Annotated in this window: 422 protein-coding genes, 2 tRNA genes, 1 other RNA gene and 12 pseudogenes (2 of these 437 cut by a window edge); 252 read left to right on the top strand and 185 right to left on the bottom strand. The window is 47.4% G+C overall.

The window, feature by feature from the left end; genetic code table 11:
* From P3339_RS19210 to P3339_RS19195, 4 genes are all read left to right on the top strand, one after another.
* Positions 1-643 carry the 3' portion of an NlpB/DapX family lipoprotein gene (locus P3339_RS19210; protein WP_282951601.1) on the top strand. It extends 545 nt beyond the left edge of the window, so 643 of the gene's 1188 nt are visible here — the last part of the coding sequence; the start codon falls outside the window, past its left edge; it ends in the stop codon at positions 641-643.
* The gene (locus P3339_RS19205; RefSeq protein ID WP_282951600.1) at positions 643-1416 is read left to right on the top strand and encodes an MBL fold metallo-hydrolase; all 774 of its coding nucleotides are present in this window, start codon (positions 643-645) and stop codon (positions 1414-1416) included. Before P3339_RS19210 ends, P3339_RS19205 begins: the two co-directional genes overlap by 1 nt.
* A gap of 99 nt (positions 1417-1515) precedes the next feature.
* Positions 1516-2340 carry a sulfite exporter TauE/SafE family protein gene (locus P3339_RS19200; RefSeq protein ID WP_282951599.1) on the top strand — a complete coding sequence of 275 codons (825 nt, stop codon included), beginning with the start codon at positions 1516-1518 and terminating at the stop codon, positions 2338-2340.
* Positions 2341-2533: 193 nt separating this feature from the next.
* Complete coding sequence (locus tag P3339_RS19195) at positions 2534-3370, top strand: sulfite exporter TauE/SafE family protein (RefSeq protein ID WP_020412009.1); 837 nt, start codon at positions 2534-2536, stop codon at positions 3368-3370.
* Positions 3371-3467: 97 nt separating this feature from the next.
* Here the strand turns inward: P3339_RS19195 and P3339_RS19190 are convergent, their stop codons facing one another.
* Positions 3468-4148 (bottom strand): peptide MFS transporter, encoded by a 681-nt coding sequence (locus P3339_RS19190; protein ID WP_282951598.1) that lies wholly within the window; start codon positions 4146-4148, stop codon positions 3468-3470.
* Complete coding sequence (locus P3339_RS19185; protein ID WP_282951597.1) at positions 4073-4999, bottom strand: peptide MFS transporter; 927 nt, start codon at positions 4997-4999, stop codon at positions 4073-4075. The genes P3339_RS19190 and P3339_RS19185 overlap by 76 nt, the downstream gene beginning before the upstream one ends.
* A gap of 378 nt (positions 5000-5377) precedes the next feature.
* On the opposite strand from P3339_RS19185, the gene P3339_RS19180 reads away from it, so the two are divergent.
* The 4 genes from P3339_RS19180 to P3339_RS19165 all read left to right on the top strand — a co-directional run bounded on the left by P3339_RS19180 (position 5378) and on the right by P3339_RS19165 (position 12945).
* A complete protein-coding gene (locus P3339_RS19180; protein ID WP_282951596.1) occupies positions 5378-6040 on the top strand; it encodes a transglutaminase-like domain-containing protein in 663 nt (220 codons plus the stop codon).
* Positions 6037-6507 carry a tetratricopeptide repeat protein gene (locus P3339_RS19175; RefSeq protein ID WP_282951595.1) on the top strand — a complete coding sequence of 157 codons (471 nt, stop codon included), beginning with the start codon at positions 6037-6039 and terminating at the stop codon, positions 6505-6507. Before P3339_RS19180 ends, P3339_RS19175 begins: the two co-directional genes overlap by 4 nt.
* A 225-nt stretch (positions 6508-6732) precedes the next feature.
* Complete coding sequence (locus P3339_RS19170) at positions 6733-9567, top strand: TonB-dependent receptor plug domain-containing protein (RefSeq protein WP_282951594.1); 2835 nt, start codon at positions 6733-6735, stop codon at positions 9565-9567.
* 372 nt (positions 9568-9939) lie between these two features.
* Positions 9940-12945: a TonB-dependent receptor plug domain-containing protein gene (locus P3339_RS19165; protein ID WP_282951593.1), complete on the top strand. Its 3006-nt coding sequence runs from the start codon at positions 9940-9942 to the stop codon at positions 12943-12945.
* 77 nt (positions 12946-13022) lie between these two features.
* Here the strand turns inward: P3339_RS19165 and P3339_RS19160 are convergent.
* Both P3339_RS19160 and P3339_RS19155 read right to left on the bottom strand, forming a co-directional pair.
* Positions 13023-14683: pseudogene (locus P3339_RS19160) on the bottom strand (tetratricopeptide repeat-containing sulfotransferase family protein).
* Positions 14684-14790: 107 nt separating this feature from the next.
* Entirely contained in the window at positions 14791-15081 is a 291-nt protein-coding gene (locus P3339_RS19155) for a hypothetical protein (protein WP_020412015.1), read from the bottom strand.
* Positions 15082-16042: 961 nt separating this feature from the next.
* On the opposite strand from P3339_RS19155, the gene P3339_RS19150 reads away from it, so the two are divergent.
* Together P3339_RS19150 and P3339_RS19145 are read left to right on the top strand one after the other, a co-directional pair.
* Complete coding sequence (locus tag P3339_RS19150) at positions 16043-18748, top strand: TonB-dependent receptor plug domain-containing protein (protein ID WP_282951591.1); 2706 nt, start codon at positions 16043-16045, stop codon at positions 18746-18748.
* A gap of 272 nt (positions 18749-19020) precedes the next feature.
* Positions 19021-20171, top strand: a pseudogene (locus P3339_RS19145) (IS30 family transposase).
* Positions 20172-20606: 435 nt separating this feature from the next.
* Here the strand turns inward: P3339_RS19145 and P3339_RS19140 are convergent.
* The 3 genes from P3339_RS19140 to P3339_RS19130 form a co-directional block, all read right to left on the bottom strand.
* Positions 20607-23504: a TonB-dependent receptor gene (locus P3339_RS19140; RefSeq protein WP_282951590.1), complete on the bottom strand. Its 2898-nt coding sequence runs from the start codon at positions 23502-23504 to the stop codon at positions 20607-20609.
* A gap of 126 nt (positions 23505-23630) precedes the next feature.
* Positions 23631-24692: a FecR family protein gene (locus P3339_RS19135; protein ID WP_282951589.1), complete on the bottom strand. Its 1062-nt coding sequence runs from the start codon at positions 24690-24692 to the stop codon at positions 23631-23633.
* Between the two features lie 281 nt (positions 24693-24973).
* A complete protein-coding gene (locus P3339_RS19130; protein ID WP_020412022.1) occupies positions 24974-25492 on the bottom strand; it encodes an RNA polymerase sigma factor in 519 nt (172 codons plus the stop codon).
* 235 nt (positions 25493-25727) lie between these two features.
* On the opposite strand from P3339_RS19130, the pseudogene dnaX reads away from it, so the two are divergent.
* From dnaX to P3339_RS19080, 10 genes and pseudogenes are all read left to right on the top strand, one after another.
* Positions 25728-27673, top strand: a pseudogene (gene dnaX / locus P3339_RS19125) (DNA polymerase III subunit gamma/tau).
* Positions 27674-27735: 62 nt separating this feature from the next.
* Complete coding sequence (locus P3339_RS19120) at positions 27736-28080, top strand: YbaB/EbfC family nucleoid-associated protein (RefSeq protein ID WP_020412024.1); 345 nt, start codon at positions 27736-27738, stop codon at positions 28078-28080.
* A gap of 30 nt (positions 28081-28110) precedes the next feature.
* Positions 28111-28731 carry a recombination mediator RecR gene (gene recR, locus P3339_RS19115; RefSeq protein ID WP_282951588.1) on the top strand — a complete coding sequence of 207 codons (621 nt, stop codon included), beginning with the start codon at positions 28111-28113 and terminating at the stop codon, positions 28729-28731.
* Complete coding sequence (rnd, locus tag P3339_RS19110) at positions 28724-29851, top strand: ribonuclease D (RefSeq protein WP_282951587.1); 1128 nt, start codon at positions 28724-28726, stop codon at positions 29849-29851. The genes recR and rnd overlap by 8 nt, the downstream gene beginning before the upstream one ends.
* Positions 29852-30139: a YcgL domain-containing protein gene (locus tag P3339_RS19105; protein ID WP_020412027.1), complete on the top strand. Its 288-nt coding sequence runs from the start codon at positions 29852-29854 to the stop codon at positions 30137-30139.
* Positions 30140-30146: 7 nt separating this feature from the next.
* Positions 30147-30596, top strand: a complete 450-nt coding sequence (locus P3339_RS19100; RefSeq protein WP_282951586.1) for a YcgN family cysteine cluster protein — start codon at positions 30147-30149, stop codon at positions 30594-30596.
* A 58-nt stretch (positions 30597-30654) separates the two neighbouring features.
* The gene (locus P3339_RS19095; RefSeq protein ID WP_282951585.1) at positions 30655-31062 is read left to right on the top strand and encodes a hypothetical protein; all 408 of its coding nucleotides are present in this window, start codon (positions 30655-30657) and stop codon (positions 31060-31062) included.
* A 406-nt stretch (positions 31063-31468) separates the two neighbouring features.
* Positions 31469-32149, top strand: coding sequence for a YEATS-associated helix-containing protein (locus P3339_RS19090; RefSeq protein ID WP_020412030.1), 681 nt, complete (start codon positions 31469-31471; stop codon positions 32147-32149).
* Between the two features lie 139 nt (positions 32150-32288).
* Entirely contained in the window at positions 32289-33134 is an 846-nt protein-coding gene (locus tag P3339_RS19085) for an AAA family ATPase (protein ID WP_020412031.1), read from the top strand.
* A 101-nt stretch (positions 33135-33235) separates the two neighbouring features.
* Positions 33236-34417, top strand: a complete 1182-nt coding sequence (locus P3339_RS19080; RefSeq protein WP_020412032.1) for a vWA domain-containing protein — start codon at positions 33236-33238, stop codon at positions 34415-34417.
* 56 nt (positions 34418-34473) lie between these two features.
* Here P3339_RS19080 and P3339_RS19075 read toward each other — a convergent pair whose 3' ends face one another.
* On the bottom strand, positions 34474-35967 hold the full coding sequence (locus P3339_RS19075) for a peptide MFS transporter (protein ID WP_020412033.1): 1494 nt from the start codon (positions 35965-35967) through the stop codon (positions 34474-34476).
* A gap of 151 nt (positions 35968-36118) precedes the next feature.
* On the opposite strand from P3339_RS19075, the gene hrpA reads away from it, so the two are divergent.
* From hrpA to P3339_RS19040, 7 genes are all read left to right on the top strand, one after another.
* Positions 36119-40033 carry an ATP-dependent RNA helicase HrpA gene (gene hrpA, locus P3339_RS19070; protein WP_282951584.1) on the top strand — a complete coding sequence of 1305 codons (3915 nt, stop codon included), beginning with the start codon at positions 36119-36121 and terminating at the stop codon, positions 40031-40033.
* A gap of 237 nt (positions 40034-40270) precedes the next feature.
* Positions 40271-40594 carry an HvfA family oxazolone/thioamide-modified RiPP metallophore gene (locus P3339_RS19065; RefSeq protein WP_020412035.1) on the top strand — a complete coding sequence of 108 codons (324 nt, stop codon included), beginning with the start codon at positions 40271-40273 and terminating at the stop codon, positions 40592-40594.
* Positions 40595-40687: 93 nt separating this feature from the next.
* Positions 40688-41533, top strand: a complete 846-nt coding sequence (locus P3339_RS19060; protein ID WP_020412036.1) for an HvfB family MNIO-type RiPP peptide maturase — start codon at positions 40688-40690, stop codon at positions 41531-41533.
* Entirely contained in the window at positions 41514-42299 is a 786-nt protein-coding gene (locus tag P3339_RS19055) for an HvfC family RiPP maturation protein (RefSeq protein WP_020412037.1), read from the top strand. Before P3339_RS19060 ends, P3339_RS19055 begins: the two co-directional genes overlap by 20 nt.
* Before the next feature lie 171 nt (positions 42300-42470).
* Entirely contained in the window at positions 42471-43373 is a 903-nt protein-coding gene (locus P3339_RS19050; protein ID WP_245556659.1) for an MlaA family lipoprotein, read from the top strand.
* Between the two features lie 38 nt (positions 43374-43411).
* Complete coding sequence (locus tag P3339_RS19045) at positions 43412-44590, top strand: PP2C family protein-serine/threonine phosphatase (RefSeq protein WP_020412039.1); 1179 nt, start codon at positions 43412-43414, stop codon at positions 44588-44590.
* 210 nt (positions 44591-44800) lie between these two features.
* The gene (locus P3339_RS19040) at positions 44801-45319 is read left to right on the top strand and encodes an STAS domain-containing protein (protein ID WP_282951583.1); all 519 of its coding nucleotides are present in this window, start codon (positions 44801-44803) and stop codon (positions 45317-45319) included.
* 69 nt (positions 45320-45388) lie between these two features.
* On the opposite strand, the gene P3339_RS19035 is transcribed toward P3339_RS19040, so the two are convergent.
* The 3 genes and pseudogenes from P3339_RS19035 to dusA all read right to left on the bottom strand — a co-directional run bounded on the left by P3339_RS19035 (position 45389) and on the right by dusA (position 47854).
* Positions 45389-45847, bottom strand: coding sequence for a tellurite resistance TerB family protein (locus P3339_RS19035; RefSeq protein WP_020412041.1), 459 nt, complete (start codon positions 45845-45847; stop codon positions 45389-45391).
* Positions 45828-46822, bottom strand: a pseudogene (tal, locus tag P3339_RS19030) (transaldolase). Before tal ends, P3339_RS19035 begins: the two are co-directional and overlap by 20 nt.
* Before the next feature lie 54 nt (positions 46823-46876).
* Positions 46877-47854 (bottom strand): tRNA dihydrouridine(20/20a) synthase DusA, encoded by a 978-nt coding sequence (dusA, locus tag P3339_RS19025; RefSeq protein WP_040628208.1) that lies wholly within the window; start codon positions 47852-47854, stop codon positions 46877-46879.
* Positions 47855-47901: 47 nt separating this feature from the next.
* Between dusA and P3339_RS19020 the strand changes: the two genes are divergently transcribed.
* Entirely contained in the window at positions 47902-48093 is a 192-nt protein-coding gene (locus tag P3339_RS19020; protein ID WP_282951582.1) for a hypothetical protein, read from the top strand.
* 296 nt (positions 48094-48389) lie between these two features.
* On the opposite strand, the gene P3339_RS19015 is transcribed toward P3339_RS19020, so the two are convergent.
* Together P3339_RS19015 and P3339_RS19010 are read right to left on the bottom strand one after the other, a co-directional pair.
* Positions 48390-49271 carry an SMI1/KNR4 family protein gene (locus P3339_RS19015; RefSeq protein WP_282951581.1) on the bottom strand — a complete coding sequence of 294 codons (882 nt, stop codon included), beginning with the start codon at positions 49269-49271 and terminating at the stop codon, positions 48390-48392.
* Between the two features lie 274 nt (positions 49272-49545).
* Positions 49546-50448 carry a LysR family transcriptional regulator gene (locus P3339_RS19010; protein ID WP_282951580.1) on the bottom strand — a complete coding sequence of 301 codons (903 nt, stop codon included), beginning with the start codon at positions 50446-50448 and terminating at the stop codon, positions 49546-49548.
* 111 nt (positions 50449-50559) lie between these two features.
* Between P3339_RS19010 and P3339_RS19005 the strand changes: the two genes are divergently transcribed.
* Together P3339_RS19005 and P3339_RS19000 are read left to right on the top strand one after the other, a co-directional pair.
* A complete protein-coding gene (locus tag P3339_RS19005; RefSeq protein WP_282951579.1) occupies positions 50560-51252 on the top strand; it encodes a pirin family protein in 693 nt (230 codons plus the stop codon).
* 16 nt (positions 51253-51268) lie between these two features.
* Entirely contained in the window at positions 51269-51892 is a 624-nt protein-coding gene (locus P3339_RS19000) for an isochorismatase family protein (RefSeq protein ID WP_282951578.1), read from the top strand.
* Positions 51893-53060: 1168 nt separating this feature from the next.
* On the opposite strand, the gene P3339_RS18995 is transcribed toward P3339_RS19000, so the two are convergent.
* Complete coding sequence (locus tag P3339_RS18995) at positions 53061-54269, bottom strand: glycerol-3-phosphate dehydrogenase/oxidase (RefSeq protein WP_020412048.1); 1209 nt, start codon at positions 54267-54269, stop codon at positions 53061-53063.
* Positions 54253-54945, bottom strand: coding sequence for a glycerophosphodiester phosphodiesterase family protein (locus P3339_RS18990; protein WP_020412049.1), 693 nt, complete (start codon positions 54943-54945; stop codon positions 54253-54255). Before P3339_RS18990 ends, P3339_RS18995 begins: the two co-directional genes overlap by 17 nt.
* 312 nt (positions 54946-55257) lie before the next feature.
* Here P3339_RS18990 and P3339_RS18985 point away from each other — a divergent pair, with 312 nt between their 5' ends.
* The gene (locus tag P3339_RS18985; RefSeq protein ID WP_282951577.1) at positions 55258-55524 is read left to right on the top strand and encodes a hypothetical protein; all 267 of its coding nucleotides are present in this window, start codon (positions 55258-55260) and stop codon (positions 55522-55524) included.
* 103 nt (positions 55525-55627) lie between these two features.
* Positions 55628-56311 (top strand): fimbrial biogenesis chaperone, encoded by a 684-nt coding sequence (locus tag P3339_RS18980; RefSeq protein WP_282951576.1) that lies wholly within the window; start codon positions 55628-55630, stop codon positions 56309-56311.
* Between the two features lie 97 nt (positions 56312-56408).
* Here P3339_RS18980 and P3339_RS18975 read toward each other — a convergent pair whose 3' ends face one another.
* The 3 genes from P3339_RS18975 to P3339_RS18965 all read right to left on the bottom strand — a co-directional run bounded on the left by P3339_RS18975 (position 56409) and on the right by P3339_RS18965 (position 60404).
* The gene (locus P3339_RS18975) at positions 56409-57284 is read right to left on the bottom strand and encodes a hypothetical protein (protein ID WP_282951575.1); all 876 of its coding nucleotides are present in this window, start codon (positions 57282-57284) and stop codon (positions 56409-56411) included.
* A gap of 70 nt (positions 57285-57354) precedes the next feature.
* Positions 57355-59832, bottom strand: coding sequence for a TcfC E-set like domain-containing protein (locus tag P3339_RS18970; protein WP_282951574.1), 2478 nt, complete (start codon positions 59830-59832; stop codon positions 57355-57357).
* Between the two features lie 86 nt (positions 59833-59918).
* Positions 59919-60404 carry a hypothetical protein gene (locus P3339_RS18965; RefSeq protein WP_282951573.1) on the bottom strand — a complete coding sequence of 162 codons (486 nt, stop codon included), beginning with the start codon at positions 60402-60404 and terminating at the stop codon, positions 59919-59921.
* A gap of 315 nt (positions 60405-60719) precedes the next feature.
* Here P3339_RS18965 and gltX point away from each other — a divergent pair, with 315 nt between their 5' ends.
* The 25 genes from gltX to P3339_RS18845 all read left to right on the top strand — a co-directional run bounded on the left by gltX (position 60720) and on the right by P3339_RS18845 (position 77691).
* Complete coding sequence (gltX, locus tag P3339_RS18960; protein WP_282951572.1) at positions 60720-62195, top strand: glutamate--tRNA ligase; 1476 nt, start codon at positions 60720-60722, stop codon at positions 62193-62195.
* A 160-nt stretch (positions 62196-62355) separates the two neighbouring features.
* A tRNA-Ala gene (locus tag P3339_RS18955) sits at positions 62356-62431 on the top strand.
* An 816-nt stretch (positions 62432-63247) separates the two neighbouring features.
* Positions 63248-63694, top strand: a complete 447-nt coding sequence (locus P3339_RS18950) for a DUF262 domain-containing protein (protein WP_282951571.1) — start codon at positions 63248-63250, stop codon at positions 63692-63694.
* A gap of 881 nt (positions 63695-64575) precedes the next feature.
* The gene (locus P3339_RS18945) at positions 64576-64800 is read left to right on the top strand and encodes a hypothetical protein (RefSeq protein WP_282951570.1); all 225 of its coding nucleotides are present in this window, start codon (positions 64576-64578) and stop codon (positions 64798-64800) included.
* 173 nt (positions 64801-64973) lie between these two features.
* Positions 64974-65666, top strand: a complete 693-nt coding sequence (locus P3339_RS18940; protein WP_282951569.1) for an endonuclease NucS domain-containing protein — start codon at positions 64974-64976, stop codon at positions 65664-65666.
* Between the two features lie 201 nt (positions 65667-65867).
* Positions 65868-66626: an ion transporter gene (locus P3339_RS18935; RefSeq protein ID WP_282951568.1), complete on the top strand. Its 759-nt coding sequence runs from the start codon at positions 65868-65870 to the stop codon at positions 66624-66626.
* 581 nt (positions 66627-67207) lie between these two features.
* Positions 67208-67483: a hypothetical protein gene (locus P3339_RS18930; RefSeq protein ID WP_282951567.1), complete on the top strand. Its 276-nt coding sequence runs from the start codon at positions 67208-67210 to the stop codon at positions 67481-67483.
* Between the two features lie 15 nt (positions 67484-67498).
* Entirely contained in the window at positions 67499-67882 is a 384-nt protein-coding gene (locus P3339_RS18925; RefSeq protein ID WP_282951566.1) for a hypothetical protein, read from the top strand.
* Positions 67883-68203: 321 nt separating this feature from the next.
* Entirely contained in the window at positions 68204-68503 is a 300-nt protein-coding gene (locus tag P3339_RS18920; protein ID WP_282951565.1) for a hypothetical protein, read from the top strand.
* 101 nt (positions 68504-68604) lie between these two features.
* Entirely contained in the window at positions 68605-69009 is a 405-nt protein-coding gene (locus tag P3339_RS18915) for an SMI1/KNR4 family protein (RefSeq protein ID WP_282951564.1), read from the top strand.
* Positions 69010-69123: 114 nt separating this feature from the next.
* Positions 69124-69513, top strand: a complete 390-nt coding sequence (locus P3339_RS18910; protein WP_282951563.1) for a DUF6678 family protein — start codon at positions 69124-69126, stop codon at positions 69511-69513.
* 60 nt (positions 69514-69573) lie between these two features.
* The gene (locus P3339_RS18905; protein WP_282951562.1) at positions 69574-70146 is read left to right on the top strand and encodes a hypothetical protein; all 573 of its coding nucleotides are present in this window, start codon (positions 69574-69576) and stop codon (positions 70144-70146) included.
* A gap of 39 nt (positions 70147-70185) precedes the next feature.
* Positions 70186-70590, top strand: a complete 405-nt coding sequence (locus P3339_RS18900; protein WP_282951561.1) for an SMI1/KNR4 family protein — start codon at positions 70186-70188, stop codon at positions 70588-70590.
* A gap of 87 nt (positions 70591-70677) precedes the next feature.
* Entirely contained in the window at positions 70678-71193 is a 516-nt protein-coding gene (locus P3339_RS18895) for a hypothetical protein (RefSeq protein WP_282951560.1), read from the top strand.
* Between the two features lie 109 nt (positions 71194-71302).
* Positions 71303-71914 carry an immunity protein Imm33 domain-containing protein gene (locus P3339_RS18890; protein ID WP_282951559.1) on the top strand — a complete coding sequence of 204 codons (612 nt, stop codon included), beginning with the start codon at positions 71303-71305 and terminating at the stop codon, positions 71912-71914.
* A 575-nt stretch (positions 71915-72489) separates the two neighbouring features.
* Positions 72490-72783 (top strand): hypothetical protein, encoded by a 294-nt coding sequence (locus P3339_RS18885; RefSeq protein ID WP_282951558.1) that lies wholly within the window; start codon positions 72490-72492, stop codon positions 72781-72783.
* 132 nt (positions 72784-72915) lie between these two features.
* Positions 72916-73191: a DUF7710 domain-containing protein gene (locus P3339_RS18880; protein ID WP_020412082.1), complete on the top strand. Its 276-nt coding sequence runs from the start codon at positions 72916-72918 to the stop codon at positions 73189-73191.
* 89 nt (positions 73192-73280) lie between these two features.
* Positions 73281-73511 (top strand): hypothetical protein, encoded by a 231-nt coding sequence (locus P3339_RS18875; RefSeq protein ID WP_282951557.1) that lies wholly within the window; start codon positions 73281-73283, stop codon positions 73509-73511.
* A 549-nt stretch (positions 73512-74060) separates the two neighbouring features.
* A complete protein-coding gene (locus P3339_RS18870) occupies positions 74061-74528 on the top strand; it encodes a DUF4275 family protein (protein ID WP_282951556.1) in 468 nt (155 codons plus the stop codon).
* Positions 74529-74600: 72 nt separating this feature from the next.
* Complete coding sequence (locus P3339_RS18865) at positions 74601-74912, top strand: transthyretin-like family protein (protein ID WP_282951555.1); 312 nt, start codon at positions 74601-74603, stop codon at positions 74910-74912.
* A gap of 97 nt (positions 74913-75009) precedes the next feature.
* The gene (locus tag P3339_RS18860) at positions 75010-75420 is read left to right on the top strand and encodes a hypothetical protein (protein ID WP_020411059.1); all 411 of its coding nucleotides are present in this window, start codon (positions 75010-75012) and stop codon (positions 75418-75420) included.
* Positions 75421-75515: 95 nt separating this feature from the next.
* A complete protein-coding gene (locus P3339_RS18855; protein WP_282951554.1) occupies positions 75516-76010 on the top strand; it encodes a hypothetical protein in 495 nt (164 codons plus the stop codon).
* Positions 76011-76158: 148 nt separating this feature from the next.
* Positions 76159-76434 carry a CPCC family cysteine-rich protein gene (locus P3339_RS23620; protein ID WP_353056849.1) on the top strand — a complete coding sequence of 92 codons (276 nt, stop codon included), beginning with the start codon at positions 76159-76161 and terminating at the stop codon, positions 76432-76434.
* Between the two features lie 318 nt (positions 76435-76752).
* Positions 76753-77226 (top strand): hypothetical protein, encoded by a 474-nt coding sequence (locus P3339_RS18850; protein WP_282951553.1) that lies wholly within the window; start codon positions 76753-76755, stop codon positions 77224-77226.
* Positions 77227-77385: 159 nt separating this feature from the next.
* Positions 77386-77691, top strand: a complete 306-nt coding sequence (locus P3339_RS18845) for a hypothetical protein (RefSeq protein WP_282951552.1) — start codon at positions 77386-77388, stop codon at positions 77689-77691.
* Positions 77692-78578: 887 nt separating this feature from the next.
* Here P3339_RS18845 and P3339_RS18840 read toward each other — a convergent pair.
* The 3 genes from P3339_RS18840 to P3339_RS18830 are packed head-to-tail and all read right to left on the bottom strand — an operon-like array spanning position 78579 to position 79278.
* Positions 78579-78881, bottom strand: a complete 303-nt coding sequence (locus P3339_RS18840; RefSeq protein WP_282951551.1) for a DUF7673 family protein — start codon at positions 78879-78881, stop codon at positions 78579-78581.
* Positions 78878-79069 carry a hypothetical protein gene (locus P3339_RS18835; protein WP_282951550.1) on the bottom strand — a complete coding sequence of 64 codons (192 nt, stop codon included), beginning with the start codon at positions 79067-79069 and terminating at the stop codon, positions 78878-78880. Before P3339_RS18835 ends, P3339_RS18840 begins: the two co-directional genes overlap by 4 nt.
* Positions 79066-79278, bottom strand: coding sequence for a hypothetical protein (locus P3339_RS18830; protein ID WP_282951549.1), 213 nt, complete (start codon positions 79276-79278; stop codon positions 79066-79068). Before P3339_RS18830 ends, P3339_RS18835 begins: the two co-directional genes overlap by 4 nt.
* Positions 79279-79506: 228 nt before the next feature.
* Here P3339_RS18830 and P3339_RS18825 point away from each other — a divergent pair, with 228 nt between their 5' ends.
* Positions 79507-79971 carry a hypothetical protein gene (locus P3339_RS18825; protein ID WP_282951548.1) on the top strand — a complete coding sequence of 155 codons (465 nt, stop codon included), beginning with the start codon at positions 79507-79509 and terminating at the stop codon, positions 79969-79971.
* Positions 79972-79994: 23 nt separating this feature from the next.
* Here P3339_RS18825 and P3339_RS18820 read toward each other — a convergent pair whose 3' ends face one another.
* Positions 79995-80348 (bottom strand): LexA family protein, encoded by a 354-nt coding sequence (locus tag P3339_RS18820; RefSeq protein WP_282953624.1) that lies wholly within the window; start codon positions 80346-80348, stop codon positions 79995-79997.
* Positions 80349-80840: 492 nt separating this feature from the next.
* Here P3339_RS18820 and P3339_RS18815 point away from each other — a divergent pair.
* The 10 genes and pseudogenes from P3339_RS18815 to P3339_RS18770 all read left to right on the top strand — a co-directional run.
* A pseudogene (locus tag P3339_RS18815) lies at positions 80841-81095 on the top strand (helix-turn-helix domain-containing protein); the annotation flags it as partial.
* Complete coding sequence (locus P3339_RS18810; protein ID WP_282951547.1) at positions 81064-81462, top strand: hypothetical protein; 399 nt, start codon at positions 81064-81066, stop codon at positions 81460-81462. The pseudogene P3339_RS18815 and the gene P3339_RS18810, both read left to right, overlap by 32 nt.
* 348 nt (positions 81463-81810) lie before the next feature.
* A complete protein-coding gene (locus P3339_RS18805; RefSeq protein WP_282951546.1) occupies positions 81811-82026 on the top strand; it encodes a hypothetical protein in 216 nt (71 codons plus the stop codon).
* Positions 81986-82294, top strand: coding sequence for a hypothetical protein (locus P3339_RS18800; RefSeq protein WP_282951545.1), 309 nt, complete (start codon positions 81986-81988; stop codon positions 82292-82294). Before P3339_RS18805 ends, P3339_RS18800 begins: the two co-directional genes overlap by 41 nt.
* A gap of 387 nt (positions 82295-82681) precedes the next feature.
* A complete protein-coding gene (locus P3339_RS18795) occupies positions 82682-83020 on the top strand; it encodes a hypothetical protein (RefSeq protein WP_282951544.1) in 339 nt (112 codons plus the stop codon).
* Positions 83021-83548: 528 nt separating this feature from the next.
* Positions 83549-85132, top strand: a complete 1584-nt coding sequence (locus tag P3339_RS18790; RefSeq protein ID WP_282951543.1) for a hypothetical protein — start codon at positions 83549-83551, stop codon at positions 85130-85132.
* Positions 85133-85388: 256 nt separating this feature from the next.
* Positions 85389-85766, top strand: coding sequence for a D-Ala-D-Ala carboxypeptidase family metallohydrolase (locus P3339_RS18785; RefSeq protein WP_282951542.1), 378 nt, complete (start codon positions 85389-85391; stop codon positions 85764-85766).
* Positions 85766-85927 (top strand): hypothetical protein, encoded by a 162-nt coding sequence (locus P3339_RS18780; RefSeq protein ID WP_282951541.1) that lies wholly within the window; start codon positions 85766-85768, stop codon positions 85925-85927. The genes P3339_RS18785 and P3339_RS18780 overlap by 1 nt, the downstream gene beginning before the upstream one ends.
* Positions 85928-86538: 611 nt before the next feature.
* The gene (locus P3339_RS18775) at positions 86539-88401 is read left to right on the top strand and encodes an FG-GAP repeat domain-containing protein (RefSeq protein WP_282951540.1); all 1863 of its coding nucleotides are present in this window, start codon (positions 86539-86541) and stop codon (positions 88399-88401) included.
* Between the two features lie 214 nt (positions 88402-88615).
* A pseudogene (locus tag P3339_RS18770) lies at positions 88616-88804 on the top strand (D-Ala-D-Ala carboxypeptidase family metallohydrolase); the annotation flags it as partial.
* A 320-nt stretch (positions 88805-89124) separates the two neighbouring features.
* Here the strand turns inward: P3339_RS18770 and P3339_RS18765 are convergent.
* Both P3339_RS18765 and P3339_RS18760 read right to left on the bottom strand, forming a co-directional pair.
* Positions 89125-89463 carry a hypothetical protein gene (locus tag P3339_RS18765; protein ID WP_282951539.1) on the bottom strand — a complete coding sequence of 113 codons (339 nt, stop codon included), beginning with the start codon at positions 89461-89463 and terminating at the stop codon, positions 89125-89127.
* 167 nt (positions 89464-89630) lie between these two features.
* Positions 89631-89951 carry a hypothetical protein gene (locus P3339_RS18760; protein WP_282951538.1) on the bottom strand — a complete coding sequence of 107 codons (321 nt, stop codon included), beginning with the start codon at positions 89949-89951 and terminating at the stop codon, positions 89631-89633.
* 90 nt (positions 89952-90041) lie between these two features.
* Between P3339_RS18760 and P3339_RS18755 the strand changes: the two genes are divergently transcribed.
* The 53 genes and pseudogenes from P3339_RS18755 (at position 90042) to P3339_RS18500 (ending at position 140870) form a co-directional block, all read left to right on the top strand.
* Complete coding sequence (locus P3339_RS18755; RefSeq protein WP_282951537.1) at positions 90042-90431, top strand: DUF5675 family protein; 390 nt, start codon at positions 90042-90044, stop codon at positions 90429-90431.
* Between the two features lie 23 nt (positions 90432-90454).
* Positions 90455-90802, top strand: a complete 348-nt coding sequence (locus P3339_RS18750) for a 3TM-type holin (protein WP_282951536.1) — start codon at positions 90455-90457, stop codon at positions 90800-90802.
* Positions 90799-90948: a hypothetical protein gene (locus P3339_RS18745; RefSeq protein ID WP_282951535.1), complete on the top strand. Its 150-nt coding sequence runs from the start codon at positions 90799-90801 to the stop codon at positions 90946-90948. Before P3339_RS18750 ends, P3339_RS18745 begins: the two co-directional genes overlap by 4 nt.
* Positions 90949-91001: 53 nt before the next feature.
* Positions 91002-91379 carry a hypothetical protein gene (locus P3339_RS18740; RefSeq protein ID WP_282951534.1) on the top strand — a complete coding sequence of 126 codons (378 nt, stop codon included), beginning with the start codon at positions 91002-91004 and terminating at the stop codon, positions 91377-91379.
* A gap of 301 nt (positions 91380-91680) precedes the next feature.
* Positions 91681-91956: a DUF2190 family protein gene (locus tag P3339_RS18735; RefSeq protein WP_282951533.1), complete on the top strand. Its 276-nt coding sequence runs from the start codon at positions 91681-91683 to the stop codon at positions 91954-91956.
* A gap of 7 nt (positions 91957-91963) precedes the next feature.
* Entirely contained in the window at positions 91964-92257 is a 294-nt protein-coding gene (locus tag P3339_RS18730; RefSeq protein ID WP_282951532.1) for a head-tail joining protein, read from the top strand.
* A 164-nt stretch (positions 92258-92421) separates the two neighbouring features.
* Positions 92422-92748 carry a DUF5992 family protein gene (locus P3339_RS18725; RefSeq protein ID WP_282951531.1) on the top strand — a complete coding sequence of 109 codons (327 nt, stop codon included), beginning with the start codon at positions 92422-92424 and terminating at the stop codon, positions 92746-92748.
* A gap of 227 nt (positions 92749-92975) precedes the next feature.
* On the top strand, positions 92976-93560 hold the full coding sequence (locus tag P3339_RS18720; protein WP_282951530.1) for a hypothetical protein: 585 nt from the start codon (positions 92976-92978) through the stop codon (positions 93558-93560).
* A complete protein-coding gene (locus P3339_RS18715; RefSeq protein ID WP_282951529.1) occupies positions 93553-94443 on the top strand; it encodes a hypothetical protein in 891 nt (296 codons plus the stop codon). The genes P3339_RS18720 and P3339_RS18715 overlap by 8 nt, the downstream gene beginning before the upstream one ends.
* A 619-nt stretch (positions 94444-95062) precedes the next feature.
* A complete protein-coding gene (locus tag P3339_RS18710) occupies positions 95063-96211 on the top strand; it encodes a glycosyl hydrolase family 28-related protein (RefSeq protein WP_282951528.1) in 1149 nt (382 codons plus the stop codon).
* Between the two features lie 380 nt (positions 96212-96591).
* Positions 96592-96777, top strand: a complete 186-nt coding sequence (locus tag P3339_RS18705) for a hypothetical protein (protein WP_282951527.1) — start codon at positions 96592-96594, stop codon at positions 96775-96777.
* 80 nt (positions 96778-96857) lie between these two features.
* Positions 96858-97010 (top strand): phage tail protein, encoded by a 153-nt coding sequence (locus P3339_RS18700; RefSeq protein WP_282951526.1) that lies wholly within the window; start codon positions 96858-96860, stop codon positions 97008-97010.
* A gap of 241 nt (positions 97011-97251) precedes the next feature.
* A complete protein-coding gene (locus tag P3339_RS18695; RefSeq protein ID WP_282951525.1) occupies positions 97252-97635 on the top strand; it encodes a hypothetical protein in 384 nt (127 codons plus the stop codon).
* A gap of 61 nt (positions 97636-97696) precedes the next feature.
* Positions 97697-98023 carry a hypothetical protein gene (locus tag P3339_RS18690; protein WP_282951524.1) on the top strand — a complete coding sequence of 109 codons (327 nt, stop codon included), beginning with the start codon at positions 97697-97699 and terminating at the stop codon, positions 98021-98023.
* 243 nt (positions 98024-98266) lie between these two features.
* Entirely contained in the window at positions 98267-99028 is a 762-nt protein-coding gene (locus P3339_RS18685; RefSeq protein ID WP_282951523.1) for a hypothetical protein, read from the top strand.
* A gap of 111 nt (positions 99029-99139) precedes the next feature.
* A complete protein-coding gene (locus P3339_RS18680) occupies positions 99140-99346 on the top strand; it encodes a hypothetical protein (protein WP_282951522.1) in 207 nt (68 codons plus the stop codon).
* 6 nt (positions 99347-99352) lie between these two features.
* Positions 99353-99667: a hypothetical protein gene (locus tag P3339_RS18675; RefSeq protein WP_282951521.1), complete on the top strand. Its 315-nt coding sequence runs from the start codon at positions 99353-99355 to the stop codon at positions 99665-99667.
* A gap of 39 nt (positions 99668-99706) precedes the next feature.
* The gene (locus P3339_RS18670; protein ID WP_282951520.1) at positions 99707-99940 is read left to right on the top strand and encodes a hypothetical protein; all 234 of its coding nucleotides are present in this window, start codon (positions 99707-99709) and stop codon (positions 99938-99940) included.
* Between the two features lie 760 nt (positions 99941-100700).
* Positions 100701-101207, top strand: a complete 507-nt coding sequence (locus tag P3339_RS18665; protein WP_282951519.1) for an energy transducer TonB — start codon at positions 100701-100703, stop codon at positions 101205-101207.
* 40 nt (positions 101208-101247) lie between these two features.
* Positions 101248-101589: a hypothetical protein gene (locus tag P3339_RS18660; protein ID WP_282951518.1), complete on the top strand. Its 342-nt coding sequence runs from the start codon at positions 101248-101250 to the stop codon at positions 101587-101589.
* 184 nt (positions 101590-101773) lie between these two features.
* Positions 101774-102142, top strand: a complete 369-nt coding sequence (locus tag P3339_RS18655) for a hypothetical protein (RefSeq protein ID WP_282951517.1) — start codon at positions 101774-101776, stop codon at positions 102140-102142.
* Between the two features lie 253 nt (positions 102143-102395).
* Positions 102396-102632 carry a hypothetical protein gene (locus P3339_RS18650; protein ID WP_282951516.1) on the top strand — a complete coding sequence of 79 codons (237 nt, stop codon included), beginning with the start codon at positions 102396-102398 and terminating at the stop codon, positions 102630-102632.
* A gap of 131 nt (positions 102633-102763) precedes the next feature.
* On the top strand, positions 102764-103099 hold the full coding sequence (locus tag P3339_RS18645) for a hypothetical protein (protein ID WP_282951515.1): 336 nt from the start codon (positions 102764-102766) through the stop codon (positions 103097-103099).
* A gap of 77 nt (positions 103100-103176) precedes the next feature.
* Positions 103177-103683: a hypothetical protein gene (locus P3339_RS18640; protein WP_282951514.1), complete on the top strand. Its 507-nt coding sequence runs from the start codon at positions 103177-103179 to the stop codon at positions 103681-103683.
* A gap of 168 nt (positions 103684-103851) precedes the next feature.
* Positions 103852-104160, top strand: coding sequence for a transposase (locus P3339_RS18635; RefSeq protein ID WP_282951339.1), 309 nt, complete (start codon positions 103852-103854; stop codon positions 104158-104160).
* Positions 104161-104379: 219 nt separating this feature from the next.
* Positions 104380-105012 (top strand): IS3 family transposase, encoded by a 633-nt coding sequence (locus P3339_RS18630; RefSeq protein ID WP_282951513.1) that lies wholly within the window; start codon positions 104380-104382, stop codon positions 105010-105012.
* A gap of 497 nt (positions 105013-105509) precedes the next feature.
* Positions 105510-106340 carry a glycerophosphodiester phosphodiesterase family protein gene (locus tag P3339_RS18625; protein ID WP_282951512.1) on the top strand — a complete coding sequence of 277 codons (831 nt, stop codon included), beginning with the start codon at positions 105510-105512 and terminating at the stop codon, positions 106338-106340.
* A 1143-nt stretch (positions 106341-107483) separates the two neighbouring features.
* On the top strand, positions 107484-108248 hold the full coding sequence (locus P3339_RS18620) for a substrate-binding periplasmic protein (RefSeq protein WP_282951511.1): 765 nt from the start codon (positions 107484-107486) through the stop codon (positions 108246-108248).
* Between the two features lie 2297 nt (positions 108249-110545).
* Positions 110546-111337, top strand: coding sequence for an ABC transporter permease (locus P3339_RS18615; RefSeq protein ID WP_020412098.1), 792 nt, complete (start codon positions 110546-110548; stop codon positions 111335-111337).
* Entirely contained in the window at positions 111334-112041 is a 708-nt protein-coding gene (locus P3339_RS18610; protein WP_282951510.1) for an ABC transporter ATP-binding protein, read from the top strand. Before P3339_RS18615 ends, P3339_RS18610 begins: the two co-directional genes overlap by 4 nt.
* 129 nt (positions 112042-112170) lie before the next feature.
* Positions 112171-113289, top strand: coding sequence for a KpsE/RkpR family capsule polysaccharide export protein (locus tag P3339_RS18605; protein ID WP_282951509.1), 1119 nt, complete (start codon positions 112171-112173; stop codon positions 113287-113289).
* A gap of 93 nt (positions 113290-113382) precedes the next feature.
* Entirely contained in the window at positions 113383-115017 is a 1635-nt protein-coding gene (locus tag P3339_RS18600) for a polysaccharide biosynthesis/export family protein (RefSeq protein WP_020412101.1), read from the top strand.
* Between the two features lie 300 nt (positions 115018-115317).
* Positions 115318-116256, top strand: coding sequence for a glucose-1-phosphate thymidylyltransferase RfbA (rfbA, locus tag P3339_RS18595; RefSeq protein ID WP_020412102.1), 939 nt, complete (start codon positions 115318-115320; stop codon positions 116254-116256).
* 126 nt (positions 116257-116382) lie between these two features.
* The gene (rfbC, locus tag P3339_RS18590; protein ID WP_282951508.1) at positions 116383-116931 is read left to right on the top strand and encodes a dTDP-4-dehydrorhamnose 3,5-epimerase; all 549 of its coding nucleotides are present in this window, start codon (positions 116383-116385) and stop codon (positions 116929-116931) included.
* 137 nt (positions 116932-117068) lie between these two features.
* Positions 117069-117956: a dTDP-4-dehydrorhamnose reductase gene (gene rfbD / locus P3339_RS18585; protein WP_282951507.1), complete on the top strand. Its 888-nt coding sequence runs from the start codon at positions 117069-117071 to the stop codon at positions 117954-117956.
* A gap of 44 nt (positions 117957-118000) precedes the next feature.
* Positions 118001-119110, top strand: a complete 1110-nt coding sequence (gene rfbB, locus P3339_RS18580) for a dTDP-glucose 4,6-dehydratase (protein ID WP_282951506.1) — start codon at positions 118001-118003, stop codon at positions 119108-119110.
* A gap of 14 nt (positions 119111-119124) precedes the next feature.
* On the top strand, positions 119125-120993 hold the full coding sequence (locus tag P3339_RS18575) for a glycosyltransferase family 2 protein (protein ID WP_282951505.1): 1869 nt from the start codon (positions 119125-119127) through the stop codon (positions 120991-120993).
* A gap of 10 nt (positions 120994-121003) precedes the next feature.
* The gene (locus tag P3339_RS18570; protein ID WP_282951504.1) at positions 121004-122236 is read left to right on the top strand and encodes a glycosyltransferase family 4 protein; all 1233 of its coding nucleotides are present in this window, start codon (positions 121004-121006) and stop codon (positions 122234-122236) included.
* Between the two features lie 27 nt (positions 122237-122263).
* Positions 122264-123112: a sulfotransferase family protein gene (locus P3339_RS18565; protein WP_282951503.1), complete on the top strand. Its 849-nt coding sequence runs from the start codon at positions 122264-122266 to the stop codon at positions 123110-123112.
* Positions 123113-123127: 15 nt separating this feature from the next.
* Positions 123128-123331 carry a WcbI family polysaccharide biosynthesis putative acetyltransferase gene (locus tag P3339_RS23615; protein ID WP_353056848.1) on the top strand — a complete coding sequence of 68 codons (204 nt, stop codon included), beginning with the start codon at positions 123128-123130 and terminating at the stop codon, positions 123329-123331.
* A 17-nt stretch (positions 123332-123348) separates the two neighbouring features.
* A pseudogene (locus P3339_RS18560) lies at positions 123349-124002 on the top strand (WcbI family polysaccharide biosynthesis putative acetyltransferase); the annotation flags it as partial.
* A gap of 15 nt (positions 124003-124017) precedes the next feature.
* Entirely contained in the window at positions 124018-125157 is a 1140-nt protein-coding gene (locus P3339_RS18555; RefSeq protein WP_282951502.1) for a polysaccharide pyruvyl transferase family protein, read from the top strand.
* A gap of 130 nt (positions 125158-125287) precedes the next feature.
* A complete protein-coding gene (galU, locus tag P3339_RS18550) occupies positions 125288-126223 on the top strand; it encodes a UTP--glucose-1-phosphate uridylyltransferase GalU (protein ID WP_282951501.1) in 936 nt (311 codons plus the stop codon).
* Positions 126220-127278: a UDP-glucose 4-epimerase GalE gene (gene galE, locus P3339_RS18545; protein ID WP_282951500.1), complete on the top strand. Its 1059-nt coding sequence runs from the start codon at positions 126220-126222 to the stop codon at positions 127276-127278. Before galU ends, galE begins: the two co-directional genes overlap by 4 nt.
* Before the next feature lie 136 nt (positions 127279-127414).
* Entirely contained in the window at positions 127415-127975 is a 561-nt protein-coding gene (locus P3339_RS18540) for a sulfotransferase (RefSeq protein ID WP_020412113.1), read from the top strand.
* A gap of 141 nt (positions 127976-128116) precedes the next feature.
* Positions 128117-128428, top strand: coding sequence for a glycosyltransferase family protein (locus P3339_RS18535; protein WP_282951499.1), 312 nt, complete (start codon positions 128117-128119; stop codon positions 128426-128428).
* On the top strand, positions 128374-128868 hold the full coding sequence (locus P3339_RS18530) for a glycosyltransferase family 92 protein (RefSeq protein WP_282951498.1): 495 nt from the start codon (positions 128374-128376) through the stop codon (positions 128866-128868). The genes P3339_RS18535 and P3339_RS18530 overlap by 55 nt, the downstream gene beginning before the upstream one ends.
* Before the next feature lie 513 nt (positions 128869-129381).
* On the top strand, positions 129382-131583 hold the full coding sequence (locus P3339_RS18525; protein WP_282951497.1) for a glycosyltransferase family 2 protein: 2202 nt from the start codon (positions 129382-129384) through the stop codon (positions 131581-131583).
* 330 nt (positions 131584-131913) lie between these two features.
* Positions 131914-133647 (top strand): SLC13 family permease, encoded by a 1734-nt coding sequence (locus P3339_RS18520; protein WP_282951496.1) that lies wholly within the window; start codon positions 131914-131916, stop codon positions 133645-133647.
* 17 nt (positions 133648-133664) lie between these two features.
* Positions 133665-134585, top strand: a complete 921-nt coding sequence (locus P3339_RS18515) for a glycosyltransferase family protein (protein ID WP_282951495.1) — start codon at positions 133665-133667, stop codon at positions 134583-134585.
* Positions 134586-134656: 71 nt separating this feature from the next.
* Positions 134657-136627, top strand: a complete 1971-nt coding sequence (locus P3339_RS18510; RefSeq protein WP_282951494.1) for a capsule polysaccharide biogenesis protein — start codon at positions 134657-134659, stop codon at positions 136625-136627.
* Between the two features lie 1028 nt (positions 136628-137655).
* Positions 137656-138900 carry a capsule polysaccharide biogenesis protein gene (locus tag P3339_RS18505; protein WP_282951493.1) on the top strand — a complete coding sequence of 415 codons (1245 nt, stop codon included), beginning with the start codon at positions 137656-137658 and terminating at the stop codon, positions 138898-138900.
* Between the two features lie 191 nt (positions 138901-139091).
* Positions 139092-140870: a DEAD/DEAH box helicase gene (locus P3339_RS18500; protein WP_282951492.1), complete on the top strand. Its 1779-nt coding sequence runs from the start codon at positions 139092-139094 to the stop codon at positions 140868-140870.
* An 86-nt stretch (positions 140871-140956) separates the two neighbouring features.
* On the opposite strand, the gene P3339_RS18495 is transcribed toward P3339_RS18500, so the two are convergent.
* The gene (locus tag P3339_RS18495) at positions 140957-141496 is read right to left on the bottom strand and encodes a cytochrome b (protein ID WP_282951491.1); all 540 of its coding nucleotides are present in this window, start codon (positions 141494-141496) and stop codon (positions 140957-140959) included.
* Positions 141497-141569: 73 nt separating this feature from the next.
* Positions 141570-142538 (bottom strand): LysR family transcriptional regulator, encoded by a 969-nt coding sequence (locus P3339_RS18490; protein ID WP_020412122.1) that lies wholly within the window; start codon positions 142536-142538, stop codon positions 141570-141572.
* 180 nt (positions 142539-142718) lie between these two features.
* Between P3339_RS18490 and metE the strand changes: the two genes are divergently transcribed.
* On the top strand, positions 142719-144953 hold the full coding sequence (gene metE / locus P3339_RS18485; RefSeq protein WP_282951490.1) for a 5-methyltetrahydropteroyltriglutamate--homocysteine S-methyltransferase: 2235 nt from the start codon (positions 142719-142721) through the stop codon (positions 144951-144953).
* A 97-nt stretch (positions 144954-145050) separates the two neighbouring features.
* Here the strand turns inward: metE and P3339_RS18480 are convergent, their stop codons facing one another.
* The 3 genes from P3339_RS18480 to pepQ all read right to left on the bottom strand — a co-directional run bounded on the left by P3339_RS18480 (position 145051) and on the right by pepQ (position 148606).
* Complete coding sequence (locus P3339_RS18480) at positions 145051-146502, bottom strand: amidohydrolase family protein (RefSeq protein WP_282953623.1); 1452 nt, start codon at positions 146500-146502, stop codon at positions 145051-145053.
* Complete coding sequence (locus P3339_RS18475) at positions 146462-146878, bottom strand: hypothetical protein (RefSeq protein WP_282951489.1); 417 nt, start codon at positions 146876-146878, stop codon at positions 146462-146464. Before P3339_RS18475 ends, P3339_RS18480 begins: the two co-directional genes overlap by 41 nt.
* A 426-nt stretch (positions 146879-147304) precedes the next feature.
* Positions 147305-148606 carry a Xaa-Pro dipeptidase gene (gene pepQ / locus P3339_RS18470; protein ID WP_282951488.1) on the bottom strand — a complete coding sequence of 434 codons (1302 nt, stop codon included), beginning with the start codon at positions 148604-148606 and terminating at the stop codon, positions 147305-147307.
* 83 nt (positions 148607-148689) lie between these two features.
* Here pepQ and purU point away from each other — a divergent pair, with 83 nt between their 5' ends.
* The 4 genes from purU (at position 148690) to P3339_RS18450 (ending at position 155485) form a co-directional block, all read left to right on the top strand.
* A complete protein-coding gene (gene purU / locus P3339_RS18465) occupies positions 148690-149529 on the top strand; it encodes a formyltetrahydrofolate deformylase (protein WP_282951487.1) in 840 nt (279 codons plus the stop codon).
* Positions 149530-150120: 591 nt separating this feature from the next.
* A complete protein-coding gene (locus tag P3339_RS18460) occupies positions 150121-150852 on the top strand; it encodes an AraC family transcriptional regulator (RefSeq protein WP_020412128.1) in 732 nt (243 codons plus the stop codon).
* 392 nt (positions 150853-151244) lie between these two features.
* Positions 151245-154052 carry a TonB-dependent receptor gene (locus P3339_RS18455; protein WP_282951486.1) on the top strand — a complete coding sequence of 936 codons (2808 nt, stop codon included), beginning with the start codon at positions 151245-151247 and terminating at the stop codon, positions 154050-154052.
* 101 nt (positions 154053-154153) lie between these two features.
* Positions 154154-155485: a glycosyl hydrolase family 18 protein gene (locus P3339_RS18450; protein ID WP_282951485.1), complete on the top strand. Its 1332-nt coding sequence runs from the start codon at positions 154154-154156 to the stop codon at positions 155483-155485.
* A 253-nt stretch (positions 155486-155738) separates the two neighbouring features.
* Here P3339_RS18450 and P3339_RS18445 read toward each other — a convergent pair whose 3' ends face one another.
* The 11 genes and pseudogenes from P3339_RS18445 to argS form a co-directional block, all read right to left on the bottom strand.
* Positions 155739-156083: a hypothetical protein gene (locus P3339_RS18445; protein WP_157533367.1), complete on the bottom strand. Its 345-nt coding sequence runs from the start codon at positions 156081-156083 to the stop codon at positions 155739-155741.
* Positions 156084-156195: 112 nt separating this feature from the next.
* Entirely contained in the window at positions 156196-159087 is a 2892-nt protein-coding gene (gene gcvP, locus P3339_RS18440) for an aminomethyl-transferring glycine dehydrogenase (protein WP_282951484.1), read from the bottom strand.
* A 743-nt stretch (positions 159088-159830) separates the two neighbouring features.
* Positions 159831-160826, bottom strand: a complete 996-nt coding sequence (locus tag P3339_RS18435) for a hypothetical protein (RefSeq protein WP_282951483.1) — start codon at positions 160824-160826, stop codon at positions 159831-159833.
* A complete protein-coding gene (locus tag P3339_RS18430; RefSeq protein ID WP_282951482.1) occupies positions 160751-161092 on the bottom strand; it encodes an MFS transporter in 342 nt (113 codons plus the stop codon). Before P3339_RS18430 ends, P3339_RS18435 begins: the two co-directional genes overlap by 76 nt.
* Positions 161093-161330: 238 nt before the next feature.
* Positions 161331-165590: pseudogene (locus tag P3339_RS23610) on the bottom strand (condensation domain-containing protein); the annotation flags it as partial.
* 18 nt (positions 165591-165608) lie between these two features.
* Entirely contained in the window at positions 165609-168785 is a 3177-nt protein-coding gene (locus P3339_RS18415; protein WP_282953621.1) for a non-ribosomal peptide synthetase, read from the bottom strand.
* Between the two features lie 32 nt (positions 168786-168817).
* Complete coding sequence (locus tag P3339_RS18410) at positions 168818-175345, bottom strand: non-ribosomal peptide synthetase (RefSeq protein WP_282951481.1); 6528 nt, start codon at positions 175343-175345, stop codon at positions 168818-168820.
* A 3-nt stretch (positions 175346-175348) separates the two neighbouring features.
* The gene (locus P3339_RS18405; protein WP_282951480.1) at positions 175349-180430 is read right to left on the bottom strand and encodes a non-ribosomal peptide synthetase; all 5082 of its coding nucleotides are present in this window, start codon (positions 180428-180430) and stop codon (positions 175349-175351) included.
* 1484 nt (positions 180431-181914) lie between these two features.
* Positions 181915-183393: a nucleoside hydrolase gene (locus P3339_RS18400; RefSeq protein ID WP_282951479.1), complete on the bottom strand. Its 1479-nt coding sequence runs from the start codon at positions 183391-183393 to the stop codon at positions 181915-181917.
* Between the two features lie 176 nt (positions 183394-183569).
* Entirely contained in the window at positions 183570-184457 is an 888-nt protein-coding gene (locus P3339_RS18395) for a dTDP-4-dehydrorhamnose reductase family protein (RefSeq protein WP_020412140.1), read from the bottom strand.
* 161 nt (positions 184458-184618) lie between these two features.
* On the bottom strand, positions 184619-186355 hold the full coding sequence (gene argS / locus P3339_RS18390; RefSeq protein ID WP_282951478.1) for an arginine--tRNA ligase: 1737 nt from the start codon (positions 186353-186355) through the stop codon (positions 184619-184621).
* Between the two features lie 117 nt (positions 186356-186472).
* Here argS and sbcB point away from each other — a divergent pair, with 117 nt between their 5' ends.
* The 5 genes from sbcB to P3339_RS18365 all read left to right on the top strand — a co-directional run bounded on the left by sbcB (position 186473) and on the right by P3339_RS18365 (position 191461).
* The gene (gene sbcB, locus P3339_RS18385; protein ID WP_282953620.1) at positions 186473-187942 is read left to right on the top strand and encodes an exodeoxyribonuclease I; all 1470 of its coding nucleotides are present in this window, start codon (positions 186473-186475) and stop codon (positions 187940-187942) included.
* 111 nt (positions 187943-188053) lie between these two features.
* On the top strand, positions 188054-189070 hold the full coding sequence (locus tag P3339_RS18380) for an aspartate carbamoyltransferase (RefSeq protein ID WP_026304938.1): 1017 nt from the start codon (positions 188054-188056) through the stop codon (positions 189068-189070).
* 119 nt (positions 189071-189189) lie between these two features.
* Positions 189190-189849: a Clp protease/crotonase-like domain-containing protein gene (locus P3339_RS18375; RefSeq protein ID WP_282951477.1), complete on the top strand. Its 660-nt coding sequence runs from the start codon at positions 189190-189192 to the stop codon at positions 189847-189849.
* Positions 189750-190616: an NfeD family protein gene (locus tag P3339_RS18370; RefSeq protein WP_282951476.1), complete on the top strand. Its 867-nt coding sequence runs from the start codon at positions 189750-189752 to the stop codon at positions 190614-190616. The genes P3339_RS18375 and P3339_RS18370 overlap by 100 nt, the downstream gene beginning before the upstream one ends.
* 77 nt (positions 190617-190693) lie before the next feature.
* Complete coding sequence (locus P3339_RS18365) at positions 190694-191461, top strand: slipin family protein (RefSeq protein ID WP_020412145.1); 768 nt, start codon at positions 190694-190696, stop codon at positions 191459-191461.
* 158 nt (positions 191462-191619) lie between these two features.
* Here P3339_RS18365 and pgi read toward each other — a convergent pair whose 3' ends face one another.
* Positions 191620-193242, bottom strand: a complete 1623-nt coding sequence (pgi, locus tag P3339_RS18360; protein WP_020412146.1) for a glucose-6-phosphate isomerase — start codon at positions 193240-193242, stop codon at positions 191620-191622.
* Between the two features lie 70 nt (positions 193243-193312).
* Here pgi and P3339_RS18355 point away from each other — a divergent pair, with 70 nt between their 5' ends.
* Positions 193313-193465, top strand: a complete 153-nt coding sequence (locus P3339_RS18355; protein WP_157533368.1) for a hypothetical protein — start codon at positions 193313-193315, stop codon at positions 193463-193465.
* Between the two features lie 93 nt (positions 193466-193558).
* On the opposite strand, the gene P3339_RS18350 is transcribed toward P3339_RS18355, so the two are convergent.
* Positions 193559-193753 (bottom strand): hypothetical protein, encoded by a 195-nt coding sequence (locus P3339_RS18350; RefSeq protein WP_157533369.1) that lies wholly within the window; start codon positions 193751-193753, stop codon positions 193559-193561.
* A 346-nt stretch (positions 193754-194099) separates the two neighbouring features.
* Between P3339_RS18350 and P3339_RS18345 the strand changes: the two genes are divergently transcribed.
* Positions 194100-194249 carry a hypothetical protein gene (locus P3339_RS18345; protein ID WP_020412147.1) on the top strand — a complete coding sequence of 50 codons (150 nt, stop codon included), beginning with the start codon at positions 194100-194102 and terminating at the stop codon, positions 194247-194249.
* A 24-nt stretch (positions 194250-194273) separates the two neighbouring features.
* Here P3339_RS18345 and P3339_RS18340 read toward each other — a convergent pair whose 3' ends face one another.
* Positions 194274-195317 (bottom strand): DUF3549 family protein, encoded by a 1044-nt coding sequence (locus P3339_RS18340; protein WP_282951475.1) that lies wholly within the window; start codon positions 195315-195317, stop codon positions 194274-194276.
* A gap of 19 nt (positions 195318-195336) precedes the next feature.
* Entirely contained in the window at positions 195337-196803 is a 1467-nt protein-coding gene (nhaC, locus tag P3339_RS18335; RefSeq protein ID WP_282951474.1) for a Na+/H+ antiporter NhaC, read from the bottom strand.
* A 326-nt stretch (positions 196804-197129) separates the two neighbouring features.
* Between nhaC and P3339_RS18330 the strand changes: the two genes are divergently transcribed.
* The 7 genes and pseudogenes from P3339_RS18330 (at position 197130) to P3339_RS18300 (ending at position 204532) form a co-directional block, all read left to right on the top strand.
* Positions 197130-198299 (top strand): 1-acyl-sn-glycerol-3-phosphate acyltransferase, encoded by a 1170-nt coding sequence (locus P3339_RS18330; RefSeq protein ID WP_282951473.1) that lies wholly within the window; start codon positions 197130-197132, stop codon positions 198297-198299.
* A gap of 89 nt (positions 198300-198388) precedes the next feature.
* A pseudogene (gene dinG / locus P3339_RS18325) lies at positions 198389-200525 on the top strand (ATP-dependent DNA helicase DinG).
* A gap of 93 nt (positions 200526-200618) precedes the next feature.
* Positions 200619-200942, top strand: a complete 324-nt coding sequence (locus tag P3339_RS18320; RefSeq protein ID WP_282951472.1) for a YqcC family protein — start codon at positions 200619-200621, stop codon at positions 200940-200942.
* A 297-nt stretch (positions 200943-201239) separates the two neighbouring features.
* Positions 201240-201932 carry an ATP-dependent zinc protease family protein gene (locus P3339_RS18315; protein WP_020412153.1) on the top strand — a complete coding sequence of 231 codons (693 nt, stop codon included), beginning with the start codon at positions 201240-201242 and terminating at the stop codon, positions 201930-201932.
* A gap of 54 nt (positions 201933-201986) precedes the next feature.
* A complete protein-coding gene (locus P3339_RS18310; protein WP_282951471.1) occupies positions 201987-202811 on the top strand; it encodes a UUP1 family membrane protein in 825 nt (274 codons plus the stop codon).
* Positions 202808-203518, top strand: coding sequence for a 7TM domain-containing protein (locus P3339_RS18305; RefSeq protein WP_282951470.1), 711 nt, complete (start codon positions 202808-202810; stop codon positions 203516-203518). The genes P3339_RS18310 and P3339_RS18305 overlap by 4 nt, the downstream gene beginning before the upstream one ends.
* Positions 203519-203527: 9 nt before the next feature.
* Positions 203528-204532, top strand: a complete 1005-nt coding sequence (locus P3339_RS18300) for an alpha-L-glutamate ligase-like protein (protein WP_020412155.1) — start codon at positions 203528-203530, stop codon at positions 204530-204532.
* Between the two features lie 79 nt (positions 204533-204611).
* Here the strand turns inward: P3339_RS18300 and P3339_RS18295 are convergent, their stop codons facing one another.
* Positions 204612-205772, bottom strand: a complete 1161-nt coding sequence (locus P3339_RS18295; protein ID WP_020412156.1) for an acyl-CoA desaturase — start codon at positions 205770-205772, stop codon at positions 204612-204614.
* 677 nt (positions 205773-206449) lie between these two features.
* Between P3339_RS18295 and P3339_RS18290 the strand changes: the two genes are divergently transcribed.
* Entirely contained in the window at positions 206450-208453 is a 2004-nt protein-coding gene (locus P3339_RS18290) for a hybrid sensor histidine kinase/response regulator (protein WP_020412157.1), read from the top strand.
* A gap of 72 nt (positions 208454-208525) precedes the next feature.
* Here P3339_RS18290 and P3339_RS18285 read toward each other — a convergent pair whose 3' ends face one another.
* The gene (locus P3339_RS18285; protein WP_020412158.1) at positions 208526-209329 is read right to left on the bottom strand and encodes an inositol monophosphatase family protein; all 804 of its coding nucleotides are present in this window, start codon (positions 209327-209329) and stop codon (positions 208526-208528) included.
* A gap of 134 nt (positions 209330-209463) precedes the next feature.
* Between P3339_RS18285 and trmJ the strand changes: the two genes are divergently transcribed.
* From trmJ to P3339_RS18160, 25 genes and pseudogenes are all read left to right on the top strand, one after another.
* Positions 209464-210255, top strand: coding sequence for a tRNA (cytosine(32)/uridine(32)-2'-O)-methyltransferase TrmJ (trmJ, locus tag P3339_RS18280; RefSeq protein ID WP_282953619.1), 792 nt, complete (start codon positions 209464-209466; stop codon positions 210253-210255).
* Positions 210256-210360: 105 nt separating this feature from the next.
* Positions 210361-210837 carry a Fe-S cluster assembly transcriptional regulator IscR gene (iscR, locus tag P3339_RS18275; protein WP_026304944.1) on the top strand — a complete coding sequence of 159 codons (477 nt, stop codon included), beginning with the start codon at positions 210361-210363 and terminating at the stop codon, positions 210835-210837.
* A 63-nt stretch (positions 210838-210900) separates the two neighbouring features.
* Positions 210901-212115 carry an IscS subfamily cysteine desulfurase gene (locus P3339_RS18270; RefSeq protein WP_026304945.1) on the top strand — a complete coding sequence of 405 codons (1215 nt, stop codon included), beginning with the start codon at positions 210901-210903 and terminating at the stop codon, positions 212113-212115.
* A 27-nt stretch (positions 212116-212142) separates the two neighbouring features.
* Positions 212143-212565: a Fe-S cluster assembly scaffold IscU gene (gene iscU, locus P3339_RS18265; RefSeq protein ID WP_020412162.1), complete on the top strand. Its 423-nt coding sequence runs from the start codon at positions 212143-212145 to the stop codon at positions 212563-212565.
* A gap of 14 nt (positions 212566-212579) precedes the next feature.
* The gene (gene iscA, locus P3339_RS18260; protein ID WP_020412163.1) at positions 212580-212930 is read left to right on the top strand and encodes an iron-sulfur cluster assembly protein IscA; all 351 of its coding nucleotides are present in this window, start codon (positions 212580-212582) and stop codon (positions 212928-212930) included.
* Positions 212931-213056: 126 nt separating this feature from the next.
* Complete coding sequence (hscB, locus tag P3339_RS18255) at positions 213057-213587, top strand: Fe-S protein assembly co-chaperone HscB (RefSeq protein WP_020412164.1); 531 nt, start codon at positions 213057-213059, stop codon at positions 213585-213587.
* Positions 213588-213665: 78 nt separating this feature from the next.
* The gene (gene hscA, locus P3339_RS18250; protein ID WP_282951469.1) at positions 213666-215537 is read left to right on the top strand and encodes a Fe-S protein assembly chaperone HscA; all 1872 of its coding nucleotides are present in this window, start codon (positions 213666-213668) and stop codon (positions 215535-215537) included.
* 50 nt (positions 215538-215587) lie between these two features.
* On the top strand, positions 215588-215926 hold the full coding sequence (gene fdx / locus P3339_RS18245) for an ISC system 2Fe-2S type ferredoxin (RefSeq protein WP_020412166.1): 339 nt from the start codon (positions 215588-215590) through the stop codon (positions 215924-215926).
* A 28-nt stretch (positions 215927-215954) separates the two neighbouring features.
* Positions 215955-216149 carry a Fe-S cluster assembly protein IscX gene (iscX, locus tag P3339_RS18240; protein WP_020412167.1) on the top strand — a complete coding sequence of 65 codons (195 nt, stop codon included), beginning with the start codon at positions 215955-215957 and terminating at the stop codon, positions 216147-216149.
* Positions 216150-216352: 203 nt separating this feature from the next.
* Positions 216353-216781, top strand: coding sequence for a nucleoside-diphosphate kinase (ndk, locus tag P3339_RS18235; RefSeq protein ID WP_282951468.1), 429 nt, complete (start codon positions 216353-216355; stop codon positions 216779-216781).
* A 62-nt stretch (positions 216782-216843) separates the two neighbouring features.
* Positions 216844-217962: a dual-specificity RNA methyltransferase RlmN gene (gene rlmN, locus P3339_RS18230; protein ID WP_282951467.1), complete on the top strand. Its 1119-nt coding sequence runs from the start codon at positions 216844-216846 to the stop codon at positions 217960-217962.
* Between the two features lie 250 nt (positions 217963-218212).
* Positions 218213-218530, top strand: coding sequence for a hypothetical protein (locus P3339_RS18225; RefSeq protein WP_282951466.1), 318 nt, complete (start codon positions 218213-218215; stop codon positions 218528-218530).
* A 230-nt stretch (positions 218531-218760) separates the two neighbouring features.
* On the top strand, positions 218761-219729 hold the full coding sequence (locus P3339_RS18220) for a cytochrome-c peroxidase (RefSeq protein WP_282951465.1): 969 nt from the start codon (positions 218761-218763) through the stop codon (positions 219727-219729).
* Entirely contained in the window at positions 219693-220130 is a 438-nt protein-coding gene (locus P3339_RS18215; protein ID WP_282951464.1) for a hypothetical protein, read from the top strand. Before P3339_RS18220 ends, P3339_RS18215 begins: the two co-directional genes overlap by 37 nt.
* A gap of 602 nt (positions 220131-220732) precedes the next feature.
* The gene (locus P3339_RS18210; RefSeq protein WP_282951463.1) at positions 220733-222679 is read left to right on the top strand and encodes a cytochrome-c peroxidase; all 1947 of its coding nucleotides are present in this window, start codon (positions 220733-220735) and stop codon (positions 222677-222679) included.
* 368 nt (positions 222680-223047) lie between these two features.
* A complete protein-coding gene (gene pilW, locus P3339_RS18205; protein ID WP_040628362.1) occupies positions 223048-223827 on the top strand; it encodes a type IV pilus biogenesis/stability protein PilW in 780 nt (259 codons plus the stop codon).
* Positions 223817-224776, top strand: coding sequence for a RodZ domain-containing protein (locus P3339_RS18200; protein ID WP_282951462.1), 960 nt, complete (start codon positions 223817-223819; stop codon positions 224774-224776). Before pilW ends, P3339_RS18200 begins: the two co-directional genes overlap by 11 nt.
* A gap of 100 nt (positions 224777-224876) precedes the next feature.
* Positions 224877-225989: a flavodoxin-dependent (E)-4-hydroxy-3-methylbut-2-enyl-diphosphate synthase gene (gene ispG / locus P3339_RS18195; RefSeq protein ID WP_282951461.1), complete on the top strand. Its 1113-nt coding sequence runs from the start codon at positions 224877-224879 to the stop codon at positions 225987-225989.
* Positions 225990-226046: 57 nt separating this feature from the next.
* Positions 226047-227307: pseudogene (gene hisS / locus P3339_RS18190) on the top strand (histidine--tRNA ligase).
* A gap of 69 nt (positions 227308-227376) precedes the next feature.
* The gene (locus P3339_RS18185; RefSeq protein WP_282951460.1) at positions 227377-228090 is read left to right on the top strand and encodes a YfgM family protein; all 714 of its coding nucleotides are present in this window, start codon (positions 227377-227379) and stop codon (positions 228088-228090) included.
* Complete coding sequence (gene bamB / locus P3339_RS18180) at positions 228090-229253, top strand: outer membrane protein assembly factor BamB (protein WP_282951459.1); 1164 nt, start codon at positions 228090-228092, stop codon at positions 229251-229253. Before P3339_RS18185 ends, bamB begins: the two co-directional genes overlap by 1 nt.
* Before the next feature lie 141 nt (positions 229254-229394).
* On the top strand, positions 229395-230789 hold the full coding sequence (der, locus tag P3339_RS18175; protein ID WP_282951458.1) for a ribosome biogenesis GTPase Der: 1395 nt from the start codon (positions 229395-229397) through the stop codon (positions 230787-230789).
* Between the two features lie 139 nt (positions 230790-230928).
* A complete protein-coding gene (locus tag P3339_RS18170; protein ID WP_282951457.1) occupies positions 230929-232392 on the top strand; it encodes an NAD-dependent succinate-semialdehyde dehydrogenase in 1464 nt (487 codons plus the stop codon).
* A gap of 55 nt (positions 232393-232447) precedes the next feature.
* On the top strand, positions 232448-233137 hold the full coding sequence (gene tsaA / locus P3339_RS18165; RefSeq protein ID WP_020412180.1) for a tRNA (N6-threonylcarbamoyladenosine(37)-N6)-methyltransferase TrmO: 690 nt from the start codon (positions 232448-232450) through the stop codon (positions 233135-233137).
* Positions 233138-233834: 697 nt separating this feature from the next.
* Entirely contained in the window at positions 233835-234656 is an 822-nt protein-coding gene (locus P3339_RS18160; RefSeq protein WP_282951456.1) for an MBL fold metallo-hydrolase, read from the top strand.
* 376 nt (positions 234657-235032) lie between these two features.
* Here P3339_RS18160 and P3339_RS18155 read toward each other — a convergent pair whose 3' ends face one another.
* Complete coding sequence (locus tag P3339_RS18155) at positions 235033-235821, bottom strand: class I SAM-dependent methyltransferase (RefSeq protein ID WP_282951455.1); 789 nt, start codon at positions 235819-235821, stop codon at positions 235033-235035.
* A 152-nt stretch (positions 235822-235973) separates the two neighbouring features.
* On the opposite strand from P3339_RS18155, the gene P3339_RS18150 reads away from it, so the two are divergent.
* Positions 235974-236462 carry a GFA family protein gene (locus tag P3339_RS18150; RefSeq protein WP_353056847.1) on the top strand — a complete coding sequence of 163 codons (489 nt, stop codon included), beginning with the start codon at positions 235974-235976 and terminating at the stop codon, positions 236460-236462.
* Between the two features lie 83 nt (positions 236463-236545).
* Here the strand turns inward: P3339_RS18150 and P3339_RS18145 are convergent, their stop codons facing one another.
* On the bottom strand, positions 236546-238174 hold the full coding sequence (locus P3339_RS18145; protein ID WP_282951454.1) for a di-heme oxidoredictase family protein: 1629 nt from the start codon (positions 238172-238174) through the stop codon (positions 236546-236548).
* Positions 238175-239409: 1235 nt separating this feature from the next.
* Here P3339_RS18145 and P3339_RS18140 point away from each other — a divergent pair.
* The 8 genes from P3339_RS18140 to P3339_RS18105 all read left to right on the top strand — a co-directional run bounded on the left by P3339_RS18140 (position 239410) and on the right by P3339_RS18105 (position 248942).
* On the top strand, positions 239410-240438 hold the full coding sequence (locus P3339_RS18140) for a glycosyltransferase family 4 protein (RefSeq protein WP_020412185.1): 1029 nt from the start codon (positions 239410-239412) through the stop codon (positions 240436-240438).
* 513 nt (positions 240439-240951) lie between these two features.
* The gene (locus P3339_RS18135) at positions 240952-242184 is read left to right on the top strand and encodes a protein-disulfide reductase DsbD domain-containing protein (RefSeq protein ID WP_282951453.1); all 1233 of its coding nucleotides are present in this window, start codon (positions 240952-240954) and stop codon (positions 242182-242184) included.
* A complete protein-coding gene (locus P3339_RS18130; protein WP_502867309.1) occupies positions 242166-242969 on the top strand; it encodes a protein-disulfide reductase DsbD family protein in 804 nt (267 codons plus the stop codon). The genes P3339_RS18135 and P3339_RS18130 overlap by 19 nt, the downstream gene beginning before the upstream one ends.
* 63 nt (positions 242970-243032) lie before the next feature.
* Positions 243033-243611, top strand: coding sequence for a thioredoxin family protein (locus tag P3339_RS18125; protein ID WP_282951451.1), 579 nt, complete (start codon positions 243033-243035; stop codon positions 243609-243611).
* A 16-nt stretch (positions 243612-243627) separates the two neighbouring features.
* Positions 243628-244131 (top strand): protein disulfide oxidoreductase, encoded by a 504-nt coding sequence (locus P3339_RS18120; RefSeq protein WP_282951450.1) that lies wholly within the window; start codon positions 243628-243630, stop codon positions 244129-244131.
* A 177-nt stretch (positions 244132-244308) separates the two neighbouring features.
* Positions 244309-245127 carry an MBL fold metallo-hydrolase gene (locus P3339_RS18115; protein ID WP_282951449.1) on the top strand — a complete coding sequence of 273 codons (819 nt, stop codon included), beginning with the start codon at positions 244309-244311 and terminating at the stop codon, positions 245125-245127.
* 50 nt (positions 245128-245177) lie between these two features.
* Positions 245178-245912, top strand: a complete 735-nt coding sequence (locus P3339_RS18110) for an aspartate/glutamate racemase family protein (RefSeq protein WP_282951448.1) — start codon at positions 245178-245180, stop codon at positions 245910-245912.
* A gap of 549 nt (positions 245913-246461) precedes the next feature.
* Positions 246462-248942 carry a TonB-dependent receptor plug domain-containing protein gene (locus P3339_RS18105; protein ID WP_282951447.1) on the top strand — a complete coding sequence of 827 codons (2481 nt, stop codon included), beginning with the start codon at positions 246462-246464 and terminating at the stop codon, positions 248940-248942.
* Between the two features lie 112 nt (positions 248943-249054).
* Here P3339_RS18105 and P3339_RS18100 read toward each other — a convergent pair whose 3' ends face one another.
* From P3339_RS18100 to P3339_RS17950, 31 genes and pseudogenes are all read right to left on the bottom strand, one after another.
* Positions 249055-249513: a hypothetical protein gene (locus P3339_RS18100; protein WP_020412192.1), complete on the bottom strand. Its 459-nt coding sequence runs from the start codon at positions 249511-249513 to the stop codon at positions 249055-249057.
* An 84-nt stretch (positions 249514-249597) separates the two neighbouring features.
* On the bottom strand, positions 249598-249945 hold the full coding sequence (locus P3339_RS18095; RefSeq protein ID WP_282951446.1) for a proton-conducting transporter transmembrane domain-containing protein: 348 nt from the start codon (positions 249943-249945) through the stop codon (positions 249598-249600).
* Positions 249879-251138, bottom strand: a complete 1260-nt coding sequence (locus P3339_RS18090; RefSeq protein WP_282951445.1) for an NADH-quinone oxidoreductase subunit N — start codon at positions 251136-251138, stop codon at positions 249879-249881. The genes P3339_RS18095 and P3339_RS18090 overlap by 67 nt, the downstream gene beginning before the upstream one ends.
* Complete coding sequence (gene nuoM / locus P3339_RS18085) at positions 251135-252712, bottom strand: NADH-quinone oxidoreductase subunit M (protein WP_282951444.1); 1578 nt, start codon at positions 252710-252712, stop codon at positions 251135-251137. The genes P3339_RS18090 and nuoM overlap by 4 nt, the downstream gene beginning before the upstream one ends.
* Positions 252709-254547 carry an NADH-quinone oxidoreductase subunit L gene (nuoL, locus tag P3339_RS18080; RefSeq protein WP_282951443.1) on the bottom strand — a complete coding sequence of 613 codons (1839 nt, stop codon included), beginning with the start codon at positions 254545-254547 and terminating at the stop codon, positions 252709-252711. The genes nuoM and nuoL overlap by 4 nt, the downstream gene beginning before the upstream one ends.
* Position 254548: 1 nt before the next feature.
* The gene (nuoK, locus tag P3339_RS18075; RefSeq protein WP_020412196.1) at positions 254549-254866 is read right to left on the bottom strand and encodes an NADH-quinone oxidoreductase subunit NuoK; all 318 of its coding nucleotides are present in this window, start codon (positions 254864-254866) and stop codon (positions 254549-254551) included.
* The gene (gene nuoJ, locus P3339_RS18070; RefSeq protein WP_020412197.1) at positions 254856-255380 is read right to left on the bottom strand and encodes an NADH-quinone oxidoreductase subunit J; all 525 of its coding nucleotides are present in this window, start codon (positions 255378-255380) and stop codon (positions 254856-254858) included. Before nuoJ ends, nuoK begins: the two co-directional genes overlap by 11 nt.
* Before the next feature lie 85 nt (positions 255381-255465).
* Entirely contained in the window at positions 255466-255708 is a 243-nt protein-coding gene (locus P3339_RS23840; RefSeq protein WP_502867308.1) for a 4Fe-4S binding protein, read from the bottom strand.
* Positions 255709-256023: 315 nt separating this feature from the next.
* Positions 256024-256979: pseudogene (gene nuoH / locus P3339_RS18060) on the bottom strand (NADH-quinone oxidoreductase subunit NuoH).
* A 7-nt stretch (positions 256980-256986) separates the two neighbouring features.
* On the bottom strand, positions 256987-258045 hold the full coding sequence (locus P3339_RS18055) for a molybdopterin dinucleotide binding domain-containing protein (RefSeq protein WP_282951442.1): 1059 nt from the start codon (positions 258043-258045) through the stop codon (positions 256987-256989).
* Positions 258045-259823, bottom strand: a complete 1779-nt coding sequence (nuoG, locus tag P3339_RS18050; protein WP_282951441.1) for an NADH-quinone oxidoreductase subunit NuoG — start codon at positions 259821-259823, stop codon at positions 258045-258047. The genes P3339_RS18055 and nuoG overlap by 1 nt, the downstream gene beginning before the upstream one ends.
* A 79-nt stretch (positions 259824-259902) precedes the next feature.
* Positions 259903-261177 (bottom strand): NADH-quinone oxidoreductase subunit NuoF, encoded by a 1275-nt coding sequence (nuoF, locus tag P3339_RS18045; RefSeq protein ID WP_020412201.1) that lies wholly within the window; start codon positions 261175-261177, stop codon positions 259903-259905.
* The gene (gene nuoE / locus P3339_RS18040) at positions 261155-261721 is read right to left on the bottom strand and encodes an NADH-quinone oxidoreductase subunit NuoE (protein ID WP_282951440.1); all 567 of its coding nucleotides are present in this window, start codon (positions 261719-261721) and stop codon (positions 261155-261157) included. Before nuoE ends, nuoF begins: the two co-directional genes overlap by 23 nt.
* A 140-nt stretch (positions 261722-261861) precedes the next feature.
* On the bottom strand, positions 261862-263667 hold the full coding sequence (gene nuoC / locus P3339_RS18035; RefSeq protein WP_282951439.1) for an NADH-quinone oxidoreductase subunit C/D: 1806 nt from the start codon (positions 263665-263667) through the stop codon (positions 261862-261864).
* A gap of 47 nt (positions 263668-263714) precedes the next feature.
* The gene (locus tag P3339_RS18030) at positions 263715-264362 is read right to left on the bottom strand and encodes a NuoB/complex I 20 kDa subunit family protein (RefSeq protein WP_282951438.1); all 648 of its coding nucleotides are present in this window, start codon (positions 264360-264362) and stop codon (positions 263715-263717) included.
* A 19-nt stretch (positions 264363-264381) separates the two neighbouring features.
* A complete protein-coding gene (ndhC, locus tag P3339_RS18025; RefSeq protein ID WP_020412205.1) occupies positions 264382-264795 on the bottom strand; it encodes an NADH-quinone oxidoreductase subunit A in 414 nt (137 codons plus the stop codon).
* 454 nt (positions 264796-265249) lie between these two features.
* On the bottom strand, positions 265250-265435 hold the full coding sequence (locus tag P3339_RS18020) for a hypothetical protein (RefSeq protein ID WP_282951437.1): 186 nt from the start codon (positions 265433-265435) through the stop codon (positions 265250-265252).
* 579 nt (positions 265436-266014) lie between these two features.
* Positions 266015-266635 carry a class I SAM-dependent methyltransferase gene (locus tag P3339_RS18015; protein ID WP_282951436.1) on the bottom strand — a complete coding sequence of 207 codons (621 nt, stop codon included), beginning with the start codon at positions 266633-266635 and terminating at the stop codon, positions 266015-266017.
* Between the two features lie 796 nt (positions 266636-267431).
* Entirely contained in the window at positions 267432-268157 is a 726-nt protein-coding gene (locus P3339_RS18010; RefSeq protein WP_282951435.1) for an SMI1/KNR4 family protein, read from the bottom strand.
* Between the two features lie 505 nt (positions 268158-268662).
* Positions 268663-269493, bottom strand: a complete 831-nt coding sequence (locus P3339_RS18005) for a CPBP family intramembrane glutamic endopeptidase (RefSeq protein WP_282951434.1) — start codon at positions 269491-269493, stop codon at positions 268663-268665.
* A gap of 719 nt (positions 269494-270212) precedes the next feature.
* Positions 270213-270809: a hypothetical protein gene (locus P3339_RS18000; RefSeq protein WP_282951433.1), complete on the bottom strand. Its 597-nt coding sequence runs from the start codon at positions 270807-270809 to the stop codon at positions 270213-270215.
* An 815-nt stretch (positions 270810-271624) separates the two neighbouring features.
* Positions 271625-272107, bottom strand: a complete 483-nt coding sequence (locus tag P3339_RS17995; protein WP_282951432.1) for a YcxB family protein — start codon at positions 272105-272107, stop codon at positions 271625-271627.
* A 1172-nt stretch (positions 272108-273279) separates the two neighbouring features.
* A complete protein-coding gene (locus P3339_RS17990) occupies positions 273280-273702 on the bottom strand; it encodes a hypothetical protein (RefSeq protein ID WP_282951431.1) in 423 nt (140 codons plus the stop codon).
* Positions 273703-274825: 1123 nt separating this feature from the next.
* On the bottom strand, positions 274826-275470 hold the full coding sequence (locus P3339_RS17985) for a hypothetical protein (RefSeq protein ID WP_282951430.1): 645 nt from the start codon (positions 275468-275470) through the stop codon (positions 274826-274828).
* Between the two features lie 653 nt (positions 275471-276123).
* A complete protein-coding gene (locus P3339_RS17980) occupies positions 276124-276732 on the bottom strand; it encodes a hypothetical protein (RefSeq protein WP_020412221.1) in 609 nt (202 codons plus the stop codon).
* Between the two features lie 31 nt (positions 276733-276763).
* Positions 276764-277177, bottom strand: coding sequence for a hypothetical protein (locus tag P3339_RS17975; RefSeq protein ID WP_282951429.1), 414 nt, complete (start codon positions 277175-277177; stop codon positions 276764-276766).
* A gap of 81 nt (positions 277178-277258) precedes the next feature.
* A pseudogene (locus P3339_RS17970) lies at positions 277259-277501 on the bottom strand (DUF7674 family protein); the annotation flags it as partial.
* A gap of 240 nt (positions 277502-277741) precedes the next feature.
* Positions 277742-278041, bottom strand: coding sequence for a hypothetical protein (locus P3339_RS17965; RefSeq protein ID WP_282951428.1), 300 nt, complete (start codon positions 278039-278041; stop codon positions 277742-277744).
* Positions 278042-278118: 77 nt separating this feature from the next.
* Positions 278119-278532 carry an SRPBCC family protein gene (locus tag P3339_RS17960; RefSeq protein ID WP_020412226.1) on the bottom strand — a complete coding sequence of 138 codons (414 nt, stop codon included), beginning with the start codon at positions 278530-278532 and terminating at the stop codon, positions 278119-278121.
* Between the two features lie 126 nt (positions 278533-278658).
* The gene (locus P3339_RS17955) at positions 278659-278907 is read right to left on the bottom strand and encodes a DUF7336 domain-containing protein (protein WP_026304956.1); all 249 of its coding nucleotides are present in this window, start codon (positions 278905-278907) and stop codon (positions 278659-278661) included.
* 94 nt (positions 278908-279001) lie between these two features.
* Positions 279002-279352 carry a hypothetical protein gene (locus P3339_RS17950; protein ID WP_020412228.1) on the bottom strand — a complete coding sequence of 117 codons (351 nt, stop codon included), beginning with the start codon at positions 279350-279352 and terminating at the stop codon, positions 279002-279004.
* A 923-nt stretch (positions 279353-280275) separates the two neighbouring features.
* Between P3339_RS17950 and csrA (P3339_RS17945) the strand changes: the two genes are divergently transcribed.
* Positions 280276-280464 (top strand): carbon storage regulator CsrA, encoded by a 189-nt coding sequence (gene csrA / locus P3339_RS17945; protein ID WP_282951427.1) that lies wholly within the window; start codon positions 280276-280278, stop codon positions 280462-280464.
* A 424-nt stretch (positions 280465-280888) separates the two neighbouring features.
* Here the strand turns inward: csrA (P3339_RS17945) and P3339_RS17940 are convergent, their stop codons facing one another.
* The 5 genes from P3339_RS17940 to P3339_RS17920 form a co-directional block, all read right to left on the bottom strand.
* Positions 280889-281446 carry a hypothetical protein gene (locus P3339_RS17940; protein WP_282951426.1) on the bottom strand — a complete coding sequence of 186 codons (558 nt, stop codon included), beginning with the start codon at positions 281444-281446 and terminating at the stop codon, positions 280889-280891.
* 544 nt (positions 281447-281990) lie between these two features.
* A complete protein-coding gene (locus P3339_RS17935; RefSeq protein WP_282951425.1) occupies positions 281991-284765 on the bottom strand; it encodes a valine--tRNA ligase in 2775 nt (924 codons plus the stop codon).
* Between the two features lie 147 nt (positions 284766-284912).
* Positions 284913-285737, bottom strand: a complete 825-nt coding sequence (locus P3339_RS17930) for a hypothetical protein (RefSeq protein ID WP_282951424.1) — start codon at positions 285735-285737, stop codon at positions 284913-284915.
* Positions 285738-285761: 24 nt separating this feature from the next.
* On the bottom strand, positions 285762-286184 hold the full coding sequence (locus P3339_RS17925; RefSeq protein ID WP_282951423.1) for a DNA polymerase III subunit chi: 423 nt from the start codon (positions 286182-286184) through the stop codon (positions 285762-285764).
* 110 nt (positions 286185-286294) lie between these two features.
* Positions 286295-287761, bottom strand: a complete 1467-nt coding sequence (locus tag P3339_RS17920; RefSeq protein ID WP_282951422.1) for a leucyl aminopeptidase — start codon at positions 287759-287761, stop codon at positions 286295-286297.
* Between the two features lie 189 nt (positions 287762-287950).
* Here P3339_RS17920 and lptF point away from each other — a divergent pair, with 189 nt between their 5' ends.
* Positions 287951-289087: an LPS export ABC transporter permease LptF gene (lptF, locus tag P3339_RS17915; protein ID WP_020412235.1), complete on the top strand. Its 1137-nt coding sequence runs from the start codon at positions 287951-287953 to the stop codon at positions 289085-289087.
* On the top strand, positions 289074-290135 hold the full coding sequence (gene lptG, locus P3339_RS17910; protein WP_026304958.1) for an LPS export ABC transporter permease LptG: 1062 nt from the start codon (positions 289074-289076) through the stop codon (positions 290133-290135). Before lptF ends, lptG begins: the two co-directional genes overlap by 14 nt.
* Before the next feature lie 6 nt (positions 290136-290141).
* On the opposite strand, the gene P3339_RS17905 is transcribed toward lptG, so the two are convergent.
* From P3339_RS17905 to P3339_RS17890, 4 genes are all read right to left on the bottom strand, one after another.
* Entirely contained in the window at positions 290142-290348 is a 207-nt protein-coding gene (locus tag P3339_RS17905) for an RDD family protein (protein ID WP_282951421.1), read from the bottom strand.
* Complete coding sequence (locus P3339_RS17900; protein ID WP_282951420.1) at positions 290324-290632, bottom strand: RDD family protein; 309 nt, start codon at positions 290630-290632, stop codon at positions 290324-290326. Before P3339_RS17900 ends, P3339_RS17905 begins: the two co-directional genes overlap by 25 nt.
* A gap of 76 nt (positions 290633-290708) precedes the next feature.
* Positions 290709-291146: a hypothetical protein gene (locus P3339_RS17895; protein ID WP_282951419.1), complete on the bottom strand. Its 438-nt coding sequence runs from the start codon at positions 291144-291146 to the stop codon at positions 290709-290711.
* A gap of 470 nt (positions 291147-291616) precedes the next feature.
* Positions 291617-292312: a class I SAM-dependent methyltransferase gene (locus tag P3339_RS17890; RefSeq protein WP_282951418.1), complete on the bottom strand. Its 696-nt coding sequence runs from the start codon at positions 292310-292312 to the stop codon at positions 291617-291619.
* An 83-nt stretch (positions 292313-292395) separates the two neighbouring features.
* Here P3339_RS17890 and P3339_RS17885 point away from each other — a divergent pair, with 83 nt between their 5' ends.
* The 4 genes from P3339_RS17885 to P3339_RS17870 all read left to right on the top strand — a co-directional run bounded on the left by P3339_RS17885 (position 292396) and on the right by P3339_RS17870 (position 295784).
* Positions 292396-294030, top strand: a complete 1635-nt coding sequence (locus tag P3339_RS17885; RefSeq protein WP_282951417.1) for a GMC family oxidoreductase — start codon at positions 292396-292398, stop codon at positions 294028-294030.
* Positions 294027-294830 carry a putative RNA methyltransferase gene (locus P3339_RS17880; RefSeq protein ID WP_020412241.1) on the top strand — a complete coding sequence of 268 codons (804 nt, stop codon included), beginning with the start codon at positions 294027-294029 and terminating at the stop codon, positions 294828-294830. Before P3339_RS17885 ends, P3339_RS17880 begins: the two co-directional genes overlap by 4 nt.
* A gap of 74 nt (positions 294831-294904) precedes the next feature.
* A complete protein-coding gene (tadA, locus tag P3339_RS17875) occupies positions 294905-295360 on the top strand; it encodes a tRNA adenosine(34) deaminase TadA (protein ID WP_282951416.1) in 456 nt (151 codons plus the stop codon).
* Entirely contained in the window at positions 295347-295784 is a 438-nt protein-coding gene (locus P3339_RS17870; RefSeq protein WP_020412243.1) for an ion channel, read from the top strand. Before tadA ends, P3339_RS17870 begins: the two co-directional genes overlap by 14 nt.
* A gap of 5 nt (positions 295785-295789) precedes the next feature.
* Here P3339_RS17870 and P3339_RS17865 read toward each other — a convergent pair whose 3' ends face one another.
* Positions 295790-296746: a glycosyltransferase family 25 protein gene (locus P3339_RS17865; RefSeq protein ID WP_282951415.1), complete on the bottom strand. Its 957-nt coding sequence runs from the start codon at positions 296744-296746 to the stop codon at positions 295790-295792.
* Positions 296747-297149: 403 nt separating this feature from the next.
* Between P3339_RS17865 and P3339_RS17860 the strand changes: the two genes are divergently transcribed.
* From P3339_RS17860 to P3339_RS17850, 3 genes are read left to right on the top strand one after another with little or no spacing between them, the layout of a single operon-like run.
* Complete coding sequence (locus tag P3339_RS17860) at positions 297150-297443, top strand: hypothetical protein (protein ID WP_282951414.1); 294 nt, start codon at positions 297150-297152, stop codon at positions 297441-297443.
* On the top strand, positions 297419-298351 hold the full coding sequence (locus tag P3339_RS17855; RefSeq protein ID WP_282951413.1) for an MFS transporter: 933 nt from the start codon (positions 297419-297421) through the stop codon (positions 298349-298351). Before P3339_RS17860 ends, P3339_RS17855 begins: the two co-directional genes overlap by 25 nt.
* A 52-nt stretch (positions 298352-298403) precedes the next feature.
* Entirely contained in the window at positions 298404-299054 is a 651-nt protein-coding gene (locus P3339_RS17850) for an SGNH/GDSL hydrolase family protein (RefSeq protein ID WP_282951412.1), read from the top strand.
* An 80-nt stretch (positions 299055-299134) separates the two neighbouring features.
* Here P3339_RS17850 and P3339_RS17845 read toward each other — a convergent pair whose 3' ends face one another.
* Positions 299135-299638, bottom strand: a complete 504-nt coding sequence (locus P3339_RS17845) for a lactoylglutathione lyase family protein (protein WP_282951411.1) — start codon at positions 299636-299638, stop codon at positions 299135-299137.
* Positions 299639-299733: 95 nt separating this feature from the next.
* Here P3339_RS17845 and P3339_RS17840 point away from each other — a divergent pair, with 95 nt between their 5' ends.
* Together P3339_RS17840 and P3339_RS17835 are read left to right on the top strand one after the other, a co-directional pair.
* Positions 299734-300603: a LysR family transcriptional regulator gene (locus tag P3339_RS17840; RefSeq protein ID WP_282951410.1), complete on the top strand. Its 870-nt coding sequence runs from the start codon at positions 299734-299736 to the stop codon at positions 300601-300603.
* Positions 300604-300670: 67 nt separating this feature from the next.
* Positions 300671-301462, top strand: a complete 792-nt coding sequence (locus P3339_RS17835) for a nucleoside deaminase (RefSeq protein WP_282951409.1) — start codon at positions 300671-300673, stop codon at positions 301460-301462.
* A gap of 134 nt (positions 301463-301596) precedes the next feature.
* Here the strand turns inward: P3339_RS17835 and P3339_RS17830 are convergent, their stop codons facing one another.
* Positions 301597-302598, bottom strand: coding sequence for an AraC family transcriptional regulator ligand-binding domain-containing protein (locus P3339_RS17830; protein WP_282951408.1), 1002 nt, complete (start codon positions 302596-302598; stop codon positions 301597-301599).
* A gap of 1088 nt (positions 302599-303686) precedes the next feature.
* Here P3339_RS17830 and P3339_RS17825 point away from each other — a divergent pair.
* From P3339_RS17825 to P3339_RS17805, 5 genes are all read left to right on the top strand, one after another.
* The gene (locus P3339_RS17825; RefSeq protein WP_282951407.1) at positions 303687-306992 is read left to right on the top strand and encodes a DUF5060 domain-containing protein; all 3306 of its coding nucleotides are present in this window, start codon (positions 303687-303689) and stop codon (positions 306990-306992) included.
* A 156-nt stretch (positions 306993-307148) separates the two neighbouring features.
* A complete protein-coding gene (locus tag P3339_RS17820; RefSeq protein WP_282951406.1) occupies positions 307149-308153 on the top strand; it encodes an alpha/beta hydrolase family protein in 1005 nt (334 codons plus the stop codon).
* Between the two features lie 588 nt (positions 308154-308741).
* A complete protein-coding gene (locus tag P3339_RS17815) occupies positions 308742-309548 on the top strand; it encodes a hypothetical protein (protein WP_282951405.1) in 807 nt (268 codons plus the stop codon).
* A 19-nt stretch (positions 309549-309567) separates the two neighbouring features.
* Complete coding sequence (locus P3339_RS17810) at positions 309568-310005, top strand: fatty acid desaturase (RefSeq protein WP_282951404.1); 438 nt, start codon at positions 309568-309570, stop codon at positions 310003-310005.
* Entirely contained in the window at positions 309987-310463 is a 477-nt protein-coding gene (locus P3339_RS17805; RefSeq protein WP_282951403.1) for a fatty acid desaturase, read from the top strand. Before P3339_RS17810 ends, P3339_RS17805 begins: the two co-directional genes overlap by 19 nt.
* Before the next feature lie 121 nt (positions 310464-310584).
* Here the strand turns inward: P3339_RS17805 and P3339_RS17800 are convergent, their stop codons facing one another.
* Both P3339_RS17800 and P3339_RS17795 read right to left on the bottom strand, forming a co-directional pair.
* Positions 310585-311295, bottom strand: coding sequence for an ArgP/LysG family DNA-binding transcriptional regulator (locus tag P3339_RS17800; protein ID WP_282951402.1), 711 nt, complete (start codon positions 311293-311295; stop codon positions 310585-310587).
* Between the two features lie 5 nt (positions 311296-311300).
* Positions 311301-311486, bottom strand: a complete 186-nt coding sequence (locus tag P3339_RS17795) for a LysR family transcriptional regulator (RefSeq protein ID WP_282951401.1) — start codon at positions 311484-311486, stop codon at positions 311301-311303.
* 121 nt (positions 311487-311607) lie between these two features.
* Between P3339_RS17795 and P3339_RS17790 the strand changes: the two genes are divergently transcribed.
* Complete coding sequence (locus P3339_RS17790; RefSeq protein WP_020412257.1) at positions 311608-312228, top strand: LysE/ArgO family amino acid transporter; 621 nt, start codon at positions 311608-311610, stop codon at positions 312226-312228.
* 166 nt (positions 312229-312394) lie between these two features.
* Here the strand turns inward: P3339_RS17790 and P3339_RS17785 are convergent, their stop codons facing one another.
* The gene (locus P3339_RS17785) at positions 312395-313516 is read right to left on the bottom strand and encodes an acyltransferase family protein (protein ID WP_282951400.1); all 1122 of its coding nucleotides are present in this window, start codon (positions 313514-313516) and stop codon (positions 312395-312397) included.
* Positions 313517-313911: 395 nt separating this feature from the next.
* Entirely contained in the window at positions 313912-314754 is an 843-nt protein-coding gene (locus P3339_RS17780) for a DUF4396 domain-containing protein (RefSeq protein ID WP_282951399.1), read from the bottom strand.
* 509 nt (positions 314755-315263) lie between these two features.
* Here P3339_RS17780 and P3339_RS17775 point away from each other — a divergent pair.
* Complete coding sequence (locus P3339_RS17775; protein ID WP_282951398.1) at positions 315264-315914, top strand: class I SAM-dependent methyltransferase; 651 nt, start codon at positions 315264-315266, stop codon at positions 315912-315914.
* A 216-nt stretch (positions 315915-316130) separates the two neighbouring features.
* Here P3339_RS17775 and P3339_RS17770 read toward each other — a convergent pair whose 3' ends face one another.
* On the bottom strand, positions 316131-317156 hold the full coding sequence (locus tag P3339_RS17770; RefSeq protein ID WP_282951397.1) for a patatin-like phospholipase family protein: 1026 nt from the start codon (positions 317154-317156) through the stop codon (positions 316131-316133).
* Positions 317157-317736: 580 nt separating this feature from the next.
* On the opposite strand from P3339_RS17770, the gene P3339_RS17765 reads away from it, so the two are divergent.
* Entirely contained in the window at positions 317737-319686 is a 1950-nt protein-coding gene (locus P3339_RS17765; protein WP_282951396.1) for an aconitate hydratase, read from the top strand.
* Positions 319687-320110: 424 nt separating this feature from the next.
* Here P3339_RS17765 and P3339_RS17760 read toward each other — a convergent pair whose 3' ends face one another.
* Together P3339_RS17760 and P3339_RS17755 are read right to left on the bottom strand one after the other, a co-directional pair.
* The gene (locus P3339_RS17760) at positions 320111-320692 is read right to left on the bottom strand and encodes a hypothetical protein (RefSeq protein WP_282951395.1); all 582 of its coding nucleotides are present in this window, start codon (positions 320690-320692) and stop codon (positions 320111-320113) included.
* 346 nt (positions 320693-321038) lie between these two features.
* Positions 321039-321959 (bottom strand): hypothetical protein, encoded by a 921-nt coding sequence (locus P3339_RS17755; RefSeq protein WP_282951394.1) that lies wholly within the window; start codon positions 321957-321959, stop codon positions 321039-321041.
* A gap of 615 nt (positions 321960-322574) precedes the next feature.
* Here P3339_RS17755 and P3339_RS17750 point away from each other — a divergent pair.
* Positions 322575-322853, top strand: a complete 279-nt coding sequence (locus P3339_RS17750) for a hypothetical protein (protein WP_282951393.1) — start codon at positions 322575-322577, stop codon at positions 322851-322853.
* Positions 322854-322924: 71 nt separating this feature from the next.
* Here the strand turns inward: P3339_RS17750 and P3339_RS17745 are convergent, their stop codons facing one another.
* Positions 322925-323869, bottom strand: coding sequence for an alpha/beta fold hydrolase (locus tag P3339_RS17745; protein WP_282951392.1), 945 nt, complete (start codon positions 323867-323869; stop codon positions 322925-322927).
* Positions 323870-324047: 178 nt separating this feature from the next.
* Between P3339_RS17745 and P3339_RS17740 the strand changes: the two genes are divergently transcribed.
* The gene (locus tag P3339_RS17740; RefSeq protein ID WP_282951391.1) at positions 324048-324767 is read left to right on the top strand and encodes a helix-turn-helix transcriptional regulator; all 720 of its coding nucleotides are present in this window, start codon (positions 324048-324050) and stop codon (positions 324765-324767) included.
* 409 nt (positions 324768-325176) lie between these two features.
* On the opposite strand, the gene P3339_RS17735 is transcribed toward P3339_RS17740, so the two are convergent.
* The 5 genes from P3339_RS17735 to csrA (P3339_RS17715) form a co-directional block, all read right to left on the bottom strand.
* A complete protein-coding gene (locus P3339_RS17735; protein WP_282951390.1) occupies positions 325177-325701 on the bottom strand; it encodes a hypothetical protein in 525 nt (174 codons plus the stop codon).
* 137 nt (positions 325702-325838) lie between these two features.
* Positions 325839-326312, bottom strand: coding sequence for a LabA-like NYN domain-containing protein (locus tag P3339_RS17730; RefSeq protein WP_282951389.1), 474 nt, complete (start codon positions 326310-326312; stop codon positions 325839-325841).
* Between the two features lie 608 nt (positions 326313-326920).
* Complete coding sequence (locus P3339_RS17725; protein WP_282951388.1) at positions 326921-327577, bottom strand: hypothetical protein; 657 nt, start codon at positions 327575-327577, stop codon at positions 326921-326923.
* A 2-nt stretch (positions 327578-327579) separates the two neighbouring features.
* Positions 327580-327900 (bottom strand): hypothetical protein, encoded by a 321-nt coding sequence (locus tag P3339_RS17720; protein WP_282951387.1) that lies wholly within the window; start codon positions 327898-327900, stop codon positions 327580-327582.
* Positions 327901-328481: 581 nt separating this feature from the next.
* Positions 328482-328670 carry a carbon storage regulator CsrA gene (gene csrA, locus P3339_RS17715; RefSeq protein ID WP_020412270.1) on the bottom strand — a complete coding sequence of 63 codons (189 nt, stop codon included), beginning with the start codon at positions 328668-328670 and terminating at the stop codon, positions 328482-328484.
* A gap of 1311 nt (positions 328671-329981) precedes the next feature.
* Here csrA (P3339_RS17715) and P3339_RS17710 point away from each other — a divergent pair.
* The 4 genes from P3339_RS17710 to P3339_RS17695 all read left to right on the top strand — a co-directional run bounded on the left by P3339_RS17710 (position 329982) and on the right by P3339_RS17695 (position 332157).
* Positions 329982-330134, top strand: a complete 153-nt coding sequence (locus P3339_RS17710) for a hypothetical protein (RefSeq protein WP_282951386.1) — start codon at positions 329982-329984, stop codon at positions 330132-330134.
* Positions 330135-330383: 249 nt separating this feature from the next.
* Positions 330384-330626, top strand: a complete 243-nt coding sequence (locus P3339_RS17705; protein WP_143728917.1) for a hypothetical protein — start codon at positions 330384-330386, stop codon at positions 330624-330626.
* Positions 330627-330693: 67 nt separating this feature from the next.
* Positions 330694-330942: a hypothetical protein gene (locus tag P3339_RS17700; RefSeq protein ID WP_282951385.1), complete on the top strand. Its 249-nt coding sequence runs from the start codon at positions 330694-330696 to the stop codon at positions 330940-330942.
* 540 nt (positions 330943-331482) lie between these two features.
* Positions 331483-332157: a DUF7822 domain-containing protein gene (locus P3339_RS17695; protein ID WP_282951384.1), complete on the top strand. Its 675-nt coding sequence runs from the start codon at positions 331483-331485 to the stop codon at positions 332155-332157.
* 956 nt (positions 332158-333113) lie between these two features.
* Here the strand turns inward: P3339_RS17695 and P3339_RS17690 are convergent.
* The 5 genes from P3339_RS17690 to P3339_RS17670 form a co-directional block, all read right to left on the bottom strand.
* Positions 333114-333362, bottom strand: a complete 249-nt coding sequence (locus P3339_RS17690) for a hypothetical protein (protein WP_282951383.1) — start codon at positions 333360-333362, stop codon at positions 333114-333116.
* Complete coding sequence (locus tag P3339_RS17685) at positions 333359-333982, bottom strand: AHH domain-containing protein (RefSeq protein ID WP_282951382.1); 624 nt, start codon at positions 333980-333982, stop codon at positions 333359-333361. Before P3339_RS17685 ends, P3339_RS17690 begins: the two co-directional genes overlap by 4 nt.
* 567 nt (positions 333983-334549) lie before the next feature.
* Complete coding sequence (locus tag P3339_RS17680) at positions 334550-334891, bottom strand: hypothetical protein (protein ID WP_282951381.1); 342 nt, start codon at positions 334889-334891, stop codon at positions 334550-334552.
* Positions 334892-335297: 406 nt separating this feature from the next.
* Positions 335298-335624 (bottom strand): hypothetical protein, encoded by a 327-nt coding sequence (locus P3339_RS17675; RefSeq protein ID WP_282951380.1) that lies wholly within the window; start codon positions 335622-335624, stop codon positions 335298-335300.
* Between the two features lie 198 nt (positions 335625-335822).
* Positions 335823-335909, bottom strand: a tRNA-Leu gene (locus P3339_RS17670).
* A 178-nt stretch (positions 335910-336087) separates the two neighbouring features.
* On the opposite strand from P3339_RS17670, the gene queA reads away from it, so the two are divergent.
* The 4 genes from queA to secF all read left to right on the top strand — a co-directional run bounded on the left by queA (position 336088) and on the right by secF (position 341382).
* The gene (gene queA, locus P3339_RS17665) at positions 336088-337161 is read left to right on the top strand and encodes a tRNA preQ1(34) S-adenosylmethionine ribosyltransferase-isomerase QueA (RefSeq protein WP_282951379.1); all 1074 of its coding nucleotides are present in this window, start codon (positions 336088-336090) and stop codon (positions 337159-337161) included.
* Positions 337162-337175: 14 nt separating this feature from the next.
* Positions 337176-338294 (top strand): tRNA guanosine(34) transglycosylase Tgt, encoded by a 1119-nt coding sequence (tgt, locus tag P3339_RS17660; protein WP_040628384.1) that lies wholly within the window; start codon positions 337176-337178, stop codon positions 338292-338294.
* A 206-nt stretch (positions 338295-338500) separates the two neighbouring features.
* A complete protein-coding gene (secD, locus tag P3339_RS17655) occupies positions 338501-340369 on the top strand; it encodes a protein translocase subunit SecD (RefSeq protein WP_020412283.1) in 1869 nt (622 codons plus the stop codon).
* Positions 340370-340380: 11 nt separating this feature from the next.
* Positions 340381-341382 (top strand): protein translocase subunit SecF, encoded by a 1002-nt coding sequence (gene secF / locus P3339_RS17650; RefSeq protein WP_020412284.1) that lies wholly within the window; start codon positions 340381-340383, stop codon positions 341380-341382.
* Positions 341383-341538: 156 nt separating this feature from the next.
* On the opposite strand, the gene P3339_RS17645 is transcribed toward secF, so the two are convergent.
* The 3 genes from P3339_RS17645 to pyrC all read right to left on the bottom strand — a co-directional run bounded on the left by P3339_RS17645 (position 341539) and on the right by pyrC (position 343674).
* Entirely contained in the window at positions 341539-341784 is a 246-nt protein-coding gene (locus P3339_RS17645; RefSeq protein ID WP_502867307.1) for a PFL_1563 family small protein, read from the bottom strand.
* Positions 341785-341876: 92 nt separating this feature from the next.
* Positions 341877-342551: a ribonuclease T gene (gene rnt / locus P3339_RS17640; RefSeq protein ID WP_020412286.1), complete on the bottom strand. Its 675-nt coding sequence runs from the start codon at positions 342549-342551 to the stop codon at positions 341877-341879.
* Between the two features lie 91 nt (positions 342552-342642).
* Positions 342643-343674, bottom strand: a complete 1032-nt coding sequence (pyrC, locus tag P3339_RS17635; RefSeq protein ID WP_020412287.1) for a dihydroorotase — start codon at positions 343672-343674, stop codon at positions 342643-342645.
* Positions 343675-343990: 316 nt separating this feature from the next.
* Here pyrC and P3339_RS17630 point away from each other — a divergent pair, with 316 nt between their 5' ends.
* The 10 genes from P3339_RS17630 to P3339_RS17585 all read left to right on the top strand — a co-directional run bounded on the left by P3339_RS17630 (position 343991) and on the right by P3339_RS17585 (position 354159).
* Positions 343991-345211, top strand: coding sequence for an argininosuccinate synthase (locus P3339_RS17630; RefSeq protein ID WP_020412288.1), 1221 nt, complete (start codon positions 343991-343993; stop codon positions 345209-345211).
* A gap of 155 nt (positions 345212-345366) precedes the next feature.
* The gene (gene ccoN, locus P3339_RS17625; protein ID WP_020412289.1) at positions 345367-346821 is read left to right on the top strand and encodes a cytochrome-c oxidase, cbb3-type subunit I; all 1455 of its coding nucleotides are present in this window, start codon (positions 345367-345369) and stop codon (positions 346819-346821) included.
* Between the two features lie 11 nt (positions 346822-346832).
* A complete protein-coding gene (gene ccoO, locus P3339_RS17620; RefSeq protein ID WP_282951378.1) occupies positions 346833-347450 on the top strand; it encodes a cytochrome-c oxidase, cbb3-type subunit II in 618 nt (205 codons plus the stop codon).
* An 18-nt stretch (positions 347451-347468) separates the two neighbouring features.
* Positions 347469-347702: a CcoQ/FixQ family Cbb3-type cytochrome c oxidase assembly chaperone gene (locus P3339_RS17615; RefSeq protein ID WP_020412291.1), complete on the top strand. Its 234-nt coding sequence runs from the start codon at positions 347469-347471 to the stop codon at positions 347700-347702.
* Positions 347702-348610, top strand: a complete 909-nt coding sequence (gene ccoP / locus P3339_RS17610) for a cytochrome-c oxidase, cbb3-type subunit III (RefSeq protein WP_020412292.1) — start codon at positions 347702-347704, stop codon at positions 348608-348610. Before P3339_RS17615 ends, ccoP begins: the two co-directional genes overlap by 1 nt.
* Before the next feature lie 138 nt (positions 348611-348748).
* Positions 348749-350167, top strand: coding sequence for a cytochrome c oxidase accessory protein CcoG (ccoG, locus tag P3339_RS17605; protein ID WP_282951377.1), 1419 nt, complete (start codon positions 348749-348751; stop codon positions 350165-350167).
* Positions 350168-350252: 85 nt separating this feature from the next.
* A complete protein-coding gene (locus tag P3339_RS17600; protein ID WP_020412294.1) occupies positions 350253-350777 on the top strand; it encodes a FixH family protein in 525 nt (174 codons plus the stop codon).
* A complete protein-coding gene (locus P3339_RS17595) occupies positions 350774-353218 on the top strand; it encodes a heavy metal translocating P-type ATPase (protein ID WP_282951376.1) in 2445 nt (814 codons plus the stop codon). Before P3339_RS17600 ends, P3339_RS17595 begins: the two co-directional genes overlap by 4 nt.
* Before the next feature lie 15 nt (positions 353219-353233).
* Positions 353234-353413: a cbb3-type cytochrome oxidase assembly protein CcoS gene (gene ccoS / locus P3339_RS17590; protein WP_020412296.1), complete on the top strand. Its 180-nt coding sequence runs from the start codon at positions 353234-353236 to the stop codon at positions 353411-353413.
* A 20-nt stretch (positions 353414-353433) separates the two neighbouring features.
* On the top strand, positions 353434-354159 hold the full coding sequence (locus tag P3339_RS17585; RefSeq protein ID WP_282951375.1) for a sulfite exporter TauE/SafE family protein: 726 nt from the start codon (positions 353434-353436) through the stop codon (positions 354157-354159).
* A gap of 54 nt (positions 354160-354213) precedes the next feature.
* Here the strand turns inward: P3339_RS17585 and nadC are convergent, their stop codons facing one another.
* Positions 354214-355068 (bottom strand): carboxylating nicotinate-nucleotide diphosphorylase, encoded by an 855-nt coding sequence (gene nadC, locus P3339_RS17580; protein WP_282951374.1) that lies wholly within the window; start codon positions 355066-355068, stop codon positions 354214-354216.
* Positions 355069-355552: 484 nt separating this feature from the next.
* Between nadC and P3339_RS17575 the strand changes: the two genes are divergently transcribed.
* The 8 genes from P3339_RS17575 to P3339_RS17540 all read left to right on the top strand — a co-directional run bounded on the left by P3339_RS17575 (position 355553) and on the right by P3339_RS17540 (position 365998).
* Entirely contained in the window at positions 355553-357937 is a 2385-nt protein-coding gene (locus tag P3339_RS17575) for a DUF1631 domain-containing protein (protein ID WP_282951373.1), read from the top strand.
* Between the two features lie 167 nt (positions 357938-358104).
* Positions 358105-358665 carry a 1,6-anhydro-N-acetylmuramyl-L-alanine amidase AmpD gene (gene ampD, locus P3339_RS17570; protein WP_026304965.1) on the top strand — a complete coding sequence of 187 codons (561 nt, stop codon included), beginning with the start codon at positions 358105-358107 and terminating at the stop codon, positions 358663-358665.
* A gap of 138 nt (positions 358666-358803) precedes the next feature.
* Positions 358804-359679 carry a regulatory signaling modulator protein AmpE gene (gene ampE, locus P3339_RS17565; protein WP_282951372.1) on the top strand — a complete coding sequence of 292 codons (876 nt, stop codon included), beginning with the start codon at positions 358804-358806 and terminating at the stop codon, positions 359677-359679.
* 178 nt (positions 359680-359857) lie between these two features.
* Entirely contained in the window at positions 359858-361285 is a 1428-nt protein-coding gene (locus P3339_RS17560; protein ID WP_282951371.1) for an aldehyde dehydrogenase family protein, read from the top strand.
* Positions 361286-361392: 107 nt separating this feature from the next.
* On the top strand, positions 361393-362379 hold the full coding sequence (locus P3339_RS17555) for a threonine ammonia-lyase (protein WP_282951370.1): 987 nt from the start codon (positions 361393-361395) through the stop codon (positions 362377-362379).
* Between the two features lie 2 nt (positions 362380-362381).
* Complete coding sequence (locus P3339_RS17550) at positions 362382-362972, top strand: YbhB/YbcL family Raf kinase inhibitor-like protein (RefSeq protein WP_020412305.1); 591 nt, start codon at positions 362382-362384, stop codon at positions 362970-362972.
* Positions 362973-363052: 80 nt separating this feature from the next.
* Positions 363053-364420, top strand: a complete 1368-nt coding sequence (locus P3339_RS17545) for an AmpG family muropeptide MFS transporter (RefSeq protein WP_282951369.1) — start codon at positions 363053-363055, stop codon at positions 364418-364420.
* A gap of 300 nt (positions 364421-364720) precedes the next feature.
* Entirely contained in the window at positions 364721-365998 is a 1278-nt protein-coding gene (locus P3339_RS17540) for an AmpG family muropeptide MFS transporter (protein WP_020412307.1), read from the top strand.
* A 36-nt stretch (positions 365999-366034) separates the two neighbouring features.
* Here P3339_RS17540 and P3339_RS17535 read toward each other — a convergent pair whose 3' ends face one another.
* Positions 366035-366370, bottom strand: a complete 336-nt coding sequence (locus P3339_RS17535; RefSeq protein ID WP_282951368.1) for an MGMT family protein — start codon at positions 366368-366370, stop codon at positions 366035-366037.
* Between the two features lie 309 nt (positions 366371-366679).
* On the opposite strand from P3339_RS17535, the gene P3339_RS17530 reads away from it, so the two are divergent.
* Complete coding sequence (locus tag P3339_RS17530; protein ID WP_245556663.1) at positions 366680-367633, top strand: DUF481 domain-containing protein; 954 nt, start codon at positions 366680-366682, stop codon at positions 367631-367633.
* Between the two features lie 84 nt (positions 367634-367717).
* A complete protein-coding gene (locus tag P3339_RS17525) occupies positions 367718-368479 on the top strand; it encodes an SDR family oxidoreductase (RefSeq protein WP_282951367.1) in 762 nt (253 codons plus the stop codon).
* Between the two features lie 295 nt (positions 368480-368774).
* Here P3339_RS17525 and P3339_RS17520 read toward each other — a convergent pair whose 3' ends face one another.
* Positions 368775-369338 carry a hypothetical protein gene (locus P3339_RS17520; protein WP_282951366.1) on the bottom strand — a complete coding sequence of 188 codons (564 nt, stop codon included), beginning with the start codon at positions 369336-369338 and terminating at the stop codon, positions 368775-368777.
* A 201-nt stretch (positions 369339-369539) separates the two neighbouring features.
* Positions 369540-370685 (bottom strand): cyclopropane fatty acyl phospholipid synthase, encoded by a 1146-nt coding sequence (cfa, locus tag P3339_RS17515; protein ID WP_282951365.1) that lies wholly within the window; start codon positions 370683-370685, stop codon positions 369540-369542.
* Between the two features lie 143 nt (positions 370686-370828).
* On the opposite strand from cfa, the gene P3339_RS17510 reads away from it, so the two are divergent.
* The 3 genes from P3339_RS17510 (at position 370829) to groL (ending at position 373496) form a co-directional block, all read left to right on the top strand.
* Positions 370829-371299, top strand: coding sequence for an FxsA family protein (locus tag P3339_RS17510; RefSeq protein WP_282951364.1), 471 nt, complete (start codon positions 370829-370831; stop codon positions 371297-371299).
* Between the two features lie 214 nt (positions 371300-371513).
* Complete coding sequence (locus tag P3339_RS17505) at positions 371514-371807, top strand: co-chaperone GroES (protein WP_020412315.1); 294 nt, start codon at positions 371514-371516, stop codon at positions 371805-371807.
* Between the two features lie 48 nt (positions 371808-371855).
* Positions 371856-373496, top strand: a complete 1641-nt coding sequence (groL, locus tag P3339_RS17500) for a chaperonin GroEL (protein ID WP_020412316.1) — start codon at positions 371856-371858, stop codon at positions 373494-373496.
* 146 nt (positions 373497-373642) lie between these two features.
* On the opposite strand, the gene P3339_RS17495 is transcribed toward groL, so the two are convergent.
* Positions 373643-374422 carry an SGNH/GDSL hydrolase family protein gene (locus tag P3339_RS17495; RefSeq protein ID WP_282951363.1) on the bottom strand — a complete coding sequence of 260 codons (780 nt, stop codon included), beginning with the start codon at positions 374420-374422 and terminating at the stop codon, positions 373643-373645.
* Positions 374423-374752: 330 nt separating this feature from the next.
* Here P3339_RS17495 and P3339_RS17490 point away from each other — a divergent pair, with 330 nt between their 5' ends.
* From P3339_RS17490 to P3339_RS17480, 3 genes are all read left to right on the top strand, one after another.
* Positions 374753-375661, top strand: coding sequence for a hypothetical protein (locus tag P3339_RS17490; RefSeq protein ID WP_282951362.1), 909 nt, complete (start codon positions 374753-374755; stop codon positions 375659-375661).
* Entirely contained in the window at positions 375595-376917 is a 1323-nt protein-coding gene (locus P3339_RS17485) for a LamG domain-containing protein (protein ID WP_282951361.1), read from the top strand. The genes P3339_RS17490 and P3339_RS17485 overlap by 67 nt, the downstream gene beginning before the upstream one ends.
* Positions 376918-377069: 152 nt before the next feature.
* Entirely contained in the window at positions 377070-377477 is a 408-nt protein-coding gene (locus P3339_RS17480; RefSeq protein ID WP_282951360.1) for a hypothetical protein, read from the top strand.
* Positions 377478-377599: 122 nt separating this feature from the next.
* Here the strand turns inward: P3339_RS17480 and P3339_RS17475 are convergent, their stop codons facing one another.
* Entirely contained in the window at positions 377600-379390 is a 1791-nt protein-coding gene (locus tag P3339_RS17475) for a sensor histidine kinase (protein WP_282951359.1), read from the bottom strand.
* Positions 379368-380045 (bottom strand): winged helix-turn-helix domain-containing protein, encoded by a 678-nt coding sequence (locus tag P3339_RS17470; protein WP_282951358.1) that lies wholly within the window; start codon positions 380043-380045, stop codon positions 379368-379370. The genes P3339_RS17475 and P3339_RS17470 overlap by 23 nt, the downstream gene beginning before the upstream one ends.
* Positions 380046-380924: 879 nt before the next feature.
* Here P3339_RS17470 and P3339_RS17465 point away from each other — a divergent pair.
* From P3339_RS17465 to P3339_RS23605, 3 genes are read left to right on the top strand one after another with little or no spacing between them, the layout of a single operon-like run.
* Positions 380925-381698: an SDR family NAD(P)-dependent oxidoreductase gene (locus tag P3339_RS17465; protein WP_282951357.1), complete on the top strand. Its 774-nt coding sequence runs from the start codon at positions 380925-380927 to the stop codon at positions 381696-381698.
* 18 nt (positions 381699-381716) lie between these two features.
* Entirely contained in the window at positions 381717-382367 is a 651-nt protein-coding gene (locus tag P3339_RS17460) for an AraC family transcriptional regulator ligand-binding domain-containing protein (RefSeq protein ID WP_282951356.1), read from the top strand.
* Positions 382368-382402: 35 nt separating this feature from the next.
* Positions 382403-382714 carry a helix-turn-helix transcriptional regulator gene (locus P3339_RS23605; protein WP_353056937.1) on the top strand — a complete coding sequence of 104 codons (312 nt, stop codon included), beginning with the start codon at positions 382403-382405 and terminating at the stop codon, positions 382712-382714.
* A gap of 590 nt (positions 382715-383304) precedes the next feature.
* Here the strand turns inward: P3339_RS23605 and P3339_RS17455 are convergent.
* The 3 genes from P3339_RS17455 to P3339_RS17445 form a co-directional block, all read right to left on the bottom strand.
* A complete protein-coding gene (locus tag P3339_RS17455; protein ID WP_020412324.1) occupies positions 383305-384750 on the bottom strand; it encodes a coniferyl aldehyde dehydrogenase in 1446 nt (481 codons plus the stop codon).
* Between the two features lie 222 nt (positions 384751-384972).
* Entirely contained in the window at positions 384973-385239 is a 267-nt protein-coding gene (locus P3339_RS17450) for a PepSY domain-containing protein (RefSeq protein WP_020412325.1), read from the bottom strand.
* A 103-nt stretch (positions 385240-385342) separates the two neighbouring features.
* The gene (locus P3339_RS17445; protein WP_282951355.1) at positions 385343-385774 is read right to left on the bottom strand and encodes a hypothetical protein; all 432 of its coding nucleotides are present in this window, start codon (positions 385772-385774) and stop codon (positions 385343-385345) included.
* Between the two features lie 142 nt (positions 385775-385916).
* Here P3339_RS17445 and P3339_RS17440 point away from each other — a divergent pair, with 142 nt between their 5' ends.
* Together P3339_RS17440 and P3339_RS17435 are read left to right on the top strand one after the other, a co-directional pair.
* Positions 385917-386948 carry a Fe(3+) ABC transporter substrate-binding protein gene (locus tag P3339_RS17440; RefSeq protein WP_282951354.1) on the top strand — a complete coding sequence of 344 codons (1032 nt, stop codon included), beginning with the start codon at positions 385917-385919 and terminating at the stop codon, positions 386946-386948.
* A 121-nt stretch (positions 386949-387069) separates the two neighbouring features.
* Positions 387070-388755 (top strand): ABC transporter permease, encoded by a 1686-nt coding sequence (locus P3339_RS17435; RefSeq protein ID WP_282951353.1) that lies wholly within the window; start codon positions 387070-387072, stop codon positions 388753-388755.
* Positions 388756-388761: 6 nt separating this feature from the next.
* On the opposite strand, the gene P3339_RS17430 is transcribed toward P3339_RS17435, so the two are convergent.
* The 18 genes from P3339_RS17430 to P3339_RS17350 form a co-directional block, all read right to left on the bottom strand.
* Positions 388762-389868 carry an ABC transporter ATP-binding protein gene (locus P3339_RS17430; protein ID WP_282951352.1) on the bottom strand — a complete coding sequence of 369 codons (1107 nt, stop codon included), beginning with the start codon at positions 389866-389868 and terminating at the stop codon, positions 388762-388764.
* A gap of 583 nt (positions 389869-390451) precedes the next feature.
* Positions 390452-390817, bottom strand: coding sequence for a DUF6629 family protein (locus tag P3339_RS23600; protein WP_353056936.1), 366 nt, complete (start codon positions 390815-390817; stop codon positions 390452-390454).
* A gap of 2 nt (positions 390818-390819) precedes the next feature.
* Complete coding sequence (locus P3339_RS17425) at positions 390820-391131, bottom strand: hypothetical protein (RefSeq protein WP_282951351.1); 312 nt, start codon at positions 391129-391131, stop codon at positions 390820-390822.
* 1043 nt (positions 391132-392174) lie between these two features.
* Positions 392175-392642 carry a GNAT family N-acetyltransferase gene (locus P3339_RS17420; RefSeq protein WP_282951350.1) on the bottom strand — a complete coding sequence of 156 codons (468 nt, stop codon included), beginning with the start codon at positions 392640-392642 and terminating at the stop codon, positions 392175-392177.
* A gap of 95 nt (positions 392643-392737) precedes the next feature.
* Complete coding sequence (locus tag P3339_RS17415) at positions 392738-393337, bottom strand: hypothetical protein (protein ID WP_020412332.1); 600 nt, start codon at positions 393335-393337, stop codon at positions 392738-392740.
* Between the two features lie 708 nt (positions 393338-394045).
* Positions 394046-394378, bottom strand: a complete 333-nt coding sequence (locus tag P3339_RS17410) for a hypothetical protein (RefSeq protein WP_282951349.1) — start codon at positions 394376-394378, stop codon at positions 394046-394048.
* Positions 394379-394633: 255 nt separating this feature from the next.
* Positions 394634-394987 (bottom strand): hypothetical protein, encoded by a 354-nt coding sequence (locus tag P3339_RS17405; protein ID WP_282951348.1) that lies wholly within the window; start codon positions 394985-394987, stop codon positions 394634-394636.
* A 74-nt stretch (positions 394988-395061) separates the two neighbouring features.
* Positions 395062-395574, bottom strand: coding sequence for an HAD family hydrolase (locus tag P3339_RS17400; RefSeq protein WP_282951347.1), 513 nt, complete (start codon positions 395572-395574; stop codon positions 395062-395064).
* Between the two features lie 112 nt (positions 395575-395686).
* Complete coding sequence (locus P3339_RS17395) at positions 395687-396082, bottom strand: hypothetical protein (protein ID WP_282951346.1); 396 nt, start codon at positions 396080-396082, stop codon at positions 395687-395689.
* A 38-nt stretch (positions 396083-396120) separates the two neighbouring features.
* On the bottom strand, positions 396121-396459 hold the full coding sequence (locus tag P3339_RS17390; protein WP_282951345.1) for a hypothetical protein: 339 nt from the start codon (positions 396457-396459) through the stop codon (positions 396121-396123).
* A 98-nt stretch (positions 396460-396557) separates the two neighbouring features.
* Positions 396558-396809: a hypothetical protein gene (locus P3339_RS17385; protein ID WP_282951344.1), complete on the bottom strand. Its 252-nt coding sequence runs from the start codon at positions 396807-396809 to the stop codon at positions 396558-396560.
* 61 nt (positions 396810-396870) lie between these two features.
* Entirely contained in the window at positions 396871-397197 is a 327-nt protein-coding gene (locus tag P3339_RS17380) for a hypothetical protein (RefSeq protein WP_282951343.1), read from the bottom strand.
* A gap of 453 nt (positions 397198-397650) precedes the next feature.
* Positions 397651-397992, bottom strand: a complete 342-nt coding sequence (locus tag P3339_RS17375) for a hypothetical protein (RefSeq protein WP_282951342.1) — start codon at positions 397990-397992, stop codon at positions 397651-397653.
* Between the two features lie 100 nt (positions 397993-398092).
* The gene (locus P3339_RS17370) at positions 398093-398467 is read right to left on the bottom strand and encodes a hypothetical protein (RefSeq protein WP_282951341.1); all 375 of its coding nucleotides are present in this window, start codon (positions 398465-398467) and stop codon (positions 398093-398095) included.
* A 123-nt stretch (positions 398468-398590) separates the two neighbouring features.
* Entirely contained in the window at positions 398591-398998 is a 408-nt protein-coding gene (locus P3339_RS17365; RefSeq protein WP_282951340.1) for a DUF4279 domain-containing protein, read from the bottom strand.
* A 50-nt stretch (positions 398999-399048) separates the two neighbouring features.
* Positions 399049-399891, bottom strand: coding sequence for an IS3 family transposase (locus P3339_RS17360; RefSeq protein WP_282953616.1), 843 nt, complete (start codon positions 399889-399891; stop codon positions 399049-399051).
* Between the two features lie 11 nt (positions 399892-399902).
* Entirely contained in the window at positions 399903-400211 is a 309-nt protein-coding gene (locus tag P3339_RS17355; protein ID WP_282951339.1) for a transposase, read from the bottom strand.
* Positions 400212-400756: 545 nt separating this feature from the next.
* Entirely contained in the window at positions 400757-401323 is a 567-nt protein-coding gene (locus P3339_RS17350) for a hypothetical protein (protein ID WP_282951338.1), read from the bottom strand.
* Between the two features lie 1163 nt (positions 401324-402486).
* Here P3339_RS17350 and nagK point away from each other — a divergent pair.
* Genes nagK through P3339_RS17330 form a run of 4 tightly spaced genes read left to right on the top strand, consistent with a single transcriptional unit; the run spans position 402487 to position 407023 of the window.
* Entirely contained in the window at positions 402487-403431 is a 945-nt protein-coding gene (nagK, locus tag P3339_RS17345) for an N-acetylglucosamine kinase (protein WP_282951337.1), read from the top strand.
* 58 nt (positions 403432-403489) lie between these two features.
* Positions 403490-404488 carry a glucosamine-6-phosphate deaminase NagB-II gene (nagB-II, locus tag P3339_RS17340; protein WP_282951336.1) on the top strand — a complete coding sequence of 333 codons (999 nt, stop codon included), beginning with the start codon at positions 403490-403492 and terminating at the stop codon, positions 404486-404488.
* Positions 404489-404516: 28 nt separating this feature from the next.
* Positions 404517-405647, top strand: coding sequence for an N-acetylglucosamine-6-phosphate deacetylase (nagA, locus tag P3339_RS17335; protein WP_282951335.1), 1131 nt, complete (start codon positions 404517-404519; stop codon positions 405645-405647).
* A 50-nt stretch (positions 405648-405697) separates the two neighbouring features.
* A complete protein-coding gene (locus tag P3339_RS17330) occupies positions 405698-407023 on the top strand; it encodes a sugar MFS transporter (protein WP_282951334.1) in 1326 nt (441 codons plus the stop codon).
* 116 nt (positions 407024-407139) lie between these two features.
* Here P3339_RS17330 and P3339_RS17325 read toward each other — a convergent pair whose 3' ends face one another.
* On the bottom strand, positions 407140-408189 hold the full coding sequence (locus P3339_RS17325; RefSeq protein WP_020412350.1) for a LacI family DNA-binding transcriptional regulator: 1050 nt from the start codon (positions 408187-408189) through the stop codon (positions 407140-407142).
* 418 nt (positions 408190-408607) lie between these two features.
* Between P3339_RS17325 and P3339_RS17320 the strand changes: the two genes are divergently transcribed.
* Positions 408608-411229, top strand: a complete 2622-nt coding sequence (locus P3339_RS17320; protein ID WP_020412351.1) for a TonB-dependent receptor — start codon at positions 408608-408610, stop codon at positions 411227-411229.
* 168 nt (positions 411230-411397) lie between these two features.
* Here the strand turns inward: P3339_RS17320 and nagX are convergent, their stop codons facing one another.
* Both nagX and P3339_RS17310 read right to left on the bottom strand, forming a co-directional pair.
* On the bottom strand, positions 411398-412519 hold the full coding sequence (nagX, locus tag P3339_RS17315; RefSeq protein WP_282951333.1) for a transmembrane glucosamine N-acetyltransferase NagX: 1122 nt from the start codon (positions 412517-412519) through the stop codon (positions 411398-411400).
* Positions 412520-412742: 223 nt separating this feature from the next.
* Positions 412743-416144: a chitinase C-terminal domain-containing protein gene (locus P3339_RS17310; RefSeq protein WP_282951332.1), complete on the bottom strand. Its 3402-nt coding sequence runs from the start codon at positions 416142-416144 to the stop codon at positions 412743-412745.
* A 740-nt stretch (positions 416145-416884) separates the two neighbouring features.
* On the opposite strand from P3339_RS17310, the gene P3339_RS17305 reads away from it, so the two are divergent.
* Both P3339_RS17305 and P3339_RS17300 read left to right on the top strand, forming a co-directional pair.
* Entirely contained in the window at positions 416885-417553 is a 669-nt protein-coding gene (locus P3339_RS17305) for a carbohydate-binding domain-containing protein (RefSeq protein WP_282951331.1), read from the top strand.
* Positions 417550-419463, top strand: coding sequence for a family 20 glycosylhydrolase (locus tag P3339_RS17300; RefSeq protein ID WP_502867338.1), 1914 nt, complete (start codon positions 417550-417552; stop codon positions 419461-419463). Before P3339_RS17305 ends, P3339_RS17300 begins: the two co-directional genes overlap by 4 nt.
* A 440-nt stretch (positions 419464-419903) precedes the next feature.
* Here P3339_RS17300 and P3339_RS17295 read toward each other — a convergent pair whose 3' ends face one another.
* The 31 genes from P3339_RS17295 to P3339_RS17150 all read right to left on the bottom strand — a co-directional run bounded on the left by P3339_RS17295 (position 419904) and on the right by P3339_RS17150 (position 438941).
* Positions 419904-420278, bottom strand: coding sequence for a nuclear transport factor 2 family protein (locus P3339_RS17295; protein WP_020412355.1), 375 nt, complete (start codon positions 420276-420278; stop codon positions 419904-419906).
* Between the two features lie 459 nt (positions 420279-420737).
* On the bottom strand, positions 420738-421217 hold the full coding sequence (locus P3339_RS17290) for a hypothetical protein (protein ID WP_282951329.1): 480 nt from the start codon (positions 421215-421217) through the stop codon (positions 420738-420740).
* Between the two features lie 79 nt (positions 421218-421296).
* Entirely contained in the window at positions 421297-421752 is a 456-nt protein-coding gene (locus tag P3339_RS17285) for a hypothetical protein (protein WP_282951328.1), read from the bottom strand.
* 66 nt (positions 421753-421818) lie between these two features.
* Positions 421819-422082, bottom strand: coding sequence for a zinc-ribbon domain containing protein (locus P3339_RS17280; protein ID WP_282951327.1), 264 nt, complete (start codon positions 422080-422082; stop codon positions 421819-421821).
* Positions 422083-423681: 1599 nt separating this feature from the next.
* Positions 423682-424185: a hypothetical protein gene (locus tag P3339_RS17275; protein WP_282951326.1), complete on the bottom strand. Its 504-nt coding sequence runs from the start codon at positions 424183-424185 to the stop codon at positions 423682-423684.
* Positions 424186-424262: 77 nt separating this feature from the next.
* Positions 424263-424700, bottom strand: a complete 438-nt coding sequence (locus P3339_RS17270) for a hypothetical protein (protein WP_282951325.1) — start codon at positions 424698-424700, stop codon at positions 424263-424265.
* Between the two features lie 188 nt (positions 424701-424888).
* A complete protein-coding gene (locus P3339_RS23595; RefSeq protein ID WP_353056846.1) occupies positions 424889-425062 on the bottom strand; it encodes a DUF6881 domain-containing protein in 174 nt (57 codons plus the stop codon).
* A 76-nt stretch (positions 425063-425138) separates the two neighbouring features.
* The gene (locus tag P3339_RS17265; RefSeq protein ID WP_020412368.1) at positions 425139-425474 is read right to left on the bottom strand and encodes a low molecular weight protein tyrosine phosphatase family protein; all 336 of its coding nucleotides are present in this window, start codon (positions 425472-425474) and stop codon (positions 425139-425141) included.
* Between the two features lie 156 nt (positions 425475-425630).
* Complete coding sequence (locus P3339_RS17260; protein WP_282951324.1) at positions 425631-426041, bottom strand: hypothetical protein; 411 nt, start codon at positions 426039-426041, stop codon at positions 425631-425633.
* 117 nt (positions 426042-426158) lie between these two features.
* Positions 426159-426494, bottom strand: a complete 336-nt coding sequence (locus P3339_RS17255) for a hypothetical protein (RefSeq protein WP_157533389.1) — start codon at positions 426492-426494, stop codon at positions 426159-426161.
* Between the two features lie 90 nt (positions 426495-426584).
* Complete coding sequence (locus tag P3339_RS17250) at positions 426585-426881, bottom strand: hypothetical protein (RefSeq protein WP_157533390.1); 297 nt, start codon at positions 426879-426881, stop codon at positions 426585-426587.
* A 106-nt stretch (positions 426882-426987) separates the two neighbouring features.
* Positions 426988-427419, bottom strand: a complete 432-nt coding sequence (locus tag P3339_RS17245; RefSeq protein ID WP_020412371.1) for a hypothetical protein — start codon at positions 427417-427419, stop codon at positions 426988-426990.
* Positions 427420-427520: 101 nt separating this feature from the next.
* Positions 427521-427847, bottom strand: coding sequence for a hypothetical protein (locus P3339_RS17240; protein WP_282951323.1), 327 nt, complete (start codon positions 427845-427847; stop codon positions 427521-427523).
* Positions 427848-427933: 86 nt separating this feature from the next.
* Positions 427934-428164 (bottom strand): hypothetical protein, encoded by a 231-nt coding sequence (locus P3339_RS17235; protein ID WP_282951322.1) that lies wholly within the window; start codon positions 428162-428164, stop codon positions 427934-427936.
* A 123-nt stretch (positions 428165-428287) separates the two neighbouring features.
* Positions 428288-428725, bottom strand: a complete 438-nt coding sequence (locus tag P3339_RS17230) for a hypothetical protein (protein ID WP_282951321.1) — start codon at positions 428723-428725, stop codon at positions 428288-428290.
* A gap of 37 nt (positions 428726-428762) precedes the next feature.
* The gene (locus tag P3339_RS17225; RefSeq protein WP_282951320.1) at positions 428763-429152 is read right to left on the bottom strand and encodes a hypothetical protein; all 390 of its coding nucleotides are present in this window, start codon (positions 429150-429152) and stop codon (positions 428763-428765) included.
* A 193-nt stretch (positions 429153-429345) separates the two neighbouring features.
* A complete protein-coding gene (locus P3339_RS17220) occupies positions 429346-429576 on the bottom strand; it encodes a hypothetical protein (protein ID WP_282951319.1) in 231 nt (76 codons plus the stop codon).
* Positions 429577-429704: 128 nt separating this feature from the next.
* Positions 429705-430046, bottom strand: a complete 342-nt coding sequence (locus tag P3339_RS17215) for a hypothetical protein (protein ID WP_282951318.1) — start codon at positions 430044-430046, stop codon at positions 429705-429707.
* A gap of 516 nt (positions 430047-430562) precedes the next feature.
* The gene (locus P3339_RS17210) at positions 430563-430973 is read right to left on the bottom strand and encodes a hypothetical protein (RefSeq protein ID WP_282951317.1); all 411 of its coding nucleotides are present in this window, start codon (positions 430971-430973) and stop codon (positions 430563-430565) included.
* Positions 430948-431556 carry a DUF3239 domain-containing protein gene (locus tag P3339_RS17205; RefSeq protein WP_282951316.1) on the bottom strand — a complete coding sequence of 203 codons (609 nt, stop codon included), beginning with the start codon at positions 431554-431556 and terminating at the stop codon, positions 430948-430950. The genes P3339_RS17210 and P3339_RS17205 overlap by 26 nt, the downstream gene beginning before the upstream one ends.
* Before the next feature lie 105 nt (positions 431557-431661).
* The gene (locus tag P3339_RS17200) at positions 431662-431991 is read right to left on the bottom strand and encodes a hypothetical protein (protein ID WP_282951315.1); all 330 of its coding nucleotides are present in this window, start codon (positions 431989-431991) and stop codon (positions 431662-431664) included.
* Positions 431988-432479 (bottom strand): hypothetical protein, encoded by a 492-nt coding sequence (locus P3339_RS17195; RefSeq protein ID WP_282951314.1) that lies wholly within the window; start codon positions 432477-432479, stop codon positions 431988-431990. Before P3339_RS17195 ends, P3339_RS17200 begins: the two co-directional genes overlap by 4 nt.
* A complete protein-coding gene (locus P3339_RS17190) occupies positions 432464-432865 on the bottom strand; it encodes a hypothetical protein (protein WP_282951313.1) in 402 nt (133 codons plus the stop codon). The genes P3339_RS17195 and P3339_RS17190 overlap by 16 nt, the downstream gene beginning before the upstream one ends.
* A gap of 578 nt (positions 432866-433443) precedes the next feature.
* Positions 433444-433719 carry a hypothetical protein gene (locus P3339_RS17185; protein WP_020411641.1) on the bottom strand — a complete coding sequence of 92 codons (276 nt, stop codon included), beginning with the start codon at positions 433717-433719 and terminating at the stop codon, positions 433444-433446.
* An 81-nt stretch (positions 433720-433800) separates the two neighbouring features.
* Positions 433801-434244: a hypothetical protein gene (locus P3339_RS17180; protein WP_282951312.1), complete on the bottom strand. Its 444-nt coding sequence runs from the start codon at positions 434242-434244 to the stop codon at positions 433801-433803.
* Between the two features lie 890 nt (positions 434245-435134).
* On the bottom strand, positions 435135-435536 hold the full coding sequence (locus P3339_RS17175; RefSeq protein WP_282951311.1) for a DUF6869 domain-containing protein: 402 nt from the start codon (positions 435534-435536) through the stop codon (positions 435135-435137).
* 65 nt (positions 435537-435601) lie between these two features.
* The gene (locus P3339_RS17170) at positions 435602-436105 is read right to left on the bottom strand and encodes a hypothetical protein (RefSeq protein ID WP_282951310.1); all 504 of its coding nucleotides are present in this window, start codon (positions 436103-436105) and stop codon (positions 435602-435604) included.
* 67 nt (positions 436106-436172) lie between these two features.
* The gene (locus P3339_RS17165) at positions 436173-436628 is read right to left on the bottom strand and encodes a hypothetical protein (RefSeq protein ID WP_282951309.1); all 456 of its coding nucleotides are present in this window, start codon (positions 436626-436628) and stop codon (positions 436173-436175) included.
* Between the two features lie 144 nt (positions 436629-436772).
* Entirely contained in the window at positions 436773-437195 is a 423-nt protein-coding gene (locus P3339_RS17160; RefSeq protein WP_282951308.1) for an FxsA family protein, read from the bottom strand.
* Positions 437196-437725: 530 nt separating this feature from the next.
* Positions 437726-438295, bottom strand: a complete 570-nt coding sequence (locus tag P3339_RS17155; RefSeq protein ID WP_282951307.1) for a hypothetical protein — start codon at positions 438293-438295, stop codon at positions 437726-437728.
* 355 nt (positions 438296-438650) lie between these two features.
* Positions 438651-438941 carry a hypothetical protein gene (locus P3339_RS17150; protein WP_020411644.1) on the bottom strand — a complete coding sequence of 97 codons (291 nt, stop codon included), beginning with the start codon at positions 438939-438941 and terminating at the stop codon, positions 438651-438653.
* A 1248-nt stretch (positions 438942-440189) separates the two neighbouring features.
* On the opposite strand from P3339_RS17150, the gene csrA (P3339_RS17145) reads away from it, so the two are divergent.
* Entirely contained in the window at positions 440190-440405 is a 216-nt protein-coding gene (csrA, locus tag P3339_RS17145) for a carbon storage regulator CsrA (RefSeq protein WP_282951306.1), read from the top strand.
* A gap of 125 nt (positions 440406-440530) precedes the next feature.
* Here the strand turns inward: csrA (P3339_RS17145) and P3339_RS17140 are convergent, their stop codons facing one another.
* The 4 genes from P3339_RS17140 to P3339_RS17125 form a co-directional block, all read right to left on the bottom strand.
* The gene (locus tag P3339_RS17140; protein WP_282951305.1) at positions 440531-440941 is read right to left on the bottom strand and encodes a DUF6746 family protein; all 411 of its coding nucleotides are present in this window, start codon (positions 440939-440941) and stop codon (positions 440531-440533) included.
* A gap of 398 nt (positions 440942-441339) precedes the next feature.
* Complete coding sequence (bioA, locus tag P3339_RS17135; protein ID WP_282951304.1) at positions 441340-442611, bottom strand: adenosylmethionine--8-amino-7-oxononanoate transaminase; 1272 nt, start codon at positions 442609-442611, stop codon at positions 441340-441342.
* A 55-nt stretch (positions 442612-442666) separates the two neighbouring features.
* A complete protein-coding gene (locus P3339_RS17130; protein ID WP_282951303.1) occupies positions 442667-445117 on the bottom strand; it encodes an ABC transporter permease in 2451 nt (816 codons plus the stop codon).
* Entirely contained in the window at positions 445117-445839 is a 723-nt protein-coding gene (locus P3339_RS17125; RefSeq protein WP_282951302.1) for an ABC transporter ATP-binding protein, read from the bottom strand. Before P3339_RS17125 ends, P3339_RS17130 begins: the two co-directional genes overlap by 1 nt.
* A gap of 45 nt (positions 445840-445884) precedes the next feature.
* On the opposite strand from P3339_RS17125, the gene P3339_RS17120 reads away from it, so the two are divergent.
* Both P3339_RS17120 and ttcA read left to right on the top strand, forming a co-directional pair.
* Complete coding sequence (locus P3339_RS17120) at positions 445885-446553, top strand: arylesterase (RefSeq protein WP_282951301.1); 669 nt, start codon at positions 445885-445887, stop codon at positions 446551-446553.
* A gap of 132 nt (positions 446554-446685) precedes the next feature.
* A complete protein-coding gene (gene ttcA / locus P3339_RS17115; protein ID WP_020411652.1) occupies positions 446686-447603 on the top strand; it encodes a tRNA 2-thiocytidine(32) synthetase TtcA in 918 nt (305 codons plus the stop codon).
* Here ttcA and P3339_RS17110 read toward each other — a convergent pair.
* Positions 447488-448093 carry a hypothetical protein gene (locus tag P3339_RS17110; RefSeq protein WP_211214878.1) on the bottom strand — a complete coding sequence of 202 codons (606 nt, stop codon included), beginning with the start codon at positions 448091-448093 and terminating at the stop codon, positions 447488-447490. The two genes, ttcA and P3339_RS17110, sit on opposite strands and share 116 nt — an antisense overlap.
* A gap of 206 nt (positions 448094-448299) precedes the next feature.
* On the opposite strand from P3339_RS17110, the gene putP reads away from it, so the two are divergent.
* The 3 genes from putP (at position 448300) to P3339_RS17095 (ending at position 450995) form a co-directional block, all read left to right on the top strand.
* Positions 448300-449766, top strand: coding sequence for a sodium/proline symporter PutP (gene putP, locus P3339_RS17105; RefSeq protein WP_282951300.1), 1467 nt, complete (start codon positions 448300-448302; stop codon positions 449764-449766).
* A gap of 154 nt (positions 449767-449920) precedes the next feature.
* A complete protein-coding gene (locus tag P3339_RS17100; RefSeq protein WP_282951299.1) occupies positions 449921-450592 on the top strand; it encodes a macro domain-containing protein in 672 nt (223 codons plus the stop codon).
* On the top strand, positions 450531-450995 hold the full coding sequence (locus tag P3339_RS17095; RefSeq protein ID WP_282951298.1) for an Mpo1 family 2-hydroxy fatty acid dioxygenase: 465 nt from the start codon (positions 450531-450533) through the stop codon (positions 450993-450995). Before P3339_RS17100 ends, P3339_RS17095 begins: the two co-directional genes overlap by 62 nt.
* Positions 450996-451048: 53 nt before the next feature.
* Here the strand turns inward: P3339_RS17095 and P3339_RS17090 are convergent, their stop codons facing one another.
* The gene (locus P3339_RS17090) at positions 451049-451534 is read right to left on the bottom strand and encodes an Lrp/AsnC ligand binding domain-containing protein (RefSeq protein ID WP_020411656.1); all 486 of its coding nucleotides are present in this window, start codon (positions 451532-451534) and stop codon (positions 451049-451051) included.
* 198 nt (positions 451535-451732) lie between these two features.
* On the opposite strand from P3339_RS17090, the gene ald reads away from it, so the two are divergent.
* Positions 451733-452878, top strand: a complete 1146-nt coding sequence (gene ald / locus P3339_RS17085) for an alanine dehydrogenase (protein ID WP_020411657.1) — start codon at positions 451733-451735, stop codon at positions 452876-452878.
* Positions 452879-453201: 323 nt separating this feature from the next.
* Here the strand turns inward: ald and P3339_RS17080 are convergent, their stop codons facing one another.
* The 3 genes from P3339_RS17080 to P3339_RS17070 form a co-directional block, all read right to left on the bottom strand.
* Positions 453202-454554, bottom strand: a complete 1353-nt coding sequence (locus P3339_RS17080; protein ID WP_282951297.1) for a substrate-binding domain-containing protein — start codon at positions 454552-454554, stop codon at positions 453202-453204.
* A 249-nt stretch (positions 454555-454803) separates the two neighbouring features.
* The gene (locus P3339_RS17075; protein ID WP_282951296.1) at positions 454804-455520 is read right to left on the bottom strand and encodes a 16S rRNA (uracil(1498)-N(3))-methyltransferase; all 717 of its coding nucleotides are present in this window, start codon (positions 455518-455520) and stop codon (positions 454804-454806) included.
* 57 nt (positions 455521-455577) lie between these two features.
* The gene (locus tag P3339_RS17070) at positions 455578-456420 is read right to left on the bottom strand and encodes a 6-carboxytetrahydropterin synthase (protein WP_282951295.1); all 843 of its coding nucleotides are present in this window, start codon (positions 456418-456420) and stop codon (positions 455578-455580) included.
* 128 nt (positions 456421-456548) lie between these two features.
* On the opposite strand from P3339_RS17070, the gene ffs reads away from it, so the two are divergent.
* Positions 456549-456646, top strand: an RNA gene (gene ffs, locus P3339_RS17065) — signal recognition particle sRNA small type.
* Between the two features lie 251 nt (positions 456647-456897).
* On the top strand, positions 456898-458760 hold the full coding sequence (locus P3339_RS17060) for a M2 family metallopeptidase (protein ID WP_282951294.1): 1863 nt from the start codon (positions 456898-456900) through the stop codon (positions 458758-458760).
* Positions 458761-458882: 122 nt separating this feature from the next.
* Here P3339_RS17060 and P3339_RS17055 read toward each other — a convergent pair whose 3' ends face one another.
* The gene (locus P3339_RS17055; protein ID WP_282951293.1) at positions 458883-459662 is read right to left on the bottom strand and encodes a type IV pili methyl-accepting chemotaxis transducer N-terminal domain-containing protein; all 780 of its coding nucleotides are present in this window, start codon (positions 459660-459662) and stop codon (positions 458883-458885) included.
* 505 nt (positions 459663-460167) lie between these two features.
* On the bottom strand, positions 460168-461373 hold the 3' portion of the coding sequence (locus P3339_RS17050) for an outer membrane protein transport protein (RefSeq protein WP_282951292.1). It continues 189 nt past the right edge of the window; the window shows 1206 of its 1395 coding nt (coding positions 190-1395); the start codon falls outside the window, past its right edge — the gene reads right to left on this strand; the stop codon is at positions 460168-460170.

The raw sequence follows: 461373 nt of genomic DNA, 5'->3' as shown, positions 1-461373 counted from the left end.
GGGTGGCTCCGTCAACTGGCCACAGCGTTCCAGTAGCCCTGAACGCGAAGGTTGGATGATCGATGAAATGTCCACATCCCTGGCAACCGAATCCACTGGTGCTTCTGCTTCATTGGTGGCCCAAGCTATCGGTGGCAGTACTGTGAAAGTTCAGTTGCGCGAGCCGGTTGGCCATGAGCCCTATATCTCTATGGGGCTGGAGATGGAGCGCGCTTGGGCGACAGTCGCTCATGCGGTGAATGCGGGAGGTTATCGTCTGCATCGTGAAGATTCTGATATCGGCCTTTTCTACGTCACTTACGATGAGGAGCGCGAGTTGGCCGATAGTGAGGATGATGGTGGCTGGTTCTCTTGGGGTAAGAAGGACAAACAAGATGAGCTGGCCGATAGTGCTAACCAGGTTACCCTGCAGCAGATTCTTGCCGGTATCGATACCACTGAAGGCACTGAGCCTCCCTTGTTCAAAGAGATCAAAGGGCTTGGTGTAAGCGCTAGTCCCGAAGGAGAATATCCTGGCTACTTGATTGTGATTCGCGGAAATGATGATGAGATTGAAGTGCGTATCCGCGATACCCGTGGCCAGCCGCTGTCTCGGACCAAAGCCTCTGAGTTACTACTCTCGATTCAGCAGAACTTGATTTAATGGGCCTGCGCTTCGCCTCACTGGGAAGCGGCAGCAAAGGCAACGGCACTCTGGTCGCCAGTGGCGACCACTGCCTGCTTGTTGATTGTGGCTTTACCATCAAGGAGACCGAGCGGCGTATGGCGCGGCTCGGTATGTCCCCTGCCGATCTCACTGCCATTCTGGTAACCCATGAACACAGCGACCACCTGTCTGGGGTTGCTCCTCTTGCGCGTAAGTATGGCTTGGCTGTTTACCTGACCCCGGGCACTCTCCGAGCTCGCGATATTGGCAAGTTGCCTGAAGTTCATCTGATTGAAGGTCATCAACCGCTTACTGTTGCGGGTATACAAGTCACACCTGTGGCTGTGCCTCACGATGCGCGGGAAGCCGCGCAGTATGTTTTTCGCAGTCGTGGCAGTAGTCTCGGCCTCCTTACTGATCTGGGTACGGTGACACCTCATGTAGAGGCCCACTTTAGCGGCTGCGACGCACTGGTTTTGGAGGCTAATCACGATCCCCAGATGCTGGCACAGGGGCCATACCCTCCCTCATTAAAAAGGCGAGTTGGCGGAGCTTATGGTCATTTGAGTAATCAACAGGCTGCCGGATTTTTGCAGCGGGTGGGCTATGAACAGCTGCAGCACTTAGTGGTGGCCCATATTAGTGAGAAGAATAATACGCTGGAACTTGCCCGCTCAGCGATGGCTGAGATGGCGGAAAGTGTGGAGAATTGTATTTTTGCCTGCCAGCAAGAGGGATTCGACTGGCTCACTGTGGAAGCACGGGGATAGGCCCCATTCGCTTCGTATCACTCGGCTCTAAATCTCTCAATACAAATCTGCTTTGCCTTAGTTAGGACGACCTCTGGCTATTCGAGGGACGGGGGATATATGGAAACAATACTGATTTATCTATTGGTTGGGGCGGTGGCTGGCACTATCGCTGGCCTATTTGGTGTTGGTGGCGGCCTGATTATTGTTCCAGCGCTGATACTGGTTTTTACCGCTATGGGAGTCTCGCCAGAAATTCTGACCCATATGGCTGTTGGGACCTCACTTGCCACGATTGTTATTACTTCTATTAGTTCTGTACGAGCCCATCACAAGAGAGAAGCTGTGGATTGGCAGCTGTTCAGGAAGATGACGCCGGGAATACTGCTGGGCTCTTGGCTGGGAGGGATGACGGCGGAACTGTTACCTGGGGCCTGGTTACAGTTATTGATAGGAGTCTTCGCCATTGTGATTGCCGTCCGTATGTGGCTGAGTGGCCTCCGCCATGGCCAGGTTGAGGAGGGAGTTGGTAATCCTCCAGTTGCTCCTTTGCTGGCTGCTGCCGGCGGCGTGATAGGTTGGGCCTCTGCAATTTTTGGTATTGGCGGAGGGTCCCTCACCGTACCTTTTCTTTCCCGGTGTCGTGTACAAATTCAGCGCGCGGTTGCTACCTCTGCAGCTTGCGGGTTACCAATCGCTTTAGCTGGGGCGCTGAGTTTTACGGTGCAGGGGTGGGATAATAGCCAGCTGCCGAGCTGGAGCAGTGGATATATCTATTGGCCCGCTTTCCTGGGAATCGTCGCAACCAGTACCTTGTTTGCCCGTTTTGGGGCCAATCTGGCTCACCGTCTTCCGGCAAAGTGGTTAAAACATGGCTTTGCTGTTTTACTTTGTATGATAGGCGGGCGCTTTATTTGGCTCAATAGCAGCTTGCTAACCTCTTAGATACTGGCAGATTTTAATGGTAGTTTCCTCTTGAAGCGATTTGGTTGATTGGGGGGATCTTAAGATTCTTTTCCTTTGGCAGAATCAGGTGATCCCGTCTTATTATATCTGCCTACTTATCTGTTTATGGGCTCTAAAATATTCACTAACATCTGTCTCGGTGCGCTATTAGTAGTGACTAAAATGAAGCATCATGGAGATGTTTTTTATTTATTTATTGCTCGGTGCGGTTGCTGGGACTGCAGCAGGCCTCTTGGGAATTGGAGGAGGCCTGATTATTGTGCCGGCACTGGTACTGATTTTTTCTGCAATAGATATTTCTCCTAAGGTCCTAACCCACATGGCCGTGGGGACTTCTCTGGCGACAATAGTCGTAACTTCAATCAGCTCAGTGCGAGCGCACAACGCAAAGGGCGCAGTAGACTGGCACTTATTTTGGCTGATGACCCCGGGAATACTTCTGGGGTCCTGGCTGGGTGGTGTGACTGCAGACTTATTGCCTGGTGCTTGGCTACAGCTCTTGATAGGTATTTTTGCCATCTTAATGGCAATACGCATGGGATTGAGTGGCTTGAGAGCTATGCCTTTAAAGAACGGTAATAGCCGGTTACCATCTCGATTTCCCTTAATTTGTTCTGGTGGGGTAATTGGCTGGTTAGCGGCCATTTTCGGAATCGGAGGTGGGGCTCTGGTAGTACCTTATTTATCTCACTACCGGGTCAAGATGCAGCATGCTGTGGGAACCTCTGCGGCATTTGGGTTGCCTATCGCAATTTCGGGGACTCTCAGTTTTGTTGTGCAAGGATGGAGTAATAAGTTGCTGCCTAGCTGGAGTAGTGGCTATATCTATTGGCCCGCATTTTTGGGTATTGTTTTAACCAGTGTGTTCTTTGCCAAAGTAGGAGCGAGCTTGGCGCATAGGTTTTCAGCTGAGCGATTGAAATTGTGTTTTGCTTTACTGCTCTGTGTTATCGGGGGACGGTTTATTTGGCAAAATTTCAGTTTGCTAACAAATGTTTTAGCTAATTGAATTCAATTACTGGCAATCAACTATCTCGGTTAGCCTTTAAATGAAAGCCGCTGTTTCCAGCGGCTTTCATCAAACTGGACTCAGTTTAAGGCGTCTCTCATGCAGTTTTTGTTCCCACTTGGGATTCTGTCGCCTGCTGACCTTCATTGGCGTCACTTTCCCAATACTTGGATTTCAGGCTGATCAACGCGAGGATAATACCTACGCCGATGGTAAACAGGCTGATTTGCAGGTAAAGGTCGGGCATTTCTGCAACATTACTAGGATCGAAGTGTCCAGCCAGAAGACCCGAGAAAATATTGCCGATGGAATAAGTTAGGACAAAGACTCCCATCATCTGCCCAGCGAAGCGGCGCGGAGACAGTTTGCTAACAGCACTCAATGCTACGGGGCTCAGGCAGAGTTCGCCAACAGTATGCAGGAAGTAAGTTGTAACCAGCCAGTATGGAGCGACTTTAAGGCCATCAGCGGCATATTGAGCCGCAAAGAACATCACCAGGAAGCCGCTTGCCATAATGATGAGGCCAATTGCACACTTTAGCCCATAGGATGGCGTGATCATCCGCTTACCAAGATTAATCCATAGGGCGGCGAAGAAAGGTGAAAGGGTAATAATAAAGATGGAGTTGAAGCTCTGCAGCCAAGATGCCGGCATTTCAAAAGAGCCGATAAGGCGGTCAGTATAATCACGACCAAACAAGTTTAGAGATGAGCCGGCTTGCTCGAAGCCTGACCAGAAAAAAGTAGAGGCCACACAAACCAGGAACAGGGCCCACATTTTCTTTTTTCGGAACCGCTCAACTTTCCGCCGAAGTAAATGAAGCCGAAGTAGGCCAGGAAAGTTAAAGTAAAGGCCACCGCGACATATTGAGCCATGACCGTCGGATTAATAACGATAGTGCCATTCATGGCAAGACCGGTGATCAAGGCCACACCGACAGCGATTACTCCGATGATTCGCCATGCAAGCTTGGCCTTTTCTGGAGCTAGAGGGTTTTCCGGTGCCAGGCTCGCATCACCCAGATTCCCGATTGTCCTACGGTATTGGATAAGACCGATCGCCATACCGACCGCTGCTGCACCAAAGCCCCAATGCCAGCCAACATTCTCACCAAAATATCCACAAATTGCATAACCGAGAATGGAACCAATATTGATACCCATATAATAAAGTGCGTAGCCACTATCACGGCGAACATCATCGGGCTGATAGAGGTGACCGACCAGGGCACTGATATTGGGTTTGAGTAGACCAGTACCGCAAGCAACCAGAATCAGGCCAATAAAGAAACTGCTATCTGTAGGGATTGCCAGAACGATATGGCCACACATGATAATAATGCCGCCATACCATATGGTCCGCTGTCCGCCAAGGAGGCGATCCGCAATCCAGCCACCAGGCAGGCCAAGGAAGTAGACAGCGCCAGTGTAAAGACCATAGATCGCCGTAGCAGCAGCGACAGTGAAGGCTAAACCTTCTTCTTGCAAGCTGGCGGTCATAAACAGTACGAGCAGAGCGCGCATACCGTAGTAACTCATCCGCTCCCACATTTCAGTGAAGAACAGTGTGGAAAGCCCTTTGGGGTGGCCAAAAAAGCCCCCTCCATTCTGATGTGTATTCGACGACATAAGCTGAATTTCCAATTGTTATAGCTCTAGTAGGGTATGCAGGGCATACCGGGTACATCTCTATTGATCCCGAGCAGTTGCTCGCTTTGACCATGCGGTCATCTCGTCTATTCAGGAGAAACTATACCCCCTCAAGTATTGATTCGAGATTCTTTAGCTAACTAGTTCTTTTCCTTGCCATAAGAAAGCCCTTCTCATGGAATTAGAAGATAGAAGCTTGCGAGCTAGCCCCCAAAGCAATTCCTGAAGTTTACCAGTTGTCTAATTTACAGGCGAACCGTTGTCGGATTATTTGGTGAAATGGAAATTGGGCACTTCCTTTACTCTCAAAATAGTGGTAAATCCTGTTTGAAAACCTATTTCAAGGGGAAAATAACAATGAAAGCCCCATTGCTGCTTAGCCTGATCCTGTTCTTGGCTGCTTGTTCAAGCTTGCCCTTTAAAAAAGATAAAGCGGAGATAGACCTGACCTCGGCCTTGAGCGGGGAGGCAATACTTGGGTATCCGGTCAGCCTGAATGAGTTGCCCTCAGAGGATCTTCTTTGGCTATCTCCCGAGGTGCGAGATTTTTTGGCGACTCTGGCTCCTGACTCTGATTCTCGCCACCGTCTTGCCGCTCTGATAAGGGCCTTCGAGGAGCGAGAGTTTCTGGTCCAGTACGATGAAAACAGTACGCTTTCGGCTATGGAAACCTATCGCCAGGAAAGAGGTAATTGCCTTGCTTTTACGTTGATGATGGTGGCTATGGCTCGGGAGTTGGGAGCGGAAGCTTACTTCAATCAGGTAGAGGTTCCACCAGTTTGGAGTCATGATGAGGCGGAGACCTTTGTACTTTATCGCCATATAAATATGGTTTCTGAAAGCCTCCGTGGCCGCCGGGTAGTCGACTTTAATCTGGCTGCCTATGACCCAGTCTATAAACAGTTCGAGCTGGATGACACCACAGCCTTTTCGCTTTATTACAGTAATCGGGGAATTGAGCTGATGCGTGCAGGAGAGCGGAAGCAAGCTTTTTGCACTTGCGAAAGGCGGTGGAGATGAGCCCGGAGAGAAGCGACTTGTGGGCTAACCTAGGGGCAATGTACAGCCACTTTGGATTCCTCCAAGAAGCGGAGCAAAGTTATCGTAAGTCCTTGTTCTTGAAGAATAATAATCTCACCGCGATTAGTAACTTAGAGCGACTTTATCGCTTCAAGGGTGAAGAGGGTCTTGCTGATATCTATGCCAAGCGTGCCCGCTTTCATCGCGAGAGAAATCCTTATTATCTCTACTATCAGGCTCGGGAAGCCTACGAAGTTGGCGAGTATAGGCAAGCCGAGAAGCATTTGCGCCGTGCTGTTTGGCGGTATGAGGGTGATCACCGCTTTCACTTTCTTTTAGGGTTGGCAAGGTACCAGCTTGGGAACATGGCGGCATCACGAGCAAGCTTTGAAGAGGCCTTTTCTTTGGTAACTGGGCCATCTACTGCGAAAGCTTATGAGCGCAAGTTGAATTTACTTTTGAAGTAGGGGGTGTACAGATTGTGACTTGTCACAATTGAGGGAAGTGTTCAGAGATGCAGGTTAGCAAGGTAAGCACTTTTTTTGAGTTTTGGGTAAATTTTTATTGAGGGGGAGTATCTGGTTCGTCTCTATCTACGTTGGGAGCTGAAGTGGCCATGGGGGTGGTTGCTTCATGAGTAAACTCAAACGTATCTAGTAGGGCCCAGCCCTACTCTAGAGAGAGATAAAACAATGAAAAGGAATATCCTTTCGTCTGCAATCAAGACAGCACTTGGAGTATCTGTAGTCCTTGGAGCAACTGGCCAAGCTTTTGCCCAGGAATCCGCGGATGCAAATGACGCGACACTGGTTGAGGAAGTAATCGTAACCGGTTCACGCATCACCAGATCTAACCTGGAAGCTGCTACACCAATCACAACCGTAAACTCTGAGAGCATCGAATTCTCCGGCATGGTGAACAGTGCTGATGTTCTGCGGAGTCTGCCGGCAACTGGTGTGTCAGGTATTTCTAGTAGCAACTCTAACTTCTTTACTTCTGGGGCTGGTATCAACACCGTTGAGCTTCGCAACCTGGGAGAGGATCGTACCCTTGTACTGGTTAACGGGCGTCGTTACGTTTCTGGTGTTGCAGGTACATCAGCTGTTGACTGGAACACTATCCCTACTGAGCTAATCGAGCGTGTAGAAGTTATTACTGGTGGTGCATCGGCCATCTATGGTTCTGATGCACTTGCTGGTGTAATCAACGTTATCCTCAAGGATGACTTCGAAGGGGTGAGCATCACCTCCTCGCATGGTGAAACTGTAGAGTTTGGCGATGACCAAACGGATCGTTTTAACATCACTGCTGGCGGCAATTTTGATGACGGTAAAGGTAATGCCGTTATCTCTATGACCTACACCGATCAAAAAGGTGTTTTGGCACGTGACCGCAAGAATACTGAAGTTGACGATATTGCTACTTGCCGTTTGACACAAAATATCGACGATTGTCAGGATAGCACCGCTCCATTTTACTCCTCCTACTCTGAGCACGGCCGCTTCTTTGTCCCATCCACAGGGGACTCTTATGTAGTTGATGGTGGCCAAGTTGTTCCTTGGGATCAGGAGAAGTATGGGTTTAACCGCCAAAACTTCCGTCGCTACACTGTGCCAACAGAACGCTACCTGATTAGTTCTAACCTGAACTATCAGATTAATGACTCTTTGGAAGCGTTTATCGAGACCACCTTTGCCCGCACCGAAACGCAGAGTGAAATCGAGCCATACCCACACAGTAACGATGACTTATTCATTACTGGGATCTCTGTTGATAACCCCTTCGTACCAGATGACCTGCGCGCCGCTGTAGTAGCTGAGGGTGACGACGTAATTGAATATTTCCGTCGTACCACAGAGCTGGAGCAACGAGGCTCTTTTGCGGAGCGTCAAACTTTCCGTGGCTTGGTAGGTCTGCGCGGTGAGTTCAACGACTGGAATTGGGATGCTTACTTTGGTCAAGGCCAAATGCAGGATAGCCAGCGTGGCACAGGTCAGCTTAATATTTCCAACTTCCGAAATGCGTTGGATGCGACCGTTGATGGCGATGGCAATATCGTATGTGCTGATGCCGCGGCAGTGGCAGAAGGGTGCGTACCAATTAACCTGTTTGGTTATGGTGCCATTTCTGCGGATGCAGCAAAGTATGTAACTGCTCCGTCAATTCGCGACCAGCGCACCAAGCAAACCTTTGGTGGTATCAACATAAGTGGCGAACTGTTTGAGTTACCTTCTGGCCCCTTAAGCTTGGCTGCTGGCCTCGAGTACCGTGATGAGTACGCGGCAGATTTCCCTGACGCCTTAACTCGCACCGGTCAGAATGCCGGAAACAAAGAAGAGCCTACTGAAGGCAGCTTCGATGCTACTGAGTTGTATGTTGAGGTAGAGGCACCAATACTCTCGGGTCTTCCTGGTGTCCAAGAGTTGAGTGTCGGCGCTGCATATCGTTATGCAGATTACAGCACTGTTGGCAATACCGATGCTTATACTGCTCGTGTTTCGTGGGTTATCAATGATGATTTACGAGTTCGTGGTCAGTATGCACGCGCTGTACGTGCCCCAAATATCAGTGAACTTTTCGCGCCTGGTGGAGAATCCTTTGGTGCAGTAAGCGACCCTTGTAATGGGGTAACTGCAACCACTACTGGTACTATCGCTGAAAACTGCCGTGCTATTCCTGCTGTAGCTGCTCGAATTGCGGATCAGGGTGTGTTCGACTTGACACAGACTGAAATCCAAGGAACTGGCGGTTTCGTTAATCAGGGCAACGGTAACTTGGATCCAGAGACTTCTGACAGTTACACCTTAGGTGTGGTGTTTGATCGTGACTTGGGTATTGGTAGTCTGTCTGTCTCTGTTGACTGGTACAATATCGAAATTGAAAATCTAATCGATACTGTTGGTCGTCAGACATCCGTGGATTACTGTTTCAACTCTACCAGCTATCCAAATAACTTCTGTGACTTTATCGTTCGTGATACTTCAGGCGCTGACTTCCAGTTGGGTGAAATTACTGAAGTGAATTCTGGCTATATCAATGAAGGTTCCCTCGAGACCGAAGGTGTGGATGTCCAGGTTCAGTGGGGTATGGAATTAGGTAGCGGTCAGTTGGATCTGTCTTTAGTCTATGGTCATATAATTGATTACACTGAGACTAAGTTTGGAGAGGGTGATGAACTCGTAGGAGAAGTTGGTATTTCTGAGAACGAGTGGGTTGCGACAGTTAATTACTCCTTGGATCGACTGATGGTACAGTGGGAGACCTCTTTCATTGGCGATGCAGTGCCTGACTTGAGTAATGACCTGTACAATTTTGAGGTGGGCACTTATGTCACCCATGACCTGTACGCTTCCTACCAATTCACTGATAGCATCAGCGCAAATCTCGGTATTAATAATGTTCTGGATGAAGAGGCTCCGGTTATTCTGACTGGCATTCCGGGCAATACAACCGGGCACGATACTGCTGCTGCTGTCTACAATGATATTGGTCGCAGTGCATTCGTGGGCGTTCGTATGGAGTTCTAATCCTCTTTACTGAAATCGCTAACAGCGGGCCATAAGGCCCGCTTTTTTATTTTCCTCTCCTCTAGAGTCCTCGCTAGTACTTGTTTTGGTTCCGCTTCATCTAGGGCTTGATTTTTAGCCATCTCTTTCCTTTCCATAAATATACTGCTTGCTAATGCGAAGTGCGTGATTCTCTGCTTAGGTGAATTATTTTCCCTAGGACAAAAGTGACTTTTACGAATATAAGGGCAAGCCCGAATTTATTGAGGTTTTCCTGGTTTAGACCGTCCAAGAACTGTTGGGAAGAAAGCAGCCACTTGGGGGTAGTTGTTTTCATGACACGTCAAAAATGACAAAAAACAAATAAGTCCAACGATCAAGAGAGGATTGACCATGAAGAAGAATCTCCTATCTGTGGCTGTAAAGGGAGCCCTTGGCTTCACTGCAGCGGCAATTATGGTTCCAGCTATGCCAGCTTTTGCCCAAGAAGATGCGCAAATGGTGGAAGAGGTTGTTGTAACAGGCTCCCGTATTGAGCGTGCGAATGATGTGAGTGTTAGCCCTGTAACTTCCGTTACTGCTGAAGACTTAAAAGCAACGGGGGTTGTACGTGTAGAAGATTTGATTAACGATCTTCCGCAGGTTGCTGCTACTCAAACAGCTGGGCAGGCCAATGGTTCAACTGGTACGGCAACGGTTTCTTTGCGTGGGCTCGGCTCCCAGCGCACACTGGTGCTGATTGATGGTCGCAGAATGCCGGCAGGTTCTCCACTGCAGGGTGGTTCTGGTGCTGACTTAAACCAAATACCTGGCGCTTTAGTGGAGCGGGTTGAGGTACTTACAGGTGGCTCTTCCGCAACTTATGGATCTGATGCAATTGCTGGTGTTGTCAACTTCATCATGATGGATGATTTTGAGGGCGTTCGTTTCGAAACCCAAACAAGTGTGTATCAACACAATAATGACAACAGCAAAATGCAAAGCTTGGTCGAATCTAATGGATTTGATGTGGCTGATGGCAGTGTGACCGACGGGGAAACCAATGATTTCTCCCTGATTATGGGGGCCAATCTCGATAACGGTCGCGGTAATGTAACAGCTTATGCGAACTATCGAAAAATTGATGCAGTACTACAATCTGACCGGGATTACAGTGGCTGTAGCCTGGATGGAGGCCCTGACAGCTTCGAGTGTGGTGGCTCCTCAACAGTTCCTTGGGGGCGTTTTACTGATTTTGGGGGCAATGACGGAGATAATACAGAGGGCTTTGACTACAGTCTTGATGGGACTGGCTTCACTAACTTTAGCCGCCTGTATAATTATGGCCCACTGAACTACTTCCAGCGCCCTGATGAGCGCTGGACAATGGGTGCTTTCGGTCATTATGAAATCAATGAGAAAGCTGAAGCTTATGCTCAGCTGATGTTTACGGATGACCGTACCGTTGCACAGATTGCCCCCTCAGGTGCTTTCTTCGTTACCGATGATTTGTATTGCGGCAACCCTCTTCTTTCTGAAGAGCAGTTCCAAGCAATCTGTGGCGTTTACGGCTTAACAAAAGATAATTATGTTAGTGATCTAACAGTTGTTAATACTGATCCAGACACAGGCCTTCAAACTTTTAATCCAGGTAAGGTATACATTGGTCGTCGAAATGTGGAAGGCGGACCTCGTCAGGATGATATGCGTCACACCACCTTCCGTGGCGTGTTTGGGCTGCGTGGCGACATAAACGATAGCTGGAACTATGATGTTTACTATCAGTATTCTGAAGTTAGTTTAGAACAGACTTATCTGAACGATATGTCTGTAACTAATATTCGCCGCGCGCTGGACGTTCGTACTGATGATCGTTTGGATGCAAATGGAAACCCTCTTGCAGAAACATACGGTCAACCTGTTTGTCAATCTGTTATTGATGGTTCTGACCCCAACTGTGTGCCCTGGAATGTATTTCAAGAGGGCGGTGTAACTCAGGAAGCGATTGATTACTTGGTCTTGCCACTTTATGCCCGTGGTACGACTGATCAGGAAATTATCTCAGGATATGTGACCGGTGATCTGACTGATTACGGCTGGAAACTCCCCAGCGCAGATAATGGTATCGCTGTAGTAATGGGCCTGGAAAGTCGCCGTGAGAGCCTGGTTTATTCTCCCGATGCTGGTTATCAGAATGGTGAGGGTGCTGGACAGGGTGGACCAACATTGCCTGTTGACGGCTCTTTGAGTGTTAAAGAAATTTTTAGTGAGATGAATGTCCCACTCATCAATGGAATGCCAGGTATTGAATACTTGGGATTAGAGCTAGCTTACCGCTACTCCGACTATTCTACAGATGAGCAGACTAATACCTATAAAATTGCAGCGGACTGGCAGCCTACTGAAGACTTAAAACTGCGTGGTAGCTTCCAATCAGCTGTTCGTCATGCAAATATTCGTGAACTTTTTCGCCCCCAGTCAATACAACTTTTTGATATGACTGAGGACCCTTGTGGATCTCGCACTAAAGATGGCCAGCCAGTTGCGCCTTCAGCAACTCTTGAGGCCTGTATGAATAGCGGCATTACTGCAGCCACCTATGGTAATTCAATAGATTCACCCGCTGGTCAATATAATTTTATTGGTGGAGGCAACCAGGAGTTGACACCAGAGGAGTCTGAGACTCTTTCATTTGGTTTTGTGTACTCTCCTTCATTTGTTGAGGGGCTGACTGTCAGTGCCGACTACTTCAATATTACTGTTGAGGATGCAATTGCCAATATTCAGCCAGAAACCATCTTGAACAAGTGTCTGGAAACTGGTGAGGCTCGATTCTGTGACTCTATTAGCCGCGGTGGTAATGGTAACTTGTGGATTGGTGAAGCGGCTATTACAGCGGTAGATGTCAATATCGGTTACTTTGAGACTGAAGGGGTTGATATTAATGCAAACTATGGCTTTGATATTGGAAGCTATGGCGCAATTGATATGAACTTGATTGCAACATACCTCACAAAGTGGGATCAGCAGGAGTTTAAAGGCGAGCCAGTTGAAGAATGCGCCGGTAATTGGGGCAGTTCTTGTGGTACACCCACTCCAGATTTCGTAAGCACCTTACGAACAACGTGGTCTACCCCTTGGAATTTGGATGTGGTTGGTAGTTGGCGCCATATTGGTGGTGTTACTGATCTCGGTGCAAATGAAGCAGACTTTGATGCAGTTGACTACTTTGATTTAGCAGCTTCTTGGGCTGCTTCTGAAAATTGGACCATTCGTGGTGGTATTAATAATGTTTTTGACAAGGAGCCACCTCTAACCGCTGATGCAGGTTCAAGTATTTTTGGTAATGGTAATACCTTCCCAGGAATCTATGATGCACTTGGACGTTATGCATTCTTAGGTCTGACAGTGGATTTCTAAATTTAGAAGCTAGATTTAGAAGTTAAAAGGCGCGGCATGATATGCCGCGCCTTTTTTGTTGGTGTTTTAGAATAGATTTAGCTCTTATATTTATTTAAGATTTTTAAATGCTTGCTGTAATAATTATTTCTTCCCATAGAGGTGCTATACAGAGGGGCGCGGACCTGCCAAATACTGGCTGTTTTCACATAATTTTTCCTTTGGGAGAAGTCTAGGCAGCTGGACTCCCATGGTAACTCTAGAAATCTCAGAAGTTCTTTAGTTGTGATTTCAGAATTAGTTACAAGGTTCTCGTAGTTGATTTCATAAATATCATTTGGGAAAAGATTCTTCCAGTGATCCATTAAGTCAATATGTTCGCTGTAGTAGTGTGCAATATGTTCCAGGTTTACTGAATAATTAAAATCTGGCCCCATTTGTTGGAAGAAAATTGATAGGCAGTTGTCTAAAAAGTTTCTTGTTGTCCATACTATTTTCGCTTTAGGAAAAATTTTTTTATTAATCCAATGTGGAGGAAGTTGTCAGGCCTTTTGTCTGTGATATATTTTTCGATTGGAACAGGTCTTTTTAATTCTTTTATATAGAGTTTTGATAAGCTATTGAAAAAGTCTTGTTTTTTTGTCTTCAGGATTGGAGGGTATTGGCTTCCCATCTTTTTAACCTGTTCAGGTATAAATTCTATTTCTCCACCTGGGGAGACTTGAGAGTGGCCACTTAATATTTGTTCAAGTAGGGTGGAGCCTGAACGGAACATACCACAAATGAAGATTGGAGTGATACTGCTATTCCCTGATCCCTCTGGGATGGAATTATCTTTAAAAAACACATCTTTCAGTGTGTTTGTTTGCCACTCCTGTAGTTTAGGGTCGTAAGGTGGGATTCGTTGAGCACCTAAGGCATTGGCTTCGCAATAAGTTTTAAATGCTGCATCATACTGGTGGCAATCATCAAGCAATTTTCCTAATGCAAAATTTAGTTCCTCCATGTTAAGGTTAGAGAGCCTACCAGAATCTAAGGCTTTTCTTATATTGTTTATACGAGGGTCTTGGATGCTGTCGGCATGGTACATATATGATAGTCGAGCCAGAGCCAAACTGCATTTTGGATCGACTTTCAGGGCTTCGTGATATATTTTAGTTGCTTTCTGTTTGTCGCCTTGTTCTTCAAACAGAGCGGCAAGGTTTAAAAGGGCGGGTGTATATTCTCTGTTTTTATTTAGTGCAAGCTGATAACTGTCTTTGGCTTTATCCTCTTGTCTTAGTTCAGAATAAATGACCCCGATATTTGTGTAGACCTCTTCCGGATTTGAGATCCCCTTGCTCAGAGCTTTTTTGTAAAAGGATAAGGATTCTGAAAGTCTGTTTTCTATTTTTAAATGGTATGCGAGGTTGTAGATAATGTTTGGGGAACACCCTGGCGTCTGTTGGATGTAATAGTTTAGAGCCTGTATAGCCTTATCGTTATATCCTTGTGACTGAGCTAGCTTATATGCTTCGGCCCAATAGCTTGTGTCATTTTTTTTTATTGAAGCAAGAGAAAATAAATGATCTAGGGCCTTGTCCTTTCTGCCAAGCCTCAACGTAAGTTTGTATAGCTCCTCAAGAGCCAAAGTTTTCAAGTTGTTATCAGAGTCTTCTAGAACCCTCAGTAATTTAGCCTCAGCTGCTGTGTATTGGTGCTTATTAATGAGCTTTTTGGATTGTTGCAATTCACTAAATGAAGCCTGAGGTTTAGTCATTTGAGTTGTCCACAGCAGATGATTGAAAAAAAGGCGCTTACACAAGCGCCTTGGTGGATGATCAATTTTTTTGAAGCTTCTGCCCCAAAAACTTTAGTTGGTACAAATTATCCACCTTCAGGATTGCCTAAAACCCCTTTACGATTTTGGTTATTTACCATGTTGGATGACTCGCGAGACATCCTTTTCCATTCTTCCGCTGTCATGCATGTTTTTTGCTTAAACCTGGAGCCGGTAATTGCTCTTGATTTACAAATCAGTTGATTGCTGGTGTTACTCTCGACTTCATTTGTATTCTGGCTGGATGGCGCAATGTTTTGGCCTTGTTGTTGCTCACTTGCGCAGCCTATAAGTAGCCCCAATCCGAAAAAAACAGAGATGAGTGATTTTTTTCTCATTAGATATTTCCAATTATATTAAACAAGTCCATGCTAATGCTTAAATAAAGGCGGATCTATTATAAGGCCACCAATCGTTGAGGTCACCCTAAGGCGGAGAAAGGAACGATTCAGGGGCAGGCTAATTAAGAACTATATTGCTCATGTTAATAAAGATGGTAAAACCGGCTGGTTCTAATAACTGATTCTTTCTTAATGGTCTTGAAGTAAAAACTTTCGATATTTATTGCGTAAAGTGAAGTTCCTCTTAATTTCGATCATTCTCATGGTGAGCGGCACTCTTTTTTAATTTTGGCTTTTATCTTTTTGGTTGATGTGTGTTTCCACTAGTGGTTTTTGGGGGTAGAGGTCGGAATGTGATAATAAGCAGGGGGTTTCAGGTTGGTCTGGTGAGTTCTGGGCCTAGGGGGCAGCGTGAGCTGACTGTAATGAGGTTTGTCAGTCATGTGTGGTAAGTGATATAGGTTCATAATGATATAGATCGCTGCCTCCTTGAGAATAATCTCATCAAGAGGACTCTTTAAGTCCTGGCTATACAGTTTCATGTTTTCATTCTAGAGAGATCGATAAGTCCTGAATTGGTAGAGGACCCTTTGCTCTCTCACCCCATTTCCCCACAAGCTCCCCCTAATATGAGTAAACCCGGGGCTAAATCTTGCCAAAATAGCCTTCAATCAGCTTATCTTGGATAGCATTGGGCTTAAGTGTTTTTATACTAATAAAGCCCTATATTTCGCAATATAAAGCTAATTTTAGACTGCTAGATAAGTATGTATATCTGATATCGAACGGTATATGTACTAAATATCTTTTTGTTTTTAATCACAAGCAAGCCAACCTTGAACAAAAAAAGTCACAATAGTTCCATAAATCTCTTCAATGCTTTAAAGTCAGGTACGTTCTTTAAGAATGCTAATAGATAAAAGCAGTTTAAGTACCTTAAGTATAAGAAGGTTCCACTATGATCAAGACCAAACTGAGCGTTGCCATTGCAGCACTGGGCACGATCGCCAGCACTGGCGTATTCGCCCAGGAATCCGTCCCCGGACCAGAGGTTGAAGAAGTAGTTGTTACTGGTTCTCGCATTGCGCGTGACCCACTGTCCACTACTGGCCCAATTACCCTCGTTGACTCAGAAGCCATCCAGCGTTCTGGAGTGGGCACCATCGACGAACTGTTGAACCAACTACCGTCCATGGGTACCACCGGTATCAACGCCAACGATAATAATGGCGGTGCTGGTCTTTCATTCGTGGACCTACGTAACCTGGGTTCAGCGCGTACCCTGGTACTGGTTAATGGTCGCCGCTTTGTGTCTTCAAGCTCAGGCGTGAGTTCTGCTGTAGATATGAACAATATCCCTGTAGACATGATTGACCGGATTGAAGTGCTGACTGATGGTGCCTCTGCGGTATACGGCTCTGACGCTGTGGCTGGAGTTATCAACGTAGTATTGAAAGACTCTTTCGATGGTGTGCGTATAAATGCCCGTGCTGGTGCTACTGAAGCTGGTGGCGGAGAGAATGGCGAGCTGTCTATCACTTTCGGTAAAGAGTTTGATCGCGGACAATTCATCGGCAACGTTACTCATAGTAAGCGCGATGAGATCGCTTACACCGACCGTGACTGGGCTGGCCTACAAAGCTCTATGTCCCCGACTGGCAATATTTTCACCAACTACGGTGCTTTTAGTGTTGGTGAGGATGGTGAAACGCTTGGTGATTACTCCTCCTACGACATTGGCCAGTACATGTGGCTGTCCGGGTCTATGGAACGTACCAGCTTTACAGGAAGCGGCACCTTCTCAATTACTGACTCCATCGAATTCTATGGAGAAGGTTCTTACACCACTAAAACTACCAATCAGCAGCTTGCTGCTCAGCCGATGTACGCAGGCAATGGCCTGAACATCACTGCTGACCATCTTTCAGCAGAAGTCCAGTCTCAGTTGTCCGACGCTTGGCAAGCGGCTGAAGATGCCTACCAAATTGAGCTCGCGGCATATAACGCAGCTGTTGCAGAGTGGGAAGCCCAGGGCAGCCCTGATGACCTGAAGCCTACTGAACCAGAAGCCACTCACGGTGAAAACTGGCAAGACGGCCTCAGTGATGTGCGCTTACGCCCGGTTGCTGGTGGTACTCGCGACTCTGAGCAACAAACTGAAACTTACCGAATTCTCGGCGGCTTGCGTGGTGATTTCTCCAATGGCTGGGGCTGGGATGCGTTCGTGAGCTACGGCAGAAACGAAGGTGATAACACCGTTGGCAACTCCATCAGCAAGACGAAAGTTCAGGAAATTCTTGATGGTGTAAGCGGTATTGCAGAGGAAGATATCCAGTTCCTCGGCGGCATGAGCGGTGAAGTTATCGACTACATCAGCTACACCGATCGTGAAGACAACGAATACGATATGCTTAATGTCGGCGCCAGCTTGACCGGAGACATCGAACCTATTCAGTTCCAAGGTGGAGCTTTAGGTTTTGCTGCGGGCGTTGAGTATCGTAAAGAGTCTGGTGAGTTTAATCCGAGTGAAGAAACTCAACTTGGTGAGACCTTTAGCAACCAACAAGATGCCACTTCTGGCGACTTTGCGGTAACTGAGGTATTTGCAGAATTCAACCTGCCAATCCTGGCTGGTGCCAAGTTTGCTGATGAACTCTCCGTTGACGCTGCTGTACGTTACTCTGACTATGACACCTTTGGCGGTCAGGCAACTTATAAGCTTGGCGCTGTATACGCACCAACAGAAAACCTGCGTTTCCGCACCAGCTTATCCACTGCATTCCGTGCTCCAGGTATCTATGAACTCTATAGTGGTTCTGCTCAGAGCTACGAGTACCTCATCGATCCCTGTGATACCAGCAGCAACAATGAGGATGGGCAGGGTGCAAACTGTGGCATGGTAGGCGCAGGCTTCACCCAAGCAGGCAATCAGGTACCAACCAACATCGGTGGTAACGAAGATCTGCAGCCTGAAGAATCTACAAGCTTCACGGCTGGTATCGTATGGACCCCGGCTTTTGCTGAAGATCTGTCTATCACCCTTGATTACTTCAAAATTGAAGTCGAGGATGCAATCACTTCAGCTGATACACAGCAAATCCTGGATGACTGCTACCGCGATGGCAACGCTACAGCTTGTACGCTGGTACGCCGCAGCGACAGTGGCCAGATCGAGTATCTGGAAGGCTCCCTGATGAACATCGGTGAGATCAACACCAGCGGTATTGATATCGATGTAGTTCAGAACTTCCATTACGATGCGGGTAAATTGGCTCTGCGTGCCCAGGCAACTCACCTGCTTGAGTACGAAGAGTACAACTCTCAGACAGACCAGACCACTGACCGGGTAGACTACATTGGCACTACCAGTGAGGCTTACACCAAGTGGCGCGGCCTTGCCAGTGCAACCTGGTACGCTGACAACTGGGACTTTGGAGCTGACATTCAGTACATTGGTGATGGCCACAGCCCATACATGGACATGCCTTCCCACACTTATCTGAATTTGAAAGCAGGCTGGGATGTAAATGAGTCCATGCGCCTAACCGCTGGTATCGATAATGTGACCGATCGTGAACCGTCTACTACTTCAGGTAGCGATTGGAACGGCACTTACGACTTCCAGGGCCGCTACGCCTGGGCTGGTGTTACCTATCAGTTCTAAGAGCTGTTAAAGCATCATATTAAGGGGGCTATTTTAGCCCCCTTTTTATTGCTTTGATTTTTGTTAATTTCTTAGAAAGATTATCGGTCAAATACTGCGAAGTTCTACATGGTTGTTTAAAGTAACCTAAACCAATATCAATTTATTGGCCTCAGTGACGCTTTTTATTGAGGTTGAGTTTCTTTACTTTATTCTCCTAATCTAAGTACCTGTAGATTCAATTGATCAGTGCAACACCCCTGTAGGAATATGGCCTATCGGGGGATCATTGAATGAAGCGTATATTTACAGCAGAAGAAAAGGAGTGGATTTTCGACGCTTGGAAAAAGGGCATTGGCTTTTGTGAAATTGCCAATGCCATAGATTCTAAGCCAGGAACCATTTTTACTGTTTTGAGAGATACTGGCGGAATTAAACCAATACCCAGAAAGCCATCTCCTCAACACCTCACATTAGCCGAACGCGAGGAAATACGTGCAGATCTTTCTGCAAAACAAAGTATTCGAGCAATCGCTCGCTCCTTGAATCGGAATCCATCCACAATCTCGCGTGAGATTCAGAGAAATCGGGGGCGACGATACTGTAAAGCAGTAGACGCAAACAACCGTGCAAAACGGATGGCAAGGCGTCCCAAGCCGTATTTGCTGGAGCAAAACTCGAGGCTAAAGAAGCTTGTTTTGGAAAAATTAGAGTTGAACTGGTCTCCAGAGCAGATATCGGGTTGGTTACGGAAGACATATCAGGCTGATGAATCAATGCAGATATCAGCAGAGACTATCTATAAAACACTGTACTTCCATGTGCGTTCAGCACTTCATCATAAGCTAGTAAAGCATTTGCGTCGATCTCACAGTCTTCGTCACAGCAAACAACATTCACGTAAAGGCGAGCGCGGTACTATCAACATCGTCAACGGTATATCGATAAGGGAGCGTCCTCAGGAGATACAAGAACGATGTGTTTTAGGTCATTGGGAGGGTGACTTAGTGTCAGGTTCAAACAACACTCATCTCGCCACGCTTGTGGATCGAAAATCGCGCTATACGATCATTCTTAAATTGAAAGGGAAAGATGCGACTTCTGTGAACCAGGTGCTTGTTGCTAGGTCTAAAAACTGCCAAAAGAGCTTTGCCAATCACTGACGTGGGACCGAGGAATGGAGTTGGCGAAGCACGCTGAATTTAAGGAAAATACAGGTGTTCCTGTCTTCTTCTGCGATCCTCAGAGCCCTTGGCAAAGGGGAACTAATGAGAATACCAACAGCTTAATCCGTCAGTACTTTCCAAAAAATACATGCTTGGCGCAGCATACTCAGAGGAAACTCAATCAAGTTGCTAACGAGCTTAATAGCATGCCAAGAAAAACACTGAACTTTGCGACACCAAAGCAGGTTATTAAACAGGGTGTTGCCTTGACAGGTTGAACCTACACCTGCTTTTTTCTTGTCGGTGGTGTGATTGATAGAATATTAGTGCCCAGCCAATTGTTAGAATTGCCTTTAATGATCGACACCTAGGTTTTCCTCGCTTTTTCTTTAAGTTCTATATAAAAGAGGAAGTGCTTATTGTTTTATCTGGTGTAGATTTCACACTTTTTTGGATAAGGGAAAGGTTGTAAGTGTGGGATGTGTACTAGCCTTGAATTGAGTTTAATATACTTGGTCAGGGCTTAAATTTTCGATCCTAATCAGGGCTGTTGAAGTTATTTTAATAGCGTTATAGCAATGGGTTAGGGGGATTCGTATTGTACTGCTATCTAATTCTTCTATTAGGTTGTCGGTTGATGCTTCAGGGGAAAGTGTTCTTCTGGAGGCGTAGTGAATTACATCTTGGTACGTAACTGGGAGGCTGGCTATAAGTCAGAATTTGAATGAAATATTTCCAAATAAAAACCGGCCAGTTAAATCATATGTGCGATAGTCAAAATTATTATCTGTAGCGGTAATAGTAAGAGGAGGAGCGGTGTCGAACAGGTTTCTTATTCCAAATGAAAGTTTATAATTTGATGCGACAGAGAAGGCAAATTGTAAATCGTGTGTAGACCAGCTATTAATTTTTCGATCTACAAATGCATTATCCTCAACATAGGACTCCCTCATTTCTCCTACGAAGTGTACAGTGTATCCGGCTTCCCATTGATTTCCAGTCCAATAAATCCCTGCATTAGCTTTCCAGTCGGGAAGAGATCCCGCTCCACCCTTTGCAGTATTTACAAATAATCCTGCTAAGTCTTCCTCAGGCAAGCTCGGGGCACTTTGGTTTAGGTAGTGCAGCATGTGGCTCAGGTTCAGAGCAAAGCTAACTTGGCCGATACCCTCTGGATTTACCACTTGGCGGAGGGCAATGTCGTAGCCTCTTATATGGCGGCTTCCTTTATTGATACGCGTGGCTAAGATTTTTGTAATTTCACCATTTTCATCCCTAATAACTTTTTGATCAAAGGTTCCCATATAAGCATTTTGCTCGACTAAAAACTGCGGACTAGCACCAATCACTTCTTCTTGTCGTATGTCGTAGAACTCAATAGTTGCGTTAAGACCTTCAAGTTGACTTGGGGTCCAGCTGAGACTGGCGAAGAGGCTTTTTGATGTCTCTGGCTTCAGGTTGGGGTTACCACCAAACTCAGTTAGGTATTGGATTCGAGCGCTGTCTGATTGTTTTAAGCATCCAATTAGTCTGTCTGCATTCTGACCCGTACATGGATCTAAGATAAACTCCTGACTCTGATAACCCTGCTGGTACATATCGGTAAGAGTTGGGGCCCTAAACCCTGTAGTAAAACTGGCTCTCAGTTGCAGGCTCTCTGTAGGGTGCCAGCGAATAGCTAACTTAGGGTTATGAGTACTGCCAAAGTCACTGTAGTCGGAAAGTCTTACTGCGCCATCTAGCCATAGTTTACTTTCTTGTATGGGTATCGAAACTTCTGCGAAAGCTTCTCTGATGGTACGGGACCCTTTAGCTGAGCCAGGTGTATAGCCTCCAATGAATGAAAGCTCCATGCTGTCATTGGAGTTTGAGGTTAAGCCCTCGTGTCGAATTTCAATACCCCCTGCTGCTAGTATTTCCCCTGATTTTATTTGCCCTAGTGCACCATCAGAGACAAAGGTTAGTGACTCCATGCGTGAATGGTTCCGGGTGGAGCTTTGGTCACGGATGAAGTCCAGTTGCTCCTCGTTGATGCTGCCACTTGGACCTAGAAGATTTACAGGGGTACAGCCGTTATTTGTGCTGCAAACATCAGGCCCCTTTAGCCCCAGGGAGAGAGCAAAAGGATCGATTAAGTTACTGATTTTCTCGGTTCTGTCGGTATGGTGAAAGGCTGCGCCAAGTTCCCATTGCCACTCATTGTGTACACCTTTCAGGCCTCCGTTAAAACGCCAGGTTGTTGCATGGTTCTCTTGAATGCGGGGCCCTAGCTCAATGATTCGTTTTCGGACGTCAATGACATCTTGATTGAAAGGGTTGTAGATGTTGTCTGCTGTTATAGTCAATTCACCATTATCAAAGCGGGTGAATACCGGGGTGGGAGCGTTGGTGGCTTCTGCTGAGGTGTGCAGTCCCATTATTTCTGCAAAAAGCTGAGTGTTCTCACTTAAATCGAAGCTGGTGGATATATAGCCGGAGTTATTTTCGACAGGGGTTATTGCAGAAGTGTAGTCATTGTAGTTGTACCTCTCCTCAAGAGACCAATCCTGGTAGCTCCCACTTGGGGCGTTGGTAAGTACCTGATTTCTGCCTAAAGCAATAAAGCCTTCAGGAATTGCAGATGAACGTTTATCTGTACCGCCATCCCCGCGGCTATCCGCTGACTCTGACAGGCTGCGATCGCGGCTCATCACCGATCCCTGTCGATAGTGTGCCAAGCCTATCATCAGGTGACTGCGCTCCCCTTGCCGTCCCCAGGTTAGATGGTGGGATTCAGTCTGGCGGTCATTTTCGTATGCTTGGCCGTAGTAGCTATCGATAGAGAGTCCCTCGAAGTCCTTGCGCAGAATGATATTGATAACCCCGGCAATTGCATCTGATCCATAGATAGCTGATGCGCCGTCTTTTAGGATTTCAACGCGCTCAACCAGAGACAGGGGAATGGTGTTGAGGTCTGTAGCCTCACCGTTAAATCCATCTCCTATGATGCGGCGGCCATTGATTAGGACTAAGGTATTGCTCGCAGGTAGGCCGCGTAATGATACCGTTGCCGTGCCGTTGTCTTCTTGGCTGACTGATGTGCTGGTGGAGTTGCCGGATACTGCCGGTAAGAATTTTAATAAGCCCGCAATTGTTTGCGCCCCTGTAAGCTCAAGTTGCTCTCGGGAAAGTCGGTCGATAGGGGCGTAACTATCAAGCTGGTAATGACGCAGGTGGCTGCCCGTCAGGCTTTGTCCTGTAACAGTGACTTCCTCTGTTGGGAGAATGGTTGTGCCTAAGGGGTCTGGTGACTGCTCTTTGTTAGGTGTTATCGCAAAAGAGCTTGGGCCAATGCGTTGATAGGTGAATGGAAGGTCCCGCAATAACTGCTGTAGTATGGGTTCGAATTGGCCATCATCACTTGTCAAGGTCTGCTCGGGTACCGCATAGCGGGATGCAGATGAGGTTTGCACCAGAACGGAGATCTTACACTGTTGGCCTAATGATATTAGGGCCTGGGGAAGCGACCCTGCTGGTAGTTGGATTTTGGGTTCTGGGCAGGCGGCATCAGCTGTACCAGTATTTGGTAGCAGCAAAGCCAGAGAGAAAAAAGCCCAGTGCTTTAGCTTCAAAGAGGGTGCCCGTGTTTATTGTATTCAGTGCCATAGCTGGCACTGAAGTACTTGTTACTATTTTATTAGTGGGCGGCAAATTGTAATTTGCACAATAAACAACCGCCAAATTAAGACGGTTATAACCTAGTTGTGCTTTGGGGACAAGATAGTCAGGTTAGAGTTACTGCGGTCTTGCTGAAGTTGTAAGGCTGTTGCAATGGCCTCTAGGGTATTATCAGGGTCAGAAACGGCGAAAGTACCAGAAACCAGGCGCCCCTCTACTTGTGGAGTGGCAGCTACAGGTACCGAAAGATAACGATTTAACTCCTCTAGGGCCTCTTTTAGTGGAGTTTTCTCAAAAACGAGAAGGCCACGGGTCCAGTCAGTTACTTCCTCGGGAGAGGTCCTACGGACTTCGCCAAGGCCTCGATCAGTAATGCTGACTTTCTGGTTTTTGGTTAATTTTACCGACTCTGGGGCCAGTCCGGGGCTGGATTCTGCCTCGCTTACTGATACTGTACCTTCAGTGACAGATACCCTGGTGCTCTCCGGGTTGAGCTCTACATTAAACTCCGTCCCAAGTACGCGAATATTGGCGCCGCCGGCTGAGACAGTGAATGGTCGGGAAGTTTGTCGGGCAACTTCAAAGAAGGCTTCGCCGCGAATTAGTTGGGTCTGCCTTTCGTTTCGGCTGTAGTTAATAAGCAGCTTACTGTTGGAGTTTAGTTTTATTTCTGACCCATCAGCTAGGTTTATCGTTCGAATCTCACCAAGTTCGGTGGTATAGACTTCCTGCTTGGGTTTTCCTGTATTAAGCCACTCTAAACCGACCAGGGCAGCGAGAAATACGCCACAGGTAGCTAGCCCACCACTGAGGATCCACTGCGGCATACCCCAACTGCTACGCATTGACTTCTTCGAGGTCCCAAAATTTTGCTTTCTTTCGTGAGTAGAATCAGCTATTTGTGGCGCTGGAGTGCTTTCTGGGAAGAGCTGGTCAACCGGCATATGTGCAAGTGCACCTAGGTCACCCCATAGCTCTGCAATTTCCTCAAAGGCCTGGTGGTTCTCACTCGACCCGGACAGCCAAACTGCAAAATCACGCTTATCAGCTTTACTGACGACATCAGAGCGTAAGCGCGCAACCCAAGCGCAGGCCTGATCCAGGCTTTCTTCGCTTAAGTTTTGTTGTGCGTTGATATTCATGCTTGCTCTGATATTTCGTGTTTCTGGCTACTCAGTGAGACTGTCGTGCCTAAATTTGTGGTGCATCTTACTCAAATTCCGCTGATTTGTGTGATGCATGCGGCTCAAACTTTCCATTTGCGAAATAATCACAATGTACTCGATCACTTTGTCAGCAAAATATTCTGAAAGTGCCCTGATTGGCAGGGTTGTTCAAGCTTTAAGTATCTTCCTTGCATTCTGAGACGGCTGAGCAGATTCCCCCTCAACAAAATTTTGAATTCTTGGGGGATCGCAGAGATTTAGTCGACCTTCTTTCTACAGGCTTTTAGAGCCTGTAGAATATATTTCTCCACACTACTGACCGAAATATTCATTTCTCGTGCAATTTCACTGTAGGAAAGCCCGCGGGCTCTATGTAGCAGGAAGGCCTGGCGACATTTGAGTGGCAGTTTATCCATGGTTTCGTAGATGGACTGAAGCTGTTGACGTGCTGCGAGAACCCTTTCCGGGGATTGATGGTCAGCGTGATCATCGCTGTGGGGCTCCCCATCAAAGGGAACTTGCTGATTGATATATTCCACATGCAGCTTGCCCCGGCGCAGTTGATCGACAGCCAGGTTGTTGGCAATTTGATAGAGGTAAGCGCGGGGGTTGTCCAGTTCCTTTTCGTCGCTGAGTTTTTGCAGGCGCAGGTAGGCGTGTTGTGCGATATCTTCGGCATCATCTGGACTTTTAACAATGCGTGCAACAAACCGTACCAGGGCTTGGCCGTGCTCGGCAAACAGCTTTTCCAGAAGCGTCTTCCTGGCCTTATTCATTACTTATCGTGATCCCCGTACCAAACTCGCTGTAGTTATGGACTGATTGTTCTAAGTGCGAGTTGGCGCACAGTTATAACACAAGCATTGCTTTGGCTACGAGTGGCACGATCGATCTCTTTAGGTTGCTGTTGGTGACCGGCTATGCGTAGGCGCCTATGCCGGTATAATGGCGCCCGCGCAAGTGGCGCACGATGATCGATTTTGCAGAGGTGTGCCGAGCACCGGAGACTGGATGAGCTATCAAGTACTGGCACGTAAGTGGCGCCCACGGCTATTTCGGGAGATGGTAGGGCAGGAGCATGTACTCCAGGCCCTGATCAACGCCCTGGACAACGGCCGCCTGCATCACGCTTACCTATTTGCCGGTACCCGGGGGTGGGTAAGACCACCATAGCTCGAATTCTAGCCAAGTGTTTGAACTGTGAAGAGGGTGTCAGCTCTGAGCCCTGCGGCAAGTGTGATACTTGCATGGAGATTGCTGATGGTCGCTTTGTTGACCTAATTGAAGTGGACGCGGCATCTCGCACCAAGGTAGAGGATACCCGTGAACTGCTGGAGAATGTTCAATATGCTCCGACAAGAGGGCGCTATAAAGTTTACCTGATTGATGAAGTCCATATGCTCTCCAATAGCTCCTTCAACGCCCTGTTGAAAACCTTGGAAGAGCCCCCTCCTCATGTGAAGTTTCTTCTCGCCACAACAGATCCGCAAAAGCTGCCGGTCACTGTGCTATCCCGCTGCCTGCAATTCAAACTAAAGAATATGAGTCCTGAACGGGTGGTTGAGCATTTGCGCTTTGTTTTGGAGCAGGAGCAGGTACCTTTTGAAGAGGGGGCCCTCTGGCACCTTGGGCGCGCTGCGGACGGCAGTATGCGAGATGGCATGAGTCTTACCGATCAGGCGATCGCTTTCGGAGCCGGAAAAATTAGTGAGGCTGAGGTTCGAGGTATGCTCGGTAGTATTGATACCGGGCTGGTGTGGAAGTTACTCCAAGCTCTGGCTGATGAGGATGCCGTAGCGCTGTTTGCGGTGGTTGCAGAGCTGTCCCAACAGGCACCCGACTACGGCGCTGCGTTAGCGGAGATTGCAGATAACCTACATCGCTTGGCAGTCGCCCAGGTTTTACCTCAATCGATGGATAATTCTCTTGGGGATGGGGAGCGGCTGAAGACTCTTGCGGCTCAAATAGCCCCGGAAAATATACAGCTTTATTACCAGATGGCTCTGCATGCCCGCCGCGACTTGCCTCTGGCCCCAGACCCGCGAAGTGGTTTCGAAATGGCGTTGCTGCGTATGTTGGCATTCCGCCCCCAAGGGGTAGCGGATATCCCCAGGAAGGCACTTCCTGTGAATGAGCGGGAAGGGCAGGGCATTCCTGAAAAGGTAGAATTACAATCTAGCTCCCCAATAGTACGGGAGGATGCCGAGGCAAAAAAGTCTGAACTGACCTCGCTACAGCCAGAGGTTGCGGCGGATAAAGTGATACCTGTTTCCGGGGAACAGTTGAAGCCAGTTCAAGCAGACGAACAACCGGTGCTGAAGGTTGCAGGAGAGCCTGCGGAGCCGGACATGCCTGAGTCCGAGATCACTCCGGGCCGTGTGGATGAGGAGCTACCCTCTCCCGAGATTGAAGCAGGAGTGTCATCGCCGAGCCCCCGTGAAAATGTCTTGGCTGAGCTTCGACAGCGTGTAGCGGAAGTGGAGTCGACCCCGGTAGTTCCCGCACAGCCGCAGCAGAGGCCAGCAGTGGTAGCCACCGAGGTGCCAAAAGCGCGCCTTGATGCGCTCACTCCAGGCAGTTGGCCGGCGATGTACCAGCAACTGGGAATCAGCGGGATACTGCATTCTATCGCCCAGCACCTTGAGCTTGTGGGGCGCCGGGACAATATACTGTCCTTTACCTTGGATGAATCCTATAGCAGCCTCTATGACGATGTGCATCAGAGGCGTCTCGGAGATCTGCTTGGAGACTTCTTTCAGCAGCCGGTGGTGGCGCAGATCCAGGTTGGCTCGGTGCAAGGCGGCACACCTGCGCGTTTGGCAGCCGCGACCCGTGAGGCTCGCCTTGTCGCTGCCCGTGAAGCGCTGACTACTGATCCTTTGGTTCAGGAGCTACAGGCCGAGTTAAATGCGCAGTTACTACCAGACTCCGTCGAATCGCTAGTCGAAGCAGATTAATACAATATTGTATGCCCGGTTTTTATTTGGGTGGTTACATGAAACAGGAATAGAGGTTACTTATGAAAGGTTTGGGCGATTTGATGCAGCAGGCCCAGAAAATGCAAGCCGACATGCAAGAAAAGATGCAGAAGCTCCAGCAGGAGTTAAGTGACCTGCGTGTCTGTGGTGAGGCTGGTGCGGGTCTGATTAAAGTCACTATGAATGGCCGTCACGATGTGACATCAGTAGAAATTGATCCTTCGTTGCTTACTGAAGATAAAGAAATGCTTGAAGACTTACTTGCGGCGGCAGTCAATGATGCGGTGCGCAGGGCTGAAGAAAAGGCTCAGGAGCTGCAAAAGCAGCAGGTTGGCGATCTTGCTTCGGGTATTAATCTGCCCGAGGGTTTTAAATTCCCGTTCTGATAGCCGGGCATCCCATCTAATTAGAGTTTTATGTTTAGTCCCCTGATCGAAGAACTGATTCGCGCATTGCGCTGCCTGCCTAGTGTTGGGCCCAAGTCTGCGCAGCGCATGGCGATGTACCTGCTGGAAAAGGATCGCGATGCTGCAGTGCTTTTGGCGCAGAGCCTGTCGCAGGCAGTGGAAAAGGTTGGCCGTTGCAACCAGTGCCGGACACTCACAGAGGAAACTATTTGCGCGCTGTGTAATAACAGTCGTCGCGAGCAAACGTCCCTATGTGTAGTGGAAACCCCCGCAGATGTTTTGGCGATAGAGCAGGCTGGCAATTATCATGGCCGTTACTTTGTACTGCATGGCCATCTCTCCCCAATTGATGGTGTAGGGCCAGCGGACCTGGGAGTAGATTTGCTGGAGCAACGCCTCGCCAGTGAGTCCCTGCAGGAATTAATTGTAGCGACCAACCCGACGGTCGAAGGTGAGGCAACGGCGCAATATATAGCTGAGCGTGCAAGGGCGCATGGTGTAGCGGTAAGCCGCATCGCTCACGGGGTTCCCATTGGAGGAGAACTGGAATATATCGACGGCGGAACTCTGGCTCATGCCTTTAACAGCCGCACATCTTTTTCCCCTCTGTTGAGTGATACCGATGGTTGAGATAGATACCACTCCGCGCTGGGTGGATAGCAGCGAGCAGCTGGCTGCCCTGTGTACCGAGTGGCGCCGGCAGCGCGCGGTAGCACTGGATACTGAGTTCATGCGCAGTCGTACCTTTTACCCTCAGCCAGCCCTGGTGCAGGTAGGGGATGGGAAGTACTGTTACTTGATCGATAATCTAGCTATTGAAGACCTTCAGCCTCTGAGGGATTTACTCCTGGATGCGGCTGTGACCAAGATCATGCATAGCTGCAGCGAGGACCTGGAAACCCTGGAATGCCTGTTGGGAGTCGTTCCTGAGCCGATTTTCGATACCCAGATTGCAGCTGCTATGAGTGGCATGGGGGCGGGCCTGGGATATGCGGCTACTGTTCGCGAGTTATTGAATATTGAATTACCGAAAAGTGAGACCCGCTCTGACTGGCTGCAGCGTCCACTGAGTGAGGCACAACAGAGTTATGCGGCTCTTGATGTCGCTTGGTTGCCAGTGCTTTATGGTGTTTTACTGAAGCGACTAGAGGGATATGGCCGGGAAGGATGGCTTCAAGAGGATTGCGCTGCACTGGTAATTGCTGCGCGTAGTCCACAGGCGCCGGAACTCTATTATAAGAAAGTAAAGGGGGCATGGCGCCTGCGTGGCAAGCAGCTGGCGGCCCTTCAAGACCTCTGTGCCTGGCGTGAGCGCGAGGCACGGGTACTAAACATGCCGCGTAATCATCTGCTCAAAGAAAATATCTGTATGGCCCTGGCCCAGCAGTTACCGCGGCATAAAGGTGCTCTGAGTCAGGCTGGGTTTGAAGGTCGCGCCCTCAGGGAGCATGGGGACAGTCTGTTGCAGGTGATTTCCCAGGCTGTACAGCGGAGCGATATGCCAGCACGCCTACCGCAGCCCCTCAATCGCCAGCAGGGAGAGGTTCTCAAACAATTGCGCCAACATCTCAGCATAATTGCTGAACGCGAGGGCCTGCCAGCTGAAATCCTTATCCGCAAGAAGGAGCTAGAGACTCTGGTGCAGGCCCGCAAGCCGGAGCTACAAGGGCGCATGTGTGGTTGGCGGGCAAAGGTTGTGGGCGAGCCTCTGCTTAATGTATTGCGCCAGCTGCGCAAAGAGGAACTATAAGTGAAAGTTTTATGTGATATATACCGCAGTCCCAAAAAAGAGGAAATGTACCTGTACGTGGATAAACGTGAGGGAACTGCGCGGGTACCTGAAAATCTATTGGAGCTATTTGGCAGCCCTCAGCACCTGACTACCATGTTGTTAACCCCGGAGCGTAAACTGGCGCGCGCAAATGCTGACAAGGTCCTGCAGGATGTGCGTGCGCGAGGTTACTATTTACAAATGCCGCCGGTAGCTGATTCTGAAATGAGTGAAATCGCATTGAAGAACAGTAAGCTGCAACGCTGAGACTGAAATGGCTCAAGTGCCTTTTTGGCGGCGTAAGACCCTTGAACAAATGAATGCTTCCGAGTGGGAGGCGCTTTGTGATGGCTGTGGACGCTGCTGTATACATAGTCTCGAAGATGAGGAGACGGGAGAGGTATATAGTACCAACGTCGCCTGTCGACTGCTCGATACATATTCCTGTCGCTGTAGCCAGTACAGCCGGCGTAAAGTATTGGTGCCTGGCTGTATACAGCTTCAATTAGAGGACGTTCCAGAGTTCGGCTGGTTGCCGAGTACTTGTGCTTACCGCTGCCTGTCAGAAGGGCGCTCTCTACCGGATTGGCATCCACTGATTAGTGGGGACACAGAGTCGGTGCATAAGGCCGGTATTTCAGTTCGTGGCAGAGTCGTAAGTGAGGAGCTGGTGCACCCGGATGATATGGAAGAGCATATCGTTACCTGGGTTGATGTTGATTGAGAGGATGCCTCCAGATGTTCTTGCGGGAGGCGATGAGGATTTAGAGAAGAAAGTAAAAATGTCAGAAGATTTTCAACTTGCCTGGATTGTTTACACGGCGTCGACTCTGGTGCTGTTATTGGCGGGCTGGTGGTTTATGCGCAATTGGCGCTGGAGCTGGTTGCGCCGTACTCTTTTATTAATCTTTGCAGCGGTATTGTTAGTGCCGGTAAAGGTACCTGTTGCTGAATCAGTGGCGATGCCAGTGTTACCTCTCTTTGTTTATCAGATGCTTTTTGAAGAAAATGGCGCAGCGCCGGAGGTCACCGCAAATCTGGTTTTTTCCGCTGGCGGAGCTTTGGCTGTGATGGTTTTTGGGGGATTGTCACCCTGCTGCTGCGCTTTCGGCGCGATCGACGCAGTCGCTTTGATGATGACCCATACTTTAATGAGCAGTAACCGCCAGAGACCAGACTTTTTTAGTTAGCGATCACTTTTAAGGGCTGGTGGACAAATAATTGCCTATTAGCCTTTCTTGCATCTAGCCAGTTAATAGTCGACCCAAATATTTCTTCTGCGAACTACCTTTCCCCATTGGATCAAAGGCGCCGTATCCTCTGCTCCGGAGTTCTCTATCCGGTGACAGCTGCTATATCTATTAGGCTGCCTGCAGGCTTGGCGTGAGGCCATGCTAGTCGGTTCAATTCTCGACGTTGAATAAGGGCGTAGCCATATAGAAAATGCGGCTTGGAATGTCCGTAAGCAATTCGAAAATTCACTATGCTGGCAGCTTGATGGCCGGACTTAAAGAAAAATACTGAAGAAGTGCAATTGGCACATTATTCCGTCCTTGTAAGTTGGCGGAGGCTGCTATTGACGTCTGAGGAATCCTGATGCTCGACCACCTGCTGATTCTTACCGCGGTAATGCTGGTTTCGGGCATTCTTGGCGGGTTGGTGAATTACTATCAGATGCTGTTTACAGAGGAGGATCCGGCCGGTCTTGCACGTTGCCTGATTATGGGCTTGTGCGGTGCCTTGATAGTGCCAATTTTCCTCAAATTCACTCAAAGTGACCTCTTGATTGAGATCCAGGGGGATCCATCGCGCCTGCTGATTTTCACCGGCTATTGTTTACTGGCTGCCATTGCCTCGCGTATGTTCGTTTTTAATGCTGCACGTCGTCAGTTACGGGACGCCAGTATTGCCCGGGCCAGGGTTGAGAACCTTGAGCAGGAGCTGCGTACAATGCAGCTCGAGATGATGCCGTTATTGGAGCATGAAATTGAAGGGGATCTGGAGCAGGGGCCAGTGCTGGATTTTAACCAGATCCGTAAGCTGGATGAGAATGCCCTGCAAGTGCTCAACCTCCTTAATAGTGGTGAGTGTGTATTTCGCTCCCTGTCAGGAATGGTGCAAGACAGCGGTATGGAGACCAATTCTGTCGCCCGCGCCTTAAATAGCCTGTTAGTGTTGGAGATGGTCGGTAAGATTCATAGTCACTTGGGAATCCGCTGGTACATCACCAGTAAGGGAAGACAGGTGGTACATCGCCGTAGTACCCAGATGGCTTGACCCCGGTTGCATAAGCAGTCGCTCAGCCTACTCAAGCTGGTCATCCAATTTGGTCGTTCCCGCCTCGCCTCCTGCCCTGTTGTTCAATTATCATTCGCTAAATCAGATAGATAGCGGCGAATACAGGATTGGAGTAGTCATGAAATTTACCGGTACCGACAGCTATGTAGCTACTGAAGACCTGCAGATGGCGGTAAACGCAGCGGTCACCCTGCAGCGTCCCCTTCTGATCAAAGGCGAGCCGGGCACCGGCAAAACTTTGCTTGCGGAGCAGGTTGCGCAGAGCCTCGGCATGAAGTTGATCCAGTGGCATATTAAGTCCACTACCAAGGCACAGCAGGGTTTGTATGAATATGATGCCGTGTCACGCCTGAGGGATTCCCAATTGGGAGTGGATAAAGTCCATGATATTGGCAATTACATCAAGCGCGGTAAGCTGTGGGAGGCTTTCGCGGCTGAGGAACGTGTAGTACTGCTGATTGATGAAATTGACAAGGCAGATATTGAGTTTCCCAATGACTTGCTGGTAGAGCTGGATCGCATGGAGTTTTTCGTCTATGAAACCGGCGAAACCATCAAAGCCAAGCAGCGTCCCGTCGTAATTATTACCTCCAATAATGAGAAAGAGTTGCCTGATGCTTTCTTGCGCCGGTGTTTTTTCCATTACATCAGCTTCCCCGACCGTGACACCATGCGCAAAATTGTTGACGTGCATTACCCGGATATAAAGGGGCAGATGGTGGCAGAGGCGATGGACATCTTCTTCCAGCTGAGGGAAGTGCCAGGCCTAAAGAAAAAGCCCTCTACTTCGGAGTTGATTGACTGGCTGAAATTGTTGATGGCAGATGATATTCCCGAAGAAGTCTTGAAAAACCGTGATAACAGCAGTGCGATCCCTCCTCTCTACGGAGCCCTGCTGAAAAATGAACAAGATGTTCATATGCTGGAGCGTCTTGCGTTTATGGCGCGTCGAGATAATCGTTAATTGGTGAATCGCTGTGTTTCAGGGAGAGGATATGCTCTTCCTGAAGTTTCATCGGTTGGTTCGATTGCAACCCTATTTTCCTATGCTGACTGCGAATTACTATGCTGATTGGCTTTTTTCTAAATTTACGCCGCTATAAATTACCGGTATCCATTACCGAGCTGCTTTCCTTGCTCGAAGCTTTGCAGCAACGTTTGGTGTTTGCAGACTTGGAGGAATTTTACTTCCTGGCCCGAGTTTGCCTGGTGAAGGATGAGAAGCATTTCGATAAATTCGATCGCGCGTTTGAGTCTTATTTTAAAGACCTGGAAACACTGGATGATATTGTCGAGCAGATGATCCCGGATGACTGGCTCCGTGCAGAGTTCCTGAAACAGCTCACGGAAGAGGAAAAGGCTAAGGTCCAAAGCCTCGGTGGTCTGGAAAAACTGTTGGAGGAATTCAAAAAGCGCCTTGAAGAGCAGAAGAAGCGCCACAGTGGCGGCAACCGCTGGATCGGTACCGGTGGCACCAGTCCTTTTGGTAACAGCGGCTATCACCCGGGAGGAATTCGGGTTGGGGGTAAGGGCCGCAACCGCTCGGCATCCAAAGTGTGGGAGAAGCGTCAGTTTAAGAACCTGGATGACAGTGTCAGCCTGGGTACTCGTAATATCCAGGTCGCCCTGCGCAAGCTGCGAAAATTTGCCCGCACCGGCGCTGCTGAAGAGCTGGACCTGGATAACACAATTTCCTCCACAGCACGCAATGCGGGCCTTTTGGATATCCAGATGGTTCCGGAGCGGCACAACGCGATAAAAGTATTGATCTTTTTTGATGTAGGGGGCTCCATGGACCCCTACGTACGGGTTTGTGAAGAACTGTTTTCAGCCTGCCGCTCCGAATTTAAGCACCTGGAGTATTTTTATTTCCACAACTTTGTCTATGAGCATGTTTGGAGAGACAACCAGCGTCGTTTCAGTGAAAACACTTCATTGCTGGAAGTACTGCGTACTTATGCCAAAGACTATAAAGTTATTTTTGTGGGCGATGCCTCTATGGCGCCCTACGAAATTACCAGCCGCTATGGCAGTGTCGAGCATATGAATGAGGAACCCGGTGCTGCCTGGATGGAGCGAATTACGAATACCTACAGTAACCTGGTCTGGTTAAATCCTGTCGGTGAGGAGTACTGGCAATACACCCCCAGTATTGGAATGACACAGCGTTTGGTCGATGGGCACATGTACCCGATGACTTTGGCGGGGTTGGATAGGGCGATCGCCTATCTGGTAAAAGGGCGCTGATGCTGCAGTAATATCTTTCAAGTCAGGCGGCACTGTCCGAACCGCCTGATCACTTGTTACTTATCATTGCCGCTAAAGTGTTTTGGGGGCACACCGTCGTGATCGGCGGTGATACTTAATTCCTCTTTAGTGGTTTCTCCTACTGTGGCGTGCACCTCCTCCGCGCCATGCATCCAATCCACCAGTTTCTCGCGAATGAGATACAGGATAATTCCTGCAACAATGGCAACCAGGGCTACGCCCCCAAAAGTAGCGAGAGGGCCGGACACTCCCACCAACTTGCCAATTTCCGCCGCTCCTTTGTTAGCAATACCAATAAAGGCAAACCAAAGCCCCATCATTAAGGATAAATAGCGTAGAGGGGATAATTTGGTGACTACTGAAAGCCCGATAGGTGATAGGCACAGTTCACCGATAGTGTGAAAAATATAGGCAAACACCAGCCACCATATACTTGCTTTTATGGTTGTAGAGTCTCCGATTTGTAATGCTGCTCCACACATTGAAATAAAGCCGATACCAAGAAATACCAGCCCTAGGCTGAACTTGGCTGGCGAGCTGGGTTCCTTATCTCCCATTCCTATCCAGATGCTGGCCATAATCGGCGCGAGGATAATGATAAATATGGGATTCACCATCTGTAGCCAACTGGCTGGAATCTCCCATCCCAAGATATTTAGGTCGGTGCGATATTTGGCAAACAAGTTCATTGAGCCGGCAGCCTGCTCAAAACCGGCCCAGAAAATCACTATAAAAACACCAAGTACCAATATGACCTTTATACGGTCTCGCTCTTCGTGAGTCAGGGGACGATGCTTTTCGGCCTCTTCATGTTTCCGGTTTTTGAGTTCCAGGTGTGCAGAGGGCTCTACGCCGATTTCTCCCAGATAGCGCTTGGCCTGGGTCATTTGCAGCAGCAGGCCCAACAACATGCCGACTCCTGCAACGACGAAGGCCAACTGGTAGTCCACCTTCTCTCCAACCCAGCCCACAACTAAATAACCGAGGATTGAGCCCAGGTTTATGCCCATATAGAAAATGGTAAATGCCGTATCGCGACGGTGATCTCCCTCTTCGTAGAGGTCTCCGACCATGGTGGAAATATTTGGTTTGAAGAAACCATTGCCGATAATCAGCAGGGCCAGTCCCAGCCACAGCATATAGATCTCACTGCCATTGGGCAGCCAGGCGTGGGGGAAGCCAAGGGAGAATTGTCCCAGCATCATCAGGGTGCCGCCGAACATAATGCAGCGGCGTTGTCCCCAGCGGTTGTCCGCCATCCAGCCGCCGATAATTGGAGTCAGGTAGACCAGCATTGCGTACCATCCCAGGTAGCTGAGGGCTTTGGATTGTAATTCGGTCTCGGTGAGCTGCTCCCAGCCGAATACTGCAGCGGTGGCTGTGGAGGTCAGGTAGAAAACAAAAATACCGCGCATACCGTAGTAGCTGAGGCGTTCCCACATTTCTGTACCAAACAGCAGAAACAGGCCTTTGGGATGGCCAAACAGCTGCCCGGCGCTGGAGGGAGGCTTGGGCTTGATCTCTTGCATAGTACCGCTCGCAAGGTGTGACCCTGAGGCGCAATGGTGCTTCTAAAATTGACCTCTATCTGCTCCAGTATAGATGAGCGCCACAGTAAGGTTTGATAGCCCTATCGTATCCAGGGGTTATAATCCCGCGTTTGCCATTGCTGTACGAATTATGAGTCACACCGAAGCAGAAAAAGTTGTGGGAGCGCTGCAAACCCGTATCCCGGCCTGTATGGGTAGGGATCGTTTTGACTTGCGCAGAACCCTGAAGAACGTGCGCCGGCGCCAGAAAGAGGGCAAACCGGTCGATCGAATGCTGGCCCAGCTGGAACAACAGTTACAAGCGTCTGAAGCCCTGGTGGAAGAGCGTCGGCGAAAGCTACCGGACGTGCAGTGGCCGGAAGCACTGCCCGTGGTAGCGCGGCGTGATGAAATCGCCGGGTTGATCGAAAAGCACCAGGTTGTAGTTATTGCCGGTGAAACCGGTTCTGGTAAAACCACCCAGTTACCGAAAATCTGCCTGTCTCTGGGGCGGGGGATTTACGGCCAGATTGGCCACACCCAGCCGCGCAGGATTGCCGCTCGCACTGTGGCCAATCGAATCGCCGAGGAATTGCAGCAGCCCTTGGGGGAATCAGTCGGTTACCAGGTGCGTTTTACCGATCACAGTACTGAACATACCCATGTCAAACTAATGACAGACGGCATTCTGCTGGCAGAAATTCAGCGTGACCCACTGTTAAATAAATATGACACGCTGATTATCGATGAAGCCCATGAGCGCAGTCTCAATATTGATTTTCTGCTGGGCTATTTGAAAACTATCCTGCCCAGGCGTCCAGACCTGAAACTGATCATTACCTCGGCCACTATCGACCTGGAGAAATTCTCCCGACATTTTGATGATGCGCCCATTATCGAGGTATCTGGCCGGACCTATCCGGTGGACATTCATTACCGCCCGGCTGTGGACAGTGATGCGGATCTCAATGAACAGGTCGTAACTGCGGTAGGGGAGTTACTGCACGAGGAAAAATCCAGCAGCCGGCGCGGCGGGGATATACTGGTATTTATGAGTGGCGAGCGGGAAATCCGTGAATGTGCCAAGGCCCTGCGGGATGCGCAGATTGCCCAGCTGGAAGTATTGCCCCTTTATGCGCGTTTGAGTCTGGCGGAGCAGGCCAAAGTCTTTCACGGCCATAAAGGCCGCCGTATTGTACTCGCCACCAATGTGGCGGAGACCTCTATTACGGTGCCGGGAATTCGCTATGTGATCGACCCGGGTACTGCACGCGTCAGTCGCTACAGCTATCGCAGTAAAATTCAGCGACTGCCTATAGAGCCGGTTTCCCAGGCCAGTGCCAACCAGCGTGCCGGCCGCTGTGGCCGCGTCAGTGCCGGTGTCTGTGTACGCTTATATGAAGAGCGGGATTTTGCGCAGCGTCCGGAATTTACCGATGCGGAAATTCTGCGTACCAACCTGGCTGCAGTAATCCTGCAAATGTTGCAGTTGCGTATTGGTGATATCCGCGAGTTTCCTTTTGTTGATCCGCCCGATCCGCGCCTGATTAATGATGGTTACAAGCTATTACAGGAACTGCAGGCCGTCGATGGTCAGGGCAGGGTCACTAAACTGGGGCGAGCCCTTTCACGATTGCCGCTGGACCCACGACTGAGCCGAATGTTGCTGGCCGGGGCAGATAATGGTAGTGCGCGTGAATTATTAGTTATTGTCGCCGCTCTGGCCGTACAGGATCCGCGCGAACGCCCGGTGGAAAAGCGTCAGGCAGCGGATGAAAAACATCGCCAGTGGCAGCATGAGCAGTCAGATTTCCTGTCCTTTGTACAGCTTTGGGATACTTTCGAAATCCAGCGTCAGGAGCTGAGTCAAAATCAGTTGCGAAAATGGTGCCAGAAAAATTTCCTGTCCTGGTTGCGTATGCGTGAGTGGAGAGATATCCACCACCAACTGCGGGTGGCTTGCCGCGATCTTGAAGTAAAAGAAAACAAAGAGCCAGCGGAGTATGAAGCGGTACACCGGGCTATAGTCGCAGGTCTTCTCGGTAATATTGGCGCTCGCGATGAGAACAAGGAATTTATTGGCTGTCGCAATCGCCGCTTCCATATTTTCCCTGGATCTGGCCAGTTCAAGAAGCCTCCCCGCTGGGTTGTTGCCGCCCAGTTATTGGAAACCAGCCGTTTATTCGCCCATACGGTTGCAAAAATAGAGCCCGATTGGGTATTGGCTGCATCCCAGCACCTGGTTAAGCGAAATTATTTCGAGCCTCATTTTGATGCCCGTTCGGGTCAGGTGATGGCCTTTGAGAAGGTTTCCCTGTACGGCCTGGTGCTGGTGGAGAAACGCCGGATTCCCTACGGTAAGCTTGATCCGAAAACCGCGCGGGAAGTCTTTATTCGCCAGGCTTTAGTGGAGCAGCGTTATCGAGGTAAAGGCCGTTTTTATACACACTACACCGACCTGCTGAAATCTCTGGAAGAGCTGGAGGCTAAATCCCGCAGGCGGGATATTCTGGTAGATGATGAAGTGATTTATCGCTTTTTCGATGAGCGTATACCTGCCGATATCGTTAACCTGGCTGGGTTTGAGCACTGGCGCAAGAAAGTGGAATCCACTGATCCGCAGTTGCTCTTTATTCCCCGTGAATTGTTGATGCAGCAGAGTGCGGATCACGTCGGCGAAGCCCAATTCCCCGATGAATTGCAATCGGGCGGTATTGTTTATCCGCTCAGCTATCATTTCGAGCCGGGCAGTGTGGATGACGGTGTCAGCATTCAGGTACCGGTTGCGGCTTTGCACCAGGTGCCCGCTGCTCGACTTTCCTGGCTGGTGCCTGGAATCCTACGGGATAAATGTATTGCCCTGGTCAAAGCCTTACCTAAACAGTGGCGTAAATATTTTGTCCCCGTACCAGCAGCAGTGGATAAAGCCCTGCCGCGATTGCGCCCGGATAATGTCCCCTTATGGCAGTCACTAGCACTGGAGTTACAGCGCCAGACGGCGCAGCAGTTGCCTGATAGCGCCTGGGAATCCGCTGAGCAATCCCTGGAAGATTATTATCGCTTCAATATCCAAGTGGTGGATGAGGCAGGTAAATTGCTCGACCAGGACCGAGATCTCTCGCTGCTACAGGCGCGCTACCGCGATCGGGTGCAGCAGGGGCTTGCGAGTGCAGGAGACAGCTTTGAGCGGGAGGGGATTACCAGCTGGGACTTTGGAGAGCTTCCAGAAACCCACACCCTTAACCAGGGCGGCCTCAAGGTGCGGGCATACCCGGCTCTGATAGAGGAAAAAGACAGTGTTTCTCTGAAACTCCTGGATAACCCGGATGACGCGCGCCGGCTGAGTCGTGCAGGTATTTCCCGCCTGGCACTGTTGCACTTGCCGGAGAAGGTTAAATACCTGCGCAAGGAGCTGCTTCGTGGCAAGGAGCTGGGGTTATCTGCCGCGGACTTGGGGCGGCGTGAAGAGGTTGCAGACGATATCCTGTTGGCTGCCGTGCGAGAGGTATTTTGGCCTAAGGGCAATTGGCCGCGTACCGAAGCTGAATTTCTGTCCGCGCTGGAAAATGATAGTGACCTGGTGGGGGTGGCCCAGGAAATTGGGAACCTGCTGGTCAAAGCTTTAGCCCTACTTGTGCCCCTGCGCAAACAGATCAAACAGCAGAAAAACCTGGCAGTTGCAATGGCGGTGGGAGATATTCAGCAGCAATTGTCTGGGCTCTTTTATCGCGGTTTTCTGTTCGATACCCCTCTGGAATGGTTGCGTCAGTATGGCCGTTATCTTAAGGCGATCGCTATGCGACTGGAAAAAGCCGTCCTCGACCCGAATCGTGATCGCAAATTACAGGTTGAGTACCACAAGGCCGCGGAGCCTTATGCCGATCTGGCTGAAAAATATTCAAGCAGGGAGTTGGCTGCGGAAGCCTTGCTAGTGGATTACCGCTGGATGCTTGAAGAGTTCCGCGTTTCTTTATTTGCCCAGACCCTGAAAACCCTGATGCCAGTATCTTCCAAGCGCTTGCATAAGGCGTGGGTGGAGGCTGATGGGAAGGGGCTGGTAGGTTGATTGCCACTATTGGTATGAGATCACAAAAAAACTGATTTCTTTATGTAATATTCTGGCGACCGGTTCGACAAACCTTATGTGAGTAGGCTATAGGTTCAAAGTGGCGTGAGATTCTCACCCTAAGCTGGCTAGCCTCAACAAATGACGGTTTTCCATCCCGCGTCATTATACTGGCGCGGGAGAAAAGAAAGTCTTTGGTACTTTTTATTACTCAGGGTATTAATTAGGAGATCCCTTATGAACAAGAAGCATCTTTCCCCCGTAGCGGCCGCAGTTGGTGCAGCGTTTATTGCCTCTGCTGCGATGAATGTGTCTGCAACCACTGGCGAAGCTAATCCGTTTGCTGCGGCAGAGCTGACTTCTGGCTACAACCTGGCACTGGCTGACCATGGCGATAAGGAAAAAGAAGGCAAGTGTGGCCACGACAAGAAAAAAGAAGGTAAGTGCGGCGAAGGTAAGTGCGGCGAAGGCAAGAAGAAAGAAGGCAAGTGCGGCGAAGGTAAATGCGGCGAAGGCAAGAAGAAAGAGGGTAAGTGCGGCGAAGGTAAGTGTGGCGGATAATTTAAAGCCATACTCGATCGGGGCGGTATTGCGTTAACTGACGCGCCGCCCCTTGTTCTTTTCTTCACATAGAACCGTTTGAGGCAGACAGAAGTGCGAAATTATCCAGTGGAGGGGGCCGGTCTTGGACTGCGTCGCTCTATGATGGGAGAGGAAGTGCCATCTGCTGCGGTGGATTTCTTTGAGGTAGCGCCGGAAAACTGGATCGGCGTCGGTGGGCGCTATGGCCGCTGGTTTCGGGAATTTACTGAGCGCTACCCATTTATTTTGCACGGCTTGTCCCTTTCAATTGGGGCGCCGGAGCCTTTGGATATGGACCTTGTTGGGTCTATCAAGAAATTTATTCGTGAGCATGATATTCGCTATTACAGCGAGCACCTGAGCTACTGCTCCGACCACGGACATCTCTACGATTTACTGCCGATTCCCTTTACTGAAGAAGCGGTGATGTATGTCGCCGAGCGAATTCGTATTGTGCAGGATGCATTGGGGCAGCGTATTGCCATGGAAAATGTTTCCTACTATGCCGCACCAGGCCAGGAAATGAGCGAGCTGGCCTTTCTAAATGCCGTACTGGAGGAAGCAGACTGTGACCTTCTCCTTGATGTAAATAATATTTACGTCAACTCCATTAATCATCGTTACGATCCATTTGAGTTTCTGCGCGGACTTCCTTCGGAAAGAATGCGCTATGTACATGTGGCGGGACATTACGACGAGGCGGAAGATCTAAAAGTAGATACCCACGGTGCACCGGTAATTGATCCTGTGTGGGAGTTGTTGAATAAGGCTTATGAAATTCACGGTGTAATGCCAACCCTGCTTGAGCGGGATTTCAATATTCCACCCATACCGCAATTGCTCGAAGAAGTAGGGCATATCAAAACCATTCAGGCCAGTCACCAAGTAGAAGAAAACTATGTCCTCAGTCGCCGATAAAACTGACAATTTTCAGGGGTTGCAGAGAGACTTGGCTGCTCATCTGCGTGCTCCGGAGCAATGCACACCGCCTCCCCAAATTGAAGATCGGCGCTTGGCGATTTATCGGGATCTAATTTACAACAATATTGAGTCTTTTATCTCGAGCGGGTTTCCGGTGCTGCGCAGTCTCTATAGTGACGAATTCTGGCACGCTATGGTGCGTGATTTTGTGCATCACCATACTTCTAGCAGTCCCTACTTCCTGCAAATCAGTGAGGAGTTCCTCACTTACCTGCAAAATGAGCGGGGCCAGCGGGAGGGAGATCCCCCTTTTTTACTGGAGCTAGCTCACTACGAATGGGTAGAGTTGGCACTGGATGTCAGTACCGCTGAGATACCTGCCAACCTCAGCCGCGAGGGGGATATATTGGGATCCGTACCAGTAGTATCGCCCCTGGTATGGAGCCTTAGTTATCGATATCCCGTGCATCGTATTGGCCCGGTGTTCCAGCCTCAGGAACCCGATGAAACCCCCACCTTTTTGCTGGTGTATCGCGATCGCAGTGATGAGGTGAATTTCATGGAAATTAATGCGGTGACAGCGCGTTTGTTGCAACTGGCTTCAGAAGAGTCGGCCACTGGAGAGCAACTGTTGGCACAAATTGCTGCAGAGTTACCCCAGGTAGATACCAGCACCCTGAGGAGTTTTGGTGTGGAGCTATTACAGAAACTTCTGGGGAATGGTGTAATTGCAGGCCTTAAACCTCTACCTGCTGAAAAATAGGTGTCGACAGCTTATCTTTTGGCGTCATTATTATTCTAAAGCCCCGCTGCACTTGCCTGAAACTGCTTCATCTTTGACGAATCCCAGCTGCTATGCTGCCGAGGGTAGCTTACGATATGCGAGGGCGTTAGAATCCTTGGTCTTAGTATTTGTTAGTAGAGGAGCAGGGTTTTGCTAGGACGCAGAGTTTTATCGCCCTGGTTGATGGCCGCGCTGATCGCGGTTTCTCCAGTGAGTGTATTAGCGCAAGATGACCCGTTTGGAGGCGCGGCAGGGGATACCGCCGTTCAAACTGGTACTGATGGTCAGGTTACCACAAGTGGCGATGAAAATGGTTCGCTACTGGATGAATATGGCTTTGATCCCGCGGATGAATTTGGTGGTGCGGAAGGGGAGGATTTTTCCCTTCGTGACCCATGGGAAGGTTTTAACCGCGCTGTATTTAGTTTTAATGATGGCGCTGATCGCTATGTGTTGAAGCCAGCTGCCGTCAGCTATCGGCAGATCACCCCAATATTCGTGCAACACGGTGTTAGCAACTTCTTCAGTAATCTGGGTGAAGTGACCAATACCTTTAATGGCGTATTGCAAGGTAAATGGGGCCAGGCAGGCAATGATGCAGGTCGCTTGCTGATTAATACCACTATTGGTATTGCCGGTCTTTTTGATGTTGCCAAGCATATGGGGCTTGAAAAAGGCGATGGCGAGGACTTTGGTCAAACCCTGGCTGTTTGGGGGGTGCCTTCCGGTCCATACCTGGTTTTGCCGCTTCTGGGTCCTTCCACAGTTCGGGATACGCCAGCACGGGTAGTTGATTACTACACCAACCCGCTGACCTATGTGGAACATGACCCTACACGCTATACGTTGAGGGCAACCGATATTATTCAGAGCCGCGCCAGCTTGCTGCAGGCCGAATCACTGTTACAGGGGGATCGGTATGTGCTGTTACGTGATGCTTACCTGCAGCGCCGCGACTTCCTGATCGTGGATGGCGAAGTAGATGTGCAGAGTGAAACTGAAGCCGCTGAAGCGATTGACCAGGGTGAAGTTGAAGAGTCCAGTGACTACTGATCACCGGATAGAACTTACTCTTTTTCCAAGGGCCACTCATGCCCGGTCCCGGTAGCCTGTTACTGACTGATGACGAGCGCTCCCGCAGTTTCCTGCGTGGAGCGCTTTCACGCCAAGGGTTCTCTGTTGCGGAGGCAAGTAGTGGGCAACAGGGTATCCAGCAATTTTCCCCCGGTCTTTTTCAATTGGTCGCGGTGGACTTCCAGTTACCCGATATGAGCGGGCTGGAGGTGCTACAAAAAATCAAACGTCAGTCTCCAGATACCTCTGTCATCGTAATTTCATCCAGTGCAGTACTGAATGATGCCCTGCAAGCAATACGCCTGGGCGCCTGCGATTATCTCCTCAAACCTCTCAAGGAAGCCGCGCAAATTGACCGAGTTATTTGTCGTATCAGCGGTGAGGAGAATCTGGCCCAGCAGAACCGGGAATATCGGGAAGCTCTGGAGCGGCGTAACATAGAGCTGCGTGATCACGTAGAGCTTTTGCGGCGGGACCAGGAGGCTGGCCGCCAGCTGCAACAGCACTTGCTGCCGCGTACGCCTTATAGTTATCCAGGTGGTATTGAGGCGAACTATCGCCTGATTCCCTCACTGTATCTCAGTGGTGACTTTGTCGATTACGGCCTGTTTGGAGAGCGTTTTGTCGCCTTCTACCTAGTGGATATTTCCGGTCATGGTGTCTCGTCTGCGCTGGTTACCGCACTCGTCAAGCACAGCATCATGCATCGCCTGCGTGAGGGTCCACTTTTTACCCAGCTGGAGTCCCTTGGCAGTGACCTGTTAGAAGTTCTCGAGCTGATCAATCGGGAGTTGTTATCCACACATATGGGCAAACATGCCAGCATGTTCGTCGGTGTTGTGGATACGGCCGCGCGCCAGCTGCACTATGCTGTTGCCGGGCAGATTCCCATGCCGGCTCTCGCCAGTGATGGTGGCGCTGATTGGTTGCCGGGCAAAGGGCGTCCGTTAGGTATCTTTGAGCGGGGTGACTGGCAGGTAATGTGCGCCGAGCTACCGCCCAGCTGGCGTTTGGTGGCGTGCTCCGATGGCGTTCTGGAGCTGCTTCAGGGAGATCTTCTGGAAAAAGAGGAGCGCCTCTTACAGATGATCGCCGAGTGCGGAGGAAATTTGGAAAGTTTGTGCCAGAGCCTGAAAGTAGATACTTTTGGGGCGTTACCGGACGATATTACGATCCTCACCCTGGGGCACAATTAGGACGAGCGTTTGCATCGACTAAATAGTCGAATTTCATGCCCTAGTATACTTGTCAGTCCGGGCAGTCAGGAGTAAGCTCCGCCCACTTTATGCACAAAATTGCACAAGGCGGCAAAACCACCGAGTGCGGCTTGTGTTCTCTACCAGTGAACTTTTGCCACCTGTTAGCACTTTCACCTAAAAGTGTATCCGGGTGAGCCAGGGGTTGTTATGCAGTCCGGGCAAATTATGGTTGGGGCCCACGAGGGCGTTTACATTATCAAGTTGATTGGTGATGTTCGGCTCAACCTTTGTACTTCCTTTGATAGCTTCATCGACAACATGTTTGCGCGAGATGACTTCGCTGGGGTGGCTTTCGACCTGGACCGTGCCGAAGGTGTTGACAGCACGACCCTTGGCCTGATGGCAAAAATTGCGATTCGCGCCCAAGAGCGCGGCTGTCAAAAGCCATTGGTTTTCTCTGCCGATAAAGGAATTCAACACCTGCTTGATGCAATGGGATTTGACTCCCTGGTGGAGATCAGTAGTGAGCAATATGATATCTCCGTTGAGACTAAACCCCTGGTCTGCAACACTCCTGATGAATGTGCTGCGCGGGAGAAGGTACTGGAAGCACACCGTGTTTTGATGAGTATGAACGAGCAAAATGCAGAAACTTTCCGCGATCTGGTGCATACCCTCGAGCGGGAATGCGAGCCCTACAGCAAACGCTCCGCCCGTCTGCATTGAGCTTCTTAAGGGCTCCTGCTACCGATTTGGCGCTTTAGACCTATTCCCCCAACTTATTCAGCTAGCGACTCAATTATCTTTCAAATCCCTCGCTTCCGCCCTGGCTCTGGTGAACAGTCCGTGGGGTAGGTAGATAAGTTCGGATACCCGGCGAATAAGGTGTTCCTCAAATGCCTCGATAACATCATCGGAAAAAGCGACCTGCCACATTTGCCGAACCAGCAGGTACTTGTCCTGCTCAGTGAACTGATCATTAACTGCTTGGGTAAACTCGAATAATGAGGTGGCATGCTCCCGTTGATCAATGGCCTCATCAATAATCTCGGCGGCGCTGTGTACATCTAGTGCATAGTGTTGGCAAAGTAGATGCGTGAGGGTGTCGCGCTCGCGCTGGTCCAGCTTCTGGTCCACAGTCGCCACTTCAACTAGAAGGGCGGCGCTGATCATGCGCACGTCTTTTTCATTACGTGTTTCTACATCGGCACTGTTGCCAATCTGCTCAAACAGCTTACGGATTTGTTGCAGCATCAGTTTCCTGGTGTCCCATCACTTGGCTTTGTAGCAGCATTTCAAGTCGCTGCTGGTCTTTAACAAAGTTGCGAATGCCTTCTGCTAGCTTTTCTGTAGCCATGGCATCGCTATTGAGCTGGTAGCGGAATGTCGCTTCCTCAATCTCTGGGTTGGCCGAGCCAAAGGTTCTGTAATCGCCGGTAGGCCTCCTACCAGCATCCCCTCACTTTCCTCCAGGGACTGCAACAACTGCGGGCTGATAGTCAGGCGATCGCAGCCAGCCAAGGCTTCTATCTCACTTGTATTACGGAAACTGGCACCCATCACGATGGTGTCGTAGTCGCGGGATTTATAGTAGTGATAAATATTGCGTACCGACAATACACCGGGATCCTCTTCGCCACTGAATCCCTTGCGCTCACCATTTGCCAGGTGCCAGTCGAGGATACGGCCGACAAAAGGAGAGATTAAAGTGGCTCCGGCCTCGGCACAGGCGATGGCCTGGCACAGGCTGAATAGCAAGGTCAGGTTACAGTGGATGCCTTCTTGTTCCAGGATTTCTGCCGCTGCAATACCCTCCCAGGTGGAAGCAATTTTGATGAGCACACGGTCCCTTTCTACATTCGTTTGTTCGTAGAGAGTGATCAGGTGCCTGGCGTAATCAATTGTGGCGCGGGTATCGAACGAGAGTCGCGCATCCACCTCGGTGGAAACCACGCCGGGGACCAGCTGTAATATCTCTGTACCGATACCCACTGCTAGCTTAATTGCCGCTAATCGCGCTGTCTCCGCTGTCCCACGTTGCTTCTGGTGGCGAGCTGCCCACCCCAATGACTCTTTGATAAGCGATTTGTATTGAGGGAGCTGGGCGGCCTTGTACAGTAGTGAGGGGTTGGTGGTGGCATCTTGAGGGCGGTAGCGGCGGATAGCCTCAATATCACCCGTATCGGCCACTACTAAGCTGCGCTGTTTAAGTTGTTCCAATTTGTTCATTGCACTCCCTCTGTCATTGATTGGCCTCCATTTCCAGCCATCTTGGTTTACCCTCTATGCGGCCTGGGTAACGAGCGTTAAAGCGTGTTCAACAATTTCTGGTCCGGCCCCTTTCTTGTGGGCATTCTCACTTAGGTGGCGGCGGAATCGCCGCGCGCCCGGCAGCCCCTGGAAAAGCCCGAGCATATGTCGGGTAATATGATTCAGGCGCTGGCCGCGCTGCATTTCATTTTCTATATAGGGCAGCATTTGCTCGACCACTTGCGCTGCATCCGGCCCTTCACTTTCACCAAATAGCAGGCTATCCACTTGGGCAAGGATTGCCGGAGTTTGATAGGCTGCACGCCCCAGCATAACACCGTCCATATGCCGCAAATGTTGCAGGCTCTCCTCTAGCGAGTTAATACCCCCGTTAATAATGATTTGTAGCTGTGGATAGTCCTGTTTCAGACGGTAAACCATATCGTAATTAAGTGGGGGGATTTCGCGGTTTTCCTTTGGGCTGAGGCCTTTTAGCCAGGCTTTGCGCGCATGTACGATAAATGTGTCAGTGCCAATAGCTGCCTGGGCCTCCACAAAACGGGTCAGGCCAGGATAGTCCTCCATATCATCAATACCGATTCGGTGCTTTACCGTAACTGGGATAGATACTGCTTCGCGCATCGCGGACAGACCCTCAGCCACCACATCCGGTTCTGCCATCAGGCAGGCACCAAAACGGCCCGATTGCACCCGGTCACTGGGGCAGCCGCAGTTGAGGTTAATTTCAGCGTAGCCCCACTCCTCGGCGATACGGGCGCATTCGGCCAGCTCCCTGGGATCGCTTCCGCCCAGTTGCAGGGCTACGGGTTGCTCTGCTGCATCAAACTGCAGGTGGCGCTCCCTGTCTCCATGCAATATTGCCCCAGTAGTCACCATCTCCGAATACAAGCGTGCCCGCTTACTCAACAGGCGCCACATATAGCGGCAATGGCGATCACTCCAATCGAGTAGTGGTGCGGTGCAAAAGCGGTGGGGGCTGTATTCAGACATAAACTGCGGCGTAAAAGACTATTAAAAACAGAGTAGCCCGCCATTATATGGGATGTAAAACCCATACCCTATGGCGGGATGGCCTGTTGTTGTTGAATCTGGGTGTCAGCACGGCTCGAAATGTTACCCTTAGCTTCTCCGGATCACGTGCTGACTTGATGGCGAGCCGTATTGTCAAAGTAGTTAACTGCCGGGTTGTCCATTGTTCTATTGCGGCAATGGTGACTATGAACGGGTGATTACTTGTTCGGTGCAAAAGCGACTACTGTTTGGTCAACACCGGAGCCGGCGACTGGGCTGCCTGTTCGCCCGCTATGTGGAGAAGCTGGCTGACAACTTTCCCCCGCCAAAGTGGCCCTGAATAAAGCGGATTGTCTGCATTATATGAATAGAGCAGTGGTTGGCAGGTTGGCAACCGCTGCTTCGTTACGAGATAACGGTGATGCCGATACAAATCTGGCTGGGATGGTAGAGCAAACGCTTAGCGTATTAAACTGGGTTCATCAGGATAACCGAGCTACCAGACAGATAGGCTTTATTGGAAGCTACTTAACGTTTTAAACTCCCCTCGAAACCTCTCTTCCTTCCAGCTGGCTGTATCTAAGGCCTGAATAAACTTTGAAATAAAATCAGTGAAGTTCTCGGCAATCAAGAGCTTTGTATCCTCATCTCGGCCAAAAGCTATTATCTGGCCAGGAATTCCTTTTTTACCAGGGTCGAAATCGATACCAATATGGTTGCCTGCCCAATCAAAAGTTAATGGAATCCAAAACTTATTAATATATAGAGGTTTTATAAAGCCCTCCGGATTGGACCGCATGTAATCAGCACAGTCCTTATTCATTTCTTCTTCATCCAGCTCTCGCCAACTATCCCAGCGCTGTGCAATTTCAGAGGTTGATAGAAATTGTGATTCAAAGAAAAGGCCTAACCCCCGAAAAAACTGACCATTATGTACTGACAAAAATTCTTTTAAGTCAGCCGGTAGCTCAACACCTAAGTGCTGCTCTAGTACCTCAATTTCGCTCTGTGAACAGCCTGAATTTAAATTCAACTTATCTAAACAGCCAAGTTGAGAAAGCTTCTCTTTTATAACTTCCCAAGAATCCTTCATATCTAGTATCTCATTGTTCCTTGCTATGAAATCAGCATACCATGGCAAACCAGAGTCACCAATTGAGTAATTAATTAGCCAAGGTAGCATTCTTCCATTGTGATTGGTATCGATGTATCCCTCGATGAGTATGCTGATTAGCTTTTCTGGGGGAGTGAGGGTTTTGTAGTTTCTATAGGTAGTTTCTATAGAAGGTGGAGCATGCCAAGGTATATTCAAGTTGACAACTTTACCACGTTGGTAATCTATATATAGGGTTTGAATCGGGTACGGTTTGCCCCCATCAGTTGGCTCGCATCGCATTACTGAAGTTCATTGGTGAGGCGTTGGGGAGACTGCCAGGGTTGATGTTTTTGCTGACGAGGAGGGGTGCTGTGGAAAACTGCAAAAATAGTGCGCGGCCGGGCCGTTTATTGGATACCAATCCTACGGTAACCATTATGGCGCCCCTGTATGGACAGGGCTTGCTATGCAAGTCATCGATAGAAAAATCTAATGGCCGAGGATTTTTGTTCATGAAGGCCAAAGATAATCGGAAGAGGTACCAAGTTGATGATAGGAAACCAGTATAAAAAAGTCAGAATCGTAAACCTTTTCGCTCAAATACATCTGATAGAAATTCTATAAAAGCACCTACTTTTGCAATCTTGGCGCGATTTTGGGGATACAGTGCATATATACCTATTCTTTCCATGCTCCATTTTGGTAGTAGGTTAATAAGAGTGCCCTCTTTAACTTCTTGAAAGCACATGTAATCTGGTAAGACTGCGATACCACAAGAATCAATTGTTGCTTGTTTAATAGTTGAGAGGTCATCTGAGTAAAACCTCGGTTTTATTTTTTGTTGAAAAACCCTATTTCCATTTTGCAAAATAATTTTTGACTCATTACCCAAGGCGTTCATAAATAGCCACTGGTGATGTACAAGTTCTTTGATATTTAAAGGTGTACCATTTTTATTGAGATAATCAGGGCTGGCATAAATTTTTCTGCAGGCGTGACCGAGGGGCCTCGCAATCAGCCTTGAGTCACCCATTTCCCCAACCCGTACAACAACGTCAAAACCCTCCTCGATCAGGTCTACCCGATGGTTCACCAGGCTCAAATTCATTTGTATTTCTGGATAGTGATTCAAAAAAATTGCCAGGGCTGGTTTTAGGATTTTCTGGCCGATAGTGATTGATGCGCCAACCTTAATAGGACCGCGGTGAACATGTAGTACCTCAGAAACTTCGGCCTCTGCCAGCATCATTTCTTCTTCAATACGTTTACAGTGACTTAAATACTTTCTTCCTGCTTCTGTTAAAGCCTGGGAGCGGGTAGAACGTTCTAATAGCTTGACGGATAGTCGATCTTCTAGCCGAGCGACCTTTCTGCTTACGTTGGCTTTTGGAATTCCCAGACGGTCTGCAGCTTGAGTAAAACTGCCTGTCTCTACCACCGCCAAAAAAACCATCATATCGTTTAAGTTGTGAATCATGGAAATCTATTGTTGTTAAAAATGAAATAATTTTGTTCATTTTTTAGTATATATCAAACAATAGATTGCACCTAAGATGCTCCCGTATTGCAAATGTCTGGGAGGCACATTTTGAAGATTCTCACTCGTGACTCGTTACCGTTAGGTGGTTTTGCTGGGCTAAAAGAGCACAGGCTGGTAACCGACAGTCGTGTATTTGGCCCTCATAAACGCCCAAATACCTTTGAAGGCCTGGATAACTTTGTGTATTTGGCCGATGCGCGCTTTAAACCCCGTGGTGAAACGGGCATGCATCCACATCATGAGATAGATGTTATTTCGGTGATGATAGATGGGCGTATACAGCATGAAGGCTCATTAGAAGATGGCAGGGGGTTGGAAAAAGGTGGCGTACAAGTCCAGCGGGCGGGAGGTCAGGGTTTTACTCACAATGAAGTAAATCCAGATACCAGGAAAAACCGAATGATCCAGCTATGGGTTCTACCTACAGCGCCTGGCCAGGCCGCTGGTTACAAGTATTACATACCTGCCGAGAGTGGAGTTACAAGAATTTATGGGGGAAATAAGAACCAAACAATTACTTTCGATAGTAGTACGATTATTGAAATTGCCAATTTATCGGCGGATCAGCAACTATCAATTAACAGCGAATCTCTGGTGTATCTAACCAAAGGTAGCGGCCGATTTATTGAAGAGGAGCAAAAAGAGACTGTAACAGATGGAGATTTGATCAGAAGTTACTGCGGTAAATTAATAGCGGATACCGATATTAATGCCATTGTAGTTAGGAAATCCAATCAGTAAATGAGAAGGTAAATGCATGAATAAGTACGTTGAGACATTGACAGTAGATAATTCTGTATTGGCGTTAGTTGACCATCAAACAGGGTTGCTGGTGAGTTGTCGGGATATGGATCCCCATCTAATGACCCAGAATATTAAGGGGCTGACAAGTCTTGCTAAAACAGTAAACATGCCCACTGTTGTTACTGCAAGTATGCCTGACGGGCCGAATGGACCAGTTATGCCAGAAATAACAGATATCTTGGGCGATGAAATAATTGAGCGCGCGGGTGAGATAAATGCTTGGAAAAGCCCAGAATTTAAACGAGCTATAGCAGCGACGGGCCGTAAAAAAATTATTATGGCAGGTATCGTTACAGATGTTTGCCTGATGTTTCCCGCGATTTCCGCCGTGGCAGAAGGATATGATGTATATGCTGTGGTAGATGCCTCTGGTACTTGGAATAACACCGTTATGCAAGCGGCTATGTATCGTATGAGCCAAGCGGGGGTTAAGGTTGCCACCTGGTCATCTGTGTTGGCAGAGATAATGGACGATTGGCGAAGTGAACATGGAATGGAACTCGGCGAAATATTAGCCCAGCACACTACATACCGCTGGGTATACAACAGTTACCTTAGTGCAACTAACCAAAAGTAGTTCAGAGCCCCTCTTGTGTTAATAAGAGGGGTGGGAGAATGTCCATGCGTCACCATAACAGGCATCTCGTTGTATTTATCACTTTTTTATCGTTGGTGCCCCTCGTATATTTTATTCCCGATGGAGTGGCCCAAATTTTACCAGATCAAAAATTCCTCCAAGTAGTTGTTGCAGTGGGTATAATTGTGCCTGTTACTAGCTATTTGATTTTACCCTTAGCTTTGTATGCTGTTAAATATATCAATAACAAGCATATTGGGTCTGCTGTTCATAGGTATTTCTGCAGGTAATGCTTTTTTCGGTACTATTGCCCCTATCTGGTTAGGTGAGGGGAAGGCACTCTCCTTTAGGAGAGTGGATAACCTGGGTTCAAAACAATGGCGGCATCCACTCTAGCTATATATTTGATAACTTATTGAGTGCTCAGATAAAAACTTCAGAAGTATCATTATATTGATGCAGCTTACGTTAGAGCGTATTATTTTTCATCTTCCTAGAAGTATGGCTAGCCAGAAAAAATTGATAGCTTGCTGTTTTTAAGAGTATATCTGATAAAAGGAATTAAGTATGAGAAGTAAACTAATCTGTCTGAGTATTGCAGCAATGGCTTTGGGAGGTTGCACTACTCTGATGAAAGAAACCGTCTCTAAGAGGGCGCCTTTTGACTTAAATTGTGATGCTTCATCTATAACTATCCACCAATTGGGTACCAGAACATATGGTGTTGCCGGATGTGATAAGCGAGCCACCTATGTATTACAAGGGCCTTGCTCAGGCCCTGGAAGCATGTGTGTAGCTGTAATGAATTCTAGTGTAGAGGAAGGTTAGAAGTAGGGGGCAATAAGCCAGCGGGTGCAAAGGGTTTCTCTCTGCTGGCTGAAACTTGTTACTCACATGAGTACTGCTCTTCAATAGATTTTCGGTAAAACTAATCCACTCCTGTAGTGCCAAATACCTAAACTCTTTGTTCCTTTAGAGGTTCGGTTAGAGTAGAGGTTTGATTAGAAGGTACTGTAGTTTTGTATGGTTTTTCCATAACTGGCTGCCGATCTCTCCACTGATATTTTCACTGAAAATTACCACGTCCCTATTTTGCTATCGTAGAATTAAGCTCTGCGCGGGACTTTATTACGGTTAATCGAGAGAAGCATTGAATTCTTTTGATCGATTAGAGGTTCCGTTCCCGCTCAGAGGTGCTGGAATGGCTAGAGGTTTCAGTGCTTTCGTGAGTTGATGTTGCCTTATCCTGCAGAGTGGCTTCGAGTTTCCGTGCCAGTTTTCGCGCAGTGGCGCGGTAGCTGGTGAGTTTCCCACCGGCTACGGCGAGAATCCGAGGTTTGCGCTCATCATCGCAGCAGATCATAGATTCCCTTGAGCGTGCAAATGGGCTTTTCTCCGCTTCAGGTAGTACCCGCAGACCGGCAAAGCTTTCACAGATATCTTCAGCTTGCAGCCCGCGAGTCTGGGTGAAGTATTGCTGCACAGTGCGCAGCAGGTAGGACTCCTCCTCAATTGTGGGGGACACATCCCGCGGATCACCGCAATAAGGACGTTCTGTGGTGCCCACCAGGGTTTTATCCTGCCAGGGCATCACAAAAACTGCGCGCCCATCATCAGCTTCCACATAAAAGATTTTGTTGCCAAGAGATAGCGGGAGCAATATGTGGGTGCCTGCGACCAGATCTATTGGTGGAAGGGCGACTGGCGGTGAGCAGCGGGCATTTGTAGTGGCGACCCAGGGGCCGCTGCAGTTGACCAGGGCACGGGTGCGCAGTGTGTTGAGTTTACCGTCGGCCACATAGTCAATCCGTACACAATCTTCAGTGACCTCCGCTCCTACCAAACTGCCGGGACAGATAATCTGTGCACCATGGGCAATTGCGGATGCAACCACATCACGGGTGAGGGCGGCATCATCTGTCTGTGCATCGTAGTAGCGGAATACGGCAAGTAAATCTTCACGCTTTAGACCGGGCAGGGTATCCCATTCAGACCTAGGCAGGGATCGGAATCTAGAGTCGCCATTTCGAATACCGGAGAGCAGGGCATAAAGGCTGAGCCCCAGTCTGACCATCCAGGGAGATCTTTTGCTGTTGCGATACACAGGGATATAAAAAGGCACCATGCGCACCAGCTGAGGTTTGTTATCCAGTAACCAGCTGCGTTCGCGCAGGCACTCATAAACCAAGCGGAATTGTCCGCTTTCCAGATATCGCAAGCCACCGTGAATCAGTTTTGAAGAGCGTGAGGAGGTCGCAGCGGCAATCCCCAGCTGCTCCAAAATGACGACAGAGTGATGGGCTTGGGCCAGGGCCTCTGCGGTACCGGCGCCGAGAATTCCGGCGCCGACGACTAGAACGTCAAAATCCGTAGACATCACTCGCTTCCCGGGAGCGCATTAATAATGGCAGGTTACCGGTCAGGATATGGTGTGCGCCGCGTTTACGCCAGAGAACGGCCTCCTCTGTGGAGTTGATTTCATAAACAACCCACTGCCAAGGCCCCGGTGGTAGTTCATTGCACTCAACAAAACTGTCCCGAATCAGCAGATACTCAGGAGCAAGAGTAACAATATCTGCCGATAGACAGCGGGAGACGCAGCTGATCTGCAGTGCCACCCTGTGCCAACCCATATTGCGTGCAGCGCGTAAGCTGCGACAGTCCTGGGAGAGCAGGGCGAAGGATTCGCGTTCATTACGCATGAGGTCCAGCAGCTTTTCCACTGCTGCGGTGAAACCGATACCGGTAATATTGGATGCGGAAATCCCTACAAACCAGTCCAGGTGGCGATGACAGCTTGCCCAGTCCACCAATTGGATAAATGAGTTGATGGGCTGGTGGTGTAGTTGTGAGTCCCTCAGTTCGTGAAAGAAGTGCACGCGCTTATCGCTGGGCAATTGCAGTGTATCGCTGTGGAAACACCAGGGTGTTCCGTCCAGGCTGAAGCGGACATCGCACTGGATTGCGCAGGCCCCCAAGTTATGGGCTGCTTCGAAGGCGGCGATTGTATTCTCCGGTTGGCGGGTCTTGTCGCCTCGGTGCGCGATTAGCATGTGAGTAAAGTCCGGAAAGCGGGTGTTATTGTCGGCTGGATTTGGGGCGAGCGGCCCCTGTCACCAATGGGTATTTCCGACCTGGGTAGGCCCCGGGTCTTACAGGAAAAATAGACTGTGCTCCAGTTGTTGCAAGCATGGTGGGGCTGAAATATTGGCGCCTGGTACCATGAGCCGGCAGTAGGGATTGAATTAGGCTGGATCGCCAACTGCAGTTTACGCAAATGTGATGGTGCTGGGGCTCTGAGAGGTATGGTGGGAAGTTTAACGCTGGCTTTGGTGCAGCTCATCTTTAGGGTGGCGCCATCTTCAATGCAAAGTATTGTCGCAGCAGGCAATGCAGTATCCGCTAGCGCCCGGATTATATTGATATTGCCCACCCGAGCTGAGTGGCGCCAGTTTGAGAAGGGAGCTAAGCGCGAGCTGTGTTTGAGACAGATTCCCACACAGCATTTCTCCTTGGTCGCAACTGGGTTGGATGAAGGTGAACAGCAGAAGCCGCTTTCACTGGGGGCTGGAGATTGCCTCTCTGAAGTGCGACTGAAAGATTACTCTCAATTGGTTATTACAGAGAAATAATTATCTTTCCCAAGGCTTGATTGGTAAATAAAGCCAACTGCCGCCCACTCCTAGTGTAAAATACCGCCACCAGAATAATGAATGCCGAGTTATTCACTTTCCTATGAAAAAGATATTCCTTGCATTGCTTTTGGCAATTTCACAGCCAGCCCTGGCTGCGATGTCTCTAGACAAAGTAATCCTTTACCTCGATGACGCTCCCAGTGCTCGGGATGACGTTGTAATCACCAACCCGGATAATGAGACTCTGTACTTACAAACAGAGATTTTCCGGGTGGATAACCCCGGGCAGGAGAATGAGCAGCGTGTAAGGGTGGTGAACCCCGATGAATTCAAGCTTCTTGTTAGCCCGGCCAAGGCTGTCCTGGCACCAGGAGAAAGAAGACGTTTCCGCCTGATGGCCTTGGATCGTGACCTGGAAGAAGAGAAAGTTTATCGGGTGACGTTTAAGCCAGTTGTCGGAAAAATCAAAACTGAGCAAACGGCCTTAAAAATACTCGTAGCCTACCAGGCCTTGGTATTTGTGCAGCCAAGCAGCGGCCAGTATAAAGTTGAGCTTGTTGGGGAAGGAGATAGCTACAAGCTGGTTAATGATGGCAATATCAATATTGAAGTTGTTGAAGTACGTCATTGCCTCGACGATGGAAACTGTAGGAAATTGAATGTATCGGGCCGTTTGTATGCCAGAACTAATCTCTCACTTGAGGACATCCCAAAAGATGGGGAGTTGGAAGTACTGTTACGTGGGCGCAAAAGCGAAAGGGTTCGTTTCCCTCTTAACAGTTAGCCTAAATTTTTTTCGATATAGCGACTAATAAAGTTAGTGGCTTTTTATATTTTTCTGCCTTGAGAGGTTTTATTTGACGCTGGCTCCTGTGGTAAATCTACTGGCTACTAACCGTCACCGTCAAAACATCGGTATAAAACGGTTCGTTGGCATTTTCCCAGTCTGACGGGGAGACGCTGATATAGATTCTCGCGTTGTCAGAAATACAGGACTCATCAGTCCTGCGGGAGAAACTACCAGGCACGTCCCCGAGTCCTCCGGGCGCTATGCCGCTAGTGCCCGTTAAGTCATCTGAGAAAGTTACTGTATAGGGTATATTTTCGCTTGATCCACCTAACTCATAACCGCTGCTTCCACCACCGCCGGTACTGCCATTACTACTGCTAAGGTTAACGGTATAGTTGGAGAATCCGATACCGCCTACACAGAAATCTTCTGATCCCTTAATAACCTGGCCCAAAGTGATGCCTGAATTACTCAGGTCGATATCTCCCAGGTTGCGAATAGTAATATTTGGTTCTACTTCCAAGACTATGTCGAACTCTATGGTTTCTGTATCAATGGGGAAAATTAAAAAATACTGGCTTAGTTCCATTTGAAAGCTGCCGGAGTATCGACTGGAAGATGGAGTGAGAGAACTATCTACCTCGACAGAAAGAAAAGCACCTGTATCGGTTGTGGTACCACCAAAGGAGCCGGCCAGAACTCCTGGATTTAATACCTCTGTAATGCCTCCGTTGGAAGTGAATGTTATAGAAATATCAATCTGCTCTCCGTTATCTGAGACCAGTGAAAAAGTATTGCCGTTTAACGGTGATATTTCTAGATAGTACGACCAGGCATTACCGCGTCGATGACTGCGTAAGGTGAAAGGGATATCCTTGGGGTCTGTTTCGTAATTTAAAGTGTGGGATCCCCCAAGATTACAAGTGCGTAAACTACCATTACTGGAACAACTGGTCTGCGAATTCACTGGTAAGCCCAATCCCATAGCTAGGATAAGCATAAAATAAACAGGCCAAATAGCTTTTTTTAGAAGTGTTTTATTGGCGTACACCTTTTGCCTCCGAGGTGTATTCGATTTGGCAAAGAGCGCGAGATTGCTCAATGGTGCCTAGATTTAGCCAGTTTTCCCCACCGGATTGGATTTTTATAGGGATGCGGCAGTTACTCCAGGTAATTTCCTGGGCGGTTAGAGTTTGCTGGTCGCCACTCACTTCCAGTTGGAAAACGCCATATTGATCGGTAACAGTATTGTGGTCGCCGATGAAAACCTGAATGTTGCCTATTCCTATGCCTTCATCGCTTAGTCGGCCTAAAACCAGTGTTTGGGGCAAGATCTGGTAGCTCGCTGAACTTACGTTGCCGGGATAAAGGGTGACAGTTTCACTTCTCTCGCGAAAATCAAAGAAGCCTTGTTCAAGCGGGCGCAGTGACAAATCGTAACTTTTAAAAGCCGGTAGATTAATAACAGATTTGTTACCACCCTTGGCATAGCCGCGCCGAACACCATTCACCAGTACTTCAAAATTCTGTTGATCACTTCCTTCAATATCGACAATAACTGCGCTTTCCAATGCCCTTTCGCCTCCCCAGGCCAGCTCTCGACCTGTGGAAATCAAGTTGGTGCTAAAGCCTCCCAGATAATTAATGGCATCACCCTGATCATCATGAGTAAAACCGACAGTAGCATTTGCATAGCCCATATGTCCCGCCAGGTGGGTACGGCTTTCCAGGTAATTTGCCCCCGATGCTTTTTCAATAAAGAGTTTCTGCTCAAACTCTGGCGCCCATAAGTCACGGTCACGCCAGCGGGTATGAAAAGCCAACCGTTCCCCGTCTGTTCCGCTATCACTATTTTCACTGTGCAAATTAGCGGTGTGCTGCCAGTGTTTTGATCGCAGGCGGAACTCGATACCAAGGTTGGAATATTGCAGCCCATCTGCTTTGCCGTAGGAGAAGCTGGCATTGCCTAGCCAATTTGCGCTTTGAAAGAAAGTGCGGCGAAACTCCAGGGTTGTTAGTTTACGTGCTCCATCGGCAGTGTTATCCAGAGTGAAATCACTGGGTAATAGATTTTGAGCTTTGTCCCGCTCGCTATGGCGCAGGGAAAGATGCCCACCCAGAATACCGCTTTGTAAGCTAAAGCTGCGCTGGGAATACCCTCCGGGTAAAAGCTGATAGTTGTTATCGAAAGGCCGCTGGTCTTTTGCTGGAAGCCTGGCCTCCATCGCATTTATGGTGGCAAAAGGCGTTTTTATTAGAGCTTGAAAACGGTGGCCATTACGGCCTTCACTGGAAGTAACCAGGCTTGGGGAAAATTCCAGATATTGCCCCACCCAGCGCAGGCCAACCTCTGCCAGTTGTTGCTTCTCTGTGGTAGCTACTGACGCGAATAGTCCTGTGCCGGTTGAAAGGCGGCGCGCAATCGAGCCTTGAACCAGTCCTTCATCATAATACTCGGGCAAAGTGCCCGTATTGTAGGGTAGAGTGGGTAACCCTGCTTGGAAGCTCCACAACCACTCTCCCGGAGCCGGCAGCAACGAGTCCTTGGCAAAAAATTCTGTGTGCTGGCTGAGTGCTCGCCCAGTCTCATCATATGTACGAATCTCCACTTCATAGGCACCATGCGGCATAGTGGAGGTATTTAATAAACGGTTACCTGCCTCCAATAGTTCTGTGTGAACCAGGCGCTTATCCCGATAGACTTCAACCCGCCCGCGTACTGGCATATTAATTTCCAGTGGGGCTCCTTGCTGGTACTTAATATCGGTACGGCTTCGCTGGGACTTTCGCAACTCCAAGCCGTATATAGTCTCTTGAGCCTTAAAAAAATTAAGCCCACCTTGTGGCTGCAATAACCCTATTGAATAGGCCTGCCCACGAAAATCCCTGCTCCAGTGCAAGTTATGAAGCCGGCCACCCTGTTCTGTTGCGTTGGACCAGAGGCTGTGCAGCGCGCTCTCACCAAAACTGATAATGGTATTGCCGCTCAATGTTGCTTGGTAACTATTTGGGCCCCAATCACTTTCGACACCACTCCAGGTGCCACTTAGATTCTGAATTACAGAGAAGTCACTACTGGCAGCCGGTAAGTAAGGGTCTTTAATCGCTGCCTGCAGAGGCAACAGCTCGGGTGCAAAAAACAAATCAAGCCGAAAACGCTCTTCGTCATAGATAACTGCGAACTCCTCAGGCAGCAGGTATCCACAGTTCACTTGTCTAGCTGAGTGACAGATATATTGTGTATTTTTGGACTGGCTTGTTCCCAGTAAAGTGAGTACCCGTTCGGGGTCTTTCACTTCTGGCAGAAGGGCGAGTACAGATTCGGGGGAATCAAAGCGGATATGGTTAGACTCTACTGAAACCTGCGCGGCCCCAATTTCCTTACCACCGTAATAGAGATCAACCACAAGATGTTCGGAGACTAGCAGCGCATCAAACCCTTCCGGCGCTGATGTTTCCAGCAAGAAGGTAGCCGCTGTTGCCGCTAGGGCATCAGATTGAAGGGCTTGCGCCAAGCAAAAAGCCAGCGCCAGCCCTCTCGGGTGACATCCTGCCATAAGGAGCTGTCGGAGCAGTTGCTAGAGTCCAACTGCCCACTAAATTACTCGGAAGCTACAGTGATCAGGAGGGTGTCAGTATAGCTAGTGCCGTCTAGCACATTGGGAGTCTGCCAGTCATCATTGGCGACTGTGATTTGAAACCTAGCGTTGTCTGTACCAGTACAGGAGGCGTTTTTTCGGGTTTGATTCCCAAGGGCAGCCCCCTCAGTGACGTTTGTAAAACTGCCCGAGGTACTGTTGTCAAAGCCGACGCTGTAAGTAACTTTTTGGCTTTCATCACTATTAATTAGGCTGAATTCATCATCATTTTTGCCATCGTTGCTTTCAAAGGTAATGCTAAAGGTAGAGAAGCCGAAGCCACCTACACAAAAACCGTCTCCACCAGTTGCATCGGTATCCAGTGCCGGGTCTTCAATCGAAATATTCTCAACACCGTCAATATCAATTGTCGCATTGAACTTAAGCTCGATATCACTACTTTGACTGTCTGATGCTGCTAAAGTGGTTGAAGAGATACTAACAAGCAAGCCTGCTGCGACCAGAGAACGAACTACATTTTTTTCATGGCCTATCTTCCTGAGCCGTTGATTTATCATTCTGAGGAAAAGTTGCTCGCGGAAATCCCTGCACAATAAGGGCTATTGCGTTAGTCAAGCTATTCCATGTTTATGGCGGCAATCATACTTTTTTCGTGAATCAAGTCACGTCAATTGTGTACTTTATTTGAGCTATGGCACGAAAAGCATCTTTTTGTTGAAAAAATACCGCCTGGGCCCAGGGGCAAGCCAGCGCTATAATCCCGCGCCTTAACAGTCCTTTATCCATCTTCTATCAGGTTTGTCATGACCGTAAGAACCCGAATTGCACCTTCACCAACCGGTGATCCCCATGTTGGTACTGCCTATATCGCTCTCTTCAACCAGTGTTTTGCCCGAGCACAGGGTGGCCAGTTTGTACTTCGTATTGAAGATACCGATCAGCAGCGCAGCACCCCGGAATCCGAGAAAGCGATTCTCGACAGCTTGCGCTGGTTGGGTTTGGATTGGCAGGAAGGGCCCGATGTAGGAGGTCCCCACGGCCCCTACCGCCAGAGCGAACGCGGTGATATCTACAAAACTTACTGTGACGAGCTGGTACAGAAAGGACATGCCTTCCACTGTTACCGTACTGCGGAAGAACTGGAGCAGCTGCGTGAAGGATTACGCGAAGCAGGGCGCACTTCACTGAAGCCCAGCGACCTCGCCCTGCCGGAAGAAGAGGTAGAGAAGCGCCGCGCCGCCGGAGCGCCTTATGTTGTGCGCATGAATGTGCCTGAGAGCGGCACTTGTGTAGTGGAAGACCTGCTGCGCGGTACTATCGAGATTGACTGGGCCCAGGTAGATGCCCAGATTTTGCTCAAGTCCGATGGAATGCCCACTTACCACCTGGCGAATGTGGTAGATGATCACCTGATGGAGATCACCCATGTACTTCGTGGTGAAGAGTGGATTAACTCTGCGCCCAAGCACAAGCTGCTGTATGAATACTTTGGGTGGGAAATGCCGGTGCTCTGCCACTTACCGCTGTTGCGCAACCCGGACAAGACCAAGCTGTCCAAGCGTAAGAACCCCACCTCTATCCTCTATTACCAGCGCGCCGGCTTTATGCCCGAAGCCCTGCTGAACTACCTGGGCCGCATGGGCTGGTCCATGCCGGATGAGCGTGAGAAGTTCTCCCTCGAAGAGATGCTGGAGCACTTCGACATCCAGCGTGTCTCCCTGGGCGGCCCGGTATTCGATGTGGAGAAGCTGTCCTGGCTGAATGGCCTGTGGATTCGCGAGCTGGAAAACGAGCAGCTCGCCGATCGCCTCACCGAGTGGATGTTTAACCGTGACAATCTGCTCAAGGTGCTGTCACAGGCCAAAGAGCGTATGGAGACCTTCGGAGATTTTGCTCCTCTGGTTAGCTTCCTCGCCTCCGGCAAATTGCCCCTGACCGAAGAGAGCTTCAGCGGTAACAAGCTACCCCTGGATGACCAGAAGAAACTGCTGCAATTTGCCCTGTGGCGCCTCGAAGCCCTGCGTGCTTGGGATAAGGACAGTATCTTCCAGGCAGTGAAAGCCCTGTCCACAGCCATGGAAATCAAGCTGAAAGACTTCAACGCCCCACTGTTTGTTGCCATCAGCGGCACCACCGCCTCCTTCTCTGTGATGGAAGCCATGGTACTCCTGGGCCCCGACCTCAGTCGCGCCCGCCTGCGTCAGGCAATCGACGTACTGGGCGGCGCCGGGAAGAAGGTGCTGAAGCGCTGGGAAAAGGAGTACGCTGGGCTCAATTAAGGCTTTGCTGCCTTCATAGCCCTTGGAATTGACAGCTTCTGAGGGCGTCCATTGTTGGCAGCTAACTAATTGATTAAAAAGTTATTTTTTCTGTTGACAGGCGCCTAAACCTTGCTAAAATGCGCCCCGCTTTCGACGGAAACGTCAGGCAGCAGAATTTGGGGCTATAGCTCAGCTGGGAGAGCGCAACACTGGCAGTGTTGAGGTCAGCGGTTCGATCCCGCTTAGCTCCACCAAATTTCCCTTGTGCTTCAAGGGGTTGTAGAAGAAAAGAAATTGACTTCTGCAAGGTGCACACAAACTGCACACAAACTGCACACAAACTGCACACAAACTGCACACAAACTGCACACAAACTGCACATAAACCCGTACACAAACTTACGGGTGGAAAAAAGGGCCTTTATAGGCCCTTTTTTTGTTTGAATCTTCACATCTCGAAGCTCTTGTATAATCTTTTTAAGGTGGCGTTAATTTTAGTGCCATTTCTGCCTATCCAGGCCCGATAAAACTACTTGATATGGTTATTGAAACCTACGATGGGGTAGTACGTTCTTTAACGCCATGTCGTATCCATTTGTTAAGCTGAAGTCAAAGCGCTTTTATGCTAGGAAGCCGAGCCAAGAATTTTCATGTTGCTCAAAATTTATTGGCCATATGAGTTGTCTTAGTGAATATGTCGTATTGAAGGTTAAGGCTTCCTTGCCAGTTATTAAGTTATATTGAGATTCCACCGAATTTATCTTGCTCCCGAAGTGATTGAACTTTAGGCGTATTAAGAAGCTTTTCTTGAATTAACTTTTAGATTTTCTCATGCCTCCATATAATCGCATGGTATAGGGGCAAATAAATTATCGATGGAGCTGAAATGTTAGATGAAATTGAGATTGAAAAAGAAAGTGAAATTGATTTTGAATTCTAAGAAGAGGATGAAAGTTATCCTCTTAATGAATATCAGTTAACAACAGCTCCCAATGACTTTAACATTTTGACAATTGTTAGTTTCATTGAATCAAATGTATTCAAAATACCTACTTTTTAAAGGCATTATGTTTGGGATATAAAGCGTGCTTCAAAACTAATAGAATCATTGCTAATAGGATTGCCTATCCCGCAGATTTTTTATATGAAAGTGGAAGGAATGAGTTCTTAGTGATAGACGGTCAGCAAAGACTTATGACCATTTACTATTTCGTAAAAGGAAGATTTTCACGAAAAAATAAGCGTGGAGAGCTTCGTGAAATTTTTGATAAGTATGGAAAAATTCCTGATGACGTAATGGAAGATGATAAGTTTTTCCAGAAATTCAGCCTGAATCTTGATGGGCTTGTAGAGGGAGAGGAAAATAAATTTAGTGGAAAAAATTATAAGACCCTTGAGAATTTTAAAACTTCATTAGACTTATCAACCATAAGAAATATGGTGGTGAAACCCGTTTCTGGAGATGAAGAAGACGGGGCAATGTTTGAAATATTTAACTGTCTGAATAGTGGTGCGTAAACCTTGGTGTCCAAGAAATTAGAATGAGCTTATATCATTCTGATTTTTTAAGGTCATTATTGGATATGAACAAAGATTCATGTTGGATAAGTATTCTGGGAAAGGAAGACCTCGAAATACGTTTAAATGATGTGGAAGCCATATTGCGTGTATTTGCAATGGTAACTTATGTCAATAATTATAAAAGAACAATTACTGGTTTAATTAATAAATATGCCAATCATGCTAAAGAGTATGATACAAAAAAATTGAGCACTTTAAAAATATTTGGGATTCATTTTTATCTAATTGTAGTGGTCTTGATGTTTCTAATTTCATCAATCAATACAGGCGTTCCAGTATTATGCTGTTTGAATCAGTGTCCTATGTCTCTACAAAGGATGCGATAGAATCTGGTAGCCTGGTTACGAAACCTATTACTGAAGAGTATATTAACTCGCTTAAATCAGATGAAAAATTTCAAGTATTCACTACGGGTAAAACCACTCTACAAAAGAGTGTCGTGGGGCGTTTGAATAAAGCTAAATAAATTCTTCAGAGCTAAAATTATGCATGTACGAGATGATGCACTGATAGCGGTTGAGGCGCTCTTTGTAAATTATGAATAAAATTACAATTTGTTACTGAGACTCGGGGAAGTAAGCTTTACAAGTGATTATAAAGATCAATTTGCAAAGGTTGCATTACTGGCTTGTGCTAGTTATTTTGAAACAAAGGTGACAAAAGTTGTTCTTGAGGTGTTGGCGACTCAAGAGTGTTTATTAACGTATAATTTTGTAAATAAAAAGGCCTTAACTCGACAATACCATACATTATTTGACTGAGAGGAAAATAATTCTAATAAAATTTTTGCTTTATTTGGTGATGAATTCAAGAAGTTTATGAAAGATAAAGTGAAAGAAGATGATACGCTTAATGATTCTATTAAGGATTTTCTTCAATTAGACTTATTGAGAAATAAATTAGCTCATAATAATTATGCAATATTTTATTTTAGCTTAACTGTTGAGGATGTTAGAGAGAGGTTTTATAAGACTTTAGATTTTGTAAAAAGTCTTCAGGAGTGTCCGAAAGATTTTAGTAAGTTGAGGCAGCTAGAAATATAGGGAATAATTTAAGTTTTGGTAAAGAATGTTTAGCTGTGTTTTTAATAATAATCAGCAGTAATCTCTCATATTTATAGATGAAGATCAGTAACTCATTAATATTTAGATGGGACCAAAAGTGATATAAAGAAGTTTCTTTTGAATTAACTGTTAGCCCCCCATAGGAGAATTTCATGCGGCGCTTCAATGTTGTAATTCCAAAAGATGATGGTGGGATCGAGATTCATGCAATGAAATCATGGCTGCGTTCACATCCCGAGCATCTTCCGGAGGGATTGAATCCATCATCAGATAATTCGCATCAATTCAGAAACGCACTTCGAAGTAACGGCTGGCATGTTGAGGAACTCCCAGATGAAGTTCGATTATTCATACTTGGCGCTAATGTACCAGAGCAAGCTATCGATGCAGTGCTCGGTGAGGTCGAAGATGATGATGTATTTGAAGAGGCGGCATTTGCTCTAGAGCATCAATTGCGGGACTTTATAGCGCATAATATGGCGTCGCTATCAGTAGGAGGCCGAAGATTCCATCTTTATCAGGACGGCACCGGTTGTGGCGGCATTGAGTTCTCTACGGAGGTCGGACCAATCGATATCCTCGCTGTGGATACAAATGGAAACTTCGTGGTATTTGAACTAAAGCGGGCCCGTGCGCCAGACAAGGCACTCGGACAGCTGCTCAGATACATGGGGTGGATCAAGGCCATGATTGGTAAAGACAAGGAGGTGGCCGGAGTAATAGTCGCAAAGCCTATTAGCAAAAACCTTCGATATGCTGTGTCGGTAATATCGAATGTTTCGCTGTATGAGTACCAAGTCAGGTTCGACTTAACAGCAGTTGAGGTCAGCGAGGATGGTGCCTAACTAGTGCTTCCAGTGCGACGTATTCACCTTTGACTCACACAAGCCTGAAATGGGGCCAAGGCTTTAGAAAATTAAATTTCATTTGCAGGCTATTATGGCTGATCAAATATTAAGCGAAGAAGTCGCTCTAAGAGATATTTGGCTGGATTTTCAATCCTGAACACTATATTTATCACATAGGATAACAATAGGAAGAGTGAAGTGGAGTTTTTCTACAACCTCGTTATGTCAATTAAAGAAATTCTCTTGAGTTTCAGGGAAAAATTAAAAAAAGTAGTTAATGATGTTGAAACATCTCAAGGAAGAAAGTTCGCACTATTTATACAGCTCATGATTGTATCTTCATTGATTGCATTTTCGCTTGGCACTCTTCCAGGTGTAAATGAATTTCAGAAGCAAGCACTTTATTATTTTGAGGTTATGTCGGTAGTTATATTCACGTTTGAATATCTATTAAGAGTCTATTGTGCAGAAAAGCCATTAAAGTTCATTTTTAGCTTTTTTGGAGCTGTCGATCTTATAGCTATACTTCCATTTTATCTTTCTTCTGGTCTTGATCTTAGGGCCATCAGATCCTTGCGACTATTGAGAATATTTAGGATATTTAAGTTGTTGAGGTACAACAAAGCTATTAGTCGTTTTCATAGGGCCGTGCTAATAGCTAAAGAGGAAATTATTCTATTTGGATTTGTTTCAATTATTCTTCTGTACCTTTCTTCAGTGGGAATCTATTATTTTGAGAACGAGGCTCAGCCAGATAATTTCAAGTCAGTGTTTCACTGCTTGTGGTGGTCCGTGACAACTCTTACAACAGTAGGATATGGGGACATGTATCCGATAACCACTGGTGGAAAACTTTTTACTTTTTTTGTTCTGATGATAGGGCTTGGGATAGTAGCAATCCCAGCAGGATTGATAGCTTCAGCGCTGTCAAAAGCCAGAGAAGATGAATCGATATAAATATGTTGCTGCAAGTAAGAGCCGCAGTTTTGTTGATTCTGCATTAGATCAACTGCCAAAGGTTTTAAACTTAAGAATCTGTAAATTTATTCATAGAAGCTTTTGAAACTCAGGTGCCATAAAAAATACTGAGTACGAACAGACTCTGCCGAACAGTAACTTTACAAGCCCGCATCAGCGGGTTTTTTAATGTCCAAAATTCTTGGAGCGATCCCCAATGAGCCAGCGCATCATCATCCGCGATACCGTTTTAAACAAACTGAAAAGTCTGTTCAGCTACACATTCCCACCCCTGGCACCACAGAAGAAATAGATTCAGTAAAGCTACCAACATTTCCCAGCTGGTCGCCAATACCTGGCGCCGAGGTATAGGCACCATTACAACCCCGAGCAATGGAGGTGGAACCACAGTCCCTAGAGATCCCTGGTGCGTTGCTGCAGGCACTTGGCTGCGCGAAGGTTTACTTGCAGACAACTGCGAAAGCGGGAACCTGATCGACTGCTGGGATACTGGCGACGAGGAAACCCATCTAAGCCTCATTACTGGCGTGGTAGATGCAGAGCCAGAAATACCCTGCGTATTGCTCACCACAACAAGCGGTGCCCAGGTAATTTGCAGCCGTGAAACCCCCGTTACCGACCGTGCAGGGCGGGTCTACGAGGCGCAGTACTGCGAGGGCGTTGAGCTGGGTGTACTGCATGAAGAAGAACCGCTCACCTGGGAAGCTGTCGAGCGGGTCGAATGTGCCGGCCTGCATACCGTGTACAAGGTTTCTGTAGGTGGTAAGAGTTATGCCGCCGGCGTTGATCCATTACACCGCATCATTACCCATAACGGACAACACAAATCTGACTAAGCAAAGGAATAGATAATGCCCAGCTTTTCCCCGATTACCGTGCCAGGCCTGGAGGCTTGGCAGTTCGCCTACACCATCGACGACGGCCACAGTGCCGGCACCATTGTGCGTGCAACGGTAACCCAGACCACCGAGCCCACTAATAGCGATGCTCAGGCTGCTGCAGTACTTAAATGTACGATTGCCGTAATCGACAACCAAAACACAGTACAAACTGATGGTGCCGGCGATCTAATGTCCAGCGTTTATGTAACAACCAAGACTCTGCAGACTGATGCAGGCCAGCCGGTAAACGTCGCCAACCATGCCGCTGATTTGGTAGCGAGCTGCATTGTCGAAGTGGCTAACCGACTGGCTGTGCATAACTTGATTGCGGCTATGGCGATTCCGAGCGGGTGATACTAGCTGTGGTTTTCAGTAGTGGAGATGGCGTGCCGCCGGTGCGAAAGCCCGAATTATAGAGCCATGGCTGACATCTACAGAAATTCCCCCTAACTTATTGATTTAATTATGGGTAAAATGTGATCAAGAGCGGGAGGTCGAACCAGACGACTTGAGCCAATGGCTCACTATCTCTGGTTGTTATTTAGACAATAGTTTGTAACCTGCCGCAAATAAAGGCTTTTCTGTGGAGCTTGGAAGCTCCCTCCCAGAAATAGTGGCCAAATGGATAGTGAGCCACTGGCTCATTAATAAACTGTTAACTGCTAAGGAGAGTTGATGGACTTCGGCAAGATCGTCAAAGATACTGAAGGAATCGATCTTGATCTGTGGAGCGAGGTTATTTCTAAACATGAACTTCTTGAGCAAGCCCCAGATAGAAAGGGAGTCAATCCATTTACTCATGAAGAAGTAATATTTTCTGGTGTAGGGGTGGCATTCTACTGCGAGGGTGGTGAGAACGTTGGCAATATCTGTTTCCAAGAAGGAGCATTGCTAACTACGGGAGTACCTATGTCCGTCTGTTCTGAGCTAGCCAAAATATTCAATGCGGTTGCATCTGAGGATGATCGCAGTTAACAAGCCGCAGCAATCGCTCCCGTTGGTCGCTGGGACAGCCAAAACGCTGCGCTTATTTGTCTGCTCCTGTGCGGGGCTTTATACGTTCAAGAGAGATGGCGATGGAAACTCACTTCAAGGAAATTGAGGATAAGCTAGGCCTAATTTTACCAGAGTTCTACAAGTCGGCTTTACTGAACTATCCGTTTAAGCCATTGGATGAAATTGATTGTGTAGAAGATAATTTAGTGAAGGAGCTAGAGTGGATTACAACAACTAATCTAGAGCTTCGAAAATGTCACTTTTATGGAAATTTATGGCCGCCCCATTTTTTTGCGATTGGCCATGATGGGTTTGGAAATTTCATGTTCTTAAACTTAAAAGAGCATGACAAGACAATCTATTTTGCTGATCACGAGGAAGAATTTGACTCTCGAGATATCAGTGATCTAGAGCTTGCAGCAGATATGGAAGAGTACATTCAGTTGTGTAAGGAAGAGCAAGAAGATGTGGTTAAAAAGGTATAACAAGGTTATCAACCTGACCGTCATTACGTTGCTTTGTTTGCGCTTAGTCGCTACGCTAGCGCAAACAAACTAACCACGTTCCGGCCGGTTATAACGGCGTTATACGAGTTTTCAATGAACGAAGTCCTTTCTAAAGTCATAGATCAAAGACAGCTTGTTTCTGTAATGAACAAGACTAAGTGGAGAGAGTTGTGTTCATTGTTCGCTGACCAAGGTGATGCATCTCCAGAAGTGAGATATAAGCTGATATACGAAGATAAAATACTTGGTTTTAGCAAGGTGTGGTGGGATGAACTTTTTGGTGATTCCGTCGCGATAGAATGGATAGATTTCGACTCATATGAACATGAATTCAGAGGTCGTTTAGTATCTGACAAGGATACTGATATAAGTAGTGGAATACTTGAAGTACTCCATAAGTTTAATATTCCTTACTCTATTGAAGGTAAATACTATAGGGTATGGGGTTACATTAATGCGGATTCTAATCCAGAATTCGTATAACAAGGGCCTGCAACCTGAACTCCGGCAGTTGAGGCCGGCGTTAACCCAGAGGAGTATTGAGTGAATTATGTGTTGATTTCAGCAATTGCTGGTTTTGTACTTGTGCTGATGCTTGGAGCCTCAAAGAATGCCAAGCCAATCTCTATGGAGAATGGGGATGTTTTTCTTAAGTATGCGAATTCAATTAGAGGTGCCGGTCTCGCCCTTTCCATTATATCTATAGGTGGTTTATTTCTTGCTCTTATCTTCGTTCCAGTAAAGACAGAGTCAGATGCGCGAGCAGTTATTTGGCTATTCTCGGCAGCTTTTCTCTTTACAGCTTATTTTTATATTGAATTTTTTACGGTAAAGATCACCCTGAAAGCCGGTGGCATTGCAGGAACATCAGGATGGCGAGGGCTCAGAGAATATAAGTGGAGCGAAATAGAAGAGATAACGTATTCACCGGTATCGATGTGGTTTACTATTAAGGCTACAGCCAAAGCACCTCTAAGAATTCACGCCTGGATTAGCGGGATAGATGAGTTTCAAAAACATTATATGGCGAATTTAGAAAAGCAGATCTGGGTTTCAGCTTATGAAAGTGCATTGAAGGATGAAAGGGTCAACAAGCAAAGGCAGTCGGACCGCTAAAGCGCCCACTGCTTTGGACGTTAAGCATCCAGTCGAATTATGAGCATTGAATCGGAAGCAAGTGAATTCAAAGAATTAACAGGAAGAGAACTTCCACGCTCTTTGATTGAACTTTACAACCAAAAAGGCAATGGTCGCTTTGGCCCTGAATATGGGCTGCTTGGAGTTATCTCAGGCCATAAAACAGACCTAGAAGATTCTATGCTAAGTCTTTATAAGAGATTTTGTTCCGACGATCCAGATGATCCCAACTGGGTTTGGCCCACAGAGCTGGTTCCATTCATTCATATTGGATGTGCTATTCACTACTGTATTGATACTGCCAGTAGCACAAATAGGGTTATTGAATTCGACCCAACTGATTATGACCCTGAAATCGGCCCAAAAGACCACTTTAAGAAAATTAGTGTGTCATTTAGTGAATGGGTGTCAAGCAATGTATAAATGCTTAACAAGTCAATTAACTGTGCGCATTCGGCGCCGGACGCAACAAAGCTGCGCCGGTTATTGAGGCGTTAGGTGCTCGTACATATGAGAATCTTCGTATTACTTTTAAGCCTTATTTTTTCACCTGTACTATTCGGTGAAAGTACTGGCTGGAGTACATATATTAGCGAGTATGGCTGGGCTACGGTTTCCGATACACATCAGGGAGAGCGTTCACTCTCAGAAGCAATCGCTCTTGTTCCTGATGACGTTTGGCTAAAGCACTTTCGAACATTCCCATCGGGGGAGGATGTTAAAATGCAAAAGGAGCTGCATAATTTCCTAGTATCAAAATATCCAGAACTTCACAATGAAGCCTTAGCGTCGGCTGGAAATATGCACAATCCTAAGGTGGTCGCCTTACGCGCAGCCTTTCAAGAGGCGTTGATGTCTACAAGCTTGGTCACACGAATTAACGCATCACTCAAGTCGAGGTGCGAGCGCATTACATCGGCCAGCTTCGAGAAGTTTACAATTCGTAAAAACGGCAATCAGCCTACCTATAATGCTATGGTTTGGCTTAGTTCCGAAAAATGCACCCAACAAGGCGATCAAGACTGACGGCTATTCCGTCGCTTGTTTATGTGGCGGTCGCTACGCTGCCACAACACAATCAGCTACATAGCCGCAGCTTACCGCGACGTTATCTGTAATCTAAACCGGAGAGATTGTGCAGGAAAAAAGTTGGCAACTGGAAAATGCCCAAAAGATCGCAGATGAATTCCCATATACATTCTATAAGCCTTCACCCCATGTGATTGCTCAACTAGAACCTGGAAATCAAGTAAAACTAATATTCAGCTTCGACTCTGATGACCCCGACGCGCCACAAGCCGAACGGATGTGGGTTGAGATTACGGGGAAATCTGAAGATGGGTTTTCAGGATACTTAGATAATGATCCGGCTTATATTAAGGATCTTAAGCATCGTGACCCACTTAAATTCGAAGAATGTCACATTATCGATACAGATCTAGATGACCCTGTTCCCTCCATCACAGAGAAATACATCAAACGGTGTTTTGTTACGAACAATATCCTTTATGAAGGAGAATCTGTTGGTTATCTGTATAGAGAGGCTCCAGTTGACGAAAGTGATAGTGGGTGGCGTTTGTCTACCGGCTTAGAATCCGAAGAATATATGGATAATGCCGATAATATTTCATATGTTTCCCTTGGGGCCGTACTCCGTGAAGATGATAGCTTTGTAGATCTTCTTGATAGCGATATCGGTGTAGAGTTTGGCCGTGATGAATCAGGGTTATTAGTTGAAATTAAGTAAAATAGATAACAAGGCCAGCCAGAGGGACCAAAAAACCACCGCTTCGCTCTGGTTTTTCGGCCTCTGCTGGCGGCGTTAAATTCCTATGAGCCATATTCACATTAATCACAGAGCTCTCTTGAAATCGGTGCTAATTTCAGCGATTGTGAGCACCGTTGTAATGGCTTTTTTTCAGGCTATGGAAAAACGATTACACCTGATGGCGTTGTTACTCATTATTACAATTTCAGCTCTGTATTTTTATGGATGCCAATATTGTTTATGGTAATGACGCCAACCATCGTGATAGTGGCCTACCTGCTGGGTATCGCCCTAATCAAGAGCCGACTATTTTCATTGCCAATTGTGGTTATTGCTGGGGCCGTGGGTGGTGGCCTGGTAATATCTATGCTGTCGGGTAATTGGCTAATGTTTTCAATAGTTGGTTTGTATTACATTGTGTCAGGTATAGTTTCAGCAGTTACCTGCTATTACCTGTACAAAAAATTTAACAAGGCACTCAATTCGCAGGCGTCGCCTGCTGGGACGCCAAAAAACGGCGCCCATTAGCGCGGCGTTAAGTTTCAGGAGTAATAATGGACCCAATAGTAATTGGTTTAGTTTATGCAGTAGCAGGATCGGTGATTCTGTGTCTTGCATTAAAACTATTCAAGGTTGAATTTAAATTGTGGCAACCAATTCTAGCAAGTGTTGTTGCAGGGTTGTGTGCAGCGTTAATACCTAATAATGGTGCAGGAATCATATCGCTAGTAGCTTTACTTGCAACTATGAAGTTTACAACAGATGAAGATTGGGAGGACTTGATGTACCCAGTATTCATCACTAGATTCGCATTAGTCCCAGTCTTAATGATGTTTGGCACATGGTAAACTTAACAAATGACTCAAGTGCGTTCCGGCCACAAAAAAGCGTGACCTCCACCGGACAGCCTTTTATGCATTGCTGTCGCACTGCACAAAAGTTTGCCGCTTAACAAGGCGTTATGCCTATGAGAGAAATTAATGAGTAAAGAGTGTGTTTGGGTATTTCATTCCGCTGGTGCTCGATTCGCAGGCGGAACTTTCTCAAGCGTAGAGTCTGCTGAGCTGTGGATTGGAACTCATAAACTAACGGGTGTTCTTACCTCTTATCCTCTTGATACGGGTGCTTATGAGTGGGCTGTTAAAAACGAATATTTTCAACCCAAAAAAGAGAAGCACAGCACGGCAGAGTTTATAGGTGGGTTTACGTCAGCTAATCAGGAGCATTATCACTATGAAAACGGGCAACAAGCATAACAAGGCGTGGTAGCGAGGGCGATGCGCGCCGGGACAGCTTACACTACGTTCCAGCTGCCCCTGCACTCAGCGTTATAAGTAATAGAAAAATGGAACCTGAAGAACTGAAAAGGAAGTTAGATGTTGTTGCAGCGACTTGCATGCAGCTATCTAGGGAGTTGCAGTCTATCGATGCACAGTTAAGTCTGAATATGGACCGAACGGCGATTCGGGAAATAATTGGTAATCTCCATTGGGCGGCCGAGAATACTACTGTGCTTGGACTCCACCAAGTCGGAGAGGCGCTAGAAGATAATATGGGTACCGGTCTGAATGATTGAAATTATTTATAACAAGCGCCGCCACAAATGCGCGCTTCGCGCTGTGGACTCGCAACAAGTTGCTCGCCTGTGCGGCGGGCGTTAAGTGTCATATGAAACCATTTAATCCATTTTACATATTATACCTATTCATAGTGTCTCTATTACTATACATAATAGGGGTATATACTTTCTACAGCCCTCATTTTGAGGCTTTTACGGGTATGTATATAGTAGTACCTCAAATGCTGGGTGTATTTATTGCAATACCTATAGGTATATTTTTTTATTGTTCGGTATTTGTAAAAAAACCTAGGTAGTAAATCTAAAAATAGGTTTATAAAAGCTGGAATAATAATCTTAATTTTACAGCTTTGTTATTTTGTCATAGTTAATAACGGCTATTATCTTACGGTATAGTTTGTCCTATATTTTTTAAATTTTTTGTAGATGATGGTTGTTTGATATAGCTACACTTAACAAATCAATCAACGGTCGCCTTCGGCTGGACAGCCAAACCTTCGGTTTGTCTGCCCGTTATTGAGGCGTTATTTGTCCACGGAGAAGGTGATGGAACAAGTAATTGAATGCCACCCAGGAAAAATCTTAGAAGTCCTCTACGAGAAGGAAATGTGGAGCATTCAAAAGCAGTGGATGGCCACTTTCGCTAAGAATTCCCAGGGAGCAAATACCAAAGCTTATAAATGGCATACCTTTAGCGCTGGTTGCTATCCTTCAAGCGAAGGAGAGAAAGCACGCGAACTATATAACAATCATAGTGCGCACGAATATTACATAATGGCAAACGATGATGAGTTAGTAGTACTAACTGACCTAAAGCCTGAAACAGTTGATTTGTTGGACTACTATGTTTTTCCAAAAAATATGGCTTGGTGTATGGCCTTTACTCATGAGGAAGGTTGGTTAGGGCCCTACTTTGCCAAACATCCAGATTACGAAAAACTAAATATCGACAATCAAAAACAGATTGAAAAAGAGAAACAAAAAGCCTTTGCCAAGAGTAAAGGATGGACATAAAAATTCACATAACAAATAGGTCAAACTGACACCTGACGGCACAGTTTACCTAGGAGTTAAGTGCATGAGAGAATGAAGACGTCAGTAACAATTGTTTTACTTACATTAATTTTGAATGGTTGCGCTACACCACAAACCTATACCGGAACGATAACCGATTGCCAAGATAATCCGATTGCTAGAGCAGAAGTAGAAGCATGGGAAAACGAATGGATTCCTTTTCACTTGCCTGGTAAACTTGGAGAAACCAAAACGGATGAAAATGGAACTTTCACATTAAACATAGAAAAAGAGGCGAGTTTCTTCGTTTATTCTGGTAATAAACTAGTATTTACAAGCCACCCTGGGAAATCGGAGACCAAGTGTACCAAAAATAGCACTTAACAAATCGTGGCAGCAAGGGCGCTTCGCGCCGGGACGGCTTATACTTCGTTCCAGCCACCCCTGCACTCTGAGTTAATGGTCAAGAATCAGTATAAAGATGAAAATAGCCTTGGTATTTGTGGTAGCGGTACTCTACTCGTGGATCTGTGAGAGGCTTTTTGGTTACACCTCCACCTTGTATGTCCCAGTAGATATCCAAACCTCGCCAATACTGTATCAAGCGATGCTGGAAATTTATGGTCTGTGTGCCGTTCTAATTTTTGCTACATTGTTAGCAATTTTGATTGTCAAGCTTCGGCTCAAACAACCTGTCAAGCTATCGGTGCTTTTGGGGCTTCCATTAATTCCTATTTCAATTTACGGAGTTGTTAACTTTCTGGAAGTAGCACCGGCACTATCAGATTTTATTCTCAGCTCTGGATTTCTAGTGAGTACAAGTGTAAAAGTTCTTCTGGCGATTTCTGTGCTTCCGGTACTCGTTCTCTTGCTAAGGAGCAAAGCCCATTAACAAACGCAAGCAGGCTTCTATGGCCCTTTGAGCTTCCGCGGGACGCCCAACTCTTTGCGCCCCTATTGCGGGCGTAAGTGTTAGGAAGTAACTTAGTGAAGAATCTCTTCTTTCTTACATTGTTGATATCCCTCTCAGAAAATGTGTACTCAACAGTTCAGGTTCAAGAAGAGCTATGGATTGATGGGGCTACATTTTATATAGAGGAGCTACCTCTTCAGCAGCATCCAGATTTCAAAGAAATTAATGGTTATTTTGACCGAACGGTATGTTCTGGTAACTGGAGAGGGTATAAGGGTTACTGGGTAATCCGAGACAAGGAGCTATGGTTAAATCAACTAGAGAAAAATAATCCTTGCGGAAAAACTTCTGAATATTTGGATTTGTCTTCGGTTTTTAATGAGAAGAGTGCACTTCGTGGTATACCTGCAAGCTGGGTGACTGGCGATCTCAGTTTTCGTATAAGTAGTATATCGAATACACCCAACTATGAATATTATGAGTATGAGGCTGTTATTTACACTTTAGAAAATGGCCAGCTAACAAATCGTGAGATCAAGACAATCAGGGTTGATCGGAGAAAACACTAACAATCGCAGGCAGTTTGCTCCGGCCCTTCAGGCCTCCGCGGAATGCCCAACACTATGCACGTTTTGTGCGGATCGCTGTGCTCCCAGTTTCGCACAAAATGTGCATAGCATTGGTCGCCCCTGCTACGGGCGTTATATTTACTGATCTATGAATGAAGTGAATACCACAATTGAGTGCCCCTGTTGCGGCTATCTATCCCTAAATGGCGGTGAACATGGAGAGATATGTATTATTTGTTATTGGGAGTTGGATTCGGAGGTTGGTTTTAGGGGGACAGTGCCATCTATCAACAATCATGGCCTCTCGCTTGTCGAAGCACGAAATAACTTTGACAGGTATGGAGCTTGTTGCGAAGAAATGATTCAATATGTTTTACCAGCTGAAGCTCGTAAAGAATATAAACACTCCAGTGAAGTTGAGTAATAAATATAACAAATATAGGTACCCAACGCTTACGGCACAGGTGCTAAACGCGTTAAATGTGTCGAGTAATGGAGTAAGAGTGATGAGTCAAAAGTGGTATAGAAGCGCATGGTTTCCCATCTATAATTCTATGCTTTTTTTGGCTTTTGGATTTGTACTTTTAAATTACTACGGAATGGTTCACTGGGAAATAGTTGGGGATAATTATCTTCAGTTGGAGGGTAAATTAAAGGACTCCCTATTTAGCCTACTGTCAAAGCTCGGTGCGTACAGAATTTGCGGCCTTATCGCTCTATTTTTTGCTATCTGGGGATGTTTTTGCAAACCGAGATTGGCAATCATTTTGAATATTCTGTTGGGTGTGGTGTCGTGTTTTATGATAGTCGTAACAATGCAGGTATCTCATTTAACAAGGGCAGGCATGCTCGTAAATACTGCGCATTTACTGGACCTCCGCCGCGTTGCGACTCCGGCCCATGCTGCCTGCGTTATGAATCGAGTAGATTTTTGAGGATTATGAGTAATAAAGTTATTTTTATAATGGCCTTTTTTATGGTTGTTTGTGGGGTAGGTTGTGCAAGCCAAGAGGATCTTCTCCATGCTGATCTTTGGTCTGATGATTCATATATAAACACTCCTAAAAACAGTGAGGCTGCACAGGATCTAGGCAAAACACCTCGGGCTAGAATGTTGGAACAACGAAATATTGATAAAGAGAGAAAGAATCAATCATTAAAAGATCAGTTACTTGATGATTTAATTTTGGGTAAAGATGGAAAGATTAATTTTTAGCCTAATGTCAGTAGTACTCAAAGTATGGTGTCTCCGGCAAATCCATACAAAGCCATTAGATTCACTCTGGCCAAAAAGTACGTGGCCTCCACTGGACTACCTCCGCGTTGCTCCGGCACCCGTTTATGGCGGCGTTACCTAGAAAAAGAAAATCGAATCATGAAAGAACCAGAACTAATCGTCATCCTTCTAAATCTAGTCATCGTGCTTATTGCATATTTCATGATTTATCCTAAGTTAGCAGGGGCAGATGGGAATAAACTAGCAATTAGTGATATTTTTGCATCAGGCATATCGATAATAATAGCTGGTACCTTGTTCTGGAATTCAGAGCAAGAATTTAATGCCTTGTTTTTTAAGCTGAACTGGTTTTGGTTTACATTATTCACATATGCTGCAATAGAGATACCTTTAATGCTTTGGTATTACAAAAGAAATAATGTTTGGGAATCGTTCAGCAGCTAAGAAGCATATCAAACACCTTCCAGCCGAAATTGGTAATAAAACTATTTTCAGAAACCATCTAAACTTTTGCCTGGGAACTCTTTTCCTGGGGGTATCCGGAAGAAATGGGAGATGACATCGCCAGCCTATACGACTGGGTGGGATATTTTCCGAAGGTGGCGACTTGAGTGCGAATAAGCCTGTTTTCCCTGACGTCAAAATGTATCTTGTGTTTGGCGGGCTAGACATTGAGTATTGAAACCAGTGTTTTTTCTAATAAAATCATAGCGCTACATTTTTGTGTGCGGAAGACTGGCAATGTTGAGGTCAGCGGTTCGATCCCGCTTAGCTCCACCAAATTATCGTTGTAAATCAACGACAAAAAAACCGCTCAAGCAGCGGTTTTTTTTATGCCTGAAATTTAAGTTCATATTAAGTCCGCCAATTCCTTTGGGGGTAAACAGGCTAAGCGACTTCTAACTGGTAATTAGCTTCGGCCCAAAACTCTAATTTTGTATGAATTTACAGTGATACACTTTGTTGGACTTGGCCGATAAAGTGATTGTGAATAGTTTTTCCTTTTACATGCTGCCTCCTGGTTATCCACAGTTTGTTTTGGGGGCTGACCTTGGGTAGCTTCAGAGAGCGCGGCTATCTACTCGCGCATGCCGTTTATTTGTAACTGCTGGGTTTCTACTGTGGCCATCAAGGTCTTGGGTGATTTGCAATAGCTGGGAGAATTCATTCATGGCCTGTGCCTGCCACTTTCTTGAACCGGCCTATTGCCGGCTCCCAGTACTTGCAGTGGTGGCAAGCCCAGCCGCGTAATAACAGCTTCCCGTTAAATACTGGCTCTGCGAGTTTTCCACAGAGGGGGCAGCGTATTCTTGGGAGCTGCTGGGCTTGGTTCACACTGCTCCCTTTCTTTGGGTTTCAAGGTGAGACCACTCGACGCAAAGGGTGCGAAACTTTTTCTCGCCATGCGCAATGACGTTTTGGGGGTCTTTACCTTGGTAGCGAAGCGTAATTGCGTTGAGTGCGTGCTGATCGTTATCCCCATCCAGTAGAGCGAGGTCGGCAACGGGGATCGTGAAATCATTGCTATTCCAGGCTGAAAGCAATACCCGTGCAGCAATTGCGCTAGCGCCGGAGTAGCCGTTGGCTAGGGTGAGTAGGGTTTCCACACTCTGTTTGGGGCTGAAATTACTCATGCCGCATCACCTCCAAATGGAGGCCAGTCATTGCCCTGTGTTGGCCGGGCCAAAGTAGGGTTTGGCTCTGCCGTTACGGTTCGGTGGCACTTCTGATTTGCAGCGATCATGGGCCCGGTATAACCACTGGGGCGATTGGTGTCGTTCTGAGTTTGAGTTTTTGGAAAGTCATAGACTGTGGCGGTCATACGATGCCCTCGCGGTTATTGCGGATGCGAATAGTTCGAATAGTGGGGCGGTGTTGGATACGGGTGCGTAATTGCTCCTGTGCATCCGTACCAATACCGCTAAGAACTGAGGCGATCAGAGCGAACTGAGTTAATCCGTGCTTTACCGCCTTGGCCACCGCTTCAGTACGGTTGCGGGCATGCAGTTTGTAAAAGCATTCCGTCAGCAAGTTGGTGACATTGGCTACAGAGCACTAAATTGCTTCCGCAGTCTCCTTGTTCGAGAGGCCGTGGGCTCGGTGAGTTAACGCTTCAGCTTGGCGCTAGTGACCTTAGGTTGCATGCTGTTTGTATTTTGATGCCCTGTCCTTGGTTAACAACCACAGTAGCCGAAAGTTAATTTTTTAAAAGCTCCTCTCCTTGATATGCTCAGTGAGCGCTTATCACGGAGGATAAGAATGAAAAAACTAAGACATGCAGTAGTAGTGGTTCTGCTAGTGGCTGGCCTTGGTGGTTGTATTACAACGAATGAGACGCCAGTGATTATTAGTGAGTACTTTGCTTTAGAGCACCTTTCAACAAAGCAAGAAGTATTGAGTAAGGCGAGGCAAGCTTTGTTACGGGATGGGTTTCAGATTTTGTCCTCTGATTTAGAGGCGGGTTATATCTCTACATCCCTAAAAAACTGGAAGCTCACGCCGGAGCAGGCCAATTGTGGTGCAAACGAGGGCAGAGATTATTTAGAGGATAATTACACCAAGACAGAAGTCGCCTTTAATGTGGTTGTTGATGATAGGGATGTGATTGTTCGCTCAAATATTCAGGGCGAATACTTACCGGGAAAGCCGGCTCAAGATCTTACTTTGAACTGTGTTTCTCGCGGTGTTATTGAAGTTGAGATGGTAAAAAAGATTCTGTTGTGATTCTCAGCATTCAAAAAAGCCCGCTACTGCGGGCTTTTTTGTGTCTTACTCAGGGGTGTAGGAACCAACTCAGGGGTGTAGGAGCCAATAATTACGCCACAAAAGGATATATCTTTGCCTGTAACTTTCATCGGGGAGCGGATTGGATTGATGGGGAGTAGATAAATATGGCCCATATCTTCTGTATAGCCTTTGAAGGTGACCTCACCATTTATTTTGGCGATAACTCGGCAGCCATTGGTCAGAGGTTTGTCGGGGTCGACAAAAATGATTGTCCCTTCTGGATAAGAGCGCTGGCCTGCGTAGGGGCTAGTCATGCTATCGCTATTTACTCGTAATGCGAAAGCGCGGTTTGAGTGAGCAGCGGGGTAGGGCAGTCAAGCTTCGGCTTCCCCTGGCTCTAGTAGGTCTACGGCTTCACAAAATGCTCCCGCCTGCGCCCAGCTAATCAGTGGAATTCTTCCTTGGGTTCGTGGTCCTTGCGTAACATTGCTTTCCTCCTTGATACCTAGCTCACCAGGTCCACTGCCGGCACCGGTAAGAGGGCGACACCTCCGAAACTCTGTAAAAAAATCGAGCTGGCTACCCAGCGGGTTGTTACCCGTGCTCGCCTGCGCCCTGATGTATTTGGTCCTTTGGACGACCAAGTAAGTGTTGAAATCCAGTGAGCAAGCTAACTGGGCATAAGTTTGCTGGTAAAACCTGAAGGTCAATCATTTTCAAATCCCTCTGTTGCGACATGGTGATTCTGCTGCTTGTGGAGTAGGGCGGTAATTCGGTGCGCTATATGGAAATCTATAAGGGAGGTGGGTGGTGAGCTTTGAAGCTGCGGCATGGGCCATTAAACGCAGGACCAGAACACCAACAGCAAGCTGGTTTTAATCGCGTTGTCCGATTGCCATAACAGTGATACCGGGCAGTGTGACACGGGCAATGCGTACCTGGCCGACGTTGCGCAATGCACGAAACGTTTAGTGATCAATGCCATCGAAGAGCTGGAAGAACTGGGCTACCTGAGCGCGGAAAAATCCAACGGGCGCAGAACCAATTATGATCTCTTTTTACACGTAAACCGATGCAATGATTTCACCGGTGAAAATAAAACACGAACCGGTGAAATCTGAGCACCCAACCGGTGAAAATGACAACACGTCCTTCTCTATAGAACCAGTAAGAACCAATAAGAAACCAGTAGAGAGAGGCACAGTTCCAAAACGCGCCAACCCCAAACGCGGCACACGCTTGCCTGGAAACTGGGTTCTCGCGGACAAATTCCGCACCGAAGCCCAACGCCTCCGCCCAGACCTGATCCCCCGAATCCACGACATTGCCGAAAGCTTCCGCGATTACTGGATATCCCAACCCGGTCAGCGCGGCGTAAAACTCGATTGGCTCGCCACTTGGCGCAATTGGCTAAAACGCGAGAAGTACTTCGCACCGCAACCCCGGGCGTCAGGGCAGCGGCTAACACGAAACCTCAACGCAGTCTAAATCGCAACGGATACCAACTGGTAAAACCCAATCACCGAGGAGCGCTCACCATGTGCACAGTCACCATCCCAGAAGCCATCGAAAGGATTTCCACAACCAACCCCAGCAGCCCCCTAGCCGTATTCAGCACCAAGTCCGCTCACCTCGTGGAGGTTGTGTTTGCGAATACGGTGGTTACCCAATTCTGGATAAACCAGGGCCATATAAATTACCTGGGCACGTATCACCGAGATAATTTGCACACGGCTGAAAGAGGGTTTCAGGATTACTACGAGAGCATGCCGAAGGCAGCTTGATGGGGTGTGTGGCTGGTTTTTGGTTGCTTGAAAATTGCTTGGGGGCCATGACATGAAATTCGATAGTGCCAGACAAGCGTGGCACGACGCCTTTGATGGCTTCACAGCTGCATTTGATTATGAGGCCATGGATGGCCGAAGTACGGTTTTATCAGCTGGGAGAGGGCGTAAGGTTGTAATTCGTGGAGAGGTGCAGGGGAGGGACAATCAAGTCATTTGCCGAGTGGATGCTCCAAGAGTCAGCGCGAAAGAAACCCCTGGGGGCTAGGGACAGCGGCAACCGTGTTATGAATGCCTGTGAAAAGGGTTTAATTCAAGACGTAGTCGCCAAGCTGCGAACGAGTGATCCACTGGCCTTCTGCTGGGGCATGGCCGCCTACGCCCCGCCAGCCGCAAGAGTCAAAGAGCGGGCGGCGCTATTGCAATACTTGATGTCTGAGTTTGACCAGTGGGAGGAGCCGCACCCGCGAGAAAATGTTAGCCAGCTGGCGCTATTTTGTATTAATGTGTGTGCACTGCGCGATGTAAATGGCTGATTAATAGATCTGGGCCATGCGCGGACAATTTTAGGGTGGGACAAGAAGCGTTGGGATAGGGAGTGGGTAAAAATTTGGAAGCGCCTACAGCGGCGTTTGGACCCATTACCCGCAAGAGCTTTAGGGCCAATTTCTGAGGTTGTGCAGGAGTACAGAGGAAGGCTTAAAGCCGCTTGTTGACAACTTTGTCCTGAGGGGTATAAATTCCTTAGCATGCAGTTTTTCTGCTCTGCTGGAAACCCGGCCTTCCCAGCCGGGTTTTTTATATCCCGATCATGGGTCATGAATGAATGAGAGCTTTCTGTCTATGACTGTATTTAAGAAATATTAGATCGGTCGATGATTTCGTAAAAAATAGTATCTTAATAATTATTGATTGAGCTTTGGATGAAAAAATTAGCATTCGTCGTATTTGGTTTTTTGTTTTCTCTTGAAGTCGCTGCTGTGAGTAGTGGATTTGTGGATATATCTGATAATAAGATTCAACTTATAAATGGTAGTGGAACGAGTAGACTTCTTGTTTACGGTGTAACCATGAGCGGTACGACATGCACTAATACAGATGTTCCGATATTGTTTTTCAGCGAAAGTGATATAGCTAAAGAAATGTATTCCATGATTCTGTCTGCTAAAGTGACAGGAAGAAAGATAAATATATTTTCTGGTGAATGTGTGAGTCTAGGGGGAGTTACCTATAATTCCATCATCTCTGTCTATATGAATTGAGAGTGGAGTGGTTAAGTAAATATTTTTATCGGTGCTAACTTAAGTGGCCAAAATCAGTATTCAGTTTTAGTTCTTTGTCTCTGTTGAAAAGTAACCCGGCTACTTTAGCCGGGTTTTTTTCGTTTCTGGGGCTTTATTTTCATCTCCCGGTGAACTCTGTACTTGGCTTCATTTTGGACAACCTGTCCGCTTTTATTTTCAAGGGGAAATAAGATGTTGTCCTTGTCGTAAAAATTTACAGATGACTTTACAAACTTTATTCCTAGAGATTTAGCTATTTCATCTCATGGAAATTATCTAACTTTTGCTAAAAGCTTAAGCGGTTAAAAACTCATGCATCTGTAGACATGATATTGACTAATCAGATGTCAGAATCTCCATTGATTTCCGCGATACATGTAAATAAACAAAAGTGAATATGCGATTATCGAAAGCTATAGCAAATATGATCTTGGTTGTTAAGTGTGAATTTGGATAAGCACTTGCCTAGGTCGCTCAGAACGTATCAATTAAGTAAAGGAGCTACTTGTGAAGGCATTAATTGCATTTGCTGCAATCATATTGATGACATTAAGTACAAATGTTATTTCAGATGACAATACTGCAATATTGATTCAAGTTGGTGGCGGCAATCTAGCCAATACAGATCAATCAGGCCTAACGACCCAAAATAACTTAATAGTTCAGACTCAAATTGGTACCTCTAATGAATCAGTTGCCGTGCAAAATGCTGGTACCAATAGCAGTGAAGCAACACATCTACAGAATGGGGAGTTAAACTTTTCTAGTTCGTCCCAGATTAATGACACCTCTCTTAGTAGCATCTCAATAGTGCAGCTGGGGCAATCAAATGAAGGCTTTGCAGAGCAAGGTAATGTCTCTCTAAGTGCTGCATTGGTAGGTCAAGTAGGATCATCGAACCAAGCATTTGTTGGCCAGCGTGATGTTGAAACCAGTTTTGCGAGTTCTAACCAAGTTGGCTCAATGAATGTGTCTTTCTTGGCTCAAATTCTTACCTTTGAAAGTATCGCTTTGATCAATCAACTGGGATCTATGAATCAAGCTAGCCTGGCTCAATCGGGTCCGGTCATGGCAAGTATTGCCTTGATCAATCAATTCGGTGATATGAATGGAGCTAGCCTTGGCCAAATAGCGGTTAGAGAAAGCAGTGCTTCAATCAACCAAGTAGGTTCTACGAATTGGGCCAGTATTACTCAAATTGGAGCGATGGCGAGTAGTGCTTTTATTAATCAGTTGGGCTCCACAAATGAAGCTATTCTCAGCCAAGGGAATGGGGTTGCTGGAAGTGTTGCTTCCATGAATCAAGTGGGTCAAATGAATATTGGAGAAGTGAGCCAACTTGATGCTATTGATAGTACTGCGTTTGTTAACCAGTTTGGTTCCATGAATATGGCGGGCACTGATCAGAATGAGGTTACTGGAAGTGGGGCCCTGGTCAATCAGCTAGGAGCTATGAATGAAGCTAACGTTTTTCAAAATATGGTTACTTCAAGCAGTAGCACTATCAACCAGTTAGGTACCATGAATATTGCAGGAAACGGCCAAAATACCGGCGTAGCGAGTAGCACTTCAATTAATCAAATAGGTTCTATGAATGCAGTTGGTATTGGCCAGGGTACGATCACATCAGTTCATAATTTTATAAATCAAATAGGTGTAATGAATGTTGTCGGAATTTCCCAGTGGGGTACAGAAAATACAATCTCGCTTAATCAATTAGGCGTCATGAATAGTATTGGTATATCTCAGTCAGGCACAGAAGGCTCTATTAGTTCGAATCAAGTAGGGTCTATGAATGAGGCTAGGCCTTTCCAAATTTCGGTTGCCGATAGTAGCGCCTTGACCAATCAAGTGGGGGTTATGAATGACGCTAACATTAATCAAAGTACAACTTTAGAAACTAGTGGATCCATCACTCAAATAGGTTCTATGAATGATGCAGATATTACCCAGCCATCCGCAGTTCTTAGTATTGCTTCTACCACTCAATTAGGAATTGGTAATAGCCATACAATTAACCAAGCTGGAGTTGGTCAAACCGCTGTAGTAGTTCAGATAGGAGATGGTAATGTAGGAACAATTACCCAGTGATAACAAGTTTTCCATCGCGATTTAGTTAAGATTTGCTTTACAGTATTAGACTTCCATTGCGAGCGAAACTGCTATCATTAGGTGCTTCCTGTAGCTGGAGTATGTTGTTGTAACTAGCTTTTGTGAATGACTTGTTATGATCTTTTGACTTCCTCAATGTTTGACTATTGTAGAAAAATATTATCTCGATAAGTCCTGAAAAAAACTAAATTCTTAAGGCTCGCTTAATGCGAGCTTTTATATTTCTGGTAACTCAATGTTCAATAATGACTACTTCCTAAACAGGGAAATGGCTTGTCATTGCTGTGGAAAAAATCATTTTAAAGATGAAACACTCAGACGCTTGATTCGAGCCAGAGAGCGTTATGGCAAACCAATGATTATTAATTCCGGTTACCGCTGTCCAGCTCATAACGTCAGATTAAATGCCACTATGGCCCATGCCACCGGCCAGGCTGTTGATGTTTCTGTAGCTGTGAGCGGGGCGCATAAGCTTATAAGAATTTCCTTAGGAGAGGGGTTCACCGGTATAGGAGCGAAGCAGAAAGGGCTAATCAAAGAGCGGTCTATTCATTTGGATGACCTTAGTTCAATTTCTGGCGAGCATTCGCGCCCTACGGTATGGAGCTATTAATGATTTTAGCTATATCCGACCTATTCGGAAAAGCCATAGACAAGGCGTTCCCGGATAAGGCGGAAGCTAACCGACTCAAAGAGCGGTTGGCACTACTACAATACTTGATGAGTGATTTCGACCAATGGGAAGAGCTGTACCTTTCAGAGAAATTTAGCTAGTTGGCACTATTTTGCATTAATGCGTGTACGTTGAGTGATGCGAATGGGCGATTGATAGACTAGGGTTATGCGCGGACAATTCTACGATGTGACAAAAAGAGTTGGGATAGGGAGTGGATAAAAATTTGGAAGCGCTTGCAGAGGAGTTTGGACGCTTTACCCGCAAGAACTTTAGGACCTGTTTCTGAAGTTGTGTAAGAGTACAGAGGGCGGCTTAAGGCCGCATGCTGACAGCTTTGTCCTGAGTAGGTATAAACTCCCTATTATGCAGTTTTTCTGTTTACAAAAAAACCAGCTCCCTCACCTGGGTTTTTTGTGTCTAAATATTCTACATGTTGATTTGTGAGTTGATAGACTGTCTATTTCTAATATGCCTATCCTTTATAAATATTGATCAAGTCTGCTTGATGATTTTTGAGTAAAATTTGGTACAACATTGGTTTGTCTGTTTTGATAATTTGTATTTGTGTACCAATTTGTCCCAAGCGAGAGTTATTAAATATACTGAAATCGAATTAACTGTCTTGAGTAGTGGATGTTAAAAATATATTGAATTTTGTGAGCATATTGGTGTTAATTTTTAAGTGAATATGTTTTAAAGGTATAAATAAATGGTCATCAGGTTTAAATTTTCTTTATTTTTAGTACTTGTGTTTTTCTCAGGGGGTGTTTTTCCTCAGTCCTTACTCTACTCAAGTGAGTTTGATTTGAAAAGAAAGGGTGGGGGAGAATTGTATGGAAGTTGGGTTTCTGTAAACCAGGCGAACTATATTGTTTCTACAAGAGAAGAGCTTCAGAATGCTTTGGCTCAGGCTTCCGCTGGTCAAATTGTATATGTCAGTGATAACGCAGAAATAGATTTAACAGGATACTGGGATTTAGATATTCCTAGCGGAGTTACACTTGCTTCTGGCAGGGGACAGGATGGAGCTCTTGGAGGACTTCTTTTTACAGATGAAATGAGTAAGAGGGGGTTGTTCAATTTAGGTGATAGATCCGACATCAGGATTACAGGTCTTAGATTTAAAGGGCCATTTGCGGGGATCGAAACAGATGATTGTGGTAATAGAGATGCTGATGGTATACGAGTAATGTCATCTTCTTCTGTTGAAATTGACAATAACGAGTTCTTTGCTTGGCCCTTTTCGGGAATCAAGATTAATTCTTCAAGAGCAATTGACATACACCATAATCATATACATCACAATCGGCGAAGTGAGAGAACAGAAGGTTGTCGTTTTTATGGGCTTGGTTATGGCGTTGTTACTGACACTAGTCAGGATGTGACTATTAGGCATAATCTTTTTCACCATAATCGTCATGATATTGCTAGTGCGGGTAGTATAGATGAATGGACAGAGTATGAAGCGGCATACAACCTAGTTTTAGGTGGAGCTAATAGCCATAGTTTTGATGTTCATGGAGGTGATGATAAAGATCATCGTGATGATCATAACGCTGGTCATTATTTTTTATATCACCACAATATTTTTTATAACCCCAACTATACTGCGGTTAAAGTTAGAGGAATACCTATTAAGGGGGCATGGGTCTTTGATAACGTTTTTTCTCATCATGATAAAGAGTTTGCTGTTCGACAGCATTATGTAACAGGGAATTTAACTGTTGGAAAAGATGAAGTTGGAGTAGCAAAGCCTAACGTTTATGGTGAAAAGGTGCCAGGTTATTGGAGTATTTCTTACTCTGGTGATCAATATTGGGAATGGCGTCGATTTGAAGATGAAGATTTTAATAACTTTGGCTGGGGAGACTTTGATGGCGATGGAGCGACTGATGCACTTCTTGCTAATGGCTCAGATTGGTTTACGTCTCCAAAAGCAAAGGGTGATTTAACCAAATTGGTTTCTTCGAGTGTTACTAAAGATAAGTTGCGATTTGGTGACTTTAATGGTGATGGGAAAACTGATGTTTTCAGAGCTAGTGGTGAAGGATGGTATGTAGTGTGGTCAGGAAAAGGAACCTGGAATAGAATTGGTACTTCATCTACAACAGTGGATAGCCTTTCTTTTGCTGATTTTGATGGCGATGGTATAACTGATATTGTTCATAACTCTAAAGGGACGTGGTCTGTATCTTGGTCTGGAACTTCCGGGTGGAAGACGCTAAATACAAATATGCCTGACTTTTCAGATTCAGTGATTGGTGATTTTAATGGTGATGGAATCGCAGACGTATTAAAGGCTGATGGTACTTACTGGTGGGTAAGTTTATCAGGTCAGGATCCATGGATAAAATGGGGGATATCGAAAATAACTGTGGATAGAATGAAGCTTGCTGATTTTGATGGAGATGGTACTAGTGATATTTTTATAGTAAGCAATTCTGACTGGTTGGTGTCTTTCTCCGGAAAGTCTGGATGGGAGAAAATTAATGCATCTTCTGTTTCTATTCAAGATTTAGTGATTAAAGATTTTAATGGTGACGGAAAAGCTGACGTGTTAACTAAGTTTTGATAGTGATTTAGCCCCTCCCTCATATGAGAGGGTTTTATACTCTAATCTAAATCTACTGGTTGTTATAAAGTCCGCTTTAAGCGGGCTTTTTTATTTGTGATGATTTAATGTTCGAAAATAACTATTTCTTAAACCGGGAGCTAGCTTTTCGCTATTGTGCAAAAATCATTTTAAAGATTAAATGCTAATGCGATTAATTTGAGTTAGGGAGCGTTATGGCAAATCCGTGATGATTACTTCTGGTTATCGGCGTCCAGCTCAAAACGAAAAATTGAATGCGACCATGCCCCATGCCTCTGGGCAGGCTGTTGATGTTTCTGTGGCTGTAGGTTGGGTGCAAAAGCTAATCAAAATTGCCTTAGAAGAGAGTCTCACCGGTATAGACGTGAAACAAAAGGGCTGATCAAAGAGCGATTTATTTGGATGACCTTGTTTCAATTTCTGACGAGTGTTCGTTCAAACAATTTTAGGGTGTGCCGAAAAGCGTTAGGATAGGGATTAGGTAAAAATTTGGAATCGCTTGCAGCAGAGTTCGGACCCTTTGCTCGCAAAAGCTTGAGGGCCTGTGTCTGAGTTTGTGCAGGAGTACAAAGGGCGGCTTAAAGCCGCTTGTTGACACCTTTTTCCTGAGGAAGTATAAACTCCTCAGCATGCAGTTTTTCTGCTTTAAATAATTAAACCGGCTATTGAGCCGGTTTTTTACACCCTGATTACACAGAAGTTTTAATTAACAATGTAACCCCAACTCCAGTTTTCGATTTGGGAGTATGTTTTGCATGAGCTAGTCCCAACAGCATGTATTTTTTTGCCTTGAGCTGCCAGAAGCATTGAATATATAGCCGCGCCGCCATTTTCATTCGTGTCGAAAGCAAGCATATCTTTATAGTTGGAGGCAGTACAATCGGCGGGTTCATAGTTTAGGTCAGACTTGAATTTGACATGCTCTTTTCCTGACTCGTCGATACGTACATACTCAATATCAAATGAAGATGCGATGCCAGCTGCACTGGTGATTGATGAGTAAGATAAGGCAATGGCAATCGGTAATATTAATTTTTTCATGGTAAGATTTTTTACGTTTATTTATAAAATATTCTCATCTAAAAGTAATAAATTTGATCTATAGATGAGCTTGATGTTCTTATGGTTTGATATAATTCTATATAGGGGTGGTAATTAGTTATTCCATGGTAGAGTTTATTTATAGTGAGTATGCGGCCTTTTGAAAATTAATAAATCCTAACATAAAGAATACGAGGGTTTGTTCCGCAACCCGATGTAATCTCAGGATCATAAGTGATCATTACTTCTCTATTACCCATAAGGGCTGCTAAAACTATAGATTGAATATCATCAGAACCTTCGTCATCTTGAATTCTAAATACCAAGAGCTCTCCAGTTGATTTACTTTCTAGCTGTACCGTCCGGCAGTTTGGTGAATGGTGTCCTTCAGTAAATATAATTTTACCGCGAACATTAGTTGAGTCCGCCGAAACAAAAGGTGCGGCTGAAGCTAAAAGTAATGCCCCCAGAGTTTTTTTAAGATTCATGTTTCTTATCTGTCTTATTGAAAAGGAGGAGTAGCTTACATATTTTTTGACTACTTTCAACCAAAAAACTAAATAGGAAATTTCTACCTCATGGATTTTAGCCTGATAAGATTTGCCTATGGGTCGAGTGCTACTTTGGGGCGATTGAGATTGTATGGCCGAACCTTCTATAAGGTAGAGCGTCCATGGTTGGGTAATCGACCGTTTGAGAGCTGTATCCCTGAGGGCCTATACCTATGTGAGCCCTATAGTTCTGCCAAGTATCCTAACGTGTGGGAACTAAAGAAAGTTCCAGATCGCTCGACAATCCTGATTCACGCCGCCAACTACGCCTCTGATGTTCAAGGAGGTATTGGAATTGGTATGCCTCTTGCTCCGGGTGCCTGGTGGGTAACCCAGTCGCGCAAAGCTATGAAGGAATTACGAGGCGTTTTGCTACCAAGATTTGAATTAAGTGTCACTCACTATATTTCGGAATAACCATGATTACAGCTATATAAGAGTTGATTGGTAAGGTTATAGATAAGGCATTCCCTGACAAGGCTGAGGCTAACCGTCTCAAGGCTAAGGTGGATGCTAAGCTCATTACAATGGACTTGGAGGAGCTCAAGCGGGCTACCCAGGTGATTACTACGGAAGCTATAGGTGACTCATGGATACAGAGAAACTGGCGACCGCTAACAATGCTGACGTTCGTAGGATTGATCGTGGCTCATTGGCTGGGGTGGACAGCTCCAAACCTCGGCAAGGAACAAGCGCTCGCCCTCCTGGGGGTAGTAAAAATCGGCCTCGGTGGTTATGTCGTGGGGCGCAGCGCTGAGAAGGCTATCAAAACCTGGAAGCAGTCATGACTTTCCAGGGCGCAGTAAAAGAAATAACAGAAAAAACCAGTTATCTCACTGCTGTTAGTGTAGGCACTTTTGCCGGGTGGCTTGCAGATAACTGGTTAGGTTTTGCTGGTGTACTGATAGCTGCAGCAAGCCTTGCCGTTAACTAGTACTACAATCACAATAGATAAAAAATATAGGAAAGGCTGTAGGGAAAACTCTGATGAAAGTCAGTGTTAGCCTGGATACCTCAGTATTTGATCGTGCTTCTGCTGATCTGCAGCGTCAACTCCCTTATGCCAGCTCTGTAGCCCTAAATAATGTGGCCTTTCGTATCCGGGGAGAAGAGCGCACAGCTATCTTGAATATCCACCCCAAATTCCTGCTGTGTGATATTGCCGATGAGAGTGCCGCAAAGGTTGCCTCGGAGTCAGAGTTTGAAGTAGGTGTTTCTGAGAAATCCAACACTGTACCCGACAGCATGCGCAATATTGCCAGCATGATCTCCGATGGTCGCCTTTGCGGGCACAATAGCTGGTACGTCAATGCTGACCCGGTAGCGCACGACACTATCGAAGTGCTCTACTTGGACGGCCAGTAGGCCCCAGTACTGGAACAGCAAAACGGCTCGAATATCGACGGGGTGGAACTCAAAGTGCGCCTTGACGCCGTCACCAAAGCCTGGGACGCAAAAGGTATAGTGAAACTCCCTAAAACCTATTATCCAACTCAGCTTGAAAGAATCCGAAAAGGGCCACTTATTGCGGCCTTTTTATTGCAGTAGCTCTAACCCAGGCGGGGAAAAGAAATGGCTACTAATTTTGTACAAGACGGGTGCATGCTGGATTAAACCAATAACACCAGCGCAGCTATCGCTTACGGCCAAGTAGTGGCCATCGGCGGTGGCCCTTGACAATATTGCGATTGGAGCGAGCGGGATCGTCGCCATTGAAGGCGTATTCATGGTGCCAAAGGTAACCGGGGTAGTGATTGGCCAGGGGCAAACCCTTACCTGGGATGTTTCCGCAGAAGCCTTTGATGATGCTACAGCTACAGCTACAGCTACAGCTACAGCTGCAAGCGGCGATATCACCGGTCACACTGCCTTCGCCGCAGAGGATGGTGTTACCAGTGTTGGAGTGAAGTTTACCGGCGTACCAGGCACGGTAAAAGCCTAGGTGATTTATGGACCTGGACCAAAGAGCCGCGGAGCGCGCGTTTCGCAAATTGGATAAGCCCGCTACCTATACAGACGGTAGCGGTGGTGAGTCTATAGAGTGCCGAGTGATTTGCGAGAAGGACCTTGATGGATTTTCTAAAGAGCGGGTGCGGGTACAACGCATTGAGTTCAGCTTACTAGTGAGTGAGGTAGGAGCTCATAGCGTCGAAGCTATGATTAACCTTAATCGGCAGAAATTCAAAGTGCGTCAGCTGTTGGAGGATGATGGGGTTGTGCGGCGGGTACAGAGGGATGGGTAGTCCAAGCTGGCAGATCAGCAGGGAATATCTGATTACTGTGGCTGAAATTTATAGAATTGTTTAAAATAACGAATGGAAATTTGCCGAGATAGCAGTTACAACTGTGGATAATTGTCACCAAAAGCAAGCTTCCAGTAAAGTTTTATATTAGCGAAGAGGGATAAATGAAAAAGTATTTGGTTCTAGTATTGATGTTTATTTCGATGAATTCATTTGCTGGTGCAGGATATATTACTACGGGTGCTACAGTGACAAAAGTATCAGCAACTTCACAGAATGCAGATGCTTTTTGGGTATGGTATTCATCAGGTACAGATAAGTGTTCAGGAAAGGTAAAATTTCAGCTTGCTAATGCAGGGACTGAAGGAGTATTTCAACGAACTTTTACGCTAGCAACGACAGCTTTAGTTTCTGGCAAGCGAGTTGATGTTTATAGTTATACGGATGATACTGATTGTTTGTCAGCGGTTTCAATCGATCTAATTGGTTAGTTTAATTTTTTTAAAATATTCCCTAAAAGATATAAGTCAGCGAAAATGTTGAGTTTTAAATAAGCTACCATAATTTTACACTCTTAATATTGCATTAGGTGAAGTCATTTAAATAGCTTGCTTGGTTTTTCCGCGATTAGGGGCGGGAGAAGTTTTGGTTTAGAGTAGCTCTCTTTCTAGATTTTATATTGAGCGTCAAGTTTTCAATTTATTAAAGTAGGAATTACATGAAAAAAATTTTGAAACTAATAGTAGTAACTTTGGCAGTCTTTCTATCAGGATGTGGGCTAATCAAAGAAAAAAGACAGTTAGCTATTTCAGAAGTCTACACAAGTTTAGACTCAGCTGCCTCAGAAGTTCCTTCCATGTTAAAGCTTAGTAGAGGGGATTCGCTTCAAATAGAAATTAGCGAAGGTCTATCACCTCGGCTAAAAAGAGGTGAACATACAGATTATTTTGAAGTGGTAGAAGTTGAGGGTGCTAAAGAGACGGAATTCTCTTTAGTGCTTCACGCCATGTGTGATTGCTTAGGTTTGAGGAAATGGGCAGTGCTATCAGAAGTATACTTAGTTAGCCCTTCTGGCAAACAAGTTGAGTTGCATCGGTCAGGTTTGCAGTCTATGACGGTTGCAGGTGAATTTAAGGAAATGGGTCCTCACAAGTTTATTATTATTGCTTCCTCTAAATATGAAGGTCAGAAAATGGGAAGTATTGACGGTTATCTACCACTTGGTAAACCTGCACAAGTTATTGAACTTAGCTTACCTTTAACTGTTCACCCTACAGGTACGCTAAAGGTTGAATATGAGTAAACTTAAATATGGAATCATAATGATTCTTTCTTGCTTGCTTGTAACTTCGTGTGCGACTTACAATCAAAAAGAAATTGTTAATACTTATCTTGCAAAAAAAGATACTTCATATAATAAGTTTCCTATAAGGAATCTCTTTTCTTATGCGAATGACTGCAAAAATCAAGGTGAGAATGAATTTTGCTCTTGTGTTGAATGGGCTAAAGACTCTTCAGGTAAATTACCAAAACCCGAATTTGGATTGGTAGACGAGGAGAAATATATGGATCAGGCACTTCCTGCTCTAATGGATTATTTCGATAAGTTAGAATCTTGTGAAGTGTTTGCGCCGATTTCAATTGATTTTGAAGTGCCGGCCAATACGGCTGTCGCAGAAAGAATTTTGCTGGAAAATCAAGATAAAATACTCACGCCAGAAAATTCTAGTGATATTGAAAATATTCAGAAAGAGATAGGGTGGACTTTCAAAGTTAGTAGTGTCAAAAAGAAGCCCAGCTTTACTAGAGGGAGCTTTGTATATACGGGGAGAGTTGGAGATCAGGAGAGGTTTGATTACTCAGGTAGTGATTCAAAGTATGCCTATATCAATGGCGTAAGGCATTTTCTTGACAAAAAACAGAGCCCAAACATATTTAAAGTTAGTGGGTTGGGTGAGTGTAAGTTTGTATTGGGAGAATGCATATATGGACCTCCTGGTGATAGAAAGAAAGTTTTTACTGTTTTTGAAAATGGTGTTTGGATTCATAATGTTGGAGCTCTTTCAATAAGACATAGAATGTTAAAAAAAATGATCTACGATAGAAGTGGAATTCCTCTTTATGAATATTGGGAGAAGCCCAATTTTACATATGAAGCAATAAGACATGAAAAAAAATATTTTTAGGGTGAATGTAGCTGGTTTTTGTGATGATAGTTATATCTAAATGGGCTCTAAAATAGGATCTCCCTTTAAATTTTTCTAGTCATCACAGAAAAGGTACTTCGGTTACAAGGCGCTGCTGTGCTATCGATATCTGAACCCGCACTAGCGGGTTTTTTTATGCCCGAAACTCCTGGAGCGACCCCTAATGACCCAACGCATAACAATACGCGATGCCGTACAAAGCAAGCTACAAACCCTATCCGGCTATACATTCCCACCCCTTGGGACCACAGAAGATATAGATTCAAAAAAGGCTATCGGCTATTGGGCTGGGCTTTACTACCGAAAAAGCTGGTCACGACATTCATGGCGGTAACAATCGACAGCTGAATCTATTTATATCTAAACTCTTTTTCATGTTTTTTTGTCCCCTAGGTTTATCAAATGAGGAGTAAGTTTTGGCTCCTGAAGTTCGAGGATTTGTTAACCACTTAATTGTTTTAAGCTCAAAGCGAAACGTTCGTGCCATTAGTTTTATTAAATTCTTTTAGTTTTATAAGTGATTCACATGGCGGCGATACTTTTGGTCTGATAATATCTCGAGCGATATAAATGCATGGAGATAATAGATGGAATTTAGGTGTTTTTTAGCTATATTTTTGATTTTTTTGGTGTCAAAGCAGTAGCTTCAAATAATGTTATAGACTATGGTGCCATTCCGAACGATGGTATTGATGATACTGCTGCCTTTCATAGAGCGATTGAGAATTCTGATTCTATTGTTTACGTCCCTGCGGGCGAGTTTAATCTATCTGCCAGATTGAATTTTAAAGGTGATACCCTTTCTATAAAAGGGGATGGAATTGGAGTTTCTAAGCTTGTATGGGCATCTGGTTCCAATGGTATTTATGTTGAGCCACCTTCTGGGAAGCACAAAGCCGCTGTAATTCAAGGGCTTACTTTATTTACTAAGTCATCAAATTCTGGTAGCGCTTATCAGTATAATGGGAAAAATAGCATTGTTAATGATCATATTCAGCCAAGAACTAGGCCCAAAGTTATAGTTCGTGATGTAGAGTTGTCAGGTTACACAGGAGCAACTAATAGTGGCTGGAATACTGGCTTAATAATTGACACTGCTCTAGGAGTCCACATAGATGGATATTATTTTTCTGGTCAAGTAAAGAATAGTACAAATACTCCATTGAGTAGTAGGGGGATATGGATGAGGGGGAGTGGTCACTCTGTCCAGGTTACAATCGAAGAGGCTGAGATTTACTATACCAATATTGCGATAGATGTGACGAATCATGAGGGGCTTTATATCTCAGAAAGCAATCTTGTATTTGTTAATTATGGTCTAAAATTTGCGAACTCCGCTGTTGAGCCACAGTTAAACTTATCAAACTCTCATCTTAATTGTAAAATTGGTTGTGTTTGGCTTGATAAAGTTGCTCAAGTAAGTATTAAAGATAATTTGATGTATGGGCACCATACATCTAGTCAGTCTGTATTTGGTGTGCAGCTATTTAGTGGCTCAGATCATTATAATATTTCTAATAATACATTTATTAACACTTCAGGATCTTTTGGTTTTAATAGTGTTGTTGTTCATTCGGATAAGGGCATTATATCTGGAAATATTTTTTCGCTAAAAAATAAAGGGGCAGGGGTTTGGTTTAAAAGTTCTGCGAGCTATGGTAAAGCTATCAATAACATTTGTAATAGTTGTGCTACTAAAGGATTGAATCAAGGCGGTGGTACTAATAGTATTAATTGGTTATGGTAGTTAGAAGCTATACTGAAATGAATGAGCGTAAATTGTAAATCTTAAGTAATCTATTCTAGATATGTAATATTTTTGAATTTCAGCTGGTTGCTGAAAATAATATAAGAAAGCTGTTTTCTGCCATATATACTGAAACCCGCAATAGCGGGTTTTTTATGCCCAAAATTCCCGGAGTAATTCCAATGACCCTACGCATCACACATCCGCAATATGGTTTTAAACAGGCAGTAAACTCTATACGGCTACACACTCCCACCCTCTGGCATCACAGAAGAAATTGATTCATTAAAACTGCCATCCATTGTGGTGGGCTTTATAATCGAAAACACTGAATACGAAATGCATGGCGCACCAGTAGGTAGCTGGATCTGACTATTGCCGTGGTAGTAAAGAGCGATGGCGATATGTATGCCGCACTGGATCAAGCGGCTGCAGATATTGTGAGTGTCCTCCAAGATGACGCGACCCCGGGCAAAACCTGTGACTTATTCCTACTCAGTCAAACCCAGAATGTTACAAAACAAAATTTTCCCGCAGCGATGATGGCAGTTCTTATTAGCCAGTGACTGGCATGTTGGATATCGACCCCGGTGAAGAGTTGCGCGGTTCTGTTGAGATGACGCCGATTGATGGCATCAGCGATTAAATGGATTACGACTCTTCCGGCTTACATGATGCTGGCGAGGTCTCTATTACCTTGATCTGGAAAGAGGACGATAGCGGCCAACAGGCTCTGCGTGATGATTACGACATAGGAAATCGCAGAGTATGCCGCCCGGATGTTGTGTATGAGTGTTAGCGGTAAGGTCTGTGTGCTCAATACTATCCGTACCGAAGACGTGTTAGTGACCGCTTCCTTTCGGACTAAACAGAGGAAGCGTGATTGCTGTTTAAGCGGGCTTGTATGATAATCCGATACGCTTTGGTGCTCCAGGATGAAGTGTTTGAATTTAATAACTGAATTATTTTTAGTCCTGTAATTCTGGCTGTGGTAGCATTGCGCCAAAAAAATAGATGGACAATTAGAGGCTATGATAAACGTGAAATTAAATGTTAATGAAAAAGGGTTCTCAACGGGTATAAAATTTTTATTGCTTACTATATTCCTTATGCCGACTGTAGCGCTGGCAGGGATTTCGCGTCACAACAGTGTAGATTGGGTTCTGGTCAGTAGTAATAAAATGAATAAAGCTAGTTTTGTCCAGTTTAAAAACAAGCTTGAAAATGATGAATGTTTCATGGGTAGTAATTCTGCGAGAATACGCTTTTCAAGTGATGATAGCTCATTGTTATCGTTACTTCTCACTGCTAAAGCTGCATCACTGAAGGTTGGTTTTTATTACAATACGAAAACTGATTTGCCAGATGTCACAGGTCATGGGACGGCAGAATGTGAGATTGTTAATGTGTGGTTAGAGTCTTAATAATATCGGTATATGTAATATATTTTTTAATTGCTAACAGTATATGGTTAGCTGAGGTTATATGAAAACTTTTTCTACATTTTTTCTTTTGGGTAGTATTTCAATTTCTGTAAGTGCAGAGACTACTAAATGGCTTGCACCTGATAATATTCAAGAGTTTTATCCAGATCGTGGCGGCGTAAATGTGGTTTTGGCGAAAGTCTCTTCGGATTATTCTATATGTAATGATGGGCGCAGATTTTATTTACCTTTAACCCATCCAAATTATGAGGTTACATCTTCAACACTTCTCACTTCATTTGCCTCCGGGAAGAGGGTCAAGCTCATTATCAAACAAATCTCTGGCTGTGCTCCTGAAATAGACAGGGTTGTTCTTGTTAATTACTAGACTCGGTAGCCTAGTTAGTCATGCTGCTTATGCTGGCTAGCCCTTTGAAAGCATTATTTGCTTAGATTGATGCGCGGGGTATTGTGGATATGAATTTAAAATTATTTTTTAAAAGATAATTATTACATTACTGCCCTGTCGTATTTAAAACACCAAACCCGCTCTCGCGGGTTTTTTTATGCCTAATTGAGGCGCTGTTAAGGGCCACAGGCAACGCCAGTGGATGCACTACACAGGAGTTAGGTGAGCACGCGCTCGGTGGCTCGCAATACCCTGGCGAGCGTTTCCGGTATCTCCGATGCGCAGGGTGTGTTGCTTACCTTTAAGTCAGTGCAAACCGACGTGTTCGACCAAGCCATTGTGCTATCGCAAGACCTGGCAGCAGTAATGGGTGGCGATGCTAAGAGTACAGCGCTTCAACTTGGTAAGGCGCTGGAAGACCCAGCAAGCGGCCTGACAGCACTGAAACGATCTGGTGTCTCGTTTGCCGAGACAGAAAAAGGACAGATCAGGACCATGCAGGCGAGCGGCCAAGTGGCCGAAGCGCAGCGCTTCATCCTGGCCAAGCTGGCACAACAGGTAGGCGGGGCTGGCTCTGATGAGGCGGGCGGACTCGCCGGCCAGGTCGAAACTCTAAGCCAGAACTGGCAAGAGTTTCTGGAGGCAATGGGCAGGACCGAGGAGGCCTCCAAGAGTGTTGGTTTTGTCGCCGATGTAGTGAGCTGGTGGCGTACTGTGTTGATGCCAACGGAAGCCGAGAAGAATGCGGATAAATATTTCGAGCTGCCGGAGAAGTATTTGTGGCATCAAAAGGAATTGGAGAAAGCGACGGCTCAATGTGAAGCGGCAAAAATGGAAAAACAAAGATATTGGGTAGAAAAATACCGTATACAACTACAGGAAATTAAAGACGCTGATCTAAAAGCGGCAATGGCGCGGCGAGACGAGCAGAAAAAAGCGGCAGAAGCATCAGCGGCAACCAGCGAGCAAGCAGAGCGGGATTAGGCCGCGGCAGAGTTTAAGCGTCTACAGGATGCGGGCTCTCTGCAGTTGAATCAGCTGGATCAATTTCTGGTCGACTAGAGCGGCAAGATTAAACTCGACTATGAGCTGCGATTGCAACAAATTGCGGCGTTACAAATTTCTGAACAGGAACTTAGTAAGCGAGGTTTCGAATCTACTGAGGCGTTGCGGGCTGAGTATGTCGAGCGCGAGAAGGCACGCTACCAAATGGCCCTGGCTGAAGAACAGGCGCGCTCGGAGAATGGTGAAGTTGATGGTAGTCAAGCCGGCGCAGATGGACTCACCGAAGCGGAACGCTAGAGTATTGTGGCCCGCCTGGAAACCCTGCAGCTTTCCTGGCTCACTGAGATGGAACAACTGCAGGTGCAGCAGGATGATGAAATAGCCCTGCTACAACAGGCATTCGCCACCAAGCTGATAGCTCATGATGACTATGAGCGAAAACTTACCCTACTGGAAGCTAAGCACGCAAAACAGCGGCAAAAGCTTGAGCAGGCTTTCAACGAAAGCAAACTGAAAATGTTTACTGCCGGTGCCGGGCAGATACTGTCTGCTGCCGCTGTCTACACCATGGACGACGGCCACAGCGCTGGCACTATTGTGCGCGCAACGGTAACCTAGACCATAGAGTCCACTAATAATGAAGCTCAGGCTGTTGCGGTGCTAAAATGCTCCATTGCCGTTATTGATGATCAGAACAATGTACAGACTGATGGCGCCGGAGATCTGATGTCCAGCGTTTATGTAGCCACCAAAACTCTGCAGTCTGATGCAGACCAGCCGGTAAACGTCGCCGATCATGCTGCTGATTTAGTAGCGAGTTGTATTGTCGAGGTGGCCAACCGCCCGGCTGTGCATAGTTCTTTTGCGGCTATGGCGATACCGAGTGGGTGATACTGGCTGTGGTTTTCAGTATTGAAGTGGGCGTATTGCCGGTGCGAAAGCCCGAATTATAGAGCCATGGCTTACATCTATAGAAAGTCCCCCTAACTTATTGATTTAATTATGGGTAAAATGTGTTCAAGAGCGGGAGGTCGAACTAGGCGACTTGAGCTGATGGCTCACTATATCTGGCTACTATTTGAACAAAAGTCTAAAACCTACTGCAAATAAAGGCTCTTCTGTGGAGCTTGGAAGCTCCCTCCCAGAACTAGTGGCCAAATGGATAGTGAGCCACTGGCTCTTTAATAAACTGTTATAAATCTTGGAGAGTTTTGTGCTCGGAAAGCTGAATGCGATAGCTACATATATAGCTTGGTTATTTCTTGGAGGTATGATTGCATCCTTTGTTCTTGGCTACTTCGACGTTACTTATGAGATGCCCGTCTACTATACGATCTTTGGCGGTTTCTTCTCGTTTGCAATCATTCACTTTGTATTGGCGTTTTGGGTACGTTGCCCGAATTGCAACAAGTGTTTAACCTTTCAGGGTAAGCATGGGGTTCATCCTGCCTCTATACACAAAAGCTGGTCGTCCGTTGTACTCCACTGGTTTTCAGGTAGGATAGGTTGCATACATTGTGGTACTACAGTTTCTACAAATGATTTATAACAAGACGCAGCAATCGCTCCCTTCGGTCTCTGGGATAGCCAAAACGCTGCGCCTATTTGTCTGCCCCTGTGCGGGAAGTTACATCTCAAAGTAGTAGAAATCATGGATAAATGGACAGAAAGTCAAATAACACCACCAAATAAGGGATCTGGATTCAAGAAAAAACACGCTTTTCTTGGTGTTGCTTCAATAGTTTTTGCTTTTATTGTGCATTACTTATATACATGCACCTGCATTTTTGGTTCAACTATTTGCCATAAACAAGGAAAGCTTCACGATGCAAAGGATCCTTATATTACTGAAGTTAAATTTTCGTTTTTGGCCGAACCTGGCAAGCTTGTTTATCCTTGGGCATCTATGATGTTAAAAGAAGAAGGAAGCGTCGGGGTCGAACTTACAATTGATAAAAATGGAATAATTACAAAAAGTAAGATTTTCGAGTCTTCGAAATTTGAGCATCTTGATCAAGCGGCTCTGAATTCAATTCCAACATTGCTCGTTGATTCTTCAAAAATTGATAACGAGAATGGCTCCATTAAAAAAATTAAGTTTACTTTTAAAATACCAAATGAGAATAATGTAACAAGTTTAGGCATGGGACGTAGCTAAAGCTGCGCCCATGCTAAAAGCGTTGGAGAAGTTGACGATTATGAATAAATTATTTTTATTACCAATTATTTTTCTTTTTTCTGGTAATGTATATTCTGCCTATATTGAAGGTATCGATATACAGAGGGTTCATACAAAAAATAATGGATTTACCTACTTGAAGGTAGCTAACCCTCCTGAGGATACGTGCGATTGGTATTCAGAAGATTTTAGGTTTAAATCTGATACGGAAGCTGGAAAAGCCATGCTTTCGAATATACTGTCAGCGCATGCACAGTCAAAACCAGTAACTTTATGGTATACCCCTAGTACAGGGTCAGGAACAGTTAATGAAACATGTACTGAAGAGAAATTGGCCGAAATTACAGGGGTTGGTCAATAGTAATTCATAACAAGGCGTTGCAGTACCACATCCGAAGCTGTGTACCTTTTTTGACCGCTGCGCTTATACCACAAAAGTCCCACAATTTTAGCTGCGGCTGAATGCGGCGTTATGCGAAGGTAGAAACAATGAATAAAGGATTGCTGTTCATAATATTGATGTTTTCAAGTTCAGGTGCGTTAGCATGTTCTTGTTTGTTGACGATACATCGCTAGAAGCCCGCATCCGTTCGCATGAAGCCTTAGTTCATGTAAAGACATTAAGTCGCGAGAAGATAGAAACTGGACGTAGTGAATACTGGAAGACTAAGGTTGAAGTAATTAAATTCTGGAAAGGGGATGCAGATTTAAAAGAATACTTCGTTATGATAGAAATAGGAGAATCTGGCAGTTGTGGGAATCCTGCTCCAACGCTGGAATATGAATTTTTAGCTTTTGTTTGGGCGCAGGACAGTGAATATTTGTATACCGGAGGTTGCTCTTGTTATTCATCTATAAATATAGAATCAACGAAAAAAGAAATGAAAAAGATAGATGAGTATTTTGGTAAATGATGGTGCGCCTAATAAGCAAAGGCACCCGACGTCAAAACCTCCGATTCACTCTGATTTTTCCACAGGTACTTTCAGCGATAGTTGCCTATGAATATTGAACCACTACTAGGTCTGAATTGCGTCAGTTTTGGAGCATCCCTAGCGAAGGCTAAAGATAAATTTGGCGAGCCTGCTGGAATAAAAAATAGAAATTTCAAAGATGGGGTCAGTTCAGAGATTTGGCTATATCCGAATCCAGGGTTGGAACTCTACTTTGAGTCAAAAGATAACAGGAAATTTGGGGGAAATTAATATTACCTCTAAAGAAGTCTTACTTGAGGGCTCATTTCCCGCTGGGCTTAGTGAGACAGGATTGCGGTCTAAATACCCTAATCTTAAATTAAGCTGCGAAGATGGTGCTTACAAAGAGTTTGAGTATCCTAATAAAGAAATTGAATTTTGGCTTAAAGGCGGTATTGTATCACTTGATACGAGTTTGGTCAAAAATTAGAGAGTATGCGACTAATAAGTTGCTCAAGAAGGACGTTTTTTACTTCGCTCTATCTTGTGCTTAAATAGTACAAAATAAATCAACTACTAAAACGCGCCTTAGCAAGGCGTTATTTTTACTAAGGAGGTATTGTGAAATACTTATTATCTTTAATTCTTTTTTTATCTTTTTCGGCAAGTGCCAATGACTGGAGTGGGCCAGTTAAGGTTGTCGAGATAATTGCTGGCTATAAAGATGGTTTCGTTCTTTTCCGTACTTCAGGAGATATAGTCAATCCAAACGACTGCCAAGACACGTATAGTTTGGATCCTGAGAACTCAAATGTTGAGCTTGCCCTTTCACTTCTTCTTGCAGCACAGAGAAGTGATTCTGAAGTGGAAATTGGAATTGATCCGTCTAACTGCGGTAGATCTGGCGTACAACACTTATCAGGAAAAATTAAAGTAACAAGAATTAGATCGCTATAAAAATAACAAAGCTTTGCAGCGGACCAATTAACGGCTCTTCGAGCCTAAATGCAATTGTTGCCTGAAAGCGATATTAAGTGGCGAATGAAGAAATGATGAATATTGAACTAATAGGAAACATAGTAGGACTCATTCTTGCCCATAGCGCCTATATCGGTAGTGGGCAAGATGGAGAGTTAATGGTTCCATATGTGATTTTCCAATCAGGAGAAAATAGAGAGCTTCAGAACTTTGAAGCCGAAACTCAGCAACGTGCTGTTGACTTAGCCCACGAGGCAATAGAAAAGCATCAACATATTGTTGATGTTTGGGCATATGCACAAGAGGGTCTTGTAACCCTGGAAGATGGCTCAAAGCAGGATGTATATCTAATCAAAGCATGGGCGCAGGGGCTAAGTGAGCCTATCCAGCTATACCAAATGTTTCATCCAAAGCCATTTAAACTCATTGGCAGTATAAAAATACTCAATTTTGAAGGTGCGGGCTTCGAGTTGGAACAAGCCGAAGCTTTCCATTCAGCCCTAAATTCAGGCATTACATCGCATCAAAAGGCCAATGAAAAATGGGAGGGGTGGTTAGAATAGAAGCTACTTTACAAGAGAGTGATGTTCGTTCCAGTCACTGCGTCGCTTCCATCGGACGGCCCACGCTTCACGCGGTCCGCCGCATACTCTAGGCGTTAAATGAAAGACTTACCCACGTTTAGTAGACACCCTGTATAGTTAGGTTTAGTCCTAACACGGAGGTGTATCATGGGTAAGAAAAGAACTCAGGCGTATACGGAGGAGTTCCGTAGAGAAGCAGTTAAGAGAGCGGAAAAGCCTGGAGCAACAACGGCCTCCGTGGCACGAGAGCTAGGCGTCAGCGCACAGCAGATCTACAATTGGCGTCGTCAATTTAATCGACTGTCTGATAAGCAGTTCAATAGTTTAGGCGGCGTCAACTATTCCAAACAGGAAAGCGCTGAAGTTCGCAAGCTCAAGAAGGAACTGCATGAAGCACGTCAGGAGGTTGAATTTCTAAAAAAGGCAGCTGCGTACTTTGCGAACCACCGAGAGTAAAGTACGCACTGATACAAGAGCATGTAGGGTCATTCCCGGCTAGCTTGATGTCTCGGTGTTTAGAGTTCTCAAGATCGGGTTATTATCGATGGTGAGGGCGGTTGCCACCTCCTCGCACGATTAGAAAGATACGAACAATCGAGAAAATCCGTGAGACGTTTGCTGAGTTTAAAGATCGGTTTGGAGCGCCTAGAATCACTCGCGAGCTTCAAGAGATAGGTGAGCCGTTCACGGTACTATGTCGTTGTGCTTATGCAACAGGAGCATATTAAAGCGAGAAACGGAAAAGGCTTTCGATATGGTCAGCCCGTAGAGGGAAATATCAATGTCGCCGCCAACCTACTTAGGAGTTGCTTTGATGTGGATCGACCAAATTGCCGCTGGACCAGTGACATTACGTATATCTGGGTTCTGGAGCGGTGGTTGTACCTCGCGGTAGTTATGGATCTGTACTCTCGACGTATTGTAGGTTGGGCATTCGACTCTCAGATGGCCGATGAATTGACACGTCGAGCACTGAAAATGGCTCTAGAGAGAGGACAAATAAAGCCTGGACTAATAGTTCACTCTGACAGGGGTGTGCAATATCGATCGCAGAAATACCAGGATCTCGTGTCTGAAAGCAAGTGCAAGCCGAGTATGAGTCGCCAGGCTAACTGTTGGGATAATGCAGCAATGGAATCATTCTTTTGCAGGCTAAAAGTCGAGCTGGTCTATGCCGGAACATTCGAAAGCGAAGTGCAAGCAAAATCTGAGGTGTTTGAGTACATTGAGATTTTCTACAATAGGGTTCGTAAGCACTCTGCATTGGGCTATGTAAGTCCAGCAGAGTATGAGCGTAACTATACATAGTTAGAGTGTCTACTTTTAGTGGGCAAGACCAATAGTAAAATAACTTAAATTTGATGATAACGAACCCAAATGCAAAGGATAATTAATTGAGCTGAGAACAATCTACTGAAAAATATGTGCGCTAGTACCGATTATTCGGCTGAATCACTGTTGCGTAAACTAAGTATATAGATTTAAGGTGAACTGTCGATTAAACCTTTACAATCTAAATTAAATTTTTATGACAAGAATAAATATTTAGCGTTTAAGGTTAGTTAAGAATATTCTGCTAATTTTTAGTAAATCTTCTAGAGCGTAACAGAAGTATTTTGTCATCACACTAATTTTTTAGTTCAAGTAATATTTGAACCAGATTGGAAATATGTTTATTAGATTCTTGTTATAGAGCAATATTAAACACCTAAAGCATAGATTCAATAAACTAGCAGGTTTGATTGGTAGTATATTTGTATTTCATGTAGTGGTGTACCAATTTAATAATAAAGGAAATTCTCTAAATGAAAAAAATGTTAAAAGCCATTGCCTGTCTTGCTTTAGGAGTCGGTTTCTGTAATCAGGCCTTAGCTATAGAGATTCTTGCTCACAGGGGGGCGTCTGGTGAGTACCCTCAAAGTACTTCCCTAGCATTTGATATGGCCATGGAACAGGGTGCAGATATCCTGGAGCTGGATGTTCATTTATCAAAAGATCGTTACATCATTATTAATCATGATGCAGATCTCAAAGACAATGTAGGGGTGTCTGATAAAATTGAAGATTTGACCTTAGGTGAAATTAAATCCCTGGATGCAGGATATGAATTCACTCGTGATAATGGTAACAGTTATCCCTTTCGAAATCAGGGGCTTACTTTGTTAACACTGAATGAACTATTCGAGCGTTATCCTGATGGTTTATTCAATGTAGAGATTAAACCTAATGATAAAGTGCTCTCAGAGATACTTTGGCAGATTATTTCAGATTATCGGATGCAGGGGCAGGTTACCGTTGCGAGCCAACATAGCAAAGCAATGAATCATTTTCGTGATATCAGCGGGGGTGAGGTTAGAACCAGTGCAACCATAGGTGAACTTATTGAGGCAAGTCTTGCCTGGAGCACAGGGTTCGGTTGGGCTTTCAAGCCTAAGTTTGATGTTGCTCAGCTTCCATATAGCATTACAACTAAGCCCTATGTGCGTTTTTTCCAGAAAAAAGGGGTACTTGTTGATCTGTGGACCGTGAATGATGAAGACCATATAGAGCGCAGTATTTCACTGGGTGTAGACGGCATTATTGGTGATTATCCTGATCGTATTTATCAGGCACTTGTAGATGCTGGAGAACGCTAATTTTTGAACCAAATTTCTTTATACTAATTTACAACCATAGCAAGCCATCATTAATAGAAGAGGGGCATCGTTGATAATGAAATGAGTAATCCCAGGCAATTTTTGATCATTTTGATGGTGTATGTAAATTTACGATACCGGCTTAAGAGTCGGTTTTTTATTCAAAAATAAATATTAATATATTGAAGTCATAGATTGTAATCAATTCCCTTGATATTTAGCGTCGCCCTTCTGCTTGCTACCCCATCAATTTGATGTTTAATAGAATCGATTTGTAGACGCCAGACAACAGTACAGTATGATTTTAAAGTGTGTAAAACGGTTTCTTCAAAATAAAGAAATTTAATTGTCACCAATTAAAACCGATCAGGAAAGCGGATCCACTTTCGATTTTTAGAATAGTTTCTATGTTTATTTTTATAATTTATCAATCAATTTTTTATTTTAAAATGTGATGGCACCTCTTTAGCTTGGTTTTCTGTCAATTACAGGACTTTGATATGGCCGAATAGATTTTTTCAGTATTTTTTACATTGGCCAGCTTGGTTTCAGATAATGCGCATTTAATAATATATGCTGAGCAATATCTAACTCTATTTAGGAGTTTGATCTGGGAAAGTATTCTGAATTTTGGTGACTAATATAAATCTTTTGGTGGTGTGGAATGGGCGGCTGCGAATGTCCAGTTATGAAGAATGTTCAAAATGGGCGATGACTTACTTAAGTTTAGGTATATAGTTCCTATTGAATAAAAGTAACAGGAACTTTGATAAGGAAAAGATTGCGTTAAAGATGATTCAATTTAATGCCTCTTACTACGGAAAATTTCAAATATCCGTGAAGGATGGAAGAAGTAGGCAGCCCTCCTAAAGTTCCCAACTACTGCTTATTTATTAGAAGGAGTAAATAATACCAAAGATGCTGAAAAGATTTTCATGCCAAAAGGGATTAATATTTAATTTCGGGTTCCACACAGGTTAATTATCTATAGAGGCCCACCAATCTATACGCATCACTGACATCATATTCGACTTATGGGCGAATTTTGGCGCTAGTCCGTGTCCATTACCATATAAGGTATTATTTCATAGCCTAATCTACTATCTAACTTATTCTAATTTCGGTGTCATTCTGAGTATTGTTATGCAAAACAATGGATTAAAACAGCTAGTTTTGATTTCCTTTCTATTTGGTTATGCACTGTTCACTTCCGCGTCAGAGCTTAAAGTAGCGATTGAGGAGGATGCGCCACCATATGTGGGGAATAATGCGGAACGCGGACTCGAGGTAGATGTAATACTAAAGTCACTTCCAGGATATTCAATAACATTTTTACAGATGAGCTGGGGTGATATTCCAAAAGCAATTGGGAGGGGAATTGCAAACGCAGAAGCAAATGCGATCGAACATGGTGGCCCAGAGAAGTACTACTACTCAAAATACTATATCGGTTTTGTGAATTATGCGATTAGTCACAAAAATAAAGGTTATAAGATAGATAGTGTGAATGATCTTGTTGGGCATGATCTCATTGTTTGGCAGGGAGCCCATCTTACTCTCGGACCAGATTTTAAGCGCCTGTTCTCGCCTGGAGCGCCAGGCAGGAAAAACTATGTTGAGGCTGATAACTCAGAGGATCAAGTCTTAGACTTCTGGAGAAATCCAGATTCTATCATAATAGTTGATAAAAGTATTTTTATGAATTTCACTATTGTGGAGGGACACTCAATGGATGAAGTGGATATCCACAAGATTTTTTTGCCTGTTACTAAATTCAAGATGGCATTTAAGAATGAAAAACCTAGAGATGATTTCAATAAGGGGTTAGACCGACTCTGTGCCAAAGGTGAATATGCTAAGTTGTTGAAGGAATATGGTATCCCAGAAAAAGCAAACATATGTGAATGAAATGTAATTTTGAACTAAGACTTTAAATTTTGGATGCGTGAAAAAATAAGTGATATGAATATATTTATAAATTATCTAGATAATAATTGGTTTTTAAGTCATTCTCTCTAAGCAACCTATTCATATATATTGCGATAAATACTCTCGGTTAGTTTTCCCCAAGAATCGTCATGGTAAGAGATTTATAACTGGTGATTCTATAGAAAATATAGGCAGGATTGTCGCTGTTGAAGATTAAGATAACTCAAAAATGAAGTCCTTGACGCTTGATTTCACATAATTAGATACTTCAGTAGACTAATCTTAAGAAAAACTGGCTCTCTTCGCCTTACATAGCATCTAGCTAAATATCATTATGATCCGAGCTCTTGTATGGTCGAGAATGCATATTGCCTTATGAGTATCATGTTGAATGATTTATTCATGAGGATATGTATAAAATAAGAGCAATTATTGAGAAGTTATTTTTTATTCTATGGATTCTTGAGTTGACTTTTAGTGAGAGTAACCGCCTCAAATTTTGATAAATTTTAATATTTTCCAAGCCTGTATTTCTTATAAAAATCATAGATGAGCTTGGTTCCCAGTAGATTACGATAAACATGGGAACACTCTAGTCTGCTAAGCAGTTTATTTCATTAAAACGACTGGTCTAGAAAGCTTGACTCAATCTACTAAGACTAACTTCCGTAGAATGGATTGATGCTTATTGGTTAGAGTTTCAAGGCTTACCACAACAAATTGTCTGTAGTTTACAAAGTTTACTTTTTTGTGTGGCAAGCTGCCACCAGTTATTGAACGATAATCGATGCTATGTAGAATAATTGATATTATCCCAAACTGAAAAGAAACAACTGTCTAACAAGCGGATAATTTTTGATGTTAGTGTATACCCATTGATTTGAGCTTGCCCCGAAATACGTAGTCTTTTAACACACACTGAGAGAAAGGGACAGATATCGAAAATGCGTAGTTTTTCAACTAGATTATTCATTGAGCCATTAGGCTTGTAACTTTATAGATCTTGCTGGTGGTAGCTGCGGGCAGTTAAATACGACTAATCTACTAACAAACTTAGCCTGCTTAATAGCTGGTTTACGATACTTTAAGCTGGGTGTGTATTATTTTGGTAACGTATAGTGACCTTGCAGTATCTATTAAAAGCTCATCGGCGATGATCTCGGTCGGCTGGTTGATTGATTGGGTGGACGAAGTGTTAGCCTAAATTTAGGTTGTTCAGTGACCGTTAACCACAAGGCAACCTTACTTGGATTGTTTTACTAAAAGCCTTTTTAAGGCGTGAATCTTGTTATCACCAACAGAGCGTTGCTGTGAAGCAAATTGGGCTGGTTTGGCTTTTATGAAAAGTCACTCCAATCGGGCACGGGCTTAATTAAGAGATGTCATTTTCACATGCTAGGCAAGCAAACGCCTAAGTGCGGATCACAGTGTGAGAACCTTTGTTTATTGCGTGAGTATGGGAGCCTATACCTTTGCAAGGTATGGCGTTGGTCAAGTCAGCCCTGAAGTAAAATCTTATCACTGTAGTTTTGGCATATGGGTACTAACGTATGCAAAAGATTGAGTAGACTTATTGCTTTCTTTAGAATGCAATCGATTGCATCGTTGAGCGACACCCTCTGAGAGCACTACCTCAATCAGGAGCGCCTCTATCGTTGCATAAGATTTGTTCAATTTATAAGGTTTATTAGTACGCTCAATAAATGATCGAATCGTTGGGTCATATACCGTGAATTTAGGTTGGAGCGGAAATTGTAACTGGTAAATTACGAAGAGCTGCACACGTTACGTTGAGGGAATGTTTGAGATTTTGGGTGAAGGTTCTTGCTGGAAATTTGCCCAGAGTGGATGCTTATTCGCCTGCTTGCCATTCAAACCATTTGGTCCAAGATTAGCCATTGGCGACAGGAAGCGTGCGTGCATTGAGTGGATTGATCAAAGAGTGTACCTTTTCAGACTACTCAGTCTGATCTCACCAATTTAGTGTAGGAAAGTTCGTAATGGCGCGTAATTAATTCGTCAAGACGCTGATGGCGGGACTGCGATAGCATACCGCGCCTATTAAGGACGCAACTGGCGTTTTCAGGAAGATTCGCTATATAAAGTGTGTGACCCTAGTATTTTTCACGCTAATAACAACGATCACAGCAAAAAGGCGCGTGTAACAGTTGTAACAATGTGAAAAAAATCCCACCAAATGGAATTGAGTTAATTATCCCAGTTTGTTGCCCTGGTTGGCGTGGAACTGGTTCACATATATCAAAGAAAAAGCTGATATGGAATCCTCCGTTCAACGCACAGTGTGGCAGATCCAGCGTGATGTAATTCATGCGATGCTGGTTAGGGAGATGAAAACCCGTTTTGGTAAGTGGCGGCTGGGCTATGTGTGGGTGCTGCTCGAACCGTCTCTGCATATGATGGTGCTTGTAACAATTTTCAGCTTGGTTAGGGAAAACTTCTACCCTGGTATTCCCACTGCATTGTTCATGTTATCTGGAATTGCGCCTTTCCTTTGTTTCAGCCATTGCTTTGGGAAGGGGCTTACTGCTATTGAGCCGAATAGGGGGCTGTTTAACTATCGGCAACTGAGACCATTTGACGCAGTGCTGACTCGCACGCTGTTGGAGTTTGCCATTTATTTAGTAGCCCTGACATGCTTACTTGGCTTGCTAGCGTGGTTCGGAGTGTCCACTCGTTTTAATAACTTCTTGTTGTTAGTAGTCGTAAACTTGCTATTTTTCTGCTTCTGCCTTGGGCTTAGTTTGGCTCTCTGTGTTGTTGGCCAAAGGTTTCCTGAAGCTGCGAAGATGTCCCCAATAATTGTACGATCGCTATATTTTTTGTCTGGGGTGTTTTTCTCACTGGAGCAAATTCCAGAAGAGTATCACCCTTACCTGGTATGGAACCCACTCCTACATGTTATTGAGCTTACTCGAGAGGGGTTATTTGTTCAGTATCAAGGAGCTTTTGGAAACCTTAACTACTTGATATTTATTTCCGTTTCTTTCCTCGCCTTTGGCTTGCTGACATATAGGGCTAACTGGCGTGACCTGGTGAGAAGCCAATGATCAAGTTGGAAAATCTAACAAAGTCTTATCGTACGCCAAATGGCCGTAAAGTACTGTTTCGCAATGTGAACTCGACTTTTCCAGAAGGAAAAAATATCGGTATTTTGGGCCGCAATGGTGCGGGTAAATCAACATTGTTACGCATCATGGGAGGTATTGACTATCCCGATTCAGGACGGGTGGTAACTGATAGGAGAATTTCCTGGCCCATGGGGCTTTCTGGCGGGTTCCAGGGAAGCCTAACTGGAAGGGATAATGTAGCTTTTGTTTGTGGAATACATGGCATTTGGGGTGAGGAACAGCGCAAGGTTATGGACCGGGTTCAGGACTTTGCCGAAATCGGCGATTATTTCGATGCCCCAGTAAAAAGTTATTCTTCTGGAATGCGCTCGCGCCTCGCATTTGGGCTCAGTATCGCCGTAGATTTTGATACTTACTTGGTTGATGAGGTGATGTCTGTCGGGGATGCGCACTTTAAGAGAAAGTGTGAAGAGATTATTGCCGAGAAGCGCAAAACTTCAACGTTCATTATTGTTGCCCATGCTATGCCATTGTTACGAAAAAATTGTGACGTTGGTATTTATCTTGATGCTGGACAGCTTACCGTATTCGATACGGTGGATGACGCTATTGAAAAATACCAGGGTGAACAACCTAGACCCAAACCCAAAGCTGGCAACGCCAATAAGGCTCTTAAAGTATAAAAGTTGATTATGGAAGCTAGAGACTCGCTCAAAGCAGAGCAAAAAATGGACCTTGCCAAGTATAAAGCGAAAAGCACTCTACGGAACGCTTTTAAGAGCTTAAAGCAATGGGTGGGGGAAAATGTATCAGTGAAAGATAAAACAATTAAAGATCATCTCTATCGGTGGCGTGGTATCACCCTGTTTGTTGTCTTACCACTTATCATGGTCAGTGCTTACTATCTTTTCTGGGTTTCTGAGCGCTATTTAAGTAGCACCCAGCTAATTGTAAAAGATAGCGGTTCCAGTCAAGTGGCCTCACCAGCTCTGGGTTTCCTTATGCCAGGAGTCGGCACAGATAATCAGGATGCCTTCCTGGTGGTTAACTATATCCAGTCTCTGGATATGGCTCTGTATCTCGATGAAAAACTGAAGTTGGCTGAGTATTACCAGAGCGATCGCCATGACATTTTCTCCAGGCTGGCTCTAGATGCTACGCAAGAAGACTACCTGGAGTATTACCGGAGCCATATCAACGTAGGCCATGATGAGACTACAGGTATCATCACAATAGATATGCAGGCCTATGACCCTACTTTTGCGCAGCTCTTGGTGGAGACAGTTACTCAAAAATCTGAAGACTTTGTCAATGCGGTGAGCAATCAGCTGGCAGACAAGCAAGTTGCCTTTGTGAAAACCGAAGTCGAACTGGCGCAAAGCAAGTTACGAAGTACCAAACAGGAGATTCTTGATTTCCAGAACAACAATAATGTGGTCAGCCCGGAGGAGTTAACCAAGGGGATAAGCAGCATTATTCAAGGCCTGGAAGCTCGCTTGGCAGAGCAGCGGGCGAATCTCACTGCAGCTAAAACCTACCTGAATACTGACTCCTCGCAAATTGTTTCCATGATGGCCGAAATTGGAGCACTGGAAAAGCAAATTGAAATGGAGAAGGTTCGCTTGGTCGGTATCGGTGAGGAAGAGGGCGACCAGAGACTTAATAGCTTGGGAGCGCATTTTCAAAATCTGGAGTTAGACCTTCAATTTGCTACTGATGCCTACGCGGCTTCTTTGAAAGCACTGGAAACTGCCCGAATGGAGGCTTCTGGTAAGCTAAAACATTTAATGGTAGTAACTCAGCCTTCTCTTGCTGAGGAAGCCGAATACCCACACAAACTATATAACCTGGCAACTCTCGCCATAATACTATTGATGCTATATGGGATAGTAAAAATGTTAGTCGCCAGCATTCGCGATCACAGAGTGTAACCTGGGCAGGGAAGGACCTGGCTCATAGATAGAACCGGCGAATATCGCCCTCTTATTAACTAAGTTAATTTTCATTTACAAAGAATGACGAAAATGATTAAAGGGAAAATAAGAAGCTTTGGTTTAGGAGTAGGGCTACTAGTTTCATTTGTCAGTATACAGTCTGTAGCTCTAGAGACTCAGCTAATAGATGAAGTGGCACCTACAGAAATACCGCGATCAGGTGTGCCAGTTTTTGGTGAATCCCTCTTTAAAGGAGCCTTCAAGGACCAGCCATTTAGCGGTTTTAATCCTGACTACCGGATCACTATAGGTGATCAAATCAATCTGCAGCTCTGGGGTGCTTATAGTTTTAGTGCCACCTTGCCAGTTGATCCCCAGGGCAATATTTTTGTGCCTGAAGTTGGGCCTGTTCATGTTGCAGGCGTTAAAAATGGTGTGCTGAATGATTTTGTCCTGCGGCATGTAAAGCGCGTCTTTAAAAATAATGTACAAGCGTACGCGAATTTAGAGGCTAGTCAGCCGGTAAAAGTGTTTGTTACCGGGTATGTTAACAGTCCCGGCCTATACAACGGCTTTAGTTCTGATTCTATTTTGTACTATCTGGATAGTGCCAGCGGTATTGATGCAGAAAGTGGTAGTTTTGTTGACATTAAAGTCATGCGCCAGGGAGAGGAGATACAAGGAGTAAATCTGTACAACTTCCTGGTGGACGGCATTATGCCAGCTCTCCAGCTTCGTAATGGTGATGTTGTTGTAGTGGGCGGGCGGCATGGATCGGTAACCGTGGAAGGTGCGGTACAGCAACCCGCTCAAATGGAATTCGTAGGGCCTTATACCCAGCTTGGGGAAATGCTACTTGTGACCAAGCCCGACCCACAAGCCAATTTTGCCCGAATTACTCAGGTCATTGGTGGAGTCCAGCAGGCTAACTACATGCCGTTAGCGGATGCTATGACAACGCGATTGTACCCTGGAGCACAAGTAGAGTTAGTACGAGATAACGATATTGAGTCTATTTCGATACGTGTATCGGGTGAGCTGGATGGTCCAGCTACCTATGTTCTTCCCTATGGAGCAACACTCAATGAATTGTTAGATCAGTTGAGTTTCCGAGGCAACGCTGATGTAGATTCTATTCAGCTTTACCGTAAAAGTGTTGCCGAGAGGCAGAGAGCAGCTTTAGATCGTTCGTTGGATGCCCTGCAAATGGAAGTATTAACGCGTCAGCCCAATACTGATCTGGAGAAGTCAGCGCAAAAAGACAATGCCATGATGATTCAAAATTTCATTGAGCAGGCACGCAAGGCTGAACCCAGAGGGCAGGTCGTGATTGCAAACAACCCAAACGCGGCGGAAATGCTTCTTGAGGATGGTGATGAACTGGTAGTGCCTCTAAAATCTTCAACGGTTTCAATAGTGGGAGAGGTTATATTTCCAACTTCTCTTGTGTATAGCAAAAAGCGTACTTTAGAGGACTATATCGAGCTGGCCGGTGGATTCGCTAATAATGCTAATCGCGATGAACTCGTTATTTTGCACCTCGATGGCACTATCAGTCGTATTGATGATAGGGACTTTGATAATCGCCTGGGAGATCGTTTGCGCCCCGGAGATGAAATCATGGTGATGCCAAAAATACAGTCTAGTGAATTACAAGTAACCAAAGATGTCACCGAGATACTTTATCGTATCGCAGTTGGCACAGCCGCAGTTCTCTCCTTCTAAATTGGTACGCGGTGCCCGTTATTTTTATTCATATTGGCCTCATTATTGCTGATTAATTGTCAGGAGCCGCGGAGTTTGGCTCCTGTCTTTTACGGTTATGAATATAGCTTTTGGCGAGTGTAGGCACGTGTAATACCGTTTTCATTAATTGTATGTAACTATGCACGTCAAAATTATTTAAATAAATTTTGACTGATAATCGCATTCTGTCCAATTAAACAAACCGGGCAAAAACCCCTGAATTTATCTCTGAGGGGCGTTCTCGGATCATTAAAGGATGTAAATTCAAGGGTGGGCGAAATGGTTGTGAAAGGATCTTCTGATAGAAAGGGGATAATCTTAGCTGGAGGTTCAGGTACTCGCCTGTATCCCCTGACCAAAGGTGTAAGTAAGCAGCTGATGGCTGTCTATGATAAACCGATGATTTACTATCCACTGACAACCCTGATGTTGGCAGGTATCAGAGACATCTTAATTATCACTACACCAGAGGAACAGTGCCTATACCAGCGCTTGCTTGAAGATGGTGCTCAATGGGGTATCAGTATTTCTTATGCAGTGCAGCCCTCACCGGATGGTCTCGCCCAGGCCTTCTTGATTGGGAGAGAGCATGTGGGTAATCATAAAAGTGCACTTGTTTTGGGTGATAATATTTTCTATGCACAGAATTTCAGCCAGATACTTCAACATGCCAATGCTAAAGAGGCTGGAGCCACAGTATTTGGGTACCGTGTTGCGGACCCTCGTGCCTATGGGGTAGTTGAGTTTGACAGCGAAGGCTGTGCCATAAGCCTGGAGGAAAAGCCCGAACATCCAAGGTCCAACCATGCTGTTACGGGTTTGTATTTTTATGACAACCAGGTTTGTGATATTGCCCGGGAAATTAAACCTAGTGCTCGTGGTGAACTGGAAATTACCGATATTAATAAGGTCTATCTGAATGAAGGGCAACTTGACGTAGAGCGACTCGGACGAGGAAGCGCCTGGCTGGATACTGGCACCCATGACAATCTGTTGGAAGCTGCACATTTTGTTCAGACTATTGAGCGGCGTCAGGGTCAAAAAATAGCTTGCCCGGAAGAAGTTGCCTATCGTAAAGGGTTTATAAGCGCTGAAGACTTGGAAAAGCAAGCCCATCCGCTAATGAAGAGTGGTTACGGCAAATACCTGATGCAAATACTGATTGAGAGTGGAGAGAGTTCAACTCTGAATGCGCGACGATACGCACTAGGGACATAAAAAGAATTGCTTCGGGATAATTCGAGCCATAAATTTTAGTCAGCAGGCTATTGCAATATTGCCGGTTGTTCATGATGGGCCGTCAGCCGGCGCCTTCCCCTCTTACTTTGTGATTACTAATGTTGTATGAAAATCATTGAAACAAAAATCCCCGATGTAAAAATTATCGAACCCAAAGTATTTGGGGATGAGCGTGGCTTCTTTTTCGAGTCTTTTCGAGATGACGTTTTTAATAGAGAGTGCGCTGAGAGAGTCTTTGTGCAGGACAATCATAGTAAATCTTCTCTGGGGATACTGCGTGGCTTACATTATCAGACTGAGCAGACGCAGGGTAAATTAGTTAGGGTGACTCAAGGCGAGGTTTTTGATGTTGCCGTGGATCTACGCAAAGGTTCAACCACTTTTGGTATGTGGGTTGGTGTTTATCTTTCTGCAGAGAATAGAAGACAGCTCTGGGTGCCCGAAGGTTTTGCGCACGGGTTTTATGTTACTAGCGAATCTGCCGAATTTGTCTATAAATGTACGGACTATTATGCACCAAAGTATGAGCAGTCGATTGTTTGGAATGACCCGGATTTGAACATAGAATGGCCGCTCGTTGGTGATGAACAGCCACAGCTATCGCCGAAAGATCGGGATGGGAAATACTTTAAGGATGCTACCTATTTCGCCTGAAATTTAGGACTTATTTCCTTAAAAGAGTGTAATTACCCTTCTGGTTGTAATTCAGTCTCGTTGAATCGGAAACATCTTTTTTGAGCGGCAAACTGAGCTGCTTTTAGTGTATTGGTAAGCAGGCACAAGAGACACTTATGAAAATTCTAGTAACTGGGAAGAATGGGCAGCTGGCTACTGAGCTTCAGCAGCAGTGCCCCAATGAGTTTGAACTGGTGTCTCTAGCTAAAGAAGAACTGGATATTTCTGATAGAGCAGCTGTATTTTCGGCAGTCGAACATTTTTGCCCTGACGTGATTATTAATGCAGCAGCCTACACTGCAGTAGATAAGGCTGAGCAAGAGAAAGAAAAAGCTTTCTCTATAAATACGCTTGGTGCAGAAAATCTGGCTCACGCCTGTAAAGAGTTTAATTTACGTTTTCTACATGTATCAACGGATTTTGTTTTTGATGGTGAAAAATCTTCTCCCTATTTAGTATCAGATACCGTAAATCCACTTGGCGTCTATGGAAGCAGTAAAGCTGAAGGCGAGTCCGCTGTTCAGAATATAATTCCTGAAGCAATAATTTTAAGAACAGCCTGGGTCTATGCTGCCCATGGTAAAAATTTTGTTAATACGATGTTACGCCTGATGAGTGAGCGCGATGAGCTAGGAGTAGTGGCTGATCAGGTGGGAACACCGACATGGACCGGATCCATTGCACAAGCTCTATTTTGCTTGGCCGAAAGTAAAGAGGCGTATGGTATTTATCATTGTACAGATCTCGGTGTGGCCAGCTGGTATGACTTTGCAGTAGCTATCTTTGAAGAGGGAAAGGCAAGTGGCCGGATTCCCCTTGATAAGGAATTGATCATTAAAGCTATTGCAACGAAGGATTACCCGACCCTTGCAAGAAGACCCGCTTACAGCGTGTTGGATAAGAGCCGTTTAGTTGATGAGCTAGGTATGGAGTTGAGGAACTGGCGTGATTCGTTGAGATTAGCCTTATCTCATAAAGCACTTCAGCGAAATGTTGAGCAATAACCCCCTTTTAATATTTAAGAACTAAAATTAATAGTGATCTTAAGATGAAAAACTTACTGGTAACTGGCGGCGCTGGTTTTATAGGTGCCAACTTTGTGCACTACTGGATAGAAAATTATCCGCAAGATACAGTTATCGTGTTAGATGCATTAACTTATGCAGGTAATCTCAAAAGTTTGAATTCGGTAAAGGATTGTCCAAATTTCCAGTTTTACCAGGGTGACATCTGTGACACTGATCTAGTAGAAACGCTTCTCAGAGAGCATCGTATAGATACATTGGTACACTTTGCGGCGGAAAGCCATGTAGATCGCTCTATCAGTGGTCCCGATGTATTTATTCAGACCAATGTCATAGGTACTCATAGCCTACTTAAAGCGGCAAAAAAAGTTTGGCTGGAAGAGGGGGTCAATCGCGAGATACACCGTTTCCATCATGTTTCAACTGATGAAGTATACGGAACTCTCGAAGCTGAAGAACCGGCATTTAGTGAGGCTACCCCTTACGCTCCTAATAGTCCTTATTCAGCGAGTAAAGCCGCATCAGATCATCTGGTACGCGCCTACCACCACACTTACGGACTAAAAGTAACCACCAGTAATTGCTCAAACAATTATGGTCCCTACCATTTTCCGGAAAAGCTGATCCCGCTGCTGATCACCAATATCTTACAAGACAAGCCATTGCCAATTTATGGTGATGGCCAGCAAATTCGTGATTGGCTCTATGTTGAGGACCATGCTCGAGGTATCGATTTGGTAATCCGCAAAGGGGAGCTGGGCGAGTGTTACAACATTGGGGGAATTAACGAATGGACCAACATCAATATCGTAAAAATGATTTGTGAGTTGATGAATAGAGAGTTTGAAAATCAACCAATACTTGCCAACAGGTATCCGCAGGCAACTTCTGTAATAGCTGGCAAAGCCCAAGATCTTATTATTTTTGTGGAAGACAGGGCTGCTCATGATCGGCGCTACGCTATAGACCCACGGAAATCCAATAGCCAGCTGGACTATCAACCACAGGAGAGCTTTGAAACTGGCATCCGAAAAACGCTCCTTTGGTATTTAGAAAATGAGGATTGGTGGGCTTCAGTGATGGATGGCAGTTATCGACAGTGGATAGAACAGCAATACAGCACCGCTGAGTGAGGATGGATAAATCAATGGGTATTAAGATACGAAAGCGTTTCAAGGCCGCTGGATCCGTGCAGGAAAAAATGTTCTCAGAGCAGGTGCAGGTATGGGTAGACGTATGTGGAGTTATCGGTGGACGACATCTGCTGATACAAGGTTGGGCGTTCCACCCCGAATATAAATCTCTGGATTTCCGGCTTGAATATATCGGCAGTGAAGAGGACAGCAGCTCTCAGGATGTAGGTGAGCTTAATTATTATACCCTGAGAACTACTCGATTAGATGTAAACAGACATTTCAAATTCGAAGGTGATAGCTGCTGGGGTTATAGCCTCCTAGTGGAATGGCCCTATGATGTCGCTGTGGAAAACACTTTTCTGCGTATGACAGTAAGTGCTGACAGCCAGTCTAAAGAGGTAGAGCTTAAGCCATTTGTAGAGTTAACCGGTGAAACCTTATTTGGTCACTGTATGACTTGGCGTACGGGAGAGAAGGCTGAATTACTCAACTTGATGTTTGAGAGCATGGGTAAAGGGGTCTTTGAAATTCCGGGATTAAAAAAACTAGAAGAAAGCCAACTCAAGTCTCTGGTTGACTGGCACTGGGATAGTATTCTGGCAGTGCCCGGCCACGGAATATTCCTTTCTGGCTGGCTACTTGATGGTCAGCGGGATCTGGCAAGTTTAGTGCTACGTACTACTGATGGCAGCTACAGTCTCAATTTGCTCGAGGAATCTGCACGTTTTGACCGTATTGATGTCTTAGAGGCCTTTCCCGGTAGAGCTGAGCCAAACTATAAGGCAGGCTTCTTTACTTGGGTGCCTATGCCACATCTGATAGAGCGGGCCAGTCTAGAGATGCTGTTTTTTACAAAAGAGGGCGGCTTGGGCGTAGTGCCAGTTCGGCAGTCTAATGTTCGTGAAGATATCACCCAGGCCAGCCAGCAGGTGCTGGTGAATTTCAATGTAGATGGCCGGGAATACCAGAGCAATATGCGTAAATATATTGGCCCGGCACTGTCTGCGCTTTGGTCCAATCGGCGCTATCTCCTGGAAGATCCCCAAGTGGAAATATTGCAGTTCGGGCAAGAGGTGAAAGAACCCAAGCGCAGTGTGATAGTACCGCTATATGGTCGCTATGACTTCTTACTGCACCAGATAGCCCAATTTACTGAGGATACCGATTTTGCCGAGACGGAACTGATTTATGTTCTGGATGACCCCAGGCTCTATGATGCGTTTATACCTTTCTGTTATGACACGAGCATGTTGTTCCCTGTAAGCTTCAAGGTGATATACGGCGGTCGTAATTTGGGTTATGCCGGTGCTAATAATCTCGGAGTGCGCTATGCCAGCGCAGATAACTTAGTATTGCTTAATTCAGATATTATCCCTAGCTGCAGTGGTTGGATATCCAGAATCGAACAAAAAGTATCTTCGCTGAAGGATGTCGGTGTGGTTGCACCAAAGTTGGTTTTTGATGATGGCACAATCCAACATGTGGGAATGACTTTCTCCAATAGTGTCCAGTTTGGCAACTTATGGTTGAACGAACACCCAGGTAAGGGTAATCCGGAATGGTTGGTGGGCATTGATTCTGTGATGGAATCACCGGCAGTTACCGGTGCGTGTATGTTTATTAGCAAAGCGTTATATGATTCTGCGGATGGTCTGGATGAGACTTATGTACTCGGGGATTTTGAAGATTCTGATCTCTGCTTGAAATTACGCGAAGCAGGCTACCGTCACTATGTTCTTGCCGATGAAAAGCTCTACCACCTGGAGCGGATGTCACAAAATTTGTTCGAAAATAGAGACTGGAAATTTAAAATCACCCTTTATAACGCCTGGCAACATACCGAGCGCTGGGGAAGCCTGATTGAACAGCTGGTTCGTTAAGGAATTATCAATGACTGAACACAGAATACTGATTGTTTCCCACGGTCACCCGGATCACAGCAAGGGTGGTGCAGAAGTGGCCGCCTATAACCTGTTTAAGGAATACGAACGACTGGGCTTGGACACTGTTTTTTTGGCACGTACCGACCAGCCTTCCCATGGAGGATCTGCTTTCTCCACTATTAATTCGGACAAAGAGATTCTATTCCATACTCATATGTCCGATTTTTTCCTGTTCCAATCGGGTTGTAAAAAGCATGTTTGGCAGGAATTTCGTGCATTATTAAAGCGCTACAAACCGACTGTAGTACATTTTCATCACTACATTCATATGGGGTTGGAATTGATCCGTGAGGTAAGAAATACCTTACCGGATGCACGTCTTGTTGTAACACTGCACGAATATTTAGCTATCTGTGCTAATAATGGCCAAATGGTGAAGCCAGGCAAACAGATGAAGCTTTGTTATAAGTCATCTCCCACTGACTGTGCACGTTGTTTCCCCGAGCGCTCTGCAGCGGACTTCTTCCTGCGGGAGAAGTATATCAAATCCATTTTTAACTTGGTGGATATGTTCGTCTCACCCAGTCATTTTCTGATTGAGCGCTATAAAGCCTGGGGAATCCCCGAAGAAAAAATGGTAATGATCGAAAATGGCCAGCCGGAGATCGAAACGCCTGCACCTCGTCCCTTAGCAGAAGGGGAAGGGCGCGGCCGTTTCGCTTTCTTTGGTCAGATCAATCCTTTTAAAGGTGTAGATGTATTGCTGGAGGCCTTTAAACTGTTGCCCGAAGATACCCAAGAGAAGGTTCATTTGGATATTCACGGAGCTAATTTACAAGGCCAGACGGAAGAGTTTCAGGAGAAAATTCTTGGGTTGTTAGAGGATCTGGGTGATTTGGTTACCTTGCATGGCTCCTATGAGTCCCATGAAATAGGTCGCTTAATGGAGCAAGCCGACTGGGTGATTATTCCTTCGGTATGGTGGGAAAACTCACCGATGGTTATTCAGGAGGCCTTTAACCATGGCCGTCCTTTGATCGGTAGTGATATCGGCGGTATGGTTGAAAAAATTACCGATGGTGTTAGTGGCTACAATTTCCGCAGTGGAAGTAGTAACTCCCTTAAGCAGGCTATTTTGAAAGCTTATGGAGAGACGAATAGCTGGGACTTGGTTGCAAGCGATATCCCTAAACCTTTGAGCATTAGTGAATGCTCAAATATTCATCTATCAATTTATTAATATTTAGATTTAGTAATAGGCATAATTATGATTACACCAATTATGTTGCGCAGTTTTGGAAGATCAGGATCCACATTGTTAATGCAGGTCCTAGGTTCTTCAAATAATGTAGTTTTTGATAGGCATTACCCATTTGAAAAACGTCATTTAACTTATTTATGCAGATTGTCGGGATTGGTTGGTAAAGATACTGCTAATGATTCGGATTGGAACCCGGATTCTATTTTTAATAGAGAGTTGAATAAAGTTGGTCCCATACCATATTCTGAAGTAAGTATCTTCGATAGGGATGAGCTTTCTAAAGATTTTTTGAAAAGGCTTTGGAATGGATTTTCTACCCAAGTAAAGAAAACTAATTTAGGTATAATTGATAGTGATAATCCTGTGTATTATGCGGAGAAAGTCGTTCATGATATTTGCAGTGATGTAAACAATGTTATTGCCGCTAAAAACTTATTCTTGCTGAGAGATCCTAGAGATGAATTTCTTTCCATAAAAAGCTTTAATAAAAAGCGTGGCTTTAATGGGTTTGGATGGGAAGAAAGCGATACGGATGAAAGTTATGCGATAAGACTCTGTAAAATGAGAAAGAGTTTTATGAGACATGTAGCGAATATGGAGTGTGACGATAGGCGTTACTTTGTAAAGTACGAAGATTTTATGTTGTCTCCATTTGATAAGACAAATGATATCGGTGAATGGCTTGGTTTGACTCTTGATTATAATCAGGTTCTTGCTAATAGAAGCTCTGTGGATCAGCACATTACTGCACCTGAATCAGTTATTAGATGGAAAAGTGAGATGGGTTCATCACTTTGTGAGATTTTTAATGAGTATCTAGGTGAAGAGCTTAATTCATTGGGATATGAAGTTTAAGTTTAGAAATAAGAAATGAAAAAGTTTAGCGTTTATGCAAACTGTCAGAGCGTGGCACTAGCCAAAACTTTGCTTAGTGATCAGGGCTTTAGCAGCGTATATAAGTTGGTGGAGATAAAGCCTGTTCATACTTTAGAAAGTACGGATATAAATGATATCCTGAATAAAGTACGTGATCTAGATCTGTTCATTTATCAGCCTTTTGGAGGTAGGGGGTAGAGGAGCTTTCATCTGAATCGGTTGTATCGAAACTACCAGAAAATTGTATCTCTCTATCTTTTCCGCCTCTTTACTTTGATGGATACTTTCCCCAGCTGGAGATGTTGCCGGGAATTCAGTCCCCACTAAATCTAGTTCATGATTTTTTCGTTTTGAAATTCTATCTTGATGGTTATTCAGAGGCCGTATGTAAAGAGAGGCTGTTGAGTGAAAGTTTAATCGAAGAAAAGAAAGCTGTTAACTATTACGAAAGATCTATAGAGCGACTGTATAATAGAGAAAAGATTAACAATATAGATCTTCCGGTGTCTAACTTCATAAGAGCTAATTCGCGAACCTATAAACTGTTTAATCAATTCAACCACCCGAGAAAACCAGTCTTTGAGTTTTTGAAGAATAATATTCTGGATAGAGTTGGTGTGCGATCTTATTCTTCAGATTTAGATTGGGGTGGGCCAGGATATCTGGACGGAATTAGGTGTCCATCGCTTTCTTGCATGCGTAATAGTTTGAGCTTTGACTTTGAAGATGATGAAGTATATTTTGCTCAAGGGAAAATTCTGGGACTTGATGAAGTGATTAGAGGTTTTTATCAATCTTATGAAGATGTTGATAGAACCATGCTTGAAAATGCAATTTTAGAAAAAAATCTGAAGTGGTTTCTCTTTTAGAGAATTAATAGTTTTATGAATGTAGCAATATTTTCTCCTAATTTTGGAAGTATATCAGAGCCCTGGATATTATCTGCCCAAGAGATAATGAAAAAGACTGGAAATAATACAGGCAATTTAGCATATTGGTACTCTGTGCCTAGAATGTTTGATGCTAAATTTCATATTATTCAGGGAATGGCACATGCAATAGCATTGAAAGGTAAGGTTGATCTTTTTGTTTTTCCGGCTTCCAATCAGCTGAATCCAAATTCGGATATGGGGGCGATTGCTGATATCGTGGAAGAGCTAGATGTACCATGTTTAGTAATTGGCTTGGGTGCACAGTCAGAAGATGAAGCGATATTCCCAGAATTAAAAAATGGTACATTAAGATTTTTGCAATCTGTGGCAAAACGTTCTCCTGCAATATTATGCAGAGGTGAATATACTAAGCGCTTACTAAATAACCTTGGAATTTTCAATGTTGTTGTTGGTGGTTGTTCAACGGTTTTTATAAATGGGAATAAAAACTTAGGTGTGAGGCTTGAGGATAAATTTAATAGGCCCATAAGTAGATTGAATATTGCTTCCGGGCAAGTAAATCCTGCAGTGCAACAGGTTGAAAGAGATCTGCTGAATCTCTTGGAAAGCGTCAATTGTGGTAGCTATACGATACAGCACCCACCAATTCTCTTTAAAGCACTTATGAATGAAAATTTAGATGCTAGTGAAGCAACACTGACTGAAAATCTGGCACAAAGATTTCTTGGTGTAAAGGATGGGGCTGCACTTGTTACTTTCCTTCGGAAATTTTCAGTATTTCATGGTGATATAGACTCGTGGCTTACAAATCTTACTTTGCACAGCCACTCAGTTGGTACTCGGATACATGGAAACATTCTTGCCCTACAGGCTGAAACTCCAGCTGTATGTATAACAACTGATACGAGGACTCGTGAGCTTTGTAATGTATTGAAAGTTCCATCCGTTGATAGTCTAACTTTTTCTGATAGGTATAATACTAAGGAGAAGATGTTGAGTATTTTTTCTGAGTCAAATTTTTCAGGTAAAGAGTTTGATGATAATAGATTAAGGCTCGCTAATATTTATTGGGATGTTTTTAAAAGCCTTGATGTTAAAGTTTCAAAAAACTTTAAATGCTTTATAAGTTAAGAAGCCTTCTTTTAAAGGTTTTATTTTAATTTTATGGTAATCATTATAAATTTATGATTCGACTTTTTGTCTGCTGTTTACAGGCTGTTGATTTTTGTACCTTAAAGCTATGACTCTATTGAGAGCTTAAATGAAAGCAATTCTACCCGTTGCTGGTTTGGGAACCCGTATGCTGCCAGCAACAAAAGCTATTCCCAAAGAAATGCTGCCTATCGTCGATAAACCGCTTATTCAGTATGTGGTCAATGAGGCGGTTGCCGCTGGGATAAAACATATTGTGCTGGTTACCCATTCCAGTAAGAACTCTATCGAAAACCATTTCGATACCAGTTTTGAGTTGGAGGCTACCCTAGAGGCCAGGGTCAAACGACAGCTATTGGATGAGGTTCGGTCCATCTGCCCGAAAGACGTTACTATCATGCATGTACGCCAGGGTGAGGCGAAGGGGTTGGGGCATGCCATCTTATGCGCCCGACCATTGGTGGGTGATGAGGATTTTGCGGTGTTACTTCCGGACGTCATTATCGATGATGCAGCTTCTAATCTCTGCCGGGATAATTTGGCGCAAATGTTGTCGCGATTCAATCGGATTGGTGTTAGTCAGGTGATGGTTGAGCCGGTTCCGGTAGAAGAAGTGCATAAATATGGCGTGGCGGATTGTCAGGGAGCAGCGTTGTCTCCAAATGCCTCGCAGCCAATGACAGCCATTGTGGAAAAGCCTCCTGCAGCTGAAGCGCCATCGAATTTAGCAGTGGTTGGACGCTATGTATTGTCACGCAAGCTATGGCCCTTACTTGAACAGACATTACCAGGTGCCAGTAACGAAATTCAGCTTACTGATGCTATTGCAGAGTTGATGACACAGGAAACGGTTGAGGCTTATCGTATGGTCGGCAAGAGTCATGATTGTGGCTCTAAGTTGGGCTATCTAAAGGCAAATGTTGAATACGGATTGCGCCATCCAGATTTAGCAGAAGATTACCGGGCTTATTTGAATACGTTGATGCTATCTGGGGATATGGCTTCCGATAGTCAGATCCAGCTTCCAGAGGATGCTGCTGCATGATTGAGAATAGCGAAACGATGGGTAGACGGGTATTGGTTACCGGTGGCGCGGGTTACATTGGCTCTCACACCCTGGTGGCATTACAAGAGGCTGGGTTTGAGGCTGTAGTTATCGATAGCCTGTGCAATAGCTCCGAAGTAGCTTTACAAAGAGTACAGGCGATTAGCGGCAAACCGGTTCGCTTCTATCGTGGTGATATTAGAAACCGCAAACTGCTAGACCAAATTTTTACTGAGAATGTGATTCATGCCGTAATTCATTTTGCCGGACTGAAGGCAGTAGGTGAATCTTCACAGAAGCCGATCGACTACTACCAGAGTAATGTTAGTGGCAGTCTGGTATTACTGGAGGCTATGCAGGCGTTTGGAGTTAAGCAGCTGGTGTTCAGCTCTTCCGCCACTGTTTATGGTAGTGAGGCCCCTGTGCCTTATGTGGAAACTCTACAAACTGGTCGCACCAGTAACCCATATGGCACCAGTAAATGGATGGTAGAGCAGGTTTTACGGGATGCGGCCGCTGCGAACCCAGAGCTTTCTGTGGCACTCCTTCGATATTTTAATCCTGTTGGTGCGCATCCTTCTGGATTGATTGGAGAAGATCCTCAGGGAATACCTAACAACCTGCTACCTTATATCGCCCAGGTTGCAGTGGGTAAGCGCAACGAGTTATCGATATTTGGCGATGACTACCCCACACCGGATGGCACCTGTCTGCGGGATTACCTTCATGTAGTGGATTTGGCGATAGGGCACGTTCGAGCCTTGGAGTGGCTGGCAGATAAGTCAGGCGCAGAAGCATTTAACCTTGGGACCGGTCGGGGCACTTCTGTACTGGAAATAGTTCGAGCTTTTGAACGGGCTTCAGGTGTAACAGTTCCCTATCGGCTGTCACCACGTCGTGCAGGCGACCTGCCAGCTTTTTGGGCTGATGCTTCCAAGGCAAAATGTGAATTGGGGTGGGTTGCAAATCTGGGGTTGGAGCAGATGATGGCCGATACTTGGCGGTGGCAGAGTAAAAACCCCCATGGCTATGGCGCTGTTGCTACCAATAAGTAGATGAAAATGGCGCTAGCGATATTTTCTTGAAAATAGCAGAAGAAAATAGAGAATCTCGCGAACGTCTCACTATGCACTGTGTTGACAGCGTTAAGTTAGCTCGGCATTGAATAAACAAGTTTTTTAGATTTTTAGCATGAAAGTATTTCAGATTGGCTTTAATAAGTGTGGTACGACAAGCCTGAACCACTTTTTCTTGCGCAATGGCTATAAAGCTATTCACTGGGATCATGGGAACTTGGCTTTACAGATTGAGGATAACTATCTACATGGACGGCCATTGCTGAGTGGATATGAAGATTTCGATTTCTTTAGCGATATGGAGCTGGTTTCAAGTCGGTGCCTATATGCCTTCGAAAAATACTATCAGGAACTGGACCGACAGTACCCAGGTTCTCTTTTTATATTAAATACACGCCCTGTGGATAAATGGATAAAGAGTCGCCTTAATCACGGTGATGGAAGTTACTTGCGGCGTTTTGAACAAATCTACTCGTGTAACCGTGAAGGCGTTATAGATCGTTGGAAGTACGAGTGGTACAAGCATCATTCAAATGTGCTTCAGTATTTTTATGGGCGTGAGAACTTCCTTCTATTTGATATTGAAAACGATGATGGAAGCAAGATAAAAAAATTTACTGGCTGTTCAAAAATGCAGGCTTCTTTTTACAGACATGATCACCGGACCAGCTGTTAGTGTGATTGGTGCTACGACTGAGATAATGTGTGCCTGCACTTTTCTGATTGTCACTCCTGTTAGATTATACGTTATTTTAATAGTGACCACTTTCGAAACTTTTTTAGAATAGTTGACTAAAGATGGTTTTTTGGAGCGCGAATGAAGTTTGGAATCGCTGCGATTTTTAAAAATGAATATGAGTATATTCTGGAATGGATTGTCTATCACCAGTTGATAGGTGTTGATGCCTTTTATATTGCTGATAATGTCAGTGATGATGGATCCTCACAGTTATTGGAAGCACTGGACAGCCTAGGTGTGATAAAAGGGTTTATTTCCCCAGAGTTGGTACCGGTGGTCCACAGATGCCTGCTTATAATAATATGTTACATCGGTTCGGTAACGAAGTTGACCTCTTGTGTTTTATTGATGCTGATGAATTTCTTGTCAGCACAAATGGCAGTAATTTAAAGGATGTTTTATCTGGTTTTTATGCACTAGAGGATGCTGGTGCTCTGGCACTCAATTGGCGAAACTTTGGGTCGTCCGGTCATAAATTCAAGGATGAGGGCTTGGTAATTGAGCGTTTTACATATGCTTCAAAACAAGATCATGATTTCAATCGACATATCAAGACGATCTTAAAGCCCTCTATGGTAGAGAGGATGCATGTTCATGAATGTATCCTTAAATCTGGACGTTATTATTCAGGGAATCTTCAACCAACGGTCTTTGAGAATGGCAGTCCGTGTGAGCCCAAGACGAGCAAGGTTCTCTATGATGAGATAAGAGTTAATCATTATGTGGTTAAGTCCCGTCATGAGCATGTTATGAAAAAGGAGCATAAAGGCTCTGGAGCTGGCAGTGCAGAGAGAAAAAGGGTGAGGCTTACTTTAAGGCGCACGATTTAAATGATGAGAGAGATAAGGCACTGCTCTGCTATGTTGATGACGTCAAGGCAGGCGTTGCAGCCCTGAGGGATCGTATTGGTGCAGAAACCCCATTCCTCTGTTACGGGAAAGCGTTTGTTGATGTTAAGCCTGAGCTGATTACCGGTTGGGCTGTTACAGAGTCTGATTGTCCAGTAAAGATTCGCTTGTTGGTCAATGGCGTAGAACACCTTGTCGATTTGAGTCGGGCGCGCCCAGATGTTGTGCGTAAGGGGCTTTCCAAAAGGCTACAATGTGGCTTCAGTTTTAAACCCAAGAAGGTTATCACCAGCGAAGATAAAATTGAGGCGTATATATACGGTACGACTGTTGAAGCGAAGGTTAACTTTAAGTTGGATATTAGCGTTTAGGAAGAAACCTTATATATGGCCGGATATGGCATTGGAACAAGTAGCTAAACTTGAAAGTAAGGTTATTCCGGTACGCATAACAAGCACGGTAAAGTGCACAATTAAATAACGGGATTTAATACTGGTGTTTAAATTTTTGAAGTCCCTGTTTCGTATTGATTTGATCTCCAGGCTTAAGCCTGCACTTGCTATTAGTCGGGCCAGTGATGCTTCGATGAATTTTGACTGGTATTCTGAGGGAAAAGATCCGCAATTTCTGGTAAAGGGACGGATGCCCAGTGCCGGATGGTATATGGTGGAAATTGCTTTGAAGTATAATCAGTCTTCTATAGATTCAAAGATCTACTTTGATTATGGGGCTGGTTTAAGTGAATCTGACAGCATTTTTATTCCTATTAAATCCGGTAAAGTCACCAAGCGCCTGGTATACCTTTCTGCTCGACCACAGGCAGTACGTTTTGACCCCATGGAATCTGTGGGGCTATTTTCAGTAAAGCGTTTTAACTTAGTCAGACTTTTGCCCCAGTTTGCTTATGATCGCTTGGCTCAGCGTCTCAACAATATGCACTTTAAGTTTCGTAACTTGGGAAAAGCGAATGTGTTGCGGAGTATTCGCGAGGAAGCCTTAGAAAGGAATTGTTGTTGGCGTGATTTGGCGTTAGAACACTACGGGAGAACTTTTATTAAGAGACGTCAGTCTCGTGATTATAATGAGTGGATCAGAACCGTTGAGCTCAAACGCCTCGAATCTGCGGATAAGGGGCTTTCCCTAAATACAAATACAGACCCCCTGATTTCAATTGTTGTCCCTACTTACAATACTGATTTAAAGCTATTGTGCGCTTGCGTTGACTCGGTACTAGCACAAAGTTACGGCAATTGGCAGCTTTGTATTGCCGACGATGCGTCTTCGAAACCACAGGTTAAGGCTTGCTTGAAGGAATACCAAGCCAAAGATGCACGTATCCAAGTGGAATTCCGGAAAAGTAATGGACATATTTCAGCGGCTAGTAATAGCGCTTTAAATTTGGTAAAGGGCGAATATATCGCTTTACTGGACCATGATGATACTCTGGCGCCGCACGCCCTACAAAGAGTGGCAGAGGAGATTCGGAAAAAACCGCAAGCTCAATTGCTTTATAGTGATGAAGACAAAATTGATCATTTGGGTGAGCGTTTTGATCCGCACTTCAAGCCGGATTGGAATCCTGATCTTCTATTGTCACAAAATTATATTTGCCATTTGACGGTGCTAAGGGCATCTCTAGTGGCACGGGTAGGAGGCTTCCGCTTGGGGGTTGAGGGCAGTCAGGATCACGATTTGCTCCTGCGTTGTTCGCCCTATCTGAATGTTGATAATGTCGTACATATTCCGGAAATACTATACCACTGGCGAGCGATCAATGGTTCCACCGCCCAGGAGGGCGACGCCAAAAGTTATGCAGCCAAGGCGGGCTTAAAAGCGGTGACTGATTATTTTGAAAGTGAAGGGTTGCAAGCTATGGCAGAGCCGGGTACAGCACCAAACAGCTATCGGGTGCACTGGACTATTCCTCAGCCTGCTCCTTTGGTGAGTTTACTGATTCCAACTCGGGATGGCCTGGAGATTCTTAAGCCCTGTGTAGAGGCGATTCTGTCCAGAACAGATTATCCGAATTATGAGGTGCTGATTTTGGATAATCAGAGCCGTTGCGAGGCAACATTGCGCTTTCTGAAGGAGATTAGTACTTCTAATACAAGGGTTTCAGTGCATCGTTGGGACCACCCATTCAATTACTCTGCGATTAATAATTTTGGCGCTGAGCTGGCCAGGGGTGAGATTATAGGGTTGGTGAATAACGACATCGAGCCTATCAACAGGGGCTGGCTGACAGAGATGGTAAGCCAGGCGCAGCGGCCTGAAATCGGCTGTGTGGGCGCAAAACTTTACTACTCCAATGATACTATCCAGCACGGTGGAGTGATTCTCGGGATTGGAGGTGTCGCAGGCCATTCCCACAAGTATTTCAACCGTAATGAATACGGTTATTTTTCGCGCCTGCACTTAGTGCAAAACCTTTCAGCAGTGACAGCCGCGTGTCTTCTGATACGTAAAGCGGTATTCGTGGAAGTGGGGGGTTGGACAGTGCTAATTTGGCGGTGGCTTTTAATGATGTGGATTTATGTCTCAAGGTGCGCGAAGCGGGTTATCGTAATCTGTGGACACCTTATGCGGAACTCTACCATCATGAATCAGTTTCTCGAGGCGCCGACAATACCTTGGCTAAACGCCGCCGTGCGCAGCGTGAGGCGCAGTATATGCGCAATCGTTGGGGAGAGTTGTTAGATACTGATCCAGCTTATAATCCTAATCTGACGCTTGTGCATGAGGACTTCTCATTGGCATAAATCTGAAGTAGTAAGGCACCTTAGCTGTATTCACTGATTTATTCTAATGGGGACTTCTTTGCATTTGCCAACTTGCCATATTAAGAGAGTGGCGCGTATGGATGTTCTTCTGTTGCGCTTGGCGGCTAGGCTGGGGGCTTACGGGCATAACTATAGGAAGCTTTGGGCGGGCAGCATAACCGGATCAGTTTTGGCATAATCTGTTGTTGCTCCAGGCCTGCAATAAAACAAATTCTCGTATCGGTAACCAGAGCGGTGCCCTGATCTTATGACACTTTCCCAATTTTTTGTTGCGGGTATCTTTGCCCTGGTGATCGGTTCCCTGATTTTCACACGTTTCCGCCCTTCTCTGGTCTTTGCTTCAGCTGCTGGAGCCTGTTTTTTGACCGGATTGGTACCTGCGGAGTCGGTGTTACAGAAGGGGGCTAACCCGGGTTTGGTGACATTGATAATTTTGTTACTGGTATCGGTGGGGTTGGAGAAGGCCCGTTGGTTGCGGGCTCTTTCAGAAGGGTTGATCAATGGCTCCCTGAGGATCAGCCTTCTACGCTTAACTACTGCAACAGCGCTAAGTTCAGCTTTTCTCAACAATACTGCTGTGGTGGCAGCTTTGGCGTCCAGCGTCAAAGGACAACGCCGTTTACCGGCAGCAAAGCTGCTATTACCACTTTCCTATGCCGCTATTCTCGGTGGAACCCTGACCCTGATAGGCACTTCCACCAACCTGATTGTTAATAGTTTCGTGCTGGACCGTGGCCTGCAAGGTCTGGAGTTCTTCACTTTTTTGCCAGTAGGATTGGCCGCAACCTTAGTGGGACTGGCAGTGTTGTTGTTGTGTAATCGCCTTTTACCTGAAGGGGCGGTAACTGAGGAGCCGGTGACTGAATATCTGCTGGAAGCAGAGGTAGTGGCAGATTCACCCCTGGATGGCAAGAGCGTTGAACAGAACCGCTTGCGCCAGCTGGAGACCCTCTACTTGATCGAAATTGTTCGTGGAAATCAAATCATAAGTCCAGTGGCACCTTCTGAGGTGCTCCGTTGTGGGGATAAGCTGATTTTTAGTGGTGATGTCCGAGATCTGGGACGTTTACAGGATATTGAGGGGTTACGCCTTTTCGCTCTGGAAGATGAGAAGTTGGACCTGAATCTCACCGAGGTGGTGGTAACGCCCAGTTCCAGTATCCTTGGCCAAACCCTAAAGGGGTGCAACTTTCGTACTCGTTTCGACGCTGCTGTAGTTGCTATGCGCCGTGGCGGTGAACGGTTGTCAGGGAAGCTGGGGGAGATAGAGCTGCGCGCGGGAGATGCGCTGCTGCTGGCAGTGGGAGCGGATTTCAAGCATCACTTAAATATCGATAAGAACTTTTATGTGATAAGCGGTACTGAAGTACGGCGTGAACTTTCACGGCGGGATAACTGGCTGCTGGGCCTTGGTTTTGCTGCCGTAGTTTCCGGTGCGGCGCTCGGCTATTTTTCGTTGCTGAAAGGACTGGTGGTATTGCTGGGTGGCATGATAGGGCTGGGTATCGTATCGACTACTGAGATGCAGCGACGCTTCCCTTTCCAGATATGGTTAATTATTGCCTGTGCCTTGGTACTTGCAGAGGCCTTTGCTGTTAGTGGCTTGGCGGACACGCTGGCTGGTGGTTTGAGGAGTATGCTTGCTGGCTGGGGACCGTTGGCTGGTCTGGTGGGTATATTTTTGCTGACCTTAGTCCTAACCGAACTGATGACGAATAATGCAGCCGCCGCGCTTACTTTCCCTCTTGCCTGGAGTTTGGCAGAGAGTTTTGGGGTGAGTTGGGTGCCTTTTGTAATGGCCGTGGCCTATGGGGCCAGCGCAAGTTTTTTGACTCCATTTGGCTACCAGACCAATCTGATAGTGCAAAACTTGGGTGGGTATCACTTAAGGGACTTCCTGCGTGCGGGTTTACCTCTCACCATTGCATACTCTTTGACTGTCCTAACATTATTGCCAATCGTATTTCCCTTTGAGAATTGAAGCTTTTGAGAACTGAATTGGATAATGCGAACCGCTGGTTGATCGTTGAAGAGGGCCCAAACCCCTCAACGGATTATTTTGTTATTCCTTATTTGCGGAAGAAAAAAGCGCAAGTACAGCGGTTGTCTTTTTCGGAAGTTCTTAGTGGTGATGAGCTTGAGGGCCTGGGGTTGATATTTGTACGTTATATCCCCAGATCATGGCAGTCTCTTATCCATAAAAATCTTAGTAAATTGTCAGAAATTTATTTATTTATTGATGACGATTTATTTGATTGGTCTGCCTTTGTTGGCTTACCCCTCCGCTATCAACTAAAGATTTTTCGTTATAGTTGGTCACGACAAGGTTGGCTGAAGTCCATAGGGGCAGGTCTGTTGGTCTCAACGCCATATTTACAGAGCAAGTATCAGGAATGGTCTCCACAGTTATTACAGGCGCAGCAGATAGATTGTAGTGGAGGTCAACCTCTAACAGTTTTCTATCATGGTTCTGCATCGCATATTGAAGAAATTCGCTGGTTGGTCCCAATAATTCAGAAAGTATTGCAAAGAAATTCAAGTTTGAATTTCGAAGTTATCGGTGATGGGCGTGTAAATAACCTGTTTCGAGGGATGTCAAGAGTAAAAGTAATACATCCTATGAAATGGTCAACCTATCTATCCATGTTGCAAAAGCCAGGGCGAACTATTGGTTTGGCACCGTTGCTAGACACTCCATTTAATAAAGCCCGGTCTTACACTAAGTTTTTTGATATTACACGGGCTGGTGCTGTAGGAATATATGCGAATGGGGATATTTATGGCAGGGTGATTCGTCATCAGGAAAATGGTTTGTTGGTGCCTATGGAGACTTCGGCCTGGGTAGATGGCATTTTACATTTAGCGGATGATAAACAATTACGTGAGAAGTTATTAAGTGGGGCTCGACAATGTCTGTAATCGGATATTGTTCGCTGGGCCTTAGCCGATTGCGCAACCTGGAACATTTTCTAGGGGCTCCCTGTCAGTATGTGCTGTCAAAACCAGGTAAGTCTGTTACCCATATGGTTGGTTGGGGTCTCAAGGCAACTGCGGATAAGGCGCAACGTATAGCCGTTCGCTCAAATTTACCTTATTCCTGTATTGAAGATGGATTTTTGCGATCACTGGGTCTGGGGGTTGAGGGCGCTGAACCCCACAGCTTAATTGTTGATCAGACAGGTATTTATTACGATGCCTCCCGCCCAAGTGATCTTGAGTCCTTGATCGGAGAATCTGCTTGTTCGGCAGAAGAGATAGAGCGAGCAGAAGCAGGGCTCCGGCTTTTACGAAGCTATAGACTTTGTAAATACAACTCTGCTGATGATACTCCCCTGGAATTACCGGACAGTCGCGCTTATGTGTTGGTAGTTGACCAAACCTATGGCGACAAATCTGTTAGTGGAGGATTAGCTTCAACGAAACATTTCCAGCAAATGTTGGAAAGCGCCACCCGTGAAAATCCTAGGGCTGAAATATTAGTAAAAATTCACCCAGATGTTATTGCGGGAAAGAAACGCGGATATCTGGAAGAGCTGGCGGAGGAAAAAGGCTGTAAGATACTTACCCAGGATATTTCTCCTTGGGCAATATTTGATCGAGTTGAAAAGGTCTATGTGGTAAGTAGCCAGCTGGGCTTTGATGCACTAATTGCTGGTAAAGAAGTGCATTGTTTTGGTATGCCTTTTTATGCTGGTTGGGGGTTGACCAAGGATCGCCAAAGCTCGGAACGCCGTGGAATCAAGCGTACTTTGGCGGAGATTTTCGACGCTGCTTACCTGCGCTATTGTCGATATATAAATCCCTACACAAGACAGAAGTGTGAATTTGAGGATACTGTTGGACTCATTGCCGAACAAAAAAGACAGTGGAACCGGTTTCGGGGACAGTGGCAGGGCATTGGGTTTTCAGCTTGGAAGCGTCGATTTATTCCTGATTTCCTTGGAAATAAGGATAGGGTGAAATTCTCTAAAAGGTATAGCGAAGCAAGAAATCTGGATATCGGTACCAATATTCTGGTTTGGGCAAGTCGAGCGTCGAGTGAATTAAAGGAGGAATGTAAGCGCTCAAACTTAAATTTATGGCGGGTAGAGGATGGTTTCTTACGCTCTGTTGGTTTGGGGGCAGATTTAATTTCGCCAAAGTCGCTGGTTTTTGATTCTCGTGGTATCTATTTTGATGCGGAGCAACCAAGTGATCTTGAAGCGCTGTTAAATTTTGGGGTTTTTCCAGAGTCATTATTAAATAGGGCCAGAAAGCTACAAAAATCGCTGATCAGAAAACGCTTAACTAAATACAATTTAAGTGTTTGTAAGCCAATATCCAGTTTAGGTATTTCCTCAGATAAGAAAGTGATCCTGATTCCTGGTCAAGTCGAAAGTGATGCATCCATTGCCTATGGCTCACCAAAATTAAAAAGTAATTTTTCATTGCTTGAAAGAGTAAGGCGCGATAATCCAGGGGCATATATTGTGTATAAACCCCACCCGGATGTGGTAGCCGGAGCTCGACTGGGAGCGCTGCCGGCAGGTGCTGAGTCTTTGTTTGATTTAATAGTAGAGCAGGGTGATTTTTCTTTTTTATTAGAAAATGTAGATGAAGTACATACACTCAGTTCACTGAGCGGCTTTGAGGCTCTGATGCGCGGGGTAAGGGTGGTAACCTATGGCCTGCCTTTTTATGCAGGCTGGGGTCTCACAAATGATAAACTTATAGAAAACAAGGAGATGAGTAAAAAAGACTTATTTGAACTGAAGTCTCGTAGGCAGCGCCACTTAAGTCTGGATCAACTAATTGCGGCTACTTTATTGCTTTATCCGGTATATGTGGATAGAAATACTGGGGAGTATATAGACGCAGAGACAACAGTTGAGCTGTTAGAGTCTGAACGAAATTTGAGTGTCCGAAATAATATTTTCTTTAAGTTTTTCTGTTGGTATCGGAGTAAATTTTTGCGTTATTAGTTTAAGCGGTTGTTGGCTAGGCGTAGACTTCTACCTTAGAAGATATGTAATACAGGTCTTTGTGAAATATATTTTCATTTAGGTTATTTGGTTTTGTGTTTTCTTGATGTTGATCTCGCACCTTTAAATAATCGCATTATTTTCTAATTACAGTCTAATTTTGAGTGGGATTTGCGGTATTTGGGTTCTTTTCAGGAATTGCTTCATCTTTTTTAAGTTAATGCCCTTTTCTCTAGTTGCGAGTCCTGTTTTGTTGTTGAATGTAACTTTATTCTTAAGTTTTCCTGGGATTATCTGTCTCGCTTATGGTTGCTATCAATGCTGTCTTAAAGATTGAGGCGAGTCATAGAGTTTTGCTTTGCAAAAAGAGTTGATCAGTGGTTTTGTATTTAATGGTTTTTCGCTTTTCTGAGTTTTGGCAGTGATTTTATTTAAGGGGAAGATGTTTTATTCAATTCAAGCTGCAAACGATTGCAGCTGCGCTGCTTCTATTCTTTGAGCTGCACTAAACTGCTCACCGATGATGTACGGCTGTGCGCAGTGATAAAAATTTGTTGGGTAAAAAACAGGGTGCGGTTATATATGGACTGTTAGTCTACTTTGAAGGGGCACATGCGCTGTATTTGTGTGTGATGGCATATTTTTTTCTTGATATAAGATGCTTTTTCTCCGGGCACTGGCAATTGGCGGGCGATAGATTTATTTGCGTCTATGAAAATATGTAAAGGCCTAAATTAATCGACTCTCAATTTCCACTAATACAGACGCTGTCTTTGTAAATAGCTATTAAGAAAGGTTCAATGTATAGGCCTTGGCTTGTCACTGATCTGTAGAGAGCGGTATTGCGGAGTTAGAGGAGGCTTTAGGAGCTTGACTTTAGATGAGATAATACCTCACTGTGGGTTGTTGACTAACTTAGGTTTTGTGGTATCGAAATGCGTAGGCAAGTTTCTGTTCTCTCCTCCTACACTTGCCTACCGACAAGTTGTATTGCGCCAGCTTATTGATACTCAGGGGTAGATCAATTTATGTCTGTTGCAGTATTTCTACAGGGGCCTCATGGTCCATTTTTCGCCAGGGTGGCGAAAAGGCTATCCCAACATGGTGTGATCACCCATAAAATCAACTTTAACGGCGGTGATCGCTTTTTTGCGTGGGCGGATTTCCAGGAAGATTTCGCCGGTAGCGAGGATGACTGGCCATTCTTTTTTCGCCAATACCTGTTAGATAAGGGGGCTGAGGCGGTCTTTGTCTATGGCGATTGCCGACGCTACCACGCCACGGCAAGAGAAATCTGTTCATCACTTCAAATCCCTTTTTGTGTATTCGAAGAGGGATACTTGCGCCCAGATTTCGTAACTCTGGAGTGGGGAGGAGTAAATGCTTTCTCCCAGAGGGATTGGTCTGAGGAGACAATTAACCAGTACGAACCTAATGGACGCCAAAAAGGGCTTCCCGTAGGGCAAACGTTCTGGCATAGAGCACTTTTTGCGATCGAATATTACTTGGCAATGCGTTTTGGACAGTCAGAATTCCCTTATTACCGGCATCACCGTAGTCGTGATTGGCTGGAGGAGGGTACTAACTGGCTTCGCAGCTTTGTTCGCAAGGGACTTTACAAGATAAAGGAGCATAAGCTGACTGATCGGTTAACTTCAAATCTGAGTCAGCAGTTTTTCCTGTTTCCCCTGCAGACCCGAGATGATTTTCAGCTTAGGAGGCATTCCGACCTTTTTTCTATAGAAAACGCCATCGATGTAGTGCTGAAGTCCTTTGCCCAGAATGCTCCAGAGGGCACAGTGGTTGTTATCAAACATCACCCTATGGATAGAGGCTTTTGCCATTACCAGAAGCTGATTGATGTGTTGGCCGAGCGGTACAGTATTGTCGGAAGGGTTATCTACTGCCACGATTTACACCTACCCACTCTGCTCGATCATGCCAGGGGGGTTGTGACAATCAATAGTACGGTGGGTATTTCAGCATTGCTGCATAAAGTTCCTACCAAGGTGCTTGGTCGTGCACTTTACGATATCCCCGGATTAACCCATCAAGGTCAGTTAGCCAGCTTCTGGTCATCACCCGAGAAAGTAGACTTTACATATTTTCAGCGTTTCCATACCTATCTTTACGAGCAAACCCAGATTGACGGTAGCTTCTCCAAAGGCATTGATAAGACAATAGACGGAGTGATAAAGCACTTACAATCAGTTGCCGTATTAGCTGCACCGGGACCTGTTTCCGGCGAAACCTGTAGTACAGATGCCGTATAAAGCATGGGTGCTCCCAACTCCCTGCTTCTCCTCAGCCTAATACGGCATCTCCTAAAGGCTTTCAGTTGCACTGGTCACCCTTTGTTTAAAAAATAGGCTGATCTAAATCGACTAACCTGTTAGACTGCGCGGCCTTTTGACCCGCCGCTCCGGTCCCTCGATAGGGACTTTGGCTTCAAGTGAATTCCGAAATGACCGATACCCCTAAACCGGCCGGCTTCGACCAGCTGGGCCTGCCGCCTGAAATCCTCAATGCCATTGAAAAGCTTGGTTATGAGACTCCGTCCCCAATTCAGGCGCAGACTATCCCTTCCTTAATGGAGGGCCGCGATGTACTGGGCCAGGCACAAACTGGTACCGGCAAAACAGCTGCTTTTGCGCTGCCGCTGCTTTCCCAGTTAGATTTGAGTGACCGGCGCCCCCAGGCGCTGGTATTGGCGCCGACCCGTGAACTGGCAATCCAGGTGGCAGAAGCTTGCCAGGCCTATGCAGGCAAACTTAAAGGCTTTCATGTAGCACCGATTTACGGTGGTGCAGACTACCGTGGACAGATACAGCAGCTGAAGCGCGGAGTACAGTTAATAGTGGGAACCCCAGGTCGGGTGATGGACCATATGCGCCGCGGTTCTCTGGACCTCTCCAACTTACGTACACTGGTACTGGATGAAGCCGATGAAATGCTGCGCATGGGCTTTATTGATGACGTGCAATGGGTATTGGAACAAATTCCCGAAGAGCGCCAGATTGCCCTTTTCTCTGCGACCATGCCCAAAGAGATTGCCCGTATCGCCCGAGAGCACCTGCAGGAGCCGGTAGAAGTCAAAATTCGGGTTAAGACCGAGACTGCTGAGACTATTCGCCAACGGTACTGGCCAGTGGGTGGTCTTCACAAGCTGGATGCACTGACCCGCATTCTGGAAGCTGAGCCAGTGGATGCCACAATTATTTTTGTGCGCACCAAGAACAGCACTGTGGAGCTCGCAGATAAGCTGGCAGCGCGTGGCTTCGCCAGTGCAGCACTGAATGGAGATATGGCACAGAACCTGCGTGAGGCGGTGATCGATAAGCTCAAGAATGGCAAGCTCGATATCGTAGTGGCCACTGATGTGGCGGCGCGAGGCTTGGATGTGAAGCGTATCAGCCATGTGATCAATTACGACATCCCCTACGATACCGAAGCCTATATCCACCGTATTGGCCGTACTGGTCGCGCAGGCCGTGAAGGTGATGCCATCCTGTTTGTCGCACCGCGTGAACGCCGCATGCTGCGAATTATTGAGAAGGCCACTAAAAAGCCGATTGAAAAGCTGGAGTTGCCAAGCGCGGCGGCGGTTAACAGTGCTCGTATGCAGCGTTTCCGTGAACGTATTACCACAACATTGGAAGGCCAAACTGATCTGGCTCCCTACCGCCAGCTGGTAGAGGAATTCCTGGCACAAAATGAAGTGGACCCACTGGATGTAGCCGCGGCGCTGGCTGCGATGGCTCAGGGCGATCAGCCTTTATTGATCAAAGAGCAGGAGCCCAAGCAGCGCAGAGAACGACGCGAGCGCGATGATGACTTCGAAGGGGCGCGCGGCCGCAAGCGAGGTGGTTATGAGAAAGACCGCAAATTGCCGGCACCGGACGAAGGCCTGGAGCGCTACCGTATCGAAATCGGACGCGAACATGGTGTAAGGCCTGGCAGTATTGTTGGCGCAATTGCCAATGAAGTGGAGCTGGATAGTTCCTACATTGGTCGTATTGAGATCTACCCGGATTTCACTACGGTGGACCTGCCTGAAGGAATGCCAAAAGAAGTCTTCCAGCACCTGAAAAAAGTGCGTGTGTCTGGAAAGCCGATGAAGATATCACGCTTTGATGAGGCAAGCTCAAAGCCCAAGGGTAAACCGAAAGGTAAACCCAAGGGTAAGTCGAAAGATAAGCTAAAAGGAAAGCCCAAGTTCAAGCGGGAGAATAGCGGGGAGTAATATAGCCCCTATAAAAAACGGCGCCGAAGGCGCCGTTTTTTATTTGATAAACCATTTTAGTTTATCGCTTTTTCTATTCTCCGGTGCTAGCGCTGCGGCAGCATACGGGTCAATGTGGTATCGCGCTTCACAAAGTGATGCCACAGGGCGGCGGCAATATGCAGGCCAACCAATACCAACAGTGCCGGCCATAGAACGTCTTTGTGAAGGAAGGCGAGCTGCTTGCCCAGATCGGGGTTTTTCTCTAACAGGCGTGGCAACGCGAAAAGACCAAAAAATTCAGTATCTCGGCCAAACAGCTGGCGCATGGCAATTCCGGATACTGGCATTGCCAACAAGACCAGGTAAAGGGCGCCGTGTGTCAGTTTGGAAACGGCCTTCTGCCAAGTAGTTCCCTGAATTTCCGGGCGCTTGTGACGTGCACGCCAGTAAAGGCGAACAGCCAGCAGCATCAGTACAGCAACACCCAACGAGAAGTGCAGGCGTACAAACCAGCCGCGCATGGGGTCCTCCCGGTCGAAGAACTCATGTAGCTCTACAGCGCCCCACACGGCCAGCAGTAGAATCACAAATAACCAGTGCAAGCCCTTGCTGACTGAATTCCAGCCTTCGTTCGATGTTGACATAGGTAAATCTCCTGTAAAAACAATGCCCGAGAAGAGGCTTATCAATTGTGGCGAGTGTGTGCACCCGCTCCCGTTATGTCTCTGTGGTTAATTCGGCCTGTCGGTTTTTATCCCCAGTGGCAGCGCGAATGCCCTTCAAGTGGGAAAAACAGGTATCCCGCGCTGTTTGTAGGAAGTCAGCCAAGTAAGCCTGCTCCAGTATTTCCTCTCGCACCGCTGCGTAGAGGGTGCTCCAGAGGCCCTTTTCCCCCAAGCGCAATTGCGCAATAAATCCTTTTTGCAGGTATTCGTGTAGGGCCCAGTCGGGTAGGGCACAGACACCACGGCCACTGGCCACCAGTTGCACCATCATAACCGTCAATTCTGCCGTACGCACATCTGCGGGTTCAACACCTGCCGGGTCGAGGAAATGTTGGAATATATCCAGGCGCTCCCGCTCCACGGGATAGGTGATCTGTATTTCTCCGTCCAGGTCATTGGGGGTGACCCAGCGCCGCTTGCCATTTTGTAATAAGGGGTGGTTACGGCTGAGCGCCAGGCACATCTCGAAGCTGAACAGAGGGTAGTAGTGGATACCTTTCAGCTCTGAATCAGGGTTGGAGGTGACCACGAGATCCAGATCGCCGCGAACTAGTGCCGGTAGCGGTGCGAAGTGAAATCCACTACAGAGGTCCAGCTCTACTTCGGGCCAGTCGTCGCGGTAGGTATTTAGGGTTGGCATCAGCCATTGATAACAGCTGTGGCATTCAATGGCGATATTGAGACGGCCAGACTGGCCTGAAGCGAGCCGGGCCAGGTCGCGCTGTGCGACGGCCACCCGCGGCAGTATGTCGTCAGCGAGCTGTAACAGACGCAGTCCTGCGCTGGTAAAGCGTAGCGGGCGGGATTTGCGCACAAATAACGGCTGATCGTGGCGCTCCTCCATTTCCCGGAATAAATGGGATAGTGCCGACTGGGTTAGGTGTAGCCTCTCGGCGGCTCGGACCAGGCTGCCGGTCTCCCTTAGGGTGCAAAGGGCACGAAGTTGGCGCAGCTCAATCATCTTTAAATTTATTCATGTTAACCGCAAAAAATATGAAATTGATTGAATAACACTGTGCCGACACAATCAAGTCTGAATTATCGCGGAGTGTGTGACGGGATCTGGAACCGGCGATTTACCGCGAACGACCGTATACACGGAGCGATGCTCCCTCACAGGAATGGACTTGGTAACAGAGACATGGCGCAGACACATATTCTTGGCTATCCCCGTATCGGGGCCAATCGTGAGTTAAAGAAGGCCCAGGAGGCATACTGGCGTGGGGAAATTTCCCAGCAGCAACTCTTGCAGGAGGGAGCGGAAATACGTCGTAGCAACTGGCAGGCACAGAGTGATGCCGGTCTGGATTGGGTGACAGTGGGAGATTTTGCCTGGTATGACCAGGTACTGAATCACTCGTTGATGTTTGGTGTGGTGGGCGATCGTTTTTCTGAAGGTGCCGCGGAGAACAAACTGGATCAGTACTTTCGTTTGGCGCGGGGGCGAGCTCCCTCTGGGCAGCCGGTTGCGGCCAGTGCCATGACCAAGTGGTTTGATACTAACTACCACTACCTGGTACCGGAGCTTACTGATCAACAGGCCTTCTCCCTGGATAGTGAATGGTTGTTGGATGAAGTGCGTGAAGCTCAGGTTCAGGGGCATAAAGTAAAGCCGGTAGTAATGGGTCCCTTAACCTACCTATGGTTGGGAAGAGGCGTTGATAGCGCTTTGGCCCTGTTGCCGAGTTTGTTGCCGTGTTACACACAGTTGTTTTCGCAGCTGGCTGATCTCGGTGTGGGGTGGGTTCAGCTCGATGAACCAATCCTGGGTTTGGACTTGCCAGAAGAATGGCGCTCCGCATTTATTGGTGCATACAAGGGGATTGGCGCGGATTCTGGCAGCCTGAATTTACTCCTGGCAACTTACTTTTCCCCACTGCGGGAAAATCTACAGCTGGCTTTCTCTCTGCCAGTGGATGGTGTGCATCTTGACTGTATACGAGCGCCAGAAGAATTAAATACCGCCCGCGATCTCCTTGGTGATAAGCAGGTACTTTCTGCGGGTGTGGTGAACGGACGTAACATCTGGCGTGCAGATCTGGATAAATGGCAGCGTGTCCTGAAGCCAATGGCGGAAAAGCTGGGTGACCGCTTGTGGATCTCAGCCAGTTGTTCGTTGCTACACAGCCCGGTAGACCTGGATACTGAAATCTCCCTGCCCGTGGAGCAAAAGCAAAAACTTGCCTACGCTCGCCAAAAACTGGATGAGCTGGTGCACCTGCAAAGTCTTCTAGATCAAGAGGTAAGTACGACCGTAACCGAGTTGAAGAGCGGTGATAAAAGCGGTTCAGTTGCCCAACAGCTACGGGATACATGGCGTGAACAGGGTTACCTGGAGCGTGTTCCCGTGCAGGCTGAGCGCTGGCAATTACCACTGCTGCCTACAACGACTATCGGTTCATTCCCACAGACTGATCTACTGCGCAAGGTTCGCCGCCAGTATCGCAATAGTGAAATCAGTGAAAAAGATTATCTGGAGCATTTGCGCGCGGAGATTGCTGAAGCGATCCGGCGGCAGGAAATTCTTGGCTTGGATGTTCTGGTTCACGGTGAAGCGGAGCGCAACGACATGGTTGAGTACTTTGGTGAACAGCTTGATGGATTTGTGCATACCGGCAATGGTTGGGTGCAGAGTTATGGTTCCCGCTGTGTAAAACCGCCGATTATTTTTGGGGATATTTCCCGGCCCCAGGCAATAACTGTGGAGTGGAGCAGCTACGCACAGAGCCTTACCAAAAAACCTGTAAAAGGCATGTTGACTGGCCCGGTAACAATTCTCAACTGGTCCTTCCCGCGAGAGGATATTCACCGCAGTGAGAGCTGCCTGCAAATTGCCAGGGCTTTGCGTGAGGAGGTTCTGGACCTGGAGTCGGCGGGTATCGGTATTATTCAAATAGATGAGCCGGCTCTGCGCGAAGGCGTGCCCCTGAGAGAATCAGAACATGCAGATTACTTCTCGTGGGCGGTGGGTTGTTTCCGCTATACCTGCAGTGAAGTGAAAGCGGAAACGCAAATCCATACTCATATGTGCTACAGCAATTTCAATGCAATTATGGATGCTATTGTTTCCCTTGATGCGGATGTGATTACTATTGAATCTGCGAGATCTGACCTGCGCCTGCTCAGCGCTTTTGCCGACAAGGCTGGTGGTTACCCCAATGAAATTGGACCTGGCATTTACGATATTCACTCTCCCAATGTGCCGGATAGGGGTGAGCTGGTGGAGCGGCTTAAGAAAATTGCACAGGTGGTGCCAGTTGAGAGACTTTGGGTAAATCCGGATTGCGGCCTTAAAACCCGTAACTGGGCTGAGGTGGGGTCATCCTTGCTGAATATGGTAGAGGCTGCGCGCACTGTGCGTACAGAACTGGCTTAGTCAATTTATAAGTAGAAAAACCGGCAATCATTTGGATTGCCGGTTTTTTCTTTTCTGTTTTTTTCGCTTCTGTTTTTTCCGCTACTGTTTTTTTCACTTACTGGGACTTGGCGGCTACTGTAGTAGTGTTATTTAATTCAAATGGCACTGAAGGGTGGAAAGGTTTAATACCCAAAGCTGTGTAAAGCTCATCCGGGCGATACATATTCTGCCCCTCGAGCACCAGTGCAGTGCGACGCAGCGCGGTGATATCCTCGAGAGGATTTCCCTCCAGTAAAACCAGGTCTGCATTTTTCCCCACCGCAATACTGCCAGTGTACTCGTCGGCCCCCATAACCTGCGCCGGTACCAGGGTGGCCGTGCGCAGCACATCAATATTGGGAATACCGGCTTTGGCATAGAGCTCCAGTTCACGTAACAGGGTAAATCCGGGGATACCATCGGAGCCCGCTACCATAGTGACCTTGTGCTCGTGTAGCTTGAGCATCATGGCCAGCAGGGCTTCCGCTGAAAGGTCGTAGTCATCCCGGTGTTCCGGCTTCACATCCAGTTCGGCTCCAATAAAAGCGCGCTGGATATTCACTGGAAGGTGGTCGGTAATATCGGCAAATTCAGGATCTACTTTGCCCGGTTGGCGCAGTAACATCGAGCTGAATACGGTGGTGGTTGCGTCTACGACAGTGCCTTTCTTGGCTAGCTTATCCAGGAAAGCAGCCACTTTTTTGCTATCCAGATCCAGCTCGTGGGCGTGCTCCCCGATTTCTGTAAAGCGCAGTCTTTTACGGGTATCTATCTTGCCCATAAAATTCAGGAACAGCATATTGATATGCTGAATTTCATCAAAGCCCGCGTCCACTGCCTCTTCGGCGGTCATAAATGCAGGAATATGACCGGACAAACGCATACCATTTTCGTGGATATGCTTGGCTAAGGGAGCGATCCACTCGGGCTCCATTGAGCTGTAGGTTTTAATTTGCTGATAGCCGCGATCCGCGTACCATTCGACAATATCCTTGGCTTCTTCCAGGCTGTCTGCAGTCTTGCCCATACGCATGGCATTTTCGCTTTCCCGGTCCATAAAGCCCGCGCGGAATAGGTCGCCGCCAATGATTTGCTCTGACTCAAACATCCCTTCAATACGCATGATACTTTCATGGGTATTACCGATGTCGCGAACATTAACAATGCCAGCGGCCATATTCAGAACACCATCGGTAGGGGATAAGTGGGCGTGCATATCCCAGAGGCCGGGGATCAGCGTATGATTACGGGCATCAATGGTGGTTGCCCCGTTGGCTTTGATCGGTTTTTTACTGATTTTTGCGATCTTTCCATCTTTGATCAGAACATGCTGCTGTCTCTGTAGTTTGCCAGATTCAACATCAACCAGGTTGACGTTGCTGATCAGGATGGGTTGGATTGATGTGTGGGTATGTTTCTTGGCAATACCTTGCAGGTACTGGTCTGCGGCTGCGACTTGCCGGGTTTTCAGTTCTTCGAGGTGAGATTTATCCCAGCCTTTGCGCAGGATGGCGAACCACCCCCTCATCGGAGGCAAATAAATCCCCATTGTCATCATACCAGGCGAGATCTGGGGTAAAGCCCAGGCCACTTACGCCGTAAAGGTGGACCGTTTTCTTTTTCTCGCCTTGTTGCAGGGTCACTTTATCAAGCTTATGGAGGCGTGCTTTTCCCTGCGGCAGTAAATCAATATTTTGATCTGCATCGGCAATCAGTGCTTTTACCAATTGCGTCTGTACGGCAAGGGTGCTGTTCTTGGGAATATAAAATTGAGCTTCGGAAGTTTTTGCACTGCCATGTTCATCGGAACCTTTCCAGCGAGCGACACCATTTTCCAGGGAAAATTCTTCGCTGACTGGAGCACCAAATGGGCTGATCCCTTCAATGGATAATTGCTCGGGCATTGCCGCCTCACCGATAGTGAAGCTCTCCTTGAGGTTTAGGCGACGGTTATTCCAGCCGAGCTTTAATTCACCAGATACCTTTGTTCCATCCTGGTGAATAACTTCAGAGCCCGCAATGCCCTCTTTATCGTAAAAAATATACTCGATTGATTTTGCATAAGCGCTATTGGCTGCGGCTAGAATTGTGGCTGCGATAAGCGTTGTCAGTGTTTTTTTCTCATGAACTGTCCCTTTTCTTGTTGTAATACCGGTGATGGACTTTGGCTTCTTTTCGGTGAGGGGGCAAGCAGCTTAGGGGCGCAAGCGGCGAGAGGAAAAGCGGGAGCGGTAGGGCGTTCTTTAATGTTTTAACTTTCGGAGTAAGGTAAAGGTATTGCGAGAGCGCTTACCTGTAAGCACTCTCACAATATTGCTTTAGTCTATGAACTAAGGGTTGCGAGAAAGGTTTTCGTTGCCGGTTGCGTGTACGACAATATTGTCTTCAATACGCACGCCGCCATAGGGGCGGAAGCTGTCGACCTTATCCCAGTTAACCTCGGCAGCGAGGTCTGAGTCTTTCAGCTCTCCCAATAAGCTGTCGATAAAGTAGAGTCCCGGCTCGATGGTAAATACCTGGTTCTCCTCGATAGCTCGGCTGGTACGCAGGAATGGGTACTCGGCCGGTGGGGGTGTCGTGCCTCCATCGGGGCCGGTCTGGTGACCGCCGACATCGTGTACCTGGAGGCCGAGGAAGTGACCCAGGCCGTGTGGCAGGAATGGGCGAGTTAAGCCGGATTCCACAGCACTCTCGGCAGAGGTTTTGATAATGCCAAATTGGGCCAACAGCTCCCCCACGCTTAAGTGACACTGGCGATGCAGTTCCGGGTAGGGCAGGCCAGGTTTGAGGCCGTCCACCAGCTGCAACTGCTTTTCATCCATAGCTGTCACCAGCTCTGCGAACTCGTTATCGGCATAGGCGTAAGTGCGGGTGATATCGGAGCAGTAGCCATTGCAGTCGGCACCCGCATCGATCAGGAAGCTTTTCAATTGCGACTCAGGCAGGCGTTCGGTAGACAGGTGGGTGTAGTGCAGGATTGCGGCGTGTTCATTCAGGGCAACAATATTGCCGTAGGGCATACGGTTCTCGCCCTGGCCAGCAGCGCCCAGGTAGGTCTGGTTGATTTCAAATTCACTGGCACCACTGCGGAAAGCCTGCTCGGCGGCCCGGTGGCCATTGACCGCAATACGGTTCGCCTCACGCAGGCAGGCGACCTCATAAGGCGTTTTATAAGCGCGAGCCCAGTGCAAGCGGTTGATCAGAAGCTCCGGATTTTCCTCACCCAGTGACCAGCCTTGCAGCTTCTCGCTCTCGCCGATAAAAGCGGCATTCTCTGGGCTCAGGAACGCCTGGGCATCGGCCGGCTTGCTCAGTAGCTCGATATCGTAGAAATCGCTCCAGAAGGTCTGGGGTGCCGGCGGTACATAGTGCCAAAAGTCTACTGGACGGTAGAACAAAAGCTTTGGCTTTTGTCCGCGCTGATAGATAACCCAGCTGTGGGGATTGTCGGTAATGGGAACCAGTGCCTTAAAGTGGGGATTCACCTTAAACGGGTAGTAGTTATCGTCCAGGAACTGCACCCTGGGAGCGCCACTGAATACGTTGAGGATTTCAAACCCGCTCTGCTCGAGGATTTCATCGTAGCGGCGGCACAGGGTGGCCATATGATCGGCGTAAAGGTTTTTATCCATGTTCTCCCCAAAATGGATCGCTGAATCTATAAGACGGCATAGTGTATAGTCTGATGTCTGGATATTTGGCCTGAAATTCGACCATGGAAAAGAAGATACTGCTGACCGACTGCCCTGATGATAAGGGGCTGATCGCGAAGATTACCAACATTTGCTACAAGCACCAGCTCAATATCATCAAGAATGACGAGTTTGTAGACCGGGAACAGGGGCGCTTCTTTATGCGTACCGCCCTTGAAGGGATCTTCAATGATGCAACTTTCCTGGAAGATCTGGATATGGCCCTACCTCAAGGTGCTGAGCGGCGCCTGGTTTCGACAGAGCGTAAGAAACGCCTGGTGCTGATGGTTACCCGTGAGCCTCACTGCTTGGGGGATATACTGATGAAATGCTATTCAGGTGCTTTGGATGTGGAAATCACAGCAGTGATCGGTAACCACCCTGATCTGGCGAGCCTGGTACAAAAGTTTGATATTCCCTTCCATTGCGTGCCTGCGGAAGGGATGGATCGTGTGGCACATGAGCAACAGGTTGCTGCGTTGGTAGATGAGTACAACCCGGATTACCTGGTGCTGGCCAAATATATGCGTGTACTCACTTCTGATTTTGTAGCCCGCTATAGCGGTCGCATCATCAATATTCACCACTCCTTCCTACCTGCCTTTATTGGAGCAAAGCCCTACCAGCAGGCCTATGAACGTGGTGTGAAGATCATTGGAGCCACAGCGCACTTTGTTACTGATGACCTGGATGAAGGGCCGATTATTGAGCAGGATGTCATTCATGTAGACCATGCTTACTCCGCAGAATCTATGGCAGATGCCGGTAGAGATGTTGAAAAGCTAGTACTTTCCCGGGCCCTGCAATTGGTTTTGCAGGAGCGGGTATTTATCCATGGGAATAAAACCGTAGTGTTTAAATAAGAGATGAAAAAGGGGGCTGAGAGGCCTTTTAGCTGAAATGGTGTATAAATTCAGAGGACAGAATGGGAATGAATAGTACCCGGATTCACAAATTTCCACCCAGACAGAGAACAATAACAGGTCTACTATTTTTTTTGTTGCTTTCAGCTTGTTCTAACCATGGGCCTATTCCCGGGATGGTGGAGTCTTTTCAAACTGAGATAGCCCCCAATGGCGCCAAGCGTTTTACATTCAGCATAAATCGAGAGCGACGTGATATACCTGCGCCTGTTGTGGCGAATACCAGCCCTCAGCGGCGAACGCAAAATGAGTCAGTGAGAAAAGTGGGTTCGACTCGTCGAGTTGAAAGTTACTTTGATTGGGCCCTTGAACAAAAGATGTTGGAAACAGGTTTTTGTACGCAAGGGTATTTTGAGATTGAACGTACTATTTCAGAGTATGGTGGTGAAGTGCGTGGGGAGTGTAGAGAAGGAGCGTTTTAGTGCTTTTTCTGACTTTCGTTCTCCAGATTAGGTTTATTGTTTAAAGAGGGCTTTTTAGTCAGTAGTAAAGCTTGGGTTTCGGTTAGTACTAAAAATGTAGATAAGAATAATGAAGTACGAATCAATTTTAGAGCAAGTCTCTACTCAGCAGATCATTGCAGTATTTGATCTTATATCAGATATTATTTTTTGGGTAAAAGATGAATCCGGCTATGTGGTGCATTGTAACCGGGAGTTTATTGAGCATGTCGGATGCAGATCCTTGCATCAGGTAGTAGGCCGCTCAGATATGGACTTCTCCCCTTCTTATCTCGCTAAAAACTATATGCGTGATGATAAAAGGGTGATGGCAGGAGAGACTATTACAGATCGGCTGGAATTGAATATTGGTAAAACAGGCGAGTTAGTTTGGTTTACGACATCAAAACGCCCATTAAAGAGTGCCAGTGGAGAAATCATAGGAACCTATGGCGTAGCTCGAGATCTTAAAGAGACAGTTAAGACTCTCTCTAGAATGGATAAACTTAAAAGGCCAGTTGAATACATAAAAAATAACTATAGCCAGCCAATTGCAGTGGAGGATTTGGCAGAGGCCGCGAGTTTATCGGTGAGTGCATTAGAGCGGCGTTTCAAAAAATATCTGGATAAAACACCTATGCAATTTGTTCGGGAAGTCAGATTAGAGAACTCTCGCCGTATGTTAGTGGAAACGCAAAGCCCAATATCTGAAATTGCTTATCGGGTGGGATTTACGTCGCATAGTTACTTCAGTAGACACTTCAAAGGCATGTTTGGACAGCTTCCAGCAAATTATCGTGATGAAGTTCAGTCCAATATATAAAGATCAATTAAGCTGAGTATCCTCTGCGACTCTGGAGAGAGTATTGCGTTATCCTTTCCTGTTGAGTTGATAGCCGCCCATTTCATTCATTTCCGAAAATTCTATACCTAAGTTTGACATAGGTTTTTATTCTTAAAAACAAACAGTTAGCTGACTGTTTTTGGCTTTCTGTGACTGTTTATTTTTTTCTTAAAATCTAAGACGCCGATTTTGTTTCATTAGTGTCCCAGTATTGATTACCTCTTCATCAGGGTTTTTTTTAGGGTTTTAGTGCTCAACAAATGAACTGTCTTTTTGGGGTTTAGGGTCCCCTGACAGTTTTGCGTCAGCCCTCCACTTGGGGGCTGGCACTTTTTGAATCTCGGATAAAAAGAATAGAAAGTTGGGACGCTATGAAATCAATCAATAAGAATAGTCTAAACAAGGTTAAAATTCGGAGTAAGGGGCTTAAGCGCAAGACTATAGCCTCCGCTATTGTTCTAATCATTAGTAACATGGCTAATGCAGAAGAATCCTCCGGTGAGGATAAGCCGATAGAGCACATCGAGGTAATTGGCATCCTTGAAAGTAACACCAGAAACTTGGAGATCAAACGAGATTCCAATGCCATTGTGGATGCGATAACCGCAGAAGATGTAGGCAAGTTTCCGGACAAAAATGTTGCAGATTCACTTCAACGTGTACCGGGAATAACAATTACCCGCAGTGGTGGTGAGGGTAGTAGGGTTAGTATTCGTGGCACCAGTGCTGAGTGGACCTTGACCCAGTTAAATGGAAATTACATTGCAACCTCCGATGGAGGAGCACCATCTCGTAGCTTTAATTACACTTTGTTGCCTTCCAACATGATCAGCAAGGTAGAAGTCTATAAAAGCCCAGAAGCTAGAATTGATGAAGGGGGAATTGGTGGAACAGTTATTCTGCACAGCCGTAAACCTCTGGAAATGGAGTCTGGAGAGGGCGTTATTACGACTGAAACCACTTATTCAGATACCAATGAGCAGTGGGAGCCGCAGTATAGTGCTTTTTACTCCTGGAAAAATGAGAGTGAAACCTTCGGTATTCTGGCTGGCTATACCAAACAGGACAGAACTGTAACCTCTATTGAAAACTACGCGAGCCATTGGCGATTCCACTCAGACACGGTTGAAGGTGCCGAACGCCCGGCAATTGTTGACCAGGAAACTGGCGAAGTTTACAACAATGTTTGGGCGCCCAGGGCTATGGGTATTGGTAATCATGAGCAGGATAGAGCCAGGGATGGTTATCAAATTACCACTCAATGGCGGCCAACTGAGCGCTTGGAATTTTCTCTGAACTATTTCGGTTCCCAGTTGGGATACGATACCCGTAGTCAGAACCTCACCTTAGCTGAATGGAATGATAACCATAACCCCTACTTTGGCGTTGAGCTCGAAGGGGACACCGTAGTTACCTATGGCAACGGTGATAACGGCCTGCTAAATGCGAATAACTGGGGAGATGCTGATGTCAATGGTGGTGTCGAGGTAGAGCGAGGTTTAATGTCTCCGCAATTGACCGGGCAGGATAGCTACGGTGAATCAGAATCTCATACCTTCGACCTCGAAATTCTTTATGAAGGTGACTCTTACACAGCAGCAGTAAATATTGGACGAAGCTCTGCAAAAGGTGGTGTCTCCGAAAGAATCATGGCAAATATGGATGCACGTTATGGTTCCGTAAATAGTTGGTTGTGGTCTATTGCCGATGGGGAACCTAACTACGAAATCTCTACAGATCTCACCTCGGATCAAGAGGCCTATCCATACTATGACTGGTTTAGTTCTGACGCTACCCAAAATCGGGACAGAGAAGATTATTATCAGTTTGACCTGGGGTTTGACACTAATTGGGGAATAGTCAACAAAGTCTATGTCGGTACTAAATATCGGGATCATGAAGCAAAGTCCCTAAGAGATACTTTCTTGTGGGATGACGGTATCTCGGATAACGGTGGTTATCGTGGGTGGTTATCGGGTACAGAATGGTTCCACAACCCGGATTTTCATCCAGATACTTCGATCTTACTTGGTAGCGACGTAATCGATAATAGCGCAGGCGATACCGGGGCTATTAACTATCTACCTTTTGATATAGATGCGCTTAAAGCCTACGTGAGTGATAATTTCACCCGGACTGTAGTTCCTGTGTTATCCGGTACCTATACCATCGAGGAAAAAATATTTTCTCTTTATGCCCAGGCGGACTTTGAGTGGGAGGCTTTCCGGGGTAACCTTGGTGTCCGCTATGTTAATACAGACCTAACTACCTCGACATACGATGACATTATTGGTCAAGAGACAGATATTACCAGTGCAAATAATAGAAGTGCTGATAGTGAAAACTTCCTGCCAAGTTTAAATATTGCCTGGGATCTAACTGATGAGCTGGTATTACGATTTGCTGCAGCAAAAACTATGTCTCGAGTCAGTTATGCTGACTTGGGGCAGGCTGAGTCATATGGCCCTCCTGTAAATATAAATTCACCGGATTCTTGGACCGGACGTGGGACCGGTACTTCCGCAAATACTGGACTAGAGGCGATGCTTTCCAATCAATTCGACCTGGGAATTGAATGGTATTACCTTGATGGTTCCGCACTTGGAGCAACATTATTTAGTAAGGATATTAGCAATCTTCCTATAACTACAACTGAAGTCGTATTGCGTGAGCACAGTTGCTGTAATGGTCCCATTGAAGTCGATATGACTACAAAAACAGGAGGTGCTGAGGCAACTTCTAGAGGTGTTGAACTATTTGCACAACATGCGTTTGAAAGTGGTTTTGGTGTAATGGCTAATTATACCTACACTGACACTAGTACTTCGGGAGTATTTGTTAATGGTGTAGAAACTGAAGCAGAAATTCCTGGAACGGCAAAGCATCAATACAACCTTTCCGGTTACTATGAAAACGATTTGTATAGTGTACGAGCATCTTACAATTGGAAGGATGACCGGGCTGGAGGGCTTCATCAGGGATATAATTTGTACGACAAAGCCTATGGGCAACTTGATCTTAATGCCAGCTATACCTTTAATGAAAACCTCAATTTCACGGCATCTATTATTAATTTAACAGAGGAAAAGACAGAGGGGTTCTGGAAACAGGAAAACAGGATGACTTATTATAATTACTCTGGTCGCCGATTATATATTGGTGCAAACTATAAATTCTAACACCTCGTTGATCGTAGTATTGGGTGTAGAGCATACGCTCTACACCATTTTTTTAACTTGAGATGTTAGGCTATAAAATTTACAGAACTACATAATAAAAAATGAGAAAAGATATGAAGCAACCAACACGTAGAGCAATGCAAGCTGTTTGCGCCACCTTCCTATTTCAGGCTGGTGCGTACGCAGATATTGAAGTGGTCAATTCGGATGTCTGTCCCTCGGACGCTACAACAGTAAGCTATTCTGAAGCGCTTAATTATCCTGATGAATTTTGTGGTCTTCTCAATAGTGGTGATTTAGTCGGCCTATCAGGTGGGGCTTCAATCGAACATCTGGGGGCCAATTGCCAATTGACGGGTAATGACAGTCGCCAAATAGCGAAGACATTATGTAAGTCTGAACCTTCAGCACCACATGTTGTGAGTGGAAGCAGTTGTTCATCCGATGCAGACCCGGTTACCTATCTTGAGGCACAAATTTATAAAGATGAGCTGTGTTCGGTTCTGGGGGACTGGGAAATTGCAAACCTTGCCGATAATGCCTCCATGGATGGCAGTGGATATGGGTGTGGTTCACGCAAGAATGAAATACGTGAGCTGGGCTCAACACTGTGTAAATCTGATACTCCTCAGGAAAGTGGATCTGCTCCGAAAGTTGCCTACATAGAGGTTAACAGTAATAACCTGGGCAATGCGGGCTGCTTTACAGAGAGCGATGGTAGTCAGTTGTTCGATATAGCTGTTATCTTCGCGGCAAATATTAATTACGATGGCCAGAAAGCTGTTTTGCATTTCAATAATCAAGTGTCAGACCTGCTCAATAACAATTTGAGTACAGTGCAAGATTTACAAAACAAGGGTACGAAGGTGGTACTCAGCGTTCTCGGAAATCACCAAAATGCAGGTTGGTCCTGTTTTGCCGATGAGCAGTCCGCTGATGACTTCGCGCAGCAGCTCAAAGATGCCGTGGATCAATATGGGTTGGATGGTATTGATATTGATGATGAGTACTCGCAGTGCAGCCAAACTTATTCTGACTCCTTGGTAAAAGTGACTAGTGCATTACGAGAGAAGATGCCTAACAAAATTATTTCTAAAGCACTTTGGAGTGATACCGATGCTTTTCAGGCTGAATGGAATGGGAAGAAACTGGGCGACCAATTAACTTATGGTTGGGAGATGAGCTATTGGTTGGGCTCAAGCTGTACTTCACGAATTCAGAATTACTTAAATTTGGGGGTCGATAGATCCAAGTTGGGTGTTGGCGCTTCTACTGTGTTGAATACTGCTTCTGCAGCGAGCGCTTTAGCATCGTGTAATGAGAATAATAATCTTGGTGGCGGCACTATGATTTTTAATGTGACTAAAGATTCTAGCAGCTATCTTTCTACAGTATGGCCAGGTACTTCAGAGATCCCTAATTGCCTTAAGTGATTATATAAACCCTGGCTGAGAGCCCCGTGGGAATTGGCATTAGTCGATGAAGCGGGGTAGGTCTTAAAAAAAATGGAGATTGAAAAGTAGTTCAAGGGAGTGAAAAAGGTGTACTCAATTATTGACTCTGGTATTTATTCTAAAATTACTATGTTGGGTCAATTGTCATTTCTTTGAGTCAAGCGGGGGTAGCCTGATATCTTTTTACGTTGGTAACAGCAGTGCTTCCCCTACTCAGTACTTAGAAACAACTTTACGAAGCCATTACTACCTTGCCTCCCTCACAGATGGCCCCATTGTTTGGCCGATCATACCAAAACTTAATTGGTATTCGAGCAGCATGAGCAGCTAGAACTACACTTTGAATTTGTTTAATGGACTCGTGAGTTACGCCTTGGGAGTTCCCTACTTCAATATAAATACGTTTGCCACTTCCATCTGTACATGCGGAATTAAAAGCTTGTGGAAAATTAATTTCCAGCCTCCCATCGGGTAGAACACCAACAGTTTCTGGAATCTGGTAGCTGGGCATAGCTACGCTTGCTAATGATGGACTTGATATAGCCAGGAAGGATAGACCGATCACAGTTTTCTTCACTTCGACTCCTTTTCGTGTAGCTTTATAGATTAGTAATTTTTGATTGTGCTTAATGATATAGAAAAGCGGGCATATAGCCCGCTTTTAAATCCACCTGTGAGAGTGTTGGATTTTACTCGGCGTAGCTCTCGATCGGAGGGCAGGAGCAGATCAGGTTGCGGTCGCCGTATACGTTGTCGATACGGTTGGCAGCCGGCCACACCTTGTGTTCTTTTAGCCACGCTGCCGGGCGCGCAGCGATATCACGGGAATAGCTGTGGGCCCACTCTTCGCTCATGACGTCCTCAAGGGTGTGAGGGGCATTGTGCAGTGGGTTGTCCTCAGAAGAATATTTACCGCTGGTGACATCTTCCACTTCCTGGCGAATTGTTGCCATAGCCTCGATAAAGCGATCCAGCTCACCCTTGGATTCACTCTCGGTAGGTTCGATCATCAGGGTGCCGGCTACCGGGAAGGACATGGTAGGGGAGTGGAAGCCAAAGTCCATCAGGCGCTTGGCGATATCCTCTTCAGTGATACCGCTAGCTTCCTTGAGCGGGCGCAGGTCAACCAGGCATTCGTGGGCAACAAAGCCATTGGTGCCGGTGTAGAGCAGGGAGTAGTGCTCACCCAGCTTCTTGGCTACGTAGTTGGCGTTCAGGATTGCCATCTCAGTAGCCTGCTTCATGCCCTGCTTACCCATCATGCGGATATACATCCAGCTGATCGGCAGGATGCTGGCGGAGCCCCAGGGAGCAGCGGAGATGGTGCCGTTATCCAGATTGGTTTCCGGTACTTCAGTCACCGGGTGGGCCGCCAGGTAGGGCTTCAGGTGTTCGCCAACAGCGATCGGGCCCATGCCGGGGCCGCCACCACCGTGAGGAATACAGAAAGTTTTGTGCAGGTTCAGGTGGGATACGTCACCACCGAACTGGCCCGGCGCGGCGACGCCGATCAGGGCGTTCATGTTGGCGCCATCAATATAAACTTGGCCGCCAGCCTGGTGAACCAGATCGCAAACTTCGCGGATACCTTCTTCGAACACCCCGTGGGTGGATGGGTAGGTGACCATCAGTGCGGCAACGCGGTCGCCGTGCTCTTCTATTTTGGCTTTCAGGTCTTCGATATCCACATTGCCTTTATCATCACAGGCAACCACAACCACTTTCATACTCACCATCATGGCGGATGCTGGGTTGGTGCCGTGGGCAGAGGCGGGAATCAGGCAGATGTCGCGCTGGGTTTCGCCCTTCGCTTCGAAGTACTTCTTGATAGCAACCAGGCCTGCGTATTCACCCTGGGAACCGGCGTTGGGCTGCAGGCTCACCGCATCGTAACCGGTGCAGGCGGACAGCATCTGCTGCAGCTGGCGGAACATTTCCGCGTAGCCTTCCGCTTGATCTACGGGTGCGAAGGGATGCAGCTTGCCGAACTCGGGCCAGGTGACCGGGATCATCTCGGCTGTGGCATTCAATTTCATGGTGCAGGAGCCCAGGGGAATCATGGAGTGATTCAGGGCGATATCCTTGGCTTCCAGAGACTTGAGGTAGCGCAGCATCTCGGTCTCGGAGTGGTAGGTGTTGAACACCGGGTGGGTCAGGAATTCAGTATCGCGCACCAGGGAGGCGGGTACACCCAGAGAGCCCTTGCTGGCAATTTCGCTGTCCAGAGTATGCAGATCGATGCTGTGTTCGGTGCCGATAAAGGCATTGATCAGGTCGGACACATCCTGCAGGGTGGCGGTCTCACTCAGGCTCACACCCAAGGCGTCTTCACCAATTTTACGCAGGTTGATCTCAGCGGTCAGGGCGCGCTGGTAAATCTCTTCCTGCTTGGCGCCAACGGTGATATTCAGGGTATCGAACCAGCTGTCGTGGGCCAGATTGAAGCCTTCCTGCTGCAGGGCGGAAGCGAGAATATCTGCCAGACGCTGGATGCGGGCAGCGATGGTTTTCAGGCCTTCAGGGCCGTGGTAAATCGCATAGAAAGCGCTCATTACCGCCAACAGCACCTGGGAAGTACAGATGTTGGAGTTGGCTTTCTCGCGGCGAATATGCTGTTCGCGGGTCTGCATGGCCATGCGCAGGGCACGCTTGCCTTTGCTGTCGACGGAAACACCGATAATACGACCCGGTGCGGAGCGTTTGTAAGCTTCGCGGAAGGCGAAGAAACCGGCGTGGGGACCACCGTAGCCCATGGGGATGCCGAAGCGTTGGTTACAGCCAACAACTACGTCTGCACCCATATCACCCGGTGCCCGCAGGGCTACCAGGCTCATCAGGTCAGCGGCCACGGTTACCAGGGCGTTGGCTTCGTGTACTTTGGTAATAATGTTAGTCAGGTCACGTACGCGGCCGGTGCTGCCGGGATATTGCAGCAGGGCACCGAACAGCTCGGCGGGGATATCTTTTTCCACATCGCCTACAACGACCTCGAAGCCGAAGTGCTCGGCGCGGGTTTTAACGACGGCGATGGTCTGCGGGTGGCAGTCCCGGTCCACAAAGTAGACGTTGGATTTGTTGCGTTTGACCTGGCGCTTACACATGGCCATGGCTTCAGCTGCTGCGGTACCTTCATCCAGCATGGAGGCGTTGGCCAGTTCCATACCGGTGAGGTCCATAATCATCTGCTGGAAGTTCAGCAGGCCTTCCAGGCGGCCCTGGGCAATTTCCGGCTGGTAAGGGGTATAGGCGGTGTACCAACCCGGGTTCTCCAGCACATTGCGCAGGATCACATTGGGGGTAATGGTGTCGTGGTAACCCATACCTATAAAGGTGCGGTAGATCTTGTTGCGCGCCGCAATATCTTTCAGCTCTGCGAGGGCCTCCACTTCATTGGTCGCATCGGCCAGATCCAGCTCATCGGTCTTGCGAATGGCTTCGGGCACGGTTTTCTCGATCAGCTCTTCGAGGCTGGCAACTCCGAGGGTTTCCAGCATGGCCTCTACCTGTTTGGCATCGGGGCCAATATGGCGATGGATAAAGGCGTCGTGTTGTTCCAACTGCTGCAGCGATGGTTGGGTCATAAACTTCGTTCCTGTAGTCGCAGGGAGTCGTCGCGGTGCGCTCGCGGTTAAAAATAGCACCTGGCCTCGGTACCGCTTTTCCTGTGGAAAGCCTCGGGCCTCCGCATTGCGGATAGGCGAGGGTAACGCTTGGGAGAATCGGTTTGCTGGCAGCCCCAGTGTTGCAATACGGAACCAGAGGGGAAGCCGGGCCATAGCGGCAGGCGCGCATCTTAGCAATCGGCGCGAGTAGGGGCAATCTGCGGGTTTTGGGCGGGGAAACTGCTAAATTTTGGCGCAAAAAGTGGGTTAAATCCTGTGAAATGGGGGCTGGGGAGATTTTGTTCTACATATGGCTGAGCAGATTTGAAGTCTGCCTATTTCACTTTTAGACCGCTCAATGCTAATGGAATGCTGAATGCCGTGCTTCTTCCCTACATTTTTTCTTTTTTTCTCAATAAGCACACCATCTCAGCTCCTTCTACAGATTAGCCAACACCTTATTGAGAGCGACGTATCAGCCACCAAGAATTGCGATATGGGTGTAGTCAAAGCGACCATAGATGCAGCTTATGGAATGAGGCTTGTATTAGATGTCGTTTAGCCCGGGTGCTGAATCTTTAAATCCACGAATGACCGGTTATCTGGGGTGAGATAAAGGAATGTTCAAAATAGAAAGAAGTTTTGACGATATAACCACCCTAAGGAATTCAATCGCTTTCCTGCAAGTAGGTAATCCCCCCGAAGGGGGATGAGACTGGACGCTAACCTTGCTCTATCATTCGCCTGTCTTTGGCTATTACTTTGGGGTTAAATTCCGGGCTCAAAAATATACAACTGCCACACAGCCCCATGGCTGCTAGCAATAACCAGGTATTGTTCAATCCTATTACGGCTGCGCCAAAACCACAAACCAGTGAACCAATAACACCGCCAAAGCGAGTTGTTAATGAAAAGATGGAATCAACAGTTGACCTGACTTCGTCCTCCACTGCTTCATGTTGTAACTGGGCAGAGGCAGAAAGCCCCAGACCGATACTAAAATTAAACAATAAGAATAAACTTACAAACAGTAACAAATCTCCAGACAGCGCCAGTAACATCACTAAAGATAATTTTATCAGGCTGGCTATCAAAAGTACTTTCCCCAATTGATGGTTCAAAAATTGAGTCATCCAGGTAGTAATTCTCGCTGACAGACTGCCTAATAGCATGATCAATGCCATTAATAATCCGTACAGCCAGCCCACGGACATATCGCCTGATAAGGTCTCTAAGCGTACCGGCCAATATTTTTCGATAGCACTGGCTATTGGAGTCAGTAATATAACAGTCAACAACAAGCGCCATAGTGATGGCGAGTAACAGGCTTTAATACCTAAACTGAGCTGGCTGGGTATTTGACTGATATTTGAAAGTCGAAAACGATCAAATACACGATTCTCTCTGATCTTTGTCTTGGTGAAGGCGAACAAGAGTAAACTACTTAGCAACGCCAAAAATATAAGTCCCCGATATAGATCCAGATCATGATGTCCGAAATATTCCCCACTTCCTACGACCAAGGCGCAGCATAGTGCACCTAGGGCTCCGATGAGTCCGGCACGAGTCGCGATACGCGCAAAACCCTCCTGTAGACTCATTGTACCTTCAGCTTGGTTAAAGCATTCTACAAACCAGGCATTTAAAGATCCTGAAAATAATGCCTGACTAGCTCCCCAAAAAACATCGCCACCAAGGCTCCATAGAAACTTTGCCAAACCAATAGCACCACGTAACAAGTCATAGCCATTGTCAAAGAGACTAAGTATACCTTTTTCCGACCGATCTGATCCGCCAAGCTACCAGTAGGTAATTCAAAAAGCATCACTGACAACCCCATGACTGCCAGTATCATCCCCAGCTGCGGCATAGACATACCCATAGCTAAAAACAAAGGCGTTAATATAGGCAATATTAAATAGGTGGAGAAAAAACCCCATCCCATTTGAAATCCGTATAAACGGATTAATTCTATTCGCTTCATAAACCCATCCTAAGGAACCCCTGAAAAACTCTGTAATACCCCTGAAAGCCCCGGCGGATATCAGTTGTAGGGCAATCATACTTAATGAAACATATTCAAGTATTAGAGAGATGTTGGAAATAATTTAGAGATTGACTGAATTTAAACATAATTTTAAGGCTCTACCAGAATCATAATTTCCTGTTTAGGGAATTCGTACTCTGTAAAAGACGAATCCCCCCTGGAAAAATCAGGTTTACATTTCTGTAGTTTGAGCTTCTGGTGCTAGATACGTTTGTTGTCCAGTAGATAATTTACGGTTAATTGCCATGGCTATAGTATTCAGCGTCTCATCTTCGATCATGACCCGCTCGTGTTTGGCTTTAATAGAAATATAATCGCAATTTAATAACAGATCTTCGAACCCATTTTTGGGTGTTGAGAAGCCCTTTTTAAATACGCCTTGAATGTCAATATAGTCATTGATCAAAGCAAGGGTTTGTGTCGGGGTTGCTTCATCAGAGACACTGCTACCTTCAAAGAAAATCGCAGGTCCGCCATAGGGGTGGAGTGATTTAACATATTCGGCATAAAATAGAAATGTATCAACCATTTCCGCTTCAAAACGGCCACATTCGAGTAATCTGGAATCTTGTTTTATAGTATCAATCATAGTTTGTTCTATGGTGATTACTACAGGATCAATTAAAAACAACATTTCAACTTGCTCCCCTAAAGCTTCCAGCTTTTGAGCAATACCGAGAGAAACCATGGCTCCTTCGCAGTAGCCCCCCAGAAAATATGGTCCACCCGGCTGCTTTTTACGTATCACGGCTAAATAGTAATCAATCAAATGGTTCAATCTAATTTGTCGACCGCTGTACACCTGTATGTTTTCCAATAATTGGACCGGACGATCGATATCAAGCTTTTCCACCAGTGGGATAAAAGTTTCTGGCCCTGCTGCCGCAGGAATCAAAAATAAACCAGTTTTATTACTATCACCATTGAAAGTCATAAATTTTCTAAACTCATTATAATCTTTCAAAAAGTCAACAATTTCATTTTCTGTGCAGGATGAAAAGTTAGGTATAGATTGTGATTTTATCTTTTCTGCCAAGCCCCTAATGGTTGGTTGTTCATTAAGTAATTTAGGCGAAACCCGGATATTACTGCGACTACAGTGATGATAAACTTTAAGTAGCAATATTGAGTCTCCGCCTAAATCAAAGAAATTGTCAAGTACACCTATGGTCTCTACACCTAATAGCTTCTCCCAAATTAAGCACAACTCGCGCTCTAATTCATTTTCTGGTTCAACATATTCTGCTAAGGTGGTAAAATTGGGAAGTGGCAGTGCGTTTCGATTTAGTTTTCCGCTAATTGTCAACGGCAAAACGTCAAGCAAAGTAAAGGTTGTTGGTATCATATAGGCAGGTAAGTGAACCGAAACAAAAGCTTTTAACTCATCAATAGTTGATTCTTGTTTTTCACTTAGAACCACATAAGCAGCAAGGTACTTATTCTCTTCTTGGCACCTGTCTATTACTACCGCCTGCTGCACCCTGGGATGTTGTGCAAGAACAGCTTCAATTTCGCCTAATTCAATGCGATAACCCCGGATCTTCACTTGAGAATCATTTCGCCCCAAATACTCCAGCTCGCCATTAGGTAACCAACGGACTAAATCACCAGTTTTATAAAGTCGAGTATTAACCTCGTCCTCTGGTGAAATAAATGGATTTTTAATAAATTTTTCAGCTGTGAGCTCCGCCCTATTGAGGTACTCCCTGGCCAATCCTGCTCCCCCTATATGTAATTCACCCGGGGCACCGATAGGTAAAGGTTTTAATCTACTATTGAGAACATATGCCTTCATATGTTTTAAGGGCCGCCCAATGTTGGAACGGCTGGTATCTTCATCGACTGTCAGCTCTTTGTAAGTTGCAGTCACGGTTGTCTCTGTGAGGCCATACATATTTACCAGCCTAATTGACTTACTACCATTGGTATCCCACCACTCTTTAAGTTGTTCAATATTTAATTTCTCCCCACCCAAAATCACCAAGCGAAGTAATTCAAGAGGTTCACCAGTGAACCTCAATGTATCAACCAGGGCATAAAATGCAGCCGGCGTTTGGTTTAACACCGTCACTTGCTCTTGCTGACACAGGCGGACGAATCCGGGAAGGTCCGTCTTGATTTCGGTTGTTGGTACTACCAGCTTTCCGCCTGTGGTCAGGGCTCCCCAAAGTTCCCAAACACTGAAGTCAAAGGTATAGGAGTGATATAAGACCCAGGTATCGTTATCATCGAAGCTCAAATCTGCCCGGGTGCTTTCTAACAGCCGCATCACATTTTCATGAGTTTGTAGCACTCCCTTAGGTTTGCCTGTCGTACCTGAGGTATAAATTACGTAAGCCAAATCTTGAGGCTCAATATCGCTGACAGGTATGAGGCTGACGTCATCAGCTAAGGGTACAGAGGCATCTGCAAATACTAATACGGGTGTTAGCTCAAGTTCGCCAGAGAGTGCCGTAAAGGTACCAGTGTATTTATTGTCGGTGATGACTATGGGTACTTCAGTATCCTGGAGGATATACAAGGTTCTGCTTGATGGGTAATTGGGAGAGATGGGTACGTATGCGCAACCCGTTTTAAGAATTGCAATAATACTAATCACCATTTCCATGCTATGATCGAGGAAAATACCGATCAGCGTGCCGGATTTAAGGTGCTCTCCATATGCTGATTGATAATCAGCCTGGAGCTTTAAAGCGAGTTGGTTAGCTCTATTATTTAATTGGTCATAACTTAACGTTTGCTGCTTAAAAGTTAACGCGGGTTTATCGGCAAATGACCTAGCCTGGATTTCAAACAATTGGTGAAGACATAAATTTTGTGGGGAGCATGGTGTGGTTTTGACCCAGTCAACCAACAAGGTTTTCCTCTCCTGTTCACAAATCAAGTCCATATCGGCAATAGGTTGCTGTACATCAGCAACTATCTCCGCCAGTATCCTTTGATATAAAGTGGAGAATCTAGTAATTGTCTGTAGGTCAAATAAACTAGTAGAAAAATTAATAAAACCGTCAAGTTCAACCTGCCCGTCATTAATATGTAAACTTAAATCAAATTTAGCAGGGGAATACTCTTGATTATACTGCGTGCCCTCTTGTGATTCGTCATCTGAAAGTCCTTGGTTAAGCTCGCTTAAGGACTGCTGAGTAAATGGAAGGTTTTTATCTTCTTCGCGGATCTTCGACGAGGTATTCTCTAGGCTGAATACGACCTGAAACAGAGGATGACGGGAAGGGTCCCGTTCCACATTAAGCAGTTTAACTAAGCGTTCAAAAGGTAGCTCCTGGTGAACTTTGGCCCCTAGAACAAGCTGATGAACTTTATCTATCCATTGTGCAATTGTGAAGCTCTCATCTATTTCTCCCCTTAACGCTAATAGGTTAACAAAAAAACCTATCACGCCCTGAGTTTGTGCATGGTGACGATTTTCTGACGGTGTGCCGATAACTAAGTCTTTCTGGCCGCTTAAAGTCGAAAGTAACAGATAAAAACCGCTAAGCATTAGACTATACAGTGTTGTCTTCTGTTCTCGGGCTAACAGTCTTAATTGGTGTGAAAGCTTTGTATCCAAAGAAAATTTCAAAATCTGCCCACGGTAATCGAGTTGGGGCGGACGTGGTCTATCTGTGAATAAATGAAGTGAGCTGTAACCATTCAGTTGCTCAAGCCAATAATTCTCTAGATTTCGTAATTCTTCTCCTTGTAAAAATGCTCTTTGCCATACGGCATAATCGCTGTACCGAATGTCTATCTGTGCGAGCTGTGGCTCCTGCCCAAGACAGTAAGAAGAATAGGCATGAGATAATTCGGTAAAAAAATCTGTGCTGACCAGCCGTCAAATGCAATATGGTGCCAGACAAAAAGTACAAAAGCTCCTTGGGGAGAATCAAGTCGAATAACCCTAAACGGTCTTCCTTTGGCCAGGTCAAAGTCCTGCTCTATGGCTTCTTGCAGCCCATTTAACAGAGCAGCATTGTCCTTTTTTGATATACAGCGAATAGTTAAGGGGGTATCAAGGACCTGCTGGTAAGCATCACCATTTTCATGAAGGCGATAAATGGTGTTGAGTATGGGATGGCGCCTAACCATATACTGAATGGCATCTTCTAATGCCGGGTAGTTAATATCAGCGGATAGTCGAATCAGGTGCGGGATATGATAGGCATTACTTCCTTGCTGCCACTGATGAATAAATAATAACCTTTCCTGGGCAAAACTAAGTTCAGACTTCTCTTCGGGTGTGGAAAATATTATCCTATTGATAAAGTCGCCTTTACTGTAAATATGATTAAATTTCAATAGGCGAGTTAATGACGACTTTTGCTCTTTGATTAACTCTAATAGATCGCTGTTCGATAAATCTTTTTTACTGTTGAGGCGCAGTTGTTCTCCATCCAGCCAAATTGCGACTTGATTGGTTTTTATTTTGCTGATTAATTGATTCATTTTATTATCCCTATAAGACCATCTCAAATTCTTGAGTTTCGTCCTGGTTTGATGCTGCGTCTTGCTGTAACGAAGTACTTAATTTTTCAATCGTTTGATTTGCAAATAACATTGCTAGTGGGATGTCTATACCAATTATCTGGCGACTTTTGGCCCCAAGACTGATGGCTTTGATTGAATCTCCTCCGATACTAAAGTAGTTATCGCGGATACCAACCTGGTCCAATCCCAAGACTTGTTGCCAAACCTCGCATAACTGGCGTTCAAGTTGCGTACGTGGTGCCAGATAATCAGTCTGGGAAACAAGTTTGGGATTTGGCAAGGATTTTTTATCCAGTTTACCGCTTAAATTGACAGGTACTTTATCAATCCAGTTAAAGCTTGTCGGAATCATATAGTCGGGCAATACCGATGTTAATGTAGCTTTTAATAGATCAAGATCTTTGGATTCCTCGGAATCTGGTACTAAATAGGCTGCCAAGTATTTTTGATTTTGATATTCATGATCCGTTACTACCGCTTGCTTAACTCCTTCCAGGTCATTTAAAGCCGCTTCGACTTCACCTAACTCAATACGGAAACCTCTAATTTTGACTTGTAAGTCATTGCGACCGATATAATCCAGCTCACCGCTGGGTAACCATCTGACCAGATCGCCAGTTTTGTAAAGTCTGGTATAACCTCTGGCTTTATCTTCCTCGCTGGCAAAGGGGTTTTTTATAAAACGCTCTGCTGTCAGTTGAGGTTGGTTCAAATAGCCCCGGGCAAGGCCGGCTCCGCCTATGTGCAACTCACCAACGGCCCCTATTCCTAATAACTGACCTGATTTATCGAGGACATAGCTTTTGTTATTGGCGATGGCCCTGCCTATGGGGATCTGGTTGTCTTCTGATTGAGGTGGACAATGATATTGATGGCTACTGATAGTCGCTTCTGTAGGTCCGTAGACATTAATGAGTTTATCCCCCAAATCACCGGCCAGCTTGGTTGAGGTCACTTCGCCACCCGAGATGACTCGCTTCAAGCCATGCTTTTCCCCAAGCTCCAATGCCAGTAGGAGACTGGATGGTGCATCCAGGTGAGTAATGGACTCTTGCTCAATCAACTGCTCAAGATGGCTAAAAGACTGGATATCGGCTTCACTGGTAATTACTAGCCGCGAACTACTAAGCAATGCGATAAATATTTGCTCTATTGAGGCATCAAAAGTGTAGTTAGCCAGTAATAACAGAGACTCATCAGAAGAAATCTCATACGCTTTTATATTATGCTGCATCAAATTTACGCAACTACGATGCTCAATCATCACACCTTTAGGCATGCCAGTGGTACCGGATGTATAAATCACATAAGCCAGGTCGGATGGTGATGTCAGCGCAGGTAAATTTTCTCCACTTATTGCTTCATTCAGAAGTAACTCTTGGGTTACACAGAATATGAATTCTTGACGTTCAAGACCGATGATTTTTCGGAGTTTATCCTCAATACTCTCTCCTGTCAGGATCATCGGGCATTGACTGTCAGATATGATATAACGCAGGCGCTGCTCGGGATAATCAGGAGAAAGCGGCAAATAAGCTCCACCGGCTTTTAGTACTGCTAAAATAGCAATGACCATATCGATACCGCGTTCGAAATATAGTGAAATAAGGGTATCTGGAATTATCGATTGCCCGTAGGCTGATTGATATTGTTTTGATAGGATACGGGCCAGGCGGTTGGCCCTTTCATTAAGTTGACGATAAGTAATCCGCTGCTGTTCAAAGATCAGTGAAATGTTATTTGGCGTTTGCAGGGCTTGCTGTTCAAATAAACCATGTAAGGTTTGCCCCTCAGGGAAGTCAATTCTAGTATTATTCCACTGACCCAGGATTAGTTGACGTTCAGTTTCACTAACTCGGTCAATCTGATCTATACATAACTTCGGTGTTGCCAACAAACTTGTGAGTAGGTGTTGATACAGGTTGGCAATGCGAATAATGGTATTTTCATCAAAAAGGCTGATTGCATAATTAAAAGTTGCAGTAATTTCCTCACTACCATCATTTAAAAATAGGCTTAAATCGAAAATTGCCGGTGAATAAAGAGAAGTTTCTCCATCAAGTTCAGAGGGTAAAAAAGGAAAATTTTCATTAGCATTTTCTTTCTGAACAAAGCTCTGTACGCCGAACATGACTTGGAAAAGTGGGTGGCGCGAGGTATCACGTTCAACATCAAGTGCCTCGAGCAGGCGTTCAAAAGGCAGTTCCTGATGCACTTTAGCCTGAGTAACGGTCTGATGCACCTGGGCTATCAAATCCTTTACAGTCATTTTAGTATCAAGAATAGTTCTCAATACTAGAGTGTTCACGAAAAATCCAATCAAGTCTTGAGTTTGGGCATGGTGACGATTATCTGAGGGTGTGCCTACAAGAATATCTTCCTGCCCGGATAAGGTTGCGAGGCAAAGATAAAACCCAGTTAGTAATAGGGTATATAAGGTAGTACCTTCAGCTCTTGCAAAAGCGCGTAACTGCGCTGACATATTTCTGTCTAGGATAAAGTGATAGTGCTTACCTCTTTGATCAGCCTTTGGCGGCCGTGGATGATCTAGTGGCAGTGCCAAGGGTTCATAACCGGACAACGTTTTTTGCCAGTAATTCAGCAGATTTTCCAGTGTCTCACCTTTGAGATGGGCTCGTTGCCAAACAGCATAATCATGATATTGAATTTCCAGCGACGGTAATGATGCTTGCTGCCCCTCACAAATAGCATGATAGATTTGTGAAAATTCTTTAATGAAAATGCCAGTAGACCAGCCATCAAAAGCAATATGATGCCAAAGAATCAACAAGTATCGTTGTTTTCCTAACTGGTACATATGTAAGCGGACGGCACCCTCATGGTTTAGATCAAAAGGGTGATTATTTTCCCTTAGCAGGGCAGCCTTCAATTGAGCTTCATCATTAAGCTGGTGCTTGTTTATTTTTATCTCCCTGGGCTGAACTTCTTGTAGGCTGACACCATGTTTGTCAGTGTAATAGATACTGTTGAGTACAGTATGACGTCGTACTACCTCACATATTGCCCGTTCAATATTATTCAGCGATGCCTGCGGCTTGAGCCTGACTAAGTAGGGAATATGATATGTACTTGCTCCGGAGTCGAATTTCTCGATAAAGAATAAACGTTCCTGTGAAAAAGACAGGGGATAAGGGCCGACTTTTACTGAAGGAATTCTTAGTAGAGGCTTCTCCTCAAGCCCTTTGGAGAGGGCAGCAATATTTTTTTCTCAAACAGAGTTGCTAGGGGAAGTTCAATACCTAATTCCCTGCGAATGGTAGCTATGAGTTGTACCGCATTGATAGAATGTCCACCGATTCGAAAAAAGTCATCCGCAATACCTACACGATCAAGTCCCAATATCTGCTGCCAGATCAGGCAGAGATTTTGTTCAAGATTGGTGCGGGGAGGGAGATAGTTATCATCTATAATCAATTGTGGATTTGGTAACGCACGATAATCCAGTTTTCCATTAGGGGTTAATGGCAACTTTTCTAGAAAAATATAGCTTTCAGGGACCATGTATCCCGGTAAATTAATGGATAGAGTTTGCTTTATGGTTTCCGGTGAAGTTTTCTCTCTTGACCCAGGTACTATATAAGCAACTAATATTGCATTTTCTTCATGGTGAAAAGTAGTCACTAGTGCCTGTTTTACTACGTCAATTTCATGTAGGGCTGACTCGATTTCTCCTAATTCGATCCGGTAGCCCCGTATCTTAACCTGCTTACCAATGCGCCCAAGGTACTCTAAATTTCCATCTGGTAACCAGCGAACCAAATCCCCGGTTTTATATAGCCGGTCATGTCCCCTTTCTCTATCTTCATCACTGGCATAAGGATTATTAATAAAGCTCTTAGCTGTCAGCTCTTTCTGATTAAGGTAGCCGTGAGCAATACCTGCACCGCCAATATATAGTTCCCCGGAAGTCCCGACAGGCGACAGCTGGCCACTTTTATCTAAAACATACAATTTCTTATTATACAGTGGACTGCCAATAGGCAGTTTTCTCATCTTGGTATTCAAGTGACAAGCAGTAGCAAAAACAACCGTTTCAGTAGGGCCATAAACATGTGTGAACGAAATTTTAGGGTGGTCGTTAACTAGCTGGTGAAAAGTTCCAGCATTGGCCTTTTCTCCACCAAACAAAATATTTTTTACCTTCAACCCGTTTAACAGATTCTCTTTGGCCAAGACACTCAGTAATGCTGTTGTGATAAAAAATGAATCAATATGATGGCTATTTAGATAATTTATTAAGTGTATAGGAGATTGGATTACGTCCTGCGTAGCGAGATGCATACTACAGCCATTAAGAACACTGTAAAATAAGTCAAATATGAAACCATCAAAAGCATAGGAGGACAAACTGGCTATATTGGTCACCCTGGAGGCTTCCAAATAACGATTATTACAAGCAAAGGCTGCTACTGCATTATGTGGCACTAAAACGCCTTTAGGCTTACCTGTTGTCCCTGAGGTATAAATCACATAGGCAAGATGATTGCTACTTGATGTTTCTGGTAAATTATCGTAATGATATTCGGCGATTCCCTTATCATCATCAACTACCAGAGTTGATGGAGCCTGGTACTCGCCAGCGTCAGATGCAGGTAGTGCCGATAAGCTCTGCTTATCACTCATTACTAACGAGACTTGGGCATCTTCCAGCATAAATTTGATACGTGCTTGAGGGAGGTCTGGAGCAATTGGCACATAGGCAGCTCCAGCTTTCAGCACAGCCAAAATGGCAACCACCATATCTGCACTACGTTGAAAACATAATCCTACTAGAGTGTTGGGTTGTATTGTCCCTGCGGCGCTGGCCCTATATTTATCTAAAAGCGCACGTGCAAGACGGTTGGACTTTTGATTAAGCTCCCGATAGCTAAATCTGTATTGCTCAAAAACCAGGGCAATACGATCAGGTGTCTGCCTGACCTGTTGTTCAAATAATCCATGTATAGTGTCTCTGTCGGGATAATTAACCTGGGTATCATTCCACTGGTACAACGTTTTCTGCCGATCAGCTGCACTTAGCTTTTCTATTTGTGCTATCGGAAGGTCTGGCCGAGAAAGGAGACCGGAAAGCATTCTTTGGTAAAGGCTGGATATACGCACTATGGATTCTTTATCAAAAAGACTTACCGCATAGTTAAACCCCGCTGTAATTTCATCGCCACAATCATTTAGGGATAAACTTAGATCAAATTTTGCCGGTACATATAAGTTGCTTTCATCAACTAATTTTTCAGGAATGAAAGGTAATTTTTCGGAATCACTGATTTCCTGCCCATTATTCTGTAGACCAAACATTACCTGGAATAAAGGGTGGCGAGAACTATCTCGCTCTATCTTCAGCTCTTCCACTAGACGCTCGAATGGGAACTCCTGGTGTACTTTGGCCGAAGTTACGATCTGGTGCACTGTAGCGAGTAGTTCTTTTATCGACATTTCGGGCTTGATTACAACACGCAGAGCCAGGGGGTTAACAAAAAAACCGATCAAATTTTGAGTCTGGACATGATGACGATTATCTGACGGTGTGCCCACTAAAATATCTTCTTGCCCAGACAGGGTTGTCAGGCATAGGTAGAATCCACTAAGAAGTACCGTGTATAGGGAGGTTCCTTGATCTCTTGCTAATGTTCGTAACTGTGCTGAGATTTGACTACCTAGAGTGAACCGATAGTATTTACCTCGGTGATCAGCCACTGTGGGTCTGGGGTAATCAAGTGGTAAAGCCAAAGGTTCATATCCGGACAAACGTTGTTGCCAATACTGTAGCTGCTTCTTTTGCTGCTCTCCTTGCAGATAGTCGTGTTGCCAGGCAGCATAATCACGATATTGAATATCCAGTTCGGGTAGGTGAGCTTCTCGCTTTTGACATATGGCTTGGTAAATTTCTGAAAGCTCTTTAATGAAAATCCCGCTAGACCAGCCATCAAAGGCGATGTGGTGCCAGAGTATCAGTAGATAATCCACTTCCCCTAATTGATATATATGAAGTCGAATTGCCCCTTCCTTTTCAAGGTCAAAAGAACGCATACACTCTTTTCTAATTAAGAGCGTTAATTGTTTTTTATCCGCAGCCTTATGCATTTGTAAAGTGACAGGAGTAGAGAGCATTTCTTGCCGACTAATCCCCTTGTTATCGGTATAATAGATGCTGTTAAGCACAGTATGCCTACGAATCACAGCGTTTAGTGCTTGTTCAAGCTTGTCCAGCGATGTCTTTGGCTTTAGCCGGGTAAAATAAGGTATATGGTAAGCACTGCTTCCGGATTCAAATTGTTCAATAAATAGCAGTCTTTCCTGAGCGAAAGACAGTGGAAATGTGGTTGCGTTTGAGCGTGGGATTGTCAAGAGTTCCTGTCTTTTTAATCCTGAAATCAGAGTGGCTATATTTTTTTGTTCGAACAAATCTTCCAGTGAAACTTCTATAGCCAGTTCTTGGCGAATAGTAGCAATTAGTTTCACTGCATTGATTGAATGGCCACCTATACGGAAAAAATCATCCTTAACGCCTACTTGTTTCAGCCCCAGTACACGTTGCCAGATCTGACACATCTGACTTTCTAGTTCGGTTCGGGGTGCAAGGTAGTTATCCTTAGAAATTAGTTCTGGGGTGGGTAAAGCACAATAGTCTACCTTACCGTTGGTGGTTAGCGGGATCTGATCCAAGCAAGCATAGCTCTCCGGTAACATATACTCAGGTAAGCTAAGAGCCAATGTCTTCCGCAAGGCTTCTGATGAAATATCTTGTGCTAGAAGAGGTACTATATAGGCTATCAGTAAGGTACTACCCTGATGATGATAAGTTGTCACCAGTGCCTGCTTTACCGCTTCTATGTTGGTGAGCGCAGTTTCGATTTCTCCTAACTCAATTCGGTAACCCCGAATTTTAACCTGCTGTCCTATGCGTTCCAGATATTCCAAGTTTCCGCTGGGTAACCAGCGCACCAAATCGCCGGTTTTATATAGGCGATCATACCCCCTGCTTTTATCTTCATTATTGGCAAAAGGGTTATCGATAAAACTCTGTGCTGTCAGTGCTTCCTGGTTGAGATAGCCTCGGGCGACTCCTGCTCCACCGATATATAATTCCCCTGGAGCCCCGATGGGTACCGGATAACCTTTTTTATTAAGTACGTAAGCCTTAACATTATTGATAGGGCGCCCTATACATCGATTATTATTTTGCTGATAAAAGTTCAGGCTTTGAATGGCTGTTACCGTAGCTTCAGTTGGTCCGTATTCATTAATAAGCTTGTCTTTCCAAATATTTACCAACTCCGGTGAACAAGATTCACCGCCAAATACCACTCTTTTTATTTGCTGTTTGTTTTTGATATCACCTAAAGTCAACAAATGAGCAGGAGATGCTACCAAGTGTGTAACCTGATGTTTGGCTAATAAGCCGATGATTTTTTCCGGTTGTTTTAATATTCCTCTTTCGGGTAATATCAACCTCCCACCATTCAACAGAGCCAAATAAAAGGGCTCAACTGAAGCGTCAAAAACATAAGACAGCAGCCAAAGTACACGTTCTTGATTGTCAAAATTAAATGCTTCGCTTTGTGCTTTAATTAGATTAACAACGGATTTATGCTCTACCATTACTCCTTTAGGAGTACCGCTTGTGCCTGAGGTATAGATTAGATACGCCAGGTTGTTTCCTTGCGGACCATGACTTAGGTTTTCGATAGAATACGGCGCAGTTTCTACTTGGTTATCTACTGCAAGCAATAAAGGTGGGGTAGGGATTTCCTCGAGTAAAGAGCGGAGTTTATCTAGCTTGAAACTTTGACTTAATACCAGAGCAGAATTACTGTCTTCTAATTGAAATTTCAGACGTTTTTGAGGTGCATCACAGGCAAGGGGCAGGTAAGCTGCGCCGGCTTTTAGCACAGCTAATATCCCTATTACCATTTCCAGGCTTTGCTCAAAATATAGGGCAACGATAGTATCAGGTCTTATCGTATCTCCGTGTTTATTTTGATAGTTATGCTGTATTGCTCTTGCTAACTGATTAGCTTTTTCATTCAACTCTTGGTAAGTTAATTGTTTTTCTTCAAAACTAACCGCGATTGAATCATGATTTATTAGGGCTTGAGTTTCAAATAGATGTGATAAGCTTAGCTCATTACCACCAGGTGAGCTTGTCTGATTCCAATCAATTAAAACTTTTTGGCGATCCCTATCTGACAAACTATCAAAAGTATTGATAGATCGTGAGGGCTGCTCCAGCATCTGTACCAAAATTTTTTGATAGACTCTACCGATATGAATAATGCTGTCTTCATCAAATAGACTTACGGCATAACTAAATATACCTTTTATCTGGTTCCCACTGTCATCGAGAGTTAGGCGTAAATCCGCTTTTGCAGGCGAATATAATGGATTTTGAGGATCTGTTTCTACCTGGGTAAACGGCAATTCATATAGGTTTGTCAAACCAAAATTTTGTACCGTAAACATTACCTGAAACAATGGATGGCGGGACAAATCCCTTTCCACTTCCAGTGTATCAATGAGAGACTCAAATGGTAGATCTTGGTGAGTTTTAGCCGCAGAGACTACCTGATGTACTTGCCTGATTAATTCATCAGCTGTTATATCTGCATTTAACTTTAATCGTAGCGCCAGTGAGTTGACAAAAAAGCCAATTACGTCTTGGGTCTGGGCATGATGACGATTATCTGACGGAGTACCTATCAGGATATCTTCTTGCCCTGATAGGCTAGACAGTGTTGCAAAAAAAGCACTGAGGAGGACGGTATATAGAGTAGTTTCCCTTGTTTGGGCATAGTGCCGCAATTTCAGGGATAGTCCAGTCTCTAACGTAAAGTAGGTATTTTTTCCTCGGTAATCCATTTTTTTGGGGCGAGGGCGATCTGTTGGTAAAACTAAAAGTTCATAACCGCATAAGGTATTATGCCAGAAAGACTTTAGCTTGGAGAGATTCTCTCCATTTAGGTAATCCCTCTGCCATTGGGCATAATCGCTATATTGGATAGATAGGTCTGGTAAGCGTACTTCCTGACTGTTAAGTAGAGACTGGTAGATGCTAGATAATTCCCGTAAGAAAATATCCATTGACCAGCCATCAAACGCAATATGATGCCACATAATTAGCAAATACAGCTTTTTATTGACCTCATAATATTTCAGGCGCATTGGTGGATCTTGCGACAGATCGAAGGGACGCACTATCTCATCTTTTACCGCCGGTAGTAACTTTTCTTCTGTGCTTAATTGGTTTGTCGAAATTTTAACAGGGTCAGATAATATCTGGCTGATATTCCGGTTATCAGACTCAATATAGACTGAATTGAGCACGGGATGGCGTATTGCCAAATGTGTAAAAGCACTTTGTAGAATATCTAATCGGGCATCTTGGTTCAATTGCACTAAATATGGAATGTGATATGCACAGGTTTCAGGCTGTAAACGTTCAATAAATAATAGTCGCTCCTGAGCAAAAGACAGGCGGTATTGTATGAGTTCCTCAAGCTTGGAAAACTTTTTCTGTGAGTCAATTTCTCTTTTTTGTAAATACTTAACTAACTGAGACTTTTCTGCTTTCAATCGTGTTAGTAGTTCTTGCGGTATTTCATCACCGCTACTTGCCAATTTAAGAATATCTCCACTGACCCATACAGCCAGTTTATTTTTCTTGAGTTCTTTTAATAACGCCAACATCAACTAAATCTCCATTACAAACTGATTATTAGCCGTAGGCTTATCAGCCAGCTTGGGAATGACCATGCTTTGCTGGTTTTTTAATGCAAGTGCTAATCTGGCAATGGTGCTGTGCTCTAATAGTAGGCGTAAGGGAATATCTATCCCGCTTAACTTTCGGCTGACAGCTGTGAGCTTTACTGCATTGATGGAGTTGCCACCGATACGGAAGAAGTTATCCTCAATCCCGACCTTGTCCAGCTTCAAGACTTCTTGCCAAACTGTACATAAATGTCGTTCAAGCTCATTTCTTGGCGCTTCGTAATTATGCTGCGTGACCAGTTCTGGCTCAGGTAACAGATTGGGATCAAATTTGCCATTGATATTAAGGGGGATGACATCTATTAAATTATATGAATCAGGTACCATATAATTGGGTAGGCTCGATTGTAGAAATGACTTTATTGCGTCGCAATCCAATACTACATCATGTGTTGAAACCAAATAGGCTGCCAAGACTTGATTACCCTTTAACTCCCGTTTAATAACAACTGCCTGCTTTATTTCAGGGTGAGTGCACAAGGTGTTTTCGATTTCACTTGTTTCTATTCGATAACCACGGATTTTTATTTGGCTGTCGTTTCGGCCAAAATACTCTAGAGAACCGTCAGGTAACCAGCGGACTAAATCACCAGTTTTATATAATCTATCGTAACCTTTATCCAGATCTTCCTGTGTTGCAAAATAGTTGGGAATAAATCGTTGTTGCGTTAAGGTTTCTCTATTTAAATATCCGCGAGCCAGGCAAGCTCCACCTATATATAATTCGCCAATAACACCAACAGGTGAATAATGTCCATGTTCATTTAATACATAAAGCCTCACATTATCGATTGGTTTTCCTATGTTTATTTGGTCAGGTTTCTCTATTTTTTGCTGTGTCACACATACCGTGGCTTCTGTCGGGCCATATTCATTAAATGTGAACTCGGCAGGTAATACTGCTAATGGACTTAAATTGTCACCACCTGTGTGAACTAATGTTAATGTGGAATTCCTTAGTTCTTTCGCAATTTCATTGAGTATTGCAGTTGGAATAAATGCCTGGTTAATATTATTCTCATTGATATATGAAATTAGCCTTTCACTCTCAACTCTACATTCATCCGAGGCAATATGGAGTTCCGAGCCAGATAAAAGTGCTGGAAATATTTCAAAAACACTGGCATCAAAAACATAGTTGGAGAACTGCAAGATCCGTTTTTCAGTATTCAACTGATGACTTTTGATCATGTATTGAGCCAGATTTACTACACTTTGGTGCTCTATCATCACCCCCTTGGGTTTTCCTGTAGTGCCGGAGGTGTAAATCACATATGCAAGAGCTTTGGAATCTAGCTTAATAGCGGGAGATGCTGACGATTGAGTGAGTAGCAATTCAGGTATGTCAACAGAAATAAGTAATGGAATATTTTTAAATTCTGATAGTTTTTTATCAATCGCAGTAAAGTGGTGCCGTTGCGTTAGAATAATCGGAGCTTGACTGTCTTTAAAAATAAATTGAGTACGTTGCTCTGGGTATTCTGGAGAGATGGGTAAATAGGCTCCGCCAACTTTTAAAACGGCTAACATACTAATAATCATGTCCAGGCTGCGATCTAAATACAGCGCTACTATTGTATCTGGTATTAACTCATGGCCGGTTTGAGCTCGATACTGAGTGAGAATAACCTGGGCAAGTTGATTAGCCTTCTTATTAAGCTCCTGATAGCTGATAACACTATCCTGATACACCAGAGCTGTATTTTTGGGGGCTTTACTTACCTGGGATTCAAATAATTCAACCAAAGTTCTGCTCGCTGAATATTCGGTATCGGTATTATTCCATCTGGCAATCTGTTGATTCAGTTTAGCATCAGCTATAACCAAATCTGATATTTTACTGGCATCCCCCTGCAGGATTTGGGTCATTACTGACTTAAATGAGGCCATCATATTCTGAATAAACCAAGGGGCATGTCGTTCCTGATTGAACTCCCATAGTACGGTAACAGGATCGCCACTACCTTCCTGCCCGATCCTGGGTATAACCACAATATTTAAATCGAACTTTGCAGATTTGCTGCCGATGGCTTCGACCAATTGCATCTCTGAGATGCCAGGCAATGTCATTTTGGGTAATGGAGAATCATGAAAACTAAAACAGACCTGAAATAACGGATTTAATCCTTTAATACGTTCAGGGTTTACCAAATCAACTACAGTTTCAAATGGAAGTTCCTGATTTTTTTGTATTTCTTGTGTCGTATCAAAACATGTATGAATAAAATCATTGATTTCTTGTTTTGAGTTCTGTTTTATTCTCGCAACATTGGTTGCCACCATCATTCCGATAGTGTTCTCTACTCCTTGATAATTACGGTTCGCAGTGCCAGTGCCGACGCAAATATCGGTATCGCCGGAGTACCGGGATAATACTAAGTTGACGGCCGCCAACATAAAGGAAAAAGGCGTTACTCCCTGTTTCTGACAATAATTTTGTATCTTATGCCAGAAATTCCGAGGGATCTTCATTTTTTTAGTGTCTCCTCCCTTTAAATCTCCCGTGGCGGTCTGAGGTAAATTTATTTTAGTTGGGGCATCTTTGAGCTTTTCATACCAGAATAGCTTCTGTTTTTCAGCTGCTTCGCTCGTTAGCCAGTTGTTTTGAAAAACAGCAAAGTCGGCGTACTGCCCAACATGATTAAGAGTTATATTTTTTCTGCCCTCGAGCCTTTGCTGATAGCAGGAGAATAAATGCTCAAGAAATATATTCGAGGACCAGCCATCATGGACAAGGTGGTATTCAATGTGAATAAGAATATGTTCTTTGTCTGTTAATTTTACTAATCCCCAGCGTACCAAAGGTAGTTGGGTAATGTCGAATACCTGATTCAGACCTTCTGCTATTAAATAGTCAACCTGCTGTTGAGCCTGTTGATAATTCATGGAGCTAAAATCATATCTGGCTAACTCAACCTGGTAGTTTTCATGGATGTATTGGCAGGGTTCTTCCAAAGAATAGGAGCTTCGGTAAATCTCATGTGCATCGACTACATCCTGGATAGAGTGAGCAAGAATGTCTGGATCGATTTCACCTTTTAGAATCAACTTGCTCTTTGCATGATATGCTCTATTTCCTGGGTTGGATTTTGTCAAAAACCATATGGCTCGCTGCTGAGAGGATAAAGGTGAAATAGTCCGATATTTATTATCCCTGGTAGTGATACTGAAACTTTGCTGGCAGCGAGGTAATTCCTGCCAGATATTTTCAGGTGTGCGCTCTGTATAAATTAACTCAACTGGAATATTTACAGATATTTCTCTGGCGAGTTTTGAGCATAATCGAATGGCTGAGATTGAGTCGCCACCAGCGGCAAAGAAGTCTTCTTTCCATGCCAAAGGTAACGCTGTGTATTCATTTATCCAGGCTAGAAACGTCGCCTGTTCAGAATTAAGATTCACATCCACCATCGCAGATGTGTCGTGTGTTGCCATCGATAATAAAATCGATTTATCTATTTTTCCATTCTCTGTCAGCGGAAGCTCAGGTAGAATATGAAAATGCTCAGGTACCATGTGAAGTGGCAAATGTGCCTTTAGGTGTGATGCGAGCTGTTGTATATCCAACGAGACTTCTCGCTTGAGTACTGCATATGCATGCAACGATTGTTTGTTTCCTGTATCGCTTACAAGTACACATGCCAAGGCAATGCCATTTAGAGTTTTTAGGCAATTTTCAATTTCCGAAAGCTCTATTCGGTGGCCTCGTATTTTTACTTGCGAGTCATTCCTGCCTATAAACTCAAATTCGTCTCCTTGGAGGCGTCGAACTAAATCTCCTGTTTGGTATATGCGTTTATAACCGTCGCGACTAATTTCCGATGGTAGTAAACTACCGCTGATAAATTTTTCGGCTGTTAATTCTGGTTTTCTCCAGTAGCCACGAGCAATGCCTGTACCGCCAAGATATAGTTCTCCAATATCTCCGATGGCCACCTGCTGTAAATTACTATCTAACACCCAGGCTTCGGTATTCTTTAACACTTTGCCGATATTATTTGCTGAATCCCCATGTGTAAAAAGGTGTGCGGTCGCGCAAACAGTAGTCTCTGTCGGTCCATAGGCATTGAAAATTTTGCTTTGCCTGTTGAGCTTTTGCATCATATCTAGTGCCGGTGCTTCACCAGCAACAACAATACTTTGCAAGGAGTGAAGTTTTTCTTCAGGTAATAACGCTAATAATGATGGTGGTAAAGTGGCAAACTGTATTTGATTGTCTCGGATTAGGATCGCAAGTTTATTGTGATCTTTACGTTCCTCCTCGCTAGCAATATAAATCGTTTGCCCCAAAAATAGACTGGCAAATATCTCAAATACACTGGCATCAAAAACATAAGATGCAAACTGTAATGTCCTTTGATAATTAGCTAGTGAAAACCTTTCAATTTGAGCCGAAGCGAGATGAAGGATATTCTGATGAGTGATCATGACCCCTTTAGGGTTGCCTGTTGTTCCAGAGGTGTAGAGTACATAGGCAAGATCATTAAGGCAGTTCTTCTTAGCTTCACCTATTGAAGGGTCGGGTTCAGTAGTATCTTTAGTGTCGGAAAAGAGTAAAGTTGGCTGGTTATGAGATGAGTTGAGCCAGCTCGTCAGCTGAGCATCATGATGAGTTTGAGTTACAACCACTCTGGTTTTGGTATCCTGAAAAATATATAAAGCTCTCTCTCGTGGATACTCTGTAGAGATTGGAACATAGGCAGCTCCGGCCTTTATTACTGCCAACATGGCTATTATCATGTCCAAGCTTCGATCTAAATACAGTGCAACCAGATTTTCCTCTGAGTTTTCTTCTTTAGCCAGCGTCTGACTGATTAGAGTCGAAAGTGACTTTGAACGCTTATCAAGTTCTTGATAACTAATACTTATTCCTTGATGTACAAGAGCTGTTTTATTTGGATTTATACTGATTTGCTTTTCGAAACAGCTATAGACCGACTGGGCTTTTGAATTGAAATTCTCGCTGTGAATTTTTGGTGAATTAAATATTTCATTGATTTCCATTATCAGTACTCCATTATTATTTTTTGAATTAAATTTGTATTAATTGTAAATATTGAGAGGTTTAAGCTCGGGTGCTTTATCCGGTTTGTACTCTTTTTTAATGACTTTCAAATATTATAAATATGGCAGTTTTATGACTTTCTATATGGCGTATATGATCGATCAGGTCTGATAAGCCCCATGGATCTATAATTGCTTATTGCCTAATAGGCTAAGATTTCCATCTCTTGATGGACGGGGCGGTAGATACTTTGGGTGGGGCTAAGTAAATTAATATCGAATATGAGAGGCGTGCGCCAACAAAAGATAGTTTTTCAAATAATTTAAAATAAATAATTTGAAGCGAAAGTCGTTGTTTAATTTGAGGCTGCTTATCTCTTGTTTGTTTAAAGTGAGATAAGAGTGAAGTAATAAATAGAGCTAGGCGTTGATGGTAATATACATTTTTCATAGTGCCGACTTCCATGTTTATCTGTCACTACAATCCTGCGCCAGGACGTTATCAGAAATAATTCTGCGTATCAACGGCAAAATACATTGAATGAATTTATGTCGAATTTATTAATGATTATTTGTTTGTTGGTACATTTATGAATAGCGGTACAAATCGTACTTTTTGTATGGTTATGACTTCATGCGTTATAAGTTGTAGAGGGTTGTATCATTATCAGGTGACATGAAATGTTTCATCTGGCGGTTTTAAATATGTATATATCCTTTTTACCCATATAGATGTGGGTTTGATAATACTATTTAATGGGTGATTCATTGCGCATTCACTGTGTAGGCTTGCTTAAATCTTTTCAGTTTAGTGATAGTGGATCATTTTCGATGAACAATCTGTGCTAACTATTGCTAGAAAGGTATTGAATATCGTATACTGAAAAATTTTCCCCTCAAGTCCTTGTTGATTGTTGGTACCTATTTTTTAGGTTGGTCTTTTTCGACTTTATCGAATTGAGCAATTTGGATAAGTAGAAGGCTTTCTCGAATTCTTCGATAGTGATAATGCAATGTCCCAATAACGGATGATGTGGGCTTTCCTGCATAGTCACACTAAATGAGACTGAATAGCCTAATTTTTAGACAGATCTGGTCGTAGTGAAAAGTCCAAAGGCAAAGATGTTTATTTGTTTACTTAGATGAATTTAAAAATGAAAACAGCTTCTGAATTGTGCCGCTTAAAAGTACATGGAAATTTTAAAGTTGAGCTTGAGAAGAAGTGGGTGCATACTCGGCTCTGTCGGGACATTTTTTGACTAAGAAAAAATTGTCTTTCGTATTTGCATTAAATATTACTAAGGGTATCCCTATTTTCAGGGTTTATTAATTTATAGTTCGGAAAAATACCTGATCTCATGAAATCGTGTGGTGTAAGGGAGTATTGCTGGGTCTATTGTTTTGCCTAGGCAAAGGACCTTTTAATGCTTTTGCAGTTATTCTGCATTAAATTAAAAGGTTCCTTAATATTAAGACAATCTAGATTAGTGTAGTTTAGCCCGGCACCTAGGGCCCTTACGTGCACTATTAAAGCCATCACGCAGGCGCTCAATCATTGCTGTACGGGCGGCATCATGATTGATTCCCATAACCACATTAACTTCCAGCCCTTCACCGCTTTCAGTAATTGTGGTTTTACCCACGGTAGGGTCGAAGGTGATGGGGTCGTAGGGAGTCATACTGTCGGCCAGGCCGGCATTTAGCTGGTCTACTTCGATAAACCCAGGTACCAGGTCCATCTCCAGAGTTTCAGGCTCCAGCAGTACCAGTGCGGCGATAATATCCCACAGGCGGATGACGGCATCCATAGCGAAGTCACCATTACCTTGGAAATCTCCACCTTCAAATTCACGAATAGAGCTGAGAAGTTGAGACGTGTAACAGGCTTCCGGCGTTGCGCGGCGTTTAGCCAGGGCTTCGATGGTGCTGCCCTGTACCTTGGCCATATCGGTAGAGTTGGTGGGTACCAGATAAGTTTCAATATTACTTTCGCTCAGGGCGTCAAAGGCCCACTGTGCACTCAAGGGGTCGAGCAGAATATTGAATTCCTGGTGGGTACTGAAGTCGCTGTCACAGCCGAAGCTTGGGTGGGAGAAAATATTGCCACCCAGGTTGCGAGATTTGTCGCCAAAGCAGGCCGCCTCGTGATCTGCAGTAAATGGCTCGTAATTTTCAAAGCCGCCACCCATCATAATAACGCGATCAATTTTATCCAGCTGCTCTTCGTTGGCTTTGCCAAGTACCCGGGCCAGGGTGGTGAGTTTGCCGGTGTTGAAAACTACTGGGGGCTTCTCCAGGTTATCCAGGGTGTCAAGAATAATATCCTCAGCTAGCTCGAAATTAAAGGAAACACCATTGTTGCCCTGGTAGCGATAGTGCGCCTGCTTTGCGCGTGGGATTAGATGATCGGTGCCATACAGGGTGGAGCCGTTGTCGCGCCAGGGGCCGGGCACATACTGGCCGTAAAGGTTAATCCCCATGGCGTTGCGGCGTTCCAGGTTCCAGGTGCCGGTGGTGAAATCCGAGGAGTTAGGCAGCTGATAATCATCGCGGCCTGCTACAGCTTTGTCGTCATTTACCGGAGTGCTGGAAGCCTTGCCATTAGCTCCGTAGGCGACCTCTTCAGTGGCAAAGTAGGCACCGCGAATTACTTTGGTATCGTTGTTGCCCAGCCACTCAAGTATGTTGTAAACCGTATTGGCTCCATGCGCTACAGTATTGAAGGAGTCTTCGACGACTGCCAGTTCCAGGGTATAGCGGGGGTCTTTGGCAATCAGCATCAGTGCCACGGCATCGTCAAAGTTATTGAAGTCGCCAATCCAAATAATGGATTGGGCATCTTCGTTTTTGCTGGCCTGATACGGCCTATTACCGTGGTGGCCACTGTCTGCGTTGCAAGAAGCGAGTGTGGTAAGACTGCCCAGTAGCAAAGCCCCTGCAGAAAACCAGTGTTTTAATTTCATCAGCTCTTCCCTAATCTTCGAGTGGTTTAATCCTGGAACCCAATAGGTCTTCCATGATCTATTCGGTTGCCACTTTTGTAATACTCTTGGTTTATGTATTGAGATATTGCAAAAGAGGTGCCGATTTTTAATCGGCAGCGATACATCCCTGTTGAACCAATTGAAAACTGCCTACATCAATTTCCAATAAATGGCTTTAAATTTCGAGCCAGCTGCTGCTGTAATGGTTCCTTACCTTGAATGCCTAAGTCTGTAAGGCGTGATTTATCCAGTTGGCAATTGTATGGGCGCGGTACAGAAAAATTGGGTTCACTATCTGCACTGATATGATCGGCCCTTAATTCACAGGCTTCGGCAATAATGTGAGCGAGCTCATAGCGGGTGCAGGCGGTATCGCCGCTCCATTGATAAATGCCTTCAAACTTGGTGTTACAGCAAATTTTTAACAGACATTGCTCCAATACTTCTGCTACTTCCTCCACACTGGTGGGAAAGCGAACTGCCCAGTGGTCCAGTGTGACCGGTTTTTGTTCTCTCAGTGTATCCAGAAGGGCAGTAATACCGGATTCCTCCAGACAGGCGACGGGTCCAAACAGCCAGGGCAGTCTTAATACCCAATGGTTAGCGTTTTTCAGTACCGCTTCCTCTCCGGCTCGCTTGCTGCGGCCATAGAAATTTACAGGATTGGGGATGTCATCGGAACTGTAGGGTGCCGCTGTTCCATCAAAGACATAGTCGGTGCTGATATACACTAACTGTGCATCGATTTCGCTACATTGTTTTGCCAAAAGCTCTGTGCTGCTGACATTCAGTTGCCAGGCAGTATCTGGGTTTTCGGCACAGCGGTCTGGCCAGCGCTCGGCGGCACAGTGGATTACGACATCGGGCTTAATTTCTTGCAAGCAAGTTTTTACTGCGTCGCTATCAGATAAGTCCAGGTGAATGAGGTTTTCATCTACGCGGGAAAAAGCGGTACCAGCTACGGTAAAAGCCGGGTTGCTGTAAAGTTGTTTAAATACACTGCGGCCTAATAGGCCGGAGGCGCCGGTAATCAGGATTTTCACGGGTTACTTTCCTTTAATCAGGCCAGTGGGAGAAATGTGACCCTTATAGAGCAATTGATGATGCAGGATGGGTGGGCAGGAAGCGGAGAAAGCTTACCTGCTCGAGCTGCCCGGCTCGCCAACCTGCATATTTGCTGGAGGTGTGGCCGGGCAGGAGCCAATTACATTTGCTCCATCACTTCAATGCCGAGTAAACCGAGGCCAGTAGCAATAGTGCTGGCGACGAGGTTACACAGTTGAAGGCGGCTGTGCTTCTGCTCTTCGCTGACGCCTTTTTTCAGTACCGGGCAGGCTTCGTAGAAACTCATATAGGCACTGGCCAGCTCGTACAAGTAGGTGCAGAGTACGTGCGGAAAGGTATCTTTGGCTACCTGATCGAGTACTTCCCCAAATTGGCTTAGTTTAATGGCCAGGGCGCGCTCTTGAGGGCTCTCCAGGCTGATGTCGCCCTTGAGTTCGCTCGGCTCAATACCGGCCTTGCGGAAAATACTGCGGACACGGGTATAGGCATACTGCAGGTAGGGGGCTGTGTTGCCTTCAAAGCTGAGCATGGATTCCCAGCTGAAGATGTAATCGTTAGTGCGGGTTTTGCTCAGATCGGCATACTTTACTGCGCCGATGCCCACTTTGCGCGCGATTTCCGCACAGGTTTTTTCATCCAGCTCAGGGTTTTTCTCGGCTACCAGTTTCTCTGCCCGCTCCACCGCTTCGTCCAGCAGGGCTGCCAGTTTTACGGTACCACCGGTGCGGGTTTTAAAAGGTTTGCCGTCATCGCCCATCATGGTGCCAAAGGCGCAGTGCTCAAGAGAAACGGATTCCGGCAGGAAGCCAGCTTTGCGTGAGGCGACGAAAGCCTGCTGCAGGTGCAGGGATTGACGGGCATCTACTACGTAGAGGATGCGGTCGGCTTTGAGCTGGTTGGCGCGATAGCGGATGGCTGCCAGGTCGGTGGTAGCATACAGGTAACCACCGCCTTTCTTCTGAATAATCATCGGGCTGGGATTGCCCTCTTTGTCGGCCATCTCTTCCAGGAACACTACGATAGCACCTTGGTCTTCTACGGCGATGCCGTTATCCAGCAGTTCTTTAACCAGCACCGGCAAATCGTCGTTGTACTGGCTCTCGGCGTAAACGTCCTCCTGTTTGAGGGTGACATTCAGCTTGGAGTAGATTTCTTCACAGTGGCTGATAGATATATCGATAAACTGCTTCCAAAGCTTCAGGCACTGCTCGTGGCCGCCTTGCAGCTTTACGACGTATTCACGGGCGCGGTCGGCAAAGCCTTCTTCGTCGTCGAAGCGCACTTTGGCTTCGCGGTAGAATACTTCCAGGTCGGCTAAGGCCACCTCTGCATCACTATCCGCCAGCTTGTCAGACAGGTGAGCCAACAACATACCGAACTGGGTTCCCCAGTCACCCATATGGTTTTGACGGATAACCTTGTGGCCCTGGAACTCCAGCAGACGCGCCAGGGCATCACCGATAATGGTGGTACGCAGGTGGCCCACGTGCATTTCTTTGGCCAGATTGGGGTGGGAGTAGTCGATAACTACGTTCTTCGGCTCTTCAACAGCGGCGATATTCAAACGCTGATCCCCATTCGCGGCCAACAGCTGCTGGCTCAGCCACTGCTCGCTCAGGTGGATATTCATAAAGCCGGGACCGGCGATCTCGACCTTTTCGATCATATCGCCTTTTTCAAGATGTTCCAGGATTTTGCTGGCCAGCTCGCGGGGGTTGGTACCGAGTCGCTTGGCTGCACCCATAGCGCCGTTGGCCTGATAGTCGCCAAATCCGGCTTTTTTCGCAGGTGCCACGATGGGGCCGCATTCTTCGGGGGTACCGGCGGCGAGCATGGCGGCCTGGAATTTATCGGAGAGGAGTTGGCGAATATTCATAGAGGGATATAGCTGTCTTAAATTCGTGGAAACGCCGAATTTTAATGGGCGGTGGCGGCTTTGCAACCAACCTTCGCTATAGAGAGGTTTAAATCTGGATGTAAGTGTCCAGACGGCATGGCGCTCAGTGGTATGATGCCGCCAAATTATGGAGGTACCGTGAGTTCTACCACACTTTATTGGCACGATTATGAAACCTGGGGTACAGACCCGGGGGCTGACAAGCCGGCGCAGTTTGCCGGTATCAGGACTGACGAAGAGCTGAATATCGTCGGCGAGCCGTTGATGATTTACTGCCGCCCCTCAGTGGACTGCCTGCCGCAGCCGATGGCGAGCCTGGTGACTGGAATCAGCCCGCAAAAGGCCCTGGCCAATGGCGTGCCGGAAATAGAATTTATCCAGCGCATCCTCGCCGAGCTGGGTGCGCCCGGCACCTGTGGGGTGGGCTATAACAGTTTGCGTTTTGACGACGAAGTTACCCGCTACACCCTGTATCGCAACCTGTTAGATCCCTATGAGCGCGAGTGGCGCTCCGGCAACAGTCGCTGGGATATTATCGACATGGTGCGACTCACATACGCCCTGCGTCCTCAGGGCATCCAATGGCCGGCCCGAGAAGACGGTGCGCCGTCCTTTCGCCTGGAAGAGTTGACCGCTGCTAATGGTATTGCCCACGAGGGTGCCCACGATGCCCTGTCGGATGTGCACGCCACGATTGATATGGCGAGACTGATCCGTAAGCAGCAGCCGAAATTATACGATTATGTATTCCGCCTGCGTCGCAAGCAGGAAGCTGCCAAGATGATTGATATGCGCGAGCGTCGCCCGCTGTTGCATATCTCCGGCAAAGTGTCTGCAAATCACGGGCATTTGACCTATGTAATGCCTTTGGCCAGCCATCCAGTTAACCGCAATGCGGTCATTGTTGCCAATCTGGCGATGGACCCCGAACCGTTGCTTAATTTGGATGCGGATACCCTGCGCGAGCGCCTTTACACTGCCCGTGACCAGCTTGGTGAGGGCGAACTGCCTGTGGGTCTGAAGTTGGTGCATTTAAACAAGTGCCCGGTTCTGGCCCCGGCAAATATGCTTGATGACAAGCGCGCCACTGAGTTAGGTATCGACCGCGCAACCTGCGAGGCGAATTGGCAGAAGCTCAAAGATGTTGACCTGACTGAAAAGCTACACAGCGTATTCCTGGATCGGGAGTTTCCCAAGAAAGATGTGGAGGCCGATTTATATGGTGGTTTCCTCAGTGATGCCGACCGCGATATCTGCCGTGAGCTCCACCGTGGGCTGGCTGCCCGAGGCCCCGAAGCGCTGGCTGGTGAAGTGCCTTTTAGTGACAAACGCCTGCCTGAGCTGCTGTTCCGCATGCGTGCGCGCAACTTTCCTGAGACCCTGTCTGAAGAGGAACATCAGCGTTGGCAGATCTGGTGTTTCCAGCGTTTAACTGACCCTACCGCTGGGGCTTCTATCACGCTCGAAGATTATTTTCGCCAGTTGTCCGATTTACGGGTACAGCACCCGGAGCGGATCTCGCTGATTACCGAGCTGGAAAACTGGGGCGATAGCCTGCTCGCCTAATGTATCGAATCACGCCGGCGGTTATTCTTCCTCTGGGCTCTACTGCAGTGCCCAAGTAGAATGCCGCTCGCGAACACCTGGCGCCCACAAGGCGCAACCACTGGAGTAACCATGGACTTTATCGGAGCCAATATTCTGTCCGTCAGCCAGTTCGAGCGTGCCGACATAGAGCGCGTGTTCGATGTGGCCGACGCCATGACCCCTTACGCCAAGCGCGAAAAAGTAACGCGCGTGTTGGAGGGGGCGATTCTCGGCAATATGTTTATGGAGCCGAGCACCCGCACTCGACTCAGCTTTGGCGCGGCTTTTAACCTTCTGGGTGGTACCGTGCGTGAAACCGTTGGAATTACCGCCAGTGCCATGGCAAAGGGGGAGTCCCTCTACGATACGGCGAGAGTGCTCTCTGGTTACAGTGATGTGATTTGCATGCGTCACCCACAGGAGGGCTCTGTGGCAGAATTTGCCGCGGCGAGCCGCGTGCCGGTGGTCAATGGTGGTGACGGTGCCAATGAGCACCCCACCCAGGCGCTGCTGGATCTCTATACCATCCGCAAGGAGCTGGCCGCCCACGGTCGCACTTTGGACGATTTCCGTATCGCTATGATTGGCGATCTCAAGCACGGGCGCACCGTACATTCGCTATGCAAGCTGTTGTGTCTGTTTGGCAAGGTGCAGGTGGTTCTGGTATCTCCGCCGGAGCTGGCTATGCCGGAAGGGGTGGTAGAGAAGCTCCGTACCATAGGGCATGATGTGACGGTCACCGATCAGCTGGAAACCTCTATTACCGATGTGGATATTGTCTATTCCACCCGCATCCAAGAGGAGCGTTTCGCCTCCCAGGAAGAGGCCAACCTTTATCGCGGTCGCTTCCGTCTAAATCGTGAAATTTTCACCCGTAACGCCCAACCAAATACGGTGATTATGCATCCGCTGCCCCGGGATTCCCGCGCGGAAGCCAATGAGCTGGATACGGACCTAAATGAGCACCCGAGCCTGGCAATTTTCCGCCAGACAGATAATGGCCTGCTGGTTCGTATGGCATTGTTTGCTCTGTTATTGGGGGTGGAAAACCAAGTGGACAAGTACGCCCGTGAAGTGAACTGGCACAGTCGCCGCAACCCGGTTTAATGCTGATTGGTTCCGTTTTCAGATAGCGCCGCTTTTTTCTGTTAATCTGATTGAGTTAGCCCGGCCAGTATTGATCTATCTGGTCCGGGTGCCTCTGCAATCGCATCAGGGAAAGGTGCATGTTGAATCAGATTTCGCCTGCGGTTTTCTCTCGCAGCGTCGCTTTTCTGGCGCTGTTTTTTTCCGTATTAATTTGTAAAAGTGCCGCGCAAGAAGGCGCTTTTCCCCATGTGGCACTTTTAACTATCGATGGCGCCATTGGCCCGGCTACTACCGATTATTTTAAGCGTGCCACAGAGGAAGCGGGAGAGCGGGGTGCAGAATTAATTATTTTGCACATCGACACCCCCGGCGGCCTTGATGCCGCTTCGCGCGATATTATCCAGCACATCCTTTCTTCCCCAATTCCAATTGCAACTTATGTCTACCCATCTGGCGCCCGTGCGGCCAGCGCCGGTACTTATATCCTCTATGCCAGCCAAATAGCAGCCATGGCTCCAGCTACCACCCTTGGCGCCGCTACACCGGTACAAATAGGGGGTCCGCCAGGAACACCCACTCCGGGAGGTAAGCCCCAAGAGAATGAAAAAAAGAGGAAAAAGAAAAGGAAGAAGGTGACGAGAAAAGCGAAGAGGAAAAAGAGGAGAAGCCTCTATCCGGTACTGCGATGGAACGTAAGGTGGTTAATGATTCGGTCGCATTTATCCGGGGGCTCGCTCAGCGCCATGGGCGCAATGCGGATTGGGCAGAAAAGGCGGTGCGCGAAGCGGCAACTCTGACGGCTTCGGAAGCACTTGAAATGAATGTGGTGGATATTGTTGCCAAAAATGATCAAGACCTGTTAAAGCAGATTGCAGGGCGCAAGGTCTCCCTTGACTCCGGCGAGATCACTCTATCAACAGAAATTGCGCAACTACCCATAGAAAATTATGAGCCGGATTGGCGCAATGAATTACTGGCGCTGATTACCAATCCGCAGGTCGCCTATATTCTTCTGCTTATTGGCATTTATGGCTTGATATTTGAAGGCTATAGCCCCGGAGCCTTTGTACCCGGAATTGTCGGAGTTATCTGTTTATTATTGGCATTTTACGCATTACAGGTCTTGCCAATTAATTATGCAGGCCTGGCCCTTATTATTGTTGGCGCACTGCTGATTGTTGCGGAAGTATTTATGCCCAGCTTTGGCGCTTTGGGTATTGGCGGGATTATTGCGTTGGTGATTGGCTCGGTAATGTTGATTGATACCGATGTTCCCGGCATGCAGGTCTCGAGAAAGCTGATTGGCGCAATTGCCGGAGTAAGCGGGCTCTTTTTGTTGACATTTTTCCTGGCTATCGGCCGAAGCTTGCGTACGCCGCGGGTGCCAGCTGACCAAGCCCTTGTAGGGCGCTCCGCGGTAGTTAGTGATGTCACAGAAACGGAGGTGCTGGTGCACCTCGATGGAGAGATCTGGAAGGCCCAATGTGAGACACCATTGGAGCCGGGGCAACGTGTACGGGTAATCGCACAGCACGGTTTACTTTTATATGTAGAGCCTGGTTAATTGTTTTGAATTTATCAACCTGTGAGCGTACTTGCATGCTTGCAGATTTCAGGTGGTGAGAACAGGGAGAGAGGAAAATGGTCAGTTATTTTATTGGTCTACTAGTGCTCGCGGTAGTGCTGCTGCTGATGTATGCCATCCGCATCCTACGAGAATATGAGCGCGCGGTGGTATTTTTTCTCGGGCGTTTCCAAACAGTTAAAGGCCCAGGCCTGATCATTATTATCCCCATCATCCAGACTATGGAGCGTGTGGATTTACGCACCGTGGTAATGGATGTACCCACGCAGGATGTTATCAGCCGGGATAATGTCTCAGTGAAAGTCAATGCAGTGGTTTATTACCGCGTAATCAACCCACAGTCTGCAATTATCAATGTAGAGTTTTACCACGAGGCAGTAAGCCAGTTATCCCAGACTACTCTTCGCTCTGTGCTAGGTAAACACGAATTGGATGAGATGCTTTCTGAACGCGATAAGCTTAATGTGGATATACAAAATATTTTGGATGAGCAAACGGATGCCTGGGGGGTAAAGGTAACCAATGTTGAAATTAAGCATATCGATCTCGATGAGAGCATGGTTCGAGCTATAGCTCAGCAGGCCGAAGCTGAGCGGGCGCGGCGCGCCAAAGTTATTCACGCAGAGGGTGAAGCCCAGGCGGCTTTGAAGCTCACTGAGGCGGCTGATCAACTTTCCAAAAATGCAAATGCAATTACCTTGCGTTATATGCAAACTATGATTGATATTGCCGGAGCCAATAACAGCTCAACATTGGTATTTCCGCTGCCGCTTGATTTGATTGAGCCGCTTCTTAAGCGAGGTTCACAGGCTGGTGGTTCCTAAATCTGGGGCCGCTTGCTTTTAGGTGTGTTATTATTTTTATAAGAACAGGTGTGAGAGGAATAAGGAAATTAACTGTGTAAAATCTAAGATAAATTAAAAAGGCCGCATTATAACCGCGGCCTTTTTAGTTGAGTAATACCTTTCTGCCCTAGGATTTTCTACAGTAGTTTTTCCATCAGAATACGGGTGGAACTATCCCAATCTTCCGGTACTTCGCTATCGGCCGCCTTATGAATTTTTGAACTCAGCTGTTTGCCAAGTTCCACACCCCATTGATCGAACGGATTGATACTGAGCAAGCAGCCGCCCACATAAACTTTATGTTCGTACAGCGCCAGCAGAGCCCCTAAGTGATGAGGGTCCAGCCTATCAAGGATCAAGGTATTACTTGGGCGGTTACCTGGGATTACTTTATGTGGGGCCAGTGCATGGGCTTCGCGATGGGTATAGCCGGCCTCTTCAAGTTCCTGGCGCGCTTCATGCAGGGATTTACCACGCAACAAAGCCTGGCTCTGGCTGATGCAACATGCCAGTAGCCAACGGTGCTGTTCATGTAATTTAGAAGTTGGCTCTTTCACCGCAATAAAATCCGCGGGGATCAGGTCGGTACCTTGGTGTAGCAGCTGGTGAAAAGAGTGTTGGCCATTAGTGCCTTCGGTACCCCAGATTACACTGCCGCTCGGATAGTCCAGCGCTTGACCATTTTTATTTACGCTTTTACCCAGGCTTTCCATGTCTAACTGCTGCAACCAGGCTGGGAATTTTGCCAAACGTTGAGCGTAGGGCAGAACAACCTGGCTGCTGGTATTCCAGCACTGCCGATACCAGAATTGAATAAGGGCCATTATCACTGGCAGATTATCCTGCAGAGAGGTATTGGCGAAATGCTGGTCCATAGAGTGAGCGCCTTGCAGCAGCTGCTCGTAAACTTCATAACCGCAGGCTAGAACGATCGGCAGGCCAATGGCGGACCACAGGGAATAGCGGCCACCCACCCAGTTCCACATTGGGAATATATTCTCAGGGGCGATGCCGAAGTCCTGTGCCGCAACAATATTGCTGCTTACGGCAACGAAATGTTGAGCAAGTTTCTCTTCATCACAGCCAGCAGCTACTATCCAGCGGCGCGCAGAGAGAGCGTTCTCGCGGGTTTCCAAGGTGGAAAAAGATTTGGAGGCGACGATAAACAGGGTTTCCTCAGGGTTAAGACCCCGAAGGGTATCACTAAGATCAGCACCATCCACATTCGCTACAAAGTGAATCTGGAAATCTTCCTTGTACCATGGGCTAAGTGCCTCCACTACCATGCGTGGACCAAGGTCAGACCCACCAATACCGATATTAACAATATGGCGAATTGGCTTTCCGCTGAATCCTCGCCAACTTTGGTTGTGGATATTTTTGGCAAATTGCCTCATCTGTGTGCGGCAGTCAGCCACTGCGCGTTCGTGATCATTTTGTGGTTCACCCTGGAAGCGCAGGGCAGTATGTAGGGCCGGGCGGTGTTCAGTATTATTGACATTGGCGCCGCTAAGGAGTGCTGAGATCTGATTGCCTAGATTCTGCTCTTCGGCGTAATCGAGTAGTAACTGGAAGGTATCCTTGCGTAGGTGATTCTTACTAAAATCCAGGTAAATACCTGCGGCTTCACAGCTAAAGTTTTTTGTACGTTGCGTATCGGTAGCGAACAGCTCACGCAGGGACCATTTATGTTGTTTAAAATGAGACTGCAATTGTTGAATTGCTGCGGCTCGGCTGAATGCCAAAGTTTCACTTGTCATGGTGATTGCTGATTAACTCTCTTGTGAGCGGTTTCTTATTGCGAATATCACACAAGCTTATGGTGCATGATTGAAAAAAGCGGGTAATGCTAACGCATTCCAGTCTGTTGGCTGGCGCCCGAAGCGTTACAGTGTATTACAGTGGATAGTTTCCGGTAAGAATGAACTGCTCAAAAGACAAATGCCGCTCGTAAAAGCGGCATTTGGTGGTGATTCATACTAAATAAAGCTTTTCAGAGTAGGTGTCTGTCAGCACCGATTTGGTCAAAACCTCATTTAGTATGAATCACCACGCTGGTTCTGCTTGAAAGTGATTTTACTTCACCACTTTCATGCAGCGTACTCTATCCGAAGCCATCCAGCAGTCAGCATCTGCGGGGCAGGCCATTGAAAGAGGAATTTGTTCAGCGCCAGGAGGGCAGTAAGCTGGAGGTGCCGGAGGGCTACAGCAACCTGCTAGAACCAGTGCACTGATAATTCCGATTAAGTACTTGGCTGGAGTGAAATTCATCCCCTAACTCCTTTCCGTTGATGTAGACATTAGCATAGCCAATAAAACGTCACCTGTTGGTCAGCTTTGTAAAATGCTCTCTACAAAGATACCGCCTAGTTGAGTGTAATAGGCGCAGGGATTAAATAGCTGCCAAGATTAAAGTCTGGAAAAAAGTCGTGCCAATTTATTGTGTTTTGTGCTTTAAAAAGCGAGTTTTTTGCCAGTTTAGGGCGTGTTTAAATTAACGGGGTGTATTTATTTTTTTTGCTTCTTCCAAGTTGGAAAACTTGCTCAAAAGAGAGATTAATTTTAGATGGTTTTTTAATTTTATTTTGAGGGTTTGGGGAAAAGTGGCGGGAAATAAATGATGAAAGGGTGGTTGTTAAAGGAGGATGAAGCAGTGGGAATTGCTGGAAATTTACAACAAGTCTTCAGAGTGAGTCACTCTGTTAGAGGTTGGGAAGAGCTTTTTATTGGTTCATTTAGTGAATTGGTTGAGATATGGCAGCTTTAAAATTATAAAACCGCCGTATTTGAATCAATGAGTGGGTTTGGGCCCATGAAGAAAGTTACCAAAGGTCTGAGCAAGGGTTTCTTCACGTGCAGGGTCACGTAATGCGATTAGCAGGGAGTTTCGTATCTGGGGAATGAACATTAAGTCCGATAGTAATAGGTTAAATGTGCTTTGATCTCCAGTGTGCGCCAAGTTGGTGAGCCAGAGCTTGGTCAGTTCTGGGTTCTCCAGATCAAGTGCGCAGCGACTGCCAATTGCTGCGAGTACTTCTTTGTTCCTAGCCGCGTTAGAGGATTGCAGCAGTTTTTGTAGGAACGACTGGCGCAGCCCTTTAGCTGGCGAGTTTGAGATACCGCGTGCGGCGGCGCAAACCACATTAAAGTCAGGCGTACTATCGGCGAGTAATGTATTGGCTCGAGTGATGATGGCTTCTGCCAGTTGATGGTCGATAGTTTCGTTTTCCAGGCAGTGGCACAAGCTGACAAATACTGGCGCAGCTATCTCTGAAATTTCGCACGTAAGAAGCGCCTTTTCACTTTCCCAGTGAGCGGCAAGGTCAGCAATGCCCTGCAGTGCCAGGTTGTCCCAGCGGGACTCCTGCGGGTTGCGGAAGTAACTGAGTACCGTTTCATAATGAGCGCTGGGCTTGTGTTTCAACAGCAACCCGGTATGGGCATGAAATGCAGCCTGTCGCTCGGTAGAAGGGGTATAGAGAAGGCCGCTCTGTTGTAGCAATTGATCCAGCTGCGCTGCGGATTCAGCGGCAGGCCCCCTTAATTCCTGTGCCAGCGCACGCAGTAGACCATCGCGAGCCTGTAACTGTAATTTACCCTGCTCATCGAGAGGAAAACGCAGGAACCATACCGCTGGCTCGCCGCCTTCGGCGGGTTGCAGTAAAAGCCCGGTCCAAGCCTGGCGCAAGTAGGGGGAAGGCCAGGGCTTTTGACCCGCTTCAAAGGCTTCGGCTGTGGATTTGGATATAGACTGCAGGCGCCGGCCCAGGTCGAACCAGCGCAATTTAAAGTTAGCCTCTTCTATAAGGCTGCTCAGGGTACCGCTTTCACTCATGGGTGACTTATCTACTTCCTTAGGACGCAGTGGCTGCAATAGAGATGGGTTTTTGCTTAAAGTGCAACCAGCCGTATGCAATTGCCAGCAGCGGGCAGATGATATTGAACAGGGCGTAGGGCAAATAATTCCAGGTTCCAATACCGAGAGTTGCGGCCATAAAAGCGCCACAGGTATTCCACGGAATCAATACGGAAGTGATGGTGCCTGAATCCTCTAAGGTGCGTGACAGGTTTAGCCCGTGTAACCCCTTTTCCTTGAAAGCTTCGCGGAACATACGGCCAGGAATAATAATCGCCATATATTGATCGCCAGCAGCTAAGTTCATGCCAAAACAGGTGAGTACGGTGGAGGTCACTAGGCCGCCGACAGTTTTAACGAGTGATAAGACGCCAGTGACAATCACTTGCAGGAAGCCTGCGCGCTCCATGGCTCCACCGAAAGCCATGGCGGAGGTGATCAACCACACGGTATTAAGCATGCTACTCATACCGCCCTTCGATAGCAGTGCGGCCACGTTTTCATTACTGGAAGTGGACTTGTAGCCGTCGAACAAGCTGTACCAGGCGCCTTTAAGGGCTGCCAGGGTACCCTCTCCACCGCCCAGGCGGCGTGCGGCTTCAGGTTCAAAAATCAGGGCAATCGCACAGCCAACCAGGGAGCCGATGATCAGGGTAGGGAAGGCTGGGACTTTGCGCCAGGCCATGGCCAACAGCAATACGAGGGGTAATAAGCTGATAAGCGAGATCTTAAATTCGCTTTTTAGTGCGGCTAACAACGATTCGATATCACTGGCGGAGGCACTGCTGGCTTCAGAGGTGAAGCCGAGGAAAGCAAAAGCGATCAGGGCGATTGCGAAAGCCGGGATAGCGGTGGACATCATGTGGCGGATATGCTGAAACAGGTCATTTGACGTTACCGCTGCGGCCACATTGGTGGTGTCGGAGAGGGGGGACATCTTGTCGCCAAAATAGGCGCCTGAAATCACTGCGCCAGCGGTAACTTCCAGGGACAGGCCGAGGGCGCCAGCGATCCCCATCAGAGCTACGCCCAGGGTGCCGGCGGTAGTCCAGCTGGAGCCAATACTGAGGCCTACGACGGCACAGATAATACAACTGGCGGCATAGAACCACTGGGGTGAGAGAATCTGTACGCCGTAAAAGATCATAGAGGGTACAGTGCCGGCCAGTATCCAGCTGCCGATCAGGGCGCCCACTGCCAGTAGAATTAGAATAGCGCCAAAGACCAGGCCGATGCCGTGCAGCATGCCGCCTTCCATATCGCTCCAGCTGTGACCATTCTTCATACCCATCAGGGCGACCACACAGGCGCATAACAGCAACGCAATCTGGTTCGGGCCGTAGGAGGAATCGGCACCGTAGAAATAAACAGACAGGGATAACAGGGCGATCAGGATCCCTAGTGGGATCAGCGCATCCAGCAGGCTGGGCTTGCGCGGTTCATTATTGGGGCTGGCTTGAGACAAGGTGAACTCCTGCTTGACTGCGTGGCTAGTGCCGTTTTCGTTATCGTTGTTTTTGCCGTCGGCGACGGTTGATCCTCCTATTCTCTCGGCTTGGGGCGGTGAAGTCTACTTTGAATAGAGAACCGAACAGGAGGACCTTTTCACTGACTGACCCGTCTAAGCATGCTTTCATCACTCTCATCAGGTATCTGGTTGGGAGAGGTGCTAGCAGTTCGGCGAGGCTTCCGGTATGTTCTGCGCCGATTTCTTATCCCGGCTAGCCTTAGCCGCACAATAAAATGAGCCAGGGCCACTTGAAGTTAGTAGGTCCGGCAGGTAGTGATTTCATGAGAGCAAGTGAGTTAGACCCCGCTCAATTCGAGGATATGCGCCCCTATCGCGATGATGAGGTGCGCACTGTACTGGACCGGTTGATTGCCGATCCAGAAATGTCCCATGCCGTAGCGCACTTCCTGATTCCTAAGTTGGCGCGCCTTGAAGGTCCGCTGGCTTGGTTGGTACGTCAATTTCTACGCTTTGAATTCCGCAATGTACACGATGTGCGCGGCGTGCAAGCGATTGTGGATAAATACATTGACAAGGTGGTGAGCCGTACCACCTCTGGCTTGACTATCTCTGGGTTGGATACTCTGCCCAGGGATCGCGCCTGCCTATTTGTGAGCAATCACCGGGATATTGCCATGGACCCTGCCTTTGCGATTGTGTCCATGTATAAGGAAGGGCATGAGACCTCTCGAATCGCTATTGGCGATAACCTGCTCAGCAAGCAGTTTGCCAGTGACATTATGAAGCTCAATAAGTGCTTTACGGTCAAGCGCAGTTCCGGCAGCCGTCGCGAGAAGCTGGCAGCGGCGAGCCAGCTATCCAATTACATTTATTACTCTATCGTCAACGAAAACGAGCATGTGTGGATTGCACAGCGCTCGGGCCGTGCCAAGGATGGGTTGGATCGCACCAATCCGGCCCTCGCAGCCATGTTTGCAATGACCAAGGATCGGGATACGCCTTTTGCCGAGTTCTGGAAGAAGCTGCACATTGTGCCGTTGTCCATCTCTTACGAATGGGATCCCTGTGATGGCCAGAAGGCCAAAGAACTTTACGTCACTGAGCACAAGGAAGAGTATAAAAAGGCCAAGAATGAAGACCTTGCCTCCATCGGTAAGGGGGTTATTGGCCAGAAGGGGCGCGTTCATACCGCTTTTGGCACCCCGATCGAAGGAGACTTCGACGATGTAAACAGCCTGGCTGAAGAGATTGACCGCCAGATTGTGGGCAACTATGTCCTGCACCCCACCAATTTAATCGCCTATGAGATGCTTTATGGTGATGTATGTGGCTTGCCGGTGGGTTACCCATCAAAGCCATGGGATCCCAGGGATTACGAGGAAACCCGAGAGAAGTTCAAGACGCGTATGGCCAAAGTTGATGAGCGCTGGCGCGACAAAGCTATCCAGGCCTATGCCAATCCGGTGGTATCCCGTCTGGCATTTGAATGATCACTGGTTGGGTGGAGTGGTGGCGAGAGTGTGCTTAGTGGATAATAGCGCCCCTTGCGCCACTCACTAGCGAATAGATTCCACTTCCTGTGCTCAACGACAAACACAAAACCGCCATCCAGGCCGCCTATAGCCAATTCCTGTCCAGCCGTGGGCTTAAGGCCCGTTACGGGCAGAAGCTAATGGTGGCGGCCATCGCCCGTACGCTTGGGGCTATAAGCCAGAATGCCAGCGGCGAACGCGATGTGGAAAAGAGCGATGGTGAGCATATTTGTGTGGTTGAGGCTGGTACAGGTACGGGCAAGACAGTGTCCTATCTCCTCTCAGCTATCCCTCTGGCTCAGGCCCAGGAAAAGACCCTGGTGATTTCTACTGCCACTGTGGCTCTGCAAGAGCAGATTATCTACAAGGATCTGCCTGAAGTTGCTCGCCATAGTGGTCTGAAGTTTGAATACAGTCTGGCAAAGGGGCGAGGTCGTTACCTATGCCTGTCTAAGCTGGACCAACTACTTTCCAGTTTCTCCGCAAGTGGCACCGGTATTTCCCTCGGCCTCTATGAAGACGAGTTACCCCAAGTGGAAGCGGAGAGCATTGCCCTCTACCAGAAGATGACCGACAGCCTGGCAGCCGGCAGCTGGGATGGTGATCGTGATAACTGGGCAGATGCGATTGAAGCCGATGACTGGAGCCGGGTGACTACAGACCACCGTCAGTGCAGTGGCCGTCGATGCCCTCATGTAACTAACTGCAGCTTCTTTCGCGCTCGAGAGAATTTGGGCAAGACCCAGGTAATCGTGGCCAATCATGACTTGTTGTTGGCAGACCTGGCTCTGGGGGGGCGCTATATTGCCGCCGCCGGAAGAGACAATTTATGTACTCGATGAGGCCCACCACTTACCAGATAAAGCACTAAATCATTTTTCCCACCACAGCCGGGTTGGTGCCTCCACTGGTTGGCTGGACCAGGTCAATAAAGTACTGGGGCAAATGCTGGGGGAAATTGGTGATGGTGCGGAATTGGATCGCTGCGGTGAACAGCTGCCAGCGGTACTGACCTCGGCCAAACAGGGCCTTGAGCAGATGTGGCCCTTGATTGAGGAGTTGTGCGAATTTGAGGATGAACGCGGTAACACCACCCGCCACCGTTTTGAGGGCGGTGTGGTGCCGGAGACCATGGCACAGCTTGCAGAAAAATTGCGCGAGGATTTCGACGAGCTGGAGAGCTTGTTCAATAAAATGCTGCAAACAGCCCAGAGAATGCTGGAAGATGCACATTCACCTGTGCCGATTGTGGACTTGGAGCGCTGGTATCCACAATTGGGCAGCTGGTATGGCCGTGCCGAAGCCAACCTGCAGCTCTGGGCCAATTATGCCCGCCCCGATACTGGCGGTGCCTTGCCGCAGGCGCGGTGGGTAACCCTGGTGGACTGGGGTGGCTCTACTGATTTTGAGGTGTGCAGCTCACCGATACTCGCGGGTAAAGCTCTGGAGTACAGCCTGTGGCGACGTTGTTACGGTGCGGTGCTTACCTCAGCCACGCTGACCGCATTGGGTAAGTTTGACCGTTTGCGCATGCGAGCAGGTACCCCGGACAATGCCAGTTACCAAGTGGTACCTAGTCCCTTTGATTTCTCTCGGGCCACTTTGCAGGTTCCTGCCAGCGCAGTGGATGCAGGCAATGCAGACCGCCATACAGATGCGGTGATTGATGCCTTGCCGGAACTACTCAATGGCAGTGGTGGTTCTCTGGTGCTGTTTTCCTCTCGCAGGCAGATGGAAACTGTTTACGAGTCGCTGCCAGGCACCTGGCGCAATCGCATACTGATGCAGGGGCAGAAGTCCCGCCAACAGTTGCTGGATAGCCACCGAGAAATAATCGATGGAGGAGGTAACAGCGTTCTGTTCGGGCTCGCCAGTTTTGCCGAGGGGGTTGACCTTCCCGGTGACTACTGTCGCCATGTAGTGATTGCCAAGTTGCCTTTTGCCGTGCCGGATGACCCAATTGAGGCTGCACTGGCAGAATGGATTGAGGCCAAGGGTGGTAACCCCTTTATGCAGATTACTGTGCCCGATGCGGCCTTGAAGCTGGTTCAGGCCTGTGGTCGCCTACTGCGGGCTGAGGGGGATAGCGGTACTGTCACTCTGCTGGATCGGAGAGTAGTTACCCGGCGCTACGGTCAGGCAATACTTAACTCACTACCGCCCTTCAGTCGCCGAATCGAGTAATCTCTTATAAGTACTCCGACTTTCTCTGTCAGTGTGTGCGGGGTGCGTGAATCTTATTGCTGCGCAAATTGAGCAGCTCTGGTATTGGATGATATGCAAGCTATTTATTCTGAAGTTGCCGATCAATTATTGATTCTTGAGGCGGAGCTGCGCCGCATGGAGTTGTGGCAAAGTGAGCCGCCGCCGGCGGAGGCACTGGCCAGTTCGGAGCCATTTTGTGTTGATACCCTGACTCTGCCCCAGTGGTTGCAATTTATCTTCTTACCGCGCATGCGGGTGATGATTGAGCAGGAAATGCCGCTTCCCCGGGAGTGCAGTATTGCCCCCATTGCGGAGGAGTTTTTCAAGACCCGCGGTGGTGCCGAAGAGCTGATAGTAATCCTTGAGCAGATAGACCAGCGCTTACGGCTTGGCTGATACAAGTAGGAGCGATACCCATCTCTGCCTGCCGGGTGTCGCCACTTCCATTCCTCCATGTCTTTCTGATGCTGACTGTCTGTTGTCCCTATTTGGATTGCAAAGATCTGGCGCATGTCACATTGTGGCGCTTGCATAGCCCGGCTGGATGGAGATCCCTGTTCACTAGGCTCTGTCATAGGCTAATATCGACTTTTTGCTTGGCGTGGGGAGGAATTTCCCCACGTTTTACCGTGAACGCTGCTGAGACGGTATGGTCGGATTGAAATGCTAATGGGGCTAGAGGTAATCGTTAGGATGCAGAAATTTTCCCTTCTGTGGTTATTGGTGGCGGTCCAGCTTTTGGCGGGCTGCCAATCTGTATTGTATCCCGGTAAGGAGCGCACTCAACCGGCGTCAGTGGGAACACAGCAGACAGAGCCGCAGGGTGAATTGGTACAGTGCCCTGAGCCCGTGGAAGTGATTTGTGCCGAACCGGAAGTCAGGGTTGTTGAGAAGGTTATCGAACGAAGCGTTGAAAAAGTAGTCGAAGTGCCCGTTGCCAAGGACAAATTGGTGCTCGGAGCAGTGGAACAAGTCTCCGTTGAGCCCTCTGGCCTGGTAATAGAATCCATTGTCGATACAGGTTCACCGACCTCCACTTTGCGCGCCCAGGCGCTGACCCGCTTCGAGCGAGACGGCGAAGACTGGATCAGAATCCAGCTGACCAGGGCCGATGGTGATGGCAAGGCCAGGCCCGTGTCTGTGGAGTTGCCGGTCAAGCGGCATATCCGCGCTACACGGCTCGGTTTTCCCAGCCAGCGGCGTCCGGTGGTGGAAATGAACCTCACCGTGGGGAGTATCACCCATATGGTTGAGGTCAGCCTGACAGACGAGGGCGGCACTGATGTTTTGATGCTGCTGGGACGCAATTTCCTCAAAGACGCCGCAGTTGTCGATGTGAGCCGTCGCAATGTTCAGGGCCCACCCCAAATATCCGGGGGCAAATAGGCCGAGTTGAAAGTTAGGTTCCGATTGGAACCGTAGATTTACGGGGAAGGGCGAATGTCGCCGCGTGTCCAAGTTTATGTCATTGCGGCATTGCTCGCATTGATCGGAGCGGGTCTTACCGCATACAAACACTTCGAATTAGGTTTTCCACTACTGCCGGGCGAATACCGCACCGTTTGGACCATTGAGGCCAAAGTGGGCTTTGATGCGGAGGGTGGGCCTGTCAAGGCAGCCCTTACACTGCCCCGTGAGCAGCGCAATATGGAAATTCTTGGGGAGACATTCAGCTCTTCAGGTTTTGGCTTTTACATTGCCCGTGAAAACGATGAGTATCGGGCAATCTGGACACGCCGCTCGGCAGAAGGGGCCCAGTCCCTATTTTACCAGTTGGATGTTTATCAGACTCCCGGCGCTGCCCTTGAACAGCCCCTGAATCTCAGTACCGAAGTGCAGAAACCCTTCCTCGGTGCGCGAGAGCAAGAGGCCGTGCGCCTGGCTATCAATTCTTTGGTACAGCAGGCCCGTGAGCGCTCCTCCGATGTGGAATCTTTTACCACCCAGCTGCTGTTTGAGCTGAATGATGACGGCAACCAGGATCGCAACCTGGTCTTTCGTCATTATGCTGATAGCTCCCTGGTAGATGTAGCTCTATTGATGCTGGCTACTGCTGATATTCCCGCCCATCGAATTCGCGGTCTCTATCTTGAAGATGACCGGCGCCGGCTGACACCCGAGGACCTTCTAGAAGTCTACGATGGCAGGCGTTGGATCGTGTTTGAGCCCAACAGTGGCATGCCCGGTGTGCCGGAAAACTTTTTATTTGGCAGCGTGGCGGCAAGAGCCTGCTGGACCTGGAGGGTGGGCGTAACTCTCAAGTGACTTTTTCGGTGATTGCCAATGATGTACCCGCACGAGATGTTTCCATGCGCAGTACCAGCCAGGATAAAGAGGCCCTGGTTGATTTCTCTATCTACAGCCTGCCCATTGAACAACAGAGTATTTTCAAACTGATTCTGCTGGTACCCGTAGGGGCCTTGGTAGTGGTGCTACTGCGAGTATTTGTAGGGTTGCGCACCTCCGGTACCTTTATGCCGGTGCTGCTGGCGATTGCCTTTATCGAGACCCAGCTGATTACCGGACTCTCCATCTTTGTGCTTATCCTGGTGCTGGGATTATGGGTGCGTTTCTATTTAAGCCGGCTCAACTTGTTATTGGTGTCGAGGATCGCCGCCGTAGTGGTAACGGTGGTGCTCATAATGGGAATGATCAGTGTGGTTAGTTTCAAGCTCGGTATCGAGCAGGCGCTGACAGTCACTTTCTTCCCAATGATTATTCTGGCCTGGACCATCGAGCGTATGTCAATCGTGTGGGAGGAAGACGGCCCCTATGAGGTGATTGTCCAGGCCGGTGGTAGCCTTCTGGTGGCAGTGCTGGCCTGGTGGGTGATGACCAATCGATATGTTGAGCACTGGACATTCAACTTCCCTGAACTGTTATTGGTGCTGTTGGGCTTTATTCTGGTGATAGGTAATTACACCGGTTATCGCCTCAGCGAACTGATGCGCTTTCGGCCTCTGGTCAGGTAGGAGGTTGTTATGCTTCACTTTTCGTTCAAGCATATGATCAATAAGGTACGCGGTGGAGTAGTTTCACCGCTGACCTTGAACGATATCGGTGTGCTCGGTATGAATGCGCGTAATATTAATTACATCGCGCGTTACAACGACCGTAAAAAATATCCCATCGTTGATGACAAACTGAATACCAAGCACGCCGCAAAAAAGGCGGGAATCCCTGTGCCTGAACTGATTGAGGCCTTTGAGACTCCTGCCAGTCGCAAGCGGGTTATGGAAGTGATTGACCCCCTTTGGCAGTTTGTGATTAAGCCGGCACGTGGATCGGGGGGCAAAGGCATCCTGGTGATTGCGGGGCGCAATGGTGATAAATACAAGAAAATTTCCGGCTCGGAAATCGAAGCATTGGATATTTTGCGCCACGTTAATAATATCCACAGCGGCCTATACAGTCTCGGCGGCAAGCCCGACCGGGTAATGGTGGAGTCTCTGGTGGATTTCGATCCGGTCTTCCAAAGCTACTCCTTTGAAGGCGTGCCGGATATCCGTGTGATTGTATTCCGTGGGTTTCCGGTGATGGCGATGCTGCGTTGCTCCACTCACGACTCCGATGGTAAGGCCAATTTGCACCAGGGGGCTGTTGGAGTTGGCATCGACCTGGCTACCGGAAATAGCTGTCACGCTGTGCAGCGGGGTCTACGGATTAATCGTCACCCGGATACCGAGGTGCATTTCGATCAGTTAAAAGTACCGGGTTGGTATGATCTGGTGCGTTTGGCGGCAAGTTGCTATGAAATGACTGATCTAGGGTACCTGGGTTGCGATATTGTCCTGGACCGTGCGCGGGGCCCGCTTCTCTTGGAAGCTAATGCTCGTCCCGGCCTCGCCATCCAGGTAGCCAATGGCGTCGGTCTGCGACGGCGCCTTAAGTTTATTGAGGAGCTGGATGAGGATATGCTCAATAAAAATGTGGATGAGCGGGTGGCTTTTTCTATGCGCGAATTTGCGGCTGACAAAGGGTTTTAGGGGGAGTCTTGCCACTTGAAAATTTTGATCCCGGCAATGCTAATGCTTGCCGGGATTTGTAAATGAAGCAGGCTGCCCTCTAGGTCGCTGTGAGAGGGCATAAGTGAAATTGATTCATCACCATCTTTAAGCGTTTACTCTGCATTTTTAGGGAATATTCTAATTCCCGGATTTTTGTCTGGATTTCTTTCAGTTCCCACCGGGGTGGGGGCTCTTGCCGCGCTTTATTATTTCGACGGATTTGTAAGTTGCTCCACTTGCTGTTTACGTCGGCAAGATGCTGTTCCTCCTTCGCTAGCCATTTTTGCCAAAACTCTCTGTATCGGGAGTCAGCCAGTCTCTGTCTGGCTTCTTCAAACAAAGTTGTGAGGTGTGCCTTATAGGCCTGAATCGTCGCTGCTTTTTTCAGATTTCGGGTAATACCGACCCAGCTCAGCACCTTGACCATCCACTTGGTTGGGTCGTACTGGTACCAGCGAATACCACTTCGATAGTCAATCTGGAATGTGTGATGGTAGTTGTGATAACCCTCACCAAAAGTAAACAGGTTGAGGAAGGGGTTGTCCCGTGCAGTGATGTCTGTGCGAAATGGGCGCTTTCCCCACATGTGTCCGAGGGAATTAATCATAAATGTGGTGTGATGATTAACGACTACACGCAATACCCCGGCAAGCAAAAACATACCAATAATATCGCCGGTCAAAGCTCCCAGTGCGATAGGTAGGCCGATATTCATTGCCAGGGTAATGGGTACGTAGTGGTTGAACTGCCACATAACGATCTTATCGCGTTTCAGGTCATTCACATTTTTGTAATCCAGGCGACCACTCGGGTAGTCGTGCATCATCCAATCGATATGGGAGAACCAGAAGCCGCGTTTGGCTGAATAGGGGTCTCGGTCATTATCGTCAATGTGGCGATGGTGATGACGGTGGGCGGCACACCAGTTTAGCGTGGTGTTTTGCAGTGCAGCGGCAGTAAATAAGGCAAATAAAAGGCGTAATGACCAGTGTGCCTCATAACTCCGATGCGACCACATACGATGGTTGCCTGCAGCAACCGAAAAACTGCATAGGGCGCCGTACACGGCAAAAACAAGCCACTGATACCAATGGTAGCCATGGATCACACCATAGATAGGCACCGCAGTCAGCGCTAAAAAGCCGGTACTGGAAAAAAGTATTGTGGGAATCCAAAAGCATTTGCGTTTATCTGAGTTAACGGTAGAGGCTGTGCGCATGTTTTGTTCCGGTTCAAACTGCTCCAGGTAGAAATGGTGAAATTGACGCTCAGTTCCATGGAAAAATCTGCCTTGGAACCCCGCTTTATCGCCACCTTGTTAGTCACATTGATTCAAAGATAGTCGTTGAGCGAGTCGGAGGTTGGCGGTTAATTCCCAATCTGCTGGTTGATAGGCTGAGTTATGATTCCCAGTGGCGAGAGATGCCTAGAGATTGGTATCTCACTTCAGTAAGTGTTATTCGGTAGGATCTGGTGCACTATTCTGGCGCAAAAGAAGAAGCTGAAGTCACTTATTGGTTCACGATTGTCAGGATATTAATTAAGGTGCTGGACTATCGGCCCCCGAGATATTGGAGTTTCAATAGTTGGCATGGCAATTGCTTTGACTAATTGTGCGGGAAGCATGACCCGCACTTCGGGAAGAATGCACGAGGTTATGGCAAACCGTCTCCTCTGAGTAACTTCCCGTTTTCTCTCATCATCGCTGATTACGGCCCCGCTTTGCGGGGCCTTTTTTATCTGTCACAGCATTTCCGTTTGAAACAATTCTTTAAGTTTGTGACCTCTTGTAGAATTCCCGCAGATGTTATTGCCGGGTGAATAGACGCCCTTTTTACTACTCGGTATAAATGACCCATTTCTACCGCAAGCGAATACCAACAAATTGAGCGCAGTGTGTCCGAGTCACAAGTTTCAGGCCAACCTCCCCTCCTATTCCAGCTGGCTACCTCCGATGAGCTGCACACTTTGGATGCTGCTCGGCTTACCCGACAAGCTGCGAACCTGCAGGGATTATTGCAGGATGTAGATTGCGGGCTGTGGGAGTGGCATTTGAAAACCGGTGCCCAGAGAGCCCAGGGAGATATTTGGCTCCTGTTTGCAGACAGCGCCCGCGGTGCATTGGAATCCCTTTGGACTGGCAGTGAGCTGCGCCAGGTCCATATAGATGAGCGCGATCGTATTTTTGCTTTGCGAGAGCAGATTAACGGTGTTGGTGGCTACTTTGATACTTGTTTCCGCGCTTATGATGTCTCAGGCCAGTTGCGTTGGCTGAGGGTATGGGGTAGGACGATTCACAGCAGTGATTCCAATGGAACAATCGCTATCGGCAGCTGTGCCGATTACAGTGAAGCCCTATCACAGAGCTATCTTTCAAACCTACCGGCTGAGCGCCCCTTACAGGCTCTCTCTGGTGTTGGCGATGGCTTGTGGGAATGGGATCTGCGTGCAGATGAGATGGTGTTAGACGATGCCTGCTGGAGCATACTCGGTTATGAGGTGAGCCCCATTCGCAGTATCGGGCGTTCGGCTGCGGCACAGTGGAAGGCCAGGGTGTTGTCTGAAGATGCTTCCCGGGTCGAGCAGGCCATGCAGGACCACGTGCGTGAGCGCCTTCCCCTTGATGTTGAATTTCGCCTGTGGCGTTCTGATGGAAGTATTGTCTGGGTGCGCTGCCGGGGTAAGGCCCAGCTCAACAGTCGCGGCCAGCCGGTACGGGTATTAGGTACCCTGCAGGATATCAGTGGTAGCCGCGAGACTTTATCGCGAGTGGAGCGGGAGCTACAGCAGCAGCGCGAAGAGAATGCGCATCGTGCAGATCTGCTTTTTAGTCTGAGTCACGAACTGCGTACCCCACTGAATGCGATACTGGGCTATAGCCAGATGGTGGAACTGGACCAGACCCTCAATTCGGACCAGCGGCAGAGGCTGGGAGAGATTCGTCGCGCCGGCCAGCATTTATTGCACTTGGTTGGGGATGTGCTCGAACTGGCTCGTATTGATAGCCGGCGCCTCGGTCCGTCAATGGAATCCATTCGCCCTGCGGAGCTTGTAGCCGAGTGCAAGCGTCTACTTGAGCCCCTGGCTGAAACTCGCCGGGTGAGCCTTGTTTTTGAGCCTCTGGGTTGGGAGTCCGCATATATTTGCGCGGATCCGGTGCGCTATAAACAGGTGGTTCTCAATCTCGCTGGCAATGCGGTGAAGTACAACCGGGAAAATGGTCGCGTCATTATCAACTTTGCCCCAGAGGCTGAAGGCTGGTTACGCTTGAGTATCCTCGATACGGGTAAAGGTATCCCACCGGAGCGGCGTACCGAAGTGTTCGAGCCATTTAATAGGCTGGGCGAGGAAAAAGGTCATATTGAGGGCACGGGTGTGGGGCTTGCGATTGCCAAGCGCTTGACCGAGGCCATGGGTGGGCGCATTGATTTTGATAGCCAGGAGGGGCAGGGATCGATTTTTTGGATCGAGTTTCCCATGATTGATGCTCCTGACGCGCTGATGTCTTTTTCTGCCCAGCCGGAGGTGCCGTCACATTTGCCTGAGGGGCGCCTATTGCTTGTGGATAACCGCCCTACAGCTGCGAGCAGGCTGAAAGAAATGTTGAAAGATACCCCGCAGATCCAGTGCCTGGTAGCCACTGATGTTGTGGAGGCGATTTTTATTGCGCGAACTATGCATCCCGAAGTGTTGCTGTTTCACAGTGAACTGCCGGGTATGTCTGCGGCGGACCTGGTGCGTATCCTTGAGGAGGATATTTCCACTCGGTCGACGCGTTTTGTGTTGGTTGGTGAAAATCCTACAGGGGAGAGTCACCCAATGTTGCCGGATCAATTCGATTTTGTGCAGCTTTCGAAAGTGCTGGCGGAGAGCCTTGTGAGTGCAGGCCGATCTACCTGAAATGCACTCAGGTTGTACTGAGGAAAAGTTGTAAATTACCCGGCCATTAGCCGGGTAATTTACATCGCGGGGTTAGCGGATACCACCGAGGTGCTTGCCCACGATTTGTATCAGGGGCTTGAATACTTTGGGGGTGGCGCACACCAGATTGCCGGAATCCAGGTAGTCTTCCCCTCCGCGGAAGTCACTGATCAGGCCGCCTGCCTCTTTTACTAGCAGGGAGCCCGCGGCGATATCCCAGGTGTTCAAGTACATTTCCCAGAAACCGTCAAAGCGACCAGCTGCAACATAGGCCAGGTCCAGGGCTGCGGCGCCTGGGCGGCGGATACCAGCGGTCTGCCCGGCGATTTCTTTCAGGGCGGATAGGTAGGGGTCGATGTTTTCCAGGGCCGGGCCATTAAAGGGCAGGCCAGTACCGATCAGCGCTCCGCGCATGCCCTGGCGCGGGGATACCCTGATGCGGCGTCCGTTCAGAGCAGCACCGCGACCACGACTTGCGGTGAATTCCTCTCGTTTAATCGGATCCAGCACCACGGCATGTTCAATGCGACCGCGATAGCGGCAGGCGATGGAAATCGCAAACTGGGGTACGCCATGGATAAAGTTAGTGGTGCCGTCGAGAGGATCGATAATCCATTCGTAATCGGGTTCCGCACCCTCCAGCAAGCCGCTTTCTTCTGCGCGAATGCTGTGTTTGGGATAAGCCTTGCGAAGGTGATAGATGATCTCCTGCTCGCTGGCTTTGTCCACTTCAGTGACGAAATCGTTGCGCGCTTTCTCCTCGAATTTCATCAGGTCGCCGCGCTCCCAGGCCCGTTCGATCAGTTCTCCGGCCTTGCGCGCCGCGCGCAGGGCAATATTTAGCATGGGTTCCATAACTATTCCGCACTAAGTGGTTGAAGGGGTTAAAAAGCAGACTGCGAGTTGACCGCAGCGGACGCGATTGTAGGGATTCCCATCCATTTTTGCTACACTCGCGCGCCCCCATGACACCGATTTATTACTTCAGTATGGCCAAGTCCCCTTTAGATACGACTCCGCTCAATGCGCTCGACAATGTGCGCGTGGTTTTGGTTAACAGTGCCCACCCCGGTAATATCGGAGGTGCGGCGCGCGCGTTAAAGAATATGGGCTTGAGCCAACTTTGCCTGGTGGCTCCGCGTGAATTCCCGGCGGCCAACGCAATTTGGCGCGCGGCGGGGGCGGCGGAGTTGCTGGATAGCGCTGTGGTTGTAGATACCCTGGAGGAAGCGGTAGCGGATTGTGGTCTGGTGGTGGCAACCAGTGCCCGAGAGCGCCGTATACCCTGGCCACTGCTGACCCCGCGCCAATGTGGTGAGCGAGCGGTCGCGGAGGCGCCAAGCCACCCGGTGGCGCTGGTCTTTGGGCGCGAAGACCGTGGGCTTACCAATGAAGAGCTTCAGGCCTGTAACTTCCATGTACATATCCCGGCAAATCCGGAATACAGTTCCCTGAACCTGGCAACTGCTGTGCAGGTACTGGCTTACGAAGTGCGTATGGCCGCCTTGGAGGCCGAAAAGGGGGAGCCGCTGAACTATGCCGACTGGGATCGCCCCCCAGCCAAGGCCAGCGATATGGAACTGTATTTTGATCACCTGCAGGAGTCCCTCGGCGAGCTGGGCTTTATCGACCCTGACAACCCCCGTCAGACTATGACCCGCTTGCGTCGACTATTTAGTCGAGTGCGCCCTGATGATATGGAGCTGGGTATCCTCCGCGGCATGCTGACCTCTATCCAGAATTACATCCATCGCACAGGAGGTAAGGGGCGCCCCGACTAGGTAAATACCCGAGTTGGGCGGGGGGTTATATACTTGACTGTAGTGCTGGGTTATTCCATACTCGCGCCCCGATCGGAAAAGGCTGTACATCAGTTTGGAGCTGATATGCGTTTGACTACTAAAGGCCGCTATGCGGTCACCGCCATGCTGGATCTGGCGTTACACGCAGAGCGTGGGCCGATCAGCCTAGCGGATATTTCCAAGCGCCAGGGTATTTCCCTGTCTTATCTGGAACAGTTGTTTTCCCGCCTGCGCCAATCTGGTTTGGTTTCCAGTGTACGTGGTCCCGGTGGCGGCTATCGCCTGGCCCGTGACGGCGAAGAAATTTATGTGGCACAGATTATCGATGCGGTAAATGAATCTGTGGATGCCACCAGTTGCGGTGGCAATGCCGATTGCGCCAATGGCGAACAGTGCCTGACACACTATCTCTGGTCTGATTTAAGCGACCAGATTCATGGTTTTCTGAGTGGTATCAGCCTGGCCAACCTTGTGGCTCGTGCGGAGGTGCAGGAAGTAGCGCGTCGACAGGATATGCGTGAGACACCGGAAGAGCGCATCGCCGTACTTGGCGGACTATAAGTGCCGGCCCGGTTGGGGCCGGGACGGGGTATTAGAGATTTATTGAGCGGAAACGGTATGACTATGAAGCTTCCCATCTATCTGGATTATTCAGCTACCTGTCCGGTGGACCCGCGCGTCGCCGCAAAAATGGCGGAACAGCTGACGATGGAAGGCAATTTCGGAAACCCGGCCTCCCGTTCCCACCTGTTCGGCTGGAAAGCGGAAGAGGCAGTGGAAAATGCCCGTCGACAAGTGGCGGAGCTGATTAATGCGGATCCGCGTGAAATTGTCTGGACAAGCGGTGCCACCGAGTCCGACAACCTGGCTATCAAGGGTGCGGCCCATTTCTATCAGGGCCGTGGAAAGCACATCATCACCTCAAAGATCGAGCACAAGGCGGTGCTGGATACCTGCCGCCAGCTAGAGCGTGAGGGCTTTGAGGTCACCTATCTGAACCCGCGTGAGGATGGCATCGTTTATCCCGAGCAGGTGGAGGAAGCACTGCGTGAGGACACCATTTTGGTGAGCTTAATGCACGTCAATAACGAGATTGGTGTAATCAACGATGTTGCCGCGATTGGCGAACTGTGCCGTGCACGCAAAGTAATTTTCCATGTGGATGCGGCGCAGAGTGCCGGCAAGTTGCCGATTGACCTGCAGGAAATGAAGGTCGATTTGATGTCCTTCTCCGCACATAAGATTTACGGCCCCAAAGGGATCGGCGCCCTGTATGTTCGCCGCAAGCCACGGGTGCGCCTGGAAGCACAAATTCATGGTGGTGGGCACGAGCGCGGTATGCGTTCCGGCACCCTGCCCACTCACCAGATTGTTGGTATGGGTGAAGCTTTCCGCATTGCCAAAGAGGAAATGGCGCAAGAAGGAGAGCGACTGCTGGCCCTGCGCAATCGCTTCTGGAATCAAATCAAGGATATGGAAGAGGTTCATATCAACGGATCTGCGGAACAACGTGTGCCCGGCAACCTGAATGTCAGCTTTGCGTTTGTAGAGGGCGAGAGCCTGATTATGTCCCTGCGCAACCTGGCGATCTCTTCCGGCTCAGCCTGTACATCCGCCAGCCTTGAACCGAGCTATGTGCTGCGTGCCCTGGGTGTGAACGATGAACTGGCACACAGCTCACTGCGTTTCAGCTTCGGCCGCTTTACCAGCGAGCAGGATGTAGATACTGCTGCTACCGAAGTGCGCAAAGCGGTTGAGAAGCTGCGCGAACTGTCGCCTCTTTGGGATATGTACAAAGACGGCGTAGACCTGAACAAGATTGAATGGGCCGCTCACTAAGCGCGCGCAAGAGTTAGGAGAACAGTCATGGCCTATAGCGATAAAGTAATTGACCATTATGAACATCCCCGCAATGTCGGGCGAATGGATGACAAGGCGGACAACGTCGGAACTGGAATGGTTGGGGCACCTGCCTGCGGTGATGTGATGCGCCTGCAAATCCAGGTAAGTGAAGAAGGGGTCATTGAAGACGCCAAGTTCAAGACCTATGGCTGTGGTTCTGCTATTGCCTCCAGCTCCCTGCTCACCGAGTGGGTAAAAGGGAAGACCATTGATGAGGCAGAGCAGATCAAGAATACCGCTATCGCTGAAGAGTTGGCCTTGCCCCCGGTAAAAATTCACTGCTCGGTACTGGCGGAAGATGCGATCAAGGCTGCGGTGCGCGATATTCGTGAAAAACGCGGTGAATCTGCCAATGCTGGTGAAGCAAAAGAGTCCGCCGCAGGTTAATTCTACTGGGCTATGTGCCCTACAGCAGTGAAGGTATTGTTTTGGCTATTACCATGACCGAGGCCGCCAAGACTCACATCAAGAGTCAGCTGGCCAAGCGCGGCACAGGTATCGGTATCCGGGTAGGAGTTAAGACCGCCGGGTGCTCAGGCTTGGCCTATGTACTGGAATTTGTCGACTCGACAGAAGCCGAAGATGTGGTGTTCGAGCAGGACGATGTAAAGCTGATCGTCGACCCCAAAAGTTTGGTTTACCTCGATGGAACTCAACTGGACTTTGTCAAAGAGGGGCTAAACGAAGGCTTTACCTTCTCCAACCCTAACGTGAAAAATGAGTGTGGCTGCGGAGAGAGTTTCCACGTTTAATCGGAACTCGCCGCAGCGAGGCCGGGTGCACTGTGCATGCCGGCCTTTTTATTGGTCCGGTAGCGACTGCCGGGCGGGGGCGCCGCCGCCCAGTTTTTAAGGCCCAGTGCCGGTAGGTGAACTGAGATGGCAACCAACCTGACCCATTTCGAAATATTCGGGCTTGAGCCCACCTTTGAACTCGATCGCAACGCCCTGGCAGCGCGCTATCGGGAATTGCAGAGGGAATTCCACCCGGATAAATACGCTTCCAAATCTGAGCGTGAGCAGCTGCTGGCTATCCAGATGGCGGCACAGATTAATGAAGCCCACACCGTTCTGCGCGACCCGGTGCAGCGCGCCGCATATCTACTTAAGTTGGCCGGCGTGGAAGTACCGCCGGAGCAGACTACCGCCGATACGGAATTCCTGATGCAGCAGATGTTGCTGCGTGAGCGCCTCGAAGAGGTACGGGAGCAACCCGATCCAGCCTCCGCCCTTGAAGAGCTTGCCGTTGAAGTGCAAGGCCTATTCCGCAATGAGCAAAAGCAATTTGCTGAGGTTTTTGATGCTGGCAAGTTGGTTGAGGCCGAGGGCTCCCTGCGCAAACAACAGTTCCTGGTGAAGCTGCAGTTGCAGATTGAAGAACTGGAAGCCGATCTGTTCGGTGATTACTGAGCGACAATTGATAATAACTTGGGATATGGCACTGATTGTGCCGTGGCAACGCCACCCTGACGATAGAAGAGATTAGCAATGGCATTACTGCAAATTTCCGAACCGGGACAGAGCCCCGATCCTCACCAGCGCAAGTACGCTGTGGGGATTGATCTGGGGACCACCAACTCGCTGGTGGCGACTGTGCGTAGTGGTTCAGCAGAGGCCATCGCCGACGAGCAGGGCAGAGTGATACTGCCCTCGGCGGTACACTACGGCAGCGAGACTATCACCGTGGGTGCCAAGGCCCGAGCACGGGCCGCGCAGGACCCATACAACACCATGATCTCCATCAAGCGCTTGATGGGGCGTGGGGTGGCAGATGTCAAAAGTCTTGGTGAGCAGTTGCCTTACCACTTCGCTGACAGCGATGGGGGTATGCTGTCCATCGAAACTGCTGCCGGCACGGTAAACCCGGTACAGGTATCTGCGGAGATTCTAAAAAAGTTGGCTCAGCGCGGCCGCGAGGCTCTATGCGGCAAGGATGGCGGTGAGCTGGATGGTGCGGTGATTACCGTGCCGGCATACTTTGATGATGCCCAGCGTCAGGCCACCAAAGATGCGGCCAAGCTGGCAGGTTTGAAAGTGTTGCGTCTACTCAATGAACCTACGGCGGCGGCTGTGGCATACGGCCTGGACAGGGGTGAGGAAGGGGTTATAGCAGTCTATGACCTCGGTGGTGGTACCTTCGATATTTCCATTTTACGCCTGTCCCGTGGTGTTTTCGAAGTGATGTCGACTGGGGGTGATACCGCACTCGGTGGTGATGACTTTGATCGTACCATCGCTGCCTGGATAGCCGAACAGGCAGGTCTGGGTACGGACCTGGATGCCGCTACCCAGCGCCAGCTCCTCGATAGTGCCTGTGCGGCGAAAGAAGCCTTGGCCAATGCCGAACAGGCGGAGGTGAGCCAGGGAGATTGGCAGGGTGTATTCGACCGGGCAACTATGGCCTCGCTGCTGGATCCCTTGATTGATAAAACCTTACGCGCTTGCAAGCGCGCTCTGCGCGATGCTGCCATCGACGTTGAGGAGGTGCAGGAGGTAGTGCTTGTAGGTGGCTCTACCCGTACCCTGCGGGTGCGTGAGCGGGTCGAGAATTATTTCGGCCGAGCGCCTCATGCAGAAATAGACCCGGACCAGGTTGTTGCTATTGGTGCGGCCTTGCAGGCGGATATGCTTGTGGGCAACAAATCTGATGATGAGCTGTTATTGCTGGATGTGATTCCCCTATCGCTTGGAATCGAGACCATGGGTGGCCTCACTGAAAAATTGATCGCGCGCAATACGACGATTCCGGTGTCTAAGGCTCAAGAGTTCACCACTTTTAAGGATGGTCAGACAGCGATGGCTATCCATGTAGTGCAGGGAGAGCGGGAGCTGGTGAGCGATTGCCGCTCACTTGCGCGCTTTGAGCTGCGCGGTATCCCGCCGATGGTGGCAGGTGCGGCTCATATCCGTGTGACTTACCAGGTGGATGCGGATGGCTTGCTGTCAGTTAGTGCCGTGGAGAAGAGCAGTGGTGTCAGTGCAGATATCACAGTCAAGCCTTCTTACGGGCTTGAGGACAAGGATATCGCCCGTATGTTGCAGGATTCCTATACCCATGCTGCAGAAGATATTGCCCTGCGCGCACTGCGTGAGGCACAGGTAGAGGCAGAGCGTACCTTGGAAAGCCTGCTGGTTGCACTGCGTGAAAATGGTGCTCAGTTGCTGCAGGAAAATGAATTAAACGAGCTGGAACTTGCTATGGAGGCGTTGCGTCTGGCCCATAACGGTGGCGATGCAGAAGAGATTCGTCGTCGTATGGAAGCTCTGAATAAGCTGTCGGAACCCTTCGCTGCCCGGCGAATGGATGCGTCGATTAAGCGAGCGATGCAGGGCCACAGCCTGGATGAATTCGATAAATAAGCGGCTGGGGCACAGCCCCGTCGGATTGAGACCATAGAGAGTCAGTACCCATGCCGAAGATTGTATTTTTACCCCATGCCGAAATTTGCCCTGAGGGTAAGGTCGTGGAAGCGGAGAGTGGTGTCAGCGTAATAGATGCAGCGCTGGCCAACGATATTGAAATTGAGCATGCCTGTGAGAAGGCCTGTGCCTGTACCACCTGTCATGTCATCGTACGCGAGGGTTTTTATTCCCTTGAGGAGCCTGATGAGCTGGAAGAGGATCTGCTGGACAAGGCCTGGGGGCTGGAGCCCGAATCTCGTCTCTCCTGTCAGGCCATCGTTGAGGATGAAGACCTGGTAGTCGAGATTCCCAAGTACACAATAAACCAGGTTTCGGAAAAGCACTGATCGGTGCGGGTATTGGGGGAGCCAAATAATGAAGTGGACTGACATTCACGATATCGCCATTGAACTTTGCGACACTCACGAAGAAGTGGACCCACTTACCGTTAACTTCGTTGATCTGCGTAACTGGGTAATGGCGTTACCGGGGTTTGATGATGACCCTGATCGCTGTGGCGAGAAGATCCTGGAGGCGATCCAGGCCGCTTGGATTGAAGAGCGAGAGTAGTTGAGTGGAGTTAACCGAGTATTGGTAATGGAGTACAAAAGTCGATCAATACCCCGTATAATCCGCCGGCCGCGAAATGCGGTGATCAAAATTTGAGTACCCCCGGCCCGGTGGGTACGGAAGGAATATCAGGAAAGAGCAACTGTGCAGGTTGCTCTTTCTGTATGTAAGTTCAGTAACGAAAAATCACATTGGAGATAACCATGGCCCTGGAGCGTACCCTTTCCATCATCAAGCCGGACGCAGTAGCCAAAAACGTAATCGGTGAAATCGAGAGCCGTTTTGAGAAAGCTGGCCTGAGCATTGTTGCCATGAAGATGGTGCACCTGTCCCGCGAAAAAGCTGAAGGTTTCTACGCTGAGCACAAAGAGCGTCCTTTTTTCAAAGACCTGGTTGATTTCATGACTTCCGGCCCGGTTGTTGTACAGGTTCTCGAAGGCGAGAACGCTATCCTGGCAAACCGTGAGCTGATGGGCGCTACCAATCCGAAAGAAGCTGCTGCTGGCACCATCCGCGCTGATTTCGCTGACAGCATCGACGCTAACGCAGTACACGGCTCTGACTCCGCAGAGTCCGCTGCCCGCGAAGTAAGCTACTTCTTCGCTGACGACGAAATCTGTCCGCGCGCTTAATTTGTGTGCTGAAATCGCACTGGTCCGTCTGGGCCGGTGCAGTTCTTCCCGAGGTGAAATGAATGACCGCTGAGAAAACCAACCTGCTCGGCCTTTCTGTTGAAAAGCTGGCCGCCTTCTTTGAATCATTGGGCGAGAAGCGTTTCCGCGCTATCCAGGTTTTAAAGTGGATTCACCAAAACGGGGTGAGTGACTTTGCTGAAATGACCAATGTCAGCAAGGCACTGCGCCAGAAACTGGCAGAAGTTGCTGAGATTCGCGCTCCGGAAGTATTGGAGCAGTGGGATTCTGCCGATGGTACGCGCAAATGGCTCATTAAAGTTTCTGGTGATAATGCCATCGAAACCGTTTATATCCCCGATGGGGATCGCGGTACTTTATGCGTATCCTCCCAAGTGGGCTGCTCCTTGGATTGCAGTTTTTGTGCAACCGGAAAACAGGGCTTCAATCGGGACTTAACTGCTGCTGAAATCATTGGGCAGGTGTGGATTGCCTGTAAGTCTTTCGGCCAGCTACAGCCGAAAGGTCCACGCAAGGTAACCAATGTAGTGATGATGGGAATGGGTGAACCCCTGCTCAACTTCGACAATGTAGTCGATGCCATGAACCTGATGATGGAAGACAACGCCTATGGCATCTCCAAGCGCCGCGTAACCTTGTCTACCTCAGGTGTAGTACCCGCATTGGATCGCCTTGCGGATGTTACTGATGTAAGCCTGGCGATATCCCTGCATGCGCCCAACGATGAACTGCGCAATGAGCTAGTACCGATCAATAAAAGATATCCGATTGCGATGCTGTTGGATTCTGCTAAGCGCTATATCGACCGCATGCCAGACACCCATCGTAAGATGACCATCGAATATACGCTGATGCGCGAGGTTAATGATCGCCCTGAGCATGCTGAGCAACTGGCGGAACTACTGCGCGATGTGCCAGTAAAAATTAATTTAATCCCTTTTAATCCGTTTGAGCTTTCCGATTATCAGCGGGTGAGTAATAACGCTTTGCGACGCTTTCAACAGATTTTACTCGACAAAGGTTATACCGTAACCGTCAGAACCACTCGCGGTGATGATATTGATGCAGCTTGTGGTCAATTGGCAGGAAGTGTGAATGACCGGACCCGCCGCTCTGAACGCTATCGCAACGCTGAGCGCCCTGTCCGTATTGTTGGCTGAGTACCAATTTAACCTGAGTGTCTTGAGCTGGCGATTAGCTGGGATGCCAGGTGGTCCTAAAACATCTTCTTCCGATCTGGGTGGCTTAGAGCTGCAGTTTTGGTAGAAGATAGTTTTTAAATCTTTTATTCCTCTCTAAGTGGTAATTCCTCGCACGCCTTGCCTTCGATTTGGTGGTGCCTTTTTTTACTCCGCAGTCAACCAACCCGCAGGGTAACGCGTTAACAGTCCAGAACTTTTTAAAAAGTAGATGGAAGGGACTGTTAAATTATATGAACGTTCAGAAACTGGATTTAATGCTATTTTCCAGAGCCTTATTGCGGCTTTTTTTCTAACACTCGTTTTGATAATGCTTGGTTGTGGCTCGGGGTCGTCCGGTGGTGAGGATCGCTCGGTTCCGGATATTGTAGGGGGTGATACTGATCCCGATCCCGATCCCGATCCCGGTCCTGCAGAGGGAAGCTCACCTGCAGAATTGATTGGTCATGCTTACTCTGGAACCAGTATCGGCCTTGTCTGGGAGCGGGATGGTGAAACCTATTTCATCTATCGTAATGGAAAAAAATAGCGGAATCCAGCAATAACTTTTTTATCGACCAGAGCTTATCGGTAGATACTGAGTACGCGTACTCTGTCAATACCGTTGATGCGGCCAGCGAGCTGGAAGCCTCCCAGATCATCGTTAAAACATTAGTCAATGATACGAACGAGGGGCTGAATAACGGCACAGAAGATGATGTTTTAAATGAGCGTATATCCGCTTTTGAGGAATGTAAAAATGCTTCCAGTGCGGTGGACTTGCTCGAAGAAGACCTGGATAACTGTTTGGCAGCTATGCTCAAACTCAACCGTATGGCCCCTCTTGTCGAAGACATACGCGCTTTTGCCGCACGTGTTCGCAGTGAGCAGGAGCCTGCTATGGTGGAGCTGGGAATGCGCCTGTTCCACAACAAATCCTTAAGTGCAAGTCAAGATGCCTCCTGTTCGTCCTGCCATCATCCCGCGATTGGCTGCGGTGGGGATGACCTCTCAATGCCGGTGGGTATTAATGCTATAGATACCGCCCTGCTGGGGCCGGGGCGCTCAGATGGTGTTAACGAAGTACCTATAGTGCCAAGGAACTCTCAGGCTATTTGTAATGCCTCACTGTGGTCTCGGGGCCTGTTCTGGGACAATCGGGTTTCTTTAAGCCCTGATGGTGTCCTCAGAACAGACTCGAGAGATGTTACGAATAATACCGTCAATGCTGTAGGGCCTGGCTCGTTGGCACTGCTTATAGCACAGGCGCATTTTCCGGTAACTGCTCCGCCTGAGATGGGGGATATCACCGACTTTGGATATGATGATTCTGTTGATGAGAATTTTACTTCCTATCGCGAGGATATATTAGCAGCCAGCCTGGATACTGCAGCTTGGGGGGCCTTGTTTACTTCCGCTTTTGGTGATCCCGAGATTAATTTCAGCCGTATTGCTCAGGCAATTGCGGCTTATGAAGCCGTACAGATATTTATCGATAATCCGTTTTTTGAATATGTCGAGGGGAATCTGGAGGTGCTCAACGCTGAAGAGAAGCGCGGTGCAATCACTTTTATGTCAAGAGATGCCGGTTGTACTTTCTGCCATAAAGGGGCTTTCTTTACCTCTGAGGCACTGATGGCTGCCAATTATCCTCAAATAGGCATAGGCACGGATGCAAGCGGAAGTGGTGCGGATTTGGGGGAGAGGGGTCTTTGGGGCTTGGAGCCTTCCGTGCGCCTACTCTGCTAAATGTAACTATCACGGGCCCTTGGGGGCATAGCGGGCAATTTGGCACTCTGAGAAGAAATGTCGAACACTACAGCGACCAAGGAGCTTCCATCCTTAGATATTTTGAAAATAACGAGATGTGTGATCTTGACCAATTTAAAAATCTGCAGGATTGTCCGAGCAAGGTGGCTCCCAATGGTTTGGCTCACTCCCAAGATATTCTCGATGGGAACGATGGAGGAGGCATCAACCGTTTGACCGAAGACGAAATTGACTTTGTTGTGACATTCCTGGGTACGCTTACTGATCCGAATGCAGCGGATATCAGTTCCAATGAGATTCAGTTCCTGATACCTCCCAGAGATGGTGGCCCAGACGGTAAGCAGCTGGATGCAAAAGACCAGAGTGGAGAAATCTTATAAGTTTCAGTTAGATTTTTCCCGGACTGCATAAAATATTAAAAATAATATGGCGAGTATAGAGGGTATGGTTCCTACAGCTCTCTATGCTCGGCAATCATAGCAATCCTAGTATTGTAGAAGCAGCATGCTCTTGCGAATGGCAATTGTAAAAAATACCTACATTGACTGGTACTGCCATTGTGTCGGGCTCGGGTTAAAAATAACAGATAATTCTTGCCCCCGAAGATCACCTTAACCGCAAAGACAGTTTGCGACTCCCTCAACAGAAATTGTCGGGTAAAGGCGCTAAATTGTTTACTCCTATGGCTGAAGCGACTGGTAGTTAAATAGCCAGGCTCTGTGGCCAGTTGGCCATCAAAGTAGAATCAGTTTTTTGTTAGCAACAATTGCCACCAAGGCAGTAGATATTGTTTTGGGTTTATTCAAACGGCCAAGGCAAGAGATAATTCAGATCTTTATCCTTTGAAATTAAAAAGGACTTTTGTTGGGTTTCAGCAAACCCTGGGGATGTTAGCTTTTGGTGCCGCAAGGGGCACTAGTTCGCTTATTGCCTGTCCAGAGCTTCTCAAATGAGGTTTTAGTGGCGGGGTCGGTCAGATTTTATGAAAGTTCATAGTAAAAATTCGAATGTATCGATCATGGTATTGCTGCGGCTGTTGATCCTGCCACTGTTTGTGTTGGTAGCGGGTTGCAGCTCGGGCTCTTCCGGTGGGGATGACAATCCGTCCTCTGATCCAGTTGCAGATGGCAGTGGCGGAGATATAGGCACTGGTGGAGATGTAGGTGGTGATGGCGGCTCGGACACCAGTACAGGCGGTGATAATGATACTGGGGGTAGCTCCCAACAGGGAGGTGCTCCCGCAAAGTTAATTGCTAATGCTTTTTCCGGTACCAGTATCGGACTCTCGTGGGAGCGTGATGGGACAACCTATTCCATCTATCGTAACGGTGAAAAAATTGCTGAAACGAGTAATCACTACTTTGTCGACCAGGGGCTTTCGATAAATACAGAGCACACCTACACAGTGACTGCTGGAGACGTCGATAATGATAGTGACATCGCCCGGGTCAGTGCAAAAACCTTGCTGAACAATACCAATAGCGGGCTCAGCAGCGGCGCGGATATTGAGGTGGACAATGATCGCATTTCTAATTTTGCAGAGTGTAACAATGCACGCAGTGCATTGGATCTGCTTGATGCAGATTTGGATTCCTGCCTTCAGGCCATGCTTGAGCTGAATGGTATGGCCTCTCACTTGGAGGATATACGGGCATTCGCCGCCCGAGTCCGCAGTGAGCAGAGCCCCGCAAAGGTGGAGTTGGGTATGCGCTTATTCCACAACAAAAGCCTCAGCGCCAATAACGACACCTCCTGCTCGTCCTGCCACCAACCGGTTATGGGTTGTGGAGGCGATAACCTTTCTATGCCTATTGGAGTAAGCGCGCTCGATCCGGCTCTAGTGGGGCCGGGGCGGTCAGATGGTTTTAATGAAGTGCCTGTTGTGGCGAGAAATGCCCAACCGATCTGTAATGCCGCACTTTGGACTCGAGGGCTTTTCTGGGATAACCGTGTGGCAATTACTGATCGGGGGCTGAGAACAGACTCCCGCGATGTCAGTAATAATACCGAAGCGGCAGTGGGTATTGGTACCCTGGCTCTAATGATGGCCCAGGCACATTTTCCCGTTACCGATGCTGCAGAAATGGGGGACATTACCCAATTCGGCTACGACAATACTACTGAAGGTGGATTTACCGCCTATCGCGAAGAGATACTTGCGGCAAATCTGGAGAGTGCCAGTTGGAGCTCGTTATTCAGCGCTGCTTTCGGTGATCCTGAGATTAATTTCAGCCGTGTTGCTGAGGCTATAGCTGCTTATGAGGCAGTACAATTATTTATCGATAACCCCTTCTTTGATTATGTGGATGGTAATCCGGATGCTTTGGACAGCGATGAGAAGCGCGGGGCTATTACCTTTATGGCGGGTAATTCGGGCTGCACTAACTGTCATGGCGGCGCCTTCTTTACTACCCAGGGGCTTAGGGCTGTAAGTTATCCACAAATAGGCGTTGGTAAGGATGCTAGCGGTAGTGGTGCCGATCTGGGTGGTAATGGTGCGGGTAGTTTTCGTATTCCAACACTACTCAATGTCGCCATCACAGGCCCTTGGGGACACAATGGCCAGTTCGCCACGTTAAGGAGAAATATCGAGCACTATCGCGATCGATCAGGTTCCATTACCCGATATTTTGCCAACAGCGAAATGTGTGATTTGGAGCAATTTGTGGGGCTGCAGGACTGTGCCAGTAAAGTGGCTCCCAATGGCCTGGCTCATACCCAGGATATTCTCAGTGCGAACGGCGGGGGCGGAGCCAACAATCTCAGTGATACAGAGATCGACCTGGTGGTGAAATTCCTTGGAACACTCACTGATCCGGATGCTGCCAATACCAACTCTAATGCGATTCAGGCTCTGATGCCCCCTCGGGATGGTGGCCCAGATGGCCGGCAGCTAGAGGCGAAAGACCGCGAGGGCAACGCGCTATAAATGGGAGCCAGGAGAATACTATTCCGCAGAATATTGTTAGCTCTGTGATATCCGCACTTTTTCTCTCCTGTAAGCCCGCGACAAGTCGGGCTTGGTAACTGTTAATTGGAATTCATTGGGGTTATGGAGCTGCAACGGGCTGTACTTTACGGCAGTATAGGGCCCGGGAAGCACAGGTTAGGGGTTACGACCGGTTGATAGGACGGCAAATAGTGACTGGGTTTGTGTTGAAAAATTAATCAGCCCTGGGCGTATAGCGAATTTCGGTTGACGGATGTAGCAGGTCTTACGCCGCCTAGCTGGGGTTGACTGCGCCCAAGGTGCTTCCGCTAGATGGACAGATAAAAAATAAATTTACAGGTGATGTTGTGTCTGCAAAATCTTTTGGCCTGCCGTTTTTGGGGCTGTTATTTACTGCTCTGTTGGGGGGCTGTGTAACGACCGGGTTGCCTGAGCGCCAGGAAGTGAACCTGGATAAGGCCCTGGAAACTCACGTGCAGTTGGGGCTGCGCTATCTGCAAAGCGGTGATAACCGTGAGCTGGCCAGGCGTCATTTCAATAAGGCTCTGGAATTAGGCAGGAAAAACCCACTAGCCCACCATGGCCTGGCTTTGTTATATCAGGCAGATGGCGAGCTGAAGGTGGCTGAATCCCACTTCAAGAAAGCCCTGCGTTATGGCGATAACTTTTCGATGGCGCGCACCAATTTCGGGGTTTTTCTCTATAAGCAGGAGCGCTACAAAGAGGCGCTGGAGCAGTTTCGCCACGCTTCAAAAGACCTGACCTATAACCGTCGCTTCTTCGCCCTGGTTAATTATGGCCGCACTGCCAGCCGACTGGGTATGCTGGAGGAGGCTGAACAAGCCTACACTCGCGCTTTGGCCCTGAATGCAAATCTACCTGTGGCCCAGCTTGAGCTGGCTGAGTTGAAGTTTGAGGCTGGCGATTATGCCGTGGCCAAGCAGTACCTGGATAAATACAGCGAAAATAACCGCCAGACACCGCGGTCCCTGTGGCTGGGTATCCGCATCGAAAAGGTGTTTGGGAATCGTGACAAGGAGCTCAGTTACGCGCTTGCCTTGAAGAATTTGTACCCGTACTCTGCGGAAACACTGAAATATCAGGAGTTGAGTGGTAATGACGGATAGTAGTTCCGCGCACCGCGATAGCGGTGAAGCCGTACCCCCGACACAAACGTCCCCAGTTTCTCCAGGTAGCATCCTGCGTGCAGCGCGTGAGGATGCTGGCCTGTCCCGTGAAGATTTATCCCGGCGCTTGTGTATTATCGATAATACGGTGGAATGGCTGGAAGATGATATTTTCGAGCGTCAGCCCGAGATAGTTTATGCACGTGGCTATATCCGCAATATCTGTAGGGAGCTGGGTGTTCCTTCAGAGCCAGTACTCACCGCCTATGATTCCGCACGACCCCAGCCGCAAGCACGCAGTGAAGGCCGCCGTATAGAGGTGAAGGCCGATGCCCTGCGTCCTGCCCGTCGAAAGGGACATGGAGTGTTGGCAATATTGCCTCTGCTTGCTGCCGGGGGCGTCTTTTGGTGGCTCTATGGCGGTCCGGTAAATATTCCCTCTGTACCAATGCCAGTGGCACTGACGGAAGAAGTTTCCCAGGCTCCTGAGGAGATACCAGGGCAAAGTACGGCAATTCTGAAGCAGGAAAACAGTGCAATAGAGCAGGGTGATTCTACTTTTGTATTACAGGAAAGCCCTGTTGACCTCAATAGCGAGCAGATTGCCGTTGAGGCCCCCACTGTTGCTCTCGCGGCTCAGTCACAGGCGACTTCTGCTGAGCCCTTATCGGAGCTTCCCGCCGAAGTGGCGCAACTGGATCAGCAACTGCAAGGTGCCTTACGGCTCAGTTTTGATGAGGACTCCTGGATTGAGGTGAAAGATGCAGGTGGTGTAGTACTCTTAGCCGGAGTGCAGGAAGCGGGCACTTCCAAAGAGCTGGATGGGCGCGCACCTTTTGAGTTGATGCTGGGAAATGCCCGCGCGACCAAAGTGGTTTATCGCGAGCAAACGATAAATAGCGACCCTATTGGAAACCGCCGCACTCGACGCCTGATCGTTGGTGATTGAAGTGATTCCCTCAGTTTGGGCGCGAATACTGTAGGTTTGCGCCCAATCTCTCTATAATCTCCCCTCGATTTTTTAGCAGCAATACTGCCAGGTCAGCCCTATGCAATTTGAATCTCCCATTGTTCGCCGCAAGTCGCGCCAGATCATGGTAGGAGACGTACCGGTCGGAGGTGATGCCCCGATATCGGTGCAAAGCATGACCAATACTGAAACCTGTGATGTAGCCGCTACAGTGGGGCAGATCCAACGTTTGCAGAAGGCCGGTGCCGATATTGTGCGGGTATCCGTGCCTAGTATGGAGGCCGCTGAGGCCTTTGGGGAAATTAAAAAGCAGACCGATGTACCGCTGGTTGCGGACATTCATTTTGATTACCGCATCGCCCTGCGCGTGGCCGACTTGGGGGTGGACTGCCTGCGCATTAATCCCGGCAATATCGGTCGAGAGAAGCGTATCCGCGCCGTGGTTGATAAAGCCCGCGATCTGAATATACCGATTCGTATTGGAGTAAATGCGGGCTCTCTGGAAAAAGATCTGCAGAAAAAATACGGTGAGCCAACGCCTGATGCACTGGTGGAGTCCGCCCTACGCCATGTGGATATCCTTGATGGTTTGGACTTCCAGGACTTCAAGGTGAGTGTAAAAGCCTCGGATATCTTTATGGCAACAGCTGCCTATCGCAAACTGGCCGAGCAAATTGAGCAGCCCTTGCACCTGGGGATCACTGAAGCCGGTGGTCTGCGTGCGGGCACGGTGAAATCTGCGATTGGCCTCGGTGCCCTGTTACTCGATGGTATCGGCGATACGCTGCGTGTGTCCCTGGCGGCGGACCCTGTTGAAGAGGTCAAAGTGGGCTGGGACCTGCTCAAAAGCCTGCGCTTGCGCAGTAAGGGTATTAACTTCATTGCTTGTCCCAGTTGTTCGCGCCAGAATTTCGACGTGGTGAAAACCATGAACGAACTGGAGACACGCCTGGAAGATATCACTACACCGCTGGATGTGGCTGTGATCGGTTGTATCGTCAATGGTCCTGGAGAGGCGAAGGAGGCGGATATCGGCCTTACCGGCGGCACTCCCAGCCATGCTATTTATGTAGACGGTCAGCCGGATCGCAAATTTAAGAATGAGAACCTGGTGGATGACCTGGAACGCCTGATTCGTGACAAGGCTGCAGCCAAGGCTGAGCGCGAAGCGGATATCATCGCCAAGGCGTAGCGGGCTCCAGCCCGCAAGCACCATCCGAATAGTTGAGTTAAATATTAAGGAACAGCGTTGAAACAACTTCGCGCAATTCGAGGCATGAACGACCTGCTGCCGGAACAGTCCCCGGTTTGGCAGTATGTGGAAGCCACTCTCAGTGAACTTTTTACCCGCTATGGCTATAACGAGATTCGTACGCCCACGCTGGAGGCGACCCAGTTATTCAGCCGCGCGGTGGGTGAAGCCACCGATATTGTCGAAAAGGAGATGTACACCTTTGAAGACAAGAGCGGAGACAGCGTTACTTTGCGCCCTGAAGGTACCGCCGGTACTGTGCGCGCAGCGATTCAGAATAACCTACTGATCCAACCCCAGCGCCTGTGGTACTTTGGTCCCATGTTCCGCTATGAGCGCCCACAGAAGGGCCGCCTGCGCCAGTTTCACCAATTTGGTGTGGAAGTGTTCGGTATCGAAGGCCCGGATATCGATGCGGAAATGCTTATTATGACTGCGCGCCTGTGGCGCCAACTGGGTATCAGTGAGCATGTGACCCTGCAACTCAATTCCCTCGGTAATTCAGACAGTCGTGCGGCCTATCGCGATGCATTGGTGGCCTATCTCAGCGAGCATCGCGAGCAACTGGATGAAGATAGCCAGCGCCGCCTTGAGCGCAACCCGCTGCGTATTCTCGATAGTAAAAATACGCAAACTCAGGAACTGCTCGCCGACGCCCCCTGTCTACTGGACTTCCTTGATGAGGAATCTACCGCCCACTTCACCCAGCTGCGCGAGCTACTGGATGCCGCAGGTGTGAAGTATGAAATCAACTCTAAACTGGTACGCGGTCTCGACTATTACGGTAAAACCGTATTTGAATGGGTGACTGATAGCCTCGGTGCCCAGGGCACAGTCTGTGCCGGTGGTCGCTATGATGGTCTAGTAGAGCAGATGGGGGAAAGCCACTCCAGCGGTTGGTTTCGGTCTTGGGGCTGAGCGCTTGGTGCTGATGCTGGAAACCCTCGAAGTTCTGCCGGATAGCCTGGCGCAACAGGTGGATGCCTACCTGGTGGCGGTGGGTGATGTACAATCAGCCGCCTTAGCTGCTGCAGAGCAGCTACGGGACGAGCTGCCCTGGTTGCGCCTGCAGGCGCACTGCGGTGGCGGAAGCTTTAAGAGCCAAATGAAGAAAGCCGATAAAAGCGGTGCCGATTATGCACTGATTATTGGCGAGGATGAGGCCGCAAATGGTCAGATAACAGTGAAATACCTCCGTTCTGAGCAGCAACAACAGACCCTCCAGCTGAATGAGCTGGCCGCATTGTTACAGGGCTGATCAAAATACTCCGGGGGCGGAGGCCCCCGTCGGGAAAGTTAGAAAACTACAGGAAAGGCGATTTACCCAATGTCTGAGCATCTTACCGAACAAGAACAAATAGAAACGCTGAAGCGCTGGTGGGCGGAGAACGGCAGGGGCATTGTTACCGGCGTGGTCCTGGCTCTCGCCGGCTACTTCGGCTATCAATGGTGGCAGGGTGACCAGCGCGGCAAGGCTGAAGCAGCTTCTGACCTGTATCAAAATTTTGTTGAGGCGGTATCCGCCAATAACAATCAGCCGGACAATAAACAGCTGACGACCGCAAAAACACTGGCGGAGCAGCTCAAGAACGAGTTTGGCAGTCGTATTTATGCCAGCCAGGCGTCACTGCGCTTGGCTGCCATCGCTGCAGATAACAATGATCTGGAAGCAGCTCAGCAACAGTTGCAGTGGGTGATCGATAATACCGAAGAGACTGCCCTGAAGCTGTTGGCCAAGCGCCGACTTGCCTCGGTAATCGCTGCGCGCGGTCAACCCGATGAGGCTCTGAAGCTGATAGAAGGCTCTGTGCCGCCAGCGTTTGCTGCTCTCTACTCTGAAACTCGTGGAGATATCCTGAAGCAAAAAGGGGATAATGCCGGTGCGCGTGCAGCGTATGAGAAGGCAATTTCTGAGTTGCTGCCGGAGCAGGCTGGTAGCACCCAACTGCTTCGCCTCAAGGCTGATAGCTTAGCAGTAGTGAGTGACAAAGCTGTGCAGGAACAGAATCAAAGTGAGCCAGCACCAGAGGGAGGTGAGTAATGGGATTTCTCAATCGCGCTGCGGGGCGTACAGCTGCAGTAGCCCTGGCAATCGCCCTGGCTGCCTGTGCCTCCAACGATGAAAAGGAAGATGTCGAGCCGGTTGAGCTGGTGGATATCAATACCAGTGTTGAGCTGCGTGAGGTCTGGTCAGCGAGTATTGGTGATATCGATAAAAAGCGCTATGCCATGCTGCAGCCAGGTCTGGCTGATGGCAAATTGGTTGCGGCCAGTAGTGATGGTGAAGTTACCGCATTTGAACGCAGTACCGGCCAGCCTCTTTGGGAAACTGACCTGGATATCGAGTTAAGTGGTGGTGTTGGTGTCGGTCTTGGTATTGCGGTTGTAGTGGACTACCGTGGTCGGGCCATAGTGCTCGACCTGAACAATGGTGCAAAGTTGTGGAATTACCAGGTCTCTGGAGAAGTGGTTTCTGCCCCTGCGGTCGGTTCCGGGGTTGTGGTTCTGCAAACTGTCGACGGCAAGCTGGTTGGCCTGGATGCAGGTACCGGTGAAGAGCTCTGGAGTCATAATACCACCCTGCCAGTATTAACTCTGCGCGGTACTGCGGCTCCCGTCATCAGCGGTGGCTTGGTGCTCGCTGGCCTGGACAACGGTAAACTGATCGCCCTGGATGCCCGTGATGGCACTCCCCGCTGGGAACAGCGAGTTGCTATACCCCAGGGCTCCGCTGAGTTGGAGCGAGTTGTGGATATCGATGGCTCTCCGGTTGTGCGGGGTGATCTGGTATTTGCGGCGAGTTATCAGGGCAGGGTTGTTGCCCTGTCCAAAGATGGCGGCCGGGGCTTGTGGGCCCGCGACGCCTCCACACATCATGCGGTAGCGGTTGGTGGTGGCCATGTCTACCTTAGCAGTGTCTCTGGTAGTGTGTACGCCTACAATGTGGGCAATGGCCAGATTGTCTGGACGAACAATGAGTTGTTGCGCCGAGAGCTTAGCGGCCCGGCTTATTTCCAGGGTGTCATTGTTATCGGTGACTTGGAAGGTTACCTACATGTTCTCGATCCAAACACTGGACAGTTTATTGGCCGTGAGCAGGTAGATGGCGATGCGATTCGTATCCCCATGCTGGTGGATGGCGATCTATTGTTTGTCCTTTCGGATGACGGTGAGCTGGTTGCCCTGCGCCTAGCTCAGGGCTAAAAAACCTCAATATTGATGGTGGACAACTGTCTACCACTGGGCCTCAGGCCCGCAAAAGGAGCCTGCTTAGCAGGTGAATTGAAATCGCCCGCCTCGAGCGGGCGTTTGTATTTATTTATTAGGCTAAAAGCCAGAATTTGTATGCTGCCAGTAATCGCCCTGGTCGGGCGCCCCAATGTGGGCAAATCCACCCTGTTTAATCGTCTTACCAGGAGCCGTGACGCCTTGGTGGCCAACTATGCAGGTCTTACCCGTGACCGCAAATATGGTGAGGCGGAGATCGACGGGCGCAAAGTACTCTTGGTTGATACCGGTGGTATTAGCGGCGGGGAGGAAGGTATTGATGCTGCCATGGCGCAGCAATCTATGCAGGCTATAGAAGAGTCGGATATTGTCCTGTTCCTGGTGGACAGTCGTGCCGGGCTCACCCCTGCAGACCAAATGATCGCCGAGCGACTGCGTACTCGCTCCAAGCCCACTTTTCTTGTGGCCAACAAGGTTGATGGAGTCAACCCGGATATTGCCTTGGCTCCGTTCTATGAGCTGGGTATCGGTGAGCTGTTCCCAACTACTGCAACACAGGGGCGTGGCGTTCGCTCATTGATGCAAAGAGTGGTGGAAGATCTACCTGAGGTGGTAGAACCCGAAGAGGTTGATGAGGCCACCGGGATCAAGATCGCTATCGTCGGCCGACCCAATGTGGGCAAATCGACCTTGGTCAATCGACTATTAGGCGAGGATCGTGTAGTTGTTTATGACCAGCCGGGAACCACCCGCGATAGTGTCTATATCAATTATGAGCGTGACGAGAAACCTTACACCTTGATCGATACTGCGGGAATCCGCCGGCGCAAGAACATTAAGGAATCGGTAGAGAAGTTCTCTATCGTAAAAACCTTGCAAGCGGTGGAAGATGCCAATGTGGTGGTTCTGGTGATTGATGCCCGTGAGGGCCTGGTGGATCAGGATATGCACCTTATGGGTAGTGTGATCCAGGCTGGGCGTGCCTTGGTTGTGGCTCTGAACAAGTGGGATGGCTTGGAAGCGGATCATCGTGAATACGTGAAAGCAGAGCTGGAGCGCCGCTTGCGCTTTGTTGATTTCGCCGATGTGCATTTTATTTCTGCACTGCATGGCACAGGTGTCGGTCATTTGTACGACTCTATCGAATCGGCCTATCAGAGTGCTACAGACAAACTCTCTACTAACCATCTGACTCGTATTCTCCAATGGGCAGTAAGTGAGCACCAACCACCATTGGTGCATGGCCACCGTATCAAACTGCGTTACGCGCACGCAGGTGGACAGAATCCGCCGGTGATTGTGATCCATGGCAACCAGACAGAGCAGGTACCGGCCCACTATGTGCGCTATTTGGAGAAGACCTTTCGCAAAGCCCTGGACCTGCAAGGGACTCCGGTGAAGATTGAGTTTCGTACCAGCGCCAACCCCTATGCCGATAAGAAAAACAAGCTGACGGACCGGCAGAAGGCTAAGAAGCGCCGTCTGATGAAGTTTGTGAAAAAGAAAAAGTAAGGCTTCTAGCGCCAGTCAATCCAAGTGTCGCAAATCCCCTCATAGTGTTGCACTTTGAGGGGATAATTACGGGTTAATATCCTAAGCAGTTGATTCCCATTGCAATGGGAATCGGGCAAGACACCATAAGGAGATGGCGATGCTGGAGCTGAACAACCCTGCGCTGCTGCGCACCCAGTCTTATATCAATGGCCAGTGGATCGATGCCGATTCCGGTGCAACTTTTGATGTCATAGATCCGGCTACTGGCAAAGTTGTTGCCAGCATTGCCGACCTTGGGGGAAACGAAACACGTCGTGCCATTGAGGCTGCCGCTGCCGCGTGGCCGGCCTGGATGGGAACACCGGTCAAAGAGCGTGCCAGGATACTGCGTCGCTGGTATGACTTGGTTATTGCCAATACCGAAGATTTAGCCAAAATACTGACTGCCGAACAGGGGAAGCCCCTTTCCGAGTCATGCACTGAAATTGTCTACGGTGCCAACTATATCGAATGGTTTTCCGAAGAGGCTAAGCGTGTTTATGGTGATGTGATAGCACCGCCTGCCAGCGACCGCCGTATAGCAGTAATCAAGCAGCCGGTGGGTGTTACCTGTTCCATCACTCCCTGGAATTTCCCTAGTGCCATGATTGCCCGTAAGATGGCCCCTGCTTTGGCCGCTGGTTGCCCCTTTATTGCCAAGCCTGCTCAAGAGACCCCGCTCTCCGCACTGTCCCTGGCTGTGTTGGCTGAGGAGGCAGGTATTCCCGCCGGTATCTTTAATATTGTCGCTGGACAGAATGCACCGGCTATCGGTGCCGAGATGACTTCGAATCCCCTGGTGCGCAAGTTCACTTTTACCGGTTCAACCGCTGTAGGCAAGCTGTTACAGGCCCAATGTGCCCAGACCATGAAGAAAACCTCCATGGAGTTAGGCGGTAACGCGCCCTTTATTGTTTTTGACGATGCGGATCTGGATGAGGCGGTAAAAGGTGCCATCATCTGTAAATACCGTAATGCGGGCCAGACCTGCGTCTGTGCCAACCGGATTTTTGTGCAGGAGGGGGTTTATGAAGCGTTTTCACACAAGTTTATTGAAGCGGTCAATAAGCTAACCCTGGGCAACGGCGTAGATGACAAAACCGATGTTGGGCCCATGATTACTACCAAGGCCGTTAAAAAAGTAGAGTCTCTGGTGGAGGATGCCCTGCAGAAAGGTGCGCAGACCCTGGTTGCCGGAGGGCCCAGTTCTATAGGAGATCACTTCTATTCCCCTATGGTACTTGGTAATGCCACGGATCAGATGCATCTATTTAAAGAGGAGATTTTTGGGCCTGTCGCGGCCTTGTATAAGTTCTCCACCGAGGAAGAGGTTGTGAGGATGGCCAACGATACTGAATTCGGCTTGGCCTCCTACTTTTACTCCAGGGATATTGGCCGTGTTTGTCGCGTATCTGAAGCCCTTGAATACGGCATGGTGGGCGTTAACGAGGGCATAATTTCCAATGAGATGGCACCGTTTGGTGGAGTGAAGGAATCTGGCCAGGGACGAGAGGGGTCCAAATACGGTATTGAGGACTACCTGGAGGTAAAGTACTTGTGCATTGGCGGCATTGATAAATAAAAAAACAGCAACTGGTTTAAAATGTCCGGCTCATTAATGGTTACTTGGAATTTCCATGGTTGTTGAGCCTATAGGGCGTGTGCATTCCTGCTTTGGTGAGAAATTTGGTGTGCCCCGGCAGCCAATGCTTGCCGACGCCAGTCGTGCAAGTATTGAACTATTATCACCATTGAATGTAGCGGATGCGGTAGCGGGTCTGGAGGAGAATAGCCATATATGGGTGGTATTTCTGTTTCACCAGGCAGCTGGGCAGTGGTCTGCCAAAGTACGTCCCCCGCGATTGGGTGGTAATAAAAAGCTCGGCGTACTCGCTACCCGCTCACCATTTAGGCCAAACAATATTGGCCTTTCTGTAGTCCGTTTGGTAGAAGTGCGAACCTCACCAAAAGTTGAATTGGTTGTTGCTGGGGCTGACCTGGTAGATGGCACCCCGGTATTGGATATCAAGCCCTATGTGCCCTATGCCGATGCATTACCATCCGCAGAGAGTGCTTTTGCCGGTGCCGCTCCTGAATTGACCCCTGTGTTTATCCCCGAGGAGATTCTGCACCAGGCAAGGGAGTTCTGCGATGACTGGGGAACAGATTTACCACGGTTAATTGAGCAAGTACTGGCCCAAGATCCCAGGCCTGCTTATCAGCGGACAGATCCTAAGCGTGTCTATGGGATGAAGCTGTGTGGTTTTAATCTTTGCTGGCGCTATACCGGGAAGGGAATAGAAGTGGTCTCCTTAGTTGCTCTGTAAGATGCCTTAAATTTTCTATCTTAGGGTGTCCCTATATGTCTGGTAAAAACAGGATATCCACTTTCAGCTATTTCAATGTAGCTGCCAGCGTTGGAGTCTAATATAAGTCCAATACACGAGTAATACTTTGCGGAATCAATTTTACTTGGAGATAATTTGAGGGTGATTTTTAGGTTAACTTGAAAATAGGGCCTGAATGTTTGCAATCGTTTTCTAAAATTAGGTGCACAATTTTTAAAGGCGCTTAAAAGAGTTCTTCGCGGTTTGAGTAAATAGCTTTCTAGGCGATTGTGGCAATAGTGAAATTATAACCGTAGTGGAAAATATAAATATTTATAAGGTTCTGCCTGGGAGTTTTTTCTTTTAGGTAAATATTTACCTATATGCTAATGGCTTGATTGTTTGGGTGAGGCCTGCGTGTGATTTACTTAAATCATTTATTTTTTGTCCCTTATAGAAAGGGGGTGTTCTTAAAAATTACTTTACACGAAAAAAATGCTCAAAAAATCATATGTAATAAGTCAACTCATGATGTGACTGTTCGGGCATGCTTTTTTCAAGTGTATCCAAAAGCATGTCGTTGGATTTCTCTGGTTACCTTTGAAGTAGTAATATGTCACGTATTTTCAGGGAAATTGCAATTTCCTCTTTACTATAACCACATAAGAATAGCGCTCATTGATTTAGAGGGTACCCCATGTCTGTACGTGAATCCTTTCGCTACCAGGATCTTGATGCGTTGCGAGTTGGCCGCTTTAATATGGGAGTCAACACCACTTTTGTTGTATATCGGCTGAATGGCACAGTGATTGACACAGGGCCCAGTAATCAGTGGCGCTATGTCAAACCTTTTATCCAAAGTGGTCCCATCAACCAGCTTTTGCTCACCCATCACCATGAAGATCATAGCGGTAATGCTGGACTTATCCACCGCCTGACCGGTGTCCAGGCTTTGGCTCCTGAGCAAACCATTAGTATTCTCAGGAAGGGGTTTCGCATACCGCCCATGCAGAAACTCTTCTGGGGTACTGCGGGCAAAGCAGAAGTGGCGCCGCTGCCCGGGAATATCTTTATTGGTAAAGAAAGAGTTGTACCTCTGTTTAGTCCAGGGCATGCTAAGGATATGACTTGCTATTTAATACCGAATCGCGGTTGGCTATTCAGTGCGGATCTTTATATTGCCAATTACCTCAAATTTTTGCGGATAGATGAGCATATCCCCACTTTACTGAAAAGTATTAAAGGGGTACTTGATCAGGAGTTCGACGTAATTCTCTGTCCGCATCGAGGAGTGGTAGAGAATGGGTGGAAGCAGCTTAATGAGAAATATGAATTCCTGCTAAACTTAACTGGTGATGCACAAAATTTACAAAAAAAGGGTCTGTCCCTGGAAGAAAGTACTTTGCGTCTGCTGGGTAAAGAGGGTTTGGTTAGCAAACTCACCGGTTATAATTTTTGCAAGAGAAACCTCATTGCTTCCTGTTTGAATGTTAATCTTGATGAAATGCCTCGATTTTAATGCCTCTCTAAGAAATTTTTAATGTCCTTAGTATAATAGTTTTTAGGTCGGTTTGGTTTCATTGACTTGATTGCCTTTGAGGGGTTAATTAAGTTGCTTTGGATTTAGGTGCGTAAAGGCCTCTACTGCTATTTTGATTTTTATAGTTGTTGGTTGGAATTATTTTCACTTCGCATACACTGGAGGTGGTCGGTGCTCAATATAGTAGTTTTGGATAGCATTGCACTGGGTATATGATCAATAATCAGTGAGGAGGGATTATATCTGGTGTTGGTCGCAAGCTAGATGGTGGCGAGGTTTCTTGGGGCGCCAGGTGATGAATGAACGATATACCTTGTTTTTGGTCCGGAGTACTGTATGTAAATCTGTTTTTATATTATTTTTCTGCTTCAATAATAAATCTTTTGATTCTTATTCCTGCATTTTTGCGAGTCTTGGGCTCTATCTTTTTAAAATATTTACTCATGACTTGATGAGAAAACTTTTCTCTTTGCGGGGGCTGCAAATGTCTAAACTGGGGTACCCAAGATAAGAAAAACGCTGTGAGCGTGTCTCGGGTCCCAAAGTTTTCCACATGATGAATTTCATCAATCCTGGGTAGGTAAAATCCTGACCCTTCGATATAATTACGCATTTCGTTGAGCGTATAGTGGTTGTAGGGATCGAGAAAACTCTCAAAATATGGTTGCCAGTCATTATCGTGTTGGAATTCGTATACTGTATCCCAGAAATTCTCATGACCAACCTGAAAACCGACCACAATCTTGCCACCTTCCTTTAAGTGCTTATAGAAGCCATCCCAGACCTTCTTCTGGTCTGCCACCCAATGTAGGCAGCTGAAGGAAAAAATAATGTCGAACTGCTCATTGAACTGAATTTCGTCGGCACTCATCTGCTCGAAGGAAAGATTGGGTATGCCAGTGTGGACTTTACGGGCGTGGTGAATCATATCTTCAGTGAGATCCACACCGATAATTTTACCATTCTCAAGGCGTTCGGCTAGATAATGGGTGATTCTGCCATCGCCACAGCCGACATCGAGAATGGCACTGGCCTTTTGATAGTTGCAACGTTGTATGGCTTCCATTGCATGGCGCCACTGCATGGAGGACGCTTTTACATATTCCTGAGCCTGCCATTTATCGTGTCTGATGGGCTTATCCATGGTTTTGGCACCCTGTTGCTTATTCGGTGGGAGTTTCTCAGTCTAGCCCAAATACAATTACAGGAAGGGATAACCGCGAGTTGCTTTTCTGTCGGTAAAAGCATATCTGTAAATTAGACTTGATCAGGGATGAATTTTCAGGGAGTGATATCGTGAAACTTAAAGGTTCTTGTCATTGTCAGTCGGTGCGGTTCACCTTGAACTCCGAGCAACCCTATCCTTTCAATCGCTGTTACTGCTCAATATGTCGCAAGACTGCTGGGGGAGGGGGCTACGCAATAAACTTGGGAGGAGATTTCAATTCCATGAAGGTTGATGGCAAGGAATTTTTATCGGTTTATCAGGCTAGAGTAGAGTGTCCTGAGCGGAGTGAGGTTTTTGAAAGTCCAGCTCAACGCCATTTTTGTTCCAGGTGTGGCAGTGCACTTTGGCTCTGGGATCCACGTTGGCCAGAGCTGGTACATCCCTTTGCCTCAGCTATAGATACCGAGTTGCCTATCCCTCCTGAGCGGACCCACATGATGTTGCAGTATGCCAGGCCTTGGATAGAGCCAGATATTCACGAGAGTGATCAAAGCTTCGACGCTTACCCCGAGGAATCCCTGGCAGAATGGCACAAATGCCGTCATCTTAATGTGTAGGTCATTACCCAATGATGATATTAAATGAAGAGAGGCGGAGCGAGCCATTTGGCCGCCCCGCTTCATTGTGTTGTTCAGGCAAGTTATTCTGGGGCTAGGTAGAGAACCAGGTTATTGAGAAAGCTCAGAAGGTCGGCTTTTTCTGTATCACTCAATGCATCAAACTGTTCTTTACTGGATTGAGCTTCACCACCGTGATAGAGAATGGCTTCGGTCATCGTTGTTGCGCGTCCGTCGTGTAAGTAGGGGGCTGTAGAACCTACGCCCCACAAGTTTTCCGTTAGGAACACTGATGCGCCTACATTGCCCTCGTCGAACTCCTCCGCCATGGCCCTACCCATATCGTGCCGTTTAAGGTCGCCATATAGACGTACAATAGCCCCACCATTTTCAGATTCTTCAAATTGTCCCAGGGTTTGTCCTGAGGCGAGTTCCTGAGGGTTATCGAGAATATCAGTCAGTAGGTTGAACTGTAGTGAAGTTGTCGGCAGGCCGGCAATGTCTCCTGCTGGGTATGTCTCGTCACGGAAGCTGGCATGCTTGGAAGGCTCGTAAAATATTGGTGATGCCACTTCCATTTCAGGGCTGTGGCAGGAAGCACAGTCAATAGAATTAAAAATCACTTCACCGTTTTGAATGCCGGCAATATCAGCTTCGCTAAGTGGTAGACCGTAAATCTCCTGTTCCTCTTCACTCAATGTGCTGATTACACTATTGAGTTCAAGCTTGGTAACGGGACGAGGTTGGGCGGCATTATAAATGGCCAGTGCAGTGATATCCCCAACACTGAGTTCGTTGGTTACTGAGTCAAAATCGCTATCGGCATCCCCCACCAGCTCTGTAGCTTGCATGCCAAGTTCCTGGTGAGCAGCTCCACGTACAAAGGCGCGGACATAACCCGTGAGCCCTTTCCACTCAAAAGGACGAACAACCAGGTCTGTATCAATGCCATCGAGATTATCGTAATTTACATTTCCACAGGAGACACTGATTTCACCAAAGTTAACCCCCTTGGTTATCATTTTCACTATATGACTTTCTCCTGAGTTACAACTTTCGGAGATGGCGTCGTCGCGTAGTGTATGCAGTTCCGTGGTCATTTCTTCAGCAACTAGCTGTACCGCCCCCATGCCAAAGAGGTGTGGCGATTGACGCTCGATAAAGCCTTTTTGTTTACGTTCCGGGTCCATACGGATCACATTGTCATTCACACCGCCACCGCCATCGGCCACGGGTACATTGTGGCAACTAATACAGGAGTCACCATTTGGACCGGTGGTCCTGTGCGGTAGGATATTGGCCCAGGCCATGGGGCCTTTTAGATCCGGCCTTGGAAAACTGGTAAAGCGTTTACCATTGCCGACGTTGACTCCAACTCCGTCTAGGGCGTTGTAATTCATTTCGAACAGTTCATCCCCCTCCTCAAAGGCGTGCACATAGGCCTCTATGGGATCCATGGCTTCCAACTCCGATTGCTCCAGGTGGCCACCAAGGTGCCTCTCTACAGCACCGGCCTCGAGGATTTGCACAGTATTAAAGATTTCACTGAAATCAAAGGGCTGTTGCCGGGATGGTCTGGGTCCTTTTCTGGCATTCTTGGGAACTCGGTTTTTATCGTGTTTGGAACCAAAGTCAGCCAATATGGGTACCGGGGTAAACAATAGGGCTGATAGTGCCATTGAAATAGGTAATAGATGCTTTTTGGAAATCATTAACTGTATCTCCCGATTCTGATGAGACATGGATGGAGCGATTATGTCTATGCAGATACGCTTGATATGAGACTGAATTGACTACTTTCCTGTGGCTAAACAGTCAGCTATAGGAATAATTGCCTATTCATTGAAAATTTAAATTTTTCAGTCTCATTAGGTGCACTTTCATAGAACTAAAGTGCATCCATGCAGGCCTTGAAAAAAAAACGTTCGAGACCTTAGGCTTAAAAATCGGGAAATATAATTGAGAAGACCCATCTTTTGCCCAGGATTGATTATTACTTCCAGCCCAGGCTCCAACCCCGAATATTTATTTTTGCCCATAACCCGTTGCGTGCTTGCACAACTCTGTTGTAATTGTCTGACATGTCTTAGTTGTCATGTTTTGTCCTGTAGTTCCGTGATTCTGAATAAAATTTTCCAAATGTAAATCTTCAAGTTGGCAGTGAGTGGGGAGAATCTGTGAGGTGTGAATGCGAAATGTGTAAAAAATAAGGATGCAGGAAGCAGTGAGGGGATTGCAGGGAAGATTGTGGCTCACAGGTATCTTAGGCCTCAACATTTTGGCGTTCTTTCCTTCTTTTGGAAAGCTGTGAGCTAATTAAGGTGATTAGTGGTTTAGACTAGAAATCTGTTAAAACTGGAGAATGGCGTAAATTACATCAATGTGGCGTGAATTATTGCTTCTTTGACATATATTTCAATAAGTAAAGAGTGAGATAGTTTTACCTGTTCTGACTGCTATAGTTCCGGGGGCATGGTACATGCTCAAGGTTATCTAAATTATGGGATTTAGTGATTAATAAAGTTTGTTTGATTTATAAGTGTGTGAGATTTTCAGGCTGGTTGTGAAATAGGGTAGCCCAACTGGAAGAGAGTTTTGCTTTAGTTTTATGAAAAAAAATAAAAGAAAGATTAGTTGAAAGAAAACACAGGCTCTTGAGCTGGTATATTAGAGGTATTGTCGCTTAATATCCAGTTTGGGTCTGTCTGAAGTGAGTTCGTTGGGGAAAGTGTTTTTATTATTGGAAGTAAGTTGCTGGAATAGATTCTGATGCACAGAAAATTGAGCATCTAAAGATAAATAGGGAATTTCAGGAAATATGTTCGTAATTTTAATTGAAAAAATATCCTGTTTATATCACCGTTGTCTATTTGAGGTATTGTCAAATAAGGGAGTGCAAGGTTTGAGTAGCAACTTTGTTGTATGTTGTAGTTAAGGAGTATCAGATATGAAGATATTAATCGCCACTGATACTTACCCACAGCAATTAAATGGTGTTTCCAGAGTTCTTGATAAGACTTATAAAGAACTCACCTTACGCGGGCATGAGGTTAAAATATTATCAGCTGATGATTGTATGGCCTTTCCATGGCCAGGATACCAGGAAATAAAAATTGCAGTTTTCCCTGGGCAAAGAGTAACCCGGATTGTGGATGAGTTTTGCCCTGATGCTATTCATATTATGACAGAGGGCCCGGTGGGATGGGCGGTGCGAGGTTATTGTAAACAACGCGGTCTAAGATTTACTACTTCTTGGCTTTCCAGACTTTCAGAATATATATCAATCCGAGTAAAAATTCCTGTCAGCTGGTTACATAATCTTTTATTGCGGTTTCATCAGTCAGCGGCGCACACAATGGTAACAACAGATGGCATGGCATCTGAAGCTAAGGCTATGGGGATTACCAGGGTAAGACACTGGCGGCGTGGAGTAGAGTTGGATAAATTTCGTCCAGTAGAGTCGACAGTCTTCGATGGTTTGCCTAGGCCTGTTATGTTGAATGTGGGGCGTGTTGCCGTTGAAAAATCACTGGAAAAATTTCTCTCGCTTGAGCTTCCGGGAACTAAGGTTATCGTAGGGGATGGTCCCCAATTAAATATATTAAAAAGAAAATTCCCATCAGCAATTTACATGGGGGTTCGTGAGGGGGAGGCGCTGACAGAATGCTATAGCAGTGCAGATGTTTTTGTATTTCCCTCCTTAACTGATACTTTTGGCCTGGTTAATCTTGAGGCATTGGCCTGTGGTTTACCTGTTGCTGCTTACCCAGTTACTGGCCCAAAAGATATTATTGGTGATGCTCCTGTAGGAGTAGTGCATGAAAACCTGAAAGTGGCGATTGAGCGCGCTCTTTTACTTAAAGGAGAAGATTGTATTGCCCATGCCAGAACTTTTTCGTGGGATGTTGCTACAGAAGACTTTCTCTCCGGGTTGGTGCCTGTCAGGGTGGAAGAGCCGGTTGCTGTGGAGTTCTAGTTTTCATTCATACCATAGGATGAATTTTTTCTAATTTAAGAGGCAGGTTTTCGGTAAATTTGATCTGTAGTGTTTAAGTATAAACTAATAGATCGGCCATTATATATGGTTAGACATTTACCATCTCAATCATTTGGTGTTTCAGTTTTATTATATCGATCACATCACCTTGAGCTGCAATCTGTAAAACCTCGGTGTAATTTTCAATTATTTTTTGGATATAAGCCGTTATATTCGCTTGTACAGCATGGATCTCATGGAATCTCAGGATGGCTATTAGGGCTTTATCGGTGTGCGAATTTGCTTGGCGTCAGAGAATTGATCATTCAAAATGATTAGAGAGGCTTAGGAGACGCCATCAATATCACAAGCAAGGAAATGTCCGCCATACACTTATAATGAGAACATACGACACCTGAGTCAGGTTATGTCATAGTTTGTGACTTAATCCCAGACTGTCGGAGTATGTGTTGTAACAATTCCAGGAACAATGCCGCCGAGGAAGCGACAATTGTGATTGATAGAAGAAATTTTTTAATAAATATCCTGGGTTTTTTACTACTGGCGGGAAGTACACATCTCATTGCCCAGGAAAGTATATCTGGAGACCATGTTACTGTTCGTTGGTTGGCGCCTTCAAGTTTTGTAGATCGAGCCAGTGAAAAAATCGGTTTCTACTTTGAAGTTGACCCCGGCTGGCACGTTTACTGGCGTAATCCCGGGGACTCGGGGGCGGCACCGCGATTCACCATAACTCCAAATGGAGCCGAGGTAGGGGCAATTGAGTGGCCATTCCCCTCTCGTCTCAAGATAGAGCACCTGACCAACCTAGGGTATGAAGGGAATGTCGCCTACCTGTTCGATTTAACTCCTGACAGGGGAGGCAAGGTAATTGCCTTAAGCGCCGAGCTTGAATGGCTTGTGTGCAAAATAGAATGTATTCCCGGGTTTGGCACTATGACCTTAACCCGCCCGGTGTCAGATGAGACTCGCTGGTCTTCAGCGAACCTGGATTTGCGGAATCACTTTGCAAAGAGGGTTCCCCAGTCAAGTGTGTATAGCCCCTGGAAACCGATTTCTCTGGCGGCGCAGGGCAAAGATCGAATTCATCTTTTACTCGAGTCGGAAACGGCATCTAAAGCACCTAAAGTATTCCCCATAAATGGTGACCTATTTACCGCGTCAAAGCCGAAACTTCAGCGGGAAGGAAAGACGCTGGATTATACTTTTGGGCGCCAACCTGGTGCTGCCTTGAGTGAATCTGCGGATTTTGTGTTAACGGATGGTACTCGTGCCTGGCGCCTGGATAGAGTTTCGTTTGGTACAGCAATGCCAGAAGCAAAGTCGCGCCCTCTATGGCTTCTGGTCCTCGCTGCCCTAGCAGGTGGGATTATTTTGAATTTGATGCCCTGTGTTTTTCCCGTACTTTCCATCAAGTTATTGGGATTGGTAAACGAGGGCTATAGCGAGAGGGGCAGGTGGCGAGAGGGGCTTTTATATGGCGCTGGGGTGCTTACTACATTTGTCGCCTTGGGAGTATTGCTTCTGGTACTTCGCTCATGGGGTGCGGCTATCGGCTGGGGGTTTCAATTGCAATCCGCTCCGGTGGTAATGGCGCTGATAGCACTTTTCTGGCTTATGGGTTTGTCATTCAGTGGTGTCTTTGAGTTCGGGCACCGCCTGGTAAATCTAGCTGGCGTCAGCCGGGGGGCTCTTTTGCAACTGGGGTGTTGGCTGTATTCGTAGCGGCTCCCTGTACAGGGCCTTTTATGGGAGTTGCATTGGGTACCGCGGCTGTATTGCCGGCGGTTGAAGCACTGCTTATTTTTCTAGGATTGGGGATGGGTCTTGCCGCACCTTTTGTCTTACTCTGTGCCAGCCCAGTTCTTTTAAAGCGGTTGCCGAGGCCCGGTCCATGGATGGAAAAGCTGCGCCAATTCCTGGCTTTTCCTCTCTACGCGACTGTCATCTGGCTGCTTTGGGTGCTGGGGAGGATTCTGGGGGAGAGCGGTTGGTTAATCGGTGCCTTATTATTGTTGGCAGTTACTTTCACTTTATGGCTCGGATATAACTTTTCACGTATCGGCCGTATTATTGCATGGATATTGATGCTGACTTTTTTGGTGATTGGCTATTCGACCTTAACCCCGAAAGAGAAGACGTTTTCCAAGGTTGCTGCCGGTTGGCAGGAGTATGATCGCAGTTTATTGGATCAGGCCTTGGAAGAGGGGCGTCCAGTATTTATCGACTACACTGCGGCATGGTGTATTACCTGTCAAGTGAATAAAAAACTAGTTTTGGATACGCCTGAAGTACAAAGATTATTCCATAAGAATAAGGTTTTGCTACTCCGTGCGGATTGGACCAGGCAGGACCCAGAAATCACAGAGGCTTTGGCTGCCTTGGGACGTAATTCTGTGCCGGTCTACGCCTGGTATCCAGCTGGATCCAGAGAACCGCAGCTTTTGCCACAAATATTGCAGGAATCCATAATCGCCGATTTATTCAATGAAAAAAGAAAAGGCAAATAGAAAAGGGCAACTGGTCATGGGTATGAAGATTATAAATAGCAGCCTCTTCTCGAAAGGCTGGTTATGGTTTTTTTATTGCTCTCATCCAGTGTGGCGGCAACTGCCGTACCGGGCGAAAAGGCGCCAGATTTCTCAGTTGTTGATGCTCAGGGGGATAAGCATTCATTGGCAGATTATGCGGGTCAATGGCTTGTAATTGAATGGTTTAACAAAGATTGTCCCTATGTAAAGAAACATTATGGCAGTGGTAATATGCAATTCCTGCAGAAAAAATATACTGAGCAGGATGTTAGATGGTTAACAGTTATTTCTTCCGCCGAAGGCAAGCAGGGATACCTGGAGCCGGCAGAGGCACTTAGTGTGGCCAAAACCCATAATTTAAGTGCCAGTAGACCTTTTTTATTGGATACCAGTGGTGAAATGGGGCGTGCCTTCGGTGCGAAGACAACACCACATATGTTTATTATTAATCCTGAAGGGAAAGTGGTATATGCAGGGGCAATTGATGACAATGACTCAGCAAATCCCTCAGTTATCGCCAATTCCCACAATTATGTCTCTGCTGCCCTGGATGCATCCCTCAAAGGAAAAGTCGTTCCACGGTCATCATCCAGGGCCTATGGTTGCAGTGTAAAGTATTAGAGAAGAGGTGGTAGAGGTGCGGGATCACTGGGTTCGGCTGGCGGGAAAATTTGCAGTCTTCGCCTTGCTTGTGATTCTGGTGACAACAGCAGTTGCTTACTATCAGCAGCGAGATGTACCAAAAGAGCAGGCACCTCCCCTTAAGGGGGAGTCACTTCACGGCAATCTCCTCGACCTTCAGCAGATGACAACCCAGGGACCGGTACTTATCTATTTTTGGGCAACCTGGTGCCCCTACTGTCGTATAGTTTCTCCAAAAATTTCTGAGTTGGCCCGTGAGCACCAGGTTATTGGTATCGCTATGCAGTCTGGGTCAGAGGAGGTGGTGGAAGAGTATATGCAGCGCTACAACTTAAAATTCCCCACGATCAATGACCCCGGAGGAGTTACCAGTGCCCTTTGGGGGGTCAGGGTTACACCGACTATGGTTATAGTAGGGAGTGATGGAAAGATAGCCTGGGTAACCAGCGGCACTACTACCAAGCTGGGACTGAAGCTGCGCTTGGAGTTGACTGAATAGCAGGCTTATTCCGGCTGGATTCGGTTTTTCTTAAGAGCGAGAGCCGGAATGTCGCCTGAAGAAAATTTGCTGATTTACCGATTTACTCAACTCCAAACAGGATAATCAGCAGGATGGCACGATATGCCTTTCCTGAGGTGAGATTTCAATGCCTACTTTCCAGTGCCGGAGGGTTGTGTGTCGGTTATTGATTCTTTTGACTATAAGGACCTGGATGCACAAAGGGTTGGCAGGTTTGACTTTGGAATCAATACGACGTTTATCGTATATCGATTGAAGGACACCATTGTTGATGCTGGTCCCAGTAATCAGTGGAAATACGTGAAGTGGTTTGTTAAGAATAAGCCTTTCAAACAACTGTTGTTAACTCACCACCATGAGGACCACAGTGGTAATGCCGGCTCCATTTATAAACTTACGGGTATTCAGCCTCGGGCTCCCAAAGCAACTGTCGAAATCCTAAAGAGGGGTTTTCGCATACCGCCAATACAGCGTCTGATATGGGGGGCTGCGGGATTGGCTGAAGCTGCAGAATTACCGAAGGATCTGCGAATAGCTGGTGAGAAAGTAATTCCCATACCAGCTCCAGGGCATGCGAAGGATATGATTTGTTATCTGATGCAGGATCGCGGCTGGATTTTTACTGCGGACCTCTATGTTGCCAGCCATCTAAAGCTGTTGCGCAAAGATGAAAGTATCCCGACCCTGATGCAAAGTATCCGCAGGGTGCTTGAGTATGATTTCGAACTGATTCTCTGTCCGCATCGGGGAATGGTTGAGAATGGAAAAAAGCGTCTGCAGGATAAATATGACTATTTGTTGGAACTGTCCAGCGCAGCACAAGAACTCGGTCGACAAGGGCTGCCACTCAAACAGATTACCAAAAAGCTTCTGGGGCGCGAGAATTTAATGGGTTTGTTGTCCGGATATAATTTCAGTAAAAGAAATCTGATCGCTTCATGTATGGCATTTGATCCATCCAAGTATTTCAAATAGATTCCTCTTTAAGTATGAACGATAGAGTGTCTTGTGGGTGAGTCTCTGCCGTGTTAAAAAATCAATCTTATAAAAGTATAAGGAATAGGAATTTGAAAAAGTTGGGATTACTCGGTGGTATGAGTTGGGAGAGTACCCAGACTTATTATCAGTTGATTAATCAAGGGGTTAATCGTCAGCTTGGAGGACTGCACTCGGCTGAGATTATTCTATACAGTGTGGATTTTGCGGCAATTGAAAAATTGCAAGTTGCTGGAGAGTGGGAGGAATCAGGGCAGTTACTGGCCAGATCTGCTCAGAGGATCCAGGCGGCGGGCGCAGACTGTGTATTGATATGTACCAACACCATGCATAAAGTGGCCAGCCAGGTAGAGCTATCGATTAACATTCCGTTGTTACATATTGCCGATGCCACGGCCGAGGTTCTTGTCCGGGAGGGAATGAAAAAAGTTGGATTGCTGGGTACGGCATTCACAATGGAGCAGGACTTTTATCGGGAGAGAATCCAGAGTAAATATGGGGTAGCAGTTATTGTTCCTGAAAGGAGTGATCGAAAAAAGGTACATTCGATTATCTTCGATGAGCTTTGCAAGGGAGACTTGCGTGAAGATTCCAAAAAAGAGTATCTGAGAATTATTCAATCTTTGTCAGATAGGGGGGCTGAGGCTGTGATTCTTGGGTGTACTGAAATAGGCTTGTTGGTCACTCAGGATGATATCGAGGTTACCCTCCTTGATACTACTCAAATTCATGCGGCTAAGGCGGTTGAGTTTGCTCTTTCATAACTAAAAAGCCGATTGCAACGTTGAGAATTACTCAATTTAGTGCTGGGTGATTCTTAACTATTGCCCTCTAATATAATTTCTTTTCAGAACTTCACTCTCTTTAGGATGGTTTGTTTGATTATCGAATCAAGTTATTCTGGTCTCGTTGATTTCACTCTTCCGAATAGAGGTTCATTTTTTTAAGTTCCATAACCGATTTAAATAAAATTTAAATTGATCCAGGCATATGTCGGTTGTTACGAATGACATAAATGTCGACTTAATCAGATAAGGCATGATTTAAATTGTCAATATCTGTTATTTAGGTATTTTAATTTCTCATTTTTACTGGCACTTTCTATTTGTGTCACGCTTTTTGCAGTGATCATTAATGATGATAATCTTCGGTCGGTATACGAACTCCTGCAGTATGTTGTCCGTTGTAGTGTTGGCCAGCTTTAAATGTACTTTTTTCTAATAGTGATTTTTCGCTATCAATATATTTTGAGTGTCAGAAAGGTTGAGTAGTTTGGCTAGGAAGATAAAACAGATAATTAACAGGGTAATTTCATGAAAGTAAACAAGAGGCGTTGGTTGGCATCTTGTAGCGCTCCATCGCTGTTGGCGATGGCGGTAGCTGCAGTGTCCAGCCCCGTTATCGCTGAAGATGCACTTATAGAGGAAGTAATCACAATAGGTACTCGAGTTGAAGGCCGCTCGGCTACAGACTCATCTGCACCGATTGATGTTGTCACTGGCGATGAATTTGTGAATCAGGGAGATGGCGATCTCAATAACCTGTTGCGCAACGTCGTGCCTTCCTACAATGTGAATGCTAAGCCAATCTCTGATGCTGCATCGATTGTGCGCCCTGCCAACCTGCGCGGACTACCACCGGATAGTACCCTGGTTCTGGTAAACGGCAAGCGCCGTCACCGAGCTTCTGTGATTGCTTTCCTCGGCAGTGGTGTATCTGACGGCGCCCAAGGGCCTGATATTTCGGCCATTCCCGCAATTGCCCTGAAGCAGGTGGAGGTCTTACGTGACGGTGCAGCTGCACAGTACGGGTCTGATGCCATTGCCGGTGTGATTAACTTCCAGCTGAAGGATGCTGCTGAGGGTGGCTCGGTGGAAGTCAAGCATGCGACTACTGCTGAGGGTGATGGTGATCAGAGTATGGTTGCCGCCAACTTTGGCCTGCCATTGACTGATTCGGGCTTTGTGAATTTCAGTATGGAGTATCGTGAGCAGGACTCTACTAGCCGAAGCACTCAGCGGGATGATGCTGCTCAGCTGATCGCCGATGGCAATACTTTCGTTGCTGACCCTGCACAAATTTGGGGGCAACCAGAAGTTAATGATGACACCAAGTTCTTTATCAACAGTGCTATTGAACTGAGTGATAAGGCGGAGGTATATGCTTTTGGCAATTATGCCAGTCGCTCCACAGACGGTGGATTTTATTTTCGTAACCCAGAAACTCGGTCAGGTGTTTACGCGGATGATGAGGGAAATCCACTGATCGGTGATCTCGATCCAACGAATGGTACCGATAGTTGTGAGAGCGTTTCGGTATCCGAAGCTCATGATTTAGATGAATGTTTCTCTTTTACGGAAATACTTCCCGGCGGTTTTACGCCTCGTTTTGGTGGTGATTTAGAAGATTATTCTATGGTCTTCGGCCTGCGGGGTGAATTTGCCAGTGGTATTGGTTATGACGTTAGCGCCAGCAGAGGGCATAACAAAGTAGATTTCAATATCTACAATACTGTAAATGCCACCATGGGGCCGGACACCCCAACTAAGTTCAGCCCTGGCGGTTATGCACAAACTGAGACAAACTTTAATATCGATCTCACTAAAGCTACAGAGATTGCTGGCAAGACATTGTATATGGCTGGCGGTTTTGAGTGGCGAGAAGAAGAATTTGAAGTTAATTTGGGTGATGAAGCCTCCTGGTACAAAGGCCCCTTAACCGAACAGGAATTTTCGATTGGATCAAATGGATTCCCAGGTTTTGGACCGGAAGTAGTGGGTACTTTTGATCGCGACAATATCGCGCTTTACACCGATTTTGAACTGGAGGCGACAGATAGCTTACGTCTTGGCGCGGCGCTGCGCTGGGAGGACTTCTCTGATTTTGGTGACACTTCTAACTTCAAGTTGTCTGGGCACTATGAAGTTAATGAGATATTGGCGTTGCGCTCTACAATCAGTACGGGTTTCCGAGCACCTACGCCAGCCCAATCAAATATCAGTAACGTAACTACAGCCTTTACTGAAGGGCAACTTCAAAATAAAGGCACTATCCCCCCCACTAATCCCATTGCTGAATTGAAAGGCGGTAAACAATTACAACCGGAAGAGTCCGAGAGCTTTACTCTTGGCGCTATTGTGTCAGCTGGGGACTGGGAAGTTACCCTGGATTATTTCCAGATAGCCGTAAGCGACCGTATTACGCAGTCAGCTGACCAGAAGTTGAGTGATGATGAGCGTGCTCAGCTAGTGGCAGATGGCATTAGCGGCGCTGATTCTTTGGACTTCTTCCGCTTTTATACCAATGACTTTGATACCAAGACCCGTGGCATTGACCTGGTTGCGACTTACCCTCTGGGTGAGGCCACAGACCTGAGCTTTGCTGCAAACTGGACTGATACTGAAGTAACAGATTATAGGGAAGAGACGATTAGTGATATGCGTCTCAGGCAACTGGAAGATGGACTACCAAATATTCGTGGTAATGCCACGATTAATCATGTAGGTGATGGCTGGCGCGGTCTAGTCCGACTGAACTACTATGGCAGCTACTGGGAAGCGCATCTGGATGACTACAGCTTGCCTATTGATGCTGGTGATGAGTGGACAGTAGATATTGAGGGTGCTTATGAGTTTAGTGAGTCTCTGTCCCTGATTGCGGGTGCTGAGAATCTGTTCAACAATTATCCTGATAAAAATCCCTGGTCTGGTGTTGCTGGCGCTGAATACCCAGAGACTGCACCTATGGGCTTCAATGGTGCACTTTATTATTTACGTGCACAGTATGATTTTTAAAGTCTACAGCGATGTAGTTAAGCCCGTATAAATATTAGACTCAGCCGATTAATCGGTTGAGTCTAATAATCGGATTCTTATTAAATAAAAAGTCCACTGTAAAAATTAGCACTTACATATCCCAAAGGGAGTTAGTGGCCATTGAAAGGGTGATACGCTCTTTATCCTGGATCTGTTTGAGGTCTTCGAATATTTCCTTTACCTCCATTGACTCTATAGCTCCATATACCGCCTCGTACAAGCTGGAGAAGTAACGGTCCACCTCACGGCCCATATTGTTAATTTCTTTGATTGTTGGTGGATTACTTAATGGTAGGTGGCGAATAAAGTCCTTTGCACTCTCCTCGTGAGTGTATTGCAGCCACGTTTTCATCACTTTTTGTTGCGCGACTTCGCCATAGTTGGCAAGGTTTCTGGCCATCCGTTGCTCATGCTCGAGCATGTGTTTCAATAATAGTTGGGTTCGGTAGTCGTCTGATTTCTCAAGCAGATCCTCATAGAGGCTCGCCATATCCAGGTGAAATTTCTCAGCGTCTTCGATAATTTCAAATGCCTGTTTGAAAGTTTTCATAATTTTGCCCTTTGGTACCTGTTGGCTTTTTATTGGGCGGAAAAAACAGGTCGTGCGCTTGTACGGCCATACCCTTAAGTATCGTTATAGTGCATTTATCCAGTTGATCAAGAGTTGGGGAAATATACCAAATACAAGTAAAGCTCCAGTCAGAATAATTAATAGTAAATTCCCGGAGGTGGCGATTTGCACGCTTCCACTGGGTTCTTCGGTAACTATATTATCTCTTTGTACCATGATCAGTAGAAGGCGCAAGTAGTAAAATAGCCCCAGTGCACTACCAATAACTACACTTGCTAGAAGTATCCACAATTGCCCCTCTATACCAGCGGTGAAAATATAAAACTTGCCAATAAAGCCAATAGTTAATGGGATACCGGCAAGGGATAAAAGCATTGCCGCCATGCAGCCGGCGAGCCAGGGGAGCGCCATAAGAGCCCCCGATAAAAATCGCACTGATATGGATTTTCTGAATTTAGAGTGGGATTTTCAGGGTATTCACCGTTGAGAACTTTCTCTTCAACTGAATCTGCAATTAGACCTACCACAGCGAAGGCACCTAAGGTGGTAATGATGTAAGCTACAAGGTAATAGATAACAGCTTCGGTGCCAAAAGTGCTTTTGCCGATAATAAATGCGACTATCAGGTAGCCAATATGGCCTATGGAAGAGTAGGCTAATAGCCGCTTGATATTAGTTTGCATTAGGGCCAGGAGATTCCCCACCAGCATACTGGCCACAGCCGCAATAGACAGCATATCAATAAGTACCTGGCTTTCATAAAGATCCAAAGTACTAAAAAAGCGCAATAGGAAGCCGATAACGGCACCTTTACCCACAGTGGCGATAAGCGCTGTAGTTGGTGTCGGAGCACCCTGGTAAACGTCTGGAGTCCAAATATGAAAAGGCACCAAGGATAATTTAAAGGCTACTGAAATTAGTAGGAGAGTAACTCCGGTTGCAAACAAGGTGGAGGTTTGTGAAAGCTCCGTCATGTGGGATGCTATTCCACTAAAGCTTAAGGAGCCGCTGGCACTGTAGATCAGGGCGATACCAAATAGCCCCAAAGCTGTGGATAAAGCGGATAGGAGCAAGTACTTAATTGCTGACTCTAGAGATTGCAGCTGCTCTTTTTGTGGGGAGAGGTCACCATTTACGGCAAATCCAAGCATGGGATATAAAGCGAGGCTGATCAGCTCGAGTCCGAGGAAGAAAGTAGCAAAATGGCTTGCGAAAACCAGGGTGGTGGCCCCTAGCATCGCCAGTAACAGGAGGATATAAAACTCCTCTGGATAACTGCCGGAATTTACTTTTGGGTTGCATCTCATGCGTAAGTAACTGTATCCCATGATAGATACAGCAATTGCTGTCAGGAGTAACAAAAGGGCGAAGAAAAGTGAGGTGTGGTCTACCAGTAACAGTCCAGTTACTTGGATAGAGCTGGCTCCAGTGGACAAGGTGCCAGCTACCCAGAAGCATGAAATGCCGGCGAGCACCAAAGTGATAATAGTGGTCGCTAGTGCTCCGACATGCCCTCGCCAGAATGATACCTGCAGCAAGAGAATGACAATTCCTGCACTTACTAACAATAGAGGTAGTATTCCAAATAGTTCCTGTGCATTCATGGAGACTTATCCCCTGTTGAAATTAGGATTTCCTGGCGCTGCGATTTGGAGGACAGGAGGTTTTGATCTGGAGCCACTGCTTTAATCTCGGCTATTGCCTGGGTAACAGTGGGTTCAGAAATATTAAAAATTGGCTGTGGGCGCAGCCCTATCACAACTAAAAGTAGTGCGAGAGACAGCAGGGCACAGGATTCTCGAAGGCTGAGGTCAGCTGTATCTCCACTCTCTGAAGGTGATTCAAACTGATTTCTCAGTTTCCCGAAGAAAACCCTCTGCATCATCAACAATGCGTAAAGTGCAGCCCCAATCAGGCCGATAGCGGCGAGTGCGGTGATCCAATGGTTACTACGGAAACTGCCCACCAGTACAGTAAATTCAGCAACGAAGTTCCCCAGCCCCGGAAGTCCGAGAGAAGCGATTGCGAAGAATAGTGCTACTGCTGACAATTTCGGCAGGATGGCCCAGACTCCGCCCAGCTGTTGCATATCCCGTGTATGCAGTCGATGCTGCAATGCACCAACAAGTGCAAAAAGAGCTGCGGTGCTCAAGCCATGTGCAATCATCTGCATCACGGCACCTTGCACCGCGATGGTATCCAGTGCATAGAGACCGAGCAGTACAAATCCCATATGGCTGACACTCGAGTAAGCAACCAGCCTCTTCATATCTCTTTGTGCGAATGCCAACATGGCACCGTAGATAACACTGATTGCTCCAATAGTCATAGCTACCGGGGCGAATGCCATAGAACTCTCGGGAAACAATGGTAAGTTGAAGCGCAACAAGCCATAAGCCCCGGTTTTTAAGAGAATAGCTGCCAGTAGGATACTACCAGCGGTTGGAGCTTGGGTATGGGCATCTGGCAACCAGGTATGAAATGGCAATGCCGGTAATTTCACAATAAAGGCGATAAAGAAACCGAGCATCAGCCAGTAGGCGGCATTGGCTGTAAGTTCTGCGCCGAGCAACTCGTTGTAGTTGAAAGTAAGCTGACCGGAGTTCCTATAGTGGATATAAGCCAATCCAACTATAGCGATAAGCATCAACAAGCTACTAGCTTGGGTAAAAATAAAAAACTTAATGGCGGCATAGATTCGCTTTTCATAACCCCATACAGCAATTAAAAAAAGCATGGGAATCAGCATGACTTCCCAGAAGAAAAAGAATAAAAAAAGATCAATAGCCGTAAAAACTCCTACAACTCCAGCAAGTGTCCAAAGAAAATTAAAATAAAAAAATCCACGACGAAAATTAATATCGTTCCAGGTCATGACCAGTCCAAAGATACCCATCGCTATCGTCAGGGTAAGCATCAGGAAACTCAGGCCATCAACTGCGAGATGAAAACTAATACCAAACCTGGGAATCCAGGCTGCTTGTAAGCTGTCCCACCATGGTCCACCTGACACTGATTGTGGAGTACCCAGATAAGACCAATAATTAACAAGAAGTAGCGCTGCTAATAAGAGGCTGACCAAGCTAATCCAGCGCCCACCCTTTTGAAGATAGCGCTCAGAGAGCCAGGCAATAATACCTCCCGCAAATAGAATAATTATGATTGCCAGTAATGTCATAGGGCCACCAAGAGAGCGAGGAACAGAATGGAACCAGCTGCGAAAGTTGCCAGATACCAGCGTACCTGGCCATTTTGGGAAGAGCTGAGCAGGCTATTCAGTTGTTGGCTGAACGCCGCGGTGCCTTTATATATGCTATCGATTATGTCCTTGTGATTTAGACGTGCCAGGTTTCTAAATGGTTTGGCCAAAAGGTTTTCGTAAAGCCAGTCAAAACCCCAGCCGCTAAACCAAAATTGCATAATCGGAGAGCGCTTTTCGCCAATCTTTTGCTGCTGCCGAGAGAGTCCCCAAGCTATAACAAGCCCGATGAGTGGCATAGCAATGGCAATCCCCTCTACCCAGGCAGCTGGATGCTCCCATGTTTGTGTTCCAAATACTGACTGAAGTGGTGGCGCCAACATCCCACCAAAAAGTGCGAGCGTGGCGAGTATTGCCAAGGGCACACGCATTACTGTGTTATTGGCATCTTTGCAGTGGGATGAGGATGAACCTTCACTCCCTGCGAATACAAGGAAGAGAACCCGGAAACTATAAATTCCAGTGACCAGGGCACCTAAAATGCCGGCTAACCACAGACTGTTAAAACCGTCATGGAACTCCCATGCACGTAAAAGAATCTGGTCTTTACTATAAAACCCAGAAGTAAATGGCAGTGCCGCCAGGCAAGCGCATCCAATGGCGAAACAAATAAATGTAAATGGAATTCTTCGGTAGAGCCCACCCATGGTAAAAATATTCTGCTCATGATGCAGGCTTAGAATCACAGAGCCTGCAGAGAGAAATAGTAGTGCCTTGAAGAAGGCGTGGGTCATCAGGTGAAAGATGGCTCCAGACCAGGCACCTACGCCGAGTGCAAGGAACATATATCCAATCTGGCTGATTGTGGAATAGGCGAGTACACGCTTGATATCGCTTTGTGCAATAGCACTGAAGCCGGCCAGTAGCAGAGTTAGCGCGCCCACCACGGCAACAGCCGTCATTGCAGTCTCTGAGAGCATGTAGAGCGGATGCATACGGGCAATAAGGTAGACTCCAGCCGTCACCATTGTGGCCGCATGTATTAAGGCACTGACTGGTGTTGGGCCAGCCATGGCATCAGGTAGCCAAGTCTGCAGTGGTAGCTGGGCTGATTTACCAACTGCACCACCCAATAGCAACAGCGTGGCAACTGTGATTATTTGTGAATTTGCCCCGGAGCTATCTGCAGCGGAAATGAGTTGCGGGATATTGAGAGTGGAAAACTCAAAGAAAAGCAGAAACAGTCCAATGGCCATGGCGGTATCGCCAATGCGAGTGACGATAAATGCCTTTTGCGCAGCTGCGCCGTTGGCTGGATTTTTGTACCAGAATCCAATTAACAGATAGCTGCATAGACCGACTCCCTCCCAGCCCAAATAGAGTAAAACCAGATTGTCAGCCATTACCAGAATCAGCATGGCGCATACAAAGAGGTTCAGGTAGGCAAAGTAGCGGCGAAAATCTGGATCTTCACGCATATACCCTGCTGAGTAGAGGTGTATCAAAAATCCGACACCTGTAATAATCATCAGCATAACCAGCGTAAGCCAGTCTACATGAAAATTGAAACCCAGCTCCAAGTTATCTACCAGCATCCACTGCCAAAGGGCGATATTCACGACTTCCCCAGGGTTCTGCCAAAAGACAGTCGTCGCGACAATAGCAGTGAGTAGTGCGGAGATTCCGACACTACCAACCCCGATAGCAGTGACAAATTTTTCTGAGGGTTCTTTTGAATAAAATAATGGGATAGCCACCAACAACAGGAAGCCAATAAGCGGTAGAAGTGGCACCCAGGCCAAAAGTCCCTGCATATTAACCTCTTAGTTCATTTAATTGGTCTATATCAACTGTGTGTTTGCGGTGGTAAAACTGGAGAACCAGCGCAAGAGCAATCGCTACCTCGGCCGCAGCAAGAGTAACCACAAAAACAAACATTACCTGGCCATCGGCATTTCCCCAGTGAGCACCGGCAACAACGAACATCAAAGCTGCGGCATTAGTGCATATTTCGACACACATCAACATAAAAATGATATTACGCCGCATCATTAATCCAGCAAGGCCCAGACAGAAAAGGATCGATGCTAAAAGCACACCGGCCTCTAGCCCCGGTGCAGTTTCAAATGGCATTGTTTGAATCTCCCTGGTCAATTTTTCTGCGTCGTGCTAAATGAAAAGCACCGACCAAACCAGCGAGTAACAACATTGACGCCAGCTCTACCGCTAATACATAGTGGCTGAAAAGGGCAATTCCCACCTGTTTAGGGCCGATATAGTGAAAGGTCTGTGTAGATGATATCTGGCCACTACTGACCAATAGAATCAATTGAACCAGCAGGAGAGCAGATAGTATGGCAGGACCAACCCAGGTGGTGGGTTGGAGCCAGGCTTGTTCCTGCACAACCGTAGAGTCCCCTTGGTTGAGCATCATAATTACAAAAATAATCAGTACCATTATGGCGCCGGCATAAATGATTACTTCCAGCGCAGCTGCAAGAGGCGCACCGAACTGGTAAAAAATTACCGCCACAGCTAAAAGGGAAGTAACCAGGTAGAGCAGGGCATGCACGGCATTTTTATGAAAAATTACCATGATGGTAGAAATGATAGCGATCGCTGCAGTAAGGTAGAAAACAAAATTCATTCAAGCTCTCCCTCTCAAATTATTTTTATGTTTTCATTTGTAAGGCCACTTTCTCTGCAAGAAGGCCAGCTATATGACTGTTTCCTTACAGATTTAGACTCTTAATATTGATCGGTGCAGCTTCATTTTCAGCTTCACCTTTATCTTTCCCAGTGATGGCCTTACCGGCCACCTGATAAAAACTGTAATCGTGATACTTTCCCGGGCCGTTGATCAGAAGGTCTTCCTTCTCATAAACCATATTTTGTCGATCGTATTCGCACATCTCAAAGTCAGGGGTCAGCTGTATGGCATAGGTGGGACAAGCATCTTCACAGAGGCCACACATAATGCAGCGTGAGAAATTGATACGAAAATACTCCGGCCTCCAGCGTCCATCTGGGTCTTCGGTTTTCTGTAAAGATATGCAATCAGGGGGCAGGCTACGGCACAGAGATTACAAGCCACACAGCGCTCATCGCCATTGGGGTCACGAGTGAGAATGATACGGCCTCGATATCGTGGAGCCAGATACGGTTTTTGATCGGGGTACTGTACGGTGACATTACGCCGAAACAGGTGTTTGAAAACCAGCCACATACTGCGGAGTTGACTCGCGATCATGTATTTTCTCCAGCCAGTATTTCAGCAAAGAAGCTTGGGGCTAGGCAGTCCATAACAATACCCCCGCGGTGACAAGTAAATTAATCAATGCCAATGGCAACATTACTTTCCAGCCAAACTTCATCAGCTGGTCATAACGTGGGCGTGGCAAAGAGGCTCGAAGCAAAATAAAAATTGCCACCAGGATTGCAGTCTTCAGACAAAACCAGATAATGGGCGGTAGCCATGGCCCATGCCAACCACCTAGGAAAAGGGTCGTAATTAAAGCTGAGATAAGAATTACGGCCAGGTATTCGCCTACAAAGAACATCCCAAATTTCATACCGGAGTACTCGGTATGAAAGCCGGCAGTGAGCTCGTGTTCCGCTTCGGGTAGATCGAACGGGGTTCTCCGGCTCTCTGCAATACCGGCAATGAAGAACACAATAAAGCCGACAAATTGGGGCACGATAAACCAGCGTTCAGCTTGAGCGTTGACAATATCCCGCAGGTTAAAGCTGCCGGACATCATAACTACACCCATCAGGCTCAAACCCATAAAGACTTCATAGGAAACGGTCTGTGCTGCGGCACGTAACCCCCGAGAAGGGCATATTTATTATTGGAGGCATATCCCCCAAGAATAATGCTGTACACCGCAATAGAGCTCATCGCCAGTACAAATAGTAAGCCAATATTAAGGTCCACCACGCCAATACCCGGGGACATTGGCACCACGGCGAAAGCAATCAGCATGGTGGCCATCACAACTGTTGGCGCCAGTACAAAGACCGGAATATCTGCAAAGCGGGGGATGAAGTCTTCTTTAAAGAAAAGTTTAATCATGTCGGCAAGCACCTGAAGGGTACCGAAAGGGCCTACGCGATTAGGCCCGGGTCTGTCCTGCCAAAAACCGAGTAGACGCCGTTCACCCCAGGTTAAAACTGCCGCGAGTATTACCGTGGCAATTAATACCCCGAAGATATTCAGCAGTGTTATCCAGATCGGTGTGCTCATTGCTCAATCAGTCCTCGGTTATTGCGGGGGCTTCTGCCGGCCGTAGTGACGCGTATCCAGGTAGGAGGGGAGATAAGGTTTCAAAATCTGGCAAACCATACGGTATACCCACAGTGCCAGAGGGAATTGTGGGGCTTATACGGACTTCTGCACGGTATGTCCCGCAGCTAGTCTCCAATTCAATCAATTCCCGTTGATGAATGTCGAAGGCTTTAGCATCTATATGGTTAACCATTACAAAAGGCGCCTCAATGACCTCGGAAATACCCATTGCCTGGTTACTAAGCTCTTCGGAACCAAATAGCCGATATAGCGGTAACATTTGTACATGGCTGGGATCAGCAGCCACTTCTGGAGGTGTGCTAGGTGCGGGCCATTCCGGCATAACCCGCTGAGGCCGTTCAATCCTGATGCCCGAGGGGCCGCCTCTGCGTTCACCACCAACCTCCTCTTGGAACTTGAATATCGATTGGTTGGAGTTCCACCCGGGCGACCAGATATTGGCTTGCAGCGGGGATCTGTTGGGATTGTGGATTCCCTCCATGCTGAAACTCATCGGAGCATCAGGGTCCTGAAGTGGAGGATTCTCTGAAACCTGTTTCTCCGCGTGTATTGCTGTGCGTCCACTGTAGCGGGCGCTTTGGCGCGCTACTTTTAGGCCATCAATACGGAAATCTTCATCGGGCCCGAGCGAGTCGAGAGCCTTAAGTACCGGAAATTCCCGTGTAATAGCATCGCTGAGGTCTGTGCTGTGCTGCCATTCGGCAATCGCTGACAGGTTAGCGGGTTTCTCTGTACAGAAATTTACCGCATCCATCAGCCAGCGCCAGCTTTCCTGGATAAATCCCTTGCCCTCGTAGACAGCATAGAAGCGCTGGGCCAATCCGTTATTATTGATAAATGTACCCTGGGATTCCGCAGTTGCCGAAGCTGGAAAAATCCAGTCTGCGCGCTTGGAAGTAGGGTTAAGAAGAGTATCCAGCAGGATAATTTCGTCAGCTTGTGAAAGTAATTGCTCGAGGGACTTCTTATCCAGGCGTCGATAGAGGTCATTCTCAAGAATCATCAGGGATGTAGGGATTTGATTGTCAGTATTTTTTTCAGGCGTTCGAGTAACTCGTCAAGATTCCCTTTTCCATCATTAAAAAATTGGATAAGTCCTAAACTGTTGACCTCATCGCAGGCCAAATAGAGCATGGTAGGTTGTTTTTTGTAATCGCTTAACGCTGTGGCAACTTGGGCTGCGCTTTTGAGTGTATCAGCGTGTTTGCTCGATGTTCCCGAGATGATTAATGGCTTACTGGCACCGCGAAGTATTTCGGCTGTATGAGTAATCAATTCAAGTAGTGATGGTTCAAGGTCTGGAGACAGGCTTGTTGGATCAGAAATTGCCAAGGCGAGGTTACAGGCGAATGAAGCAACTTTTTCAGGTGATTCAAATAATGTATTAGAGGTTATTTTCTCTAAATTACTCAACTCTGTTCCAGCAAAAATAATCGGACTGTAATCTCCCTCCAGTTGCCTTACAGAGGAATCTTGCCACAGTGGAATTTTCAGTGATTTTGCTTGCTGTTTCTGCCGATTGCGTGCGGCCTGGCGAACAGCTAAGGAAATACGTGGTGCGGTATTGTATATATCCTCACCGAGAATCAGTATCGCATCGGCATTCTCAATTTCCGGTGTAGAGGGGCTTTGAATTCGATCATCTTGCTGGATGGTGCTCACCAGATGCAGAAGTTCCTGATCTCTTTGACTCAGGCCTGAGTAAAAATTACCAGAACCTACCAGTTTTCGCAGTGCGTAGTTATTTTCCAAAGAAGTGCGTGGAGATCCAATTCCAATCAGGTTTCTCTTACCTTGATTGGCCATTGCTATTTGTTCCGCCAAATGGAGGACCGCCTCTTGAGGGTTTATTTCCCGATGCAGACGGTCGCCTTTTTCCGCCGTAGAACTGATTACGTCCTCTTGGCGAACAGAGAGCACATTTTGGATACGAGTGGCACTGTTAATATATTCGTAGCCAAAGCGCCCCCGGTCACAAAGGAAATAGCCATTGATATCGTGGTGATAAAGGTTGGTGATCCGTCTCAATATCGGCTCATTACTGTTGCCAGATTCCCTGGCTCCCGGTGCAGTGTTACAGCCCACAGCACAATGCTCACAAACAGATGGAGCTGTCTGCAAATCCCACTTGCGCACAAAGTGCGAGCTGAAGGTTTTGTCGGTAAATACGCCAGTTGGGCAGACCTCGACTAAATTTCCGCTGAAGCCATTTTCAAGCCTTCCCTCTTCCTGGCGGCCGAAATAGACCTGGTGATTTCTTCCAAGTGCTTGTAGGTCTTCTCCACCGGCGTAATCATTGTAAAACCTGACACAGCGATAACAGGTTATACAGCGATTCATTTCATGGTTAATAAAAGGGCCCAGATATTGGTTGCGATGGGTGCGCTTGGTGCCCCGGTAACGTCGCATGGTATGGCCAGACATTTCTGTCATGTCCTGGAGATGGCACTCTCCACCCTCTTCACAGACCGGGCAATCGTGTGGGTGGTTGGTCATCAGGTCTTCGATAATACTGCCGCGAAACTCCTCCGCCACCTCATCCTTGACGCTATAAATACCGCCGTCACGGATAGGTGTCATACAACTCATAATCAGACGGCCATGCTGGTCTTCACTATCTTTATATTCCATCATGGCGCATTGCCGGCAAGCGCCCACTGAACCCATTTCCGGGTGCCAACAAAAATACGGCACATTGAGCCCCAGTGTCAGGCAGGTGCTGAGCAGGTTCTGCTCACCGTCGACTTGGTATTTTTCACCGTCAATAGTGATGGTTGGCATCGCTAGTCCATTATTGTTGTATCGATATCAATTCAATTACTGATCTGATAGTGGCCTCTGCTGATGATATAAATTGAATTTATTCATAGGGGCAGCAATGGTTTTCTATGTGGTCGATAAAATCCTGCTCGAATAGTTTCAATGCACTTTGCAGTGGCTCGGCAGCCCCTGGAGCAAGGGCGCAAAATGTCTTACCGGGGCCAATACGCTGGCACTGCTCGCGCAGCAGATCTAAGTCTTCCGGTAAACCTTCGCCGTCCTCTATTCGTTGCAGTATTTTTACAACCCAGGGCAGGCCATCCCGACAGGGGGTACACCAGCCGCAAGATTCACGGGCAAAGAACTGGGAGAGGTTCAGTACCAATCCCACAGGACAAGTCTGATTGTCCAGAACAATGATTGTGCCTGTACCCATACGGCTTCCGGCTTTACCGATGACGTCATAATCCATCGGTAGGTCCAGATGCTCAGGCCCCAGAAAGTCCGTGGAGCCACCGCCGGGCAGGAACCCCCTTAACTCCAGTCCATCCTGCATGCCACCAGCATGTTTCTCGATTATTTCCCGGATAGGAGTGCCCATTGGAAGCTCCCATGTGCCGGGGTTGTTTACTTTACCGCTGACCCCGAAAACCTTGCTGCCAGCGTCCTCTCCGCGCCCTAGGCCTCGGTACCAGTCAACTCCAAGCTCAATCAGGTGGGGGATATTGCAGAAGGTCTCCACATTATTGACCACTGTGGGTTTACCCCACAGTCCGCTCACCTGGGGGAAAGGCGGCTTTGCTCTAGGAATAGCACGGCGTCCTTCCAACGCATTTAGCAATGCGGTTTCTTCGCCACAGATGTAATTACCCGCACTGCGGTGTACGAAGATTTCCAGGCTAAATTTGCTATCAAAAATATTACTGCCAAGAAAACCTTGCTCCCTGGCTTCTGCGATCGCGTTTTCCAGGCGCTCGGCAGCTAAATGGTATTCACCGCGAATAAAGATGTAACCAATAGAAGCACCTATGGCATAGGCGGCTATTGCCATACCTTCCAAAAGCAGGTGAGGATCGCGCTCCATAAGCAGGCGGTCCTTGAAGGTGCCAGGTTCCATCTCATCTGCATTGCAGACAATAAATTTTTGTTCGGGAGATCCTTCACCCCTGGGAACGAAACTCCATTTCAGGCCCGTATTAAATCCCGCGCCTCCACGGCCGCGAAGCCCACCATCCTTTACTTGCTCAATAATTTTATCCGGGGCCATGGTGTGAGCTTTACGCCAACCCCTATAGCCGCCATTTTCCAGGTAGCGTCCAAGATCCGCGGCGACATTTTGGTCGGTGACATTTTTAGTCAGGGGATTTGTCAGCATGGTATTTTTTCTTTTTATCAATGAGATCGTCGATGGCCGATTCATCGAGATTACGGTGCATTTCTTCACCCAGCATCAGAACCGGTGCTTTGTCGCAATCCCCCAGGCAAGGCGTTTCCAATAAAGTGAAGATACCATCTGCGGAAGTTTGTCCCGGTTCTATAGCCAGGGTTTCAGTAATGTGTTTTTGCAGACGGTCACAGCCCATAACCCAGCAACTTGCGCTCTTACAAAGATAGATAACTTCCTTTCCCACAGGCTGGCGGAAAATAAGTTGAAAATAGGTAGCTACACTTTCCAGCTCAGCAACGGGGATATCCAAGTAATTGGAGATAGCCTGGATAGTATCGTCAGAAATCCAGCGGCGATGCTTTTGTACAATTCTCAGGGCCTCCAGCCCCACAGAGGATTTGTTCTCGTAGTGAGAAGCCTCCCGATCAATTTCCTCTTTTTCCTCGGCTGTGAGAGGCCCGGAAAATTTGTCTGAATCCCTGTTGCTATGCTCCATTACTTCGATTGGTTCCGGTTCTAGTAAGCTGGACATATATGCATCCTCAGGCGAAATCGCGGAGGCATATGTGATTCACCTGTGTTGCACATGAACACTGTGGCACTGGCGAATAGAAATTTCCTACGCACTGGTCTCCTCCGCTGCGATGCGACCTGAGGCCGCGTATTTATTATTTACCTATCTACATCAGCCATAACAAAATCAATACTGGCAATAATTGCGATCAAGTCGGCAATTAGCAGTCCCCTAGACATCAGTGGAATCATCTGTAGATGCGGAAATGAGGGGGTGCGAATTCTGGTGCGATATGACGTAGTGCTGCCGTCACTGATAATTTGGTAACTATTTAGCCCTTTCGTCGCTTCTATTGGGAAACATACTTCCCCGGCTGGCATTACCGGCCCCCAGCTGTTATTAACAAAATGCTGGATAAGAGTCTCGATATCCTGCATGGTGCGCCCTTTGCGAGGGGGCGTGGTTAAGGGATGATCGGATTTATAGGGTCCTGAGGGCATATTCTCCAGGCACTGGCGAATTATTCTCAGGCTCTGCCACATTTCATCCACTCGTACCCGGCAGCGATCAAAACAATCCCCGCCATCGTAAGTGGGAATATCAAATTCGAATTGATCGTAGCCGCTGTAGGGTCTTTTTTTACGCAGATCCCACTCCAGACCTGTAGCGCGCAAGCCTGGCCCGGTGACACCCCATTCCATGGCTTCTGCGGTATTGTAGACGCCGATGCCCCTGGAGCGACGTTGTAACAATTTATTCTTGATAACCATGCCATCGTAGTCGCGCAGACGTGCGGGCATATAGTCGAGAAATTCCCGCACCATCTTGTCCCAGCCTTCAGGTAAATCCTGGGCAACACCACCAATGCGGAACCAGGCCGGGTGCATGCGCCCGCCAGTGATTGCTTCTACGATGCCAAATAATTTTTCACGATCAATGAACATATAAAAGACGGGAGACATCTGTCCCACGTCCTGGGCGAATGTGCCGAAAAATACCAAATGGCTGGAGATGCGGAAAAATTCGCACATCATTACCCGAATGACCTGGGCACGTTCGGGAACCTGAATTCCAGCCAGTTGCTCAAGGGCCAATACGTAGGGCAGGTTATTCATAACCCCACCTAGGTAATCGATGCGGTCTGTGTATGGCACATAAGTGTGCCAAGCCTGGCGCTCCGCCATTTTCTCCGCACCGCGATGGTGATAACCAATATCCGGCACGGCATCCACGATTTGTTCGCCGTCTAGTTGCAATGCTACGCGGAAAACGCCGTGGACACTGGGATGGTTTGGCCCCAGGTTGAGGAACATAAACTCTGAATCCTCATTGTGGCGAGCCATCCCCCAATCTTCCGGGCGGAACAGCAGGGCTTCCTGCTCACGGCGCTCCTTCTCCTCGGATAATGAGAAGGGGTCCACCTCTGTAGCGCGAGCGTGATGATCTTTCCGTAATGGATGACCTTTCCAGGTTGTCGGCATCATAATACGCTGCAAGTGCGGGTGGCCGTTAAAGTGGATTCCGAAAAGGTCCCATACTTCCCGTTCATACCAATTAGCGTTTTCCCAGATACTGGTAATCGATGGCGCAGACAAATGAGATTCAGGAAGTGCGATCTTAATACGAATAAACAAGTTACGGCTAAAAGAAAGCAGCTGGTAAATAAGGGTGAAATCACTGGCTGGTTGCTTTTCAGGACCCTCCCCACGATTAACCCGCAAGCGCTCATCAATAGCGCTGAGGTCGTACAGCATGGCAAAGGGGCGGGAAATATCCTGTTTGAGAAAGCTTAATAGCGGTATTAGGGATTCGGTATCGACCCACAGCGTGGGCATGTCATTGCTGTCAGGTTGCAGCCAATAATTATGCCGTTGATATTCACGGTTCAGGTCTTGCAAGAAAGCCCGGGCTTCTTTGCTATAGGGAGTCTCGCTGTGGACACTTTTTGCTATGACGCCTGTCATCGGGCATTCCGTTGTTATTGTGTTGTCTGTCAGCGGCAACAGTGTGGCTATACAGTATCTGGTGAGCGCAAAACATCTGCGCGCATGCGCTCCTCACGGTGCAGGTCACGTTGGCTTTGTTTGGGGATTTTCCTCGTACCCTGCTCATCCACCACCCAGCTAAAGCTGCGTCTCTCTGCGGCAACTGATTTTTGTAAAAGAGTAAGTCCCTGTAGCAGCGCTTCTGGTCGGGGTGGACAGCCCGGTACATACACATCTACCGGAAGGAATTTATCCACACCCTGTACAACGCTATAAATATCGTACATTCCACCGGAGTTGGCGCAGGAACCCATGGAGATAACCCACCGAGGTTCAATCATCTGTTCGTACAGGCGCTGCACTACCGGAGCCATTTTCAAGAATACAGTTCCGGAAATCACAATAAGATCAGCTTGACGGGGTGTAGCGCGAATAACTTCTGCGCCGAAGCGAGAAATATCATGACGGCTGGTAAATGCGGTAGCCATTTCCACATAGCAACAGGAGAGTCCAAAATTAAATGGCCACAGTGAGTTTGAACGACCCCAAGCGACAAGCTCTTCCAGTTTTGCAAGCAGGATATTTTTCTTTAGATCTTCGGCTATTGCACCGTTTTCCGCTTGAGAAGAATCGGCGGCAATTACATCTTGGGCTTTGCTTAACTGCCAACGCATAGCATATTCCTATGAGTGTTTATTGATGATTTTCGCGATCAATCAGGCTCTTTTGATGGCCACCCCATTCCAGCGCACCTAGTCGCCAGAGGTATATCAGGCCCACCAGCAAGATCACAATAAACACGGTGGCTTCGATAAATCCAAGTAGTCCTGTTTCATAAAATGCAATAGACCAGCTAAACAGATAGATAGCTTCCAGGTCGAATACGATGAATAAAATGGCAACCAGATAATAGGCAACAGAAATACGTAATCGGGCACTACCTTGAGAAATAATGCCGGATTCAAAGGGCTCGTCGGTGGCGGGGTCTCTGCGCTTCTGGCCAAGGAAATAGGAAAGTCCCAGCATCAATACGATTAATGCAAGCACGGCCAGGCAGTAAACTATTAGTGGCCATACTTCCGGGTTGAACTCTTCTGGATAGTTCAACGTATTTCTCCCCGATTTTCTTCTGGGCCTGAGCCCGGGTTAACCACTGATACTGCGACGAAATTTACAGCGCAAAAATATTGAATGGGGATGCTTTCAGGCAAAATGAAAGCTGATTGAATAAGACGTTCTTATTCTCTGTTTATGGCTATATCTTGGGCGCTTCTATTATGGGCCCATACATATAACTGATCGTTCACTGTTTATAAATCGTTGCGCCACCAAGCGCCAGTACGGCCAAGGAACTTTTAATTCTTATGCACCCCGTTCTTATGAAAGGTGATTCTGTAAAAATAAGCGTCAGGTGGAATTTTACGAAAATTGGGCAATAAAAAGAGGGCTGAGCCCGCTAGCCAGATTTTTAATGCATTGTAGGGATTAATGTAACTCCCACCTTTGGATCAAAGGATACTCATTTCCATCAGCTGCTGCTGTAGGCGCTCCTGGGCACTTTTCATGTGGGTGAATTTATCTTTTTCCTTGGCGACAACTTCAACCGGTGCATTTCGACAAACTTCGGGTTATTGAGCTTGCTTTCGACGCGAGGGAGATCCTTGGATAATTTTTCGATCTCTTTTTGCAAGTGTGTGCTTTCAGCTTTGACATCAATCAGGCCGGCCATAGGCACCAGCAGTTCCATATCGCCCACCACAGAGGAAGCCGCTAGTAAAACTACGAGCTGACGAACAGAAACATCCTATAAGGTTTAGCCAGGAGGTGCGGTGGCCCAGGACACCGAAGCCATGTGGCCTAACGGGTAGAGTCAATGATGCAGTTGTGTAGTGAAAGTTTACGTTCTTATCTGGGGGATCTGCTTAACTTGCCGCTATGAAGCTGTCAGTATGGCCGCTGACTCATAACTAGGCTTAACCTGATAGCCACCATCGCGGGGATAGACATAAGTGGTGAGATATAGCAGCGCCTCGGTCAGTAATGATCAAGGCGATTAACCAGAAGGCAGCCGATGGCATAGTAGCCTAATGCCAGGATCAATATTTTGGATGCGGTGAAGGTTTGAACCCAAAATCCACGCGTTAGAAGGCAGGTCTAGCCTACCGATATGTTTCCAGTCGGATAAAGTTGAAGTAGCGCACTGCCATGACACTTAACTCAATTGAAGAACTGCTCAAGGCTATCGTTGGGCAGAGATGTATTACGGGTAGGAAACTGCCCATGGTGGACACGTATGATGGGTAGTATGAGGGACGGTAGCCAGAAACTACCGGCTACTCGATTTAGATTTTTTTCTCGCTACGATGGAGAATATATGCCAATGATGCGGTGCACCATCTGTAGTTTCTCCTGAAAGGTCATGTTCAGTCCACTTTAATAACTCAAAGTTACTGAGGTGTTTTCTTATCTTCGATTCATTCATAACCAGAGTATCGCTCCAAAATGCTTCCTTATCATACTCAGGCCCAGCCATTGTATCTTTTGGCCCTAGGAATGAACCGCAAAAGATCCCGCTTTCTGTCAAAGAGTTAGTTATTTTCAACCAAACTGACTCAAAATCTTTTTCAGGACAAAAGAAAAGACTGGCATCAGCAACTACCAGAGAGGACTCAGGATAATTGAAAGTATTAAAACTATCCCTGGATAGAATAACCTGCTCATCATCTTTGAATCGTTTACGACATCTAGATATAGATTCATTCTCGATATCAAAGGCATGAACTGTGAAATCATTACTGCGTAAATAAGCTATATCTGATCCTGCTCCACAGCCACAATCAACAGCAATCTTTCTTCCTTTTACTTCGCTAAGAGCAAAAATTAAATCTTCTCGAGTATCACTATGTTCTGTCGAGTCATAATAGTTGGAGATCTCTCTCGTTGACATTCCCTATCTCCGATGAGTAGAAAATCTAACGTCACCAACAGCGGCCGAGCGTAGTGAGATCCAGGCCCGAAGGGGCGATGCTGTCTTTACTTGGTACGCCCAGCATGGGCGTAAACTAATGGGGCGAAAGTCCCCTGTAGAAAGATCAACATTTAATGCTAACTACTAGCGAATGGCAACTGCAACACCGCGCGCTCTTATAGGGAGGAGGCTGCTAGCAAGACTATGAGCTGACGAACAGAAACATCCTATAAGACCTAGCCAGGAGGTGCGGTGGCCAAGGACACCGAAGCCGGGTGATCTAACGGGTAGAGTCAATGATGCAGTTATGTAGTGGAATGTCATGCTCTTATTTGGGGAGATCTGTTTAGTTTGCTGCGGTGAAGTTGTCAGCGTGGCCGCTGACTTATAAGTAGACTCAGCCCGCTAGCTATAATTATAGGGATAGATAAAGGTGGTGGGACATTACAACGCCTCGGTCAGTAATGACCACGGTAATTAAACAGAAGTTAGTCAACGGCATAGTAGCCTAAAGCCAAGATTTATACCTTGGACATGGTGAAGGCCTGAACCTAAACCCCACGAGTTTAAAGACAGGACTAGCTTACCGATAGGTTTCCAGCCGGATAAAGTTGAGGCAGCGCACTGCCATGATACTCAACTCATATGAAGACCTGCTCGACACTATCGTTGGATGGAGATTCTTTACGGATAGGGAACTGTCCATTGCTGGCTCGCACAATAGGTGGTGTGGGGATCGGTAGCTAGAAACTACCGACTACCCGATTTAGGGCTTTCACAAATCATCCTCTGTTAGTTTGGCCATAAAGTCATTAAAGGAATTTGCCACTGGAACAAATTCATTTCTCAACAGTTTGAACTTGCAATCTTCAGGCAAACTTTCTAAATTGTTTATGACTTGAATTGGTTCAAATTGAGCCAATTCATTTGTTTTCTTTACTTGGCCTCGATCAAAGCCATATTTTTCTAGAGTATTTAATAGTTTCTGGTCGTAGTAACAGTAGCCATACTTCTCTAGCATAAATTTACGTCCAACTATCGAATACATATAGTTGTCATAATAGTAATAGACCTGACCAAAATCTCTTTGGTCAGTGGATATTGCAAAGAGACTACCAAATGATTCTTCCTCGTATGCAAAAGACATCATATTGTCAGGAAGAACATCAAAGTTTTCTTTAGAGTTTTCATTAGAGGCAAACAGTTCTGGCCAGTTTAAATTTGAAGGTTCATTACCGTCAAAGCGGTCATACCAAACGCCAAAAATGCCAGCCACATTTGCCTTTTGTATGAATGGCAAATCAGTTTTAATCTGGATTCCAATATCCAAGTCTTCATCATTAGGCGAAAACAAACAGCCGTTTGTTTCTTGTAGAAAATCGCCATATTCCCTTGGAAATTTTTTGTATCCAAATCTTTCTTTAAGACGATTACTAACGTCCAAAATATCATCTGGAGTTAACGAAGGAAATTGAGGTATAACATCTATATTTTTAAACATATTTAGATTTCTTTAAAGTGTCCTAACAGGGCTAGCAGGGGTAGACAGAGCACGTAGCGGTTTGGCTGCCGCTCTGGCTGTCTTTGTTATGAACTAGTTAAACTCCCTTGGGCAAGGCTCAGACGCACCTGGCAACATTGTAATAGTGGCGTTTCTATTAAAATCTTTCGAACTACCATTCTTGGTAAGATATGTGAAATACCCCTCTTTATATACACACCAATTCCAGAAATATACCTCTGCACCATGAATCATTCGTGCTTCAACTCTCCATTCCTTGATTTTGGGAAATGCTGCCTCTCCTCTATAGTTAGTATCTATACTCATTCTTGTTTTTTACGAACCCGTAAGGATATGCATTTGAGACAAGCGTAACAGTCGCATCCTGTAGCGGCTCACCTGATTCGTTTTGAACTGTAATCATTGATGCTGTCTGTAATGTTTGTTAATGAGATAACAGCCCGACAACAAAAACATAGCTACCACGATAATTATTTTTTTGATACTAAGAGCCATAACGCCCCTCGAAAGCCCTGCTTCGTCGAACGGTATGGCGAAAAACGAGGTACGCGATAGCGTAGAACACTGCGATACACAAGCCAGTGTCGCTGGCCACCATATCCCACAGCTTTGAGCGCGAACCCGGTTCCGTTAAAAGCAGTACAGGAGCCGCGAACTGGAAGAAGAAGTTGTGAGCAGCGTGGGCGATGGCGGCAACCCAGACTGATCCGGAGCGCATTCTGAGCTCGCTGAATACAAAACTCATGGCGATAACACCGAGGCTATAGATCAACGCCATGAGCAACGTATAATCTGTCTGGTAGAAACCTCCGTAAGCAATGAGTGGAAGATGCCAGGACGCCCATACAAGTCCGCTGACGAGATAGGGGTTCTTAACACCACCACCTACCAACTTTGGCAACAGGAATCCTCGCCAACCGAGCTCTTCCCCAAATGCGCCAATCAGGCCGAGCACTAGGACGGATAGAAGAACAGGGCTGAGTTGGATCAGTTGTTCCAATGACATCAGCGAGAATTGCCGGACATCGAGGGCTGCAGATACCAGACTCGTTAGCAATACTAATAGGAATGGAATTGCGACGGCATAGACGTAGTAGCGTCCCTTTCCGATCCGAAAGCTGACATCTTCATATCCAGATTTCAGAATGAGTCTCAGCACTATGGAAAGAGCGCCAGGGATGCACATCAGGGCGACTATCCAGAGAGGGCCGAAGCTCCTGACACCCCCGCTGGCGATGATGAACGCCTCAAAGCTCCAGCTAATTACAAGCACTGAGACGATGAAGACTAATGCTTGGTTTCTGTCCCTCATCATACCTCCGTGTATTCAACGGCTAACGCTTTGCACGCAGGCGAGCGAAACGTAGTGTAGCGAGTCCAGCCTGCGCTTTTTGCGGGCGATTGTGTCGTAACTTGGTAGGCCCAGCATGGGCGTGAATTAATGGGCTGAAAGTCCCTTGTAGGAAGATTACAGTTTAATGGGTCCATTAAATGCTAACTACTAGCGAATGGCAACTGCAATACCGCGAGGTCTTGTGGAGAGAAAGCCGCAAGTAAAACTACGAGCCGACGAACAGGAAAATCCTATAAGGCTTAGTCTTCTGCTGTGAAGTTGTCAGCGTGGCCTCTGACTCGTAAATAGGCTCAATCCGCTAGCGACCATCGCGTGGGTAGAAATCAAGTGGTGGAATATAGCAGCGCCTCGGTCAGTAATGATCAAGGTGATTAAACAGAAGTTAGCCGATGGCATAGTAGACAAGTGCCAGGATTAATATCTTGGACATGGTGAAGGCCTGAGCCTAAATCCATGAGTTAAAAAACAGGGTTAGCCTACCGGTATATGTCCAGCCGGATATAGTTGAGGTAGTGCACTGCCATGACACTCAACTCAAACGAAGAGATGTTCGACACTATCGTTGTGTAGAGATTCATTACGGACAGGGAGCCGCCCATTGCGGGCCCGCAAGAGGGGTTGTGTGGGGCCGGTAGCTAGAAACTGACGGCTACCTGATTTAAGTGATGAAACATGCAAAACTAAATAGTATTTATGTTAATCTTCTTAACATAAATTAATTCACAAGCTCCTTTTCCAGTATCTTCACGAGTTTGTGAACTTTTCCAATACCAATTATCGGTGGTAGATTTTACGTTTACCAAACTCCCTGATATTTCTATAATATCCCCCTTACGAATTTCATCAATGAGGCCTTCTATAGCATCGTTACCAGGAATGAGGTGCATATTAGCACTATGGGTTTCAATTTCTCTTCTAGGTATTGGAAATGAGTCTACCCGCCACCAATAAAATCGACGTGATTGTGATATCTTAATTTTTTCTAGGATACTCTCATCAGACATATTCCCCCAACCTAATACTAAATCAGTAGGTGAAAGCTCTGCTTCTCGACCAGTGTGATAGTTTTTCTTTGATAGTACTTTTGCTTTAATTCTAAATTCTGCAATTTCCGTAATATTGTATTTTCCAAAACTGAAACCAAAAATCGAGTCAATTTTCTCCTGCTGCGGTAGCTCAGGTGCCATTACACCAGGCCCAAACGACACCTCAGGTGAGTGGTTGTAAAATTTCCAAATTCCACCAACTATCAAAACAAAAAAAAGTGCTTTTTTCATATTTATCTAAGATTCACATAACGCTTAAAGCAAGCGCGTATTTATGCGTCGCCTTGCCTTTTTTGGTGCGCCCAGCATGGGCGTGGACCAATGGGGTGAAAGTTCACAGTAGGAAGATCACCGTTTAATGGGCGCCATTAAATGCTAACTACCAGCGAATGGCAACTGCAACACCGTGAGGTCTTGTGGGGAGGAAGCCGCTAGCAAAACTGCGAGCTGACGGACAGAAACATCATACAAGGTTTAGCCTGGATGCGAGGTGGCCAAGGAAACCGAAGTCGGGTGATCTAACGGGTAGAGTCAATGATGCAGTTTTGTAGTGAAAGTTCACGTTCTTATTGTTTAACTTGCCGCTGTGAGGATGTCAGTGTGGCCGTTGACTCATAAACAGGCCCAGCCCGCTAGCGACCATCGCGGGGATAGATGAAAGTGATGAGATCCAGCTGCGGCTCGGTCAGTAATGGCTGAGGTGATTCAACAGAAGTCAGCCGATGGCATTGTAGCCTAATATCAAGATTAATACCTTGGACAGGGTGAAGGCCTGAATCCAAACTCAACGAGTTAAAAGGCAGGGCTAGCCTACCGATATGATGTCAGTCGGATATAAAATTGACGTAGCGCGCTGACATGACACTCAGCTCAAATGAAGAGCTGCTTGACACTATCGTTGGGTGGCAATTCATTACGGATGGGGAATCGTTCATTGCGGACCCGTACGATGGGTGGTGTGGTAGCCGGTAGCTAGAAACTACCGGCTACCCGATTTATATATTGTATTAGCTGCATTGTAGGCACGATTTTAATTTTTATTGAAATCAATGTTTACCCTTAATCTTGGTAACTATCTCATTAATTAATTCAGCAGGTAATAACGATTTAGATAAGTACTGCTGCCCCCCAGATTTAGCTACCAAAATAAGCCCTAAATCAGTTTCAATAATACGCTCGATATCTGCCCACAACAAAGCTGTTATCGTATAAGGATTCTGTGTCTGGATTCCATCCTTATCTATGGTTAATTTAACTTCACTACCGGCACTTTTCCCAAGCATCTGCCGTGCTAACCACCAAGCTCGTCGAAATCGAATGTGAATCAGTTCCAGCACGCCTAATGCAATTAACGTGCAACCTGCGATCTTAGGTTGCTCAGTAAATAACAGTAATCCCGCACCAGAAGATAATAATAATGTAGGAAGAAGATAATTGGGCTTGACATTTTTCCCATAGGGTAGAGACTGATCATAGCATTCGGCAAGGTAATCTCTAGATAAGGTAAATTGAGTATTAAAAGGCTGCATAAAAACAACTTATTGCGTTTGGTAAATTTGTCGTAGCACTACAGTGAGTGTCAGGATGATTCTTTAAGCTGATGTCAATTACGCCACATCTCTCAATTAGACCTTGACTTAGCCCCAGATAACGCCTTTAGCAACGGCAAATTACGGAATCGAAGGCGTAGTAATTTGTCCGCTTGCCTAAATTTGGCACACCCAGCATGGGCGTGGACTAATGGGGTGAAAGTCCCGTGTAGGAAGATCACCGTTTAATGAGCGCCATTAAATGCTAACTACCAGAGAATGGCAACTGCAATACGGTGAGGTCTTATGGGGGAAGCAGCAAGACTACGAGCTGGCGAACAGAAACATCCTATAAGGCTTAGCCTGGATGCGAGGTGGCCAAGGATACCGAAGCTGGGTGATCTAATGGGTAGAGTCAATGATGCAGTCGTGTAGTGAAGGTTCACGTTCTTATCTAGGGAGATCGGTTTAACTTGCTGTTGTGAAGCTGTCAACACGGCCGCTGACTCATAAGTAGGCCCAGCCCGCTAGCGACTATCGCGAGGATAGACAAAAGTGGTGGGACACAGCGGCGCCTCGGTCAGTAATGGCCGAGATGATTAAACAGAAGTCAGCCGATGGCATAGTAGCCTAATGCCAAGATTAATACCTTGGATACCGTGAAGGCCTGAACCTAAATCCATGAGTTAAAAGACAGGGCTAGCCTACCGATATGTTTGCAGTCGGATAAAGTTGAGGTAACGCACTGCCATGACACTCAACTCAAACGAAGAGCTGCTAGACACTATCGTTGGGTAGAGGTTTATTACGGATAGGGAAGCGCCCATTGCGGGCCCGCACGATGAGTGGTGTGGGGGCCGATAGCTAGAAACTATCGGCTACCCGATTTATGCATTATTTTGACATCAAAACCAAAAGAGTTGCTAAAACTGCAGCCCAAAAAGGTTTTGCCAGTTCTCTACCAGCAGCCAATTATTCGCGATCCACACCTGTCCCTTTAACCCATACGAAATAATACTCGATGAAAAACCAAATCAGAGGGGCGAAAATCCAAACTCCTAAAATAACGTGAATATATTTGTATTTTTTAAAACTTCCAAATAAATAGGACAGTCACCGTTCTTGTTTGTGAATGACTGTCCATGTTGTTTTGTGAACTTCCCTTACAGACTTCAAACCATATAATCGTTACTGGGCAGTCCGTATTGAGCTGGTCGATCACAACAAGCCACCCACCGAAAACGGTCAGACCACCAACAGAACGACCAGGAGACGTACTCAAAATTGTGTCCGGCGGTTTCCCAATGGATCAAGACTTGAGGCTCACCAGCATCAGGTACCGAACACCACAGTCCTCCATCGCGTATAAGCTGAGTTTCATCAACGTCGCCACGTTTGATATTCCGGCTCTCAACAGCATTAACATTTCTAACAAGCTTGAATTTAATTATGTATCTTGTGTTCGCGGTAATAGGCGATTCAAACCCAGTGGTAGAGAGGTAGAATTGTCCCGCTGGTTCGATACGACCTTCCGCAAAAAAACGATCGTTAGTGCCGTGGTAGAACAATTGATCCGAGTGAAATCTTACGCTCATAAGTATTACACCTTTAACAATAAATAGAAAATTATGATAGCCAACCATAGATACAAGGTATAAGAGTGTTAACCGCTATATTTCTTTACTTCAATGGGTGCCACCAGTTTGGAATATGTAGTAAAACGCAAACGCTATTTACTTTTAGGTCTTTATCTTGGCGGATTTCAAACTCGCCGGATTGATAGTTCAGTGTCTTATATCCCATACTTGCTTTTTGTCTTTAACCGTTGAATTCTCCTCTATTTAATTCGAGTACTTAGTGTAATGCATAAGAGTGTTGAAAAATATTATTATTACCACCATGAGGAAATTGGTTTATTTAATGTGTTTTTACATGACTCCTCAATAACCCGCAGCTGTAATATAGCGAAGCGGGTTGTAAGCTGTCGGGCGCCGAAGGCACGTAATTCATTGACTGGTACACCCAGTACGGGCGTGGACTAATGGGGTAAATGGGGTAAAAGTCCCTTGTAGGAGTATCACCATTTAATGGGTTCTATTAAATGCTAACTACCAGTAAATGGCAACTGCAATACCGTGGGGTCTTGTGGGGAGGAAGTCGCTAGCAAAACTACGAGCTGGCGGACAGGAGTATCTTATATGGCTTGGTCTAGAGGCGAGTTGGCCAAGGACACCGAAGACGGGTGATCTAGCGGGTAGAGTCAATGATGCAGTTGTGTAGTGAAAGATCACGCTCTTATCTGGGCAGATCTGTTTAGCTTGGTGCTGTGAAGTTGTTGGCGTGGCCGTTGCCCAACCCACTAGCCGCCATCGCGGGATAGAAAAAAGTGGTGGAACACAGCAGCGCTTCGGTCAGTAATGGCTGAGGTGATTCAACAGAAGTCAGCCGGCGGCATAGTAACCAAATGCCAAGATTAATACCTTGGACATGGTGAAGTCCTGAACCCAAACTCCATGAGTTATAAGGCTAGGTTAGCCTACCGATATGTTTCCAGTCGGTTAAAGTTGAGGTAGTGTACTGCCATGACACTCAACTCAAATGAAGAGCTTTTCGACACTATCGTTGGGTATAGATTCATTACGGATAGGGAGCTGCTCATTGCGGATTCCTGGATGGGTGGTGTGGGGGCCGGTAGCTAGAAACTACCGGCTACCAGATTTATAGCTTTATCACAAATTTGTCAGACTCTAGCTTCTTCGAGACAAGGTCAAAAACTTTGTAGCGAAGTTCATCTGACACTTGAACAAGCAAGCCCAACGTCTGTTTATCTGAGAAATACTCGTACTGGATGATTTTGTTTAATCCAGTATCAAGGCACTCAAGGGTTGTTCCATCGGTGGCGCTGACACAAGCGCTTACCCCTTCGGATTTAGGGCTAATCTCCACATATATGTAGTCGGATGTCGATTCATTTGTTTGATCATCATATGTTTTAAGAATGCGATGATTAATAATTTGAGAGTTATTGTCCGGAAGTAACCATGTAGGTTCCTCTCCGATTTGACTTAAGAAAAGCAGGTTTCGAAGGGTTCGGCTATATCCACCAGACTTTAAAACACCGTCACGCTTTGAATAGACACGTATATACTGGATTCCTTTGTCTCGAATTGTTTCTACATCTGAAAGCTCGATTATTTCTTTAGTTTCTTTGTCAGGAGTTGCGATTTCTACCGCATTTCTCCTTGTGTTTTTCGTTATCTCTTGAAAGATAAAAAAAGCCCCAATTAATGAAGTAATCAATAATAGTAGAAAGAGTATTGAGTTAACTCTGTTGATTGTTAGAAATATCTTATTATTTTCCATATCTATCCTTGGTTATAACCACTAAAACAGGCACGGCTGGAGCGTAGCGTAGGTCGTCCTGCGAAGGGGCAAAGGCCCGAAGCAACCTGCTTGTACTTGGTACGCCCAGACGGGGGGCAACTAATGGCGTGAAAGTCCGTAAGCTGTCCGGCCCCGAAGGCGCGTAGTTAATTGATTTGTTAAGCCTTAGCGCTAGCGCTACCATGCCGTGATTAGCCCCCAACCAATGGTTGGCCCTAGAAAAAACGCAATTATATACCGCCAACGAAGACCTACAGCTTTTGGTAGAAAAAGTCCTAAGAGAAAGCCTATGCCTGCCAGAATACAATATAAAAATAACCCCATTGCAAAAGAAGCCAAGAACATCGAAGGCTCTTCTGAGGGGAAAATGTAATGATCGATAACACCAATAATTAGGAATAGAACCATAGGGGTAACTGCCCCTAGGACAGGAGCGACCAAACTACGTTTAGTCGGTTTCGTTACTATGAGATAAGCCAAAAGTGTTAGAAGACCGAACTCTATCAGCATTGACCCAGTTGTTAAGAGTATATCCATATTCCTCCAAAGGCTTAACGCTATGTTCAGAGGCCTATTCAAGCAAAGCTTGAGCGAGGCCGTAGGTCGGAACGTACTGCAACCTTTTGTTATGCCTATACTCTATAGTTGTCTTTACCTGTCCAGCCCACTGTACCACTACAACTACCAGATTTGACTCGAACCTTTACCCATGTGATTAAACCTTCAGTATATTCGTTCAGTAGATCAACTTTAGAACCGGATTCAGCTTTACATAAAACAGATGAATTCAAGTTAGGCTCTAACCATAACCAACTGTTACTGCCGTTTTCATGATTTAAGTGAGGAACAGAATTTGACACAGGCTGATGCAAGGAAATACTTACATTTATATCTTTAGTAAGCATGCTTAATACCTGGACCTTACAAGTGTTGGCGTCTTTCATTGCACTAGCAAGATCCTTTTGTCTAACACCCAACCAGCTCTCTTTGGTTACGTTGCTATTTATATCGCCACTAAGATCACCTAACTTCTTGAAAACACCCTTTAGTTTTGCATTGGCATCTGCTGACAAGTGCACTTTTGAGTAATGTCCTAACTCCGAGGGTGACTGACATATAGCGTTTGCTGCTGCTGTTAACTCGGATATTAACTCAATTCCTGCATTAGTTGATGCATTTACATTACTGGTAAGAATAAAATGCAACGGCATAAGTAACAAAATTATTTCATCTTTTCTCATTTAGATCTCCTTTCCTTTTTTTGCATAATGCTTAAAGCACCGGCGTGGCTTTATTTGTTAGGGCTGCTCTAGTTTTGTCAATCGCACTAGTCGCTTGCTTTGCGTGCCACTTCTTACCGAGACTATAAAGAACTACCATTTCTCCAAGATCCGCTTTACCGCCACGACACCAACCTAATTTCACTTGAACAAGATTTTCTTGGCTGCCCTTCAGGGTCTCATATACCTTTATTCGGATTACTCTTTCCGCTCCACGAACTAAATAATCTTCTTGTTCTTTACTTAACACTCGATGTTCCAACTCAGGGATAGATATGCTAGACACTCTGCCAATATGAACTTCTTTGGCATTTTCAGCCCACTGTTCTGGGGTCCAATTTAGCTCCTGACATGTAAGTGCATCTTGAGCGAAGAAAGCAAGTATAAGGGTCAATAAAATTTTCATTTCAGGTTTATGATCCTAACGCCCACAGCGTAGGCCGTCTTGCGGAGGCCCGGAGGGCACGTAGCAACGTGCCTGTGATTGTTAGAGCGGTGCTTGCCCGTGAAACCCGACATAGAGCCCCTTTAGATTCTTAGGCATTACTTCCCAGTACGGCCGAGCATTATCGCTATTTACTTGCCAAAACAGATTCTCTAAGAACGCGACGTCAATTGCTTTCATTATTCCACTTTCACCGTGCTCGTACTCTGAACTAATGGTTTCAAGGAGTGCCTGATAATTATCAGCTGCCACTTTATTTTTCATTTCACTATTCATGGCATTCGCTAGTGATTCAAACTAAGAATATGAAGAGAATTCCGTTTGACCAACCTGTTCCAATAGTCATCATATAACTTGTCAGCATGTGCTGATATTTCAGGATAGGCTTCCTTAATTTGTCTATAAAAGGTATCTAAATCCATCTCGCTTCTCGGTCTGGAGTTCTAACGCCCTGCACACGGGCGGCCGAAGTGAAGCGTAGGCCGTCCAGCCCACGTAGTTTGAGGGCGATCGCGCTGCTGTTTGTTATGTTTTTTCACACTTTACTCTTTCTAGTAACGCAAACACTTTATTTGCGATCTCTGCTAACTGGGTGTTTAGCTTATTTACCTTATCTTCATCTTCGGTTGCATATTCTGTGACCAGCAAATCGTCAATATCACAAGTTGGTGCATATTTAATCCAAAGATCTTCTAAAAAGCTAAAGTCATTTCTCTCTATTTTATTTACCGCCCCTAGGGCTTCAAGTTCCCATTCGGGGATACCACGAGACCGAAAGTAACTAGCGGCTTCAAGCAATGCGATCTTAAGTTCTTCTTTAACCATGATTCGAAACATAACGCCGCCATAACCGGCGCGAGGGACGAGGGTCCGGCGCCGAAGGCGCTTAGTTAATGGCCTTGTTAGTTGCTTTTACTTTCAACATGGCGTTTAAAATTATTAAGGATGCTTTGCCAGCCTTGCTTTTGTTGCTCTGCTGCGTTTTCATCCTCAGCCTCGAAAGATTCAACAACTCTTACTCCGTTCGCCGTTTCAGTAAATTCAACAATTACAACTCGATCATCATTAAGCGTAAAATGTATCCTTTCCCTAGGTGAAACTTTGGTAAAGGAACCTTCGAAATCGAAACCTATAGACCCATCTTTTGCTTCCATTCGATAGTTAAATTTTCCACCTACGTTCAGATTTATATCTGCCTTAGGGCAGCACCATTCATCTAGTGCGAAATTCCATTGGACAATGTCTTCAGGGTTAACCCAAGCATCCCAAACAACAGGAAGTGGTGCATTTACTTCTGTCTCAATCGTGATCTTCATTCTTTTTCCTAACTTTAATCTTTGCGGGCAACTAACGCCGCCAACACGGGCCGAAATGGAGCAGTGAAGCTGCGGAATGTAGGTCCAGCCAGCTTTGCTGGCGTCCGTGCTTGGCTTTGTTAAGCATTACACTGTAACGTACCCCTCGGACCAATGATCTTTGCCTATCTCATATTCATCAATATAAAACCCACTTTCCTCATCGATCTCAAGAGGATCAATTAGCTTTGGGCAACCAGAGAACCCTGGTTGAGAAGCTAACCTTTCAATGGCGCCTAGAGCATCCTCTTTACTTGCGTAGAGACCAATGACTTTTACACATTCATTATCTTCTGCGATGACGTGTAAGTGCTGTAGTAAAAATGCAGATTTCATATTGTGCTTAACGCTTGGGTATGCGGCGGACCGCGCGAAGCGTGGGCCGTCCGGTGGAGGCCACGTAGTGGCTGGAACGAACATCACCCACTTGTTAGGTGACGATTTTAACTACATCAGCCGTTGACTTATCAAGCTCTTTGGCAAGAATCAGCGCATTTTTTATTACCCAATAAGGCGAGTCGGGATCGAACGGTGCACTGGGTCTTGTCAAATTCCAGAGCATCTTTGCAACAGCCTCTTCAAAGAGATATTGGCTAAGTCTGACTCTATCGTTTTGCTTCTCGGCCTTAACTGTCCGGTCTCTAATTGTGGAATGAAGTCCGTGAGCTTTTACCCATCGGTGCTTTTCATCGCAAAACTTCCAAAGCAGTCTATTCGACTCCCGATCAGGAACACTATCTTCAAAGTAATTTAGAAGTGACTTGATCTCTTCAACGTACATACGAGTCACCTAACAGTGTATTCAAAAGCAGCCGCATTATATCACCAGTCAATATATCCCAAGAGGAGAAAATTCTTCTAGCCAGAAAAAACAAATAAATCAGTATGTTAGCTGATAATGGTGGAAAATTACGCTAGTGGATATATTGCGGCTGCATTATATCCTGATATTTTGCTGCTTTTTATCACAGACGTAACCCATTCAAAATCAATAAGTTAATATGCTTTTTTCTGTGGATATGTGCGGCTGCACTTGATCTTAGAGATTGACAGAGGAAGAAAGCAACAAGGTGCATATAAAAGCAGCAAGGTGAAGCCGCTAGGGATGAGCTGTTGTTTCTGGATTACAAAGTGAGTTTCGGGGAAGAGAACCAATCTTAACGGTTATTTTTATGTGCAACTGAGATTCTCAGTTTGTTAATACACAAAATATAGGCACAAAAATAATCTTATTGGATTTTATTCAGTTTGTTTTAGTGTCAAAGCTGCGTAAAATCGGTGGATATTTATCGGTATTTGGGTCGTCATTGAACAGCCTACAAAAGGCTGATGACCAAAGAGATTCGAGAGAATCAATAATTTCCTAAAAACCATTCCCTCAAAGGAGAACGGTAGCGTGACGTAAGAGTAAGTAAAAGGCGCTGACCCAAGGTGCGCTAACACCTAGGGCCAGCTAACCAAATTGATAATCGACCTATCAAAATGGCTATATGGATCATACGCTAGAAACCCGCTCGTCTTCAATAAAGTGGAGTTCATTCAGCAGGTTGGGGCATGTACCTTGGCTCTGGAAGCGTTGCGTCTGCCTTTTTTACCTCTATGCCTACCGTTCTCGCGCCCCACCTTGCTTTCCTTAAAAGTTACTTTCAAATCCTTCCATTAAGGGAGGTCTACGTATGGTTTGAGTATTCATAGGAAGCAATTATGTTGATCTTAAAGCGCCGGACGGGTGAAAACTTACGGATTGGAGCTAACGTCTCAATTACGGTATTGGAAGTTAAGGGTAATCAAGTAAAGATAGGCATACGTGCTCCCAAATCTCTACCCGTTCACCGTGAGGAAATCTATAGACGTTTGCAAAAGGAGCCGGTGTTGGGGGATGGAGGTGGTTGAGATTTCGGAACGCGCGAAGCAAGGGCGTGCGTTGCGTGCACAGTCTGCCGGGTGATAGGGTTAAAGTCTTGCTGGAGGCGCGCTAGCGCGTTCTGAGGTGGCCACGCTATTTGTAGTCGGAGGGGACTTGAGCCACTTGTTATAAATACGGTGTTTCCTTACCTGTATATAGTTGTTTCCCATCTCGCGCAAAGCGCCTTAATTAGGCCATGTATTTCAGCGGAAATTTGATCAGAGAAAATGATCGTGAGCACGGTATCCCTGCCTTTTACACCCTCGTAATCTGGCATGTTATAGATGCATTGAAAAAATAGGTCTTCATCTTCCTGACTATAAAATCGTGGGCATTCCAGCTGAATCGAGTTCATAAATTAATACTTGTAACTCCGCCAAAATTTGCCGCCTGAAGCTCAGCGTAAGGCGGTCAAATTGATGGCTTTGTTAAGGCATTCCTCTCGAAATACCGTTTATACATATTTGAGTAGTTGTTACCCACCTGAAAGGAGCTTATATCTTCGTAACTCATTTCCGAGTATTCGTCATCCCAGTTAGCAGCCCCACTAAAACCCAGCATTGAGACTGAATCTTCGCCAATGATACGTAGCTCCCCAAGTAGGAAGATTGGATACTCTGGATCTTCATCCTCAATTATGAAAAATCCATATTCTCTCCCGATAGTAGATAATACCGTATGCCAATTGGTTACATCATACTCCTTCGAGAAGTCTATCCTGGAGTACAATCCTTCATCTTTGAAGATTTGGGTCTGAAAAAGATCTGTTTTGGTTGATTCAATACTACTGACATCAGACAACCGAAGAACCATAAGCCCATCAAGATTAAAATCATATACGTATTGAATCAGAACGAGTTCTTTTGAATGTGCCAATACAAATCCTTGTATTCCATGCCCATCAATACCCTCTCTCTTGATAGTTACGAGATTCTTTTCTTCCTTAAGTTTGTTCAACTCTTCGTCCATCGGGAAGCCTTAACATTTATATAGTAATCATTCTGACCACTATTATCATGATTACCACCCTGGAATCAATCTAACGAAGAAGTGCATAAGAATCTTGAGGGATCAATAAATTACATACAAGCCTGAACTCCTGTTCCAAATGCAAAAATGAACACTTTACTCTCTATCCCCACTGAATAGACTTTCTCTAACTCCCTAGACCTTTCAATCTATCGGGGTCTTTATAAAAAATAGCAGTCGAACCGATCGAAAATCATGTTGATTTCTTATCAGGTACTTAGGAGAGTTGAAAAATGGAGCAGTATTGGAAGTGTTTTAGCGCGCTTTAGATCGTATACCACTTCGGTAAAGCTGTTTTTTGAGCTGACAAACCCATAAGCGATGCAGGTACATTGGGCACACACTCGGACTCTGAAGTTGATAGAAAATCGAAAGGCACTAGGGCAAGAAGGGGTAGTTTGATTTATGTCAAAAAAAGAAAAGGGGGCAGAGCCCCCTTTTTTAAATCAGATCCGCTCTTTAATGGAGCGGATTACCAGAACCATTAAAGGTTACTGATTTCTTCAAGCTGCTGTTGCAGACGCTCGTGAGCACCTTTCATTTCCGCGAGCTTGTCCTTCTCCTTGGCAACAACGGCTTCGGGGGCTTTGTCTACAAACTTGGGATTGTTGAGTTTGCCTTCGACTCGTGCGAGTTCTTTGGAAAGCTTATCAATCTCTTTTTGTAGACGGGCACTCTCGGCTTTAACGTCGATCAGGCCAGCCATGGGTACCAGCAATTCCATATCGCCTACCAGGGCGGTGGCGGAGGCTGGTGCAGCTTCTCCACTTTCCAGCCAGGTGATTTCTTCGAGGCTGGCCAGTTTGATCAGCAGGCTGCGGGCTTGCTCCAGCAGTTCTTGGTCACGGCTGGAACCACCGCGCAGAATCAGTGGGATTTTCTTCGCTGGGGAAATGTTCATTTCACCACGAATATTACGCACGCCTTCAATAACCTGCTTCAACCAGGCAACAGCCGCTTCCGCTTCCTCGTCGATCTTGCTGTTATCGGCCTCAGGGTATTGCTGCAGCATAATGGTGTCACCGTTGGAACCGGCGAGGGTTTTTACACGCTGCCAGATTTCTTCGGTGATAAACGGCATCAGCGGGTGGGCCAGACGCAAAATAGTTTCCAGTACGCGGATCAGGGTGCGGCGGGTGCCTTTCTTCACTGCGTCGGAGGCGTTGTCGTCCCACAGTACCGGCTTGGACAGTTCCAGGTACCAGCTGCAGTATTCGCTCCAGATAAAGTCGTACAGGGCCTGGGAGGCGAGGTCGAAGCGGTAGGTATCCATCGCTTCGCGTACGGTGATTTCGGTGCGCTGCAGCTGGGAAACAATCCAGCGGTCGGCGATAGTCAGTTCATAGTCGCTGCTGTTGTCCTGGCCACAGTCCTGTCCTTCGCAGTTTTGCAGCACGTAGCGGGAGGCATTCCAGATCTTGTTACAGAAGTTGCGGAAGCCTTCGATACGGCCCACATCAAACTTGATGTCGCGGCCGGTGGATGCCAGTGAGTAGTAGGTGTAGCGCAGGGCATCGGTACCAAAAGCAGAGAAGCCTTCGGGGAAGTCCTTGCGGGTTTGCTTTTCGATCTTCTCGCGCAGGTGCGGTTGCATCATGCCGGAGGTGCGCTTGGCTACCAGGCTCTCCAGGTCGATACCGTCGATCAAATCGATTGGATCGATCACGTTGCCCTTGGATTTGGACATCTTCTGGCCGTGGTTGTCGCGCACCAGGCCGTGCACGTACACGGTGTTAAACGGTACTTCCTTTTTGAAGTAGAGGGTCAGCATCATCATGCGCGCGACCCAGAAGAAAATAATATCGAAGCCGGTGACCAGTACGGAGCTGGGGTGGAAGGCTTTCAATTCTTCGGTATCTTCTGGCCAGCCCAGGGTGCCGAAGGTCCACAGGCCGGAGGAGAACCAGGTGTCGAGTACGTCGTAGTCCTGGCGCAGGCTGATGTCGGCGCCCAGGTTGTGCTTCTCGCGCACTTCCTCTTCGCTGCGGCCAACGTAGACTTTGCCTTCGCTGTCGTACCAGGCGGGGATGCGGTGGCCCCACCACAGCTGGCGGGAAATACACCAGTCCTGGATATCGCGCATCCAGGAGAAGTACATGTTTTCGTAGTTTTTCGGTACGAACTCAACGCGGCCATCTTCAACAGCGGCGATGGCTTCATCGGCCAGGGGCTGGGTTTTTACGTACCATTGATCGGTGAGCCAGGGCTCGATCACGGCGCCGGAGCGGTCTCCGTGAGGGACCTTGAGGGTGTGGGGCTCTACTTTTTCCAGCAGGCCGAGGGCGTCCAGGTCGTCGACAATCTGGGTGCGCGCGGCAAAGCGCTCCATGCCCCGGTATTTTTCCGGCACTGCGTCGTTCAGGTGGGCGTCGGCATCGAGGATGTTGATCATCTCGAGGTTGTGGCGCTGGCCCATCTCGTAGTCGTTGAAGTCGTGGGCCGGGGTGATTTTTACACAGCCGGTGCCGAATTCACGATCGACGTATTCGTCGGCAATAATCGGGATTTCGCGATCCGCCAGGGGCAGCTTGATGGTCTTGCCAATCAGGTGCTGGTAGCGCTCGTCTTCCGGGTGTACGGCTACGGCGGTATCGCCGAGCATGGTTTCCGGGCGGGTAGTGGCGACCACCAAGTGGCCAGAGCCGTCGGAGAGCGGGTAGCGGAAGTGCCACAGGTGACCCTGCTTCTCTTCGTTTAATACTTCCAGATCGGAGATCGCAGTGTGGAATTTCGGGTCCCAGTTCACCAGGCGCTTGCCGCGATAAATCAGGCCGTCTTCATACAGTTTGATAAAGACTTCCTGCACCGCTTTGTAGAAGCCGTCGTCCATAGTGAAGCGTTCGCGGGACCAGTCGGGGCTGGCGCCCAGGCGGCGCAGCTGGCGGGTAATGGTGCCGCCGGACTCTTCCTTCCACTCCCAGACCTTCTCAATAAACTTGTCGCGGCCCAGGTCGTGGCGGGATATGCCTTCGGCGCCCAGCAGGCGCTCTACCACCATCTGGGTGGCGATACCGGCATGGTCGGTGCCCACTTGCCACAGGGTGTTGTCCCCTTGCATGCGATGGTAGCGAATCAGGGCGTCCATGATGGACTCCTGGAAACCGTGGCCCATATGCAGGCTGCCGGTGACGTTCGGCGGCGGGATCATGATGCTGTAGGGCTTGGCCTCAGTATCCCCGGAAGGCTTGAAGTAGCCGTTCTCCTCCCAGGTTTTGTACCACTGCTGTTCGATGGCGTTGGGCTGGTATGTTTTGTCCATGCGGGCGGGAAACCTTGTGTTTAACTGACTGCGTGCACAGCGTTTTGGCTCAGGATAGTCTGGTGCTTGCTCGGGCTGCGCGGAAAAAGGGGGAATTATACCGCTGGGGTCTGGTGGGCAAAAGGCAGGTTTTGCCTGTATTGGTAATCAGTCCCAGACGCCCAGCTCGTCGACGACTTTTTCTATCTGTGCGCGCAACCGCCTCTCCAGTTGTGGCAATTGCTGTGCAACTAACTGTTCGATCAGGGCCTGGCGCTGCCGTTCCTTCTCGGTTGGCTCCAGCTGGTCGGCAGGCTCCCCTTCTTCAGTAATGGCTTGGGCCATTGCCAGGGCCTGAGTGCGTGTACCTGCGCTGGCGGGGTCTACCGGCTCTGGACTTTGGGCATCCTGGTCTACACCGGTGGGAACCTTGCCACCAGTGAGGCGCGCACGAATATGGGCAGGCAAGAAAGGGTTTTCCTGGGCGGGGCTGCTCTCTACCTGAGCTTGCTTCGCAGTTTCAGTTATCCCTCTGCCAGTCGCTTCAGGATCTGTCACCTCGGTTTCAGTCTCAGTTGGGGGCAGTTCCTGTAGTGGACGCAGCAATGCCAGGTCGGACTCAGCTAGCTGCATTTCGCACTCTGAAGGGGCAACTTCTTCCACCGGCGAGAATAGAATAGGCAGATCCGCCGTATCCAGGGCATCCTCCTCTATAGTAGGGGCTGATTGCTGCTGAGACATAGAGTCTGTTGATGAAGGGAGATCCGATGGTGGCTCGGCAGTAAGGGTGGGGACCTCTACCTGGGATCGGGGCTCTGGTGTCTGTTGGGAAGTGCCTTGCCCGTGAGGGCCGGCTACTTGATTGAGCAGGGGAATTTCGTCCAGGTCGTCGCTATTAAGGAGGTCGTGCAACGAACTGAGCTCGCTGAGCAATTCGCTGGGCTGCTTGCGTTGTTGTCCGCGCTGCTTGTGTTTGTTCTTTCGACCGGACATAGCGGTAGTGAGTAATTACATGCCTTAGTTGATCTTATGGGATTGTAACGGATATCCGCGATCACGGAAGTGACCAAATCGTAATCGTGAGCGCTGCAGTGTATCTGGATGTTGTACAACTATCTCCGCAAGGCGCTCAAAGCGGCTGAACCACTTGGGCACTTTGCTACATAAATTAATCAGCAGTCCATGGTGAGTTCCCGGATCTTCCCCGCTATTAATTTCAATGGCTGAGTGCTGCTCTTCGCTTTGAGCAGCATGTGGGAGAAAGCTGTCTTCGCGAAAAGTCCACAATAGCTGGTCGATCTGGCTGGCGTGGTCCCGGTTATCGACGGCAACCAGCACGCGCAACCCACTGCGGTAAGCCTTATCCGCAAGGCGACAGGCGAAAATATCCGCCTGTTGGGGCTGGTCGGATGAAAGGATATAAAAGTCGATTCGAGTCATCGAGGGCGCCGGTGAAATTCTTGTCCATGCAGAAAAGACAGACGGCCCCACCGGAGCCGTCCTATCAGCTACCCACCGTAAAGTGGGCGGCTATTGTGCGCGTTTAGCGCTTATTTGCCCAGGAGGTATTCAACTAGTAGTGGAACCGGGCGGCCTGTAGCGCCTTTGGCGGCGCCAGACTTCCAGGCACTACCTGCGATGTCCATATGTGCCCAGTTGTAATCCTTGGTGAATCGCGCCAGGAAGCATGCGGCAGTAACAGAGCCCGCCTCGCGGCCGCCAATGTTTTGCATATCGGCAAAGTTGGAGTCCAGCGAGGGTTGATATTCATTCCACAGAGGCATTTGCCAGGCGCGGTCTCCGGTAGTCTCGCCGGCCTTGATCAGCTCTTTAGCGAGCTTTTCGTTATTGGCATACAGGCCTGTTGCATGGTGACCAAGGGCAATAACACAGGCACCAGTCAGGGTAGCGATATCAATAACAGCACGGGGTTTGTACTTGCCGGCATAAGTAAGGGCATCGCAGAGTACCAGGCGGCCTTCGGCATCGGTATTCAGGATCTCGATGGTTTTACCTGACATTGAGGTCACAATGTCACCGGGCTTGCTGGCGCCGCCACTGGGCATGTTCTCTGCGGCAGCAACCATGCCCACAACATTGATCGATGGCTTCAGCTCTAATAGTGCATTCATCACGCCGAAGACACTGGCAGCACCACCCATGTCGTACTTCATTTCATCCATAGCCAGGCCGGGCTTGATGCTGATGCCGCCGCTATCAAAAGTGATGCCCTTGCCGACCAGTACAATCGGCTTGTCACTGGCTTTACCACCTTTGTAGTTCATGGCAATCAAGGCCGGCGGCTGGTCGCTCCCCTTGGCAACACTCAGCAGGGCACCCATGCCCAGGGCTTTCATTTTCTTTTCATCAAGGACCGTGGTAGTGAGTTTTGTGTGTTTTTTGGCCAATGCACGAGCTTCACTTGCCAGGTAATTGGGGGTACAGATGTTGCCTGGCATATCGCCCAGTTCACGGGCTACATTACTACCGATTGCTTGGGCTGCCCCGATATCGATTCCAGATTGAATAGATTTGAGTTGCTTTCGCTCCAGGCCGTGTACCGTGAACTTGCTCAAGGGATAGGGCTTTGCGTCAGTCTGGCACTGGGTGAAGCGGTAGGTGGCAAGTCCGGCTGCCATTGCAATTTGCTGTGCTTGCCAGGACTTGTCTGCACCGTCTACATCCAGTTCACACAGATAAGAAGTGGCGTCCTTGAACTTTTTAGCCGCTGTAGCGCTGGTCGTGGCCAGCTTGCGGAATTCAGCCTGGGTGAGAGCACCCTTGCCGGCACGAACGACCAGTACGCGATCACTGGGACCTTCGATCAAGTCAATCAGTTGGGTGCTGCCTGGCTTGGTGCCGAGGTCACCGCGCTTGAGGATTTTGCCAATCACTCCCCCGGTGAGTTTATCTAGGCTTTTTCCACTGTGGGTAAGGCTGTTTTTGGCATCTGCCGAAATAATGGAGCAGGCTGTGCGCTGTTTGGTGATATCCAAAACCTTGGCGGAGAACTGCATTTTTAGCTTTCCTTAAAATCTGACAAAAGATTGCATGGCTCTGAGCCGAGACATAGCAAGAATTTTTAGTGATAATGCGTCGCACAAGTTTAACCTGCCCATCTCTGGAATGCTGTACTCGGTGGGAAACTTGTTCATTTTGAGTCCAGATTTCATCACACCGCTGTCACCAAGGAATACGTTCGCCCTGTGATTATTTTCCGCTACCTCTGCCGTGAGCTGCTGTTTGCCACGCTGGCAGTCAGCGCTGTTTTACTTTTAATGGTGATGAGTGGCCGATTTGTTAAATACCTGGCGGAGGCTGCCGCGGGTGATATCTCGGCTAATATTCTTTTCTCCCTGATGGGGTTCCGTCTGCCGGGGTTCCTTGAACTTGTGCTGCCCCTGGGGCTTTTCGTTGGGATACTGCTCGCCTACGGTCGCTTGTACATTGAGAGTGAAATGACAGTGTTGCATGCCTGTGGTTTCAGCGAGTGGCGACTGCTGATGTATACCCTGGCTCCAGCATTGATGGTGGCTCTGGTCGTGGCTTCCATGAGCTTGTATTTCTCTCCTGCAGGTGTGGCACGCTCTACTAACTTGCTCAATATTGAGAAAGCCCGCAACGAGTTCGACCACCTGATACCAAAGAAATTTATCTCCACCAGTGGCGGTCGAGCAGTCTATTACGCTGAGTCCCTTAGTGAGGATAAGTCCACAATGCAGGATGTTTTCCTGGCTGAGTTGGGTGCGACTGAGGAGGAGACACAGGCAAACCACCAAGTGGTGACCCGTGCGCGCGAGGGTGTGCAGCAAGTCGACCCTGAGACAGGGTTGCGTTATTTGGTGTTGCGCGATGGTTATCGTTATGCAGGGGTGCCTGGGCAGCGTGAGTACAGGCAGATGGAGTTTGACACTTATGAGGTGCTGCTCGAGGTTCCTCAATTGCGCAATCGTTGGCGTGACCAGATGGAATCAGCACCCACCTTGCAGCTATTAAAGAGTGATGACCCCAAAGAGAAGGCATTCCTCTATTGGCGCTTCAGCCTTCCAGTTTTAGTACTAGTGGTCGCCGTGTTGGCTGTCCCTTTATCCCGAACAAACCCCCGGCAGGGGCGCTTTGCCAAGATGATCCCTGCGATCCTCCTTTACCTGATATACCTGGTAACTCTGCAGGGCGTTCGTGGTGCCATTGAGGACGGCAAGTTTGCCAACCCCTCTGTGATTTGGCTGGTGCATCCGCCGTTCCTATTGATCGGTTTGTTGTTGCTGGCTATGAGGAACTGGCGGCGCAAACCCAAGTTGCGCCCAGAGGGAGTAGGGGAGGCGACAAATGCTAAGGCTTGATCTGTATATTGGTCGAACCATAGCCCTGGCAGTGGGTGCGGTACTTCTTGTTATCCTCGGGCTGGATATTGTATTTGCCATTGTCGATCAACTGGGAGAATTCAAGGAAGGCTACGGCTTTGCGGAGGCAGTGCAGTATGTTTTGTGGAAGCTTCCTGCACGGATTTATGAGCAGTTAGGTTTTTCCGCACTGGTTGGCTGTATGGTTGGCCTGGGGACTTTAGCCGGGACCAGCGAGTTGACGGTTATGCGCGCTGCTGGAGTGTCGATCGGTCGTATTGCCTGGGCTGTGATGAAGCCGATTATCCTGCTGATCCTGATCGGTTTGGCACTGGCCGAATTTGTTATTCCGAAGACAAATGTCATTGCTGAGAACAACCGTGCCCGCGCGCTCGGAGAACTGGAGGCCACCGGTCTGGAGAGTGGTCTTTGGCTGAAAGACAGCGGGGAATTTGTGCATTTCAACGCGGCCCTGCCGGATGGCGAACTATACGGAATAACCCGCTATCACTTTGACAGTGACCAGGAGCTTAAACGCGTAGAGTTTTCTGAGCGTGGGCAGTTCGAAGGGGATAAATGGCAGTTGGAAAACAGTCGTATTACCAGCTTTTCAGCGGAGAATACCCAGAGTGAACTGGTACCGACCAGTAGCTGGAATGCCGAGATTTCCCCAGAGCTTTTTGCGCTCATTGTACCGCTACCCTCAGACCTATCCCCGAGAGATCTCTGGTCCTATGGTACCTTTCTCGATCGCAAGGACGAGGATTCCAGTCGCTACTGGCTGCAGTTCTGGAAAAAGCTTTTGCAACCACTCACCATTGCCAGCCTGGTGATGGTAGCGATCTCCTTTATCTTTGGGCCTTTGCGCGAGGTAACCACGGGGTTACGGGTTTTTACCGGCATTATTGTCGGTATTGTTTTCCAGACAGTGCAGGATATGCTTGGTCCGTCTTCATTGGTTTTTGGCTTCCCACCACTACTGGCCGTGGTGGTGCCCATAATTCTGTGCTTCATAGTGGGGTGGTTACTACTTAAGCGCGCCCGCTGAAGCGAATCACTTTTTCTTTTTGGGCAGCAGGCGCACCTGGGACTCAGATATCAGGTCGTGCCAGCTGGCCTTATCAGACCTGGCCCAAGCGGAAAAATAGCCGAGGCCAAGGCATGCCAATGATATTGGTGCCACTACAGCACGCAGGATACATTGACGCCATGAAAGCTGGACGCCATCGGGATTGGCTACGATGAGACGCCAGGCGCGCATACCAACAGTTTGCCCAGCCACACGCCAGGACCAAAAAAGTATCCTGCGATGACCGCAACTGCACCCAACTGGTAAATCGGGCCGCCCACACAAGGACTGTAATCCATGGCTTCCGGCTGGCAGTTGAGACCTCCAATTGCCGATGCGACAGGTAAGGCGACGAAGCCATAGACCATCATTAGCCCCATCAGGATCAGCAAATCGTACATCAGGGCCGCAAGGCGCCGTCCAACACCGGCTATAGGTAGTTCTGGGAAGGTAGTTGGGGTATTTGAGGTACTCACGGCAATCTCCGCCAAATTCAGATGGCGGAGATTCTAACAAACCTGAAGCTATGCAAGGAAAGGCCGCTTGCCAGTACTAGAATTCGTACTCGAAGGAGACTTTGAATTTGTCGTTTGAGAGGCTAAACCCATAATCGACAGAGTTGCCAATCTTACCGCGGTTGGTGGTATAGCGCAGTAGGCTGTTCCGGGCTGTGCGTTTATTACGTTGCTTATAGGTCTCAAAACCCATTTTCAGGATTTTGACCAGGGCCTTGCCTCCGGTAGTTGGTCGGTGTTCAGAAGGGTAGGTATGCATCTTCAGCCATTGGTAGTTAAGACGCCTCTGCGTACTGTTCATGGAGTTGTTGCGGAGGAAATCTGCTGCTTGGAGAAGGTCTGCATTGCCCATAGCGAAGGCGCTATCGGAGAAGTAAAGATTGCCGGATTGTAAATTGAGGGCCTGTTGGGAGTCGGGGATAAATAAGTCATCAGCGGAGCAGAAGCAGCAGGCGGGAAGCAGGAGCAATCCCACAGTTGTTGGTAAGGTCTTTCCCTGTCTGATTCTGAAGTTGCAGAGTACCATTCGATTTACCCCAGGGTGTTACTTCTCATCGGGACGCCGTAAGCGGTCGTTAAATTTATTATGGGACACCCAAATCAAAGCGTTATCCCTTATAAAATAGGCGGCTCTTACAACTTCACTTACTGGACAGTCGGGGATTGACGGTTAATTTTCTGCAGGCCGCATTAACTGGACACTTTTCCATTTTTGTCCAAGCAGTCGCAGATGTGAGCAGCAGGACGCCAATGTTTTTTTATTATTTTTTTGATATTGCCAGATTAATGCTAATGAAAAATTGATCTTGAGTTATGGGTCAATATCCATGGGTCTACCAAGACCCAGATCGGTTAAAACCGCAGCTTGGCGTAATAATTTTCTATACTGAACTTTTAATGCCACTTTTCCACAGAGAGTGAGTGTTGGCTTGTTTGCTCAGGGCACTACAAAGTGGTTGTTAGCCGGCCGCACAATATAAGTGAGGCTGGAAGCCCTGTTGTGGGATTGAGGGGCTCCTTCAGGGAGAGCAGTACCAGGTTATTTTGGGTAAACAGATCAACCCAGCTTGATATGGTGCGGAAGTACCAGGGTGCGGCCTCTTCGAAATTCCCTTCGATCCCTTCCCAGGTGCCGGGTCTCCAGCCATCTGTGTAATCCTGCTCTCCGCAAGAAATCAAAGGATGTAATGTCTGGACCAGCAAGTGGCCTCCAGGGTTGAGTAGGCTGCCAGCTTTCTGGAAAAAAACCTCCGTTGCCGATTCACCGATCAGCGAGAAGTTACACACCACCAGGTCAAACTTTTGCCCCAAGGCTTTCGTGTCCAGATCTTCATAGCTGGTTGTCAGGAATTGTTGATAATTCCCGCTGCGATGCTGTGCCTCTGTAATGAGTTCGGCTACGGCATCAATACCGTAGACATCAATGTTTTTAGCTGCCAAGTTGCGGGCCAACCAGCCTTCGCCGCAGCCGACATCCAGGACATTTGTAGGGTTGTGCGCCAAAATAGCTTCGATAATGGCGCGGTTGGTGATTAACTCCCGACTGGGAATAGCCGCTCGATCAATAACATTCACCCACTCCCCAGCATTTTTGTGCCAGCTTTGCAGGATTTTATTATCACTGAACTCGTAATCCTTCACCTTTGATCCTTTTCGTCTATGTAATTTCTTTCTGGTTGAGTGTACCGTCATGACAAATCCAGCTGCAAAGGTGCTGAGGTCCCATGTCCACTCAAATGGTGTTTGATTATGTGATCGTAGGTGCCGGCTCTGCCGGCTGTGTATTGGCTAACCGTTTGAGTGCTGATGAGCAACATCGGGTCTGCCTGCTGGAGGCGGGCCCTCCAGATCGCAGCCCACTGATATCCATGCCCCTGGGGATAGGTATGCTGCTTTCCGGGACCGGTTACAACCTTCATCACTTTACAGAACCCCAGGAGCACCTGCACGAACGGCGCCTGTTCTGGCCTCGTGGTCGCACCCTGGGTGGCAGTAGTTCTATTAATGCGATGGTTTATATTCGCGGTAATGGTGAAGATTATGATGCCTGGGAAGCTGCCGGCAACCCGGGCTGGGGTTGGCGTAGTATGCTGCCGTATTTCCTTCTGTCTGAAGGTAATGAGCGTGGCAGCGATGCCCATCACAGTGGCTATGGTCCGCTTTCAGTAAACGATCTGAAATGGAAGACTGAGTCGGGACAGGCATTCCTGCGGGCAGCACAATCTGTCGGACACAGGTTAAATGATGATTTTAACGGCAGCCAGCAGAGTGGAGTCGGCTTTTACCAGGTAACCCAACGTCATGGGCGCCGCTGTTCTGCCGCTGCGGCCTATTTGCATCCAGTCAAGAAACGTCCCAATTTAAGGGTATTGACCCGCAGCCCGGTAGCGCGCCTCATGTTGAAGGGCGATCGGGCAGTGGGGGTGGAGTTGCTCAACGGTAAAAAGATCCTGGCAAATAAGGAGGTTTTACTCTGTGCTGGGGCGATTCAGTCTCCGCACCTACTATTACTCTCAGGTATTGGCCCCCAGGAGGAACTGCGGAAGTTTGATATTCTGCTGCAGAATCACCTGCCTGGGGTAGGGAAGAACCTCCAGGACCATTTGGATATTTCCCAGGTAGTGAAAACCTCGGCCCCAATCACTTTTGCAAATGACTTGTGGGCGAAACTGAAGCACGCTACGCGCGCGCCTGAGTGGTTCTTCCTGAACCGCGGGCCATTAACCAGTAATGTTGCTGAAGCTGGGGGCTTCGCCAGTTCAACCTTGGCTAATGGCTGCCCGGATATACAGTTTCACTTCACTGCAGTGCCATCTTTTGATCACGGTCTTACTAAACAATCTGGGTATGGTTACACGATGCATGCATGTGCATTGCGCCCTAAAAGCCGTGGGGAAATCACCCTCAATACTGAGAGCCCCAAGGCGCTGCCGAGTATCCAGCCAAATTACCTAAGCGAACCAGATGATATGCAGGTGATGGTGGAATCCTTCGAGATGTCTCGGGACATCATTAACCAGGAAGATTTGCTGCGCTATCAGAAACGGTTGTTGTTGCCCGATCAAAAGCTCACCAACAAGGCTTCTATCAAGCACTATATTCGTCAGCATGCCGAGACAATTTATCACCCGGTGGGAACCTGTAAGATGGGCAATGATGATCTTGCGGTGGTCGATGCTGAGCTAAAAGTGCATGGTGTAGATGGACTGAGAGTTGTGGACGCCTCCATAATGCCCACCCTGATCAGCGGCAACACCAATGCGCCGGTGATCGCTATTGCAGAAAAGGCGGCGGATCTGATCTTGCAGCGTACGCCGCCATCAATGATGAAGAATACTCAAGTTCAGGAAGTTGAATGATTTGGCAATGTCCTCTCTGTGCAAAGCCGTTGACGCTGGGAAAAGAAACCTGGCACTGCAGTAACCGGCACAGTTTTGATCGAGCACGGGAAGGTTACGTTAATTTGTTACCGGTTTATCGCAAGCGTCGTAAGGAACCGGGAGATTCAGCTGAGATGTTGCGCGCGCGGCGCCGATTTCTCAAGGCGGGTTATTACCGCCCATTAGTAGATGCAATTGCAGCGCTGTTGCCACCGAAATCCGGTCGTAAACTCTTGGATATTGGCTGTGGAGAGGGATATTACTTACGCCAACTGGAATCCGCTGGGTGGCATGGTCATGCCCTGGCTGGTGTGGATATTTCAAAGTCCGGTGTGCGTATGGCAGCTAAATCTGACAGTGGCGCCCAGTTTATTGTGGCCAGTAATGTCAACCTGCCGGTATCCTCGAATAGCGTAGATGACTTGCTACGCATTTTTGCGCCGGCCCCGGATGAAGAAATGCTGCGGGTGTTAAAAGTGGGGGGGCAGCTGTTGGATGTTTCACCTGGACCGGACCACCTCTGGACCCTAAAAGGCCAGCTATATAAAGAGCCACGTAAACACCCTGCGCCAAAATTGGTTGAGGAACTTTACCCTGAGGTGGATATGCGCTGTTGCTTTCCTTTTAAGTTGCAGGGGCACGAAGCGATTACCGATTTTCTCGCCATGACCCCCTTTGCCTGGAAAGGCTGCCGAGAGGCCCGTGCAGAATTGGAGCAACAGGACAGCCTGGTTCTGGAAGCCGACTTTATTGTGCGCCGCTTTATCAAGCGTAAGTAGGTTTTACTTAGGGTAGCGAAATGATTTCTCCCATGGCTGCAGCTCGGGTTGATAGAAGTAACTAGAAGAGATTTATGGCAACACCAAAAGACTATGCATTTATGCGCAGGGCCCTGGAATTGGCGGAACTTGCCGCAGAGAGGGGTGAGGTGCCTGTTGGAGCAGTGCTGGTTCAGGATGGCAAGGTTATTGGCGAAGGCAGCAATCGTCCCATCGGGAATTGTGACCCCAGTGCTCATGCGGAAATAGTGGCGCTGCGTCGAGCTGCTGAAGGTAAACAGAACTATCGCCTGCCCAATACAACGCTTTATGTAACGATAGAGCCCTGTACCATGTGCTTCGGTGCCCTGGTTCACGCTCGCGTCAACCGGCTAGTGTACGGTGCCACCGAGCCCCGGGCGGGCGTGGTGGAGAGCCAGTTAAAGTTAGGGGAGGCAGGTTTTTTCAATCATAAGATCGCCGTGGAGTCTGGAGTGATGGCGGAGGAAGCTGGAAAACTGGTGCGCGAGTTTTTTCATGGTCGACGCTGAACTGGCTTTTGCATTCCTGGTGAACAGCATCATTGTGGCAATTGTCGTGTTGATTCACCATGAGGTCCTCAACGCTCTGGTCCACTTAGGGCGCTGGTTGCCTGTCCGGCATAATTTCGCCATAGTAATTGGAGTATTTGGAGCCCTCCTGGCTCATGTAGCAGAAATCTGGCTGTTTGCTTACGGTTACTACTTTATGGTGAATTCGCCTTATTTTGGGACTTTAGTGGGCAATTTTAATGGCAGCCTGCTCGACTGTGCTTACTTCTCTTTTACCACATATACCTCGTTAGGCTTTGGGGATATAGAACCCCTGGGGCACTTGCGCTTTACTGCAGGGCTGGAAGCGCTGACAGGGTTGGTTATGATCACATGGACGGCTTCATTTATGTTCCTGAAAATGCAAAGAGTCTGGGATATTTAAACTGATTACAACTTCATTCTCGCAGTGCGACCAGGCCTCTGTTTCGGTTTTTGTGCAGGATAGAAGGCCTGGTAATGCCGCAGTAAATAAATATGTCTCTCGACACTGCGCCACAATTTGCCAAATGGATGTACCCAGTAGAGCCAGCGCGCAACTTTTGCTCGTCCCACATTCGACTTTACGATGCTTGAGGTGTGCGCTGTTTCCCAAAGCAAATGAGGCTCTACACCATACAGTTTCAGATCAAACTGCCAGAAGTGATCAAAGACTTTATCAATCGGCTCGAAAATACGATTGGCATGGCCCAGGATCTTTTCCATACCCTTACGGTTAAGCAAATACCCTTGGGCACCGCACCAGCCGCGTTCAGGGCGAACCAGCTTGTGAATGCCGTCATTCAGTGTCTTGATAATCTTGCGTTTGCGTACTTTAAGCCCCATCAGCCGGATCATTTCAATTTCTTCCGGTAGGCGCTCAAGCTCGGCCAGTATTTTGCCAAAATCCGGCTCCAACTGTACATCATCTTCCAGGATGCAAACCCGGTTGAGACCGGTTTGGTAGGCGAGACGGATAGCGCGCAAGTGGGCTAAGTAGCAGCCAACTTCAGAGTTTTTAAGTGCGCATAGGTGGCGCCAACGGGTTGTACGATTGCAAAGGACTTCATCACCTTCAAACCTGGGAAGGGCAGAGCGTCCATCGACACCGCTGACTAAGGCGGTTCGCAGTCTTTGGGACTTGAGGGTTTCCAGAAGGTTATAGACGGTTCCTCCCTCTGGGTGGAGGCTGATAATCCAGCAGGGAGTTTGGGCTATAAAAAGAGGGATCTTCTGCGGTTTGCGCTGCAGCCTGGGGCGAAGACTAAGCGGAAGGCGCCGTTTTAGGCGGTGTTGGGGGAATAGAGGTTGTCGTAAGCGGACAGGCTTGGTCACAACTACAGCAGGGCTCTCAATTTCGGGGTACACATAGACTCCCAACCCCCAGAGGGAGAAAAGTGACCGTAACTAGAAAGCTTCTGCATAACGTTAACCTCAGTCACTGCAAGCAAACTGGTAGTGTTGGCAAAGCCTTACTTCCATTTAGGCGATCAAGTGGAGAATGGTTTTCTCAATGGATATTAGTGATCGACTAAAAAGTCAGAGCATTACATGCACCGTTACAGCTGGATGGTGCTAGGCCTAAAATAAGTTGCCTTCTAGTCTGAGTGGGTGATTGATTTTCCTCTAAGTGCAAGGGAGGCTTTGGAATGAAAACAGAGCAACAAAAGTGCTAAAGGGAATATGCAAACCGATTTGATATTGGCCAAAAACTATTGGCAATAATTGTTTGATACCACATAAGAATTTTATAGGTACTACGGAAATTTATATGAAGTCAGATTTAATTAAGATGGCGCTGATTCTTGGGCTATTGAGCTGCGTTGGCCCAGTCGCTATCGATATGTATTTGCCGGCATTGCCGGATATTGCAGCAAGTTTTGGTGCCCCTATTGAGGCAGCACAGTACACCCTGATGTCTTATTTCATTGCTTTTGGAGTTTGCCAGCTTATTTATGGGCCGGCTTCAGATATGTTTGGGCGTAAGCCCCCCTGTACTTCGGGCTACTTCTTTTTACCCTTGCATCAGTTGGCTGCGCTGTGGCCCCGACCATTGAATCGCTAATAGCTTTGCGCTTTTTGCAGGGAGTAGGTGCTGCTTCAGTAATGTCTATTCCACGAGCGGTTATACGTGATCATTATACCGGTGCTCGTGCGACCCGCTTGATGACTACAGTAATGCTGGTAATTTCTATCTCCCCGATGCTGGCGCCGCTGATTGGCAGTATCTTAATAGTACCCTTTGGCTGGCGCAGTGTTTTTATCCTGATTGCCCTGTTAACCCTCGCCAGTCTACTTTTGGCTGTAAGCAGTTTACCGGAGACGCTTGAGCGAAAGCATCGTATTCCATTCCAGTTCAGTGCCATGTTGGGGGCTTTTTCTACACTTTTACGCGATCCGGTTTACATGGGATTGACTTGCATAGGTGGCTTGGGCATTGCCAGTTTCTTTTCCTTTCTTGCCACGGCTTCTTTTTTGTATACAGGGTTTTACGGTCTTACTCCGACAGAGTTCAGCCTGGCGTTTGCTTTAAATGCCCTTGGTTTTTTTGTTTCAAGTCAATTTGCTGCAAATCTTGGAATGCGTTTTGGTTCAGTAGCAGTGGTGAAGTGGGCCACTGCCGGTTTTGCCATAAGTTCTCTTGTGATGTGCGCTGTGACTTTTGCCGGTTTTGATGAGTTTGTTTTATTAGTGGCAATGCTACTGGCGACCAACGTGTTTCTCGGCCTGGTAATCCCCACTTCAATGGTGCTTTCCCTTGAGGAGCATGGGCCTATTGCAGGCACCGCTGCAGCGTTGGGCGGAGCCCTGCAAATGTTACTGGGTGCATTGTCGATTGTGTTAACCAGTCTGGTATTTGATGGAACTCCCCAGCCTCTGACTGCCGCCATCGCAACTTGTGGTGTGGCCGCATTGGTAATATCTCGGTTGACCCTACGCGGTATTGCGCACCTGGCGGTACCCTCAAGCTGAGGAGCTCATTAATCCGATAGGTTTTTTAGTGGCTCAATGGAGTTATGTAACAATGGAAAATGTATTGGTTTACTCTGACAGTGTTTCCTGGGGCGTCATCCCTGATACCAGGAAGCGTATGGCTTTTCACTTGCGTTGGCCTGGAGTACTTGAGCGAAGCTTGAATGAAAAAGGCTGTGACGTGCGGGTGATAGAAAACTGCCTGAATGGTCGTAAAACAGTGTGGGATGATCCGTTCCGGGAGGGGCGGAAGGGGGTTGATGGCCTGGCGCAAGTGATAGAAATGCACTCACCACTAAAGTGTGTTCTGTTGATGTTGGGAACCAATGATTTCCAGGATACTCATGATAATAAAGCCTGGATGGCCGCTCAGGGGGTGGCAAAGTTGGTGTCAGTAATCAGACAAGCACCCATTGAGCCCGGCATGTCGATTCCTAAAATATTGATTATTGCTCCATTGGCTATCAATAACCCCAAAGGTATTATCGGCCATAAATTTGCGGGGGCTGAGCAGCGCTGTAAGAACTTTCCGGCAGAACTGGAAAAAGTATCCCGGGAGCTAGGCACCCACTACCTGGATGCCAACACTTTAGTCAAGGTTAGTGATATTGATGGTATTCATCTCGATGAAGACCAGCATTCCATTCTTGGCCAGGAAGTTGCTGATTACCTGCGGAAAATAAAAGTCTTAAGTTGGCCCTAGAGGTATACTTCCCAAATAGAAAAGGGCACCGGAAAATCTCTGGTGCCCTTTTCTAACCCAAGCTTTTAAGATGTACAGTATCAGGTGTAGGCACCGCTACTATAGATCAGCTCGTAGCTATGGCTGTAGAGTTCCAGGATGTTTCCGAAGGGGTCCTCCATATAAATCATGCGATAGGGTTTCTCTCCCGGATAGTAATACCTGGGCTTGGGCATGCGCTTTTTACCACCGGCGGCGACTATCCTTTCAGCTAGCTCTTCAAGGTTTGGGTCCTGCACGCAAAAGTGGAATATACCAGTCTTCCAGTATTCAAAATTATCTTTTGGGTTTTCCTGATTAGGAAACTGGAATAGTTCTACTCCGATACGGTCACCGGTCGACAGGTGGGCAATGCGAAAGCTACCCCATTTGGCCCCAAAGACATCGGTGCACATCTCGCCAATAGCGCTATGATCTTCATTGATTTCCGTTGGCGGCATAATCAGATACCACCCCATGAGCTCTGTGTAAAACTTAACAGCCGCCTCCAGGTCTGGCACCGATATGCCGATGTGAGAAAAATTTCTCGGATAAACATTCTTCATTGGTGGTTCTCCAAAAGTTGCGTCCGTTTCTAAGTTACTGTGGATAATCCATTACGTATAATTATGATTTGTGATTATTTTGAGTAATTTTTGTAATGATAAATCCTGTGTGGCTGCGCAGTTTCTGTGCATTGGTAGAATTGGGCAGCTTTACCAGAACGGCGCAGCACCTGCACATGACCCAGTCTGGCGTCAGTCAGCACTTGCGTCGGTTAGAGGACTTTCTAGGGCTATCTCTGATCCAGAGGAATGGAAAGCAATTCACCCTTACCCAGGCGGGTGAAAAGTTATATATCGAAGCCCAAGATATCGTCGATTCTCTCTCTACACTGGGTCAACGCCTTAGTGAAGATCCGGCTTATGAAGGGCAAGTGAGAATCCAGTCTCCCGGTAGTGTCGGGCTAAAGCTATACCCCAAATTACTGAATTTGCAGAAGACATACCCGAAACTCACCATAGACTATCACTTCGCCCCTAATAGTGGCGTAGAAGAATCCATACTTGGATACAAGGCGGATATCGGGTTTATCACCACTCCCTCGACGCTGACGGAAATAGCAAGCCAGCCCGTGGGGAGGGAGGAGCTACTTTTGGTGACCCCTGCGTCAGTTAAGAGGTTGAGTTGGCACTCATTGGTACAGCTCGGATACATCGGCCACCCAGATGGCGCCCATCAGGCGGGCTTGTTGCTGGGCGCTAATTATCCCGACTTTCAACATGTGGATATGTTTGCTCTTAAGGGATTTTCTAACCAAATTAGCTTGATTCTAGAACCTGTCAGTATGGGCTTGGGTTTTACTGTACTGTCTGCCCATGCAGTAAATGCATTTAAGAATTTCGGGCAGATTAAACCCCATCGCTTGGAGCACTCTATTAGTGAGACTTTGTTTCTGGTTACCCGCCGCCACAAAGTGATGCCGGCGCGGGTAGAAACTGTGATCGCGCTAACCAAGGAATGGCTTTAGTCAATTGGAACGCCTCGGGTATTGTATGTTGCGTTTTATCTCATATTTGTTTTTCGGAATGCTTGCCTTGAGTGCGAAAGCTGAGTTAATACCCAATTCACCTATCCAGCAGGAAAAAGACGAGATATTGATGTTGCTCGCATACTCGGTTGCTTACTTGGATTGGGTGGATCTAAAAGAAAAGCAAAAGCGAGGGTACAATATTGCAGCGGTCCTGTATGACAATAAGCAGGACAAAATTTTAGGAGTGCAGCGCAATGCTGTTGGCTTGTGTCGAGATAAAACCCAACATGCTGAAGTGCGAGTAATGCAGCAGTGTATTGGTAGTAAGTGCAGGGGTAAAGAGACTGATTACCTGGCTGATACTACGATTTATAGCACTCTGGAGCCCTGTATGATGTGTGGAGGTATGATGATTTTTCTTGAAGTTTCCAGAATTGTTTATGGTCAGTCAGATCCGAATTTTGGGAAAAATATAGAAAGACTAAAGCAGGATTTTAAATCTAACTGTAAATATAAAATTGAGTCGAAGGAGCATGTGGAAAATATCTGTAAGATAGATATTCCCGCAACCTATAGAGCCAGGAATATTTCTTCTGGGCCATCTACTTTGCTACAGAGAGCACAGCTTGAAGGGGCATTTTTCAGTTATCGTTTGTTATTTGGTAGTGTAATGACAGATTTTCTTATGAGTGCAGAAGCGAAGAATATTTATCGCACTGCCCACCAGCGTTTAATGGAGTTCAAACCTAAATATCAAGCAAATAATATTGTGCTGTCTGAGAGCCAAAAACAGTTGAAGCAATTAAAAAATACTCAGGGAGATATTGATCGATGTATAGTGGGGGAGCTGCGCTAACACTAACATGATATAATTTTATCTGAAAAATATTGGAGTGTTTACTCCAGAACAATCAGCTAAACTGTTAAGGGAGCGAGTGATATAAGCCAAGCCATAGCTATATACTCGCTAATAGATATTGACTTATTTGATCAAGTATTTCTCCAGCGTTTATAGGATTCTTCATATGCAACAACCGTTGAGAATCCCAATGCTTTTGCAATTTGCATTTTATCCATGGATTGGATATCCAGTGAATTCAACTTCTCCCTCCGAGCTAAATCCAGTATACGCCTGAAAGAAGTGTTTTGTGCATTTAGGCGAATCTGCAAGGAGCGCTTATTAACTTGTAGTATATCTGCTAAAAAATCCAGACTGGCCGCACCCTCAGGTAAGTAATCTTTGATAATATCTTTGCATCGATTAGGTAGAGACTCATCTGATTTCATCTTCTGGAGCTGTTTTTTGGCAGCCAGTTTATTGAAGTCAAGAGAGGGTTTCCCTGGACTGCATAATTGTTTATCAAGTATAGAATTATCAAAACTGATGCAGTTTTTTTGATGTCCAAATTCAATGGGAACATTAATCAATGATGGTGCACTGTTCATCAATTCAGAATTATGATGAGTGAAGTGAATAACTGGGTGGCAGCTTTCATAATCGACAACAATATCTGAAATTAGTTTGAAGATGATTCCAATATTCAATTCGACTTGTTGTGTAGTGAATGGTGAAAAGCTGGGAATTAAAATATCAAAGCTGGAGCGCTCAGCCCCCTCACTGAATAATCCCTGATAGCCTTGCGTGCCAAGTTGCTGGAATTGCGTGCCAAGGCTAACAAGATGGCGAACGGTAGGGCAAGCCATTAAGACATGCGCAAATGCCTGAATGCTGGAAATTGATACATCTAGACCGGTACGAAACGCTATGGTGTTATCACTGAAGTAGTTGGATACTTCTTGAAGTGCTTGCCCTGTCAATCTTACTGGTACACGATGTTGTAAGTTCTGTAACTTAGCGTAATGATCACCATATATATTCTTTAACTTATCTCTTGGAAACCCCAAGTTTTGCCAGTATTGCACGTGACGATAAGTGGATGTTGCCAACCCTGTTGGCTCAGAAGCATAAAGTTCCTGGATGTTGGTAGTCATACTAAATTTTTGTACCGCTAATAATCTATTAAGCCAGTCATTAAATGATAAATAGATTGTTTGTGAATTTCTTAAGCTAATTTATAAAGTAATGCCATTATACTATGAATTTAACACTCAAAGTGTGAGATTGAACTAACTTTTTCTGACCAACAATTTGAATTTAGTAAGACAAAGTTCCCTCTGCGCTTACGAGTGATAACCTTTTTACTGTGCTGGTGGGAATGTACCCATTTTTTTAGTGAATATTGGAAAACAATTGATGTCTCAATTTGTCTCATCAGCGAGGATGTAACTAACATAGGGTTTTTATATATTTCTCTAGCATGGAAATGGTTACTCCATTAGAGCGCCATCCCAAAGCTTTTGATGATTTTTGAAAGGCCGAGTTATCAGGATAAGTCATCATCGCAGTCAGAATAAAAAATTTTTCTAGCGAATGTATGTTTTGAGTAAAACATAGAGCCGTCCAGGGCATTGTTACTATTTATTATCTTTATCTGACACCTGGCTTTTTCTGGATGGATCATTTCATTTATAAGTTAATAATATAAATCTATAGATAGGTAGTGCTACTTTTAATTGGTCCATGTACAAATGATATCTCAATATTAAAATAAATTTTCCTTTATTTAACTGGTGATTAAGTGGGTTCTGAGTGCAAGCTTACAGTTTTAGGATATTTATCATGAGTTTTTAAAAAATAGAAATAACCTGATGGGTTGATAATATTTTATAGTTTTTTCGATATTTTAGCTTCTTGGGACTTGCGGAGTTATTAGTTCTATTCAGGATTTTTTTGTCGATCCCTTAATCTCTTTAGGGTTTCAATAAGGATAATCTGGATATTATTAAAATAGAGGTAGTTCAAAACTGCCTTACTATAAAACACGAAAAAAATTACTCTTTTTCGTCAATCTATAAGCTGTGGAACTAGTCCTGACTGCATGTGACTGAATTCACGGTCGGTATGTATCTGCGCGATTTAGTATCTGGCCAGTGCTGCATGTTGTAGCCGATTTCTATATGGCCATTTAATTCTGTAATTAGCAAATAATTGTTTGCTTTTAAAGTAGAGAATAGTAGAAATGAATAACAGTAGCTTGCCTCTGGCACTTCTGATTACCGCTGCATTAGCTGGTTGTGGTGGCGGTTCGTCATCTGGTGAATCCGACGATGAGACCACGCCCCCTTCGGCAAATTCTGATATACCGAACCCTGGAAACGGATTAGTAATATCGTCTTTCACCTTGGTCAATTCACAGGGCAACTCGGATATTGTTTCACTAACCGATGGTACAGACATATATCTAAGTCAGGTTGGAAGTCAATTAAATATTAGAGCAAATAGTGATCAGGCAGAGAGTGTGGTATTTGAGTTAACAGGGGCTCAGACACACAATATGATTGAAAACGCCTCACCATATGCTCTATTTGGTGATGATCAGGGTGATTTTAATCATTGGACCCCCGTAGTCGGAACTTACACCCTTACCGCTACACCTTACTCCCAGGATGATGGGGTAGGTTCTGCCGGAACCAGTGCCTCAATTACATTTACTGTAAAACAGAACGATGGAACCGACCCGACAGATCCGGACCCAGATCCGACGGATCCTCCGGGGCCAGTCGACCCGGATGATATCGGCCATAGTGAACATTGTACTGTTTCCGGTACGCTGGAAAAGTGGCACCGAATAACGATTACTTGTGATGATTTGTATGCATCAGAAAATAATGATGCTACGTTTACCGATTATCGATATAACGTGACATTTACACAAGGTGACTTGTCCTACACAGTGCCTGGTCATTTCGCTGCTGATGGCAATTCGGCCAATACGGGTGCTACTGAAGGAACAAAATGGCGTGCCTACTTTTCACCGCCAACTTCAGGTAAATGGTTCTTCGATGTATCTATGAGACAAGGGAGCCAAGTTGCAGTTGATCTAGATACAAATGCAGGCAATGCTGTTTCATTTGATGGTGAAAATGGTTATTTCCCGGTATTGCAATCCACAGCACCTGAGCTTGATATGAGGAGTAAGGGGTTACTTATACATAAAAAAGGAACCCGCTACTTACAGCATTTGGGGGATAAGTCAGTATATATAGAAGGTGGGATGGATAGCCCAGAAAACATTTTTGGTTATTCAGACTTTGATAATACAGAAAAACACTACAACGTAAATTCCTGCAAAGGTATATTACACAATTTTGAGCCCCACCTTGATGATTGGAATAATGGAGATCCCACCTGGAAAGACAGTAAAGGAAAAAGCCTTATTGGTTTAGTTAACTATATAGCTGAAAAAAATGTCAATGCAATTTACATTATGGCAAACACCGAAAGTGGTGATGGTTGTGATGCCCACCCTTGGGCAGTATATGATGGTAACCATCGGGCGTTTGATGTCAGTAAATTAGACCAGTGGGAGGTCGTAATGGATCACATGACCAGTAAAGGTATGTTGATTCACTTTATGACACAGGAAACAGAGAATAATAAAATTCTGAATAACGGTGACTTAGGGCTTGAACGCAAACTATATTATCGGGAGATGATTTCCCGTTTTGGTCATCACCCTGCACTGCAATGGAATATGGGTGAGGAGACTACTCTTAGTCAAGAGCAACACAAGGCAATCGCTCAATACTTAAAAGACGTGGATCCCTACGATCATCCCACTTTACTCCATACTTATGGTGGTCAATGGGATCAGCACTATCGACCATTGTTGGGAAATAGTAATTTTGATGGACCGAGCATTCAGATTGGTAATATTCCTAGTGATGCAAACCATCGTAACGCGCCATATCAGATGAGCAGAAAATGGCTGGCTGAATCCCAAACTAATAACCATCTTTGGTATGTTACCTTCACTGAAGCTTCCGGCGGGCAAGCGCCTGTACCTTATTCTGAGGTTACCCAAGTTCAGAGGGTCAATTGGATGTGGGGCAGTGTTATGGGAGGCGGAGCAGGATTTGAATGGTACTTAAAGAACCCTGGGTCTGGCCACGCGTATGACCTAGCAGTAGAGAACCTGAGAGAGTTTGATAACCATTGGGAGCAAACTGGCCACTTTGTTAAATTTTTCAACGATATTCTGCAAAACCAACTTGAAGTTAATTTACACAGTTTAAATGTGGATAATGAAGTAACTTCAACCAATAACGATTGGGTACTTTCAGATAGCGGTAATGCCTATTTAATTTACTTGCGCGAAGGTGGTACGACCAATATTGAGATTTCAAATGAGGATACCTATAAGGTTTACTGGTTCAATCCAAGAAGCGGCCAGTTGACTCTGGGTAATCAACTTGACGGAATGGGTACTCATAGTATTGGCACTGCCCCAACAGAAGCTAATCAGGACTGGGCAGTAGTAATCAAAGCGGAAGGTATAAACAGTAATGTTCACCCGGATATTGTAAAAGTTATACCAATTAACCCTGATGATGTTTTACTCGAACCTCAAACTAGTTGGATGGATAGCTACTCTATTGGTGATCAATGTTTTTGTGAGTCAAATTTTGACCACAATGTTGCCGATATTATGGTCTCGACAGACCATGGAACAATGACGGTTAAAGAAGCTTGTGACCTAATTGGCCCGGGTCCAGGATCGGCTGGCCGTCCCAAGTACAATGATATTCAGTGTGGTAACGGCCCGGCAAATGATGCTGGTGATGAAAACTACTGTCCTGGCCGTGTGGATATAGGTAAAGAAGGATGTGGTCATATCGGTCCGATTTGGAATTTTGACAAGTTAAATCCAGATCAACCTAAAGGTGACTACACAGAACAAAATGGTCTGGTAATTATGGAGGCTGAAAATACCTACTCAAATCTAGATGAATGGATCAAGAAAAATAATATTGGCGGTCATACAGGCAATGGATATCTTGAATTTAATGGCAATACACCACTAAATGGCCCACCTAAATCACCCCTAGAATATACTTTCAATATTACAAGGAGTGGCCTGTATTATTTGCATCTGCACGCTGCAAAAGAAAACTTAGTGTATGAGGGTGAATTTCGTACAGATCTGGCAAATGATGCTTATTTTCGACTTGAAGGAAATTATGAGGCGGGACCTAATGCCGGGAATAGTCATGGTAAAGATGCCCCTCTGGAACTATTGAAAAAAGATACAAAGTTCTTTGGTGGAGAACATAATAAATTCATCTGGGAATCCGGCAATAAATTAGATCCTGGTGGTCATAACAATAAACGTGTTGCCGTTTATAAGCTAAACGCAGGCGAAACGTATAAACTGGTGATGTCAGGTCGCTCGCAGAAATTTAAGGTAGATAGAATAGTTTTTCGGCATATTGATGTACCTGAATCTGATGCAGAGAATATAAATAATCCAGAAACCGTTGAGTAGTAACTGTTGCAGTGAGAGCCATGGATGGCTCTTTCGGCTGGATCATTATAGTTGTTCAATTGGGGACTACTTCATTGCTAAAGGTAGTAACTAAGGCTGTATGAGGCTTGGGTCGCCATGGATCATTAGATTATAAAAGTACACTATTGGTGAATAATGAAACTTCAAATAATAAAAAATTTATTTTGGTTGTCGATTGCTTTTAATTCTGCCCACGCTCAAGCTTTCGAGCCAAAGTCGGATTTTTCGGTGAATTTAGAGCGGGTTCGGTATTGCCAGAATTTTTGGTGCCTCAAACAAGACACTTTATCTGAGTATAGAGCCTGGGAGGTAGAGGGCGTCAGTCATAGTCGTCAGCTTCATACTCAGATTGCTAGAGTACGAAACCCAGCACGCGATAATGTAAGAAACTTGGTATTTATTGCTTCGGGACAACAGCCACCAGGAAATGGTGTCGAAAGCTCTGTGACAGGCCAGAGAGCTGGATTTAAAAAAGACTGTGGGGTATTAAAGCAATCTTGCTCTCGCAGCATAGATGGCCGTTCACTTGCTCGGCAGTTGCTAGATTCAGAGCATTTTCCAACAGATGAAACCTTTTTGGCGATTGCTTTTGATACGCAATTTAATCAGATGATTGGTAGTAATGAGAAGTCTCGTATAGAAAGGGCATACCTCAGTTGGCTAAAGTCAAAGGCTTATGCCTCCAATCTTGAGACTATTTACTTGGCGGGTTCTTCTCGTGGTGGTTGTCTCGTGATGAGACTGGCGAAAGCTATGCGAGCTGATCCAGATTTTCGTAATATTCGAACTGTTGTCCACAGTTTTGATGGTGTTTGTAAATGGACTCAAAATGAGTTGGGATTAACTTCTTCATTTCATCGTAATCCCATGAATTCTAGCTACTTAAGCTATTATACTGACCTCCATACACAATTTCCTTATAAAGATAATTTATACCTTCGGCAGTTGACTGGTGGGGCTGAGGTCATTGAATTATCTGGGGTTCACTCTTTTGCTTATACAGCTCAAGATACTGACTTAGGGTGGTATTCACAGAGATGGGTAAATTTGGATCATACTACCATCGGTCGGGACATGAGTCAGGACGTGAGGAATCAAACAATAGTACCCTTTTTACAGCATTTAGATGATGTGCTTTAGTTTTAGAATATTTTTTACCCACTTATCTTAAGGTGTTGGTAGCTACTAAACCACGGCCATGATAACTACATAGAGTAGTTATCATGGTGGCTACACTCTTTTTCTAATCTCCAGCAGTGGATTTTCTTATTTGAAAGTATATTTTTTGTATGTTTTTCATTCCTATTGTTAAGAAATTTGTACTCACGTATGGAGTGATCTAAGCAGAAAATTAAAGCATTGTTAGCATGAATATATTGGAGGTAATTGAGTTACGTCTAAATAATGTTTATGTCAATCAGGCCCTTTTTGCTTAAGGCTTGGTAGTTTTCTATTGAGATAGGGCGCTTATAATCCGGGTCTCCAAGCTCTTTAGGGGATGGCGATTGCATCTACTTATGGGTGTACTCTTAGTAGTTCAGTTTCTAAATGAAAATGGATGACACTACTCGATACATACCAAACAATAGGCACAGTAGAGATACTTTAAATTGAGGTTGAATTAAGTGACTTTTTTCTAAGATGCATATTACACAATATTGTATGATTGAGTTTTCTCTGTAATATTACACAAAAAAGTAAATAGGGACTATTGTCGTAATATTCACTATGTATCAGTTCACTTATGAGCCCACTCCAAAAAATGTTCTGTTGGATCTAATGGGTGTTAATAAACGACATGAGCTGGCGACTAGCCAGCTGGGTTATATATCTGATGCATTTGATATTTCTATCAATAATCTGCGGGTAACATTAAATAGATTGGTAGGTGCCGGTCTGATTACTCAGAATGGGCGAGGCATGTACCGTTTAACGGAAAAGGCTCTGGCCAAACGTGCTTTTATTAACCGTTGGCAGCAAAATACCTTTCACTATGATAATTGGGATTATCGCTGGCTCGCCTGTCATTTGCCCAAAGGTGTATCGCGTGCGGTCCGCGCAAAATCAATACTGGTACTTGAATGGTATGGCTTTGCTGCCGGTCTAGATCACCTATGGGTGCGCCCGAACAATTTAATCATCAATCATGCGGAATTGACCCTAACCCTGATAAGGCTTGGTCTCGAAGAGAGTGCTCATTGCTTTGTGTTGCAGGACGTACCGGACATATTAGTTAGTCACTGGGCGCACCACTTATGGGATATCGAACGGCTCGATAGTGAATATGATGCTCTTATACATTCGCTTGAAAGCAGCCTTACATCCCTGGCAGCAAAGTCTGTTAGTGCTTCGTTGCATGAAACATGTCGCTTGGGTGGTGAGGCGATCCACCGTTTAGCGGTCGATCCTTTACTACCAAAAGTTATTAGGCCACAAAAGAAGTATCAGCAACTAAAGAAAATTGTACGTAAATATGATCGTGTAGGCCGCAATATTTGGCTGGAGCAACTGCAGAAATTAGGTGTTGACACATAATCAAAAAAGGTACCCCGCGATGAATATTCCTGTGAGTAAAGAAGAGGTAAAGCCATTTCTGGAGCGCAGTGATGCCAAAGCCTGGTGGATAGTAGTCAGCACTTGGCTCGGAATAATAGGTATTTTCGTCGTGGCAGCACTACTGCCACACTGGTCAACTTACATTATTGCAGTATTCTTACTAGCGGGGCGGCAGCAAGCTTTGGCGGCTATTATGCATGAAGCGGGTCACAAAACACTTTTCGCAACTCGCTCCTATAATAAATTTGTTGCCAAATGGTTGTCTTCACCATTTTTATTGATGGATGGTGAAACTTATATAAAAAGCCACATGCTTCATCACCGGAGAGCAGGGACAGATCAAGATCCAGATCTACAGAACTATAAAGATTACCCCGTGACCAAATTGAGCTTGGTGAGAAAGTTTACCAGGGATTTTTGGGGATTACTGGTTTAAAGGCTAATTTATACTTATTTCTAAGTGGGCGAGATCTATTAAGCAGAAAAAAGCGGATTAATTTTCAGTTAACACGTGGTTTATTTGTTAACGGTGTTATGTTTTCGATGTTATGGGCTTTTGGCTTTCCACAGCTTTATATATTATGGGTTATAGCCTACCTCACCGTATATATGGCTATTATACGGATGCGCCAAATCGCCGAACACGCAGGTGTTAAAGACCTCTACCACCTGGAACCTAAATATAATACACGTTCGGTTCCAAGGGGTATCTTGGGATTACTGTTTGTTAGCCCCACTGATGGTCTGAGTTACCACTGTGAACATCATGCATTTATGGCGGTCCCCACATATAACCTCAAAGCGCTGCATAAATTGCTGAAGGAGCGCGGTTATTACGATGATGTTGAGTTGGCCGATAATTACCTAGGTGTTTTGAAGCAGGTGGTAAGGTAAGGATTAGCGACAGTTAAATTTTCACTTGTACGTTGTTTCTCACCAATTGTATTCCCCTTAGAGCTGACTAAAGGCCATAGTATTGATGATAGTTACCTCGATAAAGCCCGGCACCGGTCTCTCACTGGTGCAGGGCCTTGTGAGCAAACTTTGCAAGGGTATTGGTAATTTGCTTGATCAGAGAGGATTTTAGATTCCATACATGCCAGTACAGCGGAATTTTCAGATGTTGATCTGGGGTGAGCTTTATCAGGGTGCCCCTTTTCAGTAAATCGGCAACTTGAATATCCGGTGCCATTCCCCATCCAAGTCCTAAAGTCAGGAAGTTGAGAAAGCCCTTTGAGGATGGGATTTCGTGTGAGGGATACTGTCCTGCCTCAATTCCCCAAAACTGCTTAAGATAACGGCTCTGTAACTGGTCTTTGTAATTGAACTCGACGGCAGGAGCATAGCGAAATTCATCCACATCTACCGGATCGGAGAAGTACTGCTCCTTGAAGGCCTGAGTGCATACCGGGTAGTAGGCCATATGTCCCAGTAGCAGGGACTGGCATCCCTGCAGATTACTGGTTACAGAACTAACACAGCCGATAACTTCACCGTTCTTCAGTAATTCATGGGTGGCATCCTGGTCATCTACCTTCAGGTCTACGAGCAGGTGCTGTGAGCGGATCAAGGGTGTGATGGCTTTTAAAAACCAGGTATCCAGACTGTCCGAATTGAGGGCAATACGCACCTTGTTTTGGTTGCTATAGCGGGTCTTGCTACCCTCTGGATCGATATCCTCCAGCAGCTCATGTTGCAGCAGGTTCATCTGTTGGTAGTAGCCCATTACTTTCAGGCCGGCTTCCGTTGGACGTAGGGGGTAGACCTGATCAGCAGGGCCTGACCAACCTGTCCCTCCAGGGCTTTGATACGCTGGGACACCGCAGATTGGCTTACATGAAGCAGTGATGCGGCCTTGTCAAAGCTCTGCTCCTCCACCACAAAGGCGAACGCCTGTAGTTGCTTAAGATCTAGCATAAGATTTTCTTATGATGGCTTAAAATAATTAAATTTACTTATTCTAGCGCCCCTCTTAATCTCTCGCCACTTCCCAGGTCCGCAGGCCCGCGGACAAGACTCAATAGCTACAGGAGGCACCGTGGTTTCGGGTTTGTTACTGGCCCCTATGACAAAGGGCTTTATCACCACTATCAGTTTGATCATGGCGATTGGCGCGCAGAATGCGTATCTACTAACGCAGAGTATTCGTCGCCAGTATCACTACAGTATCGCCGCGCTGTGCGTCTTGATGGACATTGTTCTGATCACCTGTGGTGTTTACCTCGTATCACACCTGGCCCAAGCGGAAGGCAACTGGATGGTCTGGTTGACCTGGTTGGGAGTGGCCTTCCTGGTTGGCTACGGCGCTATGGCATTTCGCTCCGCTTTAACCAATAAAGGGCTTGAGGACAAGAAGGAATGGGTTAAATCGAGACGCTCGGCTCTGATCACCGCGGTAGCGCTGACCCTGCTAAACCCCCATGCCTATGTGGATACCGTAGTGCTGATCGGGTCGGTTGGTGCCCAGTATGCCGGGGAAGGTACTCTGTTCTTCGTGATTGGTGCCTGCAGTGCCTCGGTACTCTGGTTCGCGCTGTTATCAGTAGGTGGCAGTATGATGCAACCGCTGTTTAAGAATCCGAAGACCTGGCGTGTGCTGGATGTTCTGGTGGGTATTATGATGTGGTCGATTGCGGCAAGCCTGCTTTGGGCTAGCTAATTTTACAAAAAGTTATCAATCGATGTGAAATTGGGGTCTACCGATTTATCTCGTAGGCCCCTATATAGGCCCTTATAGAAGCTAGACCAGTTTCAACTCCAGTGAAGGGGCACAGTTGTATGGGCCTTCACTAAATATACGGTTTTTCAGAGTATTGGTGAATGGGTTACGTTCTTATGGCAACCTTCTCACTTTCTTGTTGTTGGGCACTCTCCGCATCTTGAGCACTGGTACTTAAAGAGCGCCCCAACTTGACAAATGGCCTTTCAATAAGCCAGTAAATCAAGGTTGCCAGCGCTATACTGGCCAATGTTGTTACAGACAGATAAACGGATAAAGGGAAGCCTGAAAAAACTTGGCCCCAAGGCTGGGATATAGACCATTTCATCACGTATATCATGCATAAGTGAAATAAATAAATGGAATAGCTGATTGTTCCCAGGGTGGCGAAATGTCGTATGGAATTTAAAGGTAATGATATTACTGAGAGGAAAATACCCAGAGCAATCAGGTGCGACAGTCCAAAGCGAACGGGCTCACTACTAATGGAATTACCGAAAAGGTGCAAGCTTAGCACCAGTATAGGGATAGAGAACGTTGAAGCTATAGCCAATACAGCATAGCGATGAAACCTCTTGGTCTCAAAACAGTAACGGAGTAAGGCTCCACAGCACATTACGGCTATACCATAAGGGATATAAGTGATTGTTACTGGTAGTTGTAGCTGTAAAGCTGGTGAGTGTTCGAAAAGCTGTAGACAGATAAATAAAGACAGCGTCGCCCAACAAAGCAATAAAAGGTTCTTTGGATTCCCTAGTAGTTTAAGGGCAAACATCATTGCACATAGTAAGTAGAAAATAAGCTCTGCAGTAAGGGTCCAGTATAACTTCTGCACATTTTCAAAGCCCAGGAGTCCTTGCAGCATAGTGGTATTTGCCAGGACAGCTACTGGCGAGAAAATGTGACCAGCAAATAACCATGTAAAGCTAACTGCGATAATGAGAGAAACCCAGTACGTAGGGTAAAGTCGAAAGAAGCGTCGTATAGCAAAGCACTTTAGAGGGCGATTCGCTTCAAGCAGACTATGAGGAATTACATAGCCAGATAACAAAAAGAAGCAGAGAACACCTATTCTGCCAAAATCCAACTGGCTAATAAAATTAGCGAGGTCTGTCCCATGCAGGGCAATATTAGGTATTTGAATGAATACTTCGCTACTATGCTGCCAAACAACCAAAAGGGCTGCCAGTCCACGTAGGGTATCAAGATTAAGTAAGCGCTTACTCATGGTTGACAGCCTCTATCCCTGGCCAATCGTAAGAAGTTGAACACTTCTTGTTACTACTCTATTACTATTGCCATAAAATGAATTGACTAAAAGCCAATCAAAAGGCTTATTTTGGTAACTACTTTCCTTTGATACTACCATAAATCAACAAGATGTAGCTCTGTCCAATTTTTTCTTATTGAATGATTATGAGGTTCTCCGATGACTCTTTTTTGCGAAAGAGTTAGTGATAAGAATCAAACTCCTAATCTGATGAATATATTGATAAGTATGTCTCTGACGAATCAAAATTTTCCTTTCGAAATTAAAAAAGAGAAAGTGATGTATGGAAAGAGATCATTTCTTATAATAATATCTTTCCAGCCAAATTTTTAAAAAATATGGGTCTTTGTTAATCAAAATCGTAGGGGTACAAACTGATTCGTTATTAGAATTGTAAATAGAAGAAAAATAAGGGTGCACGCTATCCAAGTGATTGCAATTGAAAGAGGCAGGGTGCGCATTGTCATACCATGTTCTTTATGGTTCTTATCGGTGAGATGGCTTTCAAGCGAGCAGTGTCCTAAATGAGGTGCAGGCCCATCCCGCCCTGGTAAAGTCATACACCCATGTTTCAAGTGGTTTTTAACCAAGTAATAGTTAATAGGGTAAGCGATTATTCCACCGACGATAGTTGCAAGGCTCATTCGGAACCAAAATGTGGCATTTGTGGGTTCTTCTGATCCGGGCCATAGCGAAGCCAGTATTACCATAGTTGGAATCATTCCTCCCATCACCATATTCATAGAAACAGTCTCGGCGAAGAATGTTTTACGTACAGCTTTTAGATAGCTTCCCTGATACATACCACGCATCATCAGTGCTTGGAAAATAAAGAGCCCGCAGATAAAACCGGCAATGTATTCAATAGTGGCATCCCAGCCATTAGTGAGTCCGAAAATAGGAACTATTGATGCTGCAATCACGATTCCAGTTGCATCGCCAGCCAGGCAATGCATCTCACTGTTTACGCTTTGCTTCCATGTTGCCCGAGTAAAAGTATCGTGGGCGCCAGGGAAAGGCCGATGACAAGTAAGAAGATAGAGTATTAATCCGACAACACCGGTATATACCACCACCAATATCCATGCCATACGTTGTACCCAGCTGGTCGGCGCATTGGTGATGGAATCCCAAACGACAAAGACCACACTTATAGCCGCGAAAATAAACCAGACAAGCATAGCGCCATTTAGCATACCAGATTCTCTTTAAGGATTAGGCTGATATCTAGTAGTTTAATTGATAGTTACCGGTTTTTGAGAATTTGGATGGGTATTGGCTGTATCCATTCGAAGTTACATATTTATATATCGCACTTACTTTTTCAGGACTATAGTGCAGCAAGATAATCTTGGAAGATATTAGGGTAATACTTGAAGTACTTCAATTGATATAGAGTTATATTTACCTAATTGATCCACCAAATAATTTGGCTTAAGCTTGATCTATTGAAGTTACGTAAGATTAGCTGCTTTTACACTTTGATTTGACCTGGGCTCGTATATTGTTGCTTGGATCATGTTTAGAGAAATTTGATGGTGAGTTATGTGAACAACGCAATAACAGGTCAAAAAAATTTTTTAGACGCTAAGCGGCGATGTAAAAAGCAATCGAAAAACTGCTGTTAATTTCTAGATTAATTGCAGTTATGTAAGTACATAAGTGCTATTTATGTGCTCTACAATTGGTACTAAATGGAGAATAAATGTCTAAAGATCCTAAACTGGTCGCGGAACAGCTAAGGAAACCATCTGGTGCTTTAGCTTCAGATACTGCACTGCAGATGAACAAGGCTAATAAAGCAACGAACCTGGCTGCACTAGAATTGCTTAATGTGGTAGATCATGACCATATTCTTGAGATTGGGCCCGGCAATGGCAAGTTTGCAGTAGATGTGCTTCGTAAAGGCTCCAGTATTCGCTATACGGGAATCGATTGGTCCAGTGAAATGGTTGCGAGCGCGAAAACTCTCAATTCTAAACACATTGAATCGGGACAAATGGACTTTAAAGTTGGAACCTCGGAGAGGTTGCCGTTTGCCGACAGCCAATTCGAGAAGGCGATTACTGTCCACACCGTCTACTTTTGGGAATCTCTCAAAAAACATTTATCTGAAATACGCAGAGTACTGGTACCTGAAGGAAAATTTTGTTTAGCTTTTGGTGATAAGTCTTTTATGCAGAGTTTGTCATTCACACCGTTTGGGTTTCAGCTTTTTGATGAAAGCGACATTCGAACTCAATTAATTGAAGCTGGCTTTAGGGGTATATGTAGTGAAAAGCATATTGAATATGGAGAGAGCAATACTGGTGATCGAGTAGAAAAATTAATAAATATTATTTTATGTGAGGCTTGAGCCGAAAATTATATAGGGTTACCAAAAAACTTGGTGTTGCTGCTGATTGTTTCGGGTATGATTTCAATGAAAATTTGGCAATGAAGCCTCAAGCACAGAGTTGGTATGTTTTGAGCAGTGGTAAAGTCCATGAAAAGGTTGTTAACGCTTGGTCTCTATTTGATAGAGTACTTGAATGATTACTTATTGGCTTAGCTAATTTTGTGTTGATAGGTATCAGTATCCTTGCTCATATTGATGAATATCTTGTGTGTTCAGCAATGTCCGAGTAATGTCATCCAGTAATTTATCATAGTGCTTTGCATTTCTTTCACCAGACCTCTTCAATTCTTTCAAGTTTTTGGGGGATGCATCATCCAATGCGGGATTAGCATCATATAGATCTGGCTGAATTCGGAAGTACTTTGTATTTTCTACAGTAGATGAAATTTGTTTCAGATAATAATGCGTCATTTGGGCTCCGCCACTCAGTGCGATATCTATCGCTGGTCTCGCCCAGTTAAAAATGCCCCAATTTTTGACTTCTTTGTATTTGTAGCTTATTAGCTGTTTACCAGTGCCAAGAGATACAATAATCATATCCTTAATACCACCCACACCGCTAAACTTAATGGCCTCTGAGTAGGCACATAATGCAGGGTCACTGGCTACCATACCGCCGTCTACCAGGATATATTTTTTGTTAAGTGGCGGCAGCGAATAAATACGTGCAGGTTCAAAGTAGGTTGGTGCGGCAGTACTGCCTCTTAGTAAATCTCTTACCAAAAAATCTTCATCTCTTATTATGGCGCAGTGTTGCCTAAAGATAACTTGCTCGCGCTTTTTAATATCATAAGAAATGAAACAGGTGGGTTTTAATAGTTTGCTTAGCTTTGTTTTACCAAAATACTTCTTTAATATCTTTTCCAGTTCATGTGTAGAGTATTTTTCTTCCTTAAGCAGTCTCAGCTTGTTCAGGTAAGGCCAGATTCCAGTATCAAACACCTTACCTCCTTCTTTAAGGTAAATATTTACCGCTTCCCGGGCTGAAAATTTGGGTCTTCCCTCCTTGTTTGGACAAATATAGGCCGCGCCTAATATAGCGCCAGTGCTTGTTCCTGCAACCAGATCAAAAAAATCTCCTATTCTGGCGTCGGGATTGCCTGATTTCACTCTCAGCTTGTGTTCAAGAGAAACCAATATCTCACCAGGCAGTATGCCTCTTATCCCCCCTCCATCAATAGATAGGATTCTGATCGCCACTGTTCACTCTCCTCGTCTTTACTAATTGTGTGCGATTCTAGAAAGATAGCACTAGGATCAACAGTTAATGCTTTAAATATCAGAGATGACTACTACATACCGAAAGAGTTTGTCGGTACAAAAAATCCCCCTGTTTAGCAGTATTTCTGTATGAATAACAGGAATGTATAAATTTTAAAGAAGGCTGGTGCATGCACATAAACGGGTTGGTGGGCAACTATCAGCTTTTTTAAAAGCAAAAAATTTACGCTGACTTTTATAGTTACAGTAAAAATCTTAATAGTTCCTTATTGTCCTCAAGGAATGTACAGCCACAGATTTATACACAGAACGTGAGGCTGTTGGATATGATCACTTGTTTATTAAAAGGCAAAACAAAAGACCATTATTAATGACATGTTTGGAATAACGCGTTTTCCTATTTTTTGAGGCTTAAGGTTATCGGTCCGTCGCTTAATTAACCATGCAAGTACAGAAGGGCATTTAGACACACATAGTAACTATCTTGGGTCGGACTACAATGATCAGGGCTAAGAAGCGCCGCAGGTGGAGCTTCCCAGATTAAGGAAGGGTACCCATTATGGCTATGAACCTCGCACAGAAACTGATCAAGAGCCATCTCGTGAGCGGTTCATTGGAACCCGGTAGTCCAATAGAGATAAAGATTGACCAGACGTTGGCTCAAGATGGCACCGGCACTCTGGTAATGTTAGAGCTAGAGGCGCTTGGTTTATCGCAAATCAAGACTGAGCTTTCCGCACAGTATGTAGACCATAACCTCCTACAGACGGACTTCAAAAACGCTGATGATCACCTGTTCCTGCAAAGCGCCTGTCGCAAGTTTGGACTTTGGTTCTCACGTCCCGGTAATGGTGTAAGCCACCCGGTACATATGGCTTGCTTTGATATCCCCGGAAAGACGTTACTTGGCGCCGATAGCCATACCTGTGCCGCCGGCTCTATGGGCATGCTGGCCATTGGTGCTGGTGGCCTACAGGTGGCCATGGCTATAGCTGGCGTTCCCTTCGCGCTGAAAATGCCGAAAGTGCTTGGCGTAAAGCTTGAGGGTGAATTACCGCCATGGGTCAGTGCCAAAGACATAATCCTGGAAATGTTACGCCGGCAAACAGTGAAGGGCTGTGTGAATAAGATTGTCGAGTATCACGGCCCAGGCCTCGCCAATCTGACCGCGATGGACCGCCATGTGATCGCCAATATGGGGCAGGAGATGGGTACCACTGCCAGTGTCTTTCCTGCCGATGAAGCTGTGAAAGCTTTTCTCAAACAGCAGCACCGAGAAAGCGATTATGTAGAAATGAAAGCCGATGAGGGTGCGAGCTATGACGAAGAGGATACTATCAATTTATCTGATCTTGAGCCGCTAATCGCCTGCCCATCCAGCCCAGATAAAGTGGTAACCGTACGTGAGGTGGCGGGGCGCCCTATTTACCAGAGCTATATTGGCTCTTCCGCTAACCCGGGGCTGCGGGATTTCGCCATACCAGCGCGTATTGTCGCAGGTCGTCGTTTAGCCGACGATGTCTCTTTTGATATCAACCCAACCTCGCGCCAATTGCTTGAAGAGCTTAGCCGGAGTGGCGATCTCACAAAACTACTTGAAGTTGGTGCGCGCTTGCACCAAACAGGCTGTGGCGGCTGTATTGGTATGGGGCAAGCTCCCGCCACTGGCCGTATCAGCCTACGTACTGTGCCACGTAATTTCCCCGGTCGATCCGGCACAGCAGATGACCAAGTCTATTTATGCAGCCCTGAAACTGCCACTGCCAGTGCACTGAAGGGCGTGATCACCGACCCTCGTGACCTGGATATGGACTATCCCAGCTTTAGTGAGCCGGAATATCTGCCAGATATAAGACCGTTACTTCAACCACCCCAAGAAATCTCTGTAGCAGTTGAACTGATTAAAGGTCCGAATATCAAACCGTTACCAAACTTTGAAAAGCTTCCGAACATCTTAACGGGCCCGCTATTACTGAAAGCGGGTGACAACGTTTCTACGGATGAAATACTGCCTGCCGGAGCGGAGATTTTACCTTTGCGCTCAAACATACCCGCCATTAGTCGCTATACATTTTCCCGTATCGATGAAAACTTTTACCAGCGGGCAATGAAATTGAATGGTGACTGTTTTGTTGTTGGTGGTGAAAATTATGGGCAAGGCTCCAGCCGTGAACATGCAGCGGTATCTTCACGGTTTCTTGGCGTAAGGTGCATAATCGCAAAAAGCATGGCTCGTATCCATCGCCGTAATCTCATTAACTTTGGTGTGCTGCCACTGCTTTTTGAGAACTTTGATGATTACGACCGACTTGAGCAAGATTCAATTCTTGAGATTGACAAGCCAATAGCACAATTGAAGTCAAACAACGCCGTAAAGCTTTTGATTAAGTCATCTGGCGAGAGTATAAATCTGCGGAGTGACCTGTCAGCGGATGAAATTGAGGTGCTAGAGGCTGGTGGTATGATTAATCAAGTACGAGAAAAGTATCTGAGTAACGGGAAGTCGTAGATTTTACTTTATTCATAATTCTTTATAATAATTTTTATCTTAAGATGGGATATTGTATCCAGTGTCTTAGCCATGAGCGAAAAGCTTTATTATTTATGAACTAGGTGGGTTGTGTGATATTAAAATTTGAAATATTCTATAATTCTAATTAAAGGAAAAAATCAATATTTCCGTGAGGTTAATGCATGTATTTAAATCTTTTTGTAATTGATAAGGCGACACTGTAGATTATTATTCTAGTTTCTAATTTATTAAGGAGTCTCATTCGGGCAATTCCTCTTAATGAATGAATACTATTTCAATATAGTTAGCGTTGATGCTGGCATAATAGACAGGTAAAACTTCTAAAGCAATAGGAAAAAATGTGAAAATATTGCCTAGCTTTATAGAGTTTAGGGTAGCCTGGAATTTAAAAAACGTGATATTAAAAGCAAATTTTAGGGAAGCAAATCTCTATTCCTTGCCGGCCACAAAAGAATTGTCTGATATCAGTATTCCATATACATGAGCTATTCAATAAAATAAAATCGCCTTGCATAATTTTTGATACTGCCATTATCGAGCTATCTGATTCTGACGCTACTGTTAAACCCGGTAAAAATGGAGTCATGGATTGAGTACCAAATAACGAAAGTATATTGTAGACTTCTGTTGCTGTTGGGTCATAGCTAAGCATGCTATGATCAAATCCAGCCACCCCCTTATTGGTAAAAGTTAAACTGTTAACAAATATTTCTCTCTCTATTTCTGGTAGTGCACCTAAGGGTGATTTCTCTATTGGAGTAATCTCTAAATACTTGTCTAACTCTTTTCTGTTTTTTATTGGAGCAAGTAGGAAGTCACTCCTTCTTTTCTCCATCCAATATTGCTGTTTATCTTTCATTGACCTACTGTGGTTGAATTTTTTTCTTTGATTTTGAGATGAATTCTCCAGGGTAGATGCCTGAAGTGAGAAGAAAATAGATGTAACTGTAAGGATTGATACTGTTTTTCTGATATTTTTCATGTTTTGCCTATCTATAAATGATCATACCTGATTCAGATAATCAGCGATGTAAGAATGAATTCTAAGTACTTACAGATCTCAAAAGGTTTAATTGTGGCCCAAATAACAATCTCTGAATTTTAGATTAAAGTTGTTGGAAAAAGGTCAAATTTTGCTCTGACTCAAAATTATGACTAGTTGTCTACTATGATCTGCACTGATATCAGTTTTAATTTTTATGCCTCTTATATAAGGTTTATTGCTTAGGCCTGTTCAGCATACAATGCAAACTAATCTAATAAAATTTATTTGCCATCTATGCTATTTTCTGGTGCTATTTTCTGCGAGCGGTTCAAATTGATATTGGTCAAAGCATTATTGAGTGCTGTAGGCTCTCCCTTTTGAGGCCAGCCAACAAATGACTCGGTAAGTTTTCCATCAGAAAAAAATAAAATGCAGGAGTTCCAATATTGCTTCTAAGCTCAGGGTGTCCCGGCCATGGTGGTGCGATATGCATTAATCCTGCAGGTAACTTTGGGTAATTTAGTGACCACTTAAGAAAGCTCTCTATGTACAACTTTCCTCTAGGTTCAGTGAGCCAATATGAGTAATCAGAGAAAATCATTTCCAACTCCCTATCACTAACAATATATTTAGCTGCTGAAATTGAGAAATTACACAAGGGATTTGATACTACTAAAACAAATGGCCCATCGTTTGGTATACTAAATGCGCGTTGTGTAAGAGATGTTTCCCCTATTTGCCAAATAGTAGGGTGGTTAGATGCTATTTCTTTATTTCTATAAACTTTCGGTATCGCTTGCAAATAGTCTAAGTTTTTATTTTTGATCATATCTCTAGCCAATTCAAATTGCCGAGTAGCGATATAGGCTTCTTGTAGATCGGCCAAGTGGCGCTTCTTTATAATATTTTTCACCTTCAAATAATTTAATACCTTATTCATGTCGTCGACATATTTAATCTCTGGGTTATAGGCAATCGTAATTTTTGTAGCTTGAAATAGGTATTCCAATTCAATCCCGCTAAAACTTATAAATTCGTTGGAGTTTATAATGGGAGTGACGTTATCTACATAAAATTGTTTGGCCGAATTTATCTTATTTTTATCTATTCTTGAGTTTTTGTAGATCTGTCGTATCTGATTATAAATGTTCTTTATTGTCTTATCAGTGCTTGCCCAAGCCTCAATGTGTAGATTAAAAAGCAGTAGTAAAGTGACAAATGTGCAAGCTTTTTTAATAGATTTAAATTTGTTCACAAGGTGCATGGTGGCAAAGTTTCCTTATGGAGGAGGGTTTGACGTGCGTAATTTATTTACTTTGTTTGGGTTAAAGTAAAATTGTAAGAAACTAGTAATAACCAAATTGGTAGAGGGCGTCATAAAGGTTGGAGCCAAAATAAATAGCATGCTAAGTTTACCGTTGGTAAGGCGGGTAAGTCAATAAAGACAACATGTTATCTACTATTTTGGCGTTAAAAATATCAACTAATCGTTTTGGGACTAAAGTCTCATAATAAAACGTACCATCCGAGATCGAAGAATAAATTCTAATAAAAGCAAATGTAGGTTTTGGTTATAGGGTTTCTCTGGACAACATGGGTTGACACACAGGTGAATTGATTGTTGTTGTGTTATTCAAAACTATTTTAGATAAACAGAAGGGGACTAGGTTGGAGTCAAAAAATGCTGCATTACTTTCCTGGAAAATTTTAATGGAATTACATTCTTGATACGTATTACGTCCACGAGATAGATTCTAAATTTTTCTGAGTTCCCAGTTGAATGCCAGTATTGAGGAGCGCTGTAGTTGGACCCTGTATTGTACGGATATGTGCAGCCACTACACCAGCTGCTATCAGTGGTTATGGAGTGAAAGTTCTCATGGCTCGTATCCACCGGCGCAATCTCATTAACTTTGGTGTACTGCCACTACTGAGTGGGAACTTTGATGATTACGATCGACTCGAGCAAGATTCAATTCTTGTGATTGAAAAGCCAATAGCACAATTGAAGTCAAACAACTCTGTAAAGCTTTTGATTAAGTCATCTGGCGAGAGTATTAATCTGCGGAGTGACCTGTCAGCGGATGAAATTGAGGTGCTAGAGGCTGGTGGCATGATTAATCAAGTACGAGAAAAGTATCTGAGTAATGAAAAATAGTAGATTTTACTACATCCATAAATTACTCAGATAATTTCAGAGATATTTTTTATATCAAATGGCCTTTTGCGCTAAGTGGCATCCTGTTGTTCTAGCCACTTTAAAATTATCTGATTTGTTTCTTCAGGTTTTTCCTGTTGAATCCAATGGCCGCAGTCGAGGCTGATTATATCAACATTGGGAACGAACTCTTTTAGGTTTTGGGCTTTGGGGATCAAGTCTCGATCACCATAAATCATGAGTGCTGGCTTTTGAATGATTGGGTCTACATCAGCCAAGATCTGCCAATTGCGATCAAGATTTCTGTACCAATTTATACTGCTCATGAACCCTGTTTTCTCAAATGCGGAAATAAAAACAGCCAGTTCGCTATCACTCATTAAGGGCTCGCCAAGTGGCGCTTCTGCTCTGGCGAGATCGATCATCATCATTCCAGGCTCTGGTGGTGCTGGAGGCACGTTCTTGCGGAATATATTGCGAAGGAACTGTGAAGTATTTGCGTCTAACACAGTGTCCGCGATGCCTGGCTGTCGGTTAAAGTGAACGATGTAATAGTCGCTTCCTAGAAATTCCTCCATAAACTCGACCCAAGGCTTTTCTGTGCGAGCCTGGTAGGGTAAGGCCATATTTATAACTTTATTTACCCGGGTTGGATGTAATAGCGCAAGCCCCCAAACCACCATTGCCCCCCAATCATGGCCGATAAAGGTAGCATCTTTGTATCCATAGTGGTCAAGCAGTGCGACGAGGTCATCCGACAAGTTTTTAATGTCATAGTCAGTTACGTCGGCAGGACGGGATGAATTGCCATAACCACGCTGGTTTGGAACGATAACGTGGTAGCCGGCTGCGGCAAGTACTGGCACCTGATGGCGCCAAGAATAGGCATGCTCTGGCCAGCCGTGACAAAGCACAATTGGGTTTTCCGTACTCTGCTGGCCTGCTTCAAAGACTTCTAACTCAACGCCGTTGATTGAAATAAGAGTGGGCTTAGGGAAATCGGTTAGATTAAACAATTTATTTCTCCTTTCTTGGATGGCTCAAGTAACGCCGCATATACCGGATGGACCCTTTCTTTCCCTTGGGATTACGGGTGTGCGTTGCAATTTCAGAACTCCTTTGCTGAAATGAACGGCCATAGATTAAAATCCAATGGTGCCAAATAATGTCACCATTTAATCATATTCTTACAAAATGAGTGTTCGCCTTCGACAAGACGCCATCGTGCGCAGCCTTCGCCGAAATGGTACTTCTACGATTGCTGACCTAGCAGAAGAGGTCGGTGTATCCAGGCGTACAGTGTTGCGTGACATTAGCGCACTGCGCGATGAGGGCTTTGTTATTCATTCTGAACCCGGTCCTGGGGGCGGCCTGCAACTAGACCCGCAATCGGTTCAAACCACAGCGCGTCTCTCGGTTGCCGAAGTCTTTGCTCTTCTGATCAGTGTTGCATCAATGCGTGCGGCCGGGAATTTACCTTTTTCAGGTCTCGCAGATGCCGGCCTTGCCAAAATAGAGAAAGCTTTGCCACCGGACAAAGTGCGTGACTTACGCCGGTTTTTGGACTGCTTATATATCGGTAAGCTTTCACCGCAGGTAGACATCTCAAATATCCAAGAGATGGAGCCCACCCTGCTACCCACTTTTGAGGCAGCTTTCCTCCAACGGCTACAACTAAGTTTCCAGTACTGTGACGCAAAGGGGTCTGTAACCAGCAGGGTTGTTGAGCCACAAGCTATGCTCATTTTACCACCACTATGGTATTTGGTAGCTTGGGATCCCGCACGCAAAGACTTCCGTCATTTTCGAATGGACAGAATCAGTAAGCCGGAATATCTTGAAGGCAAAACATTTCGGCGCCGACATGTATTATTCGAAGATAGTGTCTCCCCAATTCGCCATTTATCTCGCTAATCTTATTCGTTATGAAAGACAAAATGGTGTCTTAAGCCAGACTCATTTTGCCAGAGCTAAGTGAGATATCGATATAAAATGGGTGTATTAATACTCACCACTTAAAATATATTTCAATATATTTTGTCGATTGAGGTCGCTAGAAAATAATTAGTAGCTGTGATTATACCAGCTCATGATTAAGTTAATCGAGTATCAGTAACGAATTTGCAAGGGCATTTATATTGAGTTATTTACATACACCAATATCTTTATTGGTTGCTTTTTCCTGCTATCTAATTCCGCTTCGCGGTTGATGATCGGGAAATAATACGAGATTTTTAATAGATGTAACCTGATTAAAGTAGGGGGTTTGTTCAGGGTTCTCTGTATCTATGCTTAATCGGTCAACGACTGCCCAATCACGCGGCTATGGAGCTTGTGCCGGAATCTTATAGATCACATATTGGCGCCCACGGTACTCTATACCTTTTGATAGATAAAGCCATCTAGATACGGCGACTTCCATGGGTTTGTCCCACGCTTTGTTTGAGGAACCTTCGATCTTTATTTTTCTGGGAATGAGTCCTCTACCTTCTGATTTCGGAATCTCTGCTAATTCAAACGAAACCACTATACATGCTGGTAAGTACTTGCCATTACCTTTAGGAAGCACAGGTATGGTCTTTATTGTTGGCTTGGCCTTAGATTCTGGTATATCAAGATCTAAGTTTGGGCAAACATCTACATTCTCAGTTGCTTGAGTAACCATGGAGAAGAGGATTAAACCTGTAATCAGTAAATTCTTCACTTTGTTAGGTCCTTGACTAGAGCGTACTAATCGGTAGTCTGTATGAAGCCAGCTGGAAGTACTTTTTCTTTGTCCTCCAGGATAGAGTTTTATCCTTAAATTACAAAATTGGAAAGGATGTTGCTTTGAGCGCAATTGTTTCAAATGAGTTGCTAATCATATGTATATTTCACATTGACCAGTTATCGCTTGATGTAGCGTATTAGCCCTCATTAAGAAGAAAAGAGCGCAGTAGATGACTACAGGTGCATATGAGAGCCATCTACTGTTTTAGATAGTAATTAGAGTAACAGCTTATTTTCAATTGGGGTGAATTTACTCGCTGCATTAACCAAAGAGGCAGCTGTCAACTCTGGTACGCCATATACTTCAACTTTCTTGCCTCGGTCTAATCTAAGGTTATGAGCAAGAATGTCAAAGTCACCATCTCCCGAGACTAAAACTATAGTATCTACCAGGTTTGAGTATTCTATGGCGTCAATAGTTATCCCTACATCCCAATCACCCTTGGCGGAGCCATCGGACCTTTGCGTAAAGGGTTTTAATTTCACTTCAAAACCAATAGATCTTAAGATATTTTGAAATTCATACTGTTTTCTATCGCCACGGTCGATGGCATAAGCTGCCGCCTTAACCACTTCTCTTCCACCCGTCACTTCGGACCAAAACTTATTGTAATCAAAGTTTCGTTTATAGATTTGCCTGCATGTGTAATAAACATTTTGCACATCAACAAGTATGGCAATTTTTTCCATTTGAGAATCCAGTAATATTGAGAGGCCTAATACACAAACAGCGATATGACCTGCGGCCTCTTTTGTACGTACTTTATGCTGCTAGCTTTTCATATTCAAGTGACAATTTTTTGCCAAGGCCTGGGTATAGCTACTCTCGGCTATCACGCTTGGCTACTTGGAATAGGCTGCTTGTCCTGATATTTATGCTGATACCCTTATAAGGTATCCAATCTAAGCGTATGAAATTGCTACTGCCATTAGAGAGTGCAGTATCGAGAAGTGAGATGTCACTTACCCGCTGGTCAGCAACTCTTAGGTAATACACTGGCTAAATTCAATCACCCTATTTGAGTATCCGCGTGAGATTCTATATAGGGAGTGTGAAAGTGCCTCTCAGCGATTTTACTCGTAAAACTGCCGAGTTACATAAGGTGATTCTGTTGGGTGACTTAACGGGGAGGTCGGTGCATCTGATAATGTAGATAGCCTCAAATGACCGATGCTATTCCGAAGCTAGAGGCCGCGAGTACATCGATTTATGATCTAGTTTGTCAAGCTACTGTCTGGTTATCACTATTCAACGATTAAGAGCAGCCTCTCATAATCATTTGCAGTTGTATGAACAATCAAAACTCGAGCTTTGCTACATGCATATTGGTTCTAATTGTAGCTCCTCTATTTCCAAGGTTATTACCGGATTTATACTTTAGATTTCTAGAATCAGTAACAACTGAAGAGGCCCCACCATCTTTTAACGCTTGGTGTAGATCTTGTTGAGGAATCTTTGGATTAATATTGGCGCTATACACATGGAGATTGACTTCATTATTTATACCGAAGTGTCTGCATGCTTCCATGATAGCTTCAGTTGTTGCTCTATATAAATCTTTATTTAGCTTCACCAAGAGGCTGAGTTCCAGGCTTGCTTCCCCCTCAGTATTCAGATTTTTGACATAGACATTGCTAAGAATATCCCTTGGCTCAATCATATAGAACTGAGAGGCTACGGTTACTGCATCAATAATATGATGCGGGTTAGTACCATCTATACCAAATACCCATATTTCATTATCAATTAAAGCCGCCTCTTTTATGCTCGTTTTAAGGCGCGGATAAAATGGTGAAACATTGACGGCGTACTTAGTTTTCCAGACTGATAGTGAATCAAAAGCAGTACGAAGAACATACTGTCGCTCTTGTATTCCATTTAAGATTAGTGTTGCATCAGTTTTATATTTGCTAGCCTGACTTCCCTCGGCTATTGTCATTGCTCCCTTTGACACAATTAATCCTCCAATGAAAGCTCTGATGCAAAACAGCCGAATACGATCTCCCCAGTCTGCTTGGCTTCCTCATAGGACTCCTTGGTCTCGTAATCTTCATCAGCTTCTGTATCCCACTGCTGGCTATCATATGTAGCTACCCTGGAAACCTCCTCCACTAACATGAAGTCTTCTTCAAGTGCAGCGGTCAATCGAGCTACAGCATTTTCTCTAGATTCGTCCGGAACAATAGAGCGACCAAAATAGAAAGTGCTACCATCTTGGGGTAACGAGCTTTGTGGCAAAACTTTTACTTTAGTATCAATTACCCAGAAAATAGACATATACATCCCTCTTGATATTGCAGGTGTGGAATTAAAACACCAAATAGTACACAAATTATCTAGTGATATTTCAACCAGATCAATAACATCCTCTTGCAGCTTGGGATTTATATAAATCAAATTTATTCAATTATCCTGGTGGTTCAACTATCCTTGCCGCTAGGCAGTCTCATCGTTTGTAGCATTGGGGTCGAATACCTTAAAAAAGTGTTTAATCAATAGGCCCTGCCTGTAGATAAAAAGCGGAGTATATTTGCCATTGGTTGCCAGAGTGGTAGCAATCCGTGGCCCAATGAAAGTGGCAGAATCAGCAAAAGAGTTCCGTCACCGTTATGAACCGGATATATTTAATTGATCACTGAATATAAACCTGATGATCGCTCGCATGGTAAACTACCCCCTGTGGGTGCCCGCGTTGCGGGCTTCTGAGGGGCGTAGTCTCAAGGCCAATGTTTCCCTTCCTGGGTGTATACTGGTAAGGAATATCCATTGGAATCTAATACAGAGCTATAAAACCGTAGAGCTATTCTCTATGGAAGTTAGATTCATGGAGTAGCCGCGTTACAGAAAGAGTCCGCCTCTCAACGATCTTCACTCTCCATCTCTCGCTCTTTCTGGATGCGCATATAGATTTCTTCACGGTGAACGGGCAGGGATTTGGGAGCCTCTATCCCCACTCTTACGTGATTACCTTTAATATCCAAAACTACGATTGAGACGTTTGCTCCAATCCTGAGGTTTTGGCCAATCCGACGAGTTAAAATTAACATATCTATTTCCTATTGATACTTAAACCATGGGGAGACCTACCGCTGTGGGAAAGCTTAGAGAGCGACGTTTTGAGGCAATACGAGGTGGGGCGCGGGAACGATAGGCGTAAAAGTAGAAAAGGCGGATACAACGCTCCCAGAACCTGAAAAAGCCTTTCAAGTTACTGAATGTGCTCCACTTTATTGAAGACGAGCGGGTTTCTAGCGTATCATCCATATAGCCACTTTGATAACTACTCTATCAATTTGGTTAGCTGGCCCCTGGTGTTGGTAGCACCTTGGGTCAGCGCCTTTTACTTACTTTTATGTCACGCTACCGTTCTCCTTTGCGAGATTGGGCCATTTAGAAAGTTTTGAGCCTTTTGATTCCGAGTTGTTCGCTAATTAAAGCTTGCTCAGCTATGGCCCCAAATACCGATAAATATCTATTTACCTTACGCATTTTTGACACTGAAAACAATCTTAATAAATTCCAATAAGATCATTTTGGTGCCTATCTTCCTATACGCATTTGCTATTGCACGGTTTTTAGATTGTTGGTCTGATCCAGGTTTGATTACTACTGTTAGATTTACATTCGGAAGAGGTTGGGTGGACCAAGATAACTGGAATCAGTAATCTAAATTTTAAATGCACTCCATGATTTATTGAGTAGATAAGAATTTATAGAATCTATTGCATAGCTTCTATTCTGCTGAGCCAATTTATGGCTGCTTGCTATGCAACTAGATTGTGGTCTGCGTTTAATGAGGTGTTTAGTGGTTAGCTAATTAAAGTATTCTTATTTCAATTCTAAGTTACCGAAGCTAAAAGATCGGAGAAGGCTTATTCAGCTGCTCAGTTTAAAGTGATGATCCAGCCGATGCTTTCACTTATGAACATTTTAAATATGGAAGAGTTGAGTAGTAGAGAGATAGAAAACTGTTTGTTGAAAGTCAAACAACCAATCAGAAAATTGAGTACTTTGGGTAAAGACTGCTCCCTGTTTGGTGCAAAATGTTGGAAATATGATTTCCGTCTTTTTCAGAGCAAGAAATTAATGGTATCGAACAACAGTACAATATTTTTCTACCGCAGTAATTTCGAGACTTTTTACTAGAGATTGGCATTGGGGAAGCCGACTGCGGTATTGAATTTATGTTGGTAATTCATGGCCCCATCGTAGGGAAGTGTGGATAACCCGGAGCTACCGTGAACCACAGTCATTCTCTATCAGCTATCTGGGTTAGTATGAAGCTGGCTGGCTAACAGTCCTCAGATGTTAGAGGCACAGCATCCACTTTTAAAGACTGACCGCCAAAGCACCTCCAGATGATTAAAGTCAATCCTTTGAGCCTGATAGTCAACCAGACCCACATCTACGAGTATATCTACTCCACCACACGCCAGGGCGGATTGGACGATCTGATCCATGCACTACTTACCGCTGATTCTTTGGTTAACGCCTATCTGATCATTATTTGAGCAAAAGAGATTGCTGATCAAATTTTGTACTGTACATAGTGGATAACCTGATAAAGGTAACCAGCGCTATTACCGCCACTGTGGCGGAGTACGCGTACCGCACTACAGGCAGCGACAACCCGATAATGACCAAAATGCCTGGCTAGGCCGGGGCTTCACTGGGTAGAGGGGCACGCTGGCTATCTTGACAGGTCCTGAGCCCTGTATCATATACTGTATAGGTATACAGTATTGTGCTTGGAGGTAGTTATGGGAACCAGAAACATCATTTTCGACGGAGAGCCGATCCGGATATGCCGCTATCGGTCGGACTATGACAACCGACCAATGTATGCCATCTGCATCCTTAACTATACAAAGTACGTACGCAGCTTTTCGGTTTCTGTGGGTGTGAATTTGCGTGAAGAACTGGAGCTGACACTAAGGCAGATGCGGGAAGTTGAGCGCAGTATGGCTTGGTTGGAATCAGAATTTAAGGAGTTGAGTGCTTAATCTGGGTTGCTCTAAGCACTATTGAATGGCTAGCGGATGGCCAGGGAAACTTAACCGGAGAAAGGACATGGGAAGAACGATCAATAGGTTTGCAATCTTTGCCGAGCGTATTCATTTAATGAATGGCGGTGCAAAAAGTTATAGAGGCTCCGCTCCAACTGATGAGGCGGCAATGGAGCTAGCAGCGGAAATTGCTAAATCCGAGAAAGCGGAGTTTTATTCCTGGCTGCAAATCCTTGATATTGTAACCGGGAACTATACCGAGTACTCAATCAAGAGAGGTGGTGTATTGGAGGAAAGGGAGTGCCAAGAATAACAAGAGCCTGCTAACTAGGGGGTGCTGCCCTTGTGACAGTCTTAGACTCGATGAATAAGGAGAAGGGGTGCGAGCGTATCGGAAAAGGTGATTGGTGGATTATAAGAATGGTGAGAGTCTTTTATAGTTTAAGCTAAGGCAGATCCTGGTTTGAAACAATTCTGGATGAACAGCATTGGTTACCAATGGTTAAGTTAACTGGTTCTGCAGCGATGCGGTTAGATAAATTCAGAGTAGTAATTGATTAAAATCAATTCGATATTGGAAAAGTGCTTTACACATAATGAGAAACATAGTGGTGGTAGAATGTAGATCCTATAGTGTTAGGGTATTTGTGGATATCTACAATTAACACACCTGATCGGGTTTTATGAGCAGGTTGCTGGCTATTAATAACCAATCGATTGCGTGTTTACAGAAAAATAATTTCACTTTCGGCTTGCTCTACTCAGGAAGTTGCCATCTAATAGTTTGCATATCCAGAAGGGGCATAACGCGATAAAGCTATGCTGTTGCTGGTATTTATAGGGAGTATCAAAAATGGCAAACCGTTCTTATCTTTACAGTCTTAGCAACCAACCAAAATCCTACTCAGACCGCCCCGACACTATCTCGGGCTTATCTGAATGGCCATACAATATCCCCTTCACTTATCGTGTGCTCATGTCTGGGAACCCAAAACTGTGTGCATCACTGGTATCAGATGGCTTTGATGATGATTCGCCCGATAATAAAACTCAGCTTTATGCTATCAGTAGTGACTTTGAGACAGGATTCGCGCGGTTAAAAAAATTTATTGAGGTTCTGCGAGTGATCGGGAAAGAGATTGATGGCCTGCAGGAATCAATGCTTAATGAAACATTAGAATTTCTTGAAGAACATAAGGATAGTTATCTACTACTTGAGACTATCGAGCTGGACTGCATGGATGAAAGTGAGGAAGCAGTCCTGCGTGGCTACGTTGAAGGCGAAATTAGCGCTTGCCGTGAAGCTGGATCTGCGATTGATGCGCTGCCAGAAGACCCAGAGGTAGCTGCCGATATTGTAATAAATGCAGCGAAAAACAAGTCAGAAGCTGCCCCAAGTGCATTTTACGGCCTCCAGTTCAATGATAAGTTTGACGATATTGAGAGTGAGCTACCTTTAGGTCTGTATTGGAGTGATATTCTTTATTATGAATTAGAAAATAAAGAGGAATTTGAGGAGGCTCTTTGATAAGTGAGTGGGGGGCTTTAACTCCTTGAGTAGAAAACTTTAGAAGGGACCTTCTGCCACTTGTGTAGCTATCAGGCCTAGGAGATCTTTAGATTGATGTCCAAATTTCTGTAGAACAATAGCGTCACTTCGGGGCGATCATAGAGGGGGCGGTTATCTTTCAAGGACTTACTCAACAAAGGAAATATAGAACCTTCTAAATTTCCTTTACTTTTCCTTGATCATGCATCCAATGATACAAAGGGAAGGTGGCTGTATTTTTGAGTGATTCCATTTTATTGGAGGCGTGGAGGCCTGATAGCGATGTCGAAATGCGCTAAGTGGAGGAAAGAAGGCACTGGCAATCACACAAATTATATACCCAGCATTTTTTTAGCAGAGAAATACCATACCGCCCCAGCTAAACCTCTAAAGTAGTATTCATAGTTTTGATTTAGATAGGGCCGGTGCTTTGGTGAAATATCCAGCGGCTAAAGGGTAGGAGGAGTATTTCGGGAAATAGTAACTTGCTTCCTAGTATCTAGATATCAACTGCTCCAACCTATTAGCAATAAATAGTGCTCTATATGAAAGGGTAGAGTCTTCATTCCAGTTAGGTGCTCTCCGCCTACAAGCAGTCATAGTTTTTACAGTTTAATGCGTACTTCTCATACCTAACTCTTCAGGGAATGGATTACCTACATCAATAGAGAAGTTAATGCCTGTAAGATTGTTACTTTCAATAATGTTTTTCAGCTCGTCATTACAAAAGTAACCATTAAAGTCAATTTCAGCCTTAAAGATTGAAATTTCTTCTATATTATTTTCGTTAAATTCAATTGAAAATCTGTCATTCAGGGGGTCATGAATACTAAGCTTCTCATCTGTTTTTACTGTTGTTAAGCCGTTAAAAATATACCCTTTTTTACCTTCAAATGTTATGGGTAAAAGCTCCCCAAATTTTGAAAGTTTATCTTTTAATAGGTTGTATGCTTTTTCGCTAAGAAAAGTTTGCCCACATTTAAGGAAATGTCAGGAATTTCTTTTTTCTTTCCGCCAAAAGCATCATCAAAGTCAACTTCCATTGGTTGCCATTCATTTTGGTATGGGAATGGCCTTTCATCCATGTAGAAGTCGGTATCTTCCCCAAGGGCTTCGCGGGCTTTGTCACCGTCAAAGGTAACCATTAAATAGTCTTTAATGTTTGGGTGAATACGATAAATCAAGGCTGATACTCCTTTGAGGCTGGAAGCATCACGTAAGGAGGGAAGGAGCTTGTTTTTAATGAATTTTCAATCATTGAAAGTTGAAACCTTAAATGGCTTTGATCTTTTGTTATTGACATTTTGATATAGCTGGAAAGCCAGAAGTAATAGTTATTTCTATGTATTCGGCTGTGCGGAACTGCATCTTTTAAACTCCTTGGCATTAACATCTTAGCAGCGGTGTTTTCCGGTAGCCAACAACCATTATCGGGATCATCAATTCTAACTTTAAATTTTGCCAATACAGCTCTTAATGTGACCGCTTTGGGGTGTGCCCCAGAAACAATGGCATGAGCATGGCATTTGGGGTGGGGCTTGGAATCATTAGATAAGGCCATCCTTTCGCCAAGGTTTTGCGAGATGTGAGCTTCCTTCTCTAATTCAGAACGGCTCATACCTAAGCCATCCAATATATAGCCAAGCATTTTCGCTATTCCATCCTCAACTTGCCCGACTACCAAAACGGCATTCAAATCTGCCTCTGTAGGGTTTTCCTTATTGGAAAATTTTTCAATGGCTAATTCTGTGCGACTCTTAAAAGCATGAGGCTTTTCAAGAAGGAGTCCGTGTGGAGGTAGCATAATCAATTATTCCGTTAATGATTAAGGTATTGTCAGATTATATCTTACTATTTTGTAGTGCAATTGATAATTTGAGGCAGATTTGAAATGTCAATCAATTGGGACGATTGTTATATATTCCGGCTGGAAGAACTTCTATTGTCGAGATAATTTTAACGATAATGAGACCACGATTGAGAGCAGTATCACAAAATCAAGGAGCGGTAAGGTTCGTTTTTTTTGGTGGCTGGAGTGGAATTTAAACGCGCACGATGATGCATATCATTGTATTTAGAAGCCATCAGAGTTACCCAAACACTAAACAACTTCTATATAAATCAATATTTTGCCTGAAACTTGAACTCCTCTGTGATCCACCAAGGTTTTTCCGTTGACAATACTCGGCCCAATTAGGACTTTTCGCTAGTCGCCACCCTGGTAATGGGCAGAAGCCAACCCAAGAGGCGGCAATTAATGGGTACAAGAGCAGTGCGGATGGGTTGTGTGTTAGCCTTGGGATGGTATTGGGATGAAATAGTATCCTTGAAATGGGCACACGCTGGAATGTGCCTATTTTCTATGGTTTTATTAGTATGTATAGATACCATCGATTTTAGGGTAGGTTTTTCCATTATATTCAATACAGTCTCTTACCCATACATCTATTTCTTTGTTAGACATTTTGAAAGCTAGTAATGCACTATATAATTCTGAACGAGAAGGATTCTCCTTTTCTAGAATCAAATAATTAGAAGCAGAACAGTTATCTGGATTGTCCCAGGAACCATTTTCCCTAGCAACTAAAAGTAAGCCATTTGAACTGCCATTAAATAAAAAAGATATTTTTGCTTTACCACTATGGCCTGACGAATAAGCATCTAAGCTAATACTGATAAAATAATTAAACGAATGAACATTAAATAATCCCAATTATGTTTATTGCTAATAATGGGGGCGAAGAGTAGCGAGATCAGGTTTTATCGGTAAGCCTAAATATGTTTACTTGACTAGAGTTTGATAGCATTAGATTTGATCAAATTATTATTTGGTGACGGTTGGGTAGTAATTCAAAGATATTGAGTGATTGTTTCCTGTCCAATAAGGAAACGCGAACGTACCCAATATACAAGTCATTGTCATAGAGGTGGCAAAGGAGTTGGCAGAAAAAATTGCTAAATCCAAAAAAGTGCAGTTTTATTCCTGGCTGCAAATTCTTAACACAACTGCTTTGTTAAGTTGGGAGATTTGAAGTCCAATAGGTAAGAGGGCAGCAGTTATTTCAAGCCTTATGGGGATTGCACTACTTAGCCTATACCTCCCAGTATTTCAGAGGCGTCTACTTTGGCATAAGTTGCAGTGATGTTAATACTGCTGTGTTGCCATGAATAGAGCAGCTGTTATCGGTTGCCCATGCGTTTACAGGGGATTGGGTGCTGTAAGAAACTAGAATCATGGACTTAACAAAATCCATGCCCGCGGCATTTTCTCCAAACCCCAATCTATTGGTTTGGCTACAACCGCAGTCTGTAGCCTTGTCAAAGGTTACTATGATATTCCCGTCTTGATATCGCAGAACAGAGGTTACTTTTGCATCGGTAACCAAACATCCATCTGCATAAACAAGGTTAGAAAGTAGTGCAATGGTGCCAAGTAAGTACTTCATTTTTGGATCTCCTCTTATTAGGACGGTCAACTTAGAAAAAGAGAGTGTCTCTGCTTAGGGGCTCCTTACGTCACCGGAGTATCAATGTGATTTCACGTTGATACTTTGGCGCTGAAACCAACAAATGAGTCTTTTTCAAAGTTGTCTGCACAGAAATGAAAAACCCGCGAAAGCTAGAGCTGACGCGGGTTTGAGAGATGGTACCAGAGGCCGGACTCGAACCGGCACGCTTTTAAGGGCGGGGGATTTTGAATCCCCTGTGTCTACCAATTTCACCACTCTGGCACTTTCGCTGCTCGACCTTGGGGTCGGTGCGAAGAGGGCGTGATTATAGCAATGCTTTGGCCGGGGTCAACCAGTGATTTCAATGACTTACGGCATTTTCTGTCGCGCCAGTTAACAGCTCCTAAAATTTCCTATAACCTTCGCGACCTCTCCATAGTTTCTAGATTTCCAGGATTCCATGCAGCGTCAGGACTTTGACTTTCATCTGCCCGATGAGCTGATCGCCCGCGCGCCTACTGAAGAGCGCCGCGGCAGCCGTCTTTTGTGTCTGGATGGGCCCAGCGGGGCCATTACACATCGGCAGTTCCCAGATATTCTCGATCAGGCACAGGCAGGTGACCTGATAGTCTTCAACGATACGCGGGTGATTCCGGCACGTTTGTTCGCGCAGAAGGAAACCGGCGGTAAGCTGGAAATCCTGGTGGAGCGGGTGCTCAATGAGACGGATATCTGGGCCCATGTGCGCTCCAGTAAGTCTCCCAAACCCGGTTCCAGCATCGTTCTTGAAGACGGTACCCGTATAGAGGTTACTGGCAGGAAGGATGCGCTGTTTGAGCTGTCCTTCCCCAAAGAAGAGGGCGTGCTGGCGATTTTGGATCGCCTCGGCCATATGCCGCTGCCTCCTTATATTGATCGCGAAGACGATGCCAGCGATCGCGAGCGCTACCAGACGGTATACGGCCGCAACGCAGGTGCTGTGGCGGCGCCGACGGCGGGGCTGCACTTTGACGATGAAATGATCGGCGCGCTGCGGGATAAAGGTGTCGAGGTTGTGTTCGTTACCCTGCATGTGGGTGCCGGGACTTTCCAGCCGGTGCGCGTGGATAATATTTTTGAGCACCAGATGCACAGCGAAGTGCTGGATGTTTCCCAGGAAGTGGTGGATGCCGTAGCCGCTTGCCGTGCCCGAAATGGCAGTGTGATTGCGGTGGGTACCACCAGTGTGCGCGCACTGGAAAGTGCGGCGCGCGGTGGCGAATTGCAGGCCACGGTGGGGGAGACGGATATCTTTATTTATCCCGGCTATGAATTTCAGGTTGTGGATAAGTTGGTCACCAACTTCCATCTGCCGGAATCCACCCTGTTGATGCTGGTGAGTGCCTTCGCGGGGTACCAGCATACGATGGCCGCATATAAAGCTGCTGTTGAGGAGCGTTACCGTTTCTTTAGTTACGGCGACGCCATGTTTATTACCCGCGATCCCAATGCCAAAAAAGAAGAAGTCGCACCAGCGAAAGGAGATACCCAGTGAGCCGCGAATGTTTTATGCAGTTTGAAGTGGATAACACTGATGGCAAGGCCCGTCGTGGCCGTTTGCGTTTTCCTCGCGGTGTGGTGGAAACCCCGGCGTTTATGCCGGTGGGTACTTACGGCACTGTTAAAGGTATGTTGCCGAGAGATATCGAGGGCATTGGTGCACAAATTATTCTGGGCAATACCTTCCATCTGATGCTGCGCCCGGGTACCGAAGTGGTTAAAGCCCATGGCGACCTGCACGACTTCACGCAATGGTCTGGCCCTATCCTCACCGACTCCGGCGGCTTCCAGGTATTTAGCCTGGGTGAGCTGCGCAAGATTACGGAAGAGGGGGTTTCTTTCCGTTCACCCATTGATGGCAGCCCGGTATTCCTGGACCCGGAAGAATCCATGCGTGTTCAGCGGGACCTGGGTTCGGATATCGTGATGATCTTCGATGAGTGCACGCCTTATCCGGCCACTACCGATGAAGCGCGCAAGTCTATGGAGCTGTCCCTGCGTTGGGCGGAGCGCTCCAAGAAAGCCCATGGCGATAGCCCGTCTGCGCTGTTCGGCATTGTGCAGGGCGGTATGTACCCGGAATTGCGCGATGTGTCCCTGCGCGGCCTCACTGAGATTGGTTTCGATGGCTATGCCATTGGCGGCCTGTCGGTGGGTGAGCCGAAAGAGGAGATGATCAAGGTATTGGATCACCTGGCGCACAAGATGCCGGAAGACAAGCCGCGCTATCTGATGGGCGTGGGCAAGCCGGAAGATATTGTTGAAGCGGTGCGTCGCGGTGTGGATATGTTCGACTGTGTCATGCCCACGCGCAATGCGCGCAACGGCCACCTGTTTACCTTTGAAGGTGTGGTGAAGATCCGCAATGCCAAGCATCGCCATGATACGGGCCCCTTGGAAGAAGAGTGCGATTGCTACACCTGTGAAAATTTCTCCCGCGCTTACCTGCATCACCTGGATCGCTGTGGTGAAATTCTCGGTGCGCAGCTGAATACAATTCACAATCTGCGCCACTACCAGCGCCTGATGCAAAAGCTGCGCGATGCGATCGCCGCCAATGAACTGGAGGCGTATGTCGCGGAGTTCTACCGCGGTCTGGGCCGTGAGGTTCCAGCGCTAGAGGCCTGATAGCGCCGTACTTTTATCCTATCTGGGGCACAGTCGATCGCACGATTGTGCCCCTGTCATTTGTCCGTTCATCCGATCCCCGTATAATCAGCCCCCACTTTTATTGGGGGCGGTGTACCTTGCATTCTGCGTATACTGCCCGCATATCCAGGCAAATTGCCAAGATTTACCGGCCCTCGGGGTCACACTAGAACAATGAGAACAGCATGAATCGCTACCCGATCTGGAAGTACTTTCTGATTCTCGCGGTTGTGGCCTTTGGCCTTATCTACGCCGCGCCCAATCTCTATAAGCCGGACCCTGCGGTGCAGATTTCCGGGCAATCCAGTGCCATGGTGATGGATGAGAATGTCCTCACCAAAGCACAAAAGGCCCTGGATGAATCGGGGATTGCGCACTTTGGCGGAGAGGTGGGCGATAAGGCGATATTGATTCGCCTCGAGTCCCAGGATGAGCAGTTGCCGGCCAAGCGCGCGATTCAGGAGGCCCTGGGCCACAGCGATTACGTGGTTGCCCTGAACCTGGCTTCCACCACGCCTCAGTGGTTGAGCGATATTGGCGCAAGCCCGATGAAGCTGGGCCTCGACCTGGCTGGCGGTGTGCACTTCCTGATGGAAGTGGATACCAACACCATCGTAAAAACCAATATGGAAGGCTATGCGCAGGATGTGAAAACCAAACTGCGTGAAGCCAAGGCCCGTTACCGCAGTGTTGACCTGATCGACGATCGCGAAATCGTCGCCCGTTTCCGCAGTGATGAACTGCGCAACCTGGCGCTCTCTACCATGCGTAAGGAATTCCCGCAGCTGCAGCTGCGCGAATCCGGCAGTGGTGAGAACCTGGAGATCCGTGCCACCCTGTCTGAGCAGGAGATCAAGCAGCTTGAGGACTACGCGGTTAGCCAGAACCTGACCACCCTGCGCAACCGGGTGAATGAGCTGGGCGTGGCAGAGCCGATCGTTCAGCGCCAGGGGCGCAACCGTATCGTTGTAGAGCTGCCCGGTGTGCAAGACACCGCCGAGGCCAAGCGTATTATCGGTAAGACCGCCAACCTCGAGTACCGTATGGAAGCCCGCCCCGATGAGCTGGTTACCAACAAAGAGTACTTCGAGTACCGCAGCGAGCAGACGCAGCAGATGTACGGCGGTGCCTGGCTCGAGCGCAAGATTATTATCAAGGGTGACAGCGTTACCAACGCTCGTGTCGGCTATGACGAGAGCGGCTTCCCCCAGGTAAATATCACCCTCGACTCCCGTGGCGGTGAACTCATGCACCGTGCCACCTGGAAAAATGTGGGCCGTCGTATGGGCACCCTGTTTATCGAGACCCGCTTTACCCCGCAAACCAAGATCGATGCGGAGGGCAACGAGATCACCGAGCAGATCAGGACTGAAGACAAGAAGATTATCAGCCTGGCTACCGTGCAGAGTGCCCTCGGCAAGCAGTTCCGTGTTACCGGCCTGGACAGCCCCGCAGAGGCCCAGGAACTGGCCCTGCTGCTGCGCGCCGGTGCCCTGGCAGCTCCCATGTATTTTGTGGAAGAGCGCGTGATTGGCCCATCTTTGGGTGCCGATAACATCAAGGTGGGTATTCAGTCGGTAGAGTACGGCTTGTTGGCGGTACTTATCTGTATGCTGATTTCCTATCGCGTATTTGGTCTGGCTGCGAACCTGGCCCTGGCAGTCAACCTGATTCTGCTGGTGGCGGTGATGTCGATTCTCGGCGCTACCCTGACGCTCCCGGGTATTGCCGGTATCGTTCTGACCGTGGGTATGGCGGTGGATGCCAACGTGCTGATTTTCTCGCGAATACGGGAGGAACTCAGGAATGGGATGCCTCCGCAATCGGCGATTACCGCCGGCTTCGATAATGCTTACAGCACCATTGTGGATGCGAATATCACCACCCTGATTGTGGCGGTTATTCTGTACGCTATTGGTTCCGGTCCGGTTCAGGGCTTCGCGGTAACCCTGTCCATCGGTATTCTCACCTCCATGTTCAGTGCCATTATGGGTACCCGTGCAATCATTAACTTGTTCTACGGCGGTCGCCGTGTACAGAAACTCTGGATTTAAGGAGACTGGCCATGAGTGAGACCAAAGTGGAAAACGGTAAGATCACCGAGTACATGGGCAAGCGCGTTTATGACTTTATGCGCTGGCGCAAGATTGCCGCGGTTGTTTCTGTCATCCTGGTACTGGCATCGATTGGCATACTGGCGGCCAAGGGCCTGAAGTTTGGCCTGGACTTCACCGGCGGTACCCAGGTTGAAGTGGGTTACGAAGTTGCGCCGTTTATTAACGATGTGCGCACCCAGCTGGAAAATGCTGGCTATGATGGCGCTACGGTAGTGAACTACGGCTCCGAAACCGAGCTGATGATCAAGCTGCCGCCGGAGGTAACTGAAGAGGAAACCCAGATCAGTGCTACTGATCAGGAAGCTGTTACACCGATTGGCGACAAGGTGGTAGAAGTGCTGCGTGCAGGCAGCGATGGTACTGTCACCCTGCGCCGTGTGGAAATGGTGGGTCCTCAGGTAGGTGCCGAGCTGCGCGATGATGGCGGCTTGGGCATGCTGGTGGCTCTGGCCCTGGTGATGATCTACGTGGCCCTGCGCTTCCAGTACAAGTTCTCCGTTGGTGCCGTAGCGGCATTGGGGCACGATGTGATTATCGTGCTGGGCTTCTTTGCCCTGCTGGGGCTGGACTTCGACCTCACTGTACTGGCGGCGGTGCTGGCGGTGATCGGTTACTCCCTGAACGATACCATCGTGGTATCTGACCGTATTCGTGAGAACTTCCGCAAGGTGCGCAAGGCTGAGACTGAGGAGATTATTAATATCTCCATTAGCCAGACTCTGGGCCGTACCTTTATGACCTCGTTCACGACCTTGCTGGTGTTGTGGGCGCTGCAGTTCTTCGGCGGGGAGCTGATCCACAACTTCTCCCTGGCGTTGATCGTCGGTGTGGTTGTAGGTACCTACTCTTCTGTGTATGTGGCAGCAAACGTGCTGATGGGACTGAAGATCTCCAAAGAAGATCTGATGCCGCCAGTGAAAGAGGGTGCTGAGCTGGAAGAAATGCCCTGATCCAGGCTAACCCTTAAATTAAAAAGGCCGCTTTAAAGCGGCCTTTTTTGTGCTCCCGGTTTCTCAGTCACCATTAATCAAGTGTAATTAAGTGCTGAAGTCGGGGCCTTTTGTTGGGCTAAATTGGGCTAATTAGTGAAGCCAGTTACGAGCGGTTTAGCTGCGAGGCTTCTTACCCAGGGTGATGTGCTTGGGGCCGGAGGTGTTGGTCTGGCCGCTCACACCCTTGGGCACCTGCTCAATCTCGCCACCCTTGGCCAGGAAAGCCTGCACCTGCGCTTCAATGCTCTCGCTGGTCTCTAACGGAGCGCTCTGCTTGCGACTGGAAGACGAGGATGCTTTTTGGCCACGATAACTATCCGGTTTATGGGTTGGCCGGACATCATACATTGTTTTGAACAAAAAATCACCCAAACGCCTAAGCGCTGCACATAGCGGTCAGTTTGCCGCCGGGTGCAGCGGCACGGTGTGTCACACAGAGGTAATTTCTGGGGCTATTCCACTTCCTGCTCTGCAGGTGCCTCGGTAGCCAGTGGCCAGCCGCCCATTTCCCGCCACTTGTTTACGATTCCACAGAACAGGGTTGCGGTTTTCTCCGCATCGTACTCTGCGGAGTGGGCGCAGCTATTGTCGAACTCGATACCTGCGGCCTGGCAGGCTTTGGCCAGAACCGTTTGGCCATAGGCGAGCCCGGCGAGACTGGCGGTATCGAAACAGGAGAAGGGATGGAATGGGTTGCGCTTGATTCCGGTCCGCTCAACGACGGCGTTAACAAATCCCAGATCGAAATGGGCATTGTGAGCAACCACGATGGCGCGGGTACAACTGTGTTTTTTCACCGCACTGCGGATTTTGCGGAACAGCTCTGGCAGAGCAATTTCTTCAGGCCAGGCATCGCGATCGGGGGACTCCAGGTCGATACCGATAAAATCCAGGGCCGACTGCTCTACGTTGGCGCCCTCAAATGGTTCCAGGTGGAAACTGTGGGTCTCATGGGGGACGAGGTTGCCCTCCGCATCCATATCCAGAATAACCGCCGAAATCTCCAGCAGGGCATCGGTACGCGCGTTAAAGCCGCCGGTTTCCAGGTCGATAACAACCGGCAGGAAGCCGCGAAATCGCTGGGCGAGGGGGCTCTTGGGTCCTGTTGGTTCTTCCGCGGGGGTCACTTTGGGTCCTTGTAAATCTCAATTGTGCCGGGGTTGCTTGGACCCGGGCATGAGCGGGCTTGCTATTGGCCCGCAACAGTTCAAACCGGAATTATACGAGTTTCCAGTTCAGGGTTTCACCGGCATTCAGGGGTATCAGGTTCTCACCGCCCATATCCAGGCTTTCCGGCAGGGTCCACGGTTGTTTGACCAGGGTGATGGTGTCCTGGTTGCGTGGCAGACCGTAAAAGTCGGGCCCGAAATTACTCGCGAAACCTTCCAGCTTATCCAGCTTGCCGGCGCGCTCAAAAGCTTCGGCGTACAGCTCTATGGCGGAGTAGGCAGTGTAACAACCGGCGCAGCCGCATTCGTGTTCTTTTTTATGGTGAGCGTGGGGGGCCGAGTCGGTGCCGAGGAAAAATTTCGGGCTGCCGCTGGTGGCCGCTTCGATCAGAGCTGACTGGTGATCGCCGCGCTTGAGGATTGGCAGGCAGTAGTAGTGCGGGCGAATACCACCAACCAGCATATGGTTGCGGTTGTACAGCAGGTGGTGGGCGGTAATGGTCGCGGCCACACCATCGCGGGCATTCTGTACAAACTCAGCGGCATTCGCAGTGGTAATGTGCTCAAAAACCACTTTCAACGTGGGAAAATCTTCCACCAGGCGCGACAGGGTTTTCTCAATAAATACCTGCTCGCGATCGAAAATATCGATATCGTTGGTGGTTACCTCCCCGTGCAGCAGCAGCTTCATGCCGCAGGACTGCATTTCCTCCAGGGCGGGGTAAATATTGGCGATGTCGGTTACCCCGGAATCGGAATTCGTGGTTGCTCCGGCAGGGTATAGTTTTGCTGCGATCACACCGGCAGCGTGCGCCTGGCGGATTACTTCGGCATCGGTCTTATCGGTCAGGTAAATAACCATCAGCGGCTCAAAAGCGCGGCCGGCCGGAATATGCGCGCGGATACGCTCGCGATAGGCCAGGGCCATATCGGCGTTGGTAACTGGTGGTACCAGGTTGGGCATCACTATTGCGCGGTGAAATTGTTGGGCGGCATCGCCTACTGTGCGTTCTAAAGCGGCGCCATCGCGCAGGTGAATATGCCAGTCGTCAGGGGCGCGAAGAGTGATTTGCTCCGTCATGGTACTCCGTGGTCTTGGACGCTGTAGTGAGTCGTTGTGCGGCGCGCATGCTACCCGATGCGGGGTGAAATTGCGATGCACAAAAGGGTTAAAAATTAATCAATTGTGTCTACAAGTGTCTTGGCGCTAGTCGATTGCGAGCTGAGGCGCTACAATCGCGCCCCGATAAACAGTGTGGGTATTATTGTGCCCATAATACCGACCCTGGGTATACCTCCAAGAATAACTCCCCAGACCGACATTAATTCGCGCAGAGGCGATCCATATCGCCGTGCCTAATGTTGTGACGGCGTGTTCCCGGCAGCAGAGGATAGCAATGAGCAAAATCGAGAAGGTAGTACTGGCATATTCCGGCGGACTGGATACGTCGGTAATTGTGCGCTGGCTGCAGGAAACTTACGGTTGTGAGGTGGTAACTTTTACCGCTGATATCGGCCAGGGCGAGGAAGTGGAACCCGCCCGAGCCAAGGCTGAGGCCCTGGGTGTAAAAGAAATTTATATCGACGACCTGCGCGAAGAGTACGTGCGCGATTTCGTCTTCCCGATGTTCCGTGCCAACGCGATTTACGAAGGTGAGTATTTGCTGGGCACCTCCATCGCGCGCCCGCTGATCGCCAAGCGCCTGATCGAGATTGCCAACGAGACCGGTGCCGATGCTATCTCCCATGGCGCCACTGGCAAGGGCAACGACCAGGTGCGTTTCGAACTGGGTGCCTATGCGTTGAAGCCAGGTATCCAGGTAATTGCTCCCTGGCGCGAGTGGGACCTAAATTCCCGCGAAAAGCTGATGCAGTATTGCGAACAGCATAAAATTCCGGTGGATTTCTCCTCCAGCAAAAAGAAATCCCCTTACTCAATGGATGCCAACCTGCTGCATATCTCTTACGAGGGCGGCAACCTTGAGGACCCATGGGCGGAAGCCGAGGAAGATATGTGGCGTTGGAGTGTCAGCCCCGAAGCTGCACCAGAAGAGCCGACCTATATTACTTTGGGCTTTGAGAAGGGTGATCCCGTTTCTATCGACGGTGAGCGCTTAAGCCCTGCTACTTTGCTTGAGAAACTGAATAAGTTGGGCGGAGCCAACGGCATTGGTCGCTTGGATATTGTGGAAAACCGCTACGTGGGAATGAAGTCCCGCGGCTGCTACGAAACACCTGGCGGCACCATTTTGATGAAGGCGCACCGCGCCATTGAGTCCATCACGCTGGATCGCGAAGTGGCTCATATGAAAGATTCCCTGATGCCGCGCTACGCTGAACTGATTTATAACGGCTACTGGTGGTCACCGGAGCGCAGCATGCTGCAGGCTGCGATCGATGAATCCCAGCTGGTGGTTAACGGTGAAGTACGCCTGAAACTCTATAAGGGTAGTGTGAGCGCAGTGGGCCGCCGTTCTGCGGACAGCCTCTTCGACGAGCGTATCGCTACCTTCGAAGACGATGCCGGGGCCTACGACCAGAAAGATGCAGAGGGCTTTATTAAGCTCAACGCCCTGCGTCTGCGGATCGCCGCCGGTAAGGGAAGAAAATTGATTTAGTTGATTTAGATCATCCTTGGCTAGTGCGGGGTGCGCTTAAATCCTTATCTGGCCAATAAAGTGACAGCTGTGTTTGCGCATAGCTGCCGCAGACCATGCGGTGGGCCAGTCCCGCTCAGTGGAACCGATTTTAAAAAAGCAACGGAAGTTTAAACATGACGACAACGGTGGCAAAGACCGGCCCTGTGCCGGACTATGACTACAATATCGTGCGCCAGTTCACCATCATGTCCGTGGTCTGGGGCATTTTTGGTATGGGCATGGGCGTATTGATCGCGGCCCAGCTGGCCTGGCCAGAACTCAATGATTTCTGGCAGCCCTTCTCGCACTTTGGGCGCTTGAGGCCATTACACACCAATGCGGTAATTTTCGCCTTTGGTGGTAGTGTTCTGTTTGCCACCTCTTACTATGTAGTGCAGCGCACCTGTCAGGTTCGCCTGTGGGGCGGCTGGCTGATTCCCTTTACTTTCTGGGGATGGCAGGCCGTTATCGTGGCAGCGGCTATCACCCTGCCGATGGGCTTCACTTCCACTAAAGAATACGCCGAACTCGAGTGGCCGATTGATATCCTGATCGCCCTGGTTTGGGTGGCCTACGCGCTGGTGTTCTTCGGTACCATCATGAAGCGCAGAACCTCCCACATCTACGTGGCGAACTGGTTCTTCGGTGCTTATATCGTCACTATTGCTGTACTCCATATTATTAATAATTTGGAGATCCCGGTTGCTCCTTTCAAGTCTTACTCTATCTACTCAGGCACCAAGGACGCAATGATCCAGTGGTGGTATGGCCATAACGCAGTAGGGTTCTTCCTGACTGCAGCCTTCCTGGGGATCATGTACTACTTCGTACCTAAGCAGGCGGGCCGCCCGGTTTATTCCTACCAGCTTTCTATCGTGCATTTCTGGGCCCTGATTTCCCTGTACGTATGGGCTGGTGGCCACCACCTGCACTACTCAGCGCTGCCTGACTGGGCCCAGAGCCTGGCGATGGTAATGTCCCTGATCCTGCTGGCTCCATCCTGGGGTGGTATGATCAACGGCATCATGACCCTGTCCGGTGCTTGGCACAAACTGCGCACCGACCCGACCCTGCGCTTCCTGGTGGTATCCCTGTCCTTCTACGGTATGTCCACCTTCGAAGGCCCGATGATGTCCATCAAGACTGTAAACGCCCTGTCCCACAACACCGACTGGACTGTTGGCCACGTACACTCCGGTGCATTGGGCTGGGTTGCCATGATTTCTATCGGTGCTCTCTATCACCTGGTTCCAGTGCTCTGGAAGCGTCGCGAAATGTACAGCACCAAGCTGATTAACGCGCACTTCTGGCTGGCTACTGTAGGCACGGTACTGTACATCGCTGCTATGTGGGTGAACGGTATTACCCAGGGCCTGATGTGGCGTGCATTTAACGCTGACGGCACCCTGACCTATAGCTTTGTGGAAAGTGTGGTTGCGAGCCACCCAGGTTATGTAGTGCGCTGGTTGGGCGGAGCCATGTTCCTGCTGGGCATGCTGCTGATGGCTTACAACGTTTACCGTACGATCACCGAGAAGGTAAACGATGCCGAAGCCGATAACACCGTTCGAGCTGTACCGGCGGCATAGGAGAGCAGACCGTGAAGAATCATGACATCGTAGAAAAAAATATTGGCTGGATGATCTTTTTCATCATTATCGCCATTAGCTTCGGCGCTCTGGTGGAGATCGTTCCGCAGTTCTTTACCAAGGCGAACTACACGCCCCTGCCGGGCCAGAAGCCGCTGACGGCATTGGAGCTGGAAGGCCGCGATATCTATATCCGCGAAGGCTGTCACGTGTGTCACACCCAGATGGTGCGCCCGTTGCGCGCTGAGGTGGAGCGCTATGGACACTACTCCATGGCCGAGGAATCCGTGTACGAGCACCCCTTCCTGTGGGGCTCCAAGCGTACCGGTCCCGACCTGGCTCGTGTAGGCGGCCGTTACTCCGATGAGTGGCAGCGCGCTCACTTGTACAACCCGCGCAGCGTTGTACCCGAGTCCATCATGCCGGCCTACCCTTGGTTGTTCGACAATGTAGTTACTGGCAATTACACCGCGCGCAAGATGGAAGCACTGCGTCTCGTCGGTGTGCCCTACACCGATGAGGACATCGCCAACGCCTCCAAGCCTTTCGAAGGTGGCAAGGTTAAGGAAATCGATGCCCTGGTCGCTTACTTGCAACAGCTGGGTACCCTGGTTACCCAAAAACGCTAATAGCGAGGAAGGAAACTCGTGACTATCGAAACATTGCGGGAAATCGGACTGGTTTTGGGATCAATCGCCTTTCTGGCTATCTGCTGGTGGGCCTTCTCTCCGAAGCGCAAGAAGCGCTTCGAGGAAGATGCCAATTTGCCATTTGCCGATGAAGAGCAACAGGCCGATAAGGATGAGTCGGCCGCTCAGAAGGATGAATCCAAATCCGGGCAAGAGTCCGGGACTGAACGAAAACAGGGGCAGGACAAGTAATGAGTACATTCTGGAGTGTGTGGGTAATTGTACTCACCCTCGCCAATCTGGCGTTGATTACCTGGGTGTTGTTCGCCAACCGAAAAGTGGCAGTTGACGACCAGGCAGAACCGGAAAACAAAACCACAGGCCACGTGTACGACGGCATTGAGGAGTACGACAACCCTCTGCCCAAGTGGTGGTTCATGCTGTTTATCGCCACGCTGGTGTTTTCAGCGGTATACCTGGTGATCTACCCGGGCATGGGTAACTTCAAAGGCCTTGGTGGTTGGTCATCTGTCGGCGCGCTGGAAGCTTCCCAGGCTAAGGCCCAGGAGAAGTTCGACGAGCAGTTTGGCATTTATCTCGATATGCCCATCGAGGAAATCGCCCAGAGCCCGCAGGCACTGAAAATGGGTTCCCGTATCTTCGCCAACAACTGTGCTGTATGTCACGGTGCGGATGCCGGGGGTAACTTCGGCTTCCCTAACCTGACCGACAACGCCTGGCTTTACGGCGGTACCCCGGAGAAAATCCTGGAAACCCTGTACAACGGCCGTCAGGGCATGATGCCTCCGCAAGGGCCGGTGATTGGGGAAGAAGGTGTTAAGAACGCCACTGAGTATGTTCTCTCCCTGAATGGCCTCGAGCATGACAAGGCTATGGCTGCGGAAGGACAGAAGGTCTTCAATACCGTGTGTATGGCCTGTCACGGTATGGACGCCAAGGGTAACCAGCTCCTCGGTGCGCCAAACCTGACCGATGACCTGTGGCTGTATGGCAGCGATCGTGCGCAAATCCAGCACACGATCCGCAGCGGCCGTAGCAATATGATGCCCGCGCAGAAAGATAAGCTGCGCGAAGACAAGATCCGCTTAGTAGCGGCCTATGTCTACAACTTGTCCAAACAGGACGAGGAACAGCAGTAATCGAATAAGGCCCGGCTATGCTGGGCCTTATTTTTTGGAAGGAACTCCGGGTGCTGCAGGGACGGAGATAAAAGCCTCATACATAAGTGGCTGACTGTGCCCGCGTGCAGATAATGCCCGTGCGAGAGTGAGGTTTTTGTGAGTGACTTGATTCCCACCCGCGAAGAGCAGGAAGGTAACGGTGAAGTTCGCTACCGCATGCTCTACGAATCGGATGACAAAATTTATATTCGCCATATCCGTGGTATTTACACCCGGATTCGCAAATATACCGGCCTACCGTTACTGTTGGCTTTCTTCTTTATCCCCTGGATTAATATCGACGGGCGCCAGTCTGTCTTCTTCGATCTTCCCACCCGCCAGTTTCATATCCTCGGTACCACCTTCGGCCCACAGGATGGCTTCCTGCTAGCCTGGTTGCTGATTATTGCTGCCTTTGCCCTGTTTGCCGTTACCACCTGGATGGGGCGGGTCTGGTGCGGTTTTACCTGTCCACAGACTGTCTGGACCATGATGTTTATGTGGGCCGAGCGAGTTTGTGAGGGAGACCGCAACAAGCGGATGAAGCTCGATAAGGCCCCCTGGAACGCGGAGAAAATCCTGCGTAAAGGTGGTACCCACGCTATCTGGCTGCTGATTTCTCTCGCCACAGCTCTGGCTTTCGTTGGTTACTTCTATGGTATCCGCGACCTGGTGGTAGACCTCGCGACCTTTGATGCCCATCCGCAGGGAGTCTTTTGGGTCGCCTTCTTTACTTTTGCCACCTACATGAACGCGGGCTTCCTGCGTGAGCAGGTGTGCAAGTACATGTGCCCCTATGCGCGCTTTCAGTCGGTGATGTACGACCAGGACACTCTTGCGGTCTATTACGATGCACAGCGCGGCGAGACCCGTGGTCCACGCAAGAAGAACGTGGACTACAAGGCCGAGGGTATGGGTGACTGTATCGATTGCTACTGGTGTGTGCAGGTATGTCCTGTGGATATCGATATTCGCGATGGCATGCAGTATGAATGCATTAACTGTGGTCTATGTGTTGACGCCTGTAACAGCGTCATGGACAAAATGGGTTATGACCGCGGCCTGATTCGTTTTACCTCAGAAGACGAGTTGGAGACCGGAAAGACCAATTACCTGCGTCCGCGCCTGTTTGGTTATGCCATTGTCCTGTTGGCAATGGTTGGCTTGTTCTCCCATCAGGTGGCTACACGTAACCCGATTGAGACTGAAATTACCCGCGATCGCGGTGCGCGAATGTACCGAGTATCCCAGGGACTGGTGCAGAATGTGTATACCGTGAAGATCAGCAATATGGATCAAGCGGCACATGAGTTCACTATCCGTGTGGAGGGCAACCCGAATTACGATTATTCGGTTCGCAAGCCGCGTACGATCTACCTGGAGGCGGGGGAGATTTTCCCGGTACCGATCCGGGTGAGTGTGCCCAAGACACAGTTGAAAGAGAGCAAGCACGATATCGATATCGTAGTGGAGGCTGTCGATAACCCTGAGCTGGTCGACAAGCACCGAACGGTATTTATTGGTCCCAAGCAGTAGACGGGACGCCGTTCCCGTTGCAAAGTACGGGCCCGCCCAGGTGGGCTCGACTTTTCTGCATAAAACGGTAATTTTTGGTAACGCGATGAATGAACCAACCTCGAAACCCTGGTATCGGGAATTCTGGGCCTGGATGGTCCTGGCACCGCTGATTACAGTGCTGGTAGTGTCCTCTATCACGGTTTCTATAGCTGTGCGCCACGCTGACGATGAGGTCAGGGACACTTATCACAAAGACAGCCGTATGTACCATTTTTCTGCTGAGCAGGACCAGCGGGCCAAAGCCCTGGGATTGGCGGCGATGGTCCAGTTCCAGCGGGGCGATCGCGGGGTGGTTGTCGAACTGAACGGTAATACCGAGTATCCCGAGAAGCTGTTGCTTACCCTCAGCCACCCGCTAGAGGAAGATCTGGATCAGCATATTGTGTTATCCCAGCTCTCCGTTGGGCGCTATTCAGGCTCTGTGCCCGTGGATTTGAACAATCGCTGGTATCTGCGCCTGATGCCTGAACTCGATCCTGAGCTCCACAAAAACGCAGAGTGGCGTCTTAAGGGAGAGATTAATTTCGATCTGGGTGAGGCGGCGCCCCTGAACGCTGCCAGTCGATGACATCCCCCTGTTATCACTGCGGACTTCCGGTCCCTGCCGGTAGCAACCATTCGGTTGTTATTGAGGGGGCTGCACGTGATATGTGTTGCCCCGGCTGTGAGGCCGTGGCGACGGCCATTGTTTCCGGTGGCCTGGATGGCTTCTATCGCTACCGGGAAAAGCAAAGTGACCGCCCGGAACAGGCCCAGCCGCGGGACCGCTGGACCGCCTACGATCTCCCCGAAGTACAGCAGCAGTTTGTTCACGACTGGGATGGCGGCAGCAAGATGGCGGCGCTGCTGATCGGTGGTATTACCTGTGCCGCCTGTGTGTGGTTGATTGAAAAGCACCTGGGACATTTGGCGGGGGTTGGAAAGGTCTCAGTCAATGCCAGTACCCAGCGTGCCCAGATTGTGTTTGATCCTGAGCAGATTAAACCGAGCCAGCTTTTTGAGGCGTTGGAGCGCATTGGCTATCGCCCGGCTCCGGCCACCGCTGCCAACCGGGAAAATGTAATCCAGGCCGAACATCGGGCAGCCCTGCGCCGCCTTGGGGTTGCGGGCCTGGGTACCATGCAGGTGATGATGTTCGCTATCGCCCTGTACTTTGGCGCTGGTAGCGATGGTGTCGGTGAGTTTGAGCGCTATTTCCGTTGGGTGTCGCTATTGGTAGCGACACCAGTGGTGTTCTATGCGGCGCGCCCCTTCTTTAGCGCAGCACTGCGCAGCCTGCGCGCCCGTCACCTGAGTATGGATGTACCTGTCTCCATCGCTATTGGCCTGGCCTACGGTGCCAGTTTCTACGCCACGGTATTTGGCACCGGCGAGGTGTACTTCGAATCCATCTCCATGTTCACCTTCTTCTTGCTGCTTGGGCGCACGGTTGAGATGCGTGCGCGTCATCGTGCTGGGCTCGCCAGTGGCGGCCTGGCCCAGCTGCTGCCGATGACTGCAGCCAGGTATCAAGGCGATGAAGTGGTTCATGTACCGGTGGCCGCTTTGGTGGCTGGCGACCGGATTTTGTTGCGGCCCGGCGACACGATTCCCGCTGACGGCGAAGTGCTGGAAGGGGAGAGTGGCGTGGATGAATCGCTGCTCAGTGGCGAATCCGCCCTGCAGCAAAAGCTCGTGGGCAGTCCTGTGTATGCAGGCAGTGTCAACGGTGACTCCAGCCTGACTGTGTGTGTGACCGCAGCCGGCCAGTCTACAAGGCTGTCTGCCATCGAGCGTCTGGTGGAGCGCGCCCAACTGGATAAGCCGGCCCAGGTGGCCCTGGCAGACCGGGTCGCCGGTGTTTTTGTCGGGGTTGTATTGCTGGCGGCTGTGGGGGCCTTCGCGGTTTGGTGGCAGCTGGACCCGAGCAGGGCTTTCTGGGTAGCTCTGTCTGTATTGGTGGTGACATGCCCCTGTGCTTTGTCCCTGGCGACACCGGCGGCGCTGGCCTCAGCGACTTTGCGATTGCAGGAACTGGGGCTCCTGGTGGCCGGTGGCAGCCTTCTGGAAACACTGCCGCGTATCAGTCGCGTTGTGTTCGATAAAACCGGCACCCTAACTCGCGGTGAGCCGCGCATCCTGGAAATTCAATTGATGCGCGATGGCTGGGCCGAACAGCGGGTTAAGGATGTAGCTGCAGCCCTGGAATCACAGACCCACCACCCCTTGGCCCGTGCATTTCGCGCTTGGCGCGGCAACCTTACAGCGAGCAAGCTGAAGGTGCATACCGGTCGCGGCCTGGAGGGGCAGATCGAAGGGGTTGATTATCGCCTGGGCCGTGCCGATTTCGCTGCACCTGAAATACTGGCGCAGCCGCAGGGTGAGGGGCAGTGGTTGCTGCTTGCTGATGGAGACGGCCCTATCGCCTGGATCGCCTTGGGGGATAAACTGCGTGAGACAGCTCGGGATGCGGTACATCAGCTCGAAAAACTGGGCTTGTCGGTAGAGTTACTGAGTGGTGATCAGTCCAACGAGGTTCAGCGCCTGGCCTCGCAGGCTTCCATTGCCCACTTCCGTGCCGGTGCTTCACCGGAAGACAAGCTCTCCCATATGCAGCAGTTACAGGCCGGTGAAGAGAAGGTCCTGATGGTTGGCGATGGGCTCAATGATGTCCCGGTACTGTCGGGAGCGGATGCTTCGGTGGCGATGATGTCCGCTGCGGACTTGGCTCAATCCCGTGCCGATGCCATCTTGCTGAATGGTGACCTGCAGGTGCTTCCCCAGGCAATTTCCCTGGCGCGCAAATGCCGCCAGATAGTTCGGCAAAATCTGGCCTGGGCCCTGGGTTACAACGCCATTGCACTACCGTTGGCGGTTTGCGGCCTGGTACCGCCCTGGGCTGCGGCCATTGGTATGTCGGCCAGTTCGCTGGTGGTGGTTCTTAACGCCTTACGCCTGTCCCGTGCCAATGCGTCGATGGAAAGTGCGGACAGCTCGGTGCCTGGTATGCAGGCACACCATGCAAATTAAAGAGAGGAGTGAATTGTGGACAGTCTCTATTTCCTGATCCCTATTGCAGTGGCCTTGGTTGCCTTCGCTGTAAAACTCTTTTTCTGGGCGGTAAATAACGGCCAGTACGATGACCTCGAGACTGAGGGCCGGAGAATACTGTTTGAGGATGACGTGCAGAATCAGCCCGCAGCGGATTCGGACAAGGAGAAGTAACCAGTGGGAGATTGGGGGTTTTGGCGGCTGCGCTCGCCATCGGGTTTCTGGGCAGCAGCCACTGTATTGGTATGTGTGGGGGTATCTCGGGTGCGCTCGGAATGGCGGTGCCCGGCAAGCAAACAGCTTGGGTACAGCTCGGCTCATACCAATTGGGACGTCTCGGTAGTTATACGTTAATGGGGGCGCTCGCTGGCGCTCTGGGTGCTGCGATTATTCCTGCCCTGACGCCGCTGCGCTTCGCTGCGGGCATTATGCTGATCGTTATGGCGCTCTATGTGGCCGGTATCTGGCGTGGGCTGGTATGGCTGGAGAAGGGTGGCAGCTATTTATGGCGCTATGTGCAGCCTCTCTCTGCGAAATTGTTGCCAGTTCGCTCTGCGGGGCAGGCGGTTGCCCTCGGTTCCCTGTGGGGCTGGTTGCCCTGCGGCTTGGTTTACAGTGCGCTGACCTTTGCACTGGCTCAGGGCAGTGCTGAGCGATCGGCCTTGGCGATGTTTGCTTTTGGTCTCGGAACCTTACCGGCCATGCTGGCCACCGGTGCTGCGGCTGTGCAAGTGCGCAATATTGTGCAAAAACCGGGAGTGCGTCTGGGTTTTGCAGCGGCTATTTTATTGTTTGGTATCTGGACTATTTGGGGAGCTCTTGGCCATGGGGGCCACGGTGACCACGGCAATCATGGGGAAATGGGGGCGATGGAATCTCCGCAGGCAGAAGAGCAGGAGCACCACCACCATAATCACTGAGTTTTGAGCTGGCGCCGTTTTGACGCGGCGCCATTAGCCGACACCGGATAAAAACTAAAAATCAATTCTCAGAGAGAGGTCGATCGCGCGCAGGTGCTTGGTCAGGCTGCCGGAGGAGATGTAGTCGACATCCAGAGCTGCCAGCTTCTGAATCCGATCCCGGTCTACACTGCCGGAAATCTCTATTTTGGCTTTACCTTTGGCCAGGGATAGGGCGGAGCGAGTGTCTTCGTCATTGAACTCATCGAGCATGATTACATCGGCACCGCTATCCAGTGCCTGCTGTAACTCTTCAATGGTCTCTACCTCCACCTCGACCAGTGCGCCGGGTTTGATAGCCCTGGCCTGGGAGACAGCTGCATTAATACCGCCGGCGGCTGCGATATGGTTTTCCTTAATTAAAAATGCGTCGTAGAGGCCGATGCGATGATTGTGGCAGCCGCCACACAGCACGGCATATTTCTGGGCACTGCGCAGGCCTGGAATGGTTTTGCGGGTATCGAGAATCTTAACTTCAGTCCCTGCAGCACGGTTTGCGAATTCCGCTGCAGTAGTTGCCGTGCCGGATAGTGTCTGTAGAAAGTTAAGGGCGGCGCGCTCACCAGTCAGGATTGCGCGGGCATTACCCTCCAATTCAAACAGCACTGAATCAGCAGCAACCCTGTCTCCATCTTCAAAGTGCCAGGTCAGTTGCAGGTCCTGATCGAGCTGGCGAAAAACCTCTTCTACCCAGGCGCGTCCGCTCAGGGTGCAATCTTCCCGGGTGATTACTCGCGCACGGGCACTGCGCTCCGCTGGGATCAGCTGGGCGGTGATGTCTCCACTACCGACATCTTCATCGAGCGCGGTGTGCACGGCCCTTTTCAGGTCGGTCATGATGTTTGGGATCGCGGAGTCTTGTGGGTGCATTGGAGGACCTCGATAAAAAAGCGCGGGCAGTTTACCAAAACAGACTGGATTTGGGTTGCCTGGGGGATTTACTCGATTTTTACTGGGTTAAATCCTCGGGTAGCAGCTGGCCCCACATTTCGCTGTGACAAGCGTCTCAAATATGTCGCTAAAGTGTGTAAACAGGGGGGAACGCGAGTAGAATCGATGGGGTGAGAGAAAAGCTCACTGCGGGAGCCGTCGCCAAATTCGCTAGTCAAATTGACTGCATTAATGCGTTTAAAACCTGAACAAAATCAAGTAGTTGTTGGATTTTCGGGTGCATTATCTCGAGAGAATTTTACCAGACCTATCCCCGCATGTTTTTAAGCCTTGAGGCCGCCTATTGAAGTGAGCAGCGAGGTGAACAAATGGGACTGGTGATTTAAGACGGCCTATCCGGCCGACAAGATTTCAGCCAGCAAGTGCGCAAAACGCCGGATGGCATGCGAAGGACTTCTTGGAAATGAGTGAATCCAGCAAGGTAGTTTCCCTTTCAGAGAAAAGTGCGGGTCGACATGGTACTTCTATGGGTAAGCCCGCAGTCCTGCCCTCGGCGGTTGTGCTGTTAAAGGAAAAAGCCAGCACCCAGTTGTTTGAGCGTGTCAAAGCGCTGTTTGGGGCGGTGGATGATTCACTGTTTGCGATGGCGGAGCGTGCTCACGGCCAGGAAGAGCAGGATGGTCTGTTCCAGGCATTGCGCCTGCTGAGAGTAGAGCGCCGCAATGTCGCTGAGCGCTTCGTCAAAAACGTGCAGCGCGCTTTCCAGATCCGCCAGGAGGAGCCGTCGGAACCCGCTTTTGCCCAGGACAATCTGTCATTGGTTCACAATGATGACCTGGAGCAGCTGGTGGCCGCGGATACCATGGTGGCCAATGCCAAGCGAGATTTTGCCGAGCCACTGACCGAATTGTGCCTGCGCCTGGATACTCTCTACGCCGTTAAGGTGTATGACAAGAACAACCCTCTCGGCCCCGATGTGATCTGCGATGCATTTGTAGATGCAATTCAGGAGCTGGATCTCTATATCCGCGCGCGCCTTACGTTGCTCAAGAAATTTGAGCAAACAGTTATGCAGCAGCTGCGGGGTTTTTACGAATTCTGTAATCAGCTACTTGTAGAGCAGGGCGTGTTGCCCTCACTGCGGGAGCAGCAGCGCGCAGCGCGACAGCGCTCGGCTTATCCGGCAGGGCGTGGTCCCGGCAATCCGGGTGCAGCTCAGGCCGCTGGAGTTGGCAGCGCTGGGGATGGTGCTGCCCAGGCCGCACAGGGAGTACCTGTCAGTGGTCACTTTGCCCCAGGGCTCGTACCCGCTACGGCGGGTATGACACCCATGCCCGCTGGGGATCTGCTCACACACCTGGGAGCTTTGCAAAGTGGGGCTCATTACCAGGATGCCGGTGCAGCCCAATTGTTGAATGTTGGCGATCTGCTGCAGCAGCGCCTGGTTGACTCCAATCAGGCAGCTTCGCTGGCAAAAGTGGATAGCGATGTAATCAAACTGGTGGAAATGCTGTTTTCCTTTATTTTGGAAGATCGCAGTCTCGCCACACCGATTAAATCCCAGCTCGGCCGTTTGCAGCTGCCACTGCTCAAGGTTGCGATTGCCGATAAGTCGTTTTTTAGTAAAGGTGGCCATCCCGCACGTAAACTGTTAAATGAGCTTGCCGATGCTGCCACTGGTTGGCAGGCTCCAGACAATTTCGAGTCCGACCCTCTATACAGTGAAGTCTCGCTGATCGTAGAGCGGGTTCTCAGCGAGTTCGATCAGGACATCAATATTTTTGCCACGCTTCTGGAGTCTTTGCGCGAGTTTATTATTCGCGAACGCAAGCGCGCGGAAATGCTGGAGCGCAGGGTTATAGATGAGGCGGATGGCCGGGCAAAAACCCAAGCCGCGCGCGCTCGTGTAGCAGCGGTAATGGATGCCCTGGTAGCCGAGAGAGATCTGCCGCCTGTGGTACAGGATTGGCTGCAAAAGGTTTGGAACAACGTTTTATTCCTCACTTGTGTGAAAGAGGGCACTGAAAGCGAGGCCTGGAGTCGCGATGTGCGCACAGCCCGCGACCTGGTGTGGAGTGTGCAGGCACCAATGCCGGATTCCCGTAAGCAGCTCCTGAGCTTGTTGCCGGTTTTGCAGGAGCGTTTGCGCGAGGGTATTGAAGCTCTCTCCTACAACGCCTTTGAGGCGCGCGCCATGTTTGCCGGTTTGAAGGAAGTTTATCGCGAGCGTTTTGCCCTCGCGCAGCGCCTCACCGAGGAACGCGAACTTCAGGTTAAAGAGCAGGTGGCCCGCGAGGTTAAGGCGGCTACTTCGGTGGATCATTTGGCGGAAGTGGCCGAGGTTCAATCCAGTGAAACTCTGCCGGTAGAGGCCATAGCTCCCGAAGCTGGCGAGCCGCAACCGGCCGCTGATGATAAAGACGAACCGGTAACCGAAGAGACCGCTCTGTTGCAGGAAGTGGCCGTGCCGCAAATGGAAGAGCTTGAGCAGGCGGTTGCCCAGGCGGAGTTAGCGGCATCTTCTGCGGAGCAGGAGGGCCTTGCTCCTCTCGATGAGGCGGACCCCCACTGGCAGATGACTTTCCGCCTCGCCCAGGGGAGTTGGTTTGAGTTGAAGCGCTCTGATGAGGAGCAGTTCCGCTGCCGTTTGGCAGCGGTTATCCGCGATATTGACCAGTTTATTTTTGTGAACCGCAACGGTGCCAAGGTAGCGGAGTTCGGCCGATTGGAGCTGGCTCATGCGCTGCGCTCAGCGCAGCTGTTGCCCCTTGATGACGGTATGTTATTTGAGCGTGCGCTGCAGTCGGTTATTGGCAATGTGCGCAAAAAACGCAGCGAACAGCGCTGATCTGCCTGTTTTAGCTCCCCTGTCCCGGCAACTATTGCCGGGGGCCCACTTCTGTCGCGATACGTCTCTAAACCGATTGGCATATCGATCAACGCTTCCATAGAATGGTAACTGCCAAGGCCCTGAGTTCATTTGGGGTGGTAGTTTGCTGGAACGGAGATCGCAGATTGAAATACCAAGTGGAATCTGGCTGGCTATCCGGTGCGCGCCGGGTGCCCAGTCCTCACTGCAACAGCCGGCCCGACGACTGCCCCGTGGACCTTTTGGTCGTTCACAGCATCAGCCTGCCACCCGGGCAGTATGGCGGGCCTTATATCGATGCGTTTTTCCTTGGGCAGCTGGATATTGATGCCCATCCCTATTTTGCCGAGATTGCGGCTCTGCAGGTTTCTGCACATATCCTTATTGATCGGGATGGTATCGTCACCCAGTATGTGCCCCTTGACCGGCGCGCCTGGCATGCGGGTAAGTCGGAATTCAAAGGGCGCACCAACTGTAATGACTTTTCTATCGGGATCGAGCTTGAAGGCTTGGATACGGATATTTATACCGATGCCCAATACCATGCCCTGGCAGAGGTGAGTGCGGCCATTATGCTGGCTTATCCAGCCATCGGCGTGGACAGGATAGCCAGTCACTCTGATATAGCGCCTGGACGCAAGCTGGACCCCGGCCCCGGCTTTGACTGGGAGCGCTACTTGAATGAGCTCGATAAGCTCGTTGAGTGAAACTTCCACTTCGCGGTGCTGGTGTATCAATCAACATCGCCTTTAAAATTGAACTGCCATTGTGTGAGGTTCGCCTACTTGTTTAGCAGACCCAGGGTGGCGCATCATGATTCAACTATGGGCTGACGCGGTATCACTATGACTCTGCTAATCGTTTTATTCACTTTGGCTCTGGTGCAAATCTGGGGGTCTGGTGCGCCTTTGCACCGCGATGGCTGGTTTGATAAATGGTGTGAGCGACTCTCTAAAGTGCCGCAACTGCAATCGAATGGCGGCTTGTTGCTGGGGGCCAGTATTCTGCCACCGGTGCTGCTGATTGCGGTGGTGATGGTAATTGCAGAATCCAACTTTGGAGGCTTGGGAGCGCTTTTACTTGGGGTGCCACTGTTACTTTATTGCCTGGGACGAGGCAATTTTAACGAGATTGTAAGCGTTTACCTGCGCAGCTGGTATCGGGGCGACTTCAAGGGGGCTGAGGAAGCTGCGGCCCCTTTTCTAAAGGATATCCACGAGACTCCGGCAGATGGCAAGTGCCTGCATGAACAGGTCTTCCGCGGTGCCGCTTACAGTGCCTTCGAGCGCCTCTTTGCCGTTCTTTTCTGGTTTATTTTGCTCGGGATACCGGGTGCGCTGCTATTTCGTTTGAGTGCTCTCTATGCAGAGCGCGCTCGCGGGACACAGTGGCAGGCAACTGCAGCCCGCTGGCTTTGGTTACTGGAGTGGTTGCCGGTAAGGATCATGGGGCTCAGCTTTGCGATTGTGGGTAATTTTGCCGGTTGCTACCGAGCCTGGCGTCAGTGTCTGATGTGTCGTGAGAGAGATACGGCACAGGTGCTCGAAGCCTACCTGGAAGGAGCGTTAGGAGGAATTGACGCCAGTGAATGCAGTGCCAGTGCAGATCTTTCACAAGTCCAGCGTCAAAGTGGCGCGGAAATAGAGGGGCTGCAGTCCTTGCTTTCCAGAACCCTACTGTTGTGGGTTACCGTGTTGGCCCTGACGGTTTTGTTCGCCTGATTTTTTGAAGTTATTCAGAGCTGAAATGAGTAAATTATTTTTTAACTGAATTACATTTTGGAAAAATTTCCCAGTAATTGCTTGACTTTTAACCATCCTCCCAGATGATTGCGCCCGCTATCGCACTCCGGAGATTACCGGGTAGCGGGATGCTTATACTCAGTGGAGGAAGTAGGGTTTGAATGTTTCATTACTGGAACCGCAAATGCTGTCAGATCTCAGTGCTGCAAATGGTAGGGACTCCGCGGCGTTAGTCGCTGGACTAAGGGCATATTTTCGCAGTGGAAGTACCCTTGAGCTGGCCTGGAGGCGTCGCCAATTAATTCAGCTGCGCAAAATGCTCTCGGAGAATGAGGCGCGCTTTATTGGGGCCTTGAATGAGGACCTGCATAAGGCTCCCCAGGAAGCTTACCTGACTGAGATTTCGTTTCTCTATAGTGATATCGATCATACCCTCAAGCACCTCAAAAAGTGGGTACGCCAGCGCAAGGTTTCCTCGCCACTTCTCACCCAACCTGCGAAAAGCTATATACAGCCAGAACCCCTTGGGGTGATATTGATTATTGGCGCCTGGAATTATCCCCTTCAACTATTGCTGTCGCCTCTTGTGCCTGCCATAGCGGCGGGTAACTGTGCAGTGGTCAAACCGTCGGAATTATCCCCTGCGGTTTCTCATTTGATCGCTGAGTTGTTGCCCAGATACCTGGATAATGATGCCTTCGCCTGTGTTGAGGGAGCTGTGGCAGAGACCACGAGCCTTTTGGAGCAGCGCTGGGATCACATCATGTACACCGGCGGTGGTCGGGTAGCCAGGATTATTATGGGGGCAGCAAGTAAGCACTTAACTCCGGTTACCCTGGAGCTTGGCGGCAAAAGCCCCTGTATTGTGGCCGATGATGCAGATATCGATATTGCCGCGCGGCGTATAGCTTGGGGGAAATTTACCAATGCGGGGCAAACCTGTATTGCACCGGATTATGTACTGTGTACCAAGCACACCGCGGACCGTCTTGTCCCTGCTATCCAGCTGGCGGTAAGGGAGATGTTTGGGGACAGCCCCCGTCAAAGCAGCGATTATGGACGGATAATCAATACCCAGCACACATTGCGTTTGGCGGACCTCCTCGGTGATGGTGAGGTAATTTTTGGTGGGGATGTCGATGTGGATAGTTGCTACATGGCGCCAACCCTGATGCGCTGTGTCAATCTGGAGTCCCCGGTAATGCAGGAAGAGATTTTTGGTCCCTTGCTGCCGGTAGTTGAGTTGGATGACTTCGGAAAAGTGGAAGCGTTTGTTAATGAGAGGGAAAAGCCGTTAGCGCTGTATATTTTTACCCGGAGTGATGCCATCGCTGACCGGGTGCTTTCCCGCTGCAGCTCCGGTAATGCCTGCGTGAACGATTGCATGATGTTTATGCTGGCCCAGGATCTGCCATTTGGAGGAGTGGGAGCCAGCGGTATGGGCTGTTACCACGGTGAGCATGGTTTCAGAACTTTTAGCCACTACAAAGCCGTGATGAAACGCAAAAATATTCTGGATGTTGACCTGCGTTATGCGCCGTACACCAATCGAAAATTTAAGTGGTTGAAAATACTGCAGCGATAGAGTGGCCAAAAATATTTAGCGAGATATGGGCGAAAAGGGAATTTTGCTGGTTTTTTAGTGGCTTGAGTTGGTACATTCAGTCGTAAATTAAAAAGACCAACAGAGCTATGCCCTCGGACCCCAATGACCTGCCTACCAGTGCTGATGTTTTTTGCGCGGCACAAACAGTCTCCGGAACTGTCCATCGAACTCCCTTGATTCGCTCCCAGCTTCTCAATGAGCTGGGTGGCGCCAATCTTTGGTTTAAATGTGAGCACTTGCAAAAAGTGGGTGCGTTTAAAGCACGTGGAGCTGCAAATGCACTTTCCCTCTTGCCTGAAGGAGCTGAGTTGGTGGCGACCCACTCCTCAGGCAATCATGGCGCGGCGTTGGCATGGGCTGCTGCGGAGCGGTGTTTGCCCTGTATTGTTGTAATGCCAGAGACGGCGCCCGATATGAAGCGCATGGCTGTGGAAAGTTATGGCGCAACAATTGTTACTTGCGGTCCTACCCTGGCAGACCGTGAAGAGGCTCTGCAAAAAGTGGTGCAAGAGACAGGGGCCCATGTAGTGCCGCCCTATGACGACAGCAGGATTATTGCGGGGCAGGGCACGGTAGCTCTAGAGGTTGTTCAGCAATGTCGGGAGCAGGGTTTTACTCCGGATGTGATTGTGGCCCCTGTGGGTGGCGGTGGCCTGCTCGCAGGCACTGGGCTGGCAATAGCGGCGTTGGCTCCAGATGTATTGGTAATAGGCGCAGAGCCCGCTGGCGCGGATGATGCGCAGCGATCTTTGCGTGGCGGTGTTCATATCACTACCCAGCAGCCCCATACTATTGCCGATGGCTTGCGTACAACGCTTGGGCACCGAAACTACAGGGTGATTCGTCGCACTGTGAGAGATATTGTGACGGTTTCTGAAAGTGGTATTGTGCGGGCAATGCAACTATTGTGGACTCGCACCAAGCAAATGGTTGAGCCCTCAGCTGCCGTGGGGCTCGCAGCTGTGCTCGAGCACGGAGCGCGTTTTCGCAACAAGAATGTCGCAGTTGTATTGACCGGTGGCAACATGGATCTGGGCAAGGTTTCAAGCCTGTTGACCAGTGTGGAAGAGTAACAATGAGAGTGTTGGATATGAACCTAGGATTTCGCCGCATAAAGTACAGCAAAATTGCCAGTTTCTTTGCAGCGACAATATTTTCTTTGATGGCTGTTGCCTCCCAGGCCGGGCAGTTGACACTGTCTTCTACGTCTTTGAAACCCGGCAAAAAAATGCCATTAGCTCATGTATATGCCGGCTGTGGCGGGGAAAATGTCTCTCCGCAACTGAGCTGGGAGGGGGCCCCCGAAGGCACTAAAAGTTTTGCGGTGACGGTTTATGATCCCGATGCACCGACAGGCAGTGGCTGGTGGCACTGGGTGATTTTTAATATCCCTGCTGACGTAACCAGTCTGCCAGAGGGTGCTGGAGACCTGAAGAACGGCCTGATTCCCGAAGCTATTCAGGGGCGCAATGACTATGGAAATCCTGGATATGGTGGCGCCTGCCCACCCAAAGGGCACGGCGACCATCGCTATCGCTTCCGTGTATATGCCCTGAAAGTGGATTCCCTGCCGTTAGATGAAAATTCATCTCCCGCCAAGGTGGGCTTCAATGTGAATGCCAACAAGTTGGCCGAGGCAGAGCTCGAGGTTCTGTGGGGCCATTGAGTTAGGTAGCTTTTTGGGTGCAGACATATTGCCTGCGCTCTTTCTTTATGGCCTGTAGGGCTCAAAGGGGAAGGTTGAATATGTCGCGGCAGCAACTGACATGGGGGCAAGCACTTGGAGCTTATCTGAAGCCCCGTGTAATCACCATGTTTTTCCTCGGCTTTTCTGCCGGCCTTCCGCTTTTACTGGTCTTCTCAACCCTGACTGCCTGGCTGCGCGACTACGGTGTTAGCCGCACCGCTATAGGCTTCTTTGCCTGGGTCGGAATTACCTTTTCAATAAAGGTGCTCTGGGCTCCCATCATTGACTATTTACGGTTGCCTTTACTGACCAAAAGCCTGGGAAAACGGCGGAGCTGGATGCTGGTGTCCCAAGTGGGCGTTGCCATTGGCTTGGTGGGTATGGCCAGTGTGGATCCCCAGCTGTCCTTGTTGCAAGTAGCTCTACTCGCTCTGTGGGTTGCATTCTGCTCGGCTTCACAAGATGTGGCTATTGATGCCTACAGAATTGAAGCCATGGATGAAGACTACCAGGGAGCTATGGCGGCTAATTATGTGTTTGGTTATCGGGTTGCGATGCTGATTGCTGGGGCTGGGGCACTATTTATTGCAGATTTGTTCAGTTGGTCTGGCGCCTACCTGGCAATGGCCGTTTTGATGGGGGTGGGTGTGATCACCACTTTGTTGATCACAGAGCCCGATCACTCGAAGGTTAGTAAAGAGGCTGACGTACTGCAGAGTGAATGGGAGCAGCGCCTGTTGGGGAAGGGCGAACACAGTCGCTTGAAGCAGTGGTTTGTTCGTGCTGTCGCCTGTCCCTTTATTGAATTCTTCCAACGCAATGGGCGCTTTGCTTTTGTTTTATTGCTGTTTATCGGTATTTTCCGCCTAAGCGATATTGCGATGGGGATTATGGCCAATCCCTTCTATTTGGATTTAGGCTTTTCCAAAACAGAAATTGCAGAAATCAGTAAGCTGTTCGGATTCTTCTGCACTATTCTCGGCTCCTTTCTAGGTGGAGTCCTGGTGGTGCGCTATGGCATTTTGCGCCCGCTGATACTCGGGGCGGTAATGGTTGCCTGTACCAACTTACTGTTTGCCCAGCTTGCACTGATTGGTCCGGATAAGGCATGGCTGGCTCTGGTGATCAGTGCCGACAACATCAGCGGCGGTATTGCTAATGCGGTCCTGGTCGCGTACCTGTCGAGCCTGGCCAATAAGGCTTATACCGCAACCCAGTATGCCTTGTTCAGCTCTCTGATGACGCTGCCGGGTAAATTTATCAGTGGTTTTTCCGGTATGGTGGTTGATGCTCAGGGTTACGCCCATTTCTTTATTTATGCTGCCTTAATGGGAGTTCCGGCAATTTTACTCTCTATCTATTTCTGGCGGCGTGAACAGCGTGAATGGCATCTGGAAGAACCGCAGCCAGACTCACGCGCGACCTGAAGAGAGCCATTCCAGGGTCTAATTTTATTGCTGGCATACAGATCTGCTTTATGACAGAAGCTTTCCTGTGTGCCGGTCACTCATCTCGTTGCTACGCCCCCGGATAATTCCTCATCAACGGGCATTTTCTCCGACTTGTGTCTATGGTGGTTGTATTACTCCTCCGCTCGAAACCTGTAATGGTTATTGGTTTTTTATAGAGATAAGGGAGGGGTTTTGGTGTCACTTATGGCTGTTAGCTGGGATGTCTAAGAGCTGTAGTTTTCAAGAATGATAATCAGCAATTAAAAGCGACAAACTATGGCCCACGAAACGGTTCGGGAGGCGGTATTCAATCGGCGTATGCTGATCTGTATCGGTACCGGATTTTCCTCAGGAATGCCACTTTTTGTCCTGATTCAACTGGTGCCTGCCTGGTTACGTTCTGAGGGAGTAGACCTGGCTACCATCGGGATTTTTGCCTTACTTGGTCTGCCCTACACATGGAAGTTTCTGTGGGCTCCATTAATGGAGCGCTTTGCTTTCCCGATTTTAGGGCGTCGTCGTGGTTGGATGCTCGTAATGCAATTGCTGCTGATAGTCTTTATTGGCGGCTTAGGTATGTTCAATCCGCAGTTCAATATATGGACAATTGCCACTTTATGTTTTGGTGTGGCTTTTTTTAGTGCCAGCCAGGATATTGTCCTGGACGCCTTCCGTCGGGAAATATTGCCGGATCATGAGTTAGGTCTCGGTAATTCCTTTCATGCGAATGCCTATCGAGTAGCGGGCCTGATACCGGGTTCGCTCAGTTTAATCCTGTCGGATCATTTGGCCTGGGACCAGGTTTTTTGGATAACTGCAGCTTTTATGTTGATCGCTGTATTTATGACCTTGATGGTTTCAGAGCCCCAGCACCCGGCTGCGCCACCAAGGACTTTGCGCGAGGCTATCGTGCTGCCATTTGTCGAATTTTTTAACCGCAACGGCGTAAAGCACGCAGTATTGGTGCTTGCTTTCATGTTCCTGTACAAGCTCGGCGATAATATGGCCACTGCATTGGCGACACCCTATTACCTGGATATGGGGTACACCAATACGGATATTGGTATTGTGGCTAAAAATGCCGGTCTCTGGCCCGCCGTGATTGGGGGATTTCTCGGCGGCCTATTGATGGTGCGTATTGGGATTAATAAGTGTCTGTGGATCTTTGGAGTTATCCAGCTCGTATCCATTTTTGGCTTTATGATTTTATCTGAGGCTAATGGGGATCTGGTGGGCACACCGGGTTTTAAGCCGAGCCTGTGGCTACTGGCGATAGTGATTGCTTTTGAGTATCTGGGGGTTGGTCTTGGTACTGCAGTTTTCATCGCTTTTATTGCCCGCACAACCAGCAAATTACACACGGCTACCCAATTCGCCCTGTTTACTGCGTTAACCTCCTTACCCAGGACCTTTGCCAATGCTTCAACAGGGTATTTGGTTGAGTCTGTGGGGTGGACGAACTTCTTTCTTCTGTGCGCCGCGTTGGCAGTTCCGGGGATGTTACTGCTCTTTTATGTCGCGCCGTGGAATGGTGATGCAGCGGAGGAAGCCTGATTACTACCGCCTAAACTTGTACAGCTCCTTTCGGGGTTATGGTCTCCAGCGATACTTGGCCATGTCCACCCGCCCCTTTAACAAGGTAATCCCTTCTTTCTCCAGCCGCTTGCGTTGGCGGGAAGCCCCGGGTTCGGGTAATGAGATTCTTCCCTGGGCGTTGATTACCCGGTGCCAGGGTAATTTGGTGTCTTTGGGTAGTTTCCGTAATGTCTGACCAGCTAGTCTGGCGGCTCTTGGATAGCCGGCCATTTCGGCGAGATCTCCATAAGTGACGACCCGGCCTGTTGGTATTGAGGCCAAAACCCGGCATATTCTGGCGAGAGCGCTGCCTGGTGTTTCTGGGCCGGTGGTATTGGTCTCTACAGGCACAAAAGCCTCATTTCTTAGTGGTTTATTAGATTTAGCCGCCAGTTTGCCGTATTTGTCTGCAAATAAGCTATAAAAAAGCACGGATTAAAGCCGGGGTATCATACTGAGCCGTTACAAAATAGGTAGCATTGGCGTGCCACATTTATGACAGTTGTGGCATTATTGCCGATTGAATAGGGCTTTCATCACAGTTTTCATCGCAAGCTCATCCAGAAACTTCAAGGTTCTCCTGTGGTTCTATCGACACAAATTCCCCGGATTTTTGCCAAAACTCTCCTTTGCCTTGCACCCTTACAGGTTTTTGCGGGTGTGCTCACCCTTGAGAATGGTGATCGCATTCAGGGGGAGCTGGTGCTTGTAGATACTGAACAAGTGGTATGGAAATCTGAGACCTTCGGTGAAGTTAAGGTCGATAAATCCAAGGTTGTATCCATGGATGTGGATACCGATCTCAAAGTTGCCGGGCGGGATGAGCCATGCACGCTGGCAGGGCACCGTCAGGAGCAGTGGGAACTCTACTGCGCAGAGGGTGGAGGTTGGTTGATCGACTTTCCTGGAGTGGAGCGTGCTGAGCCCTATCCACACTTTGTCAGTAATCCAATGACATTCAAGGGTAATGTGAGTGCGGGCGGCGTTTTTGAATCCGGGAACCGTGAGCGTGAGGACCTGGATGCAAATGTTAACCTGGATGTGCGCCATGGGGATTTCCATCACCTGGTCGGCGCCCTTTACCAGAATCAAGACAGTGAGGATGATGGCGCGCTGGAAAAATACCGGCTGACTTATGACCTGCGCTGGATTTTTGCAGAAAAGTGGTTTGCTGCAGCAAATACCGCCTGGGAGCATGAAGAGGCGCGGAACTTGGACCTCGGCACAACCATGGGTCTGGGTCTTGGTTACCTGTTTTATGACACAGACAAAACAGCATTTTCACTGGAAGGCGGTGTTAGTAGCCTGCAGGAAGATTTTATTGATACGGAGCTGAGTGAGAATCAGGACGACCAATATGTGGCAGGGCGTGTCGCGCTGAATTACCGTTATAAATTTTCCCTGGGCCCGGAAATTTACTTTGACCAGGAAACCCTGCAGTCTTTCGATCACAGTGATGACTACCAGGCAAATGCCAAGGTGGGGGTGAGAACACCACTGGTTGAAGGAGTGCTGATGGAAATTGGCTACCAGTGGCAGTACGACAACACACCATCGCTGGAAAGTGAAAAAGAAGATACCAAAGTAACCGTTGGTGTTGGTTACCAGTGGTAATAGCCTGGCGGCATTCTCCCAACTTTGCCGGAATAACAGGCCTTAGAGAAATAAAATCTAAAAAATACTAATGAGGAGTGCAACATGCAGATTGCCGGCAGTATTGTGGCGATTACCGGTGCTGGCCAAGGGCTGGGAAGAGCAATGGCCGTTTACCTGGCGGAGCGCGGGGCCCGTTTGGCATTGATTGATGTCAACGAAGAGGGGCTAAAGGAAAGTGTTTCTGCCTGTGAACAGCTCGGTGCCGAGGCGCGAAGCTATGTGATCAATGTCGCTAATGAGGAAGAGGTAGATAAAGGCTTCTTCCAGGTCGCAGAGGATTTCGGTGGTCTGCAGGTGTTGATTAATAACGCCGGTATTATGCGCGATGGTATGTTGCTCAAGTGTAAAGAGGGCAAGGTCACTGACCGTATGTCACTGTCCCAGTGGCAGTCTGTTATTGACGTAAACCTGACTGGGGTATTCCTTTGTGGCCGTGCCGCAGCCGGAATTATGGCGGAAAGTGGCAAGGGTGGAGTGATGGTGAATATCTCCAGCCTGTCTCGTGCCGGCAATATGGGACAGACAAACTATTCCGCCAGTAAGGCTGGTGTTGCTGCCATGACGGTAACCTGGGCCCGCGAGCTGGCTCGTTACGGCGTGCGCGTAGCTGCAATTGCTCCCGGTTTTATCGGCACTGATATGGTTGCGCAAATGCGCCCGGAAATCCTGGATAGTCTGGTTAAGCAAGTGCCATTGAGACGCCTGGGTGAGCAAGAGGAAATTGCCTCAACCGTGGCGTTTATTCTGGAGAATGACTATGTAACCGGTCGAGTTCTGGATATCGACGGTGGTGCACGTATTTAACGATTCAGTAGCGTGTTATCAGATGAGGGTGAACTTTGTTCGCCCTTTTTTATTTCCCTTTCAGTAATGACTTTAAGATTTATCTATCCCTTCCTCGCATATCTTGTGTTGAGAGTCTTTCGATAAAACAGGTATACAAACAAGGAAATAATGAGCCAGGCCAGGATGGATGCCACTTCGTGAAATACTGTTTGTTCTAAAGATAAGTGAAAATCCCGCAACGCAAAGCCTTTGATTAGTGCCGATCAGGCATACAGCATCTTGCACATATGCAGTGCCCACCATGGTCGGCTTGTTACTTGTGGTCGGAAAAAAACGTATAGACATCGAGCCCCATAAAAACCAGCATTAATGCGGATGGAGCCAGGTAAATATTCGCATAACTTGGGTGTTTACCAATATTGTAAAGAAAAACCTGGAAATAGAATACTGCGACCCAGGCAGCTATGGCAGCCAGTATCCAATCGATAATATTGGAAGTGATTCTGCCATCATTGGAGTGCTTGATTCTCGGCCATATTCGATAGGCAGAAAATATGGAGTAACTGAATATGCTGATCAATCCCAGTAATAAAAGGTTTGGGTGAGTATTGTAGACATAGGCAATATCGATCTGGTACTCGGGAATGTCGGCCTTGAGATGAGGAATGATGTAAGGGTTGAATAGCATCAGCAGGGCACTGATGGAAAAGATAATGGCAATCAAGAGTGAGCTGAGGCCACCGATCCGATGGTAACGGCTGCCCTTTTTCATCAGAAGAGTTAATGGAATAGTAATAAACGTTAGAACTATAGCCGCAACCGTATGAACCTCTATAAGTAACTTTAGCTCTTGAGGGGTTGTGAATAGATAATGCATTGAGTAACGACCTGGCGGCAGCAAGTATTATTCGGGCTTGCTGATAAGTAGCGATAGCTAATGGATTTGATTGTCAGGAGAAAGGTCTGGGTGAAGCATTGATAGTAGTAGAGCTAAATCACCGCCACTAATTGCTCCCCCAGACTTTTGAAACTCTCAATGTTGGAAGAATTTGAAGTCTTCAATCAAGAATTTCTTACCCTAGCAAATACGTTCCACACCATCGGTTCTATTTTTCGATAACATCCACTGCCACAACTGCATTCTGCGAACTCTAAAGGATGCCGCGCATAACAGAAGGTAATAACGCCACATACGATAAAAGCGTCGACCATAGCGATCGGCGAAGCGAGGCCAATTACGTTCAAAATTATCATGCCAGGCCATCAGGGTTTTATCGTAATCGGGGCCAAAGTTATGTAGATCCTCACAGGTCAGTAGCTCCTGAGCTGCCAGAGTGATTTGACTGGCGGCAGGTATTTCTCCATTGGGGAAAATATACTTCTCAACCCAGGGGTCGGTAGGTGCGGGTTTGGATTTACCAATAGTGTGAAGTAGTAAAATGCCGTCTTTTTTCAAACAGCGTTTTGACACCTCCATAAATGCGCGGTGGTTTTTTCGTCCTACATGCTCAAACATTCCCACGCTGGCAATTCTGTCAAAGGGTTCATTGAGTTCGCGGTAATCCTGAAGGTGCACGGTGATCGGCAGGTTGGCATAGCGTTCGGCGACGTAGGCTCTCTGCTCACGGGATACTGTAACCCCGACACACTCTACCTGGTATTTCTGTGCCGCATAACCGATGAGGCTTCCCCACCCGCAACCGATGTCTAATAACTTCATTCCTGGTTCAAGCTGCAGTTTGCGGCAGATAAGGTCCAGTTTTGCTTCCTGGGCCTCATCTAGGGTCTGGGCCTCCTTCCAATAACCACAGCTATATGTAAGGCGGCTATCGAGCATGGCGGCGTAAAACTCATTACCTAAGTCGTAGTGGTGCTCACCGACCTCGAACGCCCGGCGACGGCTTTGCAGGTTGAGCAAGCAGCTGCGTATATAGGGGAAGATATGGCGCCAGTTCTTGAAGTGACGGCTCAAGTCGGAATCTAGAATACGGTAGATGAACTGATCTATGGCCTGTACATCCCAGTCCCCGCGCATATAGGTTTCCCCCAACCCCATACTTTGGCGGGCGACGATCTCATCAAGTGCCTCTTCGCGATGGAGCTGGATATCCCAGGGGCGGTCACCGTTAATACGGATATCGGCCTCGGCTAAAATATCATCAACAAAGTGGCGGCTTCGGCCTATGGCTGGTGCCTCTATGGCATCTTGCTGCTCGCTTGCCATTCAAGTCTCCCTCTCTCCTGGTTAGCGTGGGGTCGATTATGGCGCCCTTGAATAATTTGCCTCCCCACTCCATTTAATACAGCATGTCGAAAATATCCCCAGCCCCGGATTAGCCGTGTGCTGTTAGATCAGGAATCCTCTCTATGCGTCCCTTGCTGCTGCTTCTATTTATAGCTCTACCTGTACTCGAATTGTGGGTATTGATCGCCGTAGGGAGTGAAATCGGCGCCTTGCCCACCATCGGCCTGGTGTTTCTAACGGCTATCATCGGCGTGACGCTGCTGCATCGCCAAGGGCTCTCTACCCTGGCAAGGGCCCAGGAGAAGATGCGCACTGGTGATATTCCCGCCCAGGAGATGGTAGAAGGTATCTTTCTCGCCGTCGGCGGTGTTCTGCTGCTGACCCCCGGCTTCATTACCGATATTCTCGGTTTCGCCTGCCTGATACCGGGACTGCGCCAGTTATTACTGGGGCGGTTACTTCGCCATGTCACTATCGTTCGACCAGGTGGCCCCTACCAACCGAATGCCTCCAGACGTGGCCCCGATATTATCGAGGGAGAGTACTCACGGGATGAGCGGAACTCCGTTGAGCACAAGCGCCACAAAGACTGATTTGGTTGAATAGTGCACACTTTTACACTTCAAACGGCACTTTTATAGTTTTTTCACTTTAGGGTGTTGAAATCTATTCTCCCGCCCATAGATAGGGATCAACTGAGAATTAAGCCCCGCCTCTGAGGACCAGAGAGGGGTGAGGTTACCGGCCCGATGGGCCTGTACCGCCAATGTTGGAAAACCTTAAAACGACTCAATGGAGAACTTATCCATGAAAATTCGTCCTTTACACGACCGCGTCGTAGTACGCCGTAAGGAAGAAGAAGCGATGTCAGCTGGCGGTATCGTGCTGCCAGGTGCTGCCAAAGAAAAGCCAAACCAGGGTGAAGTGGTAGCCGTGGGTGAGGGCAAGCAGCTGGACAATGGCGATGTGCGCGCACTGTCTGTGAAGGTAGGTGACACGGTTGTTTTCGGTCGCTATGCCGACAGCAATACCCTCAAGGTGGAAGGCGAAGAGCTGATCATCATGAGCGAAGGTGATATCTACGGCGTGTTGGAAGGCTAAGGCCAGCCTTTAACTTTACTCGCAAAAAGAATTTGAGGAATAAGAATCATGGCAGCTAAAGACGTAATTTTTGGTGACGACGCTCGTCAGAAAATGTTGAAAGGCGTAAACATCCTGGCAGACGCTGTAAAAACTACTCTGGGTCCTAAAGGCCGCAACGTAGTTCTGGACAAGTCCTTCGGCGCTCCTACCGTAACCAAAGACGGTGTTTCCGTAGCGAAAGAAATCGAGCTGAGCGACAAGTTCGAAAATATGGGCGCACAGATGGTTAAAGAAGTTGCTTCCAAAGCTTCTGACACCGCTGGTGACGGCACCACCACCGCTACTGTTCTGGCTCAGGCTATCGTAACCGAGGGTCTGAAATCCGTAGCCGCTGGCTTCAACCCAATGGACCTGAAGCGCGGTATCGACAAAGCGGTAACCGCAGCGGTTGACCACATTGCTGGCCTGTCCACTCCTTGTGCCGACACCAAGTCTATTGCTCAGGTAGGTACTATCTCCGCTAACAGCGACGAGAGCGTTGGTACCATCATCGCTGAAGCCATGGAAAAAGTTGGCAAAGAAGGTGTTATCACCGTTGAAGAAGGTTCCGGCCTGGAAAATGAGCTGGACGTAGTAGAAGGTATGCAGTTCGACCGCGGCTACCTGTCTCCTTACTTCATCACCAACCAAGAGAACATGACTGCCGAGCTGGACAATCCGTTCATCCTGCTGGTAGACAAGAAAATCTCCAATATCCGCGACCTGCTGCCCCTACTGGAGCAAGTAGCTAAAGCCTCCAAGCCGCTGCTGATCATCGCTGAAGACGTAGAAGGCGAAGCGCTGGCAACTCTGGTTGTAAACAGCATGCGCGGCATCGTTAAAGTTGCTGCTGTTAAAGCACCTGGTTTCGGCGACCGCCGTAAAGCCATGCTGCAGGACATCGCGATCCTGACTGGCGGCACCGTGATTTCTGAAGAAGTTGGCCTGGAGCTGGAAGGTACCACTCTGGAGCACCTGGGTACTGCTAAGCGTGTCACCCTGTCCAAAGAAAACACTGTAATCGTTGACGGCGCTGGCAATGTTAAAGACATCGAAGCTCGCGTTAGCCAGATCCGTGCACAGATCGAAGAGTCCTCTTCCGACTACGATAAAGAGAAACTGCAAGAGCGTGTAGCCAAGCTGGCTGGCGGTGTTGCGGTAATCAAAGTAGGCGCCGCTACTGAAGTGGAAATGAAAGAGAAGAAAGCCCGCGTTGAAGACGCCCTGCACGCTACCCGCGCCGCAGTAGAGGAAGGCGTAGTACCTGGCGGTGGTACCGCTCTGGTTCGCGCTACCCAGGCTATCTCCGTAACTGGCGACAACGAAGACCAGAACCACGGCATCGCTGCAGCTCTGCGCGCTATGGAAATGCCTCTGCGTCAAATCGTTTCCAACGCTGGTGATGAAGCTTCTGTAGTTGTTGACAAGATCAAGCAAGGCGAAGGCAACTTCGGTTACAACGCTGCTACTGGCGAGTATGGCGATATGCTGGACATGGGTATTCTGGACCCAGCAAAAGTAACCCGCTCTGCTCTGCAAGCGGCAGCCTCTATTGCTGGCCTGATGATCACCACCGAAGCCATGGTTGCAGAAATCCCGGAAGAGAAGCCGGCTGCTCCTGACATGGGCGGTATGGGTGGAATGGGCGGCATGGGCGGCATGATGTAAGCCGGCCTTAAAGCCTACCCCAAAAAGCCCCGCAATTGCGGGGCTTTTTTATTTTAGGTACATGGAATGATAGGTTAATACTGGTGCTGCGACGCAGCAAACAATCTGATTAATGGGGATACAACAGACCCAGATCCAGGAATAGCCTATGGATCTAAATTAAGTTTCTTAGTTTGTTGTGCTAGTAATTCGGCTGTTTCCTTAGATATGCCATTGATTGGTGGAGCATTTAACTGAGGTTGTTTCAGTAGATAGGAAACAAAGACCGCGGCAGATAGATATACACCATTCTGATTGGGGTGGCTTCCATCATGAGCGTATAGGTCAATGACTTTATCTGAGGAGCTAATTGTTTCCCAAGCGAGGCCGACTGGTATTACTTTTGAAGATGTTGTCTGGGCTATATTCTGATAACCCTCAAACAAGCGGGCTTGCATTTTACTGCGAGTATCATTGGAATAATTTTGAGTGTCCCCATGCTTACGGCCCCAGGTTAGAAAGAGGAGAGGGGTGGCACCGGCCAATCTAATTTCTTTGGTGAGTTTTTTTGCGTAGGGGTAAATCTCTTTATGCCTCTGTTCTTCGGAGAATGAGGGAAGCTGGCTTTGCTCCTGAAGCACCACATAATCCCATGCCCTCTCATGAATAGCTTCTAGTGTATCTGCAGACTCAGAGTGTTTTTGTAAGGTCCACCCTCCCGGAGTTATGGAGCTATATATAATTTGTGCTCCATTGCTTTTAGCAATTGCCTGAATTATCGGAGGAAGAGGGCGTGTGTAGCTATTGCCGATAAAAAGAACAGATAGAATTTCCTGAGTTTTCTGCTCAGTCTGCTTCTTTGGCTCTACTAGTAAGTAAGCTCCTACCAATAATAGAAAGATAAGAAAAAATATTTGGATTTTTAGGTGGCTTTTAAATTCTTTCATTGTGTTAGATTTCCAAGTGGGGCTATTACCACTTAGGATAGGTCTATTTTGTAATTTGTTCTGTGCAGCGTGTTTAAGTATCTACATTCTTATGTGGTTGAATAGGTTATTGAGGGAATAACTTGTTATCTTGAAATTAGTCATCTGATTATTTTTCGTTACTTTATGAGCTGTGAGAATAATTATGAATATGAACGATCAAGATTCGCTAAATATAAGTCCTATTTTAATTTGGGGGAGAAACATTACATATATTTAATGTTCAGTCCAGCAGAGGGTTAGTATGTCCTTTTAGACTTCCCTTTCAGTAAATGGGAGGAAAGAGCAGATATGTTGCTATCAAAAGGTAATCTTGTACTAGCTGCCTGTCTTGCAGTACTAGGCTGCAAGGATTCGGGGGACTCTGGAGGGAGGCAGGTTTTAGAACCCAGGGGTTCGCAAGTAGACTTAAGCCAAACGTCGGCTGGTTTTTTTGCGCACTATACCCGTGTCAACTCAGTAGATATTCCGGAAAAGATCACAGGACCTTATGCTGATATCATTGTGAACCTTGAAGGGAAAGGTAAGCTTGTTTTTGCTCGTGATCATAGTTATCGGCCTGTTTGGCACTTTGGAAACAATTCTAATCCTGTAGCGCATTTGGCTGATATTTCGAGTGATGCCAATACTCGCTTTGATAAATCAAATGACTTTTCTTATGTTCGTATCTTAGAGCAGTCAGATGAAAAAGTTGTTATTCATTGGCGTTACTTCCCGAAGGCTAATACGAAAATGGGGCGAGATCCCGAAGGGGTAGTCCACGAGATATATACGATTACTCGAGATGGCAATGTAACCAGGTTATACCGGCCAGGCACTGATACCATCACAGGCTGGGATGTGCGTCGAGGGGCTATTATTCAGACTATGCGTCTCACGGAAAATGGCATAGCCGATGTACAAAATAAGTCTGGAGAGCTACAGGCAGGTGTGTCTCAGGGTAATGGGAATGCGATAGTTAATTATACTCCCCCTGGCTTACCTGTGGCTCATTGGAAGTTTGATGAGGGGGAGGGCACAAGTACTGTTGAGAGCTTGAAATCAGCGACTGGATATATTGACAGCCACGGGGGTGATTGGGTCGCCGGTGTGTCTGGTTCGGCCCTTTTTTTGACGGTTATAGATCAGCAGTGGTGGTCGCGCAGGATGAGGCACCCATATTTAAGGAGGCTCTTTCTATTGAAGCCTGGATTAATCTAGCCGCTTATCCATGGAATAATGCTCCTATTATTCACCAGTCAGATAATATGGGAAATGATGGGTATTATTTTGGAGTAAGTTCTGACGGTAAGCTGCTTTTTACGGTAAATGGGAAAACTTTAACTTCTGATAGTGTAATCCCAGTTAATCAGTGGATTCATGTTGGTGTTTCTGCAGAAAAGAGTTTGTCGCTCTATATCAATGGTGTTTTAGATAAAAGCCAATCTTATGATGTCAATCTTTCAATTCCAGATATGCCAATGATTGTTGGAATGAATAATTCACCTTTACCAGCAACAGATGGGGTTCGGGAGAGTGAATTAAATGAATTCAATCATTTCTCCAGTATATTCGGTATTGAGGGGGCAATAGACGAGATTGCCATTTATAAGCACTCTCTGACTTCTAAGGATTTTGATGATAGTTACAACGGTTTTTTATTGGCACAAAAGAAAGCTCCAGATCCTGGTTTTACGAAGCGGCAATTGCCAGACCTTGAAAAATACCCCCAGAAGTTTGGTGGGATTTATACAAAGTTAGACTTTCATGATGCTTGGGATAACCTATGGAGGGTTACGGACAACGAAGATATTGTAGTCCGATTCGATAATAAGCCGATCAGTTATGTATATTGGCGAGGAACATCACACGGCATGAACTTGGTGACAGATAATCGGTGGATGTCTGATCAAAGTGTGGAACTGGTGATTCCCGATCCGGATGATCCTGAAACCCCAGCTTCAGTCAACCCAATTGTTTCTTTGGCTGAACACATGTCTGATAAGGCCGCTCTACGCACCCATGTTCGTATGATTGAAAATACTCCTGCACGGGTTAAAGTTCACTGGCGTTATGCAGCCGCAGATGTATTTGATTTACTCGTTTTGGATACTGCTTATATTGATGAGGTGCATACAATTTATCCCGATGGGGTGGCAATCCGGGATGTTTTTTACCATCCTGCAGCTGATGAAGGTGGAGTAGAATTTTACCAGGACTTCCAATGGTTACTAGGACCGGGTCAAAAAGCTGAGGACTTCCTGAATTATAATGCAGTTTCGATTGCGGGGCTTACGGGTGACTCCTCTGATATCATTTATCCTATACCCTTAGACAGGCCTAGTGATGGAGTGGACCCCAGTCCTTTGCCCGGTAATATTGCGGTGCTCAATAGCCAAACTAACTGGAAGGTCTTTGGAGTAAGTCAGGCAGGTGGTTTTTTCCCTCTGCTAATGAGGAGAGTTCAAAGCATATAGATTTCCTGGGAGGTATTTTTCCGTTTGCAGGCCCTTGGAATCATTGGCCAATAGCTCAAATTCCTTCCGATGGTCGATTCTCCGTTGCCAATGATAGAGTTTCTCACTTTGCGGTTGGTAATCTAGAGGCCTTTGAATATGGTTCTGGATCTATGATGTATGGCTTTACCCAGGGAACACCGGTTGATTTACAGGGCTTGGCAAGTTCATGGATTTCTCCACCTGTAATAGATGCGGTTCAAGGTGTTAAGGGCAATGTAATTAATTTTATCACTGATGAAAGAGCCTATAGCCTGACATCAGATGGGATATCAGGAGATATTTCTTTACTGGTGAAGGCTAATGATAGTAGTCCTTTGGTAAATCCATCACTAATTATTCGCCAATGGGAAACAAGCAAAACTCCGAAAGTAAAATTCAATGGCAAAGTACTATCCGATGTAAAATTGGGTATTATCAGAGATACAGATGGATCCCAGACTTTGATTGTGTGGTTACCTGTGACGGCAATCACGGATTCATCCATTGAAATTGTTCGTAATTCTGTTGGTGAGAGTTAATCTTCTTATTGGTTGTTGCATTTTAAGAATAAGCAGAATAGCCGTACCATAGTATGGCTATTCTGCTTTGTAAGTGGAAATTATCTGTATAGAATTTTTAACTTCCTTGTACGGATAAATATTCAATATAATTCACTGAATTTACTTTCCTGAGAATTTAATGAATGGGCGGGATGTGGATCTGTGATTGAAGGGATATCTATCTGTATCTTTAATCCATTGCAGTTAGCTAGGTGAATCTTAGCTTTGTGCAAATTACAAACAGCCAAAACAAGACTTAATCCAAGTCCATTACCTTTTGTATGCCTATGCGATTCCAACCGGTAAAATCGCTCAAAGACCTTTTTATGATCATCTTCTGGAATTCCCGGACCGCTATCGTGTAGCTGCAATTGAAGATACTCCCTACCTTGTTGAGGTTGAGCTGAAAGCCTAATATCCAGTTTGCCACTTCCTGGTGCGTACTTAATTATATTGTCAAATAGGTTTGCAATAGACTGAGACCATTGGTTTTTATCTCCAAAGATCATATGTTGGTCATCAATCAAAGTAACGGATGGAAGTATTCCCTGATCATGAAAAATCGGTTCATAGACTTCTACCAGGGTTTTAAGAAGGTTATGAAGCGAAAAGTGCCGAAATGCTGACCTTTGTGCTCCTTGCTCAATTTGCGAGATTCTGAGTAACGCATTAAAGCACTCGATGATCCTGTCGTTTTCATTAATAATGGCTTCGATAGTATCTTTATCTGGTTTTTCTATATGCAATAATAGTTCTAGCTGGCCTCGTAGCCGAGAAAGTGGGGACTTCAAGTCATGGGCAATATTATCGGAAACTTGTTTTATTCCCATCATCAATTGTTGGATTTTGTCCAGCATTGTATTGATATGTATAGATAACTGATCATAGTCTCCGCCATTACTATTATATGGGATCCGTTTGTCCAGATCTCCAGACATAATTTGGCGGCATACTTTGTTAATCTCGCTTATTCTTCTGACTGCTTGCCTAGATACAAGATATCCACAAATTAGGCTAATAATTGCAGTGATCAGAAGTCCGTAAAAAATAACAGAGTTAAGGCTTTTCAATAGGTGGTATTGTTGGGTGAAATCCTTCCCCAGTATTAGCTCTCCCCCGTCACTTAGTAGAGAAGTTCTTGCTAGGCATATGTGCTGTTCATCTTCTTGACCAAATGTAGAGTCTGGATTGTAAGTTGCCGTGTAGGTAGACTTATAGTTCGTGCTTTGTGGGGAAATTCCCTCAATGTTACTAAGTATAATATTTCCCTTTGCGTCTTGAAGTTTTACACAGAGATCCTCTGTATCTAGAAAATACTCTGTCTCAATGTAATATTTTGCGAGTAGTGTTGCATCTATGTGGCGTTTCTTATGATATTGGGGCCAATGGCTAAATCGCTCATCAGTAATGTTGTCTACATAATCGTGAAAATCTTCAGGGAATTCACTATTAAGTAGGTGCCAGATTAGGTTGGCGGGAATTTTTTCTAGTGGGGGATTGATATTTTCTCCCAGTGCGAATAATCGCCCTTGAATAGCAAGTTCCTCCTGATTGCTAAAGCTGCTTTTATTTAAAAGATTTTTGAAGTAGTGTGTGTAGTCGCTAGTAAATTTTGATGGTGAAGTGTGGTTGTTAATAAAATTTCTAGGTTTTACATTTTTGAAGTTTGGAAATATATCAGGGTGAAAAAACTCTAGATCATTGATTTCCGCAATAGATTCTTTTGTTATATTTTCAATTTTATGAAATGTTGGATTTGCCAACGATTGTTTTGTGATTAAATAGATGCTTGCCAATGAAATACTGGAGCTAAGGCAGACGCAGCTGAATGTGATAATTGCCAGTTTGAAACTGGAGCTTTTATGTAGTTTAATTTTTTTCGCGAAGGACATAGCCGGCCCCCCTTACTGTGTGAATAAGAGGACTGTCCTGAGATTGGTCAACTTTCTTTCTCAATCTGCTTACGTGCACTTCTACTACATTAGTTTTCGGGTCAAAATGAAGATCCCAGACTTGCTCCAAAAGCATTGTTTTTGTAACAATTTTACCTTCATGTCTCATAAGATATTCCAGGAGTTTGAATTCCTGGGTTAATAGTTCAATACTACGGCCTCTGCGTTGTGCCTTCCTTGTTAAGAGATTGAGCTCAAGGTCTGAAACAATAAGGAATTCGCAGGTGTTGGACTGAGGTTGGCGCCTACCAATGACTTCGACTCTGGCTAAAAGTTCTGCAAAAGAAAAAGGTTTGGAAAGGTAGTCATCACATCCACTACGTAAACCCTCTACGCGATGGTCGACGTCTCCGAGGTTACTTAGCATTAAAACTGGTGTACTGATTTCCATTCCCCGCAGGGATTTTAATAGTTTTAACCCATCCATACCAGGAAGCATTCGGTCAAGGATTATTACATCAAAATTTTCGATGCTGGCTTGAATTAACCCTGTTTTTCCATTATGGCATAGCTCTACACCATGCCCTTCCTGACTAAGGCCCTTGTGAAGGTAATGACTTAATTTGATGTCGTCTTCTATTATAAAGATTCGCATATATCTTTAGCTGGTAAATAGTTTTGGTTGCCGGTTATTTGTTGATCGAGTTGTTTTTTTTAAGGTTTTCTGATTTGCCTCAGACTAAGCCATGTACATATGGTGAATATAAAAACGTAACTAAATATTGCCAGGCACTTTCAGCCTTTTAGATATGAAAAGACTTAATTAAAAGTGACAAATGCTATTTTTACACCATTCTGAAGAACTGGAAGTAGTGAAGTCTTTCTAGTTTTTTGTTTGTGGAGAACACTAACAAAAAAAGAGTTGTTAGGCTAAAACTGCGTCTTAAGTTGTGTGTTAAGTGTGCTTCATACCCCTTGTAATATCAATGCTATGTGGATCAGTTATTGATAGAATACCCTTTTGGTTAAGCTCACCTTGGTGTAAACAGTGCATTAAAAATGACCTGTAATTTATCGGGAAATTTAGAGGCTGTTAAAAAGCTTTGGTTCACGGAGTTACAGCAAATGACTCAATTGAGGTAGTAGTTCTTGCTCTCCAGAGTAGACAGACGTGAGACCAGGAAGTCAAAGCATCGGAAAAACATGAGTAACGATAGCTTGACTGCACTGAGTTTTAATATGGATGAAGTGCACGAGGGTAATGATCACAGCTATTGATAGGTACTTGAGAAAATTATCCCGTTTATACCGAAAGGAGCGCCTTCCGAATTCCTGGGGTTGCAGTTTCAAGGTCCGCAGAACGGGAAACGAGATCTTGAGCTGGTTTCGACGTTTCTGCGAAACTCTTAGAGTAGGGTGAAGGTATGCCTTTGGATGATGGCACGTTTGGATAGTCAACCGGCACAATCGGATTCTTAGCTGGCGTCTTTAGCTTATATACTGATTCCAAGATTAACGCTTGGGAGACAGTTAAATGGAAACGGCACTTATTACAGGAGCCTCAGGTGGTATTGGCCTTGAGTTGGCCAGGATACATGCGGCTAAGGGCGGCAACCTGGTTCTGGTCGCTCGGTCTGAGGGGAAGCTTTTAGCACTCAAACAGCAGCTGGAGAAGGATTTTGGTATCCAGGCAATGGTTATTGCTGAAGATCTTTCCGACCCTTTGTCCGCACAGAGAATTTTTGAGCGAACCCAAAGCGAGGGTGTGGAGGTTGGTACCCTTATCAATAATGCGGGATTTGGTGGTCACGGTCTCTTCTATCAGCGAGATCTGGAAGCTGAGCAGGGTATGATGCAGGTGAATATGGTTTCCCTAACCAATCTCACCCACCTGTATGTCAAAGGAATGGTTGCCCGCAATAGTGGGCATATCCTTAATGTTTCATCCACGGCATCTTTTATGCCCGGTCCTTTACAGGCGGTTTACTACGCAACTAAAGCCTATGTGACTTCCTTTAGCCAAGCCTTGGCGGAAGAATTGAAGGGCACAGGTGTAACAGTAACCGCTTTATGTCCGGGCGCTGTTGCGACTGGGTTTGTAGCGGCTGGTGATCTTCAGGGAGTAGATATCTGGAAGAACGCCCGTTCAGCAGAATCCGTTGCTAAATGTGGTTACGGGGCTATGGAACGTGGGGATTTGGTTGCTTTTAATGAGAAGCGGCTTAAAGTATTTCTGAATTGGATAATGCCATTACTGCCCCGTAAAATGGTGTTGAAATTTTCCCGCCAGACGATGGAAAAATCTTGATTGCGAGTAGACCCGGTAATGACCAAGCGCGCAGCTAAATTTCTGGTATCCCCCAGCTGGAAGCTGATGTTACACGATATGAATATCGACTCAGCTATGGCTCTGGCTTATGCCGGGTTACCTGCAGATCTATTGCAGCGAGAGTCTGTGACACTTACTCCAATAGAGTACTTCCGCTTTTGGTGTGGTATAGATCAGGCCTCAAAGGATAGGCCGCTACCGCTCTTGTTGGCGGAGCATCTTACAGCTGAATCGTTTGATCCCCCTGTGTTTGCGAGTTTGTGTAGTGCAAACCTAAATCAAGCCCTATTGCGGATACAGCAGTATAAACCCTTGATTGGTCCCATGGATTTGCACCTGGATATTACCGAAGAATACACAAAGCTCAATTTAGAGTGCTATGGAAGTGACGGTAATATTCCTACTGCTTTGGGGCTAAGCGAATTAATTTTCTATATCCGCCTGGCCCGGTTGGGAACCCGGGAGAAAATTCGGCCATTGGAATTGGCGTTACCACAGTTACCAGAAGATCAAACGCCTTATAGAGAGTTTTTCGGTTGCTCAATTAAGCAATCAGATCGGGTACGAATTTGTTTCTCGGCGCAAGATGCGCAAAAGCCATTCCTGACCGCCAATATGCCTATGTGGGATTTTTTGAGGGCAAATTAAGTCAGCAGTTAAAAGACTTGGATCGCGAAGCAACAATGGGAGACCGGGTAGGCTCTGTATTGATAGAACTCTTACCAGCGGGTGAGAGTTCTATCGAATCTGTCTCTGAGCGTTTATCTATCAGTAAAAGAACTTTACAGCGAAAACTTGGGGAGGAGAACCAAACCTTTCAGACAGTGTTACAGGAAGTCAGGTCAAATTTGGCCGATCACTATCTTGCCAGGTCCAGCCTACATTTGGGAGAGATCTCCTTTATGCTTGGGTTTAAGGAGCCCAATTCATTTATTCGAGCCTACCGAGGTTGGAAAGGAATAACACCATTACAATATCGGGATTCGATTGATTAGGCGACTAAAGTTATTTCTGGTAATAAAATTTAGTCGATTTTCTTTCGATTGTAGGTCTTACCGATGCACAATTCGAGAATATCAAAAATAAAAGATCTACTGGATTTGTTACCTGGCTGGACGATCAGCAAAAATTATTCCGTTATCTGGATTTACTTCCAGAGCTCTTAGTTCTCCTTGATACACGGCTTGTATTTTCCAGCGACCACCAACAAACCGCATACTGGTTATAGGTTTGAATCCCAGACTGTAGAGTTTTGCCCTAATAGTTGATGGATCAAGTGCGATTACCGAAGGGGTCGCCCCGTAAAGGTCGGGGCTATCATAGATAGGTGCTGGTTTATTAGGGTCTATCCCCGGGGGGATTGGATTGGTCAAGTTGCTCACGAGCACAACGGTTGTAATAAAACTCACATGAGGCTCCACACTACATAAAAGCCATATACTTAGTGTGGACAGGGGATGATCGTAGCGCCAGTGCTTAGGGGGGTATTTTTGGGTTTCCTTGCCAAAAAAATACCCCGGCAATGAGTTTTGCCGGGGCAATAAAATCAATTAGCGGTTAAAAATTTTACAAATGTATCTTGCGGTTAACGGGTCATCTTCAACATTACGTTCAAGATTTTGTTTGTGACATTCCCGTAGGGAGGGCGCATAAGTTTTAGTAGGTCAACAGGGCCCTGCTGAAATATTGGGCGTAACTTTGAAAAAGTGAGAAACCCTTCATAGCCGTGATAGTGCCCCATTCCACTCTCACCTATACCACCAAATGGAATATCGTGTTGGCCAACATGTAATACACAGTTATTAATCGATACACCGCCGGACATAATCCGCTCAATATAGCGGTTTTGCAGATTTTTATCGTAGGTATATGGGTATATTGCCAATGGTCTTGGGCGGGCATTGATATAGTCGATGACTTCCTCGGGCCTTGAGTAGGTCATAATTGGCAGGAGCGGGCCAAAAATTTCCCTTTGCATCGCCAGCATATCACCGTTCATATTAACCAGAATATGTGGTGGGAACTTGCGTAAGCTGTCATCCCGCTTGAGTTGCCCGCCACTGAGGTCATATACCTTAGCTCCTTTGTCGACTGCATCGTCCAGGGTTTTCCACAGGCGCTGGTAGGCGTTGCTATCAATAATGGAGGTGTAGTCAGAGCTGTGCCAATCTGGAAAGCGCTTCTTAATTAGCTGTGTCGCATGCGCAATAAAATTGTCCAGCTGGTTTTCTGGAAGGAAGAGGTAATCTACATTTACGCAGATCTGTCCGGCATTTACTAATTTCCAGTGGATCAGGCGCTCTGCCGCTTTTTCAATCGGGAAATCAGGGGCGATGATAGCCGGCGATTTTCCTCCCAACTCTAATGTGACTGGAGTTAGGTTTTCTGCAGCGGAGCGCATTACAGCGCGGCCTGTAGTACTTGAGCCAGTAAAAATTAAGTGATCAAATTTCAGGCTGGAGAATAGTGGGCCTATTTCGCCATAGTCGGCGATAAAAGAAAGCTTCTCCTGGGGAAAATACTTGGGGCTGATCTCTATTAACAGCTCGGCCAGCCGGCATGAGTTTGTGGACATCTTGACCATTGCCTGATTGCCTGCGGCAAAGACATTGGTCAATGGGGAAATGCTCAGGTTAATGGGAAAGTTCCAGGGCACTATCACTCCAACTACACCAATAGGCTGGGGCACCACAGTATTTTTTGAGAGCGGGTAGGCCTTGAGGTCAATATGGCGCCGTCGAGGTTTCATCCACCTTTTGAGATTTTTTATCGCATCCTTGATACCTGCAAGTGCCGGGTAAATCTCCAGGAGCAGGGTTTCTTCCCTCGAGCGGTTCCCATAGTCTGAACATATGGCTTCTATGATCGCCTCCTGTTGTTCCCTCAACATTCGCGCCAGGGTTTTCAGGTCCTGTACTCGCTGTTGATAACTGGGGACTGGGTTGGCGTGATAGGCTCGACGCTGGCTATCCAGCTGACTCTGGAGTAGCGCCTTGTCTGCATCCTGCCGGGTAAGGGTCTGGATGGTCATTTTATTATCCTATGGCGTTTATCTTCGACCAGATTAACCGAATAATCGTTTGGGAGATTGACCAATCGCGTCAGCAGATTGACTAAATAGTAATTAAAGCGCACGTTCCAACTTTGAGGGTGGAAGTGCTAAGGGTCTGGCCCCGTCACAATAAATGTGTGCGGGGCGTTAAGTAGGATCCTCGTAATTCGAGGGTCAGCACTTCTTTGTAAAGGCGACCGCTTAACTGTTGTCAGGTTTGTCAGACAAAACTTCTGCAGAATTAGGATCTACTTCCAAGTCGTGTTTCTGGTCTCCTTTATAGGCCTCAATTTTCCAGCGCCCATTGTCCAAGTCTACTTCGACAATGGGAGTAAAGCCTTGTTGTTCGAGTTTTGTCAGAACAGTGGATAGAGCCATAGCACCAGGAGGGGGTTTCTCATCGGCAAGAGCGGGATGGAGAGCGACCGCAGCGATACTCGCTAGTAATAGCTGGTAGGTGGTCTTCATGGTTGTACTACCTCGCTTGTAGTTGATTGACCGCTATTAGCGGAATAAATTGACCCCGCTCCTCTCCCCAGAGGAACGGCGGTAGAAGCGGTTTTCTGGCTCTTTATGGGCCCTGGCTACCTCCTTGAGTAAGGCGCTTTTGGATCTGCTCACACCACTCGGGACTTCCCGGTTCTATTCCGGGAAAGCTGCCACCTGTCAATATGGTTACTGCAGTAAACCATTCTTTACTGCCAACTGGAGGCAGGCCGGATGGGTATAGTTTTGCTATATGGGCACTTTGTCTGGAGATGATTTGTTGCTGCGCCCAAGCGAACCACTCTGGGGTGCAATCCCTTGCGTTCATACTGTGTTCTGTTGGTGGTGCTGGAGTGTTCCCTATAGGCGTGGGCGGTGCGACAGGCTCTTTCATGGCTTCTCTGACAGTCCCGTCAGAGGCAGGGGTGTCGGGCTCGGGAGATCTGTGACTATCGGACTGACGCTCACAGCCGTGAATGACAAGCATCAAGACGAGTAGGGGAGCAAAGCGGACCATGAAAACTCAAAAGGGTGACTGATTTGCTCCTAAGCATAGGAGGGATTTTGCGACTTTGCCGGTTACAGAGGTTCCAGGTTGACATTAACATTCATCCAAATGAGAATGCTTCTCAAGTTATCCCGAGGGTGATAGGACTCCCATGTTTACCAGATCTCTATTTCAAAAAGCGATTGCAACTATTGGTTTGATTGGTGCCTTTGGTGCCAATGCCGCTGAGCAAGTCAATATTTACTCTTACCGCCAGCCCTTTCTGATTGAGCCGATACTGGAAGAATTCACCGAGAAAACCGGTATTGAGACCAAAGTGGTCTACGCGAGCAAAGGCTTGAACGAGCGACTGCAAAGGGAAGGGCGCAACAGCCCCGCCGATCTGGTGCTCACCTCCAATACCAGTAGCCTGATGGACCTGCTTAACAAGCAGTTGACCCAACCAGTAAACAGTGAAGTCCTGAAAGACAATATCCCGGCACAATTCCGCGATGAGGCCGGCAACTGGTTCGGCCTGACCACCCGGGCGCGTTTGATTTACGCTTCCAAAGACCGCGTTAAGCCCGGTGAAATTACTCGCTATGAAGAGCTGGTAGACCCTAAATGGAGGGGGCGAATCTGTACTCGCAGCGGCAAGCACCCCTATACCCTGTCCCTGATCGCCTCCATGATCGCCCATCACGGTGAAGCAGAAACCAAGCAGTGGCTGCAAGGCGTGAAAGCGAACCTGGCACGTAAGCCCCAAGGCAATGACCGGGCTCAGGTAAAAGCGATCAGCGAGGGTGTCTGCGACCTTTCCCTGGGTAATAGCTACTACTTCGGCAAAATGATTACCAATAAGGAGCAGCCGGAGCAGGTTGATTGGGCCAAGTCAGTCAACCTGGTCTTCCCTAACCAGAAGGATCGCGGCACCCATATGTTTATTTCCGGTGCGGCGCTGACCAAGCATGCCCCCAACCGTGAAAATGCCGTTAAGCTGCTGGAATTCCTCAGTGGCGCCGATGCTCAATACACTTACGCTGAGAAAAACTTTGAGTTCCCGGTGCGCCCCGGCACTGCCCGGTCTGGGTTGATTAAGGAATATATGGGTGAATTCAAGGAAGACGATCTGAGCCTAACGGAAATCGGTTCCTACGTTCCGGCGGCTTCCCGTATGGTTGATGAAGTGCGCTTTGACTTTTAGAATGGTCAACTAATGGGAATTGCTGCCTGGCATATTGGCAGCACTATCTCAGCCTTATTCGAACGGCCCTGTCGAGAGACCAGGGCCGTTCTTTTATAATGAGCTTTTGATTCCTTAATCCATGCTAAACCGAGCGAATTTATCAGCTTCCCGCTGGCTGCTACTGATAGCTACTATTTCCCTACTAGTGGCCCTGCCAGTGTTATCCATCTTTTGGTTGGCATTTTTCCCTGAAGAGAATATCTGGCCGCACCTGTTAGACACGGTGCTGCTCCACTATGTGTCCTCCACATTGATTCTGGCTGGTGGTGTCGGTTTGGTAACGCTGATGGCGGGCGTGGGCAGTGCCTGGCTGGTGAGCATGTGCCAGTTCCCCGGACGCCGTTTGTTCGAATGGGGACTGTTACTGCCGTTTGCTGTTCCCGCCTATGTCATTGCCTATGTCTATACGGATTTGCTGGAGTATGCGGGCCCTGTGCAAAAGTCCTTGCGCGCCTGGTTTGGCTGGCAGACGGCCAGGGATTACTGGTTCCCCGAAATCCGCAGCATGGGTGGGGCGATTGCCATGCTGTCACTGGTGCTCTTCCCCTATGTGTATATGCTCGCGCGCGCGGCATTTATCGAGCAGTGCGGCAGTATTCGGGCCGCGAGCCGGTCATTGGGCTGTACGCCCTGGCAGAGCTTTCTGAGAGTATCCCTGCCAATGGCACGCCCGGCAATTGCAGTGGGTTTATCACTGGTGTTGATGGAAACCCTGAATGACTTCGGCACTGTCGACTTCTTTGCCGTGCGCACCTTGAGTGTCGGGATTTACGATACCTGGCTGAGCCACGGAAATTTAGGGGGCGCAGCACAAATTGCCTGTAGCACTCTGATTTTTGTTGTTCTGTTAATTACGCTGGAGCGAATGGGGCGGGCGAGACAGAAGCACTTTGTACAGTCACCAAATTCCCAACGTGAACGCTATGTATTGCGCGGTTGGCGAGCCGGCGTAGCCCTGTTGTTCTGCGGGTTACTGCTGGTGGCGGGTTTTATTATTCCCCTGCTGGTTTTGGGAGGATACGCACTTAGTAACTTCTCCAGCTATTGGAGCGAAGATTTTATACAGATCGCCAGCAATAGCTTGTTACTGTCTATCGCAGCCGCATTGGTCTCTGTATTGCTGGGCTTGCTGTTGGCTTACGGTAAGCGGTTGCAACCCAAAGGGCCCGTGAAGCTTTTAGTCGGCTTTTCCAAGCTGGGTTATGCAATGCCAGGGGCGGTATTGGCGATTGGTGTCCTGATTCCACTGGCTGCATTTGATAATGCCGTCGACGCTTTTTTACGTGAGCACTTCGATATCTCCATAGGGCTACTGTTAAGCGGTAGTATTTTTGCCATTATTTTTGCCTACACGGTGCGCTTCCTGGCCGTATCCACGGGGGCCATAGAATCCAGTCTGGAGAAGGTAACCCCATCAATGGATAGGGCTGCCCGCTCTTTGGGGCGTAATAGCTGGCAAACCCTGTGGGCCGTGCATTTACCTTTGGTGCGTACAGGCCTTCTCACAGGCGGCTTGGTGGTCTTTGTGGATTGTATGAAAGAACTGCCGGCGACTTTGCTACTGCGCCCCTTCGGCTTTGACACCCTGGCGACCTATGTTTATCAATTTGCTTCCGATGAGATGTTGGAACGCTCGGCCATGGGGGCTTTATTGATTGTCCTGGTGGGATTAATTCCGGTGATTATGCTGAGTCGTTCCATTGGTTGGCGTAGAGGTGAGGAGCGCACAGCCCTGGCGAGCTCTGAAACGCCCGCCTTGTCCTGATAGCTTCTATTGGGCTTGGTCAAACACCAGTGCAGAGGAGAGGTGCAGGGGAAGTTTATCGCCCGGTGCCGCTTGAATATCTGCCTTCAAAGCGGCCTCGATAGTATCCCCTGCGGCCAGCTGGAAGCGATAGCTTACCTGGTTACCGAGAAAATTCTTTTCCAAAACCTGAGCCATCACAGCACCGGGATGTTCGCCTGCGGCAATATCCTCACTGCGCACAAACAGCTCGAGCTGATCTCCACTTTCGTACGCAGCTGTCGGCACCTTTACTTCCCCCAGAGGGGTGCTGATCAGGTCATTGCCCACAACAGTACCGGAAATGATATTTCCTTCACTGACGATTCTCGCAACCGCCAAATTCCTCGGCTTCTGATAAGTATCCTGTGGGCTGTCCCACTGCTGTAATTGACCTTGGTTGAGTACTCCCAGCTTGTCTCCAGCAATAAAGGCCTCGTGGCGGTCGTGGGTAACAATAATCGCGGGGATTTTTTCCTCACGTAGTATATGGCGGACTTCGGCGGCGAGACTTCGGCGCAACTCGGTATCCAGATTGGAGAAGGGTTCATCCAGAAGCAACAACTTGGGGCGTGGTGCCAGCGCTCGAGCCAGAGCGACACGCTGCTGCTGTCCGCCGGATAGTTGGTGCGGGTACTGTTGCCCGAAGCCTTCGAGGCGCACTAACCGTAGTAACGACTGAGTACGGGATTGCCGCTTGTTTTTTGGCATCGACTGGATACCGAAGGCAATATTCTGCTCAACGGTAAGATGTGGGAAGAGGGCGTAGTCCTGAAATACCACCCCTATTTTCCGCTGCTCTGCTGGAACCTGTATCTCAGGGGAGGAAATCACCTCCTTTGAGAGCTGGATTCTCCCTTCAGTAACCGGCTGAAAACCTGCAATGGCGTGCAGCAGCGTCGTTTTGCCACAGCCGCTGGGGCCCAATAAACAGGCAATTTCCCCTGCCTGCAAAGCAAACGAGACTGATTCGATAACCACCTGCTCGCCGTAGCAGCACTGCAGGTTTTCTATAGAGAGTATGGGGTGCACAGGTTTTCCGGTAGTTTGGCTTTTAAACACTTCGGGCAGCTTTCGAGTGTAGTTGCTGATCATACTTACCACTAAACCAACCAGTCTAGTGTGAAGCATGCTTTTAGCTGTACAGCGGACGCTTCTTTTGATCGGAGTAGAGTTGGGTGTTTTTTAAGCAGGCAGGTTGTTTAAACACTCAACATAAACCTCATACGCTAATATATCCATTCTCAAGGATATTGAGATTTCGCCTACTCCATAATCATAGTGATCAGCTGAATAGTATCGACATCTAATTGTAAAATAAGCTGGTCCAATTCAGATTATACCATCAGCCTAGGTATTTAGTCGTGTATTGGGCTACAAGTGATTTCGAGCGGAGATAATAATACATCACTTACATTGAATTTTTCAGGGAGGGATATCTTCACTGGACGCTCATCAATACTGAGGTCGATGTGATGATTGGAATTCGCTTTTGAAGTGAGGAAAACTGGAGTAAAACTTTTTGAAGAGGCTAATCAAAGCTCTGTATACGCCTGAGTTTTCCTCTGGTCTATGCCACACTTCCGTATTAGGCCGAAACCTAACTATACAAGGTATCTACTAAACGTGGGTAAGTTCTACCTTTAGCGCTGTGGCCAAATTAACTTTGCCACTATAGTCATGAAGCTTGTTTTTTAATCTTTGCTTTATGATCATTTATTAATAGAAAGTAAATCCATAAGGTCGATATTGCAGCAAAGAAACACCAGGTTGATACCCATGTTTCACGCTGAGTAAAGTAGACGATAACACCGAGTAGCATGACAAGTGCCCAAAACTTTCTAAAAATTCGATTGCTCGATAATAGAAATAAGAAACCAAGTGAAGAATAAATAATATGTCCTGCTGTAATGGAGAATAAGCTGTCATCGGACATGATATAACATAGGCTATGCCCACATACACTCGTTTTTATTAAGTGTCTTGGCCCTGTTTCTAATAGGACAGGTATCCAAAGGTATAAGCCAAAAATAAAACCTATCATAATTAATATAATAAAAAAATCCTTTTCCATCTTTTTGTTTCAAGGCTAAAGGCTACGATTGGTATCCAGGCAAGCCAAAAAAGTAGAGCAAAAAATAAAAAGAAAATAGAAGATGCTGTTGTCAGTGAGGTTAAGTTTCCGTTGTGTCCAATCCATACCACGCCTTCACTCACTTGTTGTAGCGCAAAAAGAATAGGGGTAATCGCGAGCAACAAATAGGTTTTATCATTTTTTATAGCGTGTCTTATACACAAAGTCCCGCCGACAAGAAGCAGCGCTGCTGATCCGAATGATGCTGTGGCTGAAAAACACATAAGGATATTCTCTATATGTAGAATAATGTATTTTAAGCCAGGGTCTTATGACTTAATGTACAACATAACAATAGCCTTAACCTGGAAAATCAGTATAACTTCGCTAATTTGTACTAAACTTTGGAGTTGATCTGTGAAGACTATATCAAGTTCAGTGCTTTCAATTCTTCCAGTGAGTGAATCTGAAAACATCAACAAAGATGCATCAAAATTGCCCACGGAAATCGATACTTATACAGACAAAGTCTATGTCGCATGAGGGCAACAAGCCAATGCGATGCCGCTCGGTCAGTAGTCGTTCTTTATTCAGTTATAAACGCTGGCCACCGTTTTGACCCTTGAATTGAGGATCGCCTGTTGCATATTAAGGTAATAATGCTCCCACTAAATTAAATGTATTTGGGGTATGTCGGTACTATCTGGTCAAACACGTTACGCGCGTTTAGCTTGGATCGCCACTGATCCCGCGACAACGGAGCTATTGAGTATGACTAATGTGGTTAGCTATGGCTCAGTCCGTCGCGTCTTGCTCAAACTGGCAGAAAAGCTCGCTAAAGATTTGTTGTAGCAACATTTACTTGAGAGTTATCGTCTCCTATCAACGACAATTTGGATTTTAGACGTGGATACCACGGTTAAACCTACCCGCGGTAAACAAGAACCGGCAGTCAAAGTTGATAACCCCATAAACCTGGGCGTCCTTGTCACACTTTTATGATCGTGAATTTACGGCTCATTTTGGATGTTGTGGTAAAGGCGGACACTCACTGCCATTCGAGTCACAGTTTTCCCGGATTACTGGTCATACTCGAACGACTAGAGCGTTCAAAATGGCCTCGTTTTGTACTTTGGTAACCCCAAGTAACTTAGTTGCATGCCACGGAAATAGCTGACAACAATAAAATTAGAAAAGTCATCTTGATATTTAGGTTATTTATAGATGACTTTCAACACTCTAATAAGGTGAAAAAAGAGGCGTAGCGTATAGAGATCGGATTAATTGGTTTTTTAGGCTGGTTTAGGTAATGCGTAGATATCTCTACTCAAACCGTCATTAAACTGTACCCGCCTAGTTTTTTTCCACCTAGCCTTTCTACTAGGGCACGTGCAGCAATATTCTCATCATCCATATAGGTTTCTACTATATTCCATTTGAACTCATTATAAGCGTGCAACAAAGCTGCATTAGATGCTTCTGTAGCTATACCTTTTCCTCGCCCTTCAGGTGTTACCCACCAAGTAAGTTCTCTAGGCCAGTCTTTACCCTGCCAAAAACCACACGTTCCAATATAGCTATTATCTGATTTTAATTGGATGGCCCAAACACCAAAGCCAAGTAAATGCCATGATCCTAGATCGGCTTTCAATCTAGACCAAACTTGTTCTTTTTTAATAGGCCCGCCATACATTTTTGATGCTTCTTTATCTGTATAAAATTCCTCATATACTTCAAAGCACTCTTCGCTTGGCGGAACTAATCTGAGCCTTTCGGTCTCTATTATTGGTATCATACTTTTCCCTTCAGTTTAACGCCTTTAGCAGCGGGCCGAAAAGGCGCCAGGATTTTTGATCCGTTGCCTAAACTTGTTAGAGTAAATATCGCACATTAGTTTTCGCGGACAAAGTTAATCAGACAGAGCGCTAAAAGCAAGGTTGCAATAACGCCAGATCCTCCAGCAATAGCAGAGGGCAAAAAGGCATCTCGTCCAAACGCAATCAAAATTGCATTAGCGAATATGGCAACAGCGCCAACTAATGCAGTCACACCTCCCAATGCCTTGCTATTCCCATGCATTTTGGCTATTCCAAAAATGAGTGCAGCAAAGCCTAACAAGAGCTTTGCTGCGTAATAGATCATGAAGGACAAGGCTACAACTGCTCCTGCCGTAGTTCCAAGCACGTCAAGTTGACTAGCGGCTTCGCGAAATGGTCCGAACATGGTAAGACCAATGCTAACCTGGACTACATTCAGTACTGCGCTGAACGCAATGGCGGACCATCCAACTTGATAGTTACTAGCTTGCACCATTGCGGCTCCGGCAAATGCTGAGAGAATAGTGAAGAGTAAGGCTTCGAGCCCCCAGAGAATTTGCCGCGGGGCGTTAATCTCAGCAATGTAGAGAGCAGTATAAACTGTCTGCGTAAGCGCCAGTACCAACAGCAGATATGATGTGATTTGGACAGTTTGTTTATTAGTAAAATTCATAATTACATGCCTTGTATTTTCTATGCCCGACTTTTGCTTTTAGGTGTAACTATCGTTCCAATACAATCCGTCTAAAGTTATTAGCTGGTGGCCGATTAGTCCAATTCATCAGGTTCCGTCTCACGCCGCCATCACCCACCGGAAGTAACTGGCGCTTTTTTATGCTCAGCAAAAAAGGTGACAGTTACCGGAAATCCGTTGTCTGCCCTTGTTTGGTTGTTCTTGCCCGATTCTGATGTTGAAAATCTTTTTCTCTAATGGGTAAATTGAGATCCACCTTCGGCAGCTACCGAAGGCTTTGTTTACCACAGTTCGTTGCAGAGCCGGTTCATAAAGACCGATAGCAAGTAGGAACGTGACAGGCACTCACTAGGCATAATTCGAACAGTCATGTGGGCTTTGAGCCCGAATAGCATTGACGATGATGCTTCTCACCATCTAGATTTCTGCTAGAGACGGTACTCTGAAACCCGTCTATCTATATGAGAATAGAGAGGCATGTAAATAAACATAAAAGTGCCATACAAAAGAGTAAAATTCCTTGTGAATTTTCCTCTTCCAACCCCTTTACTGCTTTTCTCGCCATTTAAACACTTATAGCTACCATGCTCTTATCAATAACGCCCACAGCAGGAGCGGCAGAAACGTAGTGTAGACCGTCCCGCGCAGGCCCGAAGGCGAAGGGCCGGAGCACCCTGCTTGCATTTGTTAGGTGATTGATGCTTGCGCAGAGCTTTGCGTACCACTTTCACTTGCCGATAAATAGTGATTCCATACACCCGCTGCACCTGCAATTGCTACGCACACTAGAAAGCAGCCGATACATCTAAGGGCATTTACTCTATTTTTGTTACCTAGATCAGTAAACAAAGAAGGCATGAAGACCGCAAATGGGAGCGCCGCTCGCCATTTTCGATTTTCCCTCATGTTCTTGTTCGCTTCAAAGATATAGAAAAAACCAGCGATTCCAAATCCTAACCCAGCGACACTGGATAGCAAGAATAATACGTAGCTGACTAAGGCTATTCCTTCTGTACTCATAATCACCTAACGCCTTGCGGAGGGGCGAAGGGCGCAGCACCTTGTCCCGCTTGCGCAATTGTTATGTTTATGGTTGGCACGGTACTAGGTACTTAGCGTCAGGTTTTGGGACATTTTCTTCTTTTCCATTTATCCAGTAAGGGCTGGGGTGGACTAGGGGGAAAGATGGTAGTTCGATTTCCATTTCCGTACCACCTGAGGTTATGCTCCCCCGAACAGCCCAATATCTCCCAATTGTTCCCCACCCATGGTGAACTACCCTTGAGATGGTAATCTGAGTGCCTGACGGAACCTCAAATAGCATAGTCCTCTGTTTTTCAAATAGGAGCTTATCGAATTTTTTTCATCAAATGCTTCACGATTTTCAAGATAAACAGTCCAGCTAGACGGAAATCCACCTTGTCCTACTGCCTGCACACTATTACATAGTTCGCTATTTTCATTAAATCCAGTTAAGTCAGCACATCGCCCTTCGTAAATGAATGCATTCTTCTTGAATTCGAAGCACTGCCCCATTAAATGCATTGCTTCAGGGGCCTCGCCCATATTCATGGAGGTGATGCAACCTGCCAGCAACGCAGGCAATAGTAAAACTAATTTTTGATGCATAAAAAATAGTTCTTAGTAAACATAACGCCCGCGTCATTTGCCGCAGCGCAGCGGAGATCAAATGCACGCGTTTGTTATATTTTCGCTGCATTCTTCAGGTTGCTACCCTTTAGCGACACAATTTGATCTGCCAAAGTGAAAAGCTCTTCATCAATGGTACTGCCGTAGTATGGTTTAACTTCAATCACATTATTGTATTCAGACTTCACCAGATGTAGCTTATCATCAATGACTATAAAATTTTCGTAGCTCCAACCTAGCTCAACGATTTTTCTTGTATCTTTGACAAACGCATCATAACCGTTATTTTCAGTTATTTGAGCGCAATCTTCCCTAGTCAAAAGAAACTCTAGGTTATCTACACCACCAAAAAGTCTTTTAACGATATACTGAGTATACAGGCCATAAGACGCTGTCCAAACTGCTAAAGCGAAATGCTCGGACAATTCTGCAAGGAGTCTCTCGGCTCCGGGCCTTATATGCACCATCGCATTTGATATAGAAAAACTTGGTTTCTTACCAATCCATTCATGGCATGAGTGAATTAGTGTTTCATCCAAGTCAAGAACAACTAGTTGCCTGCTCATAGTGCCCTAATAAATATAACGCCTACGATAATGGGCCGCAGTGCCGGCGTGAAGCGCCGGAACTGAGGTCCGAGGCCACTTGCGGCCGGGCGTTGATTGTATTGTTAGGCATTTAAGAAAACCATTCCTTTGACTCTTTTGCATTTAGCAGTAGAAACACGAAAAGAAAACACACTGCCTCCCCTATACCCGTGTATATAGAATACTCCTCTAAAGGGGTATAAATACTCATACCTGCAACCAATAATGCCAGAATTAGAAATGTATTCTTTGGATTATCACTTCTAGTTCGGATTGAGCTTGAAACCCAATATAGAATTCCGGCCCAAACCGGGATAAATAGATAGTTATATATATCGTAGGGCCCTTCTTCCGAGGCATAGGTCAGCTCTTCAATTAGAAAGATCATAAAGCTAAGCACAATAAACCCAAATGCAAAATATATTGTTTTTGGCATCACTTTCGTATCTGTACTTAAATCTGATTCTGGAATTTTGTATGGGTCCATGATTTATGCCTAACGCCAAGCCTCGCTGCCTGTGATTGTTAACTTTGATCTACGCTCTTGAGCTTAACTCGCGCACCTAGCTTCCTAGCAATACCAGTGAGCACAGAGTCAAAGGGATTTTCATACTGAATAAAACGAACCCCATGCTCAGTAAAATGAAAGCAAACTTTCCCGTCGTAAGGAAATCGCTCTAAGTTCATAGAGCTTGGAACCCAGTAACCAGATCCCGGAATCTCAATTTCTAGAAACTCTTTTGTAAATGGGTTTTGCTGAATCAGTTTATCGGTGACTAGAAAGTTCGGCTCTCCACTCGCAACTTCACGCCATTCATCAACCGATATCCTTCCCCCATCCCTTTCTATGATGCAATGCTTCATTGGCTACTCGTAAAGCTAACGCCTTGCTTAGGGGCGCGCACTTTTTGCGCGTCCCGTGGAGGCCCGTCTTTTTGGCCGCAACATACTACAGCAACTTGTTAAGTGTTGTAGTAGTAATTTGCCAGGGCTATGCCGACAATAACTAAACAACTAAAAGCTACTTGTTTAATGCTAAAGCCCTTCTTATTACTGGCTCTGGCTGAATATTTAGCGATGGCATAAATAGATATGCCATATAAAAATAGTCCGGCTATGAGTACCAGCCAAGACTTATATATTACAGCCAAAACCGGTATTGCTATCGGCAAAAATACATAACCAATTGCCGTAGCTAATTTTTTGAAGAGCATCTCTCAGTTCTGGGTGCATAGACACTTTAGCCTGTCCGATTTCCTGCGCTTGTTAAGTTCGTTATTTTTCGCCTTCATAGCCCATATGATAAACATACTTTTCTAACGATCTCATTAGCCAGCTATCGTCGTCACAGTGTATGTGCGCTTGATAGTGCTTTCCTTTTTCTTGCAATGAATACCAGTGTTCCATGTCCTCTGCGAATATGACATCACCCGGTAATGGTTCAGGAGTCATAAAATAGGGATCTACTGTATCTAGTTTTTTCCACCATGCTTCCAATTCAAATGGTGTCATTTGAGGAAACCAGAACCAATGCTTATAGCCATACTCTTCTTCGAGTAAGACCATGAATTCTTTTTCTCTATACGCGATATCTTTCTGCATGACTCAAGAATTTAACGCCCACAGCAGGGGCGGCTTACCTTATGCGCGTCTTGCGCGAAAATGGGAGCGAAGTAACCAGCACAAAGGTGCATAGCATTGACCGCCCGGTACAGCGCCTGGTTAAGTTTGATTGGCACGGTGCCCATTATAAGCAGCTCTATACTTAGTGAGATTTACGCTTAAAAAGCCGCATCCAAAATATGCCTTCAAAAATTATACCTAGAACCAGGAAAATTGCGCCGCCTGCCGGAATACCAAATACATAGCATGCAATTGCAGCAAAGAAACATAGCAGTGTCAGCACCCACCTTTTTATCAACTTCAATGCGTTATCCTTTTTGATTTTTCGCAATCACTCGACCGCAAACTTAACGACCACAGCACGGGCGGCCAGAGCGCAACGTAGGCCGTCCCGCGAAGGACCGAAGGGCCGTAGCAACGTGCCTGTAATTGTTAGCTGCCTTTGCGTAATTGCTCATTATATATTTCCTGTATCTCAGCATGGCCAACTACTCTTGAGCCTTCTCGAACCTCCAGATGAGCACCAGTCTCTAGGCATTTTGGGTATGCCTCTGGCGTGATGAATTTAACAAACGCTAGAGTGCGCATGTTAGGTTCCGCAATCCCCGCATCAATAAACCAATGAATTGTAGTCGTGAGGTAGTCGGCTTTAACCCTGTAATGAGGTCGGTATCCATTCTTTACGATGATATCTTTACCGGAAAGACATATCTGCACAAGAACATCAGGCTCCCAGTCTGGATTTTCAATTCTATCGAATTTATCAGGTATCACTTTTGTCTCTTACAACAGTTAACGTCTGGCGCAGCGGCGAAGCACACAGTGCTGAGTCCGGCAGCCAAAGGCTGCGCATTGCCGCCACTTGTTATGTGCTTCATGCCTCGTTCTTCTCTGATAATTTTTTAATCGTGTTAGCATAGTAAATTAAGAACACGCCTAAACATAGCAGTGAAACAATAAAAATATCGTCAAATACTGATTTAATGAATGATAAAGCATGGGTATCAATATGCCTTCCTAGAAACATTCCCAAACTGGCCCATATAAAATACAATAACTTGTGCGGCCACGTTTCAACCCTATCTTTTGGGACCATTTTGTATCCAAGAAGCGGGATGCTGATTATAAATGGAATCAATAGTACAGTATCGTAATAGCCTATATGCATGACCACAAATACTGAAATCAATAAAAAAGCCCCTATCAATCTAAGATTTAGATATTCCTTTAGCATATCAATATAATTCACATAACGCCGCAAACAGCGGCAGACTTGTTGTTGATTTTTTTATGCTAAAATGGCGAAGCCAAGCATAAAAAAGCGACGGCAAGGCTGTCCAAGGAACACAGCGACTGATGCTGGTTTGCTTTGTTATGCATTATCTTCGTCGTCAAAGTACATATCCCAAGAAACACTTAACCCCAATTTTACGAGCTCATTCATCATTGCCACACTTAGGCTAGGCCCACCTTGTCCAGTTGAATCCCAACGGCAAAATATATCTGTCATACAGCCTGAATCTTGAAGGAGTGAAAGGCGGCCTTCTTTACCTTTGAGTAGTGAAAGCAAAAACTCCAAATGTTCCACATTATCTGTAGAGTTCAAATCATTTTCGGTAGTTCTAGACCAAAAATTAAACTCTCTTCTGGGTTTATATTTTGAATTAAGATCTCTAGGGACCGAATCCGTCGATTTGATACCTATATGCTTTTCGATATCGTCAGGGTGCATTTCATCTGAAAATATCCTTAACGTAGCGTAGGTTTCAGTACAAGCCATTCTGATTCTCTAGATTTGCTGGTCTTGCCCACAAAAAGTAGACACTCTAACTATGCGTATTTTCGCTCATACTCTGCTGGACTTACATAGCCTAATGCAGAGTGCCTACGAACCCTATTGTAGAAAATCTCAATGTATTCAAACACCTCAGATTTTGCTTGCTCTTCGCTTTCGAATGTTCCGGCATAGACCAGCTCGACTTTTAATCTGCTAAAGAATGATTCCATTGCCGCATTATCCCAACAGTTAGCCTGGCGACTCATACTCGGCTTGCACTTGCTTTCGGACAAGAGATCCTGGTATTTCTGCGATCGATATTGCACACCCCTGTCAGAGTGAACTATTAGTCCAGGCTTTATTTGTCGTCGCTCTAGAGCCATTTTCAATGCTCGACGTGTCAATTCATCCGTCATCTGGGAGTCGAATGCCCAACCTACAATACATCGAGAGTACAGATCCATAACTACCGCGAGGTACAACCACCGCTCCAGAACCCAGATATACGTAATGTCACTTGTCCAGCGGCAATTTGGTCGATCCACATCAAAGCAACGCTTAAGTAAGTTGGCGGAGACATTAATGCTCCCCTCTACGGGCTGACTATATCGAAAGCCTTTGCCGTTTCTCGCTTTAATATGCTCCTGATGCATAAGCTTAGCGACGTAGTTCCGTGAACATGGCTCACCTAACTCTCGAAGCTCGCAAGCGATTCTAGGCGCCCCATAACGACCTTTAAACGCAGTAAACGTCTCTCGGATTTTATCGATTGTTCGTATCTTTCTAATCGTGTGAGGAGGTGGCAACCGCCCTCGCCATCGATAATAACCCGATCTTGAGACTTCTAAACACCGACACATCAAGCTAACCGGGAATGACCCTACATGCTCTTGTATCAGTGCGTACTTTACTCTCGGTGGTTCGCAAAGTACGCAGCTGCCTTTTTTAGAAATTCAACCTCCTGACGTGCTTCATGCAGTTCCTTCTTGAGCTTGCGAACTTCAGCGCTTTCCTGTTTGGAATAGTTGACGCCGCCTAAACTATTGAACTGCTTATCAGACAGTCGATTAAATTGACGACGCCAGTTGTAGATCTGCTGTGCGCTGACGCCTAGCTCTCGTGCCACGGAGGCCGTTGTTGCTCCAGGCTTTTCCGCTCTCTTAACTGCTTCTCTACGGAACTCCTCCGTATACGCCTGAGTTCTTTTCTTACCCATGATACACCTCCGTGTTAGGACTAAACCTAACTATACAGGGTGTCTACTAAACGTGGGTAAGTCTTTTGCATAACGCCGCCGGCAGGGGCAGCTTACCTTGTGCGCGTTTTGCGCAAAAATGGGAGCAAAGCGACCTGCGCAAAAGGTGCACAGGGTAAGCTGTCCCGCGGAGGGCCGCAGGCCCGGAGCAAATTGCCCGGCTTTGTTATGTGGCCCCAAGGGAGCGTCTTAGCAGCCCTCTTGTTCCGATGGTGGAATAAACGGAATTGAGGAATGAAGCCTATTCTGTATACACCCACCATGAGAATACATAAGCTGTGTTTCCTCATCACCGAGGCCTAAATTGATAGTCACAGCAGGTTCATCTTCTATCAATTTACCGCAAAAACAACAGATACATTTAGTACCGAAAGCCTCAGATAAAGCCCTTCTCAGTTCTCTAATCCACATAGATACTCCGATAACCCGAGGACACATAACGCCCGCAACACGGGACAATTTGTAGCGACGAAGGAGCGGAAAATTGTTCCTCGTGCTTGCGTTTGTTAAGTGCACTTTTCATTTGCACAGATTTTCATGTATTGACTATCAAACTCCGGGGGATTTGTTGTGCCCCTAGTACTTAGCCATGTAGGGAAGGCCAGTACAGAATTAGTGGGGAGCTCTATTTCTAAACCTTTATTATCCCCTGAAACTATCTCGGCTCGAATAGCCCAATAGTAGCCGTTGGACCCCCAAGGATATTGAACCAACCTAGTCATTTTGAATACAGTGCCCTTGGGTATAGCCTTAATGATTGTGCGTTGCTTCTCGAATGCTAGCTTCGTGAATAGCCTTTGATCCCATGAGGCCTTTGAAGCAAGGTATTGCTGATAGTCTTTAGGTGTAGTTGAATATTCGTTCCCAGAGTTAAAAGCTTGGACAGCAGTGCACCATTCTGTCGATTGGATACCCGCATTTACATCGGCGCACCGGCCTTCATACAAGTAGCCATCTTTGACGAGCGCAAAATATGAACCAATGAAGGCTTCTGCTATTGCCTCATTAGTTTTGTCGTGGACAACGACACAACCACTAAGCAAGACAATAAAAGACACGACTAGGTATTTCACACACACCTCTTGTGCACTTAACAGTGTATTCAAAAGCAGCTGCATTATATCACCAGTCAATATACCCTAAGAATAGAAGGCTTCTCTAGCCGGAAAAAGCATATAAATCAGTATGTTAGCCAGCACTGGTGGAAAATTAATCTAGTGGATATATCGCGACTGAATTATATCCTGATATTTTGCTGCATTTGATCACAGGCGTAAATCATTCAAAAACAATAAGTTAGCGATTTTTTTACTGTGGATATGTGCGTCTGCTCTTGATCTTTGATATGGGTAGCATGAAAAGTCAATAAGGTGTATACAAAAATAACAAATTCAAGTCACTACGGTTGATATTTGCCCAAAGCTAACTGTTAAACCAGAGTGTCTGGTCGATAGTCTGGTGCAGCCTATTTCAAATAGTGTTTACCGTACCAGAAGGCTTCTAACTTAGATAATGGGTGAAAATAACACTATTGCTATGAATAGAATGCCGACCAAGATCCCACAGCAATATTTTAAAAGTCTGTAAGATAATTAGGTTATTGAGAGATCTTTTCTATTGATGCGTGGGAAATATTTCAAGTAGCAATACTACTATTGTTTTTTGTGTTCTAACGTGAGAAACGCTGAAGGGTTCTAATTTAAGTGACCATTTTTATGTGTGACTGAAATTTTTCAAAGCGTAAATAGCCAAAAATATAGGTGCAAAAATAATTTTATTAGATTTGTTTAAGTGTTAAAGCTGCGTAATATCTATACATATTTATTAGTATAACGTGTAGCAATATGGTTTTGTCGCGCCTGCTGGGGCCCAATAAGCAGGTAATTTCCCCTGGGAGTAGGGGGAACAGATTCGATCACGTGTTCTGCCTCTGCGTTGGAGAGATTGCCAAAGCGGGACAGTAGCTTGACCTCCTTTTGGGAGCCGAATGTGACGGGCGTCCATCTTAGGAGGGAATAACACTTTCCTGCAGGTAAGGTGTTCCAATTGACCTTTGGGGGCGGCGGTATGCAGACAGGAAATTTTTAAAAATTGCTGACAACGCTGTCATCAATCTTGTAGTATGGCTACAAATAGTTAGCGCAGGAGCGTTTATTGCTCTTCTGGCGTTACCTCCGGGGGACTGGGAAGCCCGGATGTAGTACATAACAATACAAATTCTTAGAGGCCGTTTCTGATGGCTGCGTTGGGAGACAGGGAAATTCTTTATATCGGTATCGATGGAGGCGGCAGTAAGTGCCGTGCTTCAATCCTCAACAGTGATAATCGGGTGTTGGGCACAGGGATATCAGGCCCCGCGAATCCACTCCACGGTTATGCGCAAACAATAGATTCGATTGTGCGCTCCGCCACGCTTGCGCTTTCTGATGCAGGCCTTCCGCCCCAAGCGCTCGGTGAACTCGTCGCCGGAGTTGGTCTTGCGGGCGTTAATATGCCAAGCCTCTACAATGAAATGGATGCCTGGGCGCACCCCTTCAAACAGATGTTCCTCACCACTGATCAGCACTCGGCCTGCCTTGGTGCGCATCGTGGTGGTGATGGGGCGGTCATTATTGCCGGTACCGGTTCTTGCGGTTACGCCTGGGTCAGTGGTGAGGCTCGCCTTTTGGGCGGCCATGGGTTTCCCCATGGCGATAAGGGCAGCGGTGCCTGGATGGGGATGGAAGCGGTCAAGTACTTGTTTCTGGCCCTCGATGGTCTCGCTGAAGATTCCCGACTGAAAGATGAATTGCTGTCAGCGCTGGAAAGTGCCGATGCCCAGCAAGTGTTTGAGCGCATTGGTGGAAAATCCTCCAGTCATTATGCGCGCCTTGCAGTGCCGGTGGTGGAATATGCGGAAGCTGGTGATCCGGTTGCGCTGGCGATCGTGCGTGATGGTGCAAGTTACATCAGTGACCTTGCGGATAAATTATTTGAAATGAATGCTCCACGGCTTTCCCTGATCGGCGGCGTTGCACCGCGTCTGAAGCAGTGGATGGCTCCGCATGTTGTGGAGCGTGTGGCGGAAGCCCTGGACCCGCCGGAGTTTGGCTGTGTTTATTTTGCTCGCCAATGTGTTGCCGAGGCGGCGAGTGGCAGTGCAGGTCCTATCGATTCCGATGAAAAAGCATTGTTCGGATAATTGAAAAAATTGGTACGGAATTGAATTTTCCCGCTGGAGCCGTTAAGGGAGACAGGTCATGGCGATGACAATTATGGAAACCGAGGCCCGTGAAGCCCCGGATTGTATTGCAGAACAGCTGCAGAGTAATGCTGCGGTAATGGCCCAGCTGGGTGAACGCCTGCGCAACAAACCGCCGCGATTTGTCATGATCGTGGGGCGTGGGTCCTCTGATCATGCGGGCGTGTTTACCAAATATCTGATTGAAATCGAGACGGGTACGCCGACTTTCGCTGCGGCGCCCTCTGTATCCAGTGTCTATGGGCGCACGCTCAAGCTGGAAGATTCCTTAGTCATCGTCATTTCCCAGTCGGGCCGTAGTCCTGACATCCTGGCTCAGGCGAAGATGGCTAAAGAGGCCGGTGCCTATACCGTCGCTTTTGTGAATGATGAATCGGCCCCGATCAAAGATATCGTCGATTTGATGGTGCCTTTGAAAGCCGGGCCGGAAAAAGCGGTCGCAGCGACCAAAAGCTATCTGGCGACGTTATCCGCGGTGCTGCAGTTGGTAGCCAACTGGAAGCAAGACGAAGAGATGCTGAAGGCTGTTGCTGAACTGCCGCAGGCGCTACGTGATGTGGTTTCCGCGGAGACCCAACTGCGTCCGGAAGATCTCGCTGCGGTGAAAAACCTGGTTGTGTTGGGTCGTGGACCGGGTTATGGCATTACCCGCGAGCTGGCGCTGAAGCTGAAGGAAGTCTGCAATATCCATGCAGAGCCTTTTTCCAGTGCGGAGTTCTTACATGGGCCGGTAACCCTGGTTGAGCAGCAGCTGACCGTGATCAATGTGCCGATTGAAGATGAATCTTATCAGGCGCATAGCGAACAAATCGCAGATATTATCCGTCGCGGTGGCACCCTGATTAATCTGCATGTGCCTTCAAAAGGCATACATCCACGCGTTGCTCCGCTACCTCTGTTGCAGCGTTTCTATATTGATGTAGCGCATATCGCTGTCAGCCGTGGGATTAACCCGGACGAGCCGGCAGGTCTGAAAAAAGTCACCCAGACGGTCTGAGTTTGACCGCTAGAGCAGGGGGTTGCGCGTGGTTCAGGTGTTGCTGGCAGAGCGTTTGTTTGATGGTGAGCGGGTTCTCAATGATATCCCGGTCTCAATCAATGCCGATGGCAGAGTTGCTGCGATAGGTGGTGATGTGCCGGCTTCTGGCGCGGAGCGCTTGCCCGGTACCCTGGCGCCGGGCCTGATTGATGTTCAGGTCAATGGTGGTGGGGGTGCATTATTTAACAATGAACCGACGTTGGCATCGTTGCAGAAGATGGCCGGTGCGCATGCCGGTTTTGGCACCACGGGTATGTTGCCGACACTCATCACTGATGAGGTTGAAGTCATGCAGCGCGCGGCGGACGCGATTAGTACCGCCTTGCGTAAAAAAATACCCGGCATTATCGGTGTGCACTTTGAGGGGCCGCATCTCAGTACTCCGAAAAAGGGTACCCATGAGGCACGTTTTATTCGAGGTCTCAATCAGGCAGAGCTGGATATTTATGCGCGTGGTGACCTGGGTGTAAAAGTCGTGACGCTGGCGCCCGAAAATGTTGCGCCGGAGGATATCCGCAAGCTGGTGTCGCTGGGCGTGCATGTGTGTCTTGGGCACTCAAATGCCGATGGGGCGACAACCGCTGCGGCATTGGAAGCGGGGGCGAGCGGATTTACCCATCTGTATAACGCGATGTCGCCGTTCCAGTCTCGGGAACCGGGTGTGGTCGGAACGGCGTTGATCAGCGACGATGCGTGGTGTGGTCTGATTGTTGACGGCCATCATGTCTGTGCGGATGCAATTCGCCTGGCTCTGAAGGCCAAGCCCCGGGGAAAATTGATGCTGGTGACAGATGCCATGTCGCTAGTCGGTAGTGAAGAGACCAGCTTTCCTTTATTTGAGCGCGTGGTGACCCGCGAGGGTGACAAGTTAACTTCGACTACCGGAGAGCTGGCAGGTTCTCACCTCGATATGATCGGTGCCGTACGAAATATTCGAGACTGGTGTGATGTGCCACTGGAGGAAGCACTGCGAATGGCCTCCCTTTATCCGGCGACGTTCCTCAGCGTGGAAGGTGGCCGACTGGCAGTGGGTGCGCCGGCAGACATGATTTTACTGGATAGCGAGTTGCAGGTACGCAGGACCTGGATTTCGGGCAGGGAGGTTCACAGCATTTGAAGTTTTTTCGTAATACGTTCAAACAACAATAAATATAAAAGGTGCTTCTTATGGAATCCGCCGTTAGTGTTCAAAGAGAGACGCGCAGCAGCCTGTTGCCTATGGCAATTATCGGCATGCTGTTTTTCATTTTTGGTTTTGTGACCTGGCTGAATGGCTCGCTGATGCCGTTCCTGAAAGTGCTCTGTGATCTCACAGAATTCCAGGCGCTGTTCGTTACCTTTGCGTTTTATATTGCCTACACCGTCATGGCGTTGCCCATGTCGTTTATCCTGCGTAAAACGGGATACCGCGATGGCATGGCCATTGGCCTTGCGATCATGGCAGTCGCTGCGCTGATTTTTATTCCGGCTGTGCAAACCGGTAGCTACCTGGTTTTCCTGGTGGCTCTGTTTGGCCTGGGGGCTGGCCTGACCATTCTGCAAACGGCTTCAAACCCCTACGTGGTGAAGGTGGGGCCTGCTGAAAGCGCGGCCATGCGTATCGCCATCATGGGCATTATCAGTAAAAGCGCGGGTGTGCTCGCACCTTTGGCCTTTACAGCGCTTGTGCTGTCTGGCCTGACCGATTTCAATAGTGAATCACTGGCCGAACTGTCTGCGGCTGAACGGGAAGTCCAGCTGGCGGAAGTTTCCAGCCGCCTGATCATGCCTTACATCTACATGGCGATTGCGCTGTTCGCGTTGGTTGGACTGGTGAAGTTTTCCGGCCTGCCGGAAATCGACGAAGATGACGCTGGCCAATCTGAGGGAAGCTTCCTCGATATTCTGCGTTACCCCCAGGTTGTACTCGGCTCTCTGGCGCTGTTCGCCTACGTTGGTGTCGAGGTTATTGCGGGTGACACCATCGGCCTCTATGGCGAAGGTCTTGGTTTGTCCAATTACGCCGCCCTCACGTCCTACACCATGGTGTTTATGGTGATCGGTTACACCATTGGTGTTGTAGGGATTCCACGCTTTATCAGCCAGCAGCAAGCCTTGTTCGGGTCGGCGGTGGCTGGCAGCCTGTGTGTGGTCGGTGTGCTGTTTGGTTCACAGGAAAGTACTTTACTGGCCGATATCCTGTGGGGGTGGAGTGGTATCGCTCCAGTAGTCCCTGACACCATCACTTTCGTTGCCCTGATGGGGTTGTCGCACGCACTGGTGTGGCCTGCCGTCTGGCCTCTCGCCCTGGACGGTCTTGGACGTCTGACCGCGCAGGGGTCTGCGCTGTTGATTATGGGCATTGCCGGTGGGGCCATTATCCCAACCTTTGGTTTCGGTCCTCTGTCCGAAATCGCCGGTGAAGTGCGCACGGGCTACTGGGTAGCGCTGCCGTGCTACCTGTTCATCCTTTTCTATGCCCTGAAAGGGCACAAGATACGCAGCTGGAAATAATTCCGCTGCATGTTGCATCAGTCAGTTTGATTCTCGTCGTTGTATCCCTTTGGCTCGCGTGAACCTGCCCTCCTTAAAGGAGGGCTTTTTTTGGGGGGAGGTAAAAGTTGGAAGGATCAGTTGCCCGGAGCGCTTCCGCTCGAATCACGTACGACGAGCTCGGGAGTGAATTCACGTTGAATACCCGCTTCCTTGCTGGCGCTGGCGTTCTCACCGGATGTTTTACCGCGCGCTTTGCTCAGCACGAGTGCGGCAGCACACTTGGCGATTTCGTTGTTGGGCTGGTGCGCGGTTGTCAGTTTCGGCCAGGTCTGCCTGGAGAAAGGGCTATCTTCGAATCCTACGATGGAGAGCTGGGACGGGATGTCGACGTTCATTAATCGAGCGGCAAAGAGTGCACCGGCCGCCATTTCATCGTTGCTGGCGAAGATGGCACTGGGCGGGTTGTCAGTACCAAGCAATGCTTTGGCACCCTGAACGCCGGAATCAAACGAGTACTCTCCTTTGAGAATCAGGGATTCGTCCACAGGGAGGCCGGCTTCCTTCATGGCATGCCGATACCCGTCAAGACGACTGTGGGTAGAAATGTGTTCTTCTCCACCGCAGAGGAAGCCGATGCGCTTGTGGCCGAGCCCGATGAGGTGGCGGGTGATATCAAACGCGGCGGCAGAGTCGTCTACCTGAATGCAGTTGTCCTGGTCCTTTACATCCGCGGTTTTGGAAACGATGCGTACGTAGTCTGCGTTGAGATCCTGGAGTGTCTCGATCACGGCCGGTGTTTCCGAAAAAGGCGGAGTCAAAACGAGTCCGGCCACCTTTGAGTGTTCGACCAGATTTTTCAGTTCATCGTGGACCGATGCCGATTTGGAGTTACTGGGATGGATCAGCAACTCATAGCCCCTGGCCTTACAGGCATTGAGGATACCGTTTTGCATGTCGATCACATAGTAGGCGTTCGGGTTGTCGTAAATAAACGCGATGGTATATGTCCGGGAGCTGGCCAAATTGCGGGCGGCCAGGTTGGGCTGGTAATTCAGGGCCTTGACCGCATCCTCGACCTTCTTTTTGGTTGCGGGGCGCACCGAGGGCTCGTTGTTGATGACCCTGGATACGGTTTTTATGGATACTCCCGCATGCGCGGCGACGTCGTTAATGGTGGCTTTCATGGGGCCGTCTGGTCCTTGAACTGTTTCGTCGGCGCTTGTCGCTGCACCGTTGGTCTGTCCGCCATCCTAGCAGAAATGACCGGAAATTCGCCGTGAGTAGCGTAAGTAAGTGCTGGATTTGATGTGGATGAAGCTTGCGGAACAGCCCCCGGATTTTCCGCCCTTGAGCTAACGGCTTTAAATTAAAGGGTTTTGGTATCTACGAGGTGCGGAATGTCGTTACATCAATCGCTCGGACCGAAGGTTTTTTTACTCCAAAGACGGTAGCAATTCCGGGTAATCCTGTGTATCTTCGATTATTTAGAATGACAGCGCTATCATAACCCTAAATGACAGCGCTATCATTTTGCGGTACGAGGTGAAATAAAAAAATTACTCACAACCTTCATATAAATAATAAGCAAGGAAGGGGAAATCGATGCTAAAGCGCAATCAACTCGCTCTGTCTATCAGTGCAGCTGTACTCAGTGGTGGCCTGATGGCTCCGCTGGCGACTGCCCAGTCGGATGAAGCTATTGAGGAAGTCTCTGTAACCGGTATTCGTGGCTCTCTCCAGGATGCCTTGAGCACCAAGCGAAATGCTGGTGCAATTGTCGACGCAATTTCTGCGGAAGACGTCGGTAAGTTCCCGGACAAAAACATCGCTGAATCTCTATCCCGTATCACGGGTGTGGCGGTAAGCCGCGAGTTCGGTGAAGGGGAACGTGTTTCTATTCGTGGCGCGGGTCCAGATTACAACCGTACAACCCTGAACGGTCAATCTGTCGGTACTGCTGACTGGTTCATTCTGGATAATCCGTCTCGCAGCTTCAACTTTACCCTGTTGCCTTCCACTCTGATCTCCTCCCTCGAGGTAACCAAGAGCCCGCAGGCTTCTCAGGACGAAGGTTCCCTGGGTGGTACCGTTAACGTGCGTACTCACCGTCCGCTTGACCTCGACGCGGGTCAGGCTGCGATTGCAGTAGAGAGCATCTACTCAGAAACTTCGGAAGAGTATGACCCGAGCATCTCTGGCCAGTACTCCTGGAAGAACGATAGCGAAACCTTTGGTGTGCTGGTATCTGCGGCCAAGCAGGACCGCACTGTTCAGCGTTCCGGTTTTGAAGTGTTGTCCTGGACCGACGAAGCCACTCCTGGCGTAATGGTTCCCGGTACCATGGGTACCCCGACTTTCTTTCAGGAGCGCGAGCGCGAAACTGTATTCCTGTCTGCTCAGCTGCGTCCGACCGACGAGCTGCAGCTGACTCTGGACGTGCTGGACACCAGCATGGACGCGGATAACATGAATGCCAACTGGCTGGTATTCGCAGGAGACAATGCGGTCGATCATGCAACTAATGGTCAGCTGAGTGGCAACAGTGTTGTGGCTTCCCAGATTTCTGGTGACGGCCGTGGTGTTGTGAACTGGATCAACCGCGTATCTTCCTCTGAATCTCAGTCCTATACCCTGACTGCCGAATATGTAACTGATGCATTCAGCGTTGATATTGTTGCCGGTAATACTTCTGCCAAGGGCGGTACCTATCGCGAGACTTCTTGGGAGTATGGTTGGTCCGGTGGCGACTATGAGTTTGACCTGAACGCGCCATCTCTCGACTCCAATCCTGCGCCTAGTGATGCAGATGCCTATGCCGCTGGCTGGATCTGGGGCGGTGAGCGCCCGACCACTGATGAAGAAACCTACTTCCAGGTAGATCTCGAGCTGCCGATAGAGGCGGGTGCATTTACCTCTATCGAGACAGGTGTCAAGGTTCGCAACGCCGAGCGTACCCAGCAGCGTATCGTATACAGCTGGCATGGTCCTGAGACTATGACTGGCAATGAGGATCTCGCTGGCTCATACCTTGATTATATCTTCGCAAATTGCCCGACTTTATCTTCTTGTGGTTTGAACTCTGGCGGCGTTGTGAGTTTTGATACGCCCGCCGGTGGTAACTCCACCACCGCACTGGCACAAATGCGTGACGTGATGGAGCAAATCGCGTTTGCTGGCTTGAACGGTGTCAGCGCCGATTACGCACGCTCTCTCGAGCTGGCCAATAACTGGGCAGTGGAGGAAGATATTTTTGCGGTATATGTTCAGGCGAATTTCGAGGGTGACAACTACCGCGGTAACTTCGGTCTGCGCTATGTGTCTACTGAGCAAGCCTCTTCCGGCTACGAGTTCAGCAGCGATTCCTGGGGCTTCCAAACGGTTGATCGCGATTGGTTGAATCCGTCTTACCTGGCCTGGGTCACGGAAGATAACGACTACAGCGAAATCCTGCCGAGCTTTAACATTGCTTATGATCTGAATGACGATATGGTGATTCGTACTGCGGTTGCCCGTGTTATGGCTCGTCAGAATTGGAACCAGATTTCTCCGTTCGAGACCTTTGGTGCTCTGAATGCACCGGACCCCCAGGGGCAGGCCGGTAACCCTCAGCTGGAGCCGTTCCTGGCGGACCAGTTAGACGTTTCCTACGAGTGGTACTACGGTGATGTGTCTGCGTTCTCCGCAACGACCTTTATTAAAAAGAACCACAGTTACCTGGCTCAGGAGACCTTTACCGAAGCGCGTTACGATGAACAGACTGCTACCTGGGTTGACGTTGACTTTAGTCGCCAGGTGAATGGTGATGGTGGCCTGGTCGCTGGTGTTGAGCTGGCTGTGTTGCACGACTTCGACAACGGCTTTGGTGTTCAGGCGAACTACACCTACACCGATACTGGTTCCGATAGTGTTGTTGGTATCTCCGATACCATGGCTAACCTGATGGGTTACTACGAAAACGATACCTTCGGTGCGCGGATGATGTACAACTATCGCTCGGAGTGGAGCAAGGGCTTCCATTGGAACGGTAACCCGCTGTCCAATGACGCGTTTGGTCAGCTGGATGCGAGCTTCTCGTACAACGTCACTGACAACGCACAGATCACTCTGGAGGCAGTGAACCTCACCAATGAGCAGGTCGTAGAGTACAGCGAATATGAAGATCGTCTCATGTCCCTGTATGAAAATGGCCGTCGCTTCGTTGTGGGAGCACGATACAATTTCTAATCGAAGTTGAACGGAAAAAGCCGGGCATTGCCCGGCTTTTTTTATCGCTGAATTATTGTAATTATGGGTGTTGATAAATATGAGTAGCAGTATTTTTATCCCGTATGACCGGTACTTTGATTGTGGAAGTCGCAAGCAGGGAGTGGAGCAAAGCCTGATGGAGGCTCCCTAGGGGCTGACAAACAGTTTTCGACGGTAAAGCCAGTGGAGAATAATCCACTGTACCGCCAGCACACCGATAACAATCACCAGGTTCCCGGCATCCGCAGAAGAAAATACAGAGGCAATGCCGCCAAACAGGCTCTTGCTTGTGTAGGTCCAGTTCACCAGGCTGCTGGCCATATACACCAGAATGGCATTGCAACCGATCACGGCAAACAGAGTGGTAAACCAGCGCCACTTCCATATATCCGAAATCAGGTAGAAGCAACCGAGGAACAGCAGGCTGCAACCAATGGTGACGAGGGAGAAGGATCCCGTCCATAAATCTTTATTCACCGGGTAAACCAGGTTCCAGGTCCAGCCGAGTGCGCTTAGGGTGATACCGGCGAGGAACAATCCCCTGAGCAGTTTGCCTGGCTGGTCTCGGTGCAGATGCAGCCAGCGGCCGGCAAAAACGCCGGCGAGGGCATTGGCGACGGCGGGCAGGGTAGACAGCAGCCCTTCAGGGTCGTACGGCTTGCCTTGATAAGTGATGCCCGGCAGGCAGCATTGGTCTACCGCAGCGTTAATTGATCCCGAGATACTGAAATCCCCCAGTCCGAGTTGCAGGAGCCAGTAGCCAAGCAGGATACCCGCAAAAATCAGGTACTGGGCGATGGGGCGACAGTGCCAGACAATCAGTGCGGCAAAGAACCAGGCAAAGCCAATGCGGGCGAGAACACTGGCATAGCGTATTTCGGACAGGTCGGGGGGAACACTTGCGCCCCAGCCGTGGTTATAAAGCACTCCGAGCCCCACAAGAATCAGCAGTCTTTTGATCGCTTTTTTGTATGCGCTCTGGCGTTGTTGTGGTGGCTGGCCCCGCAAGGTTTTATTGGCCAGACCGAGGGTAACTCCGGAAAGAAAGATAAACAGTGGGAAGATCAGGTCATACAGGGTAAATCCATGCCATGTACTGTGCTGCATCTGTGCCTGTCCCCACGCAAAAGCACCGAGCCCGGTCAGGGACAGCAGCGGGGCGAACAGGGATTCGCCCCCAATAATCCAGAACATATCAAAGCCACGCAAGGCATCGACGGATGCCAGGCGCCTGTGGCTAGTGGGAGAGTAGTTGGTCTGTTGTTGCATGCTACCGCTTGATTCCGTACCAGGATTCATGAGTGCGAGGCAGTCATTGTCGCGCGTGCAGTTCGGGAAGTTGCGCTTACGAGCATGAGAAAAATTCCTTGGTCAAAAATAAAAAGGCCCCGGAGACCGGGGCAAGTACAGGAGTAATAACCTGTAACGTCTTCAGAGAGAAATTGGCAACATCCTGTTGTAACAGCGGAGGGCTTCCTGCCCCCGCTAAAACTCAGTTCACGTTGCAGACAAATTCCCAGCTGCCATCGGGGCTTCCTGGAACCGAATTTGTCCACCACTTTGCTCGGTATACGCTGCCATCATGAATGATTTGTTGACCGCCGCTGGCGTGATCGCCAGAGGGCCACTGTGGATAGGTCACCAGTCCGCTGGTATCGACACCGGCGTCGGCACAGCTGGTCCCTCCACTGCCTCCGCCAGTGCCGCCGTCGCCACCACCCGCAGGCGTCGCCAGGGGCAGTTCCGGATGTTCGAATGCCAGTGCGTACGTTGTACCGTTCACGGTGGCTGTGTAGGCCTGAGGGCCTGAAACGGGCAGGTAGTAATTCAAGGTCATATCCCAGGTCTCGCCATCGGCAAGATCCTGCCAGTCGGGCAGGGCGAAGCGCACGCGGTGGAATTCGTTCTCAAGTCCACCGACATTGCCACCACCAGAATTGGCGCCATCCTCGATGACCTCAAGACCGGCACCGCTCTGATCGGTAATGATGTTGGATGTCGACGTCGGCATATCGAACTCAAATACAGTACCGCCGGGCAATACACCACCGGTGTTATTGGTGATGTACAGCTTGGGGTTCAGCGGGTAGTTCTGGTCGCCGAGTTTGAATCCGGAAATTTCGATACCCACATCGATCGCTTCGGACGGAGTTACGCGATCACTGCGCTGCTCGCGATAGGGCACCGCACTGGCAAACTTGTCGTAGGCGAGGGTCGTCAGGGTGGAGCCCATATAGTACTCACCCTTGGCGGCATCCCAGTCGTAGTCACCGGCGAGTTCCCAGAACATGATGCCACCGACACCCTGGTCGATGACGTACTGTACCTTCGCGTCCATTGACTCTTTGTCTTCTGTGGAAATATACACACTCTTGGTGCTGTTCCAGAGCCACGGCGCTTCAGACACGGCATCGTAGTTACGTACGTAAGTGCCGACAAACGCATCGTCCGGGTCGCCTGCTGGATCGAGCCCGTAGTCCGTGACATAGGAGCCGAGGATGCCACTTTCCAGATTCTTGGCATGCCACATGGGGTTCGAGCCCGCGCCCATTTCCACGCCGTTTTCGTCCAGGTCGTGCCACATGTTGTCGATGCCAATGGCGCCATAACCGCACTTGGCAGAGCCGCCGGTACCGGTCGGACAATCGGACTGGTTTGGCAGTGCGGCAGAGCCGCCCAGGCCGTTGTTGCCACCGCTCACGCCCTGCCAGCCTCGGGTGTAGTAGGGAATACCGATATTAATTCGGCCCGGGGACATGGATCCGCGGAAGTACTTCACAGCCCAGTCGATATTCAGGTAGCCAATACCACCATACTGGGAAGTGGAGTAAACACTCGCGGCGGCCAGTTCCGGATCTTCGCCGTTGTCGAACAGTGCGGAGTTGTGGCCCACATATTCATTCCACGCGCCGTGCAGGTCGTAGGTCATGATGTTGACGTAGTCCAGATACTGGGTGATCTGCATGGTTTCCATGCCGCGCAGCAGGTATCCGGAGGACGGCGAGGCGATGGTGAGCATGTAGTGGGTGCCATCTTGCTCACCCGCGATGTCCAGCTTTTCACGCAATACACGCATCAGCTCCACATAAGATTTCATGAGAGAACCGCGCAGCGGATTGGCGATGCCAAAGTCCAGCGGGTTGCCGGCATCGTTCATTGAGGTGGGATATTCGTAATCGATATCGACGCCATCAAAGCCATACTGGCGGATAAAGTCCACGGCGGAGTTGGCGAACGTTTCAATGCCGGCATGGTTGATGCTGCCATCGGCATTGGTGGTCATGGTATAGAAACCACCATTGGCAACACGATCACCAGATTCGTTGAAGTAACCACCGGTTTCTGCCCAGCCACCGACGGAAATGAGGGTGCGCACTTCAGGATGCTGCTTTTTAAATTTATTCAGCAGGTTGAAGTGGCCCTGATAGCTGAAGTCCGCATCCATCTCTGCGCCACTGACGCCGGGCCAAGTCATGCCGGTGGCAGGGTTGGCGGGATCGGCGGTGTTGCCAACGGATACTTCGTTGCTGTCATTGATATGGGCGAAAGCGTAATTAATGTGGGTGATCTTGTCCCAGGGGATATCGTTCACCAGGTAGGTGGGTTGTCCATTGGCACCGTTTCTCCAACTGGTGAAGTAACCAATGATCCGGCGCGGATGATCGGCCCCCATGATCTCCCGGCCTTCTGCGGTATAAATATCGCAGTAGTCCGGTGCCGCCCCGGGGCTGGTAAACAAGCCATCGGGACGACAGGGGAAGTCACCCGCTACGGGTTCACCGTTTACGGTGATTGAAACCGGCGCGGAGTCAGTGGACTGGTTAGCGGTATCGAATGCTCTCGCGAAAATGGAGGCATTGCCGGGAGTGGCGACCCAATCGATACTAAACGGCGCACTGGAATCTTCGCCCACTTTCTGTCCGGCGACAAAGAACTCCACTTTGGAAATAGCACCTTCTGTATCGCTGGCTGTGGCCGCGATGCTGACACTGGTGCCTTCATCAAACACGCTACCGTCGACAGGATTATTCAGGGTTACGGTTGGCGGGATATCGGGTGTGGTGACGTTGATACTGGCTGAGGCTGATTGAGTGCTCTGGCCATCGTTGTCGGTGGCCGTTGCGTGCAGGACATGGCTGCCTTCGGTCGCTGTCCACTCGATCGCGTAGGGTGCGCTGGTGTCACTCCCCAGGCTGTTACCGTCGACGAAAAACTCTACCGAAGTGATGTTGCCATCTGGGTCACTGGCGCTGGCTGTGAGGGATACAGTCGCACCGGTATCCAATTGCGTACCGTCTATCGGGTTGTCGAGCGAGACGACCGGGGCTTGTGAGCCGCTCGCGCTCACGGTGATGGTGACGTCCGTGGTGAACGCGTCCTGCCCTGCGTCGTCCACTATACGTGCGCGCAACACCGGGTTGCCGGCAACGGCGGTCCAGCTGGCCTGCCAGGGCGCGCTGGTATCTGTACTGATAGCGCTACCATCGACGAAAAATTCCACACTGACGACCTGGCTATCATCGCTCGCGTCCATGGTAATGATAACGCTGTCATTTTCACTAAATGTCATACCGTTGGTGGGGGCGGTGATGGAGCCGGCTGGAGGCTGGTCAACAGCACCCTCACAGGCGCCTTGCAGCGTCCACTCCTGATACTGGCCGGAGAACTGCTCCGGGTTCTGGTTCTGTGTCCACCAGTTGGCCCGATAAGCGTTGCTGTTGTACTGGACTTCTGCACCGCCGTTGTAGGCGGTTGCGGCATCCCAGTCCGGGAGGCCTGTACAGTCCACGGCATGCGCCTGGCCTGCGGCAAAGATCGCCACGGCAAGACTGCCGAGCGCGAGAAAGTGTTTCATTGGGTTCACCTTGAGTAAGTTATTTTTGTTGTTGGTCATCGGCAGTTAGGTGACGCGATTGCCAAAATGACATCGCTGTCAAAATATCATCGCTTATAGGAAATCGCAATGCAGAAAGGGACGAATTACTACGGGGTAAAGACAATTAAAATGAAAGTTCCGCCACTGGAGTTGATATGAGACCCGTATCACGATCAAAGCGGAATATTAAGAGAATATGACTGAGGCAAGACACTGCGTCTTGTCCCCGGGGAGATACGGTGTGATCAACCTGAATCAAGGGGAGAAAACGAGTGGTACTGATAGGTTGCTTTTCTGCCTTAAGCAGGGGCTTTACCGGTGGTGATCATTACGGTTCACCGACCAGCTTGCCAGCCGGTAAGGGAGGCGCAGGAATAACAAAGTTAAATGGAAGCCTACATGAAGCCAATCAATCTATTGAGAAACCCAGCCCTTCTGGTGGTAGCAATCGCTGCAGCGTCTGCTTCGGCAATATTAACGGGTGCCTGAGATCTACCCGGCCGACTACCGCTTGTACGTGAGGCAAGTTCACTGGTTGACAGCGTTGTCTTTTTCGTTATTGTGGACCTTGCAATCACTGGTGCCATAACAAATAGAAAAGGACTCCCATGCTTTGCGCCATCCCCTCCCTGAATAAGACCAAGCTAAGAATTTCAGTCTTTTCCCTGGCCTTGGGACTGACGGTCGTCCTGACGGGTTGCGGTGGGCACGACAATCCGGAATGGGGTTCGGCCCGGCAGATTGCCGAAGATTTCTCGGTGCAGTTGGAAGTGCTCACCAACTACCAGGCGACCGGCGACGAACTTGCAGAGCGTTGCAAGCGCGAAGGCGGCAGCGGGGCAATTTGCTCGACCTACCGGATATCGCTGACCAACGCCGGCGAGGCCGCTTTGGCCCCGGGTGCTTCGGAATGGAGTCTCTACTTCCACAGTGTGCGCCGTACCCTGGCGCTGATGAACCGTGACGATTTGCGCCTGGAGCATGTCAAGGGAGATCTGCACCGTTTGGTACCTCTGGCCCATTTCCCGGGGCTGGCACAAGGGGAGACGCTGCAGCTGGATTTTCTCGCCGAGTACTGGTTCCAGTTCGAATCTGACTTTATGCCGCGTCTGTTTACCGTCGATGCGAACGGACAGGCACAGGTTATCCAATCCACCGACTCCAATAGCATTGCCGAACTGGTTCTGCCGATTGAGAAAAACCACTCCGATAATTGGAAGCGGGCATCCACGGATGCCAATGTCCTGGCAACCGCAGCCAGTCGGTTTGAGGAATTCTCCCGGCGTGGTGTTCAGGAAGGTGATCAGTGGCAGTCCCGTATTATCCCCAAGCCCCTGAAGCTCGAAAGTCGTGGTATTGCCGTTGATATCAGTGCGGGTCTTTCTGTGGATGGGGGGCGTTATCGACCGCGACCCTCAACGTTATAAAACAGCGTCTGGATGCCTTTGGCCTCGTTGGTGAAGGCGCCGGAGCCTATCCCGTATCAGTGGTGATCGATACAAAGCTGTCTGCGAATACTGCAGAATCTTACCGGCTTGAGGTGGGTGAGACAGGCGCTTTGGTGACCGCCGCGGACCAGTCGGGCGCCTTCTATGGACTTCAGTCATTACTTGGCCTGATCAATGTACGCGCCGGCACGCTGATGACAGCCCGGGTTGAGGATGCGCCGCGTTTCCCCCATCGCGGGCTCTTTCTCGATGTAGGTCGTAACTTCCATACCAAACCGCTGGTGCTCAAGCTGCTCGACCAGATGGCGGCTTATAAACTCAACCGTTTCCACGTCCACCTGTCTGAGGACGAAGGTTGGCGCCTGGAAGTGCCCGATCTGCCAGAACTCACTGAGATTGGTTCTCGCCGCTGTTTCGACCTGGAGGAGAACCAGTGTCTGTTGCCTCAGTTGGGCTCTGGCCCTAATACGGATAACAATGGCAGCGGCCATTTCAGTGTCGAGGACTACATTGAGATTGTTCGCTATGCCGGTGAGCGCCATATCGAGGTGATCCCCGAGTTCGATATGCCCGCCCATGCCCGGGCTGCGGTTGTGTCGATGGAGGCGCGTTATCGCCGTCTGGTGGAATCAGATCCGGAAGCGGCTGCGCGCTACCGACTGATTGATGCAGAAGACAACAGCCGTTTCCTATCGGTCCAGTTCTACGACGACAGCTACGTTAACCCCTGCACCGACTCCACTTACCAGTTTGTGGGCAAGGTGATGTCTGAGGTGCAGGCGATGCACGAGCGCGCAGGCTATCCGCTGCAAAGCTGGCATTTCGGTGGCGATGAGGCCGTCAATATTTTCGCCGGTGACAGCTTTGAAGATGCGCCAGGGCAGGATCCCGCCAAAGGAGATGTTGACGCTGGTGCTCGCAAGCAGCCGTGGTCGGGCTCCCCTCAGTGCCAGAAGCTGGTTGCCAGTGGCGCGGTTGCGGACATCTCGGAGCTGGGTAGCTACTACGCGCGTCGTGTTGCCTCTCTGGTCCATGATACCGGGATTCCCACGCTCGGCGCATGGAATGACGGTGTTAAAGCTGTAAAAGATGCCGGCGAGGAACTCGCGACAGAAAACAACTATGTCAACTCCTGGGCCCCGCTGTTCTGGGGTGGTGGTGATGAAAGCTCGCATTTCGCCGCCGTCGGATTTGACGTGGTGCAGTCTCACTCCGACTTTCTGTACTTCGATATGCCTTACGAGGTCGATCCGAAGGAGCTTGGTTACTATTGGGCGTCACGCCATACCGACACACGTAAGACCTTCAGTTACGCCCCCCTGGTCACGGCCCAACTGGCAGAAGTATCTACTGATCGCGATGGCAATGCCTGGTCGGCGAAAGCGGCAGATGAAAGCTTTGCCAACAGCGTACGCGGTATACAAGGTAATCTGTGGAGCGAAGTGGTGCGCACCGATGCGCAGGTGGAATATATGATATTCCCGCGGCTGCTGGCCCTGGCCGAGCGGGCGTGGCACCAGGCGTCCTGGGAGTTGGATGCGGTCCCGGGGCAGGAGTTTTCTGCTGAGAGTGGTCTCGTTGATGTTGCCGCTTTGGAGGCGGACTGGAGAGGATTTGCTGCCGCGGTGGGGCACAAAGAGCTACTCAAGCTGGATCTTACCGGGGTAGGGTATCGCATCCCGGTGCCTGGGGCGTTGAATGATGAAGGGTATCTAAAAGTTGCCCAGGCCCTCCCAGGGCTGGTCACCGAATACTATGATGGTGAATCCTGGCGCCCCATCACATCCGAGACACCAGCAGAGAAAGTAGATGCCATTCGAGCGCTTAGCGCCGATGGCCGCCGCGCCAGTCGCGCTGTATCTTTCAGTGTTGTGGAAGAGACACTGTAATCTTCCAACTCTTGGGCCTCGGCACGGGGCCCTTCCTTCTTACGCTGTTTGAGTTGCTTTTCCAATTTCCGAATTTTTGCAAGTGCATTCCTTGGCTCAAGACTGTTCTGATGCAGATTATTTTTGTAGGTCCGACCGGTTTACTCTTTTTCACTTTCGACTTTTCATCCCACTTACCGTCATTAAACTCCTTGCGCCAGCGATAGATCAGGACCGGATGTATATCTAATGCCTCGGAAATATAGGTGACTTGGATATAATTATGATTTGCCAACCTAACGAGTACCTATTTGAACTCAGATGTGTATTGGAAATAGTTTCTTCTTTAAGTTTGCCCCATAAGGACCCCCTTTAGTGGATACTAAATTTACTGTCCACTAAAGCGTTGTAAGTTCAAAGCATGGCAGGATTGCAGGCCGGGTCGTGTTGCAAGCCTTTTGTTAGGTAACGGTACATGAGTGAGCCGCTTTAACCTGAAGGCTATTATCCTGATTGGCCCATATACGCGTAAACCTGAAATCTCCGTTAGTTGGATTGCCATCATATGTTCCACATATTTGTACTCGAGCGGTAACTACAGCAGTATTGCCCAGTATTTTTATACTATTTTCTGAAATATTGATTGACTCTATATCAAGTCTTCCTGATTCATGTGCCGATAAATCGTCTCTTTTGGTAAGCAATTGGCCGAGGTGGTTTGTAAAAACTAAATCATCAGCAAGAAGCGCGGATAATGCATTTAAATCAGAATCCAACATCGCATTCCGTAGCTTTGTTTCTGCTTCTTGTACTGCTTTACCAAGCTCTGTATTCATGTGTAAAACTCCAGTTTTTGCCTATCGCCTAAAGCAACCGAGCGCGCATTTTGCGCGTCGGATTGCATTTACTTGTTAGGGCTTTCTGCACGATCAAATTTTGAAACATAGACAGTACGCCCTTGAAATTTCTGCTTTGCCAATTCATTTAGTGATGCTACAGCCTCATCAATTGCTAGCAAATCGCTATTGTTGGTGTTGAACTCATTGCTCTAGGGCTTACTTTCCAGTTCTTTGTATTGAGCACGAAGCTCTTTCTTTAATATTTGAACATAGCAATGAATTGAATTTGTTCTGGGTTGCCTAAAGCCTAGATTGTGGGTGTGGCCAGTGAGTGGCTGAAGCCCTCACGATACACTTGAATTTAACAACTCAAAGCCTTTCTTCTGTAGCAATTTCGTTACCTCGTCTGTTTGACTTTAAAACGGGGCAAGATCAACGTCGTACTGCAACGCCTTGTTATGATTTTCTTAGGTCCTTTAAAATTGTAACTGCTGATTCTGGTGCATGCTCGATCAGAAATTCAACAAATGTCATACTTGTATAGCTTCCAGCAGAATTAATGTCATCTAGATCTGTCCCCCATTCGTAGAAACTAGTTTTGCCCCCAATTACCTGAATTTTCTGCTCAAAACCTTTACCAAACTCTAGAGCACGCTTAGGAAAGCCAATCACATGTTCACCAGGTTGTAGCTCCAGCCTTATATATCCACCATTTCTTAGGCAAGGGACTCTTTCTCCGTTTACCGAAAATGGTTGGCAGTAAATCGATGCTGCTAATTTTAATTTTCTGAAAATGTAGACTGCTCCCATATTGATGGGCGGTGGCTCTACTTCTTCGAAGTGATCCCCATTGGCTTTCATTACAACAGGTGCGAATAGCAACGCAACACAGCCCGAAAGCATGGCCGAACAGAGAACAATTATTATTTTCTTCATTAGAACAAATCTCAATCAACTGAAATCATAACGCCGTCCCGCGGAGATCCGAAGGACTATAGCAAACTGTCTGTGTTTGTTACGCATTTGCCTCTTCCTGGCCTAGAAGATGGATGCGTTTGGTTCCCGAAAGCAATTGGTATAGCTGCTTTCTTAACTTGCTAACCTCGGGCTCTACGTCAGGCTTATTGAATATTCGTTTTAGGAATGGAATCTCAGCGACGACAAAACAATACCAGACAACATCATTTGTATCTGGGATTGGCCCCTCTGGATCGCCATGCTCGTAGTTAATTACACTTCCACACCCAATCCAAAGAGAAAATGGAGCACGTTTACACATAACGCACCAGCCCCAATCCTCCGGGATTACACTTTTGACCTCGTATCCGAGTTCAATAAACTTAGTTCTGAGCCAAGCGGATAGCTGCTTACCATATATTCTTGGGTTGGTTTCTTCATCCTCACCAAGCTCTATGTCGAAAATTTCAGATTTGAAATATTGCTGTTCTAACGGCACGAAGTTTTTCTCCATGCATAACGCTCGCAACAAATGCGGGCGTAGCGAGTCGAGGCCGATAGGCCGGTTTGTTTGCGGTTTTTAGCCAATTCTATTCACCTTAGATAGATCTTTAATATATCCCAATTGAAATAGCTCTAAGGCAATTCCTTTGAGTTCAGATGCCTCTTTTGCATTACGATCTTTTTTCACACTAAGGATCTGATATCTCTTTTGCATCAACTTGATGTTCTGATCATTTTTTCTGCAGTCGACGCACTTGATGCAATCGGCATCAACATAAAACCCCAACCCTTCAAACCAGTGCTTCTGCTCGTTAGCAAAAAAATAAACCATCGCCTGCATTGAATACAACAGCGTTCTATATCTACGTAAAACTTACGCGGAAATATTGAATAGTTCTGCCTATCAATATTTGCCGGGATAGCCGTTTCGGGGAAAACACTATCTTTATCAAGGCTCCAATGAGCAGATGCAGCCATTTCAGCCGTCATCTTGCTTCCGGAGTATATTGGCTTGGAACCATATCGTGGATGATCTACGTACTCTCTATATCTCATTTTACGCTTCTTTGACATTAGTTTTTGGTTAACACCCGGTTAAACGGCTCGCGCTTGAGCGAGCCCGGCGATCAAAGGGAGCGTCTGCTGCGGTTTGTTAATTACTTTGTATAAGAGTATAAGGAATTAGGGCTGTTGCAGCCAAGGCTCCCAGTAGAATTGGAATCAGGAAAACCCAAGCTATAGGCCGCCACCCATCACTCCATATAATAGAGCTCTCTAAATGGTTAATAGGTCCATAAGTTAAAACTAGAAATAGTCCTAAATTGGTCCACACCCACAGCATTACCAGCAGTGCCGTCGAGGCAGGAGACCAACCTATAAAAGGAAGAAAAAAGGACACAACTAATAACCACCTAAATGGATAAAGCTTAAGTGCAAGCTTTGTATAAAAAGCAGTAAATAGTCTCATGGTGTGTACAACAGTTAACGCTTTGCTCCGCCGCCGCCTACACTTCGCTCGCTTTGTGCTATCGTAGGGTACAGCACAAAGCGAGCGAAGTGTAGGCGGTTGAATGCAGTAACTTGTTAAAAGCTTACTGGGACCAGAAACCCAATATGTGATATTTGCCCAGTTTTTCAGGCTTTATACGAATACCGAGAGTTCTAAAGCCGGGACATGTAATGAGAACATGGTTTGTGGCGCTGTCATCGCCTATTGGTTGCTTGGAATCACCTTCTAGAATTTTGAGGCCACATGATGAGCCAACACCTCGCCGCTTAGCGAATTCTGACTTAGTGCTATTGCCGACATGAACAAAGTTATCTGTGTTGCCTGACTCTAGTAGAGAGCTGATAGCCGTTGACAGAGGTTGTTCTGATGCGGCGCTAGGAGCTAGCGCTAGTAAGATAAATGCTGCAATAGTTTTCATGACTTTTAACGCGGCCGTCACTGGACAGCTGGCTGTAGTTGTAATTTATGTTAACGGAGCGTCAGCGAAGTGCATAAATTTCAGCGAAGGACTGCTGTTACGATGCACGGCTTTGTTAAGTTTTTTGTGCATGCTAAGTCCTTTGCCACTGCTAACCTAACTTGATTACTTTTACTTAGCCCGTGCATGTAGGATTTTAATTCGCTTCTCTCCACTATTGTCGGTTTGGAGTTGTCGTACTTGGCGATCTCTACATCAACTAGGTAAGAGCCACTTATTAACACTGTGTATAAATCTTCGAGCTGCTCTGGTATCCAGTGAAGAACATACGCTGTTTTAGTGTTATGGCCTTTGGCAGTCAATACCTTCCGAAGTTTTGAGTCAGGCTCTTGGATTGCGTCGTTGGATCGTATCAACTCTTTGCGAAAGTCACTTTCCATTTTACTTCCAATTAGCGTCATCTACTCGATGCCTCGTGAAACATAACGCCCGCAGCATACTGCCTGCGTTTGTTAAAGGGACTTGGCACACCATTGTGTTACAGCCACTTTAGCGTCAACCTCAGGTTCATTAACCTTTTCTCCAGAGCTAGCAGCGCACTCATTGCTACCACACGTATAGCCAACAGCACGATCTACTTCCCCATATTCTTGAATTAGGCCAACAACTGCATTGTTACGAAGATAAAAACGATTCTTATACGTTCCAGTTGGTACCGCGATAGGAACCGGTATTACCCCTATAAATGCTCCTGCACCCGCCCATGAGGTTCCATCTTTATAAATGAGTACTTTGCATTGCTCAAATTGATCTACAGAATCAGGACTACCCCAATGCTCAACAATTTCAACCTCTGAATAAGGCGAAGCTCTCTTTTCGAAAGAGAATTGATTTCTCTCTTTCCCTAAGCTGAATTCTGTTCTCGCCCATTCGTTTTTCCCATAAGTACCAACAGCCAAACCAACACAGCCAGATACTATGCTTAGAGAAACTAATACGAAAATAGATCTGATCATTGATTTACCTTTAATGCCTTTGGCTGCAGTGCAAGAAGTGTATCTGGGCCGCAATGCGGCCGCACTGCCTAAATTTGTTAAGCTTTGGACCATATTGGATTTTTGATTCGTCCATAACTAAAGAGAGCAAAATATCCTGGAAGTGACATAATATAACCAATAGCTATAGAGATGTGAAATTCACTTTCAGACATACCCATTCTTAAATCAACCTCGGATATAAACATGTAAATAATCCCATAAATAAAATATAGAACTAAAAACACCATCCAGAACTTTGGAAAGAGTATTTGTTTAAGAAAGCAGTAACCGAACAATCCGACAGTTGCAATAACTAAGCTAAAAAGACTTAGGTATTCAGGAATACCTGAATTCTCCGCTACAATATAAGAATAAGAACCAAGAAACGACAAAACCGTAATTAAGAAGAAGTATATCTTCCACCAAATCGACCTTTGCAATTCGCTGCTCTCATCTAAATCTACGCTCGGCGGAGTGTACGGGTTTTCTAACATTAGTTTTTCCTTTAGATAAATTAGCTTAACGCTTTTTAGTAGGCGCGCCGATTTTTGGCGTCACCTGCTTGAACTTATTAAGAGCTACTTGGCACATACTCATGCCAAAGCAACTCGAATTGTTTTTTTATATTGTTTTTCCCCGAAATCCATCTTGGGAGTTTATTTCTTCAAAAGGCAGTACGACTTCAGTGCCATAACCTCGTATGGAGGCTTTCTGTTGATCCGAAAGCAAAGCCAACCGAACCATCATGAAAGAACTCCAATTTCCTTGCTTCGTAGTCATCTATGCCAATTTCAGACACAATCCTTGTAGGTTCATCATTGAAATAATGCTTCCATTCTAAGTCTATATATCTCATAAGATCTTAACGCCTGCAGCACAGGCGGAGCGTCAGCGACATCCAGCCACCTTGCTGGCGATTGTGCCTGCGTTTGTTATGCATTTTTCTGAAGACGAACATGGACAGAGACTTTATCTTCCAAAATACGGACAAGCACTGGGTCCATCCGGTCATAGTTATCAGGTATTGCCAGGCAAACTAGCTTCTTACCCTTTAGTAAATCCTTAAACTTTTTCATTACCTTATTGCGGTGAGACTTCTCCATAACGAAGATTATGTCAGCCCACTCAATAAGATCGCCGCTAATAGTTGTTTCTGCATCTTTATTTGTGCCGCAACCAATAGCATTGATGCCATCATACTGAGAAAAGACTTCTTCTCCAGTTGGGCTTCTCAATCTATTCTCGCTGCAAACGAATAGCAAATTCATTGAACCTTACCCATTGGTGAATAACGCCGCCGGTAGGGGCAGCTTACCTTGTGCACATTTAGCGCAGGTCGCTGTGCTCCCATTTTTGCGCAAAATGTGCACAAGGTAAGCTGTCCCGCGGAGGGCCGCAGGCCCAGAGCAAATTGCCCGGCTTTGTTAAGGGCGCTCACTGGCTAATAGCTCCAGTAGCTTCGCATTGTATGCCTGAGCAAAGTATTTATTGTATTCATGGCTGCCTTTGCCTAGCGCAAAATTTTTATAGTGGAGCCCGGTGCCACAAATAAGGAAAGTATTGGGCGCAAAATCCTGTAGGCTACCCTTGAGAGCCGACTCCGAAATCCCTGGGACTTTGTACCCTTCGCCGGGAATGTAAACTTCAACAAATTGCTTGTGATCCTGACGATAGTCACTAAGGGCCTCTTCAAAACCACGGTTAGCAGACGCTATAGGATCATTCGCTATCGCGATCAATTCATTACTTTTCGATATTTCGACCCAAACCCACGAAACTAGTCCAGCTAATAGAGTCACACCTAAGAAAAATACGTTTTTTATGGTGTTGTTCATTCTGCCCCTTAACGCTTTGCTCAGCCGCCGCCGGAATGGAGTCGCTTTTTGCTAGCGTAGCGTACAACACAAAGCGAGCGGAGTGTAGATGGTCGGATGTAGTAACTTGTTAAAAGCTTATCGGGACCAGTAACCCAAAATATGGTATTTTCCTGACTCTTCAGGTTTTAAGCGAATGCCGAGAGTTCTAAAGCCAGGGCAGATAATCAGAGCACGATTGCTAGCGCTACCATCGCCTATTGGTTGTTTGGCATCACCTTCTAGAATGTTGAGGGCGCATGATGAGGCAATACTTCGCCGCTTATTGAATTCTGCCTGTGTGCTGTTGCCGACGTGAACGAAGCTATCTGTACTCCCAAACTCTAATAGAGATCTGACGGTTGTTGAAAGTGCCTGATCTGATGAGGCACTAGAAGATAGAGTAAACAAAATAAATGCTGCGATAGTTTTCATAACTTTTGACGCCTCAATAACCCGCAGCTGGAATGCAGCGAAGTGGAATGTAAGCTGTCGGGCGCCGAAGGCGCGTAGTTAATTGGTTTGTTAAATGTAAGGCCACACTGCACCTATGATAAGTAGAACTATTGTTGCCACTTGGATTTTATTGGCTTTACTGTGCTCAGCATTGGCTTCAGGTGTATCAGTCACTCCTTCTTGATGATCGAACCCTCCTTCATCAAGATCTTCGTTGAAGATGATGAGGCCATTAATCAAAACAGCGATCATTACCAGTAACATTGCTGTTAGCCAGTAAAATCCCGTGAAGTACTGGATGCCCAAACCAATTAGAAGACAAAAAGTAATCATTACTGCTGCGGACTTTAGGTCAATACCATTCATCTTCGAGTACATCTAACGCCCGCGTAATTGGCTGGGCACGCGAAGCGTGACCAGTCCGGTGGAAGCCCGCAGAGCTGGAATGAAGTTCACGCGCTTATTATGCGCTTTACGTGTCATACTCACCACTATCCCATGGCTCAAAAAATGCCATGTAGTTACCAGGCAGTAACTCTACTGACCAAATATCATCTTCGTCCTCAGGCTCTATAGCAATTAGCCCGAATTTAGTTCCATTCAACTCTACAGAAAAAGGCTTAACTTCAATTCTCTCTAAACTTATATTTCCGAGGCTTTCTAATTTAGATGAATACTTTGCCTTTGCTTCATCTACTGAGAACGAACTTCTGGGGCCTAAAGGCTCAATATCTGAATCTACTAAATTACCCAAAGCATCAAATTTGAATAATGCAATATATTCAGCGATACCAGGCTCAAAAGGAGTTGTGAGGAAGAACTGTAACCCGTCTTTGGTAGTTCCGATATGCTGAGCATGATAATTATCATGATCTATTGCGATTAGCTCTGGTTTTCCATTCATGTCTTTGTAACTCTTCTGACACATAACACCGCAAGCAAAGTCGCGCGGTAGCGCGTCCAGTGGAGCGCAGCGGAACGATTTCACCTTGCCTTTTTATACGTTTACAGATCTTCTTCACTTATTTTCAATAACCTACGGCTATCTCCTAACCAGACCTCTGTGCCAGGATACATTCTGATCTCACCGTTATTTTCATTGTTGAACGAGAAATTTAATTCCCCGCTAAATGTAACACCACTAATTTGGATATTGTTAAGTTCATCTCGCAGATAGACATCTGCGGTGCACACACGGCAATCGACGACCGGTGCATCTTTAACAATCCAAACTTTACCGTCAGGAACGACATAGCCTTGCTCTTTACTCAAGGTTAATTCTGCACCGAATGCAGAACTAGAAAGTAGGATTAGAGGGATAATAGTTCTCATATCTCTATTACGTATAACGCCAAGTTTTGGTGTGCGCGTTAGCGCGTCCCAGCCGAAGGCGACAACAACGCCTTATTATGTGCTTTCTATTGCTCCTCATCTCGGAGCCTATCTTTACACTTTGAAATAAATTCTTTGTACCCAAGATCTGAATCCTGATATAGGGCTTTTTCTAAGATACAACACAGATTCCATATTACACGTTCTTCGGCTTGATCTTCGATATTAAGCTTATCGTTGTCACTAAACCTTCTAGTTAATTCGAATAGAACCCAAGCCTCATCTTTAGTGAGCGTGATGTTAACTTCCTTGCTCATAATCTCTCTACACATAAACGCCGCGTACAGCCGCCGAGGTAACCGGCGCTGGTTTTGCGTAAACAAAACGAGTAACAGGCGCCAAAGGTCGGTTGCTGCACCTTGTTATGGCTTTGCCTGTTTTTAAGCTGCACTGTAACTAGCAACTACCTTTTTTAAATTCTCGATTTTATTTGAACTGTTTCTTTTTACATATTGGCCTGATATGTAACTGACACAATTTTCACATTGAATCTTAAATACAGGATTTAAATAATCTGTTTTTAAAGCTAAGAAAGATTTTATAGTAAATTCAAGCATTAAACCATTGTCAATGTTTGTGCGGAAAGGACCTGAAATTATTTTGGATAAAAATGGTAATTCTTCCTTGAAATACTGATAGTGTTTATGTGCATACTCCTCTAATTCTGGGCCATTTGTAGAATGATAAATATCAATCATAAAGGTATCTTTGCCATCTTCAAAAGTTAATGCAGAAATATCCTTACCCCATTCCTCATCAGTAACATTCCAGCTTTCTGGATACTCGAAGGCAACCCCGTTTTTATTAAAGTTCTTCATGCTTTCATATAGCCATAACGCCCGCAACAGGGGCGACCTATGCTATGCACATTTTGTGCGAAACAGGGAGCGCAGCGAATGCACAAAATGTGCATAGCGTTGGGCGTTCCGCGGAGGCCCGCAGCTTGCGCTTGTTAGCCATTTCTTGGAGCTGCGCCAGCCCTTGTTTATCGATATCACCGAGCGAGCGAGTGTTTGAACAAGAACTAATTTCTGGAATCGAACCAGTTTTCCCAAAAACTACATACTTGTACCCTACCACCATGTGAGACGCACACATATCTTCTGAAAACAATGTATTTTTGACATTTTTTGTATCTGCTACGCCCTTAATTTTCTCTAATATAACTAATTCGTTTGTGACTACGCCATTGTCACCAAGCGTTGATGACTGAATCTGACCGAGATAAACATAGTCAGACTCCAAATATCTCTTCCCAAGAGGAGTATCTACGCAGTAGCAGCCGAACGCTAACTGAGATATAAACAGCGTTAAAAGTAATATAAAGATCTTCATTCTAAGACGACCTTATGGTTAACGCCCGCCGCACAGGCGAGCAACTTGTTGCAAGTCCACAGCGCGAAGCGCGCATTTGTGCCGGCGCTTGTTATAAGTAATTTCAATCATTCAGACCGGTACCCATATTATCTTCTAGTGCCTCTCCGACTTGGTGGAGTCCAACCACATTAGTATTCTCGGCCGCCCAATGGAGATTGCCAATTATTTCCCGAATCGCTTTTCTGTCAATATTCAGGCTTAACTGTGCTTCGAGAGACTGCAAATCTCTGGAAAGCTGCATGCAAGAAGTCACGACTACGTCGAGCTTTCTTTTCAGTTCTTCAGGTTCCATTTTTATATTACTTATAATGCCGCTATATGTTGTGCTCAAAGCGTAGCTTTATTTTGGCGTATAATGCACGAAGTGCATGCCAAAATTAAGCGAAATTTTTAGCATCACGCTTGATAGCTTTGTTATGTTTATTGCCAATTAAAACTACGGAATATTTTTAACACGCCAATAATTATTAAACTAAAAACCACTGGAAATAATAGAAAATACGCTGTTCTATCTACTCCAACATTCCAAAACCATAGTAAGATACACCCTGCGCAATATAAGCATGCAACCAAATCCCATACGCTTATTTCTGATGGATCACGAAATCCATTTGTAAAAACATCAAAAGACAAGCGGACACCTGCAACTAGGTAAGCTGTAGCTAGCGTATAGAATATTGCGGCTTCATAACCTTTCTCGTACCACGTAATGAGATACAGAAGAGGGAGAGAAATTACATGGAACAGGTTAATATTTTTCATATACTCGTTTAAACATAACGTTGCCAGCAAAGGAGGCCGAAGCGGAGCGCAGGCTGTCCAGCCCAGCCCAGCCCTGAAGGGGGTGGGCGAGCTTGACTGGCCTAGTTATGGCTGGCGCGCTTGGAGCCGACTATTAGCACTTTGTCAGCCACGGCTTGGCTGGCCGCTGCCCAATATTTACGAGGAATGAGTACCGCACTTTCCTCAACCAATTCCTATCTTACTGGCACTCCACGAAATTGCAGCGGAATGCCCGTTTCTGCCGCACCTAAGCAAACTCTCCAGGAGAGAAACTGCTTAAATATAATTCAGTAAAAATAGCTCAATACTGGGTGCTACTTAGTGGAACTAAAGCTTCAGTTGCCACAAAAAAATCAATAAAATCGACCGTCACAATAACGCCCGGCTCATCAGCGCCCAAGCCGGAGAGCTTTTTGTGATAAATTGAGCGCAGAGAAACCCACAAAAAGCGCGTAGGTTTGGGCGTCTGAGTGCAGCCGATTGTTATGTGAATTTCTATGCACACCACTCTCCTAACGCATCACTTGAGGAACAACCGTGCATTTTAATTAATGTAGTATCTTCGCCAAAGCCAAGGGCAAACTCATCTGAGCCTGCGATGGTTAATAGCCATCCACCGGGACCTCTAGAAATTGCCCACACCTCAGAGCCACGATACCTTTCGAAATCACTACTCTGGATGATCGTAGAGGTCACTTTTACACGTACAGGATCAATGACCTCAGTGAGTAATTTCCTTGATAGCCGATCAACATGCTCTTCATAGGTTGTACCCGCTGGAGTGATTATCTGCGGCTCACAAGTTGCTAAAGAGTACTCTATCTTTTTTATGGCTTCAGTACGATCCATTTCACATAACGCACGATTTTGGCTGGCTTTGTTATGCATTTGACCAACCACTTTCATCTGCCATGATTCTGTATAAACCTTCCTTTTTACACTTACCCAGTTCTGAAAGACCTCTTTCTAAGTATCTCCACTGTTCTATGGAATAGAGTGACAAAGCGCTTTCTATTTCTTCTTTTTCCTTAGTACCGTATTCTACAGGAATAGGATGAAAATCATCCCAGTAATCATTTTCCTCATTTTCTTCGGTATAAATGGATGCAGTAGCTATTCTTGCCCCAACCGGGTGCTTGCTTAGGTTTTTAAAGCTTTCTATTTTAATAGCTGGGTAAAACTCGCCATATTTAGTCATGTTCGAATAGACCGCCATCAATGGTGGCTCTGTGGAAATAACCAAGCCTGGTGTTGACTCTGCTTTAAGATGCTCTTTAGCTCTCAGCCAATAAAATGTATTAATTAGCAAAAACAGAAGTACTCCCAGAAGAAACAAGTAAGAGTATTTATACGAAATATATACACATATAAAAACAGAAGCAGTCAAAGGAATCACGACATCCGATTTATATTTCATCCAAACCAATGGGTTGATCTTAATGTGTGATTTATTGGTCGGAGTGGTGTCATTATCGAGAGTAAATTTCAATGCTTCGTCCCTATTGGTGCATAACGCCCGCCGCACAGGCGAGCAACTTGTTGCGAGTCCAAAGCGCAAAGCACGTATTTGTGCCGGCGTTTGTTATAAGCAATATCAATCATGGAGGCCGGTACCCATGTTATCCTCAAGCGCCTCACCAATTTGGTGAAACCCAATCACAGTAGAGTTTTCGGCCGCCCAATGAAGATTGGTAATTATTTCTCGAATCGCTTTTCTGTCCATATTCAGGCTTAACTGTGTGTCCAGAGACTGCAAATCTCTGGAAAGCTGCATGCAAGAAGTCGCGACTATGTCAAGCTTCCTTTTCAGTTCTTTAGGTTCCATTTTTCTATTACTTATAACGTCTGGCGCAGCGGCGAAGCACACAGTGCTGAGTCCGGCAGCCAAAGGCTGCGCATTGCCGCCACTTGTTATGTGCTTCATGCCTCGTTCTTCTCTGATAATTTTTTAATCGTGTTAGCATAGTAAATTAAGAACACGCCTAAACATAGCAGTGAAACAATAAAAATATCGTCAAATACTGATTTAATGAATAATAAAGCATGGGTATCAATATGCCTTCCTAGAAACATTCCCAAACTGGCCCATATAAAATACAATAACTTGTGCGGCCACGTTTCAACCCTATCTTTTGGGACCATTTTGTATCCAAGAAGCGGGATGCTGATTATAAATGGAATCAATAGTACAGTATCGTAATAGCCTATATGCATAACCACAAATACTGAAATCAATAAAAAAGCCCCTATCAATCTAAGATTTAGATATTCCTTTAGCATATCAATATAATTCACATAACGCCTAGCCGCACGGGCCGGAGGTGCGAAGCACCGGAGGTCCAAAAAATGCGCAGCATTTTTGATCGTGCCGGCTCTTGTTACAACTTTATCTGCTCTTAGTTTGTGTACCACGATCTTTCTTCGGCCGTAATATCCAATATTTCCCAGCTCAACTGCTCAGATACTACTAATACCTTCGCATCGCCTTCCGAAACATCAACATACCACAGCTCATCAACCTCTATATTCTGTAGAACATCTGAATGTATAAGTCCCTCGAATGAATTCTTCTTTTTCAGGCTTATACTTGTCTCGAAAACAACATACATAGGCAAGTCATCAGGATCTTGTTCGACAGAGAATTTTATGGGGCGTTTACACGTTACTAGTACTTTCTTTCCAACACCTACAACATAGAAGACTAAAAGTATTGTACTGCCATCATTACCGAACTCTACCTTGATATCTAGATCAGCATTATCTAACCACTTCCTACAAATTTCGTTCAGGTCTTTCATAATTTCTAGTTGTAACGCCCGCAACAGCCGTGAGCGTAGCGAGTTGGCTGCTTGCGTTTGTTAGCGCAACCGATCTAGCTCATTCTTTATTTGATTAATTTGTTTTGCAGAGAACACAGACTGACTAAATTCTATGCTGCTTTCACTGCCTATTATGCAAATAGTCATTGGCCACCACCCCTTAACTACATAATCCTTATACTCAGAGATAGGCATGTAGTCAGATCCTAACAAGCTACGAAAAACTATTGCATCTTCAATAACTAAAAATGAGTACTCCTCGACCTTAGACTAACCACTATTAAATACTGCGAGCCAAACTGTTACCCCAATTGGAATGATGAAAAGCCCTGTCACGTAGAATTTTATATAATTTTGAGGAATGTCCTTTCCAAAAAATACCATTGCAATCGATACCAAGCAAATACCAATTAGAGAGAGGACTAAGTTATCTAATCTATAGATAAGCCCTTGGACACGAGTTTGTACAACTTTCATACTCATCGCTCTTATGACGCTAACGCCCGCGTCAACTGCCGGAGGTCAGATTGCACTCGCTTATTGTGTGCGTACCTGAACTAATCTTCAAGCTTACCAAAAGTCCACTCAGCATTTATGCTTTTTCTTTCAGCATAAGTACCTGGTTCCAAAACTGTAAGGTCATTTATGCTTTCATCTCTCTTTATTAGATGGCCTACACCTATGAATCTTGGCTCACTGTTTTCCATACATTCCTGAACGCCACATAAAAACTGCCAACTACCATCCGTATCTCTACAAGAATCTAAAACAGGTCTAGAGCCATCAAATACATGTGGGCAAACATACACCCCGTAGTCATCTCTAAATTTCACACGATCTCCTTGAGCACATAACGCCCGCATTTGCGACTGGCTTGGAGCGCAGCGGAAAACCAGTCCGACAACATGCGCTTGTTAGCTATTTTCATAGACTTTACAAAAACCTGTAAGCTCTTTTGCATACTCTGAGGTTTTACTATCAGCGTGATCTAAATAATCCTTGTAAAGATTACACCCTACAAAGGCTGCTTCGCCAATTTCCGGAACGAACCTCCAGGTGCGAGCGCAAATATTTATAAAACAGAGCAATTCTCGAACTAAGGGCGCACCTATTGTTTCTAAGGAGGATATATCCTCAGTTTCAATTATGTATATTACACAACGTATAACACTCGGCGTACAAGAATAAACGGTTCCTTGATGGTATGCAGAGCTATAAAGAAAACCATTTACAGCGTCGTCTCTATCACCTTCATCATCACCTATTAGATTAGCCAGTTCTTTAGGCGCATCTATTGCCGGCCCATAGGCATGAACTAAATTCTTCCAATCAATAGAATCAATTAAGCTCGTATCCACGCGATATCTTCCTGTATTGCTAACGCTGCCCACAAAGGCGGGCGCTTTTCAGCGCGTCCTTTTGCTGGGCCTGGTTATGTGCTTGGCTTTCCATTGGAACTACCTATTTTCAGTTTATAGCATTGACGCTAAAGATCTTTGCATCGGTCTGGCGTTATCTATTTTGATTCCGGGTTTGATACGTTCTTTTTTTCCAAATATTCCTGCCCAGAATAGGCCCTCGAAAGTTACCCCGAGAATGACAAAGAATATGCCTCCTACGGGAACACCGAAGACATAGCAAGCTATTGCTGCAAAGAAGCAAGCGACAATGAGTACTACCCTAAATATCACATTCATTAAATATTTCTCTTTCTAATTTTTTAGGAGCACATAACGCCTTTAGCATGGGCCGTAGCTGCGAAGCAGCGGAGGTCCAGCCTGAAAGGCGAACATGCCTAAACTTGTTAAGTGTTTACCAGCTGCTATCACTAATTATCTCTCCCTGATTAGATACGTGAAGCCATGTGTATGGTTTTTGTTGATCAGTGCCATAGGAGCAAATGACTTTACAATGAAAATAGTCGTGAAACTCGAGGGCACAATCTCTGTCATTTTCCCATCTGGGTGTGCCAGTGAACACGAAGTATAAACATGAATAGATATTTGATTCGTCTAATCCAATGGTTGTAGTAATAGAGACTCTATCATGGTTGTACATACCATGAAAAATTATGAGATCTTCTTCTTTCTCTTTTATTTTTATAGAGTCAAAGATCGATGCTAGGCACGCTTCGATCTTAGAGATATTTGTTTCTTGAATGTATATAGAAATATTCATCGATGAAGTCACTTAACGCCCCAAGCTGCGGCGCGAAGCGTCCGACAGCCTTGGCTTGTTATACGCTGCGCTACCATGGCAATGGATCATGCACTTTTTCCTGAATTGCTTCAACTCGGCGCCACACATGATCCGACGTAGATGTTTTCCATGACCCAGTGAGCAGACGCGCAAAACGGTAATGTTTACTGGCTACCATCTCTATTTCATCAATCCACTCATCACCATATTTAGCGAGGAAGTGTTCCATTGGTCCAGCAGCCAATTGCTCCAGATCACTATCTTTATGAGCGATTACTAAAGCTCTGTGAATAAAACTCCAAATAAAATTATCACTGGCTTCAACGTACATTTGGCACATTAGATCTCGATAGAAGCGAACATCCATGTCATTGTGCTCACATTCAGTAAACCAACTTTCTGCCAGTTCATCTTTATCTCTATCTGTATATCTGTCCCAATCTTTGCTCATACTTTCCTTTCGTATAACGTTGCAAGCAGCGGTGCGCTGTAAGCGCATCCGCCTGCCTTGTCTTGTTAGGCATTTTGGTACGCTGCCCAATGCGATTTAAAAATTGAACCATCATGGTCGTTTATGTTCGTCTTGTGCTCAATTTCGAAGTTCTGTGATTTCTTTGTGATGGCCGATATCAATTCAAAAAAACCTTCTATTGCATCCTGATTCCATTCCGGCCCCATGCGATAATCTAGCGCGAGGCTGTTAGAGAACACGAACAAGCCAAGTTCCGGTAGCTCTTTGCCGCTCGGACTTTTTACATTTCTGAAACAAAGATGAAAAGGTTCAGCTTCACCGGACACAACCAGTTCCGAAGGGTTATCTTCTAATGAGATCGGAACCTCACATTGCTTCGATACAGACCAATAATAAGTATTTTCCGAAGATATGCATCCCGCGTGATTTCTTAGAATCTCATATCCTAGAATTACTTCCTCAGCCGTAAGATTGGCTATTTCAATATCGGGTAGAGAACCATCATTCTCTCCAAAAATTTCTATCAATTCACTCCAATCTTCAATCATCGCTGATGCCTAACGCCTAAAGCAGCGGCGCGCGCTAGCGCGTCCAGCCCGCAGGGCGATGCTGCCTTTACTTGTTATGTTTATAGACCAGATCATATGCTCTGGACTCCTTTAAATACGAATAACCCTCTTGGCACTTTTGGTATGTGGCGTAAACCACATTGAAGCTAATAGATTCTATTTCAGAAGGCCACATCAGAATACTTTTAGTTGTGACTGCATTTCCGATTATGTCGAGGGCCAGGCCTGCGGCAAGAACTGGCTTTCCAGAAACCATGCGCTTTAAATTGATTTGGCTGATCGGTAGCCCTTCGTGGCTTGAAGGCACTGATACTTTTAAATAGTGAAACTCGCCATCTGACTCGCTAGTGATATTGTAGTTTTCGGCTGGCATAGATAAGCCTGCCAATACTTCGCCACCGCCGTCAGCGACCTCTTGGCCATTACAGCGTGGAGGCATATCAGTAGCACTTACAGTGCTTGATAAAAGCGAGACTAGAATTGTGATCAATACTTTATTCATGGTGAAACATAACGCCGCCGGCAGGGGCAGCTTACCTTGTGCGCATTTTGCGCAAAAATGGGAGCAAAGCGACCTGCGCAAAAGGTGTACAAGATACGCTGTCCCGCGGAGGGCCGAAGGCCCGTAGCAAACTGCCCGGCTTTGTTAAGGCTGGGCCTCCAACTTGGCAATTGCTTTATCAATACTGCGATTAATAAAGTAACTTGTTACAACAGGCAAAATCATTACAACACCAACCATGTCAGAGACAATACCTGGTGCAACAATTAAAGCTAAAGCAACGCCATATCGTGCAACAAAGAGCATTGGCGACAATTTTTCAAGTTGCTCTATAGATAACGAATGCTCTTTACCCGAAACCTTGTTTTTAAATTTCTTACCTAAATTTCTCGAAGCCTTCAGAGAGCGCCTGAACTCAGGATATCGCAGGTACAGGAGCAAACCACCTGCGGCAGTAGTAACTACATAAAGTCCGATTAGCGTATAAAGCCCAAGTATTGAATGAAGCTGACCTATTACCACAACCTCACTTACCCCAAGAACTACCAGAAAAATTAACCACTCCATACTATTCTGAATGCCTTAACGCCTACGGCAGCGGGCGCACGAACCGCGCAGCGGTTTGGGCGTCCGGCGACCGAAGGGAGCGCACTGCCCGTACTTGTTATGCATGCCGAACTCCAGTGAACCGAACCCCAGAATACAGCCAGAACAAAACTAGTGGAAGGATTGTAAAAAGTGTTTGCTCGAACACTAATCCAATAAAAAATGCCAGTGGTGAGCCGAGGCCGTCGGGACCTTCCATGCCTCCGTTTTCATACACGAATGCAACCCTGCGCCAAAGAAAAAACAGTCCAAGGGTAAGGCAAGCACCTGCAAAAAGGCGCACTACTACTAGCGCGTATGTAGGGTGGTGCGACTTAAAGAGGGGAGCAGAGACCGCTAACGCACAAGCTATGACAATAAGTGGAAATAGATTCAAATGAGACATCATTGTGAGAACGAAATAGCTAAGGATACAAATTATTAGCAACGCCATGGGAAGCTAAATCGGGCACGCGATCGAGGCTGCATAACGCCGCCAACAGAGGCGCGCTTTAGCGCGTCCCTGCCTGCTTGGCCTTGTTATAAGTTTTACAACGTTCATTTGCCCATTGCACCCACATACTATTATTTTCGTTTGATTCAATATTATTTAGATTCGAAATAAAGTCTTCTATCAGATTTTCTGGAATAGTTCGGTTTTGCACTGAATCAGAATCAAGTTCAATTGCCTTATCTATCATATCCATGAATGTTGAGGCCGTAAGTACAGCTTTCTCATAGCTGGAGTTAATTAATTTTAATTCCAATGTATTTGATATTAAGTAAATTGGCGCTTTATTGGGCTTTAATACAATGGGTTCATCGTCGGGGCCGCTACCGACTACAAGATACTCTCCATATTTCTCTAGCGCCTGTTCTTTGTTGGCTTTCCAATCATTAAGCCAAGACCACTCTCTAAGCGGTGGCAACAATTCATTCTCTTCGAATTCACCAAAGTATAAATTCGGGGATACCCAATCAAGAAACCCATACTTTATCAGCGAAGCATGATTCTCGTTAGCAAGCTGTCGACCTTTAACTGATTGTTCATCGACGTTACTAAAATCTATGTTCTGGTTCATCGTTCCATTGACTTATAACGCCTAAATCAGGTGCGCCGTAGGCGTCACCTGGATTTACTTGTTATGTGCCTGATGCTCATTGCGTACTTGAATCTCGTTTAGACACCCTTCACAGATCGCCATGATTTGTGCGTAACCTTCAGATATATCATTCCATTCACCCTCAGCCATTAACACAGTGTCGCACTCATGGCACCAAGCTTCACGAAACGGAAATTCAGGATCGGGATTATCGTTTGCTTCTATAAACCCTAAGTTCACCCCATGCTGGAGATGAGAGCATATGAAAGCAGGTTTCTGAAGCCCATGTTTAGTGCACTCCATCCTACTGTTTTTGTTTAAAGGTTCACCCATTTTATGCCTTATTGGGGCTAGTTATTTTAAATTCAGCTGATTCTGAAAATGGAGTTTGAACAAGGATAGAAAATTTATAGCTCTCATTGTTGTGGTAAAAATCGATCTCCATCTCTTGCGTTGCTCTCCATGAGCCTTTATCTCTAGCATCTTTTTCAATTTGATCAGTCAGGTCACTATCACAACGAAACTCACCAGAAATTGCGTTCCCATTTGAATCAAAGTATATGGTTTTCAATTGCACTTGGTAAATATAACCAGAGTCAAGGCTGATATTTGCAGATGATCTCATTATTTAATTTTTCTCCATTCAAACTCTCAGCTTCAACGATTGCTGGAGATTTGGTAGCACATAACAGTGTATTCAAAAGCAGCTGCATTATATCACCAGCCGATATATCCCAAGAGGAGGAAACTCCTCTAGCCAGAAAAAAATCAAATAAATCAGTATGTTAGCCAGCACTGGTGGAAAATTACTGTAGTGGATATAGTGCGGCTGCATTATATCCTGATATTTTGCTGCTTTTGATCACAGGCGTAAATCATTCAAAATCAATGAGTTAGCGCTTTTTCTACTGTGGATATGTGCGGTTGCTCTTGATCTTTGATGTTGGCAGTACGGAAAAGCAACAAAATGTATATAAAATCAGCAGGCTCAAGCAGTTAAGGATGGTATTTCCCCAAAACCATCTGTCAAACCAGAGCGTTTGGTGGATGTTCTGGTGCGGCCTTTTTAAATAGGGGTTACCGTACCATAAGGCTTGGATCCTAAATAATGAGTGAAAATAGCACTATCACTACGAATAGAGTGCCGACCTAAATACCACAGCAATATATTAAAAGTCTGTAAGATATTTTGGCTCTCGAGAGATCTTTTCTATTGATGCGTGGAAGGTATTTCAAGTAGCAGTATTACTATTGTTTTTTGCATTCTAACGCGAGAAACGGTGAGGAGTGTTAATTTAAATGGCCATTTTTATGCACAACTGAAATTTTCCAAAGCATGAATAATAATTAAAAATATAGGCACAAAAATGATCTTATTGGATTTTATTAAGTTTGTTTTAGTGTCAAAGCTGCGTAAAATCGATAGATCTTTATTGTTATTCTGGCCGTAACTAAGAAGCCATCTGAAGCCAATAATCAAAGCAGCTCGATTCAAGAGAGCCGAGAAAATCAAGAAACCAAGATTTCTCTTAAAAATCACCCCCTTAAAGGAGAACGGTCGCGTGAAGTAAGAAATAGTAAAAGGCGCTGACCCAAGGTGCTGGAACACCTGGGGCCAGCTAACCAAATTGATAAATCACCTATCAAGATGGCTATATGAATAGTACGCTAGAAACCCGCTCGTCTTCAATAAAGTGGAGCACAATCAGCGGTTTGGAGAGATTCCCCAAGCCCTGGCGGCGTTGCGTCTGCCTTTTCTTTTTCTACGCCTACCGTTCTCGCGCACCACCCCGTATTTCCTCAAAACGTTACTATTCAAGCTTTCCCGTCGTGGAAGGTCTACTTATGGCTTGAGTATCAGTAGGACATAAATATGTTGGTCTTAAAGCGCCGCACAGGCGAAAACTTACGGATTGGAGCAAATGTCTCAGTCACGGTATTGGAAGTTAAGGGTAATCAGGTGAAGATAGGAATACTTGCTCCAAAATCCTTACCCGTACACCGCGAGGAGATTTATAGGCGGATCAAAAAGGAAGGAAGTATGGGCAATGGGTATCGTAAAGAATCTGATCGAGGTTGTGGCACCTAGCCATGAACGAGTGGTGTTATTATTGAAGGGCTAACTATTGATAGCTAGCCCTTCAGTTTTCTATCGTACTAGACGAGCCTTTCGCTACGAATAGAGACGCTGTTTAAGCTCGGGATTGAGCTTTATTAGTGATGCTTAAACCCAGCGGCAAATTTGTCTGCTAATTTAAAGTATTCCTTCAGATCCTTGCGGGTCTTTTCTGTACGGTTGTTTTCGGAGTTAAGATGGATGTTCTCCACCACAACGGCAATTTCTTTTGCCAGCTCTTGCTTCTCACCCTTTAAGTTCTCTGCGAAAAACTCAACGCTTTTTTCAAGCGTGTAGGTGATGACATGAATCTGGTGAAGCTCAGCAGCATCAAGCTTTTGCTTGCTCTTAATTTCTGCTGTTTTCTCAATGAAAATCTTCTTGGCATCCTTCATCGAAGTAACATCCGCTACCTTGAGGTGCTGAATGGGTTTTTCTCCTGATGCATCGCTAGCTTGCGCCGTGGTAGCAAAAGTAACCGCAAAAAGTAATGCAATTAAAATTCTCATTTTTCCTCTCTAACGCCCAAGCAGTAAAGATTGAAAAGGCATTGATCGGGCGAGGTGAATGCCTAACATTTAACAGTGATCACTTTGATTGCTATCACAAATGAGGATAACTATCATTAACATTTATGATACAGGAATTTTTAGGGGCTCAAAACATTTCTGGCAGAAATTGCGATCAAGCTGATCGAAGTTTGTAAAGACGAAGAAAATTGAATCTGAGAACGACGAATACGGGAGAGGCCAACGGAGGTTTTAAGCCTGGAAGCGGCGCCCCCCGTATTAAGGAAAGTAATCAGATAGCCATCTGCTCGCAGCAGTAACTGTGAAGGTTATTGACAGAAAGAGCCGGTTAACCCGGTATTATTGAGACCGGCCTCACAAATTAATTGGTACGGGGGCTAGGAAACCTCTCCCAGTACATTAACCATTGCTGAAGTTAATTGGCTAAGGTCTTCTTTCGAAATCACATAGGGCGGCATAGCGTAGACCAGCTTGCCGAAGGGGCGCAGCCAAACTCCGCGCTCGATTAGAGCTTCCTGCACTTTGGCCGTATTGACCGGCTCTCGCATTTCCACCACGCCAATCGCTCCAAGGGCTCGAACATCGGCGACACCCGGTGCGGATTTTAATGGGGCCAGCTGCTCGGTCAGCTGCTGCTCGATCGCTGTTACTCGTTCCTGCCAGGGGCTGCTGAGAAGCAGCTGGATGCTGGCATTGGCAACGGAGCAGGCCAGGGGATTCCCCATAAAAGTGGGGCCGTGCATAAAGACCCCGGCCTCGCCATTGCAAATGCCTTCGGCAATACGATCGCTACACAGTGCGGCCGCTAAAGTCATGGTACCGCCGGTGAGTGCCTTGCCGAGGGTGAGAATATCCGGGCTGATCGCGGCGTGGTCGCAGGCGAACATTTTGCCACTGCGGCCAAAACCGGTGGCGATTTCATCGGCAATCAGCAGCAGGTCGTATTCGTCACAGAGTGCTCGTACCCGGCGCAGGTAATCTGCGGAATAAAAGCGCATACCGCCGGCGCCCTGCACTATGGGTTCGAGGATCACCGCAGCCAGTTGGTCGCTGTTTTGCGCAATCAGTTGTTCCAGTTCGCGGATATCTTTATCCGGGCAGGATTGGCCAAAAGGGGTTTGCGGGGCGGGGGCAAAAAGGTGTTGGCTGAGCTGACCGGCAAACAGGTGGTGCATACCGGTAACGGGGTCACAGGTGGCCATGGCCCCAAAGGTATCGCCGTGGTAGCCATTGCGCAGGGCCAGCAATTTACTTTTACCCGGTTTGCCCTGAGAGTGCCAAAACTGCAGAGCCATCTTAATGGCCACTTCCACAGACACTGAACCGGAATCAGCCAGGAATACCCGATTCAGCCCCGGTGGGGTGATCTCTACCAGCTTTTTGCACAGCTCAATGGCCGGTTCATGGGTGAGGCCGCCAAACATCACATGGGACATCTTGTCCATCTGATCGCGCATGGCCTGGTTTAGCTCGGGCACATTGTATCCGTGTAGGGCACTCCACCAGGAGGACATGCCATCGATAAGGCCGCGGCCATCTTCCAGGAAAATTCGAACCCCTTCAGCCCTGGCCACCGGATAAACCGGCGGCGGGTTGATCAGCGAGGAGTAGGGGTGCCAGATATGTTTGCGGTCGAATTCCAGGTCCATAAAACAGCTACATCTCTATTTATGTGCGGCCAACTTTCAGGCCAATGTACCGCAATCAGGCCAATTCTCGCAGCACTTTCAACGGAGGTTGGCTCACGGAGCTGTAACAAGCCAAGGTGCCGGCAGTTCCCACCAATACGGCGCCAACCAATGGGCCCAATAGCCACAGGGTGGGGTGCAACACCAGGGGCAGTTCGAAAACCCGCTGCGAAAGCACGATTAGGGTTGCTTCGGCACCGATGGCGGCGAGTAATCCAGCGGCACAGCCGAGCAGCCCAAATTCCAGCAACAGGCTTTTCAACAAGAGGCTCCTGCGCCCACCCAGTGTGCGAATAATTGCGGCCTCCTGTAATCGTTCAGCAATGCTGGCACGGACTCCGGCAATCAACACCAGCACCCCGGCAATGAGCATCAGCGCCATGACAGATTCGATAGCGAAAGACACCTGGTCGATGGTGTCACGAATACGCAGGATAATCTTATCCAGCTCTATCACGCTGACACTGGGATAACTGCGTACCAGATCGTTGATCAGCAGCTTGTCTTCAGGAGGGAGATAAAAGCTGGTGATATAAGTGGCTGGGAAGCCCTCCAGGGAGCCTGGCGCAAACAGCATATAGAAGTTCGGACGCATGCTGTTCCAATCCAGGGAGCGGAAGCTGGCCACAGGGGCCTCCACTTCCAGCCCGCCAATGGAAAAGCGCAATTTGTCTCCAAGGGCCAGATTGAGCTGTGCGGCCAGCTCCACCTCTACCGAGACTCCCTCACTGGTTTTGTCCCACCACTCGCCTTCGAGAATACGGTTATCCGGTGCCAGGTTTTCGGTCCAGCTCAGGTTGAGTTCCCGGCGCACGCCGTTGGGGCGATCCTTAAGATCCTTGGTAAGGGTGTCATTGATGGCGATCAGGCGGCCGCGCACCATGGGATAGAACTCGGTGCTGCTCACTGCCTCTTTTTCCAGCATCTGCCGCATTCCATCCACATCCGTGGGGGCAATATTCAGCAGGAAGTGATTGGGTGCCTTCTCAGGCAGCTGCATACGCCACTCGTCGATGAGTGCGGTGCGTGCAAAGACCAGTGACAACATTGCCAGCAGTCCGGTGCCAAAGGCGGCGATCAACAGAGTATTGAATGCGGCACGGCGTTGCAGGCTGCCAAGGGCAATGCGCCAGGCTCCTCCTAGAGAGGCCAGCTTTCCACGCACCAGTAATTGATTGACCAGGGCGCTGCCTCCTACCAACAGTCCCATACCAGCGAGCAACGCCAGGGTCATGGTTAAGCTGCCTGATAGCCACCAAATCAATAGCAACATGGCACTGGGGCCGAGGATCAATCCAAGCCATTCGCGCTTGTCGGGGTTGCTCCAGTCCTTACGCAAAGTCTGCATGGGGTCTGTGCGTGCGAGGCGAAACAGCGGGGGCAGGGCAAAACCCAATGCACAGGCGAGGCCGGTGGCGAGGCCCACAAGCAGAGGCCCCCAGTGGCTGGCAGGTGGTGCTACCGGGAAGAAACCGGCCATCAGGTTGACGGCCTGGGCCTGGATAAAGCTGCCCAGGGCCAAGCCAAGGCCGGTGGCGATCAAAGTGAGAGCGGCCAGCTGGCCCAGGTAAATAGAGAGTACCTTGTTGCGTCCGGCGCCAAGGCTTTTCATCACTGCCACATAGGCGGTATGCCTGAGCCCATAGCGGCGTGCGGCCAGGCCCACTGCAACACTGGCCAGCAGTACAGCGAGGCTGGCGGCAAGGAACAGGAAGCTCTCTGCGCGGTTCAGTGCCGAGGCTACCCGTGGCTGGCCCTCGCGCAGATCCAGCACTCGTTGGTGCTCGGTCAGCTGTGGCTTCAACCAGTCAAAATACTCTGCCAGTGCCTGGTCGTCCCCGGCAAAAAGGTATCGGTAGCGCACCCGGCTGCCGGGCTGGATCACGCCGGAGGCCGGTAAATCATCGACATTGGCCAGCACCCGAGCGCCCATATCGAAAAGGCTGGTTCCCCGGTCGGGTTCCCGTTCCAACAGGCCGGTCACTTTGAGCTGTGTGTCCCCCAGGTCGATAGAGTCGCCGATTTCAATTTCCAGCAGGGGGAGGAGGCGGGACTCCACCCAGACTTCCCCTGAAGGAGGGCCCTGTTGCGCGATCTCACTTGAGGCATCCGGCGATCGGCGAATCTCCAGATGACCAACCAAGGGATAGCCACCACCCACGGCTTTTACGGAGACAAACTGGAATTGGTCATTGGCGGAGATCATTGAGGCAAATTGAATGGCTTGCCCCTGCTCCAGTCCACGTGCTGCTGCTTCGTCGAGCCAGGACCGATTGACTGGTTGGCTGCTACGCAGCACTTTTTCAGCGGCCAGGAAGGTAAGCGATTGCTGCTCCATGGCGCGGGTAAGGCGGTCAGTGAAATGGGCAATGGCGGTTACACAGGTCACGGCCAGTACCAGGGCACTGGCGATCAGGGCCAGCTCGCCACCGCGCCAGTCCCTGAAAAGCAGTCGCAGCGGCAGCATCAGGCGGATACCTCCGACAAGTTGTCGTCACCTGAGAAGGGCACGTAAGACTCTACGGTTCCAGCAGACATACGCAAGTGAGTGGCGCAGCGTTCAGCGAGGCGTTGCTCATGGGTTACCAATACCAGAGTGGTACTGGACTCGGCGTTGAGCTTGAAGAGCAAATCGATGATTTTGGCGCCATTGCCGGCATCCAGGCTGCCGGTGGGTTCGTCGGCAAAGAGGATGGCGTCCTCTCCGCTAAAGCTAGCGAAGGCCCTGGCAATGGCAACCCGCTGCTGCTCCCCACCGGAGAGCTGGCGCGGATAGTGGCCCAAGCGATGTTCCAGGCCAACCTTGGCCAGAAATTCCTCTGCGCGCTTGGCGGCGCCGCGCTCTCCACGCAGCTCACTGGGCAACATGACATTCTCACGAGCCGTGAGACCTGGCAGTAGCTGGAAAGTTTGGAATACAAAACCCACGCAGCGGGCGCGTATCGCTGCACGTTGTTCCTCATCCAGGGCGGTAATTTCTTCACCGGCCAGCCAGATTTTTCCTTCGCTGGGCTTGTCCAATCCCGCTAATAGACCGAGCAGGGTGGACTTGCCGGAACCTGAGGCACCGGTCACAGCCAGGCTTTCCCCGCGCGCCAGTTGCAGAGAGATATTGTTTAATAGGGTCAATGGCCCTTCGCTGGTGGAGACTCTGTGATACAGGTTTTCTGCCGTAAGAATGGCGGACATACTGTGTTCCCTATACGGATACGCGAATTTTTTGGAGAGTATGACATGACGACAGCCTTTTTTCGGCAGTTGGCGGCTCAATTCAGCTTGGTACTGTTGCTGTTTATCCCTGTCGGGGCTGCTCAGGCGAATACTGCGGATACCTTATTGGTGCTGGGTGACAGTATCAGCGCTGCTTACGGTATTAGTGAAGAGCAGGGCTGGGTGCAATTATTGCGAGAGCGCCTGCAGGAGAAAGGTAAAAAAATTCGAGTGGTCAATGCCAGTATCAGTGGCGAAACGACTTCCGGTGGGTTGACGCGTTTGCCTCGCCTGATGGAGGAGTACAATCCGCGTTGGCTGATTGTGGAGCTGGGTGGTAACGATGGCCTGCGGGGTTACCCGCCGCAGTCCTTGCAGCGCAATCTGATGGAAATGGTGAAACTGGCCAAGAACTCTGGTGCTGAGGTATTGCTATTGGGCATGCGTATTCCTCCTAACTACGGTCGTGCCTACACCAATGCCTTTGCCGCTGTATATCCCAAGGTGGCGAAATCTGAGCAGGTCGGGTTGGTGCCCTTCTTCCTGGAGACAGTGGCGCTGGCAGATGGGGCAATGCAATCGGATGGTATCCACCCAACCGCCAAGGCCCAGCCCGCATTGCTGGACCATGTATGGCCCTGTGTTGAGTCACTGCTGGCAGAAGAGGTGGATAGCCAGTCGTGTACTCCGTGATCGAAATGCGTACAATCGCGCCCCCAGGATTGGGAAAGCCAGCAACTGGCCATCAGCCACAAGAAGTAGTACTGCGGCTGTGCCCCCAGGTTTGTAACCGGCCAGCGGTACTGAACTAGTTAGAGAGACACCATGCCCGAAGTGGAAAATCGCCGCGAGCGACTCGAATTTAACAAGCTGCAGAAGCGCCTGCGTCGTCATGTGGGTCGCGCGATTGCGGACTTCAACATGATTGAAGAAGGCGACAAAATTATGGTCTGCCTGTCCGGTGGCAAGGATTCCTATGCCATGCTGGATATCCTGCTGAACCTGCAAAAAACTGCACCGGTCAATTTCGAGCTGGTGGCGGTGAATATGGACCAGAAACAGCCGGGTTTCCCGGAGCATATCCTGCCGGAGTATTTGCGCTCCCTCGGCGTGCCGCACCACATCGTGGAAAAAGACACCTATTCAGTTGTGCAGGAAGTGGTGCCTGAAGGCAAGACCACCTGTAGCCTCTGTTCGCGCCTGCGCCGCGGTACCCTTTACGGCTTTGCCGAGGAAATCGGTGCTACCAAAGTAGCCCTTGGTCACCATAAAGACGACATTGTCGAGACCTTGTTCCTGAATATGTTTTACGGCGGTCGCCTGAAGGCAATGCCGCCCAAGCTGCGTGCCGATGATGGGCGCAATATTGTGATTCGTCCGCTGGCCTATTGCCGTGAAGAGGATATTGCCCGCTATGCGGAGTTTAAGGAATTCCCGATCATTCCCTGCAACCTGTGCGGTAGCCAGGAAAATCTGCAGAGGCAGGCGATTAAGCAGATGTTACGGGAGTGGGATAAAAAATTCCCAGGACGTAGTGAAAATATCTTTGCCGCATTAACGCGTGTATCCCCATCGCAACTGGCAGACAGGGATCTCTACAACTTTGAAAGCCTGGAATTGGATCGCTCTAAGCCGTCGGCTGCCGAGCGCCCTGACCATTTAATTCAGCGTCAGGTGAATTCCTGGGAGCCTGAGGATGCTCAGGAGGCTGCGCCCCAGTATATCTCGGCGCTGAATTTGTAGGGTCTGCACCACTTACCAGTTGGGCATAGCTGCATTCAAAATCCCTCGTAGTGGCGCTGGGCCCGTGGTGAAAATGCTGGTGCCACAGCCGCGCCATTTTCGCCACATCATTGGTCTCCGGCTCGGGAATCTTGTGAACATTCGCTGAGCGGTAAACCAGCCAGGCGATAGCGGTGGCATAGCGCAAGTTGGTGGTCAGCTCGCTGTGGGGGTGATCGAGAAAGTCTCGCTGGCTGGCCAGGCCGCGTACCTTTGAGGCCAGGGCTGGATGATCGATCAGATAGTGATCCCAGATCTCCCGGTGCGTGTGTGGTTGGATTTGATAGATGCCCAATCCATGGCGCCGTCCCTGCTTGAGATGAAACCCGAGCTGTGATTCTTGTGCGGCTGTGCCGAGCAGGAGGTTTTCCATGCCCTGACTCCAGGCTCTCAGGTGTTTGAGGGTCGGACGGATAACCTGGAGGCGCAATTCGTCCAGACAAATGCCCATAGTGTTGTCTTTTTTTCTGTGGCTGTTCTGAATATTTAGTTTGCGGATTGAGTCGACGCCACCTGTTGGGTAGATTTAGGCGCAATAAACATAACAATTTTTGAAGTGGTACCGATCCCGTAGCTCATTTTGCCCAAAAAGCGAGCAGCGAGTCGCAGAAAGTGCCCTCTCTAGGTGCCACTCAGTTTGAGTAGAAGGAATCCCCCATGCCTGCACAGTGGCTCGTAGCCCTAACCTTTATCGCCTACCTGGCCCTAATCCTGGTGATTGGCATTTACGCTTATATGCGTACCAAAAATGCCAGTGATTATTTCCTTGGTGGCCGTTCATTGCCCCCTGCCGTTGCGGCGCTCTCTGCTGGGGCCTCTGACATGAGCGGCTGGTTACTGCTGGGATTACCCGGTGCTGCCTATGCTGCGGGGATGTCTGCGGGCTGGATTGCTATAGGCCTCTTTTCCGGTATCGTGCTGAGCTGGGTCAGTATGGGGCGCCGCCTGCGCATATATACCTATGAACTGGATGATTCCCTGACGGTGCCAGCCTACCTGGATCGCCGTTTCAAGATGGGCCACCCTTATCTGCGCACGGTATGCGCTATTTTCATCTTGCTGTTTTTCCTCTTTTACGTGGCTTCGGGCCTGATTGCCGGCGGTAAGTTATTTGAGACTGTTTTTGGTTGGGACTACCACTTTGCGGTGGTTATCGGTGCAGTTGCAGTGATTTCTTACACGCTATTTGGCGGTTTCCTGGCGGTATCCTGGACAGATGTATTCCAGGGTCTGCTAATGAGTGTTGCTCTGATTGCCGTTCCTTTAGTGGTGATTTCCGATCAGGGTGGCTTTTCCGCCAGCTGGGCTCAGTTGCAAGCACAACAGCCCCAGTTAACGCATTGGTTGACTGATGGCAGTGGACAGGCGTTGGGCATGGTTGCCATTTTGAGTTCTCTCGCCTGGGGGCTGGGCTACTTTGGCCAGCCCCATATCCTGGCGCGTTTTATGGCGGTACGCAGCCCGGATGATGTACCTGCGGCTGCAACCGTTGCCGCAGTTTGGTCCCTGGTTGGCTTTTTGGGTGCTATGGCAGTTGGCCTGTTTGCCCACCTACAGATGCAGCAGGGGCTGCCGGATGGCGAGACGGTCTTTATGGAACTGGTTCAGGTTCTGTTCCATCCGATTGTCGCGGGTGTACTGCTAGCGGCGATCCTCTCCGCCATTATGAGCACCGCAGATTCCCAGCTGTTGGTGTCCTCTGCAGCATTGGCAGAGGATATTTATCATGTCTGGTTTGGACGTAAGACCAGTCCTGAAGCCATGGTGAAAGTGGGGCGCTGGGCCGTTGTTGGGCTCTCTCTAATCGCTGTTTGGATTGCTATGGATCCTGATTCCAAGGTCTTGGATGTGGTGAGTTACGCCTGGGCCGGACTCGGCGCCGCCTTTGGACCGGCACTGCTGATCAGCCTCTACTGGTCAAGAATGACTGGCAGCGGTGCCATTGCAGGGGTGATTGTCGGTGGTGGCACAGTGGTGATCTGGGAGCAGCTCTCCGGTGGTATCTTCGATACCTATGAATTGCTGCCGGGCTTTATTTTCTCAGCAGCTGCTATCGTCATAGTTAGCGTACTGACGAAATGCCCGGAAGCCGTGGCCTCCCAGCATAAAAAATTGCTGGGCTAACCCCGGAGGGCTTGTACTTGCGGCCCCCAGTGATGGGGCTGAGTGCAGTGTGACAGCTACGCAAAGGGCGCGCCTGTGATATGGGTGCGACTGTTGTGAAGCGAAAAGGATTTCCATCCGCAGCGATTATTCAAATAGCGGTTGGAGATACTGAGTGATCAAAGTTCATCTCGGTGATATCACGCGATTAAACGTCGATGTCATCGTCAATGCCGCCAACGCTCGTCTACTCGGCGGTGGTGGAGTGGATGGCGCCATTCACCGTGCGGCGGGTCCAGATTTGTTGGATGCCTGCCGCAGTATCGGGGGTTGCCCGGTTGGTGAGGTCCGTGCCACTAGCGCTTTTTCAATTCCTGTCAAACGTATTTACCACACGGTTGGGCCAGTCTGGCGCGGTGGCCGTTTGGGTGAGCCAGAGCTTTTATCGAGCTGTTACCGCCAATGCCTGACTTTGGCGCGGCGAGAGAACATGCGTTCCATCGCATTCCCCGCAATTAGTTGCGGTGTTTATGATTATCCTCCCAGGCTTGCGGTAGAAATTGCCGTTGAACAGGTGCAGCAGCACTTGGAGAGAGAGGGGAGCCACAGAGTATTGTTTTCTGCTGTTTCGATAGGGAGATGGCTGAACTCTATCACGCTCAGCTGGATGCATACGTGCGGCGTTGACAAAATATTTTACCTGGCACTTTCGGCCATTGATTACCGTTTGTGCCCGGAGGATCATAGCTCTCCTGACAATGACACAATAAGAAAAGGAGATTGTCATGCGCACCGCCCAGCAGTGGTTTGCCGAATACGGCGAGAGCCACCAGAACCCGATCAATAAATCCATTCACTGGGTTGCAGTACCGGTAATTTATGCAACTGTTGTTGGCCTGCTATGGGATATTCCGCAGCCGCAGTTTATGGCGGCGATCCCTTGGTTGAACTGGGCTGTAGTGATCACAGTGCCAGTGATGCTTTTCTATTTTGCCCTTTCCTTTGCAATTGCTATTGGCATGACTGCCTTAACGGTAGTTTGCCTCTGGGCCTGGTCGATAGCGGAGCGCCTGGGGGTGCCCGTTTGGCAGACGGCACTGGGACTATTTGTAGTGATGTGGATTTTTCAGTTTATAGGCCACCATATCGAAGGGAAAAAGCCCTCTTTCTTTAAAGATATTCAGTTTCTACTGATTGGCCCGGCTTGGGTTATAGGTTTTGTTTATCGCAAGCTGGGAATCCACTACTGATCACTCTTGCCAACTTGCAGTAGGGGGCTGACTAGTCGCCCCTACTAATGGGCTTATCGATTGTAGTGAACTGGTACTTCCAGGGTTTCTTTTACTTCCTCCATCACCACGTAACTGGTGCACTCCTGTACTTCTGGCAGTGTCAGAAGAGTCTCACCGTAAAACTTGCGGTAGGCGCTCATATCCGCAACCCGTGCTTTGATCAGGTAGTCAAAATTGCCAGAGACCAGATAACACTCTTGTACTTCCGGTAGTGCGGCCACAGCGTTGCGGAACTCTTCAAATGCGTCCTGGGCGGACCGGTTAAGGCGAATCTGTACAAAAACCACCAGGGCGGCATCCAGGAATTCTGGATTGATCAGGGCAGTGTATCCTTGGATAACGCCATCATTCTCCAGTCGTTTTACCCGTTCAACACAGGGGGTAGCAGTTAAACCCACTTGTCGGGCGAGTTCAGCATAGCTGGTACGGCCATTTTTTTGCAGGACTCGCAGGATATTGCGGTCCACGGTATTGAGTTCTTCCGCGCGCTTGCGCATACCTCTGTCTCCTGGATAGATGATCAGCTCAAAAATCGGACTATCGACTAGGTTTAATAGTGGATTCCACTAGTTTGATAAAAAATCTTATAGAAATCCACTTTAGGGGTGGCCTTATACTGGGGAAAACACAGAAATTAGGTGTGGCTTTGTCTATGCGCAAAGATTGCGCCAGATACAGAGATTGAGGAGCAGAAAATGTTGATTGGCGTCCCTAAAGAGATCAAAAACCACGAGTATCGTATTGGCCTGACGCCGTCGAGTGTTCGCGAACTGGTTGGCCACGGTCATCAGGTAATCGTACAGAAAGATGGCGGTGCAGCTATTGGCTTTACCGATGAAATGTACGAGCAGGCCGGTGCCAAGATTATTGATACTCCGGAAGAGATTTTTGCCACTGCCGATATGATCGTCAAGGTCAAAGAGCCGCAGCCGAATGAGTGCGAAATGCTGCGCCCTGGGCAGGTTCTTTACACTTACCTCCACCTGGCTCCAGACCCCAAGCAAACCGAGCTGTTGGTGAAATCCGGTGCAACCTGCATCGCTTATGAAACTGTTACCGACCGCTTTGGTGGTCTGCCGCTGTTGGCGCCGATGTCTGAAGTGGCTGGTCGTATGTCTGTACAATGTGGCGCCCACCACCTGGAAAAAGCTCAAGGCGGCCTTGGAGTATTGCTCGGTGGTGTACCCGGTGTAGCCCCCGCGAAAGTCCTGATTATCGGTGGTGGTGTTGTTGGTACCAATGCAGCCAAGATGGCCCTGGGTATGGGTGCTGATGTAACCATCCTGGATCGCTCACTGCCACGTCTGCGTCAGCTGGATGACATCTTCGGTGGCGCTGTGCGCACCGAATACTCCACAAACGACGCTATTGAAAAGCACGCGCTGGAAGCGGACCTGGTTGTGGGTGCAGTATTGATTCCGGGCGCTGCGGCTCCCAAGCTGCTGACTCGCGACATCATCAGCCGCATGAAGAAGGGTGCTGTGGTTGTAGACGTGGCTATCGACCAAGGTGGTTGTTTTGAAACATCCAAAGCCACTACCCACCAAGAGCCTACTTATGTGGTAGATGGGGTAGTACATTACTGTGTAGCCAATATGCCCGGCGGTGTAGCCCGCACCTCCACCATGGCTCTGAACAACGCTACCCTGCCTTACGCCGTGGCCCTGGCAAACAAAGGTGCTAAGCAGGCGTTGCTGGATGATGCGAATCTTCTGGAAGGGCTGAATGTTCACGCTGGTATGGTGACCTACAAAGCTGTTGCCGATGTATTGGGCTATGAATTTGTGGATCCCAAGCTGGCTCTGCAAAAAGTAGCTGAGTCTGAAGAAGCTGTAGCCTGATTGTTGGCGGCTGCTCAGCAGCCGCCTATTTAAAACGAGCTGCAACGCGCTTGTTATTTGGGAGTTTTTCCCGGAGCGCTCCTGGCGTTCCTCTCTGTGAGACCTGACAGTGAAAGCTGTCATTGATAGCCGCGTATCAACGCGGCTTTTTTATTGCGAGTTTTATTTTCTGGGTTGGCTTACTGCTGCACTGATTTCCCTTAAAGTCAGTTGTTGGCGATAGCTCAGTATCAGAAGACAGGAAGGACTTTACAGAACACTCCATCGGATTTAATCCCGCCTCTATCATTTTTTCTTCCCTGTGAAACGGCAGGATCTTCAATTTACAGAAGCCAAACTTCAACCCGGCGATTTTTGACTTTGCCACTGGAGTTGTTCGATGCAATAGGTAGGTAAGCGCCGAAGCCCTGTACGGGAGCAGTATTTATCTGGTGGTCGCGAAGTGCGGATCGCACAGTTACTGCACGCAGCTTGGATAGAATTACTGAACGTTCCGGGCTGGCTTTTTCGTCGCCAAATCCAATCAGTAGCAATCGGCGATCACGATTTTGGGGTTTTTGCATATAGTTTGCGAGTCTTTGAATATCCTGCTGGGCTTTGTTGTCCAGAGATGCACTACCTTCAGAGAAGCGGAAATTAATACTTAGTCGTTCTGCTTTTTCAGTCAGGGTCAAATACTCCGCTGGGCCTTCCCTTAAGCTGCCAGGCTTTACACCAATTGGGGTCTGTGCAACAAACCCTGTGGCTTTTACCTGCTCTTGTCCCAGCTCACTTTGCACAAAACGTAGAAAATCATCGGCAGCTGGTTTGGCTGAATACACCGGCGTATATAAAAACAGGCGGCGTGATAGGGGATAATCTTCTGTTGCAACAGTTAAGTGTTCAGGTGCTTGAGGCAAAGTATCTTCATCGGAAACAGAGATTGCCTTGGATTGCCTTATTGATGCCAGCCCAACAAAGCCAATGCCGTTGGGGTCTGCGGCAACCAGGTCCGAGAGTTGATCATTGGATTCAAAGCGTTTTGCGCTGCCGGCGAGTGTGTGGCTTTTGCCAAGTACCAGATTCTTGAATGTATCCCAGGTGCCAGATTGATTATCACGGGCATAGACTTTGATTCGACCTTTGTTACCGCCGAGTTGTGACCAGTTGGTAATTCTGCCGGAGAAAATAGAGGCGATTTGTTGCAAGGTCAGTTTTTCGATGCGATTACCGGGATGCACAATAATTGCCAGGCCATCGATAGCAATTACATGCTCTGCCCGGCTACTGCGCATGTCTCCAAGGCGGCTCAGAGATGATAATTCCGTATCCTTGATCGGTCTGGAAGCCATGGCAATATCTGCTTGAGACTGCTCAAGCCCTTTAAAGCCAGTACTTGAACCATGCGCCGCTATATCAATGAAAACGGTGTTACTGCCAGTGTCTGCCTGTACGCGAAGTTCATTGGGAGTGTCCAAGGGGATTACGCGAATATTTCTGGCGCTTTTTGCGGAGAGGTAATCGCGAATCAAGTTGGGTGCCAGCTGTGCACCGATGGTGTTGGATCCGTGTAAGGTAAACAACAGGCCCGAAGTGCTCGAGTCGAAAGGAGGCAGCTCAGCTGAAGCCGCCGGGGTGAGTATAGGCCCCAGTAAAAGTGATAAGGTGAAACATAGCCGGTGAAGGAACAGGTACATAAAAACTCGCCCATAGGGAAGAAAAACGAGGCCGCAAAATATGTCTTATTTATTACAAAATGATGAAATCTTGATGAATAAAACGTGCAAATGTCTCACTATCCACTGTAGGAGTGATTCGTATTAAATGATCGAGTGGAAATTTGAAGCTGTGAGGTAGGAGAGATTAAGGCTTTGTAATAGAGGTGGCTCGGGTGTAAGAGGCTGCTTAATTTTTTTACAACCCCTTTTCCGTTCGGTTGTGTATGCTCAGCGGGCGGGGAAAAGGCGACTTACCAATACTGGCAGCGCGGTTTCCACGCGCAGAATACGCGCTCCCAAATGTACCGAGTGGAAACCGGCCTCCTTTAGCTTTTCAATTTCGTAGGGGATAAAGCCTCCCTCAGGGCCAATCGCAAGCGTTGTTGTCTTATCGATATCAACGGGACAGGCATCGCCACCTACCGGGTGAGCTACCAATTTTAATGTATTGGCGGATAGCTCGGGTAGCTCATCCTCCACAAACGGTTTGAAGCGCTTGCGCAAGATGATTTCCGGCATCTGAGTATCTACAGCCTGCTCAAGGCCTAACAGGCACTGTTCGAATAGTTTATCCGGTTCCAGCCAGGGTGTTTGCCAATAGGACTTTTCTACACGATAGCTATTCAGGAGAACCAGCTTTTTTACGCCTAGGGCAGTGATATGCTGAATAATCCGCTTCAACATTTTAGGGCGCGGCAATGCCAGAACCAGCGTAAGAGGTAGTGGTGGTGGAGGGCTGTTTTGTAACTCCACCCTTATCTCTACTTGTTGATCAGTAAGAAAAGTGATTTCACCAAAACCAATCTTGCCATTGAGTAACCCAACACGCAGTTGCTGCCCCGGTGCAGCTCGATGGACTTGGATAATATGCTCCAACCTGCGGCCTGAGAGGCGTACATGTGTTGAGTCGAAGAAATCAGTTTCCCGTAAAACAATCAGGTTCAAAATCCGCTAACCTTTGCTGGGCCCAGGGAATAATTTTGCTTTGTTTTGCGCAAAAGCTTATTGCTTGGCGGAGGCGATAGCCCCTTTACCCAAGCCTTCATAAGCGCGAACGGTGATTTCTTTTCCAGGCAAATCTTTGGCCAGGGTATTGGCAATATATTGAGCCAGTTGCTCCACGGTAGTATCGCAGTTGATCACCTCGCAACAGCGTACAGGAATCTCCAGAGTGAAATTGCCCTGCTGAGCCCGATAAGCGAAGCTCATGGTTTTCTCGCCCTCCTCAATTAAATCTTCGCGGGTTCCTATATAGATGTCTTCCCAGCGTTTTGCCCATTGTTGCTCCAGCTGCTTGTCGCGCTCTCCAGCAGAATAAATCTGGATGCGGGATCGATGGCCATGGGCAATTCGCTGGCAATTGCCATCGTGTTTTTTTAGCCCATGGCTGTAGTGGTAGAAGGCATCTTCTATTTTTTCATCTTCAAAAGAGAGCTTGAGTTGCTCGACACTGGTCGGAAAGGAGCTGGCCAGCTGCTTTACACTCCAGTTTGCAACGGTGTCTCTATTAATAGTGTCAGCTTCGACTAGAGCGAAAGCCTGCTCAGGCCCGGATACGGCAATTTGCTCGCCATTTGCCAGCTGCCAACTGAGTGAAATTAGCTCGCCTTCATTAGTAAGTGTCAGGCCTGGGGCCTTGGTGGGCACTAAAAGGCGGTGGTCAAGTTGATCATCCAGCCAATGGCGTAGAGTCTTTTTAACGATACCAAAGTCACAAACCATACCCTGGTGATCCAGGGTGCCCTCAAGGGCAGCATTGGCCAGCCATGTCTCTCCTACCAACCCGCGTTCATGGTCCAGGTAGCTGAAGTCAACATTGGTCAAATTATCGACAAAAAGGTGCATGAGTAACTCTATTGAAGGGGTAAAATACTAGACGTCTATTATAACCTGTTAATAGGGCTGGAACTTGCGCCTTTATGCCTCTATAATCGCGCCCTCTTCGGATGCACCGAAGATCGTTGTGGCGGCCCTTCCGGTCCCCTCGCAATGAGCAGCTGTGAACCCCGCCAGGCCCGGAAGGGAGCAACGGTAGCAGTGGTATCATGTGCCGAGGGTGTTGCTGGTTGGGCTGCCTCCATCTTCTCAGTCTTTCCCTTCTATTTTCTTTTAGATCTTCTTTCCCCGTTGCGAAGTAAGCTTCTTGAGACCTCGCGAACTGACTGGTTTTGAGCCGTATTTTCCCCCGGAAAATCTGCAATAAAAGGTATTTTGTGTCGAACTGGGCTTTCAAATTGCGCCTGACGTCGATGACAATATGAAGCTTATGCTATAAACGGCGTCAGTTATAACCAGGCCCAATAATGATTATCTGAGGGGAAGATGAAGAAAATTGCTTTCGCCATCGCCACTACGGTGGCGCTGTCTGCTTGCGACGATGGCCAACAGGCTCCGAAAAATATTGATGTGGCTCAGGCTACTGCAGCAAGTCCGGCGGCAGAACAAGGTCAGCTGACAGCCAAAGATGCCCAGGCGTTCCTGGATGGCGCCCAGGCGCGCCTGGAAAAAATGGCCCAGGAGATGAGCCATGCAGCCTGGTTGGCTTCGACTTACATCAATATGGACTCCCAGTACGTTGAAGCGCTCGCCAGTGAGCGTTACACGACCCTGGCCGTGGAACTCGCCTCCGAAGCAGCTAAGTTCAATAACCTGGAACTGGATGCAGATACCCGCCGCAAGCTGACTATGTTGAAGCAGGGCTTGGTATTCCCCGCTCCGAAGGATCCGGCATTAACTTCCGAATTGGCTCAAATCGGCTCGAAGATGCAGGGTATGTATGGCGCTGGCAAATACTGCCGTGAGGAGTCGGGGGATGAGAAGTGCTATACCCTGACCGAAATGGGTCAGATGATGGCCACCAATCGCGACCCTGAACTACTCAAGGATCTTTGGGTCGGTTGGCGCAAAGTCTCTCCTCCAATGAAGCCACTTTATGAGCGCCAGGTTGAGATCGGCAACGCCGGTACCAAAGAGCTGGGCTATGACAACTTGAGTGTTTTCTGGCGCTCCAAGTACGATATGAAACCGGATGCTTTCGCAGCTGATATGGATACGCAGTGGAATAAGGTGAAGCCTTTGTATGAGGCCCTGCATTGCCATGTGCGTGCCAAGCTGAATGAGCATTATGGCGATGAGGTTGCACCTGCCCAGGGCAAAATTCCGGCACATTTGCTCGGTAACATGTGGGCTCAGGAATGGGGCAATATCTATGAATTGGTTAAAGATGAGGACATGCAAGCGCCTTATGACCTGACTCAGCTCGTTGTTGACTCTGGCATGAGTGAGAAGGATATGGTGAAGGTGGGTGAGAAGTTCTTCACCTCTCTTGGCTTTGAGCCGCTACCTGATACTTTCTGGGAGCGCTCACAGTTCACCCAGCCCCAGGATCGGGATGTGGTATGTCATGCCAGTGCCTGGAATATGGATGGTCAGGACGACATTCGTATCAAGATGTGTATCAACAAGACTGGTGAAGACCTGGTTACAATCCATCATGAATTGGGCCATAACTTCTACCAGCGCATCTATAAGGACCAGCCTTTCCTCTACAAAGAGGGTGCCAATGATGGTTTCCATGAAGCTGTTGGCGACACTATCGCGCTATCTATTACCCCGAAGTACCTTAAAGAAATCGGCTTGATGAATGAGGTGCCGGACGAGAGTAAGGATATTGGCTACCTGATGCAGCAGGCGCTGGATAAGATTGCCTTCCTGCCTTTTGGTTTGTTGGTAGATAAATGGCGTTGGCAGGTATTTAATGGCGAAGTGCAGCCTTCCGATTACAACAAGGCATGGTGGAAATTGCGTGAGGAATACCAGGGTATTGAAGCTCCAGTAGAGCGCACCGAAGCGAATTTTGACCCGGGTGCCAAGTACCACATTCCAGGTAATACGCCTTATGCCCGCTACTTCCTTGCGCGTATTCAGCAGTTCCAGTTCCATCGTGCACTCTGTGAGGCCGCTGGTGAAACCGGGCCGCTGCATCGTTGCTCTATTTACAAAAATGATGAAGCGGGCGAGAAGTTGCGCACCATGTTGGCTATGGGTGCAAGCAAGCCCTGGCCCGATGCAATGGAAGCTCTGACTGGCCAGCGCGATCTGGATGCCTCGGCAATTATCGATTACTTCCAGCCTTTGATGGCCTATCTGGAAGAGCAAAACCAGGGGCGTCAGTGCGGCTGGTAATCTGCTGGTTATCCAATAGCGTATTAGCGCACTAATTAAGAAAGGGGGCTCCCCCTTTCTTATTGTTCCGATGGTTTCTTCAAAGCTTTTCTGGAGTATTCTTTCAATTGCACTCTCTGTTCTTATAAAGTTGTGCTTGAATCCAATAATTTGGCATACAGCTGAGTAATAACATTCATATTGCGCAGCATTAGATCGGTAGTGCCTGTAATTACTTGAATCTGGCGCTTCTCAGATATTTTCATCTCTCCTTCGAACCCGCGACTGGCGTAATTTAGGTGATCCTGAGCTTTACGCAGATTGTGGGTGATTTCGGGTGTGTTGAGTGGGCTTTCCAGAAGCTGGTTAAGGCGGTTGGAGTACTCGGAAAGATCCTGTTGCAGACCGCTACTGGCATTATCTTGGGAAATTTCCCAGAGTTTAGCAGCATAGTTTTTGGCTATGCGCTGGGAGAGCATGCGTTGCCGACCTGCGATGTTAATTAACTCAGCGCTATTATGCGGTGCAAGTTGCTGGAGCTTCACAACATAAGCATGGGTTTCAGACAGGAGTTCATCACTCCGTTCAAACAGCTTAGTAGCGCTTTCCTTGCTGGTGGGTTGGAGGGCGATTTTTTCAAATTTTTCCCACTCCTTTTGCACTTTTATTAATTGGGTTTCGATTTTTTCCGCGCCCTGAAAGTTACTTAGTTTTTCGTGGTTTCGCTTGAACTCCTGGAGGGACCTTGAAAAGACTTTTTTGTGGTGCTCCGCACTGGGCTGTATTCCGCGGAGGATATACGCCTGGGTGATACGCTGAGACAGCATCCGCTGTCGGCCAGCTATATTGATGGCATCTCCCATGGTGAAGGCCGAGATATCGAAGCTTAAGAATAACAAGAAAAGTACTGCTATTAACTTCATGATTTTACTCTTGTTGCTTGGTTGTTTTCGGTTTTGATTTTTGTTTGATCGGGCTGGTGCCGGGGTATAGATCCGGTACTGCTGCCAGTGGTGCTCGGTTCGCCTAAACTTCTAGTGCCCTCAGTAGGTTGTTCATTGCAATCGGGTTCAAGGTGGAATTTCAGTTGTTACTATTTTGCTTGCTCCCTGTTCCAGGTCATGGTCACAACAAAGAAAGAGGGGTGGTTCTAGTGGCCGCTTTTTGTTGAGAGTCATTGGTAGAATTTAATCGACAAGCAAAATTGTTGGCGTTGGATTTTTGGGTTAGACAGAGATTTGAATTTAATTAACTTGAGGGGTGTTTATAGCAAATTTGCCTGGATGGTTATCTACCCCCTTTTTTTAAGGTCGGGGCTGTGGTGGTATAGGCAAGGCTTTGGGGGCTTGAAGCGGGTGTCTTTTGTTGGTCTGTAAATAAAAAAGGCCCTACCGGAGGTAGAGCCTTTTTTTCGTGGGGACTTGCTAATCAGAAGCGGTAGTTAATGGCTGCACTGAACAGCCAGGCCTCTGTTTTGGTCGTGCCGCCATCGTAGTAGGTCGGGACGGGGATTGGTGTATATTCCTGAATTCTCTCGTCGTCACCCCAGATGTAAGCTATGCCGGCATCTACGCTCAGCTTTTCATTATATTGATAGGTTCCACCAAGCGTGAGCCACTGACGATCGGTGTCTGGAATGGATAATGTGCGCCAGGTGATGGGGAGGTCCAGGCCAGTAGTGGCAAGAATTTCTTCTTGCTCGTGACGATTGAAACCATCGCGCGCTGCACCTTGGTCATAGGCATAGCCGAAGCGCACGGTAATATCATCATTGTAGAAATACTCGCCAGCGAGGCTGAAGCGTGAACCGCTTTTAAAGTTTTCTTCTTTGATGAGTAGAGGATTGAACCCCTCACCAGCGCTTGGGATAAAGGCTTCGAGACGCTCAAACTCTTCCCAGTTGGTCCACATATAGCCAACTGCAACTGCCCATTGGTTGTCGAAGCGGTGGTAGAAACCCAGCTCCAAAGTATCCGGCAGGTCTAACGTGAGGTTGCCGCTGGTATCATCAAATGGCGCGGCAGGGGGAGGTATTAAGTCGGAACTCACATCCCCTTTGAGTTTGGGATCGTACTTGGCATGGTAAGAAATGCCGGCGCGGGTATTATCACTGATGCGCCACAATGCACCTAAGGTCCAGCTAACATCCCAGCCATCGCCCTCAATCTTAAGAACGGAAGCGCCAGAGAGGCCTCTGCCTAAGACCGCAGGATTACTGAAGATTGGGTCAAGAACAAAGTCTGTCGGTATATTGGTCTTCAGGGTTGCATCGGCGTACAGGAAATTGATAGAAGCGCCAATGCTAAAGGTGTTATTAATATCGTAAGCAATAGAGGGCTGGATATTGACTGTCAGCAGCTCAGTTTGGTTTGCAATGGCAGCCGCTGGAAAGCTATCGGGGAAGTCAGTCTCAAGGCCAAAATCTGTATACATGGCCAGGCCCCAAGACCACTCATCGTTGATCGGTGCGGCTAAATAACCGTTGGGAATCCATGCGCTGGTAGCGTAATCGTCGGCATCAGCCCGAACAGTGGTCCGGGTGCCCGGGATTGGCCCGAAATAAGTAACATCGCCAGATACGTCGATATTGGGGTCTACGTAAGTAAGGCCACCTGAAATAGTGTAGGTGTCAAA

It is taken from the genome of Microbulbifer sp. MLAF003 (genome assembly GCF_030012965.1).
Lineage (GTDB): Bacteria > Pseudomonadota > Gammaproteobacteria > Pseudomonadales > Cellvibrionaceae > Microbulbifer > Microbulbifer variabilis.
Note: the sequence above shows the minus strand (reverse complement) of the source record. Positions and strands in the feature narration are given on the sequence as shown.

Bases quoted from the DNA above. Each gene is read 5' to 3' on its own strand.
- P3339_RS19205 (WP_282951600.1), top strand. From the start codon at position 643: ATGGGCCTGCGCTTCGCCTCACTGGGAAGCGGCAGCAAAGGCAACGGC.
- P3339_RS19200 (WP_282951599.1), top strand. From the start codon at position 1,516: ATGGAAACAATACTGATTTATCTATTGGTTGGGGCGGTGGCTGGCACT.
- P3339_RS19195 (WP_020412009.1), top strand. From the start codon at position 2,534: ATGGAGATGTTTTTTATTTATTTATTGCTCGGTGCGGTTGCTGGGACT.
- P3339_RS19190 (WP_282951598.1), bottom strand. From the start codon at position 4,148: ATGTGGGCCCTGTTCCTGGTTTGTGTGGCCTCTACTTTTTTCTGGTCA.
- P3339_RS19185 (WP_282951597.1), bottom strand. From the start codon at position 4,999: ATGTCGTCGAATACACATCAGAATGGAGGGGGCTTTTTTGGCCACCCC.
- P3339_RS19180 (WP_282951596.1), top strand. From the start codon at position 5,378: ATGAAAGCCCCATTGCTGCTTAGCCTGATCCTGTTCTTGGCTGCTTGT.
- P3339_RS19175 (WP_282951595.1), top strand. From the start codon at position 6,037: ATGAGCCCGGAGAGAAGCGACTTGTGGGCTAACCTAGGGGCAATGTAC.
- P3339_RS19170 (WP_282951594.1), top strand. From the start codon at position 6,733: ATGAAAAGGAATATCCTTTCGTCTGCAATCAAGACAGCACTTGGAGTA.
- P3339_RS19165 (WP_282951593.1), top strand. From the start codon at position 9,940: ATGAAGAAGAATCTCCTATCTGTGGCTGTAAAGGGAGCCCTTGGCTTC.
- P3339_RS19155 (WP_020412015.1), bottom strand. From the start codon at position 15,081: ATGAGAAAAAAATCACTCATCTCTGTTTTTTTCGGATTGGGGCTACTT.
- P3339_RS19150 (WP_282951591.1), top strand. From the start codon at position 16,043: ATGATCAAGACCAAACTGAGCGTTGCCATTGCAGCACTGGGCACGATC.
- P3339_RS19135 (WP_282951589.1), bottom strand. From the start codon at position 24,692: ATGAATATCAACGCACAACAAAACTTAAGCGAAGAAAGCCTGGATCAG.
- P3339_RS19130 (WP_020412022.1), bottom strand. From the start codon at position 25,492: ATGAATAAGGCCAGGAAGACGCTTCTGGAAAAGCTGTTTGCCGAGCAC.
- P3339_RS19120 (WP_020412024.1), top strand. From the start codon at position 27,736: ATGAAAGGTTTGGGCGATTTGATGCAGCAGGCCCAGAAAATGCAAGCC.
- recR (WP_282951588.1), top strand. From the start codon at position 28,111: ATGTTTAGTCCCCTGATCGAAGAACTGATTCGCGCATTGCGCTGCCTG.
- rnd (WP_282951587.1), top strand. From the start codon at position 28,724: ATGGTTGAGATAGATACCACTCCGCGCTGGGTGGATAGCAGCGAGCAG.
- P3339_RS19100 (WP_282951586.1), top strand. From the start codon at position 30,147: ATGGCTCAAGTGCCTTTTTGGCGGCGTAAGACCCTTGAACAAATGAAT.
- P3339_RS19095 (WP_282951585.1), top strand. From the start codon at position 30,655: ATGTCAGAAGATTTTCAACTTGCCTGGATTGTTTACACGGCGTCGACT.
- P3339_RS19090 (WP_020412030.1), top strand. From the start codon at position 31,469: ATGCTCGACCACCTGCTGATTCTTACCGCGGTAATGCTGGTTTCGGGC.
- P3339_RS19085 (WP_020412031.1), top strand. From the start codon at position 32,289: ATGAAATTTACCGGTACCGACAGCTATGTAGCTACTGAAGACCTGCAG.
- P3339_RS19080 (WP_020412032.1), top strand. From the start codon at position 33,236: ATGCTGATTGGCTTTTTTCTAAATTTACGCCGCTATAAATTACCGGTA.
- P3339_RS19075 (WP_020412033.1), bottom strand. From the start codon at position 35,967: ATGCAAGAGATCAAGCCCAAGCCTCCCTCCAGCGCCGGGCAGCTGTTT.
- hrpA (WP_282951584.1), top strand. From the start codon at position 36,119: ATGAGTCACACCGAAGCAGAAAAAGTTGTGGGAGCGCTGCAAACCCGT.
- P3339_RS19065 (WP_020412035.1), top strand. From the start codon at position 40,271: ATGAACAAGAAGCATCTTTCCCCCGTAGCGGCCGCAGTTGGTGCAGCG.
- P3339_RS19055 (WP_020412037.1), top strand. From the start codon at position 41,514: ATGTCCTCAGTCGCCGATAAAACTGACAATTTTCAGGGGTTGCAGAGA.
- P3339_RS19045 (WP_020412039.1), top strand. From the start codon at position 43,412: ATGCCCGGTCCCGGTAGCCTGTTACTGACTGATGACGAGCGCTCCCGC.
- P3339_RS19040 (WP_282951583.1), top strand. From the start codon at position 44,801: ATGCAGTCCGGGCAAATTATGGTTGGGGCCCACGAGGGCGTTTACATT.
- P3339_RS19035 (WP_020412041.1), bottom strand. From the start codon at position 45,847: ATGCTGCAACAAATCCGTAAGCTGTTTGAGCAGATTGGCAACAGTGCC.
- dusA (WP_040628208.1), bottom strand. From the start codon at position 47,854: ATGTCTGAATACAGCCCCCACCGCTTTTGCACCGCACCACTACTCGAT.
- P3339_RS19020 (WP_282951582.1), top strand. From the start codon at position 47,902: ATGGGATGTAAAACCCATACCCTATGGCGGGATGGCCTGTTGTTGTTG.
- P3339_RS19015 (WP_282951581.1), bottom strand. From the start codon at position 49,271: ATGCGATGCGAGCCAACTGATGGGGGCAAACCGTACCCGATTCAAACC.
- P3339_RS19010 (WP_282951580.1), bottom strand. From the start codon at position 50,448: ATGATTCACAACTTAAACGATATGATGGTTTTTTTGGCGGTGGTAGAG.
- P3339_RS19000 (WP_282951578.1), top strand. From the start codon at position 51,269: ATGAATAAGTACGTTGAGACATTGACAGTAGATAATTCTGTATTGGCG.
- P3339_RS18995 (WP_020412048.1), bottom strand. From the start codon at position 54,269: ATGTCTACGGATTTTGACGTTCTAGTCGTCGGCGCCGGAATTCTCGGC.
- P3339_RS18990 (WP_020412049.1), bottom strand. From the start codon at position 54,945: ATGCTAATCGCGCACCGAGGCGACAAGACCCGCCAACCGGAGAATACA.
- P3339_RS18985 (WP_282951577.1), top strand. From the start codon at position 55,258: ATGCAAAGTATTGTCGCAGCAGGCAATGCAGTATCCGCTAGCGCCCGG.
- P3339_RS18980 (WP_282951576.1), top strand. From the start codon at position 55,628: ATGAAAAAGATATTCCTTGCATTGCTTTTGGCAATTTCACAGCCAGCC.
- gltX (WP_282951572.1), top strand. From the start codon at position 60,720: ATGACCGTAAGAACCCGAATTGCACCTTCACCAACCGGTGATCCCCAT.
- P3339_RS18945 (WP_282951570.1), top strand. From the start codon at position 64,576: ATGAAAGATAAAGTGAAAGAAGATGATACGCTTAATGATTCTATTAAG.
- P3339_RS18940 (WP_282951569.1), top strand. From the start codon at position 64,974: ATGCGGCGCTTCAATGTTGTAATTCCAAAAGATGATGGTGGGATCGAG.
- P3339_RS18925 (WP_282951566.1), top strand. From the start codon at position 67,499: ATGCCCAGCTTTTCCCCGATTACCGTGCCAGGCCTGGAGGCTTGGCAG.
- P3339_RS18920 (WP_282951565.1), top strand. From the start codon at position 68,204: ATGGACTTCGGCAAGATCGTCAAAGATACTGAAGGAATCGATCTTGAT.
- P3339_RS18915 (WP_282951564.1), top strand. From the start codon at position 68,605: ATGGAAACTCACTTCAAGGAAATTGAGGATAAGCTAGGCCTAATTTTA.
- P3339_RS18910 (WP_282951563.1), top strand. From the start codon at position 69,124: ATGAACGAAGTCCTTTCTAAAGTCATAGATCAAAGACAGCTTGTTTCT.
- P3339_RS18900 (WP_282951561.1), top strand. From the start codon at position 70,186: ATGAGCATTGAATCGGAAGCAAGTGAATTCAAAGAATTAACAGGAAGA.
- P3339_RS18895 (WP_282951560.1), top strand. From the start codon at position 70,678: ATGAGAATCTTCGTATTACTTTTAAGCCTTATTTTTTCACCTGTACTA.
- P3339_RS18885 (WP_282951558.1), top strand. From the start codon at position 72,490: ATGGACCCAATAGTAATTGGTTTAGTTTATGCAGTAGCAGGATCGGTG.
- P3339_RS18880 (WP_020412082.1), top strand. From the start codon at position 72,916: ATGAGTAAAGAGTGTGTTTGGGTATTTCATTCCGCTGGTGCTCGATTC.
- P3339_RS18875 (WP_282951557.1), top strand. From the start codon at position 73,281: ATGGAACCTGAAGAACTGAAAAGGAAGTTAGATGTTGTTGCAGCGACT.
- P3339_RS18870 (WP_282951556.1), top strand. From the start codon at position 74,061: ATGGAACAAGTAATTGAATGCCACCCAGGAAAAATCTTAGAAGTCCTC.
- P3339_RS18865 (WP_282951555.1), top strand. From the start codon at position 74,601: ATGAAGACGTCAGTAACAATTGTTTTACTTACATTAATTTTGAATGGT.
- P3339_RS18860 (WP_020411059.1), top strand. From the start codon at position 75,010: ATGAAAATAGCCTTGGTATTTGTGGTAGCGGTACTCTACTCGTGGATC.
- P3339_RS23620 (WP_353056849.1), top strand. From the start codon at position 76,159: ATGAATGAAGTGAATACCACAATTGAGTGCCCCTGTTGCGGCTATCTA.
- P3339_RS18845 (WP_282951552.1), top strand. From the start codon at position 77,386: ATGAAAGAACCAGAACTAATCGTCATCCTTCTAAATCTAGTCATCGTG.
- P3339_RS18840 (WP_282951551.1), bottom strand. From the start codon at position 78,881: ATGAGTAATTTCAGCCCCAAACAGAGTGTGGAAACCCTACTCACCCTA.
- P3339_RS18835 (WP_282951550.1), bottom strand. From the start codon at position 79,069: ATGACCGCCACAGTCTATGACTTTCCAAAAACTCAAACTCAGAACGAC.
- P3339_RS18825 (WP_282951548.1), top strand. From the start codon at position 79,507: ATGAAAAAACTAAGACATGCAGTAGTAGTGGTTCTGCTAGTGGCTGGC.
- P3339_RS18805 (WP_282951546.1), top strand. From the start codon at position 81,811: ATGAAATTCGATAGTGCCAGACAAGCGTGGCACGACGCCTTTGATGGC.
- P3339_RS18800 (WP_282951545.1), top strand. From the start codon at position 81,986: ATGCTCCAAGAGTCAGCGCGAAAGAAACCCCTGGGGGCTAGGGACAGC.
- P3339_RS18795 (WP_282951544.1), top strand. From the start codon at position 82,682: ATGAAAAAATTAGCATTCGTCGTATTTGGTTTTTTGTTTTCTCTTGAA.
- P3339_RS18785 (WP_282951542.1), top strand. From the start codon at position 85,389: ATGTTCAATAATGACTACTTCCTAAACAGGGAAATGGCTTGTCATTGC.
- P3339_RS18780 (WP_282951541.1), top strand. From the start codon at position 85,766: ATGATTTTAGCTATATCCGACCTATTCGGAAAAGCCATAGACAAGGCG.
- P3339_RS18775 (WP_282951540.1), top strand. From the start codon at position 86,539: ATGGTCATCAGGTTTAAATTTTCTTTATTTTTAGTACTTGTGTTTTTC.
- P3339_RS18765 (WP_282951539.1), bottom strand. From the start codon at position 89,463: ATGAAAAAATTAATATTACCGATTGCCATTGCCTTATCTTACTCATCA.
- P3339_RS18760 (WP_282951538.1), bottom strand. From the start codon at position 89,951: ATGAATCTTAAAAAAACTCTGGGGGCATTACTTTTAGCTTCAGCCGCA.
- P3339_RS18755 (WP_282951537.1), top strand. From the start codon at position 90,042: ATGGATTTTAGCCTGATAAGATTTGCCTATGGGTCGAGTGCTACTTTG.
- P3339_RS18745 (WP_282951535.1), top strand. From the start codon at position 90,799: ATGACTTTCCAGGGCGCAGTAAAAGAAATAACAGAAAAAACCAGTTAT.
- P3339_RS18740 (WP_282951534.1), top strand. From the start codon at position 91,002: ATGAAAGTCAGTGTTAGCCTGGATACCTCAGTATTTGATCGTGCTTCT.
- P3339_RS18730 (WP_282951532.1), top strand. From the start codon at position 91,964: ATGGACCTGGACCAAAGAGCCGCGGAGCGCGCGTTTCGCAAATTGGAT.
- P3339_RS18725 (WP_282951531.1), top strand. From the start codon at position 92,422: ATGAAAAAGTATTTGGTTCTAGTATTGATGTTTATTTCGATGAATTCA.
- P3339_RS18720 (WP_282951530.1), top strand. From the start codon at position 92,976: ATGAAAAAAATTTTGAAACTAATAGTAGTAACTTTGGCAGTCTTTCTA.
- P3339_RS18715 (WP_282951529.1), top strand. From the start codon at position 93,553: ATGAGTAAACTTAAATATGGAATCATAATGATTCTTTCTTGCTTGCTT.
- P3339_RS18700 (WP_282951526.1), top strand. From the start codon at position 96,858: ATGGATTACGACTCTTCCGGCTTACATGATGCTGGCGAGGTCTCTATT.
- P3339_RS18690 (WP_282951524.1), top strand. From the start codon at position 97,697: ATGAAAACTTTTTCTACATTTTTTCTTTTGGGTAGTATTTCAATTTCT.
- P3339_RS18665 (WP_282951519.1), top strand. From the start codon at position 100,701: ATGGATAAATGGACAGAAAGTCAAATAACACCACCAAATAAGGGATCT.
- P3339_RS18660 (WP_282951518.1), top strand. From the start codon at position 101,248: ATGAATAAATTATTTTTATTACCAATTATTTTTCTTTTTTCTGGTAAT.
- P3339_RS18655 (WP_282951517.1), top strand. From the start codon at position 101,774: ATGTTCTTGTTTGTTGACGATACATCGCTAGAAGCCCGCATCCGTTCG.
- P3339_RS18635 (WP_282951339.1), top strand. From the start codon at position 103,852: ATGGGTAAGAAAAGAACTCAGGCGTATACGGAGGAGTTCCGTAGAGAA.
- P3339_RS18625 (WP_282951512.1), top strand. From the start codon at position 105,510: ATGAAAAAAATGTTAAAAGCCATTGCCTGTCTTGCTTTAGGAGTCGGT.
- P3339_RS18620 (WP_282951511.1), top strand. From the start codon at position 107,484: ATGCAAAACAATGGATTAAAACAGCTAGTTTTGATTTCCTTTCTATTT.
- P3339_RS18615 (WP_020412098.1), top strand. From the start codon at position 110,546: ATGGAATCCTCCGTTCAACGCACAGTGTGGCAGATCCAGCGTGATGTA.
- P3339_RS18610 (WP_282951510.1), top strand. From the start codon at position 111,334: ATGATCAAGTTGGAAAATCTAACAAAGTCTTATCGTACGCCAAATGGC.
- P3339_RS18600 (WP_020412101.1), top strand. From the start codon at position 113,383: ATGATTAAAGGGAAAATAAGAAGCTTTGGTTTAGGAGTAGGGCTACTA.
- rfbA (WP_020412102.1), top strand. From the start codon at position 115,318: ATGGTTGTGAAAGGATCTTCTGATAGAAAGGGGATAATCTTAGCTGGA.
- rfbC (WP_282951508.1), top strand. From the start codon at position 116,383: ATGAAAATCATTGAAACAAAAATCCCCGATGTAAAAATTATCGAACCC.
- rfbD (WP_282951507.1), top strand. From the start codon at position 117,069: ATGAAAATTCTAGTAACTGGGAAGAATGGGCAGCTGGCTACTGAGCTT.
- rfbB (WP_282951506.1), top strand. From the start codon at position 118,001: ATGAAAAACTTACTGGTAACTGGCGGCGCTGGTTTTATAGGTGCCAAC.
- P3339_RS18575 (WP_282951505.1), top strand. From the start codon at position 119,125: ATGGGTATTAAGATACGAAAGCGTTTCAAGGCCGCTGGATCCGTGCAG.
- P3339_RS18570 (WP_282951504.1), top strand. From the start codon at position 121,004: ATGACTGAACACAGAATACTGATTGTTTCCCACGGTCACCCGGATCAC.
- P3339_RS18565 (WP_282951503.1), top strand. From the start codon at position 122,264: ATGATTACACCAATTATGTTGCGCAGTTTTGGAAGATCAGGATCCACA.
- P3339_RS23615 (WP_353056848.1), top strand. From the start codon at position 123,128: ATGAAAAAGTTTAGCGTTTATGCAAACTGTCAGAGCGTGGCACTAGCC.
- P3339_RS18555 (WP_282951502.1), top strand. From the start codon at position 124,018: ATGAATGTAGCAATATTTTCTCCTAATTTTGGAAGTATATCAGAGCCC.
- galU (WP_282951501.1), top strand. From the start codon at position 125,288: ATGAAAGCAATTCTACCCGTTGCTGGTTTGGGAACCCGTATGCTGCCA.
- galE (WP_282951500.1), top strand. From the start codon at position 126,220: ATGATTGAGAATAGCGAAACGATGGGTAGACGGGTATTGGTTACCGGT.
- P3339_RS18540 (WP_020412113.1), top strand. From the start codon at position 127,415: ATGAAAGTATTTCAGATTGGCTTTAATAAGTGTGGTACGACAAGCCTG.
- P3339_RS18535 (WP_282951499.1), top strand. From the start codon at position 128,117: ATGAAGTTTGGAATCGCTGCGATTTTTAAAAATGAATATGAGTATATT.
- P3339_RS18520 (WP_282951496.1), top strand. From the start codon at position 131,914: ATGACACTTTCCCAATTTTTTGTTGCGGGTATCTTTGCCCTGGTGATC.
- P3339_RS18505 (WP_282951493.1), top strand. From the start codon at position 137,656: ATGTCTGTTGCAGTATTTCTACAGGGGCCTCATGGTCCATTTTTCGCC.
- P3339_RS18500 (WP_282951492.1), top strand. From the start codon at position 139,092: ATGACCGATACCCCTAAACCGGCCGGCTTCGACCAGCTGGGCCTGCCG.
- P3339_RS18495 (WP_282951491.1), bottom strand. From the start codon at position 141,496: ATGTCAACATCGAACGAAGGCTGGAATTCAGTCAGCAAGGGCTTGCAC.
- P3339_RS18490 (WP_020412122.1), bottom strand. From the start codon at position 142,538: ATGATTGAGCTGCGCCAACTTCGTGCCCTTTGCACCCTAAGGGAGACC.
- metE (WP_282951490.1), top strand. From the start codon at position 142,719: ATGGCGCAGACACATATTCTTGGCTATCCCCGTATCGGGGCCAATCGT.
- P3339_RS18480 (WP_282953623.1), bottom strand. From the start codon at position 146,502: ATGAGGGGGTGGTTCGCCATCCTGCGCAAAGGCTGGGATAAATCTCAC.
- P3339_RS18475 (WP_282951489.1), bottom strand. From the start codon at position 146,878: ATGCCCGAGCAATTATCCATTGAAGGGATCAGCCCATTTGGTGCTCCA.
- pepQ (WP_282951488.1), bottom strand. From the start codon at position 148,606: ATGGATAAAAACCTTTACGCCGATCATATGGCCACCCTGTGCCGCCGC.
- purU (WP_282951487.1), top strand. From the start codon at position 148,690: ATGGAAAAGAAGATACTGCTGACCGACTGCCCTGATGATAAGGGGCTG.
- P3339_RS18460 (WP_020412128.1), top strand. From the start codon at position 150,121: ATGAAGTACGAATCAATTTTAGAGCAAGTCTCTACTCAGCAGATCATT.
- P3339_RS18455 (WP_282951486.1), top strand. From the start codon at position 151,245: ATGAAATCAATCAATAAGAATAGTCTAAACAAGGTTAAAATTCGGAGT.
- P3339_RS18450 (WP_282951485.1), top strand. From the start codon at position 154,154: ATGAGAAAAGATATGAAGCAACCAACACGTAGAGCAATGCAAGCTGTT.
- gcvP (WP_282951484.1), bottom strand. From the start codon at position 159,087: ATGACCCAACCATCGCTGCAGCAGTTGGAACAACACGACGCCTTTATC.
- P3339_RS18430 (WP_282951482.1), bottom strand. From the start codon at position 161,092: ATGAAGCGAATAGAATTAATCCGTTTATACGGATTTCAAATGGGATGG.
- P3339_RS18410 (WP_282951481.1), bottom strand. From the start codon at position 175,345: ATGTTGGCGTTATTAAAAGAACTCAAGAAAAATAAACTGGCTGTATGG.
- P3339_RS18405 (WP_282951480.1), bottom strand. From the start codon at position 180,430: ATGGAAATCAATGAAATATTTAATTCACCAAAAATTCACAGCGAGAAT.
- P3339_RS18400 (WP_282951479.1), bottom strand. From the start codon at position 183,393: ATGAAATTAAAACACTGGTTTTCTGCAGGGGCTTTGCTACTGGGCAGT.
- argS (WP_282951478.1), bottom strand. From the start codon at position 186,355: ATGAATATTCGCCAACTCCTCTCCGATAAATTCCAGGCCGCCATGCTC.
- sbcB (WP_282953620.1), top strand. From the start codon at position 186,473: ATGGCGCTCAGTGGTATGATGCCGCCAAATTATGGAGGTACCGTGAGT.
- P3339_RS18380 (WP_026304938.1), top strand. From the start codon at position 188,054: ATGGACTTTATCGGAGCCAATATTCTGTCCGTCAGCCAGTTCGAGCGT.
- P3339_RS18375 (WP_282951477.1), top strand. From the start codon at position 189,190: ATGTTGAATCAGATTTCGCCTGCGGTTTTCTCTCGCAGCGTCGCTTTT.
- P3339_RS18365 (WP_020412145.1), top strand. From the start codon at position 190,694: ATGGTCAGTTATTTTATTGGTCTACTAGTGCTCGCGGTAGTGCTGCTG.
- pgi (WP_020412146.1), bottom strand. From the start codon at position 193,242: ATGACAAGTGAAACTTTGGCATTCAGCCGAGCCGCAGCAATTCAACAA.
- P3339_RS18350 (WP_157533369.1), bottom strand. From the start codon at position 193,753: ATGAATTTCACTCCAGCCAAGTACTTAATCGGAATTATCAGTGCACTG.
- P3339_RS18345 (WP_020412147.1), top strand. From the start codon at position 194,100: ATGATGAAAGGGTGGTTGTTAAAGGAGGATGAAGCAGTGGGAATTGCT.
- P3339_RS18340 (WP_282951475.1), bottom strand. From the start codon at position 195,317: ATGAGTGAAAGCGGTACCCTGAGCAGCCTTATAGAAGAGGCTAACTTT.
- P3339_RS18330 (WP_282951473.1), top strand. From the start codon at position 197,130: ATGAGAGCAAGTGAGTTAGACCCCGCTCAATTCGAGGATATGCGCCCC.
- P3339_RS18320 (WP_282951472.1), top strand. From the start codon at position 200,619: ATGCAAGCTATTTATTCTGAAGTTGCCGATCAATTATTGATTCTTGAG.
- P3339_RS18315 (WP_020412153.1), top strand. From the start codon at position 201,240: ATGCAGAAATTTTCCCTTCTGTGGTTATTGGTGGCGGTCCAGCTTTTG.
- P3339_RS18310 (WP_282951471.1), top strand. From the start codon at position 201,987: ATGTCGCCGCGTGTCCAAGTTTATGTCATTGCGGCATTGCTCGCATTG.
- P3339_RS18300 (WP_020412155.1), top strand. From the start codon at position 203,528: ATGCTTCACTTTTCGTTCAAGCATATGATCAATAAGGTACGCGGTGGA.
- P3339_RS18295 (WP_020412156.1), bottom strand. From the start codon at position 205,772: ATGCGCACAGCCTCTACCGTTAACTCAGATAAACGCAAATGCTTTTGG.
- P3339_RS18285 (WP_020412158.1), bottom strand. From the start codon at position 209,329: ATGGAACCCATGCTAAATATTGCCCTGCGCGCGGCGCGCAAGGCCGGA.
- trmJ (WP_282953619.1), top strand. From the start codon at position 209,464: ATGGCCAAGTCCCCTTTAGATACGACTCCGCTCAATGCGCTCGACAAT.
- iscR (WP_026304944.1), top strand. From the start codon at position 210,361: ATGCGTTTGACTACTAAAGGCCGCTATGCGGTCACCGCCATGCTGGAT.
- P3339_RS18270 (WP_026304945.1), top strand. From the start codon at position 210,901: ATGAAGCTTCCCATCTATCTGGATTATTCAGCTACCTGTCCGGTGGAC.
- iscU (WP_020412162.1), top strand. From the start codon at position 212,143: ATGGCCTATAGCGATAAAGTAATTGACCATTATGAACATCCCCGCAAT.
- hscB (WP_020412164.1), top strand. From the start codon at position 213,057: ATGGCAACCAACCTGACCCATTTCGAAATATTCGGGCTTGAGCCCACC.
- hscA (WP_282951469.1), top strand. From the start codon at position 213,666: ATGGCATTACTGCAAATTTCCGAACCGGGACAGAGCCCCGATCCTCAC.
- fdx (WP_020412166.1), top strand. From the start codon at position 215,588: ATGCCGAAGATTGTATTTTTACCCCATGCCGAAATTTGCCCTGAGGGT.
- iscX (WP_020412167.1), top strand. From the start codon at position 215,955: ATGAAGTGGACTGACATTCACGATATCGCCATTGAACTTTGCGACACT.
- ndk (WP_282951468.1), top strand. From the start codon at position 216,353: ATGGCCCTGGAGCGTACCCTTTCCATCATCAAGCCGGACGCAGTAGCC.
- rlmN (WP_282951467.1), top strand. From the start codon at position 216,844: ATGACCGCTGAGAAAACCAACCTGCTCGGCCTTTCTGTTGAAAAGCTG.
- P3339_RS18225 (WP_282951466.1), top strand. From the start codon at position 218,213: ATGGAAGGGACTGTTAAATTATATGAACGTTCAGAAACTGGATTTAAT.
- P3339_RS18210 (WP_282951463.1), top strand. From the start codon at position 220,733: ATGAAAGTTCATAGTAAAAATTCGAATGTATCGATCATGGTATTGCTG.
- P3339_RS18200 (WP_282951462.1), top strand. From the start codon at position 223,817: ATGACGGATAGTAGTTCCGCGCACCGCGATAGCGGTGAAGCCGTACCC.
- ispG (WP_282951461.1), top strand. From the start codon at position 224,877: ATGCAATTTGAATCTCCCATTGTTCGCCGCAAGTCGCGCCAGATCATG.
- P3339_RS18185 (WP_282951460.1), top strand. From the start codon at position 227,377: ATGTCTGAGCATCTTACCGAACAAGAACAAATAGAAACGCTGAAGCGC.
- bamB (WP_282951459.1), top strand. From the start codon at position 228,090: ATGGGATTTCTCAATCGCGCTGCGGGGCGTACAGCTGCAGTAGCCCTG.
- der (WP_282951458.1), top strand. From the start codon at position 229,395: ATGCTGCCAGTAATCGCCCTGGTCGGGCGCCCCAATGTGGGCAAATCC.
- P3339_RS18170 (WP_282951457.1), top strand. From the start codon at position 230,929: ATGCTGGAGCTGAACAACCCTGCGCTGCTGCGCACCCAGTCTTATATC.
- tsaA (WP_020412180.1), top strand. From the start codon at position 232,448: ATGGTTGTTGAGCCTATAGGGCGTGTGCATTCCTGCTTTGGTGAGAAA.
- P3339_RS18160 (WP_282951456.1), top strand. From the start codon at position 233,835: ATGTCTGTACGTGAATCCTTTCGCTACCAGGATCTTGATGCGTTGCGA.
- P3339_RS18155 (WP_282951455.1), bottom strand. From the start codon at position 235,821: ATGGATAAGCCCATCAGACACGATAAATGGCAGGCTCAGGAATATGTA.
- P3339_RS18145 (WP_282951454.1), bottom strand. From the start codon at position 238,174: ATGATTTCCAAAAAGCATCTATTACCTATTTCAATGGCACTATCAGCC.
- P3339_RS18140 (WP_020412185.1), top strand. From the start codon at position 239,410: ATGAAGATATTAATCGCCACTGATACTTACCCACAGCAATTAAATGGT.
- P3339_RS18125 (WP_282951451.1), top strand. From the start codon at position 243,033: ATGGTTTTTTTATTGCTCTCATCCAGTGTGGCGGCAACTGCCGTACCG.
- P3339_RS18105 (WP_282951447.1), top strand. From the start codon at position 246,462: ATGAAAGTAAACAAGAGGCGTTGGTTGGCATCTTGTAGCGCTCCATCG.
- P3339_RS18100 (WP_020412192.1), bottom strand. From the start codon at position 249,513: ATGAAAACTTTCAAACAGGCATTTGAAATTATCGAAGACGCTGAGAAA.
- P3339_RS18095 (WP_282951446.1), bottom strand. From the start codon at position 249,945: ATGGCGCTCCCCTGGCTCGCCGGCTGCATGGCGGCAATGCTTTTATCC.
- P3339_RS18090 (WP_282951445.1), bottom strand. From the start codon at position 251,138: ATGAATGCACAGGAACTATTTGGAATACTACCTCTATTGTTAGTAAGT.
- nuoM (WP_282951444.1), bottom strand. From the start codon at position 252,712: ATGACATTACTGGCAATCATAATTATTCTATTTGCGGGAGGTATTATT.
- nuoL (WP_282951443.1), bottom strand. From the start codon at position 254,547: ATGCAGGGACTTTTGGCCTGGGTGCCACTTCTACCGCTTATTGGCTTC.
- nuoK (WP_020412196.1), bottom strand. From the start codon at position 254,866: ATGCCATTTGAAACTGCACCGGGGCTAGAGGCCGGTGTGCTTTTAGCA.
- nuoJ (WP_020412197.1), bottom strand. From the start codon at position 255,380: ATGAATTTTGTTTTCTACCTTACTGCAGCGATCGCTATCATTTCTACC.
- P3339_RS23840 (WP_502867308.1), bottom strand. From the start codon at position 255,708: ATGTGTGGCCTCTGTGAAGATGCTTGTCCCACCTATGCCATACAGCTG.
- P3339_RS18055 (WP_282951442.1), bottom strand. From the start codon at position 258,045: ATGATTCTTGAGAATGACCTCTATCGACGCCTGGATAAGAAGTCCCTC.
- nuoG (WP_282951441.1), bottom strand. From the start codon at position 259,823: ATGCCAACCATCACTATTGACGGTGAAAAATACCAAGTCGACGGTGAG.
- nuoF (WP_020412201.1), bottom strand. From the start codon at position 261,177: ATGCTGACAAATCCCCTGACTAAAAATGTCACCGACCAAAATGTCGCC.
- nuoE (WP_282951440.1), bottom strand. From the start codon at position 261,721: ATGTCCAGCTTACTAGAACCGGAACCAATCGAAGTAATGGAGCATAGC.
- nuoC (WP_282951439.1), bottom strand. From the start codon at position 263,667: ATGACAGGCGTCATAGCAAAAAGTGTCCACAGCGAGACTCCCTATAGC.
- P3339_RS18030 (WP_282951438.1), bottom strand. From the start codon at position 264,362: ATGCGTTGGCAGTTAAGCAAAGCCCAAGATGTAATTGCCGCCGATTCT.
- P3339_RS18020 (WP_282951437.1), bottom strand. From the start codon at position 265,435: ATGGAACTGCTGGTGCCTATGGCCGGCCTGATTGATGTCAAAGCTGAA.
- P3339_RS18015 (WP_282951436.1), bottom strand. From the start codon at position 266,635: ATGTCAACGAGAGAGATCTCCAACTATTATGACTCGACAGAACATAGT.
- P3339_RS18010 (WP_282951435.1), bottom strand. From the start codon at position 268,157: ATGTTTAAAAATATAGATGTTATACCTCAATTTCCTTCGTTAACTCCA.
- P3339_RS18005 (WP_282951434.1), bottom strand. From the start codon at position 269,493: ATGATGAGGGACAGAAACCAAGCATTAGTCTTCATCGTCTCAGTGCTT.
- P3339_RS18000 (WP_282951433.1), bottom strand. From the start codon at position 270,809: ATGAAAAAAGCACTTTTTTTTGTTTTGATAGTTGGTGGAATTTGGAAA.
- P3339_RS17995 (WP_282951432.1), bottom strand. From the start codon at position 272,107: ATGCAGCCTTTTAATACTCAATTTACCTTATCTAGAGATTACCTTGCC.
- P3339_RS17990 (WP_282951431.1), bottom strand. From the start codon at position 273,702: ATGAGCGTAAGATTTCACTCGGATCAATTGTTCTACCACGGCACTAAC.
- P3339_RS17985 (WP_282951430.1), bottom strand. From the start codon at position 275,470: ATGGAAAATAATAAGATATTTCTAACAATCAACAGAGTTAACTCAATA.
- P3339_RS17980 (WP_020412221.1), bottom strand. From the start codon at position 276,732: ATGAGAAAAGATGAAATAATTTTGTTACTTATGCCGTTGCATTTTATT.
- P3339_RS17975 (WP_282951429.1), bottom strand. From the start codon at position 277,177: ATGAAAATTTTATTGACCCTTATACTTGCTTTCTTCGCTCAAGATGCA.
- P3339_RS17965 (WP_282951428.1), bottom strand. From the start codon at position 278,041: ATGGTTAAAGAAGAACTTAAGATCGCATTGCTTGAAGCCGCTAGTTAC.
- P3339_RS17960 (WP_020412226.1), bottom strand. From the start codon at position 278,532: ATGAAGATCACGATTGAGACAGAAGTAAATGCACCACTTCCTGTTGTT.
- P3339_RS17955 (WP_026304956.1), bottom strand. From the start codon at position 278,907: ATGAAATCTGCATTTTTACTACAGCACTTACACGTCATCGCAGAAGAT.
- P3339_RS17950 (WP_020412228.1), bottom strand. From the start codon at position 279,352: ATGTACGTTGAAGAGATCAAGTCACTTCTAAATTACTTTGAAGATAGT.
- csrA (WP_282951427.1), top strand. From the start codon at position 280,276: ATGTTGATCTTAAAGCGCCGGACGGGTGAAAACTTACGGATTGGAGCT.
- P3339_RS17940 (WP_282951426.1), bottom strand. From the start codon at position 281,446: ATGGACGAAGAGTTGAACAAACTTAAGGAAGAAAAGAATCTCGTAACT.
- P3339_RS17935 (WP_282951425.1), bottom strand. From the start codon at position 284,765: ATGGACAAAACATACCAGCCCAACGCCATCGAACAGCAGTGGTACAAA.
- P3339_RS17930 (WP_282951424.1), bottom strand. From the start codon at position 285,737: ATGTCCGGTCGAAAGAACAAACACAAGCAGCGCGGACAACAACGCAAG.
- P3339_RS17925 (WP_282951423.1), bottom strand. From the start codon at position 286,184: ATGACTCGAATCGACTTTTATATCCTTTCATCCGACCAGCCCCAACAG.
- P3339_RS17920 (WP_282951422.1), bottom strand. From the start codon at position 287,761: ATGCAGTTCTCCGCCAAGGTTTTGGATATCACCAAACAGCGCACAGCC.
- lptG (WP_026304958.1), top strand. From the start codon at position 289,074: ATGCTAAGGCTTGATCTGTATATTGGTCGAACCATAGCCCTGGCAGTG.
- P3339_RS17905 (WP_282951421.1), bottom strand. From the start codon at position 290,348: ATGCGCGCCTGGCGTCTCATCGTAGCCAATCCCGATGGCGTCCAGCTT.
- P3339_RS17885 (WP_282951417.1), top strand. From the start codon at position 292,396: ATGTCCACTCAAATGGTGTTTGATTATGTGATCGTAGGTGCCGGCTCT.
- P3339_RS17880 (WP_020412241.1), top strand. From the start codon at position 294,027: ATGATTTGGCAATGTCCTCTCTGTGCAAAGCCGTTGACGCTGGGAAAA.
- tadA (WP_282951416.1), top strand. From the start codon at position 294,905: ATGGCAACACCAAAAGACTATGCATTTATGCGCAGGGCCCTGGAATTG.
- P3339_RS17870 (WP_020412243.1), top strand. From the start codon at position 295,347: ATGGTCGACGCTGAACTGGCTTTTGCATTCCTGGTGAACAGCATCATT.
- P3339_RS17860 (WP_282951414.1), top strand. From the start codon at position 297,150: ATGAAGTCAGATTTAATTAAGATGGCGCTGATTCTTGGGCTATTGAGC.
- P3339_RS17850 (WP_282951412.1), top strand. From the start codon at position 298,404: ATGGAAAATGTATTGGTTTACTCTGACAGTGTTTCCTGGGGCGTCATC.
- P3339_RS17845 (WP_282951411.1), bottom strand. From the start codon at position 299,638: ATGAAGAATGTTTATCCGAGAAATTTTTCTCACATCGGCATATCGGTG.
- P3339_RS17840 (WP_282951410.1), top strand. From the start codon at position 299,734: ATGATAAATCCTGTGTGGCTGCGCAGTTTCTGTGCATTGGTAGAATTG.
- P3339_RS17830 (WP_282951408.1), bottom strand. From the start codon at position 302,598: ATGACTACCAACATCCAGGAACTTTATGCTTCTGAGCCAACAGGGTTG.
- P3339_RS17825 (WP_282951407.1), top strand. From the start codon at position 303,687: ATGAATAACAGTAGCTTGCCTCTGGCACTTCTGATTACCGCTGCATTA.
- P3339_RS17820 (WP_282951406.1), top strand. From the start codon at position 307,149: ATGAAACTTCAAATAATAAAAAATTTATTTTGGTTGTCGATTGCTTTT.
- P3339_RS17815 (WP_282951405.1), top strand. From the start codon at position 308,742: ATGTATCAGTTCACTTATGAGCCCACTCCAAAAAATGTTCTGTTGGAT.
- P3339_RS17810 (WP_282951404.1), top strand. From the start codon at position 309,568: ATGAATATTCCTGTGAGTAAAGAAGAGGTAAAGCCATTTCTGGAGCGC.
- P3339_RS17800 (WP_282951402.1), bottom strand. From the start codon at position 311,295: ATGGGCTACTACCAACAGATGAACCTGCTGCAACATGAGCTGCTGGAG.
- P3339_RS17795 (WP_282951401.1), bottom strand. From the start codon at position 311,486: ATGCTAGATCTTAAGCAACTACAGGCGTTCGCCTTTGTGGTGGAGGAG.
- P3339_RS17785 (WP_282951400.1), bottom strand. From the start codon at position 313,516: ATGAGTAAGCGCTTACTTAATCTTGATACCCTACGTGGACTGGCAGCC.
- P3339_RS17780 (WP_282951399.1), bottom strand. From the start codon at position 314,754: ATGCTAAATGGCGCTATGCTTGTCTGGTTTATTTTCGCGGCTATAAGT.
- P3339_RS17775 (WP_282951398.1), top strand. From the start codon at position 315,264: ATGTCTAAAGATCCTAAACTGGTCGCGGAACAGCTAAGGAAACCATCT.
- P3339_RS17765 (WP_282951396.1), top strand. From the start codon at position 317,737: ATGGCTATGAACCTCGCACAGAAACTGATCAAGAGCCATCTCGTGAGC.
- P3339_RS17760 (WP_282951395.1), bottom strand. From the start codon at position 320,692: ATGAAAAATATCAGAAAAACAGTATCAATCCTTACAGTTACATCTATT.
- P3339_RS17755 (WP_282951394.1), bottom strand. From the start codon at position 321,959: ATGCACCTTGTGAACAAATTTAAATCTATTAAAAAAGCTTGCACATTT.
- P3339_RS17750 (WP_282951393.1), top strand. From the start codon at position 322,575: ATGGCTCGTATCCACCGGCGCAATCTCATTAACTTTGGTGTACTGCCA.
- P3339_RS17740 (WP_282951391.1), top strand. From the start codon at position 324,048: ATGAGTGTTCGCCTTCGACAAGACGCCATCGTGCGCAGCCTTCGCCGA.
- P3339_RS17730 (WP_282951389.1), bottom strand. From the start codon at position 326,312: ATGGAAAAAATTGCCATACTTGTTGATGTGCAAAATGTTTATTACACA.
- P3339_RS17720 (WP_282951387.1), bottom strand. From the start codon at position 327,900: ATGTCTATTTTCTGGGTAATTGATACTAAAGTAAAAGTTTTGCCACAA.
- csrA (WP_020412270.1), bottom strand. From the start codon at position 328,670: ATGTTAATTTTAACTCGTCGGATTGGCCAAAACCTCAGGATTGGAGCA.
- P3339_RS17710 (WP_282951386.1), top strand. From the start codon at position 329,982: ATGATTAAAGTCAATCCTTTGAGCCTGATAGTCAACCAGACCCACATC.
- P3339_RS17705 (WP_143728917.1), top strand. From the start codon at position 330,384: ATGGGAACCAGAAACATCATTTTCGACGGAGAGCCGATCCGGATATGC.
- P3339_RS17700 (WP_282951385.1), top strand. From the start codon at position 330,694: ATGGGAAGAACGATCAATAGGTTTGCAATCTTTGCCGAGCGTATTCAT.
- P3339_RS17695 (WP_282951384.1), top strand. From the start codon at position 331,483: ATGGCAAACCGTTCTTATCTTTACAGTCTTAGCAACCAACCAAAATCC.
- P3339_RS17685 (WP_282951382.1), bottom strand. From the start codon at position 333,982: ATGCTACCTCCACACGGACTCCTTCTTGAAAAGCCTCATGCTTTTAAG.
- P3339_RS17675 (WP_282951380.1), bottom strand. From the start codon at position 335,624: ATGAAGTACTTACTTGGCACCATTGCACTACTTTCTAACCTTGTTTAT.
- queA (WP_282951379.1), top strand. From the start codon at position 336,088: ATGCAGCGTCAGGACTTTGACTTTCATCTGCCCGATGAGCTGATCGCC.
- tgt (WP_040628384.1), top strand. From the start codon at position 337,176: ATGCAGTTTGAAGTGGATAACACTGATGGCAAGGCCCGTCGTGGCCGT.
- secD (WP_020412283.1), top strand. From the start codon at position 338,501: ATGAATCGCTACCCGATCTGGAAGTACTTTCTGATTCTCGCGGTTGTG.
- secF (WP_020412284.1), top strand. From the start codon at position 340,381: ATGAGTGAGACCAAAGTGGAAAACGGTAAGATCACCGAGTACATGGGC.
- pyrC (WP_020412287.1), bottom strand. From the start codon at position 343,674: ATGACGGAGCAAATCACTCTTCGCGCCCCTGACGACTGGCATATTCAC.
- P3339_RS17630 (WP_020412288.1), top strand. From the start codon at position 343,991: ATGAGCAAAATCGAGAAGGTAGTACTGGCATATTCCGGCGGACTGGAT.
- ccoN (WP_020412289.1), top strand. From the start codon at position 345,367: ATGACGACAACGGTGGCAAAGACCGGCCCTGTGCCGGACTATGACTAC.
- ccoP (WP_020412292.1), top strand. From the start codon at position 347,702: ATGAGTACATTCTGGAGTGTGTGGGTAATTGTACTCACCCTCGCCAAT.
- P3339_RS17600 (WP_020412294.1), top strand. From the start codon at position 350,253: ATGAATGAACCAACCTCGAAACCCTGGTATCGGGAATTCTGGGCCTGG.
- P3339_RS17595 (WP_282951376.1), top strand. From the start codon at position 350,774: ATGACATCCCCCTGTTATCACTGCGGACTTCCGGTCCCTGCCGGTAGC.
- nadC (WP_282951374.1), bottom strand. From the start codon at position 355,068: ATGCACCCACAAGACTCCGCGATCCCAAACATCATGACCGACCTGAAA.
- P3339_RS17575 (WP_282951373.1), top strand. From the start codon at position 355,553: ATGAGTGAATCCAGCAAGGTAGTTTCCCTTTCAGAGAAAAGTGCGGGT.
- ampE (WP_282951372.1), top strand. From the start codon at position 358,804: ATGACTCTGCTAATCGTTTTATTCACTTTGGCTCTGGTGCAAATCTGG.
- P3339_RS17555 (WP_282951370.1), top strand. From the start codon at position 361,393: ATGCCCTCGGACCCCAATGACCTGCCTACCAGTGCTGATGTTTTTTGC.
- P3339_RS17550 (WP_020412305.1), top strand. From the start codon at position 362,382: ATGAGAGTGTTGGATATGAACCTAGGATTTCGCCGCATAAAGTACAGC.
- P3339_RS17545 (WP_282951369.1), top strand. From the start codon at position 363,053: ATGTCGCGGCAGCAACTGACATGGGGGCAAGCACTTGGAGCTTATCTG.
- P3339_RS17540 (WP_020412307.1), top strand. From the start codon at position 364,721: ATGGCCCACGAAACGGTTCGGGAGGCGGTATTCAATCGGCGTATGCTG.
- P3339_RS17525 (WP_282951367.1), top strand. From the start codon at position 367,718: ATGCAGATTGCCGGCAGTATTGTGGCGATTACCGGTGCTGGCCAAGGG.
- P3339_RS17520 (WP_282951366.1), bottom strand. From the start codon at position 369,338: ATGCATTATCTATTCACAACCCCTCAAGAGCTAAAGTTACTTATAGAG.
- cfa (WP_282951365.1), bottom strand. From the start codon at position 370,685: ATGGCAAGCGAGCAGCAAGATGCCATAGAGGCACCAGCCATAGGCCGA.
- P3339_RS17510 (WP_282951364.1), top strand. From the start codon at position 370,829: ATGCGTCCCTTGCTGCTGCTTCTATTTATAGCTCTACCTGTACTCGAA.
- P3339_RS17505 (WP_020412315.1), top strand. From the start codon at position 371,514: ATGAAAATTCGTCCTTTACACGACCGCGTCGTAGTACGCCGTAAGGAA.
- groL (WP_020412316.1), top strand. From the start codon at position 371,856: ATGGCAGCTAAAGACGTAATTTTTGGTGACGACGCTCGTCAGAAAATG.
- P3339_RS17495 (WP_282951363.1), bottom strand. From the start codon at position 374,422: ATGAAAGAATTTAAAAGCCACCTAAAAATCCAAATATTTTTTCTTATC.
- P3339_RS17490 (WP_282951362.1), top strand. From the start codon at position 374,753: ATGTTGCTATCAAAAGGTAATCTTGTACTAGCTGCCTGTCTTGCAGTA.
- P3339_RS17480 (WP_282951360.1), top strand. From the start codon at position 377,070: ATGATGTATGGCTTTACCCAGGGAACACCGGTTGATTTACAGGGCTTG.
- P3339_RS17475 (WP_282951359.1), bottom strand. From the start codon at position 379,390: ATGTCCTTCGCGAAAAAAATTAAACTACATAAAAGCTCCAGTTTCAAA.
- P3339_RS17470 (WP_282951358.1), bottom strand. From the start codon at position 380,045: ATGCGAATCTTTATAATAGAAGACGACATCAAATTAAGTCATTACCTT.
- P3339_RS17465 (WP_282951357.1), top strand. From the start codon at position 380,925: ATGGAAACGGCACTTATTACAGGAGCCTCAGGTGGTATTGGCCTTGAG.
- P3339_RS17460 (WP_282951356.1), top strand. From the start codon at position 381,717: ATGACCAAGCGCGCAGCTAAATTTCTGGTATCCCCCAGCTGGAAGCTG.
- P3339_RS23605 (WP_353056937.1), top strand. From the start codon at position 382,403: ATGGGAGACCGGGTAGGCTCTGTATTGATAGAACTCTTACCAGCGGGT.
- P3339_RS17455 (WP_020412324.1), bottom strand. From the start codon at position 384,750: ATGACCATCCAGACCCTTACCCGGCAGGATGCAGACAAGGCGCTACTC.
- P3339_RS17450 (WP_020412325.1), bottom strand. From the start codon at position 385,239: ATGAAGACCACCTACCAGCTATTACTAGCGAGTATCGCTGCGGTCGCT.
- P3339_RS17445 (WP_282951355.1), bottom strand. From the start codon at position 385,774: ATGGTCCGCTTTGCTCCCCTACTCGTCTTGATGCTTGTCATTCACGGC.
- P3339_RS17440 (WP_282951354.1), top strand. From the start codon at position 385,917: ATGTTTACCAGATCTCTATTTCAAAAAGCGATTGCAACTATTGGTTTG.
- P3339_RS17435 (WP_282951353.1), top strand. From the start codon at position 387,070: ATGCTAAACCGAGCGAATTTATCAGCTTCCCGCTGGCTGCTACTGATA.
- P3339_RS17430 (WP_282951352.1), bottom strand. From the start codon at position 389,868: ATGATCAGCAACTACACTCGAAAGCTGCCCGAAGTGTTTAAAAGCCAA.
- P3339_RS23600 (WP_353056936.1), bottom strand. From the start codon at position 390,817: ATGATAGGTTTTATTTTTGGCTTATACCTTTGGATACCTGTCCTATTA.
- P3339_RS17425 (WP_282951351.1), bottom strand. From the start codon at position 391,131: ATGTGTTTTTCAGCCACAGCATCATTCGGATCAGCAGCGCTGCTTCTT.
- P3339_RS17420 (WP_282951350.1), bottom strand. From the start codon at position 392,642: ATGATACCAATAATAGAGACCGAAAGGCTCAGATTAGTTCCGCCAAGC.
- P3339_RS17415 (WP_020412332.1), bottom strand. From the start codon at position 393,337: ATGAATTTTACTAATAAACAAACTGTCCAAATCACATCATATCTGCTG.
- P3339_RS17410 (WP_282951349.1), bottom strand. From the start codon at position 394,378: ATGAGTACAGAAGGAATAGCCTTAGTCAGCTACGTATTATTCTTGCTA.
- P3339_RS17405 (WP_282951348.1), bottom strand. From the start codon at position 394,987: ATGCATCAAAAATTAGTTTTACTATTGCCTGCGTTGCTGGCAGGTTGC.
- P3339_RS17400 (WP_282951347.1), bottom strand. From the start codon at position 395,574: ATGAGCAGGCAACTAGTTGTTCTTGACTTGGATGAAACACTAATTCAC.
- P3339_RS17395 (WP_282951346.1), bottom strand. From the start codon at position 396,082: ATGGACCCATACAAAATTCCAGAATCAGATTTAAGTACAGATACGAAA.
- P3339_RS17390 (WP_282951345.1), bottom strand. From the start codon at position 396,459: ATGAAGCATTGCATCATAGAAAGGGATGGGGGAAGGATATCGGTTGAT.
- P3339_RS17385 (WP_282951344.1), bottom strand. From the start codon at position 396,809: ATGCTCTTCAAAAAATTAGCTACGGCAATTGGTTATGTATTTTTGCCG.
- P3339_RS17380 (WP_282951343.1), bottom strand. From the start codon at position 397,197: ATGCAGAAAGATATCGCGTATAGAGAAAAAGAATTCATGGTCTTACTC.
- P3339_RS17365 (WP_282951340.1), bottom strand. From the start codon at position 398,998: ATGGCTTGTACTGAAACCTACGCTACGTTAAGGATATTTTCAGATGAA.
- P3339_RS17355 (WP_282951339.1), bottom strand. From the start codon at position 400,211: ATGGGTAAGAAAAGAACTCAGGCGTATACGGAGGAGTTCCGTAGAGAA.
- nagK (WP_282951337.1), top strand. From the start codon at position 402,487: ATGGCTGCGTTGGGAGACAGGGAAATTCTTTATATCGGTATCGATGGA.
- nagB-II (WP_282951336.1), top strand. From the start codon at position 403,490: ATGGCGATGACAATTATGGAAACCGAGGCCCGTGAAGCCCCGGATTGT.
- P3339_RS17330 (WP_282951334.1), top strand. From the start codon at position 405,698: ATGGAATCCGCCGTTAGTGTTCAAAGAGAGACGCGCAGCAGCCTGTTG.
- P3339_RS17325 (WP_020412350.1), bottom strand. From the start codon at position 408,189: ATGAAAGCCACCATTAACGACGTCGCCGCGCATGCGGGAGTATCCATA.
- P3339_RS17320 (WP_020412351.1), top strand. From the start codon at position 408,608: ATGCTAAAGCGCAATCAACTCGCTCTGTCTATCAGTGCAGCTGTACTC.
- nagX (WP_282951333.1), bottom strand. From the start codon at position 412,519: ATGCAACAACAGACCAACTACTCTCCCACTAGCCACAGGCGCCTGGCA.
- P3339_RS17310 (WP_282951332.1), bottom strand. From the start codon at position 416,144: ATGACCAACAACAAAAATAACTTACTCAAGGTGAACCCAATGAAACAC.
- P3339_RS17295 (WP_020412355.1), bottom strand. From the start codon at position 420,278: ATGAATACAGAGCTTGGTAAAGCAGTACAAGAAGCAGAAACAAAGCTA.
- P3339_RS17290 (WP_282951329.1), bottom strand. From the start codon at position 421,217: ATGAAGAAAATAATAATTGTTCTCTGTTCGGCCATGCTTTCGGGCTGT.
- P3339_RS17285 (WP_282951328.1), bottom strand. From the start codon at position 421,752: ATGGAGAAAAACTTCGTGCCGTTAGAACAGCAATATTTCAAATCTGAA.
- P3339_RS17280 (WP_282951327.1), bottom strand. From the start codon at position 422,082: ATGCAGGCGATGGTTTATTTTTTTGCTAACGAGCAGAAGCACTGGTTT.
- P3339_RS17275 (WP_282951326.1), bottom strand. From the start codon at position 424,185: ATGATCAGATCTATTTTCGTATTAGTTTCTCTAAGCATAGTATCTGGC.
- P3339_RS17270 (WP_282951325.1), bottom strand. From the start codon at position 424,700: ATGTTAGAAAACCCGTACACTCCGCCGAGCGTAGATTTAGATGAGAGC.
- P3339_RS23595 (WP_353056846.1), bottom strand. From the start codon at position 425,062: ATGAGATATATAGACTTAGAATGGAAGCATTATTTCAATGATGAACCT.
- P3339_RS17265 (WP_020412368.1), bottom strand. From the start codon at position 425,474: ATGAATTTGCTATTCGTTTGCAGCGAGAATAGATTGAGAAGCCCAACT.
- P3339_RS17260 (WP_282951324.1), bottom strand. From the start codon at position 426,041: ATGAACAACACCATAAAAAACGTATTTTTCTTAGGTGTGACTCTATTA.
- P3339_RS17255 (WP_157533389.1), bottom strand. From the start codon at position 426,494: ATGAAAACTATCGCAGCATTTATTTTGTTTACTCTATCTTCTAGTGCC.
- P3339_RS17250 (WP_157533390.1), bottom strand. From the start codon at position 426,881: ATGAATGGTATTGACCTAAAGTCCGCAGCAGTAATGATTACTTTTTGT.
- P3339_RS17245 (WP_020412371.1), bottom strand. From the start codon at position 427,419: ATGAATGGAAAACCAGAGCTAATCGCAATAGATCATGATAATTATCAT.
- P3339_RS17240 (WP_282951323.1), bottom strand. From the start codon at position 427,847: ATGAGAACTATTATCCCTCTAATCCTACTTTCTAGTTCTGCATTCGGT.
- P3339_RS17235 (WP_282951322.1), bottom strand. From the start codon at position 428,164: ATGAGCAAGGAAGTTAACATCACGCTCACTAAAGATGAGGCTTGGGTT.
- P3339_RS17230 (WP_282951321.1), bottom strand. From the start codon at position 428,725: ATGAAGAACTTTAATAAAAACGGGGTTGCCTTCGAGTATCCAGAAAGC.
- P3339_RS17220 (WP_282951319.1), bottom strand. From the start codon at position 429,576: ATGGAACCTGAAGAACTGAAAAGAAAGCTCGACGTAGTCGTGACTTCT.
- P3339_RS17215 (WP_282951318.1), bottom strand. From the start codon at position 430,046: ATGAAAAATATTAACCTGTTCCATGTAATTTCTCTCCCTCTTCTGTAT.
- P3339_RS17210 (WP_282951317.1), bottom strand. From the start codon at position 430,973: ATGAAAGTGGTTGGTCAAATGCATAACAAAGCCAGCCAAAATCGTGCG.
- P3339_RS17200 (WP_282951315.1), bottom strand. From the start codon at position 431,991: ATGAAGCACATAACAAGTGGCGGCAATGCGCAGCCTTTGGCTGCCGGA.
- P3339_RS17190 (WP_282951313.1), bottom strand. From the start codon at position 432,865: ATGAAAGACCTGAACGAAATTTGTAGGAAGTGGTTAGATAATGCTGAT.
- P3339_RS17175 (WP_282951311.1), bottom strand. From the start codon at position 435,536: ATGAGCAAAGATTGGGACAGATATACAGATAGAGATAAAGATGAACTG.
- P3339_RS17170 (WP_282951310.1), bottom strand. From the start codon at position 436,105: ATGATTGAAGATTGGAGTGAATTGATAGAAATTTTTGGAGAGAATGAT.
- P3339_RS17165 (WP_282951309.1), bottom strand. From the start codon at position 436,628: ATGAATAAAGTATTGATCACAATTCTAGTCTCGCTTTTATCAAGCACT.
- P3339_RS17160 (WP_282951308.1), bottom strand. From the start codon at position 437,195: ATGGAGTGGTTAATTTTTCTGGTAGTTCTTGGGGTAAGTGAGGTTGTG.
- P3339_RS17155 (WP_282951307.1), bottom strand. From the start codon at position 438,295: ATGAACCAGAACATAGATTTTAGTAACGTCGATGAACAATCAGTTAAA.
- P3339_RS17150 (WP_020411644.1), bottom strand. From the start codon at position 438,941: ATGAGATCATCTGCAAATATCAGCCTTGACTCTGGTTATATTTACCAA.
- csrA (WP_282951306.1), top strand. From the start codon at position 440,190: ATGTTGGTCTTAAAGCGCCGCACAGGCGAAAACTTACGGATTGGAGCA.
- P3339_RS17140 (WP_282951305.1), bottom strand. From the start codon at position 440,941: ATGAGAATTTTAATTGCATTACTTTTTGCGGTTACTTTTGCTACCACG.
- bioA (WP_282951304.1), bottom strand. From the start codon at position 442,611: ATGGACCTGGAATTCGACCGCAAACATATCTGGCACCCCTACTCCTCG.
- P3339_RS17130 (WP_282951303.1), bottom strand. From the start codon at position 445,117: ATGCTGCCGCTGCGACTGCTTTTCAGGGACTGGCGCGGTGGCGAGCTG.
- P3339_RS17125 (WP_282951302.1), bottom strand. From the start codon at position 445,839: ATGTCCGCCATTCTTACGGCAGAAAACCTGTATCACAGAGTCTCCACC.
- P3339_RS17120 (WP_282951301.1), top strand. From the start codon at position 445,885: ATGACGACAGCCTTTTTTCGGCAGTTGGCGGCTCAATTCAGCTTGGTA.
- ttcA (WP_020411652.1), top strand. From the start codon at position 446,686: ATGCCCGAAGTGGAAAATCGCCGCGAGCGACTCGAATTTAACAAGCTG.
- P3339_RS17110 (WP_211214878.1), bottom strand. From the start codon at position 448,093: ATGGGCATTTGTCTGGACGAATTGCGCCTCCAGGTTATCCGTCCGACC.
- putP (WP_282951300.1), top strand. From the start codon at position 448,300: ATGCCTGCACAGTGGCTCGTAGCCCTAACCTTTATCGCCTACCTGGCC.
- P3339_RS17095 (WP_282951298.1), top strand. From the start codon at position 450,531: ATGCGCACCGCCCAGCAGTGGTTTGCCGAATACGGCGAGAGCCACCAG.
- P3339_RS17090 (WP_020411656.1), bottom strand. From the start codon at position 451,534: ATGCGCAAGCGCGCGGAAGAACTCAATACCGTGGACCGCAATATCCTG.
- ald (WP_020411657.1), top strand. From the start codon at position 451,733: ATGTTGATTGGCGTCCCTAAAGAGATCAAAAACCACGAGTATCGTATT.
- P3339_RS17080 (WP_282951297.1), bottom strand. From the start codon at position 454,554: ATGTACCTGTTCCTTCACCGGCTATGTTTCACCTTATCACTTTTACTG.
- P3339_RS17070 (WP_282951295.1), bottom strand. From the start codon at position 456,420: ATGCACCTTTTTGTCGATAATTTGACCAATGTTGACTTCAGCTACCTG.
- P3339_RS17060 (WP_282951294.1), top strand. From the start codon at position 456,898: ATGAAGAAAATTGCTTTCGCCATCGCCACTACGGTGGCGCTGTCTGCT.
- P3339_RS17055 (WP_282951293.1), bottom strand. From the start codon at position 459,662: ATGAAGTTAATAGCAGTACTTTTCTTGTTATTCTTAAGCTTCGATATC.